The organism is Sedimentibacter sp. MB31-C6, from assembly GCF_035934735.1.
In the GTDB taxonomy this organism is placed as follows: domain Bacteria; phylum Bacillota; class Clostridia; order Tissierellales; family Sedimentibacteraceae; genus Sedimentibacter.
Window position 1 is genome coordinate 980,415 of sequence record NZ_CP142396.1, and the last position, 461,373, is coordinate 1,441,787.

The 461,373-nt window shown below is 29.7% G+C and carries 410 protein-coding genes, 2 tRNA genes, 6 rRNA genes, 1 other RNA gene, 3 pseudogenes, 3 riboswitches and 7 other annotated features (1 of these 432 cut by a window edge); of the genes and pseudogenes, 131 read left to right on the plus strand and 291 right to left on the minus strand.

The features are described 5' to 3' along the window. Positions 1-69 precede the first annotated feature (69 nt). The 22 genes from U8307_RS04765 to U8307_RS04870 form a co-directional block, all read right to left on the minus strand. The gene (locus U8307_RS04765; RefSeq protein WP_326910653.1) at positions 70-1,446 is read right to left on the minus strand and encodes a hypothetical protein; all 1,377 of its coding nucleotides are present in this window, start codon (positions 1,444-1,446) and stop codon (positions 70-72) included. A gap of 196 nt (positions 1,447-1,642) precedes the next feature. Next, complete coding sequence (locus tag U8307_RS04770) at positions 1,643-2,707, minus strand: helix-turn-helix domain-containing protein (protein ID WP_326910655.1); 1,065 nt, start codon at positions 2,705-2,707, stop codon at positions 1,643-1,645. A 203-nt stretch (positions 2,708-2,910) separates the two neighbouring features. Further along, complete coding sequence (locus U8307_RS04775) at positions 2,911-3,339, minus strand: single-stranded DNA-binding protein (protein ID WP_326910657.1); 429 nt, start codon at positions 3,337-3,339, stop codon at positions 2,911-2,913. 46 nt (positions 3,340-3,385) lie between these two features. Further along, entirely contained in the window at positions 3,386-3,625 is a 240-nt protein-coding gene (locus tag U8307_RS04780) for a hypothetical protein (RefSeq protein WP_326910659.1), read from the minus strand. A gap of 9 nt (positions 3,626-3,634) precedes the next feature. Further along, positions 3,635-5,713, minus strand: coding sequence for a C40 family peptidase (locus U8307_RS04785; protein ID WP_326910661.1), 2,079 nt, complete (start codon positions 5,711-5,713; stop codon positions 3,635-3,637). Beyond that, positions 5,710-8,088, minus strand: coding sequence for a VirB4-like conjugal transfer ATPase, CD1110 family (locus tag U8307_RS04790; protein WP_326910663.1), 2,379 nt, complete (start codon positions 8,086-8,088; stop codon positions 5,710-5,712). Before U8307_RS04790 ends, U8307_RS04785 begins: the two co-directional genes overlap by 4 nt. Further along, positions 8,078-8,467: a PrgI family protein gene (locus tag U8307_RS04795; RefSeq protein ID WP_326910665.1), complete on the minus strand. Its 390-nt coding sequence runs from the start codon at positions 8,465-8,467 to the stop codon at positions 8,078-8,080. Before U8307_RS04795 ends, U8307_RS04790 begins: the two co-directional genes overlap by 11 nt. Further along, entirely contained in the window at positions 8,468-9,280 is an 813-nt protein-coding gene (locus U8307_RS04800) for a hypothetical protein (protein WP_326910667.1), read from the minus strand. It abuts the gene before it with no gap. Between the two features lie 55 nt (positions 9,281-9,335). Next, a complete protein-coding gene (locus U8307_RS04805; RefSeq protein WP_326910668.1) occupies positions 9,336-9,647 on the minus strand; it encodes a hypothetical protein in 312 nt (103 codons plus the stop codon). Positions 9,648-9,651: 4 nt separating this feature from the next. Continuing rightward, positions 9,652-11,556 carry a VirD4-like conjugal transfer protein, CD1115 family gene (locus U8307_RS04810; protein ID WP_326910670.1) on the minus strand — a complete coding sequence of 635 codons (1,905 nt, stop codon included), beginning with the start codon at positions 11,554-11,556 and terminating at the stop codon, positions 9,652-9,654. Further along, entirely contained in the window at positions 11,556-12,467 is a 912-nt protein-coding gene (locus U8307_RS04815) for a DUF3801 domain-containing protein (RefSeq protein ID WP_326910672.1), read from the minus strand. The genes U8307_RS04810 and U8307_RS04815 overlap by 1 nt, the downstream gene beginning before the upstream one ends. Further along, positions 12,467-13,525, minus strand: a complete 1,059-nt coding sequence (locus U8307_RS04820; protein ID WP_326910674.1) for a hypothetical protein — start codon at positions 13,523-13,525, stop codon at positions 12,467-12,469. The genes U8307_RS04815 and U8307_RS04820 overlap by 1 nt, the downstream gene beginning before the upstream one ends. 4 nt (positions 13,526-13,529) lie before the next feature. Then, entirely contained in the window at positions 13,530-15,017 is a 1,488-nt protein-coding gene (locus U8307_RS04825) for a relaxase/mobilization nuclease domain-containing protein (protein ID WP_326910676.1), read from the minus strand. Positions 15,018-15,020: 3 nt separating this feature from the next. Further along, complete coding sequence (locus U8307_RS04830) at positions 15,021-15,362, minus strand: plasmid mobilization protein (RefSeq protein WP_326911547.1); 342 nt, start codon at positions 15,360-15,362, stop codon at positions 15,021-15,023. A 160-nt stretch (positions 15,363-15,522) separates the two neighbouring features. Continuing rightward, the gene (locus U8307_RS04835) at positions 15,523-15,768 is read right to left on the minus strand and encodes a hypothetical protein (protein ID WP_326910678.1); all 246 of its coding nucleotides are present in this window, start codon (positions 15,766-15,768) and stop codon (positions 15,523-15,525) included. Positions 15,769-15,791: 23 nt separating this feature from the next. Next, the gene (locus tag U8307_RS04840; RefSeq protein WP_326911550.1) at positions 15,792-16,175 is read right to left on the minus strand and encodes a prepilin peptidase; all 384 of its coding nucleotides are present in this window, start codon (positions 16,173-16,175) and stop codon (positions 15,792-15,794) included. 34 nt (positions 16,176-16,209) lie between these two features. Next, positions 16,210-16,434 carry a PF20097 family protein gene (locus tag U8307_RS04845; RefSeq protein WP_326910679.1) on the minus strand — a complete coding sequence of 75 codons (225 nt, stop codon included), beginning with the start codon at positions 16,432-16,434 and terminating at the stop codon, positions 16,210-16,212. A gap of 257 nt (positions 16,435-16,691) precedes the next feature. Then, a complete protein-coding gene (locus U8307_RS04850) occupies positions 16,692-23,294 on the minus strand; it encodes a family 16 glycoside hydrolase (protein WP_326910681.1) in 6,603 nt (2,200 codons plus the stop codon). A gap of 47 nt (positions 23,295-23,341) precedes the next feature. Then, positions 23,342-24,589: an S-layer homology domain-containing protein gene (locus U8307_RS04855; protein ID WP_326910683.1), complete on the minus strand. Its 1,248-nt coding sequence runs from the start codon at positions 24,587-24,589 to the stop codon at positions 23,342-23,344. Positions 24,590-25,031: 442 nt separating this feature from the next. Continuing rightward, positions 25,032-25,547 carry a hypothetical protein gene (locus tag U8307_RS04860; RefSeq protein ID WP_326910685.1) on the minus strand — a complete coding sequence of 172 codons (516 nt, stop codon included), beginning with the start codon at positions 25,545-25,547 and terminating at the stop codon, positions 25,032-25,034. Beyond that, positions 25,541-25,978 (minus strand): hypothetical protein, encoded by a 438-nt coding sequence (locus U8307_RS04865; RefSeq protein ID WP_326910686.1) that lies wholly within the window; start codon positions 25,976-25,978, stop codon positions 25,541-25,543. The genes U8307_RS04860 and U8307_RS04865 overlap by 7 nt, the downstream gene beginning before the upstream one ends. Positions 25,979-25,995: 17 nt before the next feature. Then, complete coding sequence (locus U8307_RS04870) at positions 25,996-26,199, minus strand: hypothetical protein (RefSeq protein WP_326910689.1); 204 nt, start codon at positions 26,197-26,199, stop codon at positions 25,996-25,998. A gap of 154 nt (positions 26,200-26,353) precedes the next feature. Between U8307_RS04870 and U8307_RS04875 the strand changes: the two genes are divergently transcribed. Next, a complete protein-coding gene (locus tag U8307_RS04875) occupies positions 26,354-27,784 on the plus strand; it encodes a transposase (RefSeq protein WP_326906634.1) in 1,431 nt (476 codons plus the stop codon). A 191-nt stretch (positions 27,785-27,975) separates the two neighbouring features. Here U8307_RS04875 and U8307_RS04880 read toward each other — a convergent pair whose 3' ends face one another. From U8307_RS04880 to U8307_RS04960, 17 genes are all read right to left on the minus strand, one after another. Continuing rightward, entirely contained in the window at positions 27,976-28,164 is a 189-nt protein-coding gene (locus tag U8307_RS04880) for a hypothetical protein (RefSeq protein WP_326910690.1), read from the minus strand. A gap of 16 nt (positions 28,165-28,180) precedes the next feature. Beyond that, the gene (locus U8307_RS04885; RefSeq protein WP_326910691.1) at positions 28,181-29,080 is read right to left on the minus strand and encodes a hypothetical protein; all 900 of its coding nucleotides are present in this window, start codon (positions 29,078-29,080) and stop codon (positions 28,181-28,183) included. A gap of 13 nt (positions 29,081-29,093) precedes the next feature. Next, positions 29,094-30,023: a hypothetical protein gene (locus U8307_RS04890; protein ID WP_326910692.1), complete on the minus strand. Its 930-nt coding sequence runs from the start codon at positions 30,021-30,023 to the stop codon at positions 29,094-29,096. Between the two features lie 20 nt (positions 30,024-30,043). After that, on the minus strand, positions 30,044-31,306 hold the full coding sequence (locus tag U8307_RS04895) for an ATPase, T2SS/T4P/T4SS family (RefSeq protein ID WP_326910694.1): 1,263 nt from the start codon (positions 31,304-31,306) through the stop codon (positions 30,044-30,046). Continuing rightward, positions 31,287-32,072, minus strand: a complete 786-nt coding sequence (locus tag U8307_RS04900; protein WP_326910696.1) for an SAF domain-containing protein — start codon at positions 32,070-32,072, stop codon at positions 31,287-31,289. Before U8307_RS04900 ends, U8307_RS04895 begins: the two co-directional genes overlap by 20 nt. Positions 32,073-32,084: 12 nt before the next feature. Continuing rightward, entirely contained in the window at positions 32,085-32,516 is a 432-nt protein-coding gene (locus U8307_RS04905) for a prepilin peptidase (protein WP_326910698.1), read from the minus strand. Between the two features lie 143 nt (positions 32,517-32,659). Beyond that, positions 32,660-33,217: an HD-GYP domain-containing protein gene (locus tag U8307_RS04910; protein WP_326910699.1), complete on the minus strand. Its 558-nt coding sequence runs from the start codon at positions 33,215-33,217 to the stop codon at positions 32,660-32,662. Positions 33,218-33,229: 12 nt separating this feature from the next. Continuing rightward, positions 33,230-34,870 (minus strand): hypothetical protein, encoded by a 1,641-nt coding sequence (locus U8307_RS04915; protein ID WP_326910701.1) that lies wholly within the window; start codon positions 34,868-34,870, stop codon positions 33,230-33,232. Continuing rightward, positions 34,851-35,849 carry a DUF3991 and toprim domain-containing protein gene (locus U8307_RS04920; protein ID WP_326910703.1) on the minus strand — a complete coding sequence of 333 codons (999 nt, stop codon included), beginning with the start codon at positions 35,847-35,849 and terminating at the stop codon, positions 34,851-34,853. Before U8307_RS04920 ends, U8307_RS04915 begins: the two co-directional genes overlap by 20 nt. An 85-nt stretch (positions 35,850-35,934) precedes the next feature. Further along, a complete protein-coding gene (locus U8307_RS04925) occupies positions 35,935-36,696 on the minus strand; it encodes a Fic/DOC family protein (RefSeq protein WP_326910705.1) in 762 nt (253 codons plus the stop codon). 4 nt (positions 36,697-36,700) lie between these two features. Then, entirely contained in the window at positions 36,701-36,877 is a 177-nt protein-coding gene (locus U8307_RS04930; protein WP_326910707.1) for a hypothetical protein, read from the minus strand. Between the two features lie 28 nt (positions 36,878-36,905). Further along, a complete protein-coding gene (locus U8307_RS04935) occupies positions 36,906-37,148 on the minus strand; it encodes a hypothetical protein (RefSeq protein ID WP_326910709.1) in 243 nt (80 codons plus the stop codon). Positions 37,149-37,253: 105 nt separating this feature from the next. Then, positions 37,254-38,258 (minus strand): ArdC family protein, encoded by a 1,005-nt coding sequence (locus U8307_RS04940; RefSeq protein WP_326910712.1) that lies wholly within the window; start codon positions 38,256-38,258, stop codon positions 37,254-37,256. Between the two features lie 36 nt (positions 38,259-38,294). Then, positions 38,295-38,531, minus strand: coding sequence for a transposon-transfer assisting family protein (locus U8307_RS04945; RefSeq protein WP_326910713.1), 237 nt, complete (start codon positions 38,529-38,531; stop codon positions 38,295-38,297). After that, positions 38,528-39,448, minus strand: a complete 921-nt coding sequence (locus U8307_RS04950; RefSeq protein WP_326910715.1) for a ParB/RepB/Spo0J family partition protein — start codon at positions 39,446-39,448, stop codon at positions 38,528-38,530. Before U8307_RS04950 ends, U8307_RS04945 begins: the two co-directional genes overlap by 4 nt. Further along, positions 39,426-40,223 (minus strand): ParA family protein, encoded by a 798-nt coding sequence (locus U8307_RS04955; protein ID WP_326910717.1) that lies wholly within the window; start codon positions 40,221-40,223, stop codon positions 39,426-39,428. Before U8307_RS04955 ends, U8307_RS04950 begins: the two co-directional genes overlap by 23 nt. Positions 40,224-40,446: 223 nt before the next feature. After that, entirely contained in the window at positions 40,447-41,739 is a 1,293-nt protein-coding gene (locus U8307_RS04960) for a hypothetical protein (RefSeq protein WP_326910719.1), read from the minus strand. Positions 41,740-41,989: 250 nt separating this feature from the next. On the opposite strand from U8307_RS04960, the pseudogene U8307_RS04965 reads away from it, so the two are divergent. After that, positions 41,990-42,841, plus strand: a pseudogene (locus U8307_RS04965) (nucleoside recognition domain-containing protein); the annotation flags it as partial. Between the two features lie 149 nt (positions 42,842-42,990). Here the strand turns inward: U8307_RS04965 and U8307_RS04970 are convergent. The 5 genes from U8307_RS04970 to U8307_RS04990 all read right to left on the minus strand — a co-directional run bounded on the left by U8307_RS04970 (position 42,991) and on the right by U8307_RS04990 (position 47,148). After that, positions 42,991-43,251, minus strand: a complete 261-nt coding sequence (locus U8307_RS04970) for a hypothetical protein (RefSeq protein ID WP_326910721.1) — start codon at positions 43,249-43,251, stop codon at positions 42,991-42,993. Between the two features lie 1,294 nt (positions 43,252-44,545). Beyond that, a complete protein-coding gene (locus U8307_RS04975) occupies positions 44,546-44,920 on the minus strand; it encodes a hypothetical protein (protein ID WP_326910723.1) in 375 nt (124 codons plus the stop codon). 252 nt (positions 44,921-45,172) lie between these two features. Next, a complete protein-coding gene (locus U8307_RS04980) occupies positions 45,173-45,358 on the minus strand; it encodes a BhlA/UviB family holin-like peptide (protein WP_326911552.1) in 186 nt (61 codons plus the stop codon). A 710-nt stretch (positions 45,359-46,068) separates the two neighbouring features. Beyond that, on the minus strand, positions 46,069-46,599 hold the full coding sequence (locus tag U8307_RS04985) for a nitroreductase family protein (RefSeq protein WP_326910725.1): 531 nt from the start codon (positions 46,597-46,599) through the stop codon (positions 46,069-46,071). A gap of 27 nt (positions 46,600-46,626) precedes the next feature. Further along, on the minus strand, positions 46,627-47,148 hold the full coding sequence (locus U8307_RS04990) for a hypothetical protein (protein WP_326910727.1): 522 nt from the start codon (positions 47,146-47,148) through the stop codon (positions 46,627-46,629). Between the two features lie 318 nt (positions 47,149-47,466). On the opposite strand from U8307_RS04990, the gene U8307_RS04995 reads away from it, so the two are divergent. Then, entirely contained in the window at positions 47,467-48,423 is a 957-nt protein-coding gene (locus U8307_RS04995; protein ID WP_326910730.1) for an L-threonine 3-dehydrogenase, read from the plus strand. A gap of 142 nt (positions 48,424-48,565) precedes the next feature. On the opposite strand, the gene U8307_RS05000 is transcribed toward U8307_RS04995, so the two are convergent. From U8307_RS05000 to U8307_RS05070, 15 genes are all read right to left on the minus strand, one after another. Further along, positions 48,566-48,820 carry a helix-turn-helix domain-containing protein gene (locus tag U8307_RS05000; protein WP_326910732.1) on the minus strand — a complete coding sequence of 85 codons (255 nt, stop codon included), beginning with the start codon at positions 48,818-48,820 and terminating at the stop codon, positions 48,566-48,568. Positions 48,821-48,956: 136 nt separating this feature from the next. Continuing rightward, positions 48,957-49,274: a type II toxin-antitoxin system RelE/ParE family toxin gene (locus U8307_RS05005; RefSeq protein ID WP_326910734.1), complete on the minus strand. Its 318-nt coding sequence runs from the start codon at positions 49,272-49,274 to the stop codon at positions 48,957-48,959. Then, positions 49,271-49,576 carry a type II toxin-antitoxin system RelB/DinJ family antitoxin gene (locus U8307_RS05010; protein ID WP_326910736.1) on the minus strand — a complete coding sequence of 102 codons (306 nt, stop codon included), beginning with the start codon at positions 49,574-49,576 and terminating at the stop codon, positions 49,271-49,273. Before U8307_RS05010 ends, U8307_RS05005 begins: the two co-directional genes overlap by 4 nt. A gap of 121 nt (positions 49,577-49,697) precedes the next feature. Beyond that, positions 49,698-51,866 (minus strand): M56 family metallopeptidase, encoded by a 2,169-nt coding sequence (locus U8307_RS05015; protein WP_326910739.1) that lies wholly within the window; start codon positions 51,864-51,866, stop codon positions 49,698-49,700. Positions 51,867-51,868: 2 nt separating this feature from the next. Beyond that, the gene (locus U8307_RS05020; RefSeq protein ID WP_326910741.1) at positions 51,869-52,231 is read right to left on the minus strand and encodes a BlaI/MecI/CopY family transcriptional regulator; all 363 of its coding nucleotides are present in this window, start codon (positions 52,229-52,231) and stop codon (positions 51,869-51,871) included. 678 nt (positions 52,232-52,909) lie between these two features. Beyond that, on the minus strand, positions 52,910-53,368 hold the full coding sequence (locus tag U8307_RS05025) for a GNAT family N-acetyltransferase (protein ID WP_326910742.1): 459 nt from the start codon (positions 53,366-53,368) through the stop codon (positions 52,910-52,912). Positions 53,369-53,527: 159 nt separating this feature from the next. Continuing rightward, positions 53,528-53,755 carry a hypothetical protein gene (locus U8307_RS05030; protein WP_326910744.1) on the minus strand — a complete coding sequence of 76 codons (228 nt, stop codon included), beginning with the start codon at positions 53,753-53,755 and terminating at the stop codon, positions 53,528-53,530. A 106-nt stretch (positions 53,756-53,861) separates the two neighbouring features. Continuing rightward, complete coding sequence (locus U8307_RS05035) at positions 53,862-54,320, minus strand: GNAT family N-acetyltransferase (RefSeq protein WP_326910746.1); 459 nt, start codon at positions 54,318-54,320, stop codon at positions 53,862-53,864. Between the two features lie 68 nt (positions 54,321-54,388). Next, positions 54,389-54,625, minus strand: coding sequence for a hypothetical protein (locus U8307_RS05040; protein WP_326910748.1), 237 nt, complete (start codon positions 54,623-54,625; stop codon positions 54,389-54,391). Further along, positions 54,622-54,804: a hypothetical protein gene (locus U8307_RS05045; protein WP_326910750.1), complete on the minus strand. Its 183-nt coding sequence runs from the start codon at positions 54,802-54,804 to the stop codon at positions 54,622-54,624. The genes U8307_RS05040 and U8307_RS05045 overlap by 4 nt, the downstream gene beginning before the upstream one ends. Positions 54,805-54,967: 163 nt before the next feature. Further along, complete coding sequence (locus U8307_RS05050) at positions 54,968-55,507, minus strand: SAM-dependent methyltransferase (RefSeq protein ID WP_326910752.1); 540 nt, start codon at positions 55,505-55,507, stop codon at positions 54,968-54,970. 179 nt (positions 55,508-55,686) lie between these two features. After that, entirely contained in the window at positions 55,687-56,703 is a 1,017-nt protein-coding gene (locus tag U8307_RS05055; protein WP_326910754.1) for a phosphotransferase, read from the minus strand. Between the two features lie 61 nt (positions 56,704-56,764). Next, positions 56,765-57,241 carry an NUDIX hydrolase gene (locus tag U8307_RS05060; RefSeq protein WP_326910756.1) on the minus strand — a complete coding sequence of 159 codons (477 nt, stop codon included), beginning with the start codon at positions 57,239-57,241 and terminating at the stop codon, positions 56,765-56,767. A gap of 107 nt (positions 57,242-57,348) precedes the next feature. Beyond that, on the minus strand, positions 57,349-57,912 hold the full coding sequence (locus U8307_RS05065) for a GNAT family N-acetyltransferase (RefSeq protein WP_326910758.1): 564 nt from the start codon (positions 57,910-57,912) through the stop codon (positions 57,349-57,351). A gap of 647 nt (positions 57,913-58,559) precedes the next feature. Continuing rightward, positions 58,560-59,327, minus strand: coding sequence for a DUF6904 family protein (locus U8307_RS05070; RefSeq protein WP_326910760.1), 768 nt, complete (start codon positions 59,325-59,327; stop codon positions 58,560-58,562). A gap of 150 nt (positions 59,328-59,477) precedes the next feature. On the opposite strand from U8307_RS05070, the gene U8307_RS05075 reads away from it, so the two are divergent. After that, a complete protein-coding gene (locus tag U8307_RS05075) occupies positions 59,478-60,089 on the plus strand; it encodes a nitroreductase family protein (RefSeq protein WP_326910762.1) in 612 nt (203 codons plus the stop codon). Positions 60,090-60,206: 117 nt separating this feature from the next. On the opposite strand, the gene U8307_RS05080 is transcribed toward U8307_RS05075, so the two are convergent. From U8307_RS05080 to U8307_RS05095, 4 genes are all read right to left on the minus strand, one after another. After that, positions 60,207-61,043 carry a nitroreductase family protein gene (locus tag U8307_RS05080; RefSeq protein WP_326911554.1) on the minus strand — a complete coding sequence of 279 codons (837 nt, stop codon included), beginning with the start codon at positions 61,041-61,043 and terminating at the stop codon, positions 60,207-60,209. Positions 61,044-61,083: 40 nt separating this feature from the next. After that, positions 61,084-61,281, minus strand: a complete 198-nt coding sequence (locus U8307_RS05085) for a hypothetical protein (RefSeq protein WP_326910764.1) — start codon at positions 61,279-61,281, stop codon at positions 61,084-61,086. Between the two features lie 108 nt (positions 61,282-61,389). Beyond that, on the minus strand, positions 61,390-63,033 hold the full coding sequence (gene gltX, locus U8307_RS05090; protein ID WP_326910766.1) for a glutamate--tRNA ligase: 1,644 nt from the start codon (positions 63,031-63,033) through the stop codon (positions 61,390-61,392). Positions 63,034-63,153: 120 nt separating this feature from the next. Further along, positions 63,154-63,582, minus strand: a complete 429-nt coding sequence (locus tag U8307_RS05095) for a GNAT family N-acetyltransferase (RefSeq protein WP_326910768.1) — start codon at positions 63,580-63,582, stop codon at positions 63,154-63,156. Positions 63,583-63,778: 196 nt separating this feature from the next. On the opposite strand from U8307_RS05095, the gene U8307_RS05100 reads away from it, so the two are divergent. The 4 genes from U8307_RS05100 (at position 63,779) to U8307_RS05115 (ending at position 66,519) form a co-directional block, all read left to right on the plus strand. Further along, positions 63,779-63,976 (plus strand): helix-turn-helix domain-containing protein, encoded by a 198-nt coding sequence (locus U8307_RS05100; RefSeq protein ID WP_326910770.1) that lies wholly within the window; start codon positions 63,779-63,781, stop codon positions 63,974-63,976. A gap of 126 nt (positions 63,977-64,102) precedes the next feature. Continuing rightward, the gene (locus tag U8307_RS05105) at positions 64,103-65,119 is read left to right on the plus strand and encodes an ABC transporter substrate-binding protein (RefSeq protein ID WP_326910772.1); all 1,017 of its coding nucleotides are present in this window, start codon (positions 64,103-64,105) and stop codon (positions 65,117-65,119) included. Next, positions 65,094-65,846, plus strand: coding sequence for an ABC transporter permease (locus tag U8307_RS05110; RefSeq protein WP_326910774.1), 753 nt, complete (start codon positions 65,094-65,096; stop codon positions 65,844-65,846). The genes U8307_RS05105 and U8307_RS05110 overlap by 26 nt, the downstream gene beginning before the upstream one ends. Further along, a complete protein-coding gene (locus U8307_RS05115) occupies positions 65,839-66,519 on the plus strand; it encodes an ABC transporter ATP-binding protein (RefSeq protein ID WP_326910777.1) in 681 nt (226 codons plus the stop codon). The genes U8307_RS05110 and U8307_RS05115 overlap by 8 nt, the downstream gene beginning before the upstream one ends. Here U8307_RS05115 and U8307_RS05120 read toward each other — a convergent pair. Further along, positions 66,508-67,182 carry a Crp/Fnr family transcriptional regulator gene (locus U8307_RS05120; protein WP_326910779.1) on the minus strand — a complete coding sequence of 225 codons (675 nt, stop codon included), beginning with the start codon at positions 67,180-67,182 and terminating at the stop codon, positions 66,508-66,510. The two genes, U8307_RS05115 and U8307_RS05120, sit on opposite strands and share 12 nt — an antisense overlap. Positions 67,183-68,181: 999 nt before the next feature. On the opposite strand from U8307_RS05120, the gene U8307_RS05125 reads away from it, so the two are divergent. Further along, complete coding sequence (locus U8307_RS05125; protein WP_326910781.1) at positions 68,182-68,463, plus strand: hypothetical protein; 282 nt, start codon at positions 68,182-68,184, stop codon at positions 68,461-68,463. A 121-nt stretch (positions 68,464-68,584) separates the two neighbouring features. Here U8307_RS05125 and U8307_RS05130 read toward each other — a convergent pair whose 3' ends face one another. After that, positions 68,585-68,875, minus strand: coding sequence for a hypothetical protein (locus tag U8307_RS05130; protein WP_326910783.1), 291 nt, complete (start codon positions 68,873-68,875; stop codon positions 68,585-68,587). A 321-nt stretch (positions 68,876-69,196) separates the two neighbouring features. Between U8307_RS05130 and U8307_RS05135 the strand changes: the two genes are divergently transcribed. Continuing rightward, positions 69,197-69,394 carry a DUF378 domain-containing protein gene (locus U8307_RS05135; protein ID WP_326910785.1) on the plus strand — a complete coding sequence of 66 codons (198 nt, stop codon included), beginning with the start codon at positions 69,197-69,199 and terminating at the stop codon, positions 69,392-69,394. Positions 69,395-69,489: 95 nt separating this feature from the next. On the opposite strand, the gene U8307_RS05140 is transcribed toward U8307_RS05135, so the two are convergent. The 3 genes from U8307_RS05140 to tyrS all read right to left on the minus strand — a co-directional run bounded on the left by U8307_RS05140 (position 69,490) and on the right by tyrS (position 73,722). Then, positions 69,490-70,842 carry a TldD/PmbA family protein gene (locus U8307_RS05140; RefSeq protein WP_326910787.1) on the minus strand — a complete coding sequence of 451 codons (1,353 nt, stop codon included), beginning with the start codon at positions 70,840-70,842 and terminating at the stop codon, positions 69,490-69,492. Beyond that, positions 70,842-72,233 (minus strand): TldD/PmbA family protein, encoded by a 1,392-nt coding sequence (locus tag U8307_RS05145; protein WP_326910789.1) that lies wholly within the window; start codon positions 72,231-72,233, stop codon positions 70,842-70,844. The genes U8307_RS05140 and U8307_RS05145 overlap by 1 nt, the downstream gene beginning before the upstream one ends. A gap of 256 nt (positions 72,234-72,489) precedes the next feature. Then, complete coding sequence (gene tyrS, locus U8307_RS05150; RefSeq protein WP_326910790.1) at positions 72,490-73,722, minus strand: tyrosine--tRNA ligase; 1,233 nt, start codon at positions 73,720-73,722, stop codon at positions 72,490-72,492. 605 nt (positions 73,723-74,327) lie between these two features. Between tyrS and U8307_RS05155 the strand changes: the two genes are divergently transcribed. The 5 genes from U8307_RS05155 to U8307_RS05175 all read left to right on the plus strand — a co-directional run bounded on the left by U8307_RS05155 (position 74,328) and on the right by U8307_RS05175 (position 79,732). Beyond that, entirely contained in the window at positions 74,328-75,101 is a 774-nt protein-coding gene (locus tag U8307_RS05155) for a CAP domain-containing protein (protein ID WP_326910792.1), read from the plus strand. Between the two features lie 293 nt (positions 75,102-75,394). Beyond that, positions 75,395-76,066, plus strand: coding sequence for a CAP domain-containing protein (locus tag U8307_RS05160; RefSeq protein WP_326910794.1), 672 nt, complete (start codon positions 75,395-75,397; stop codon positions 76,064-76,066). A 214-nt stretch (positions 76,067-76,280) separates the two neighbouring features. Further along, positions 76,281-77,876: an efflux RND transporter periplasmic adaptor subunit gene (locus U8307_RS05165; protein WP_326910796.1), complete on the plus strand. Its 1,596-nt coding sequence runs from the start codon at positions 76,281-76,283 to the stop codon at positions 77,874-77,876. Then, complete coding sequence (locus U8307_RS05170) at positions 77,873-78,553, plus strand: ABC transporter ATP-binding protein (RefSeq protein WP_326910798.1); 681 nt, start codon at positions 77,873-77,875, stop codon at positions 78,551-78,553. The genes U8307_RS05165 and U8307_RS05170 overlap by 4 nt, the downstream gene beginning before the upstream one ends. Before the next feature lie 15 nt (positions 78,554-78,568). After that, on the plus strand, positions 78,569-79,732 hold the full coding sequence (locus tag U8307_RS05175; protein ID WP_326910800.1) for an ABC transporter permease: 1,164 nt from the start codon (positions 78,569-78,571) through the stop codon (positions 79,730-79,732). A gap of 81 nt (positions 79,733-79,813) precedes the next feature. Here the strand turns inward: U8307_RS05175 and U8307_RS05180 are convergent, their stop codons facing one another. Both U8307_RS05180 and ilvD (U8307_RS05185) read right to left on the minus strand, forming a co-directional pair. Continuing rightward, a complete protein-coding gene (locus U8307_RS05180) occupies positions 79,814-80,749 on the minus strand; it encodes a bile acid:sodium symporter family protein (RefSeq protein ID WP_326910802.1) in 936 nt (311 codons plus the stop codon). 92 nt (positions 80,750-80,841) lie between these two features. Further along, positions 80,842-82,509 (minus strand): dihydroxy-acid dehydratase, encoded by a 1,668-nt coding sequence (gene ilvD / locus U8307_RS05185; protein WP_326910804.1) that lies wholly within the window; start codon positions 82,507-82,509, stop codon positions 80,842-80,844. Positions 82,510-82,603: 94 nt separating this feature from the next. Next, positions 82,604-82,858, minus strand: a binding site (T-box leader). Positions 82,859-83,038: 180 nt separating this feature from the next. Beyond that, positions 83,039-83,140, plus strand: a riboswitch (purine riboswitch). Positions 83,141-83,314: 174 nt separating this feature from the next. On the opposite strand from ilvD (U8307_RS05185), the gene U8307_RS05190 reads away from it, so the two are divergent. Next, positions 83,315-84,772, plus strand: coding sequence for an NCS2 family permease (locus tag U8307_RS05190; RefSeq protein WP_326910806.1), 1,458 nt, complete (start codon positions 83,315-83,317; stop codon positions 84,770-84,772). A gap of 357 nt (positions 84,773-85,129) precedes the next feature. Beyond that, the gene (locus tag U8307_RS05195) at positions 85,130-85,282 is read left to right on the plus strand and encodes a hypothetical protein (protein WP_326910808.1); all 153 of its coding nucleotides are present in this window, start codon (positions 85,130-85,132) and stop codon (positions 85,280-85,282) included. Between the two features lie 114 nt (positions 85,283-85,396). On the opposite strand, the gene U8307_RS05200 is transcribed toward U8307_RS05195, so the two are convergent. Next, complete coding sequence (locus U8307_RS05200) at positions 85,397-86,836, minus strand: DUF4179 domain-containing protein (RefSeq protein ID WP_326910810.1); 1,440 nt, start codon at positions 86,834-86,836, stop codon at positions 85,397-85,399. Between the two features lie 17 nt (positions 86,837-86,853). Then, positions 86,854-87,405 carry a sigma-70 family RNA polymerase sigma factor gene (locus U8307_RS05205; RefSeq protein ID WP_326910812.1) on the minus strand — a complete coding sequence of 184 codons (552 nt, stop codon included), beginning with the start codon at positions 87,403-87,405 and terminating at the stop codon, positions 86,854-86,856. 200 nt (positions 87,406-87,605) lie between these two features. Between U8307_RS05205 and U8307_RS05210 the strand changes: the two genes are divergently transcribed. Genes U8307_RS05210 through U8307_RS05220 form a run of 3 tightly spaced genes read left to right on the plus strand, consistent with a single transcriptional unit; the run spans position 87,606 to position 90,099 of the window. Beyond that, positions 87,606-88,097: a hypothetical protein gene (locus U8307_RS05210; RefSeq protein ID WP_326910813.1), complete on the plus strand. Its 492-nt coding sequence runs from the start codon at positions 87,606-87,608 to the stop codon at positions 88,095-88,097. Beyond that, positions 88,084-89,427 (plus strand): TrkH family potassium uptake protein, encoded by a 1,344-nt coding sequence (locus U8307_RS05215; protein WP_326910815.1) that lies wholly within the window; start codon positions 88,084-88,086, stop codon positions 89,425-89,427. The genes U8307_RS05210 and U8307_RS05215 overlap by 14 nt, the downstream gene beginning before the upstream one ends. A 21-nt stretch (positions 89,428-89,448) precedes the next feature. Then, positions 89,449-90,099 carry a potassium channel family protein gene (locus U8307_RS05220; RefSeq protein WP_326910817.1) on the plus strand — a complete coding sequence of 217 codons (651 nt, stop codon included), beginning with the start codon at positions 89,449-89,451 and terminating at the stop codon, positions 90,097-90,099. A gap of 40 nt (positions 90,100-90,139) precedes the next feature. On the opposite strand, the gene U8307_RS05225 is transcribed toward U8307_RS05220, so the two are convergent. Both U8307_RS05225 and U8307_RS05230 read right to left on the minus strand, forming a co-directional pair. After that, a complete protein-coding gene (locus tag U8307_RS05225; RefSeq protein WP_326910819.1) occupies positions 90,140-90,835 on the minus strand; it encodes a response regulator transcription factor in 696 nt (231 codons plus the stop codon). Between the two features lie 2 nt (positions 90,836-90,837). Further along, positions 90,838-92,280 (minus strand): sensor histidine kinase, encoded by a 1,443-nt coding sequence (locus U8307_RS05230; RefSeq protein WP_326910821.1) that lies wholly within the window; start codon positions 92,278-92,280, stop codon positions 90,838-90,840. Between the two features lie 200 nt (positions 92,281-92,480). Between U8307_RS05230 and splB the strand changes: the two genes are divergently transcribed. Further along, the gene (splB, locus tag U8307_RS05235) at positions 92,481-93,503 is read left to right on the plus strand and encodes a spore photoproduct lyase (RefSeq protein WP_326910823.1); all 1,023 of its coding nucleotides are present in this window, start codon (positions 92,481-92,483) and stop codon (positions 93,501-93,503) included. 102 nt (positions 93,504-93,605) lie between these two features. Here splB and U8307_RS05240 read toward each other — a convergent pair whose 3' ends face one another. Beyond that, positions 93,606-96,260 (minus strand): valine--tRNA ligase, encoded by a 2,655-nt coding sequence (locus tag U8307_RS05240; protein ID WP_326910826.1) that lies wholly within the window; start codon positions 96,258-96,260, stop codon positions 93,606-93,608. A 55-nt stretch (positions 96,261-96,315) separates the two neighbouring features. Then, positions 96,316-96,520 (minus strand) — a binding site (T-box leader). 94 nt (positions 96,521-96,614) lie between these two features. After that, positions 96,615-96,805: riboswitch (cobalamin riboswitch) on the plus strand. A gap of 330 nt (positions 96,806-97,135) precedes the next feature. On the opposite strand from U8307_RS05240, the pseudogene U8307_RS05245 reads away from it, so the two are divergent. From U8307_RS05245 to U8307_RS05260, 4 genes and pseudogenes are all read left to right on the plus strand, one after another. Then, positions 97,136-97,886, plus strand: a pseudogene (locus U8307_RS05245) (ABC transporter substrate-binding protein). Positions 97,887-97,891: 5 nt separating this feature from the next. Further along, on the plus strand, positions 97,892-98,914 hold the full coding sequence (locus U8307_RS05250; protein ID WP_326910828.1) for a FecCD family ABC transporter permease: 1,023 nt from the start codon (positions 97,892-97,894) through the stop codon (positions 98,912-98,914). Between the two features lies 1 nt (position 98,915). After that, a complete protein-coding gene (locus U8307_RS05255) occupies positions 98,916-99,725 on the plus strand; it encodes an ABC transporter ATP-binding protein (RefSeq protein WP_326910830.1) in 810 nt (269 codons plus the stop codon). Positions 99,726-99,741: 16 nt separating this feature from the next. Further along, on the plus strand, positions 99,742-100,398 hold the full coding sequence (locus U8307_RS05260; RefSeq protein WP_326910832.1) for a diphthine--ammonia ligase: 657 nt from the start codon (positions 99,742-99,744) through the stop codon (positions 100,396-100,398). An 86-nt stretch (positions 100,399-100,484) separates the two neighbouring features. Here the strand turns inward: U8307_RS05260 and U8307_RS05265 are convergent, their stop codons facing one another. The 7 genes from U8307_RS05265 to U8307_RS05295 all read right to left on the minus strand — a co-directional run bounded on the left by U8307_RS05265 (position 100,485) and on the right by U8307_RS05295 (position 108,166). Further along, on the minus strand, positions 100,485-101,192 hold the full coding sequence (locus U8307_RS05265) for a DUF421 domain-containing protein (protein WP_326910834.1): 708 nt from the start codon (positions 101,190-101,192) through the stop codon (positions 100,485-100,487). A 184-nt stretch (positions 101,193-101,376) separates the two neighbouring features. Next, positions 101,377-101,934, minus strand: coding sequence for a serine O-acetyltransferase EpsC (gene epsC, locus U8307_RS05270; RefSeq protein WP_326910836.1), 558 nt, complete (start codon positions 101,932-101,934; stop codon positions 101,377-101,379). Positions 101,935-102,040: 106 nt separating this feature from the next. After that, positions 102,041-102,934 (minus strand): cysteine synthase A, encoded by an 894-nt coding sequence (gene cysK, locus U8307_RS05275; RefSeq protein WP_326910838.1) that lies wholly within the window; start codon positions 102,932-102,934, stop codon positions 102,041-102,043. 98 nt (positions 102,935-103,032) lie between these two features. Further along, positions 103,033-103,262: a binding site (T-box leader), on the minus strand. Positions 103,263-103,391: 129 nt separating this feature from the next. Further along, positions 103,392-105,764, minus strand: a complete 2,373-nt coding sequence (hypD, locus tag U8307_RS05280) for a trans-4-hydroxy-L-proline dehydratase (RefSeq protein ID WP_326910841.1) — start codon at positions 105,762-105,764, stop codon at positions 103,392-103,394. 3 nt (positions 105,765-105,767) lie between these two features. Beyond that, positions 105,768-106,670, minus strand: coding sequence for a trans-4-hydroxy-L-proline dehydratase activase (locus U8307_RS05285; RefSeq protein WP_326910843.1), 903 nt, complete (start codon positions 106,668-106,670; stop codon positions 105,768-105,770). Positions 106,671-106,881: 211 nt separating this feature from the next. Further along, on the minus strand, positions 106,882-107,508 hold the full coding sequence (locus tag U8307_RS05290; protein WP_326910845.1) for an NUDIX hydrolase: 627 nt from the start codon (positions 107,506-107,508) through the stop codon (positions 106,882-106,884). A gap of 4 nt (positions 107,509-107,512) precedes the next feature. Beyond that, positions 107,513-108,166, minus strand: coding sequence for a TMEM165/GDT1 family protein (locus U8307_RS05295; RefSeq protein ID WP_326910848.1), 654 nt, complete (start codon positions 108,164-108,166; stop codon positions 107,513-107,515). 138 nt (positions 108,167-108,304) lie between these two features. Between U8307_RS05295 and U8307_RS05300 the strand changes: the two genes are divergently transcribed. After that, positions 108,305-109,402, plus strand: coding sequence for an MGDG synthase family glycosyltransferase (locus tag U8307_RS05300; RefSeq protein WP_326910849.1), 1,098 nt, complete (start codon positions 108,305-108,307; stop codon positions 109,400-109,402). A 106-nt stretch (positions 109,403-109,508) separates the two neighbouring features. On the opposite strand, the gene U8307_RS05305 is transcribed toward U8307_RS05300, so the two are convergent. The 24 genes from U8307_RS05305 to U8307_RS05420 form a co-directional block, all read right to left on the minus strand. Continuing rightward, positions 109,509-110,489 (minus strand): C-terminal binding protein, encoded by a 981-nt coding sequence (locus U8307_RS05305; protein WP_326910850.1) that lies wholly within the window; start codon positions 110,487-110,489, stop codon positions 109,509-109,511. A 22-nt stretch (positions 110,490-110,511) separates the two neighbouring features. After that, the gene (ilvD, locus tag U8307_RS05310; protein ID WP_326910852.1) at positions 110,512-112,233 is read right to left on the minus strand and encodes a dihydroxy-acid dehydratase; all 1,722 of its coding nucleotides are present in this window, start codon (positions 112,231-112,233) and stop codon (positions 110,512-110,514) included. Positions 112,234-112,320: 87 nt separating this feature from the next. Next, complete coding sequence (locus U8307_RS05315; RefSeq protein WP_326910853.1) at positions 112,321-113,013, minus strand: FadR/GntR family transcriptional regulator; 693 nt, start codon at positions 113,011-113,013, stop codon at positions 112,321-112,323. A 149-nt stretch (positions 113,014-113,162) separates the two neighbouring features. After that, the gene (locus tag U8307_RS05320) at positions 113,163-113,621 is read right to left on the minus strand and encodes a YaiI/YqxD family protein (RefSeq protein ID WP_326910854.1); all 459 of its coding nucleotides are present in this window, start codon (positions 113,619-113,621) and stop codon (positions 113,163-113,165) included. 136 nt (positions 113,622-113,757) lie between these two features. Beyond that, positions 113,758-114,591, minus strand: a complete 834-nt coding sequence (locus tag U8307_RS05325; RefSeq protein WP_326910855.1) for a carbon-nitrogen hydrolase family protein — start codon at positions 114,589-114,591, stop codon at positions 113,758-113,760. A gap of 56 nt (positions 114,592-114,647) precedes the next feature. Beyond that, positions 114,648-115,991: a sensor histidine kinase gene (locus U8307_RS05330; protein ID WP_326910856.1), complete on the minus strand. Its 1,344-nt coding sequence runs from the start codon at positions 115,989-115,991 to the stop codon at positions 114,648-114,650. Between the two features lie 3 nt (positions 115,992-115,994). Continuing rightward, positions 115,995-116,705 carry a LytR/AlgR family response regulator transcription factor gene (locus U8307_RS05335; RefSeq protein WP_326910857.1) on the minus strand — a complete coding sequence of 237 codons (711 nt, stop codon included), beginning with the start codon at positions 116,703-116,705 and terminating at the stop codon, positions 115,995-115,997. 611 nt (positions 116,706-117,316) lie between these two features. After that, on the minus strand, positions 117,317-117,454 hold the full coding sequence (locus tag U8307_RS05340; protein WP_326910858.1) for a cyclic lactone autoinducer peptide: 138 nt from the start codon (positions 117,452-117,454) through the stop codon (positions 117,317-117,319). Beyond that, positions 117,447-118,031: an accessory gene regulator ArgB-like protein gene (locus U8307_RS05345; RefSeq protein ID WP_326910859.1), complete on the minus strand. Its 585-nt coding sequence runs from the start codon at positions 118,029-118,031 to the stop codon at positions 117,447-117,449. The genes U8307_RS05340 and U8307_RS05345 overlap by 8 nt, the downstream gene beginning before the upstream one ends. 158 nt (positions 118,032-118,189) lie before the next feature. After that, a complete protein-coding gene (locus U8307_RS05350) occupies positions 118,190-121,615 on the minus strand; it encodes a pyruvate carboxylase (protein ID WP_326910860.1) in 3,426 nt (1,141 codons plus the stop codon). A gap of 255 nt (positions 121,616-121,870) precedes the next feature. Beyond that, entirely contained in the window at positions 121,871-122,500 is a 630-nt protein-coding gene (locus U8307_RS05355) for a histidine phosphatase family protein (protein ID WP_326910861.1), read from the minus strand. A 58-nt stretch (positions 122,501-122,558) separates the two neighbouring features. Continuing rightward, positions 122,559-123,155 carry a lysine exporter LysO family protein gene (locus tag U8307_RS05360; RefSeq protein ID WP_326910862.1) on the minus strand — a complete coding sequence of 199 codons (597 nt, stop codon included), beginning with the start codon at positions 123,153-123,155 and terminating at the stop codon, positions 122,559-122,561. Then, the gene (locus tag U8307_RS05365; protein ID WP_326910864.1) at positions 123,148-123,456 is read right to left on the minus strand and encodes a LysO family transporter; all 309 of its coding nucleotides are present in this window, start codon (positions 123,454-123,456) and stop codon (positions 123,148-123,150) included. Before U8307_RS05365 ends, U8307_RS05360 begins: the two co-directional genes overlap by 8 nt. 217 nt (positions 123,457-123,673) lie before the next feature. Continuing rightward, positions 123,674-124,474, minus strand: coding sequence for an IclR family transcriptional regulator (locus U8307_RS05370; protein WP_326910865.1), 801 nt, complete (start codon positions 124,472-124,474; stop codon positions 123,674-123,676). 150 nt (positions 124,475-124,624) lie between these two features. Beyond that, a complete protein-coding gene (locus tag U8307_RS05375; protein ID WP_326910866.1) occupies positions 124,625-125,785 on the minus strand; it encodes a pyridoxal phosphate-dependent aminotransferase in 1,161 nt (386 codons plus the stop codon). 49 nt (positions 125,786-125,834) lie between these two features. Continuing rightward, positions 125,835-127,064 carry an aminopeptidase gene (locus tag U8307_RS05380; protein WP_326910867.1) on the minus strand — a complete coding sequence of 410 codons (1,230 nt, stop codon included), beginning with the start codon at positions 127,062-127,064 and terminating at the stop codon, positions 125,835-125,837. A 42-nt stretch (positions 127,065-127,106) separates the two neighbouring features. Then, on the minus strand, positions 127,107-128,060 hold the full coding sequence (locus tag U8307_RS05385; RefSeq protein WP_326910868.1) for an ABC transporter ATP-binding protein: 954 nt from the start codon (positions 128,058-128,060) through the stop codon (positions 127,107-127,109). Continuing rightward, positions 128,053-129,042: an ABC transporter ATP-binding protein gene (locus U8307_RS05390; RefSeq protein ID WP_326910869.1), complete on the minus strand. Its 990-nt coding sequence runs from the start codon at positions 129,040-129,042 to the stop codon at positions 128,053-128,055. Before U8307_RS05390 ends, U8307_RS05385 begins: the two co-directional genes overlap by 8 nt. 26 nt (positions 129,043-129,068) lie before the next feature. After that, positions 129,069-129,947: an ABC transporter permease gene (locus tag U8307_RS05395; protein ID WP_326910870.1), complete on the minus strand. Its 879-nt coding sequence runs from the start codon at positions 129,945-129,947 to the stop codon at positions 129,069-129,071. A gap of 4 nt (positions 129,948-129,951) precedes the next feature. Further along, complete coding sequence (locus U8307_RS05400; protein WP_326910871.1) at positions 129,952-130,884, minus strand: ABC transporter permease; 933 nt, start codon at positions 130,882-130,884, stop codon at positions 129,952-129,954. A gap of 80 nt (positions 130,885-130,964) precedes the next feature. Beyond that, a complete protein-coding gene (locus tag U8307_RS05405) occupies positions 130,965-132,509 on the minus strand; it encodes an ABC transporter substrate-binding protein (protein WP_326910872.1) in 1,545 nt (514 codons plus the stop codon). A gap of 585 nt (positions 132,510-133,094) precedes the next feature. Further along, entirely contained in the window at positions 133,095-135,074 is a 1,980-nt protein-coding gene (ligA, locus tag U8307_RS05410; protein ID WP_326910873.1) for an NAD-dependent DNA ligase LigA, read from the minus strand. Between the two features lie 13 nt (positions 135,075-135,087). After that, positions 135,088-137,325 carry an ATP-dependent helicase gene (locus U8307_RS05415; protein ID WP_326910874.1) on the minus strand — a complete coding sequence of 746 codons (2,238 nt, stop codon included), beginning with the start codon at positions 137,323-137,325 and terminating at the stop codon, positions 135,088-135,090. Between the two features lie 163 nt (positions 137,326-137,488). After that, positions 137,489-137,923 carry a DUF3842 family protein gene (locus U8307_RS05420; RefSeq protein WP_326910876.1) on the minus strand — a complete coding sequence of 145 codons (435 nt, stop codon included), beginning with the start codon at positions 137,921-137,923 and terminating at the stop codon, positions 137,489-137,491. 485 nt (positions 137,924-138,408) lie between these two features. Between U8307_RS05420 and U8307_RS05425 the strand changes: the two genes are divergently transcribed. From U8307_RS05425 to U8307_RS05435, 3 genes are all read left to right on the plus strand, one after another. Then, the gene (locus U8307_RS05425; RefSeq protein ID WP_326910878.1) at positions 138,409-138,861 is read left to right on the plus strand and encodes a universal stress protein; all 453 of its coding nucleotides are present in this window, start codon (positions 138,409-138,411) and stop codon (positions 138,859-138,861) included. A 207-nt stretch (positions 138,862-139,068) separates the two neighbouring features. After that, positions 139,069-140,010, plus strand: a complete 942-nt coding sequence (locus U8307_RS05430; RefSeq protein ID WP_326910879.1) for a 2-hydroxyacid dehydrogenase — start codon at positions 139,069-139,071, stop codon at positions 140,008-140,010. 94 nt (positions 140,011-140,104) lie between these two features. Then, positions 140,105-141,679, plus strand: a complete 1,575-nt coding sequence (locus tag U8307_RS05435) for a DUF4886 domain-containing protein (RefSeq protein ID WP_326910881.1) — start codon at positions 140,105-140,107, stop codon at positions 141,677-141,679. An 84-nt stretch (positions 141,680-141,763) separates the two neighbouring features. Here U8307_RS05435 and U8307_RS05440 read toward each other — a convergent pair whose 3' ends face one another. Together U8307_RS05440 and U8307_RS05445 are read right to left on the minus strand one after the other, a co-directional pair. Further along, entirely contained in the window at positions 141,764-143,080 is a 1,317-nt protein-coding gene (locus U8307_RS05440; RefSeq protein WP_326910882.1) for a pyridoxal phosphate-dependent aminotransferase, read from the minus strand. Between the two features lie 419 nt (positions 143,081-143,499). Further along, positions 143,500-145,314, minus strand: a complete 1,815-nt coding sequence (locus U8307_RS05445) for a sensor histidine kinase (protein ID WP_326910884.1) — start codon at positions 145,312-145,314, stop codon at positions 143,500-143,502. A 144-nt stretch (positions 145,315-145,458) separates the two neighbouring features. Between U8307_RS05445 and U8307_RS05450 the strand changes: the two genes are divergently transcribed. Then, a complete protein-coding gene (locus tag U8307_RS05450; protein WP_326910885.1) occupies positions 145,459-146,163 on the plus strand; it encodes a response regulator transcription factor in 705 nt (234 codons plus the stop codon). A gap of 243 nt (positions 146,164-146,406) precedes the next feature. After that, on the plus strand, positions 146,407-148,506 hold the full coding sequence (locus U8307_RS05455; RefSeq protein WP_326910886.1) for an FAD-dependent oxidoreductase: 2,100 nt from the start codon (positions 146,407-146,409) through the stop codon (positions 148,504-148,506). 147 nt (positions 148,507-148,653) lie between these two features. On the opposite strand, the gene U8307_RS05460 is transcribed toward U8307_RS05455, so the two are convergent. From U8307_RS05460 to gcvH, 4 genes are all read right to left on the minus strand, one after another. Continuing rightward, the gene (locus U8307_RS05460; RefSeq protein WP_326910888.1) at positions 148,654-156,825 is read right to left on the minus strand and encodes an S-layer homology domain-containing protein; all 8,172 of its coding nucleotides are present in this window, start codon (positions 156,823-156,825) and stop codon (positions 148,654-148,656) included. A 38-nt stretch (positions 156,826-156,863) separates the two neighbouring features. Beyond that, on the minus strand, positions 156,864-157,472 hold the full coding sequence (locus U8307_RS05465) for a TetR/AcrR family transcriptional regulator (RefSeq protein WP_326910890.1): 609 nt from the start codon (positions 157,470-157,472) through the stop codon (positions 156,864-156,866). Between the two features lie 256 nt (positions 157,473-157,728). Then, positions 157,729-159,261, minus strand: coding sequence for a glutamine-hydrolyzing GMP synthase (gene guaA, locus U8307_RS05470; protein WP_326910892.1), 1,533 nt, complete (start codon positions 159,259-159,261; stop codon positions 157,729-157,731). A 205-nt stretch (positions 159,262-159,466) separates the two neighbouring features. Beyond that, the gene (gene gcvH, locus U8307_RS05475) at positions 159,467-159,841 is read right to left on the minus strand and encodes a glycine cleavage system protein GcvH (protein ID WP_326910894.1); all 375 of its coding nucleotides are present in this window, start codon (positions 159,839-159,841) and stop codon (positions 159,467-159,469) included. A gap of 272 nt (positions 159,842-160,113) precedes the next feature. On the opposite strand from gcvH, the gene U8307_RS05480 reads away from it, so the two are divergent. Next, positions 160,114-160,605: a flavodoxin domain-containing protein gene (locus U8307_RS05480; RefSeq protein WP_326910896.1), complete on the plus strand. Its 492-nt coding sequence runs from the start codon at positions 160,114-160,116 to the stop codon at positions 160,603-160,605. 77 nt (positions 160,606-160,682) lie between these two features. Here the strand turns inward: U8307_RS05480 and U8307_RS05485 are convergent, their stop codons facing one another. The 5 genes from U8307_RS05485 to U8307_RS05505 all read right to left on the minus strand — a co-directional run bounded on the left by U8307_RS05485 (position 160,683) and on the right by U8307_RS05505 (position 165,051). Continuing rightward, complete coding sequence (locus U8307_RS05485; protein ID WP_326910898.1) at positions 160,683-161,870, minus strand: sodium ion-translocating decarboxylase subunit beta; 1,188 nt, start codon at positions 161,868-161,870, stop codon at positions 160,683-160,685. Between the two features lie 23 nt (positions 161,871-161,893). Then, positions 161,894-162,031 (minus strand): OadG family protein, encoded by a 138-nt coding sequence (locus U8307_RS05490; protein ID WP_326910900.1) that lies wholly within the window; start codon positions 162,029-162,031, stop codon positions 161,894-161,896. Positions 162,032-162,292: 261 nt separating this feature from the next. After that, positions 162,293-162,934 (minus strand): hypothetical protein, encoded by a 642-nt coding sequence (locus U8307_RS05495; protein ID WP_326910902.1) that lies wholly within the window; start codon positions 162,932-162,934, stop codon positions 162,293-162,295. Positions 162,935-163,036: 102 nt separating this feature from the next. Next, positions 163,037-163,975 carry an AEC family transporter gene (locus U8307_RS05500; RefSeq protein ID WP_326910904.1) on the minus strand — a complete coding sequence of 313 codons (939 nt, stop codon included), beginning with the start codon at positions 163,973-163,975 and terminating at the stop codon, positions 163,037-163,039. A 38-nt stretch (positions 163,976-164,013) separates the two neighbouring features. Next, positions 164,014-165,051, minus strand: coding sequence for a M42 family metallopeptidase (locus tag U8307_RS05505; protein ID WP_326910906.1), 1,038 nt, complete (start codon positions 165,049-165,051; stop codon positions 164,014-164,016). Between the two features lie 113 nt (positions 165,052-165,164). Here U8307_RS05505 and U8307_RS05510 point away from each other — a divergent pair, with 113 nt between their 5' ends. After that, complete coding sequence (locus U8307_RS05510) at positions 165,165-167,147, plus strand: alpha/beta hydrolase family protein (RefSeq protein ID WP_326910908.1); 1,983 nt, start codon at positions 165,165-165,167, stop codon at positions 167,145-167,147. 63 nt (positions 167,148-167,210) lie between these two features. Here the strand turns inward: U8307_RS05510 and U8307_RS05515 are convergent, their stop codons facing one another. The 8 genes from U8307_RS05515 to U8307_RS05550 all read right to left on the minus strand — a co-directional run bounded on the left by U8307_RS05515 (position 167,211) and on the right by U8307_RS05550 (position 173,505). Then, on the minus strand, positions 167,211-167,858 hold the full coding sequence (locus U8307_RS05515; RefSeq protein WP_326910910.1) for a CBS and ACT domain-containing protein: 648 nt from the start codon (positions 167,856-167,858) through the stop codon (positions 167,211-167,213). A 2-nt stretch (positions 167,859-167,860) separates the two neighbouring features. Then, a complete protein-coding gene (locus tag U8307_RS05520) occupies positions 167,861-168,568 on the minus strand; it encodes an ABC transporter ATP-binding protein (RefSeq protein WP_326910912.1) in 708 nt (235 codons plus the stop codon). Further along, positions 168,569-169,345 carry an ABC transporter ATP-binding protein gene (locus tag U8307_RS05525; protein ID WP_326910914.1) on the minus strand — a complete coding sequence of 259 codons (777 nt, stop codon included), beginning with the start codon at positions 169,343-169,345 and terminating at the stop codon, positions 168,569-168,571. A gap of 14 nt (positions 169,346-169,359) precedes the next feature. Further along, the gene (locus U8307_RS05530) at positions 169,360-170,310 is read right to left on the minus strand and encodes a branched-chain amino acid ABC transporter permease (protein WP_326910916.1); all 951 of its coding nucleotides are present in this window, start codon (positions 170,308-170,310) and stop codon (positions 169,360-169,362) included. Between the two features lies 1 nt (position 170,311). Then, positions 170,312-171,190 carry a branched-chain amino acid ABC transporter permease gene (locus U8307_RS05535; RefSeq protein ID WP_326910918.1) on the minus strand — a complete coding sequence of 293 codons (879 nt, stop codon included), beginning with the start codon at positions 171,188-171,190 and terminating at the stop codon, positions 170,312-170,314. A 100-nt stretch (positions 171,191-171,290) separates the two neighbouring features. After that, positions 171,291-172,484: an ABC transporter substrate-binding protein gene (locus U8307_RS05540; RefSeq protein ID WP_326910920.1), complete on the minus strand. Its 1,194-nt coding sequence runs from the start codon at positions 172,482-172,484 to the stop codon at positions 171,291-171,293. Between the two features lie 343 nt (positions 172,485-172,827). Continuing rightward, positions 172,828-173,043 (minus strand): hypothetical protein, encoded by a 216-nt coding sequence (locus U8307_RS05545; protein WP_326910922.1) that lies wholly within the window; start codon positions 173,041-173,043, stop codon positions 172,828-172,830. Positions 173,044-173,106: 63 nt separating this feature from the next. After that, positions 173,107-173,505, minus strand: coding sequence for a hypothetical protein (locus U8307_RS05550; protein WP_326910924.1), 399 nt, complete (start codon positions 173,503-173,505; stop codon positions 173,107-173,109). A gap of 156 nt (positions 173,506-173,661) precedes the next feature. On the opposite strand from U8307_RS05550, the gene U8307_RS05555 reads away from it, so the two are divergent. Both U8307_RS05555 and U8307_RS05560 read left to right on the plus strand, forming a co-directional pair. Continuing rightward, positions 173,662-175,008 (plus strand): GerMN domain-containing protein, encoded by a 1,347-nt coding sequence (locus U8307_RS05555; RefSeq protein WP_326910926.1) that lies wholly within the window; start codon positions 173,662-173,664, stop codon positions 175,006-175,008. A 33-nt stretch (positions 175,009-175,041) separates the two neighbouring features. Continuing rightward, a complete protein-coding gene (locus U8307_RS05560) occupies positions 175,042-175,434 on the plus strand; it encodes a hypothetical protein (RefSeq protein ID WP_326910927.1) in 393 nt (130 codons plus the stop codon). Between the two features lie 113 nt (positions 175,435-175,547). On the opposite strand, the gene U8307_RS05565 is transcribed toward U8307_RS05560, so the two are convergent. The 7 genes from U8307_RS05565 to U8307_RS05595 all read right to left on the minus strand — a co-directional run bounded on the left by U8307_RS05565 (position 175,548) and on the right by U8307_RS05595 (position 183,672). After that, positions 175,548-176,063: an ECF transporter S component gene (locus U8307_RS05565; RefSeq protein WP_326910928.1), complete on the minus strand. Its 516-nt coding sequence runs from the start codon at positions 176,061-176,063 to the stop codon at positions 175,548-175,550. Positions 176,064-176,267: 204 nt separating this feature from the next. After that, an RNA gene (gene ffs, locus U8307_RS05570) (signal recognition particle sRNA large type) lies at positions 176,268-176,531 on the minus strand. A 47-nt stretch (positions 176,532-176,578) separates the two neighbouring features. After that, entirely contained in the window at positions 176,579-178,408 is a 1,830-nt protein-coding gene (locus U8307_RS05575; RefSeq protein ID WP_326910930.1) for an ABC transporter ATP-binding protein, read from the minus strand. An 18-nt stretch (positions 178,409-178,426) separates the two neighbouring features. Next, on the minus strand, positions 178,427-180,238 hold the full coding sequence (locus tag U8307_RS05580; RefSeq protein WP_326910932.1) for an ABC transporter ATP-binding protein: 1,812 nt from the start codon (positions 180,236-180,238) through the stop codon (positions 178,427-178,429). A 168-nt stretch (positions 180,239-180,406) separates the two neighbouring features. Beyond that, positions 180,407-181,459, minus strand: a complete 1,053-nt coding sequence (locus U8307_RS05585; RefSeq protein ID WP_326910934.1) for an FAD:protein FMN transferase — start codon at positions 181,457-181,459, stop codon at positions 180,407-180,409. Positions 181,460-181,507: 48 nt separating this feature from the next. Next, complete coding sequence (locus U8307_RS05590) at positions 181,508-182,605, minus strand: hypothetical protein (protein ID WP_326910936.1); 1,098 nt, start codon at positions 182,603-182,605, stop codon at positions 181,508-181,510. 296 nt (positions 182,606-182,901) lie between these two features. After that, on the minus strand, positions 182,902-183,672 hold the full coding sequence (locus U8307_RS05595) for an IclR family transcriptional regulator (protein ID WP_326910938.1): 771 nt from the start codon (positions 183,670-183,672) through the stop codon (positions 182,902-182,904). 290 nt (positions 183,673-183,962) lie between these two features. Between U8307_RS05595 and U8307_RS05600 the strand changes: the two genes are divergently transcribed. After that, on the plus strand, positions 183,963-184,532 hold the full coding sequence (locus U8307_RS05600; protein ID WP_326910940.1) for a hydrolase: 570 nt from the start codon (positions 183,963-183,965) through the stop codon (positions 184,530-184,532). Between the two features lie 94 nt (positions 184,533-184,626). On the opposite strand, the gene U8307_RS05605 is transcribed toward U8307_RS05600, so the two are convergent. After that, complete coding sequence (locus tag U8307_RS05605) at positions 184,627-185,682, minus strand: acyltransferase (RefSeq protein ID WP_326911556.1); 1,056 nt, start codon at positions 185,680-185,682, stop codon at positions 184,627-184,629. Positions 185,683-185,943: 261 nt separating this feature from the next. On the opposite strand from U8307_RS05605, the gene U8307_RS05610 reads away from it, so the two are divergent. Next, entirely contained in the window at positions 185,944-186,186 is a 243-nt protein-coding gene (locus U8307_RS05610) for a helix-turn-helix domain-containing protein (RefSeq protein ID WP_326910942.1), read from the plus strand. Between the two features lie 50 nt (positions 186,187-186,236). On the opposite strand, the gene U8307_RS05615 is transcribed toward U8307_RS05610, so the two are convergent. From U8307_RS05615 to dnaX, 4 genes are all read right to left on the minus strand, one after another. Further along, a complete protein-coding gene (locus tag U8307_RS05615) occupies positions 186,237-186,491 on the minus strand; it encodes a DUF2508 family protein (RefSeq protein WP_326910944.1) in 255 nt (84 codons plus the stop codon). An 82-nt stretch (positions 186,492-186,573) separates the two neighbouring features. Beyond that, positions 186,574-187,170, minus strand: a complete 597-nt coding sequence (gene recR, locus U8307_RS05620; RefSeq protein ID WP_326910946.1) for a recombination mediator RecR — start codon at positions 187,168-187,170, stop codon at positions 186,574-186,576. After that, positions 187,170-187,520 (minus strand): YbaB/EbfC family nucleoid-associated protein, encoded by a 351-nt coding sequence (locus U8307_RS05625; RefSeq protein WP_326910948.1) that lies wholly within the window; start codon positions 187,518-187,520, stop codon positions 187,170-187,172. The genes recR and U8307_RS05625 overlap by 1 nt, the downstream gene beginning before the upstream one ends. A 1-nt stretch (position 187,521) precedes the next feature. Then, entirely contained in the window at positions 187,522-189,180 is a 1,659-nt protein-coding gene (gene dnaX, locus U8307_RS05630) for a DNA polymerase III subunit gamma/tau (protein WP_326910950.1), read from the minus strand. Positions 189,181-189,339: 159 nt separating this feature from the next. Here dnaX and U8307_RS05635 point away from each other — a divergent pair, with 159 nt between their 5' ends. Then, the gene (locus U8307_RS05635; RefSeq protein WP_326910951.1) at positions 189,340-190,080 is read left to right on the plus strand and encodes an AIR synthase related protein; all 741 of its coding nucleotides are present in this window, start codon (positions 189,340-189,342) and stop codon (positions 190,078-190,080) included. Between the two features lie 112 nt (positions 190,081-190,192). Here U8307_RS05635 and rpmE read toward each other — a convergent pair whose 3' ends face one another. Both rpmE and rho read right to left on the minus strand, forming a co-directional pair. Beyond that, positions 190,193-190,390, minus strand: a complete 198-nt coding sequence (gene rpmE, locus U8307_RS05640) for a 50S ribosomal protein L31 (RefSeq protein WP_326910954.1) — start codon at positions 190,388-190,390, stop codon at positions 190,193-190,195. Between the two features lie 128 nt (positions 190,391-190,518). After that, entirely contained in the window at positions 190,519-192,003 is a 1,485-nt protein-coding gene (rho, locus tag U8307_RS05645; protein WP_326910955.1) for a transcription termination factor Rho, read from the minus strand. 245 nt (positions 192,004-192,248) lie between these two features. On the opposite strand from rho, the gene U8307_RS05650 reads away from it, so the two are divergent. From U8307_RS05650 to U8307_RS05660, 3 genes are read left to right on the plus strand one after another with little or no spacing between them, the layout of a single operon-like run. Then, positions 192,249-192,503: a (2Fe-2S) ferredoxin domain-containing protein gene (locus U8307_RS05650; protein ID WP_326910957.1), complete on the plus strand. Its 255-nt coding sequence runs from the start codon at positions 192,249-192,251 to the stop codon at positions 192,501-192,503. Then, positions 192,500-194,215, plus strand: a complete 1,716-nt coding sequence (locus tag U8307_RS05655) for a [Fe-Fe] hydrogenase large subunit C-terminal domain-containing protein (RefSeq protein WP_326910958.1) — start codon at positions 192,500-192,502, stop codon at positions 194,213-194,215. The genes U8307_RS05650 and U8307_RS05655 overlap by 4 nt, the downstream gene beginning before the upstream one ends. Then, a complete protein-coding gene (locus tag U8307_RS05660; protein ID WP_326910959.1) occupies positions 194,215-195,381 on the plus strand; it encodes a SpoIIE family protein phosphatase in 1,167 nt (388 codons plus the stop codon). The genes U8307_RS05655 and U8307_RS05660 overlap by 1 nt, the downstream gene beginning before the upstream one ends. A 33-nt stretch (positions 195,382-195,414) precedes the next feature. Here the strand turns inward: U8307_RS05660 and glpX are convergent, their stop codons facing one another. Continuing rightward, complete coding sequence (gene glpX, locus U8307_RS05665) at positions 195,415-196,395, minus strand: class II fructose-bisphosphatase (protein WP_326910960.1); 981 nt, start codon at positions 196,393-196,395, stop codon at positions 195,415-195,417. A 250-nt stretch (positions 196,396-196,645) separates the two neighbouring features. Between glpX and U8307_RS05670 the strand changes: the two genes are divergently transcribed. Next, positions 196,646-197,458 (plus strand): 3-keto-5-aminohexanoate cleavage protein, encoded by an 813-nt coding sequence (locus U8307_RS05670; protein ID WP_326910961.1) that lies wholly within the window; start codon positions 196,646-196,648, stop codon positions 197,456-197,458. Positions 197,459-197,513: 55 nt separating this feature from the next. On the opposite strand, the gene U8307_RS05675 is transcribed toward U8307_RS05670, so the two are convergent. The 5 genes from U8307_RS05675 to uvrC form a co-directional block, all read right to left on the minus strand. Next, a complete protein-coding gene (locus U8307_RS05675) occupies positions 197,514-198,575 on the minus strand; it encodes a D-alanine--D-alanine ligase family protein (protein WP_326910963.1) in 1,062 nt (353 codons plus the stop codon). Then, entirely contained in the window at positions 198,575-199,966 is a 1,392-nt protein-coding gene (locus U8307_RS05680; RefSeq protein ID WP_326910965.1) for a UDP-N-acetylmuramoyl-tripeptide--D-alanyl-D-alanine ligase, read from the minus strand. Before U8307_RS05680 ends, U8307_RS05675 begins: the two co-directional genes overlap by 1 nt. Before the next feature lie 425 nt (positions 199,967-200,391). Further along, complete coding sequence (nifJ, locus tag U8307_RS05685) at positions 200,392-203,952, minus strand: pyruvate:ferredoxin (flavodoxin) oxidoreductase (RefSeq protein WP_326910968.1); 3,561 nt, start codon at positions 203,950-203,952, stop codon at positions 200,392-200,394. Between the two features lie 405 nt (positions 203,953-204,357). Continuing rightward, the gene (gene hprK / locus U8307_RS05690) at positions 204,358-205,266 is read right to left on the minus strand and encodes an HPr(Ser) kinase/phosphatase (RefSeq protein ID WP_326910970.1); all 909 of its coding nucleotides are present in this window, start codon (positions 205,264-205,266) and stop codon (positions 204,358-204,360) included. A 35-nt stretch (positions 205,267-205,301) separates the two neighbouring features. After that, the gene (uvrC, locus tag U8307_RS05695; protein WP_326910972.1) at positions 205,302-207,137 is read right to left on the minus strand and encodes an excinuclease ABC subunit UvrC; all 1,836 of its coding nucleotides are present in this window, start codon (positions 207,135-207,137) and stop codon (positions 205,302-205,304) included. A 181-nt stretch (positions 207,138-207,318) separates the two neighbouring features. On the opposite strand from uvrC, the gene U8307_RS05700 reads away from it, so the two are divergent. Further along, positions 207,319-208,425, plus strand: a complete 1,107-nt coding sequence (locus U8307_RS05700; protein ID WP_326910974.1) for a M20/M25/M40 family metallo-hydrolase — start codon at positions 207,319-207,321, stop codon at positions 208,423-208,425. A 52-nt stretch (positions 208,426-208,477) separates the two neighbouring features. On the opposite strand, the gene nrdJ is transcribed toward U8307_RS05700, so the two are convergent. Then, a complete protein-coding gene (gene nrdJ / locus U8307_RS05705; protein ID WP_326910976.1) occupies positions 208,478-210,832 on the minus strand; it encodes a ribonucleoside-triphosphate reductase, adenosylcobalamin-dependent in 2,355 nt (784 codons plus the stop codon). 521 nt (positions 210,833-211,353) lie between these two features. On the opposite strand from nrdJ, the gene U8307_RS05710 reads away from it, so the two are divergent. After that, the gene (locus tag U8307_RS05710) at positions 211,354-212,100 is read left to right on the plus strand and encodes an acyl-[acyl-carrier-protein] thioesterase (protein ID WP_326910978.1); all 747 of its coding nucleotides are present in this window, start codon (positions 211,354-211,356) and stop codon (positions 212,098-212,100) included. A 131-nt stretch (positions 212,101-212,231) separates the two neighbouring features. Here the strand turns inward: U8307_RS05710 and U8307_RS05715 are convergent, their stop codons facing one another. The 13 genes from U8307_RS05715 to msrA form a co-directional block, all read right to left on the minus strand. Beyond that, positions 212,232-213,050, minus strand: coding sequence for an ABC transporter permease subunit (locus U8307_RS05715; protein ID WP_326910980.1), 819 nt, complete (start codon positions 213,048-213,050; stop codon positions 212,232-212,234). Positions 213,051-213,061: 11 nt separating this feature from the next. Beyond that, positions 213,062-213,859 carry an ABC transporter permease subunit gene (locus tag U8307_RS05720; RefSeq protein ID WP_326910982.1) on the minus strand — a complete coding sequence of 266 codons (798 nt, stop codon included), beginning with the start codon at positions 213,857-213,859 and terminating at the stop codon, positions 213,062-213,064. 9 nt (positions 213,860-213,868) lie between these two features. Then, positions 213,869-214,750, minus strand: coding sequence for an ABC transporter ATP-binding protein (locus U8307_RS05725; RefSeq protein WP_326910984.1), 882 nt, complete (start codon positions 214,748-214,750; stop codon positions 213,869-213,871). A 9-nt stretch (positions 214,751-214,759) separates the two neighbouring features. Next, positions 214,760-215,380 carry a TetR/AcrR family transcriptional regulator gene (locus tag U8307_RS05730; RefSeq protein WP_326910986.1) on the minus strand — a complete coding sequence of 207 codons (621 nt, stop codon included), beginning with the start codon at positions 215,378-215,380 and terminating at the stop codon, positions 214,760-214,762. Positions 215,381-215,470: 90 nt separating this feature from the next. Beyond that, positions 215,471-217,834: a PEP/pyruvate-binding domain-containing protein gene (locus U8307_RS05735; protein WP_326910988.1), complete on the minus strand. Its 2,364-nt coding sequence runs from the start codon at positions 217,832-217,834 to the stop codon at positions 215,471-215,473. A 47-nt stretch (positions 217,835-217,881) separates the two neighbouring features. Continuing rightward, positions 217,882-218,490, minus strand: a complete 609-nt coding sequence (locus U8307_RS05740) for a TetR/AcrR family transcriptional regulator (protein ID WP_326910990.1) — start codon at positions 218,488-218,490, stop codon at positions 217,882-217,884. A 127-nt stretch (positions 218,491-218,617) separates the two neighbouring features. Then, on the minus strand, positions 218,618-219,190 hold the full coding sequence (locus U8307_RS05745) for a hypothetical protein (RefSeq protein WP_326910992.1): 573 nt from the start codon (positions 219,188-219,190) through the stop codon (positions 218,618-218,620). Positions 219,191-219,214: 24 nt separating this feature from the next. Continuing rightward, positions 219,215-219,823: a TetR/AcrR family transcriptional regulator gene (locus U8307_RS05750; RefSeq protein ID WP_326910994.1), complete on the minus strand. Its 609-nt coding sequence runs from the start codon at positions 219,821-219,823 to the stop codon at positions 219,215-219,217. A gap of 170 nt (positions 219,824-219,993) precedes the next feature. Beyond that, positions 219,994-220,344: a GIY-YIG nuclease family protein gene (locus tag U8307_RS05755; RefSeq protein WP_326910996.1), complete on the minus strand. Its 351-nt coding sequence runs from the start codon at positions 220,342-220,344 to the stop codon at positions 219,994-219,996. An 11-nt stretch (positions 220,345-220,355) separates the two neighbouring features. Continuing rightward, positions 220,356-220,835 carry a DUF6530 family protein gene (locus U8307_RS05760; protein ID WP_326910997.1) on the minus strand — a complete coding sequence of 160 codons (480 nt, stop codon included), beginning with the start codon at positions 220,833-220,835 and terminating at the stop codon, positions 220,356-220,358. A gap of 143 nt (positions 220,836-220,978) precedes the next feature. Further along, on the minus strand, positions 220,979-221,566 hold the full coding sequence (locus U8307_RS05765; protein WP_326910998.1) for a hypothetical protein: 588 nt from the start codon (positions 221,564-221,566) through the stop codon (positions 220,979-220,981). A gap of 224 nt (positions 221,567-221,790) precedes the next feature. Continuing rightward, positions 221,791-222,504 carry a uracil-DNA glycosylase gene (locus tag U8307_RS05770; RefSeq protein ID WP_326911000.1) on the minus strand — a complete coding sequence of 238 codons (714 nt, stop codon included), beginning with the start codon at positions 222,502-222,504 and terminating at the stop codon, positions 221,791-221,793. 83 nt (positions 222,505-222,587) lie between these two features. Further along, positions 222,588-223,064 carry a peptide-methionine (S)-S-oxide reductase MsrA gene (gene msrA / locus U8307_RS05775; protein WP_326911002.1) on the minus strand — a complete coding sequence of 159 codons (477 nt, stop codon included), beginning with the start codon at positions 223,062-223,064 and terminating at the stop codon, positions 222,588-222,590. A 195-nt stretch (positions 223,065-223,259) separates the two neighbouring features. On the opposite strand from msrA, the gene U8307_RS05780 reads away from it, so the two are divergent. Both U8307_RS05780 and U8307_RS05785 read left to right on the plus strand, forming a co-directional pair. Then, on the plus strand, positions 223,260-223,562 hold the full coding sequence (locus U8307_RS05780; protein ID WP_326911004.1) for an ArsR/SmtB family transcription factor: 303 nt from the start codon (positions 223,260-223,262) through the stop codon (positions 223,560-223,562). Positions 223,563-223,604: 42 nt separating this feature from the next. Beyond that, the gene (locus tag U8307_RS05785) at positions 223,605-226,109 is read left to right on the plus strand and encodes an FAD-dependent oxidoreductase (protein WP_326911006.1); all 2,505 of its coding nucleotides are present in this window, start codon (positions 223,605-223,607) and stop codon (positions 226,107-226,109) included. A gap of 55 nt (positions 226,110-226,164) precedes the next feature. Here the strand turns inward: U8307_RS05785 and U8307_RS05790 are convergent, their stop codons facing one another. The 10 genes from U8307_RS05790 to U8307_RS05835 all read right to left on the minus strand — a co-directional run bounded on the left by U8307_RS05790 (position 226,165) and on the right by U8307_RS05835 (position 234,494). After that, on the minus strand, positions 226,165-226,305 hold the full coding sequence (locus tag U8307_RS05790) for a FeoB-associated Cys-rich membrane protein (RefSeq protein WP_326911008.1): 141 nt from the start codon (positions 226,303-226,305) through the stop codon (positions 226,165-226,167). A gap of 14 nt (positions 226,306-226,319) precedes the next feature. Continuing rightward, complete coding sequence (gene feoB, locus U8307_RS05795) at positions 226,320-228,332, minus strand: ferrous iron transport protein B (RefSeq protein ID WP_326911010.1); 2,013 nt, start codon at positions 228,330-228,332, stop codon at positions 226,320-226,322. Further along, on the minus strand, positions 228,329-228,562 hold the full coding sequence (locus U8307_RS05800; protein WP_326911011.1) for a FeoA family protein: 234 nt from the start codon (positions 228,560-228,562) through the stop codon (positions 228,329-228,331). Before U8307_RS05800 ends, feoB begins: the two co-directional genes overlap by 4 nt. A 215-nt stretch (positions 228,563-228,777) precedes the next feature. Next, a complete protein-coding gene (locus U8307_RS05805) occupies positions 228,778-229,128 on the minus strand; it encodes a hypothetical protein (RefSeq protein ID WP_326911013.1) in 351 nt (116 codons plus the stop codon). Between the two features lie 100 nt (positions 229,129-229,228). Further along, positions 229,229-229,906 (minus strand): metal-dependent hydrolase, encoded by a 678-nt coding sequence (locus U8307_RS05810; protein WP_326911015.1) that lies wholly within the window; start codon positions 229,904-229,906, stop codon positions 229,229-229,231. Between the two features lie 93 nt (positions 229,907-229,999). Next, positions 230,000-230,719 (minus strand): ABC transporter ATP-binding protein, encoded by a 720-nt coding sequence (locus tag U8307_RS05815; RefSeq protein WP_326911017.1) that lies wholly within the window; start codon positions 230,717-230,719, stop codon positions 230,000-230,002. After that, a complete protein-coding gene (locus U8307_RS05820) occupies positions 230,706-231,488 on the minus strand; it encodes an ABC transporter ATP-binding protein (protein ID WP_326911018.1) in 783 nt (260 codons plus the stop codon). The genes U8307_RS05815 and U8307_RS05820 overlap by 14 nt, the downstream gene beginning before the upstream one ends. Continuing rightward, complete coding sequence (locus U8307_RS05825) at positions 231,485-232,369, minus strand: branched-chain amino acid ABC transporter permease (protein WP_326911020.1); 885 nt, start codon at positions 232,367-232,369, stop codon at positions 231,485-231,487. Before U8307_RS05825 ends, U8307_RS05820 begins: the two co-directional genes overlap by 4 nt. A gap of 13 nt (positions 232,370-232,382) precedes the next feature. Beyond that, the gene (locus U8307_RS05830) at positions 232,383-233,261 is read right to left on the minus strand and encodes a branched-chain amino acid ABC transporter permease (protein ID WP_326911022.1); all 879 of its coding nucleotides are present in this window, start codon (positions 233,259-233,261) and stop codon (positions 232,383-232,385) included. Between the two features lie 57 nt (positions 233,262-233,318). Then, positions 233,319-234,494: an ABC transporter substrate-binding protein gene (locus tag U8307_RS05835; protein WP_326911024.1), complete on the minus strand. Its 1,176-nt coding sequence runs from the start codon at positions 234,492-234,494 to the stop codon at positions 233,319-233,321. Positions 234,495-234,911: 417 nt separating this feature from the next. Between U8307_RS05835 and U8307_RS05840 the strand changes: the two genes are divergently transcribed. Continuing rightward, positions 234,912-239,243: an acyl-CoA dehydratase activase-related protein gene (locus U8307_RS05840; RefSeq protein WP_326911026.1), complete on the plus strand. Its 4,332-nt coding sequence runs from the start codon at positions 234,912-234,914 to the stop codon at positions 239,241-239,243. A gap of 89 nt (positions 239,244-239,332) precedes the next feature. Here U8307_RS05840 and arcC read toward each other — a convergent pair whose 3' ends face one another. From arcC to U8307_RS05915, 15 genes are all read right to left on the minus strand, one after another. Further along, entirely contained in the window at positions 239,333-240,280 is a 948-nt protein-coding gene (arcC, locus tag U8307_RS05845) for a carbamate kinase (RefSeq protein ID WP_326911027.1), read from the minus strand. Positions 240,281-240,419: 139 nt separating this feature from the next. Then, positions 240,420-241,412, minus strand: a complete 993-nt coding sequence (argF, locus tag U8307_RS05850; RefSeq protein ID WP_326911029.1) for an ornithine carbamoyltransferase — start codon at positions 241,410-241,412, stop codon at positions 240,420-240,422. Positions 241,413-241,494: 82 nt separating this feature from the next. Then, entirely contained in the window at positions 241,495-242,736 is a 1,242-nt protein-coding gene (arcA, locus tag U8307_RS05855; protein ID WP_442985533.1) for an arginine deiminase, read from the minus strand. A gap of 241 nt (positions 242,737-242,977) precedes the next feature. After that, positions 242,978-243,094 (minus strand): 5S ribosomal RNA (gene rrf / locus U8307_RS05860). Between the two features lie 211 nt (positions 243,095-243,305). Next, a 23S ribosomal RNA gene (locus U8307_RS05865) occupies positions 243,306-246,423 on the minus strand. 223 nt (positions 246,424-246,646) lie between these two features. Continuing rightward, positions 246,647-246,722 (minus strand) — tRNA-Ala (locus U8307_RS05870). Positions 246,723-246,953: 231 nt separating this feature from the next. Beyond that, a 16S ribosomal RNA gene (locus U8307_RS05875) occupies positions 246,954-248,460 on the minus strand. 362 nt (positions 248,461-248,822) lie between these two features. After that, positions 248,823-248,939 (minus strand): 5S ribosomal RNA (gene rrf / locus U8307_RS05880). Positions 248,940-249,150: 211 nt separating this feature from the next. Then, positions 249,151-252,268, minus strand: a 23S ribosomal RNA gene (locus U8307_RS05885). A 315-nt stretch (positions 252,269-252,583) separates the two neighbouring features. Beyond that, positions 252,584-254,265 (minus strand): 16S ribosomal RNA (locus U8307_RS05890). The 16S, 23S and 5S rRNA genes sit together here with 1 tRNA gene alongside, the layout of an rRNA operon. Before the next feature lie 554 nt (positions 254,266-254,819). Beyond that, positions 254,820-256,313, minus strand: a complete 1,494-nt coding sequence (gene lysS / locus U8307_RS05895; RefSeq protein WP_326911558.1) for a lysine--tRNA ligase — start codon at positions 256,311-256,313, stop codon at positions 254,820-254,822. 43 nt (positions 256,314-256,356) lie between these two features. Continuing rightward, positions 256,357-256,824, minus strand: coding sequence for a transcription elongation factor GreA (gene greA / locus U8307_RS05900; protein WP_326911031.1), 468 nt, complete (start codon positions 256,822-256,824; stop codon positions 256,357-256,359). Between the two features lie 204 nt (positions 256,825-257,028). Beyond that, a complete protein-coding gene (gene dusB / locus U8307_RS05905) occupies positions 257,029-258,024 on the minus strand; it encodes a tRNA dihydrouridine synthase DusB (RefSeq protein ID WP_326911032.1) in 996 nt (331 codons plus the stop codon). After that, entirely contained in the window at positions 258,008-258,811 is an 804-nt protein-coding gene (locus tag U8307_RS05910) for a biotin--[acetyl-CoA-carboxylase] ligase (protein ID WP_326911034.1), read from the minus strand. Before U8307_RS05910 ends, dusB begins: the two co-directional genes overlap by 17 nt. Positions 258,812-258,898: 87 nt before the next feature. Continuing rightward, a complete protein-coding gene (locus U8307_RS05915; RefSeq protein ID WP_326911036.1) occupies positions 258,899-259,966 on the minus strand; it encodes a pyridoxal-phosphate-dependent aminotransferase family protein in 1,068 nt (355 codons plus the stop codon). Positions 259,967-260,005: 39 nt separating this feature from the next. Then, positions 260,006-260,198 (minus strand) — a binding site (T-box leader). Between the two features lie 161 nt (positions 260,199-260,359). Between U8307_RS05915 and U8307_RS05920 the strand changes: the two genes are divergently transcribed. The 4 genes from U8307_RS05920 (at position 260,360) to U8307_RS05935 (ending at position 263,188) form a co-directional block, all read left to right on the plus strand. Next, positions 260,360-260,731 (plus strand): GntR family transcriptional regulator, encoded by a 372-nt coding sequence (locus U8307_RS05920; protein WP_326911038.1) that lies wholly within the window; start codon positions 260,360-260,362, stop codon positions 260,729-260,731. After that, positions 260,731-261,432: an ABC transporter ATP-binding protein gene (locus U8307_RS05925; protein ID WP_326911039.1), complete on the plus strand. Its 702-nt coding sequence runs from the start codon at positions 260,731-260,733 to the stop codon at positions 261,430-261,432. The genes U8307_RS05920 and U8307_RS05925 overlap by 1 nt, the downstream gene beginning before the upstream one ends. Continuing rightward, positions 261,425-262,204, plus strand: a complete 780-nt coding sequence (locus U8307_RS05930; RefSeq protein WP_326911040.1) for a hypothetical protein — start codon at positions 261,425-261,427, stop codon at positions 262,202-262,204. The genes U8307_RS05925 and U8307_RS05930 overlap by 8 nt, the downstream gene beginning before the upstream one ends. Positions 262,205-262,333: 129 nt before the next feature. Beyond that, positions 262,334-263,188 carry a hypothetical protein gene (locus tag U8307_RS05935; RefSeq protein WP_326911041.1) on the plus strand — a complete coding sequence of 285 codons (855 nt, stop codon included), beginning with the start codon at positions 262,334-262,336 and terminating at the stop codon, positions 263,186-263,188. A 90-nt stretch (positions 263,189-263,278) separates the two neighbouring features. On the opposite strand, the gene U8307_RS05940 is transcribed toward U8307_RS05935, so the two are convergent. Both U8307_RS05940 and metK read right to left on the minus strand, forming a co-directional pair. Beyond that, positions 263,279-264,094: a 3-keto-5-aminohexanoate cleavage protein gene (locus U8307_RS05940; RefSeq protein WP_326911043.1), complete on the minus strand. Its 816-nt coding sequence runs from the start codon at positions 264,092-264,094 to the stop codon at positions 263,279-263,281. Between the two features lie 76 nt (positions 264,095-264,170). Beyond that, positions 264,171-265,349: a methionine adenosyltransferase gene (gene metK / locus U8307_RS05945; protein WP_326911045.1), complete on the minus strand. Its 1,179-nt coding sequence runs from the start codon at positions 265,347-265,349 to the stop codon at positions 264,171-264,173. 115 nt (positions 265,350-265,464) lie between these two features. Beyond that, positions 265,465-265,560: riboswitch (SAM riboswitch) on the minus strand. Positions 265,561-265,781: 221 nt separating this feature from the next. Between metK and U8307_RS05950 the strand changes: the two genes are divergently transcribed. The 3 genes from U8307_RS05950 (at position 265,782) to U8307_RS05960 (ending at position 269,934) form a co-directional block, all read left to right on the plus strand. Then, complete coding sequence (locus U8307_RS05950) at positions 265,782-268,409, plus strand: phosphodiester glycosidase family protein (RefSeq protein ID WP_326911047.1); 2,628 nt, start codon at positions 265,782-265,784, stop codon at positions 268,407-268,409. A gap of 109 nt (positions 268,410-268,518) precedes the next feature. Next, positions 268,519-269,016, plus strand: a complete 498-nt coding sequence (locus tag U8307_RS05955; RefSeq protein ID WP_326911049.1) for an SEC-C metal-binding domain-containing protein — start codon at positions 268,519-268,521, stop codon at positions 269,014-269,016. A 27-nt stretch (positions 269,017-269,043) separates the two neighbouring features. Continuing rightward, a complete protein-coding gene (locus tag U8307_RS05960; RefSeq protein WP_326911050.1) occupies positions 269,044-269,934 on the plus strand; it encodes a DMT family transporter in 891 nt (296 codons plus the stop codon). 32 nt (positions 269,935-269,966) lie between these two features. Here U8307_RS05960 and larC read toward each other — a convergent pair. From larC to U8307_RS06010, 10 genes and pseudogenes are all read right to left on the minus strand, one after another. After that, positions 269,967-271,147: pseudogene (gene larC, locus U8307_RS05965) on the minus strand (nickel pincer cofactor biosynthesis protein LarC). Between the two features lies 1 nt (position 271,148). Then, a complete protein-coding gene (gene larB / locus U8307_RS05970; protein WP_326911052.1) occupies positions 271,149-271,913 on the minus strand; it encodes a nickel pincer cofactor biosynthesis protein LarB in 765 nt (254 codons plus the stop codon). Then, the gene (gene larE / locus U8307_RS05975) at positions 271,913-272,740 is read right to left on the minus strand and encodes an ATP-dependent sacrificial sulfur transferase LarE (RefSeq protein ID WP_326911054.1); all 828 of its coding nucleotides are present in this window, start codon (positions 272,738-272,740) and stop codon (positions 271,913-271,915) included. The genes larB and larE overlap by 1 nt, the downstream gene beginning before the upstream one ends. Positions 272,741-272,756: 16 nt before the next feature. Further along, the gene (locus U8307_RS05980) at positions 272,757-273,368 is read right to left on the minus strand and encodes an ABC transporter ATP-binding protein (RefSeq protein WP_326911057.1); all 612 of its coding nucleotides are present in this window, start codon (positions 273,366-273,368) and stop codon (positions 272,757-272,759) included. After that, positions 273,352-274,281: an ABC transporter ATP-binding protein gene (locus U8307_RS05985; RefSeq protein WP_326911058.1), complete on the minus strand. Its 930-nt coding sequence runs from the start codon at positions 274,279-274,281 to the stop codon at positions 273,352-273,354. The genes U8307_RS05980 and U8307_RS05985 overlap by 17 nt, the downstream gene beginning before the upstream one ends. 30 nt (positions 274,282-274,311) lie before the next feature. Continuing rightward, positions 274,312-275,127 (minus strand): ABC transporter permease, encoded by an 816-nt coding sequence (locus tag U8307_RS05990; protein WP_326911060.1) that lies wholly within the window; start codon positions 275,125-275,127, stop codon positions 274,312-274,314. Then, entirely contained in the window at positions 275,128-276,105 is a 978-nt protein-coding gene (locus U8307_RS05995) for an ABC transporter permease (protein WP_326911062.1), read from the minus strand. A 22-nt stretch (positions 276,106-276,127) separates the two neighbouring features. After that, positions 276,128-277,738, minus strand: a complete 1,611-nt coding sequence (locus U8307_RS06000) for an ABC transporter substrate-binding protein (protein ID WP_326911064.1) — start codon at positions 277,736-277,738, stop codon at positions 276,128-276,130. Between the two features lie 174 nt (positions 277,739-277,912). Next, positions 277,913-279,139: an NAD(P)/FAD-dependent oxidoreductase gene (locus tag U8307_RS06005; protein WP_326911066.1), complete on the minus strand. Its 1,227-nt coding sequence runs from the start codon at positions 279,137-279,139 to the stop codon at positions 277,913-277,915. Positions 279,140-279,218: 79 nt separating this feature from the next. Then, the gene (locus U8307_RS06010; RefSeq protein ID WP_326911067.1) at positions 279,219-281,063 is read right to left on the minus strand and encodes an S-layer homology domain-containing protein; all 1,845 of its coding nucleotides are present in this window, start codon (positions 281,061-281,063) and stop codon (positions 279,219-279,221) included. Between the two features lie 166 nt (positions 281,064-281,229). On the opposite strand from U8307_RS06010, the gene aroF reads away from it, so the two are divergent. Genes aroF through U8307_RS06040 form a run of 6 tightly spaced genes read left to right on the plus strand, consistent with a single transcriptional unit; the run spans position 281,230 to position 286,445 of the window. Then, entirely contained in the window at positions 281,230-282,243 is a 1,014-nt protein-coding gene (aroF, locus tag U8307_RS06015) for a 3-deoxy-7-phosphoheptulonate synthase (protein WP_326911069.1), read from the plus strand. Between the two features lie 15 nt (positions 282,244-282,258). After that, positions 282,259-283,323, plus strand: a complete 1,065-nt coding sequence (gene aroB, locus U8307_RS06020; protein WP_326911071.1) for a 3-dehydroquinate synthase — start codon at positions 282,259-282,261, stop codon at positions 283,321-283,323. 55 nt (positions 283,324-283,378) lie between these two features. Next, positions 283,379-284,623, plus strand: a complete 1,245-nt coding sequence (gene aroA / locus U8307_RS06025) for a 3-phosphoshikimate 1-carboxyvinyltransferase (RefSeq protein WP_326911073.1) — start codon at positions 283,379-283,381, stop codon at positions 284,621-284,623. Then, positions 284,604-285,695, plus strand: a complete 1,092-nt coding sequence (aroC, locus tag U8307_RS06030) for a chorismate synthase (protein ID WP_326911075.1) — start codon at positions 284,604-284,606, stop codon at positions 285,693-285,695. Before aroA ends, aroC begins: the two co-directional genes overlap by 20 nt. Further along, positions 285,686-285,964, plus strand: a complete 279-nt coding sequence (locus U8307_RS06035) for a chorismate mutase (protein ID WP_326911077.1) — start codon at positions 285,686-285,688, stop codon at positions 285,962-285,964. Before aroC ends, U8307_RS06035 begins: the two co-directional genes overlap by 10 nt. After that, positions 285,957-286,445 (plus strand): shikimate kinase, encoded by a 489-nt coding sequence (locus U8307_RS06040; RefSeq protein ID WP_326911079.1) that lies wholly within the window; start codon positions 285,957-285,959, stop codon positions 286,443-286,445. Before U8307_RS06035 ends, U8307_RS06040 begins: the two co-directional genes overlap by 8 nt. Before the next feature lie 56 nt (positions 286,446-286,501). Here U8307_RS06040 and U8307_RS06045 read toward each other — a convergent pair whose 3' ends face one another. From U8307_RS06045 to U8307_RS06150, 22 genes are all read right to left on the minus strand, one after another. Then, positions 286,502-288,061 carry a sodium/proline symporter gene (locus U8307_RS06045; RefSeq protein ID WP_326911081.1) on the minus strand — a complete coding sequence of 520 codons (1,560 nt, stop codon included), beginning with the start codon at positions 288,059-288,061 and terminating at the stop codon, positions 286,502-286,504. Between the two features lie 129 nt (positions 288,062-288,190). After that, positions 288,191-288,390, minus strand: a binding site (T-box leader). Positions 288,391-288,527: 137 nt separating this feature from the next. Then, positions 288,528-289,568 carry an NAD(P)H-dependent flavin oxidoreductase gene (locus tag U8307_RS06050; RefSeq protein ID WP_326911083.1) on the minus strand — a complete coding sequence of 347 codons (1,041 nt, stop codon included), beginning with the start codon at positions 289,566-289,568 and terminating at the stop codon, positions 288,528-288,530. A gap of 169 nt (positions 289,569-289,737) precedes the next feature. Continuing rightward, complete coding sequence (locus U8307_RS06055; RefSeq protein ID WP_326911085.1) at positions 289,738-290,430, minus strand: V-type ATP synthase subunit D; 693 nt, start codon at positions 290,428-290,430, stop codon at positions 289,738-289,740. A gap of 17 nt (positions 290,431-290,447) precedes the next feature. Continuing rightward, positions 290,448-291,824: a V-type ATP synthase subunit B gene (locus U8307_RS06060; protein ID WP_326911087.1), complete on the minus strand. Its 1,377-nt coding sequence runs from the start codon at positions 291,822-291,824 to the stop codon at positions 290,448-290,450. 1 nt (position 291,825) lies between these two features. Further along, a complete protein-coding gene (locus U8307_RS06065) occupies positions 291,826-293,598 on the minus strand; it encodes a V-type ATP synthase subunit A (protein WP_326911089.1) in 1,773 nt (590 codons plus the stop codon). A 46-nt stretch (positions 293,599-293,644) separates the two neighbouring features. Then, on the minus strand, positions 293,645-293,965 hold the full coding sequence (locus U8307_RS06070; RefSeq protein WP_326911091.1) for a V-type ATP synthase subunit F: 321 nt from the start codon (positions 293,963-293,965) through the stop codon (positions 293,645-293,647). Next, positions 293,958-294,965 carry a V-type ATP synthase subunit C gene (locus U8307_RS06075; RefSeq protein ID WP_326911093.1) on the minus strand — a complete coding sequence of 336 codons (1,008 nt, stop codon included), beginning with the start codon at positions 294,963-294,965 and terminating at the stop codon, positions 293,958-293,960. The genes U8307_RS06070 and U8307_RS06075 overlap by 8 nt, the downstream gene beginning before the upstream one ends. 27 nt (positions 294,966-294,992) lie before the next feature. After that, positions 294,993-295,574 carry a V-type ATP synthase subunit E gene (locus U8307_RS06080; RefSeq protein ID WP_326911095.1) on the minus strand — a complete coding sequence of 194 codons (582 nt, stop codon included), beginning with the start codon at positions 295,572-295,574 and terminating at the stop codon, positions 294,993-294,995. Positions 295,575-295,615: 41 nt separating this feature from the next. After that, positions 295,616-296,095 carry a V-type ATP synthase subunit K gene (locus tag U8307_RS06085; protein WP_326911097.1) on the minus strand — a complete coding sequence of 160 codons (480 nt, stop codon included), beginning with the start codon at positions 296,093-296,095 and terminating at the stop codon, positions 295,616-295,618. Beyond that, entirely contained in the window at positions 296,096-298,078 is a 1,983-nt protein-coding gene (locus U8307_RS06090) for a V-type ATP synthase subunit I (RefSeq protein ID WP_326911098.1), read from the minus strand. It lies immediately after the preceding gene. Then, positions 298,065-298,391: a hypothetical protein gene (locus U8307_RS06095; RefSeq protein WP_326911099.1), complete on the minus strand. Its 327-nt coding sequence runs from the start codon at positions 298,389-298,391 to the stop codon at positions 298,065-298,067. Before U8307_RS06095 ends, U8307_RS06090 begins: the two co-directional genes overlap by 14 nt. Positions 298,392-298,888: 497 nt before the next feature. Beyond that, positions 298,889-299,314 carry a 3-hydroxyacyl-ACP dehydratase FabZ gene (fabZ, locus tag U8307_RS06100; RefSeq protein ID WP_326911101.1) on the minus strand — a complete coding sequence of 142 codons (426 nt, stop codon included), beginning with the start codon at positions 299,312-299,314 and terminating at the stop codon, positions 298,889-298,891. Positions 299,315-299,325: 11 nt separating this feature from the next. Continuing rightward, a complete protein-coding gene (gene fabF, locus U8307_RS06105; protein WP_326911103.1) occupies positions 299,326-300,570 on the minus strand; it encodes a beta-ketoacyl-ACP synthase II in 1,245 nt (414 codons plus the stop codon). A gap of 110 nt (positions 300,571-300,680) precedes the next feature. After that, positions 300,681-301,412, minus strand: a complete 732-nt coding sequence (gene fabG, locus U8307_RS06110) for a 3-oxoacyl-[acyl-carrier-protein] reductase (RefSeq protein ID WP_326911105.1) — start codon at positions 301,410-301,412, stop codon at positions 300,681-300,683. A gap of 16 nt (positions 301,413-301,428) precedes the next feature. Continuing rightward, a complete protein-coding gene (gene fabD, locus U8307_RS06115; protein WP_326911106.1) occupies positions 301,429-302,367 on the minus strand; it encodes an ACP S-malonyltransferase in 939 nt (312 codons plus the stop codon). Beyond that, positions 302,360-303,319: an enoyl-[acyl-carrier-protein] reductase FabK gene (gene fabK, locus U8307_RS06120; RefSeq protein WP_326911108.1), complete on the minus strand. Its 960-nt coding sequence runs from the start codon at positions 303,317-303,319 to the stop codon at positions 302,360-302,362. The genes fabD and fabK overlap by 8 nt, the downstream gene beginning before the upstream one ends. A gap of 182 nt (positions 303,320-303,501) precedes the next feature. Then, the gene (gene acpP / locus U8307_RS06125) at positions 303,502-303,732 is read right to left on the minus strand and encodes an acyl carrier protein (protein ID WP_326911110.1); all 231 of its coding nucleotides are present in this window, start codon (positions 303,730-303,732) and stop codon (positions 303,502-303,504) included. A gap of 199 nt (positions 303,733-303,931) precedes the next feature. Then, entirely contained in the window at positions 303,932-305,044 is a 1,113-nt protein-coding gene (wecB, locus tag U8307_RS06130) for a non-hydrolyzing UDP-N-acetylglucosamine 2-epimerase (RefSeq protein WP_326911560.1), read from the minus strand. A gap of 61 nt (positions 305,045-305,105) precedes the next feature. Beyond that, entirely contained in the window at positions 305,106-306,134 is a 1,029-nt protein-coding gene (locus tag U8307_RS06135; RefSeq protein ID WP_326911112.1) for a glycosyltransferase family 4 protein, read from the minus strand. Positions 306,135-306,136: 2 nt separating this feature from the next. Then, on the minus strand, positions 306,137-306,592 hold the full coding sequence (gene rpiB / locus U8307_RS06140; protein WP_326911114.1) for a ribose 5-phosphate isomerase B: 456 nt from the start codon (positions 306,590-306,592) through the stop codon (positions 306,137-306,139). A 44-nt stretch (positions 306,593-306,636) separates the two neighbouring features. Next, positions 306,637-307,119, minus strand: coding sequence for a low molecular weight protein arginine phosphatase (locus tag U8307_RS06145; protein WP_326911116.1), 483 nt, complete (start codon positions 307,117-307,119; stop codon positions 306,637-306,639). A gap of 8 nt (positions 307,120-307,127) precedes the next feature. Next, positions 307,128-308,186, minus strand: coding sequence for an L-threonylcarbamoyladenylate synthase (locus U8307_RS06150; protein WP_326911118.1), 1,059 nt, complete (start codon positions 308,184-308,186; stop codon positions 307,128-307,130). A 251-nt stretch (positions 308,187-308,437) separates the two neighbouring features. Here U8307_RS06150 and U8307_RS06155 point away from each other — a divergent pair, with 251 nt between their 5' ends. Further along, complete coding sequence (locus U8307_RS06155) at positions 308,438-309,175, plus strand: ZIP family metal transporter (RefSeq protein ID WP_326911121.1); 738 nt, start codon at positions 308,438-308,440, stop codon at positions 309,173-309,175. Here U8307_RS06155 and U8307_RS06160 read toward each other — a convergent pair whose 3' ends face one another. The 7 genes from U8307_RS06160 to U8307_RS06190 form a co-directional block, all read right to left on the minus strand. Further along, positions 309,176-309,400, minus strand: a complete 225-nt coding sequence (locus tag U8307_RS06160) for a DUF3343 domain-containing protein (RefSeq protein ID WP_326911123.1) — start codon at positions 309,398-309,400, stop codon at positions 309,176-309,178. A gap of 113 nt (positions 309,401-309,513) precedes the next feature. Then, on the minus strand, positions 309,514-311,118 hold the full coding sequence (locus tag U8307_RS06165; RefSeq protein WP_326911125.1) for a gamma-glutamyltransferase family protein: 1,605 nt from the start codon (positions 311,116-311,118) through the stop codon (positions 309,514-309,516). 186 nt (positions 311,119-311,304) lie between these two features. Further along, positions 311,305-311,634 carry a DUF1540 domain-containing protein gene (locus U8307_RS06170; RefSeq protein ID WP_326911127.1) on the minus strand — a complete coding sequence of 110 codons (330 nt, stop codon included), beginning with the start codon at positions 311,632-311,634 and terminating at the stop codon, positions 311,305-311,307. An 80-nt stretch (positions 311,635-311,714) separates the two neighbouring features. Next, the gene (locus U8307_RS06175) at positions 311,715-312,785 is read right to left on the minus strand and encodes a DUF3810 domain-containing protein (RefSeq protein WP_326911131.1); all 1,071 of its coding nucleotides are present in this window, start codon (positions 312,783-312,785) and stop codon (positions 311,715-311,717) included. A 77-nt stretch (positions 312,786-312,862) separates the two neighbouring features. Then, positions 312,863-313,954: a dipeptide epimerase gene (locus U8307_RS06180; protein ID WP_326911133.1), complete on the minus strand. Its 1,092-nt coding sequence runs from the start codon at positions 313,952-313,954 to the stop codon at positions 312,863-312,865. Positions 313,955-313,982: 28 nt separating this feature from the next. Further along, positions 313,983-315,353, minus strand: coding sequence for a dipeptidase PepV (gene pepV, locus U8307_RS06185; protein WP_326911135.1), 1,371 nt, complete (start codon positions 315,351-315,353; stop codon positions 313,983-313,985). A gap of 146 nt (positions 315,354-315,499) precedes the next feature. Next, positions 315,500-315,826: a DUF3870 domain-containing protein gene (locus U8307_RS06190; RefSeq protein ID WP_326911136.1), complete on the minus strand. Its 327-nt coding sequence runs from the start codon at positions 315,824-315,826 to the stop codon at positions 315,500-315,502. A gap of 423 nt (positions 315,827-316,249) precedes the next feature. Between U8307_RS06190 and U8307_RS06195 the strand changes: the two genes are divergently transcribed. Next, positions 316,250-317,410: a DUF819 family protein gene (locus tag U8307_RS06195; protein ID WP_326911138.1), complete on the plus strand. Its 1,161-nt coding sequence runs from the start codon at positions 316,250-316,252 to the stop codon at positions 317,408-317,410. A gap of 105 nt (positions 317,411-317,515) precedes the next feature. Here the strand turns inward: U8307_RS06195 and U8307_RS06200 are convergent, their stop codons facing one another. Further along, positions 317,516-320,107, minus strand: a complete 2,592-nt coding sequence (locus tag U8307_RS06200; protein ID WP_326911140.1) for a heavy metal translocating P-type ATPase — start codon at positions 320,105-320,107, stop codon at positions 317,516-317,518. Positions 320,108-320,122: 15 nt separating this feature from the next. Continuing rightward, on the minus strand, positions 320,123-320,386 hold the full coding sequence (locus U8307_RS06205) for a metal-sensing transcriptional repressor (RefSeq protein WP_326911142.1): 264 nt from the start codon (positions 320,384-320,386) through the stop codon (positions 320,123-320,125). 159 nt (positions 320,387-320,545) lie between these two features. Between U8307_RS06205 and U8307_RS06210 the strand changes: the two genes are divergently transcribed. The 3 genes from U8307_RS06210 to U8307_RS06220 all read left to right on the plus strand — a co-directional run bounded on the left by U8307_RS06210 (position 320,546) and on the right by U8307_RS06220 (position 324,061). After that, a complete protein-coding gene (locus tag U8307_RS06210) occupies positions 320,546-321,664 on the plus strand; it encodes an aldo/keto reductase (protein WP_326911144.1) in 1,119 nt (372 codons plus the stop codon). A gap of 207 nt (positions 321,665-321,871) precedes the next feature. Beyond that, positions 321,872-323,413 carry a putative polysaccharide biosynthesis protein gene (locus U8307_RS06215; RefSeq protein ID WP_326911146.1) on the plus strand — a complete coding sequence of 514 codons (1,542 nt, stop codon included), beginning with the start codon at positions 321,872-321,874 and terminating at the stop codon, positions 323,411-323,413. 96 nt (positions 323,414-323,509) lie between these two features. Continuing rightward, complete coding sequence (locus U8307_RS06220; protein WP_326911148.1) at positions 323,510-324,061, plus strand: putative ABC transporter permease; 552 nt, start codon at positions 323,510-323,512, stop codon at positions 324,059-324,061. 46 nt (positions 324,062-324,107) lie between these two features. Here the strand turns inward: U8307_RS06220 and ilvB are convergent, their stop codons facing one another. The 3 genes from ilvB to U8307_RS06235 form a co-directional block, all read right to left on the minus strand. Next, positions 324,108-325,760 (minus strand): biosynthetic-type acetolactate synthase large subunit, encoded by a 1,653-nt coding sequence (gene ilvB / locus U8307_RS06225; RefSeq protein ID WP_326911150.1) that lies wholly within the window; start codon positions 325,758-325,760, stop codon positions 324,108-324,110. Between the two features lie 18 nt (positions 325,761-325,778). Beyond that, positions 325,779-326,789 carry a ketol-acid reductoisomerase gene (gene ilvC, locus U8307_RS06230; protein ID WP_326911152.1) on the minus strand — a complete coding sequence of 337 codons (1,011 nt, stop codon included), beginning with the start codon at positions 326,787-326,789 and terminating at the stop codon, positions 325,779-325,781. A 96-nt stretch (positions 326,790-326,885) separates the two neighbouring features. Further along, entirely contained in the window at positions 326,886-327,116 is a 231-nt protein-coding gene (locus U8307_RS06235; RefSeq protein ID WP_326911154.1) for an ACT domain-containing protein, read from the minus strand. 106 nt (positions 327,117-327,222) lie between these two features. Further along, positions 327,223-327,470, minus strand: a binding site (T-box leader). Positions 327,471-327,586: 116 nt separating this feature from the next. Beyond that, positions 327,587-327,804 (plus strand) — a binding site (T-box leader). 44 nt (positions 327,805-327,848) lie between these two features. Between U8307_RS06235 and ilvA the strand changes: the two genes are divergently transcribed. After that, positions 327,849-329,084 (plus strand): threonine ammonia-lyase, encoded by a 1,236-nt coding sequence (gene ilvA / locus U8307_RS06240; RefSeq protein WP_326911156.1) that lies wholly within the window; start codon positions 327,849-327,851, stop codon positions 329,082-329,084. A gap of 85 nt (positions 329,085-329,169) precedes the next feature. Here the strand turns inward: ilvA and U8307_RS06245 are convergent, their stop codons facing one another. Genes U8307_RS06245 through U8307_RS06255 form a run of 3 tightly spaced genes read right to left on the minus strand, consistent with a single transcriptional unit; the run spans position 329,170 to position 332,870 of the window. Next, positions 329,170-330,795, minus strand: coding sequence for a putative manganese-dependent inorganic diphosphatase (locus U8307_RS06245; protein ID WP_326911157.1), 1,626 nt, complete (start codon positions 330,793-330,795; stop codon positions 329,170-329,172). Between the two features lie 10 nt (positions 330,796-330,805). Continuing rightward, positions 330,806-331,792 (minus strand): ATP-binding protein, encoded by a 987-nt coding sequence (locus U8307_RS06250; protein WP_326911159.1) that lies wholly within the window; start codon positions 331,790-331,792, stop codon positions 330,806-330,808. Next, a complete protein-coding gene (locus U8307_RS06255; protein ID WP_326911161.1) occupies positions 331,773-332,870 on the minus strand; it encodes a DnaD domain-containing protein in 1,098 nt (365 codons plus the stop codon). The genes U8307_RS06250 and U8307_RS06255 overlap by 20 nt, the downstream gene beginning before the upstream one ends. Before the next feature lie 278 nt (positions 332,871-333,148). Between U8307_RS06255 and U8307_RS06260 the strand changes: the two genes are divergently transcribed. The 6 genes from U8307_RS06260 (at position 333,149) to U8307_RS06285 (ending at position 340,650) form a co-directional block, all read left to right on the plus strand. Beyond that, positions 333,149-334,636 (plus strand): LysM peptidoglycan-binding domain-containing M23 family metallopeptidase, encoded by a 1,488-nt coding sequence (locus tag U8307_RS06260; protein ID WP_326911163.1) that lies wholly within the window; start codon positions 333,149-333,151, stop codon positions 334,634-334,636. Between the two features lie 243 nt (positions 334,637-334,879). Then, the gene (locus tag U8307_RS06265) at positions 334,880-335,368 is read left to right on the plus strand and encodes an HD domain-containing protein (protein ID WP_326911165.1); all 489 of its coding nucleotides are present in this window, start codon (positions 334,880-334,882) and stop codon (positions 335,366-335,368) included. Positions 335,369-335,591: 223 nt separating this feature from the next. Beyond that, positions 335,592-336,122, plus strand: a complete 531-nt coding sequence (hpf, locus tag U8307_RS06270; RefSeq protein WP_326911167.1) for a ribosome hibernation-promoting factor, HPF/YfiA family — start codon at positions 335,592-335,594, stop codon at positions 336,120-336,122. 791 nt (positions 336,123-336,913) lie between these two features. Then, on the plus strand, positions 336,914-338,053 hold the full coding sequence (locus tag U8307_RS06275) for an HD-GYP domain-containing protein (protein ID WP_326911169.1): 1,140 nt from the start codon (positions 336,914-336,916) through the stop codon (positions 338,051-338,053). A gap of 119 nt (positions 338,054-338,172) precedes the next feature. Further along, positions 338,173-339,654: a 2-thiouracil desulfurase family protein gene (locus U8307_RS06280; protein ID WP_326911171.1), complete on the plus strand. Its 1,482-nt coding sequence runs from the start codon at positions 338,173-338,175 to the stop codon at positions 339,652-339,654. A gap of 63 nt (positions 339,655-339,717) precedes the next feature. Further along, positions 339,718-340,650, plus strand: a complete 933-nt coding sequence (locus U8307_RS06285; RefSeq protein ID WP_326911173.1) for a nitronate monooxygenase — start codon at positions 339,718-339,720, stop codon at positions 340,648-340,650. Between the two features lie 224 nt (positions 340,651-340,874). Here the strand turns inward: U8307_RS06285 and U8307_RS06290 are convergent, their stop codons facing one another. The 5 genes from U8307_RS06290 to U8307_RS06310 all read right to left on the minus strand — a co-directional run bounded on the left by U8307_RS06290 (position 340,875) and on the right by U8307_RS06310 (position 347,615). After that, positions 340,875-341,951 carry a Fic family protein gene (locus U8307_RS06290; protein WP_326911175.1) on the minus strand — a complete coding sequence of 359 codons (1,077 nt, stop codon included), beginning with the start codon at positions 341,949-341,951 and terminating at the stop codon, positions 340,875-340,877. A 196-nt stretch (positions 341,952-342,147) separates the two neighbouring features. Further along, positions 342,148-342,930, minus strand: coding sequence for an REP-associated tyrosine transposase (locus U8307_RS06295; protein WP_326911177.1), 783 nt, complete (start codon positions 342,928-342,930; stop codon positions 342,148-342,150). Positions 342,931-342,999: 69 nt separating this feature from the next. Then, the gene (locus U8307_RS06300) at positions 343,000-343,806 is read right to left on the minus strand and encodes an REP-associated tyrosine transposase (protein WP_326911179.1); all 807 of its coding nucleotides are present in this window, start codon (positions 343,804-343,806) and stop codon (positions 343,000-343,002) included. 351 nt (positions 343,807-344,157) lie between these two features. Further along, the gene (locus tag U8307_RS06305; protein ID WP_326911181.1) at positions 344,158-346,590 is read right to left on the minus strand and encodes an S-layer homology domain-containing protein; all 2,433 of its coding nucleotides are present in this window, start codon (positions 346,588-346,590) and stop codon (positions 344,158-344,160) included. 467 nt (positions 346,591-347,057) lie between these two features. Further along, positions 347,058-347,615 carry a hypothetical protein gene (locus U8307_RS06310; protein WP_326911183.1) on the minus strand — a complete coding sequence of 186 codons (558 nt, stop codon included), beginning with the start codon at positions 347,613-347,615 and terminating at the stop codon, positions 347,058-347,060. A 295-nt stretch (positions 347,616-347,910) separates the two neighbouring features. Between U8307_RS06310 and U8307_RS06315 the strand changes: the two genes are divergently transcribed. Continuing rightward, complete coding sequence (locus tag U8307_RS06315) at positions 347,911-348,927, plus strand: M14 family zinc carboxypeptidase (protein WP_326911185.1); 1,017 nt, start codon at positions 347,911-347,913, stop codon at positions 348,925-348,927. Positions 348,928-348,959: 32 nt separating this feature from the next. After that, on the plus strand, positions 348,960-350,210 hold the full coding sequence (locus tag U8307_RS06320) for a competence/damage-inducible protein A (protein ID WP_326911187.1): 1,251 nt from the start codon (positions 348,960-348,962) through the stop codon (positions 350,208-350,210). Between the two features lie 53 nt (positions 350,211-350,263). Here U8307_RS06320 and U8307_RS06325 read toward each other — a convergent pair whose 3' ends face one another. The 12 genes from U8307_RS06325 to U8307_RS06380 all read right to left on the minus strand — a co-directional run bounded on the left by U8307_RS06325 (position 350,264) and on the right by U8307_RS06380 (position 364,452). After that, complete coding sequence (locus tag U8307_RS06325; protein WP_326911189.1) at positions 350,264-351,445, minus strand: ABC transporter permease; 1,182 nt, start codon at positions 351,443-351,445, stop codon at positions 350,264-350,266. Then, complete coding sequence (locus U8307_RS06330) at positions 351,408-352,769, minus strand: ABC transporter permease (RefSeq protein ID WP_326911191.1); 1,362 nt, start codon at positions 352,767-352,769, stop codon at positions 351,408-351,410. The genes U8307_RS06325 and U8307_RS06330 overlap by 38 nt, the downstream gene beginning before the upstream one ends. An 11-nt stretch (positions 352,770-352,780) precedes the next feature. Beyond that, the gene (locus U8307_RS06335; protein ID WP_326911562.1) at positions 352,781-353,710 is read right to left on the minus strand and encodes an ABC transporter ATP-binding protein; all 930 of its coding nucleotides are present in this window, start codon (positions 353,708-353,710) and stop codon (positions 352,781-352,783) included. A gap of 17 nt (positions 353,711-353,727) precedes the next feature. Next, positions 353,728-354,747 carry a hypothetical protein gene (locus tag U8307_RS06340; RefSeq protein ID WP_326911193.1) on the minus strand — a complete coding sequence of 340 codons (1,020 nt, stop codon included), beginning with the start codon at positions 354,745-354,747 and terminating at the stop codon, positions 353,728-353,730. Between the two features lie 137 nt (positions 354,748-354,884). After that, the gene (locus U8307_RS06345) at positions 354,885-355,532 is read right to left on the minus strand and encodes a response regulator transcription factor (protein WP_326911195.1); all 648 of its coding nucleotides are present in this window, start codon (positions 355,530-355,532) and stop codon (positions 354,885-354,887) included. Further along, the gene (locus U8307_RS06350; RefSeq protein WP_326911197.1) at positions 355,525-356,694 is read right to left on the minus strand and encodes a sensor histidine kinase; all 1,170 of its coding nucleotides are present in this window, start codon (positions 356,692-356,694) and stop codon (positions 355,525-355,527) included. The genes U8307_RS06345 and U8307_RS06350 overlap by 8 nt, the downstream gene beginning before the upstream one ends. A gap of 238 nt (positions 356,695-356,932) precedes the next feature. After that, complete coding sequence (locus U8307_RS06355; protein ID WP_326911199.1) at positions 356,933-357,691, minus strand: OAM dimerization domain-containing protein; 759 nt, start codon at positions 357,689-357,691, stop codon at positions 356,933-356,935. Next, entirely contained in the window at positions 357,691-359,247 is a 1,557-nt protein-coding gene (locus tag U8307_RS06360) for a lysine 5,6-aminomutase subunit alpha (protein WP_326911201.1), read from the minus strand. The genes U8307_RS06355 and U8307_RS06360 overlap by 1 nt, the downstream gene beginning before the upstream one ends. A gap of 84 nt (positions 359,248-359,331) precedes the next feature. After that, the gene (locus U8307_RS06365; RefSeq protein ID WP_326911203.1) at positions 359,332-360,921 is read right to left on the minus strand and encodes a MutS-related protein; all 1,590 of its coding nucleotides are present in this window, start codon (positions 360,919-360,921) and stop codon (positions 359,332-359,334) included. Continuing rightward, positions 360,918-361,946, minus strand: coding sequence for a hypothetical protein (locus U8307_RS06370; RefSeq protein ID WP_326911205.1), 1,029 nt, complete (start codon positions 361,944-361,946; stop codon positions 360,918-360,920). Before U8307_RS06370 ends, U8307_RS06365 begins: the two co-directional genes overlap by 4 nt. 132 nt (positions 361,947-362,078) lie before the next feature. Further along, a complete protein-coding gene (gene ablA, locus U8307_RS06375) occupies positions 362,079-363,329 on the minus strand; it encodes a lysine 2,3-aminomutase (protein ID WP_326911207.1) in 1,251 nt (416 codons plus the stop codon). An 82-nt stretch (positions 363,330-363,411) separates the two neighbouring features. Next, positions 363,412-364,452: a zinc-binding dehydrogenase gene (locus U8307_RS06380; protein ID WP_326911210.1), complete on the minus strand. Its 1,041-nt coding sequence runs from the start codon at positions 364,450-364,452 to the stop codon at positions 363,412-363,414. Positions 364,453-364,778: 326 nt separating this feature from the next. Between U8307_RS06380 and murI the strand changes: the two genes are divergently transcribed. The 3 genes from murI to U8307_RS06395 all read left to right on the plus strand — a co-directional run bounded on the left by murI (position 364,779) and on the right by U8307_RS06395 (position 367,546). Then, positions 364,779-365,585: a glutamate racemase gene (gene murI, locus U8307_RS06385; RefSeq protein WP_326911212.1), complete on the plus strand. Its 807-nt coding sequence runs from the start codon at positions 364,779-364,781 to the stop codon at positions 365,583-365,585. Positions 365,586-365,629: 44 nt separating this feature from the next. Then, positions 365,630-366,049 carry a DUF1934 domain-containing protein gene (locus U8307_RS06390; RefSeq protein ID WP_326911214.1) on the plus strand — a complete coding sequence of 140 codons (420 nt, stop codon included), beginning with the start codon at positions 365,630-365,632 and terminating at the stop codon, positions 366,047-366,049. 90 nt (positions 366,050-366,139) lie between these two features. Continuing rightward, a complete protein-coding gene (locus U8307_RS06395) occupies positions 366,140-367,546 on the plus strand; it encodes a sigma-54 interaction domain-containing protein (RefSeq protein ID WP_326911215.1) in 1,407 nt (468 codons plus the stop codon). A gap of 47 nt (positions 367,547-367,593) precedes the next feature. On the opposite strand, the gene U8307_RS06400 is transcribed toward U8307_RS06395, so the two are convergent. The 7 genes from U8307_RS06400 to U8307_RS06430 all read right to left on the minus strand — a co-directional run bounded on the left by U8307_RS06400 (position 367,594) and on the right by U8307_RS06430 (position 374,666). Next, positions 367,594-367,953, minus strand: a complete 360-nt coding sequence (locus U8307_RS06400; RefSeq protein ID WP_326911216.1) for a cupin domain-containing protein — start codon at positions 367,951-367,953, stop codon at positions 367,594-367,596. A gap of 102 nt (positions 367,954-368,055) precedes the next feature. Next, positions 368,056-368,769, minus strand: coding sequence for a stage II sporulation protein R (gene spoIIR, locus U8307_RS06405; RefSeq protein WP_326911217.1), 714 nt, complete (start codon positions 368,767-368,769; stop codon positions 368,056-368,058). 36 nt (positions 368,770-368,805) lie between these two features. After that, on the minus strand, positions 368,806-369,909 hold the full coding sequence (locus tag U8307_RS06410; RefSeq protein WP_326911219.1) for a Ger(x)C family spore germination protein: 1,104 nt from the start codon (positions 369,907-369,909) through the stop codon (positions 368,806-368,808). 29 nt (positions 369,910-369,938) lie between these two features. Further along, the gene (locus U8307_RS06415) at positions 369,939-371,027 is read right to left on the minus strand and encodes an endospore germination permease (RefSeq protein ID WP_326911221.1); all 1,089 of its coding nucleotides are present in this window, start codon (positions 371,025-371,027) and stop codon (positions 369,939-369,941) included. Between the two features lie 6 nt (positions 371,028-371,033). Then, positions 371,034-372,527, minus strand: coding sequence for a spore germination protein (locus tag U8307_RS06420; protein ID WP_326911223.1), 1,494 nt, complete (start codon positions 372,525-372,527; stop codon positions 371,034-371,036). Positions 372,528-372,535: 8 nt separating this feature from the next. Further along, positions 372,536-372,736: a CLC_0170 family protein gene (locus tag U8307_RS06425; RefSeq protein WP_326911225.1), complete on the minus strand. Its 201-nt coding sequence runs from the start codon at positions 372,734-372,736 to the stop codon at positions 372,536-372,538. Positions 372,737-372,983: 247 nt separating this feature from the next. After that, the gene (locus tag U8307_RS06430; RefSeq protein ID WP_326911226.1) at positions 372,984-374,666 is read right to left on the minus strand and encodes a sigma-54 interaction domain-containing protein; all 1,683 of its coding nucleotides are present in this window, start codon (positions 374,664-374,666) and stop codon (positions 372,984-372,986) included. A 344-nt stretch (positions 374,667-375,010) separates the two neighbouring features. On the opposite strand from U8307_RS06430, the gene U8307_RS06435 reads away from it, so the two are divergent. The 5 genes from U8307_RS06435 (at position 375,011) to U8307_RS06455 (ending at position 379,909) form a co-directional block, all read left to right on the plus strand. Next, positions 375,011-376,189 (plus strand): acetyl-CoA C-acetyltransferase, encoded by a 1,179-nt coding sequence (locus U8307_RS06435; RefSeq protein ID WP_326911228.1) that lies wholly within the window; start codon positions 375,011-375,013, stop codon positions 376,187-376,189. 103 nt (positions 376,190-376,292) lie between these two features. Continuing rightward, positions 376,293-376,946 carry a CoA transferase subunit A gene (locus U8307_RS06440; protein ID WP_326911564.1) on the plus strand — a complete coding sequence of 218 codons (654 nt, stop codon included), beginning with the start codon at positions 376,293-376,295 and terminating at the stop codon, positions 376,944-376,946. Beyond that, entirely contained in the window at positions 376,946-377,602 is a 657-nt protein-coding gene (locus U8307_RS06445; RefSeq protein WP_326911230.1) for a 3-oxoacid CoA-transferase subunit B, read from the plus strand. The genes U8307_RS06440 and U8307_RS06445 overlap by 1 nt, the downstream gene beginning before the upstream one ends. A gap of 121 nt (positions 377,603-377,723) precedes the next feature. Further along, positions 377,724-379,232: a sensor histidine kinase gene (locus tag U8307_RS06450; protein ID WP_326911232.1), complete on the plus strand. Its 1,509-nt coding sequence runs from the start codon at positions 377,724-377,726 to the stop codon at positions 379,230-379,232. Next, on the plus strand, positions 379,232-379,909 hold the full coding sequence (locus U8307_RS06455) for a response regulator transcription factor (RefSeq protein WP_326911234.1): 678 nt from the start codon (positions 379,232-379,234) through the stop codon (positions 379,907-379,909). The genes U8307_RS06450 and U8307_RS06455 overlap by 1 nt, the downstream gene beginning before the upstream one ends. Before the next feature lie 107 nt (positions 379,910-380,016). Here U8307_RS06455 and U8307_RS06460 read toward each other — a convergent pair whose 3' ends face one another. From U8307_RS06460 to U8307_RS06525, 14 genes are all read right to left on the minus strand, one after another. Next, positions 380,017-381,267, minus strand: a complete 1,251-nt coding sequence (locus U8307_RS06460) for a S1C family serine protease (protein ID WP_326911235.1) — start codon at positions 381,265-381,267, stop codon at positions 380,017-380,019. Between the two features lie 236 nt (positions 381,268-381,503). Continuing rightward, entirely contained in the window at positions 381,504-381,845 is a 342-nt protein-coding gene (locus U8307_RS06465) for a P-II family nitrogen regulator (protein ID WP_326911236.1), read from the minus strand. Positions 381,846-381,849: 4 nt separating this feature from the next. Then, positions 381,850-382,212 (minus strand): hypothetical protein, encoded by a 363-nt coding sequence (locus U8307_RS06470; protein WP_326911238.1) that lies wholly within the window; start codon positions 382,210-382,212, stop codon positions 381,850-381,852. Positions 382,213-382,226: 14 nt separating this feature from the next. Further along, a complete protein-coding gene (locus U8307_RS06475; protein WP_326911240.1) occupies positions 382,227-383,738 on the minus strand; it encodes a DUF1538 domain-containing protein in 1,512 nt (503 codons plus the stop codon). Between the two features lie 112 nt (positions 383,739-383,850). After that, positions 383,851-384,474 carry a bifunctional phosphoribosyl-AMP cyclohydrolase/phosphoribosyl-ATP diphosphatase HisIE gene (hisIE, locus tag U8307_RS06480; RefSeq protein WP_326911242.1) on the minus strand — a complete coding sequence of 208 codons (624 nt, stop codon included), beginning with the start codon at positions 384,472-384,474 and terminating at the stop codon, positions 383,851-383,853. A gap of 191 nt (positions 384,475-384,665) precedes the next feature. Then, positions 384,666-385,424 (minus strand): imidazole glycerol phosphate synthase subunit HisF, encoded by a 759-nt coding sequence (hisF, locus tag U8307_RS06485; RefSeq protein WP_326911244.1) that lies wholly within the window; start codon positions 385,422-385,424, stop codon positions 384,666-384,668. A gap of 2 nt (positions 385,425-385,426) precedes the next feature. Further along, positions 385,427-386,146, minus strand: coding sequence for a 1-(5-phosphoribosyl)-5-[(5-phosphoribosylamino)methylideneamino]imidazole-4-carboxamide isomerase (gene hisA, locus U8307_RS06490; RefSeq protein WP_326911246.1), 720 nt, complete (start codon positions 386,144-386,146; stop codon positions 385,427-385,429). Between the two features lie 12 nt (positions 386,147-386,158). After that, positions 386,159-386,761, minus strand: a complete 603-nt coding sequence (hisH, locus tag U8307_RS06495) for an imidazole glycerol phosphate synthase subunit HisH (RefSeq protein WP_326911247.1) — start codon at positions 386,759-386,761, stop codon at positions 386,159-386,161. Then, the gene (hisB, locus tag U8307_RS06500; protein WP_326911249.1) at positions 386,762-387,340 is read right to left on the minus strand and encodes an imidazoleglycerol-phosphate dehydratase HisB; all 579 of its coding nucleotides are present in this window, start codon (positions 387,338-387,340) and stop codon (positions 386,762-386,764) included. 21 nt (positions 387,341-387,361) lie between these two features. Further along, the gene (gene hisC / locus U8307_RS06505) at positions 387,362-388,399 is read right to left on the minus strand and encodes a histidinol-phosphate transaminase (protein ID WP_326911251.1); all 1,038 of its coding nucleotides are present in this window, start codon (positions 388,397-388,399) and stop codon (positions 387,362-387,364) included. 102 nt (positions 388,400-388,501) lie between these two features. Then, a complete protein-coding gene (gene hisD, locus U8307_RS06510; protein ID WP_326911253.1) occupies positions 388,502-389,791 on the minus strand; it encodes a histidinol dehydrogenase in 1,290 nt (429 codons plus the stop codon). Then, positions 389,775-390,407, minus strand: a complete 633-nt coding sequence (gene hisG / locus U8307_RS06515; protein WP_326911255.1) for an ATP phosphoribosyltransferase — start codon at positions 390,405-390,407, stop codon at positions 389,775-389,777. Before hisG ends, hisD begins: the two co-directional genes overlap by 17 nt. Next, on the minus strand, positions 390,407-391,348 hold the full coding sequence (locus U8307_RS06520; RefSeq protein ID WP_326911257.1) for an ATP phosphoribosyltransferase regulatory subunit: 942 nt from the start codon (positions 391,346-391,348) through the stop codon (positions 390,407-390,409). The genes hisG and U8307_RS06520 overlap by 1 nt, the downstream gene beginning before the upstream one ends. Before the next feature lie 291 nt (positions 391,349-391,639). Further along, a complete protein-coding gene (locus U8307_RS06525) occupies positions 391,640-392,551 on the minus strand; it encodes a DUF2156 domain-containing protein (protein ID WP_326911259.1) in 912 nt (303 codons plus the stop codon). 186 nt (positions 392,552-392,737) lie between these two features. On the opposite strand from U8307_RS06525, the gene U8307_RS06530 reads away from it, so the two are divergent. The 4 genes from U8307_RS06530 to trxA all read left to right on the plus strand — a co-directional run bounded on the left by U8307_RS06530 (position 392,738) and on the right by trxA (position 395,249). Continuing rightward, positions 392,738-393,469 carry a cytochrome c biogenesis CcdA family protein gene (locus U8307_RS06530; protein ID WP_326911260.1) on the plus strand — a complete coding sequence of 244 codons (732 nt, stop codon included), beginning with the start codon at positions 392,738-392,740 and terminating at the stop codon, positions 393,467-393,469. Positions 393,470-393,534: 65 nt separating this feature from the next. Next, positions 393,535-393,972 (plus strand): winged helix-turn-helix transcriptional regulator, encoded by a 438-nt coding sequence (locus U8307_RS06535; protein ID WP_326911261.1) that lies wholly within the window; start codon positions 393,535-393,537, stop codon positions 393,970-393,972. Between the two features lie 87 nt (positions 393,973-394,059). Then, the gene (locus U8307_RS06540) at positions 394,060-394,902 is read left to right on the plus strand and encodes an NAD(P)/FAD-dependent oxidoreductase (protein ID WP_326911262.1); all 843 of its coding nucleotides are present in this window, start codon (positions 394,060-394,062) and stop codon (positions 394,900-394,902) included. 11 nt (positions 394,903-394,913) lie between these two features. Beyond that, the gene (trxA, locus tag U8307_RS06545) at positions 394,914-395,249 is read left to right on the plus strand and encodes a thioredoxin (protein ID WP_326911263.1); all 336 of its coding nucleotides are present in this window, start codon (positions 394,914-394,916) and stop codon (positions 395,247-395,249) included. Positions 395,250-395,282: 33 nt separating this feature from the next. Here the strand turns inward: trxA and U8307_RS06550 are convergent, their stop codons facing one another. The 14 genes from U8307_RS06550 to dnaA all read right to left on the minus strand — a co-directional run bounded on the left by U8307_RS06550 (position 395,283) and on the right by dnaA (position 410,461). Continuing rightward, positions 395,283-395,810, minus strand: a complete 528-nt coding sequence (locus U8307_RS06550; RefSeq protein WP_326911264.1) for a GNAT family N-acetyltransferase — start codon at positions 395,808-395,810, stop codon at positions 395,283-395,285. Positions 395,811-395,861: 51 nt separating this feature from the next. Next, positions 395,862-396,542, minus strand: a complete 681-nt coding sequence (locus U8307_RS06555; RefSeq protein ID WP_326911266.1) for an LrgB family protein — start codon at positions 396,540-396,542, stop codon at positions 395,862-395,864. Between the two features lie 5 nt (positions 396,543-396,547). Continuing rightward, a complete protein-coding gene (locus U8307_RS06560) occupies positions 396,548-396,919 on the minus strand; it encodes a CidA/LrgA family protein (protein WP_326911268.1) in 372 nt (123 codons plus the stop codon). A gap of 133 nt (positions 396,920-397,052) precedes the next feature. Continuing rightward, positions 397,053-397,421, minus strand: coding sequence for a VOC family protein (locus U8307_RS06565; RefSeq protein WP_326911270.1), 369 nt, complete (start codon positions 397,419-397,421; stop codon positions 397,053-397,055). Between the two features lie 125 nt (positions 397,422-397,546). Further along, complete coding sequence (locus tag U8307_RS06570) at positions 397,547-400,378, minus strand: UPF0182 family membrane protein (RefSeq protein ID WP_326911272.1); 2,832 nt, start codon at positions 400,376-400,378, stop codon at positions 397,547-397,549. A gap of 65 nt (positions 400,379-400,443) precedes the next feature. Further along, positions 400,444-401,205 (minus strand): SigB/SigF/SigG family RNA polymerase sigma factor, encoded by a 762-nt coding sequence (locus U8307_RS06575; RefSeq protein ID WP_326911274.1) that lies wholly within the window; start codon positions 401,203-401,205, stop codon positions 400,444-400,446. A gap of 16 nt (positions 401,206-401,221) precedes the next feature. After that, positions 401,222-401,590 carry an ATP-binding protein gene (locus tag U8307_RS06580; protein WP_326911276.1) on the minus strand — a complete coding sequence of 123 codons (369 nt, stop codon included), beginning with the start codon at positions 401,588-401,590 and terminating at the stop codon, positions 401,222-401,224. Positions 401,591-401,595: 5 nt separating this feature from the next. Continuing rightward, a complete protein-coding gene (locus U8307_RS06585; protein WP_326911278.1) occupies positions 401,596-401,910 on the minus strand; it encodes an STAS domain-containing protein in 315 nt (104 codons plus the stop codon). 20 nt (positions 401,911-401,930) lie between these two features. Next, the gene (gyrA, locus tag U8307_RS06590; RefSeq protein WP_326911280.1) at positions 401,931-404,384 is read right to left on the minus strand and encodes a DNA gyrase subunit A; all 2,454 of its coding nucleotides are present in this window, start codon (positions 404,382-404,384) and stop codon (positions 401,931-401,933) included. A gap of 30 nt (positions 404,385-404,414) precedes the next feature. Further along, positions 404,415-406,325: a DNA topoisomerase (ATP-hydrolyzing) subunit B gene (gyrB, locus tag U8307_RS06595; RefSeq protein WP_326911281.1), complete on the minus strand. Its 1,911-nt coding sequence runs from the start codon at positions 406,323-406,325 to the stop codon at positions 404,415-404,417. 15 nt (positions 406,326-406,340) lie between these two features. Then, on the minus strand, positions 406,341-407,462 hold the full coding sequence (recF, locus tag U8307_RS06600) for a DNA replication/repair protein RecF (protein ID WP_326911283.1): 1,122 nt from the start codon (positions 407,460-407,462) through the stop codon (positions 406,341-406,343). Then, positions 407,462-407,677: an RNA-binding S4 domain-containing protein gene (locus tag U8307_RS06605; protein WP_326911285.1), complete on the minus strand. Its 216-nt coding sequence runs from the start codon at positions 407,675-407,677 to the stop codon at positions 407,462-407,464. The genes recF and U8307_RS06605 overlap by 1 nt, the downstream gene beginning before the upstream one ends. A gap of 102 nt (positions 407,678-407,779) precedes the next feature. Next, positions 407,780-408,880: a DNA polymerase III subunit beta gene (dnaN, locus tag U8307_RS06610; RefSeq protein ID WP_326911287.1), complete on the minus strand. Its 1,101-nt coding sequence runs from the start codon at positions 408,878-408,880 to the stop codon at positions 407,780-407,782. Positions 408,881-409,126: 246 nt separating this feature from the next. After that, on the minus strand, positions 409,127-410,461 hold the full coding sequence (gene dnaA, locus U8307_RS06615; protein WP_326911288.1) for a chromosomal replication initiator protein DnaA: 1,335 nt from the start codon (positions 410,459-410,461) through the stop codon (positions 409,127-409,129). Positions 410,462-410,864: 403 nt separating this feature from the next. Here dnaA and rpmH point away from each other — a divergent pair, with 403 nt between their 5' ends. The 15 genes from rpmH to U8307_RS06690 all read left to right on the plus strand — a co-directional run bounded on the left by rpmH (position 410,865) and on the right by U8307_RS06690 (position 424,490). Beyond that, positions 410,865-410,999, plus strand: a complete 135-nt coding sequence (gene rpmH, locus U8307_RS06620; protein WP_326911290.1) for a 50S ribosomal protein L34 — start codon at positions 410,865-410,867, stop codon at positions 410,997-410,999. A gap of 49 nt (positions 411,000-411,048) precedes the next feature. Next, entirely contained in the window at positions 411,049-411,390 is a 342-nt protein-coding gene (gene rnpA, locus U8307_RS06625; protein WP_326911292.1) for a ribonuclease P protein component, read from the plus strand. Then, on the plus strand, positions 411,383-411,592 hold the full coding sequence (gene yidD, locus U8307_RS06630) for a membrane protein insertion efficiency factor YidD (RefSeq protein WP_326911566.1): 210 nt from the start codon (positions 411,383-411,385) through the stop codon (positions 411,590-411,592). Before rnpA ends, yidD begins: the two co-directional genes overlap by 8 nt. A gap of 14 nt (positions 411,593-411,606) precedes the next feature. Continuing rightward, positions 411,607-412,386: a YidC/Oxa1 family membrane protein insertase gene (locus U8307_RS06635; RefSeq protein ID WP_326911295.1), complete on the plus strand. Its 780-nt coding sequence runs from the start codon at positions 411,607-411,609 to the stop codon at positions 412,384-412,386. Then, positions 412,387-413,010, plus strand: a complete 624-nt coding sequence (jag, locus tag U8307_RS06640; protein WP_326911297.1) for an RNA-binding cell elongation regulator Jag/EloR — start codon at positions 412,387-412,389, stop codon at positions 413,008-413,010. 132 nt (positions 413,011-413,142) lie between these two features. Continuing rightward, positions 413,143-414,522 (plus strand): tRNA uridine-5-carboxymethylaminomethyl(34) synthesis GTPase MnmE, encoded by a 1,380-nt coding sequence (gene mnmE / locus U8307_RS06645; protein WP_326911299.1) that lies wholly within the window; start codon positions 413,143-413,145, stop codon positions 414,520-414,522. A gap of 16 nt (positions 414,523-414,538) precedes the next feature. After that, a complete protein-coding gene (mnmG, locus tag U8307_RS06650) occupies positions 414,539-416,461 on the plus strand; it encodes a tRNA uridine-5-carboxymethylaminomethyl(34) synthesis enzyme MnmG (protein WP_326911300.1) in 1,923 nt (640 codons plus the stop codon). Continuing rightward, positions 416,448-417,167: a 16S rRNA (guanine(527)-N(7))-methyltransferase RsmG gene (gene rsmG, locus U8307_RS06655; RefSeq protein ID WP_326911301.1), complete on the plus strand. Its 720-nt coding sequence runs from the start codon at positions 416,448-416,450 to the stop codon at positions 417,165-417,167. Before mnmG ends, rsmG begins: the two co-directional genes overlap by 14 nt. A 13-nt stretch (positions 417,168-417,180) precedes the next feature. Further along, positions 417,181-417,975: a nucleoid occlusion protein gene (gene noc, locus U8307_RS06660; protein WP_326911304.1), complete on the plus strand. Its 795-nt coding sequence runs from the start codon at positions 417,181-417,183 to the stop codon at positions 417,973-417,975. Between the two features lie 5 nt (positions 417,976-417,980). Beyond that, positions 417,981-418,742, plus strand: coding sequence for a ParA family protein (locus U8307_RS06665; protein WP_326911307.1), 762 nt, complete (start codon positions 417,981-417,983; stop codon positions 418,740-418,742). Positions 418,743-418,753: 11 nt separating this feature from the next. Next, on the plus strand, positions 418,754-419,602 hold the full coding sequence (locus tag U8307_RS06670) for a ParB/RepB/Spo0J family partition protein (protein WP_326911308.1): 849 nt from the start codon (positions 418,754-418,756) through the stop codon (positions 419,600-419,602). Positions 419,603-419,975: 373 nt separating this feature from the next. Then, positions 419,976-420,464: an NADH-quinone oxidoreductase subunit NuoE gene (gene nuoE / locus U8307_RS06675; RefSeq protein WP_326911310.1), complete on the plus strand. Its 489-nt coding sequence runs from the start codon at positions 419,976-419,978 to the stop codon at positions 420,462-420,464. Between the two features lie 9 nt (positions 420,465-420,473). After that, positions 420,474-420,839 (plus strand): (2Fe-2S) ferredoxin domain-containing protein, encoded by a 366-nt coding sequence (locus tag U8307_RS06680; protein ID WP_326911312.1) that lies wholly within the window; start codon positions 420,474-420,476, stop codon positions 420,837-420,839. Positions 420,840-420,869: 30 nt separating this feature from the next. Beyond that, complete coding sequence (gene nuoF, locus U8307_RS06685; RefSeq protein WP_326911314.1) at positions 420,870-422,660, plus strand: NADH-quinone oxidoreductase subunit NuoF; 1,791 nt, start codon at positions 420,870-420,872, stop codon at positions 422,658-422,660. A gap of 18 nt (positions 422,661-422,678) precedes the next feature. Further along, positions 422,679-424,490, plus strand: coding sequence for an NADH-dependent [FeFe] hydrogenase, group A6 (locus U8307_RS06690; RefSeq protein ID WP_326911567.1), 1,812 nt, complete (start codon positions 422,679-422,681; stop codon positions 424,488-424,490). 32 nt (positions 424,491-424,522) lie between these two features. Here U8307_RS06690 and U8307_RS06695 read toward each other — a convergent pair whose 3' ends face one another. Next, complete coding sequence (locus tag U8307_RS06695; RefSeq protein WP_326911316.1) at positions 424,523-425,182, minus strand: HAD family hydrolase; 660 nt, start codon at positions 425,180-425,182, stop codon at positions 424,523-424,525. A 113-nt stretch (positions 425,183-425,295) separates the two neighbouring features. Between U8307_RS06695 and U8307_RS06700 the strand changes: the two genes are divergently transcribed. From U8307_RS06700 to pyrE, 12 genes are all read left to right on the plus strand, one after another. Then, on the plus strand, positions 425,296-426,576 hold the full coding sequence (locus U8307_RS06700) for a dihydroorotase (protein WP_326911318.1): 1,281 nt from the start codon (positions 425,296-425,298) through the stop codon (positions 426,574-426,576). 95 nt (positions 426,577-426,671) lie between these two features. After that, positions 426,672-427,811: an aminotransferase class V-fold PLP-dependent enzyme gene (locus U8307_RS06705; protein ID WP_326911320.1), complete on the plus strand. Its 1,140-nt coding sequence runs from the start codon at positions 426,672-426,674 to the stop codon at positions 427,809-427,811. A gap of 106 nt (positions 427,812-427,917) precedes the next feature. Then, positions 427,918-428,985: a DUF5711 family protein gene (locus U8307_RS06710; RefSeq protein ID WP_326911322.1), complete on the plus strand. Its 1,068-nt coding sequence runs from the start codon at positions 427,918-427,920 to the stop codon at positions 428,983-428,985. Between the two features lie 58 nt (positions 428,986-429,043). Further along, positions 429,044-429,736 (plus strand): CvpA family protein, encoded by a 693-nt coding sequence (locus U8307_RS06715; RefSeq protein ID WP_326911324.1) that lies wholly within the window; start codon positions 429,044-429,046, stop codon positions 429,734-429,736. 45 nt (positions 429,737-429,781) lie between these two features. Further along, positions 429,782-430,369 (plus strand): sulfurtransferase-like selenium metabolism protein YedF, encoded by a 588-nt coding sequence (gene yedF / locus U8307_RS06720; protein ID WP_326911326.1) that lies wholly within the window; start codon positions 429,782-429,784, stop codon positions 430,367-430,369. Between the two features lie 12 nt (positions 430,370-430,381). Beyond that, positions 430,382-430,588 (plus strand): DUF951 domain-containing protein, encoded by a 207-nt coding sequence (locus U8307_RS06725; RefSeq protein WP_326911328.1) that lies wholly within the window; start codon positions 430,382-430,384, stop codon positions 430,586-430,588. 376 nt (positions 430,589-430,964) lie between these two features. Further along, the gene (gene pyrB / locus U8307_RS06730; RefSeq protein ID WP_326911329.1) at positions 430,965-431,891 is read left to right on the plus strand and encodes an aspartate carbamoyltransferase; all 927 of its coding nucleotides are present in this window, start codon (positions 430,965-430,967) and stop codon (positions 431,889-431,891) included. After that, complete coding sequence (locus tag U8307_RS06735) at positions 431,891-432,316, plus strand: aspartate carbamoyltransferase regulatory subunit (RefSeq protein ID WP_326911332.1); 426 nt, start codon at positions 431,891-431,893, stop codon at positions 432,314-432,316. Before pyrB ends, U8307_RS06735 begins: the two co-directional genes overlap by 1 nt. An 82-nt stretch (positions 432,317-432,398) precedes the next feature. Continuing rightward, the gene (pyrF, locus tag U8307_RS06740; protein WP_326911334.1) at positions 432,399-433,262 is read left to right on the plus strand and encodes an orotidine-5'-phosphate decarboxylase; all 864 of its coding nucleotides are present in this window, start codon (positions 432,399-432,401) and stop codon (positions 433,260-433,262) included. Between the two features lie 48 nt (positions 433,263-433,310). Further along, complete coding sequence (locus tag U8307_RS06745; RefSeq protein ID WP_326911336.1) at positions 433,311-434,033, plus strand: dihydroorotate dehydrogenase electron transfer subunit; 723 nt, start codon at positions 433,311-433,313, stop codon at positions 434,031-434,033. A 21-nt stretch (positions 434,034-434,054) separates the two neighbouring features. Then, positions 434,055-434,957 carry a dihydroorotate dehydrogenase gene (locus U8307_RS06750; protein WP_326911338.1) on the plus strand — a complete coding sequence of 301 codons (903 nt, stop codon included), beginning with the start codon at positions 434,055-434,057 and terminating at the stop codon, positions 434,955-434,957. 104 nt (positions 434,958-435,061) lie between these two features. Next, positions 435,062-435,625 carry an orotate phosphoribosyltransferase gene (gene pyrE, locus U8307_RS06755; protein WP_326911340.1) on the plus strand — a complete coding sequence of 188 codons (564 nt, stop codon included), beginning with the start codon at positions 435,062-435,064 and terminating at the stop codon, positions 435,623-435,625. Positions 435,626-435,690: 65 nt separating this feature from the next. Here the strand turns inward: pyrE and U8307_RS06760 are convergent, their stop codons facing one another. Next, positions 435,691-435,942, minus strand: a complete 252-nt coding sequence (locus U8307_RS06760) for a hypothetical protein (protein WP_326911342.1) — start codon at positions 435,940-435,942, stop codon at positions 435,691-435,693. Between the two features lie 108 nt (positions 435,943-436,050). On the opposite strand from U8307_RS06760, the gene sfsA reads away from it, so the two are divergent. After that, positions 436,051-436,743, plus strand: coding sequence for a DNA/RNA nuclease SfsA (sfsA, locus tag U8307_RS06765; RefSeq protein WP_326911344.1), 693 nt, complete (start codon positions 436,051-436,053; stop codon positions 436,741-436,743). 49 nt (positions 436,744-436,792) lie between these two features. Here the strand turns inward: sfsA and U8307_RS06770 are convergent, their stop codons facing one another. Next, positions 436,793-439,027, minus strand: a complete 2,235-nt coding sequence (locus U8307_RS06770; RefSeq protein ID WP_326911346.1) for a HelD family protein — start codon at positions 439,025-439,027, stop codon at positions 436,793-436,795. A gap of 143 nt (positions 439,028-439,170) precedes the next feature. After that, positions 439,171-440,442: a transposase gene (locus tag U8307_RS06775; RefSeq protein WP_326907343.1), complete on the minus strand. Its 1,272-nt coding sequence runs from the start codon at positions 440,440-440,442 to the stop codon at positions 439,171-439,173. A 300-nt stretch (positions 440,443-440,742) separates the two neighbouring features. On the opposite strand from U8307_RS06775, the gene U8307_RS06780 reads away from it, so the two are divergent. Together U8307_RS06780 and serS are read left to right on the plus strand one after the other, a co-directional pair. Further along, positions 440,743-441,300 carry a helix-turn-helix domain-containing protein gene (locus tag U8307_RS06780; protein WP_326911348.1) on the plus strand — a complete coding sequence of 186 codons (558 nt, stop codon included), beginning with the start codon at positions 440,743-440,745 and terminating at the stop codon, positions 441,298-441,300. Between the two features lie 145 nt (positions 441,301-441,445). After that, a complete protein-coding gene (serS, locus tag U8307_RS06785) occupies positions 441,446-442,714 on the plus strand; it encodes a serine--tRNA ligase (RefSeq protein WP_326911350.1) in 1,269 nt (422 codons plus the stop codon). A gap of 67 nt (positions 442,715-442,781) precedes the next feature. Here serS and U8307_RS06790 read toward each other — a convergent pair whose 3' ends face one another. Beyond that, positions 442,782-444,869 (minus strand): sigma-54 interaction domain-containing protein, encoded by a 2,088-nt coding sequence (locus U8307_RS06790; protein WP_326911352.1) that lies wholly within the window; start codon positions 444,867-444,869, stop codon positions 442,782-442,784. Positions 444,870-445,057: 188 nt separating this feature from the next. On the opposite strand from U8307_RS06790, the gene lysA reads away from it, so the two are divergent. From lysA to U8307_RS06860, 14 genes are all read left to right on the plus strand, one after another. After that, the gene (gene lysA / locus U8307_RS06795; protein WP_326911354.1) at positions 445,058-446,341 is read left to right on the plus strand and encodes a diaminopimelate decarboxylase; all 1,284 of its coding nucleotides are present in this window, start codon (positions 445,058-445,060) and stop codon (positions 446,339-446,341) included. A gap of 60 nt (positions 446,342-446,401) precedes the next feature. Beyond that, positions 446,402-447,244, plus strand: coding sequence for a diaminopimelate epimerase (dapF, locus tag U8307_RS06800; protein WP_326911356.1), 843 nt, complete (start codon positions 446,402-446,404; stop codon positions 447,242-447,244). Positions 447,245-447,337: 93 nt separating this feature from the next. Continuing rightward, on the plus strand, positions 447,338-448,600 hold the full coding sequence (locus U8307_RS06805) for a dicarboxylate/amino acid:cation symporter (RefSeq protein WP_326911358.1): 1,263 nt from the start codon (positions 447,338-447,340) through the stop codon (positions 448,598-448,600). 121 nt (positions 448,601-448,721) lie between these two features. Next, positions 448,722-449,885, plus strand: coding sequence for a D-alanyl-D-alanine carboxypeptidase family protein (locus U8307_RS06810; protein ID WP_326911360.1), 1,164 nt, complete (start codon positions 448,722-448,724; stop codon positions 449,883-449,885). A gap of 294 nt (positions 449,886-450,179) precedes the next feature. Then, a tRNA-Arg gene (locus tag U8307_RS06815) sits at positions 450,180-450,256 on the plus strand. Positions 450,257-450,345: 89 nt separating this feature from the next. Further along, a complete protein-coding gene (locus U8307_RS06820; protein WP_326911362.1) occupies positions 450,346-452,247 on the plus strand; it encodes a peptide ABC transporter substrate-binding protein in 1,902 nt (633 codons plus the stop codon). 119 nt (positions 452,248-452,366) lie between these two features. Next, positions 452,367-453,308, plus strand: a complete 942-nt coding sequence (locus tag U8307_RS06825; protein ID WP_326911364.1) for an ABC transporter permease — start codon at positions 452,367-452,369, stop codon at positions 453,306-453,308. Further along, positions 453,308-454,279, plus strand: coding sequence for an ABC transporter permease (locus tag U8307_RS06830; RefSeq protein ID WP_326911366.1), 972 nt, complete (start codon positions 453,308-453,310; stop codon positions 454,277-454,279). The genes U8307_RS06825 and U8307_RS06830 overlap by 1 nt, the downstream gene beginning before the upstream one ends. Before the next feature lie 12 nt (positions 454,280-454,291). Continuing rightward, positions 454,292-455,374, plus strand: a complete 1,083-nt coding sequence (locus tag U8307_RS06835; protein ID WP_326911369.1) for an ABC transporter ATP-binding protein — start codon at positions 454,292-454,294, stop codon at positions 455,372-455,374. Beyond that, positions 455,364-456,302: an ATP-binding cassette domain-containing protein gene (locus U8307_RS06840; protein WP_326911371.1), complete on the plus strand. Its 939-nt coding sequence runs from the start codon at positions 455,364-455,366 to the stop codon at positions 456,300-456,302. The genes U8307_RS06835 and U8307_RS06840 overlap by 11 nt, the downstream gene beginning before the upstream one ends. A 183-nt stretch (positions 456,303-456,485) precedes the next feature. Next, positions 456,486-457,028 carry a hypothetical protein gene (locus tag U8307_RS06845; RefSeq protein ID WP_326911373.1) on the plus strand — a complete coding sequence of 181 codons (543 nt, stop codon included), beginning with the start codon at positions 456,486-456,488 and terminating at the stop codon, positions 457,026-457,028. 14 nt (positions 457,029-457,042) lie between these two features. Next, positions 457,043-457,414, plus strand: a complete 372-nt coding sequence (locus U8307_RS06850; protein ID WP_326911375.1) for a GntR family transcriptional regulator — start codon at positions 457,043-457,045, stop codon at positions 457,412-457,414. A gap of 8 nt (positions 457,415-457,422) precedes the next feature. Further along, positions 457,423-458,325 carry an ABC transporter ATP-binding protein gene (locus tag U8307_RS06855; RefSeq protein WP_326911378.1) on the plus strand — a complete coding sequence of 301 codons (903 nt, stop codon included), beginning with the start codon at positions 457,423-457,425 and terminating at the stop codon, positions 458,323-458,325. Then, positions 458,300-460,045, plus strand: a complete 1,746-nt coding sequence (locus tag U8307_RS06860; RefSeq protein ID WP_326911380.1) for a hypothetical protein — start codon at positions 458,300-458,302, stop codon at positions 460,043-460,045. The genes U8307_RS06855 and U8307_RS06860 overlap by 26 nt, the downstream gene beginning before the upstream one ends. Positions 460,046-460,112: 67 nt before the next feature. Here U8307_RS06860 and U8307_RS06865 read toward each other — a convergent pair whose 3' ends face one another. After that, entirely contained in the window at positions 460,113-461,111 is a 999-nt protein-coding gene (locus tag U8307_RS06865) for an S-layer homology domain-containing protein (RefSeq protein ID WP_326911382.1), read from the minus strand. Positions 461,112-461,278: 167 nt separating this feature from the next. Between U8307_RS06865 and tadA the strand changes: the two genes are divergently transcribed. Continuing rightward, positions 461,279-461,373, plus strand: the start of a protein-coding gene (gene tadA / locus U8307_RS06870) for a tRNA adenosine(34) deaminase TadA (protein ID WP_326911384.1). Its footprint extends 370 nt past the window's final position; 95 of the gene's 465 nt are visible here — the first part of the coding sequence; the start codon lies at positions 461,279-461,281; its stop codon lies beyond the right edge, outside the window.

A 461,373-nucleotide genomic window follows, 5' to 3' on the forward strand; every position in this document is an offset into this window, starting at 1 on the left:
CTGTTTTCCTTTGATGATTTCTTTAAGCATCATGTCCTTAACTTACATAAAATAACATCTTTATGAGTGTTATTTTCTTAAAAGTTTATTATACAAATATGATTCTTCTTTATAACCTATAGATAAGTCCTTGTATGTTGTACATTCTTTTAAGTATTCATTTTTTCCATACTCATTAATATATGAGACTAATCTTTCACAAATTTCAGACATATATTGATATGCTTTGTATTTTGTATAATCAATAATTTTACTATGATTTATTGCTTTTTCATAGTATTTCAGTGCTTTATCTAAGTAAAAGTAATTATCAGCACCTGATATAACTCCTAGTTTATGATTAACCATGGCACAATAATAAGATTTTTGATACGTGTAACCATCACTATTTTCTTCATTAGAAATAGATAATTCATAGTACGCACTTGATATCATATATAATTCTTTTCGCAAATCTAATTTTAAATTAGGTAAGTCTCCAAGATTATGATATATTTTTGCAATTCTATATAAAATATCACTATCACTTGAGCCTCTAATAATTTTATAAGATAATGTTTTTGAAAAATGGTCAATTGCTTTTAACCCATATTCAAATATTTTATTACAATCATTTGTACTAAATATAGGAAGTATTAATATAATACCTTCATAAGGTCTAGCTAATTGTAATGATATGCTACTACATGGCGCCAATTTAAACGCTTTTTCATAAATACTCATTAAACTAAGATAATCACTTACTGTTTCATGAATCCTAATTCTTTCGTTGATTTCATTTGCTTGTTTTAATAGATTCCCAACTTCCTTATTAGTATTAAGCATCTCATCAGAATATCCTTCATCAGTATGTAAATAACTATCAACTTTTTCTTCAATTATACCATATGATAAGAAACTGTATTCAGCTACATCAGTAATATCCGATCTTATTTTATTACTTAACTCAAATACATCATAAACTATGCTTTCGTTTATAACTGGTATATAATTCATTTCATTGTTTAGTAATTCTTTTTCTATATCTGATGGTTCTAAGAAACTAGCAGATATAGTCACTCCTTGTTCTGTTTGTTCAATTTCAACTACATTATTTTCATAAGATGATTTATCTTCTAATTCATTATACTCATTTTCCTCTGAATCTTTATCTTCTTCTACAAATATTACATGATTACTTTGGTTGTATTCTACCTTCATATCGCAAAAATACGTAAATATAAGCATTACAAAAACTATAATACAAATATATGTAACTAGTCGTCTATTTACATTAATTCCTATTTTTGAGGGAAGAACAGTAATAACAAGCTCTAATATTATATTAATTAAAGGTATAATTTTTAAATCATTTTTATAAAACACAAAATATACTATGATAATGTAAAGTAAAGAAACAATTGTTATTGACAATATATATTTTTTATATAACTTATTATCTTCCATACGCGCCCTTTTAATTATATGTTATATAAAAATATTATAGCATATTTTTACAATTTTTTCAAATAATTACTAATGATAATATAACATTATCTCTTTTCTTTAAAACAGTTTAAAACATACTTAAAATATACTTTTTATTTTTCTTTCCAGTAAGCAATATATTATTATTATTTATTAATAAAGTTATTTATAGGTTCTAGTTATGGGTTATTTTCTGACGACTATGGAGGGTGTTTTGTATTGTCCATGGTGGAGGTTCTATATTGACCATGGTATTATTTGTTTTTTCTTGTTTTATTTTATCAATTAATCCACTTGTTTTTAATTCTAATATAGCATTTGCTACTTTTGCCATGCTAATTTTACATACTTCTGCAATTTTCTCATAAGAAGGCATATTTCTAACTTTTAGCTCACTATAAGTACATATATACAAATACACTAACGCACTATGTTTTGATAGCTTAAAATCGAAAATATCGTCTCGAATATTTACTTTTATTTTTTCACCAGGTATATCCGTATTAAATATGTATTTACTCTGTTTACATTTATCATTTTCTTTTATTTCACCTTTATTTATTACCTTGTCCTGATTGAATATTTCTTTATTAATTTTTGTTTTATACAAATTGTCTGAATTCTGATCTTTTTCCATAATATATTCCTTTTGATCAATAATTTCATTTTCATTTACTATATTGTTATCTTCTTCTGTTACTATTTTATATAAATTGTTTCTTTTTCCTCCATCTATTCTATATTGATTATCTTTTATAATTAAATCTCTTTTTATTAATTCCTTTATAGCTACTTTTACACTTGTCTGGCTAATACTACAAGCATTGGCTATTTGCTTAATTGATGGAAAGCATTCATAATCTTTATTTGAACAAGAGCACAGATACATATATACTATTATTTCTTGTTCTGATAAATGCAAATCAAATATATCACTTCTAATTTTGAAATAATAATCTCCAGAAGTCATAAATGGTGTTAATGAATATAAGTTTGATGTTTGACTTCCGTTTTGTCTAAATCTAGATTCTTTATTTACTATCTTTGCTTCTACTAAATTATTAATAGCTTTTCTAAGTGTTGATAATGAAATCTTACATATTTCTGCTAGTGTATTTCTAGACGGAAAACATAACCCCTCACTATTTGAATATTTTTTTAACCCTGCATATACGATTTTGCTATGTAAATCTATTTGACTACTAAATATATAATTTGACATTGTAATTGTAGCTGACATTTTATCCTCCGATTAATAAAAATTTATATTTAATATTGCAATTATTACATAATAATGGTAAAATTATTGTAATTTGACAATATTATTGTATTTACATTTTATCTATAACTGTTCACCTCATGGACAGTTATCTTTTTTTACGATATTAAAAGGCATTTAGAATTAATTCTAAATGCCTTTTGTTGTCACTATTTAATTACTTGTTAAAGCACCTCCTCTTCATCACTAGGTAAATTATCATAGAATGTTGAATCAGGCTGTATATCCATGTCTACTGCTTCTTCTGTTTTTTTACTTCCACCTAAGAATTCTACCCTTACTGCTGTAACTTGTGTTGAATACCTTTTTTCTCCTGTTTGTGTAGTATAATTATTTGTTGTTAATCTTCCATGTACTGCACATAAACTACCTTTGTTAAGATAAGTGGTACAATTTTCTGCTGACTTACCAAAGATAGTTACGTTAATAAAGTCGGCTGTAGGTTTCCCTTGTGCAGACATTTCTTGTTTCTTTTCTTTAGACATCTCTTTATCAACAGCTATAACCATATTTGCAACTGCCATACCTGTTGAAGGAACAAACCTCAGTTCTGGATCTCTTGCTAATCTTCCAATTAAATTTACATTATTCATTTTTAAATCCTCCTTAGTATTTTAAAATAAAAAAAGATATATTATGTTATTTATTTAATATATCTTCTAAAGCTCCCATTTCTATTGCATCTCTTACATCTGATAAAGAATAACCTTTACTCTTGATAACTTTCATTGTATTATTCAATTCTAGATTTTCTATATCTTCTTGTATTAATTTAATCTTTTTATCTACTTGTCCAATTTGTTCATTTAGTTTATCTTTTTTTAACAATAGTTTTTCTTTAATTTCTTTTTGCTTATTTAATTTATCATATAATGTCATTTGAACCTCCTAATCAAATCTTACAACTCTTCTAAAATATTTAAAACCCTTATATCCGTTTACTGTTACACCAGTACCCCATTGGCAATGAGCATATAGATTATTATTTTCATCATCTTTGCCTATATAAATACCTACATGATTTATACCAGATGAATTAGGCATCTGAAGGAATGCTAAATCTCCTACTTGTAATTCATCACTGTTAATTGGATATGATTTTCCCCACTGATAAGCTGTACCTCCACCTGAAAGCATTTTTCCTATTCCTGAAGTTTTATAAACCCAATCAACATAACCAGAACAGTCTAGACCATAAGGTTTATATGTATCTGTTGTATCACTTCCAGGAGAAGTAACCAATGTCGACTCACCCCATTCATTATTCCACCCAGCTGAGCTTTTACCTCCCCAAAAATACTTCACCTTTCCTACAATACTTAATGCTGTATCATATAATTTTTGTTGTTTTTTATCTGAAAATCGAGGAGCATTAACAATTAAATCTTTTATTTCATCTTGTGTTAATTCACCATATTGATGAGCGTATTCTGGAAATTGTTCTGAAAAATTTGAAACTAAACGTCTTGACCATGACCTTTGTTCTTCATCTAATTTAGTCTTATTCATAATTGATTCCATATCATAGGTATATACTGTAATAATTTTTCTTGTTTTATCTATATCCTCACCATTTCTAGTAACTGTATATTTTTCCTTAGAAATTTTTATATCATATATTTTTTCGTAAATATCTTCAATAAAATCTTCTTCTTTTTTAGAAAAAGATAAATCCTGTTCAAATTTAACTGAAGCAATGGCAAATATCTCTTGAAAATTTGTATATATCCCTGACTTATCACCTATGTAAATTATTTTAGAACTATCATATTTATTATCATTTTTTAATTCTTCAATTTCTTCTATCAATTCAGTATCTAATAATTCTATTCTTTCTTTATACATTAAGGCGATATTATCATCAGTTATGAAATAATTTTGACTAAGTACTGATCCTACAATCCCTGAAATAGATGTAAGAATTATAATCATTAACACTACAAGTATTGACCCTATTAAAATATATGGATTTGTTAATACAATTGTTGTTTTTGCAAATTTACCAACTCCTACGATAATACCCTTTAAGATACTTGTAGCTTTTCTACCATATATATGTTTGTGTGCAATTCTCTTCTTCGCATTTTTTAAAAGTATCGCATTATTTTTTGATTTAATCTTTTTTGATCCAGTTTTAATTTTATTTGTTTTTGAAATATTTTTTTTTATATTTTGATACCTTTTACTTTTATTGTTTGAAATGCGTTCTTTAATATAGTTTCTAGAGCCATGCAATACTTCCCTAGAATATTTAGTTGCTTTAGTAGTACTTGTTATTACTTTTTTTGTTGAATCTACAATATCTAAACCACGCCTTATATTCTTATCTGTTTGCAAATATGCTTGTATCCCTGAACTTCCATCCGAATCTCTAAGATTATCGACTATTCTATTTTTTGTATTAACTGATAATGTAGTACTATCTTTTTGAAGTTTTATACCTCCTTTTTTTAATAAATATTTTTTATTTATTTTACCTGAAGGTTTAGGTCTTATCTTATTTGAAGAATCTTTAAAACTTGCTTTAACAACCTTTTGATTACCCTTAATTGCTTTAAATTTTTTATAAAATTTCTTAGTATCTGTAATACTATTTATATGTTTACTATCATGTATAGTTTTATTAATATTTTTAATTGTCTTTACGCTTTTAAAAGGAATACTTGCAACGTTAATTACTTTATCTGATTTATTTAAAGTATCAATATAAGCTTGTATACCTATATCCTGCTCTGCTGACTCTGATACATTATCTTTAATAGCATTAATGGTATTATTAAACCTTACATCTTTTACCTTTTTATTCTTATTATTATATTTCTTAATACTTTGTTTGTTAGGCAGAGATTTTTTTGAATTAACATACTTTCTTCCATATTTTTTATTAACATATAGTTTCCCTTTTAATCTACTTTTAGAAGTGTTAATTTTAGATGTAATTTTACTTTTAGAATCTTCTAGCTTCATACATCTACAACCTCTCCAACCTTAGTTGTCATCATTCTGTATAACTCTGTATCCTTTGGAAACTCATCTATAAAAGGAATAATACTATTACCTGAAAATAATAATCCTCTACCTGAATCAGTATTAGTTATATATGTTAGTTGAGCAGCTGAAATATTTAACATTTTTTCTAATTCAACTCTATCCATTGGAGCCTGGTTAAGCATTAATATAAAATCTGAATTTGATAGCATTCTTCTTGCTAATTCAGATTGTAATAAATCTTCTACATTTTGTGTTATACCCGTTACAACACCACCCCATTTTCTGGACCTTTTATATAATTCAAATAAAAAATTAGCAGAATACTCATTTGCAAACAATAAATAAATTTCATCAAGATAGATCCATGTATGTTTTCCCTTTTTCCTATTTTCTGTTATTCTATTCCATACTTGATCCAAAATTATTAACATACCCATTGTTTTTAATTGTTTTCCTAAGTCTTTTATATCAAAGCAAACAAGTCTATTATTAATATTAATATTTGTTTTATGAGAAAAAACAGAAAGGTTACCTGTAGCATATAATTCTAATGCTATTGATAACCCTTCTGCTTCTGGTTCTTTTTGTTGTTTTACTGTCTTATAAAAATCAATTAATGTAGGTATATCTTCTTCTTTAAAGTTTTGTATATAATCTTGATATGTAAGTCTAACGCACCTATCAATTATTGATTTTTCTTTTGCCGACAGTCCGTTTTTACCACCTAAAATAACCTCACAAAGTGAAATTATAAAGTCAGACTTAAAAGAAAGAGGTTCTTCATCATAGTTTGTACTCATATCCATAGGATTAATATATCTTCTACTATTTGAAGAAATATTAATTATTTCACCACCAAAGTTTTTAACTAAATTTGAATACTCTCTTTCAGGATCTATAATTAAAACATCATCATCTGTGTTTAACAATACATTAATCATTTCCCGTTTTGCACTAAAGGATTTACCACTTCCTGGTGTACCTAAAATAAATCCGTTTTGATTTTTTAGAGTCTTTCTATCAAACATTATTAATGATTTTGAAATAGCATTTAACCCATAATACATACCATGAGGATGTAATAACTCTTGTGAAGTAAAAGGAATAAATACTGCTGTTGCCTCAGTAGTTAAACATCTATCGACTTGTATATCATTTATACCTAACGGCAATACTGAATTCAACCCTTCTTCTTGCTGATAATTTAAAGATCCTATTTGACATAAATACTTTCTTGCAGCAGATTTTATTATTTCTGTATGTTCATCTAAAGCATCTTTATCATCCTCTGTTAACAAAATAATGAAATTGACTAAAAACAACCTTTGATTCTTATTCATTACATCTTCGAGCAACTCTTCTGCTTCTTGTAAATTGTTTTTTAATTCATATGGAATAAATGCATCCAAGTATCCATTTTTTACACTTTTACGCTGATATTCAATCTTGTTGGATTCCATTCCAGTTATTTGTTTTTGTATGAGTTTAAGTGCAAATTCAGGTTCAACAGGATTTATATTCATACTAAACATCATATTAAATCCAAAGTCTGTCAGTTCAGTAAGAAAACTATCACTTAAAAAAGATGGTAAACTTCGTATAAATAATACTCTTGCATGAGAATCACCTATAGATATATTATCTCTTTTAAATTCAAAGCTATCAGGTGCTATAACATCTTTAACATTAGAAAATCTTTGTTTTAATACTTTAGGATTATATTCAAAATTACCTATATTGTCTTTTCTATATACATCATGTAATATTTCTAGCCTTTTACTGATTGGTAATACTTTGCCATAACTCCCCATACGTCTCAATAAACCCAAAATTTCATTTTCAATTCTAATGAAATTATTTCTAGCTTCAATTACATCATTTGCCTTTATACTTATAGTAATATACTTTTCTTTTTCAATATCATTACGACCCTTTGTAACTTGTTTCTTAAGCATTTCATTATATTCTTTTCTATAAATATCTAAATGATCATTTTTCTGTTTTAGGACTATTTTACCTTCAAACTCTTCTTTATTTATAGGCTTATTATTTATAGTAATCTGTAATTTAACAGAAGAGTTGAAAAAATTTAAAAACTCACAGTATTTAGCAAATATATCTATTTGATCGTCTTCTCTCGCTATATGGTAATTTATATCTATAAACTGTAGTGTCTTAGAATATTCGCCTTTCTTTGTCTCTATAATTCCATCTTCATATATGTTAGTAATTGGAATAGTTCCTTGGGCTGAATTAGACCTTCTTATTCTTTTGCATTTTTTATTTTTAGATATTTTATTTGCTTCAGTACTTAATTCTGAATTGCCATTACGATTTTTCTTAAATAACATTTTTCTTTTTCCTTTCCTTAAATTTTTTTAAGCTTTCTAGCTGCACTTTATCCTGTTCTTTTAAAATTTCAGTAAAAATATTTTCAACCTCATATTTGCGTTTTCGTGGTATAAACAGATTAAAATTAAGCATAATCAAAGCAAATTTTTCAAATGGTAATCCATTATATTTAAAAAATCCTATTAAAAACAATGGAACTCCTGTAAACATAATTACCCAACTTGCAACCTCATCTCCAATGTATGATTTCAAAAATAAATACAATGGTATATTTATAGCTAAGGCAACACCTAAACAAACAATCTGTCTTAATGTTAATCCAGCAAATAATGTTTCTTTATAACTTCTTATTTCTTTTGGTGTTTTAATTTCAATCATTTAATATACCCCCACAATTTGTTTAGCCCAATTTTTAGACTGAGACAAAGTATATAATAAGACTACACTAGATGTTATAGTGCCTATCATACCTAATTCTGCATTTTCACTACCTGCAGAAGCAACTATTGTATTTGCTATCCCAGTAAATGACATACAAGCAATTAAAATTATAAGTCCTTGTAAGCAAACGGAAATATAATGCTGTATAAATCTTTTTGCAATATTGTTATGTTCTTCATTTGGCATAGTCGATAAAGGTAATGGCGAAAGTGCTGTATAGATGTAAATTTCAATAATTCGTCCATAACATATAACTTGTATAATGATTTTAACAATTAACATAATAAAGTTCATAGGCATTAATTTAATCTGAAACATAATTAATTCCATCATTTTCATATTTTCTAATTGTGTTTTTAAAACCTCAATATCAACTATGGTTTGAATTGTACCAGGAGAAGAATATACTAATGAAATTACATCTGAAATTGATTGATATACGAAATTTAATAATTCAAAACTACTTTTCATTATTACCTTTGCTAATATAACTCTTATTAGAATTTTAATAATATTTTCAATTCTAGCCACTCTAAATGTTATTGTTTTATTGAAAAGATCTAACATAAAAAACAATGCTAACAAACTATAACCTATTGGTAAAATACAGTTGAAAATCCCCTCAACCATATTCCATAATCCTGGTATTGAATTTTGTGGCTGAGTAATTATATCTGTGATTAATCCTAAATCAGAATTTAACTTATTAAATAACTGATCTACATCCGAAACTATATTGTCTATATTCATATTTCCTCCTTGAAGCAAAGGATAATTCAATTACGATTACCCTTTGCTAATAAGTTTATAAACCTAACAACGTTTTATATGCTATAGATAATCCAAATACCATAAGACCAGCTACAAGAAACAAAATGCCATTTCTTTTCTGTCCAGCATCATGATCTGAAAGTGAAAATGCAACTTGTATTCCTCCCCAGAATGCTACTAAAAGACCAACTCTTCCAACCCATGCAGCTATCCATGCTACCATGTTGTCAAACTTATCTACACCTGCTGTGTCAGATGCAAATACCATAATATTATTTAAAATACTAATGCTTATTGTTGTAAAAACAATTTTAATATGTAATGATAACTTCTTTAAATTATTCATACTATTATTTCTCCTCTTCAATATAATTTTCGTTTAGATTTATTTGTAATTCGCTTTCTAAAATAGATGAAATATCTTCTTCAAAAATAGCATTTTCAAATAATTCTTTTATTTGTTCTATTTCTAATTCAAAATCTTTCATCTTATAACTTTCAAGAATCTTAATACGCTCCTCTTCTTTTTCCTTGTTCTTTTCTATTTCTCTAACTTTACTATAATCAAAATAATTTTCATTAGTAGCTTCATATAAATATATATAATTCTTGTGGTCATATAGATTATATTTTTTTGAATAAAAAGGGAACATGCCTCTTATTAACAATATACAATCTTCGTCTGGCATTCTTCCTATTTCATCAGGCTGCAAAAGTTCACGGCCATGAATACCATAGTTATATGAAGTGCTTCCTTGTCTACCTTTTGAGTAGTTGATATTCCTTGTATCTATAGTCTCTTTTCCTAAACTTTTACTTATATATTCTAGTGTAGATTGCTCCTGACCCCCTAGAAATAATGTAGAATCACAATTACCAGTTATACTTTCCCAATTGTACTTATATAGTTCTTTCAATTGAGCCATATTTTGAATTATAATATTTGAACTAATTTCTCTACTACGCATAGTAGCTATTTTTTTCTCAAAGTCAGGTATCTGCCCTATGTTGGCAAATTCATCTAGTATAAACCTAACATGAGTTTTAAGTCTTCCATCTTTAGTCTTAAAATCTGCAATATAATATAATCTTTCAAACAATTGTCCATACATCATAGACACAAGAAAGTTAAATGTAGTATCACTATCTGGAATAACTACAAATAATGCTGTTTTTTCTTCGGCAATACGTTCTAGTTCTAAATCATCTTTAGCGGTTAAATTGGAAACTGCCTCTATATTAAAAAGCGACAACCTCACACCAACAGAAATTAAAATACTCTTAATTGTTTTTCCAGCTCCTAGTTTAAAAATATTGTATTGTCTAACTGCAATATGATTAGGCTTCTCTTCTCTTAATTGTTTAAATATAATATCTAAATCACTTTCATAATCTTCATCTTCTTCCCTTACACTTGCATATCGCAATAACTCCATAACTGTTTTGAAATTTTGTTCCTCTGGAATAAGCTCATACCACATAAAATAAAAAATTGATTGTAATAAAGCAACTTCTGACTTTTCCCAGAAAGGATCATTCCCTCCTCCTGTTTTAGGATTTGTGTTCTTTATTAAACCATTGATAACTTTCATAACGTCATTTTCAGTTCTTATATAGACAAAAGGATTATAGCGACTGCTATAATCCATATCTATAAGATTAAAAACTTTTATTTTATATCCTTTTTTATATAATAATGAGCCTGTTTCCCTTAACAATTCACCTTTCGGATCAGTAATTACATATGAAGTATTAGCTTGCATAATGTTGGGCTTTACATAAAATCTTGTTTTTCCTGAACCTGAGCCTCCAACAACCAATACATTAAGATTCTTTCTAGTCTTTTTAGTATTTAAACTCATTTGCTCTGTTTCTGTGAATACAATATTGTTGTTTTCATCTTTATCAATTATTTTTTTTATTTCTTCTTTTCCAGCCCAGCTTGCAGTACCATGTTCTTTACCAAACATATATTTTTTATCAGATGTTATGAAGTATATAGCAACCGACCAATACAATAAACTAACAAATATCAATAACTTTAAATCTTGTTTTTGAGGTATAAAAAAAGGAACTGTTTTAATATGATTTTCTATGTCATTTTGAAATCTATCAAGCATAGTATAATCAAAATGTTCATAGCTATTAAATACAGTTCCTATATGTATTGCCATATATGATATAAATATAAATAACAGTATAAAAAATATTGTTAATTGAATCTTATACCTTTTACGCCTCTGCTGATCCGTCACTATCTGTCTCTCCCTTCCTTCGTTTTAGTTTTTTCTTTTGTTTTCTTATTGGTTTTTTTGGCCCGCACCTCCTTAATGTTATCGTCTATCTCTTTCATAGTCTTTCTATCTTTTTTTACTTCTACTTTATTATTAACCTCATTTTTATTTAATTCTATGTTATTAATTTTTTCTTTTAACTTTTCTAATTCTACATCACCATAAACATATTCAGGACTAGAAAATGTCTTACCAACATCATTAACTCGTTTTTGAATTTCTTCCATATTAAAATCATTTTTATTTAAAATTTCTTGATTACCGTTAATATTAATCTCAACTTCTAAAGTATCTTTTTTTGTATTTTCTATTATTTTAATACAATCATCTAAATTGTCTTTATCTACTATATATGTTTTTAATATTTCTTTATTTTCATTATTGATTTGTATGTAATCATTTGGGCTCTCTTTATCAAGAATATACAATCCTCTATCTTTGCCAATAATATATTCACTCAGCATGCTGATATCAGCCTCTTTATCAATACCATTGACTTTTTCATCGGTCATTTTTTCTAATATCTTATTTACTATCTCTGCTTCACTTTTTTTATATACATAACTTACTTTATTGTCACTTTTACTCACATCAAATATTGCATAAGTTAGACCTGTTGTTTTAGCTTTAGCAGCAAATATAGCTGCATCTTTATCATTTAAATCAAGAGTAACTAACTCCTCACCACTTGTTATGAGTCTTTTTATATTAACCTCCCCAGTATTTAATTTCCTATCAAGTTTATTTAATAAAGAAAGGAACAAATATTTTAACATTTCTCCACCTAATTTAGAAATGTCTTTAAACCCCTCTTTGCTTAAATCTGCTGCAAATCCCATTAAGATTGCTGAAGTATCTCCACCTGTATTCATTATCTCTCTCCTTTATCATTATTTTTTTCTTTACTTTTATTTTCCGATGCTTGTTTAGATTTCTTATATTCATCTTTGGCGATGCTCACATCTTTCATAGTTTTCTTGTTTAGTTTTTCAAACTTGGCTTTTTGCTTAATTATATCTCCTTGAATAATTAATGGACAACTTGGCTCTACATATACAGAGTACTTACCATCTTTCTCAAATGCAATATATTTAAACTTATCACAATTATCATTTTGAAATTCTTTTAATGTTTCTTCTCTAACATTATTAAATCCTTTGACACCTTTAATTTGTTTAATTTTATTCCAATCAATATTTCCTTCAACTTCCTGCAATATTTTAATATCATTTACTAATATCAAGTTTTTGAGTTCTTTTATTTTATCAATTGGAACAGTTATGTTCATTCCAAACTTAACTCCACTTTCTTTTGATATAAAAGGTATGTCCAACTCTTCTATTTGCTTCTTTATATTCAAATAGTCTTCATTAGATATCCTTATATATCCTCGCGTACTTTGTTCATCCATTAGTTTTAGTAACTCAGACTTTTTATTATTAACCATATTTGATTTTTCTAGCGGTTCTGTTTTTCCCGAGGCTTTTTTATATTCAGCTTGTAGTCTTTCAAGTTCTTCCTTTGAATAAACAATTACCGGGTTCTTGAATTGAACTATAGTTTCAATAATTTTTTCAATTTGCTCTCGTCTTGAAAGATAGTTTACCGGTCCTTCAGTTACACCTTTATGAGCTGCATCATCTATGTATAGTTCTTGTACACCTTTTACATTTACAAAAGTCATGAATCTTTCAATTTTTTTATCATCTTTTATCAGATCAGATATAACTTTTTTTATATTCACATCAAGTTCACTTAATTGTTCAAATGTTGATGACATTTCTTTTGTAATTTCAATACTATGTTCATCAAATGTCTTTATAAATATAGAGTTACCATCATCTTTATTATAGATGCCTATAAAATTTGTTGGATCTTCTTTAATATTTTCATCAAACTCATTATATAAATTATTATCCTCATAATCCATATTATTATCTCTCCTTTTCGTTTTCATCTTTCATTTTAGTTTCCAGCTGTATATCTTTTATAAATTTATCTCTTTCATATTTATTAAGATAATTTTGCAAACCTAGTATTTTATCTAGTTCTTTAAATGTATTATTTATTTCATTATCAACCCCTTTCGTTTTTTCGATTACTTCATTTCTTTGGTTAATGAAATTTTCGTATTGAAGTTCATCTTTTAAACTAAATTTCTCTAACCTATTTTTACAACTTTCAAACTTTTCTATTTCATAAGCATTTTTCTTTTTATAAACCCCCTTCAAAATTACCCGTTCATACTCATCATGATATTTCTTATATTTATAATATAATTCGATTTCAGTACAAACGGCTTCCATTTTAATTTCTAATGTCTTTAATTTTTCCTTTTTTGTTTCTACTTGTTTGATTTTACCATTTAATATATCAATTTGTTTTTGTACATCACCCCTAGTATGTAGATTGTATTTATGTAAAAGATTTAATTTACTTGATAAATCTTTTATACCATTTATAGCTTTTTTCTGTGCATATGTATATTTTATTGGCCTCTTATCTTTTTCAAATGAATTTTGATTATTATTAAAAATTATTTTAAATAATAAAATTATAAGCTTTATATTAGTTTCTAATGATGATTGCCTATATGATAATTTTCTTATCTGGTATTCAAAACTCTTTTTATCAATTTTATAATATTTTTTATTTTTTGATCTAAAGCTTCTAATATTATGTTCCTTAAATTTTATTCTTTGTTTTATACTATGTTCGTCATAATCTATACCGAGCGTTTTACCTCTAACAGCTCTATTCATTCCTTGCTTTTTGAAAGTCATATATTTTACATTTCCATGTTTAATATAGTAACCTTCTGATTTCATCTTTCTAATAAAATCTTCAAAGCTTTCTGAAGAAGAAATAACATAGTCAATATCTTCTCTAACAATATCTTTCCATGAAGTTTTATTCTTACTTTCTTGCCATTCCTTGTATGATTTATTTTTGTTTCTTCTATTAGGTTCTATAACACTTAATCCATGTTCAAGACAAACTAGATCAGAATACTTTCTTATATCTTCTAATTCATTTTTACAGCTATTATATTTTTTACCATTTAGCCCTACTGAATTTATTATAATGTGATTATGAATATGTCCCTTATCAACATGAGTTGTAAGTACATATTGATATTTACCATCAAGAAATTTTTCTGCCCACTCTCTTCCAACTTGATGTGCTTTTTCTTTGTTTGCTTCTCCTGGTTTAAAAGATTGTATAAAATGAAACCCTTGTATGCCATCTTCTTTTTCATATTGTTTTTTTAAAGTTTTCATTTCCTCTATTGCTAAATTTTCATTTATACTACATTTATTCGAACTGACTAAAAGTTTGTCATCTGTCTTTTCTATATTTTCAATATACTTTAAGGCATTCTTTAAAGTTTTATGTATTGGATGTCTCTTCACATATGCCATAACTTAACCCTTATCCTGTGTTGCCTGAATATCCTGATAAACTTCTATTAAAACTTCATTAATATTTTCCATAGTATTTTTTAAATATTTAATTTCTGATTTATTAATCAAACCTCCTTGATTTAACTTTTTTGCAATTTGATTTATGTTATTTCCAATTCTACTTATTTGTGCTGAAAGCTCAAATATACTAGTAAGGTCATAAATAATTATTTCTCTTTTCAGTGCAGCATTAATAAAAAACCTATTTATACTCATTTTAGATACTGCGACTTTTTCCATAATCTTTTTATGCTCTTCATCTGTAGTTCTGATAAATATTACATTTTTTCTTTTTCTGTTCACTGTCAATTTATCACCACCAATTTATATTAAAAATTAATTCTGCTTCCGCAGGGGTATTAGGGGTATCCCCTAAAATTTCGGAAATGGCTATCCATTTCCACTGCTTGCTATTCTTAAAACAGCGTTTTAAGAATGATGGCTTTCTGAAAGAAAAAGGCATTTATGTACTTACCATTTGTTTTTGAAACTCAGCAGCCTTAATCAAATTATTATTTAAATAATAATCAACCTTTGATATGCATATTTTATTGACTGAAACTTTTGTATCTATTATTTTAAATAGATAAATAAAATCAGTTTGGAATTCTAGCGTACATACATATCTTCTGCATCTAATATTATCTATAACTAAGTATTTCATATTTGAATCCAAACTGTGCCCTCTTATGTCATCAATGTATAGCATTTACGCCCTCTCCTCTCTTGTAATTATAAAAATGAATCTATCAAACTAACAAATACTCCTATACATATATACGGACCTAATGCTATGCTTGAATTGTATTTTTGTTTTCTAACAATTATTAAATAGATTGAAATAATACTTGCAATTAATAATGCAAATATAATAATTTCCAACATGCTTATACCAAATATCAAACTAAGTGCAGTTAATAACTTTATATCGCCTCCTCCTATACCACCATCAGTAACTATGGCAATAAATAAAAAAACTGTAAAGATTATTGCTGCTAATGCAATGTATACTTTACAGTTTTTGAAATCTATCATTGTATTAATAATTCCTAACAATACTATTATTATATTTAATTTGTCAGGAATTATTTTTTGTTTGTAGTCAATGTATGCGATTAACTTAAATTTACGATATTAAAAATTTATAAAATTAAAGCCGACTCTTTGGATTTAAGTAATCAAAACATATTAGTCCACATTGTTTGCATATGTATCCACTAAAATCGTTAGATGAAAAAGCTTTCCGTGCAACCATAACATCTTCAGGGTCTTTAGGATTTAATGATATTTTATGTCTCTGCTTATTAAATGCTATCAAATTTCCAGTTTGTAGATAACCTAATTGCATCTCGACTTCACATTTAGGGCATTTCATTTATAAGCCTCCTCGTATAATATAATTAACCTTTTCAGTAGATTATATAATTAATCTCTAGTTCTGGTCAATCTACAATTTCGAATTAAATATATTTCTAATATTATTTTTTGATGGCAAAGCCCTAGAATCAATTTTATTTTATTAAAAGTTGAAAATCAAGCAAAGTTATAGAGTGCAAATGATTGTAATTTTGCACTCGAAATTTTATTACTTGCATCTTTGGAGTAAACTTTTTAAATAATATACTCGTCTTTCTATCTTATCAAATTAACCCTTCCGTCTTGCAACGCAGAGCCAGACACTCTCAACGATTTACCGTCCCAACCCTCTTTTGCATTGTAGTCATAAATCGTAGCACCTTTGTTGCAATCTACCCTGATACTTATTTCTGTTCCTTCTGGCAACCTTGCAGATGTGAAAAATTTTCCTTCCCAAGTTTCACTACTACCACTTGATGAAACCTTTACTAAATCTATTTGTTGTTTCAACGTACTATTTTCAAAAATATCAGCATCTACGTTATCAGGGTTACCTTTACTGTCTATTCTGAATGTAACATAATATCCAGTCTTATAATCGATTAAATCATCAACTAACATATCCTTTGTATATGGGAATGTAACAGTATCATGGTTTACTATATCAGTTATTCTAAAGTTCAACAATCTTAATGCTACTATATCAATAGGTATAGTGTTCGTCATTTCCTTTGTTGTAACACCTGTTTCACTACCATAATTAGTTCTTGCTACATATTGAAGGTCATATGTTCCCGTATCTGTTATCGTTTCAGGAATTACCATACTTCCCTCCCAATAAGTTGTTTCTCCAACAGTATTTACTTTAGTCATATTAACTGTAGCTGAACTTAAATTAGCAGTAACTCCTGTAACTTCTTTATTTGTAGTTGCTGTAAGACTTATTGTATCACCTACAATTATCTCAGGATTACTACTTGAAAAATTTCCAACTACACTTATATCCGGCACAACATAATATGTTTTAGTTACATAAGTTGATAATGCTGAATTAGGCTCATAAGGAGGAATTTTAGGCATATCCGTTACTTTCAAAGTAATTTTATACGCTCCCCAACTTAAGCCTGCATTCTTAAAGCTATTTGTAAATGGTGTTGCTGTACTATATACCTTAACTGATGAAGGCGTACCACCTATGCCACTTACTTTAGGTACTTTGTAATTTTCTAAGGACCATTCGTAAGTAAACCCTAAGTTATCTGCTCCATTCGGATCAGATACCGATACATTATATCTAGCTAATTCTTCAAAAAATAATGATGTCGCACTCGGCCTGTTTTTAAATGTTTTATAACTTGATGAAGACAAAGTTACATTTTTAGGGAATGTCCATGCTGGACTTTCATTTGAAACTAAATTAAAATTAGCAACTGGAGCATGGTTTATAGGCACTACCCTAAAAGTTTGTGTATAAATTTCAGATGTTGCCAACGGATCACCCCAAGGACCTGAAGAATCACTAACTTGTAATGTGATGCTAAAATCACCTATCCCTGAAGTCTTTATCTTGTTATTGATGGCTGTTTGTGAATTAGCAGCAGTATATGTTCCAAGTAATGTACCTTCTTTATATAACTTCCATTCCCATTGGTTGATTGTATCTCCGTTAGGATCATATGAAGTATCTGTAATTCCCAAAGTTGCACCTTGAGCTATTACATTGCTAGATAATACAAACTGAGAAATAGGTGGCATTGCTTGACTTGTGATAAGTATAACAGTATCGTCAGACCAAACTCCTAAACCATTTTCCCCATCCATATCTCTAACTCTCAATTTTACTAGATATTCTTCTGTATTATTTCCTGATGTCAACTTTCCTGAATGCCAGGTACTTTCACCAACTTTTTTCCATGACCACTCTCTTGCAACAAGACCTTTATCAGCTCTATTAGTATGATCTAAGTCATAAGATGTATCAGTTAAAGTTAAACTAAACGTACTTGCACTCTTTGTCATATCCATCGTAAACTGTGCAATTGGTTTTCTATGAACATAAATATTTAATGGACCATTTTTCATTTCAGAATCTTTTCTATACTCTTCAAAATTATCATCACTGCCTACTGGATTATCCTTTGTTTTATAATCAGTTACAAATCTTCCCACTTTATCAAATGAATTTTTAGATTCTGATAGCCATAAACCATCATAAGCTACCTTGCCTAAGTCATTTTGGAAACATCTGTAATCATGCTCGTATCTCCAATTCTCTACATTCATTTGAGGATCTTCCTCATAATCTTCATAAAATACCTTATAATTAATTTCTTCATTTAATAATATATATTGAGTTTTAGATTTTGCCTGACTTCTTACTGTATTAAGTATCCATTCAGCTAAATTCTGTAAAGCTGTATCCATGTTTGTATTGTAAATAAATGTTCCTTTTCCGTCATTACCAGCTATAAAGTTAAGTATTTGCGACCTGTTTATACTTGTTCCTAATTCCGCAAAATATAACTCGTCATTCAGCATTCTTGATAAAACTACAGGATATTTAACAGATGCTGTCTCTAATTCTGATAACTTTATATCTGAAATATTTATTACAAATTTTGTTGCATCATCTCTCCAAGTAGGTTCTTTAAGTACTTCGTCTAAAGTTTTAACTGAACCCGAAGTAACAGTTAGATTTTTGAATCTTCCTTCAGGTTGCGAATTAGTAAAAAATCCAAAACTACCCTTTATATCGCTTGAATGTGTATAATCAACAACCTGTACGTCATCCCACCATATTTTAATATTCTTATCTTTTACTATAGCCTTCATCTTATGCCACTTCTTTCTAGTAAAAGATACAGAACTCGTTGGGCTATAAAGACCTTTAATTGTAGCTCCATTATATTGATATAGTCCAGATGGATGACCATGTTTATTTGTGTTAGTGTTACTCCCAGCAGAAAGTAACCCATGCTGTGAAATTAAAAACGCTAAATGTCCAGTTGGTGTACCATCAATGCCAAATGATACTCCTATATCATCATTATCACTTCCATTAGTTCCAAGCTCCACTTCAAAAGTATAACTACTACTATTAAATGATGGATCATAAAAACCTGACCAATATGAATTATCATCCCTTTTAATTATTCCAGTACTAGAACTGAAACTCCAAGTATCAGGTTCTGTTCCATAACGTTCCCAATTATTAAATACAGCCGCAGCATCGGCATCATTAGAAGATATTGTACTTGTTTCTATAGTCTCAATCCTTGTATCTAAAAAATCTGCATTATTAGCCTCTAAATACATCTTTACATAGTTATTAATCTTTGTGTCCAATTCAAGTGTCTTGCTTGAATCAGCTTGTCCCACTGTGAAAACTACATCAACTTTGTTACTTGGTGTTACAGTAAAATCAACTGTAGGTGGCATGTTATCAACTTTAATAACTTTTGTAATAGTATTACTTCTTCTATCTGAAGTTGTTACAAATTGATTAATAGTATCCTGCCCAAAAGTATCCTTAACATAAAACTCAAACTGATAATCACCTACATGAGATACTTTAACCGTTGCCCTATTATTAGTAAAATCTATATCTAATGGACTTTTCCAAGTCTCATCAATATAACTACCATCATTGTCAGAGTCAAAACGGTATCTTACTCTATGCAAATCATTTATTAATATATCGCCATCATCTGAACTGGATTGAAGGTTATATATTACTAATTCAGCTCTTTTACTATCGTCTACATCTCTATAAGTAGTCTCAACAATATCAAAATCAATAATAGGTTTTGTATCTTCATCAACTGTTATAATTTCCTCAGAAAAAGGTGATTTCTTTCCATGAACATTAGTTACTTGATACCTTATTTTATATCTTCCCTTTTCTTTAAATAATAAATCTTCTTCTAAAGCATCGTTTAACTGTAAATAAGTTGTTGAACTAACAATATCATTTTTTAATTCACCTGTTCCACTTGCTACCTTTATAACATTAGAATTCTGTCCATCAAGGGTAGTAATTTCCCAATAATCTTTTGAGTGGTCTATTTCATGAAGCTCAGCTCCATAATAATCATTTCCAAAACTACTATTACCATCTAATTGATATTTTCTATTTTCCTTTGTTGTAAAAGGTGTTTCGCCAAAAGTCATATTATCTTTAATAACTGCTGTTGGAAGTGGATAAATTCTAATTTCATCTCCAAAACTATAGGATTGTCCTACTTCATCAGTTACAGTTCCAATCAACTCATAATAACCACTATCTTTAAATCTTATAGCTCCACCGTTATTATTTAATGAATATTCTGCTCTTGTATCTATATCATCATCTACTAAAACGCTTGTATCATCTTCACTCGCTCGTTTAATGCTCCAATCTACTTTTAAAGTTCCTATTTCCTCATCTTTAAGCTTTGTAGTTAAACTTAAAACATCATCAGTATAAGCCCATTCAGGAATATCAAAAGTTATATCAGGTATCCAGTTTACTGTAAACTCTTTACTTGATAAAGCTTTTCTTCTATCTGCAGCAGTTACAAATTTATCTATTGTAGGCTGTCCAAATTCTTCGGTTACTTCTAAATCAACTTTAAATTTACCGCTTACACTTTGTTCAAAATTAACTAAAATATCAGTATTTCCAACATCATATGTACCGTAAACACTTTCATCGTCAAAACTTCCATCCTCATCCATATCCCTATAAACAACATATTTATACTTATCAATAATATCTTCATCTATCGAATAAGCTGATTGTTCAATTTCAACAGTTGTACTTACAGGATTGTCATAAAAGTTAGGAGTTGCTCCACCTACTGTAAAATCAGATATAGGGTTTTCATCAGGTAATATCTCAATAATTTTAGTTATTTCACTTGCTGGACTATTAGGATGTGTCGGATTAGCATCACCAAAATTATTATGTACTTTTAAATAAACTTCATATCTACCTGTTTCTTTGAATAAAATATTTTTCTCTTCATTGTTAGAAGTATCAGGATCTATCTTTATACTACTTACACTTTGTCCATCTAAAGGAGTTATTTCCCATATATTCCTTGCTGTCTGTATTGGATCAGTTCTAGGACTCAAACTATCTCTCATATGTAATTTAACATGCCTGTTTTCCTTTAAAGTTCCTTCCTCAGTAATTCTTGCTACAGCTATTGGAGGAATTACCTTGACTTCTTTCGTTATACTATCTTCAAGCCCTGTATAATCTCTTACTTTAAGAGAAATATCATATGTACCTTCTTCTCTAAATGTCAAGCTACCGCCATTTTTTCCATTTAAATTACCTGATAATGATGCTGGCATTCCATCATCTTTATTTATAGTTGGCTTTGTCCATGTCCATTGAACTATATCATCGTTAGGATCAGTAGACATATCCTTTATAGGTATACTTTCATTAGGATAACCAAACTCATAAACTGAAAAATCTGCAACCGGTGGTTGTGGCTCTGTATTTACATAAACTGTTCTTCTATATGTATCATCTTCTTTTCCATATCCACCGCCATCATCTCTAACGTATATTTCGACTTCATAATTATCACTCTCTGTAAAGATTAACTTACCACCATCTTCATCAAAGTTAACCGATTCAAAATATTCAGGCGTATAATCTTGTTCCATTTCTCCTGTTTCTAAATTAGTATCTGAATAGAATATCAAATTTCCCTTACTATCTTTAATGGTCCAACTTACATATTCTAAATCATCTTCTGGATCACTTGAGCCATTAGATAAAGTAACAGGAAGAGAAACATAATTGTTTGAACTTCTATCAAAATAAGCATTCGGAGGTTCATTTACAATCTCTACATCTACCATGCCTACATCTGTGGCAGTATCGCTTAACCCTGTTTCATCAGTTACAGTTACAGAACCTTTAACAACAATATCACCACTCATAGCATTCACATCATCAGGATACACATTTATAGCCTTGTAATAAGTATCTGACGTTCCGCTCTTTGAGTCTGCATTCCTTGTACCTATATCTACTTCAAAATCGTAACTATCTACTGAAAGATTTGAAGTTGAATCCGATGCATCTAGTCCAACCTCAACATAAGCTCTCATATTTTCATCGTATTGTTTATAATTCCAGGTAACTAAGTCAGGTATATCCATTTCCAAATTCGCATGCACTTCAGGCTCAGGAGGATCAATTAAGCCATGTTCTATCATCCATTCTTCAGGATTTTCCTCATATGTCTCATCTATATATTTAATAACTACTGCAACATAACAACGCCATACATTTTCCCTTCTCCATTCTGAATACTTACCATCAGGAGAAGTAAAACCCATATTATCAGGATCTAAAGGATAAAAATTTGCTTCAAATTCTAAATCTCCACTATCATCACCAGTTCTACCTATTATTATTTCTTCATTAAAAATATTTGCTGAAGACATATAATGGTCGTCTACCTGTTTTTTCTTCAAAGCACTATAATTCAAATCATCCCAATCACCATCATACTCATTGTAATTCATTATATCTACTACTTTCCAAGGTCCAGAAATTAACGCAACTGGAAAAGTATATTCTTTAATTAATTTTGAATTAGGACGACTGCCTATACTTTGCTGTTCCCCATTATATTCTGCCCAATACTCACCTGTTTCTTCATCATACCAATATCCGAAATATGCAACAACCATTCTATATGAAAATGGAGAATTATCAGAAGGAAAATCTTCCTCATCCCACTCTTCAAATGCTTGAGCTTCCTTAATTAAACTTAAATTGTTAAGAATAGGTAAATTAACATTAGAAAGTATAGTAAAAATTAATAATACCAAACTTACAATCTTTGTAAATGTTTTATTTGAAAACTTCATAAAATCTCCCTTCCTATCTTAAAAAATTGATTAAAGGCACAATACCTTTAATCAATTTCATCAATATTAAATTTAAGACCTTCTCTTATAGAATCATAAGTATCAAGTAAAATTATGTTGTCTAAATCTTCATAATTAAAACTCTCTTTTGAGATAAACATAACTGTGAAGTTTTTATTTAATTCCATTTTAGGATACTCACCAACAGCATAATCATCATAAAGTTCAACCGTTTCTTCATATATAGTATCAGCATTTTCAGCAACCTTCATAATTGGCTTATTAAACGTTTCTCCACTGTTATTAACAAAAACAATCTCCAAACCTTCAACCCAAAAATAATCTCTTGAACTATCATCATTACCATTTACTGCATAAGCATGAATGGCAACAGCATCTTTATTATCTGAATTTCTCCATCCTATTGATGTATCACCATAATAAGGAGCGTCTTCAGCTTTAACTTTATCTATGCCTGTTATTACTACATTTCCAAATTTAATAGGAAACATAGATTTATCTGCTTCTACTATACCATCTACCTCATAAGTAATATTTCCTCTTAAATCAGTATCCTTATAATCTTTCAAATAATCATAGTCAGTATCTTCAATAGGAATTAAATCTAATTTCCCAGCATCAATTATGTCATCTTCATCAACAGGTACTTCAACCTCTATACCTTCGATAACATTTAACATATTAACTAACATCTGACATGCCTCTGCTCTTGTAGCTTTACCATTAGGCTGAAATGTATTGTTTGTATAACCGTTCACAATACCATTCTCACTGGCGATTACAACATAACCTTTATCGACATCCATAATTGCGAAATTGTCTACAAATTTAGTTTCCTCACCTACTTTACCTATAGCGTCTTCATCAAATCCTAAAGCTCTAACAACCATCTTTGCCATTTCTACCCTGGTTATCTTTTCATCAGGTGCATAGCTATAACCATACTCTGTTCTGTTTATAATATGATTTTCTATTGCAGTATTAATTACATCTTGCGCCCAATGTCCTTCGGTATCTACAAATGCATCTCCTTCAATAATGTCCAATTCTAAAGCTGTTACAATAACCTTTGTAAATTCTGCTCTTGTAATGTTATCTTGAGGTTTAAATGTTCCATCAGGGTAGCCATCTATAATACCTCTTTCAACAACATTATTTAAAACTTCATAAAACCAATCTGTTTCCTGTACATCAGTAAAACCTTTATCTGCACCATAAACCATAGAAGTTAATAAAAGTGCAAATACCATCACTAAAATAACTATTTTTTTCATTCAAAATCCCTCGCTTTCAATTTTTTTATAATTACATTATACCTTGTTAGAAACTTATAGACAATATAGGCTAAATTAAAACAATTTTAGACTATAATATAAAGTTAGAAGGCATGTAAGCAAGAGATAATAGATTGATTTTATTTTCTATTTAATCCCCTGCCTTTCATATAAATTAAGAGTTTTTGCCAAAGTAATAACCTCCTCAATAGCAAAATGTTGTTATAAATAACTACACTCCTTTTGCAACACACTTTTGTTGCAATTCATATACTTACTCCTTCTAAGCAAAAAAATAGCTTTGCCTACGTGTCAAAACACGAAACAAAGCTATGTTAATTGCTTTCTAACATTTAAAAAATAAGTTATCATGGCAATATTATACAGCTAAATTACATATTTTGTCAACTTAATTATTTATAACATCTCTAATTTATATAAATTAATCATATACGCTCGTTAACTGACTACCTGAAAGTTTACTTACTTGTATATCGGTAACCAAAAATGTACTTTTAATCTGAAATTCTAATGTAGCAATTACACCTGGATTCTCAATATTGTAAACTTGATTTATTATAGGTGAAGTATAACTTGTAGAAGTATCATTTATTACTTCAAATTCCTTAATTATTGGCGTTGCATATAAAAGACTATTAGATTTAGGCTCTAATGTTGTTTCACTAAGACCTAAATCACCAGCAAGTACTTCTTTAAACGCCTCATCAGCCTTCACTTCATCTATTTCAAATACTCCATTCGCTAATTCTTCCCCATCTTCCTTAATTTGAAGAGACGCTGCTTTAACAGCTCTATTCATGGTATATTTAATTTTCTTAGTTTTAACATATAGATTTCCATAGTCTATTACCAAAGTAGAAATACCTATAAAAATAAATATAAATATAATCATCCATATAAAAGCATTGCCTCTTCTATTCCTCAGAAACTTTACCATTTCTCACTCATTCCTTGTATTTGCACACCGATATAATACTTACTCTCATCACCAGCTTTAAAATTAATATTATAAAACGGATGCGGTTTCTTGTTCAAAACTATCACCTCTATCATTTCGCCTCTTTCTACGTATGTAGCATTATTGCCATCGCCGGCAATACTTGGATTGATTGTTATTTCTAAATTAGAAATATCACAACCTGAAGCTACTAGTTCATCTTCTAAAGTTTGTCGAAGATTAGTAGTGTACTGACCTTCGACTAAAGCAATATCAAGAGTTTTATTTACAACGGTGTTCATCTGACTAATCTCTAATAAAAATGCTCCACCAAAAATTATATATACGAAAAACCATAACAATATGGGAGCAACTATTATAAAGCCTAATATACTGCCATCACCATTTTCGTTTTTAAAGTATTTAAACATACCTTTCAGTCCTTTTCTTATTCTTCTCCATCTGTAATTAATCCATCTAAATCACTAATTCTATCAACTGCATTTCCTCCCTGATCTACTATTTTATCACTCATATCAGGCATTACAACCAAAGCTATTGCTACAACAGCAGCAATTACAAGAATAAATTGAATGATATCTCCTCTTTGATTTTCTAAGCATTTTTTCATGTTATTTAACATTTTTTTCATCTTCTTCTCCTTTTTATTATATAATTTAGGCATTTGTTAAATGCCCAAACCCATTGATTTAGATGGGTTTAGTGTTAATCTTATATATAAATTTCTCTCCTGTTATGGTATAATGTAAGTACCAACAAACAAAAACTACAACAGGAGGAAACTTATGTCTATTAAATACTCTCAGCTAACACTTGCTGAAAATTTCAGTGAATGTCAAGATTTACTAACATCTGACACATCTACATTCTTCTCACTATTAGAAGAACATATTAATTTATGTGATTTCATACCAGTGGAATTTTACTGTGCTTTCCACTTATCAATAGGCAGAAAAAGGGATTATCCTTTAAAAGGATTTTTATCTGCTTTAATATTGCAGAAGATATTAACCATTCCTACTGATGCTTTACTTATCAATTTACTTTCTTTATGTCGCGAATTGCGTGATTTCTGTGGTTTTACAAAAGTGCCTGACGCCCCTATGTTTACACGTTTTAAACAGACCTTTATACCTCAATTAGAGCTTATGTTCTCTAAAATGGTTGACTATACTGAACCTATCTGTCAAGCTATCGATTCTACCCTTGCTTCAATTATTACACTTGATACTTCCGGAATTGAATTATATGTTAAAGAAAACAATCCTAAGTATTTGAATACTCTCATTAGACAGCTTAAAACTTACTATAAGAATAATCTTAACGTTGATCCATACAAAATGGCTTATGGTCTAATGCCTTCTCAAGCTACATCTTCTCCTGATGCTAAACAGATGTACATTAATGGTCATTTCTGTTATGCCGACAAATTTGCTATTATCACCAATGGTTTAGGACTTGTGCGTAATATTGCTTTCTTGGATGATGACTTCAAACAAAAGCATCAAGATATTGAAATTGACAAGAAATCCGATTCCCCTGACGAGGATAAATCAATCGGTGATTCTTCTGCATTAAAACCGGTTTTACAAGACTTCTTTGAACTTCATCCTGATTTTCACCCATCGACTTTTCTTGGAGATTCCGCCTTTGATACTATTGAAACCTATACTTTTTTAAAAGATGAATTTAATTTTAAAAAAGCAATTATCCCTTACAATACAAGGAATGAAAGTACTCTTAAAAAAGTTGGTTACAATGAATATGGTTATCCATTATGTCCAAATGACTCCTCTTTGGTTATGAAATATTGTGGGCCTTGCCGTGAAAAGGGTCGTGCCGACCGTATAAAATGGATATGCCCTAAAGTTCATATGGAAAGAGGTCAATTTGTTTGTAATTGTGACAATCCGTGCAGCACTGCCAAAAAAGGTAGAACTACTTACACTTATGAAAATATGAGTTTTCGTATGTTTCCAGGCTTACAACGTGATTCTGATGAATGGAATGAGTTGTATAAAATACGTACTGTTGTAGAAAGAGCCATTAACCATTTTAAAATGAACATGTGCATAGCCGGAAGAAAATCTCGTGACCATCTTACTACTAAAGCTGATGTGCTTATTGCAGGAATTGCTAGTCAATTCACAGCAATTATCGCACACAGATTAAGTTGTCCACAGTATCTTAGAAGTCTTAAACCACTAATTGCATAATTTCTTAATGCTTAAAGTTATTGATATTTCAATGTTCGTAGGTGTATTAAGGTTGCCCTTAAATCCAATTATTTCACTTGCTTTAACTTGTTTTTCTTTTTTTTTGCTATTTTTTATTAGATTCTATCAACAGTTATCAAAAAATCATTTTACAATTTCCTAATTATATAATTTTTAATTTTTATATTAAATCAATCAACACTTGTTACAGTATCTGTTGAATTGAAAACACTAATAATCTTTTCACTTCTGCTCTCAATTGTACTGTTAAAATACGGAATAATTTCTAGTGCAATTGTTACAGTAACCGCTACTATAATAATGTAACTTAGTATATTTGTACCTCTATTGTTACTTAAGTATTTTTTAATCTTATTCATTACTCACCTCTAAATCTTAAATTGGAGCATTGTCAAGTACCTTCAACGAATAAACCCAAAACGGATAACCAGCTATAAAAGCGAATGTCAATAAAGGTATTATTAATAAAAATGTACTGATTATTGACTTCATAGAATTCTTTCTTACCCTTTCTAAAGCTTTTAATTCCTTAGTCATTTGCCTATGGTTTTTTAAAAATATTAGACTTACATCTCTGTCATGATTTAATGCTTGTTCTAATGCTCTAATTATTTTATCAAAACCCTTATTTGAAACATTTTCTCTTGCAATTTGCAAAGCTTTAGAAGGATCTTCCGAAAAACTATTCACTGCTTTTCTTAACACTCCTTTAAATAACTTAGACCTATCCATTAAACTTATCAGTATGAGTTTTACAGGTTTTCCTGCTTTAATCATCATCATTGCATAAGTCTGTAACATTAAAACTTCATTTTCTTCCATTAATACCCTAACAGCAACTGCAATCTTAAGTAATTGACGAGGTAATATAAGCATTAATATTACTGTAAACAGTATAGAATTAATATCTATACTAAAATCTATCTGTGCTATTTCAGGATTTCCTATTGCTTCAGCTGCAATCTTTAATTCATCAATATTTATAAACATATTAATTTTGTATAAGTAATTAAATAAAACAACTACTATAATTGAAAAAAAGGTAATTACAACACTAAGAGCCTTGAAATATTCTGGTGTACCTAATCCTAATTGCAATAAATCTTGCTGTAACCTTTTATATCTTCTACCTTTATTCTTAGTTTCAAAAGCTTTTGTTTTTGATAAAGATACAACCATTTGATGAAACGAACCTTTTTTCCTTGTATTCAAGCTCCCATCAATGATTACAATAGTCATAATAATTAATATCAATACAACGTATCTAATTTGCAAATTACCACCTTCCTTACAAGTATTTCATTACTGTTAATGACATTAAACCAACTATAAAACCGCCAATCCATAATACTATTCCTAAATTACCTGTTGGAGTATATAAATACAAATACTTCGCTATCGGTACCAATTTTAGACTAAGTATTAACCCTTCAACTGTAGCAAGATTTAATATTATAAATACCATTTTATTACCTAATAAAGCTGTCTCTGTTTCTGCACCAGCTTTTATTTCTTCATTGGACAATTCATTAAGATATATTAAATCTTCACTTATATCTCCAGCACCTTCATAACTTAACAATAACAGTTCAGCAAATGCGTATCCCCAAACAAAATCAAGTCCATCAGCAAAATCATCAATCACCTCTTTATAATTACTTTCACTTGCGAAACGTCTTGCTAAACCCTCAAACACCACCGATATTTTATCAGGCATTTTATGATATGACTCATTCAAAGCATTCTTTATATTCTTACAAGATACATATTCATCTGTAAATAACTGAAGAGCTATTGGAAATAATGAATATATTCTATTTAATTTGAAACTTACATATAAAGTACCAACATATGTAATAAAGAATATTGAAACAAAAAATACAATAAAGAATACATACCACATCGTGAAAAGTTTTATCGTCATAAGACCAATCATCAAAGAAACAAGAATATCAAATAATATAAACCTATCAACAAAAACCGCATTCTGTATCTTATTTTGGTGATTGATAAGGCTTAATTTATTAGCATATCGCATTTTAAAATTGTTTAAAAAATTATGACTACTAATAAAATGTCCTACTAGTTTAGTAAGAAAGTTACTCTCCACTCCTTGCCTTTGCCTAAACCTTGAATTCTTTTTCTTATTATTTAATGCAATATCTATTAAAATTAAAGCTATTACAATTAATAACAATACTATATATACAATCCTCACAACTTTAAACTCACCTCCAACTAATCAAAAACTTTATTTACTTCATTCATAGAAACACCATAAGAATTTAACTTTTGTTTTAACTTATCTGTAATCGTACCTTTCCTAACATGACGTCCATCATCTCTAGGATCCTCTTCGTCTAATTCAAATTCAAACAAAGGAACAGAACTGTAATTTATTGAAGTTTCATCAGCTACTATTTCATATAAGCCTGCCATTACTCTTTTTCTATTAGGTAATTTTCTAAACTTTACAACTATATCAACAGCTCTTGCTATCCTATACTTTAAAGCACCTAAATCTACAGATTTTCCTGATTCAAGAACCATATCAGCAAAGTCATCAATTACTTCCATTGGTCCCATACTATGAGCAGAACCTAAACTACCAGAATGTCCTCTTGACATTGCTTTGATCAACTCATTAACTTCATAACTTCTACATTCACCAACTAATATTACATCAACATTTTGTCTTAGCATTGTTGCAAACTCAACTGCTATAGGATAATCAGGTAATCTTTCTTCTAGTTGTATAAAATATTTCTCAGGATAAAGGTTGTCTAAATTTAATTCAAAAGTAGTTTCTAATGAACCTATAATTAAATCATCATTAAAAAATTGGATTAACCATTTTAAAAATGTAGTCTTGCCTGAACCCATCTCTCCAATAACAACTATATTTGCTCTACCTTTAACTAAAGTACTTAAAACATTTATTTCTTCTTGTGTAAGAGTACCTTCCTTTAACATATTTTCTGTTGTAGGCATAAAACTCTCAAATTTTCTTATGTTTAAATAAGGCATTTTACCAACTGGAGGAATAACAGCTTGAATTCTTGATCCATCTTTTCGTCTTGCAGAAATCATTGCATTCTTGATATTTAAGTCTTTTGTCCTATCAAATTCTAACACTCTTCTCGTTACTGCAATAACTTCATCATAACTATTAAACTTCTCTTCAACTTCAATAGGCTCACCTTTAATCTGAAGTAATATTCTCGTACCATGTACCATTATTTCATCAACATCAGGCCTATCATATTTCTCTAATATTCCTAACCCCCATTTTTCTGCAAATATTTCTTTTGCCAACTCATCATCTTCTATATCATCATCAGAAAGATATTGCTTGATAAGGCCTCTAACATATTCTTTTGCCTCTAAATCACCTTTAGAACAGTTTATTAACCGTTCTGTATGCTCTCTACTATTTGTTCCAAAATCATCCTTATTCACTATTTTATTATAAATTTTTTCCTTAATTTGTTTTCTGTCCATTATCTTCACCTGCTTCTTTCTGAAGTTCTTCGTTCGCTTGATTTTCTTCTATTTGCTCGCTTACAATAGAATACAATTCATTCTCTTTATATTTTGAAAATTTAATAGTTGAAACAGCCTTATCAACATCTTGTAATTCAATTATTTCTTCATCAGTCAACTGAATAATTGCATATAAAGCAATTGCACTTTCAAAATCTTTATAATCTTCATTCTTATCAATTACTTGTTTGTCATTATTAATTACTTCAATTATCTGAACTTTTTCAAATAATTTATATGTCTCTGTATAATTAACTGTATCTACTTCAGGAACAATAGGACATACCCAAACATCTATAAAATCACCTTTCATTAAACCAAGTGCGCGGTCTATTTCATTAATTTGTAAAGATATTTTTGTCTTCCCTACCTCATTAGCTGAATCATCATTAACTAATAATCTTTTATTACTAATCAGTTCGCCCTCATATAAAGGTACTCTCGTTCTTTTGCCAAGAACATCATCAATAGTTTTTACGATATCAGCCTTTTTTACAAACTCATCTTCAATTCTTGTCTCTTTAGACAACATAGCTTCAGTTATTACTGTGTTTTCAGGAATGTCATTTTTTAAGACAATCACTTGCTGAGTCGGTATTACAACTTCCTCCTCCCTTACTTCTTCGTAATAATACATCATCACCGCAATCAGCAGAACGCAAATTGCAACAATCTTATAATTACTTATTCTGTTAAATTTTTTAAGCCTTTCTTTCATCACCATTTTCCTTTCTTCTTATAATAAAATTATAACTTTTACCAATACACCAAATGCTACAAATGGTCCTAATGCTATACTTGAATTAAACTTTAACTTCTTAAAAAACAAGCCCGGTATCAATACAATAATTGAAGTTGTATAGGTAAAAAGTAATACTAAAAGAATATCTTTACCAAATATCAAAGCTAAAGCTGTAAGCAACTTAATATCTCCGCCACCTATACCTCCATCAGTAACCATTGCTAAGAATAAAAAGAATGCAAATACTGAAACTGAAGATATTAAATAAGATTTTATATTCCCAAAATCATAAATAACATTAATAATGCCTAATATAGAAATTAGAATATTCAGCTTATCAGGAATTATCTTTTGTTTAAAATCAATAAATCCTATGTAAATAAGAATTATTATCGTAATCAAATATATTAATTTATTTAATTCCATCTCTGTACTCCTTACTCTTTAACGTGGAACTCTAATCATTTCTAAAGACAAAAAACTCTATTCCGCCCAAGGGGGCAAAAATAGAGTTGTTCTAACTTAGCATATATGATAAGTAGAAGTAATTTTAAAAAATATTTCATTTACTAATTCTCATCTGAATATTCTTTACATCGAAATATAATCCTACTATTAAAACACTTTACCAACTTAATCAAAGTTCTGAGTACATTTAAATCATAACTTTCAATATCTTTAAGCATAATCTTTAAAGCTTCTCTACTTCTATATTTACTTCTGTATATACGGTTAGAAGTAAGTGAGTCATATACATCGGCAACTTTTACTATTCTAGAGCCTATGTATATTTCATCCTGTTTCAATTCATAAGGATAGCCCGTACCATTCATATTCTCATGATGTTGTAGTACCATTGTACAAATGTTACTTGGTACATGAAATTTTTTAAGCAATCTCCAACCTAATATCACATGATTTTTTATATGTTCAAACTCAGTAATACTAAGTTTTTCTTTTTTATATAATATTTTTTGATTTAAGCTAAACTTACCTATGTCATGTAGTAAGCCAGAAATTATAATTTGAACTATATTTATAAAAGGTAAATTCATTCGTAAAGATATTAAAAATGATAAATATGAAACTTTTATGCTATGCAATACTAGCTCTAAATTATTTCTCATTCAAATTTTCCTCTATTTCCTCCATTTAAATAATTTAAATTTCTTTATTTTGTTTTGATTTTCATATTCTAATATATTTGCTTGATTAAGAATTCTGGATAAACTCTCTTGAAATATTTCATCTTTTTTAAAGTGATATACTGATTGATTAGAATAATTAGCTGCATACATTGTTTCAGGTTCAATGAATGGTATTAATGATGAAATCTTAATATTTAAATATTTTTCAATATCCTTTTTATTTAAATCCTTTATATACTTATTTAAAGCATAAACTACATTAATATTTCTCTCTTCCAATTTATTGATTAAATTTATTCTTTCCTCTGACTGTAATAACTTATATGGCATTGGGTCTATTATTACAATTACAACATCAATAATGTTTAGTAAAAAGCTTATATTTTCATCTATTTCTCGACTTCCAATATCATATATATTTATTGTACTATCCTTACTAATAATGTTTATAAATTCCATGTTATTGTCCATATTCCAATTATCAATTCTTCCATTGTTAATATAAAACTTTATATTATTCTTCATAAACGAATTATTTTTGCTAGTATTAAGAGTATTAGAATTTATCATCTCTGCTACTGAAATATAATTATCATCACCATCGCTAATAATATTATATATATCTGCTTTCATATCTTTATGTGGTATTTCTATTACAGCAACATCTACATTTTTATCTTTTAGCATATACGCAATATTTAATGTTATAAAAGTTGAACCTGCTCCTTCACTTAAATTCATTATTGCAATATTGTTTTTTGCCTTAATAACTTTATACTCTTTAATTACTTTTATTTCAGGTTTATTAATTTCATTAGTTTCTAGTTGCTGATCATTGTAATTCTTCTGCTTCTTTATTTCATATGTAATATTAAGATTTTCTAAATTAATAAGTCTATGGATTTCTTTACATATTTCATTTAATTCAATAATAATGTTAGATTTTTTCTTATATTCACTATTAATAAAGTTATATATATTTTGCATATTTACTGCTTGGCCTATTTTATCACTTTGACATAAAGGGTATACCTGCATAGGCATCAACATTTGTAGTTTGCTAATATTTAATTCGCTTTTATAATTGTGTAATGAACTTAAACAAATTACTTTTTTATCCTTAAAAATACTTAAGTCTAAACTTTCATATACAAATTTATCTTGCTGCATACATATAACTATTAAGTCTGATATTTTTAATATTTCAGTAGTTGTAATATCATTATCTGTACATGAATCAATTAAAATATAGTTATATGACATATTAAGTAATTCCAATATCTTTTTATATTCTTTATCTATCTTTTTTTTATTTTTTCCAGTACCTAAAACATCAAGATTTTCTGATACTTTATGTGTATAAACTAATACATCTTCCTTAGAATTAATATTATTCATTTCATTTAAAAATAATAAATCATTCATTCCATTTCTAATGGAATTAGAAGTTAAATAATCTAAAGCATCTATACCTTCATTTATACTAAATATTACAGCCTTTTCAGTTTCATCCATTACATGAGATAAATATGAAGCATATAAAGCTATGTTTGTACTACAACCTTGACGTTTTACAGGGGACCAGAAAGTAATTAGTTTTGAATTGATAAAATCACCTACTTTTACTTTCATATAAATTATTTTTTCTTTCAGTTAGCATATTTTCATTTTTTGATTTATAACTACAAATATCAGACTTTAAATCTTTTAGCGATTTTCTGCTATTAAGTTCAACTAGATCATCATTAAAATCTTTTTTTATCGGAAGTATCCTTTTAACAATGTACCCCTTTTCTGAATATTTCTCATTTATTTTTTTTGTCATCATTATGCCTGCCTTATCATTATCTAAGCATGAAACAATTATTTTTACCTTTGGATTATCTTCTAAAAACTGTTCAAGCTTTACATAGCCGACACATCCTAAAGATATTCTGCTATGCTCTTTGTAATTACCTCCTTGATTTTTTATTATTGTTGCATGGCTCATGGCATCAATAATAGATTCATAAATATATACCTTATTGCTTTCTGAAAAAGAACATAATTCAACTCCATAAGCTTTATTTGACCCTTCTATTTCGCCTTTATATTTTTTATATGAATTAGTTCCTATTTTCAGACAGTATTTAACCTCTCCATCATTATTTTTACCTAAAAATACACAATTATTGTATTTCTTTTCTTGATACAATTTACCGTCATTTATCATATCTTGAATAATAGATACATCTATTTTTCTAGTCTTATTAAGATATGCAAACAATCTTCTATAATTTTCAGCCTTTTCTGGCAATTCTGATATGTTTTTAACTTTTTCACTTACAGCATTACTATCATATTCTTTTACCTTTTCCTGCCCTTTCTCTTCGAGTAGTATTTCCATTGCTTCCTTAAAGCCTTTGCCTTCATATTTAGTCACAAAGTCCAGAATATCACCACCAATATCCTGTGAAAACCACATCCACTTATTATTTGATATTACCAGGCTATCATGCTCCTTAAGTCTATATTCACTTGCAGAAGACTGAATAAGAGAATAACCTCTTTGCCTTATATAGTCCAATAGATCCATACTCTTTGCTTTGTTTATTTGATATTGTGTATACATTAAGCTCCTCCTTTCGTTTTTAAGCAATAAAAAACAGCCGTAACTATTACAGCTGTTATATACTTCTGTCCCATTGGAACAGAAGTTATCTTTCTTTAGACTTTTCTATTTTTATATTTTTATTATTACCATTAGCAATTCTATATGTATTTATATCTTGTTTAATGTTTTTTAAAGTATTTCTATTTTTTGTAAAAAATAATTTTAAACCAATAGATTCAATAAAATTCATTTGCTCTTGATTAGAAATTGGCCTTGTTATTTTTTTAAACATGTTTATATATTCTTCATGGCCATTATTAAAGGCAAGTGAACTTAGTTCAATCATCTTTTTCTGTGTTATTTCTTCAAAATGCAATTCATACCCTGCTACTCTTGCCAAATAAGACATGAACATCCTCTGAGAACGTCCATTTCCCTCTCTAAATGGATGCAGTGCATTAATCTCACTCATATAAAAAGAAAATCTATCATGAATAGCATCTTTACCTTCATTAAAGAGATAGTTTTCTTCTTTAAGCCTATTAAAAATATAATCCGCATAACTATCTATATTTTCATTGTAGCAAAACATACTACCCTTAGATATGTTAACAGTTCTGATTTGTCCAGCCCACTCATAAATATCCTTAAAGATATTATAATGTATTTCTTTTAAATGTTTAAAATCAAGTTTTCCTTTTAATGGTTCATTCTCTATTTCCATTATTCTTAATGAACTTATTTCTCTTTCAGCTACGCTCAAATCTTGTTCATTTGTAATATTTAATTTATTTTTTAATACAGAAGAATTGGGATAACAATATTTCATATCATTATCAAAACTGTATGAATAATCAATATTCATAGGGTTACACTCTTTTCACAGTATGTTTTTCCACAAGTTTTTTAACAGTATCATTAACTGTAGTATTCCCAGTTAAACAATCCCTCATCCTAATTTTATCGTTATTGGTTAACGGCATTCCTTCAATTGATAGATTTGCATTAACATTACGTATAATTTTTTCTATTCTTTTATCATCCATAATAATACCTCCAACCATTTATATTTTATCATATTTGAGCAAATTTATCTATAAAATCCTTAACTTCTTTTACTTCTGTCCCATTGGAACAGAAGTTATCTTCTTTATACTTATCAACCGTTAGCTTTATAATGTCTTCCGTGGATATTTCACCGTTAATTTCTTTTTTAATAAGTTTTTTAAATTCTTCATCTGGTTCAAAATTGTTTGTTTTATGTATTCCCAAAACAACATCCCAATCGTTCCTTTTCTTGTTTTTTAAACCGCTCATAAACGCCTCCATTTAATTATATTTTACCATATTTCATTAACTTTATCTATAAAATAATGAATTTATTTAACTTATGTTCCATTGGAACATAAGCATAGAATTATCTTATCTCTCATTACATATTCTTTGAGTTAATGATTGTTTATCTTGTTTCATAGCAGTATTTTGTTTGTAATCTTTAATTTGATTTTCTATATCCTTTAATGATTTTCTGTCTTTTTTAACTTCAATAACATCTTTAGATTTAACTAATTCTTTTACTTTTTCATTTATTTGATTAATAAGAGAATTTGATGTTTTTTGAATGACTGATAATGAATTCTTTAATTCCTTAATATCTTTATTTTCACTCCAACCAGCCACATAACCAAAACTATAGTCCTTTGTATCTATACCATAATAATTACATACAACAAAAGCTACACTTTCAGCTTGTACTTCTGCAGTTTTTCTATCTATATCACTATTTTCTTTACCATGAAGTATTGAATGTGCTATTTCATGTATAGCTGTTTTTACAATTTGCTTTTCATCCATACCAGTTTTTATTGCAATTATTCTATCCTTAAAATCACAATACCCTTTGCATTCACCATCTATATTTTCAAACTTAACTGGAAAGATTGATATCGCTTTTAGACTTTCAATAAAGTTTTTATAATCTTTTATGTTTCCTTTTAATTCTTCAACTAAATTAGGAATTGGTTCTCCCTTTGTTTGATTTATGTCAAAAACATGTACGGTCCTAAATCTGTTAGGCATTGCCGGTACTTTTATTTTTTCAATTTCTCCTGTATTAGCATTAATAATTGGATTGTTAGTATCAGGATCTAATTTATCTTTTTCGATATAAGCTTTAAAATTACATGGTGCTAGAATAGCTATTCCTTTTTCACCTTTATTTACAATTCTCTTTAATTTCTTCCATGTATTAAAACCTGCAACTAATGAAGCATTTGGATTTTGCATACATATCAATAATGTATTATTGAAACTGTAATTATGAAAATTAGACATAGTTTTTAGATAATTTTTATATTTTTCAGAATCAAATACTTCCTTTACTCCATCCTCTAACTGAGTTAATAATTTTTTAACCTTATCTTCCATAACTGTACTCCCTCCTAATTAAAAAACAGAAGACTACTAATCTTCTGCATCCATTGTTAATATAAAATTAATTTCATTGAATTCTTCATCTGATATTTGCTCCAACTTTTCAACTGTATCTGACATCCAATCCTTTAATAAATCATCTTCTGAGTATTTAATACTGTTTTTTAATATTTCTATTAATTCTTCTCTGCCAATTTTAGAATTAATGTTCTTATGGCTTTTAATAAGTGTTAACTCTTCAACTGTAAAATATATTTTTGTTTTCATATTTCCTCCTGAAAATTATTATCTAATAACTTTAATATTATATTAATCATCTCTTTATCTGAAATATCTCCATCAAAATAATTTTTTACTTTTTCAAAAGGTATTTCAATTTTTCTTTTTACATTTTTCTTTTTTGAAAGAACTTCAAGTATAGAATTCAAATTAAGTTTTTCTACTTTTTCTTTTTCTTTCAATATACTAGCCTGTTTTAGTGATATTTTCATACCCTGGTTTTTTATAAGTGATTCAATTATTTTTTGGCTTTCTGAAGATAGATATGAAATCTCAACTGCTGGCCTAAATGATAACTTATTATTATCTACCAGCTCTAATAATTCATCTGTTAAATATGTAAGTCTTATATATCTTCTTATTTGTGCTGCAGATGTGTCATTGTTTTTAGCTACCTCCTCTCTACTTTTAAAAACATGTGTTCCATTGGAACATAAGTTAATATCATTTCTTTTCCCCTGCCTTTTTAATGCTGTTAATTGCATTTTATATGCTTTAGCTTTTTCAGATGGTAAAAAGCTTTGCCTTTGCCTGAAGTTTGCTTCAGCAACAATTATTTGTGCAGTATCATCATCTACATTTTTAATTATAGTTGGTACAGTTTCAAGACCTATTATCTTTGCTGCATTTACTCTATTATGTCCACTTAGCAACTCTAATTCATCTCTATCTTCAATCTCTCTTGCTATTACAGGAGATAGTATTCCATATTCTTTTATACTTTCTACTAGATCACTTAACTTATCACCTTCATATAATTTAAACGGATGATTTTTAAATGGTATGAGCAAATATGTTCTTATATGTTTTATGTCTTCCTTATTATCGTTTATATCTGGCTTGCCTATTATATCGCTTATTAAATCTTGACCTTTTAATTTTTTACTTAGATTTAATTTGCTCATTATCTAATACCTCCCTTGCTAGTGATTCATATGATTTTGCAACTTCACTATTAGGCGAATATGAAAAAATACTTAACCCTTGTGATGGTGCTTCTGCTATTTTAGTAGATATTTTAATTGTACTATTAAATACTTTTATATAATCTCCATACGTTTCATTTATAACTTCTAAAACCTCTTTACTTAAATTTGTACGTTTATCATACATTGTTATAAGAATTCCTTCTATTTCTAAATTCGGATTAATCTGAGCCTTAACTCCTTTTACAGTGCCTAATAGCTGCTCCATACCGCGCATTGATAAATATTGAGATTGAACAGGTATAATTACACTATCAGATGCAACTAACGCATTGATCGTTAGATTACCTAATGATGGTAAACAGTCAATTAATATAAAATCAAACATATCTTTGAAATCTCTAACAATATTCATTAATATATTTTCTCTATTCAATGTATTTAACATTTTTACTTCAATACTTGATAATCCAATATCAGCTGGTAACAAACATATTCCCTCTGTTTCTATTAGATATTTGCTTTTATCAATTTTATAATTGTAGTCAATTATCCTATTCTCTATTAAGTTAGTAATTGTATCATCGAGTTCATCAGGTTCATAACCTAATGACATTGTTAAATTTGCTTGTCCATCTAAATCAATTAATAAAACTTTTTTATTAAGCTTTGACAAGCTTATTCCTAAACTTATAGTAGTAGTTGTTTTACCTACTCCACCCTTTTGATTTGCTATAGCAATTACTTTACACATAAGTATCTCCTTCTATTTTTTTGAAATAAAAAAACGCATGTTATTAGATAATAATTACATGTGTTTTTAATTTTTAGTTCATTTTATTAATTATCAATTTAAATATTACTACCCAGCAATTAATTTATAGACTTAATCAAGTGAAAAAAATTTGTCTACCATAATCATTTATCTATCAAGCCATATTTCTTTTAGCAAATATAATTATAGTTATTTATTCTTATTAAAAATAATTATCTAAAATATCTTGTGATTTTATATAGTAAATAGGTATTTGACTTACTCGTTCTGCAACATCTCTATTTTTAAAAGTAATGACCTCTTTTTGATACTCTTTTTCAAAAATTTCCCTATCTGATTCCTTATGATAACAATATATAATTCCTACCCCCTGATTAATCCTATCCTCTAAAGATAACATAATATTCATAATTATATGTTGATCATTATCTATATTCATCCCAAATATCACTATATGTGTTACATTATTCATCCTAATATTTTTTTCAATAGATTGCGAAAATTTAACCGTTTGTTTTATGTCCCCTATTCCATCCATATTACTATTCATAACACTTGCAAAAATTTTATTGACAAAATAATCTCCAACTAAAATATCAGAGAAACTTATGTAATGTCCTTGATCTTCAATACCTAAACTACAGTACCACACATATTGTTTTTTACCAACAATATATTCACCATGTATATGTGTCACATCTCTTCCTGTTAAGTATTCTAAAATATGATCATAATTTAATGTCATTAGTATTTTAAATGAATCTAAAAAAGGTATTAGCGTTTTCTTATTAATAATATTTAAATTTGTCAGCTTACTGCAGTAAACTGATTTTCCATCACAAAGTATTGCTGTAGAAAATAAAGTTCTATAATATAAGTTAAATCCATTTGTCATAATAAATTGATTTAAATTCTTACCGCTATCACCTAAAATTGGATTACTATTTTTACTTCCTACTCTTATTAAATAAATAAATTTGTTCTCTGATGGAAATTGATATTTTTCCGAGTTAACTCTTTTTATAACATAATAAAAGTAAATTAAAATAGTCCAATATTCAATATTTACATACTTATATCCATATCTACGTCCTTTGGTAACTATATTCTTAGCTAAGCTCAGTTGAGAAATATCAAAATTCAAATCGTTCAAAAGACCATTTTTATACAATTCTTTTACAATTTCTTCATTTTCTAATATACTTTCAGCAAATCGTATACCATCATTAAAAATTTTATCAAAATCAAATTGATTGTAATTATACATCTCCTGCTTTATACTATTAAAGTTATCCGTAAGAACTTTTGTACTGATTTTGTTAGGATATGGTTCTAATTTTGCATTATGAATTATTTTCTTATGTGCCTTTAACAAGCTATCATAAATATATTTATAGTCATTATCAAAATTAATGCTAAATCCATTTCCACATAAAAAAGCACATTTTTTATTATTAATAATATTTTGAAAATCATGTAAATTCAATTCAACCACACGATACCCCCATTTAAAATAATACTACAACTTAACATAATTCTACAATTCTGAATTAAATATTTCTAATATTATATCATAACTTGTAAAAATTTCCTAACTATTAAAATTTATGCTTATTTTTTTGCTATTTTACCAAAGCCCATTACTAATTGCAGTTATATTTTTATTAATTCTTTTAAAATTATAACTTAATAGATTTCATAGAAATTAAGTTGCTATAGGTTTATATGTTATAGCATATTTTAACCTATCCATGTGTATGGGATTCGGGTGTAATGCAGCAGGTGTAATAGGTTGCCGTATAATTGATTCACCAAGAGAAAAGATAATTGCAATTATAACAAATAATTTCGTTCCTTGTAATGGTAGATTTCCAACTTTAATAATACTAGCGTCAGCATTTTTTGCAATATCATCTAATTCCTTTACAAATAACATAATCCCTGCTTTAACTATTACCTTGATGGTTATAATTGGTATCTGTGTAACACTATTAGTATCATATATTTTGTCCAAAACAATATTAAAAGGTGTTCCATCTACTTTTACATTAGAATTACCACCTTACAGGGCACCTCAAATAGGAAGGATTATGTATACATCAATTATTGACAGAACTATATTTGTCCTTTCAAGAGCAGTAGTTGTAGCTGCGCCTGCAGGAGTAGCTACATGGCTTATGGCTAATATATTTATAGGTGATACAAGTATTCTTGTTCATATAGCACAATTTTTCGATCCATTAGCTAAAACTATTGGGCTTGACGGTATTATACTAATGGCTTTCATCGTAGGTATGCCTGCTAATGAAATAGTACTTCCAGTTTTATTAATGGCTTATCTGTCAACAGGAACACTAACTGATTTTGAAAGTATAGGATTTTTAAGAACTGTATTAGTCAATAATGGTTGGACAGAATTAACAGCTCTTAACGTTATGTTATTTAGTCTGCTGCATTGGCCTTGTTCAACAACACTTTGGACTATAAAAAAAGAAACCGGAAGTTTGAAATGGACTATTGCTGCATTCTTAATACCTACAACTGTAGCATTTTGTATATGTTTTATAACCACAAGTTTATATAGATTAATAATGTAGGGTGCGCATTGTATTCGCACCGCGGGACGCATGCAATGCGTCCCCTACATTTTAGAAACTTGAACACCTGCTTTTTGGCACGGAAATATTCCTAGATACGCCAACGGGAAAAATATAATCTTGCGATTTTAACAACATCTTCTTTAGACTTAAAAATCTTCACCTCGTTTCATAGCTTCAATATCTTCAAACTTATGACCATATGGTTTAACAACATCACTGTCATCGATATGAACCACAGGATCATCCGGTATCCATTTACGGACATTACGAAGATATGAAATTAAAGCTTTTTTAGGAATACCATCATCAAGATGCCTAGTAAGTCTTTCGACAATATTGACCTTTTTAGAATCTTCATGAAGCTGATCTGAAATATCAGTTAAAAGGCAGCTGTTAGAGGCTAACATACCATAAGTAATATCGGCAATAAACTTTCTATCGGGCTTAGTAAGCTCTTTAGAAAGTTTATTTGAAAATTTAAAATTTCTCTTTTCAAAGTGTAAGTATTTGTAGTAAGATTAGACATAAGGAATCCTTTCTTTTTTGTTTAGTGTGTTATTTTGTGTTAATCTAATTATACTACAAAATTGATTGGGATTCCTTATATTTTTAACGTTTTTTTTAATCTTGTGATAAGTGAAACTGTGTTTTGCGGTCTTGTGGATTGTTTTACGGAAACTCAAGGAAATTATATATTTACATAAATTTACCAATATGATATACTGTATTAATGTTATTTGCTTTGAATAGCATTCGGAATATAACAAAGCATTAAAAATGATTATACTTCCTACTATTATTATAAATATAATTAGAGTAATGCGTACAAAAAAGTAAAAAAACGGTCAGAACATAAAAACTCAAGTTTTTCTGATATTAATTATATTATTCTATTCTTTATTATAAAACTAATATATCATATACTTGTTTTAGTTTTGTATTATATATTTATGAATTAATATAAATTGTAAATTGACAATACTTTCATATGAGGTGATGCAATGTCTATAAAGAGAAATAAGCGCTGTTCAAGAGGTCATAGGTTCAAGAAAAGAATTACAATCATTAATTAAAAGCACATCTCTATCAACTAATATAAAATCAAATAAATTTATAAATTTTATAAAAGAACCTAATAATTTATTTGCAAAATCTACATTTCATGACATAACAAAGCATTGATAAATTAATATATTAAGTTGATTAAATATAAAAAAACAGGGAGTTATGTTAATGAATAATATTAATAAAAAAATTTTTTATATTGTAGTTATATATTCAATACATTTGATTTTTTATACTATTATATCTTGCTTAATGATAAATGAAATGTTAACTTTAGAAATAGCTTTACAAAAATTCGATGTAAATCGTCCAATAATTGAGTATAACCATATTTATATAAGTATTTATTATATTGTTTTATCCACATACTTTATGGTTAAAACCTTAAACTGTAACATTTATAAGGTAACTAAGATTATAATTTATGGCTTTTCTCTTATTATTTTCTTTATAGCTTTATATAAATATTATAAGGTATATAACTTTGTACAAATGACACTCGTTTTTAATGGATTATTAATAAGCCTTAATTGTATATATACGTATAAGAAGTTTTCAAATAATTAGAACCAGCTAAGATTAAAATCTTAGCTGGTTCTAATATCTGTAGATACTTAATAGATAACTGATTTAAAATTAAACTATTGAATAAGTTACTTTAGTTGTGTAAGTGTATGAATTTCCACTTCCTGATGACCATTCATAAAATTTAGTTGTAACTTTTAATTTATCATCATCATCCATTTTTTTAATAGTACTAGATAAATCAGAATCATCGAAACCTGCTATAATTGCATTAACCACTGTACTTGCACCTATAGCCAACCCTAAAGCTGTTGCAATTACTCCAGACATTTTTTTCCCACACGCAGCGGAAACAATACTTATACCTGCTCCTATAATTGCAGCTGATAATACCTCATATTCTGTTCCTCTTGCATCATTTACATAATTTGTAAGTTCTATTCCTGAAAATGTTTTTGTAGTTGTTTTTAAAAGTTTACTTGGCATTTTAAATTCTCCTTTTAATTTTTATTTTATAAAACTCAATTCCCTAGGTTAATTTTGTCTTATATATATATAAAGCAAATTTTTTTTGAAGAATGTAAACCCATTTTCAAAAATAATTTATTTTTTTAAAGAATTTTTTATTTCACCAATATCATTTTTAATATCTTCAACAATATTCAATTTTTAACTTAGACCAGAAATTATAGTTTGGTAGCTACTTTCTCTTTCCTCTTGCCTTACATCTCTTTTTTCTTATATTTTAAGTATATAAAATATTAAAGCAATAGATAATAAAGCCCATGCCCCTTGTGTTGTTGCTAATTCATCTTTTCTACTTTTGAACTTTTCTAAATTTACCTTGTTAATAAATTCTAGTAAAAATATTGTAAGATCTGTTTCTGCTTCTTCATAAAATAATTTCCTTCCAAATTTCTTTATACATGGTAAAAATTTTTTATATAATTCTAGCTTTGCTTTTTCATTCCCCTCTTACCCCATCTTAAAAAGCTCATATAAAAATATCCGAACATTTGTTCTTTATTCTAATATTTTACTCCAAAATATCAAGGAAAAAAAGAAAAAGTTTTTATTAGATTAATTTATAATGTACTCATAATTATCATTTTTCATAATCTGATAATATTTTCCTATTTTTTTCTTCCGCCAACCCATTATATGTAATACCCGTTATTTCTTTAAGAAGATATTCTGTCATTAGAAATTCTTTCCTTATAAATTACTTGTAGTCCTAATGGAGAATATTTTATCATTATCGAAAATCCAGAAAAATATATAGAATTAAAGGATATGGATTTAAAAAACATTAGAAATCTAAAAATATTGGATAGACAAGATAAAAGAGTTTATAATGAAATTATAAACTCAGATTTACAGACTGAGTTAGAACCTATAGGTTGGAATGTGATATTGACACCTACAATGAATTTAAACAAAGTAATAAAGAAGTTAACTTATTCTTATACAATATATTTAAAAACATACAAATTGAAACACCTATTGCTAAAGCATTCTCTCCTAAATGGATTGATAATTATACTTTCGAATATAACGATCCAAGTAACAATCAAAAGGTATTATATAAATTGAATTCGAGTAATTAAATACTTTATTGTTTTGGTACAGTAATTCTAATATTTTCCATAATGTACCTTTGAAGCATCAATATCATTTTCATTGTAAGGATTTTTGATTTCATTTTTATAGCCAACAGCTATTATACATAGAACACCGTAATTTTCAGGTATATTTAATACCTTTCGCACTTCGGATTCAGAGTTGTTATCTTGGTTACTAATTCTTTTTCTCATTTGAATCCAAACAGTTCCCAAGCCTAACTCTTCTGCCTCCAATTGTATGTATGAAGCTGCAATTGAAGCATCTTCTATCCAAACATCGCTTTTTTCACTGTCACCAATTACTACAATCGCATATGGTGCAGTATCAAGTCCAATATTGCCTTTATTTTTACAATCCTTTAGTTTAAGTATTGTTTCTTTATCATCTATTACTATAAATTCAACCGGTTTCTTATTTTTAGATGAAGGTGCTAACAATCCAGCTTTGATTATATTTTGTATTAATTCATTATCTGGCTTTTCATTCTTAAAAATTCTAACAGATCTTCTTTTCATTAATAGATTCAATAAATTTTGTTCCAATTTTTCCCTCCAGTTTTTATCTAAACGCTATTTGACATAATGACATATATCAAGAATTATTTTTCCTTCTTCATCAGGTTCGGTAAAACGCGGACATGCATATCGTTCAAAAAACCACCATGCCCCTTTTTCATCTGCTACTACTTCATACCCATCATCAGAAAGTTTATCTGCACATACTTCTTCATTGCAAATTATTTCCTCCATACTACCATGTAACCAACATACCCCCAAATAGGAATCAGGAAAATCCACATACTCATAACCTTCAGGCACTTTAGTTCCTTCTGGAGTAAACATTCCTATCCAATATTCAAACTCCTCACCATCTTTCCAACGCATTAATCCTACATACGCATTATTATCTTCATAAGCGCTCTTAAATTCATTCGTTAGTAATGACTCAAGTATGTTAAAATAATCAGTTGCAAACCACTCATGCCATTTCGCACTAAAACTTCCATCAATACGATCCTCATCACCGTATTTTATTCCAATAAAGCGTGTCGCAGCTATTGATTGTCTATAAGTTTTTACTATTTTATACATTTTCAATACCTCCATTTATATTACAATTACAGGATTTTCATCTCTGTATAATAATTATAATAAACCTATAAAGCTTTGTAAACAAGTTTTACATTTATGGCGAGTATTCTATGCATCATTTATTTTCAATTATATTATTTTATTCTTTATCCAAGTTTTAATTATTGAAATTCTGGATATATATATAATACAGAAAAAAATACATTAAATTTTCAAGGCATGAAGTTATCATTATTAATAATTGTTAATTAATAATATTTTTGAATATATTTATATTATTATAGCATAATATCAAGTAATTAATATGGGAGGTATAATGTGAGAAAAATATTAATCACGGGTGCATTAGGACAAATAGGTTCTGAATTAACAGTAAAAATGCGTAAGATTTATGGTTCTGACAATGTGGTGGCGAGTAACAGAAGAGTGAAAAAAGGTCATGAACAACTAATTGAATCTGGTCCATTTGAAATCATTGATGTCAATGACCCAGTATCATTGTCATTTGCAGTGGATAAACACAAAATAAACACCATTGTAAACCTTGCTGCATTACTATCAGCCACAGGAGAAAAAAATCCTCAACAATGTTGGAATATAAATATGAATGGGTTGTATAACGTGTTAGAGACAGCCAGAGAGAAAAATTGCATGGTATTTACACCTTCATCAATTGCCGCCTTCGGTCCTTCAACACCAAAGGACGAAACTCCCCAAGAAACAATTCAAAGACCCACAACTATGTATGGAGTAACAAAGGTAGCAGGTGAATTATTGAGTGACTATTACTTTAGACGATTCGGTGTTGACACAAGAGGTGTCCGTTTCCCAGGTCTTATTTCATACAAGACATTGCCTGGAGGAGGAACAACAGATTATGCGGTTCATATATATTATGAAGCCTTAAAAAACCAAAAATATACTAGCTTTATTCGTAAAGGCACTTACATGGATATGATGTACATGTCGGACGCATTAAGTGCAATTATGGAGTTAATTGAGGCAAATCCAGATAGACTTAAGCATCGAAATGCTTTTAACGTTACTGCTATGAGCTTCGATCCAGAAATGCTAGCTACATCCATAAGAAAGTTTATACCTGAATTTGAGCTAGACTATGATGTTGATCCAATAAGGCAAAAAATAGCTGATTCATGGCCAAATTCATTAGATGACTCCGCTGCTAGAGAGGAATGGGACTGGAACCCGAAATATGACCTAGGTTCCATGACAAAGGACATGCTTGAGAAATTAAGAAGCAAATTAGATATTTAGGATAACTTAAAAGTCAAGGGACAATTCCCTTGACTTTACTAGTAATTATATTTGTTCATATCTGAGAATGGATTTTACCTAGAACCTTCGAATCATTCAAATTTGCATAACGAATTAACCTACTCATAACAATCCCCTCTTATTATTCAAAAAAACTATAAATGGATAAAGAATTTAGAATATCAGCCCTTACATATGGGTCATCTATATCTATTTGAAATAATTCTTTTATTTTTGAAATACGATAAATGCATGTATTTCTATGAATATATAATTGTGCAGAAGCTTTGTTAATATTGCCATTACATTGTACATATGCTTCCATTGTTTTAATAAAGGAAGTTTGATTCTTTTCTTCATAATCGATTATTCTGTTGTCACTTGCACTTAAAGCCATAGCCTTTAAGAAAACTTCATCAATAACAAAATGGAAAATAAAAATTTACCCAAAACTACTAATCAAAATAATCATTGATAATTAAAACCGACCTCAACAACATACTAATTATTAAGATCGGTATCATATTCTTCTCTTATATAGACAATTTATATTCTATATCACGTCCACCATACATAATGCGGACAACTGCAACTGTGTATTCAGATTCAAGTATGAAAAAGAAAATTAGATAATTATCTACCGGTATGAATCGCATGCCTTTACTGTGCCATGGTTCTTTTTCATAACGTTGATGACGAAATGGCATTTCATCAAGAGTCGCAATTGCATCCATAATGCGTTTGGATTGATTTTTTGCTGCATCAGGCGCAAGTAAACAATAAGCTATATATTCGAAAATGTTTCTTAAATCAAGTTCTGCTTGCTCTGTATAGATAACATTACGACTCATACATCATAATCCTGATGCATCTTTTCCGCAACGCTCTGAGCTGATATAACCTTACCAGAGCTTAAGTCAGACAGTCCTTTCTCAATTTCTGCATTAAATTGCTCTTCTGTTAATGAACCGTAAGCGACAATCTTACTTTCAGGCAATTTCATTTCAAATGGAATTCCTTTTTGCAATACTATTTGACGAAGAAAAATGTTTATAGCATTAGACATTGGAATTCCCAACTGTTCTAATACTTTTTCTGCTTGTTTTTTAACTTCTGGCTCTACACGTGCAAATATACTTGATGATCTCGCCATATAAATCACCTCCATGAATACAATATATCATTTTGTATTGCTATATGCAAGACATTAACTGATTTATTTATTGATTTTATTATGCACTTCTTCTCGAAACTAAACAAAATATATCAAGTTTTTATCTTGCTTCTATTTCAAAGATATAATTCTTAAAATACAATCCTATTTCAACCATACGTTCATCACTTAATTCGGTCATTTTTTCACTATATTTAATGGAGTCAGGGTTAATATATTCAGGATAAAGTTCAGCTGCTTCCGCATAATTCGGTGCTGTTGTAAACTCTTTTTCAACAATTTCATTAGTATCAAGATTCATTTTAAAACGCACCTCTGGACCTGGAATATCTGTTCCACCACTAATATAAGAACCTGTATAATATATTATATAAAATTCTAAAACATTTTCAGAATTTATATTGACGCTACCCTCATTAATGTATCCGAATTCCTCTGTGCCGAATTCATTAAAAATTTCCAATCCGACAATATACATTGACCTGTTCTCAAAATTATAGGTAATAAAATCTGCAATATCATTCTCTATTAGTACATTACTGGTTTTATTAAGATTGCCACTTGTTTCTGAAACTTCTTCCGTTTTTTTAATAATGTAATCGGACATCCTCGTTTCTATCCATTCATCATTTTCTATTGCAAGATTTTTAGAATATAGAGTTATCTCATTATTTTCATCAATAACAGCTTTAAAATAAAAATTCATATTTTGAGGCTGTAAATATTCATTATAATAAGTTTGATAATACTTGTCGCCCCGTTCTTTAGCTTCTTTTATGTATTGTACAGTATCTGGATCTCTATCATAATTTTTGTGAACAATTGTATAAGAAAATATAGCTTCTACATTTCCATCCACAACTTCTTCATGATAATCAGATATTATAAAATCTATTAATTCATAATAAGGTGAGAAAACATTTATGAATTCTTCTTTTAAATATGCACTTATTTTATCATAGTTTGTAGGTTCATTAGATACAAGTTGTTGATTATTAAAGGATTCTACGAGTTTTTCATAAAGTTCCTCATTTATGAAGGTGTAATACCCGTTCTCACCTCGCTGCAATACTGATCTACCATTATAAATGAATGTGTAATTGTCTATTACTGTATCATCATTATAAGTTGCACGTAAAAGATAACAATCCTCTATCTCCCTAATGTCAGTACCTTTATATATACTTGATTTTATCAAACTGTCCATAATAATTTTTTCTACAAGTTTTGCACTGTCACCTGATAATGGTGATATTAAATACTGTTCATCACCGTAAGAAAGATGGACTATTTCATAAGAAGTAGTATTTTCCGCATGTAGAATACTTTCTTGTTTCTTAGGATTTGTAAGTAATCCAATACTTATTACTACTATGATGATTATAGCCAGTAAGATAACCCAGAAAGAAGGTTTCTTATAGTTTAATACATTTTTTATCCGCCCACTTACATTTCCCTCACCAAAAGCAAGAGGACTCCCGTTTAAAACATGCTTTCCTGTAGCAAGAGACAATAATGAATTAGCATAAGGCCTTTTAACATCATCATTCATCTCGTTCAGTACTCTTTCATCACAGGATAGCTCCATATCCGCACTCATTAACATAAATGCAATCCACACAAGAGGATTAAACCAGTGGATGGACAATATTAGAAAAGCTAACACCTTAATAATGTGGTCTTTACGCTGTATATGAGTCTGTTCATGCAACAAAATATATCCTCTTTCTTCAACGCTAAGTCCAACTGGTAAATATATTTCTGGTCTAACTAATCCAAGAACAAATGGTGTTTTCAAATTATTAGCTTCGTATATATTCTTCTCTATTAATTCTGCAGTTATAAGTTGCCTTTTTAAAACTAAAATAGATACAATACTGTAAACAAGCAGTGCTATTATGCCTAAAACCCAAATATATGACACTATTCCCGCATAAATCTGTAATGGATTTGCGCTTGCACCAATAATCGGTACTGGAAGCGATTGACTTACAAATGAATCTACGACTTCTATTCCACTATTAAACTGCGGATTTTGCTGATAAATTATATCATGGGAAATTGGAACAGTATTTGTATTCCGTGGCATAAGGCTAAATATGCTTTCAAAGGAGAATGGAAATATAAGTCTAAAAGCAACCACACTCCATAAGGCATAGGAGATAATTTTTGGAGTTTTTTTAAGCAGCAACCTGATAAGCATTACAAAAATAATTACATAACTTGCCGTAAGACTCATATTCAAAACAGTAAGAAATAGTTCACTCATTGCTACACCTCTCTGTGATCATCAATCAGCTTTTTCAACTCTTCAACTTGATGTTTATTTAATTTCTTACCTCCAATAAAAGCAGTCAAAAATTTAGGCAATGACCCTCCAAAAGTTTCCTCAACGAATCGTATACTTTGATTTGCATAATATTCTTTCTTGGTTTTTATAGATGTAACAACAGCATTTTCATTTTTAAAAATACCTTTTTCGCATAACTTTTTAAGTACTGTATATGTTGTGGACTTTTTCCAGTTCATTTCTTTTTCACATAGCTTAACAAGGTCGCCAGAACCAATCGGCTCGTTCTGCCAAATGATATCTGCAAACTTTTCTTCACTTTCAGTTAGTTTATACTCTTTCATGATAAGCCTCCCTTGGTCTATGAAATATCGATTTATACAATAAGTCTATAACTTGTAGACTAAAATGTCAATACTATATTTAATATATATAATTAATAATGCAAAAAACGGGCAAAGTTATAGAAAGTAAATGCTAAAAATTTGCCCAAGATTATTAATCAATATAATCATTGAAATCAACGCATATAATGAAACCTTTCCGTATAAATATAAAAAAGTATTTATAACAAAAAGTCAGAAAAATGGGTAGTTTCCAATGTTAAAAAATATTTATTGCCCCAGATTGCTCAGAGCCCATACCCTAAATTCTACACCCGTTGTAACTTCAAGTTATCAGAAGCACAGTTTCCACATGCGGCGTATTAGGTTCGTGAATAGTGTTTTGATTACTCTTAATTAATTTTACGATATTTTCAACGAATTTTGTGTATGATATTTGTGTTTTAATTAATCTTAATTAATCTAAAATCACAAAAATTTGCCCGGGGCAAGTTGAATAACACAAAAAGCCATAATTATTATACAAAAAATATTTTCATAAGCTCTCAAGCCCTAAATGTTGATAATAAACTTTCACTCGTAATATTTAAACGCTACGAACTAAGCTTAATCCTATATCTTTGGAAAACTTCGATTTATATATATTTTCAGAATAATTAACTTTATATATTATAATTCTTAGTCAATAATCCATTCATATCTGCACTTTTGTGGTTCTGTTTTTGAATATGCATCAGAAGAAGTAGGAATATCTATAATTTCTATAAGTTTTGCCCCAATACTTTCGCATATACTTCTTGATGCAAAATTATCAGGATTGCAAGTAATTATAACTTTATTCAATGAATTATCTTTTATTACATTCTTAATAATGTTACACGCTTTTGCTGCATATTTTTTTCCTCTGTATTCTTCATTTATACCATACCCAACGTGGCCAATGTAATTTTCAACTTTTTCTGAATTTCCCAATCTTAAATTTATATGTCCAATTTCAATTTCAACATCAGTATTATGTAGCAATATTTTAAACTTGTATTCAGGTACTCTTCCTTTTTCAGAATCACCATTTTTTAGTTCTTTTATAATAACATCTATTTCTTCATCACTCATAATACCATAATTTTTTAGTTCCATAATAGTCCCCCTAGTATAAATATAATATTAATTTGCGTAAACCATTAACTCGTATATTGTTTAATTCTTAGTCTTAACCAGACACGCCTGTTTCCTGTTTCCAATTCCATGCTTTTGAATCTGTCATATTAAAACTCTTAGAAATTATATAATTTTTGTTCATTTACATGCATACTTTGGATGAGCAATTATCTTCAGCAACAAATACATGTTTTTATCCTTGGTTGAATTAATTATTATATTTTTCATTGCTTGTTCTTTTTTTTCATAATTTAAATTGTTAAGATATTCATCAGCTATTATACCTTTATCTGTATTTCTCCAAGAATCAATATTTACCTTAGCTATACTAAATGCATCGGTTAATTCAGCTTCTCTTACTTTCATTTAGCCACCCCAATCCTAAATAAACTGATATACTGCCATAAAATCCGAAAGAATCATAAATGGCCTTTTTGTTATATTTTTCATATTGTTGACTCCGATATTAGATTTATTGTTGGCACCATTCAGGTAGTTTTCCCTTAACTGCCCACCATGACTTAAATAATCCGCCTGAAAATCCTAATTGGCTGTAAATACTTGCTGCTTCAGGGTTATGAGTATGCAAATATATAAGTGAATTTTTATAATATGAAATAATAGTATTTATAATAGCCATACCATAACCTTGGCACCTTTTTGAAGGTGTTGTATTAACGTTTGATATATAAACAACATTGTTAAATTTTTCAGCTAATGCTATACTGACAGGATTATTAAGTTCATCGTAAGCAAAAAACATATTGTGACCTGCGGAGATTTGTCTATTTAATAGTTTAACGCCATAAGTTTCGCCATTATCCTGTTCAATTGCAAGATTATATTCTTTTCCGTCTAATGTATGTCCAATAGTATTAATCATACAATTTTTAATTTTATTATCTCTATTACTATCTTTATTAAGTATCATTAGTTCTATATCAAATTCTCTTATCGAATAATTATATTTCTCAAAATATGGTCTTAAAATATTTAATTCTATTGAGCCATGACGATAAAAATTTTAGGAGTAATATCTTTTGAATTATAATATTCTTCAATTTCTTTAATAATTTCGCTGAAATTTTCATTTTTATATATAACAGCATAATTTGAAGTATAACTTTCTTTATTACTTATATCACTAAACATTCTTCCCCATGAAGTTAACTGATAATTTAAATACGTCATAGGAATATACTTTTCTGATTCAACTATTTGTTCTAAAGTTTTCATATAACCACCCCACTTAGTACATGTTTTATTATAATAATTGATTCCTCTTGATCGCCAATCATTTCAACTGATATTTTTTTGACCACAGTGCTAAATTTATCTATATAGTTTTTTACATCATCAAATGCGTTATCAAGCAACTCCATAGAAGATATTCTTCCAACTGTCATATGTGGCAATCTAAATCTGCCAATGGGTCATATTTCTTTCGGATATCATTAATAACATTAATTATTTTCAAATTCAGGAAAAATCATAATAGTTCTTAAACTCATAACCACATCTCCTTTATAAATTGGAATTTATGTGGCAGGCATTATGCCTGCCACATAAAACTAAAACTTATTTCTTTGCAATAATCAAGTAACGATGTATTGTCCCCTCGATTTTACCAGTTTTATTAATCATTTTCTGCATTTTTAATAACTGTGAAAAACACTTTTCTACTGAAAAATTCGGAAACTCCCATTCTATAATGTGTGCAAACCATACAAATGCACCAACATCATAAAACAGAATAGGTCTATATGCTTCTTCGGAACGAATGATTTGAAATCCTGCTTCTTTGAATACTTTACGCTGTTCTTTAAGATTCGAATGTGGAAACGGTTTTTCAGTTCCAGGCAAAACCATTTCTACTAAATCTCTATCGTTATCCCCACCGACTTGCTGCGTAATAAATACGCCATCATTTTTTAGAAGCCTATATAATTCTGTAGCGTTGAAATCACCATGACGATTTATAACCATATCAAGCATTTCATTATCATATGGTATTTCAGATGGTTTATTACACACCTTAAAGTTTATTCCAAGGGGTAATAATTTTTCTCTGCACAAGTCTACATTTGGTTTATAACCTTCTGTTGCACCTCGATACAATCTGTTGTCAGTTTAAAACTGCACCGAGTATTTAATTCGCTTCATCATCTCAAACCTCCAAATTCCCATTTATCTCTCACTTTTATATAAATAATCTCCTCATATAAATAATATTAGATAGTTTTAAAAAGTCTATATTACTAAATATCTTACATCTTTTTTTAATTAAGATTATATTGTTAACTTTTATTTTCTAACCAGCTAAGTATAGTTGGTACAATATTAGCATAATTATTTAATTCTTCTATAGTTGCAATTACATGTTCTGATCCCATCTGCTGTTCTTTTGTATCTGTGCAGTCAATCCATAAGGATCTCTTTAAGCTATATTCAAGCCACCACAGTTTGCCTTGAAATCCTTTATCTAACACTATGTTCCAATCTATAGTAAAACATTTTCCTTCTTTCTTATACCCTTCTAAAAAAGATAAGAACCTATCTTTATTTAAATTGCCTGTTTTGTTCATAGACCAATACCTAGCTGTTTCTAGCAAATCAAATTGCGGATTTATATATCCTGCTGCTTCCCAATCAATTATTATTGGATCATTCATGTGCCAAATAACATTTTTAGGTTCTAAATCTCCATGACTAATAACAGCACTCAAATCAATAATTTTAGAAGCTTTTATTACCTTTTCATGCCAAGTATAGAGTAAATCAATATTATTAGTTAGTTCCTTAATCCATGTAGCTTTACTTTCCTTACCTCTTGTTAAATAGTAATTCCAATCTATTAAAGTATCATCACCAGTAAAATCATTTACCAATCCTAAGTTTGAAAAATCTATATTGTGTATTTTAGCAAGAATTGAGCCCATAATCTTACAATGCTCAATGCTTGTTTCATAGTTTTTCATTGTAATTCCATCAATCCAATCAAATACTAGGTAATATTGTTTATCCAAATAAATTAGAGAATTGCCATTAAACATCTTCGCAGGAAGTGCAGGCACATATTCATGCATAACGTTTGCTATACGTTCAGAAAAAATATAATTTTTTACAGCTTCAGGTCTTGCCATTACTGAAGGATTTAATGCTTTAACTGCAAATTTTCCCTTTGTTGTTTCAATAGAATACATCCTATTCATTAACCCGCCAGTTATGGTTTTAGGTTCTCTTTTTATTTCCCCAAGGCTAAGCATGTCACAAAGTTGCACAAATTGTACGTTATATTTTATATTATTTTCCATAATAAACTTTTCTCTCCAACCTGTCATTTACAAGGCTTTTAGTGACAACTAATTTTCTTATTTATCGATTTTGTATTTCAACTATGTTTTTCATACTTACCGGTAAATTTAAAAGTTCAGTAGTGAAAAACCTTGGAAAAACTGTATATTTATCAAGACTATCTATTGGTAACCAAATAAGTTCTTCCTCAATTCCATTCTCTGTTAACGAATTACATATAATATCTTTAATCTTTTCTGTCACCTTCATCAAATAATAAATAGAAATTTCATGAAAGTGCTCTTCTGTGTCTCTTTCATCAAAAAACTGTTCATGAAAAAATACTGCTCTATCAATCTCCATATCTATACCCAGTTCTTCTTTAACTTCTCTTTTAACCGCCTCTTCACATGTCTCATTAAAATGCACTCTACCGCCAACGCTATAAAAATACGTTGATTTATGATTTTTAGCAACTAAAATATTTCCATTGTTTATAATAATTGCTCCAACCCTATAATTAAATCTTCCTTCTTTGGTTTGAAATGTTAAATCCACACTAAGTACCTCCGTAAATTCCTATATACTGGTTTTAATATATCGTATCTTTTAACGATGTGACGTAATATTCGAATATTGCGTATTAAGTTTATTTTAGTTTATGCTTATTTTGCGGTGTTATATTCCTTTGCTAAAATAGAATACATAGCACTGTCACATATCCCTTGATTATTCCAGTCTGCTTCCCTAAGTGTCCCCTCGTACTTTAAACCACATTTCACCATTACTTTTCCAGAATTAGGGTTTCTTGGATCATGGCGTGATTCAATGCGATTTACGCCTACTTCTTCAAAAAGAAATCTAACCAATGCGGCTAAAGCTTCAGAAGTAATTCCTTGGTTCCACCATCTTTTTCCTATGCAGTACCCAATATGCACCATTTTTACATCATCATCTTTGTGAACAACGGCAATACTGCCAATTGGTTCATCGCCGTTTTCTTTTGATATAATAGCCCATTGGTAATAGTCATCTTTAGCATATTGATTGGTCCAATCAGACAACACATTACGGCTGATTTCAACCGATTTATGAAATGGCCACATTAAGTATTTTGTAACTTCTGAGTCGTTTGCCCAGTTATTAAACATTGCATCAGCATCTTCTATGACAAACCTACGAAGTACCAATCTATCCGTCTCAAGCTTTTTTGTACCTAAATGTTTCATCTGCACACCTCCACTAATATAAATAATCTGTACTTCAACTTTTCTTACACGAATTCAGCAAGCAGAAACCGTTTTTAGTACGTCCTTTTCTACAAATGTGCAACAAAATTATATTCAACTCAATAAAACAATCATAACTTATTATTACAAAAATTTCCATATATTTTTATTATTTATATTATAAATGTTGATTTATAAAAATATATTTCTAGGTAAATCATATGTCTTGGTCAAACAAGTTATTGAAAAGTCGTTATATAAGGATTTATCATTACTATTAACAAACATATTAGTAGTTACAATTCTTCTTTTAAAAAAGCAATATTAATATGTCAATAGAATATACCTCATTGGCACAATTGAAATTACAATTAAATCAACCCATATAAAACCAATATGCAATTGTGAAACGATTACAGCACCTATTGATTCCAATGGAACACAATGCTAGTATTTTAGTAAACAAACAGTGACAAAAAAATATTTGGTTACATATGGGGCAACAGAAAAGAACAAAATTCTGATAGGCAAAATCAAGCATTTTTAGAATATGGCATTGATGAAAGAGATATTACCGAAGATAGGTTAGTGAAAAGGATAAAATACCATGCAGCAGTGCATGGCATCTTGATATTAAAGACATTTATTTACCATACAATACACTCAGGGTACTCCATGTCTCTAAGTCGAATCTCGCTTCTGTGACAATTATATGACTTTGCTGCTTCATCTATTGATTTTTTTATATAGGTATATTCATCATCATTATCAAATTCTGCGATTCTTTTGGATATCTTAGTAAAACCTTTAAGCCTTTTTTCCTTTGTCATATTAATATATTCTATACTTAATATATCAAGATACTGGTGGTACATTGTAAAAATATAATTCTCATGATTCATATATTTTAGCCACATGTTATATGATCTTTCTGTAAGAAATTCTTTTACACATTTAGCAAATTCAGCTTGAAAGTTTCTTATAGAAGCAATAGTATCATCCCATATAACATTTTTATCATAAGGAATTTCGTATAAATATTTCTTTTTGCTAAGTTCTTTCATTCTCAACTTTATCAACTCGTTTAAAGCAATTGTAGTATATAACATTTCGGTATAAAGAATGTTGCATTTATAATATACGTTTTTAGTAGTAGTTATGACTGAATGGTATTTCATTTTTTCATCATCCATATTATTATCTAATAAAATAACCTCCCTATCACCTTGATAAGCATGCCTTATATCATAACATACACCTAAAACTCTGAGTGACATCTCAGCATATTGACTATTCTTTTCAGAATACTCATCAACTGTTATCTTATGAAACGCATCCGCTAAATTATCAAAGTCATAATAATCTCCTGTGATACTTACCCCTGTAAGGTTTTCAGTGTTTTCAAATTTAATCATATTACTTTCCTTTATTTTAATATTTTTTAGTTCCCTGTCATTCTATTGAATGCACCAATATACATTAAAGTTTTTTAACAAACTTATTAGTGTATTTTTATTTATTATTAATTTTGGTTAAAATATAAAATAAAATCAAATGAGGTATTTATGGAATTAATTGAAGCAATAAAATCAAGAAGAAGTATAAGAAAATTTAAGAGTGATGCTATTCCGAATAATTATATTTATGAATTAATTAAAGCAGCAAGACTGGCTCCTTCTGGCACTAATCTTCAACCTACGAGATATGTAATAATTAAAAGTATTGAGGCAAAATCAAAATTAAAAGAATGTACTCCTCTTCCATTTGTATCAGAAGCGCCTTTAATAATTGCATGTTGTATTGACACTAATTCTGTTTCACAAACTAATGATAGAATGACAGAACTCCGTGAAGCGCAAGCATTTATAGACACTCCGTTGGATAAAGAATATCCAAAGAGGGAGAGTAACAGTAAAAGCTCAGTATATACTGAAGCTGTAAAGTCATATTTGAATTTAAATGCAGCTATTGCTATTGATCATATAACTCTAAGAGCTGTTGATTTAGGACTTGGAAGCTGTTGGGTGATGATGTTCGACAAAGAGAAAGTTAAAAAGCTTTTGGAATTAGATGAAAATTATGATGTAGTTGCTTTGTTACCTATCGGCTACCCAGCTCAGTCACCTGCTCAGAGGCCAAGATTTAGCCTGGATAAAGTATTGCTAAAAGAAATATAACGAAGGCAATGGGATCTTTGTTCCATTGCCTCGTTTCTTCGACTCTATTTACAAAATTATATCATCAGGAATGTTAATACTTTTTCTTATGTATGTAAGATTTTCCTTGTTTTCAAACTATTTAGCTATCCAAGTCGTTATATATTCCCAATCATTCGGTGTATAAACGTCTTTTAACTCATTCCAGCTTCCTTCTAAACTCAGAGCATCAGCAGTTAATTCAAAATGACACATTGCAATACCTATATCATTTTTTTGTATGTCATAATTTTCAACTCCATAACCCTTAGTCCTGAAAAGATAAAAGTGGTATAAGTTTTTATCTCTTATAATTCTCCAAGGTTGTTTATTAGATGCGGAAGGAGCAAGCCGTACCATTTCTAATGGAGTGGCATAAAAGCTTGCTTCTTCTTGTTCCAAATTCTCAGAAATACTACCATCGAAAAATAACTCATTCCATGGCTTTCTATTGTTAGCACCAACAATCTTTCTCATTGCTAATTCCAATATTCTTGACTTATCTTTTCTATAACCTACAGGTGACACAATAGGTATATATTCATTATATTTTAAATTTATATATTTTGAGAAATTTCCTCTATTAAATGTACCACCCAACCAGCATGTTTGAAGGCCTAAGTCAGTTGCAAATAATATAATTTTTTCAAACAAGTAGCCAAAACTAATCGCATCATACTTTTCACCGTTAATAATTCCCACAATAAATGAGCTAGCTCCGGAAATAACACCGTAAGTTCCTAACTTTTCGGTCTTTTCAGTTGGTTTTTTTTGTGTTATTAAAAATCGTTCATTATTTTTAACTGCTTGATTTATTTCTTCTACAAAATTATTAAGTTTTTCAAGAACACCTTCATCAATCTTCTGTAAATCATCATATGTTCTACAAGATGATCTTATTTTTATAACTTCTGTAATATGTTTCTGAAAATTCATTTTTCCCAAAATATTCACCTTCTTAGTACGTGTTTATTTATTAAAAGAATGAGGAAGTGATTCCTGCCAAAATTATCAAAAGTGAAATCGAAGCCCATATAATAGATTTAGGTGATGTATCGTCTCCTTTAACAGAAGAAGAAATCGCATATACAAACGAACCTACAAAAACAAAGGGCCATATAAACCAAGTCCAAAAATAAAATATTCCAATATTTCTCATCAAGCCAATCAACATGAAATTCTCCTCCTCTATATATCCCATTATTTATTTTTTGAATATATTTTGTTTCGGGTCTTCGGTACGCATGCAATGCGTCCCCTACGTTGTTGATGAATGTGTGACCTACATAATAGCCTTTTTAAGTCTTTCTCTGACTTTGTCTTCGCCTAAAATTTGTTGTATTTCCCAAACATCCGGGGAAGATTCTCTTCCAACAACTGCTATTCTAACAACAACACTTACATCACCGACATGCCCTTTATATAATTCTGGATTTTTCTTATAGTCCTTAGGTTTAGCTGCATATCCATTTTCTACTGATATTTCTCTAATTTTATCAAACCATTGGCTTTGATCGTCATTATAATCAAATGTGTTCAAATATGCCTTAAGTAATTTCTTAGCCTCTTCTTCATCAATATTTTCAGGGTATTTATCTACTATTTCAAAATACTCATCAAAGTAATAACTGATAAATTCAAATATTTGTTCACAATAAATCAAATCTTTACGTGGCTTTTTACCATCTCTTCCAATAGCAAAAAGTTTCAATATAGATTCTTTATTAACCTCTAACAGTTTTGTAATTTCTTTTTTATGATTTTTAGACCATTGTAATAAAAAGTCATATATTTCTTCTACGGGAATTTTGACTAAAACATCCTTGCTAATATTATTTAATTTATCTAAATCAAATAATGCTCCAGAAGTACTCATCTTTTCTAAGGTAAATTTAAAATCATCTGTTGAACTATCTGAATTTTCAATTCTCCATTCTTCATAATTTGAATTTAAAATTGTCAACAAATATTCTCTAACTGCTGCTGGATGATATCCTAAATCCATGTAATATCCTAATCCAAGTTCAGGATCTTTCCTTTTTGATAATTTTCTTTTGTTACCATTATCCATTTTCATCATATGAGCAGTATGACAATACAATGGAGGATTCCAATTTAAAGTATTAAATATTTCTATATGTATTGGCAATGTTGAAAGCCATTCTTCTCCTCTTACTACATGAGTTACTCTCATTAAATGATCATCTACTACATGGGCGAAATGATACGTTGGTATTCCATTAGTTTTTAAAATTACTATATCTTGAAAGTTTTCATGTATAACAAGTTTACCTCTTATAGAATCCTCTACCTCGTTAGTATTTTCTTCTTTTCCTTCTGATTTAAATCTTAATACAAAGCTATCATTATTGTCTAAATGAGATTGAATTTCTTCTAAACTTAAATTTCTGTCTCTTGCCCATTCTCCGTAATAACCAGTATTAACTTTTGCTGATTCTTGTTTATTCCTTAATTCTTCTAATTCTTCTTCAGTACAGAAACAAGGATATGCTCTCCCTATTTCAACCAAGTGTTTTGCGACAGATTGATATATTTCTTTTCTATTACTTTGATAATAAGGACCATAATTCCCTATTTCGCCATCAACAAACGCTCCTTCATCAAACTTTACGCCAAAGTATTCTAAAGAAGATATAATCGTTTCAACAGCGCCCTCAACTTTACGTTTTTCATCTGTATCTTCAATACGAAGCATAAATACACCTTCGCTCTGATGAGCTAATCTCTCATCAACAAAAGCTCCGTAAAGATTTCCAAGATGAATAAAACCTGTAGGACTAGGTGCCAGTCGAGTTACTTTTGCTCCTTCTTTTAAATTTCTTTTAGGAAATATCGTTTCTTCATAATCTGAAATTAATTTTGTTATATTTGGAAACAGCATATCTGCCAGTTTTTTATAATCCATAATTTTTCTCCCTATTTATATTAAAATATCATCTCTATTATTACTGATGAGTTACAATGTTTTAGTATTATATATATATTTTCTCTATTTGTCTAGAAACTATTATTTTTTATAAGTTTTTTAACAACAATGCCCTCCCACATCACCTTCTTTCATCATTAATACTCCTTCATTTTCTTTATTTACTTCAACAAACCCTATTTTTTCGAATATTTTAATATATTCATTTTGTATCATAGCGTATGTTTTATCTGCACCTATGTTAACTGCCTTTCTTATCAACATTCTTATAATTAAATCACTATAATTATTATCTCTGAACTCTTTCAAAACACAAACTTTATCAATGAAGTATTTTCCTTCTTTAAATAACAACCTGCCAGTACCAGCGGGAATTTCATCTTCGTAAATAACTACATTAAATGCAAATTCATCGTAAATATCTGTGATTTTTTCTTTTATTAATAATTCGCTATTAAATACTTTTTTGCGTATTTCTATATAATTATGACTTTCTTCTTTTCCTTGAAACCACTTTGTAGAAATCATATTATTTCCCCTATTGTTTTTATTTTAGTATATAATGGATTTTAATAAATTTCAATAGTAAAAAGCTCTTTGTTATCAGTCTAAAGTATATACATACTACAACTTTTATTAAAAATATCACATTAATATATTTATAAAAAATTATCTATATGTTATAATAATATAAGTTCTATAATTAAATAATAGAGGTGAAAGCATGACATTAGGTGAAAAATTAAGAGAAGTTAGAAAATCAAAAAATATGACCAAACAAGAATTAGCTATAGCTTTAAACGTTCCAAAAGACAGAATAAAATTATATGAAATAGGTGAAGAAAATCCTTCTGAATTTTATTTAACTTCGTTTATCAATTATTTCAATATACCTGAAGAAGACATTATGTCACTTAAATAAGTTACTCTAAAATATATTGCCTTACGCTATATAGTATGTTAATATAATGTCAAATGTAATCTATAAAGTTAAACATTAATATTAATAAATGTTTTATTATACATAGAAAATATAGTGGAGGTATTTATGAAAAAATTAAGTCTGTTATTGATTATTATTATGATATTATCAGTAGTTGGATGTAATCAAACGAATGATAATATCAATTCAGAAAAACCATCTGAAGATGTACAACCTGTAGAAGAGTCTAAAGACCCTGTAAATATTACAATTGCTGGTCTTAAAGGACCTACTTCAATAGGCATGATTAAAATGATTGATGAAAAAGCATTAAATAGCAGTGAATATAATGTAGAATATATTGCAGAAAGTGCTCCTGATGCATTAAATGGAAAAATAATTAATGGAGATATACAAATTTCTTCTCTACCTATTAATGCTGCATCTGTTTTATATAATAAAACAAATGGTGGAATACAAATTATGGCACTTAATACTATAGGTAATTTGTATATTGTAGGTTCCGATGAAATATCATCAATTAATGATTTAGAAGAAAAAACATTAGGAATGAGTGCAAAAGGTTCAACTCCTGATTTTGCAATGAATTACATTTTAAAACAAAACAGTCTTAAAGATAAAGTTGAACTTGATTATTCTCTTGATCATCCTACTCTAGCTCAAACTGTCATAGCAGAAGATACAAAAGTTGCTCTATTACCACAACCATTTGCAACTCAAGCTGTTATGAAAAATGATAATGTTAAAATACTATTGGATTTAAATGAAGAATGGAAAAATGCTACAAATGGCGAAAGTGAGTTGTTCACTGGTTGTATAGTAGTTAATACAGAATTTGCAAAAAATAACAAGGAATTTGTAAATGATTTTTTAAAACAATATGAATCTTCTGTAAATTGGGTAATAGAAAATCCAGTTGATGCATCAGTTTTAGTTGAAAAACATGAAATTATGCCAAATGCAGCTTTAGTGGAAAAAGCAATACCTTATTGTGGTATAACTTATCAACCAGCTATAGGTGTAAAGGAAAATATAAATAATTTTTACAAAATACTATTTGACTCAAACCCAGCTTCCGTAGGAGGAAATTTACCTGATGAAGAATTTTATTATTCAGAGTAAATACAAAAATTTTTTAATAATCTTATTTTGGATAATTATATGGGAGATATTTGCACTGATTATAAATCAGGAGATTTATCTCCCTTCTCCTATTTCAACATTTCAGTCACTATATAAACTTTTATTTTCTCAAGATACTTATATAACTATATTATACAGTACATATCGAACTTTATTTGGATTTTTTATTTCTTGTATTTTAGGAATCATATTTGGATATTTCTGTGGCATTAATAAATATTTATTTGATTTATTTAATCCATTAGTAAGCGTAATTCGCACTATTCCAGTTATGTCAATTATTATAATTGCAATTATATGGTTTAAAGATACTAATGTTCCAATATTTGTTGCATTCCTAATGTGTTTTCCTATTATTTGGACAAATACAATATATGGTATTAAAGAAACAGATATAAAACTCTTACAAATGTGTAAGGTATATAATATTAGTAAAATTCATATTGTTAAATCAGTTTATTTTTACTCAGCTCTACCTTATATTAAGTCTGGAATGTTATCTGCATTAGGTATTAGTTGGAAAGTAACTTCTGCTGCTGAAGTATTAAGTTTACCTAAATATTCAATAGGCAGTCATCTTTATGATTCCAAGGTTTATTTAGAAATACCAGATTTATTTGCATGGACTCTTATTATTCTATTCTTAAGTATTTTATTTGAAAAAACTTTGAAATTATTATTCAAAATGGGAGACTCAAATGATTAGTTTTAAAAATATATCTAAAATATATAACGATTCATATATACTTAAAAATTTCAATATAACATTTGATGATAATAAAATTACATGTTTATTTGGACCTTCTGGAGTTGGAAAAACAACCATTGCTAATATATTAGCAGGTTTGATTCAAGTAGACAGCGGTAATATAACAGGTACTGAAAATTCATTATACTCTTATGTTTTTCAAGAACCAAGACTTCTTAAATGGTATAGTGTTTATGATAATATTGATTTTGTATTAAGAGATGTATATGAATTAGATGAACGAAAAAAAATAATAGAAAATTATATTAACATGGTTGAACTTTTTAATTACAAAGATTATCTTCCAAAAAACCTAAGTGGAGGAATGGCACAAAGAGTTTCACTTGCCAGGGCCTTTGCATATCCTTCAAATATTTTAATAATGGATGAACCTTTTAAGGGCTTGGACTTAAAACTAAAAAAAGAAATGATACAATCATTTCTAAAATTGTGGAGCAAAAGTAAAAGAACAGTAATATTCATAACTCATGATATTGAAGAGGCTTCATCACTATCAGATACCATCTATTATATTAAAAACCATCCAGCTGAAATAATAAAAAAGATAAGCAAAAATAACGATATTAATAATGATGAAATAAAAAAACTATTGTTAAATTTAAGTAGTTAATTGTAAAAGCTTCTTCTTATCAGTTATTAGAATATTTCCTCTTTCTGTTTTTACATAACCTTCATTTTGAAAATACTTGAGCATACGACTTACAACCTCTCTGGCACTGCCTATATTCTTTGCTATATCTTCATGAGTAATATATAATGTATTTGATTTTTCTATGTTTGATTGTTCTAATAAAAATATAGCTAATCTTTTATCGAAACTCATAAATAGTACTTGTTCCATTATCCACATAACATCTGAAAACCTCGATAATGTTATTTCATTAGTAAATTTTTGCACATAAATATTATTTTCACTTAATCTCATGTATATTTCTGATGGTATTAACAAAATCTCACTATTTTTTTCTGCTTCAATATAAACATCAAAAGTAATATTATTTAAAGCGCATGAGGCAGACATTATACATACATCATCTTCAAACAGTCTGTATAATGTGACTTCCTTCCCGTTTTCTGAAAGTATAAAAGTTCTCAACTGGCCACTTTTAACTAAAATTAACCCTTTGCAATCATCTAATCCTTCATATACTATTTTGTTTTTTGGAAATGATTTTTTTTCTATATTGTCAATTAAATTTTTTTGTTCCCTTGAATTTAATTTAGTCCAAAATTCCAACCTATTTAACAAATTCAATTCATTGCCTTCAATCATTATTACCTCCAAAAATTCTTGACTTTTTGTTAATTTATCATATCATATAATAATAGAACAATAAAGCATTACATAATTTTACATAATAATATTTTTACTTTGTGACTATGTCACTGAATTATATGAATTAAAATGATATTATATGATTATAATAAAGAACAAAAGGAGGATAAGAATAATATGAATATTAAGTTAACTAAAGCTGCAAAAGAAAAATTAGTAGAACTTCAACAAAATAATGAACCAATTAAAATGAAAATAACAGGTTATTCCTGATGCGGTGCCGAATTTGGCATTGTTTCGGAGAAACAATTAGAAAATGAAAATTCTTATAATGTTGAAGGTATTGATATAATTGTATCTGAAGAATTAGAAGGTGCAGTTAAAGGGGCAGAAATAGATTATCAAACAGGTTTCTTTAAAAAGGGTTTCGAAATCAAACCATTGTTTTCTTAGGAGGGATATAAATGATAAAATTCTCGATAACTGATAAAGCAAAGAAAAAAATGTCAGAATTACAAAGAGAAAATATCCCAATTAAATTGACTAAAATAAAAGTAGGTTGAAGTGGTTACTTTTATGGTATTGTTTCGGAGAAACAAAAAGAAAATGATATAATCTATGAAGTAGATGGATATAATATAATAGTTTCAAGTGATGCTGAAGATACTCTTGCTGAAGCTAAGATTGATTATCTAACTGGATTTTTTAGAAAAACTTTTACAGTTAATCCTAAATATAAATCAACTGATAAAATTAATAACATTTAATAAAAATATGTTGACAATTTTACTCTCTTTTATTATTATATAATTTAATTATATAATAATGCGATGAAACTTTTAACTGTATAAATTAACAGAAATCGATAATAGAATAAAAAGCAAATTGGATTAAGGTATTATCGCAGGTTTCTCATCATTTAGATGGGATTACCTGCTTTTTTTAAGATAAATAAATAATGTTACTACTAACCTACAGCATCGAAAAGAGGATAATATGTATAAACTATGGGCAAAGAAAATTAAAAATAACAAAATTATTTCTTCTCTGAATATAAAGAACGATGAAAATTTATCACCTTTAGAAAAAAGAGAAAAATGTTTTAAAGAAATATGCCAAAAATTTGATATTAGTGTACCTTTGTGGTTATCAAAACATAACTTTGAGTTCAATGAATTCAAATATGTTACTTTTTATCCAAATGACTTTATTGATGAAATCGACTTTGATAAACTAGAAATAGAAATGATTGATGACGGTAAAAAAAATAAAAAATAAAATATTCTTACTTAATTCAAAAGCAGATCTGCCTAAAAATTTGACAGAGCTGCTTTATTCTTTTTACAAGTTTAGACTATATTATCCTAATAAAAATATATAACAATCTTTTCAATAATCTCTAAAGTCCAAATCCATTATCAAAGTTAAATTGATATAATACTACAAGTAATAAGAAAAACCATAAAAGTGTATCTAATTCTATTCCAGTATCACATTGACATACAATACAAACTAAAATTAAAAAGAAAAATAAAAGAGAAGAATCTATTCCTCTATCTCCAGCTACTCTATCACGGATTCTTGGAACACATGGTTGATTAATTGGTCCCCTTCCATAGTCATGTTGAGCATTTATATCTTCATTTACATCTTTTACTTCAACAATATTTTCATGTTTACAACTATCCATAATTACCTCCTAAAAATCATAAACTTTTTATTTATTATATTCAGCGTAAATATATATGTTAAATTATATTAATAATAAAAGATAAAATTTCCATATAAATAATTATGAACAGAAAAATACAAATTTTTATTATTTCCTCGGAAATAATAAAAATTTATTATTTTTTGTCGTTTAATAAGTTTATTAATGCAAATTATAATCAAAAATCCAAATAATAGTCTATACATATTTAAGACAATAACTAATAAAAAAATATATGCATATTATTACTAAATTTAGAAATAATACTATTATATTTAAGCTTAAGGAGGATAATAATTTATGGATAAATTCGCTTTAGTAATAGTTATTATAGGAGCAATAAACTGGGGTCTAATAGCATTATTTCAATTTGATCTCGTTGCTGCTATATTCGGAGGACAAACTGCAATTTTTAGCCGTTTGGTGTATGGACTAGTAGGATTAGCAGGTTTATACTGCATCACATTATTGTTCAATGAACGAGAAAGAATTGACTGATTTATACTCTTTAGTCAGCTAAAGTTACGTAAGTATCTAGAAAATTATATAACTAAAAAGATAATCCAGAATAATTCTGGATTATCTTTTTGATATTACTCGCCAGCCACAGCAAGCTTTTTAATTTTCAATGATGGTGAACCAATATACGCTCCTCCAGGAAGGCTAAATTTCAAATCTGTTCCCACTTCTTCGATATTTTTTAACATTTCAAAGTAATTTCCTGCAACTGTAATTTGCTCTATTGGTCTTTTGATTTTACCTCCTTCTATTTCATATCCTAAAGCTGCTAATGAAAAGTCTCCTGAAATAGAGTTAAGTCCAGAATGAAGACCTTGTAATTCCGTTATTAAGATACCTTTATCTATAGAAGATAACAACTCTTCATAAGTTTTATTTCCTTTTTCTACATAAAAGTTCGTTGGAGATATGTCAATTGACGACTTATAAGAACCTTTACTAGCATTTCCAGTTGTTTCAACTCCATCTTTCTTTGCTGTTTTTAAATTATGTAGATATGTTTTTAGTACACCTTTATCAATTACCTTTTTATATTTACATGCAACACCTTCTCCATCAAAAGACTGTGATGCAAGTCCTTCAACCATAAAAGGATCATCAACTAAACTAAACTTATCACTTCCTATTTTTTTATTTATTTTACCTTTTAACAAGGATAAATCTTTTTGTACACTTTCTGCAGAAAAAATCCCAGCAAATGCTTCCAACAAATCTGCAGCAGCATTGTTTCGTAGCAAAATAGTATAGTCTCCGGATTTAATGGAAGATGCTCCTAACATTGAAATAGCTTCTTTTACTGCTTCTCCTGCAATTTCTTTTGGATTGAATTTAGAAAAATCATTCCCAGTTCTATATGCTAATCCTGTTTTTATATCTTCCCCATCTCTAGCTACAACAACAATATAAGTATAGGCGATATTACTTTTATCATGAAGGTATAATCCCTTAGTATTTGAAATTATTGTTTCTCCATACCCATCACCATAAACACAATTCTCTACTGATACAATTCGCTTATCTTGATTAAATGCTTCTTCTTCAAGTGCTTTTACAAATTGTATTTTATCAACTTCAAGAATATTTTGAAGATTTTCATTATAATTATTTACTTTTTTATATTCCTTAGAACCTTGATAAATTACTTCCTCATCATCAGAATCTATAACCTGAGCATTCTCTATTGCTCCTTTTACTAAAAGATCTATAGATGATTCATCTACCTTCTCAGTATATGAATATCCCATCTTACCATTATAAACTCCCCTTAAGGATAATCCTTCACTTTCAGATAAACTATATCCATCAAGCTCTTTTTCAAATACTTTTAACGATAAACTATTTCCACCAGAATAGTATACTTCCATATCTTTCATTCCTTGTTCTTTACCTAACAAGAATATTTTTTCTATCAACGAATTCATATTCATTATTTTTCACCTTCCCTTCCACCTACAGTAATTTCAGATACCCTTATCATAGGCTGGCCTACATTCGTTGGTATACTTCCACTTACAGAACCGCACATCCCCTGCCCATAAGATAAATTATTTCCTACCATATCTATTTTATTTAATATATCCGTTCCTTTACCTATTAACGTTGCACCTCTTACAGGCTCCTTTATTTTGCCATTTTCAACTAAATAACCCTCCATTACAGCAAAATTAAACTCTCCTGTACTTGGATTTACAGAACCTCCACCCATATATTTTGCATAAATTCCCTTTTCAGTATTAGATATAATCTCTTCTGGTGAAGATTTCCCTTTATCTATAAAGGTATTTGACATACGTGAAGTTGGTGGAAACCTATAGGATTGTCTTCTACTTGAACCAGTAATATCCATTTTCATTCTTCTTGAATTCAATTTATCTATCATGTACCCTCTAAGAATACCATTTTCAATAAGAACATTCCTCTTAGATTGAGTACCTTCATCATCTATATTAAATGAACCCCATTCATTAGGTATAGTTCCATCATCTATTGCAGTTACAAGTGGCGAGGCAATTTGTTGACCTATTTTATCACTAAAAACTGACAATCCTTTAGCAACTGAAGTAGCTTCCAATCCATGACCACAAGCTTCATGAAATATAACTCCGCCAAATCCATTATCAATAATAACTGGCATTCTTCCACTTGGGCTGTACTTAGCATTTACCATTGTTACAGCTATCCTAGACGCTTCTTTAGCATATTTATCAACATCTAAATTTTCGAAAAATTCATAGCCTTTACTTGCACCTGGTCCTAAAAATCCAGATTGCATTTCTTCATTTTTTGATGCTATAGAAGAAATACCCAATCTAGAGCGAACACGAGAATCTTCCTTCCATAATCCTTCTGAATTCGCAATCATAACATTTTGAACATAATCAGTATAATTTACTGAAACTTGAGTAATCAAATCGTCATAATTATATGCTATATTATAGGCTTGACGCATTAGTTCAACCTTTTTTGTTTTAGCAACAGAATTAGGATCTTTTTGAATATTATTTACATTGATAATATCTGATTTTTCTAAATTAATGATTATATCACCACTGCTTCCTTCAATAGCTGCAGCCGCCTTCTTAGCTGTAGATATGAGTGTATCACTGTCGGATTTGTTAGTGTATGCATAAATGCTGTTAAATCCCTTGAATATTCTTATGCCTACACCATAATCTCTTCCTGACATTGTACTCTCTACCTTGCCTCCTATCATTAATATTCCGTTGTTGGTTCTATCTTCTACAAATATCTCTGCGAAGTCACCACCAGTTGATAAAGCAGCAGTAAGTGTATTTTCAATTAATTGTTTATTTAACATTTAATCACTCCTTATTATTCATTTATAATATTTTACCATATTTTCCTTAAAGTATTAATAATTTTTTTAAATAATAAAAGAGGAGATTCTTCCAGCTACTCTCAAAATGATAGTACATTCTGAGCATAAGCGAAGAATCTCCAGACCTCTTGATATTCCTTGGTATTTAATATATCACTAATCAATATTTTTAAATTAATTCCATTAATTTTTTAGATATACTAACGAAAATGGAATAATAACAATAACTACTAAATTAAATCAATTTAATTCTGTGGTATACTTTCTTGCCTTTTTTAATCATTAATTTTCCGTCTTCAAAATCTGATTTTGAAACTGTTGAACCTACATCTCCTACTATATTATCATTAACTGATACTCCAGATTGTTCGATTAACCTTCTGCCTTCACTCTTTGATTTAATAAGGTTTGCTTTTACCATAAGGTCTATTACTGTCATACCATCTCCAAGCTCATCAGCTGTAAGCTCTGTAGATGGAATGTTCTCAGAATCTGCACTTCCCCCAAATAATGCTCTTGCAGCATCCTGTGCCTTAACAGCATCCTCTTCCGAATGAATAAGCTTAGTAACCTCATATGCAAGAATTTCTTTTGCTTTATTAATTTCAGCTCCTTCTAAGCTTCCAAGTCTTCTAACTTCATCCATTGGAATGAATGTTAATAATGCAAGACATTTTTCAACATCAGCATCATCGATGTTTCTCCAGTACTGATAAAATTCGTATGGTGTAGTTTTGTTTCTATCTAACCAAAGGGCTCCCTTTTCAGTCTTGCCCATTTTCTTACCTTCACTGTTTGTCAACAATGAAAATGTCATACCGTATAACTGTTTTCCTGACTTTCTCCTTGTTAATTCGATACCGCCTATGATGTTAGACCATTGGTCATTACCACCAAACTGCATTTTACAGTCATATTTCTGATTTAAAACATAGAAATCATAGGATTGCATCAACATGTAACCAAATTCAAAGAATGTAAGTCCTTGTTCCATTCTATTTTTGTAACATTCTGCAGTTAGCATTCTGTTAACTGAAAAGTGAACTCCTACTTCACGCATAAATTCAAGAAAGTTTAAAGGTAAAAGCCATTCTGCATTATTATCCATGATTGCTTTATCATCAGAAAAATCTAAAAATTTCTCAAATACTTTTTTAAAATTTTCTCCATTTCGAGTAATTATCTCTTGTGTCATTATAGAGCGCATACCTGTTCTGTCGCTGGGATCACCAATCATAGTGGTTCCTCCACCAATTAGAGCTATTGGTTTATGACCATATTTTTGCATTATAGACATAACCATTATTTGTATATAATGACCTATATGCAAACTATCAGCAGTAGGGTCAAAACCTATATAAAATGTTACAGATTCTTTTCCTAAGAGTTCTCTAATTTCATCTTCATGAGTACATTGCTCTAAATATCCTCTTTCTTTTAACACATCAAATACATTTTCCTTATTCATAATTTAACCTCCATTATATAAAAAAGGGCTTTTCTCCATAAAGGACGAAAAACCCGTGGTACCACCTTAATTTACACATATGTGCCTTATACTGATTTAACGTTCAGATATTCCGCTATGGTTTCCCACAGTAACTCCAGAGCCGTAATTCACATCTTGTACTATGAACCTTTCACCACCCAGTTCACTCTCTAATTTTGTAACCAAAATGTTACTTAAAACTATCATTGTTATTATAATATATATTTATTCATTAATATAATATATATTGATGCCATTGTCAAGAATTTATATTATTATTTTCTGCATACGATAGTAATAAATGTAAAATATATTTCATATTTCTTAAGATATGAGCATATCTCATTTATATTATTAATGAATATTTAATAATTATGTTATATGTTTTTTATTTTTCAATATTGTGTAATTTTCTTGACACATTTGCCAATTTAAGAATTTATTGATGATTTATTTAACAAAATGTACATGCTATAATTCATTATGACGTAAAACTCATTAAAAAGTTCAATATTTTATAGAAGATATGTGTATAAAAATATACCTGTCTTCCCAAAAAAATCTAAAACTAATAGGAGTGAATTATGAAGCATAAGGTATTAGCACTAACATTATCTACGGTATTAGCATTATCATCTACAACAGCATTTGCTGCGGAAGAGACATATTGTACTAAAAAGTATGACATTAATAACTTACTTAGAAATTTTAATCAAAATTATAGTCAAACAAGTAATACAAAATATAAACTGACTATAAACGGTAAAAGTGTAGATTTAAATTCAATTAATTGGAAAGAGTTACTTAACAAAAATTTATCTAAATCAAAGGTTACAGAGCCAGTTGAACAGGAACAAGAGGTTACAGAGCAAGTTGAGAAGAAACAAGAGGTTACAGAGCCAGTTGAAAAGGAACAAGAAACACCTGAAAAAGAGAATACTCAAAATGAATCAAAGGATTCAACAATTTCTTCTAGCTTAGAATATGAGCAAAAAGTAGTAGAACTTGTTAATGTGGAAAGACAAAAAGCTGGTTTGTCTGCTCTTACGCTAGATACATCTATTTCTAACGTTGCTAGAACTAAATCAAAAGATATGGCGAATAATAATTACTTTGCACACCAATCTCCAACTTACGGAAGTGCTGGAGACATGTTAAGACAATTTGGAATTAGCTGGTCTGCATGGGGTGAAAATATTGCATATGGTCAAAAAACTCCTGAAATAGTAGTAGATGCATGGATGAATTCTCCAGGTCATAGAGCTAACATCCTTTCATCAAACTTTAACAAAATAGGAGTAGGATACGTTACAAACTCAAACGGAAGACCATACTGGACACAAATATTCACAAATTAAACAAATGACAATAATTTTACATTGTAGGGTATGCATTGTATGCATACTGAGGGACGCATACAATGCGTCCCCTACAGCTTAGATTGCCTTTGGTAGTCTTTTTTTATTATCGAATATTACAATACTATTACAAATATTTGTAATATACTTGTAACATTAGGAACTTGATGTAGTTATTGATGGTTTATTTATACAAGTTTGCATGTTATAATACATTCATAACGAAAAAGTTGTTAATAATAATTTTAGAGCTTTTCGTTAAAAAATCCAATAAAATATTAAGGAGAAAATTTATGAAAAATAAGATAATTGCAATGGCATTAACATTAACATTAGCACTATCATCTACAACAGTCTTTGCTGCAGGAATGGAAAGCTATCCAACATATGATTGGTCATTTATAAATAATTTATTTGCATCTGAACCATGGAATACTCAATCAGTAGAACCTTTAGAAGATACTACACAAACTGAAACTCCTTCTATTGAAAATACACAACAAGCAAATACCTTTAGTGATAATACACAATTAACTGAACAGGAAAATATACAAACAAACAACACTACAGCTCCTACATCAAAATCAAATTATGAACAAAAAGTAGTTGAACTTGTAAATGTAGAAAGACAAAAAGTTGGTCTTCCTTCTCTTTCATTTGATTCAGCTATTTCCAATGTAGCTAGAGCTAAATCTAAGGATATGGCTGACAACAATTACTTTGCACACCAATCACCAACTTACGGTAGCGCAGGTGACATGTTGAAGCAAAATGGAATTAATTATTCTGCATGGGGCGAAAATATTGCAAAAGGTCAAAGATCTCCTGAAGAAGTAGTAAATGCTTGGATGAACTCAGAAGGTCACAAAGCAAACATCCTTTCACCTAACTTTTCAAAATTAGGTGTAGGTTATGTAACAAACTCAACAGGAACACCATACTGGACACAAATGTTCACAAATTAAAAGATAACAATAATGTAATGTAGGGTTTGCATTGTATGCAAACCGCGGGACGCATACAATGCGTCCCCTACGTTTATTTGTAAGTTAACAGGTTACAAAATGTAACCTGTTTTTTATTTTTTTATTGATGTTCTAAAACACAATTCCATCACATTTAAATAATATTATTAAATAAATTACTAATAAAAATTAAAATCAGAAAGGACTATTTTATATGAAAAACAAAAAATTTAAATGGATTGTTATTATTGCAGCAATTCTTACTGTTGTATTTATTGGTTTCAAATTCGTTACTTATAGAACTACCAACAAAACTAATGCAACTGAAATTTTAAACAATGAAATTGAATATACCGTTTCAAAAGATAACATATCTGTTTCTGTTTCAGAAAGCGGAAGTGTTAATCCATCAGATAAAAGGGAAATAAAATCCGAAATTGATGGAACTGTTGATAAAATTTATGTTACAGAAGGAGATTTAGTGGAAAAAGATCAAATACTTACATCCTTAAAGTCTGATATGGCAAGCGATAGTCAAACAGAAATTAATGGAATTGAATTAAATATTGAAAAAACTCAACGAGAACTAAACGAATTATACAAAAATCAAGATGATTTAAATATATATGCCCCAGTTTCCGGAGTGATTTCTGGCATGGATATTGAGGTTGGAGATGAAATCAGCACTAATTATAATATAGCCACTGTTAAAGATACTGACAATTCATATGTCGAAGTATTTTTTACTAAAGGTCAATTTGACAAAATATCTATTGACGACGAAGCATCTATATTTATGACCAAATATTTATCAACTCATTCAGGAACTGTAATTGAAAAGAATAGCACTCCTGTTCAACAAGGCGGAGGTACATTTGGATACATAGTAACTCTTAAGATGAAAAATCCCGGTGGATTCAGTGTAGGGGACCTAGCTCAAGTCACTGTAACCAATAGTCAAGGCTCATATGAAGGTATGAGCAACGGTAAAATTATTGATGTAAAAGAAGAAAATATTACTGCTAAAGTAGGTGGTAAGATTAAATCTGTAAATACTGAAAATGGAAAGTACATCGATAAAGGTGATATTATAGCAATTATTGAAGGTGAAGACTTAGCCCTTGAAATAGCTGAAAAACAAAATTCAATTGCAAAGTATCAATCTCAAATAGAAGATTTAGTTGAAGGAGATACTATTTACTCTCCCATGAAAGGCACTGTTCTTCAAATTAATGTATCAGAAGAAGAGGTTGTTGACAGAACTACAACTTTAATGACTGTTGCAGACCTTGAAAATATGGAAGTAGTTATTGCTGTTGATGAACTCGATATAGATAAAATAAAATTAGGACAACAAGCCAATATTTATAGTGATGTTTATCCTGATGATAAATTCACCGGCAAAGTAGCTAAAATATCAATGGAAGGAAAAAGTCAAAACGGAATTACTACATATGATGTAACTGTTAAATTAGATGATAGAAAAACTCTTATGTCAGGTATGAATGTAGATGTTGAAATATTAGCAGATAGCAAAAAAAATGTACTAGTCATCCCTATCGATGCTGTTCATAGACTAAATGGAAATTATATGGTAACTGTTAAAGATGAATCTGGCAATAAAAAAGATATGAAAGTAAAGCTGGGATTAGCTACAAAAGATAAAGTTGAAATTATTTCAGGAATAAATGAAGGTAATGTAATTGTTTATAATTCAGTTCAATCTAACTCCTCTGAGATGCCTGGGAAAAATGTAAACATCATGCCTGGTATGGGCGGAAGCAGAAAAGGAGTGGTGGTTACAAAATGATAGATTTAAAAGATATTACAAAAACTTATGATATGGGTTCTGTACAGGTACAGGTTCTAAAAGGTATATCCTTACATGTTAACGAAGGTGAATTTTTATCAATTATAGGACCTTCAGGTTCAGGCAAGTCTACTCTAATGAACATGATAGGTTGTCTAGATGCGCCTACAACAGGCGAATACTATTTGGATGGCAAGGAGATTAGCACTTACAATGAAAAACAACTGTCCAAAATAAGAAATCAAAAAATAGGATTCATATTTCAAAAATTTAATCTTCTACCTAAACTAACAGCTTTAGAAAATGTTGAGCTACCTCTCATTTATAGAGGAATGAACAGTAAAGAAAGAAGAAAACTAACTTTAGATGCATTAGAAAAAGTTGGATTAAATGACAGGATGAATCACAAGCCAACAGAATTGTCTGGTGGGCAGCAGCAACGTGTTGCTATTGCAAGAGCACTAGCAGGAGACCCTCCTGTATTATTGGCAGATGAACCTACTGGAAACTTAGATTCTAAATCAGGAAGTGATGTAATGAATTTAATAAAAGAACTTAGTAAAGAAGGTAAAACTATAGTTCTTATAACCCATGACAATGAAGTGGCTAAAGTAGCCAAAAGAACTATAACTATTAAAGACGGATTGCTTTTAAACAGTATTACAAATCAGAGTTAAGAAAGGAAATTTAAAATGAATATAAAAAGCGTAACAAAAATGGCCTTTCAATCTATTTTTTCAAATAAAATGAGAACATTTCTTACAATGCTTGGAATAATAATAGGTGTATTTGCTGTAGTAGTCCTTATATCCATAGGACAAGGAGCCACGTCAGGTGTTACTGATAGTATATCCAGCATGGGTTCAAACATAATCAGTATAAATATCTTTGATAGAAGAAAATCTATAATATATAATGATGTTTATGATTTTGAAAAACTAGATGGAGTTAAAAATGTAACGCCTGTATATAACTCTAATGCTACTGTTAAGTATGATTTAGAGACAACAACTGTAAATATAAACGGTGGAAATGAAAACTACATGAACATTAATAACTATAAAATTGGTTCTGGAAGAAAAATAAGCCCTGTTGATGTAGACTACAGAAATAAAGTAGCAATTATAGGTCTAACAACTGCTGAAGATTTGTTCGGTAAAGATAACCCTTTGAATAAGGATATTTCTATAAATGGAGAAAAATATACGGTTGTAGGTGTTCTTCAAGACAAAGAAAGCTCTATTGCTGGTGACAGCAATGACATTGTTATCGTCCCAGTAACTACATTAATGAGACAAAATAGTACCAAAGAAATTAACAGTATAACTATACAGGCAAATTCATCTGAGGAATCAACTTTAGCTAAAGAAAACATTGAAAATTATTTATTTGACTACTTTGAAGATGAAGATTCATACATGGTTTTTAGCCAAGATGAAATGCTAGATGTTATAAATGAAACTACAGCAATGCTTACTGCTATGCTTGGTGGTATAGCAGGAATTTCACTTTTAGTAGGTGGTATAGGAATTATGAACATAATGCTTGTTACAGTAACTGAAAGAACAAGAGAAATAGGTATAAGAAAAGCAATAGGTGCCGGAAGAGTTAATATACTAATTCAGTTTTTAATTGAATCCTCTGTAATGAGCGGAGTTGGAGGTATCATTGGTGCTGTACTAGGTGTGATTGTTTCTTCTGCAATAAGTGATATAATGGCTATTAATTATGTTGTTAATATACCTGTAATTATTGGAGCATTTGGTTTTTCTTTAGCTGTAGGTGTTTTCTTCGGATTATATCCTGCTAATAAGGCTTCAAAATTAAAACCAGTTGATGCATTACGATATGAATAGTTATAATAGTGAATTATATTTACATTATAGGGTATGCATTGCATGCATACCGCGGGGCGCATACAATGCGCCCCCTACAATTTAACTTTCTTTTCTAGAAAGTATGTTAGCAGCAATAGCTCCAGATATATTATGCCATACACTAAATACAGCACCTGGAATTGTTGCTAATGGATATTGAGCAAATGAAGTTGCAGCAAGTGATGTTGCTAACCCTGAATTTTGCATTCCTACTTCAATAGCAATAGCTTTCTGTTTTGATAAATCTAAACCTAAAACTTTTCCAACTATAAACCCAATTACATATCCTAAACAATTGTGTAAAACAACAACTAATATTATTATAAGTCCACTAGTCAAGATTTTTTCTGAATTTGAGGCAACAACTGAAGCTACGATAGCAACAATAGCAGTTACAGATACCAATGGTAGAACTTTAACAAATTTTTCAGTGATTTTACCAAAGAAACTATTTATAATAAATCCAAGTCCTATAGGAAGAATTACTACTTTCACTATAGATATAAACATACTCATAACATCTACCGATACAGTTTGTCCAATTAGTAGCTTAGTAATTAAAGGAGTTAATATTGGAGCTAATACAGTCGAAACACTTGTCATTGCAACCGAAAGGGCTATATCACCCTTAGCTAAATATGTCATTACATTAGAAGATGTTCCTCCTGGACAAGTTCCTACAAGTACAACACCAACTGCTAATTCTGGTGGCAAATTAAATATTTTTGTTAATAATAATGCTATCAAAGGCATTATCGTAAATTGTGCCAAACATCCAATTAAAACATCTTTAGGTCTGCTAAATACTAATTTAAAATCATCAAATTTTAAAGTTAATCCCATTCCAAACATTACTATCATTAATAAAGGTGTTATATAAGATCCCTTAATCCAAAGAAATGTTGTAGGAACAAATAACGCCATTGCAGCTATAACCAATACTATTACAGCCATAAATTTTCCAACTAAACCGCTTATTTTTTCAAGTACTTTCATTTTAATCCTCCAGTTTTTAAAAATTAATTTTAAATTATTGCAATTATTTATTTCTATGTGGAGCTGAAGCTATTATCCTTAAGCTCTTAATATTATTTATTAACTTCTAATACTGCTCCCCTATTGCCAGATGTAACAAGTGAAGCATATCTAGCCAAATAGCCTGTTGTAATCTTTGGTTCTCTTGGCTGCCATTTAGCTCTTCTATTTTCTAATTCTTCATCCGATATAACAAAGTCTATTTTATTTTCATTAATATTAATTTTAATTACATCTCCTTCTTCAACTAAAGCAATATTTCCTCCAACAGCAGCTTCTGGAGAAACATGTCCTATTGCTGCACCTCTTGTGGCACCAGAGAAACGACCATCAGTTATTAATGCTACACTATCTCCTAAACCTCTACCCATTATAGCCGATGTAGGATTTAGCATTTCTCTCATACCAGGTCCACCTTTTGGCCCTTCATAACGAATTACCACAACATCACCTTGTACAATTTTTCCTTTGTTTATAGCCTCTATTGCATCTTCTTCACAATCAAATACTCGTGCAGGACCTTCATGTATCATCATTTCAGGTGAAACAGCTGAACGTTTAACAACACATGTATCAGGAGCTAAATTGCCCTTCAGTACTGCAATACCACCAGTCTGACTATATGGGTTTTCCACAGGTCTTATTATTTCATTATTATTATTTACACAACCTTTAATATTTTCACCTACAGTTAAGCCACTACATGTTAATAAACCTGTGTTAATCAAACCTTTTTTATTTAATTCATTCATAACTGCATAAACACCACCTGCATCATCTAAATCTTCCATAAAAGTATTTCCAGCAGGTGCAAGGTGACATAGATTTGGAGTTTTTGCACTTATTTCATTTGCTATATCTAAATTCAAATCTACTCCTGCTTCATAAGCTATAGCTGGTAAATGAAGCATACTGTTTGTACTACATCCAAGAGCCATATCTACTGTTAAAGCATTCATAAATGCATCCTTAGTCATTATATCTCTAGGTCTTATATTTTTTTCTACTAGCTCCATTACTTTCATTCCAGCATGTTTAGCAAGTCTTATTCTTTCAGAATACACAGCAGGGATTGTACCATTTCCTTTTAATCCCATTCCTAATGCCTCAGTTAAACAATTCATACTATTAGCTGTATACATACCTGAACATGAACCGCAAGAAGGACATGCCTTATTTTCGTACTCTTCCACTTCATCAAAACTCATTTTCCCTGCATTATAAGCTCCTACGGCTTCGAACATGTCTGATAAACATGTTCTTTTTCCATTTAATTTACCAGCAAGCATTGGTCCTCCACTAACAAATATAGTAGGAATATTTACCCTTGCAGCTGCCATTAAAAGTCCAGGAACATTTTTATCACAGTTTGGTACCATAACTAATGCATCAAAACAGTGCGCCATTGCCATTGCTTCTGTAGAATCTGCTATTAAGTCCCTAGTAACAAGTGAATATTTCATTCCTTGATGACCCATAGCTATACCATCACATACTGCTATTGCTGGAAAAACCACAGGTGTTCCACCTGCCATAGCAACTCCCATTTTCACAGCATCAACAATTTTATCCAAGTTCATATGCCCTGGAACTATATCATTTTGTGAACTCACTATCCCTATTAAAGGTTTATTTAATTCTTCCTTTGTATATCCTAAGGCATTAAATAATGAACGGTGAGGTGCCTGTTGTACTCCCTTAGTTACTGAATCGCTTCTCATTTATTTTCCTCCTAATAATTATATTATATTTTTCTCCCTCAAGGCCGAAAAAATAAAGACCTTTCATCTCTATATACATCTAACTATAGATATATATAGGGACGAAAGGTCTTTCCGTGGTACCACCCTAATTTACGATAAAAAAATATCGCCTCATTCAAGTCGAAAAAATTTATTTGTATTTTTTGAACTCTATCCTATTAACGCAGGAATACGTCCTTGCCTACTAAAAAATTTCGACTTGGAAGCTCAGGAGTGATCATTGCATACTTTATAACACCGATTTTCACCAACCATCGGTTCTCTAAAGTTATTTTTCAAGTATTTTTGTCTCCGTCAACGCTTTTTTAATTAACTTGTTTCTCATTATACATATACACAATTATTATGTCAATATTTTTTTTATCTTTTTATCTTAATTTTTTATCTTAATATGCAATAAAGATAATTTATAAATAAGACAAAATACTACAAAAAAATACGAAAATCTATTGCTTATTCTCACTAATTAGGATATAATACAAAAGTCAAAATCAAATATTAATGCATCAATATAATGTGGAAAATATGGTTCCTAAGTTTCTACCAAACGACCGTAAATTGTTTGACTATTGAGTAGTTTTCTATTTTTATTTTTTCAAGTATTGATGCGAATAGTTTTTCTATTCGTTTTTTTATTATTTAAAATGTTTTACTAACTGTAAAGAGAACAATGTAACTTAAGTATATTTATATTAGATGAGGAAATAGTAAACATTAATATTTGAATTATTTTAAAAAATTTATAATTAAATTAGGAGGAATAATGGAAAAATTTTTTAAGCTTAAAGAGCAAGGAACAAATGTTTCTACTGAAGTAATGGCTGGTTTTACTACATTCTTTGCAATGTCCTACATTATTTTCGTAAATCCCGCAATATTATCTCAAACCGGAATGCCATCACAAGCAGTTTTTCTTGCAACAATAATAGCAGCAGTAATAGGAACTTTAGTAATGGGGTTATTTGCAAATGTTCCATATGCTCAGGCACCAGGTATGGGACTAAATGCATTCTTCACTTATACAGTAGTTTTTGCATTAGGTTTTACCTGGCAACAAGCGCTAGCTCTCGTTTTTATTTGCGGTATATTAAATATTTTAATAACAATTACAAAAATTCGAAAAAGTATAATTAAATCAATACCAGAAAGTTTACAAAATGCAATAAGTGGTGGTATAGGAATATTTATAGCTTATATAGGTATTAAAGGTGCTAACCTTGTTCAATTTACATCTGAATCAGCAAATATACTTTCAATAAATAACCAACCATTTATAGCAGATGAAACATATGGTGGAATCTTTTCAGTAATAACAGATGGTGGTATTATACCAGCACTTGTTGATTTTACTAACCCTGGTACGCAACTTGCATTAATAGGCCTTGCAATATTAGTTATATTATTGGTTTTAAAGGTCAAGGGAGCAATACTTATAAGTATTATTACTACAACTTTAATTGGTATACCCTTTGGCGTTGTTGATATTTCAAACGCAAGCTTAAGTACTCAAGCTATAGGTTCAGCTTTTGAAGAATTAGGCACTACATTTGGTGCTGCCTTTGGATCAGAAGGAATGATGTCCTTATTCTCAGATCCATCTCGTATACCACTTGTAATTATGACTATATTTGCATTTAGTTTATCAGATGTATTTGATACCATAGGAACATTTATAGGTACAGGTAGACGTGCAGGTATTTTCAGTGAAGAAGATCAAAAAGCCCTTGAAACAAGTACTGGTTTTAAATCAAAAATGGATAAAGCATTATTTGCAGATGCTATTGCTACATCCATTGGTGCAATCTTTGGAACATCAAACACAACAACATATGTAGAAAGTGCAGCTGGAATCGGTGCTGGTGGACGTACAGGATTAACAAGTGTCGTAACATCTTTATTATTCATGGCTTGTATATTAGTTGCACCAATTGCAGGTATAGTACCAAGTGCAGCTACATCACCTGTATTAATAATTGTTGGCGTAATGATGATGTCTTCATTTACAAAAATTAATTGGGAAGACCTTGAAGAAGCAATTCCAGCATTCTTTGCTTCAGTGTTCATGGGATTTGCTTATAGTATATCTTATGGTATAGCAGCTGGTTTTATTTTCTACTGCATTATTAAGCTATGTAAAGGAAAATTAAATGAAGTTCATCCGATTTTAATTGTTTCAACATTACTTTTCATTTTAAATTTTGTAATATTAGCTATAATTTAAAATTAGTTATAACATTATATTGAGTACGAAACTGTAGAATCTCATGTATAGATTACTCATAGCAATGAAAATTATGAAAAATGATTTTAATCACTAAACAACCTCTACTTTAAGTAGAGGTTGTTTTATATATGCGATGATTGGAAAAATTCAGTTCTTGCAGTATTCATCTTAAAAGTTGCTAATCTACGAAAGCTAAATCTTTCGATTATATGACTTTATCATATATTATATTGCATATTTTTATAATAATTCCACTATTTTAAGTATATATTTTTTTATTTTTGCATTTTTATATTTACATCTTGCATTTTGTATGTTATAATTAATTATCAAACTAAATATGGAGGTAACAATATGAATATGGCTATGAAAGATATTAGAGAAGTTGTTGCAAAAATGAATTTTAAAAAATGTGGTACTATTACATGTATATATAATGTTGATAACAAATGTAGTCAAAAGGAATGCGAATTGCATGAAAGGGGACTTAAGCAGGAAGAAGACTAAAGTATATGAACATAAAAAATTAAGGCAGAAAGAATTCTAATATCAATTCTTTCTACCTTAATTTTTTATGTTGCTAATTTAATTATCATTAACAATCTTATACTCATAAAATATTTATTTATTATCTATTTGTATTTCTAAATCTCCTATTTTGACAATGTCAATTTGTTTTATATCAATGGGTTGGTTGAATAATAAATTTATAGTTGATGTTAAGGAATTTGTACTAGATCCTCTGCTTGAAACTTCAACTAATGAGCCATCCTTCATCACAACTGACACTTCATCAAAAAAATCATGGTTAGCATCTTCCTTATAATCTAACAAATTATTTATTAATTTAACATTTAATGATATAGGCGATAACTTTATATTCTTAACGGTATATCTTTTATCTTGTATTTTAACTTTTTTGTTTACATATATAGTATCTGTTGTATTTTTATAGTCAGCTTTAAATGTAACCGTCCATTCGCCTTTTATTGTATTTATTTTATTAATCATATTATACTTCAACTCATAATTTTTTAGTTCTTCCATATCTTTTATATCGAAAATATAATATAAATATTCTACTTCTTCCTTTTCTTCTGTAAAACTGTATTCACAGAATTTTTCTTCCTTATTGTTCTTATTTACAAATAATAAATCTCCAAAGCTATAATTTTCTGAATCTGTCATTGCAAGCCTAATACATAATTTATCTTCTGCAAAACCTATATTATCAATATAAATTTCATCGTTACCCTCTTCAATTGAAAAAATAGAAGATTTTATAGGCAAAATTTTATCAGGTGTTTGATTATATATTTCATTAATTTTATCTATTTCTTCTTGTGAAGCATTTTCATTAATATCTATAGGCAATTTTTGTATATTGTCTTCAAGGTCTTGATTTATAAACTCATTGTTATTTGATAAAAACTCATATACATCAAAATTGTTATATTCCTTTATATTATATTCAACAAAATCTTTCATCTGAAGAGTTAATTTATCTCCTACTGTTTTTTTCTCTGTATTTCCTGAAAGAATAAATGTTGCCTTATTATCATTTTCATTGTCGTCTTCAATTTCATACCATGTATATCCTCCCGAACCACTAAAATTTAAATGAAAATCTTCAAAATAAATATAATCGGACTCCTTAAAACTATCACCATTTTCCTTTATTAGTTCAAATACTATATAAAATGAATTTTCATCGCCAACCATACTAGCAACATTAAATTTAATACCATTTTCACTGTAACTCTCATCAATTACAGTTCCCATGTCATTAATATATTTTATATTCTCTCCAAATATACTGTTATAAATATTTGAAAGACCACCTTGAGCAAATACCACTGCAAAAGAAAGCATTAGTGTTAAAGTTGCAGCCAAAGGTAATATAAATCTTTTATTTTTAGCTTTATTGTTCGTTAATCTAGCCTTATTTAAAGTTTGTTCTATTATCCTGCTTTTTTCTTCTTTTGTCATATTTTCTTCATTTACTCTAATATTAATATTTTGAATATCGAGATCATCAAGTAATTCATGAATTTTTCTCATTTATTATCATCCTTTCATTATAAAATAATACCCTTATTTAATAGTTCAGTTTTCAATTTTTCTTTACACCTATAAAGTTTATTTTCAACCGCTTTATTTTTTAAATTTAAATATGTAGCTATTTCTTTAACAGATTCAAATAAATAATATCTTCTTATAAATATTTCTTTGTCAGGATGAGGCAAACTATATATTGCTTCTTTTATAATCTCTTTGTTAATATTTTTTGAAATCTCTTTGTCTAAATCTAAATCAAGCTGTAAATCATTATCCTCAAAAGGTAATAATTCTACTTTAATTATCTTACGATTATACATATTAATACTTCTAAACCGTGCTATAGAAATAATATAATTTTTAAGTATGCCCTTATTAGAGTCAAATTTATCTATTGATTTCCATAACTCAACAAAAACATCAGATATGCATTCCTCTATATCCTGTTGATTTTCATATCCTAATACCCTTGTAACAATTGTTTTCACTAAAGGACCATATATTTCAATAGCACAAGTTAAACCCTTGGAAGGTTTTTGTTTTAAGAGCTTTACTAACTTTCCATCATTCATTACGACCTCCAATTATTAAGAAGCTTCTCATATATATATTCACATGTTTTAATCATTTTCACTCATAAAATATAATATAAAAAATATCATCCACCATATTCATACTTATATTATTTTAACATCATATAAAAAATCTTAACATCATTTTTATACTTTTTATGCTAAACTTATTAAACGTTGTGGATAAGAGGTGACATAACATGGATTACTTTATAGCTATTTTAATGATGGGAATATTTTTTTTAGGCTTCGTTTTTATTGACAATATTTACAGTATTGCAGCAACTGATACTAAAGTTAAAGAAATGAATTTAACAGAAAACAAAAAAGTGAAAGCCCTAATATTAGGTGATATTGTATTTTCAAGTGAAATAAAAAAAATACTTGAAGAAGAATATGACATTTCATCAATAATAGTACCTGATACAAAAGACTTAAATAAGTCTGAAAAATATGAATATGTACTTGCAGTTAGCAAATTAGATTTAGAAAATCTTATGTTATGCTCTATTAGTGCAAATATGATGAATGTTAAAAATATAATAGCGATATGCAATAATTCATATAATAAAAAAATATATGAAGATAATAATTTTTCTTATTTATATGGAAATGTATCATCATATCAGCTAGTTTCTACTTTCTTTTCATCTATGCAAAAATCAGGAGGTGATTCTGATGTTCATTATTAGAAACATAAAGCTGACATATACGCAAATAATTGCTTTCGGTACACTTGCAATTATGCTTTTGGGAGGCGTATTGTTAAGTCTGCCAATATCATCACGAAGTGGAGATTCAACTCCTCTTATAAATGCATTTTTTACCGCTGCTTCTGCAACAAGTGTAACAGGTTTAGTCATATATGACACATATAGCCATTGGTCATCTTTTGGACAGGTCATTATTCTTTTCCTTATACAAATTGGTGGTCTTGGTTTTATGACTGTTGTTACTCTATTTTCAATGTTCTTAAGGCGTAGAATCGGTCTGAGAGAAAGACGACTATTAATGGAGTCTGCTAACACCCTAAAAATAGGTGGAATTGTACTTCTTATAAAAAAAATATTAATTGGAACTTTTATTTTCGAAAGTATTGGTGCAATTTTACTTTTTATAAGATTTTATCCAGAGATGGGGTTAAAATCAGGTTTATTCAATGCAATATTTCATTCTGTATCAGCTTTTTGCAATGCTGGTTTTGATATTATGGGTAAATATGGAGAATTCACATCATTAACTAGATATTCAAAAGATATAGTTGTAAATATCACAGTAATGACTCTAATAATAATAGGAAGTATTGGTTTTGTTGTTTGGGATGATATAGGTAAAAATCGTCTTAACTTTAAAAAATACCTGTTGCATACAAAAATAGTATTAACAACGACTGCTATTTTGATTTTTGTTAGCGCTATACTTTTCTATATTTTTGAAGTCAATAGAACCATGGTAAATATGACAATATCAGAAAAAATATTAGCATCATTTTTTCAATCGATTACACCTAGAACTGCTGGATTTAATACAATTAATATGACAAGACTCTCCGAAAGCAGTAGTCTTTTAACAATAATACTTATGTTTATTGGAGGTAGTCCTGGTTCTACAGCTGGAGGTATTAAAACAACAACATTTGTTGTTCTAATTATAGGTGCAATCTCATCCGCAAAACATAAACAAGATCTTTCAATTTTCAAGCGAAGATTAGAAAATAATGCACTCAAAAGAGCAAGTTCTATTACGTTTATTTATATGTTTTCAACACTTCTTTCAATATGTATTATATGCGGAATTCAGGATTTCACTATGAAAGAAGTATTGTTTGAAGTATATTCTGCAGCAGGTACAGTTGGATTATCTATGGGAATCACACCATATTTAAACAGTATATCAAAACTTATTATTATAGTGTTAATGTATGGCGGCAAAGTAGGTAGCTTGTCTTTAGCTCTTGTGTTAGCAGAAAAAAAAGAAGTTATACCAATAAGTAGACCTATTGAAAAAATTATTATAGGTTAATTTTTAAGAATGGAGATTAATATGAAATCAGTTTTAATTATAGGTATGGGAGCCTTTGGTCAACATTTAGCTTTAAAAATGGTAGATTTAAAAAATGATGTAATGATTATAGATAAAAATGAGGAAATTGTTGAAGAGCTTTCTTCTATAGTAACAGATGCAAATATAGGTGATTGTACAAAAGAAGAAGTTCTCAAATCCCTTGGTGTAAGTAACTTTGACATATGTTTTGTTACGATAGGAGATAATTTTCAATCGTCTTTAGAAATAACTTCACTATTAAAAGATTTAGGTGCAAAGTATGTTATTTCAAAATCAAGCCGTGATTTGCAAGAAAAATTCCTACTAAAAAATGGAGCCGATGAAGTAATATATCCAGATAAAGATATGGCTGAAAAACTAGCAGTAAGATGTAGTGCTAGCAGTTTATTTGACTTTATAGAAATAACACCTGATTATTCAATCTTTGAAATGAATGTTATGAAAAGCTGGATAGGATTTACTATTGAAGAAATTAATGTAAGGAAAAGATATCACATTAATATTTTAGTAATTAAAAACGGAAAAAATGTATTAACAATGCCCAAAGCCGACTATATATTTCAAAGAGAAGATTATGTTATAGTTATGGGTAAATCATCAGATATAATAAAATTAGCAAATAATATATAAACAGATGAATAAACAGATGACTCTATACAGAGTCATCTGTTTATTCATCTGCAAATCTATAACCTACTCCAATTTCCGTTAAAATAAAGCGAGGACTAGATGTATCTTTTTCTATTTTTCTCCTCAAGCTTGCCATAAATACACGTATACTCTTTGAATCACCAGTTTCCCCATATCCCCAAACTTCCTTTGATATCTGGCTATGAGTAACAACCTTTCCTCGATTTGATATTAAAAGCAATAAAAGTTTATATTCAATAGGTGTTAAATGAATTTCCTTATCATCAATTAAAATTCTATGTTTATCAAAGTCTACAGTTAAATAATCTAATTTATATATACTTTCTTGAATATTGGAATTTTCCCTTTCTATCAATCTTTCCATCACTCGTATACGCGCTAATAATTCTCCCATAGCAAAAGGCTTAGTAACATAGTCATTAGCACCTGCATCAAGAGCTGTAATTTTATCTCTTTCATGTTCACGAGCAGAAACTACTATTATAGGAATCTCAGACACATTACGCACCTCTTCTATTATTTCTACCCCATCTTTATCAGGTAGCCCTAAGTCCAATAAAATAACATCTGGGTTTTCAGTACAAAAACATAGAATTCCTTCTTTCCCATTTCTTGACACTATACATTTATAATCTTTTGCCTTTAAAGCCATAGTCATAAAATTAGCAATCTTAATATCATCCTCAATGATGAGTATTTTAATATCCTTTACCACAATTATGCCTCCTCTAAAGGTAAAGCAATTTTAAAAGTCGCCCCACCATCTTTATTTTTATCTACTATTATTGTTCCATTATGAGCATTAACTATTGCTTTACATATAGCGAGGCCAAGTCCCACTCCACGACTTCCATCTGCAATATTTTTATGTTTAGTAACAAATCCTTCAAAAAGTGTATCGTAGATTTTCATATCAATACCTTTTCCATTATCTGATACTTCAAAAATAACATTACTATTATCATAATATGCCTTTAAATAAACCTTAGCATCATCTCCTGCGTGTTTATATGCATTATCTAACAGATTTACAAGAGCCTGCACAACAAGTCTTCCATCAACATAAACAATAATAATCTCATTTGGTCCTGATACATGAAGTCTTCCTGACAAAGAAAGTTGAGAAACATGAGTAACAGCTTCATTAATAAGATCGTCAACATCTTCATAATCTTTGTTTACTAAAAATTTATCCTCACTTATTCGTGTCATATCAAGAATGTTTTGTACGGTCTTTATTAACCATGTAGATTCTTCCCTTATATCAGAAACTAATTTTTTTATTGAGTCAGAATCCAAATTGTCATAACTATCTAATATAAGGTCACTTGCTCCTATCATACCAGTAAGTGGCGTTCTTAAATCATGAGAAACGCTTCTTAATAATGTGCTTTTTAAACGTTCACTTTCAATAGCAACTAATATTTTCTCACGTTCATTATAAATAAACTCTCTGTCTAATACAAGTGCCATCTGATATACTATTGTCTTCAATATCATATCATTTTCTGAAGGTATTGGCATTTTTACATTTATAACTTCTACCACTCCTATTTGATTGGCTAACCCCTTAATGGGAATAGTATAAGAAGTTTGATCCTTAATATTTTCATATTCCTGCAAACCTTCAGTACTAAATGTTTTACTTTCTGAATCAAGTTTTACATAACAATCATATCCTACATAATCATGAATATATGTTATTCCCTTGTTAATAATGTTGTCTTTATCAGTAACATTCAAAAATCCCTTCGTTATATCATACAATAAACGAGCTGTTCTCTCATTACGCTTAGCAATTTCAATTTGATGTTGAAACTTAGAGGTCATTGTACTTGATATTAGTGAGGCAATTAAGAAAAATACGATTAGGATAAAATCTTGGGTGTTGTTTATTATCAAAGTATGAATAGGCGCAGTAAAAAAGTAATTAAATAATAATACACTTAATACAGCAGCTACTGCTCCATAAATATACCCTCTAGTAACTGAAGTTACTGTTAAAACACCTACCAAAAAAACCATTAATGTATTTTCTTTACCTATACCCATATTATTCATCAAAATAGACAGGGCTGTAGAAACTATGCAAATTAATACAAGTATAGAAAAATATTTTAAATGTTTTAAATTTAAATTTTCTTTTATATTATATTTCATATTACTCCTTATTACTATATATAAAGTACTTTTCCTTTAATTAATCATTAATGAAATATTTTTTTTGCTTCATTATATTATATCACAAAATAGTAACTAATGAATATTTTTTAAACTAAACTTGTTTATATTCCATGTATATATGAAACTATATTAGAAACAATAATATTTATCAATACTATAATTTCAAAGGAAGATTTATGTTTATACCAAGAAGAATATTATTTGAAAAAAATACCTTAGATTATGAAATAGGAAAGAATATATATGGTTATTTTAAGGATGATAAAAGAGTAGAAATAATAAATTTAAGTAACAATAAAATTAAAGAAAATATACCAGGGGATGATGTTTTTACATTTTATAGAGAAGGTAAAAATACATTAGTAGTTGGTAAAAAAAGAGGCATGAAATTTCAATCATGTAAACCTTCTGCTCATTATCAACTACCTCTATTATCTGGTTGTACAGGACAATGCGAATACTGTTACTTAAATACTAATATGGGCGATAAACCATATATGAGAATTAATGTAAATATAGATGATATACTTTTTAATGCACAAAAATATATCGATGAAAGACTGCCAGAAGAAACAATATTTGAAGGTTCTGCTACATCTGACCCAGTTCCTGTTGAGCCTTATTCAAATTCACTAAAACAAACAATTATTTTTTTCAGCAACAATGAGAACGGAAGATTTCGTTTTGTTACAAAATATACAGATATTGATACATTACTTGATTTAAACCACAAAGGAAGAACAGAAATTAGGTTTACGTTGAACACTAATAAGATTATAAAAAATTTCGAAAATAAAACTCCGTCAATGGAAAAGAGAATTGATGCATGCAAAAAAGTAATTAATTCTGAATACCCAACAGGTTTTATAATAGCGCCTGTTTTTTTGTATAATGAATGGAAAGAAGAATACAAAAATTTATTATTATCATTAAAAAATAATTTACCAGAAAAAACAGCTTATCCAATTACTTTTGAAGTTATTTCTCATAGATATACTTCACGAGCTAAAAATGTTATCTTAGAAGCATTTCCTAAAACAACTTTACCAATGAATGATGATGAACGAACGTTTAAATATGGGCAATTTGGTTACGGAAAGTATTTATACAACAAAGAAAAGATTACAGAAATTAAAGATTTTTTTAATAGTGAAATTAATACTTATTTTAAAGATGCTATAATAAAATATATTATATAATCTATTTTCTCTCATTAATTTCATTTTAAAAATAAGAAAGAATCTCTTGAAATGAAATTAATGAGATTCTTCCCTTTGTTCATTGTTTATATATAACAACAGCTATTTATTTTTTAATGATTCTAGTCTTTCAACTACTTTTTCCATCATAGATTCATATTTTTCCAGCTTTTCTTTTTCTTCATTAACTACCTTTTCAGGAGCTTTACTCGTGAACTTTTCATTATTCAATTTACCACGAACACGTTTAAGCTCACCTTCTAATTTAGATTTTTCTTTTTCAAGTCTTTCAATTTCTTTTTCAAAGTCTATTAAATCTGATAGTGGAAGGTATATTTCCGTACCATCTATAACTGATGAAGCTGTATCTTCCCCAATTTTTGATTTATCATCAACTATCTTCGCTTCTACAATATTAGCAAGTGTTGCAAAGTATGAAGCTCCTGTTTCAATATAATTTCTACATTCTGCCTTTGATGGTACAAATATAGCTCTTGCTTTTCTAGATGGAGCGACATTCATTTCTGCCCTTGTATTTCGAATGCTTCTAATGGCATCCATAATAAACTCCATGTTAATTTCTGCTTCTTCAAAGTTTTCTTCATCATTATATAATGGCCAATTCGCCTTAACTAATCTTGAATTTGTATCTAGTAAATAGGACCAAATTTCTTCTGTTATAAATGGCATAAATGGATGAAGTAACTTTAACATATCCTTCAAAACTTTAATTAGTACAAATCTTGCAGTATCTTTATCAATACCATCTTCACCATATAATCTTGGTTTTACTATTTCAATATACCAGTCACAGTATTCATTCCAAATAAAGTCGTAAACTCTTTGAGCAGCCAGACCTAATTCAAACTTATCTAAGTTATCTGTCATTTCCTTTGCTGTTTTATTAGCTCTTGATATTATCCATTTATCTTCAATTTTATAATTTTCTTTAGCTGTTTTTTCGTCTATTAAATCACCTTCAATATTCATTAAAACAAATCTAGATGCATTCCACAATTTATTAGCAAAGTTTCGACAAGATTCAAGTTTCTCCATTTTAAATCGAGTATCATTACCAGGAGAAATACCAGTCATAAGCATAAATCTAAGTGCATCTGCTCCGTATTGTTCTATAACTTCTAGAGGATCAACACCATTTCCAAGAGATTTACTCATTTTTCTTCCTTCTGCATCTCTCACTAATCCATGAATAAAAACATGTTTAAATGGTACTTCTTCAGTTATTTCTAAAGCAGAAAATACCATTCTTACAACCCAAAAGAAAATTATATCGTAACCCGTTACTAAAACATCTGTTGGATAAAAATATTTTAAATCTTCTGTTTCATTAGGCCAACCTAATGTTGAGAAAGGCCAAAGTCCCGAGCTAAACCAGGTATCAAGTACATCTTCGTCTTGTTTAATATTTGAACTATTACATTTAGAACATTTATCAGGAGCATCTTTTTGTACCATTACTTCACCACAATCCTGACAATAATAAGCTGGTATTCTATGCCCCCACCATAATTGTCTAGAAATACACCAATCTCTTATATTTTCAAGCCAATGTGTATATATTTTAGTAAAACGCTCTGGTACAAATTCAAGAGTTTTTTCTAAACCTGCTTTTATAGCTGGTTCAGCTAATGGTTTCATATCTACAAACCATTGATCCGATATGCGAGGCTCAATTATATTGTGACATCTATAACATGTTCCTACATTATGATCTGTATCTTCAATTTTTAAAATAAATTCATTTTCCTCTAATTCTTTTACAAAAGCTTTTCTACATTCAAAACGATCCATACCGTCATATTTACCTGATACATCATTCATAGTTCCATCTTCATTCATACAGCTAATCTGCTCTAAATTATGACGAAGCCCTATTTCAAAGTCGTTAGGATCATGAGAAGGAGTTATTTTTAATGCACCTGTACCCTTTGATATATCCGGATATTCATCTGCTATTATCGGTATTTCTCTGCCTACTAAAGGAACAATAACCTTTCTTCCAATTAAATCTTTATATCTCTCGTCATCAGGGTGAGCTGCAATAGCAACATCCCCAAATATAGTTTCTGGTCTTGTAGTTGCTACTACAAAATACTCATCTGGATTATCAACATATGGGTATTTTACATAATAGTATTTACCAGGGGTGTCTTCATGTTCAACCTCAGCATCAGATAATGTTGTATGACAGTCAGGACACCAATTTATTATTCTATTTCCTCTGTATATTAATTTTTTATCATATAATTTAATAAAAAATTCTTTTACTGCTTCATTACAACCGTCATCCATTGTAAATCTTTCCCTAGACCAGTCACATGAGTTTCCAAGTTTTTTTACTTGTTCAACGATTCTTCCACCGTATTCTTCTTTCCACTTCCATGCTCTATTAAGAAATTCTTCTCTTCCTATGTCTTCTTTTGTTTTACCTTCTTCTTTTTTTAGTCTTTCTACTACTTTAACTTCTGTTGCAATACTTGCATGATCTGAACCTGGTAACCACAAAGCTTCAAATCCTTCCATTCTCTTCCATCTAATTAATACATCCTGTAATGTTTGATCTAAAGCATGCCCCATGTGAAGTTGCCCAGTAATGTTTGGTGGAGGCATTACAATAGTAAATGGTTTCTTTTCAGGATTAACCTCTGCTTTAAAGCAGTTTTCTTTTATCCAAATATTATAAATTTTATCTTCAAATTCTTTTGGATTATACTTGCTTGGTATATTTGTTGTCATAATTTTCAATCCTTTCTTTTTAAAATAAGCAAAATAAAAGCGAGTGTTCTCATCTAATAAGGACGAGAAAACCCGCGGTACCACCTAATTTCCAATTTGGCTCTTAATTAATTTAACGGTAATCCGTTTAATCTTACTACTATTTCAGATTAAATGCTCAAAAGCTACCTTCAATATAAATTAACTTATGAAACCTTTCAGCCTATGGATTTCACTCTCTAGAAGTTTTTATATCTACTCCTCTTTATCATAGCAAACTATTATATTATAATTCATGATAATCAAATTTTATAACTTTGTCAATAGCTTTTTTCTATTGACAATAACTTAAAGCTGTACTATACTCTAATCAAATAAACATCTTTCGATATTGGTGCCCATAACTTTAATGGGATAATAGGGAATTAGGTTAAAATCCTAAACAGTCCTGCTGCCGTAATGAGAGAGCAGTTTTTATGGCTTTGCCAACCACTGGATTATCCGGGAAGGTTAAAAACTTGCTATGACCTCTAAGTCGGAAAACCTGCCAGTATCATTTGCGTAAATACTGCAAATGCTATGCTTTACAGAGATATAAGCGATAGTCTTTTATTATACCTATGGAATATTAACATCCAAAGTTATTTGTGGTTATTTGCGTTTCAATAAATTGAGACGTTTTTTTATTGCAATCTTTGTATTACAACTAAAGAAGATGTTTGACCTAAAATAATGGAGGAATAAAAATGAAAAAAATTATCTCAATAACTATTATAATTCTTATAATAGCCATGATTACAGGATGCTCATCTGAAAAACCTAAGGAAACAGTATTAACTATTGATCCTGCTGGAAATGAAATTACTATACCTGAAGAAATTAACTCAATAATATCTATGGCTCCATCTATTACAGAAGTTTTAGTTGAATTAGGTTTTGGTGATAAAATCATTGCTGTTGACAATTATTCTGTTAATATTCCTGGTTTACCTGACAATATCCCTAGTTTTGATATTATGACTCCTGATGCAGAGCAACTTACAGCACTGAACCCTGATATTATTTTCGCAACAGGAATGAGTAAAAGCGATGGAACTGATCCTTTTAAACCAATAAAGGATTTAGGAATTTCCATAGTTTATATACCTTCTAGTGATAGTATTGAAGCTATTTATGATGACATAATATTTATTGCCAAAACAATGCAAGTTTCTGATAAAGGAAATGAGCTTGTAGATGAAATGAAAGCTAAAATTAATGAAATTTCAAAAGAAATAACTGATAAAAAAAACAGTATATTTTGAAATAAATGGCAAGCCAAAATTGTATAGCTTTGGAAAAGGTGTGTTTTTAAATGAAATGATTGAATTAGTTGGTGCAACTAATGTATTAAACAATCAAGATGGTTGGATTGCCGTTTCAGATGAAGTTATTGTAGCATCAAATCCTGATATAATATTTACTAATGTAAATAACACAAAAAATGCAGTAGATGAAATTAAAGCCCGTCCTGGTTGGGAAAATATAAATGCTGTCAAAAATGATAATGTTTATTTCATTGATAAAAATTCTAGTTCCCATCCAAATCATAACATCATAAAAGCATTGGAACAGATAGCTGAAGCTATTTATCCTAACATATACTAATTGACATGAATACAAAATTAAAAATCATAATTTCATTACTACTCTGTGCAATAGTAATTATTTTTGGAATTGGTATAGGAAGTGTTTATATACCCCCTAAAGATATACTTAACATCATATTAAACAAGTTATTTTCTATACCACTATATTCTCATATTTCTGATGTTACAATTTCTATACTTTGGAATTTAAGATTGCCAAGAACATTATTAGCATTTATCGTTGGTGGAGCTCTAGCTGTTAGTGGAACTGTAATGCAGTCTGTTTTAAAAAACCCTTTAGCTTCTTCCTATACATTAGGAGTATCATCAGGAGCCTCTGTTGGAGCAGGTTTAGTAATAATTACTGGATTTAGCATTCCTATTTTAGGAATGTTTACACTACCTTTAGTTGGATTGTTATGTGGCTTACTAACTGTTTTTCTTGCGGTAAGTTTTGCATCTTCCATGGATAAAAACATGGAAAATAATACTATAATTTTAGTAGGTATGGTCTTTTCTTTGTTTATTAATGGTATACTCACACTAATAACTGCTCTTGCAAAAGACCATCTTGAACAGCTTACATTTTGGCAAATGGGTAGTTTTTCACTAAAGGAATGGTCTAGTGTATTAATTCTTTTTCCTATTGTTATAATAGGCATAATAATTTTAATGCATTATTCTAAAGAATTAGATATTATGACATTTGGAGAAGAACAGGCTCGAGCCATTGGTGTAGATATACAAAAAGTAAAATGGATATTACTAAGCCTATCTGCTGCCCTTACTGGAAGTTCTATTTCTTTTGTAGGTATTATTGGTTTTATTGACTTGATTGCTCCCCATGTAGTTCGAAAAATCTTTGGCTCATCTCATAAACTTGTAATACCAATGTCCATTGTTTTTGGAGGTGCTTTTATGATACTATGTGATTTAGTAGCTAGGACAATTATATCTCCATCAGAACTGCCAGTTGGTGCTATAACTGCCATAATTGGTGCACCATTTTTTGCCTATGTATACTTTTCAAGAAGAAGGAAGGTCTAATATGCTTACTTTAAATAATGTATATGCTGGTTATAAAGGAATTGATGTTTTAAAGAACATTTCTATGACTGTAAATAAAGGAGAAAACTTATGTATTCTCGGCCCTAATGGTTGTGGTAAAACAACACTTATAAAGGCAATAGCTGGATTAATTCCTATTAAAGGAAATGTTCAAATTGATGGGATAAATATTTCTAATATGAAGCGTTATGAAATTGCAAAAAAAATTGCAGTTATGAGTCAAATATCAACTATTTATTTTTCATACACAGTATTTGAAACTGTACTTTTAGGCCGCTATTTACACATGAAAGGAAAAATTTTTAAAGAACCTTCTGAAAAGGACAAGAAATATGTTTATGACTGTATAAAAGCTGTTGGAATGTATAAATTTCGAGATAGACAAATTACAACCCTCTCAGGAGGGCAACTACAAAGAGTATTTTTAGCTAGAACTTTAGCACAGGAACCTAACATAATATTATTAGATGAACCTACTAACCATTTAGATTTAAAATACCAAGCTGAATTAATCGATTATCTTAAAGAATGGTCAAAATCAGGAGAACACTCTGTAATCGGTATATTACACGACATTAATCTTGCTATGCGACTTGCAGACAATATATTGCTTTTAAAAAATGGAAAAATAACTGCACATGGGCCAACAGAAGATGTAATATCATCTAAAAATTTAAATGAAGTTTATGATATGGATGTTGTCGAGTTTATGTTGAACTCATTAAATAAATGGAAAAAATTCGATACTAATTCTTATTTACATAATACACAATTACGTAAAATAAAATAATAGGAGGAGATTATCATTGACAAATAAAAGGAAAAAATTCATTGCTTCATACAGTGGAGGTAAAGACAGTACCTTGGCTATTTATAGAGCTATATCACAAGGCTTGGAGCCTATAGAATTAATAACTACTTATAATACAGATATGAAAAGATCATGGTTTCATGGCATACCACAACCATTACTAAATAGAATCTCAAAAGAAATTGGTATACCAATTTCACTTATTCTTACATCAAGTGATAAATATAAAGAAAATTTTGAAACAAAACTTAAAAATGCCAAAACACAAGGTGTAGAAGTTTGCGTTTTTGGTGATATAGATTTAGAAGAACATTTAAAATGGTGTACTGATAGATGTAATATTGCTAAAATCGAAGCATATTTTCCATTATGGAATGAATCACGCAAAAAATTAGTATATGAATTCATCGACTCAGGGTTTAAAACAATTATTACGGTTGTTGATACCACACGTATGCCTGAATACTTTTTAGGTCAAATATTAACAAGACAGATTGCAGATGAAATAGAAAAATGTGGTGCAGATATATGTGGCGAAAATGGAGAATTTCATACATTTACATTTGATGGACCTTTATTTAATAATGCAGTTAAATTTAATACTGGAGAAATAATAAAAAATGACAAGTATTTAACCCTACCAATAAGCTAAAAAACAAACTAATATCCACCACCTACAGAGGTGGCGGACTATTTTTTATCTGGTTTATTAATTTTGTTCCTTTTTTATCTGGTTTATTAATTTTGTTCCTTTTTTATTTTAGATTTATCAACGGGCATTATAAATAAACTACCATTACTATCAATTTCAGCATAGGTTATATCTTTCAAATTTTTGTAGCCTTTCTTTTTTATTTCATTCTCTAACCATTTCACATCTAAATTAAATTCATCTAATGTTTTAGTATTCATTTTACCTTTGCTAATAACTTGAGTTGTAATATTTTTGTTTGCCTTTATAGAATTATTTGAGTCTTTTTTTATATAATTTTGATATTCTACCTTTTTTAAAATATTTAGCTCTCCACTATTTTCGAGAATTGCATAATCAACTTCTTCTATATTAAAAATATTAGACTTGCGTAACATCATATTTAATTCATCTATATTATATCTAGTTTTTACTAAGGCATCTTCAATTAACTTACCTTGCTTTATTAAAATAGTAGGTCTACCATCAGTAAGTTCTCTTAATTTAATGGATTTTAAAGTTATATATTCTAATAATACCGTAAGTACAGACCACAATATTATACTATAAGTGCCTTGCAAAATTTGCAAATTACTATCTGTTACTAGTGATGCAGCCATAGAACCAATGGTTATACCTGTTACATAGTTAAAAAATGTCAAATGACTTAATTGTTTTTTCCCCATTACTCTAGTCATAATTATTAAAACTAGATAAGATACTAAAGTCCTTAATGTAATTTCTATCCATGACAATATAATCACTCCTATAAAATGATTTAAATTTTTAAGCCTTAGTTAATTATTTATTATAGTATCTTATCTATTTTATATTTAATTATTCTAAGTTCTGTATATATTAAATCAAAATATATAAATTAGCCACTAAGAATTATTTTTGACTTTTAGTGGCTAATAATTTTCATACAATTTTAACTTATTATATTACATATTCCATTAAATTTATTATTCTTTTATCTTTTTTAACTTCTTTTCCTGGTATTCCTACTACTGTTGAATTTGGACTAGTATCTTTCAGAACAACTGCATTTGCACCAACCCTCGTTCCTGAAGCTATATAAATATTACCAAGTATCTTTGCTGAAGACCCTATTGTAACATTATCTCCTACTGTAGGATGCCTCTTTCCTTTTTCATTGCCTGTTCCTCCTAGTGTTGCACCATGGAACATTGTAACATTATCGCCAACTATAGCTGTTTCTCCAATAACAACACCCATTCCATGATCTATAAATAATCCCTTGCCTATTGTAGCTCCAGGATGTATTTCAATTCCTGTCCAAAACCTTCCTATATTGGAAATCAATCTAGCCATGAAAAATAAATTTTTATTATAAAACTTGTTTGATATCCTATAAGCTATAATAGCCTTTATATGAGGATATAAAAGAAATACTTCAAGCCTGTTTCTTGCTGCTGGATCTCTATCAAAAACAGAATCTATATCACTTATTATTGATTTAATAAATTTTATCAAATTATCATCCCTTTCTTTACATTTTGATTGCTTTTATAAACGTATTATGGATTATTCCTAATATTGCCCAATAAGACACGATATCTTCACTTCGAAATACTATTCATTAAATATAGCTTATAACTGACATATATTTTTCTCCACCATCTGGGGATATTGTAACAATTTTTTTATTTTCACCGTATTTTTCAGCAAGTTTCCTAGCTACCGCAACATTTGCTCCTGTAGAAATACCTACCAATATTCCTGTTTTAGCAGAAACCTCAACTGCTGTATCAATGGCTTCTTCATCTGATACCGTTAATATTTCATCTACATTGTCACCATTGTATGTTCCCGGTATAAAACCAGCACCAATTCCTTGTATTTTGTGAGAAGATGGCTTTCCTCCCGATAAAACAGGAGATTTCTCAGGCTCAGAACCAGCAACAATAATATTTCGATTATATTCTTTCAGTTTTTTTGAAACACCTGACAATGTTCCACCTGTTCCCACTGCAGCTGTAAATATATCTAAATCATTAATTTGCTCAATTATCTCCTCTGCTGTTGTCATATAATGCATCTCAGGATTTGCCGGATTATTAAATTGATCAGGCATAAAGAATTTTTTGTCTTCCTTTAACATTTCATTAGCTCTTGCAATAGCTCCATTCATACCTTTTTGACCTTCTGTCAAAATTAAAGTAGCTCCATATGCAGCTATTAAATTTCTTCTTTCTATGCTCATCGTTTCAGGCATTGTAATCATTACTTTATATCCTTTAAGCCTTCCTATTAGTGCTAAACCTATACCTGTATTTCCACTAGTTGGCTCTACAATAATACTGTCATTTTTTAAATATCCTTTCTTTTCTGCATCAAGTATCATACCTAATGCAGTTCTATCCTTAATGCTTCCTCCTGGATTGAATTTTTCCATTTTTATAAAAATATTCTCGTTTGGTAATTGTACCATAGGAGTATTGCCTATTAATTTTAATGTGTTATAATTTTTCATATCTATCCATCCTTTTATTTTATTTTAACCACTAAAGAAGAAAATATCATCATAGCAAATGCTTAGAACAACATCAAAAAATAAAAACTCCATCTCAATAAAGAGACGGAGTATATCCGCGGTTCCACTCAAATTGGCATAAAGCCCACCTTTTCTAGCACCATCATGCTATACTTATTATAACGGATAAGTTCCGCAGCAGCCTACTTTATTCGGTGCTGTACTCCAAAGGGCACTTCATATATATATCCAATAAGTATCCTTTCAGCCTTAAGACACTCTCTCTAAAAATTCAATATATATTACTTTCCTTCTTCCTCGTATTTCCTACTAATTTAGTTGGGTTTAATTTTTCTTTATTATATTATATGACTTCCAAAAATGCAACAGTTTTTTTGAAAAAATTTTATATTTTTATTTCTAGTATATATACGTGATTATAACTTCACATTTCAAATTAGTTAAAGGTTTGTTCAGTTCTATCTATTATTTCATCTTGTAACGCTTTCTCTAAATTATTAAAGTGATCTGAATAACCTGCAACTCTAACAATCAAATCTTTATAATCATCAGGATTCTTCTGAGCATCAAGAAGTACAGAACGATCCACAACATTAAATTGAATATGATGTCCCATCATTTTAAAATATGCTCTTATTAAGGAAGACATATTAACAATTCCTTCTTCTCCTTCTATTGATGATGGAGTAAACTTCTGATTCAATAATGTTCCACCCGTAGATGTATGCTCCATCTTAGCACAGGATTTAATGACTGCTGTAGGTCCATTAACATCTGCTCCCTTTTCAGGAGATATACCGTCAGTAACTGGTTTTCCAGCTAATCTTCCATTAGCTGATGCAGTCATTACAGATCCAAAATATACATGACATGTTGTAGGAAGCATATCAATTTGATATGTAGCCCCACAAACAGACTTTCTGCCTCTTATTTTATCTCTTACATTTTTAAATATATCTAACATAATGTCATCTGCATAATCATCATCATTTCCATATTTAGGAGTATGATTTAAAACTAAGTTTTTAATCATATCACATCCTTTAAAGTTAACATTTATTGCTTTTAAAAGTTCATTCATGTTAATTCTTTTTTTCTCAAATACATTGTACTTAATGGCCGCTAAGCAGTCTGTAATTGTTCCAATTCCAACTACTTGAATATATCTTGTATTATACTTAGAGCCACCAGCATTATAGTCCTTTCCACTTTCTTTGCAGCCCGTTGTTAATACTGACATAAACGTTGATGGCATATGTTTAGCAAATATTTTTTCTATAACCTGGTTTCCCCTTATTTTGATGTTAATTATATAATCTAATTGTTTCATAAATGCATCATACAATTCATTATAGGATTTAAAATCTTCAGCATTTCCAGTTTTTAAACCTATCTGTTTATTTGTATATTTATCGAAACCATTATTCATAGTTAATTCAAATATTTTAGGAACGTTTAAATATCCAGTTAATACATATGCTTCTCTTCCATGACAACCTGTTTCAACACACCCACTTGATCCACCAAATCGAGCATCTTCTAAAGTTTTACCTGCATTTAAAAGTTCTTGAATTAATTCCTCTGTATTGTAAAATGCCGGCTGTCCCCAACCTTTTCTTGAAATTTCAACAGCCCTTTTTAGAAACTCTTGAGGATTTTTTTCACTAATCTGTACATTAGAACTTGGTTGTAATAATTTTAACTCATCCATAGTATCAAGAATCATATATGATACATCATTTACTCCATTTTCTCCATTTAATGGATTTATGCCACCTGTGTTAATATTTGCAAAATCAGTATATGTTCCACTTTCTTTTAATGTTATACCAACTTTTGGAGGAGCAGGCTGATTATTAAACTTAATCCATAAGCATTCAAGTAATTCTCTTCCTTTATCATAATCAATTGTTTTATTTTCATATTCCTTCTTATAAAAAGGATAAATATATTGATCTAATTTACCGGGTGAAAATGCATCCCACGTATTTGTTTCAGTTGTTACACCTATATGAACAAACCAATACATCTGTAAAGCTTGTGCGAAAGTTTCAGGTTTATGAGCTGGGACAACATCACAATTTGAAGCTATCCATAAAAGTTCCTTTTTCCTTTGAATATTTGTTTCTTTAGAAGCTAATTCTCTTGCATATTTAGCATATCTTTGTCCATATATAATTATAGCATCACATGAAATAGCCATTCCTTCTAATTGAGCTTTTTTATCATAAGCATCATCATCATTTAAAAAATCCAACTTTTCAATTTCTTCTTCTATTTCCTTTTTAAAGTCTAAAAATCCCTTTTCATAAAATTTACTATCTGCTACTGTATGACCTGGTGCCCTTTGCTCCATAAACTCTGTAAACATACCAGCACTATAACAATCTTTCCATTCTGAAGTCATTGCTTCTAATATTTTGTACCTGGTAGACCTTTTTTCCCAATATGGTATTATTTTTTCTAACTGTATTTTCTTATCCTCTTCATTAACTTTAAAACTAATATATTTTCTATCATTCATCACTTCCATATCTTCAATTGTATGGCAGCAAAGTTCAGGAAAAGTGGGAACAATTTGAGGACCTTCACTTTTTTCACCTACTATTAATTCATAATCACCTATATATAATTTTCTTTTTTCCATTAAATTTTTAAAATTCAATGCCCTTAGAACAGGAGTTTCCACAGTTCCAAAATATTTTTCATAAAATTCTGTTTCTATTATTGCTCTTTCTAAACTAACTCTAGGCTGCGTAGATACACTTTCATTTCTTAATTTTTTAGTTCTATCTGTATAACCTCTCATTAATTAACCTCCTATTTTAACTTCATATCCACATTTATCAAATATTTCCTTATAACTATTCATTATTTCATTAGTTGGTTTTGACATTTTATCCTCATCATAAAATATACCAAGTTTCTGGTATTTATGTTTTGCAATATCATGATATGGAAGTAAATTAATCTTTTTAATATTTAACCCCTTAATTAGTTTTATAATTTTGAATATGTGTTCCTTATCAGCATTTATCCCTTCAATAATAGGCAGTCTTAAATTTATATTATTATGTATTTTTGATAATTTGTTTAAATTATCTATAATATTCTTATTTGATATACCAATATATTTCCTATGCTTTTCATCATTCATTAACTTTATATCATATAAAAATAAATCAGTATATTTAGCTGCTCTTTCTAAAACATCAAAATTAACCGCACCGCTTGTATCTACTGCAGTATGAATATTTTCATTTTTTAATTTTTTTAATAATTCTTCAGTAAAATCTATTTGAGCTAATGGTTCTCCACCAGAAAGTGTTACGCCTCCATTTGACTGTTCATAAAAAATCTTGTCTTTCATAACCTCTTTTAATACATCCTGAACAGTATACTCATTGCCAGCAATTTCTCTAGCCCCTGGAATACAATATATTACACATTTATTACAGAATGTACATTTCTCTATAACAGTTGTTAAAATATCATTCTCTATTTTTATTGCTTGTGTTGGACATATTTCCTTACACTTTCCACATAAAACACACTTTTCCTTATCGTAAAGCATTTCTTTTTTAAAATTCTGGCTCTCAGGATTATGACACCATTTACATTTCAATGGACAACCTTTAAAAAATACAGTTGTTCTAATTCCAGGACCATCATGAATAGAAAATTTTTGTATGTTAAAAATTATAGCCTTATTCATCAATTTACTCCATAATTATTTTAATATAATAATTGAAAGCAATTTACATGCCAATTTTGAATTATTAATTTCCCTTGATTTTACAAGATTTTACTATTATTTTGATTTACCTGTATAAATTTCAATACATGGAAACGCCGAATTTTTTTACAGTTGTAATAATAAATTAGCAAAATATAGGCATGTCATAAAATCAAAAATACTGAGACTATTAGGACATAATCTCAGTATTTTTGATTTTATTTATAAAGCTATATGTTATTTTAGCAGTAAGTCCCCAAATTATATAATCATTATATTTATAAAAATAAACTGGATACTTTATATTTTCCCAGTTGTAATTCTCTCCATTATTTATCATATGATGAGGGAAATCATCATCTGCTTCTGGACGATAGTTTATATAGTATTTCTCTGGTTCATTTTCCATAAAAAAAGATAACGGTACAAAAAAGAGCTCAGAAACTTCATCTTTGTTAAAATCCATTTTATAATAATCTTCATTTTTTATATGTCCAAGAAATGAATATACAAATGATCCACTTTTACTAGATGCATAGTCAAGTTCTGTGATTATATCTATATTATCTTTTGATACTCCTATTTCTTCCCACGTTTCTCTTATTGCTGCTTCCTTCGGCAATTCATTAGCTTCAATCTTTCCTCCAGGAAATGATATTTCACCTGGTTGCCTAATATTTTTTGATCTTACTTCATAAATTAAATTTAATTCATTGTTTATCTCTATTATTGGTACTAATATAGAAAAGCTTATTTCTTCATCTATTGGTTTTGGAATGTTGTTCTTTAATCTTTCTTTAATTTTTTTTATATTCATTATGTTACCTTTTTTTTATTTTTAGTATTTGTAAAAATGAAATCAATATAATAATAATAATTAGTATACTTTGATAAATATAGTTACTTTTAAATATCTCAAGAGTAGTAATAATCTTAGTTACACCAAATATTATAAATATTGTTCCAGATATTATTTTTATTATAAATGAAGGTATATGTTTAGTCAATGTTGTTCCAACAATTATTCCTAATATTCCTTCTGCTAGCATAGCTGCAATGGAACCAAATAATATCATTAAATGATATTTTCCTTCCATAGCCAATGTCATAGCAGTTAATTGAGTTTTGTCCCCTAATTCACCTAAAAAAAACGTTAAAGCAACTGTTAATACAGGACTGAATTTACATTTTTTGCTTTTTTCTGTTTCACAATCTTCATCTGCAAATGAAAAAAATCCGAAAACTATGAATATAAACCCTGCAAATACTTGTAGTAATTCATTTGCAACAATGTTTGATATATAACTTCCAATTATTATAGCTAATCCATGATTCAATGTCACACCAATAAAAATACCAATAAGAACTTTAACCATAGAAAACCTAGCAGCTAAGGTCATAAGCATTACCTGTGTTTTATCTCCTAGCTCTGCTACGAAAATTAGAAAAAATGTTTCTATAAATTCATGTAACATTATTGCCCCCGTATATAATATTTTACATAAAATACTCTTTAATAAATTAGTATTATATATTATAATATTTGATGTAATAAACAATAAGAACTCTTTTTTTATTTCTATGCATTATATAACTTTAGGGGGGACTATGAATTGAATATATTAATAACAACTGCACCTTTTGGAAATGGTCATAAAATGGTTGCGACAGCATTAAAAAATGCGTTTATAAACAAAGGATATTCAAATGTTTTTGTCGTAGATTTATTTACAGAATCTCATCCACATATAACGGAAACAATAAAAAAAGCATATATAAAAAGTTATGAATTTGGAGAAGCATATTCTTTGTTATATTATGGGTCAGAAAAACTTACAGATAAAAAAATTATTGAGTTATATAGAAATTTCGGGTTAAACAAACTTAATGAAATATCTAAAAAAGTTAAACCAGATATAATAATAAACACATTTCCAATATTAGCATCATTAAAAGTAAAAAATGATAATAAAGAAAATATACCTGTTTTCAACATTGTTACAGATTTTTATGTACACAAACTATGGCTTAGTGAAGAAATAGATAAATTTTATATTGCAACTAGCGAACTTCAAGAAGAACTTAAGAAATTAAATGTTCCAATAGAAAAAACCGTAGTTTCAGGTATACCAATAAGAGATGCATTTGAAGAGATGGATAATATTAATAAACTATACAAAAAATATAATTTTAAAAAAACGAAAAAAATTGTTTTAATCAATGCAGGAGCATTTGGTGTTTTAAAAGATATAAAAAAAATATGTGTGGAGTTATGCCAATACAACAGAATACAAGTAGCTGTAGTATGTGGTAATAATCATGATTTAAAATTGCAACTTGAATCATTAAAAATAAAGAACCTAAAGGTTTTTGGTTTTACTGAAAGTATTCATGAGTTGTATAAAATTTCTACATGTATGATTACAAAATCTGGTGGAATAACATTAAGCGAAGCCCTGGCAGTTCAAATTCCTTTAATAATTTTTAAACCTGTCCCAGGACAAGAAAAAGAGAATGCTTTATATTTTGAAAAAAAGGGAGCTGCAATTATAGCCAAAAATTCAAATGAAGTTATAAATGGAACTTTAGAATTAATTAGCAACCAGACCATATTAAACGCTATGAGGAAAAACATGAAGAAAATGTTTAATAAATCATCTACTGAAATCATAGTAGATGATGTAGTTGGTAGTATAAAAAAGATAATTTAACTCCTTTATTAACAAATCTCCACTCAAACATCTAACTGTAATAGTGGAGATTTGTTTTTATTATTAAGTTTAAAATAAGAAAACTATTTAAACATTTAGCTTGAATTTAATTTAACTCTTTTTTATTTACAGCATTATAAGGTATTTCTTTCTTTACAATAACATTAACTGCTGATAATGCTACTTTTTCGTGTTGCTCATAAGATGCCTCTTCTGAATTATATGCAGTATGTGGATTAACTATTAAGTTTTCATATTTATATATTTCATTATTTGCATCAGTAATTGGTTCAGTTTCTACAACATCTAAACCAGCTGCTTTAACCTTTCCACTTTCCAAAGCTTCAAGTAAATCACTTATTTTAATAATTGCACCACGTGCAGTATTAACTATTAATACACCATCCTTCATTTTTGACAAACTTTCTTTATTAATTAAATGTTTTGTATTAGGAGTAAGTGGTGTATGTATCGAAATTGCATCTGCTTGAGCATATAGCTCATCTAATGATACACGCTTTACATTTAATTCCTCAAATAAGCTGTCTGGAGCACTAGGATCATATGCAATTATATTCATTTCAAAACCACTCATATATTTTGCAAATAATCTTGATATTCTACCAAAGCCAACTAAACCTAATGTCATAGAGCTTAATCTATTAATCGGGTAACCATAATTAGAATTCCAATTTCCCTTTCTTACATATCTATCAAAGATTGTAACTTTTCTACAAAGATCAAGTAACAAAGCCATAGTATGTGTTGCTACATCAGGCTGACAATAATCAGGTAGATTACATACAACAATTCCTTTTTCAGTTGCTGCTTTAACATCAACAGAATCATAGCCAACACCGTAGCGAACTATAACCTTACAATTATCTAACTTATCAATAAGTTCTTTATTTATATCAAAATAAACTAATCCAATACCATCTGCATCCTTTGCAATTTTAAGTACTTCTTCTACACTCTTACATTCTGCAATTATGCATTCAACTCCATTTTGCTCTAAAATTTCTTTTTCGATGTTAAAATTACTGCCTGCCAATTCATGACTGTCAAGTATAACAAATTTACTCATATCGTTCCTCCAAAATTAATTTTTAATAACCTGCACCCTTCATAGCTGATAATGCAGAAGTTGTATATCTTTTATATAATCCTTTTCTAGGTGGTCTAGGAATAATTCCTTCCTTAGATCTTTCATCAAATACTTTTTTTACATCTTCCAAAGACATATCTACACCATTAATTCCAACAACATTAACTGTTCTTTCAGGAATGTTATATTCTATTATATCCCCAGTTTTTACCCACGCCAATGGTCCCCCTGAAGCTGCTTCTGGTGAAACGTGACCAATTGCAGCACCACGAGTAGCACCTGAAAATCTACCATCAGTTATTAATGATACTGTACCATCAAGACGTTTATCAAATACAATTGCATCTGTTGTCATTAACATTTCTGGCATACCGTTTCCACGAGGTCCTTCATAACGAATTACAATTACATCCCCTGGATTAATTTGACCTTGAGCAACTGCATTATATGCATCTTCTTCACAATTATAAACCCTTGCTACACCTTTATGAATAAGCATACTTTCAGTACAAGCAGAATATTTGACAACAGACCCCTCTGGAGCTATATTCCCCTTCAAAATTGCAATAGATCCTATTTCTTTTGCTTTTTCAAGCGGTAGAATTACATCTTCACGCTTAAGTCCATAGTTTGTCAAATATCCTAAATTTCTATCAAAGAAATTATCTTTTTCTAATTCTTCTAAGTTCTCTCTTAATGTTTTTCCTGTAACTGTCATAACATCAAGATATAAATAATCCTTAATCATAAGTTGTACCATTGGAATGCCCCCAGCAAACCAAAATGATTCAGTTAAATGTTCACCACTTGGATTAACATTTCCTATGTGTGGTATTTTATGATTTATCTCATCAAATAACTCAGGAGTTAACTCAATACCTAATTCTAAAGCTATAGAAGGAAGATGAATTGTTGCATTAGTTGAACCGCCTATGGCAGCATGTACAATAATTGCATTAACAAAAGCTTCTTTTGTTAATATTTTACTAGGTGTTATATCTTTTTCAACTAATTCCATAATCTTTCTTCCAGCTTTTCTAGATTCACGAAGTATGTCTGTCATAGTTGCTGGCATTAAAGCAGTTCCAGGTAAAGCCAAACCAAGAGCTTCTGACAAACATTGCATTGTACTTGCTGTTCCTAAAAATGTACAAGCACCAGCTGATGGACATCCTGTTATTTTATAATCTCTAAGTTCTTGTTCCGTAATTTCACCACGTTTTTGACGCAAAGAAATATCTCCGTCACCTAAAGATGTTGTCATATTCGGACCAACTCTCATACTGCCACCAGGTATAAATATTGTTGGTATATCAAGTCTAGCTGCTGCTTTCAAGTGTGCCGGTATAGACTTATCACATGAAGAAGTTAAAATCATACCATCCCAAGGAAAAACAGACCCATGAACCTCTACAATATCACATAGTGCTTCACGAGAAGCTAGTACATAGTTCATACCATCATGTCCTTGAGCACATCCATCACAAATATCTGTAGCATGATATTGTGCAGGAAAACCACCAGTTTCAAATACACCATACTTTACTTGCTCGGTAATTTTGTTTAAATGAACACTACCAGGATGACTATCACCATATACATCATCAATTAATATTTGTGGCTTCTTAATATCATCCTCATCCATTTTCGTTCCAAGTTGCAATGCATCAAACTGTGCCCATTGTTTTCTTTCAGGAGCACTTTTTTGCTTAATCTTCCTCATAAACTTAATCTCCTTTATTAAATATAATTAACTGTATGCTGCCTGTTGTCATACAGGTTTTTAGATAAGAAAAGTAGCATACTTTTCTTATTCATTGCCTTTTTTAAATATTATTTTATTATCTAGCATGTGTTCATCCATGATTTTTTTAACTTCTTTTGAATCGCGTTTTTTAATATTATCTAACAACAATTTATGATAACTAAGACCAGCAGAAATACCCTTTTTCATTACTACTTTAGTCATAGCATCATATAAAACATCATAGATAATATTAAATATTTGAATAAACATTGAATTTTTAGTAGACTTAGCTATTATTAAATGAAATTCAAAGTCTGCCTTAGCAAACAACTCCAAATCATCCTTATAAAGATTCATTTCATTATAGCAATTCTCAAGCTTCCTTATATCGTCTTCAGTTATTTTTTGTGTAGCTAACTCGGCAACTACACCTTCAATCGTTCCACGAAACTCTAATACTTCCTCTAAAGAATCTTCTCCAAGGTAAGCTATGGGAATTATTGTATTCATATATAATCCTGGTTTTACTTTTTTTACAAAAGACCCTTCACCTAATCTTGTTTCTAACAATCCTAAAACTGTTAGCTTTTGTATTGCTTGACGAACTGTTACACGACTAACTCCAAATGCCTCTGCTAATTCATTCTCAGATGGAAGCTTTTCACCTTGTTTCCATTCATTTTTTATAAGCTGTTGTTTAAGTTGTTCAAAAACCTGTTCACTTACACTTGATTTCTTCACTTGTTTAATAGCCATTATCTATACTCACTCCATTTTAATAAAAAATTAGACTATATCTGCTATTCTTCATCTTAATTTTAAGCTATGTGATGACAGCTGTCCTACAAGTCCTATAAACATCATATAACTTAGAATTGTTTATGTCAATAATTTTTATTGAATTTTTATTTATATTTTTTTCTACCTAGTTTTTCACTTAAAACTTTATAAAGACATTTCTTAAAATTGTCATCTTGTTCTTTTCTTCTTTTAGAGGGACCTTTGGTTTTACCACCTTGTTTTCTAATTCGTTCACCAATATATCGTGATTGAAGAAGATTATCTATATTATTTTTATTAATAAAAAACCCAGCTGTATGAATAATGGCTTCTGCTTTACCTAAGGTTAAGCTAGCTAATCCATAATCTTGAGTTACTAAAATATCTCCTTCTTTAAAAATTTGAACAATTTTATAATCAACTGAATCTCTTCCTTGTTCTACAACTATAATTTCATAATCACTTACTATATAATGATCCATATCTACAACTATAATTAATTCTATTCCATATTCCCGCGCAGCTTGTTCACAAATTTCTTTAACTCTTTGTGGACAAGCATCTCCATCTATTATAATTCTCATAAATAGCTCCTTTTATTTATTTTATAATATCATAACATCTTTATATAAACAATTATACAATATATTATGCTATCTTAATCTAAAAAGGTATACTATAATAAAAATTTGTAACAAACAGTTCTCTATTAGACTATATCTACTTTTCACTGTCAAATTTACTTAATGAATATACATCATTTCTAATATGATTCATTAATGGAAGTTCATTTCTAATTTTTGTAATATAATCTAAATCTAATTCCTGTATGATATATCCTTCCTTTTCATTCATTCGATTTAATATATTTCCCCAAGGTGATACTACAATAGAATTGCCATATGAATGATATGTTGAATTGTAATTCCTCGCTGGAGCAACTCCAACAGTAAATACTTGATTATCAAGAGCCCTACCTCTAAAAAGTAGCTCCCAGTGAGCTGGTCCAGTTGTCATATTAAATGCACCTGGAACAATAATTACTTTCGCTCCATCAGCAACCATCAATCTACTTAGTTCGGGAAATCTAATATCATAACAAATGGCTAGACCAACTTTACAAAATTCAGTTTCAAATACTGTAACATCCTTTCCTGAAGCAAGAGCATCTGATTCTTTAAAGTACTGTCCTCCTTTAACATCAATATCAAATAAATGCATCTTTCTATGTTTACCTATTTGTTCACCATGAGGATTGAATACATATGATGTGTTATATACCATATCTCCTTCTAATTCTGGAATGGAACCTCCAACTATATATATTTCATTATCTTTTGCAGCTTTTCTTAAAGCACTATAAGCAATTCCTCCTTCTTCCTCACCATACTCTCTAAAATAAGAATTATCATAGGGACAACAAAACATTTCAGGTAGTATTGCCATCTTGGCACCTTCTTCGGATGCCTTTTTAATTATTTTTACTGCATTATTTATATTTTTAATTTTATCATCATATACCATCATTTGCAAAAGAGCTATATTAAACTTCATGATTTCTCCTTCTAAAATATTATTTATTACCTGATAAAAATCGGGAAACATATTCGCTAATTATAACTTTTGGTTACTTTTTCTTCTAGTAATAATATGTTACAGGAGAACATATTATCCTTCTCATAGTAATTTATTATTCCGTCATATTTTTTTATTATTTTTTTAATACTCTTTAATCCCATTCCATGATTGGACTTATTAAACTTCGTTGTTAAAAGATTAGGGTTATCTTTTAACACTGATTTATCTATTGTATTTTTAACTTTAATTAATATATAATCTCTTTTTTTATCGATTAATAAACTTATTTCTTTATCGCCTTTTAATTTATCGCATGCTTCTATTGCATTATCCAACAAATTTCCAAATAAAATATTTATGTCTCTTTCTTCCATGAAATTATCTAACTCATAATTAATTATATAGCTTGTTTTAATTCCATTTGAATTAGCTTCAGATAATTTGTTATTTACTATAGCATTAAACATATCATTTTTTGTAAATATAAATTTTTTTGTATTATTTATATCCTTTATTATACTATTAATATATTGCACTCCTTTTTCATAATTTTCATCTTGAATATAAGAGAGAATACAAATAATTTGATTTCTCATATCATGTCGCATAGCCTGAATTTCATTGTAAAGTTCCTTTATTTCCCAACTATGTTTGTTTTGTAACATAAGATTTCGTTTTAAAAGTTCATTTTCTGTTGATATTTCATACTCTTGACCTAACTTAACAAACAAATAATAAAAAATAATATTAATGAGTATTAATCCTACTATTGATAAGAATAAATAAACATTAATTCTCATATCATTATTCAAAACCTCTGTTTCAGTAATAGTAACCATTACAAATATCGTAAGTAATGGAAGAAGAGTTGTTAATATCCATGAAGTTGAATGAATTTTATCATATTTGTATTTATTGATTTTTAATTTCAATATTATTCTAGATACATAAAATAATAATATTTTAGATGCTACTAAACTAACAATTCTATATATTCCAAAAGTAGTTATCATATTATCAACACTTACATTAAAAATCATACTAAATATAAATAAAGAAAAACTGTTAATTAGAATCACAACAACGTTAAAGGTAATACAACTCATTAACTTTTCAATGAATTTTCCTTCAAGAGCTATAATGCTATATATAATCATTACAATTAAAGCTACATAACTTGGTATTTCTATAAACGATTCAATATAATTTGCTATCGATACTTCTACAAACAATATTAAAATCGCAAAAACAAAAAGTATGTTTCTTTTTATTTTATTATATCTATAACCATTAAATTTTGAAATAAAATCAATCATCAAATATGACTCAAATAAATTAATTAGTAGTTCAAATATAATTATTTGCATCTTATTCATATTTCACCTTAGATATTCTATGAGCTTTTGTTGTACATATTGTATGCGAGACCTGCTTATAGGTATTTTTTGATTGTTTTTAATTATTACATTTTCGTTACTTATCCTTTGAATATATCTTTGATTTACTAGATATCCTAAATGAGTTCTTATAAACCCATATTCCTCTAGTTCCCTTTCCTTTTGATTGATACTATCTTTGTATTTATATTGTTTGTTACTCACTGTATTTATAATTATATAGTTTCTACTGCTTTCTATATACAAAATACTATTAACATCAATCTCATACGGTTTATTATCAATTTTAATATGTATTTTATATGTATTTTTTTCTAATAATTTATGTGCTTCTATAATAGCTTCTGTAAGTTCTTCAACTAATTTAGATTTCAATATAAATCTAAATGGCTGAACCTTAAAAGACTCGTAAACAAGTTCATCCTTACCTGTTACAAAGATAATTATTGTATTTGGACTACTTATCCTTATATTTTGAGCTACTTCTATACCATTTATTTTAGGCATATCAATATCTAAAAAAACAATGTCATAATCATCCTTTGAATGAGAATTAATAAGAGATTTTGCATTATTAAATTTATTTATGTCAAAATCACAATTAATTTTCTCAAATTTATTCCTTATTAACTGATATAACTTGTCCAATATTATTTCTTCATCATCACAAATACCAATTCTAAAGTAGCTCATATTATCCCCCCTAAATCAAAATGCACAATGCTTTAATGAAAATGAATATATATTATCAGTAACTGCATAATAAATTATATCTGCATAGTAATAACTTTTATAATATAAACATTTTAACATAATTTTTTAATTTGCTCAAGAATTCAGGTATCTTATAGTAAGAGTTGCATTAAGCTAAATCCAATAAGTATAAATAAGATTCAATATTTATGAATATAATAATCTACTATGCATAGAAGATGTATCTCTGATATTTGTAATTTCGACAAAATCTACATATCAGTGATACATCTTCTTATAAATTCTCTTTCAATCAAATCATTCATAGGCTAATTAAAATCCTATTAGAGTATTAACTCTACCTTCCTTTAAATTTCAAATCAAATACTAACTACTAGTTACTTCAACGATAATCAATGTACGAGTTTTCATTTATTAGCATTCCTTGATTAGCAAATGTAATATTAATCTGAACTGATATGAAAGCTAATGTTAAGAAAACCAAAACCACTATTTTTAGTTTTTTTTTCATTTATTATCCCCCCTTACTAAAATAATAGTGTTTAATTAACTTTCCCAATGGAATCACCCCAAAAACAGATTAACATTGTTTACTTATTACTTCTTAGACATTCTGGCTCTTTTGGCTGATGCAATCCCCAGAATGATGTAGAACCTGCTGCCGAACTAGCTGTTTTCTTAACCTGTTTTGCTATCATTCCAAGTACAGTTTTTTTCATATTATTCATTAGTTACACCTCCTTCTTCTATTATTTTTTTTATAATTAAAGCTGCCACAAAAAACATGGTAACTATAATTGTATAAAAAATCTGACTATTTATTTTATATGTAGCTATTCCAATTAAATAAAATGTAAATAATAGTATAAGTGTTACCTTCTTATTTCTCTTTTTCTGATTATTTGTTAATTTTTTATTTTTATTATCAACTGGAGAATATTTTATAATAATATATATAGTTAAAATTATCATACTTATATACATTATTGAAATATAGTTATATGGTATAATTGATATTACTACTATTGATAATAAATATATAATTACTAAAGATACATTGCATTTAATATATGAATTTGCATGATATCCTCCTGAATACATCCTTATAGATATAAAGGTAATTAAAAACAATATAGAATTTATAATATTATTTAAAATAAAACCTAAAGAAATTATTAATATTATTCCTACAACTGATGATATAATTAATTGCAATCCATAAATATATATATCTTTTTCATCGTCTGTAATAATATTATTTGAACAAAAATATTCAGTTATATTATTTGTTAAATAATTAATCATTGCTACCTCCAATAATTTAATTATATCTTATCTTTAATATAACTGATTTTTAAAATATGTCAATAGTTTGTGGACAGTTGGTTGTTTACGTGTACAATCAGTAAATAATATTAAACTAAAATAATACAGGTAATAATACCTGCATTATTTTTAATATATTATTCTAATTCTGCTACTAATTCGCCTGCCACTACTCGTTGACCTTCTTTTACATGTATTTTGTTAACAGTTCCAGCTAAAGGAGCTAATACATTAGTTTCCATTTTCATAGCCTCTAATACTGCTATAGGCTGACCTGCCTCAACCTTATCTCCTTCCTTAATAAGAATTTTAAATACATTCCCAGGTATATTAGCACCAACCTCATACTGATTGCCTGTATCTGCCATTACCTTTTCTGCAGATGTACTTTTAGCAATTATAGCATTTTTATCTTTAATAGTAACTACTCTTCTGTTTCCATTTACTTCAAAAGCTAAATCCTTTGTACCATCATCGTTTATTTTTACTTCAACAAGCTTAATAACTAATTTTTTACCTTCTGCTATTTTAACTTCACAAGTTTCTCCTTCTTCCAATCCATGAAAAAATATATCACTTCCCATAAGCCTAAGGTTTCCATTTATTTCTAAGCTGTTGATATAATCTTCAAATACTTTTGGATACAAAGCATAGCTCAATGCTTCTTCATCAGTTCCTAATAAATTATATTTTTCTTTAAGCATTTTTTTAATTTCATCAAAATTCTCTGATTCTAATAACTCTCCCGGTCTACAATCAATTGGTTTTTTATCCTTTAACACTAATTTCCTAAGTTCTTCTGGGAAACCTCCTTCAGGTTGACCCATCATTCCTTCAAAGTAAGATACTATAGAATCTGGGAAGTCCATATCCTTAGCTTTATTGTAAATATTTTCAGAAGTTAAGTCATTTTGCACCATAAATATTGCCATGTCACCAACTGCTTTAGATGAAGGTGTTACCTTTACAATATCCCCAAGCATTTCATTTACTGTTTTAAACATTTCTTTGACTTCCTCAAATCTATGTCCTAATCCAAAACTTTCAACTTGTGGTTTTAAATTAGAGTATTGACCGCCGGGTATTTCATATTTATAAATCTCTGCAGTCCCTGTTTTTAACCCTGATTCAAACTTATTATATACTGGCCTTACAGATTCCCAATAATCAGATATTTGTTGCATATGATCTAAGTTAAGCATTGTATCTCTTTCAGTATTCATTAAAGCAGCAACTACTGAGTTAAGAGGAGGCTGGCTTGTTAAACCTGCCATTGAATTAAAAGCTGTATCAACGATATCTACACCTGCCTTTGCAGCAGAAAACACAGTTACAACTCCATTACCACTTGTATCATGTGTGTGTAAATGAATGGGTATCATCAATTCGTTTTTAAGTGCCTTGACAAGTTTTTCAGCAGCCATTGGTTTTAAAAGAGCAGACATATCTTTTATTGCTAATATATGAGCTCCTCTTTTTTCAAGTTTTTTAGCAAAGTCTACATAATATTTTAAAGTATATTTGTCTCTAGATTCATCTAATATATCACCAGTATAACAAATACTTGCTTCAGCTATTTTATTTTGATTTAATACTTCATCTATTGCTACTTCCATCCCTTCCATCCAGTTCAATGAATCAAAAATACGATATACATCAATACCTGCTTTTGCTGAAGATTTGATAAATTGCCTGATTACATTGTCAGGATAATTCTTATACCCAACTGCATTTGCTCCTCTTAACAGCATCTGAAATAAAATATTAGGCATTTTGCCACGTAAAACCTTTAGTCTTTCCCAAGGATCTTCTTTTAAAAATCTATATGCGACGTCAAAAGTTGCTCCCCCCCACATTTCAACAGAAAATAAATCACTTGCATAATGTGATATTGTAGGTGCTATTTTTTCCATATCAACAGTTCTTACTCGAGTTGCCATTAAAGATTGATGAGCATCCCTCATTGTAGTATCAGTTAATAAAAGTTTTTTTTCTTTTAATACAAATTTAGATACTTCAGTTGGACCATTTTCATCTAATAATTGCTTCAATCCTGGTTTAATCTTATTATCTGATTTAGGCACAACAGGTACATCAAACTGGGGTTTTACACCTTTTGTTTCATTTACAAATATATTACCTATATAATTAAGTACTTTTAACTCTTTATCTTCTCCACCTCTTACATTTAATAGAGATGGATTATCAGCAATAAATCCAGTATCACATAAACCTTTTCTAAAGCTTTCATGATTTAATACATTTAAAAGAAATCCAATGTTGGTTTTAACTCCAAGTATTTTTACCTCTCTAAGGGCTCTAGCATTTTTATTTATAGCATCATTAAAACTTCTAGCCCAAGAAGTTACTTTAACTAGCAAACTATCATAATAAGGACTAATAACCGCTCCTGTAAAGCCATTATCTCCATCTAATCTTATACCAAATCCAGAACCCGTTCTGTAAACATCTATCTTACCTGTATCTGGTGCAAAGTTATTAGCAGGATCTTCTGTTGTTACCCTGCATTGTATAGCAAAACCTCTATGTTCTACTGAATCTTGCGATTTTATATTTACTTCATCAGAATCCAATCTATAGCCTTGAGCAATTAAAATTTGTGACTGTACAATATCAATTCCTGTTGCCATTTCAGTTACTGTGTGTTCAACCTGTATTCTTGGATTCATTTCTATGAAATAATGATTACCTTCTTTATCAACTAAAAATTCTACGGTACCTGCACTTCTATAATTAACCGCTTTTGCAATTTTCAAGGCATCATTACAGATTGATTCTCTCTGCTTTTTAGTAATATTTATTGCTGGTGTAAATTCTACAACCTTTTGATGCCTTCTTTGAATTGAGCAATCTCTTTCATATAAATGAACAATATTGCCATAGTTATCTCCTAAAACTTGGACCTCTATATGCTTAGGTTTGTCTAAGTATTTCTCTATAAATATATCATCAATCCCAAAGGCTTTCTTAGCTTCACTTTGAGCACTTTTGAATTCTCTTATTAAATCCTCTTGGCGGCCAACAATACGCATACCCCTTCCGCCACCTCCGGCAGATGCCTTTAATATTACAGGATATCCACAATATTCTGCGAATTTTCTTGCGTCTTCCTCAGATTTAACAGCTCCTTCAATACCTGGTATTGTTGGAACACCTACAGATTTAGCAACAATTTTTGATTTAATCTTATCCCCAAGTTTATCCATCATCATATAATTCGGGCCAATAAATACTATACCTTCTACTTCGCATTTGCGAGCAAATTCTGTATTTTCTGACAATAGTCCATAACCAGGATGTATTGCATCTACTCCTTTGGACTTAGCAAGACTTATTATTTCATCTATTCCTAAATAGGCATCAACAGGCTTTTTGTTTTTCCCTATTTGGTATGACTCATCAGCTTTTGTTCTAAAAAGTGAATTTTTATCTTCTTCTGAATAAATAGCTACACTTCTAATACCTAGTTCCCTGCAAGCTCTAAAAATTCTTATCGCTATTTCACCACGATTAGCAACTAAAATCCTCTTGAAACTTTTCATTTCGTCCTCCTATCCACAAAACACAAACTACTGTGCTTCATATATAAACTTATAGAAAACAGTGTAACATTGTTTTATTAACTTTTCAACAAATAATTTTAATAAAATTAAATTTAAATAGTTTAAACTTTATTTTATTAGATTTCACTAATTAAATAAGACATGCTAACGTTTGCCACCTTTCTATGTTTTGCATAAAAAAACTCTATCATACTATTTATAAAATCCATGATAGAGTTCTAAATTTACTATAATTTAATTATTAACTAAACTTCCTTTTAGATGTTCTGTATCATTATAGAAAATTCTCTTTATTTGATTATTATCATCTATTTCAATACATGATAAGCTACAATTTTCTACTACACTTCCCATCCAATTCTTATTTATTTTTAATTTATTTATATAAGATTCAATGCATTTAATAGTTCCACCATGGGCAACAATTAATGTTTTTTTACCTTTATGTTTTTCTACTACTTCTTTAAAAGCACTAACAACCCTATTGTAAAATTCATGTAAATTTTCTCCATTAGGATATCTGTTTTCAAATGGATTTTCTTCAATTTTCTTAAGAGTATCTTCATTACTTATCATTATTTCATCGTAACGCATACCCTCAAAGTCTCCTAAACTTATTTCTTGAAAACCTGAATGTTTTATTATTTCTATATTTTTATTACCCCTAGCTATTTCGGCAGTATGATAAGCTCTTTTTAGAGGGCTTGATATTATATAATCTAAATCTATTTCTTCTATACGATGAGACAATAGTTCTGCTCCTAAAATTCCCTTTTCTGTTAATTCAGAATTTATACTACCTTGAAATCTACATTGCCTATTCCATTCAGTTTCACCATGTCTTGTAATATATATTATAGTCATTTTTTCACTCCCCTTCTTATATTTATGCTTACCCATTGGCATTTTATTCCCATAATTATTACATTAGTCCTACAAAAATTGGAACTAGAAAAGTAACGGATAATGATAATATTACTCCACTAATAAAAGATATTATTACAACCTCTTGGCTTGTATTTCTTGTAATAATAGGCAAACCTGTATCCATGCTTATTGCTGCTCCAGCAGCTATTGTTTCTAAATATCCTATATGTTTAGCAATCATTGGAATAGTAATAAAAGCAATTATTTCTCTAAAAACATTAGATAAAAATGCTACTGCACCTAATTCAGCAGAAATTGGTGTAATAATTATAGCTGATAATGTATACCATGACATTCCAGAAGCAACTGCCAATGCTCCAAATATATCTATATCAAATATTATACTACAAATTACTCCCCCTAGTAAACTCCCAATAATTGTTGCTGTTGGTACTATGAGTATTTTAAATCCAACTTGCTTTAAATTTTTGAATATATCCTTATTGCTTCCTAAATCTATACCAACAAAGAATAGCAAAAGACACAGACCTATATCTAATAATATGCCTGTACTATTATAAACGCTTTCAGGCAATAAAAATAAGCCAGATAATATTCCTACAACTAATACTAACAATATATTTTTAGTCATTTGTGCCTCCAGTAATGTTTATATCAGTAATAAGTTTTTTCCTAGCTATAAATACAAATAACACACTTAACCCTGCAGTTATTACTGCAAAAACTGCAGCCTTTATTCCTATTTGACCTATAGATGATACTACCTGTTCGTCCATTCCTACTCTTATACCCATTATAAATATTAGTGAAAATAAGATTATAGATTGGATATTAGAAATTTTCATCATAAGTTTTTCATGTATTAATCCTTTGCTACTAAGCATCCAACCTACTACTAAAAGACCAAAATACATTAAAATCCTAAGTGCCATTTTTACCTCCGTCTTTTTTATATATAATGCCACGGGACGCATGCAATGCATATTTCGGGACGCATACAATGCGTCCCCTACTTGTCTGATAGTGAAAGATCTCACGAATATCGAAAATCAACTTTACATTGTAGGGTATGCATTTTATGCATACCGCGGGACGCATGCAATGCGTCCCCTACGATATGAAACATCAATTATTTATATATTATTAAATTTAATAGTTAAAATCAAATTTTATCTTAATAAGTATATCATTTATTACTGATGCCTTATCAATTAATTTTTTTTGAATTAAATCGATATTTTTCATTTTCATTCGCACTTTAGGACCAGTAATACTAACTGCAGCGTTAATTATACCATTATGATTTTTTAAAGGTGTTGCTATACAGAAAAGCCCATATTCATATTCTTCATCATCAAATGATATTTGTGAATTTAATATTGAATTTTGTTCTACTTTAAATTTATCCAAAGTACAAATAGAATTTTCTGTCCTTTTTTCATAATTATTGTTAGAAAAATATGTAATTAATTCTATATCATTTTTTATCGCTAAAAATATCTTACCTATTGATGAACAATTAAGTGGAGATATTGGTATTAATTTTGAAGTTAATACTGATTCTTCACCTTTCACTGACAAAATATTTAAAACACTATCATTATAAAGAATTCCTATATTAACTGTTTCACCAATTTCATTAGCTAAATCTTTTAATATGCTTTCAGATATTTTTGATAATGTTAAATTTGATTTTATAGTTTCACCATAATATATAAATTTAACTCCTAAGCTATATTTGTCAGATACATCATTTCTAGATATATACCCTCTTTTTTCTAGAGAAAGTAATATTCTATGTAATGTAGATTTCGGAATATTTAACTCTTCTTTGATTTCTGTAAAAGAAATTTCTTTTTCTTTAAATATACACTCAATTACATTTAATATTTTATCTGTTGAGTTTATATCATTAGTACTTTTTCCTTTTTTTTTAGTTTCTTTTACCATTACACATTCATCCTCAATAATAATTTTTTTCAAAGAACCGAATAGATTGATTATTTGTTTATTTTACCACATTTTGTATAAATAGTCAACTTGCACGAGCCTATGTTCTATATAATGGTTTCTTTATATCATTGCTATATTAATCTTCTTTTAATTGAAAATATCCATCTTTTCTATTCTATCAAATGCTATTTTTAATTTTTCTATGCTTACTGTTAAAGCTAATCTTATATATCCTTCACCACAACTCCCAAATGTGTTTCCTGGAAGGGCTAATATATGTGCTTCATCAAGTAATTTATTACATACTTCAGTACTGCTTAGTCCTGTTTTTTTAATATTAACAAATAAATAAATACTTCCTCTTGGAGAAAGAGTAGACATATTTGGTATATTACATATTCTTTTATATGAATAATACATTCTTTTTTTATATTCTTCTACGATGTAATTACTAATTTCTTTTCTCATTCTTAAAGCATAAATTGCAGCCCTTTGTGAAACTGAAGGTGCTGTAAATACATTGTTTTCATTTATATTTACTATCGTTTTAATAATATAATCTGGAGCTACTACATAACCAACTCTCCACCCCGTCATAACAAAATTCTTCGAAAAGCTTCCAATAGTTATAGTTCTTTCTTTCATACCATCAATAGATGAAATTGGAATAAAAGGTTCCGAATAACTAAAAGATGTATATATATCATCAGCTATAATTATTAAATCATATTTTTTAGCAATAAATGATATATCATTTATTGTATCTTCGCTAAAGCATGTACCTGTCGGATTATTAGGCGTATTTACAATTAATGCCTTTGTTCTATTTGTAATTAATTTTTCTAATCTTTCTACATTAACTTGGAATTCCTCTTCTTCATATGTTTCTAAAACAACTGTCCTACCTCTTGCAAGTTCTATTTGTTGTGGGTATGGAGTAAAACATGGTTCATGAATAATTACTTCATCTCCATCATCTAAAATAGCCTCTAAAACCAACCACATTGCATGGCATCCGCTTGTAGTTACCATTATCTCATCATCTGTATAATTTAAATTGTAATCATCTTTATAATATTTTAATATTTCATTTCTTAATTCCAAATCACCTAAAAAATCAGTATAATGAGTATGACCACATTTTGCATCATTCATAGCAGCATCTATAATTCTTTCATCAGTAATTAAGTCTGGATCTCCTAAACTTAAATTTATTAAATCACTATATTCATTTGTTAGTTTTCCACTCTCACCCATTGCAGTTTCTTTAGAATTCCAATACCTTTTTGATAAAAAACGGTGCTTCATTGCATTTCTCCTGTAATTTTATAGTAATACAAACGTCACTTAATTATATTTAAATAATAAATAAACCATTTTTAAATATTGTTATTTCTTTATTATCATATGTTGTTCCAATACATTCCATGTCTTCTGAGCCAAACATAAAATCAACATGTAATGCTGAAGTATTCAAACCCTTGTCTATCAGTGCAGACTTACTTCTGTCTTTTCCTTTTATAACATCTGTATAACCAGCTCCCAAAGCAAGATGACATGAAGCGTTTTCATCAAATAAAGTATTATAAAATATAATTCCCATCTTATTAATAGGTGAATTATACGGAACAAAAGCTACTTCTCCTAAACGTCTAGTTCCTTCATCTGTATCTAAAATACCTTTTAGAATTTCCTCGCCTATAGCTGCATTGTAATCAACAACTATACCATCTTTAAATTTTAAATAAAATTTATCAATAATATTTCCTGAATAAGATAAAGGAAATGAATTATATACTGTTCCATTAACTTTAAATCTATGTGGAGTAGTTAATATTTCTTCACTAGGTATATTTGGAGCAAATATAACACCATCTGGTTCTGGACAATGACAAATTCCTCCTGCAAATATTCCATCTTCACATATACCAATTTCTAAATCTGTTCCCAGCTTATTTTTAAAGCGAAGAGTTTTTAAATTTAAGTTGTTTAATTTTACTACGTTATTTTTTAAATCTTCAATATGTTCATCCCAACCTAATAAACCACTTTGTTCATTAACATAACATGATTTTAATATGGATTTCCAAAGTTCATTAAATGCTTCATCTTCTTTTAAATTAGGAAATACTTTTTGAGCCCATTTTTTATTAGGTACTGCTGCTGCACTCCACTTTAACATATTTTCTTTTTTCTTGAAATTTAATTCATTTAAAGGTGTTGCAGTAGCTTTTTTCCAAAGAGAAAGTTTTTCATGATCAACTTCTCGCAATCCATCTGGGTCTTCACTTATCAATCTTAGAAAACATGCATCGTTATCACCGTAATATGTTTGGGATTCTATCCACCAGTTAGGAACATCTGTTAATGTCTCAACGCTTGCATGCTGTAATCGAATTTTAGTTAGTTCATGATCTGTATAATGTACTACAACATCTTTTGCTCCTAATTCATAAGCTTGTTTTGTTAATATTCTTAAAAAATCAATTGTGTCAGTTGATGTTTCTATGACTAAAATTTGATTTTTTTCTAATGCTACTCCTCTTTGTAATATAAGATCTGCGTAATTAAATAATAGTCGATCCATTAAATCCATCCTCCCCAATTTTAATATAGCTACAATTTACCGCTAAATCAGAATGCAAGCTGCATAATGATTATCATCTACTTTTTTTAAACTAATATTTTCTTCTTTACATCGCTGACTTACATATTTACATCTAGAAGCAAAACGACAACCTACAGGTGGATTAATTGGTGATGTAACCTCACCTTTCAAAAGATCTGGCTTTTTACCTTTTTTTGTTATGTCTATAACAGGTATAGCAGCTAATAATGCTTTTGTATAGGGATGAGTAGGATTTTTAAACAATTCTTCTGTTGAAGCATATTCTACACATTGACCTAAATACATAACAGCTATATTATCTGATATATGCTTTACAACACTAAGATCATGAGTTATAAACATATATGAAAGTTCCTTATTTTCTTGTAAATCCATCATTAAATTTAAAATTTGAGCTTGTATTGAAACATCTAATGCAGATACTGGCTCATCGCATACAATAAAATTTGGGTTAGTTGCTAATGCCCTTGCTACACCTATACGTTGACGACGACCACCATCTAATTCATGAGGATATGAATTCATTAATCTAGGAGCTAATCCAACTGTTTCCATTAACTCGCGTACCTTTTCATTTAATTCAGATTTACTTCTATACATTTTATTTACAATCATAGGTTCTGCAATAATTCCAGCAACAGATAAACGAGGATTTAACGAAGAATAAGGATCTTGAAAAATTATCTGCATTTTTAACCTTAGCAGTTTCATTTTTTCTTTATTATATGATACTATATTTTCATTATCATAATATATTTCACCTTCAGTTGGCTCTATTAGCCTTAATACAGTTCTTCCCAGTGTACTTTTACCACAACCAGATTCACCAACTATTCCAAGAGTATCACCTTTATTAATTGATAAATTAATTCCATCTACTGCATGAAGTTTTCCCTTAGGTGTATCAAAATATTTTTTTAATTTGTTTATCTTTAAAAGTGGTGTTTTATTCATGGTCTTTTCCTTTCTTATAAAGATGACATTTAATTTTATGTTCACCATTTATATCAATAACATCTGGTTCAATTGTTCTACATTTATCAAAACATTTAGGACAACGAGGATGAAAGATACAACCTTTTGGTAAATCCATAGGATCTGGCATCAAACCTTCAATAGGCGAAAGTCTACTTGTAGATACTTTTATGTCTGGTATAGAACCAAACAAACCTGTTGTATATGGATGATGGCTGTTTCCTAAAAAAATTTCTTCTGCTGTACCATATTCAATAATAGAACCAGCATACATTACAGCTACTTTCTCGCAAGTTTGAGACACTATTCCCAAGTCATGAGTAATTAATATCATTGATGTATTTAATTTAGTTTTTAGGTTATCCATCATATGTAATACTTGTGCTTGTATCGTAACGTCAAGTGCTGTTGTTGGCTCATCTGCAATTAACAACTCAGGTTCACATGATAAGGCAATTGCAATTACTACTCTTTGTTTCATTCCTCCTGAAAACTGATGGGGATATTCATTTTTTCTTGAAGATGGAATCCCAACCATTTCCAATATTTCATCAACTCTTTTATCCATTTCAGTATTTGTCATATCAGGACGATGTATTTCAAGAGATTCGCGAATTTGATCTCCTACCTTAATAACAGGATTCAAACTTGTCATAGGATCCTGAAATATCATTGAAATCTTTTCTCCTCTAATCAAACGCATTTCAGCTTCTTTTAGATTTAGAAGATTTTTATTTTCATCAAATATTATCTCACCATTTTTTATATAACCTGTCTTTTTAGGTAAAAGACGCATTATAGAAAGTGCAGTTGTTGTCTTTCCAGCTCCTGTTTCTCCTACTAGTCCTAATGTCTCACCTTTATTAATAGAAAGAGTTACATTATTTAATACATGAGATATTCCTTCATCAGTCTTATATTCTACATTTAAATTTTTAATATTTAATAAGTTACTTGACATACATATCGTTCCTTTCAATAGTATAATTAATCCTTTAATCTAGGATCAAGGGCATCTCGTAATCCATCGCCTAATAGATTAAGGGATATAACTGAAATTGTAATTGCCGCACCTGGGAACAAAATCAAATATGGAGCTTGACGAATAAAGTCACGCCCTTCAAATAACATAGTTCCCCATTCTGGTGCAGGAGGTTTGATTCCTAAACCCATAAAACTTAATGAAGAAATAATCAATATAGTAGCACCCATTGCAAGAGTTGCTTGTACTATTATTGGACCAATTGCATTTGGTATAATATGTTTAAATATAATTCTTTTATCACTAGTACCACAAGCTTTAGCCGCCTCAATAAATTCCTCACCTTTAACTGATAAAATCGAAGACCTGATAACACGTGCAAAAACAGGAACATATGCAATTGATAATGCAATTAACAAATTTATTATACTTTGTCCTAATGCTGCAACAATAGATATTGACATCAATATAGGCGGTATAGCAAGTAAAATATCCATAAATCGCATAATTATATTATCTATTCTACCTCCATAATAACCAGCAACGGCTCCTATGATTGACCCAGTTGCTACTGCAATAAACATTGCTATAATTCCAAGAGATAGTGAAATTCTAGATCCATGGATTATTCTAGCAAATATATCACGACCAAAATGATCAGTTCCAAACCAATGATCTTTGGAAGGTGTTTGAAGACGCAACTCTATATTTTGACCAATAGCCATTTCATCGTAATCAACTATAATATCTGCGAATATAGCAATTATCACCATAAAAATTAACAATAAAAGACCAAACATCGCCAGTTTATTTTTACTTAAACGATATAATACTGATACTATTTGACTTCTGTTTTTATATATTTTTTTATCACTATTCTTCATGTTACTAACTCCTTACATATTGTGATTTGATACGTGGATCTATAAAAGCATAAATAATATCAACCACTAAATTAACAAAACTATATGCTAATGTAACAAACATTACAGTTGCCATAACAGAAGGCGTGTCCTTCATACGAATAGAATTAATCAGTAAGGTTCCTAAACCTGGAATAGCAAAAACCGACTCTATTATTACTGTACCACCTAATAAGTATCCAAAATCAACACCTATTACAGTTATAATAGGCAATAATGCATTTCTTAATGCATGTCTAAGTATAACTGACTTTTCTGGAACTCCTTTAGCTCTACTTGTCCTTATATAATCTTGTTTTATTACTTCAAGCATTGTAGATCTTGTCATACGAACTAATGTAGCCATAGTAGCTGTAGACAAAGTAATTGCAGGAAGAATATAACTATCCCATGAATAAACTCCTGTAGCAGGAAACCAATGTAAATTAAGACTAAATATCAACATTAAAATTAATCCCATAACGAATGATGGAATAGAAGCAAATAACATTGCAGTTACCATACTGACAGCATCAGTAAAAGAATATTGTCTAACTGCAGAAATTACTCCAACTGGTATTCCTATTATAGTTGCAACGAGCATTGCAATACTTGAAAGTTTGAATGTTATTGGAAAGCGAACCATGATTTCTTCAAATACTGGCAAGCGAGTTTGATATGATAGCCCAAAGTCACCTTTCATAGCATCAAAAATAAATTTAAAGTATCTAACAAAAAAAGGTGAATCAAGTCCTAATTCCGCCTCTAATTTTGCTACATTCTCTGCTGAAGCACTTTGCCCTAAAATCAATTGTGCAGGGTTACCTGGTGTTAAATTCATAATAAGAAATATAATAAAAGAAATACCCAGCACAACAAAAAGCATCATAAATAACCTTTTTAATATATACTTTAACATCTGCTTCTCCTTCTAATCAATAAATTATAAGTGATTTCAAATAATAAATATTTAAAATCACTTATATAATATATTTCAAATTACCATGAAAAATCTTTAAACATATATATTCCTAAAGGACTTGGAGCAACTCCTTTTAAATTTGCATTTGTTGTTATAGTTGTTTGTTCAAATATCAAAGGTATATTATATGCATTTTCAAAAATATTTTCTACTACTGCTTCATATGCACTAACTTTTTCTGTTTCACTTACTTGAGCAGCTTCATCTAATAGATTAGAAAGATCTTCAGCTACTACATGAGTTATATTACCAGTTGGACCATAACAATCCTTGTGGAACTGACTATAAACTACTGAATAAGCATCTAAAAACATAGCTGACCATGAACCTAAAGTAAGTTCATAATTTCCATTTGAATAAATATCTGTTGAATAAGCGCCTGCTTCCATTACTTCAATATCAAGATTAATTCCTGCTTCTTTCAAATTTGATTGAATAATTTGAGCAACTTTTTGATTTTTAGCATCTTCTTTTAATTTTAATACTAATGTAACATCATTTAATCCAGCTTCATTCAATAATTCTTTCGCTTTTTCTATATTATGTTCGTACCCTTTTACATCTGCAGAATATCCATCGCAAACTGTTGGTATAGGTGAATTTGCTGATTTCCCAAAACCTTCTAATGCTCCTGCAATAATATCTTCTCTATTAATTGCATAACTAATTGCTTTACGCAATCTAACATCATCTAAAGGTTTTGCTTCTATATTCATATTGAGGGTTAATACTGAAGCCTGGTCTGTACTATAAAAAGCTAAATCTTTATTTTCTTCTACTATTGATATATCAGATGTATTTACATTTAAATATGCATCTATTTCTTTATTTTCAAGTGCTATTAATCCTGTGTTTTTATCTGTAATAGGTCTTATATTTATAGTCTTCATTGAAGGAGCACCTTGGAAATATTCTTCATTAGCTTCTAATGTAATATGATCTCCTATAATCCATTCCTTCAATATATATGCTCCTGTTCCCATTGGTTCACGTTTTATTGCATCATCTCCCTTTGTCTCAACGTAATTTTTACTCATAATCGCAAAAAACGGTGATGCTAAACTACCAATCATTCCACCAAATGGTTTAATTAATGTAATTTTAACTGTATTTTCATCAACAAGAGATACACTATCTATAAAAGCTGTCATATCTGCTGCCCAGCCCTTTTCAATTGTACGATCTATTGAAAATTTTACATCTTCTGCTGTTAAAATGCTTCCATCATGGAATTTTACATCCTGTTTTATAGGTATCGTATATTCTAGACCATCTTCAGAAACTATTATTTCTTCAGCTAAGCTAGGTTTATATGTACCATCATCTGCCACTTCTACTAAGTTATCATATAATCCATATGTTACTGTAAATGCACTCATCATAGCAAATGTCATAGGATCAAGCGAATATGGCTCTGAACTTATACCATAAACAAAATCTGTTCTTGTTTCACCATTTTCATTAGAAGTATTTTGATTTGTGCTTGAGCTGCATGCTGTAATAGTTGTTAAAGCTATTGTAATTACTAGAAAAAACGCAATATATTTATTGAATGTTTTCATAAGATTTTTCTCCTCGTTTGTTTTCATAGTTTTAGTTCTAAATAATAATTTATTGATTTATTATTCTATTTTTACATATTTTGAAATCAATTTCCTAAAAATTTTTCTACATTAGTTTTTAAACAGCTATGTAAATCCCCCTTTGTCAAAAATTCAAATAAAACGCTATTACAAAAATATTTTTTCCACTTTTGTACGTACTTTCTGGAACTTAGTTCTCATTTATTCTACAACAATTTAATAATATTGTCAATAATTATAAAATTTTAATAAATATTACTAAAATTTATAATTATTATTGAACAAGGTTCCAATATCGAGTGATTTAAAACAAAAAAGGTCTGCTATTAAAGCAAACCTCTACACATTATCAAGTCACAATCGTATCACGGTATGCATGCAATGCATACCCTACAAAATATCGGGGCACAATCGTTTCGCGGTATGCATGCAATGCATACCCTACAAAATATCGGGGCACAATCGTTTCGCGGTATGCATGCAATGCATACATACAAAATATCGGGGCACAACGTTATTGCGATATGCGTCAATACATACATTACAAAATGTAGGGAACGCATTTTATGCGTCCCGTGGTGTTTCTCCATTATCAAGCCATTCAACAAATTGGTTTTCTGTAATAATTGGAATATTTAATTCCTTCGCCTTTTTATTTTTTGATGAATTAGACAAATTATCATTGTTAATTAAAAAATTAGTTTTAGATGTAACAGAGCCTGTTACTTTTCCCCCCATTTTCTCTATAGTTTCTTTTAGTTCATCTCGGTTCTTGAAATGTGTTACTGATCCTGTTATAACAAAATTAATATTTTCAAATATTTGCTTAACTATAGTTTCTTCAAATTCCTCAAATTCTATTTCTTTAAGAATATCTTCAATAATACTTATTTTCTTATCATCCCTAAAAAACTTAATATATGCATTAGCCATAACCTCACCAATGCCATTAATTTCTATTAATTCGTCAAAGTTTGCATTTTGAATTAATTCCCACTTATAATTGAATTTTTTGCATATTAACTTTGCATTAGATAAACCAACATTAGGTATTCCGAGACTATAAAGAAGCCTTGCAGGTGTCGTTTTCTTTGCTTTATTAACAGAAGACACTAAATTATTAAATGATTTCTCTCCGAATCCTTCCATGACAATAATTTCATCTTTGAATTTTTCTACGTGAAAAATATCTGCAAGTTCCTTAATTAAACCCTTTGCTATTAACTTTTCTATTGTAGCTTCTGATAATCCTTCAATATTCATTGCATCCCTGCTAACAAAATGAGTAAACCACTTAATTTGCTTAGCTAAGCATTCATCGTTAATACAATAAAGTGTTTTTATGTCCTTGTCATTTTTTATTGCAGTTGCACCATTACATACTGGACAATGATTAGGAATATTAACTTTCCCACTTCTTGTTAAATTGTCAGAAATTTGAGGAATTATCATATTAGCTTTATATACATTTATAGTATCACCAATTCCTAGCTCCAAGTTTTCTAATATACTCAAATTATGAACACTTGCACGACTTACAGTTGTTCCCTCCAACTCAACCGGTTCAAAAATTGCTATAGGATTTATTAAACCTGTTCGTGATGCACTCCATTCTATTTCTAATAATTTTGTTTCTTTAATTTCATCTTTCCACTTAAAAGCAATTGAATCTCTTGGAAATTTAGCTGTAGCCCCCAAAGATTGACCAAATTCGATATCATCATAAGTTAAAACTAAACCATCAGATGGCATATCGTTTTTTGTTATATGTTCAGCAAACCATTTAACTGTTTCTTCAACATTTGAAGAATTCACTTTTTTATATTCAACAGTACTAAATCCTTGCTCATTTAACCAATTCAGTTGCGATGACCTTGAATTTTTAAAATCTACTTTATCTGCCTTCACCACTGAAAAAGCAAAAAACTTAACGCTTCTTTCAGCTGTTATCTTATTGTTCAATTGCCTTACTGAACCGCTACATAAATTCCTAGGATTTTTATATTTTGCATTTATATCTTCTATTTCATTATTAATTTTATGAAAATCTGAGTAACTTATAACAGCTTCCCCCCGTAATACCAATAAATCATCATATGAAATATTTATTGGTATATTCGAAAACACTTTAGCATTATTTGTTACTACCTCTCCTATTTCACCATTTCCTCTTGTAACAGCTTTAACAAGTTTTCCTCCATTGTATGTCAGTACAATAGTCAAACCGTCTAATTTCCATGAAAGTACACCTTCTTTGTTTCCTAACCAATTTCTCAAGGCAAATATATCTTTTGTTTTATCCAAGGATAACATCACCCTATCATGGCGCTCTTTAGGTAAATTAGAAAGTAATTCATAACCTACATGAATTGTTGGACTATTAGATAATGTTATGCCCGTTTCCTTTTCCAATTGTACCAATTCATCGTATAAGGCATCATATTCTAAATTAGTCATTATTTCTCTATTTTCTTGATAGTAAGCTTTATTAGCTTTATTTAATGATTCAATCTTTTGCTTCATTAATTGAATTTTATTTTCCATAGTTTTATCCTCTTTATATCTTTTCAATTGGAGCGTAGCTAATTAGAACATTTTTTATTCCTTTATTATCAAAAGCAATGACAGCCATTCTGTCATCTCCTTCTCCTGTCATCTGTACTATAGTTCCTATTCCCCAAGCCTTATGCATTATTTTATCTCCAGTATTTAATTTGTCTGATTTAAGCTTTGGTTTAGGTTCTTGTTTTTCTTCGTAGTTCATTACGCCTTTAAATAAATTATTATTTTTATAAGATTTCCTTCTATTAGTAGAATTATTCTTTTCTATGGTTTCCAGCTTTTTATTTGCAAATGTCTCAGAATCTGAAGATTCAAAACATTCCTCTGGAACCTCCCTCAAAAATCTCGACCTGCTTTTAACTTCATGATTTCCAAAACGCATTCTTTCATTAGCATAAGTTATATATAACATTCTTTTTGCTCTAGTAACAGCAACATAGAAAAGTCTTCTTTCTTCTTCTATATCGTCTTCTTCATCTTGATGAATTATCGGAAATATTCCTTCTTCCAATCCTGTCAAAAATACAGTATCATATTCCAGTCCCTTAGCACTATGCACTGTCATTAATGTTACGCTATCCTGTTGTGATTCATCTGTTTTATCAACATCAGCCAGCAAAGATGTATGTGATAAAAAGTCTTCTATACTATTTTCTTCATATCTTTCTTCAAAGTCCATTGCTGCTGATAAAAATTCATCTATATTTTCTACACGACTTCTACCCTCTATTGTAACATCTTCAGATAACATTGATTTATATCCAGTATCTTCATATACTTCTTGAATAAATTCACTAAGAGACATTACATCCTTTTTTATCATTAACATTTCCATTATAGATATGAAGTTTTGAACACTTCTTGTAGCAGAAGGAGTAATGCCAAGTTCTTTTACATCATAACAAGCATCAAACATTGATATGTTATTTGATATTGCATATTCATAGATAGTATCAATTGTTTTTTGACCTATTTTCCTTTTTGGCACATTTATTATTCTTTTAAAACTAATATCATCTTTTTGATTAAATACTAGCATCAAATATGCCATTATATCCTTAATTTCTCTTCTTCCATAGAACTTCAGACCACCAACGATTTTATATGGTATTCCTTCTCTAATTAAACCTTCTTCTAATGCTCTTGATTGAGCATTTGTCCTATAAAGAATTGCCATATCAGAATAAGAAATATTATTTTCTCTTCCTTCTTTTCTCATTAATGCTGCAACTGTAAAAGCTTCAGCTTTTTCATTATCAGTTTCAAAGAGTCTAATTAAATTTCCCCCTTCGAAATCAGTATAAAGATTTTTTCCTTTTCTTTGGCAATTATTTTTAATAACACCGTTAGCAGCATTTAAAATAACATTTGTAGAACGATAGTTTTTTTCTAACTTAATCGTTTTTGCTTTTTTGAAATCTTTTTCAAAATCAAGGATGTTATTTATATCTGCCCCTCTCCAACCATATATGGATTGATCTTCATCTCCTACTACAAATACATTACTTTCACCTGTTTTTTTAATCCCTAGTATTTTTACTAAATTATATTGAACATTATTAGTATCTTGATACTCATCTACAAGTATGTATTTGAAACGTTCTTGATATAAATGCAATATTTCCTCATCAACTTCTAAAAGCTTAAGTGTTTTAATAATTAAATCATCAAAATCAAGTGCATTAGCTGATTTTAATTTTTTTTCATAAAGAGAAAACACCTCTCCAGTATTTCGTAACTGAAAGTTACCATAATTCTCTGAAATAAATTTGTCAGGAGTATTTCTTTTGTTTTTTTCATTACTTATAATGCTTTTTATAACATTTACATTATACTTTTTTTTATCTAAATTTACTTCCTTTATGCAATCTCTCAATAAAGTTTTTTGGTCATCAGAGTCATAAATAACGAAATTTTTATCATATCCTAATCTATCTATATCTCTTCTCAATATTCGCACACATATGGAGTGAAATGTTCCTATCCACATTTTATCAATTGAGTAGTCTATAAGTTGTCCAATTCTTTCTTTCATTTCATTAGCTGCTTTATTTGTAAATGTAATGGCTAAAATCTCCCATGGCTTTGCTTTTCCTGTTTCAATTAAGTTTGCAATGCGATGAGTTAAAACTCTTGTCTTCCCAGTGCCTGCCCCTGCTATAACAAGTATAGGACCTTTATCATGAGCTGCAGCTTCTCTTTGTTTTTCGTTTAATCCACTTAATAAACTCATTTTTCCTCCGTATCTATATTAAACTTTTTTTACTGAACATATTACTAAATTATATCACATGGCTATAGTAGTCTCAATGATTTTCTCGTCAGGAAAATTTTGAATTTATCATATTTTAACAGATTCTTTCAAATTCTTATGTTAATAAAAACCATGAAAGTTCTTAATTAGAAAATCCATGGTTTTGCTCTTTTAATATTTTTTTTATTGTTTCTGTTAATTCAATAAATATTGTTTTAAACTGCAAGTTATCAAGTCCAATAACATCTATATTACATTTACTGACTGGCAAAAGAAGTTTTCTAGCACTGCTACTAGCAACAGCTTCTGACATTTTAGGACTAATTTCACCCATCATAGAATTTGCAGAAATAATTGCCAAAGGTCCAATTATTATATCAACTTTACTACTCATCCATGCAATTGCATTTTCTCCAGTTGATCCATCATCAGCTCCAGCCTTCAACATATTAGAAGTTGCTTGAGAGTTCGTCCCCAGTGCAATCACTTCAATATCACTGTTTTTCAAAGATTTCAACCTCTCTACTACTTGACATCCTATGCCTCCGCCTTTACCGTCTATTACAGCTATACGCATACTATCACCCTTTTAATTTTCTAAAAATTTGAAATGCCTTCAGTAAGTCATCTATATTATTAACACCAACCTACTTTAATTAAAAGTTAGTATATATCATTTTTTTTAGTATTGCAAGTATACTTTTCTACTCTTTTTCTTTTAGGTTTTTCTTGTTTAGGTAATATATAATTAATCAACATTGGATATGGGTTTTCATTAACTACAATTAGATTTTTCTTTGTTAATTTTTGTATATTTTTTAAATATTCTTTTTTTTATTAAAGTATTATACTATATTACCTTAATAACATTAAAAATGCAATAAAATGATGATATTTGTATTAATTTAAAATCTTGATACCTTATTATACGTTAGTAATTGCTAGTATTAGCAAATTTTTTTTGTATTCAAATATTTGTAACAAATGAAGTTATATTGACTGTTATTCAATTATCTGATAAAATACAATAAATTCCATATAGTGGATACAAAGGAGGAAGTTATGAAGAAAATACTAGTTCCAATTGATGGGTCAACTGCTTCTATTAAAGCGGCAGAAAAGGCTATAGAATTAGCAAAACTTTTTAATAGTTATGTTACATTTGTTACAGTAGTAAATTTACCATCAGAAGATAAGTATTCTTATTTTGGTTTAAATGTTCAAACTGCTTTTGAATCAAATCGAAAAGTAATGTTAAAAGAATTAATAAATGAAGAAACTAAAATGCTGAATATTATAGTAAATGATCTTGATGTTTCCAATCTAAATATAGAAAAAAAAGTTATTGTTGGCATTGCATATAAAGAGATATTAAAACTATCAAATAATGAGAAATTTGATTTGATTATAATGGGAAGACGTGGTTTTTCTAATATAGAAAGATTCTTTGTCGGTTCTGTAACTCAAAGAGTTTTATCTGAAGCTTCTTGTCCAGTATTAGTTGTTAATGACTAATTTTAAAATTAAATAGATATAAATTACAGCTTATTGTTTATCTTTATTGATAAAATAAGCTGTTTTTGCCTTTTATAAATCTCGTCTTGCTTTTTAAAAATATAGTTTTATAATATATTATATAGAAAGACTTATCAACTGAAAGTTTGAAAAGTTAGTAAAAATCAGTTTTGGATTTTGAAAATATAAAAAGGAGAAATGAAATATATGAAATTAGTTATAATTGAACCACTAGGAGTAGAAAAAGAAAAATTACTTAATATGGCGAAAGATACTTTAGGAAATTCTGTAGAAGTTGTATACTACGATACTAAGGTAACAGATACAGAAACGTTAATTGAAAGAGGAAAGGATGCTGATATTATTGCTGTTTCCAACCTTCCTCTAAATGGTGATGTTATCAATGGATGTAAAAACCTTAAGATGCTAGCAGTTGCATTTACAGGGGTTGACCATATTGCTATGAATGTTTGTAAAGAAAGAAAAATTACTGTATGTAATTGTGCAGGATATTCTAATGCAGCAGTTAGTGATTTAGTATTCGGATTGTTGATTTCTATATATAGAAATATAATTGATTGTAATAAAGTTGTTAGAGAATCTGGAACGAAAGATGGATTAGTTGGATTTGAATTAGAAGGGAAAAATTTTGGCGTTATAGGTACTGGAGCAATAGGAACTAGAGTTGCTACGATAGCTAAAGCATTTGGTTGTGACGTGTATGCTTATTCTAGAACAATAAAAGAAATTGAAGGTGTGAAATTTGTTGATTTAGATACCTTACTGTCTACCTGTGATATAGTGTCACTTCATGTTCCATTAACCAATGAAACAAAAGGTTTAATTAACTCAGAACGATTATCAATGATGAAACCTAATGCAATTTTAATCAATACATCTAGAGGGCCAGTTGTAGATAGTAATGCTTTAGCAGAATCATTAAACAATGATAAAATTGCTGGTGCCGGAGTAGATGTATTTGAAATTGAACCGCCTATTGCTAAAGATCACCCTCTTTTAAATGCAAAAAATTTAATAGCAACACCTCATGTTGCATTTGCAACTAAAGAAGCTCTAATAAAAAGAGCTGTCATAGTTTTTGATAATATAAAAGCATTTTTAGATGGAACTCCACAAAATATTATTTAATCAATTTAACAAAAATATATTTAAATCACATTATGACGATTTTTGTTGAAAAAGGGTTTATTTAAGTGATATAATACAACTTGGGGGGTACATTATGTTTAAGAAAACTATATCACTAATAATTGTAATTATGATGGTATTCACAATTGTTATTCCAAATGAAGCTATTGGATTCAGTATGGAATATAACGAATATTTAGGAGAAGTAATTAAACCGTGGATTGAAAACGGCTATGTAAATCCATTTGGTGCTACATTGAATACAAGCATTATGAAAATAGTTGAAAATCATCTATTAAGTAATTTAGAACCATCTAGTTTATTAGTCGATAAAGCCAATACTGTTATCGAAAATAAAACTGTAAAAAACTTACATATTACGAAAAATGTTGGTAATGGAGAAGTTTATTTAAAAAATGTTACTATAACAGGTGAATTGCTAGTTGAAGGTGGTGGAGAGAATTCTATTGTTATTGAGAATTCCATAGTTGAACATCTAATAGCAAAAAAAGCCAATGGAAAAGTTAGAATATTAATTAAAGGTAATACAATAATAGATTTAACTTCTGTAGAATCTGATACAGGTACTATCATTGAACAACAAGATTTAACTGAAATAAGGTTGAAAAAAATAACAGTAGAAAAAGGTTCATCCGTTTTTATCGTCACTGATAATGATATATTAACATCAAGCAATACAGATGTTGCTGATGTAAATACAGATGGCATAGTAACTGCAAAAAATATAGGCTCATCTGTTATTTCAGTAAATGCAATAGATGGTAATGAAACTATAATTTGCGAAATTACAGTAATAGATTCTGCAAATGAGCATACTCCCGAACCAATAGATACAACAAAGGAAATTAAAATTCTTACAATAGGGAATTCTTTTTCCGAGAACGCATCTCGATGGATATATGACATAGCTAAATCTGCAGGTGTAAATGTTACTATTGGTAATTTATATATTGATGGATGTTCATTAGAAAAACATTGGGAAAATGCCAGTAATAATAATAATGTTTATACATATCATAAATGGATATCTTCTAATGTAACTACAAAAACATATTTATCAATAAAAACAGCTATATTAGATGAAGATTGGGATTATATAACATTCCAACAGGTTTCAGGTGATTCTGGCTACTATATAACATTTCAGCCATATCTAGATAATTTAATATCCTATGTTAAGGATATAGCACCTAATGCAAAATTAGCTCTTAATATGACATGGGCATATGCAGAAGACTGTGCTAATGAAAACTTTAATAAATATAACAATAAGCAAAAAACCATGTATAATGCTATAACAAATGCTTACCAAAGTGCCATAGCAGAAACTGACATTGATATAATAATACCATGTGGAACTGCTATACAAAATGCAAGAACTAATCAAATACTTAAAAAAATAGATAACGAATTAACTCGTGATGGTTACCACTTAAATGAAAAAATGGGAAGTTATATTGCTGGACTCACTTTTTTTCAATCATTAATTATTAACCATGAAAACTTAGAAAAAGATTTGTATAAAGATGTTACATTTTATCCAGAGATGTCTGACGTTAAGTCAAATTCAATCTATTTAGCTTATTTAGCAAAAAAGTCAGCAATACGTGCTGTTAACAATCCATATAAAACTTCATTTATAAGATAAATAATTATAAAAAAAAGATGGTTGAGATTACCGAGAAATACGGTAAAATCACACCATCTATTTTTATTTTAATTGTATATTAATTTAACGACTTGCTTCATACTGTCTTAACAGCTTAACAAATAACTCTGGTACTTTTTCCATGTTTTCAGGAGTTTCAACAAATGCGATACGGAACTGAGTACTTCCAGGATTATTCTCACCAGCTGGTATATCATAGAATCCTTTTAATGGTGCTACTAATAAGGTTGTTTCAACTCCATTATAGTTCACAGATCCTTCTTGTGCACAGTACAAAACAAAATCAATTGCATCAAATCCAGGTTTTACAACATCTCGAACATCAACAACTGTATATATAGATGCATCGGGACTAGAAACAATCAAACCAGGCTCCTGTTCTTTCAAACCATTATATACTTTAAATATCATTTTCTTATAATATTCACGAATACTCTTACACCATGAAGCAATTTGTTCTTTACTTTCATGAGCAAGTGCTCCAAATATATACTGTCCTATTGCATTAGCACAAAGGTTAGCAGTATATTCAGCTACTGAACGATTATTAAACTCTGGGTTATCAGTAATCAAAGCACCTATTCTTAAACCACAAGCATTCCAAACCTTAGATGTAGTCTCTATACTTATTCTTCTTCCTTCTATCCCAGGTACATCTTTATCAGTAACTCCCCAAATACTTACTAGCTCGCTATCTTCTACATAATATAATTCACGATAAGCTTCATCACTGACTATCCACATGTTGTATTTTACACAAAGTTTTGCAAGGCCCTTTAATGTTTCATAGTCATAAAGCTGTCCCGTTGGATTGTCATAAGGTATAACTAGAAGCGCACCAGGATTATGTTCTTTTATAACTTCTTCAATTTTATCCAATTCTGGAAGACTAAACTTGCCATCAACACCTAATTTACGTTTTACTGTAACAGTTTTACGTCCTATTCTTTCTGCAAAAGAAATATAATTAGTGTATGCCGGATCAATCATCATAAGAGGTTTATCATTAGTACCTGGACCACCGCAAACTCCAAGTATTAGCAATTCCATAGCACTAGAGCCACCGTCAGTTATCTGTACTTTCAATTTACTAGTGTCAAAGCCTTCACAATTCAAAATATTTAAAAATGCATCTTGAGTTTCACTAAAACCAGCAGTCCCAGTATATCTTACAACACCTTTAGCAAATGGACTTTCAGGTGCATTAAGTGAAAACATCCTTTTTTGCATTGCAGGATTTGTTGGAAGTGAAACATTACCTATACCTACATTGATTACCGCCTCTGGTTTTACTTTACGTTCATCATATTTCATTTGTGCTAATCTAACATCTGATGGTGTCCTTGATTTAAAACGTTCTGACAATATTGGTTTATTCATTAATAAAACCCTCCTAAAATATATTATTATTGAGTCATAATGATTTAATTATATCAGTAACTTATCATCTTATAATCATTATAATAAACTTTAATATTTTTGTCTATTGTTTATTCGTATTTCGTATAAACTAAAAATTTAAATTAAATATTTTTTGGTTATTTTTTAGTAATTCCACCATTTTCTAACTCAATAAATTTTTTATTAAACAAATCAATAATATCCTTATTATTTTTAATCTTAGAAAAATGGAGCAGTTGTAACTATAATTTTTTTATCATCAATTTAGGGGACTCAATTTACGGGACGTCAATTTACGGGACGGTTCTTTTTGATTGATATCGACGTCAATTTACGGGACGGTTCTTTTTGATTGATATCTAATCAAATTTCGCGTTCGTGCCTCCATAATTTATATTTTATGATATTACAGGAAGCTGTACCGTAAATACTGTACCCTTCCCTAGTTCGCTTTTCACAGCAATACTTCCTTGATGTTGCTTTAAAATTTCTTGTGCTATTGATAACCCCAATCCTGTTGACTGATGTTTTTCAGTTCCACTTACTCGATAATAACGGTCAAATATTTTATCTAAATCTTCTTCAGATATACCAACACCTGTATCAGTTATTGTTACATAAGCCATATTTTCAATAGACTTTAAATCTATATAGACATTACCCTTAGGTTTTGTATAATAAATAGCATTAACAATAATATTTTGAAATGCCTGCTCTAAGCGATATTCATCACCCCAAGTTACACAGTCATTATACTTTTTATATTCCAACAAAACTTCCTTTTTTTCACTTACCAATAAACAAGACTTTATTACTTTATCTAAAAGCTCCCCTAACGGAACGCGTTCAGTTTCAAGAATTAACTTATTATCTTCCAATTTAGCCATTAAGAATAAATCTTCCACTAAATGTTGCGTAAAATCCAACCTTTCCATTATTACAGGTAGCTCCTGATTGATTTTTTCAGGATCTGAGTTTATTCTCTCAACACATCCGTTTAAAACAAAAAGTGGAGTTCGTAAATCATGAAATATATTCATCATAAAAGTGCTCCTTTGTCTCTGCTGATTTTTTAATTCTTTTGTTCTTTCTGCCACCTTAACTTCCAGCATTTGGTTTGATTGCTCCAATTCTGCAGCTAAATCCTCTGATTCCGAAAACTTTTCTGCAAAAAGACGATTAATTAATAATAAACAACATATTACAAAGGGAATGTTAAATGATTTTGAATACCTCATAACTCTCATCCAATAACCGACTTGCATGGTATTAATAGGAGAAAAAGTCACGACTAACCTCATTCCAAGACTGATAGTTTGTCCTAAAAGAAGCATCCATGCGCCTTTACGGTGTTTTGCACATGCATATATAAGAGCCCCAATAGAAAAAAAGAATAAATATGAATAATCTCTGAAGGTATTTGGCGTAAAAGTTTCAAATAATGCCCAAATAAATAGAATTCCCAACACTCCACGACTGCTTAACAACTTATCTAAACGTCCCGGAAGTTTAGTTTTAAATATTTTAATACAAATAATAATATCAAGCAATGCACTCCAGCCGTATGCATGTGATACCAAATGTTTAATAAGGATTGAATTTGTATCCAAAAGAATTGAGCCAACACTCCATAAAGTAATTGCTCCTGTATATAATGAAAACCATACTAAATATTTTTCGCTTGGTTTATGAAAATAAAGGGATGCCCCATATAGTGATATTAAGAAGGTCATACCAATATTAAATGCAAATATTGTATCATAGGCAGAAATACCATTTTTAGCTCCAGTTACAGTTGTTAAATAAACAGGTTGATTATAGGGATTATCTTTGCTGTTAAATTCTAATGTTACAGAATTTGTTTGCATATCAAACAATCCTGAATCAATGGTTACGCTATGAAATTTTGACGAATTATAATTTGCGGAATGAATAAGTATACTTCCATTAATTTTTATATCCTCTGGGATAAATCCATAAATTAATGATAATTGTATATTTGTATCTTCTACAACAATATCAAAATAATATTTTCCAGTATTTGTATCTTTACTGTATCCCACTAAAGAATAAATTTGATCTTCATCAGTTATATTTAAAACTTGTCCGCTTTCATAAACACTAAGACTATTATTAACTGTAATAAATGCTAAAAAGGTAATTGCTAAAACTATTATAAAAACTAATAGTGGTTTCCCATATTCTTTTATCATTTTTTCACCATTTTTTATGAAATATTATAATATGATTATAACCCATATCAAGCAATATGTAAAATGAATGTTGCAAATATAAGCTTTTTAATATATTATTAATTTATCATAAAAATTATCGTTAGCTAAAAAAGGGGTGAATTTATGACACGAGTATTATTAATTGAAGATGACCCATTAGTGGCAAAAGTAATTTTGTATTATTTAGACCAATCTGAAACATATGAAGTCGTTTGGGCAAAAACAGGCGGAGAAGCTTTTGCTAATGCAAGAGATAATTACGATGTTATATTACTTGATGTACTCTTACCGGATGTAGATGGAATTGAGCTTTGTGCACGACTTAGAAAATGGCATGATTGTCCCATAATATTTATGTCCTGTCTTGACAGCAGCGATACTATAGTTCGTGCTTTAGATTTAGGCGGAGATGATTTTCTCGTTAAACCCTTTGATAATAAAGTTCTTGAAGCCCGAATACAAGCTAATTTAAGGCGTTACCACAATAAAATCCCACCAACACAAAACGAGCTGAAATGTGAAGGTTTTGTCTTAGATGTAGACAGACATATTATAATAAAAAAAGATGAAGAGATTAAACTATCCAATACAGAATTCAGAATCCTTTCATTTTTAATGCAAAATCATGGCAAGTATTTTACACCAAAAGAACTATATTTAAAAATTTGGGGTGAAAAAAGTTATGGAGATACCCGAACTGTAATAGTCCATATACACAATATACGCAACAAAATTGAACCAGACTCTGAAAACCCTGTTTTTTTGAAGATGGAATGGGGCAAGGGATATTATTTTGATTCATCAGGCAAAATAGAAATGAAAAGCTAGATAAATTAAACTACTATTAATTTTTTTATAAATACGATTAAGATTCCTTAATCCCTTGATACTTATTTAACGAATTTCGAGGGATTTATGCATTTTTTGATATAAATGAATTATACTTTTTTGTCGTTAACTGCAAGTGAATGTAAAAAAATCAAATAAATATTAATATTCATTTAACCGTCTTGTCCGAAAAAGTATGTTATAATTTAGGCACTCTTAAAAATTAAGAAAGGATGTAGACTTATGAAAAAGAAAAGAATTATTTCATTATTTTTATGCTGTTGTATGATTATTTCAATTGTTGGATGTGCTCAGCAAGCTGAAACACCTGTAATTGAAGATAAACCAGAACCAGTAGAAGAAGACACACTTATTAACGGCAGTTTTGAAGGTACTTCTAATGGTATGCAAGGTCCCATAACTGCTAAAATTACTGTAAAAGACAGTAAAATAACTGCTATAGAATTTACAGAAAACAATGAAACTCAAAATGTTACGGCAGTAGCATTTGAACGAATCCCTAATCAAATAATAGAAAACCAAAGCTTATCTGTAGATGCTGTAACAGGAGCTACATTATCAAGCTTTGGAATTATAGGTGCAGTTACAGATGCAGCAAAATCTGCTGGTTTAGATGTTGACTTGTTAAAAGCAAATGAAGTTACTGCTACACCAAAGGATCCTCAGACATGGGATACAGATGTATTGATTATGGGAGGCGGAGGCGCCGGACTTACTGCAGCTATAAGTGCAGCTGAAGAAGGAGCTAAGGTTATCTTAATTGAAAAAGGCTCTGTATTAGGTGGCAATACAATGATGGCTGGAGCAGCTTACAATGCAGTTGATACAGAAGCGCAAAGCGTCATGATTTTGACAAAATCTCAAAAGGCAACAATGGATTCATATTTAGCTTTGGATCCAACTGATGATAGTTTAAAATTCGATGTTTATCCTGAATGGGAAGAAGTATTAACAGAATTAAAAGCTGATATTAATGCTTTCTATACTGCAAACGAAGGAACCGAAGCAGGAGTTGATATGCCTGGATTTGACTCTGTTGCATTACATATGTGGAACATATATACCGGAGGATTACGTCAATTAGCTAACGGTTCATGGCTTGCTCCAAATATTGAGTTAGCAAGAACACTTGCATCAAGTTCACTTGATTCATTTAAATGGATGGGTGAAATTGGACTTAAAGCTTCATATGGCGCTGAAGCCGAATATGGCGGATATCCAGGAATAGGAACAGTTTTAGGCGCTATGTGGCCAAGAACACACAGCTTTATGTCGGGAGCTGAACGTATACCTCATTTGGCAAAAGTTGCACAAGATAAAGGTGTAACTATTTATACAGAAACAACAGGTACAGAAATAATAGTAGATGATTCCGGAAAGGTTGTAGGCGCGAAAGCTGAGCAAATTGATGGAACACAAATTACTATAAATACAACAAAAGGAGTTGTTTTAGCTACAGGAGGATATTGTGCAAATCCTGCAATGGTTAAACAACATGACCAATACTGGGGTGATGACTTATCAGACAGAACATTATCAACTAACATGGGAACCAATGAAGGTGATGGTATTGTAATGGCACAAGAAATCGGTGCTGATGTAACAGGTATGGAAGTAGCTCAAATGATGCCTTCATCATCTCCAGTTAAAGGAACTATGACTGATGGTATTTGGGCAGATGCTGCAGAACAAATATGGATAGACGGAAACGGTAACCGTTTCGTTAATGAATATGCAGAGCGTGACGTACTTGCAAAATCTTCATTAGCACTTGAAGATGGTATTTTCTACATAATCTATGCAGGTAGAGGAGATGTTGGTAATCCTGAACAACTAATAAAGGGTACCGATTATAGTGAAAGAATTGCTCCTATGGTTGAAGGTGGACACATATGGTACGGCGAAACTCTTGCAGAATTAGCTGAAGCTTCCAAAACAAAAGCTGCAGGTGTTGCACCAGGATTTACCGAAGAACAATTACGTGCAACTATTGAAAAATACAATAGTTATGTAGCTAACCAAAAAGATGATGAATTTGGAAAAGAAGTATTGGCTGGTGCTATAGACCTTGATTATATTGATGCTACTGAAGGTGTTGGAATATGCATAAGCCCAAGAAAATCTTCACTTCATCATACAATGGGCGGAGTTGTTATAAATACTGAAACTCAAGTTATCGATACAAATGGAAATACTATACCGGGTTTATGGGCTGCCGGAGAAGTTACAGGCGGAATTCATGCCGGTAACAGACTTGGCGGTAATGCAATAACCGACATATTTACTTTCGGACGTATTGCAGGTACAAATGCTGCACAATGAAAAAATAATTATGCTAAATCAAAGATAATATAATAAAGAGAATACAATAAAAAATGGCTTCTTTTAAAGCCATTTTTTATTTTTTGCAAAAAAGAGAGCTGTCTCTCTTAGAAATTTAATTTTCTGTTTTAAGACAGCCCCTTAAATTTATCTGTTTACTTCTAGGAATCTCTGTAGTATTACAGCTGTTTCTGCCCTAGTGGCATTACCTTTTGGAGCAAGGGTAATTTCTCCTCTTCCTTTAATTAACCCTACTTTGACTGCCCACTGCATCGCAGGCAGTGCATATGGTGATATCAAATCAGTATCCTCAAATTCAGACAAATCTGCTCCTGTATCTACTGCACCATTGTTTTTATATAGGTAATATCTAAAAAGAATTGTTGCTAACTGCTCACGAGTTATGCTTTCATTTGGACCGAATTTTGTTTCACCGATACCTAAAATAATATTATTTTGTTGAGCCCATGCCACGGCATTATAGTAATAATCACCGGGCTTAACATCAGCAAAATTGCCGTTCAAATCTAATGGCTGATTTTCCAATCTATGAAGTATTGTAACAAGCATACCCCGTGTAACTAATAATTCAGGTTCAAATGTATATGTATCTGTTCCAATCATTAATCCGTTTTCTATTGCAAATTTAACTGCATCATAGAACCAATCAGTCTCATTTACGTCTATAAATAGATTTATATAATTCTTCTGCATATTGTCATCCTTCGGGTTATCTGAATTATCTTTGTCATCATCTTGATTCTCTCCTATGTACACTACATCAAAAGAATCACCCTCACTGTTAAAAGCAAATGTTTGAATAAATGTTTCTTCACCATCTAAAACTAAAGATGCCTTATCACCAAATTGCTTTGTTTGAATTATCCTACCACTCTCACTCTTTAAGTTTACCACTATATTTCCACCTATTAATTCATTCATGGAATTATTCGTAAGCTCAACCTGCACGGATGTCTGACCTGAATGAGATTTCATCCTGCTTGTTAGGGAAACACTCTCCATGTTTTTGCTGATAAGTCCTATTATTTTAATATAGTCCCAGTTATTGGATATATTTGAATCTTCAATCTCTTCACTATCTTCTTCTATAACTGTTTTAAAAAATATCCGAGCTCCATCATCAGGTATCTCGCCTTCCTCATTAAGTATACCTTGCAACGCTTCCTCATCTAACAATATATTCTTACTGAACATACCATTATTAATCATATCAAGAGAATTTGCATCACTTATTGTTTCTGCTACAATGGGCTCGGCTTCAGGATCAGAATCATCATATGCATAAAGCTTAACGACGTGTTTTCCTTCTTTCAACTCTGAAAAAGTGTTATTGTGAAGCATTACACTAAACATTCTCTCTCTATCTGCTTCCTTGACAACATCAATACCATATATGCCCACATCAGGAACATCCAATTTTATCGTACCTGTAACTGTATCCGTATCCAAAGACGGTGAATACTCTGCAGTAATGGAATATGCAGGGTCTATAATAATCTCGGGAACTGAGTAAAATATATTGATATCCTTATATTGTCCAGGCATTATATAATCATCCTCTTCAAATACGTGAACTACTTCTCCAAAATTAATACTAACACTATTAATTGGTTCAATTCCTCTGTTATAAAGGCGGAACATAAAAGGCATTTCATTGCCGGGAAGTATTTCATTACGAGAATAATAAACTTGTTCAAGAGATAGCTTATTTGAATATTCTGACTGTCCATAAATTATGTTGCTATACTCTTTTTCTGTATTATAATCGGTTGTTTGAAGTATAAAACTGATTTTTCCTGCATTTTCAACATGTGCATCATAGAAATCTATTAAATTATTATCATCAAGTTTTAAAAGCTTGATTTCTGGAGAAATCATAATTTCGTCTTCTTGAAGTGAAAACTTCCTTCCCCATAATGCATGGCTGTAATTATCTTCGGTATCAAATTCCGGTTGAGCCCAAACAATTGACAAATCCTGTAGCTTTTTTGAGCCTTTTGTGAACTTGAAATAACTGTAATCCGCTGTATCAGAACCTGCAATTTCATTGTCAAAGTCAGTATAAACATTTCCATTTCCATCAACAGCTGTAACTCTTATTATACTTTTCCCCATAGTATCTTCAGTTTCTGCTTCCATAAATGAATTCCATCCTATAACAAAGCGCTCTATTTCATCAGGGAATTCTATAGATGTTATTTGTGGATTTTCATTTCTTTTTTCGTTGTTACTTAATCTTATATTTTTTAATATATTACCGTCATCACCAATTATTGCGCAAAATATTTCAGTATTGTCAGTGCCATCCATTGTTATCTCATATGTAATGGCAGACGTTCCGTCTGAAAGCATCTTTGTATTAAGAGTATTCAGCATTTCAACGCTTCCGTCATACAAGCATTTCTCATCACTCCATTCACTGCCATCAAATATCTTGTACATTATATTATCCCTACCGTCAAAGCTCAAAGGACTATCCATATCAACCATATCCCCCGAATAGAAGTTTCTCCATGCAACTATGGTTTTTTCTCCGTTTGAAGCAACTACAGGAGACATATCTGCAGTAGAATTGTCAGTCAGACGTGTTGTAATAAATTCAGAGCCATTATATATACCCGCCATAATTTCTGTGCTTGAAATCATATTTTGAATATCTTCTAATGTTGCTTCACTTCCCTCGCTTAGCTCCATATCCGTTATAACTCGCGTCCATGCTACTGCCGCACAGTCAGTTGTACCATCAATCACTACATCTGTATCAGCATAGCCAGAATCATCTATTTTTGTACCTTCAGGAAATATTCCCCCTGATTTTACTGAAAAGCATACAGATGTTTGATTTAAGTCATAGCTATCCATATCTGATATATATACCATCAGCTCCCCATCAGTACTTAAAACTGGATTTGAATATGGATAAGAATTTGATTGAAGAACAATTATGCCTCCTGCTAAGGAGCTTCTTGCCATATGTGAATTCCAATTTCTTTCATTAGATAAATATGATCTGTCTTCAAAAGTTGCCTGCTTGTTACATTCATCACTATTTAATCCCATATATTTATCTAATACTAAATTATACTTAATAGTATCGTATTGTTTTTTTATGTCATTGTAATTATTGAATTTCCATGTCTTGCTTCCTTCTCCTATTTCATAAGTGCCTTCAACATTAACAAGAACAAGTTTTATTTTGTATTCAATTCCTGTTTCACCTGCCAATGTTATTTTTTGACCATTACTGTTTTTTTGTTCACTCTTAAGCCACAGATACTGTTGGTCAAGTGATACTTTTCCGTAAACTCCTGCCTTTAAGCTCACTATTTTATAATCACGTCCAACGCCGCCAAACCCTCGAATATAAATGTATGGCTGGAACTCTGTTATATATGTACTACCTTTACCGCTTCCTTCAGATACTGTCTTTAAATTCAGTTGTCCTGTCCCCCCTGCCAAGAACTCTGCTGTTACTGGAACTGGTCCTATCCATGTATTGTATATTTTTTTATAATGATAACCCCCTCCTACATGCATGAATGATTGCAACACAACAATTTTCCACTCGCTGTCATCAATATCATAAAATATCTCACAGTCAAAATATGCCCCCCCGCCGTATATTTTACTGTTAGACCCATATCCACCCATATAAGCATCCATAAATATTTTACTGTTACCTATAAAATCACTGTTATATATTTCATAGTCAGGCATATAGTCATACAGGAGCGATACCTTTTCGTCCCTACTGTACACTCCCGACTTCATGTACTTACTCATCTGTCCAACTCCCATCATTATAACCCCTTTAAATATTAGGGGGTCATCAGTAGGAGTTATTTCAAGCCGCAATTTATCAGAATCTACAGAAAATCCACTTAAATAATTAAGAGATGTTTTAATATAATCAGCTTTGCCATCAGAATCTATCATAGATGGTCCATTAATAGAATTTCTAACGTCCTGTCTAATTTTATTAAGTTCACCTGTTTCCAAAGTACTTAACTTGTCTACGCCATTTATTCGACTTACATTATGAACTGATGGGAGATTTATAATCTCAAGTCCCTCATCACCTTTAACAGTTATTTGCATGCTTAAATTTTTTACCTCACCAAACTCCAAATTAGAAACATATTGCTGCAAATCAAAGGTATTTTTAATTGATATGGTATCAGAAAATTCATATGACTCAACTTCTGTGTTTAAAGAGTCAACAAGAGCGTTGCTTTTTCTATCTAAAAATCTTACATTATAGTTATTGTCTGGGTTACCCTTAAAAACCATGTCAGTATTTATATATGCTGATTTTGATATGTCTTCAATAATAATATTTTCAGGTACATCTATTATATTTTCTCCCAAAATAAGCTCCTGAGAAATTATGCTAATATCATTATTAATTTTGGAGTTATCACTGCTTTCTAAAAATATTGTTCCTGCAGGAACAGGAGTATCGTAGTATTTTTTAAAAAATCGTATAGTTTCGTTATCTACCTTCATAAACTTTGAAAAATAGCCAGATATACCTATTTCGAAAACATATTCTATTTTATCTTCAGAAGTAATAGGAGTATCATATTTGTCATTAACGAATTGATTCTGGTCGAACTTCAATATATATCCATAGCCGGTCTTTTTTACTATCTGTTCTTCTTGTCCGTTTTTTCCATTAATTGTTGCACCAGGACAATATATTCCGTTTCTGTATACTCCGCCTCTAATTGTTACATCACCTTCATGCAGGAATTTTCTTCCTTTCGAATCAACACGCCATACATAGAATATTGTTTCATAATTAGATTTTTTAAAAACAATATTGTTTTGAGGATACAATCCTAAATGATTTGTACTTTGCTGCATTGATTTTAATTCATTATTTTCAAGTATAAATTTATCATACAAATCAGTGTTTTCAGGTGTAAATATTATATCTCCTTTAATACCTGATTCCTCAAATATAGCAATTCTTCCTTTTTCATCTGTTTCAACTTCCTTGTAGCTGCTATCACCATTTAGATAGAATACTTTGCTCTTTTGTGCAGGATATACTTGAAATATGAACAGCTTATCCCTCGCATTATCAACAGTAACTTCGATTTTCTCTTCCATACCTGTCAAATTATGTGAAACTGTTATGTATGTCTTTCCTGGTGAAAGTCCTTCAAGTAATAATTGCGCATCAGGTGCAACTAAAATATTTTCATCTATGTTACTTAATAATCCCCCATCCTTATACTTAAGTGACAGCATGCTATCATTTTGTACTAACCACTTTGTTTTATCAAACAATCTGCTCCACTTGTATTCATCATAATTAATATTTATTTCATCCGTTAAAGTTATATTTCTGTTAAGATTTAAGATTTCTTCGCTTGACATATCTTTCAGTACATTATCCAAACTCATTGTATGGCTTTCTTTTTTAACTCCGTTAATACTTATTTTAAGTGCATCAGAATTATAAACATACATAATATACGAATCATATGAATAAGCTTCATCATATTCATTTTTTACCTTAAGTGATACCATGTATGTATCATATAAATTTAAGACAGGCACTTCATCCATATCAACCCGAATATCCTTTGCCCTATCAGATATACTATTCTTAGTAATTATAGTATTACCATTCTTTGTTACATTCAGCATAACAGATGTATCGGAGTTATAATTATCAACATCAAAGTTTACATTAAAACTTTCAATTTCATCTGTTATATAATAACTGACTGGCTTGCTCAACATTGCTTTTGCAGGTAAACTTTTAACTCGTATAAATGCTGATGTTGTAAATACCATATCAGTTTTTAAATCTCTTGTAGATAATTCAAGTATGTAACTGAATTTTCCTCTTTCGGATACATTGCTTAAATATTGCCTATCCACTGAATAATACAATTCTTGATTTTCAGCAGTGAAGTTTTTTGTATCACTAACAACTAAATCACCTTTTTTAATTTCACCTGCTTCATATTCAACTTCATATAATTTAAAAAAGAATGTGGTTGCTGCTGTTTCATTATTAGCAGGAATGTTCGTAGAGTAATAAACCTTGGCATCATTTCCTTTGACTATCTCAACGTTTTTTGACCACCCGCTTACATTTAAAAACACCTCATTAGTATCAATTACTTGTAGAGTATTACTATATAAAGTAAATTTTTCATCTGGTTGTCCTGAGTTTAAAGCAGTTAAAGAAAACCTTACACTCCCCGGTTTCCCGGTTAATGAAATTGCTCCTGAAGTTGTTATTGATGCAACTATATTGTCGCTTGCCATCCACTCAAAATCCTCTAACTCCTGCCATGTAGCATTGTTTTTAACGTTGTATCCTAATGAAATTAATTCAACACTGTCAGAAGATATTTTATTTTCCACAGGCCAATTCTCATACACAATTTCTACGTCGGATTCATCATCAATATATATAATTTGAGGCAATATATATTGCTTTGACAACAAATATATCAAGTTAAAATTGTTAGTTTCGTTTTCATCAAAATAAATTTCAGCTACATAATTTGTATCTGATATTAAAGAACTTACAGGTGCAATAAATTTTCCTCTAAGCTTAGTAATTAAGAGTTCATCATTAGCATAAAGGTCAACATCAACAGCAGTTCCGTTCTCTCCTATTACTCTTGCCTTGACTGTTTTTATACGTCCATCATCCGTTTTATGTGAAGTCAGATATTCAGAAAGCTCCTCATTTACTTTGAGAGAAAGATTTACTTCAACCTCAGCATTCATGCTCTTACCCTGACTAACCTTTATATCTGTTTCAGCACAATAAGAAAAGAGTTCCTCTATGGTGTATGATTTAAGTTTAGTATTTGTAATTTGATTGCTGTAGGACATATTTTCCTGTTCATTACCAGATAAATCAATTGCACCTGTTACCTCATCTATATTAATCAAATCATTAAAATCAGCACCTATCTCATACAAAAAGCTCACATCTTCTGAAACTGTCCCATCTCTTTCAACAGGATACAAAACAGTATCATTTGCCTTTAAACTTATATTGTCTAACAAAACAGCTTCGTTAAATGTAACGGTAATAGGTATATTCTCTCCTAAATAATATTCTCCTGAAGGCGCAGTAACATTTACAAGACATGGTTTGATTTTATCCTCAAAAGTCATCTGATTTTGAACATAATTACCATCCTTATCATGAAACAATGTATATATATCACCGTTTATCATTGAATAGTTCAAATTAATGTCTATGGATTTAACAGCATCGTTTGCTTCAGAATTACGACCCAGTCCTAAATCACTCAATAAAACATCATTGCAATCAAAATCTATTATATTTTTTCCATCTATGGAAGCGCTCAAATCTAAAGCATTATTTGAGAAGGTAGCATAATTATTATCGATTTGCAAATTAGCTTCCCCTGTTGCATATGATTCATTTAAAAAATATACTGTAGGTAAATTCAGATGAGAAAAAGTACCTGTATCTATCATTTTTCTAACATCCGCTGTTATGGCAGATGATGTTGCGATACTTATAGTGTTATTTATGTTAACATATTTGCCTAAAGTATCAGGAAAGCTTTCAGCATTTTTGATCTTCGAAATATCAGCCATATATACACTAGCCGCCCTTTCATATATCTGCTTAAGATTAAGAGCATTTTCAATCCTAACAGGAATAGTCATCACTTCTTTATTATTTTCAAATAAAGCATTGCTGACACCGTAGCAGCTAATATAAAATACTCTATCACCCATCCAAAGGTCTCCATATTCTGAAACTCTTGGATTATCAGCATCGTAATTATTGTTAATCTTAGGAATTTTAAACTCTAAGTTTTTTTCAACTTGTCCTGCTGTAAATGTGACACTACCATTTACAACCCCTTCATAATGTTTATAAAAAAATGCACTTCCTGAAAATATTTTATAATCAAAGGATACATCTCTGTCATTTGAAGAATTTAACTTAAATGTAATTATAGCTGTTACATCATCATTAGTATCAGTACTTATAGATTCATTAATTTCATAAGATACCCGTGCTTCAAAATTATATTCAGAAGGTGAGATAACGATATCCTCATCTGTAATTGAATACAGTCCTATACCTTTATTGTTAAGTTGTTCAGTCAAGGATTTCAATGCTGTGTCATGAGCAGGTAAATGTAATTCATAACCTAAATGATTAGTATCTAAATAATCAATATTGGTATAAGCAAAACCAGAAAACGAACTAAGAATAATACATAATAATAGTATAATGCTTATAACTTTGTTTGTTTTTTTAACATAGCATTTCATTGATAATACCTCTTTCTTTATATTTTAGTATAGATAAACTAAAAGCTTGTTAACTGTGGCTTTATTTGATTTAAAATCATGTATATCAGCTTCATACCATAGTCGGCAAGCTTAAACGAACCCTTTCTTAGACACCAATCATATATTACACCTCTAATGCAGGTTGTAAGAATCATAGTAATTTCATCGGTTGATAAATCGCTATATATCTCTTTGTTTTCCTTTGCCTCATCTATTAATAATTTTAGACGATTATTATATTCCCTATCAGGTGAGGTAAGAAATCTGACAGTGTTTGAATCTTTAATCTGCGATGAATAAATTACAGACATAAACTCCAGTCCTACTTCATGTTCCATAATAGAAAAAACATAACTAATAAATGCCGTAATTTTTTCCATTGTGTTCTGATAATTATTAGTTAACTTAAAAAAATCAATGTATATTTCATCAACCATTGGAACCATACTGTAAATCAAATCTTCTTTTTTTTCAAAATGATTATAAAAACCACCTTTTGAAGAATTTGCTTCATTTATAATTTCATCCACTGTCACATTGTTGTATCCCTTCTCCACAAACAACTTTCTAGCACATTCTATAATTCTTTTCTTCGTTTTATTACCCTGACTGGTTTTTTTATTCACGTCTTGCCTCCTGAAATAAATATACAGACTACAGTCTGAGACTATAGTCTGTATATGTTATTATAACTATTGTGACAATTTATGTCAATGAAAAAATAAATCATATCTTATAGACCCAAATGCTCCCTTTATGATAAACAGTCATTAAAATAAAATAGATGGCTCTGATTACCGAAAAATACAGTAAAATCATAAACCATCTACCCAAAATTCATACTAATTTAATGCTAAATTACATTGAAATTCCAACAGTTAACTACTCCCACTCAATTGTAGCAGGTGGCTTGCTTGTAATGTCGTAAACAATCCTATTCACATTATCAACTTCATTAACAATTCTGTTTGATACTTTTTCTAATACATCATATGGTATACGTGCCCAGTCTGATGTCATACCGTCTGTTGATGTTACTGCTCTTAGGGCAATTGTGTGAGAGTATGTTCTTTCGTCTCCCATAACACCAACGCTTCTGATGTTTGGAAGTGCAGCGAAGTATTGCCATATTTTGTTTTGAAGACCTGCCTTTTTTATTTCATCTCTAAATATAAAGTCTGCTTCTCTTACTATTTTTAATTTATCTTCTGTTATTTCTCCTAATGTACGAATTGCAAGACCTGGTCCAGGGAACGGTTGTCTTTCAACAATTTCTTCTGGAATTCCAAGTTCTCTACCTACTTGTCTTACTTCATCTTTGAAAAGTTGTCTTAATGGTTCTATTAATTCAAAATCAACATCTTCTGGAAGTCCTCCAACATTGTGATGACTCTTTATTACTGAAGCTGTAGATGTACCACTTTCAATTACATCAGGATAAATAGTACCTTGTACTAAGTAGTCAATATGTCCGAATTTATCTTTTAGTTTTTGTTTTTCTTCTTCAAATACTCTTATAAATTCATTGCCAATGATTTTTCTCTTTGTTTCAGGATCTGTTACGCCTGCCAATTTTCCTAAAAATCTTTCACCAGCGTTTACTCTTATTAAATTCATATTGAATTTTTCTTTAAATACTTCTTCAACTTCATCGCCTTCATTTTTTCTGAGAAGTCCATGATCAACAAATACACATATCAGATTAGAACCAATAGCCTTGTGAACCATTACAGCTGCAACAGAAGAATCTACTCCACCTGACATGGCACAGAGTGCTTTTTTATCTCCAACTTGTGATTTTATTTGAGCAATAGCATCTTCACAGAAATTTCCCATATTCCAATCACTTTCTAAACAACATATATTGAATAGAAAATTATTTAATATTTCTCTTCCTTTTTCTGTATGTTCTACTTCTGGATGGAATTGAACAGCATAAATTTTCTTATCTTCATTTCTCATTGCGCAAACTGGACATGTTTCTGTTTTCGCAATTACTTCAAAATTTTCTGGAGCTTTTTCTATATAATCAGTATGACTCATCCAACATAATGAATCTTGAGGTATATCCTTAAACAATTTATCATCTGACAATACATTAAGTTCTACCCTGCCATATTCTCTAGAATCTGCCCTTTTAACTTTGCCTCCGAATTCTTGTGCAATAAATTGTCCTCCATAACAAATACCTAGAACTGGAACTCCTAAGTTGAATATTTCATTTGTTATTTTGGGAGCATTTTCTACGTAAACACTTGATGGTCCACCTGAAAGTATTATTCCTCTTGGATTTTTTTCTTTTATTTTATTAATTGTATATGTGTAGGGTACTATTTCGCAATACACATTTGCTTCTCTAACTCTTCTTGCTATGAGCTGACTATATTGTGCACCAAAATCAACTATTAGTATCATATTATTCTCCTCTTACGATTTAACATCTACTGAATTCTGTATTTTTTTTTATACATAGATTATCAAAAAAACTTGCAAGTGTCAATTAATTAATTATTTGTTCATATATATAAAAAGAAGAATTTCATTAATTACAATGACATCGAAATTCTTCACTTATTTAAGAATATTATAATATTTCTAAATTACATTCGCTATTAGCGTCTTATTCAAAGAGCTTTTCATAGTCATCGGGAGAAAGAAGATCATCTGCTTCTGCTGGTAATGTCATTTCTAAAGCAACTATCCAAGCTTCATAAGGTGATTCATTTATTAATCCCGGATTATCAATTAATTCTTCATTTATTTCTGCTACAGTTCCTGATAAAGGAGCAAATATATCTGATGCGTCTTTTTCTGATTCTAGAACTATAAATTGATCTCCTCTTTCAACTACTGTATCTATATCTGGTAAATCAGCATATACTATTTCTCCTAATAAATTTTGTGCATAATCTGAAATTCCAATATATGCAATATTACCCTCTATCTTCACCCACTCATGTAAATCTGAGTAAATTAATTCTTTTAGCACTTTCATATTATCCTCCATATTTTGTCAATTGTATGTTTTTATGATTAAAATTATATTTACATTTAACTATTATATTATTTTTTTATAATATATCAATACCCAATAATATTTATTTAATTCTTATTATTTATATTTAAAAATTGATGATGAAATAAAATTAAATACTTAATATTATAATTTCATAAATATTATACATCTTGACTTTTATCTTATATCCCATTATCATTTTATTATAACATCAGGGTAATAGGGAATTCATCAAAACAGGGAGTAGATAAATGAAAATTTTAATTACTTATGCAAGTAATAATAAAACTACTGAAATATGTGCAAATATGTTAAAAGAAAGATTACCTGAAGCTGACATAGTCAATCTTTCTGAACAAAAACCTAATGTCTCTTTATATGATATAATTATTATAGGTAGCTGTGTCAGATTTAATTGCATTCATGAAGATGTGAAAAACTTTATAGGAGATAACATTGATGAGTTAATGAAAAAGAAAACTGCAATATATTTATGTTGTGCCTTTTCAGAAAAAGCAAATCAATATCTTCTACACAACTTTCCTAAAAAACTTTTAAATAAATCTTTTTCCATCCAATGCTTTGGTGGTAGATTAAAAGTTAAACCATATAATTTATATGATAAATTTATTATGAGAACAGTTGTTAAAAATTTTAAACTTGATAATAGAAGTTTTCCTGATATTGATTTAAAAAGTATATCAAAGATGGTTGATGATATAACTTTAGCTATTGAAAAATGAAAAATTATTATAAAAAAACTGCTGCTAATTTGCAACAGTTTTTTTATAAATATATTAAAATTATTAATTATTAACTTTTAACCAAAGAACATCAATAACAAACCTGCTGCAACTGCTGAGCCAATTACTCCTGCAACATTTGGACCCATTGCATGCATTAATAAGAAGTTTGCTGGATTATACTTTTGACCTTCTTTTTGAACAACACGAGCTGCCATGGGTACTGCTGATACTCCTGCTGCTCCAATAAGCGGATTAATTTTTCCACCGCTTGTCTTATACATAATTTTACCGAATATAACACCTGTTGCTGTACCAAAACTAAATGCAATTAATCCTAATATTATAATCATAAGGGTTTTAGTATTAAGGAATGCAACTGCACTTGCCTTTGCACCAACTGTTATACCTAAAAATATAGTTACAATATACATTAAAGAATTCGTAGATGTTTCTGTAAGCTTTGGAACAACTCCTGATTCCTTAAATAAATTACCAAGCATAAGCATACCTATTAATGATGCTGCAGATGGTAATACTAATATAGTGAAAATTGTTACAATTATTGGGAATAATATTTTTTCTGTTTTACTAACAGGTCTTAACTGCTGCATTTTAACTTTTCTTTCTTCTTCTGTTGTTAAGGCTTTCATAATAGGTGGTTGAATTATAGGTACTAGCGCCATATAAGAATATGCAGCTATTGCTATAGGCCCTAACAAATCTGGAGCAAGTTTACTTGTTATATATAATGCTGTTGGTCCATCTGCTCCACCAATTATACCAATTGATGCTGCTTCTGCACCTGTAAAGCTAACGATACCAGTTTGATTAAGAAAAATCGCTCCTAAAAATGTGAAAAATATTCCGAACTGTGCTGCGGCTCCTAAAAGCATACTTCTTGGATTAGCTATTAATGGCCCAAAATCTGTACTTGCACCTACGCATAAGAATATAAGAGGTGGATAAATTCCTAAATCAACACCTTGATATAAATAGTACAATAGTCCTCCATTTTGGTCCCCTAAAGGCCCATCCATAAGTCCTGCTAATGGAAGATTTACTAATAACATACCAAAAGCAATAGGTATTAATAAATATGGTTCATAACCCTTTTTAATTGCTAAATACAAAAATATACATGCGATACCTATCATTATTAAATTGCCTGGTAACATTAAATTAAAACCGAATAATTCCAATTCTACCAATTTAAATATTTGAGAAAAACCAGTCGTCTCCCAAAAATCAATAATTAATTCCATAATATTCTCCTTAAAAAATAATTTTAATTAGACTTCTTAACAAATAAATGAGTTAAATCTATTATGTAAGATATTGCTAGTAAGACTACAAATACTACTGCCATACTAAACAAAGTTACAACTAACCCATCAGATATATCTACAGCTATTCCTTTAAACATTTTTTTCACCACCAATCCATAATTATAAACATTGTTAGTATAGACAATATTTTTTGTAAAGTCAAGCTTGTTTGTTAAATTGCAAGACATAATTATAATAATTCATAATTAAATAATCTAATATATTAAAAACGCATTATTTATGAAAGTACGTACATTAATAATACTTTATACTATCAAAAAAATGCAAGTTTACGTTTAACTTTTTCATAAAAAAAGGGTTAAGCTATTAAACTTAACCCTGAATTATTATAATAATTTCTATCTAAATTTATTGTTGTTATTATTGTTTTTATTGTTATCAAACCTATTATCATTTTTGTTTTCAAAATTATTTCTATTATTAGATTTATTTTGATTGTTATTATCTTTATCTTCAAACCTATTATTTAGTTCAAATCTCATGTAACTATTTCTATTAACTAAATCGTCATTATTTCTAAACTCATTATTGTTGTTTCTATTGTTATTTCTTAACTCATTGTTATTTCTATTGTTATTTCTGTCTCTAAATTCGTTGTTATTATTGTTTCTAAATTCATTATTGTTTCTATTTCTTAATTCATTATTGTTAATATTTCTTAATTCACTTTTATTATTGTTTCTTAACTCGTTGTTATTGTTGTTTCTTAACTCATTGTTATTAATGTTTCTTAATTCATTGTTATTGTTGTTGTTTCGTAATTCATTGTTTCTAAAATTATTATTATTGTTATTTTGATTGTTTTTATAATTATTTATCATGTTTTTCTGCTGTTCTCTAAAACTTTGCTGACTGTCTAAATTAACTTGATCCTCCCAATTTTTCATTTTTTCATTAATGTCATTTTTATTTTTGTTTTGATTATTGTTAAAATTCTTTATAGTAATCATCCCTTCATAATTGATATATTGTAATTGCATTAAGCATCTACAAATATATTATTTGCAATAAATTTTTAATTATTAATTTCTTAATATATATTATGAATAATTAATTACCTTTTTTGTTATAAAATTCTTTTTTTAGATTAAGTTAATCATTTTTAATACATAAACAAACATGAAAATAGTTATCGCACTAACTATTGTACTAACAAATACTAATTGTCCAGCCAATTCGTAATTACAATTATATTGTTGTGCCATTGTATAACTTGATACAGCTATTGGTGATGCAGCAAAAATAAACAATATTCCTAAGTCTGAACCTCTAAACCCAAAAATTAATGAAATAATAATTATTATTACAGGTATTATTATAAGTTTCGTTAAAACAACTGAAATAATATATTTTATATTATCTCCAATTTTCGTAATTTCTATTTCTCCCCCTAAAACCATAAGAGCAAGTGGAGTTGCCATAACAGCCAGATCAGATATTGTTTTCTCTATTGAAGTAGGTAATTTTAAATTTATTGATGTTGCAATTATTCCAAGCATTGAACCTATAATTAAAGGATTTTTTAAAATATTTATTGTAATTCTTTTAATGTCTAATTTATCCTTAGAATACATTTCAAGAACTATCACTGCTGTAAAGTTGTAAATTGGAATTATTATTCCTATTAATGTTGAAGTCACAGCAACACTAGATTCACCGAATATATTTGAACATAGAGGAATTCCAAATAAAACTATGTTACTTCTAAATAAGCCTTGAATTATTACTCCAATATTTCTTTTATCTTTTTCAAATTTAGGTATAATAATAAACAAAGCACCAATTGTTATTATCACTATGCTAATAGCAAATATAATTAATTTCAAGTTTACAGCCTTTGAAATTTCACTATTGTATATATTATTAAACAATAATGCTGGTAATAATACTTTAAATGCGAACTTATTTGCAGTTTTTAAAAAGCTATCATTAAAAATATTTATTTTTCGTAGAAATGTTCCTAAACACATAATAAGAAATAAGGGCAAAACAACATTAATTGAGAATATTAAATTTTCCACACTGATTTCCTTTCAATCCGTTGAATTTTGTTTTTTAATCATTCAGTTAAATAAGCATATATTAATTTTATCGTATTTTCTAACCCTTTAACATGAGTTCTTTCCATTCCATGAGAAGCGTGAACTCCTGGGCCTATTAGACCTCCTCTTATATTGTTTCCTGCCCTAAGAGAAGCTGTAACATCAGATCCGTACATTGGATAAACATCTACTGCATATTTTAATTTATGTTTTTTAGCAAGATTAATTAATCTCGTTGTAATATCATAATCATATGGACCTCCACTATCCTTTGCACATATGGACACATCTTGTTCTGTACATGATAAATCAAGTCCTATACAACCCATATCTATCCCTATTAATTCATCAATGTCTTCAGGAATATTGGAACAGCCATGTCCAACTTCTTCATAAGTGGAAATTATAATTTTTACATTACATCTTGGTTTTTCTTCAAGTCTTTTAAATGTTTCCATCAAACTAAGAGCACAAGCTGTACCTGCCTTATCATCTAAGTATCTTGATTTTATAAAGCGTGATTTTGTTATATTAAATTTAGGTTCTATAGAAATAAAATCGCCTGTTATAATATTTAGTGCTTCCACATCGGCTTTTGAACTTACAACTTCATCAAGTCTAACCATCATATTTTCTTCATTTCTTTCTTTATTTTTTGAATCAGGATAAACATGCGCAGCTGGTGAAGTAGAAAGTATTGTTCCTGTATAAACTTGTCCTATTCTTGTATGTATTTTACAATATTCCCCATCTAAAGTAGGAAATAAGTTTCCTCCTATAGTAGTAATTTTTAAAGTTCCATCACTATTTATGGATCTTACCATAGCACCAAGTGTATCTACATGAACTGGAATTCCAATACAATAGTTATCATCAACACCTTTTATTTCTATAATTCCATTTCCTTTATTATTTTTTTCAAACTTATATCCATATTCCTTAACAATTGACTCTATATGAGCCATTACATCTTTAGAAAATCCTGAAGGACTTGGTATTTTGATTATCTCTTCTAATGTTTTCAAAGTAAATTCTAGGTTTAATTTAAATGACATTGTTTTCTCCCTTTTTCCATGTTATTTAAAATACTTAATTGCATATAGTTATTATTATATATATAATAATTATAATAACAGATAAAATAAAATAAGTAAATGGAGGAATGAAAATGGAAAATTTGAAGTTGAAGGATTTCTTAGATTACAAATTTTTATCAGAATTAGAGCTATCTCCAGATAAAAAATACGGAGCTTTTGTTATGCATTCTGCCAATTATGAAAGTAATAAGTATTTATCAAACATTTGGATTTTGAATTGTGCTACTTTAGAATATAAAAAACTTACATCATTGAATGAAGAAAAAAACTTTATTTGGTTAGATAATAATACAATTCTTTTCCCCTCAATGAGAGATGAAAAGCTAAAGAAAGAAATTAAAAAGGGAGAACAATGGACAGTTTATTATACTATCGATATTCATGGTGGTGAAGCCAATGAATATATGCGTATTCCAATGAAAGTTACAGATATTAAAAAAATAGCTGATGAAATGTTTTTGTTTACTGCTACATATGACCATTATGGTATTAATTTACATTCAATAGAAGAAGAAAAATCAAAAGCAATTGAAATAATAAAAGATAATAAAGACTACGAAATATTAGATGAAATACCATTTTGGACAAATGGTGAAGGTTTTACTAATAAAAAAAGAAATATGCTTTATTTATATGATAAAGGAGCAAATAATATTGTTCCTATTTCAAAACAATTTGAAAACATTAGTATAACCAGCATAAAAGATGGAAAGGCACTTTTTGTATCAGAATGTTTCACAAATAAGGCTGAACAAACTAACGAGCTATATCTTTATGAATTATATTCAAAGGAAGCCACTTGTCTAGTTGATGAAGAAGAAGGCTACAACATAGAATTTGCTGAATTTGTTGGTAATAATATCATTTTTAGTGGATCACTTATGGATGAATATGGGTTAAATCAAAATTGCAATTTCTATAAAATTAATAATAATAACATAGTTTTGCTTTATAGACACGACTTTGGCTTAGGTGATTCAGTAGGTTCTGACTGCAGGTTTGGAGGAGGTGCAGATGTAAGAGTATATAACAATTCGCTGTACTTTATTTCAACTGAGTCCAAAAGTTCTTACATAAAAAAGCTATCCCTTGATGGTGAAATAGAAAAACTTACTACAGATAACGGCTCCATAGATTGCTTTGATATATGTAATGAAGGAATTCTATTTATAGGTCTTAGAGGAACTAAGCTTCAGGAAATCTATAAGTTAAACTCTGAAACAGAAAAACAAATAACAAAATTTAATGAAATAATATTAGAAACAAAAAATATTATAAAACCTGAACCTATTGAATTTATAAATGATGACATGAAAATTGAAGGTTTCGTATTAAAGCCTGTTAATTATAATGAAAACAAATCTTACCCAGGTATCCTAGATATTCATGGAGGTCCTAAAACTGTCTTTGGTGAAGTTTTTTATCACGAAATGCAGTATTGGGCAAACGAAGGGTATTTCGTATTTTACTGTAATCCAAGGGGAAGTGACGGAAGAGGTGATGAATTTGCAGACATTAGAGGAAAATATGGTACAATTGATTATGATGATATAATGAAATTTACAGATTTTGTACTACAGAAATATCCTCAAATTGACTCTAAACGTATTGGGGTTACTGGCGGTTCGTATGGTGGTTTTATGACAAACTGGATTATAGGTCACACTGATAGATTTAAATGTGCAGTTTCACAGAGAAGTATATCAAATTGGATTTCTAAGTTCGGAACAACTGACATTGGATATTATTTTAATTCAGACCAAAATCTATCAACACCTTGGGATAATGTTGAAAAAATGTGGTGGCATTCTCCACTAAAATATGCAAATCAAGTAGTTACACCTACATTGTTCATTCATTCAGAGGAAGATTACCGTTGTTGGCTAGCAGAAGGACTTCAAATGTTTACCGCTCTTAAATATCATGGAGTTGATGCAAGACTATGCATGTTCAAAGGTGAAAACCATGAATTAAGTCGAAGTGGAAAGCCTAAACATAGAGTTAGAAGACTAGAAGAAATGACTAATTGGTTCAAAAAATATTTAAGCATATAACATAATCTATAAATAAAGCAAAGATTCTCATACTCATAATTGAATCTTCGCTTTATCTTAATTTTATTTTTTATCATTTTTTAAAACATGTTCTATTCTATATCCATGTTCTAATAGTCTTTTTTCAATTTCATTTGTATTTAGTGTATTTGTTCTAATAACTACATCACTTTTACCGTTATCACCATGATAAGCTACAATATGAGTTATGTTAGCATCAAAAGATTTAAAAATATCTGCCATGTCTGCAAGAGCACCTGGTACATCTTTAGATTCAACTGTTATTCTGCTTCCATTCTCTTTGAATCCTAATAAATCTATAAAAGCATCGAAAATATCACTCTCTGTGATTATTCCAATTATTTTATTATTTTCAACTACTGGTAATGTACCTATTCTATTTTTTCTCATAATTACTGCTGCTTCTTCTAATAAGCTATCTGGAGAAATAGTAATAGGGTTTTTGCTCATTGCATCTTTTACTGTAACTTTTGATAAAAGATAATTAATTTCAAATATACTTAAAGATGTTGCCTTTGTTGGAGACACTTTTTGTATATCACCTTGAGTTAATATACCAATAACTTTTTCATTATCAGTGACAGGAAGTCTCTTAAGATTATTATCTCTAAATATCTCTACTGCATCATTAATTGGTGCATCATAAGCAATCGTATACGGATTTACAGTCATCCTATTTTTAACATACATAACTATTCTCCTCCTAAATATGATTTTTGGATTTCATCACTATTAATTAATTCCTCACCAGTACCAGTCATAGCAATTGACCCAGTTTCAATTACATAAGCTCTATGTGCAATTGATAATGCCATCCTAGCATTTTGCTCGACTAGTAATATTGTAACGCCTTCACTATTTATATTCTTTATTATTTCAAAGATTTCCCTTACAAGTAGCGGTGCAAGCCCCATTGAAGGTTCGTCTAGTAATAAAATTTTAGGTTTAGACATAAGTGCACGACCCATAGCTAGCATTTGCTGTTCTCCACCAGACAAGGTACCAGCTAATTGTTTTTTCCTTTTACCTAGTATTGGAAAAAGTTCATATACGTGTTCTATGTCCCTTTTTATTATAACTTTATCTTTTCTTAGAAATGCACCCATTTCTAAGTTTTCTAACACACTCATATCTGGAAATATTCTTCTACCTTCTGGAACTTGCGAAACATTCATTCGAACCCTCTGAGGAGCTGAAAGATTAGTTATATCTTTTCCCTCTAGTATAATCTCGCCACTTGTAGCCTTATTTAATCCAGAGATTGTACGTAGAGTAGTTGTTTTTCCTGCTCCATTTGCTCCAATTAAAGTAACAATTTCGCCTTCATTTACAGTTAAAGAAACGTCCTTTAAAGCATGGATAACTCCATAATGCACATTAAGGTTCTTTATCTCAAGCATTTACAAATCCCCTCCTAAGTAGGCTTCAATAACCTTTTTATTTTTTCTAACTTCTGAAGGAACTCCAGAAGCAATCATCATGCCGTAGTCCAAAACATAAATACGTTCACAAATTTTCATAACTAAAGACATATCGTGTTCAATTAAAAGAATAGATAGTCCAAATTCTTTTCTTATCTTTGCAATAGTATTTGTAAGATTTTCTGTTTCTTTAGGATTCATACCAGCAGCAGGTTCATCCAAAAGTAACAATGCTGGTTTTGTAGCCATAGCCCTTACAATTTCTAGATGTCTTTGTTCTCCATATGGAAGATTTTTAGCTAACTCATTCTTCTTATGGGTTAATTTAAATATATCCATTAATTTTTCAGCTTCACAGACTAGTCTTTCTTCTTCTTTGTAGAATTTATTAAATCGAAAAAGGGCAGATGGCATATTATAATCAATTTTTTGATGCATTGCAATTCTAATATTATCTAAAACAGATAAATCTTTAAAAAGTCTAATATTTTGAAATGTACGACTCACCCCAGATTTAGTTACATTATATGGTTTGAGCCCTCCAATTTCCTTTTCATTTCCATTTATATTTAACTTTATACTACCTTTTGTAGGCTCATATACTCCAGTAAGCAGATTAAATAAAGTTGTTTTTCCTGCTCCATTTGGGCCTATAAGTCCTATAAGTTCTCCTTTTTCAATATACATACTTACATTAGATACTGCTGTAAGTCCCCCAAAGGACTTTGTTAATTTATCAACTGAAAGCAACGACATTATGGGCTCCTCCTTTATTCAATTTTCTCACCTTTTTTCTTAAATTTAAATAAATCACTAACTTCTTTAGTTCCCATTAAACCTTGCGGTCTAAATATCATTATAGCTACTAACAGAATAGCATATATTATCATTCTTAATTCTGCATATTTTTGTAAAGCTGTTGTTATTATAGCAAGACCTATTGCTGCAATTACAGATCCTGTAATACTTCCCATTCCTCCTAATACAACTATTACTAAAATATCTATTGATTTTTGAAAGCTAAATAAAGTTGGTTTTATAAAGTAAAAATAGGATGAATATAAAGCGCCAGCAATTCCTGCAAATAATGCACCTAATGCAAATGCCATAACTTTATATTTTGTTGTATTTATTCCCATTGATTCAGCTGCAATTTCATCTTCACGTATTGAAATACAAGCTCGTCCTTGTGAAGATTTTATAAAGTTATTTATTAATATAATAGTTCCAGTAGTAAAAATGAATAACCATAGCCAATTTGTATATCTTGGTATTCCATTTAAACCAGCTGCTCCATTTGTAATCTCCATATTTAAAAATATTACACGGATAATCTCTGCCATACCTAATGTGGCAATAGCTAAATAATCACCTTTAAGTCTTAAAGTTGGAATACCTATTACTACCCCTACAATTGCAGCTGCAACAGCACCAGCAAAAATACCAATAAGGAATCCAGAAGTTGAATTCATATTCATATTAATAATTGCACCAACATAGGCACCTATTGACATAAAACCAGCATGGCCTAAAGAAAATTGTCCAGTAAAACCTGTAACTAAATTTAAACTTACTGCTAATATTATATTAATACAAATGGTAGCTAATGTAATTTCATAAAAACTATTTATGATTCCTGTAGAAATAAGAGCTTGGACAGCTGCATAAAACAATAAAATCAAAACAAAAATTATTATATTCTTTTTATTAAATACTTTCATATTACACCTTCTCTTTCGTATTCTTACCTAAAAGTCCTGACGGTTTTAAGATAAGTATTAAAATTAAAAATGCAAATACTGCAGCGTCCCTATACATTGAATTACCATATCCAGAAACCAAAGTTTCCATAACACCTATAGATAATCCACCTATCATAGCACCTGGTATACTTCCTATACCCCCAAATACTGCCGCTATAAAAGCCTTTAACCCTGGCATCATTCCCATTAATGGATCTATTGAATTATAATAAATACCAACTAGTACTCCTCCTGCGCCTGCTAAAGCAGAACCAATAGCAAAAGTAAATGATATTGTACTATTTACATTGATTCCCATTAATTGAGCTGCATCTTTATCGGCTGAAACAGCTCTCATTGACTTTCCAACTTTTGTTTTCTTAACAATAAACTGTAGTATTATCATCAATACAATTGCAGTTATAATAATATAAATCTGTTGCATGCTTATAACAATACTTCCAAAATTAAATATTTCCTCTGATAATAGTTTTGGATAAGACCTTACTTCTGCACCTACAAAAAACATCATAGTATATTCTATAAGTAAAGACATTCCAATTGCAGTAATTAAAACTGCTATTCTTGATGAATTTCTTAATGGCTTATATGCTATTTTTTCAACAAGCATTCCAAGTATGGCACATGCAACCATAGAAATAATAAGAGCAGGTATAAACCCTAAATTTGCATAAGTTGTAACTGCAAACCCAATATAAGCACCAATCATATATACATCTCCATGGGCAAAATTAATAAGTTTTATAATTCCATAAACCATTGTGTATCCTAAAGCAATCAAAGCATAAATACTTCCTAAAGAAATTCCGTTAATCATTTGTTGTAATAATTGATCCAAAGTAGCACCTCCTTACGATACAATAAATTAAAGAATTAAGTTAGTGTAACAAGCACACTAACTTAATTAATAAGTTCCTATTAAATTAAATTCAAAAACTTTATTTTGGATCTACTTTAACACTTGATGATTGAACACCATTGTCTAATTTAATAACAACTGCAGACTTTATTGGATTATGATCTTGTCCCATATCGAAACTACCAGTTACACCAACAAATCCTTTCGTCGAAGCTAAGGCATCTTTAATAGCTACTGGATCTGTTGAATCGGCACGCTCAATTGCATCAGCAATAAAGTATCCTAAGTCATAGCCAAGAGCATTAAAGGCATTAGGTTCAACACCATTTTTTTCTTTGAATGTAGTTATAAATTCCTGAACTAATGGATCTTCGTCTATAGATGAATAATGGTTAGAGAAATATACATCAGTTAAAGCTTCAGCTCCAGCTAGTTCTAAAAGAACTGGTGAATCAAAACCATCTGCTCCAAGTATAGGAGCATCAATTCCTAAATCACGAGCTTGTTTTATAATAAGACCAGCTTCTTGATAATATCCAGGTATAAAAATTACGTCAAAATCCTCGCCTTTTATACTAGTTAAAATAGCCTTAAAATCTTTATCTTTTGCTACATAACCTTCTTGAGCAACTATTGTTCCTCCAGAGCCTTTGAAAGTTTCAACAAAATTTTCTGCTAGTCCTTTTCCATAATCACTTGAATTATCCTGAATTATTACTGCTTTCTTAGCATCAAGGTTATTTAAAGCAAAATTAGCCATTGTAACCCCTTGGAATGAATCATTGAAACATAAACGAAATACATAGTCATTTACATTTCCACCATTATCCACAGTTACACCTTTATCTGCAGTTGCAGAAGCAGATATTACTGGAATTTCATTTTGCATAGCTACTGGTATAGTAGCCATGAAATCACCTGATGTTGCAGGACCAAGACAAGCAACAACTCCTTCTTGAGTCATAAGTCTTGTTGCTAATGACGTCGCTTCTGCAGAATCTGACTTGTTGTCTACTTCTACAGGAACAATCTGCATACCATTAATTCCACCATTAGCATTAATTTCGTCAAATGCCATCATTATACCATCAACATTAGATACTCCATATGATGCAACTTCACCAGTTAATTCAAAATTTATACCTATCTTAACTTCTGTCGCAGAGCCATTTTCATCTGTGTTTTCATTTTTTGCTTCGCCACCACTACAGCCTGCTAATAATCCTATTATTAATATAACTGCTAGTAATGATAAAAAAGATTTTTTCTTCATTTGTGTAACACCACCTTGCTGTTTTTTATAAATTTAAAACTTATATTAATACAGGGATTTGTTTTTGTCAACAACTATTTTTTTGTTAATTTTTAGCCATTATCAGTTTCAAATAATTATGCAATAATATTAATTTTTGTAAAACAATTAGTAAATATGCATTTTCCAAGACTTACATCAGCTACATGCGTATGCGTTTTGTATACAATTATAATGATTTGTTTCGCATTTTATTTTTAATAAATAAAATAACCTTCAATATATTAAAAATTTCAATAAATATGCAAAAAGTTTCTTGGACTCCCAAGAAACTTTTCACTAATGTACTTCAATTTCTTAAAAATTAGCAACCACGTCTATCCCTAATATCATCGTTGTCGCAGCATAGGAACAATACTATTAATAACAAGAAGAAGAATAACAGGCTGTCACCATCTCCAAATCCACCAATACCTCCAACTAAACCGTCATCTCCACCACAACATGTAAATAAAACAACTAATAATAAGAAAAAGAATAATAAGTTATCTCCGTTGTCTCCTAATATATTGTTAAACATTTAAAGACCTCCTAAATAATTAATTTTTCTATATATTATTCAGCACCTTCCTTAAGTGTTACTTCATTCTTCATCATTTAAAGATTTTAAAAAAAATATTAATTTATTAAATAAACCATCATCATCCTCAGCATACAAATTTCCCTTAAATTTCGGTTTTAAATATAACTCATCTCTTTCTTTATATTCATTATGATGTAAGTTATTTATACCATATTTTACTGAATCTATATCTTGAATAAGACTCAAGAATTTCTTTGCACTTTCTTTTGTTTTGTTATCTTTATTACTAAATAATAATTTTATAAAGTCTTCCAATCTGTCCATCTCTGATATTTTATTAACATTTTTAACATAGTCATAATCATACGAATTATTCCTCATCCTATTCAATATATATAAAATTTCCATCATGTCTTCCATTATTAAAAAAGATTTAGGGTTCGTCTTTCCTCTATACACATTACCACCTCATATACTTTTATTTATTATATGTAATTTGTAATAAAGTTGTCATTGATATAAGAATGAGATTAATTAACAAAATTTATCTATTTTTATTGTTTTTTTTAAGCTTTGTTATATAATGTAGGTATAAGATATAAACGAGGTATATATATGAGGATAATTAACAATATTATAATAATCTGTTTAATAGGTCTGTTATCAACTACATATTTATTTAATTTATCACCTATAAATTACAAGGATACTATAGAAATCGAAACTCCAACTGAAACAAGCACATTAAAATTAGAAGTTGATTCAACTGATTTCACAAATCCTGAATCAATAATAGTTAAGCATATTGCAAAAAAGGATGAAGTAACTAAAAGTGTTTCAAATAGTGTATTTACAGCAAATATATATCAGCAAGACACATTAATTAGTAGCAATATTACTGATTTAGAACTTTTATCACCTTCATCTGATATGAATATTTCTATAAACGAAGATAATCCAATGATAACCACATTAGATGTAAGCCAAAAAAAGTTAAAACTTGATGATGGTACATACAAAATAGTACTTCAATCAAATCTGATAAGTAATCCTGAAAATTCTAAAGTAACAATTAATGTAACATATGATACGAATGGAGCTTATTATTCAGCATTGAATTCTGCTCCAGCTGGTACGAAAGGTTTAACTTTATACTTTGCTACAGAGAATATCGATACATTGATACCTGTAACAAGATTTGTTGTAGAAGATAAATCAATTACTAGAATGGCAATTGAACAACTTCAAAATGGACCACTAAGTAATAACATGAAAACATTAATAGGTGACGTTGTAAATACAACCTATAATAACGGTAATGTAGTAATTGATCTGCCAAGTAGTTATGAAGAATACAACAATAGTAATTATGGACAAAAGTCGCATCAATCATTTGTTAAATCAATTTTTGCCGTTGATAGATATTGGCCTATATATAGTGTGAAATTTACTGTTGATAGAAAAATTGTTGATACATATTTTAACAATGTTGATACAAAAAAACCTATACCAAATATTGAAGATTATTATATTTATTTAGCTTATAAAATTGATGATAGATATTTCTTGTTTGATTATAATGTAGATACAAATTTAACTGGAATTACCAATAATGATTCCACTGAAATAATTGCTCAAAAATTATATGATTTATATTTTGATTTAGAACTAAACTTTGGAAGAAATCCAATTCCTGAAAGCATTATATTGAAAGGAGTATCTGCTGAAGGAAATTATTTAAAATTAGATTTTAATGAAGCTTTTAAAAAAGCCTATGAAAATAAAGATGATTTAAGAATGATGATGATTGAATCATTAATTTATACATTTACTACAATTCCAAATATCGATGGAATTTTAATAACTGTTGATAATGAACCTTTAAATAATTATGTTAAAAACGTGGATTTAACAGGCATTTTATATCCACCTGAATTTATTAACCCAGAAGTAATTCAATAGTCATTTAACTTGTCTTAGAAAGGAGGGATTTAAATGAACCCTTTTAGAAATTTTATGTTAGGAAGATATGGAACTGATCAATTGACTTTAGCATTACTTATTTTAGGAATTATTTTTACCTTTATAGGTGATGCTTTAGATATTATTATATTGACCTTATTATCATATATAATATTTGGAGCTTGTGCTTTCCGAATGTTATCTAGAAACACTTCTATAAGACAAAGTGAGAATATTAAATTCTTAAAGTTTTGGAATCCAATAGGTGCTTGGCTTAAAGTTAAGTTTAGTGAAATTAAAAATATCAGAAATTATAAATATTTTAAATGTCCTAATTGCAAACAAAGTCTACGTGTTCCAAGAGGTAAAGGTAAAATAGCTATAACATGCAAAAAATGCAACACTAAATTTATCAAAAATTCATAATCTAACTGTAGGTATGCATTTCATCCATACCGCAGGACAATTATGTTTCGCACTATTTCACTGTAGGGTATGCATTGCATGCATACCGCGGGGCGCATAAAATGCGCCCCCTACTATTTTATTATATTTTTACCAATTGATGTATTTCTAAATGCTACTACAAATATTACAGATACTATAATTCCAGCCAACGATTGAATAGTATTTCCTGGTATATCCATAAGAGTAGATATAAAACTTCCAACCATTATTGATCCTACAACATAATAAGCTACTACCTGCCATACGCTTCCTACAATTGCACCAAGTATCCAGCTTAATTTATTATTTTGTGGCATTTTCTTAATTATATAACCCATGAGTAAGGCCATAATACCTTTAATAATGAATGTCGGTATAGCGTAATGACTATATCCACCTAATATATCTGCTAATGCAGCACCTATACTGCCAGCCCACGCACCATTCTTTCCACCAAGCAAAATTACTGCTATAAAAATAAAACCATCACCTAAATGTGTATATCCATTTGTTACAACTGAAGGAACTTTTATTGTAAATGTTGCTACACACACTAATGCAGCTAATAATGAAGTATAAACCATACTTTTTATCATTTTATCACTCATTTTTTCACCTACTTACATTATTATTGTATTTTAATTATACAATATTCTGTACTCTATAAAAGATACAGTTTAATGTTTTTAATAGGTGACAAAATTAAAAAATATATGTGTATTTAAAAAATCGATAAAAAAAAGAATATGTTTCCATATCCATAGTATTATCTTTTATTAAATTCTGCATTACTGCATTCTTAATTATTAAAGCTGTGCACCCTTTTTCGACATTAATTCACAAGCGTTACTCCAACAGTTAACTCAAACCCAGCAACCTTGCGACACACAAAAGGGTCTACTTACTGCTGCTTCCTTCCGGACCTGACAGGATTCATAGGATTTTGTTGCGCAAGACCAAGTTCTCAACGTCACTTACTAAAGTCAGACCTCACAAACTAAGCCTCTAAAAGGGAATTCCACCTTGCTACAGCGGATTGCAAGTACAGGGCACCGCTACCTCCCCATGTAGCACAGCATAATGAATAATATCATATATCAATCTTAGTGTCAATGTAAAATATTTACTTTAAAACTTCCAAAGTTTTCTCTTCTTCTATTTGTTTAGTATATAGATTATAGTAATATCCTTTTTTGTCAATTAAATCTTTGTGTTTCCCTCTCTCAGCAATTTTCCCATCTTTTACTACTAAAATTAAATCAGCTTTTTTTATTGTAGAAAGTCTATGAGCAATTATAAATGAAGTACGACCTTTCAATAAATAATCTATGCCTTTTTGTATTAACCTTTCAGTATTTGTATCTATGGAGGAAGTTGCTTCATCTAATACAAAAATTCTAGGATCTGCTAATATAGCTCTAGCAATAGATATCAATTGCTTTTCTCCTGTAGATAATCTGTCTCCTCCTTCACCTACTTGACTATTATATCCTTCTTCAAGTTTTTCAATAACTGTATCTACTGAAACTATTTTAGAAGCTTTTTCGATTTCTTCATCAGTAGCATCTAATCTACCATATCTTATATTTTCTTTAATTGTCCCTGAGAACAAATGAGGATTTTGCAATACATATCCTATATTTGAATGAAGCCAAAGCTGTGACCTTTCTCTATAATCTTTACCATCAATTAATATTTGACCTTCTGTAGGTTCAAAAAACCTACATGCTAAATTTACTAAAGTACTTTTTCCAGCACCTGTCTCTCCTACTATGGCAACATTAGTTCCAGCTGGTATTATTAAATTAAAATTCTTAAGAACCTCTTCGTCCCCATCTGGATATTTAAAGGTTACATCTTTAAATTCTATATCGCCTTTTATTGATTCCCAATTTTCTTTTTTAGGATTTATATTGTCCCCATATCTTTCAACAACATCATCTCTATCTTTTATCAAAGGGTCTTTTTCCATAAGTTCAGTAACTCTCTCAATATTTGCCTGTAATGAAACTACTTCTGCGAAGATTCTTGCTAATTGTTGTATTGGTTCAAAAATATTTATTGCATAAGAAAGGAAAGCAGAAAGAGTTCCTAACTGTATCAACCCATTTATAGTAAGATGTCCGCCTCTTGCCAGCACAATAGCAGTAGCAGCAGAGCCAAAAAATACTATAATCGGTATAAAAATAGCATTTAATTTTGCCATTCTCATAGACTTCATATTCATAGACTCTGTTACTTTTCTAAACTTACTATAATTATTATCTTCAATAACTAGAGTTTTAGTTGTTCGAGCTCCTGTTATTCCTTCATTAAACTCACCAGTCATTTTAGAATTAATTTTTCTTAATTCTCTATTTGTTTCAAGTATCCTTTTTTGAAAATACATAGTAATTAAAGCCATTACTGGTACTACAATAATAACTAACAAAGCCAACTTGTAGTTTAAAAAAAACATAGCTATAAATACTCCAATAACATAAGCTATAGCCCAGAATACATCAACTAATCCCCAAGCTATCATAGTTCCTATTTTATTAGTATCACTCAATACTCTAGCCATTATATATCCTACTGGTGTAGTATTGTAATAAGATAAAGAAAGCTTTTGTAAATGTGTAAATACTGTTTCTCTTAAATCATAACCTAAACGCATTTCTATCTTAATAGCAAGGCGAGCAAAAATAACTATATTAATAACTTGCATAATAAGAGTAGCACCATACAAGATAATAAAGCTTATTAGTCCTTCAGTTTTACTAGGTACAATAAAATTATCTACAGCATACTTTTGAAACAGAGGCATTAAAATGTCTATAAATGCCGAAAGAAGCATGAATATTATAATTCCAATCATCATTCTTGTATAAGGTTTAAAAAATGGAATTAGCTTCATCCATACCTTTGTATTAAATGATTTATATTTATAATTATCTTCTTCATAATATGTCATTAAATCACCTTCTTTCCACTAATCATTATCATCATATATATTCATTTGAACATTATATATATTTTTATAAATACCATCACGTTTTATTAACTCTTCATGAGTTCCTATATCTGATACTTTACCTTTATCTAGAACAAGAATAATATCAGCTTCCATTAATGTTGTAATACGATGTGAAATTAAAATAACCGTAGATTTATTTTTTCTCTTTTTTAATGCGATACGAATATTAGCATCTGTTTCTGCATCAACAGCAGACAAAGAATCATCAAAAACCATAATTGGAGTATTTTGAAGTAACATCCTAGCCATAGCAACTCGTTGCTTTTGACCTCCAGACAAAGTTACTCCTCTTTCACCAACTATTGTATCATATCCCTTAGAAAAATTTTCTATTGATTTATGTACCTGTGCTGTTGAAGAAGCCTCTTCTATTTCTTCGTCAGTTGCATTAGGTTTTACTATTTTTATATTTTCTTTAATAGTTCTTGAAAATAAAAATGGTTCTTGAAGTACCATTCCAATATTTTTTCTTAAATAATCTCTTTTTATATCCCTAATATCAATTCCACCTATTGTTATTGAGCCATTATTTTCTGTTAAATCATATAAACGGTTTAACAAGTGCATAAGAGTTGTTTTGCCAGAACCTGTACCTCCAAGTATAGCAAAGGTTGTATTAGCTTTAATTTTAAAACTTACATCATTTACAACAGGATTGTTACCTTCGTAATAATAAGTTACATTGTTAAACTCAATATCACCATTCAAATCAGGAGTAATATTATCAGCTTCATCCTCTTCTGCAGGTTCTTTTAATATTTCGCAAATTCTGCCTACTGAAACCCTAGTTTTGCTTAATTCGCCTAATATTCGCCCAAAACTTCTTACTGGCCACGCAAGCATCTGATTATACGTTACAAAAACAAGAAATTCTCCTAATGTTATGACACCATTTACAGCTTGAATTACACCTAAACTTATAACAGTCATAATTTGTAATCCTGTTACAAAATCTCCTAAACCCCAGTAATATCCCAATTGGTAACCTAATTTAACCCACAAATCAGAAAATTTATTATTTTTCTCAGAAAATTTTTCTATTTCATAACTTTCTCGACCAAAAGCTCTGACTACCCTAACACCAGTTAAATTTTCCTGAGCAGATGTAAACAATTCACCTTCAGCCTCATCAGCAACTAAAAACTTCTTAGATAAAATACCATAAAAAATAGATGAATAAATTATTATAATAGGTATGAATATTAAAACAACTAAAGTTAGTTTAAAATTCATTGAAAACATTAGTAATAATGAAACTAAAATTAACATTACAGTTCTAAACATTTCCGACAACTGAGTAGAAAGAAAATTTCTCAAAATTTCTACATCAGATGTAGCTCGTTGTATTATATCTCCTGTTTGATTCTTAATATGCCAACTATATGGTAATTTTTGAATATGTTCATACAAACTATTTCTTATGTTTTTTATAATTCCTTCAGAACCCTTCGCAATGAACGTTCTACCTATATAATCACAAATAGAAGTACTTAATGCTAAAAGTATAACTACAACAGTACATAGCCATAAATTTAATCTTAAGCCTTCTCTACCACCAACAGCTTCAATTATATTCATTATCGGTACTGCATAATTCATAGGAATTTCACCTATTACAGAGTCAACTGTAAATCTAATAACTTGAGGAGTTGCAAAACTAGTTAGAACCCTTAGAATCGTTGCAATTGCAGAAATAAATAAAAATCTTTTTAGTCCCCTTGAATATGACAAAATTATTCCTGCATTTGATTTGTTTTTATTTTTCATGTACACCTCCGTCAAAAAATCCCAAAGTATAACACCTTGGGCTCTTTTTTATATGAACAACTTATGCGGATTACTTATACATTTTATTATAATTATTACATAGTGTCAACAAATCATTAATAGTTCATTATAAATAAAAAATGAACACTCTCTATTTTTAGATAATGTTCATTCTTTTATTAAAAGTTCAAAGTTTTCACTGTATTTAATTGTTTTATCACTAAAAACCCACATGGCTTCAGTATTTGAAATATTATTAATAATTTCTATACCTTCTTCATACGGCATACTAAAAATAGCAGTAGAAAGTGAATCAGCTTTTCCTGAGTCATCACAAATTATAGATACAGAAGCGAAATACTCTGAAGGAAATAGAGTTTCAGAATTAATAATATGATTATATTTTTTACCATCAACGGTATAATATCTTTCATAATTTCCACTTGTAACAAGAGATTTATCTTTAAGTGTTACTATTTTCAATATTGATTCTTGACTATTAATATCAGGATTTTGTACTCCAACATTCCAATCTTCACCTGTACTTATGTTATTGCTTATGGCAATTACATTTCCTCCGACAGATAAAAGTCCTGATGTAAGTCCCGCTTCTTTTACTATTTTACTTACTTCACCAGCAGCATATCCTTTAGCAATAGCACCAACATCCAAACTCATTTCTGAATCTTTTAGAAAAACTGTCGACTCATCTTCATTAATGATAATGTCCTCAATATTCGTATGTTCATTAGCTATTTTAAGTTCATCAATAGAAGGTAGTTTTGCATTTTTAGGATCTTCAACTCCATTGTTTCGATATTCATGCCAAATTTTTAAAACAGACCCAAAAGCAATATTTGTTTTACCATCTGTAACTTTATACTCTTCTATTGCAAATTTGAGTAAATCTATAATTTTTTCATCAACTTTAACTGGAGCTATACCTGCATTGTCATTTATTGTCTTAATATTGTTAATACCTTCATAATCATTATAAATGTCATAAAGCTCATGATACTCTTTTAAGTTATCATAAACATTCTGTGCATATTCAGTAAATTCTTCCTCACTATCGGCATATCCAACAATCCTTGTAGCTGTGTCAAAAAGCAATAAAAACTCAGCCTCATAGCGAGTTTGCGTTTTTCCGTCACTCTTACAAGATGTAAGACTGCTGATAAGGATAACTAAAAATATTGTCGATACTACTTTTTTAATCAAAATATCACCTTCTTGAAAAAAAGAGGTAGATAACTACCTCTCAAGTTACTATTTAGATGTTGCTTCAGCCTCTTCAATTATATACTGGAATGAACCGATTCCTACAGTAACAGAACTTGTTAAATCTTCTTCAGTAGCATGCCCAGATTCATCAACTGATAAACCTGTAACTTCTTCAATAGTTTTTCCAACTACATATTTTGAAAATGCATCAGCTTGCTCGTTCCACTCTTTACCTATATCTGATACACCTTTCATCCCATAATCTTCACCTAATTCATTTTTAGTCAATACAGGAGCTGTTAAATCAGAAGTTATTTTTCCTTCTGCATCAAAGTTTACATTTGCCTGAGAAGCATCTATAATACTACTTGTAATTACACCATCTGCATCAAAAGTAGTAGCTGTATAATTTGAATAAGCTTGTGCTAAACCATCTTCTTCTCCAGCATCTTTAGACTTTGCTATTGTAGTTTCTATTCCTAGTCCTAATTTATCTTCTGCTTCTGCTCCTAAATATTGAGCATTATTCATAGCTTTTTCAATAGCTTCAATATATGAGCTTACTTTAATTGTAACAGATGATGTCAAGTCTACTTCAGTTGGTACTCCAGATTCATCAACTGTTATTCCCTTTACTTCTTCTAATGTCTTTCCAACTACATATTCTGCAAGAGCGTTAGCTTGTTCATTCCACTCTCTTCCTAGTGAAGAAGCACGTTTCATTCCATATTCAGGTCCTAATTCTTGTTTTGATTTGTAATCTTCACTTACATCAGAAGTAATTATTCCTTCATTAGAAAAATTTATTTTGGTTTGTGCTGTATCTATAGCAGCTTTTACTATTTTACCTTCTTGGTCTACTGTAACTGCAACAACTACTGAATCTGACTGACCTACTCCGTCTTCTTCTGCAGCATCTTTAGATTTTTCAACTGACGTTATAACTGCTAATCCAGTTTTTACAGAATTTTCATTATCTGGTTCATCAACTGGTTCTTCTGTATCTGTTTCATCAGAAGGTTCTTCTGTATCTGGATTTTCCACAACTGGATCCTCTGTAGGTGGTTCTTGATCTTGTGCACATCCTACAAATAAAAATAGGGACATTGTTAAGATCAATGTTAATAATATAATTTTTTTCATTTTATTCCTCCATAAGCATTTTTAATTTATATAAAACAGCGTTTGCTGTATATACCGGCGTTTACAATATTAGCAAATTGTATTTATATAGTCAACATATTTTTATTGGAAATAATGACTATGCATTAAAATTTAGCTAAATTTTAACAAAGTATTTTGTATAAATTACTTTAAATTTTAAAACATATATCTTATTTTAAACAAAATTGCTTTTATTTATATTAAATATATAAAATAATTTTTCATTCAGCATTGCCGAATGGCGTTCTGATATATAGCCTTATAAAAAGGATATGCTAATGATATCCTCTATATCCTATTTCTTTAGAAATTTCCTTTGCTGCCTCACTAATAACTGTTATAGCTTCATTTATTTTTTCATTATTAAATCTAATTGCGGGTCCGGTAACACTTAATCCATATTTGGCTTTACCACTGTAATCATAAATTGGTGCAGCTACACAAAATAACCCAACAACATTTTCTTGATTGTCAATAGCAAACCCATTTTCTTTAATTTTTCTTAAATCCTGCATAAGCTTGTCCCTATCAGTTATAGTATATGGAGTTACTGCTTTTATTTTTTCAGGTATTATTTTCAAAAGCTTATCTTCATCTAAATTAGCAAGCATTGCTTTACCGTCAGCAGTATAATAAGCAGGAATTCTAAATCCAATTTTAGTTGATGTTTTTATTGATCTGGTGCTTTCCTTCTTAAATACATACACAACCTCTGTCCCATCTAGTATTCCAATATGAACAGTTTCATCAAGTTTTTGACTTATTTTATCAATTATTGGATATGCAATATTTCTCACATCCATCGAATTGATAACTAAATCACCTAGTTCTATTAAGTAAAGTCCTAATCTATATTTTTGAGTGTTATTATCCTGGTCAATTAAACCGTTATATTTTAATGTATTTATTATACCATGGACTGTACTTTTATTTAGACCTAACATTTCAGAAATTTCTGACAATTTTAGTTCACTTCTACTTTCTGAAAAGCACTTTAAAACAGAAATAGCTCTATCTATTGATTGTACTCTTCCAACATTTCTCATATTATCCCTTTTTGATTTAAGAATAGCATATTTTTAACAATAAATCAATGGTATTTTTTATGAATAATTTTTATGTTTAAACATAACTCACTATATATTATTTGTAATTTTACTTGATTTACCTGTATTTGAACTCATATTAATATAACTATTTGTAGACAAATTTATGAAAATAAGATAGAATTATACTAATATAACATTAGAATTTGATTATTTTTATTCAATACAAAATATAAAGTTATAAATCTATTTATATAATTTATAAAATTTCTAACAGAAAGGATAATAAAATGAGTAATATTACAAAAGACGAAGCATTAAATTTATTAAAAGAGTATAACAAAGATGAATTCCACTTACAACATGGTGAAACAGTTGGATTTGTAATGGAATATTTTGCAAAGAAACTTGGCTATGAAGAAGAAGCAGATTTCTGGGGAATTGTAGGTTTACTTCATGATTTAGATTTTGAAATGTATCCCGAAGAGCATTGTGTAAAAGTTCAAGAAATTTTAAAAGAAAAAAACATTGACGAAAAATTAATTAGAGCAATAGCAAGTCATGGATATGGCCTAACTAAGGCTGATATAAAACCAGAACATACTATGGAAAAGGTACTATTTGCAGTAGATGAACTTACAGGACTTATTGGAGCTGCAGTATTAATGAGACCTTCGAAAAGCGCTTCTGATTTTGAAGTTAAATCTTTAAAGAAAAAATTTAAAAGTACTAGCTTTGCTGCTGGTTGCTCTAGAGAAACAATTAAAGATGGCGCTGAAATGCTAGGATGGGACTTGAATTATTTGTTTGAACAAACTATTTTAGCAATGAGAGAATATGAAAAAGCAATTCAAAGTTAATAAATAAATTTAGGTTATCCTAAATTTAATAAAGAATCTCTTGTAATTAGTTACGAGAGATTCTTCGATTCTTTCTTAAGAATATAATAATATTTTAATGAGAAGTAACTGGTACTTTCTTTCTTTTTTTCAGCTTATTCTTTATGGCTACATAAATAAGACTCATAGCAACTGTCACTGGAATTACTGTTGCAAAGTATATTAATATTCTAGTTGTAACAGATAGAATCCCCTTATTTGTAGTGTAAATTGTCATTATAGTTAATATTAGTGGATGCATCAGATAAATATAGTAAGAACTTTGACCAAACAATTTAATAAAACTGTAAATATTTTTTAGCCAATCCTTTAAAATTAAACCAATATAATAAACGAAAAACACTGATACTGTAGAGAATAAAAACCACACAATAGTATATATTATCAAATCATAATAAGATACTATTGAATAAGCTAAAGCAATAATAATATATCCAACTATTACTAAAATACTATTCTTTTTTAACCACATAGTAAACTTATCATATTCAAGAGTTACAAAAATTCCTAACATATAAAAGAACATATATTTTAAAAATATTCTATCTGATAACTCAAATCTTATATATTCAACACACAAAGCAGTAATTATAGCTGATATAACTAATACCATAACCCTATTTTTAGAATTTTTTATTAAGTTATAAAATACTGGACCTAATATATAAAGTTGCGTAATGATTATTACAAAATAAAGATGATAAGACATAGTACCTTGAAACATACTCTTGGTAAAAAACTTTATATCAAAACCATAATATCCAAATCTTATATATGCCATATAATAAATTACACACCATACTACATATGCTACAAGAAGTTTAGATAATCTTTTCTTTAAAAAATCAAAATATTTAAATTCTCTATTGCCATTCCTGTATCCATAAAAGCTTGTCACACCACTTAGGAATATAAAAACTGGAGTAGTGAATTTTAAACTTCTATTTAATAGTAACATCAACATGTGAGGAAAACTACCATGTATATAATCCGTAACACCTGTAGCAGTAATATGAACTATCATAACAGCAAAACATGCAATAAACCGCATGTAATCAAGCTCATATAATTTTTCTCTTTTCATAAAAAGCTTGTCTGTATTTGAAATCATCAATATCACATCTCTTTCTTTAGTATTGCAAATCTCAGTTTAACATTAAACTTACATAAATGCAATGAAAAAATACTTTACAAATTGTTTAAATATGTATTCTTTAAAAGCATAAATATACATCAACTAAACATTATTTCTTGCATTTATGCATTATTTATAAGTTATTATGGTATTTTATAATTTATTTACGTTTTAGCGTATACGTTTTTGCGAATTTATAGTATAATAATACCATAAATATTTATATGGAGGGATATCATGAGTGTAAAAGAAGCTGTCATAAGTAGAATTGATGAACTTTGTCTAGAAAAAGGGCTGGCAGTGAACAAACTTGCTAATTTATCAGGGATTACACCATCTACTGTTTATAGTGTTTTTGATTTAGATAGAAAAGATGTAGGAATTGTTCTCATCAAGAAAATATGCGATGGGTTAGAAATCTCACTTAAGGATTTTTTCTGTTCAGAAATATTTGATGGTTTAGATCAAGAACTTATATAATAATATAAAATAAATAAGGGCGCTTAATGCGTCCTTCACTATAAGCATCCTTAATTTGTATTATCATTTTTTATTTGTTTTAATAAATATGTAAATTTCTTCTCTGCTGCAACTACATTATAAATTGCATAATCAACTAATTCAGGTTCAGATACATTTTCAAAAATATTTTTTGCCTCTTCCCATTCTTTTCTAGCCTTTTCTATATTAATATATATATTATCTTTAGGCTCTTCTTTTTTTTGTGAAACAACTTCATTAACTAAATCCCTAAAACATAATTTTTTATTATTTACATCACTCATGGAAAAAACCTCCTATCTATTATATTATAGACAAAAGGTTCCTTTTTATTCATTTGCTAAATAAAATTTAACAAATATGTATTTAAAATTCACGTCTACCTTCTAAAGCACGCATCAGTGTAATTTCATCTGCATACTCAATATCTCCTCCAACAGGTATACCATGAGCTATACGAGTTACTTTAATTCCTATCGGTTTTATTAGTCGTGAAATATATACTGCAGTTGCTTCTCCTTCGATTGTAGGGTTAGTTGCAAGTATTACTTCAGAAATATCTTCATTGAGTCTGCTAATTAAATTTTTAATATTAATATCATCTGGACCAATACCGTCAAGTGGTGATATAGTTCCATGAAGTACATGATAAACACCATTATACTCTTTGGTACGCTCCATAGCAGCAATATCTCTAACATCTTCTACAACACAAATAGTAGATTGATCCCTTTTAATATTACTACAAATATTGCAAATATCACTTTCTGACATATTTCCACATGTCTTACAGTGCTTGGTAAGTTTTTTTGCATTTACAATGGCTTTAGCCAATTCAACTACGTCGTTTCCCTTCATATCCAATATATGAAATGCTAACCTCTGAGCTGATTTCCTTCCAATTCCAGGAAGCTTCGAAAATTCTTCTATTAGCTTAGTTATTGGTTGAGTATATTGTTCCATTAGAATAACCCTGGAATATTTACTCCGCCAGTTACTTTTTTCATTTCACTATCCATCATTTCATCAGCTTTTCTAAAAGCTTCATTAATAGCAGCAACTATCATATCCTCAAGCATTTCTACATCATCTTTGTCTACAACCTCAGGATCTATTTTAACTTCTAAAAGCGATTTTTTACCTGTTACTTTAACAGTTACTGCTCCACCACCTGAAGAAGCTTCTACTTCTTTCTGTTCAAGTTCGCTTTGCATTTCTTCCATTTGTTTCTGCATTTTTTGAACCTGTTTCATCATATTGTTCATATTTCCGCCACCTGGCATACCCATTGGCATTCTTCTACCTTTACCCATTCTAATCCTCCTGATTAAATTCTACTTTGTCTTCACCAAATTCATTTTTTAAATCTTCATATATATCTTCTATGGTTTGTTTAGGCTTATTGTTTTTTTCAGATGTTTTTAATATAAATTCTACTTCACATTCAACATTTAAAAAATCACTTAAAACCTCCTTAAACTTCAATTTGTTTTTAGGTTGGTTAGCTGCATTTATATGAAATGTGAATTTTGGATCAAATTCAAATACTGCTTTACTATTTATAACTTCTATTAATTTAGATTCTCTTATAATAGCTTGAAGTCCTGCATTTTCACTTCTGATTTTCTTTAGAATTATTTGCCATCCATTTATAATAGCATTGTATATTGATTCATCGTCTTTATTTTCACTTACTTTTTTAACTGATTTTAAAGATTCCTTATTGCTTTTTAAAGGTTGTTCTTCTTTTCTTTTCACTGTAGTTGTTTTTTGTTTTTGTTTAGGAGTATGAGTTATCTCCTCACGTACGAAAGATTGACTTCCATTTTTAACTCCCATTTCAAGCTTTTCAATCCTCATTAACAAATCATTAATATCAATATAATTAACTGATTTAAGCATTTTTATTAGTCTTGTTTCTAATAATATTTTAGGATTTAGTGCCCTTTTACATTCAACTTGTGTTGATGATAATTCCTCAATATAATATACAATTTCATCTATTGATAATTTTTGACTTTCAGCTTTTAACTCAAGTGCAGTATCCTCTGGTATTCTTATTAAATTATCTGTGGATTCAGTTGTTTTAATAATAAGCATATTTCTAAAAAAAATTATTAATTCATCTAAAAAATAAATTAACTCTTTTCCACTATTTAATATATCATCAACTAAAACCATAGTGTTTTCGACATCTTTTTTCATTATTGCCCTGGCGACTTCTATAATTACTTGATAATTTACTGTACCAAGTAAGTTTATCACAGTATCATAATCAATTTTATCCTCATTGAAAGACACACATCTATCTAATATACTTAAAGCATCTCTCATAGCTCCTTCTGAATTAGCGGCTATAAGCTTTAATGCTTTTTCTTCATAATCAACATTAATTTCTTTGCATATGTTTTTCATATTTTCTACAATTACAGATGATTTAATTCTTTTTAAGTCGAATCTCTGACATCGTGACAAAATTGTCGCAGGTATTTTATGTGGCTCTGTTGTTGCTAATATAAATAGCAAATGCTCTGGTGGTTCCTCTAAGGTTTTTAGTAAAGCATTAAATGCACCTTTTGACAGCATATGTACTTCATCTATTATATATACTTTATATCGACTACTAACAGGAAGAAATTTAACCTTATCTCTTAACTCCCTAATATCATCAACACCATTATTTGAAGCAGCATCCATTTCTATTACATCCATGTTGGTTTCATCAAGTATGCTTCTGCAAACTTCGCATTCGTTACATGGGTTTCCTTTTTCATTATTAAGACAATTTACCGCTCTAGAAAAAATTTTGGCAGTTGATGTTTTTCCTGTGCCCCTTATTCCGCTAAATAAGTAGGCATGGGCAATATTATCTGTCATTATCTGATTTTTTAATGTTTTAGTAACATGTTCCTGACCTAAAACGTCATCAAATATTCTAGGACGAAATTTCCTGTATATAGCTTGATGAGACATTATTACCACCTTACCTTAAATCATACTTATATTATTGATATTTTAGATAATTATAGCATAAAAAAATATAATGCACAACTTTAAATATTCATTTATAAGCTATGGCAATATGTAAAAAACTGTGTTAAGATTATCATATAATTAGTGAAGGAGTTTACTATGGAAATAACACAGATAAGGGATTTAACAGTAATTAACATTGACAAAGACAGGTATTTAGGTGTCGCTTGTGATTCATGTGGCGCAATTGGTTATAAGGAGCAGGATATAGTAAAGGCTTCTCCTCAACTTACAGCATATCACACAGCAAAAGTAGTATTTGCTGAACTTATGAGCATGGGATTCAAACCAATTCTTTTGTCAAATGGCCTTGCAGTTGAAATGAACGATACAGGAAAGCATCTGATAGAAGGATTTAACGAAGCTATTTCTAAACTCAGAACTTCAAATGTTCATTTAACAGGAAGTACTGAAGAAAATATAATAACTGTACAAACTTCTATGGGCATAACTTGTATTGGAATATGCCAAAAAAATAAATTAAAATATAAAAAAACAAATAAAAATGATTTTTGTGTTCTAATTGGGTTGCCTTTAGTAGGAAATGAAGTCGTTAATAATCCGGAAAGTGTAATGGATATAGAAGATTACGAAAGCTTATATCTTTGCAATTTCATTAAAGAAATATTACCTATAGGTTCAAGGGGAACAAATTCTGAATTAATGGATATGTGTAAATACAACAACTTAAATTTTAAGTATTATGATAAATTATCTACGGATTTAAATAAAACAGGAGGACCATCTTGTTGCTGTTTAGTATCTATAGATAAAAATGATATTAAAAAAATAAAAAGCTTAACTGATAAGCCTTTTGAAATATTAGGAGAATTTTATTAAATTCTTAGGTTGCAGATAGTTTTCGAATCATCTTAAAAGATAGCTGAAAATCACAAAAAGGCAAATCCGAGACAATTGCTTCAGATTTGCCAAAAAGTTTAAAAGTAAAATTTTACATGCCGTATTTTTTCTTAAATCTGTCAACTCTTCCGCCTTTATCGATAAACTTTTGTTTACCTGTAAAGAATGGATGACACTCTGAACATATTTCAACTTTGATTTCGTCCATTACTGAACCGGTTTCAAAAGTATTTCCACATGCACATTTAACTGTTACTGTTTTATAATCAGGATGTATTCCTTTTTTCATCCGTTTCACCTCTTTCTCACTTTATATGAATTTTATTATCATCAATTTACTTCAAACATTATAACATATGGTTTTATAGATTACAATATTTTTTTATATGTATAAATCTTAACATTTTCTAGGGTTATTTATAGAAAATCGCTTTTCATTTTATCTATATTCAACAATGTTGATGATGATTGTTCAATAAATTCATCATTTGTTTTAGTTTTTATTAACCCATCTATAATTCTTTCTGTTACATCTGCAACTGAAAAATTACTCAATACTTTTCTTAACTGCCAAATTGTCTGCATCTCATTTGGATTTAACAATAGTTCTTCTCTTCTTGTGCCTGATTTGTTAATATCAATTGCAGGAAATACCCTTTTTTCAGAAAGTTTTCTATCAAGATGTATCTCCATATTTCCAGTACCTTTAAACTCTTCAAAAATCAAATCATCCATACGACTTCCTGTTTCAACAAGAGCGCTAGCAAGTATTGTCAAACTACCACCATTTTCAATATTTCTAGCTGCACCAAAAAACCTTTTCGGTCCATATAATGCTCCTGGATCCAATCCTCCTGATAAAGTTCTTCCGGTAGGAGTTATAGTAAGGTTATAAGCTCTTGCTAACCTTGTTATACTATCTAGTAAAATCACAACATCTTTACCTTGTTCAACGAGTCTTTTTGCTCTATCCAAAACCATTTCAGCAACTTTAATATGATTTTTAGGTAACTCGTCAAATGTTGAATAAATAACATCTCCCTTAACACTTCTTTTCATGTCTGTTACTTCTTCCGGTCGTTCATCTATTAATAGCATTATTATTTCTATATCTGGATAATTTTCAGCTATACTATTTGCTATATTTTTCAATATTGTTGTTTTACCTGCCTTTGGTGGCGCAACAATCATACCTCTTTGCCCTTTTCCTATTGGTGCAATCAAATCTATTATTCTCATTGTGATTTCTATTGGTGACTTTTCCAGTTTGATTCTATTATTAGGATATATTGGAATGAGTGATTCGAAATCTTTTCTATTTCTGGCATGCTCAGGATTTTCATCATTGACTTTATTAACATATAATAGAGCTCTAAATTTTTCACTTTGTTTTGGAGGTCTTGTAATACCAGTAACTTTGTCTCCAGTTTTTAAATGAAATCTTCTAATTTGAGAGGGGGAAATATATACATCTTCATCGCTGGTTAAATAATTATGTATTCTTAAAAAACCATACCCATCAGAATGTGTTTCCAAAACACCTTCTACATTTACAACTTCCTCACTAGATTCTATTTCTTCAATAATTTTTTCTGGTAAATCTTTTTTTTGATTATTTTTCCTTGAAACCTGCTTTTGTTCATTTTCAAAATCTTTTAATTTCTTAGCTTTTTCAACAAACTTTACCTTTTCATTTCCTTCTTTTACTACTTTCTTTTCACTATTAACATCGTTAATTAAATCTTTATCATATTCAGATTTATTGGTATCTTCATAAATAATATTTTTCAATTTTAGTAATAATTCTTCTTTTTTATATTTATAAGCATTATGAATTCCTTTTGATTTCGCTAGCTCCTTAAGCTCAGAAACCTTTAAATTGGATAATTCGGTTTTATCCATAAACACCTCCACGCATTGAATTGTTACAACATTATAGGGAAATAAAGGCGAGATTTTGATAAGTATGATAATAATATCATTAACTTTATTCTAAGTCAAGAATATATTTTTATGTTAATATTTACTTAAGAATTTACAATATATAGATATTAACAATAAGTTAAATTTTAGACAAAATATTGACTTTAACACATAAACGTTTATAATGGAAGTAAGCTTAACTAATTTATAATCAGAGGTATAAAATGGTCGAATTAAGCATTTGCGTGGGAAGCGCATGTCATTTAAAAGGTTCTTATGAAGTTATAGAAATATTTAAGAAGTGCGTAAGAGATAGAAATTTATTTAACGAAGTGGAAATCAAAGGAGCATTCTGTCTTGGTCGCTGCACAGAGGCAGTTTCTGTTATGTTCAATGATAAAATTTATTCTGTTAATCCAGAAACAGCTGAAAGCTTTTTCAATGATATTATTATTAAAAGTATGAGGAATTTAACATGAGAATACTAGATTTTTATCCTACTAATTGCAAAAATTGTTATAAATGTGTAAGAAATTGTTCTGTTAAGGCTATTAAAATGATTAATGACCAAGCCCAAATCGTTGAAGAAAAATGTATTGCTTGTGGAAAATGTGTTTTGGTATGCCCTCAAAACGCAAGAAATATTCATAGTGACTTGGATAATGTTTTAAATGCCTTTAATAATGGAAAAAAAATCATTGTATCTATTGCACCGTCATATATTGGTGTTTACGAAGAACCATATAAACTTATATCTGCTTTAAAATATTTAGGTGTTCATTTAATAGAAGAAACAGCAATTGGTGCTGAACATGTATCAAATCTTTATAAGGAATACTTAGAAAAAACTAATTTAGAAAATGCTATAACAACTTGCTGCCCTTCAGCTAATATGATGGTACAAGCATATTACCCAGAACTTATTAAATATTTAATACCATTAGACTCTCCTATGATTTTTCATAGTAAAATGATTCGAAAACGTCACGGAAATGATGTGTATATAGTTTTTTTAGGTCCTTGTATTGCTAAAAAATGCGAAGCTTATAAATACCAAATTTCCGGAATTATAGATGCTGTAATTTCCTTTGAGGAACTCGATAAATGGTTTGAGTCCAAAAATATTGATATTTCTTCTTTTGAAGAAACTCATCCCGACCTTGAAGGTAACTTCGTCGGTAAAAAATATCCCTTACATCAAGGTGTGTTGTCAGGTATGAATGATGTATTGCTTGAAAATAATTTTACTCCAATATCTGTGTCAGGAACAGATGATTTGATAGGGGTATTTGAATCTATGTCTAAGGGAGACTTGAACAATGTATGCATTGAAGCTAATACCTGTATAGGTGGATGTATCGGAGGACCAGCCGTCCCCAAAAAAAGTAAAAATGTTTATGTAAGAAAAACTAATGCTAAAATTAAAATTGAACCTTCAAAAAAACATAAATATAAAAACTATACCTCTGAAGAAAAAAATTTAAATTACACTAGAAATTTCAGAAACAAAGAATATATACTCCCTCCATATACTGAAGATGAAATAAGAAAGATTTTAGAAAAATCGGGAAAACATTCAGAGGCTGATGAACTAAATTGTGGCGCATGTGGATATGATACATGTAGAGAAAAAGCTATATCAGTAATAGAAGGTCTATCACACCCTCAAATGTGTATGCCTTACATGAGAAGTGAGGCAGAAAAAATATCAAATATATATTTCAAATATTCACCAAGTGTAATAATTATTGTAGATTTAGATTTGAAAATACTAGATTTAAACCCTTTAGGCGAAGAAGTCTTTAAAACTAAAATTAATAATATACGAGGTAATCATGTTTCATCAATAATTCCTTACAATGATTTTAAAATAGTTTTAAGTACAGAAGAAAACATTATTGGTAAAAAATTATCTCTTGATAATTATGGTGTAATTATGAATGAAAGTATTATATATCTCCCTAAAAACAAAATACTATTCTGTATATTAAACGACATTACTACTGATGAATTTAAAAAGGAACAAATTATCAGCATGAAGCTTAATACTTTAGAAACAGCTGATAGGGTAATTGAGAAACAAATGAGAGTTGCACAGGAAATCGCAGGTTTATTAGGTGAAACTACTGCTGAAACGAAGGCAGCTCTTCTCAAGCTTAAAAAAGTTGTGTTAGAGGAAAGTGAAGACTAATGGAACGATTTTTAGATATTAATTACAAAAGCATAAATAAATATGGAGAAGAACTTTGCGGAGACAATGTAGAATTCATCAACAGTGATAATGGTTGTATAATAGTTTTGTCTGATGGCTTAGGTAGTGGTGTTAAAGCGAATATTTTAGCAACAATGACTACTAAAATTGCTGTTACTATGCTTGAAAATGATGCTACAATAGATGATACAATTGATACAATAATAAATACACTTCCTGAATGTAAGATTAGAAAACTAGCTTATTCAACTTTTACAATAATCAAAATAGATAATGATTATAATGCTTATATTGCAGAATATGATAATCCACCTTACTTTTATTATTCTAATAAAAAAAGTATGCCTATTGAAAAAAGAGAAAGAATTATAGATTCTAGAAAAATTTACGAGTCCAATATTCAACTTAAATTAGGAGATACTCTTTCTATCGTAAGCGATGGTGCTATTCATGCTGGTATTGGTCAAATGCTTAACCTAGGATGGTCATGGGATGAAATTAATAACTATTTAGAGGATCTTAACAATGTAAATCGTTCAGCACAATTAATTAATGGTAACTTTATAGGTGTTTGCAATAATTTATACAACAATAAACCTGGTGATGATACTACAATCCTTACTATTAAGGTAAGAATGCCTGAAATATTAGATATATTTATTGGTCCTCCTGCAGATAAACAATCGGATGCCATTTTAGGACAAATAATGAAATCAAGTGAAAATATGAAAATTATATGTGGAGGAACTACTGCATTAATTGCTGAAAGGGAATTAGGCAAAGAACTTCAAGTGGACCTTGATTCTATTAAAGACGATGTTCCGCCATTAGCATATATGGAAGGCTTTAATCTTATTACTGAAGGTGTATTAACTCTTGGTAAAACACTAGAAAATATTAAAAAATGTAATAAGACTAACTTTGAAGATTTAGTAGACTTTGATGATTATGATGGCTGCTCACTACTAACAAAGTTTTTAACTGAAATAAGTACACATATAAATTTTTATATCGGACATGCCGTAAACCCTGCTCATCAAAACCCAAATTTTCCTACTAGCTTCAATATTAAGCAAAAAATAGTAGATGATCTTATAAAAGAATTGAAAAAAACAGGGAAAAAAATCACTACAACATATCTATAATAAAACAACTCCTTTTTGGAGTTGTTTTTAATATTATTTTACATATGCATATTTTGGTTTTTTGTCTAATGCATGAATAGTATCAATGAATCTTATTGTACCTGACTTCGAACGAGTAACCATAGAATAAGTTTTTGCTCTATTATCTGACAAATATCTAACACCTTTTAATAATTCACCATCAGATACTCCAGTAGCTGCAAAAATAACATCGTTACCTTTGGCTAAATCCTCCATCGTTAGAATTCTATCCCACTTTTCCTGTCCAGCCATTTTTTTACATCTTTGTTCTTCTTCTTCTGACTCTGGAATTAATATCCCTTGAAATTCGCCGCCTAAGCATTTCAAAGCAGCAGCCGCTATTACGCCTTCAGGTGCTCCACCCTTACCTATCATCATATCAACACCAGAGTTATCAAAACATGTGGCAATTGCTGCAGCGACATCTCCTTCACCAAACAATTTGATTCTTGCTCCTATATTTCTTGCTCTATTTATTAAGTCATGATGTCTTTCTCTATCTAGCATTGTTACTGTAACTTCTGTAATATCTTTATTTAAAGCCTTAGCAACATTATATAGATTTTTTTCAATTGAAGCTGTTATATCAATGTGCCCAGCAGCTTTTGGACCAACTGCAATTTTATGCATATACATATCCGGTGCATGAAGCAGACATCCTTTTGGTGCCACAGCCACTACAGCCAATGCCCCAGGTAAACCCTTTGCAATTAATTTTGTACCATCAAGAGGATCCACAGCAATATCTATTTCAGGTGAATTTTCCTCCCATGTACCGATTTTTTCACCTATATAAAGCATTGGTGCTTCATCTAATTCACCTTCGCCTATTACGACAGTGCCTGAAATATCTAGTACTTGAAACATACTTCTCATTCCGTCTACTGCTGCCTGATCTGCTATTTCTTTATTTCCTCTTCCAAAATATTTACCTGAGCCTAGTGCTGCTGCTTCTGTAACTCTAACTATATTCAATGCTAATTCTCTATCCACAACTTGTTCTCCTTTAATCTTATTCAATATTTAGTATAACATATATTTGTTTTTTCGCAAATTATGATGTAATATTTATGTTAAACGAATATTAATCTTTTATAGTATATCATCGTAACAAAACATTGTCTATTTTTTTAAAAAATAATTTATTTTTTTTTAATTATTAATTATTAGACATTCAATTGACTATACTATTTAAATATTGTAAAATAATAGTAGGCAAAAAATTATAAAAATGGAGGTTACTATGGAAAAATTAATTATCACAGCCTGTCTTACAGGAGCAGAGGTTACAAGGGAACAGCAGCCAAATTTACCTATTTCACCAGAAGAAATTGCAGAAGCTGCATATCAGTGTTATTTGGCAGGTGCTTCAATGGTACATGTTCACGCAAGAGATGCAGAAGGTAATCCGACACAAGATTATGCTGTTTACAAGGAAATTAAGGAAAAGACTGCAGAAAAATGCAACATTATTTTCCAACCATCTACTGGTGGAGCTACTTGGCATACACCAGAGCAAAGAATGCAACCAATTGAACTAAAACCAGAAATGGCAACACTTAGCATGGGAACATGCAACTTTGCAGATGATGTTTTTATGAACACTGAAGAGAATATTAGAATTTTTGCAAAAAGAATGAATGAACTAGGAGTTAAACCTGAATTAGAGTGCTTTGAAAAAGGAATGGTTGATACAGCTGTTCGTATGGCTAAAAAAGGTATCATTAACACTCCAATGCACTTCGATTTTGTTCTTGGTGTACCAGGTGCAATGGGAGGAGAACTTAGAGATTTATTGTATATGGTTGATTCAATACCAGCAGGTTCTACATGGACTGTAGCAGGTGTTGGAAGATATCAACTTCCATTAAATATGGCAGCTATAATTCTTGGAGGCCATGCTCGAACAGGATTCGAAGATAATATTTATTATAAAAAAGGTGAAATTGCAACATCAAATGCTCAATTAGTTGAAAGAGTAGCTAACTTGTCTAGGGAATTCGGACGTGAGGTAGCTACACCAGACGAAGCAAGAGCTATTTTAGGATTAAAATAAAATAATTGTAGGGTGCGCATATAATGCGTTCCCTACAACATTTTTTCTGCAATTATTATTTATCTATTGCTAACTCTACTAGTTTAACAATCAAATCCTTATATTCCATACCTATTTTCTTAAGCATAGATGGATATCTACTCAAATCTGTAAGACCTGGAATTGTATTTATTTCATTAAGAATTATTTTATTATCTAAAGTTACAAACATGTCTATTCTAGACATTCCTTTACAGCCTAAAGCTTTATAAACTTTTTCAGCAATTTCTTTTGCTTCTTGTTTTAACTCATCGCTAATTCGTGCAGGACAGTAAATTTTAGAATTGTGCTGACTATACTTTTCAACATAATCAAAAAAGTCATTTTTTGTATCTATTTCATCTACTTCCCCAATTATCAATTCATCATTACCAATTACAGCACATCCAATTTCAAAACCTTCTATCATTGTCTCAATAACAACCTTATTATCATATTCAAAGGCTTCCATTATACCCTTTTCAAATTCATCGTAATTTCTGATTTTGCTTATTCCTAAGGATGAACCATTGTTAGCAGGTTTAATAAACATAGGAAGGGAAAGTTTTTCTAAAGCTTCATCATACAGTTTTTTAACATTAAGTTTATTACTATTTACAGCTGCAATATAAGGTGCTGTCTTAATTCCAGCCATTTCACAAATTACATGAGTAAACTCCTTGTCCATAGAAACTGCTGAAGATGTCATATCGCATCCTACATATGATATTCCAGTCATTTGACATAACCCTTGAATAGTTCCATCTTCTCCATTTCTACCATGAAGTACTGGAAAGATACAGTCTATATCTATTTTTTCATAAGTATTTTTATCCTCATTTAACTTAATTAGTCCTTTAAATTGACTATCCATACTTAATAATACAGGACTTAATTTTTCTTTATGCCATGTATCATTATATACCTTATCAGCATCACCTTCATAATGTAACCATTTCCCATCTTCTGTAATTCCTATTAACGTAACATCGAATTGTTCTTTTGGAACATTTTTAATTATTGCTGCTGCTGAATGCAAAGATACTGTGTATTCACTTGATTTTCCTCCAAATAATATTGCCAATTTTATTTTATCCATTAATTATCCTCCTTTGTTTTTAACGTATTTACTATATATTCAAGTTTTAAAAATCTTGAACCTTTAATGAGTATAGAACAATTTTGTTCTAAAAAGTTACTCAAATATAATGTAGCTTCTTCTTTAGTATCAAATTCTGTAATATTTGCAATGCTAGTATTCTCCCTAGCACCTTTTGCTATAAATTTAGCCTCTGCACCTATTGTAATAAGTTCATCTATTTTAACAGATGATAGATACTTTCCAACATTATAATGAACTTCATGACTCATTTCTCTATAGCCTAACATATCACCAAGAATGACAATCTTTTTATCACTTTTAAAAAGTTTAAATATATCAAGGGCAGTTTTAATGCTATCAGGGTTAGATTTATAACAATCATTAAGTATTGTACTATTCTTAATTTTAATAACTTCATTTCTTAATCCGGTCTTCTCTATTTTTAATAGTCCAAGACGTATTTCTTCATAATTCATACCTAGTTCTTTAGCAGCTAAGATAGCAGCCAGAGCATTGAGTGCCTGATGTTTTCCTAGCATTTCCATATGTAGTTCATCGCAATTTTCATCATTAATTTTAAATGTAATCCCTTGAATATCTTCATGAAATTCTTTAAGCCATAAAGTATTATCTTCCCTAATGCCGAAGTTCTCTTTTCTTATTTTGCTACTAATTTGTGTATTATCAACAGTATCTTGAATTAATGGATCGTCACCAAAATATATGAATAAACCATTGCTTTTTATTCCATTTACTATTTCGAGTTTAGATTTTGCAATTTCTTCTACTGAAGGAAAATTGTCTATATGTACAGGTCCAACACTTGTAATAATTCCAATATCTGGCTTAACTAAATGAGTTAAAAAATCTATTTCACCAGCTCTTTCCATACCCATTTCAATTACCGCGACTTCACAATCTTCATCCAAACCCAGTAATGTATAGGGTACTCCTATTTCAGTATTATAGTTGCCAACAGTTTTCTGTGTTTTATATTTTTGAGATAACACACCTGCGGTTATGTCTTTAGTTGAAGTTTTACCATTGCTTCCTGTTATACCTACTATTTTTGTCTTTAATTGATTTCTATAAGCTAATGCTAAATCTTGTAATCCTTTTACTGTATCATCAACTAAAATAACAGCTATATCAGTTGGAGGATTGGGTTCATTTTTATTCCACAAGGTTGCAATTGCTCCCTTATTTATTGCATCATTAATATAACAATGACCATTTGTAGTCATACCTTTTATAGGAATAAAAAGATTATATTCCGTAACATTTCTTGAATCTATACTAACGCCGTTTATGCATTTATCTAAATTACAGTTACCTAAACATTCTGCATCTAATATATTAACTATATCTTTAATCTTAATTTTTATCATATTAAATTTTCTCCTAATTTTAAATGATATTTATGTAAAAATTTCTCGTTTGACATAATGTAATGTTATGTGAATGAATTGTTATAAAATAATTATTAACTAATTATATTGTAATTTCATATATTTATCAAGGGTAAAATAAAGAAGTAAAAAAGGCAAAAGACACTAACAACATATTCTCTTTCTTCTTTACCAAGAGCTGTTACTTTCAATGTAACGACTGTATCTCCTTCTGTCGCTAATTCAGCTTCAGCAGTATATACTACGCCACCATCATCAGCTAGCGAATTTGTAAATCAAAAACCTATTTTCCACTACCTGAAAATAATTCTATAATTGGTATCAAGTTAATCTATATATGACAAAAACATAAAAAAATCCCAAATAATAAATTTGGGATTTTCTAATACACGTTGCCTATTTTTTTAGTATTTCATTTCAGCCATTCTCTTATAGCCTTCGTATCTATCTTTTGCATCAGCTTCTGCTTTAGCATATAATTCTTCTGCTGTTTCTGGGAATGAACCTTTCAACGATGCGTATCTTACTTCTCCATCTAAGAATTCTCTAAATGAAGTCTTAGGTGCTTTAGAATCTAATATAAATGGATTCTTACCTTCTTCTTTAAGAGCTGGGTTATATCTATATAAATGCCAGTATCCTGATTCAACAGCTTTCTTTTCTCTGTCTACAGTTTTACCCATTCCTACCTTAATACCATGATTTATACATGGAGCATAAGCAATTATCAAAGATGGTCCGTTATAACTTTCTGCTTCTTTTAAAGCTTTTAAGTATTGATTTTTATCTGCACCTATTGCAACTTGTGCTACATATACATAACCATATGTTGATGCTATCATACCAAGATCTTTTTTCTTAACTTTCTTACCAGATGCAGCAAATTTAGCAACAGATGCGGTTGGAGTTGCCTTAGATGACTGTCCACCTGTATTTGAATAAACTTCTGTATCTAATACAAGTACATTAACATCTTCTCCTGATGCTAATACGTGATCTAATCCACCATAACCTATATCATAAGCCCAGCCGTCTCCACCGATAATCCATTGAGATTTCTTAACTAGAAAGTCTTTTTTGTCTATAATATTATTTATATCTTTTGCACATTCATCACAAGATTTAAATTCCTTTAATGCGTTAAGAACTTTTTCAGAAGCAGCTTTTGATTCTTCTGCTAAATCTTTATTTTCTATCCACTGTACAAAAGTATCTTTTAATTCTTGAGGTATATTCATATTAACTAATTTTTCCATTGATAGTTGAATACTATCTCTCATTTGTTTAACAGCTGTTGCCATACCTAAGCCATATTCTGCATTATCTTCAAATAATGAATTACCCCACGATGGACCTCTACCATTTGCATCCTTTGTATATGGAGTAGCTGGTGCTGATGCTCCCCAAATTGATGAACATCCTGTAGCATTTGCTATCATCATTCTATCACCAAATAATTGAGTAATAGTTTTAACATATGCTGTTTCTCCACAGCCTGCACAAGCTCCCGAGAACTCAAAATATGGTTTACAGAACTGACTACCTTTTACTGTTACTTTATCAAATAAGTTATCTTTAATAGTAACTTTTTCTATTGCATATTTCCAATTTGGAATTCCTTCTTCAACTTCTTCTGCTATTGGAGTCATCACCAATGCTTTATTCTTTGCAGGACATATATCAGCACAGTTACCACAACCAGTACAATCTAATGTGCTTATTTGAAGTCTGTATTCTAAACCATCTAATCCCTTACCCATAGCTTTTATTGTTTTAAAGCTTTCCGGAGCATTAGCTTTTTCTTCTTCATTCAATAAAGTTGGTCTAATTACAGCATGAGGACATACAAATGAGCATTGATTACATTGAATACAATTTTCTGGTATCCATTTTGGAACAGTAGTTGCAATACCTCTCTTTTCGTATGCAGCTGTACCTGCTGGGAATGTACCATCTTCTATGCCTACAAATGTACTTACAGGAAGTTTGTCTCCTTCTTGTCTATTCATTACATCTGCAACATTTTTAATAAAGTCTGGTTTTTCTTCTTCAGTAAATGGAACTGCTAACCCGCTATTAACTTTAGTTTCATCTTTAGCATTTTTCCATGATTCAGGTACTTCTATTTTAACTAATTCAGTAATTCCTTTTTGTACAGCTTCTTTATTCATGTTGACAATAGCATCACCTTTTTTACCATAAGACTTAACAATTGCATCATTTGAATATTTAACTGCATCCTCAACTGGAATTACTTCTGCTAACTTAAAGAATGCTGATTGCATAATCATGTTAGTTCTGTTACCAAGCCCAATTTCTTGCGCTATTTTTGTAGCATTAATTGTATAAAAATCAATATTATTATCAGCCATGTATTTTTTCATTTTAGCTGGTAAATTAACATCTAATTCTTCAGGAGACCATAAAGTATTTAATAAGAATTTGCCACCTTTTTTAAGTCCTGTCAATACATCATACTTATCTACATATGATTGTTGTGACAATGAAACAAAATCAGCTTCATCTATTAAATATGTTGATTTAATTGGTGATTTACCAAATCTTAAGTGTGATACAGTTACACCGCCTGATTTTTTGGAATCATATGAGAAATATCCTTGAGCATACATATTAGTATGATCACCGATAATTTTTATAGCGTTTTTATTAGCTCCAACTGTTCCATCTGAACCAAGTCCCCAGAATTTACATCTTACTGTACCAGGTGCTGAAGTATTTATAACTGCTGGAGTTTCTAATGATTTGAATGTAACGTCGTCTACTATACCAATTGTGAAATCATTCTTTGGTTCGTCTGTCTTTAAATTATTGTAAACTGAAATTATTTGAGCTGGAGTAGTATCTTTTGAACCAAGCCCATATCTACCACCAACTATAATTGGTTGGTCTTTTTCTCCATAATATAAAGATTTAACATCTAAGAATAATGGCTCACCAACTGAACCTGGTTCTTTACATCTATCTAATACTGCTATTTTCTTAACAGTTTTAGGTATAACATCAAAGAAATATTTTGAAGAGAAAGGTCTATATAAATGTACTATAACTATACCTACTTTTTCACCTTTTGCATTCAAATAATCAATTACTTCTTCTGCTGTTTCAGTAACTGAACCCATCGCAACTATTATATTTTCTGCATCTGGTGCACCATAATAATTGAAAGGTTTATACTCTCTACCAGTAATTTTACTTATTTCTTTCATATAATCTGCTACTGCATCAGGTACTTCATCATAGAATTTGTTAGAAGCTTCTCTAGCTTGGAAGAAAATATCTGGATTTTGTGCAGTTCCTCTTGTTTCAGGATGTTCCGGATTTAATGCTCTTTTTCTAAATTCATTTACTGCATCCATGTCAACTAGTTTTGCAAGGTCTTCATAGTCAATTGTTTCGATTTTTTGAACTTCATGAGAAGTCCTAAATCCATCAAAGAAATGAACAAAAGGAACTCTTGTTTTAAGAGTAGCCAAATGTGCAACTCCTCCAATATCCATAGCTTCTTGGACACTACTAGAAGCAAGTAATGCAAATCCTGTTTGTCTTGTTGCCATTACATCAGAATGATCTCCGAAAATAGAAAGGGCATGTCCTGCTATTGCTCTTGCAGAAACATGAAATACTGCTGGTAATAATTCTCCTGCTATTTTATACATATTTGGAACCATTAACAACAATCCTTGTGAAGCCGTATATGTAGTTGTTAAAGCACCTGCTTGTAAAGATCCGTGAACCGCACCTGCAGCTCCACCTTCTGATTGCATTTCAACAACTTTAACAGTTTGGCCAAATATGTTCTTTTGACCATGAGCCGCCCATTCATCTGCTAACTCAGCCATTGGTGAAGAAGGTGTTATTGGAAATATAGCAGCTACATCAGTAAAAGCATATGATGCATATGCAGCAGCTGTATTTCCGTCCATAGTTTTCATAACTTTTGACATTTATAATTCCTCCTATTTATATATTTATTTTTTTAATAAATAATTAAAAAATATTGTAAATTTAATTCAATATCCTTAAATATTATACCTTATGAAAAAGTGAATTGCAACTACATATATGTAACATTTTGTCCACAATTACTTTTTTTGCTATTCCAAATTTTCTTAAAACGTCCCAATGCATTATATTTATAGTATTTTTTGCATATTTAAGATTTGTGCAATAATTATAGAAACTTCAATTTTTGCAAGTTAACAAATTATCAATTCAATTACAGATAGAAGCTTAGAAATAATGTGAATTTTTATTCATTTGATGTATTCACGTTTAATAGCCTTAATTCTATATATAATAAAGTAATGCACCTATAGTAATAAATTCTTTTTGATAGCCACAACGAATTATTATATTAAACTACGAAATCTTTTATTGTACATTTCTAGTGGATTGTATCCTAAAAGTTTTTGTCTATAATTTTTAGCTGCAATTTCAATAATTGCAGATATATTTCTTCCAGGTTTCACCGGAATAACTATTGCAGGTACGTTTATACCTAAAATTTCAAAGAAATAATCGTCAGATCCTATTCTATCATATTCTTTTGTTTCATCCCAATCCTCAAGTTCAATGCCTAATTCTATATATTGTTCTAATTTTATAGATCCTACGCCGAATAAATGTTTTATGTCTAAAATACCTATTCCTCGTATTTCCATTAGATGCTGGGTTAATTCTGGACATGTGGCTTTTAATCCGTTGTCCATTTTTTTAATAATAACAGCATCATCTGCTATTAATCTATGTCCTCGATTTATAAGTTCAAGGGAGGTTTCACTTTTCCCAATGCCACTTTTCCCTTTTATAAATACGCCTACACCAAAAACCTCTAAACATACACCATGTTTTGTAGTTTCCTCAGCCAGCTCTTCCTCAAGGTAGTTTATCATTATATTTACTAATTTATCGGTTTTTGCTTCTGTTTTAAATACAGGTCTATTATACTTTTTTGCATAAAATATCATTGTGTCATCCACTTCCATATCATTTGCTACAATAAGTGCTGGTATTGGATAACTAAATAATTTATCTAATCTTTCTTTTTGAATATCTTCATCAAGGGTTTTAAGATAATACCATTCTGTTTTTCCTATTATTTGAACCCTCTCAAAAGAAAACCAGTCGAAATAACCCGCTATTTGAAGACCAGGTCTAACGATTTCAGAAGTATAAATCCTTGATTGAATATCTAGAGGATAATAGACAGGTTCAAGACCAATATTACTTACTAAATCTTCTAGCTTTACATATTGCATTTTGTTACCATCCCTTTTTTGTAAATTGCATTCAATTACTTGTTAAAATAATTGAATACAGACTCTGCTGCTCTTTTATTCATTCCTGGAGCATTTACTAATTCATCTATACTTTTAGTTTTTATATTTTCAACTGAACCAAATTTCCTTAATAAGTTAATTTTTCTTTTCTCTCCAATATTTTCAATATTATCAAGTTCTGATTTAAATAATGTTTTATCTCTCAAATTCCTGTGATACTCTATTGCAAACCTGTGAGCTTCCTCTTGTATCCTGTAAATTAACCTATATACTATATCTGTTTTCTTTAATTCAATTTCCTGACCATTATAAATAAGACCCTTAGTAGTATGTTTGTCATCTTTAATCATTCCACAAATTGGAATTTTTATACCAAAGTTCTTAATAACACTTTCTGCTATACCGACTTGTCCCTTGCCTCCGTCTACTAATATTAGGTCTGGCATTTTATTAAAGCCATTCATGTCTTGGTTTATGCTTAACCCTCTATTAATACGTCGTTCTAAGACTTCTTCCATACTTTTATAGTCATCTGGTCCTTTTACCGTTTTAATTTTAAAACGTCTATAATTACTTTTGCTAGGTATTCCTTTTTCAAATACCACCATTGAACCTACAGACTCTACACCTTGTATATTAGAAATATCATATGCTTCTATTCTGGCAGGTATCTCTTCTAATTGTAATAAGTCTTTTAGATTTTCTACAGCATGCATACTTTCATCAAGATTTCTCTTAATTCTCTGACTTCCTTTTTCAAGAATTTCAAGTGCATTTTTCTTTATCATCTTTATCAGCATGCTCTTTTCTCCTTTAGAAGGAACTTTAACAGAAACTTTATTGCCTCTTTTTTCTGACAAGGCTTTTTCAAACAGTTCAATATCATCTATTTCTGTTTCAATATATACTTCTTTTGGCACATATACTGTACCTGTATAAAATTGAGTTAAAAAAGAACTAATAATTTCTTGTCTTGTTTCATTTTCTATATTAGTTAATAGATAATGCTCTCTCCCTATAATTTTACCATTTCTTATAAAGAAAATTTGTATACATGCTTCTTCAATGCCTATTGCACTTCCTATTACATCCTGATCAATAATAGAAGTAGTTGAAACAATTTTTTGTTTTTCAGTAATTAATTCTAGGGCCTTGATTTGATCCCTATACTTAGCTGCCATTTCATAATCAAGATTTTCTGAAGCTAAAATCATTTTTTCTTTTAAAGATTCAATTATTTCCTCTTCCTTGCCAGATAAAAAATTTATGGCTTTATTCACTTCTTCTCTATATTCTTCATAATCTACGTTACCCATACAAGGAGCAGTACATCGATTAATATGATAATTTAAACAAGGTCTTTTATTTTTTCTTGACCCATCAAGTTTTAGTGAACATTTTCTCAGCTTGTACAAACTCCCAATAATATCTATTATTTCATTAACTGCGTAATTACTAATATATGGACCATAATACTTAGCTCCATCTTTTTTAACTTCTCTAACTTTATAGATTCGCGGATATTTTTCCTGTACAGAAATCTTTATATATGGATATTGCTTGTCGTCCCGTAGTAGTGTATTATATTTTGGTTTATACTTTTTTATGTAATTTGCTTCAAGTATTAAGGCTTCTACTTCATTATCAGTAATTATATATTCAAATTCAGCTATATTTCTAATCATGGCCTTTATTTTACCGGAATGATTCTTAGACTGAAAGTATTGCCTAACTCTCTTTTTTAAATTTTTCGCTTTACCCACATATATTATTTCACCAAATTCATTTTTCATTTGATATACCCCTGGATTGTCGGGTACATTCTTTAGTTCTTCCTGTATATTAAACATTTTAACCTCGCTAAACGTATAAGTATATTATATCACATTTGTCTTAATTCAAACATAATATTTTCTAATAATTATTAATTTAATCTCAATTTAATAAGTTATCCTAAATTTTAATTAACATATAATTGAAAAATATATGTTAATGTAATAAAATAATGGTAATTAAAACTAGGAGGCAACAATGATAAATAAAAAACGTTTATTAGAAACATTTATGGATTACGTAAAAATAAGTAGTGAAACTAAAAACGAAAAAGATATATGTGAAAGAATTATTAAAGACATCGATTCTTTAGGATTCGAAGTATATATCGACAATGCCGGTGAAAAACTTAACTCAAATGGAAACAATATTTACTGTTTTATACCAGGAACATTAGAAGGTGATCCTATACTTTTCAGCGCTCATGTTGACACAGTAACTCCTGGAAACAATATCGAGCCATATATTGATGACGATTACGTCTACAGCAAAGGAAATACCATTTTAGGTGGAGATGATAAAGCTGGAGTTGTTTCAATAATTGAGGCAATTAAAACTATCAAAGAGAATAATTTACCTCACAAACCAATTGAAATTGTACTTACAATATGCGAAGAAGGGGGCGTTAATGGCTCCAAGCATGTTGACTTTTCTAGATTAAAATCGAAAAAAGGTATAGTTCTTGATAGTGGTGGTAGTCCTAGTGATATTATTATAGAATCTCCTGGTCAAACAAGGATTACGGCTCAAATAATAGGAAAGCCAGCCCATGCCGGTGGCTGCCCTGAAGATGGTATTAGCTCAATAATTGTAGCCTCTGAAGCTATAGCAAATATGAAGCTTTTACGTGTAGACTATGAAACAACTGCTAATATTGGTACTTTTAAAGCAATAGGTCCTACTAATATTGTTTCTCCAATAGTTGAAATAGTAGGGGAAGCAAGAAGCCGTTCTAATTCTAAACTAGAAGCACAAACAAACCATATGATTGAATGTTTACAAAAATCCTGCGATAAATATGGTGCAACACTTGAATATGAAATTGAAGAATCTTACAAGTCTTATTCTTTATCTCCTGATGACGAACACATTAAAATGATATCTAATGTCTGCAAAAACCTAAACTTAGAAATTAACATGAAACCGTCAGGAGGGGGAAGTGACGCTAATATTTATATTCATAAAGGGATTCAAACAGTTAACATTGGATGTGGAATGGAATTAGTACATACTACTAATGAAAAACTTAATATAACAGATTTCTATAATGCATCTAAAGTTGTTTTAGGTATTATGACAATATAATGTATATAAAAAGCAATAGCTTTAATTAAACTATTGCTTTTTTTACAAATAATTATCTTATAGGACAAATTCCAGTATCACAACCATCATTTCCAATGTCCAAAATTTCCTCTTTAACCTCATACTTACTTAATAATGAAGGTATAAAAGGTTTCATTTCATTTACTAGTTTGTTATATTGTTCCTCAGTTATTGACTCATACGGCATCAATTGATAAAAACTATCATCTAATGATAAAAATGACAATGCAACAACTTCATCCCAATTATCCCAAACCCATTGTTCAACTTGTTCCCATTCATTATCTCTTACATGAACTGTTATTGAGCAGTTATGATCAACGTAATTTTCCATGAATAACTTATAATTTTCTAACTGTTCAATAGCTGTAACATCATACTTCGTTTTACCCATAGGAGCTTTTACCGGAAATTCAATTACTTTTGTTGTGCAAGATTTCTCATCTTGACCGACTTCTGGGTGAATAGAATATCCAAGTTCCTCACAAACTTTAACAAGTGGATCATGACTATTTATTCTAACTCTCCTTAAGAAATATGGTGAGTGAGAATAATGAACACCACTTGATACTCCAGGAAGTTGAGACAATGTTCCCTCTGGTTTAACAGTTGTAACTAAAATCGGTGCGCTTTCACCTATTTCGCTAGAATATCTATCTGCCTCATCCTTTGCTACATCTCTTAATTTTCTTAAAAGTTTAGCTTGACCATCTCTATCAAGATTAACAGCATTTACCATGTCTTGCCACCCTGTTAATGAACAACCTGTAATTTTATCCCTTTGTTGAACTCTGTCCCACTTAGAAAGTTCAAGTTCAACACAAGTCATTCTATAAGCTGCCCTTGCTGATAATCGTTGAGCTCTTAATAAAGCTTTTTCATCTAATTCGCCATTTTCATCTACAAATGCATATGTATTTATAGTAGTTAAATTACATAATCCCTTATTATCAAGAAGTATTTCTCCACAAGGATTTACTCCATTCATATTTGGTCTTCTTTTACTTCCCGCTTCTTCATTAACCCATCCAGGTTCTCCTGAATACCTCATTTGCTCAATCTGCCATTTTAATTGTTCACGAGTAGGTTTTTTTCTATAATAAATAGAATTGTTACTCATTGAACGATGGATTATATCCTTGTCTACAATCCATTGCCCATCTATCTGTTTATATAACTTATTTTTAGCTTCAATACTATCAGTGTCGTCATAATCAATAAGCATTATTTCTGCTGTTCTTCTAACTCCGCCAACAACAACATTTTCTCCTATAATATTTGCTATATCTAAACAATCAATAGGTTTAATTTTAAATCTTTCTTTATTTTCTATTGTTCCACGTTTTTTTATAACTAAGTCTATTTTTGTAAACATAGTTTTTAAGCTTGAATGTCCACTTGCTGTACCACCAAAAGTTTTAAGAGTCTCTCCCTTAGGTCTAACATTATTGTAATTTATAATAATAGTTGTTATATTTCTATATTCGCTACTGTTTATAATATTTAAATAATGATCAAGTGCTTGAACCCAACCTTCTTTGCTGTCTCCAACAATAATTTTAACAGAATTGTTATGATTGAATTCAACTCCAGTATTGTCTTCTCGTTTTGATTTTTCAACAGGTGTATAATCCTCATGAATTATTTTATAGTTACTTCTTAATTTAGGTAGTTCTTCTACATCGCTTTTTAATATTCTAACTCCAACACCAGAGCCAATCATTAATAAATAAAATAAGTCTCTAAATGCATGAAAATCATTAATTACCTCAAATGCACAATTATAATTAGCCATTGGATAATTATAAGATACAGGAGTTCCTCCTACCCAAAATGTTCTACCAGATAAAAATTGTCTTAAATTAAAAATATTATCATATAATTGCTCTGCTTCTTCCTTTTTAGTAGGAACTAAACTGCAGTTATATTCTACTGCTCTTCTTACAGTTTCCCACCAATATTCTCTTCTTCTCTCTTCTGGCAACCATCTTGAATATGTTCTGTAGTATACGAAATTCCCTAATTGATCCATAGGAGAACTAACATGTTTATATTTGCTTATGAATTCTTCACTTAAAAGTTTATAATCTTTTCTCTTACGTGAATCTCTTGATTTATCCCTTTCATATCTATATAAAATGTATCTTTTGGCTACATCTTTTCTTACGCTGTCCATCAATTCATTTTCTACCATATCTTGCACCAACTCAACTGGTATAGCGAAATTCTTATTCATAAGTTCATCTTGAATTTTTTTACTTATTTTTCTAGCAAGTTCTTCATCTACTCCGTCCTTTGTTTCTTTCATTGCCTTAACAATTGCACTGCTTATCTTGTCAATGTTAAATTCAACAAAGTTCCCCGTTCTCTTCAATATTTTTATCACTGATATCCCTCTTTCCTCTTAAGTATTATATGTAATTATTTATGCTATATACAATGGGGTAAGTACTATATATTGTAGCATCTACCTCGAGTTAAGTCAATAAAATACTATATATAGTTTTGCAATCCTTAAAAACCTTACAATTACTTTATTCAAGCACTGTTTCAAAAATATTAGCGAATAATGTCAAAATAAACAGAGAATCCCTTAATTGAAATTACAAGGAATTCTCAATTTCTTAATAAATCTTAATAATTATTGGCATGCTTTATATTTAATAGCTAATTTAAATAAAGAAAAATCTCTAACATCTAGTTATTATAAATGATATTTGCATAAAGAGAAAGTTTAGTTTATGCCTATATTTCCATATTATATATTTATCTCTACTTTTTACAAATATACTTCCATAAGTATAACGTCTCAATATATATAACAAAATAATCGCTACAACTATTTACATATCTCCTTATAGACTATATAATTATATATTGATTAACATGCAAAAAAGGAGCGGTAAATTGGAATCTATATGTAGAAAAAATTATAAAGTAGAAGTAAATGATGTTGATTTTAATCAAAAATTAAAACTAAGTTCTTTATTTATGTATTTACAAGATATGGCTACAATTCATGCTGAGAGGTTAGGATTTGGAAGAAATAACTTGCAAAATTATGGTGTTATTTGGGTGTTGATTCGTGCAAAAGTAGATATAATAAGATATCCTAAATGGAATGAAGAAATAGCAATAGAAACTTGGCCACAACAACCTAATAAAATTGAATTCGAAAGAGATTTCATTGTTTATGATTCAAAAGGTGATATAATAGCAAGAGCTGTTTCATCTTGGGTAATTATAGATATAGTTAACAGAAAATTAAAAAGAAGCAAATTAATCAATCCGGCATTTCCATTAATTGACAGGGAAAGAGCTTTAGTTTGTCAATTAGGGAAGTTAAAAGCAAATGGAATCTTAGAACCAATCTATAAAAAAACTGTAGGTTATAGTGATGTTGATATGAATGAACATCTAAATAATGCAAAATATATTGATTATATAATGGATTGTTTTAGTTTAGAGAATCACAAAAAATATTTTGTACAATCTATTGAAATCGATTATATACATGAAGCTTTACCTGGAGATTCTATTTTATTATCTAAAGATTTAACTCAAGTTGATAATAATATAATTTATATTGAAGGACTAAATGAAAAAGATAAGAAAGTTGCATTTAAATCTAAGGTTATTATTAAACATACTTAATATTACATATAATTAGTAATTATTTTGATATATATGAGTTCAATTGCAATATTGCAATTGAACTCATATATCTACAATAAAAATATTGACCTATTAGAATGAATCATGTAACTATTAGGTCAATACCATTATCAGTAAAGTAAATCTTTTTTATTATAACAAACATAAGTCAAATAAATTGAAACGGAAGTAATAAGTGTTCCAATTACCACATATAAAATACTAATTCCATTATTCACAACCTCAGTTCCAATAAAATATCTAAATGGAGACATAAAATTAAGATAATTAATATTTCCCACATATTCTATAATTACACCAATTACATATGTTATAAGCACAAACAAAAAACCAGATTTTAATGCTGCGTTATGTGAATTAAATATTGCTGCAAATAAAAGTCCAATTGAAAAAAACACCACTTGAGTCAAGACCATACCAAATATTGTTAATGTAATCATACCAATAACTAATCTGCCATTTATAATACTCATAGCGTTACCATCTATAAAAATAATGGTAAATATACTTCCAATCCATGAAACAAATGCAAGCGTCAGTATGTTTATAACACCTACCAGTATCTTGGTAGTGATAATCTCATTTCTTTTATATGGTTTTGAATATATATATTCAAATGTCTTGTCTCTTTGATCTCTGGAAAGAATTGTGACTCCTATATAGACAGCATGGATAAATGTAATTAAACAAATCCAGTAAAACATAATGAGATGATAATCCAAAGATGTATCAAATGATAATCCATCCATGCCAAACATTATAACTACAATCCTAGGTAACGAATTCATGCTGTCCATAATACTATCTGAATATTGTGATACCATAGGATACTCAGCCAAACCATACAAAATAGTAACTAATGTTACTATACACCATATGATTAATCCTTTTCTGCTGAGTTTTAATTCTTTTATAATTATTGATTTCATTTCACCCCTCCTTAAGAAACAAGCGCGATATCTTTTTTATAAAAAATCTGATATCCCACAGCTAAAAATAACAGTGTCAATATTATCAAAGCAACTATATATTTTAATTCATATGATGCTGTTGTAATTATTGCAGACCCGTTAAAATAATGAAGCGGTGAAAAATATCTAAGAAAATTTATTCCAACAATACGGGACATAGAACCCGTAGCATATGATATAAATACCACTCCTGTTGATATAGGTAATGTCGCCCTTATTTTTGGAAATATTGTCCCAATCAACATACCAAAAGCTAAAAATAGCAGCTGAACCAAAGTAATTGAGACAGCAATTAAAATAAGTGTTTTTATATTAAAGCTACTGTCAGTTGTTCCTCTATACATGCTCACATAAGACATTACAGTGTAAACAACTCCAGTGATAATTGCTCCCATAGCTAATGCAGAAAACTTTGACACATATACATTTCCTCTGCTCCATGGTTTTGTCATTAAAAAGTCAGCAGAATTTTGTTTATATTCCTTAGTCATAATATTAAGACCTGTGTTAAATCCATTTATGGCACATGCAAACATAATGAAAAATGTTAGAAAGTAGTATATACCCATAGGAGTACTTAAAATCTCCATATTAAGACCAATGGATTCAAAAAAAGCATTATCAGTAATTGATTTCATTCCATATCCTCCATTAGTTATCATTTTTATATAAACAGGTAACATAAAGAATATTGCAAAAGATAAAGCCAGTGACCAAATAATAATAGATTTTTTCAACTGCTTCATTTCAAATTTAAAAATTACCATAATATCCCCCTATTTATAATAATGCAAAAATATTTCTTCAAGAGTAGGTTCTTCTATAAAAACATCTTCTACCTTAAGATTAAAAATTTTTTCAATAATTTTATCTGCTTCTCCGCGATAAATAAAAGATACGTGATTACCTTTCAGCTTATAATTTGCAATATTATCTTCTTTAAAATAATCCTTAACTGTTGGTTCTGAAAGCACCAGTTGAATTTTTTTGTAACCATTTTTTCTTAAATCATTCATATTCTGTACATTAATAATTGTGCCTTCCTTGATAATAGCAACCTTGCTACATATTCTTTGTACTTCACTCAATACGTGAGAAGAGTATAAGATTGTTGCACCTTTTTTATTTTCTTCTTTCAGAATTTCAAAAAATGTCTCTTTAATCAATGGGTCAAGTCCATTTGTTGGTTCATCAAGTATTATTAACTTTGGAGAGTGCAATAAAGCAGCAACAATTCCAACCTTCTTTTTGTTACCGAATGAAAGGTCACTAATTTTACGTGTATCAACAAGCTTCAATCTTTCTTTTAACTCATTAATTCTTTCGTTGCAATCCATCTGATAAAGTTCAGCTGAATACTTAAGTAATTCTTTTACTGTCATGTTTTCGTAGTAATATGCTTCAGAAGGAAGATATCCCACGTTCTTTGCTATCTTGTGAGCTTCTTTATCACAGTCCATTCCAAACATAGTTGCGCTTCCTGCTGTTGGGAGAATAAGAGCCATTAATGTCCTGATTGTAGTAGACTTTCCTGCCCCGTTTGGTCCTATAAATCCGAAAATTTCTCCTTCCTCTACTGTAAAACTTACATCTTCGATACCTCTGTGTTTACCGTAATATTTAGAAAGATTTTTGACTTTAATTACATTATTACTCATTTTCCCCTCCTATTTATAAAAACAACGTTTCATAATATCAAAATAGTCATCCCACTCTTTCAGAATCTCTACTTCAATATCTTTAAATGAATTTAGTCTGTCTCTTTGCTGCTCTGAAAAGCTGAGCATTGTCCAATTGATAATATTCAAAGTTTTTTCTAAATCAATATCATCACGAAATTTCGAAAAGTCAATATTCTCATAAATTCTTGCAAACCCATTTTCAACAATTGACTTGCCTTTTTTATTTATATCTGACTTAACCTCAGCAGATTCTTCTTTTCCAAGGGTATTAATAAAATCAAATGCTTGAGGAGTCTTCTTCATAATATTATACTTGATAACACCAACTTCTCTTATTCGTTCAAAGAAATCGGTTACGCTTAAATCAATTTCGTCATATATCTTTTCAATAATTTCAGCAACATAATCAATTAAATAAAAATACAATTCTCTTTTGCTTTTAAAATAATTAAATAATGAACCCTTTGAAATATCAGCTTCCTTAATAATTTCATTTGTCGAAGCTCTTTCATAGCCATTTTTAGCAAACTCTTTTAAAGCAGCATTTATTATACGTTGTTGTTTCTCCGGTTCTAAAGTATAAAATTTCTTAAAAATTATAAACACCTCTCTTTTTTAATATAACAATGACCACCATGGTCATATATCATTATATAATATATGACCATGGTGGTCAAGAGTTTTAATTATTAAATTTTAGTCCTTCAATATTTCAACTATTCCGTTTCCACCGTCAACAATAACTCTATCTCCGGTTTTTAGTCTTAAAGTAGCATTGCCGCAACCAACAACAGCTGGAATTCCCATCTCTCTTGCAACAATTGCTGCATGTGACAGAGGCGCTCCAATGTCCGTAATAATTGCTGCTGCTTTTGGAAAAATCGGTGTCCACCCTATATTGGTAGTCGAAGCCACCAATATTTCTCCAAAAAGAAGCTTATCTCCCTCTTCTGGATTTGATAAGATACGTACAATTCCTTCTTTCCTTCCTGCAGCACCGGCACATCCTTTAAGGACTTCTGAATCATTTGATTTCACTGCAGGCATAGAGGCATCGTAATAGTCCATCCTTCTATTTGGATCCTTTAGCCACTCATAAGGATTAAATCGCCCCCTTATTATCGATGGTAAAGTTGGAAGAGTTTTATATTTTTCGTAGTTCTCTTTTCTTGCTGCAATATTGTTGATTTTCAACTTCTCACCAGAAAGAAGCTCCTCAATTTCATTAATATAAAAGAAGAAAACACCATCGCCTAAATCTAAAAATTCTCCTGCCCTTAGAGCAAAAGCTCGTACAACCCTGAATACCCTTACAAATTCTGAGCGAGCCTCTTCCCTGAGCTTAGCACCTTCAGAGGCTTTTTCTAATTTCTTATTTAACCATTTTATTTTATTTGGATATTGTTTTTCAAACCTGCTCTTGGCAGATTCAAATTTAATACGTTGCTTATCAAGAAGCTCATCCACATTAATATTAGACTTCTTGAACTCTTCTATTTGTTTATCAAGCCAATTATCATCTTCCATAGGGTCTGGAATTGACAATTCATACTCATGAGCTCCTCTGTGTCCGTATTTATTCAAATACTCATTACGACTCAATTCTCCATTAATGATTTTAGAAATACCAGCTACAGGTCCAAGGCTTGCTAACTCTTCATCCCCTCTAAGATTAGATAAAAGAGTGTTAGCGTCCTCGGTTCCAACTAATTTTATTAATTCTTTATCCAAAGTTGTAACATTAGTGATTTTTATTGCACCAGCACTTACACTTGACCATGCCTCATTAACATATGGTTGTATTTCGTTCTTCCATAATGATAGCAATTCTTCTTTAGTGACGGCATCTCTTATTTTTACTCTTATATTTTTACACCACTCTGGCGTTAGTTTTAAAAACTTGTCTAGCGTTTTAAAATCCTTTGTAGACTTTTTTGCTGTTTTAATTATTTTAGGGAGTATATTTTTTATTACTTCAAAGCGAGCATATGGATATATGGGTATACTCATTTCTTCAGGTATGTCCCCATAAAAATCTCCAAGAAGCTTTAACGAACTTCTAGCATCTTTACCAAGCATTGAAGATATCACAGAAACTCTTTTACTTATATTCATATATGGTCTACCGCAAATATTTCCAGATAAAACATAGTATCCGGGTATAAAATCTAAAGCTTCATCAAGGCGACTTTCAATACTCCAGTTAAATGGTGAAAAAACATCAGGTATGGCTTCAGCCACATTTGTATTTATCCAAAGTTCATCACTCATCATAGAATAATTGATTTCATAAGTATCTAAATCGCCAAATGACAAGGTTGTAATCGGTCTTGCTTGTAAAATATATAGTCTTCCTTTAGAAACTGCCCATTCAATATCCTGAGGTTTTCCAAATTCATTCTCAAGATTAGAAGCATATTTAAATAATTTTAACGCATATTTCTTAAAGTCATCTGGACCTTCGTATTTTCCTTTAGGCCTATTAATTTTAAAATCAAAAGCATTGGATTCACCAGATACAAGTTGTTCCCCTAAGCCATAGACGTAATTTCCTATCATGCTTGTGTAACTGCCGGTAATTGGATCGGATGTAAATAAAACTCCTGAAATTTCAGATTGAACCATTAACTGAACAACTATTGCAATTTGATGCGTAATCTCCATACCTTTAACTGAACTATATGATTTTACTCTTTCAGATTCTCTTGATTTAAAAACCGTATAGATAGCCTCATGTATGTCTTTATCTGCTTCAATATTAAGAACAGATTCAAACTCTCCAGCAAACGAAGCTTGAGCATTATCTTCACTGAAAGCAGATGACCTAATTGCAAATTTTGCATCTGCATTACTTTTTCTGATATCATTTAATAATAATTGAATTTGTTTCCAAGCCTCACCATTTAAATATTCATCTTGAAAAGCAGTTGGTAAAATAACAAATCCATCAGGAACAGGATATCCCCTTTGAAACATTTTAGAAAGCATGCTTCCTTTACCGCCGGCAAATGCCTGCTGTTCAGGTAGTAATTCTTTAAATTTGATTACATTCTTCTCCATATAATTCTCCTCTAAAAGATTTCTTCAAATTCATTGTATAATTTCTACTAAAATATTATTTCATCACTATCTAAGCCCAAAGCTTTTACAAACATATCATTTATTGAAATTGTATAATTAGCATGCTTAATTTCATCATTAATATAATCATTATAAAAAATACTTTGAGGCAGTGAAACAACTGTTCTTAGCAAGATATCAGCAGTTTCATATGGGAATTTCACGCTAAAGATACCTTCATTAACTCCTTGCTCAATAATTCTGCCTAATGGTGAAACAAACTTATGAGCAACAGTTACATAGTATTTATAAAGAGTAAAATCAGATTTTAACAACATGCTCAAATATTTTGCATATTCTCTGTTTGAATTTTGAAGTTCTGACTTCTTTTTTAAAAACAACTTTAATTTTTCTAATGCATTAAGATCTTTATCTTCAACAACAGGCTCAAGTAGTTCTAATAGTTTTTCTATAATATTATTAATACTTTCTGTAAGGACCTCATCTTTTGACTTAAAATAATGATAAAATCCACCCTTTGAAAGCCCTGAAGCATTTAGAATGTCATCGACACTAGTTTCTTCATAACCTTTCTCAATAAATAATCTTTCAGAAATTCTTATAAGTTCATTTTTTTTATCACTACGTTTAACCATATTTTCCTCCTTAACAAACCGACGTCGGTTTGTTTTTAGTGTAGACAAAAATTTTATATTTGTCAAGGTAATATGGCACAAAAACAAAAAATCTCCTTAAAAATAATTAAGGAGACTTTCTTTATTCTTATTTGTTTTTGTCAATTTTTCTAAATCCAAAGTATATTAAAACTATGCATATTATCAATCCTACCATTGCTGGTATAAATACAGATTTTCCAGCTTCTCCACCAAATGCAACACTCCACGCCATTTTAGCTACTGCTATGAATATCATTACTGAAATACCAAAATATAAGTTTCGTTTCCAAAAAGCTACAGCCAAAGTTGAAATTGAAATAGGTATAAGTAATGCTATTAATATTTTTGATATATCCCAGTTACCTAACAAATAATCTTTTTCCATTGCCAAAAATTCCTTGACTTGGTCATTTACAATTTCTGGTTTAGGAAACCAAAACATACTTGTGAATATTAAAAAAATAGTTATTGATATGCCTGCCCAACTTCTTTTATATGCAAAATAGCAAAATGGAATAAGAAAAAGAGGCCTGATATACCAGCTTAATTGATTCTGATGGCGTTCGTATGCCCAGTTAAAAAAATTATTGTTTGTAAATGCTAATATGATAAAAATTATTGTACCCAATGCAAATAATAAAGCTATTATCTTATCATAACGTTTAAATTTATTTTCCATAATTACCTCCTTATGATCTTTAAATTATTTACCTAATCCATTTTTAATAAAATCAACATAATAATCAAGATTTTTAATAATGTTGTTTATTTCTAAATCCTCTTCATTACTAAAAATTTCATCGAAATTTGAAAACATATAACTTATAATTTTTAAAATAAAGTCGCTAGGGATATCATCTCTGAAATTACCATCTCCTATAGCACTTTCAATCATCTTTTTTAAAGGATTAACGGAATCTCCAGATAATTGGATTTTAGCAATATTATAAATTTCATTACCTTTTTCTTTTGCCAGCATCTTGCTAAGATTATGGTATTTGGGATAAAGAGCAGCAAATTCAGCTCCTATTCTTGCTTGTAATTTAAATTTTTCAAATATATCATCTTTTTTAATTTCAATTGATTCTTTAAAATGATTATTAATAAATTCCCACTTAGTTTTAACAGAAGATTCAAGCAAATATAAATAAAGTTCTTGTTTATCTTTATAGTGATAATAAAATGTACCCTTGCTGATGCTTGCTTTTTTTATAATATTGTTTAAAGAAGCTTCTTCATATTTTTTTACAGAAAATTCATCTAAAGCCGCCTCTAATAACTCTGTTCTTTTTTCAAAACTTTTTTCTTTCAATAATTTATACTCCTTTCTTTTAATAGACCATTTGGTCTAGACTGCATGGTCTACAATTAGAATATCGTATTTTTACTATTTTGTCAATAGTATTTAACAAATAAAAAATCCCATTGACTAAAAAGTAAACGGGATTTGCTATATCTAACTATTAAAATGAAGACATTCTTTTAATTGTTATAAGATATCATATTTTGATTTTTCAATTTTTCTTCCCATACCATTTTCATAATATCTAGTTCTTCACTATAATCAGTTTTCAATTCATCTTTATCATACTTAAGAATTTCAAGAATTTTTATTTCAAAATTTTCTGATTTATATTCATTCCACTCTTTTTGTAATAATTTATGTGGATAACTTCCAGCCTTTAATTGGAATTTTATACTGTTAATTTTCCCTTTTAAATTTTGAGTTACCTCAAGATAAAATTTATTATTAACCTTTGAACGTATAACAAATATCCCCATGTCAGGTTTCATTTGTTTATATTGTTCCTTTAATTCTTTTTTCCTATCCATAATTTATCACCTTAATATCCCATTTCTTTCAATAATCTTGATAAAGTACGCAATCTTTCACCTATAATTTCGCCATCTTCACTGAGTGCTTGATTAAATAATTTAATATCTTCATCGATTTTATCATTTTCAGTACATATAGCAACTGTCATAGCATCACCTTGTAAACCAACTCTGTCTATGATAGGTTTTTCTGTATCATATAATTTTTCATATCTATATGCATCTTGAAAATGTAATTTAGTTCTGCAAACTAAAATTGCTAAATCTAAAACTCGGTGCAGAGGCAATTCTTCAGATTGTCTTGACCATTTTTCTCCAGTATATCTCCATACTTTAGCTGAAATATCAACTTTGCCTCTATCATTCCATTGAGCTAATCCTAAGGAAAGTCCCTTTGCATCAGTTTTATAAGCATTTCTTCCATCAACATTTTCATAATTTTCTGAAACTATAACTGGTTTATGTTTTAAAGTAGTTGGTATTTTCATTACTTACTCCTCCATTATTATTTGATTTAGTAAGTTAGTAAATTACTAACTTACTAAATTATAATAATGTATTTTATTATTTTTGTCAATATGAAAATTTATTCTTAAATATTTAGCAAGGCAAAAAAATAAGAGTGGAAATATTATATTTCCACCCATTGATAATTTGGATCTTTTTTTATCGTATTCTCAATTTTTCTTGACCATTTCACATTTTTAAGATTTCCTTTATAAACTACTTTACTATTTAAATTAAGCAAATCCTGAGGCCTAACAAGGTTCCTAGGTATTCCAAGGTCTGATATACCACTTTTATTTAAAATATAATATACAAACTCTGAACACAAAAACCTATCATTGTAGCAAGCTTCTTTATTTAATAAACTGTTTAATAAACCAAAATAATTATATTTATATGAATTTCTATTAATAATAAATTCATATAATAAGCTTTCAGCCTTTTCATATTCTTCTTTTGATATTTCTACCTCTAATACTAATCCTTGTAGATTTTTACATAATCCATATACTCCACTATTTATATCTTCTTTTACGAACCTACCGACAAAAGGATTATATACATTTTTTCTTCCAAAGCTATACATTTGACAAAGCCCTTTATCTAGTGAAATGGCTGCATGTGTATATTCATCATTTTTAATTAAGCCAATCATTCTTGATAAAACCGTATTAGTCCTTGTAAGTACTATATACAAATGCTTTTTATCCATATTTTTTCCTCCATAGTTGCTAAATGTACTCATTATGATACAAAGGACTTAAAAAAATATAAATGAAACATTAATGAATCATTAATTTTAGATTGTAATTACCTAAAGGTTGTCCAATTATACATCCACATACTTAGACGTAAATTAATAGTTATTTGTTTCATCAAAAATTAAAATAAAAAAATCACCGATAACCTTTTAATTGATTAATCGATGATATTACGCTAACCAAGCCAATTTACTTCATTCATTGTATCTTTAAAACAATTACTTTTTAAAAAATCATCTTCATATTTATTAGAACACATCATAGGATGTCTACTAATATACAAATTTCCGTTCTTAATATATTTTCTTTTATCTTCGGCTTGTTTTCCCCACAAAAACCAACTTATATTTTTATTATGACTAGATATATATTCTAAAAGTTCTATACTGAATGGTTCCCAAATAGAAATATGGCTACCTGTTATACCTGCTTCTACAGTAAAATATGTGTTTAATAATAAGACACCCTGTTTCTCCCATGATTTGAAAATTTCATCAGGAGGCAAAATGTTAAAACTTCCATCCTTAATATACTTTTGAATTTCAGAAAATTTTTTTATTTCATTATAATCTTCAATATTGTTATAATTTTTATATATTAATCTAACAATATTTTTTAAGGATACCTGTCTAAATTTATCATTCCACGAATGTAAATCTCCTACTTCAAAAGCCCTACCGGTTGCCTTTCCCTTTTCAGGATATGGGTCCTGTCCTAAAATTACAACTTTTACATCATATAAATTGCTTTTTAAAAATCGCAGAACATTATTTTTATCTGGATTTATATTATTTCCGATTTTATCTTCAATTGCGTGTAATTTATTTATTATATCATTTGTTAAAAAACTCTCCCATGATAAATGATAATCCTTTGGTATTATACTCATATTATTCCTCTATATTTTTAATTTCTATCATTTACAATCTACTCTCGAATTAAGATTAGTAAATCTATTATATACAAAAAATGCTATAACGTTAAATCTATATGACAATATCCATTTGGATTCTTCTCTAAATATTTTTGATGATATTCTTCTGCAGGAAAGAAATTCTTAAGTTTTTCTAGTTCTGTTACAATAGGTTTATCATATTTAAGTTGTTCAATTTTAAAGGACTCCTTAATAATACTAATATCTTTATCATCTATATAATAAACACCAGTTCTATATTGTGTCCCTACATCTCCACCTTGTCTATTTATAATTGTTGGGTCTATAACCTTCCAAAAAATTTCTAAAATTTTATTTAAAGATACTTCTTCTTCATTATATTTAATATATACTGTTTCTGCATATCCTGTACTATTTGTACATACTTGCTCATAAGTTGGGTTGTCAGTACTCCCATTGGCATATCCTACTATTGTTTCCTTTATTCCATCCTTTAGGTCAAAATATGCCTGAAGTCCCCAAAAACAACCACCTGCTAAATATATTTCTTTCATAATATAATCTCCTAATTTTTTATATTATTATTTGAAACAAAAAACTTTTTATTAATTTTAACATATATTTAATAAAAATTCTATAAAAAACTATTGACATTATATTCATATATGCTAATATTAGAATATATTAATATTTAAATATATATGTGTTTTAGTATGTTAAATGTATGTCAATTTAAATAATAAAAAGAGGTGATTAAAATAGATTTTACTAATAAAGAGAATACTAAAAAACTACTTGCTGAAAAAGCTGAAATGTTAAAAAATATAGCTCATCCTGTAAGACTTTGTATTTTAGCAATGCTTATAATGGAGGAGCAAAGTAATGTTACTGATATGCAATGTTGTATAGACGTTCCTCAACCAACTGTTTCACAGCACCTAGCTAAACTTAAATCAGCTGGTATCTTATCATCTGAAAGAAATGGAACTGAAATAATATATAAAATTGAAAATGAAGAAATCAAACAAATTGTAGAACAATTATTAAAGTAAAAATAAAAAATAAGAAATATTAACATAAATGCGGAGGATATTATGAGCAAAAAGATAGTAATAATCGGCGGCGTAGCTGGTGGTGCCACTGCAGCTGCCAGACTCAGAAGACTAGATGAAACTTCTGAAATAGTAATATTAGAAAAGGGACCTTATGTTTCTTATGCAAATTGTGGTCTTCCTTATCATATAGGTAATGTAATAAAGGAAAGAGCTTCGTTGTTATTACAAACCCCTGAAGCTATGTCAAAAAAATACAATGTAGACGTTAGAATTAATTCAGAAGTTACTTCTATAAACAAGGAAAAAAAACAAGTTGAAGTAAAAAATATTGTAATGGGAGATTCTTATACAGAAAATTATGATATATTAATAATTTCAACAGGGTCTTCCCCATTAAAACCACCTATAGAAGGTATTAATTCACCTGGAATCTTTACTCTTTGGACTGTTCCAGATACGGATAATATTAAAAAATATATTAAAGAAAACAACCCGAAAAGTGCTGTAGTAATAGGTGGAGGTTTTATTGGTCTTGAAATGGCAGAAAATCTTCACGAAGCTGGCTTAAAAGTAACAGTTGCTGAAGCTATGAATCAAGTAATGGCTCCACTTGATTTTGAAATGGCAAAACTTGTTCAAAGCAACATGGTTGCGAACAATGTGAATCTTTGTTTAGGAGACCCTGTAGATAAATTCAAAAATGAAAATGGTAATGTAATAATTACTTTAAAAAGTGGTAAACAACTAAAAGGTGATATGGTTATCCTATCAATAGGAGTGCGCCCTAACAGTAAATTAGCTAAGGATGCAGGTCTTGATTTAAATCAACGTGGTGGAATTATAGTTGATAATTATATGAGAACTTCTGATCCTAATATTTATGCTGTAGGTGATGTTGTAGAAGTAGAAGAATTTATTAATAAAGGTAAAGCAATGATTGCTCTTGCAGGACCAGCAAATAAACAAGCAAGAATATGTGCCAATAATATTTATGGTGGAAATGAAGAATATAAAGGTACTCAAGGTTCTTCAGTTGCTAAGATATTTGACTTAACTGTAGCATCAACAGGCGCAAATGAAAAAACACTTAATAAAATGAAAATGACAGAAGGTAAAGATTATTTGACTGCAACTATTTCTCAAAAATCTCATGCTGGATATTATCCAGATTCTTATGAAATGATATTAAAACTAATATTTTCACCTGACGGTAAAAAAATATTTGGAGCACAAATTGTTGGTATGGATGGAGTTGATAAACGTATTGATACTATAGCAACAACCATTAGACTAGGTGGAAACATCTATAATTTAAAGGAACTTGAACTAGCCTATGCTCCTCCTTATTCTTCAGCTAAGGATCCTGTAAACATGTTAGGATTTGTTGCAGAAAATATGATTCAAAATAAAGTGAAATTCAGCAAATGGAATGATATAAATCCTTCTAAAACTTCAGAGTATAAAATACTTGATATACGTGAAGACCAAGAAATAATGGTATTTGAAATTCCAAATGCTATAAATATTCCTCTTGGAGAATTAAGAGATAGATTATCTGAACTTGATAAAAATGATAAAATTATAATATTTTGCGCCGTTGGTGTTCGTTCTTATAACGCAGCAAGAATATTAATGGAAAATAAATTTAAAAATGTTGAAGTTTATCCTGCTGGAACAAACTTTTATAGAGAAATTTATTATGAATATTTTAATAATTTAAATGATAATAACAATAATATAACTGAAAGTTCAAAAAAAAATATGAAAAATTCTAATATAAGTATCCCGACTAATGAGATAAAAGCATCTTTTAAAGTTGATTGTAGCGGCCTTCAATGTCCAGGTCCAATAATGAAAGTTTATGAAACTATAAAGAAAATCAATGATGGAGATATTATCCAAGTTTCCGCGACAGATCCTGGATTCGCTAAGGATGTAGAATCTTGGTGTCGCAGAACTGGAAATACTCTTATAAAAGTTGAAAAGAAAAACAAAGAAAATATTGTATTTATACAAAAAGGAATTGATACAAAAAACCCAAGGCATTCAATTACGAACCCATCTCAATCTGTAACCGAAGGAAAAACCCTTATAGTTTTTAGCGGTGATATGGATAAGGTGCTCGCTTCTTTCGTAATTGCTAATGGTGCTGCAGCTATGGGAAGACCAGTAACTATGTTCTTTACTTTCTGGGGACTCAATGTTCTAAGAAGGTCAGAAAAACAAAATATTAAAAAGCCATTTATTGATGCAATGTTTGGAAAAATGATGCCTCAAGGCGTTAATAAATTAAAACTATCAAAAATGAACATGGGTGGCATGGGAACAGCTATGATGAAAAAAGTAATGAATGACAAAAATATCGATTCACTACAAGATTTAGTTAAAAAAGCACAAGAAAATGGTGTTAAAATGATTGCTTGTACTATGTCAATGGACGTTATGGGTATAACAAAAGATGAAATAATTGACGGAGTTGAATTTGCAGGCGTTGGAACATATCTTGGTGATGCAGAAGAATCTAATGTGAATCTATTTATATAAAAATATAACTTTTTACATTAAAATGAGGATTTATGACAAATAAATCCTCATTTTTTTACTTTCTATTTGAACATCCTTGTACACTGCAACCTGAGCACCCTGAACATCCTCCGCCATTTTTCTTTCGTTTCATAATTGATTTTATTACTAAACCTACAATTACAATTATAATTAAACCTATAAATAAATCTGCCATATTCATACTCCTCCCTATATTATCAAATTACCTATTTGATAAACTATAAGTCCAACAATATAAGCTGTTAATGTTTGATATGAAACAGTAAGCACTGCATATCTCAATGAGCCTAGCTCTCTTTTCGTTGCTGCAAAAGCTGCAATACATGGCATATATAAAAGAGTAAATATTAGAAATGCAAATGCACTTATTGGTGTAAATATTGTATTCAATATTGTTGATAATTGTACATCTGTAGCAGCTCCAGTTAAAACAGTCAAAGTACTCACAACTGCCTCCTTTGCAGTCAACCCTGTAATAAGTGCAGTAGAAGCCCTCCAGTCATTAAACCCTAACGGTATAAATATTGGAGCAATAACTGAACCAATTGATGCTAATATACTAGTCGTACTATCATCAACCATATTAAATGACCAATCAAAACTTTGCAAGAACCATATAATAATTGTACCTAAAAATATTATAGTAAATGCTCTTTGTATAAAATCCTTAGCTTTGTCCCACATATGCATTAATACACTTTTACTTGAAGGTATACGATATGCAGGAAGCTCCATAACAAACGGTACAGGCTCTCCCTTAAATATTGTATTTTTCAAAAGCAGCCCTGATAATATTGCAACTATAATTCCAATTATATACAGCGAAGTCATAACTATAGCTGCATTGTTAGGGAAAAATGCCATTGTAATCATACCGTAAATTGGAAGTTTTGCACTACAAGACATAAATGGAGTCAATACTATAGTCATTTTACGGTCTCTTTCACTAGATAAAGTACGAGTTGCCATAATCGCTGGTACACTACATCCAAAACCAATAAGCATAGGTACAAAAGAGCGACCTGATAACCCAATCCTACGAAGAAGCTTATCCATAACAAAAGCTACCCTAGCCATATATCCACTGTCTTCTAATAATGAAAGGAATAAAAACAATAATAATATTAGAGGTAAAAACGAAAGTACACTTCCTACTCCTGCAAATATTCCATCAATAACTAAAGAGTATAGCCATGTACTAACACCAACATTAATCATTAAATCTGATACTACTTCTGTAAAGATACCTATTACTTCTTCTAATAAACCTTGTAGCGGAGCTCCTATGACCCCAAAGGTAATCCAAAACATAAAAAACATAATACCAAAAAATATCGGAATTCCTAGATATTTATGAGTTAGTAATCTATCAATTTTTTCAGATCTAATTTGTTCGTGTGTTTCTTGTCTTTTAATTACAGACTTTTTGCAAACTTTTTCTATATAGTTATATCTCATATCTGCCAACGCTGCTTCTCTATCAATATTTAAAGCTTTTTCCATATCATCAACAACATGTTGTAAAATATGAATTTGATTTTCGTTGAGATTTAGTGCATTAATAGTAGGCTCGTCCCCTTCTACTAACTTTGTCGCAGCAAATCTAATAGGATACCCTGCCATGTCAGCTTGATCAGAAATTAAATGAGATATTGAATGTATAGCCTTATGAACTTCTCCAGAACAGAAATCAAGTTTTCTAGGTTTCCTTTTTTCTCTAGCGGTTTTCATTGCTACATCTAAAAGTTCAGATATACCTTCATTTTTTCCAGCCGATATGGGTACAACAGGTATCCCTAAATCCTCAGAAAGTTTTTTAACATCGATTGTATTACCACTTGCCCTCACTTCATCCATCATATTAAGTGCAATAACCATTGGAATTGAAAGTTCCATTAATTGGAGTGATAAATATAAATTTCTTTCAATATTTGTAGCGTCAACTATATTTAAAATTAAATCAGGATTTTCTTTTAATATAAAATCTCTCGTAACAACCTCTTCCATTGTATATGGAGAAAGCGAATATATTCCCGGTAGGTCTATTAAGGAAGTTTCTTTATGCCTTTTAATATGTCCTTCCTTTTTCTCAATGGTAACCCCTGGAAAATTCCCAACATGTTGATTGCTTCCAGTCAATTTATTAAATAACGTAGTTTTTCCGGAATTTTGATTACCAGCTAATGCAAATACTAACTTCATACCTTATAAACCTCTTTCAATTCAATTTTTGAAGCTTCTTCACGTCTTATTGTTAAAACATAACTACGTAAAAAAAGTTCTATTGGATCCCCCATGGGTGCCACTTTTCTTACCTCAACACGTGTATTTGGTGTCAATCCCATATCTAAGAGCCTTCTTCTAAGTATTCCTTGTCCGCCTATTGATGCTATAATACCACCATGTCCAGGCTTTATACTATCTAATGTCATATAGATGTCCTCCTTCAAAAATGTTATCTAATCGATTTTGATAATCATTCTCATTTAGTAATTGTATTGTATGCTATATAATAATAATTGTCAATAGTATTTTTAAATTAATATAATTTTTTAAGTTAAATATATCAAAAATTAATAACGGTTTTTTAAAATAGATATGATTCTATTTTAAAAAACCTAATAAAAATCCTTTAATTATAAATTAATTATAGTGTTTCTTCCAAATTCGAGCCATAAACTTCTAACACTGGCATAACAAACATAAACCCAATTCCAGGCTCTTTAAAATAATCTAACTCTTTTTTTATTTTATCAACTACTTTATCAAGCTTTTCTTTATCTTCAATAATACTGAAAATTGTTTTATTATAAGGTTTTCTGCCATCTATCAGCTTTCTTACACTAGTTAACATTGGAATATTTATATTATGATCTAAAAGTACCTTTCCCATTCCTTGACTGTCAACTGTAGTAGCTCCGATTTCTTCATCATAAAATACTTCATGTATTATATCTAACTTGTAAATATCATTTAAGATTAAAATTAATGCATACAATTATGAAACCTCCCCGTTTGTCATTAACTATGAGTTATTATATCATATACATTTTTACTATTCAATATACTAAATAATTATAACAATACAAATGCACAATTTAAATATCTATACTTTCACCAATATCAAGTATAATTACTTCTGAAGTTTTTACTTTATTTTTATAAACTTTTGGATCAGATTCAATTAAACCGAAGGTATTATAGTGAATAGGAACCACTTTTTTAGCTTTTATAAAATCTGCAGCCTTTACTGCATCATCTACATCCATTGTAAAATTACCACCTATTGGTAAGAATGCCAAATCAATATTTTCATCCTCTAAAAGTTTCATATCTAAGGTTAAGCCTGTATCTCCTGCATGATATATTTTTTTGTTATTAATTTCAATTATAAATCCGCAAGGGTTTCCTCCATAAATCATTTCATCCTTACTTGATATTCCTGATCCATGAAGTGCATTTGACATTTTAACAGTGCCAAAGTCAAATTTTCTACGTCCTCCAATGTGCATAGCATGAGTATTTAGTCCAAGTTTACTTAAATAATCACAAATTTCATGATTAGCTATAACTAAAGCTTTCGTTTTATTTGCAAGTTCAATTGTATCCCCTAAATGATCATCATGACCGTGTGTTACAAAAATATGTGTTATATCATTCAAATCATCAATGCTCACATTGCTTTTAGGATTACCAGTTATAAAGGGATCTATTATTCCCTTGAAATCATTTTCCTTAACTACAACTACAGAATGTCCCAAATATGTAAGTTTCACAATTTAATCTCCCTTCTTCTTATATCGTACTTTATTATATAATAACTTTATATTATAATAAAATCAATAAACATTTTATATCTTTTTACTGCCTTAGGATATTTCAGTTTCTTTCTTTCCTAAGAATGCTTCTTGAATTTTTTCATCCTTAATTAGTATCTTGGCATCACCTGAAGTTGTTACCTTACCTTGCTCTAAAACATATGCCTTATCGGCTATAGATAGCGCCTTGAACGCATTCTGTTCTACTAATAATATAGTTTTTCCCATATCCTTTATTTCGAGTATTATGTCAAAAATAGTATTAATTAATAATGGTGCTAGACCTAAGGAAGGTTCATCTAACAGTATTAAATCTGGATTTGACATTAAACCTCTTCCCATTGCAAGCATTTGCTGTTCCCCTCCTGATAGTGTTCCTGCTATTTGATTTTTCCTTTCTTTTAATATAGGAAATAATTTAAATATTCTTTTCATATCTTTTTCTAATTCTTTTTTATCGTTTCTCAGAATAGCTCCCATTTGTAAATTTTCAATTACTGTTAAATTTGCAAATATAATTCTTCCTTCAGGTACTTGACAGATTCCTGATTTTACTATCTTATGTGCATGTTTGGATAAGATTTTCCCATTGAAGAATATTTCTCCTTCCTTGTATTTAACAATTCCACTTATTGAATTTATTAATGTTGACTTACCTGCTCCATTAGATCCTATTATTGATACAATTTGTCCTTTTTCAACATCTATAGACACTCCCTTAAGAGCATGAATTCCTCCATAATATACGTTTAAATTTTTAACTTTCAGCATAATTATCCTCCTCTTTTCCAAGATAAGCCTCAACTACTTTCTTATTACCTTGAATTTCTTTTGGAGTACCTAATGCTAATGGTGTACCAAAATTAAGAACAAAAATCCTGTCACTTACTCCCATAATTAAATCCATATGATGTTCTATTATCAAAACTGTCAAATTAAATTTATCTCTTATTTCCTTTATTAACTCTACTAGATGCATTGTTTCCTCAGGATTCATGCCAGCCGCTGGCTCATCAAGTAGCAAAAGCTTAGGATCTAATGCTAATGCTCTAGCTATCTCAAGTTTTCTTTGTAGTCCGTATGGCAAATTAGATGCAACAATATCCTTGTATTCCCATAAACCCATAAGTTTTAGTAGTTCAATAGTTTTTTTATGTAAATTATTTTCTTGATTTTTAAATTTACCTAATCTTACTACAGTACTTAATAAACCATAATCTGCAGATTTATGACACGCCGTCAAAACATTATCGTATGTAGAGAGTTTTTTAAAAAGCCTTATATTTTGGAAAGTTCTTGTTATTCCCATATTAGCTATTTCAAAAGGTTTTAATTTTTCCAATTTTTTACCATGAAAAAATATATCTCCTTCAGTTTTTTCATAAATAGCTGTTATTAAATTGAATAAAGTGGTTTTTCCTGCTCCATTAGGTCCTATTAAACCAAAAATTTCACCTTCTTCTATATTAAAACTAACATTACCTACCGCTGTTAATCCACCAAATTTTTTAGTTACATTTTTTAGAGAAAGTACAGTCATGATTTTACCTCCTCCTTATGTTTTTTTATTCCCTTAATTAATCTTATAATCCATTTGAAACTAAATTCTTTGCCACCCATAAGTCCTTGGGGCCTTGTAGCCATTATCAAAATTACTGCAGCTCCATATACAACGAGTCTCCATTCGTAAACACTTCTTAAGAGTTCAGGAAGGAATGTTAAAATTATTGCACCTATAACACTTCCAGATATGCTTCCTAACCCTCCAAATATTACAATAATAGTCAACTCTGTAGACTTTATTAATTTAAACATTAGAGGTTGAATATATCCAAGATAATGAGCCATTAATCCACCTGCTATACCAGCATATAAAGCGCTTATTGCAAGTGAAATTATTTTATATTTAAATGTATTTATACCTATAACCTGTGCTGCTAACTCTTCTTCCCTTACAGCCACCATATTTCTTCCATGTCTTGATTTGATTATAAATACCATTACAATAATGGCTATAATGTTTATAACAACTACATTTATTAAAGTAGTAGTGTTATCTGTTGGTATATTTGGAAGCCCTCTCGCTCCTCCAAAAAATTGTACATTATCTAGTATTAATCTTATAGCCTCACCAAAACCAAGAGTTGCTATACAAAAATAGTCACCCTTTAAATTTAATGTAAGTTTTCCTATCAAAAGACTTACAGTCATTGCTGCTAATCCGCCAACCATAAGAGCAAGGTAAAAATTCATTCCCAACTTCATTGTCATTATAGCAGCTGTATATGCCCCAATAGCCATAAAACCTGCATGTCCAAAAGAAAACATACCCGTAAATCCAGTTAGAAGAGATAATCCTAATACAGTTAATAAATTTATTCCTGCTAAAATAAGTATTCCTGATATATAAACCCAACTCATATAACTTAACCCCCTATGCCTTGTCCTCTGTAGATTTACCCATCAATCCAGTAGGCTTGACAATAAGAACAAATATTAAAAGTACAAATGCAATCAAATCTCTATATTGTGATGACAAATACCCTGAAGTCATGGTTTCAATTAATCCAAGTAATATTGAACCTATTACAGCTCCTGGCAAACTTCCTAACCCACCAAAAACCGCTGCTATAAAGGATTTATTAGTAATATTACCTATTTGAGGATAAACTGTGTATTTCATTCCAAAAAGCATCCCTGCGACTCCTGCTAAAATACCACCAAGTGCGAATATTATAAATATTACTTTATCTACATTTACTCCCATAAGGGTACTACCCTTAATGCTATAAGATGTTGCCCTTATTTCTAATCCTATTTTAGTTTTTTCTATTATATACATAAGTCCTAATAAGCTTGCTGCTGATATAATAAACATTAGTAAATCAATTCTTCCAAGAGCAATACTTCCAAACATTATAGGTGTTGTTGAAAATATAGAAGGATATGTTCTAAACGTTGGTCCAATAGTAGCTATTACAATATTTTCTAGAAATATAGATGCCCCCATAGCTGAAATTATAAAATAAAGAAATGGTGCATTTCTTTTTCTTAAGGGACTATATACTATTCTCTCCATGACTAAAGCCAACGTTCCTGCTCCTAAAGCAGATATTATAAACGCAATAAAAAAAGGTACTTCTAACAATGTCAAACAAAAGTATCCCATATAAGATCCAATCATTATAACACCGCCATGGGCAAAATTGGAAAAGTTCATTATACTGTATACTAGAGAATATCCAACTGCCATTAAAGCATAAACGCTCCCTATGGATAGACCGTTTATAACTTGTTGTAAAAAATAACCCATTCTAGAGCCTCCTTATAATTGTTAAAAAGCAAGGCGGGTCGAACCCGCCTTCATAACTTATTTTAGTTCAACTCCGAATTTTTCTTGGAATATATAGTCTGCATCTTCTATTTTAACTATGGCGGCCTCTTTGCCAATAGGATTATGGTCATCAGGGCTTATTGTTATACTTCCAGTAACACCCTCTACAGTGACATTTGTCAAAGATTCCGTTATTTTTTCAGGTTCTGCACTATTTGCTTCTAATATAGCTGCTTCTAATAGTTTAAAAGCGTCATGAGCCATATATCCATTTAATTCCATTGGGAGACCATACTTATCTTCATACTTTTCTTGCAATGGTTTTACATCTGGATCATTAAAGTCCAAATGATTAACCACATAACTACCTTCTATTGCATCTGCAGCCATCGACATTAACTGTTCAGATGGCCATCCATCTCCTCCCATTAATGTTGCAGTAATACCTAACTCCCTTGCTTGATTTGCACTTAATGCAACTTCTTTGTAATAATATGGCATTAAAATAACGTCAGGATTTGCATCTTTAATTTTACTTAATTGAGGTCTAAAGTCAACATCACCTTCTTTAAATGCTTCTTTAGCTACAATAGCACCTCCCTTTTCAATAAAAGTTTTTTCAAAAAATTCAGTAAATCCCTGAGAGTAATCACTTGCAACATCATATAATATAGCAGCATTTTCTAGTCCTAATTTGTCAGATGCATATCCTGCTGCTACTGCGCCTTGATAAGGGTCAATAAAGCAAACTCTGAAGTTATATGGTTTTACTGAGCCATCATCGTTTACAGTAACTTTTGGATTTGTTGCTACAGTAGCTATATCAGGAATTTTGTACTGTTCTAATACAGCAGAAATAGCTAATGCTTGACCACTTGCATTAGGTCCTACTATTGCAACTACATTATCTTGAGAAATAAGTCTTTTTACAGCATTTACTGCTTCTGCTGCATCACCCTTTGTATCATAGGTAATAGCTTCAACTTGCTTGCCTAACCATCCACCATTTGCATTTACCTCTTCAACTAACATTTTAACCGTATTACTTTCGCAGGTTCCCCATACTGCTTGATCTCCTGTCAATGAACCAATCCAACCAATTTTAATAGTGTCGCCTGTTGAACTAGAAGTTCCACTAGTACTGCTACAAGCTGATAAGATAATTGTTAAAATCAAAATTAGGCTTACAATAGATAAAAATTTTTTTCTCATATACAACCTCCCCTTTTAAATACAATTTTGTATTTTTATTAATTTTTACATTAATCGACAAATTTATATTTATAAATAATTTTACAAATGTTAACGTTTATTTATGATATATTATAAACATTAATTTAATTAAATGCAATATAAATTATTTATTTTTAAAATATAAGTTATTATTATTAATTATTTATGTCGAATATTATTATTAAGAACTATAATTTTAATTAAAATTTTCATAAGAAAATCATGAAAATAATTAATATTTAAATTTAGGCATGTTTTTTGCTATTCGTATTTTTTATGAATTATTTAAGTTGATTTTATGAATTAATTTGATATAATAATACTTGTATTGTTCTATAAATTTAATGTAAACAATATAATTTAAGGCTAATATATTTAGTTTTGGAGGAATGCAGAATGAAAAATTACTTAGTAGGGCTAGACATAGGGTCTACTACAGTAAAAATAGCTGTAATAGATAATAAAGGTAAAACTATTCATAAACAATATAAAAGGCATTATTCAGATATTAAGAATACAGTTACTGAAATTATTAATAATTCATACTTATGTTTAAAGGATAGTATGATAAATATAAGTGTTACCGGCTCCGGAGCTATTGATGTATCAAAATATTTAAACATTCCCTTTGTACAAGAGGTTGTGGCATCTACTAAAGCTATTGAAAAATATATACCTAATACTGATGTAGCAATTGAACTTGGTGGAGAAGATGCTAAAATTACATATCTATCAGGGAACTTAGAACAACGTATGAATGGTACTTGTGCAGGAGGTACTGGTGCTTTTATTGATCAAATGGCAGTCTTAATGAAACTAGATGCTAATGGTTTAAATGAATTATCCAAAAATCATAAAACCATATATCCAATAGCTTCGCGTTGTGGAGTATTCGCAAAATCGGATGTACAGCCTTTGCTTAACGAAGGAGCAAGACAAGAGGATATCGCTGCTTCAATTTTTCAAGCAGTTGTAAATCAAACAATAAGTGGGCTAGCTCAAGGAAGGCCCATTAAAGGTAATGTAACTTTTTTAGGAGGACCGTTGTACTTTTTATCTGAATTGAGAAAAAGATTTAAAGTAACATTAGAATTGTCAGATGAAAATGCCATATGTCCAGAAGATGCGAACTATTACGTTGCTATGGGAGCTGCACTCCTATCAAAAGATAATGAAACCGTTAATTTTAATGAATTTTATACAAAAATTAAAAATACGATGGAACATTCTAACATCGAAGGAAGAAAAAAAGATTTAGATCCATTGTTTATTAATAAAAAAGAATATAATGAATTTATACAACGTCATGAAAAACATAAGGCTAAGCAAAAAAATATCGATGATTATTGCGGTCTAGCCTTTCTTGGTATTGATGCTGGTTCAACTACAACTAAACTTGTACTGATAACTGATAAGGGCGAGATTTTATACTCTTATTATGGAAGTAACGAGGGTAATCCCTTAAAATCTGCAATTAGAGCAGTAAAAGATTTATATAGAAAAAAACATAGTGGTATAAAAATTGCTTATACTGCTGTAACAGGATATGGAGAGCAATTAATCAAAGCAGCCTTAAATATTGATATTGGTGAAATTGAAACTATTGCACACTATAAAGCTGCTAATTTCTTTCTTAATGGTGTTAACTTTATCATTGATATAGGCGGGCAAGACATGAAGAGTATGCTTATTAAAGATGGAGTCATAGATTCTATAATGCTTAACGAAGCATGTTCCTCAGGTTGCGGGTCATTTATTGAAACTTTTGCAAAGTCTCTCGAAATGACTGTTGAAGAATTTGCGGAAACTGCTATATTCTCTGACAATCCTGTTGATTTAGGAACAAGATGTACCGTATTTATGAACTCAAAAGTTAAACAAGCTCAGAGAGAAGGTGCAACTTTAAGTGATATTTCCGCTGGCATTTCATTTTCAGTAATTAAGAATGCCTTATATAAAGTAATTAGATTAAAATCTCTCGACACGTTAGGAGAAAAAATTGTTGTTCAAGGGGGTACTTTCTATAATAATGCTGTTTTAAGAGCTTTCGAACAAATAACAGGCAGGGAAGTAGTTAGACCTGATATTGCAGGAATTATGGGAGCTTTTGGTGCAGCAATAATTGCTATGGAGAAATATGAAAATTCTTTTCATACAACTTTTGTAGAGGAAAACTATATAGATAATTTTACCTTTGATACGACTATGGAACGTTGTGGAATATGTACTAACAACTGTCTTTTAACAATCAATAAATTTTCTGACGGAAGATACTTTGTTTCTGGCAATAGATGTGAACGGGGTGCTGAAAAATATATTCATGAAGGAAAAAAGGAAAAACTTCCTAATCTTTATAAATATAAGTATAAACGTGTTTTTGATTATAAGCCATTATCAATTAAAGAAGCTTCTAGAGGATTAATTGGTATTCCAAGAGTTTTAAATATATACGAGGATTATCCATTTTGGTTTACATTTTTCACAGAACTTAAGTATAGAGTAGTTCTATCAGGTATATCAAGTAAAAAATTATACGAGTTGGGAATGGGTACTATACCTTCTGAATCTGTATGTTATCCTGGAAAGATTGCCCATGGCCATGTAAGAGATCTTATTAATAAAAAAATTACAAAAATTTTTTATCCATGTATATCATATAATATTAAAGAAGATGAAAATGCAGGTAACCATTTTAATTGTCCTGTTGTAGTATCTTATCCAGAATCAATTGAAGCTAATATTAATCTTAAAGATATAAAATATTATAAACCTTTCTTAAACTTAAATAATAAAGAACTATTGATAAATAAATTATATAGGGAACTGTCCGATGAAGAATTAAGTTTAGATGAAATAAAGACTGCCGCTGAAAAAGCATACAATGAACTATATCAATATAAGGAAGATGTAAAAAAGGAAGGTTCAAAAGCAATTGAATATATCAAGAATAATAATAAAAAGGGTATTGTATTAGCAGGAAGACCATATCACGTAGACCCAGAAATAAATCATGGTATACCTGAAATGATAGAAGGTTATGGTCTTGTTGTACTTTCTGAAGATTCCTTGGAAAATGAATATCCTATTGAAAGACCTCTCAGAGTTATAGATCAATGGGCATATCATACGAGACTTTACGCAGCTGCTACATATGTTTCAAATACAGATTACTTGGAACTAATACAACTAAATTCTTTTGGGTGTGGACTTGACGCAGTAACAACAGATCAAGTAGATGAAATACTACAAAAAAATAGTAAAATTTATACTGTTATTAAAATTGATGAAATAACAAATTTAGGTGCAATAAGAATCCGTATACGTTCTCTTATTGCTTCGATAGATGAAAGAAACAAAAAGGGAATTGTTCATAAGCGTATAGAAACAAATTCCTCTAGAGTTTTATTTACAAAAGAAATGAGAAAAAAGCATGTAATACTTGTTCCTCAAATGTCACCTATCCATTTCCAATTTTTCGAAACAGCTGGAAAAGGATCTGGATATAATCTAGAAATACTTCCTGCCGTTGATAAAAAGGCTGTTGACGTTGGACTTAAGGTCGTAAATAATGATGCCTGTTATCCATCCATAATTGTTGTAGGTCAGTTAATTAATGCTCTAGAATCGGGTAAATATGATTTAGACAGTACAACACTTATGATTTCACAAACTGGCGGAGGTTGCCGTGCTACAAATTATATTGGTTTTATAAGAAAGGCATTAAAAGATTCAGGCTACGATAATATCCCTGTTATTTCTTTAAATGTAGTAGGATTAGAAAAACAACCTGGATTTAAGCTCACTATGCCTCTCATAAATAGATTAATTATGTCTGTAGTCATCGGTGACACCTTAATGCGAGCAATATATAGAACAAGACCTTATGAAAAAATCAAAGGTTCTGTAAATGCTTTATATAATAAATGGGTAGAAAAATCACATAATGTAATAGAATCAGGAAGTTTAATAAAACACAAAGAATTAATTCAAAATATAGTAAAAGATTTTGATATTATTGAATTAATTGATAATATTAATAAGCCAAAAGTAGGCATAGTAGGCGAAATATTAGTTAAATTTCACCCTAATGCTAATAATGATGTGTTTTCTTTACTAGAAGAAGAAGGTGCAGAAGTTGTTGTACCAGATTTATTAGATTTCTTCTTATACAGTGCATATAATGGAGTTATTAAGTATGATGAATTATTATTTGGAACTAAAAAGACTAAGGCAATAAATAACGTAGTAGTAAAGGCTATTGAATTATACAAAAAGCCAAGTATTGATGCTTTTAGAAAATCTATAAGATTTTCAACACCAACAAGTATCAAAGAACTTGCCCACAAAGCAAAGAAATTTTTATCCCTAGCTAATCAATCTGGCGAAGGCTGGTTTTTAACTGGAGAAATGATTGAACTTTTAGACAGTGGTGTGAATAATATATTGTGTTTACAACCTTTTGCTTGCTTACCTAATCACATAACAGGAAAGGGTATGATTAAGAAATTAAAGGATGCATATCCAGAGTCGAACATCGTACCGATTGACTATGATGCAGGAGCTAGCGAAGTAAATCAAATAAACAGAATTAAATTAATGCTAACCAATGCCTTTAGAAATATGGATTTAGGAAATGATAATACGCCAATAGGCCTTCGTGACCTCGATGAAGAATCTTCATTTTCAGAAATTAATACTGGTAATTTTATGCAAGAACAAAATGTATAAAAAAAGGTATTTAGACATGTAGGGTATGCATTGTATGCATACCGCGGGACGCATACAACAATGCGTCCCCTACAATGAGAAAAGTAAAATCAACTTTCTATTATTGTACCAGTTTTTCCTTCTAATGCTTCCATTGATTTATATAAAGAAGTAATTATTGCTTTCCTACCAAGTTTAGATTTTGCAAACTTAACACATGCTGTAACTTTTGGCAACATGCTTCCAGGAGCAAAATGACCTTCTTCTATATACTTTTCCGCTTCACCAACTGTTATATGAGATAAATCCTTTTGATTTGGACTATTGAAATTTAAGGATACCTTCTCTACTTCAGTCAATATCAATAATATATCTGCATCTATATCTTCAGATAATTTCTCTGCAGCTAAATCCTTATCAATAACTGCTGCTATACCTTCAACAGAACCATTTTCATTTTTTATTACTGGTATTCCACCACCTCCACAGGCTATTGTAATTGTTGTATCCCAAAGACTTTTTACAGTACCTACTTCTAAAATCTCTTTTGGTATCGGTGATGGTACTACTCTTCTCCATCCTCTTCCTGCATCTTCTTTTACAATATACCCTTTTTCATCAGCTAATTTTTTAGCTTCTTCTTCGGAATAAAATGGACCTATCGGCTTCGTTGGATTACTAAATGCTGTATCCTGTTTATCAACTACGACTTGTGTTACTAAAGTAACAACAGGTAATACTTTATTTCTTTTTGCTAAAGCATATTTCAAACCTTGTTGAATATGATACCCTATATAGCCTTGGCTCATTGCTCCACATACATCAAAGGGCATTGGAGGAGTAATATCTTTAGCTGTTTCTGAAGCTAACAATATCCTTCCTACTTGAGGTCCATTTCCATGAACAATTACAATTTCATAACCTGCACAGCTAATATCTGCTAAATATTCACAAGTTTTATTTACTACTTCTAATTGTGCTTCTGCAGTAGATGGCATACTTTTATCTTCTAATGCATTTCCACCCAATGCAATTACTACTTTAGTTATTTTACTCATTATGGTAATACTCCTTTAATTAATAATAGGAAATGTAATTTTAAGTGTTCGCGTAATTTTAGGGACATGCCTTTTTCATGCTACTTCACCATTAAAAAGGCTCTGTCCCCAAAATTCTCACCCATGAATTTTAAAAATTTTATATTGTAGCAACAATTACTGCTTTTATTGTATGCATTCTGTTTTCAGCTTCATCAAACACAACAGAATGTCTACTTCTAAATACATCATCAGTTACTTCTCTTATATCAAATCCCAATTCTTTTTGTTCTTTAGCCATTTTTGTTTCAAAGTCATGGAATGCTGGCAAGCAATGCATGAATATTACATCATCATTACCTGTTGCCTTTAACAAATCCATTGTTACTTTATATGGTGTTAACATTTTTACCTTTTCTGGTATTTGTGCCTCTTCACCCATAGATGCCCATACATCAGTATAAATAACATCTGCATTTTTTACTGCTTCTACACTATCTGATATTTCTATTGAAGCTCCTGTATATTCTGCAACTTCCTTTGCTCTTCTTACTACATCTTTATCTACCTGATCTATAAGTTCCTTTGGACCAAATGCAACAAAATCCATTCCCATTTTAGCACATCCATACATCCATGCATATGACATGTTATTTCTAATATCACCTGCAAAAACAACTTTAACTTTGTTTAATGGTTTAGCTACATGTTCTTCTATTGTCAGTAAATCTGCTAATATTTGAGTAGGATGATCAACATCAGTTAATCCATTCCATACTGGCACTCCAGCATATTTAGCTAAATCTTCTACTACCTGTTGTTTATATCCTCTGTATTCAATACCATCATAAAATCTACCAAGTACTTTAGCTGTGTCTTCTAAGGATTCTTTCTTGCCCATTTGTGAACTTCCTGAATCCAAAAAAGTAACATGTGCTCCTTCTTCTAATGCTGCTACCTCAAAAGCACATCTTGTCCTTGTAGAAGTTTTCTCAAACAATAACACTATATTTTTACCCTTTAACATATGATTATAAATACCTGCTCTTTTTTTAGCTTTTAAGTCATGAGCTAAATCCAACATGTATCTGATTTCCTCTGGTGTAAAATCCATTAATGTTAAAAAACTTCTTCCTTTTAAATTAACTGACATTTCATTCCTCCTATAATTAATGATTATTTATTATATTTTTTGTATATTTAATATGTTAACAGAAGTATAAAATAAAAACAAGTTATTTTTTTATACTATCTCTTATCAAAGGCATACTCATACACCTTGGGCCACCTCTACCTCTTGACAACTCGGCACTTGGCATTATATGAGTTTTAATACCTTCTTCCTGTAAAATTTTATTTGTAACATGATTCCTTGAATACACAATAACCTCACCTGGTGCTATACATAAAGTATTTGAACCATCATTCCATTGTTCCCGTGATGCATCAATTATACTATTGCCACCACATTTAATTAATTTAATTTTATCAATGTTGAGATGTTTCTTTAATATATCCTCTAAAGAGCCTTTATCTTCTTTTATTTCTAATTTTCCATCATTACCTTTTGTTAATGCATATACAGCCATTTCATCCTTTATATTAGGATGAATTGTAAACTTATCGAAATCTACCATTGTAAATACTGTATCGAGATGCATAAAAGCTCTTATTTTAGGTATATCAATAGCTAATACCTTTTTAAAAGTATCTTCATTTAAAATCTTTTTAGCAAACTTTTCAATTGCATTTGGATGAGTTCTTTGAGAGATTCCTACTGCTATAGTTTCTTCATTTAATACTAAAATATCTCCGCCTTCAAGGTTGAAATCTTCTATTCTATCATACCAAAGTTTTGTATCTTTATAGTCTGGATGATAATTAAAAATATATTTTGCAAATAATGTTTCCCTGTTCCTTGTTACTGTAAACATTTTGTGTATAGAAATACCATTTCCTATTGTAGCAAAAGGATCTCTTGTAAAGTATAAGTTTGGCATAGGGTCAATAATAAAAGGATATTGATTATTTAAATAACTTGCTAAATTTGGACCCCTATAATCCTTAACTTCAGATTTCCTGATTCCTTCCATCATTTTTAATACCATTTTTTGATTGTCTTTAAAGGAAAGAAAATAATCCCTAATAACATTTGTTTCTCTATTACTTTTAACACCGGCTTCTTCAATATATTCATCAATGAACTGAGACTTAACATCATGGTTGACTAGTGATTGAACAACTAAGTCTTCTAGATATACTACCTCTACTCCATTATCTTTAAAAATATTAGCAAAAGCATCATGTTCCTGTTGAGCAACTTCTAAATGCGGAATATCATCAAAAAGTAGCCTTTCTAAATATTCTGGCATTAAATTTTCAAGCTCGTTTCCGGGCCTGTGCAATAAAACTTTTTTTAGTTTTCCAATTTCTGAGTAAACGTTAATTGCTGAATTATTCAAATTATTCACCACCATATTATATTATAACTACATATATCGTTTTCATATACATCTATATTTTATAGAACTAAATTAACTTTGTCAAGAATAATTTTATATTTATGAATTTCATTTATAATTATGCATTTTTACTGAGCGCTCACCTTAATGGCAAGGACGTTCCGTCCTTTACAATCCTCGTTTTTATTATAAAGGAAAATTTTCCTTTCCTATATAATAAAAAAATACAGTTGGCATTCCAACTGTATTGATATTTACCTGGCGACGTCCTACTTTCCCAGGCAGTTACCCACCAAGTATCATCAGCGCTGAAGAGCTTAACTTCCGTGTTCGAGATGGGAACGGGTGTGTCCTCTTCGCTATTGTCACCAGATTCATTTATAGGTTTTGAACCGACTTTTTAATAAGCCATGCCCTAACAACAAGCGCAGTCTCATTCAGCAATTTCTCTGCTCCTTACGTCGCATAAATTGGGAATTCGTTGCGGTTGACCTACCAACCATTTTTACAGAAAAACCATCTGAAAAATGGGGTTAGGGCATACAAAACTACATAGGAAAACATGATTCGACATTATTTATATTAAGGTCAAGACCTCGACCTATTAGTATTACTCAGCTTAATACATTGCTGCACTTTCACCTGTAACCTATCTACCTGTTAGTCTATCAGGGGTCTTACTTACTTGCGTAATGAGAAATCTTATCTTAGGGTCTGTTTCGCGCTTAGATGCCTTCAGCGCTTATCTTTTCCAGACTTAGCTACTCAGCCATGCTCCTGGCGGAACAACTGATACACCAGCGGTCTGTCCATTCCGGTCCTCTCGTACTAGGAACAGCTCCCTTCAAATTTCTTACGCCCACGACGGATAGGGACCGAACTGTCTCACGACGTTCTGAACCCAGCTCGCGTGCCTCTTTAATGGGCGAACAGCCCAACCCTTGGGACCTGCTTCAGCCCCAGGATGAGACGAGCCGACATCGAGGTGCCAAACCTCCCCGTCGATGTGGACTCTTGGGGGAGATAAGCCTGTTATCCCCAGGGTAGCTTTTATCCGTTAAGCGATGGCCTTTCCACTCGGTGCCACCGGATCACTAAGTCCAACTTTCGTTCCTGCTCGATATGTCTATCTCGCAGTCAAGCTCCCTTCTGCCTTTACACTCTTCGCACGATTTCCGACCGTGCTGAGGGAACCTTTGAGCGCCTCCGTTACTCTTTCGGAGGCGACCGCCCCAGTCAAACTGCCCAACTGACAGTGTCCATATACCGGCTCACGGTATCATGTTAGAAATTCAGTAACAATAGAGTGGTATCCCAACGTTGACTCCACGAACACTGGCGTGCTCGTTTCCTAGTCTCCCACCTATCCTGTACAATTGCTACCGAATTCCAATGTCAGCCTGCAGTAAAGCTCCATGGGGTCTTTCCGTCCTGTCGCGGGTAACTCGCATCTTCACGAGTACTACAATTTCACCGGATCTATTGTTGAGACAGTGCCCAAATCGTTACACCTTTCGTGCGGGTCGGAACTTACCCGACAAGGAATTTCGCTACCTTAGGACCGTTATAGTTACGGCCGCCGTTTACTGGGGCTTAAGTTCAAAGCTTCTCCGAAGATAACTTCTCCCCTTAACCTTCCAGCACCGGGCAGGTGTCAGCCCCTATACTTCATCTTTCGATTTAGCAGAGACCTGTGTTTTTGGTAAACAGTCGCTTGGGCCTGGTTTCTGTGGCCCTTCTGTGCTCTGTTTGTTCAAACTTCACACTGAAGGGCACCCCTTCTCCCGAAGTTACGGGGTCATTTTGCCTAGTTCCTTAACAATAGTTCTTCCGCTCATCTTTGGATTCTCTCCTTGCCTACCTGTGTCGGTTTACGGTACGGGCACCCTTATACTCGATAGAGGCTTTTCTTGACAGTGTGGACTCAGCTACTTCACTACTTATTTTCGCTCCCATTCGTATCTCAGAATTGATACTGCGGATTTGCCTACAATATCTTCCTACTTACTTAGACGCACTTTTCCATCTGTGCGCTAGCTTATCCTTCTGTGTCACCCCATTTCTCAAACGCATTTGGGTGGTACTGGAATTTCAACCAGTTGTCCATCGCCTACGCCTTTTGGCCTCGGCTTAGGTCCCGACTTACCCTGAGTGGACGAGCCTTCCTCAGGAATCCTTAGGCTTTCGATGGGTGAGATTCTCACTCACCTTTCGCTACTCATGCCAACATTCTCTCTTCTATACAGTCCATATCCTCTTTCGATGGAACTTCAACCCGTATAGAATGCTCCTCTACCGATGTCATAAATCTCTCCATGTTCTCAATATCAAGTTTATTTTATCCCCGGTGTATGTTTTTCGAAATCTCTCGATTTTAATTTTATCTCCGGTAGTTTTTATTCGAAATCTCTCTTTTCCTTTTTATTAATATTTTTAAAGGTTAGATTTCGAACTTAATTGTCCTGATTCTTTGTTTCATTGAACTCATGAAGAGATTTACGACATCCCACAACTTCGGTAATAGATTTTAGCCCCGGACATTTTCGGCGCAACACCACTTGACCAGTGAGCTATTACGCACTCTTTTAATGAATGGCTGCTTCTAAGCCAACATCCTGGTTGTCTGTGTAGTATTACATCCTTTTCCACTTAATCTATATTTTGGGACCTTAGTTGGTGATCTGGGCTCTTTCCCTTTCGACTACGAAACTTATCTCACGTAGTCTGACTCCCAAGCTTGTATCTATGGTATTCGGAGTTTGATAGGTTTTGGTAACGTATAACGCCCCTAGACCATTCAGTGCTCTACCCCCACGATACTATTTCTTGAGGCTAGCCCTAAAGCTATTTCGAGGAGAACCAGCTATCTCCGGGTTCGATTGGAATTTCACCGCTATCCACATGTCATCCCGTAGCTTTTAAACGCTAATGGGTTCGGTCCTCCACCAGATTTTACTCTAGCTTCAACCTGCACATGGATAGGTCACCCGGTTTCGGGTCTACAACATACAACTCTCGCCCTTTTCAGACTCGGTTTCCCTTCGGCTCCTAACCTCTCAGTTATTAACCTTGCTGCACATTGTAACTCGTTGGCCCGTTCTACAAAAAGTACGCGGTCACACTTTTGTGCTTCCACTGCTTATAGGCATAAGGTTTCAGGTTCTTTTTCACTCCCCTCCCGGGGTTCTTTTCACCTTTCCCTCACGGTACTATTCTCTATCGGTCACTAGGTAGTATTTAGCCTTGGGAGGTGGTCCTCCCTGCTTCCCACAGGATTTCTCGTGTCCCGTGGTACTCTGGATCATATCCTTGCTTCTAACAGTTTCGCTTACAAGCCTATCACTTTCTTTGGGTTAGCTTTCCAGCTATTTTCAGCTACCGTTATCCGTCTCTTTGATATGTCCGCAACCCCATACATTACTGTATGGTTTGGGCTCTTCCGCGTTCGCTCGCCGCTACTTACGGAATCATTATTTATTTTCTCTTCCTAAGGGTACTTAGATGTTTCAGTTCCCCTCGTTCCCCTCATACAGCTATGTATTCACTGTATGATACATAAGGTTTACCTTATGTGAGTTTCCTCATTCGGATATCTGCGTATCGTTGACTGCTTACGTCTCCTCGCAGCATTTCGTAGTTTGCCACGTCCTTCTTCGGCTCCTAGTGCCAAGGCATCCGCCTTACGCCCTTTATATCTTGACCAGATTAGTCATATATTATTTCTTCATAATATATTATATATTATATGGTACGCATACAATGCGTCCCCTACATTTGTTTGTTTCTCTCGGTTTATTGTTAATTTTATTTTTCAGAATACTTGCGACGGTATTCTTACTTTTTATCAATTAATGTCGTTCTCTTTATTTTCCTATGCAATTTTCAAGGTTCAATATCATTGCTCAATGCAACAGAGTTGCATTTTTGGTGGAGATAAGGAGATTCGAACTCCTGACCCCCTGCTTGCAAGGCAGGTGCTCTCCCAACTGAGCTATACCCCCACTTTATTATTTAGTTTAAAAAAAGCCTGTTTATACTGTTAGCTCAAACAGTCTTGCCATAAGTTATAGAGCAAGCGCAGTCTCGTAACACAAATTTGTTCACTCACTTTCGTTCGTGAAAATTTGGTACTCGTTGCGGCTGACCTACCTTCGATTTATTCTTCGCTTTCGCTCGAATTCATCGGGTTAGGGCAAGCAATAAAACAGCATAAGTCCTTTAGTTCTCCTTAGAAAGGAGGTGATCCAGCCGCACCTTCCGATACGGCTACCTTGTTACGACTTCACCCCAGTCATTGATCCTACCTTCGGCGCCTGCCTCTTTACAGTTAGCTCAGCGACTTCGGGTATTACCAACTTCCATGGTGTGACGGGCGGTGTGTACAAGACCCGGGAACGCATTCACCGCGACGTTCTGATTCGCGATTACTAGCAACTCCAACTTCATGTAGGCGAGTTGCAGCCTACAATCCGAACTGGGATCGGTTTATGAGGATTTGCTCCAGATCACTCCTTCGCTTCCCTTTGTTCCGACCATTGTAGCACGTGTGTAGCCCAAGACATAAGGGGCATGATGATTTGACGTCATCCCCACCTTCCTCCGATTTATCATCGGCAGTCTCCTTAGAGTGCCCACCTTAAATGATGGCAACTAAGGATAAGGGTTGCGCTCGTTGCGGGACTTAACCCAACATCTCACGACACGAGCTGACGACAACCATGCACCACCTGTCACCCTTGCTCCCGAAGGAGAGGGCACATCTCTGTGCCGGTCAAGGGGATGTCAAGCCTTGGTAAGGTTCTTCGCGTTGCTTCGAATTAAACCACATGCTCCGCTGCTTGTGCGGGTCCCCGTCAATTCCTTTGAGTTTTAGTCTTGCGACCGTACTCCCCAGGCGGAGTGCTTATTGTGTTTACTTCGGCACTGAATATCGCTACCCAACACCTAGCACTCATCGTTTACAGCGTGGACTACCAGGGTATCTAATCCTGTTTGCTACCCACGCTTTCGTGACTCAGCGTCAGTTACAGTCCAGTAAGTCGCCTTCGCCACTGGTGTTCCTCCTAATATCTACGCATTTCACCGCTACACTAGGAATTCCACTTACCTCTCCTGCACTCAAGTCATACAGTTTCAAGTGCTTACTATAGTTAAGCCATAGCCTTTTACACCTGACATATATAACCGCCTACTCACCCTTTACGCCCAGTAAATCCGGACAACGCTCGCCCCCTACGTATTACCGCGGCTGCTGGCACGTAGTTAGCCGGGGCTTCCTCCTTGGCTACCGTCATTTTTTTCTTCACCAAGGACAGAGTTTTACGATCCGAAAACCTTCTTCACTCACGCGGCGTCGCTGCATCAGGGTTTCCCCCATTGTGCAATATTCCCCACTGCTGCCTCCCGTAGGAGTCTGGACCGTGTCTCAGTTCCAGTGTGGCCGTTCACCCTCTCAGGCCGGCTACTGATCGTCGCCTTGGTAAGCCATTACCTTACCAACTAGCTAATCAGACGCGAACTCATCCTATACCACTAACGTTTTGACTTCTGTATCATGCGATTCTAAAGTGTTATATGGTTTTAATCCCGGTTTCCCGAGGCTATTCCTTTGTACAGGGTAGATTGTTCACGCGTTACTCACCCGTCCGCCACTAAGCATATAAATACGCTTCGTTCGACTTGCATGTGTTAAGCACGCCGCCAGCGTTCGTCCTGAGCCAGGATCAAACTCTCGTTTAATATCTCCTGTCGCAGTTTCATTCACAAATTTATTTGCTCCTTGCGTCGCATAAATTTGGAATTCATTGCGGTTGACCTACCATCAATTTTCTTACTCCCTTTCGGTCGTGAAAAATTGGGTTAGGTCATACTCAAGATAACGCATAGCATTATCTATCTTTCATTACTTTTTACTTTGTTCAAATTTACTTTAAACTCATAGGTTTCTTATGCTGTTTTATTGTCAATGTTCGTCGCTTTCTTTATCGAAAGCTTTATTAGTCTAACATACTTAAATTGTTATGTCAAGCTAATTTTTGTATATTATTTTATTCCTTTTTTAGGAAAAATATAATCTCATTCATCAATTTTTCTGTGAATGAACCTGGCGACGTCCTACTTTCCCAGGCAGTTACCCACCAAGTATCATCAGCGCTGAAGAGCTTAACTTCCGTGTTCGAGATGGGAACGGGTGTGTCCTCTTCGCTATTGTCACCAGATTCGTTTATAGGTTTTGAACCGACTTTTTAATAAGCCATGCCCTAACAACAAGCGCAGTCTCATTCAGCAATTTCTCTGCTCCTTACGTCGCATAAATTGGGAATTCGTTGCGGTTGACCTACCAACCATTTTTACAGAAAAACCATCTGAAAAATGGGGTTAGGGCATACAAAACTACATAGGAAAACATGATTCGACATTATTTATATTAAGGTCAAGACCTCGACCTATTAGTATTACTCAGCTTAATACATTGCTGCACTTTCACCTGTAACCTATCTACCTGTTAGTCTATCAGGGGTCTTACTTACTTGCGTAATGAGAAATCTTATCTTAGGGTCTGTTTCGCGCTTAGATGCCTTCAGCGCTTATCTTTTCCAGACTTAGCTACTCAGCCATGCTCCTGGCGGAACAACTGATACACCAGCGGTCTGTCCATTCCGGTCCTCTCGTACTAGGAACAGCTCCCTTCAAATTTCTTACGCCCACGACGGATAGGGACCGAACTGTCTCACGACGTTCTGAACCCAGCTCGCGTGCCTCTTTAATGGGCGAACAGCCCAACCCTTGGGACCTGCTTCAGCCCCAGGATGAGACGAGCCGACATCGAGGTGCCAAACCTCCCCGTCGATGTGGACTCTTGGGGGAGATAAGCCTGTTATCCCCAGGGTAGCTTTTATCCGTTAAGCGATGGCCTTTCCACTCGGTGCCACCGGATCACTAAGTCCAACTTTCGTTCCTGCTCGATATGTCTATCTCGCAGTCAAGCTCCCTTCTGCCTTTACACTCTTCGCACGATTTCCGACCGTGCTGAGGGAACCTTTGAGCGCCTCCGTTACTCTTTCGGAGGCGACCGCCCCAGTCAAACTGCCCAACTGACAGTGTCCATATACCGGCTCACGGTATCATGTTAGAAATTCAGTAACAATAGAGTGGTATCCCAACGTTGACTCCACGAACACTGGCGTGCTCGTTTCCTAGTCTCCCACCTATCCTGTACAATTGCTACCGAATTCCAATGTCAGCCTGCAGTAAAGCTCCATGGGGTCTTTCCGTCCTGTCGCGGGTAACTCGCATCTTCACGAGTACTACAATTTCACCGGATCTATTGTTGAGACAGTGCCCAAATCGTTACACCTTTCGTGCGGGTCGGAACTTACCCGACAAGGAATTTCGCTACCTTAGGACCGTTATAGTTACGGCCGCCGTTTACTGGGGCTTAAGTTCAAAGCTTCTCCGAAGATAACTTCTCCCCTTAACCTTCCAGCACCGGGCAGGTGTCAGCCCCTATACTTCATCTTTCGATTTAGCAGAGACCTGTGTTTTTGGTAAACAGTCGCTTGGGCCTGGTTTCTGTGGCCCTTCTGTGCTCTGTTTGTTCAAACTTCACACTGAAGGGCACCCCTTCTCCCGAAGTTACGGGGTCATTTTGCCTAGTTCCTTAACAATAGTTCTTCCGCTCATCTTTGGATTCTCTCCTTGCCTACCTGTGTCGGTTTACGGTACGGGCACCCTTATACTCGATAGAGGCTTTTCTTGACAGTGTGGACTCAGCTACTTCACTACTTATTTTCGCTCCCATTCGTATCTCAGAATTGATACTGCGGATTTGCCTACAATATCTTCCTACTTACTTAGACGCACTTTTCCATCTGTGCGCTAGCTTATCCTTCTGTGTCACCCCATTTCTCAAACGCATTTGGGTGGTACTGGAATTTCAACCAGTTGTCCATCGCCTACGCCTTTTGGCCTCGGCTTAGGTCCCGACTTACCCTGAGTGGACGAGCCTTCCTCAGGAATCCTTAGGCTTTCGATGGGTGAGATTCTCACTCACCTTTCGCTACTCATGCCAACATTCTCTCTTCTATACAGTCCATATCCTCTTTCGATGGAACTTCAACCCGTATAGAATGCTCCTCTACCGATGTCATAAATCTCTCCATGTTCTCAATATCAAGTTTATTTTATCCCCGGTGTATGTTTTTCGAAATCTCTCGATTTTAATTTTATCTCCGGTAGTTTTTATTCGAAATCTCTCTTTTCCTTTTTATTAATATTTTTAAAGGTTAGATTTCGAACTTAATTGTCCTGATTCTTTGTTTCATTGAACTCATGAAGAGATTTACGACATCCCACAACTTCGGTAATAGATTTTAGCCCCGGACATTTTCGGCGCAACACCACTTGACCAGTGAGCTATTACGCACTCTTTTAATGAATGGCTGCTTCTAAGCCAACATCCTGGTTGTCTGTGTAGTATTACATCCTTTTCCACTTAATCTATATTTTGGGACCTTAGTTGGTGATCTGGGCTCTTTCCCTTTCGACTACGAAACTTATCTCACGTAGTCTGACTCCCAAGCTTGTATCTATGGTATTCGGAGTTTGATAGGTTTTGGTAACGTATAACGCCCCTAGACCATTCAGTGCTCTACCCCCACGATACTATTTCTTGAGGCTAGCCCTAAAGCTATTTCGAGGAGAACCAGCTATCTCCGGGTTCGATTGGAATTTCACCGCTATCCACATGTCATCCCGTAGCTTTTAAACGCTAATGGGTTCGGTCCTCCACCAGATTTTACTCTAGCTTCAACCTGCACATGGATAGGTCACCCGGTTTCGGGTCTACAACATACAACTCTCGCCCTTTTCAGACTCGGTTTCCCTTCGGCTCCTAACCTCTCAGTTATTAACCTTGCTGCACATTGTAACTCGTTGGCCCGTTCTACAAAAAGTACGCGGTCACACTTTTGTGCTTCCACTGCTTATAGGCATAAGGTTTCAGGTTCTTTTTCACTCCCCTCCCGGGGTTCTTTTCACCTTTCCCTCACGGTACTATTCTCTATCGGTCACTAGGTAGTATTTAGCCTTGGGAGGTGGTCCTCCCTGCTTCCCACAGGATTTCTCGTGTCCCGTGGTACTCTGGATCATATCCTTGCTTCTAACAGTTTCGCTTACAAGCCTATCACTTTCTTTGGGTTAGCTTTCCAGCTATTTTCAGCTACCGTTATCCGTCTCTTTGATATGTCCGCAACCCCATACATTACTGTATGGTTTGGGCTCTTCCGCGTTCGCTCGCCGCTACTTACGGAATCATTATTTATTTTCTCTTCCTAAGGGTACTTAGATGTTTCAGTTCCCCTCGTTCCCCTCATACAGCTATGTATTCACTGTATGATACATAAGGTTTACCTTATGTGAGTTTCCTCATTCGGATATCTGCGTATCGTTGACTGCTTACGTCTCCTCGCAGCATTTCGTAGTTTGCCACGTCCTTCTTCGGCTCCTAGTGCCAAGGCATCCGCCTTACGCCCTTTATATCTTGACCAGATTAGTCATATATTATTTCTTCATAATATATTATATATTATATGGTACGCATACAATGCGTCCCCTACATTTGTTTGTTTCTCTCGGTTTATTGTTAATTTTATTTTTCAGAATACTTGCGACGGTATTCTTACTTTTTATCAATTAATGTCGTTCTCTTTATTTTCCTATGCAATTTTCAAGGTTCATCCCTTTATGTCAACCTTTGTAGGTCTCGGTATGCATGCAATGCATACCCTACATTAGGGTTTACACCGTTCAAACTATTGTTTGAACGGCAATAAAACAGCATAAGTCCTTTAGTTCTCCTTAGAAAGGAGGTGATCCAGCCGCACCTTCCGATACGGCTACCTTGTTACGACTTCACCCCAGTCATTGATCCTACCTTCGGCGCCTGCCTCTTTACAGTTAGCTCAGCGACTTCGGGTATTACCAACTTCCATGGTGTGACGGGCGGTGTGTACAAGACCCGGGAACGCATTCACCGCGACGTTCTGATTCGCGATTACTAGCAACTCCAACTTCATGTAGGCGAGTTGCAGCCTACAATCCGAACTGGGATCGGTTTATGAGGATTTGCTCCAGATCACTCCTTCGCTTCCCTTTGTTCCGACCATTGTAGCACGTGTGTAGCCCAAGACATAAGGGGCATGATGATTTGACGTCATCCCCACCTTCCTCCGATTTATCATCGGCAGTCTCCTTAGAGTGCCCACCTTAAATGATGGCAACTAAGGATAAGGGTTGCGCTCGTTGCGGGACTTAACCCAACATCTCACGACACGAGCTGACGACAACCATGCACCACCTGTCACCCTTGCTCCCGAAGGAGAGGGCACATCTCTGTGCCGGTCAAGGGGATGTCAAGCCTTGGTAAGGTTCTTCGCGTTGCTTCGAATTAAACCACATGCTCCGCTGCTTGTGCGGGTCCCCGTCAATTCCTTTGAGTTTTAGTCTTGCGACCGTACTCCCCAGGCGGAGTGCTTATTGTGTTTACTTCGGCACTGAATATCGCTACCCAACACCTAGCACTCATCGTTTACAGCGTGGACTACCAGGGTATCTAATCCTGTTTGCTACCCACGCTTTCGTGACTCAGCGTCAGTTACAGTCCAGTAAGTCGCCTTCGCCACTGGTGTTCCTCCTAATATCTACGCATTTCACCGCTACACTAGGAATTCCACTTACCTCTCCTGCACTCAAGTCATACAGTTTCAAGTGCTTACTATAGTTAAGCCATAGCCTTTTACACCTGACATATATAACCGCCTACTCACCCTTTACGCCCAGTAAATCCGGACAACGCTCGCCCCCTACGTATTACCGCGGCTGCTGGCACGTAGTTAGCCGGGGCTTCCTCCTTGGCTACCGTCATTTTTTTCTTCACCAAGGACAGAGTTTTACGATCCGAAAACCTTCTTCACTCACGCGGCGTCGCTGCATCAGGGTTTCCCCCATTGTGCAATATTCCCCACTGCTGCCTCCCGTAGGAGTCTGGACCGTGTCTCAGTTCCAGTGTGGCCGTTCACCCTCTCAGGCCGGCTACTGATCGTCGCCTTGGTAAGCCATTACCTTACCAACTAGCTAATCAGACGCGAACTCATCCTATACCACTAACGTTTTGACTTCTGTATCATGCGATTCTAAAGTGTTATATGGTTTTAATCCCGGTTTCCCGAGGCTATTCCTTTGTACAGGGTAGATTGTTCACGCGTTACTCACCCGTCCGCCACTAGATTTGTCACTTCACCAAATACACAACTTATTTATATTTGTTAGTGTTAGCTCTTGGAATTAGCGTGAAGCGCATTTGCTTCTCCTCGTCATCCTTTGCCACTTTTTCTACTTCATCAAATATATTATTGTTATATTCCTCTTGGCAAATACGCTTGAGGCATTTTTACATACTTGGTGAAGCAACAAATCTCGTTCGACTTGCATGTGTTAAGCACGCCGCCAGCGTTCGTCCTGAGCCAGGATCAAACTCTCGTTTAATATCTCCTGTCGCAGTTTCATTCACAAATTTATTTGCTCCTTGCGTCGCATAAATTTGGAATTCATTGCGGTTAACCTACCATCGATTTTTCTCTCCCTCACGGTCGGTAAAATCGGGTTAGGTCATACTCAAACTTTCGCTTGCGTTAACTAATTTCTTAGTTTTTTTACTTTGTTCAAATTTACTTTAAACTCATAGGTTTCTTATGCTGTTTTATTGTCAATGTTCGTCGCTTTCTTTAAGGAAAGCTTTACTAGTTTATCATGCTCACTGTTCATTGTCAAGCACTTTTTTTATTTATTTTTTCTCGTTGTCTTTAGGCATTTATCTTAATAGTAATTGAGACAACTTTGTTAGTCTACCATGTTGAAGGTTTGTTGTCAACTGGTAATTTTTATCTATTAATTTGCTGTTGCTGTGTTTCTGAGACAGCTTTGCTAGTTTATCATGCTTATCAAAACTTGTCAAGGCTTTTTTTAACTTTTATTATTCCAATTATAAAACAAACAAAAAGAGCAGATAATCTGCTCTTAATATAATCTAAACAAATACATTAATCTAACGGCTTCATTGTTGGGAATAATATAATATCTCTTATTGATACCTGGTTAGTTAAAAGCATTATTACCCTATCAACACCTATTCCTAAGCCTCCTGTCGGTGGAAGACCTACCTCAATTGCATTGATGAAGTCATTATCCATCATATGAGCTTCATCATCTCCAACTTCTTTTTGTTTTACTTGTGCTTCAAATCTTTCCCTTTGATCAATAGGATCATTTAATTCAGAAAATGCATTAGCTATTTCCCATGTATTTGCAAAGGCTTCAAATCTATCAGTCAATCTCGGATCTTCTATATTTCGTTTAGCAAGAGGAGATATCTCAACTGGGTGATGTGTAACAAATGTAGGTTGGTCTAAATGTTCTTCACAATATTCTTCAAACAACTCACTAATTATATGGCCTCTTGTCATTAATGGGGTAATTTCTATACCTTTTTCTTTTGCTATTTTTATAGCTTCCTCATCTGTATTGATTAAGTCGAAGTCAATTCCTGTATATTCTTTAACCATATCTTGCATTTTTACTCTTTTCCAAGGTGGTGTAAAGTCTATAATTTTTCCTTGATATTCTATTTTAGTAGTTCCTCTAGCCTTCATTGCAACAAATGCTACTATATTTTCTGTCAAATCCATCATATCATTAAAATTAGCATATGGTTTATATACCTCCATTGCTGTATATTCAGGATTATGATTTGCATCCATTCCTTCATTTCTAAACATTTTACCCATTTCATATACACCATCACCTAAACCACCAACTACTAATCTTTTTAAAAATAGCTCATTAGCAATTCTCATATATAAATCTATATCAAGTGTATTATGATGAGTAATGAAAGGTCTTGCATTAGCTCCTCCGGCTATAGGGTTGAGTATTGGAGTTTCAACTTCTAAATACCCTTCATTATCTAAAAATTCTCTTATACCTCTAATAATTTTGTTACGCATTAGAAATACATCTTTTATTTCTGGATTTACAATTAAATCAACATATCGTTGCCTATATCTTAAATCAGTATCTTTTAATCCATGAAATTTTTCAGGTAAAGTTTGAAGTGACTTTGATAAAAGAGTAATCTTTTCAGCTCTTACAGATATTTCTCCCATCTTAGTTTTAAAAACTTCACCTTCGATACCTATTATATCTCCTATATCGTAAGTTTTTAACCAGTTGTATTCATCTTCACCTAAATTATCTTTTTTAACAAACATTTGAATTTTACCTAAGTGATCTTGAATGTCATAGAAACCTACTTTTCCTTGTCCCCTCTTTGACATTATTCTACCAGCTAAAGAAACATTTTTACCATTCATATCCTCAAAATTATCTTTAATATATTTAGAATTAGAAGTTACCTCATACTTTGAAATTTTATAAGGATCTCTCCCTGCCGCAACTAATTCTTTTAATTTATCTACCCTGACCTGCCTTAAATCTCCTAAATTTTGTTGTTCACTCAATTTCTTACACCACCTTATCCTTAATAAATGTTTTTATTATACTTTTCTTTAGTTATCGATTTTATACAGTTAGTATCTCATATTTTATCATATCTCCTGTTGGAGATTCAACTTCAATTATTTCTCCTATCTTTTTATCTAATAAAGCTTTTCCCAAAGGTGAAACGTTTGAAATTTTTCCTTTAAATGGATCTGCTTCAGCCGAACCAACTATTGTATACTCCATTATTTCATCAAATTCTAAATCCTTTATGGTAACCCTTGAGCCAATGCTAACAATACCGTTATTCTTAACTTCCTTAATTACTTTTGCATTTTTTATCATCAATTCTAGCTTTGCAATACGATTTTCCACATTTGCTTGTTCATTTTTAGCTTCATCGTACTCAGCATTTTCGCTAATATCTCCAAATGCTAAAGCTACCTTGATTTTTTCTGAAATCTCTTTTCTTTTTACAAGCTTTAAATAATCTAATTCTTGATTTAATTCTTTTAATCCCTCTGCAGTAATCAAAGTTTCATTCTTCATAATATTATTACTCCTTTAACAAAGTTGATTTTAAAAATAAATGCAATTACTTATTAACATATTATTTTATTGAAACAGTATATAACATTTTATTATATGTTTATTATAATATGATAACTCGATGATAATTCTTTTAATTAATTAGACTATTATAATCAAGTAGTAATATATTGTCAAGAATCTTTTAATTTTTTTTTACAAATTTTACATATTATAAGTCTCATAATTGTCTATATATCTATTCAATAAATTAATTAATTCTTCATATTTTGTTATTTTATTAATCTTATTGCGAATTTCTGAAGATTTTATCATTCCTTTAATGTACCATCCAGAATGCTTTCTCATTTCTAGCACAGCAGTTTTTTCATTTAATTCATCCTTTAACATATTTATATGCTTTATTAGCATTTCTATTTTGTCTCTTGGTGTAGGATTATAAAAATCACCTTTATTATTTAACATTGAATTTGTATTGTAAATAAGCCAAGGATTGCCAAGAATTCCTCTCGCAATCATTACACCGTTACAGTTAGTGGTATTAACCATCTCAAGGGCATCCTGAGGATTATAAATATCTCCATTTCCTATAACCGGAATTTTAATATTATTTTTTACTTCCTTTATTATATTATAATCTGCCTTCCCAGTATAAAATTGTTCTCTAGTTCGTCCATGTACCGCAATTAAGTCTGCACCATTAAATTCTAAAACTTTAGCGAATTCTACTGCATTAATATTGTTTGCATCCCATCCTGCTCGAATCTTAATAGTTACTGGTTTATTAGAAATTTTCTTTATTTTATTTACTATCTGACCTGCTAATTTAGTATTCTTCATAAGAGCGCTTCCATCACCATTTTTTACTATTTTAGGTGCTGGACAACCCATATTAATATCTATAATATCTATTTCGTTTCTTTTATTTATATCATTCTCTACAACATATGCCATAACATCAGGATCACTACCAAATATTTGTATTGCTACTGGTTTATTTTTAACGTTGATTTTCATTAAGGTCTCAGTTTTAACATCATTATAATACAAACCCTTTGCACTTACCATTTCAGTATAAACTAGTCCTGCACCAAACTCTTTACATATACTACGAAAAGTCATGTCAGTAACACCTGCCATAGGAGCTAAAACAACATTATTTTTTAATTCTACATTTCCTATTTTAAGTTTTTCCATCATATTTAATAATTATTTCTCCTGAATTTAGTATTTCTTCGTTTCCTTTTTCATCAACAACTACTAAGAGCCCTTCTTCATTTATGGACTTAACATTACACTTTTTAACTGTTTTTCTTCCCGGCTTAATTGCCCCTATATACTCACCCACAATAGCTGAATTATCATAACATATATTTAAAGCATTATTTATACTTCCATGCTTTTTTAATTCATCATAATACTTTTCCACATTATTCAAAATATAACCAATTAATATTTCTCTTTCATTAAGCGTATTCAATTCTATCTTAATTGATGTTGCTTTTTCTCTTATTCCTTCAGATAGTTCATCTTCATCTATGTTTACATTAATTAAAATAGAAATAATTAAACCTGCATCTTTCTTATTTCTTGTAATAGACTGACAACTAATAGATGAAATTTTTTTACTATTAATTAATATGTCATTTGGCCATTTAGTTTTACTTACTATATTATATATGCTGTTGATTGATTCGCAAACAGCTGCCGATACAATCACTTCAAATTTAGAAATCTCATAGCTATCTAATTCATCTTTAAAAAGTATACTTAAGTATATATTCTTATATGGATAACACTCCCAAAGACGACCAAATCTCACTTTACACATAGACTGGTTTTCAGATAAAATAACAGAACCATCAGTACAAGTATCAAAGATATTTTTTGCTTTTGCAAAAGTTGATGGTACTTCTTCATATTGTATAATAGTATTACCAATATAATTTGTATTTAAAATTCCTTTAATTTTATTTAAATCGTACATATTAATCTCCTATTCTTCTCGATTATATTACTATATAGATTAATATTCGTCAATAATGGGAGTTAATAATTAACAACTAAAGAAGTGTTACTTCAAGATGCTATCTATTACTGATAATAATTCTTTTAAATCTTCTATTGTTAATTCTGCCATATGAGCTATCCTAAAAGTTTTTTCTTTAAGATTTCCATATCCATTTGAAATAACAAATCCCTCTTTTTCAAGTTCTTCGATTAAATATTTCACACTAATTCCTCTAGTATTTTTTACAGTAGTCAATGTAACAGACGCATTTCTTTCTTCTGTAAATAAATCAAAATGTTTTTTAGCCCATGATCTTGTGTACTCTGCCATCTTAAGATGTCTATCAAATCTATTTTCTAATCCCTCTTCTAATATTTTATTTAATTTATAATCAAGAGCAAACATTAAAGATAAATTTGGTGTTGAAGGATATTGATAATTTTTTTTCTTAATAACATCGTATAAATGTACCAAATCTAAATAATAACCTCTGTTTTTAACTGTTCTTGCTCTTTCAACAGCTCTTTCTGCTAATGTACAAATTCCTAGCCCTGGTGGCAATCCTAATGCCTTTTGTGATGAAGTTATACATACATCAATCCCAAGCTTATCTACTTCTATTTTAACTCCGCCTGCTGAACTAACTGTATCAACACAAAATATAACTTCTGGGTACTTTTTTACTATATTACTTATTTCCTCTATTGGATTCATAACTCCAGTAGATGTTTCATTATGGGTAATTGTTATTAAATCATATTTTTTTGTTGCTAATACTTCGTCTACCATCTCTGGAGTTGTAATGCAACCAGAATGTGACTTGAATAAATCTGCATCAACTCCATTAGATATTGCCATATCATACCATCTATCTCCAAATGATCCTATAGAAAATACTGCTGCTCTTTCCTTAGTACAACATCTTATAGCGGCCTCCATTAAACCACTACCTGATGAAGTAGACAATATTATTTCATTTTTAGTATAAAAAAGTTTTCTTAACTTTTCACTAATATTTCTTTGTAAACTTGATGCCTCTTTGCTCCTATGACCGATCATAGGAGTTGACATTTTTTCTAATACATCATCATTGACCTCTATAGGTCCTGGAATAAATAATTTTTTGTGCATTTTGAACCTCCTTTAAATAAAAAAATCTCATCTCCATTGTTTAGAGACGAGATTGCTCGCGGTGCCACTCTAATTGTTAATATAACCCCTTAATAATTTTAACGCAATTAAACGTCTTGTTTTTTCTCAAGAAACTCAGAAACGGATTCAATAATTTATTATATCGATTTCCACCATCCATCGACTCTCTAAAATAATAACACTATTTACTACTTTTCTTCAACGTCTATATGTAAGATTTGTAAGATTATATAACTAATAAATTATCATGTCAAGTCATTTTTTAGAGCAAATATTACGGTTTTTTAACAAGTTTACTTATTGACATTAATCATGTATTAGTGTACTATTTATCTATGACACTAGTACGCTTTATTAAAAAGAGGTGATAAAATGGAATTTAATAACAATATACCTATTTATATACAAGTAATGCACAAGATTAAACAAGATATAGTAACAGGTAAATTAAAACCTGGCGGCAAGATGCCCTCTTCAAGAGAATATTCAAGCCAGTTAGGAATTAATTTTAATACTGTAGCAAGAGTTTATAAGGAGATGGAAATGGAAGATTTAGTATTTACAAAACGTGGGTTAGGTACATTTATAACTGAATCAACGGAAAAAATTGAAAGTATAAGATATGACATGGCAAAGGAGTTAATTTATAATTTTATAAATGGCATGGAACAAATAGGTTATAAAAAAGATGATATGTTGAATTTTATAAAAAAAGCAAATATAAATGAAGGGAATGATTTATAATGAAAGAAGTACTCAAAATTAGTAATTTATCAAAGAAATATTATAATAAAACAGCTCTTGAAGATATAGGATTGAATTTAGAAATAGGTAAAATATATGGATTAATTGGACCAAATGGCAGCGGTAAAACTACGTTAATGAAAATCATTGCAGGTCTTCATAAGCAAACATCAGGAGAAGTATTAATAGATGGTACTCCTTTATCATATAAAACTAAAGGAGATGTTTCATATATGCCTACTGAGAATTATTTATATGATTCCTTTAAAGTAAAAGATATTATAAAATATTATTCAGATATGTATTCTGATTTTAGAACAGATTATGCAATGCAAATATTAAATGACATAAATGTTGATTCAAATTTTAAAGTATCTAAATTATCATCTGGTTTAATTGGAAAGTTAAAAGTTACTCTTGCATTAAGTCGTGATGTTGACATATATATGCTTGATGAACCTCTAAATGGTGTTGATATATTATCAAGAGAAATAATTATGGATTTAATAATAAAGTCTTTTAATGAAAATAAAATAATAATAATTTCAAGTCATTTAGTTAGTGTAATGGAAAAACTGTTAGACTCAGTAATATTTTTAAAAGATGGAAAAATAGAAGTTGATGGTGATGCTGAAGAATTAAGAAAGCAATACGGCACTTCAATAGAAGGCATCTATAAGGAGGTTTACAAAAATGTATAATATAATAAAATATGAATTTTTAAGAAAACATAAAATGTTTTTAATAACTGCTGTCACTGCTATAATTATTAATCTCATTGCAATTATTAATAAAGGGGTTACAGGAAGTATATCATGCTTATCACTTTTTCCTGTTGCAATATCGATTCTATATATTTCTGATGTAATTAAAATGTATAGTGACGACTTAAATAAAAAATTAGGATATATGTTATTTATGACGCCAAACAGTGGATATAAAATTGTAATTTCAAAAGTATTGACTGCAATATTAGAAGGTTTTGCAATACTTTTTATATATTTAATTTTCATTTTAATAAATGGAATTTACTTGATGACAGTTGCAGGATTAGATTTTAATATTAACCTCTCAGAAATTACTAGAGGAATTAATATGATACTATCTGGAAGTATAGGATTTAATTTAGGCCATTTATTTGTTTTTTTACTAACTGCATTAGTATTTATAATAAGTTTTATATTAACAGTGTACACTTCTATTACTATACGTAAAAGCATATTTTCTGAAATAAGATTAGGAGGATTTCTAAGCTTTATAATTTTTATTATACTAAATTGGGGAATATCTTACCTGTCGTCAAATATAATGTCTGCTTTAACTCCATATTATAACCCTTTAATTAATGGAAGTAATATATCAGTCACAGATATGGCAACAGTCTTTCTACCTTTTATAATAATAACATTAATTGAATGTGCTATAATGACTGCTGGTTCAGGATATCTTTTAGAAAAGAAAATTAATTTGTAGCTATAATTGTATAAATTTATATTTTATGTTAATTTAAGTAATATTTAAAGAATTTTAATCCATAATAAGATAGTGTTAGTTTTAATAAATCATGGCATAATATTGCCTAGTTATCAGAAAGGGATAAATATGAAAAAATTAATAAGCATATTGTTAGTTGCTTTACTTTTGTTTTCTACAACGAGTTGTACATCTAATTACGAAATAGATGAAAATGTTGTAAAGGATGTTTCAGATAAAATAACTGATGCTGTAATCAAAACAACAGGTAAAGAAAAGGTGCAAAAAGTAGAATCACACACCATTAGTGCTTCAGATTTGAATAAATTAATCATAAAGAGCGCAATTGGAAATATAAACATAACAAGCCATGAATCAAGTGATACTTTAATTGACGTAAAACTAGAATCTAAAGCAAACAATATGGAAGATGCAAAAAAATTGATTGAAGACTTCACCTATACTATTGAAGAAAAATTTAAATCAATTAATATTGATACTTCAAAAAATATTAATAATTTAGATCCATCAAATATGATACAAGTAACATTAGATATAAAAATTCCTGAAACTATTAAAAGTTTTGTTATAAATACAAATATTGGTGACATTACAATAAATAATGTTCAAGGACAAATTGAAGTTGTATCTAATGTTGGAGAAGTAAATATAAATAACTCAAGTGCTTCTTATGATTTAAAGGTAGATGTTGGTGATATAAACTTAGATAACTGTATTTCTTTAAACAGTTCAACCTTCCTTATAAATACAGGAGACATAAATTGTGATTTTTCTGATATTTACAACTCTAAAGTTATAAAGGCAAATGTTATTGTCGGAGATATTAACTTGACACTTCCTAAAGATTCAAGCTATGAAACTGTAATAAATGAGTTTATGATGAAAGAGATAGTTAAAATAAACAACGATGGAAAAACAAGAGTAGAACTTACAACTAATGTAGGTAGTATTGATTTCAATTGATTAACTATAATATTATAAAAAAACTCTTTTCAATATTAAATTAATATTGAAAAGAGTTTTTATTTTATATCGAAAAAAAACATATTAAACTTATCTTCTTATCTTCAATATTCTTCTAGCTTCATCTGGAGATGCTATGTCTCTACCATATATCTTTGCAAGTTTCGCTGTTCTCTCTACAAAGTCAACGTTCTTGCCTAATTTATCAGGCTTATAATAAATATTATCTTCCAATCCAATCCTTACATGCCCACCAAGGCTTATTCCGGAAAAAACTGTAAACATTTGATTTTCACCAATTCCCGTAATATCCCAAATAGAATTTTTAGGAATAGCATTTAAAAGACTAGTAAGTTGGTTATATGTTGCAGGTTGACAATTTTTAAATCCCAATATAAAGTTAAAGTATAAAGGATCACGAATCAACCCCTTATCCTTTAGTTCAATTGCTTTGTATATCATACTAATATCATATACCTCAATTTCAGGTTTAATATTTCTTTTCATCATTTCTTTTGATATTTTTTCTATGAATTTAGGAGAATTTTGATAAACCATTTCCTCAAAATTTACTGACCCTGTTGTTAAAGCAGCACTTTCAGGATTTAATTTTAAACCTTGAGTCCTACTCTCATAATCTAATCCAGCTCTTCCACCTGTTGATAATTGTATAATTATTTTAGGACATACTTCCTTAATTTTTTCGACTATTTCTACATATCTCATAAAATCATGTGTTTTTCTTCCATCTTTATCTCTTGCATGAATATGAACAACTGAAGCACCAGCATTATAACACTCTTTTACATCATTTGCTATTTCCTCAGCCGTTATTGGTATATGAGGTGTATCAGCCTTAGTATATATCGAGCCTGTTGTCGCTACAGTTATTATTAATTTAGACAAAATCTCACCTCCTAAAATTGAACCGCAATGTTTATTCATAGCAATGACATTATTGGAAAAATAACTATGTCATTAATTATAAATATTTTTTTAATATATCAACCTTGTCTAGCTTTTCCCAAGGCAAATCTAAATCATCTCTTCCAAAGTGGCCATAAGCAGCTAATTGTTTGTATATTGGTCTTCTTAAGTTTAACTTTTCTATTATTGCAGCTGGCCTTAAATCGAAGTTATCTTTAATGGCTTTCTCTATTTTTTCTTCATCAATTTTATTTGTTCCAAAAGTATCGACCATTATTGAAACTGGTTTTGCAACTCCAATAGCATAGGCAAGCTCAACTTCACATTTATCTGCTAGGCCTGCTGCAACAATGTTTTTTGCAATGTATCTTGATGCATATGCAGCTGAACGGTCTACCTTTGTTGGATCCTTGCCTGAGAATGCTCCACCACCATGTCTTGAATATCCTCCATAAGTATCAACAATAATTTTTCTTCCAGTCAATCCTGAATCCCCTTGAGGGCCTCCAATAACAAATCTACCTGTAGGATTGATAAAATATTTTGTATTCTCATCGATTAATTCAGCTGGTACTGTTGTTTTTATTACATGCTCCTTTAAGTCTTTTTCAATAGTGCTTATTTCAATTTCAGGGTCATGTTGAGTTGAAATTACAATGGCATCTACTCTAACAGGTTTATTATCATGATACTCAATGGTAACCTGTGTCTTTCCATCAGGTCTTAAATAACCCAAAATACCATTTTTTCTTACTTTTGAAAGTTTTAGAGATAATTTATGTGCCAAACTGATAGGCATAGGCATAAATTCAGGTGTTTCATTACATGCAAACCCAAACATCATACCTTGATCTCCAGCTCCTGTTGCATCGTTTTTGTCTAAATGAGTTTCTCTATACTCTGCCGCTTCGTTTACTCCCATAGCAATATCTGATGATTGTTCATCAATTGCAGTTAATACAGAACAAGTTTTGTAATCAAAGCCATACTCCGCATCTGTATAACCAATATCCTTTATAGTATTCCTAACTATTTTAGGAATATCTATATAGCAATTAGTGCTAATTTCTCCTGCTACTAATACAAGACCAGTTGTTGTTACAGTTTCACATGCAACTCTACCAAATGGATCTTGTTCATAAATAGCATCTAATATTCCATCAGATATTTGATCACAAATTTTATCAGGATGTCCTTCTGTTACAGACTCTGATGTAAATAACCATTTTTTCATTTTATGATCCTTTCTATACTTTACTTTTCTTTTCATTGTGAAAGCATAATGACTAATTTATATAGTTTAAAAAATAAAAACCTCTTCCATAGAAGAGGTTCTATCTACATATATAGCCTCATCTTTCGGAAATCCGCGGGATTTGGCACCTTGAATAAATCAGGCTGCCGGGTTTCATTGGGCCTCGTCCCTCCACCACTCTTGATAAGGATTGTTACAATTCATAATATCATATAGATTTTTTTATGTCAATAGCTGAACTTTAAATATTTTTGGAACTTAAATCCTTTTAAAACGTCTAAATAAAAGCGTATATTACAATCCTTACATTTCTATAATTTACTATATTAATTAAATAAATACATGTTAATTTATACTTTATATGTGGTATAATGGACAAGCATAAATTTAAATACATAAATACAGAAGGGAATGATTAATTTGTTTATAAAAAAAATTGCAGCTATTTCTGCTACTATGATTCTATTATTAACATCATCAGTATTCGGCAGCGACTTATACACTGTTTATGATTTATCTGAGGAAACTAGACTCTCTACGGGTATTACATATGAAAGAATTGAAAAATACACTTCTCAAGGGTGGATGAACATAAATGTTGTTCGCACAAACCTAACAGACCCGTATACAAAAGTAGAACCTGTAACAAATAAAGAAGGTGTATCTAACAGGGGAACATTAAGTTCTATGTTAAAATCATCTGGAGCTGTAGCAGGTGTTAATGGAGACTTTTTTTACATGGGAAATCCAACTTATACATATGGACCAATAATTAAGGACGGGGAAATTATCACATCTCCTCTACCTTACAGTTATGGATACCCATCAGTAACAAGATTATTGGATGGTACAGTGGATATATCACTTTGGAATCCTAATATTACACTTTATGGCTCAGATGATATTCAATATGATATTGTTGTTATGAATAAAACTTCTAATATTGATTGGGGCCCAACTATACTAACTTCTGATTGGAATAAAATGTCTCCTGGTTATAGCGGAGATAAAGATATATTAGAAGTAGTTGTAGTAAACAATACAGTGTCAGAAGTAAGGAGAAATCAACCTTCAACTATAATTCCAGAAGAAGGTTACATCGTTGCAAGTTGTAATCCTGACACAATAGAAAAAATGACAAATTCCTTTAAATCTGGGCAGCCAGTTTCATTGAATATTGAATTAGATTTTAACACTGAAAACATAGACTGGTCTTTTGGTGGGTTAAATCATCTAGTTAAAAATGGTGAAATAAATGATATTAGTGATGAAGTACTCGGTGCTCATCCTCGTACTGCAATAGGTTTTAATAAAGACAATACAGAAATGATTTTAGTAACTGTTGATGGAAGAAATAAGGAATATACAAGTATAAAACAAACAGAACTAGCTCAAATTATGGTTGATTTAGGTGCTTACAATGTTGTCAACATGGACGGAGGAGGATCTACAACTATGGGTATTGATTTCCTTAAAAATTCTAACATCACTATTGTAAATATGCCATCAGATGGATATGAAAGAAAAATCGCTTCAGGTGTTGGAGTTTTCAATACCGCACCAGATAGTAACAATGTTGACAAAATTAATATAACTACTTCAAATAATAAAGTTTTTAACAATACAGAGCTTGAATTAGATTTGGAATTTTTGAATGAATACTATACACCATTGGACATTGATAAAAGCAATGTTAGTTATTCTGTTACTCCTTCAACTGCAGGTGTAATTGAGAACAATAAATTTCTTCCGAAAAACCCAGGTAAAGCTTTAATAACAGCTTCTATAGGAGATACTAAAGGTGAAATAGAAATAGACGTAATAGATACACCCGTTGCTTTAAAATTTAATTCAGACAACCTAGTCTTAAATTATGGAGAAACACATAATTTAAATAACATTCTTGGTATTGACAAAAATGGTAATTCAGCTTATATTCCATCAGAGTATATTAATTATACTTATAGAAATAAGATAGGTAAAGTAGAAGATGGAATTTTCACTGCAGGTGATATTAATAATACTGGAGCTATAACCGCAACATTTGGCAGTGCGATTAAAAATATTCAAGTCAAAGTAGGTTACCGCTATGAAACTTTAAATAGATTTGAAAATTTAAATAACCTTAAATTAAATCTCTATCCTGAAGATTCCAAAGGAAATATATCTATTACAGATAATATTGTAAAAGAAGGAGCCAATGCATTAAAACTAGATTATGATTTCACTGATATGACTGACCAAAGTATTGCATTTGTTGATTTTGGAAAAGACGGAGAAGGCATTAAACTCGATGGTAAACCAAAAGCTATCGGAATGTGGGTTTATGGTGATGGTAAGGATCATTGGCTAAGATGCAGAGTTACTGACTCTTATGGCACACAAACTAAGATTACCTTCGAAGATGAGGTTAATTGGACTGGATGGAAGTGGGTTACAGCAGATATTCCTGATGGCATTGCATATCCTATTACCTTAAATAATATATACCTTGCTGAAATCAATGAAACAAGGAAAGATACAGGAACAATATATATAGATAATTTGAGACTTATGCATGAACCAAGAGATAAAAACCTTGGATTGAAAACAGAAACAGAATTTATCGATCCACTAAAAGTTAGTAATATTTCAAATTATTCAGAAAAATTGACTATAAAAGAAAATGATATAGTATTAACTGATTCTAATGGAAATTCTATAAGCAGTGATAATATATTGTATTTTGATGCCATTGTAACCAGTGGAACATTAAATGCGTCAAACACTGTAATGTGGAATAATATTAAGAGCATGCCAAATTATGAAGACAAGGTCATTATCCTTACAATGAATAATAGCCTTCAACAAATTAGTGATGAAAGAGAAATTAAAATTTTGAAGAACATTCTTGAACAAACATCAATAAATAACGATGTGTTTGTTGTTTGGCAAGGAGAAAATGAATCTACTTATTTAGAAAATAATATTAGATATATAAAGTATGATAGCAATTTTGAAATTGGTTTAACAAAAAATGGTGTTGCTTATACTAATTAAAGTCTTAGTGCCTTTCGAGGCACTTTTTATTGTAATATTATTCAGTTTTTCTTGTAATTTTATTTTTTTCTGATAAAATATCTTTGTAATATATTTTAGGAGGATCGTTATGAGTTTATATAAAGAATGGAATGAAATCTTAGAAGGTATTTCTACTCAAGAAGATTATCAAAAATTTTGGAAAGAATACATGGGAAAAGAAGCAGAATGTTATAGAAAAATACTAGAAGAAAAAAATCCAGTTATTGAAGGTAATATAAAAAATTTAGCTGAAAATAACAACATGACTAGTATGCAATTTGTAGGTTTCTTAGATGGTGCAAATACAAGTTTTAAGGAATCTATAAATTTAGAAGATTTAACAGAAGAATCGGAAATAAAGTTAGAACTTGATTTTGAGAAGTTATTATGGAATATGCACGATGCAAAAGCTGAATGGCTATATGATATGAATGAATGGAATAATATATTTGACGATGACAAAAGAAAACAGATAAAAAAAGACTATAACCGTTCTAAAATAGTCGTTAAAGGTGAAAAAATAGGTAGAAATGATCCATGTCCTTGTGGTTCAGGAAAAAAATATAAAAAATGTTGCGGTAAATAAACAGCAACAAGAAAAGAAGGGGAAATTATGAATAAAACAAGAGGATTAATTTATGCAATTTTAGCTGGTTTTATTTACGGATTTACTCCTATTTTAGGAAAATTATCATATATGGAGGGAAGCAACACATTATCACTAACCTTTTATAGAAGTCTTCTTTCCATTCCTTTTATTTTTGGAATTTTAAAATATAAGAAAATTCCCCTAGCTATAACAAAGCAAGAAATTAAAAAATTAGCTATCTTAAGTTCCCTTGGCCCTTCTTTGACTGCTATCACACTTTATGGTGCCTATAATTATATATCTGTAGGAATGACTACTACAATACATTATATTTATCCTGTTTTAGTTGCTGCCGTTTCTGTGATTATATTTAAAGAGAAAATAAGTAAAGAAAAAATATTAGCCTTAGTTCTATCAACTATTGGAGTTGCTTTATTTTTCGAAGGCAGCTTTAGTATAGTAGGAGTAATATTGGCATTATTGTCAGGGGTAATATATGGCGCTCACCTTCTTTACATTGATAAAAGTGGTTTAAATGCGATGTATCCATTTAAAATTTCTTTATTCCTTAGCGCCTTTGCATCAATATATATGTTTATATTTGGAATGATATCTAAAACCTTAGTATTTAATATGTCTATAAAAGGTTGGATATACACACTCTTAGTTTCAATCTTTGTTTCTGTATTAGCTAATACATTAATCACTATGGCTGTAAAAAATGTTGGTCCTACTGTAACTGCAATTGTTGGAATGTTCGAACCTATTACAAGCATATTATTAGGTATTATTTTATTAAATGAACCCTTTACATTAAAAAACATATTTGCATGCATTCTCATATTAACAGGAGTATTAATAATAACATTAATAAAAGAAGAAAAAGTTAAAATAAAAACAGTTCTTTCAAAATAAGATGCACTGGGGACTGTCCCCAGTGCATCTTTTTAGATGTTTTTAATTTCGTCATAAACTTCTTTTATTGATACCTTGTTTTTAAGTGCTGCTTTTTTTATATCTTCATATTCCCCGCTGAATTTTATGATATCTCCATATACAACCTTTTTTACGTGAATATCACCAAATTTAGTGTTTATAAGTTCGTAACTTCTTTCCATAGTAGTTCTCTCAACTTTAATTTTTCTTATACCAATAGTTGAGGTTTCCGAAAGCACTATTCTTTCTAAAGTATCTAAATCTTCTTCTTGAGCTATAAATGTAAGTTTAACAGCAGGACGACATTTCTTCATGTAAATAGGAGTAAAGAAAACATCTAATGCCCCAGCTTCAAATAATCTTTCCATAACATACCCCAACACCTCTCCAGTTGTATCATCTATATTTGTTTCTGCTAATATTATACTGTTTAAATTAGTTTTTTTTTTCCTAAAACAAGCCTTAATAAATTAGGAATTTCAAAGTCTTTATAACCTGCACCATAACCTATCTTATCAATTTCCATATCTGGTTGTTCACTATATTCTTGTGCTAATGCTGCAACAATTGCAGCTCCCGTAGGTGTTACAAGTTCTCCTTGAATACCCTTAGAATATATTGGAATACTAGCATTCTTAATAATTTCTAAAGTTGCTGGCGCTGGTACTGGCATTAATCCATGCTGACATTTTACAAATCCTGTTCCTACATGAAGCTTTGAAGCAACTACTTTTTCTATATTTAACATATCAATACAAATAGCAGTTCCTATAATATCTACAATTGAATCAATAGCCCCTACTTCATGAAAGTGAACTTGGTCAATAGGTTTTCCATGAACTTTAGATTCAGCTTCTGCTACATAAATAAATATTTTTTTTGAGAGCTTTTTAACTTTATCAGAAAGTTGGCTATCCTCAATAATTTTCTCAATATCATGTAAATTTCTATGTTCATGTGAATGGTGATGGTGATGTTCATGTGAATGATGCTCATCTTCTAATATTACATCAAAATAAGTACCTTCAATACCATTTTTAACTTTTTTACTTACTTCTATGTGATACCCTTCTACATTTAATTTTTTCAACTCATTAATTAGTTCATTTTCATTTATACCTAAATCCAATAAACCACCTATTATCATATTTCCGCTTATACCAGAAAAACAATCCATATATAATATATTCATTTTATTTTTCTCCATTCATTTTATTTATCATACTCGCTAGATATCCCGCACCAAATCCATTATCTATATTTACAACACTAGTCCCTGATGCACAGGAGTTCAGCATTGCTAACAATGCAGCTACTCCATTAAAACTAGCTCCATAACCAACGCTTGTAGGAACTGCTATAACTGGTACGTCAACAAGACCTCCAACAACACTGGCTATTGCTCCTTCCATTCCAGCTGCAGCAATTATTACATTGGCAGAATAAATAACATCCAATTTAGAAAGTAATCTATGGATACCTGCTACACCAACATCGTAAAGCCTTTCAACTTTATTCCCTAAAACTTCTGCAGTTATAGCTGCTTCTTCTGCAACAGGAATATCTGCGGTGCCTCCAGTAACCACTAATATAGAATTTTCAGTTTTTATTATTTCTTTTCTTCTTATTATTATGATTCTCGCTAAATCATAATATATTGCATTATCTGTAATTTTACAAACACTTTCATAAACTTCCTTGCTGGCTCTTGTTGCTAAAATATTATTTTCACCCATAGCTAACATCTTAGTAATAATTCCGTTAATATGGTCTAGTGACTTGCCTTGACAAAATATTACCTCTGGATATCCATTACGTAAAGCTCTATGGTTATCAATTTTAGCGTAGTTGCCTATTTCAGTAAAAGGTAATTCTTTAAGTTTTTCTACAGCTGTATCAATTGTTACTTCCTCATTCTTTACTTTATTCAATAATTCTTTTAAATCATTTTTATTCATTATTTTATATCCCACTCATCCTTAGTATTTTGACTTACTTCTTCATTCATACTTCCAATTCTGTAACCTTGTAAATCCAAAGTGACAAAATTAAATCCTTCTTTCTTAAAGAATTCAACTACAGTTTCCCTATCCTTTTCTATAAATTTAGCAAAGTCCTCTTTTTTCAATTCTATTCTTGCTAAATTTCCATGGTATCTCACTCTAAAACCAGTATATCCTAAATCAAGGAGATAATTTTCACAATTTTCTACCATTTTTAAATTTTCCTTAGTAATTCGTGTACCATAGGGAATTCTAGATGCAAGGCAAGCCATAGAAGGCTTATTCCAAGTTGGGACATTTAGTTTTTTAGAAAGAACACGTATCTCTTCCTTGCTTAGTCCTGCTTCTTTTAAAGGACTCCTTACACCAAGTTCTTTAAGTGCTTTCATGCCAGGCCTAAAATCTGAAGTATCATCAGCATTAGTTCCATCGACAACAAATTTATATCCATTTTTGTTTGCTGTATCTATAATTAATGTAAAAACAGCTTTCTTACAATGATAACATCTGTCTGGTTCATTTGCTACTAAACCTTTTATTCCCCATTCATCACCAATAATTGGAATAAACTTAGCCTTTAATATTTTAGCCAATTCTTCAGTTTCATAAGTATCTCTTTTAGGATACATTGATGCACTTACATTTATTCCAACTGCATTCTCATTTAATACTTCATTTGCAACAGCTAACAAAAATGTGCTATCAACCCCTCCTGAAAATGCTACTGCAACACTACCCATCTCTTTAAGTATACTTCTTAATTTATTATATTTTTGTTCCATTATTATACTCCTCAAATTATATATTATTGATTTCTTCTAAGTTTACTACTCTTGTACATACTCTGCTTGCCAATGCTTTATTATGTGTTATTATAACCATTCCAATATTTCTTTCTTCACATATTTTTATTAAAGAATTCCAAATTTGTGCTTGAGTTATTCCATCAAGCATTGCAGTTATTTCATCAGCAATTATAAATTTGGTATCCTTTGTTATAGATCTTGCTATTGAAAACCTTTGAAGTTCTCCTCCAGACAACTCATTAGGATACCTGTCTAGCCATATATCCTTGATACCTAAAATTTCTATAAGATTATAATTTATCTTACCATTTTCTGTTAAAGCTTTTTTCATTCTCCACCTAGGATTAATAGTTTCCTCTGGATGTTGATATATTAACTGAACAGGATAATATTCTTTATTTAAAATTTCTTTGTTATCTATAACAACATTACCCCATGATGGCATAACATGACCTGCCAATATTTTTGCAAATGTACTTTTTCCATAACCACTTTTTGCTACTAATCCAACTCTTTCATTTGAAGATACGTTAAAATCCACATTTTTCAAAATATATGAACTATTGTTATATTTAAACCCAATATTTTTAGCTTCTAAAATCATAATTACATTTCACCATTTCATCATTAAATTTCTTCATTTCTACATTTTTATCACAAATTGCTTCTTTATAATTACATCTATCCCGGAAAACACATCCTATATCACCTATTTTAGGTATAGGCTGGTAACCTTCTATTGGCTTAAATTCATTTGTAGGTAAAGAATTATATAATGCTTTCGTATATGGATGCCTTAAGTAACTTACACCTTTATTAAAATATTTAGCTTTAGTCAACTCAAGTATATGTCCTGCATAAAATATAGCGATCTTATCTGAATAATTAATAGCTAACTCTATATCATGGGTTATTAATACAACTGCTTTATTTTCGTCTGCAAAATTTCTAAAATAGTTCATTGTCTTTTTAGCAGATTCAACATCAAGTCCTGGAGTAGGTTCATCGGCTATTATGAGACTCGGCTCTTTTATAACAGAAGTAGAAATTAAAACCCTCCTTGCCATGCCACCAGATAGTTGAAATGGGTATAACTTTTCAGAATTTTCACATAAATCATATTGTTCAAATATTTTACGTTGTTTTTTCTTAATTTCCTTATCATTTATGCAGTTTCTAACCTGTTTACCAACTTTTATTAATGGATCAAGGCATGAAATGCTCTGTGGAATATATGTTATTTCATTCCCTCTTAAAGATTTCAATAATTTTGAATCAATTAATTTACCATCATAATATATATCACCATCTACTACTGCGTTACTAGGAAGTAATCCTAATATTGCTTCTGCTAATATACTCTTTCCACTTCCGCTAGCTCCTACTATAGTTAATATTTCCCCTGGATATGCCATTATAGATAAATCATTTATAACTAAATTATCATTATTTTTTATTTTATTATCATTCATTCTAAATTGAACTGATAGATTATTTATTTCTAATAAAGGTTTCATATTTTTCTTCCAATCTATTTAAAACTTTACTCACTCTCTTGCAAAATTAGGATTAAGAAGTAAAGATAAATTTTCTCCTAATTTGTTTATAAGTAATACTAAAACTACTAATGAAAGGCCAGGAAAAAAAGCTAAATGCCACATCCCCGTAACTAAATATTTCATACTTTCAGATAATATAATACCTATTGCTGCTGACTCTGGAGATAATCCAAACCCTAAAAATGTTACAGATGCCTCATGAAGTATAGCATGTGGAAACATTAATATAAGCCCTACAATAAACTGAGGAAAAACTATAGGAATCATGTGATTTTTAAAAATATACCAACCATTTTTACCAAACCTTCTAGATACCATTACATATTTATTGCTTCTAACCTGTAATACTTCACTACGAACTATTCGTGCAAGTGATGTCCAATGAGTTACCGCAACACCAATCAATACACCTTTTGCACCTCTACCGCTTAATACAGAAATTAATATTATCAAAATAATATGAGGTATTCCCATAACTAAGTCAATTGCTAATTTCGCTATAAAGTCAACCCATTTTGGCATAGTCCCTGCCAATCCACCTATTATCAATGCAATTATACAACTAATTAATGATGCAATGGACCCTATAACTAAACTATTTCTTAAACCTTTTATAGTCCTTAAAAACATATCTCTTCCTAACCAATCAGTACCAAAGGGATGTTCTAAAGAAGGTAATTGATTTTTAATTTCAAACTGAGGTGACAACATTTCATCTGTAATTAAAGTTCCAAAAACCATTATTAATATTATAATAACTAATATTGCAATAAGTATAACTTTACTTTTATCTCTCCTGCCCAATTAAACTTTCTCCTCTCTAATCATAGGGTTCATAGCCATATGAAGAATGTCTGCAATAAAGTTTCCCATAAATACAAATATAGCCGTTATAATCGTAGTACCTAATAATAAAGGTATATCGCCCCCTAATCCTGCCTGTACAACTGTAGAGCCAAGTCCAGGATAAGAAAAAACACTTTCTGCCAATACACTGCCACCAAATATTTCACTAAATGATCCAAACTGTATAGTAACTGCAGGCAAAACAGTATTTTTAAAAATATGATTCTTAAGGATAGATTTCTCACTTTCTCCCTTAGCTATAGCAAATAAAACATAATCACTTTGTAAAACTTCTATAGTTTTGCTTCTTGTATGCATAGCAACATTAGGAACAAAAACCAAAGTTAAAGTAATTATAGGTAGAATTGCATGATGTATTTTTTCAAGAATATTAATATTATCAGTGGTTATCCCAATTGGAACACTAAATCCAATAGGAAAAATTTTAAGTTTCACTGAAAATATTATGAGCATAAGTATCCCAACCCAAAATGTTGGTGTAGCTGTAAAAGTTATACAAATTGATTTAATTATTTTATCTAAAAGTGAATCTCTGTATTTACCCATTATTAAACCTAAAATATATCCCACCATACCTGAAAGTATAAAGGCAGATACCATTAAAAATAATGAATTAATTGCCCTTTCACTAATAACAGAAATAACACTTTTTCTAAAAATAAGTGATTCACCTAAATCACCTTTAAGTAAATTAGATGACCAATTTATAAATCTATCGATTTTTGATTCGTCTAAACCCCAATACTTTTCAATTTCTCCTCTTTGCTCTATACTAACTGTATTGCCTTCCCCAATATATTGTCTTATAGGGTCAATTGGGGAATTTACTACCAAAGTAAAGGTTACAATACAAACTAAAATAATCAAAATAATCATTCTGGAGAAATTAAACATTATATATTTAAAAATATTCATCTGATTTTCCTATCTTTATCTTTTACTTAATCCATTTCCAATCTCTTAAGTTTGCAGCAAGAGGCCATGCATGTCCATGAGGATGTATTTTTTGCTGTCCAACATCTAATCCCTCTTTTACATAATATAGATGGTCTATATTTACTAACCAAACCCATGGACTATCTCCAAGGGTTGATGTTCCTGTTTTTCCATCCCACTGCGCCTTTTTCCACAATTCATTAGCAATTTGTGAATCAGTTGCTTCTAATGCCTGTTCCATATATTTATCAACAATTTCATTAGAATAATTCTCTGGATTATAATAATCTACGCCTTTATTACTGCTGTGATAAAGCATATATGTTTCCATTGGAGTTTGATCACCCCAACCCATTAATACTGGATCTCTAAACATACGCTTATCTATTTCATCCCAACTTAAACCTTCAACTTTTATAGATATTCCTAAATCTTTAGCTTGATTCGAAGCAGACAATGCGAGACCTTGTCTAACAGAATCTCCAGCTGCATAAATCAAAGAAAATTCAGCCTTTAATCCATCTTTTTCTCTTATACCGTCATTATCGCTATCAATCCAACCAGTTTCTTCTAATATACTTTTAGCATTCTCTATATCATATTCAATTATACAATCCTCATTAAACCAAGGCATATTGTCAGCCTCTGTATAAGCAGGAACACCATATCCACTTAATACATCCTCAATCATTTTATTTCTATCGAGCCCATAAGATAATGCTCTTCTTATTGCTATATCAGATGTAACATCATTCCCTATAGGATAACCTTCTGAAGTAGTTTTTCCCTCATTAGAAACCACAGGAAGTGTTATACCTCTATTATCAATAGTATCTGCACTATATAAATTCATTCCTTCAATTTCAACACTTGACATGCTTGGAACTGTCATTGCTACATCTAAAGTACCTGTCTGTGCTGCTATTAAAGCTGCATCTTCTTCCATAAATAAAATAACTACCTTTTTCATTTCAGGGATATTTCCATAATACTCTTCATTAGCCTCAAGTATTAATTGCTGGCCTTTGTCCCATTGAACAAATTTAAAAGGTCCACTACCAATTGGTTTTTCACCGTATTCATTATCGTATACATGTTCTGGAACAATTCCAGTTTTAGATATACTATAAATAAAAGCTGACTCTGGTCTTGATAATTTCATTTGTACAGTAAATTCATCCACCGCCTTTATTGATTCCAACACAGTTAAATCAACAATAGAATTACTTTCTTTTGCCTTTTCATATGTAAACACTACATCATCGGCAGTTACTAATTCTCCATCTGTAAAATAAGCATTTTCTCTTAAATTAAATGTCCAAGTTAAAGAGTCATCACTTATAGTATAATCAGTTGCCAAATCCCCTACGATTTCCATATTCGCATTTGTTTCAACTAAAGTGCTTTGAATTAATGGACTACCATACCTTCCCCAACCATATATTGGGTTAAACCCTTCATCAGGTTCAGATCCTATGGCCATAACTATTGTATCTTTAGTTTCATTTTCATTTACAACATTAGTTAAATCACCACTATCATTACTACAACTAGTAACTGATAATAGCATTATCACAATAGATAAAATTAATAACAAATAGTTCTTTTTCATATTACCCTCCCTTACATAAAACAAAAAACCACAAAGATATCACTTATTCTTAAGTGACTGAAACCTTCGTGGCTTTACTCTTTTATATAATTTTACAAATATTTTAAATGTTGTTCATCAACATATGTATTGTCTTCAAACAATAGGAATATTATATCACACAAAACTCAAAAATCAAGAATTTTTTGCGATTATATTTTCTGCTGCCAGCTTACCAGTTGAAAAGGCTGCTTGTAAATTAAATCCTCCTGTATTCCCATCTATATCCATAACCTCACCAACAAAATATAGATTTTTTATTATTTTTGATTCCATTGTTTTAGAATTTATTTCATCAGTTGCTACACCACCCTTAGTCACCATGGCAATATGAAATCCTCCAAGCTTTTCTATTGTCATCTTATTATTAGATAATAGTTCAATGATTTTTTTCCGACTTTGTTTAGGTAACTGACTACATATTATATCATCGTCAATTTTTGACAATCCTAATATTTTATCAATGAACCGTTTAGGTAAATTCAATTCTTTTAATATTGTTTTTACTTTTAATTTTCCACTAAGAGATATTTTATTTTCAAAATAATTTCTAAATTCCTCTTCATTTTTATATGATGTAAAATTAATTTTTAATATATCTTTACTATCCATATATCGTGAATTATTTATAATTACTGGACCAGATAAATTTGAATGAGTAAATAGCATATCTCCAGTAAAATCTTTAACTTTCTTATTGCTCTTATATAATGAAATTTTTATATTTTCAAAAGAAATACCCGACAAGTCTCCAAAACAATAATTCTTAATATAAACTGGCGTCAAGGCTTCTTTTGGAGCTATTATTGTATGACCTAAACTTTCTGCAAATCCATAGCCGTCACCAGTTGAACCAGTATTTGGATATGACATTCCTCCAGTTGCAATTACAAGATTTTCACAGGCAAAAGATTCTTCCTGTGTTTTAACAATAAATAATTTATTGTATTCATCATACCCTAATCTATCAACTTTACAGTTATATTTTAACTCTACGCCTTTCTCTTTGCAGCCTTCAATTAATACATTTAGAATATCCTTTGAATTAAATGATTTTGGAAATACCTTATTATCATCTCTTGTTATACTTTCTAATCCAAATTTTTTAAAAAATTCAATAGAATCCTTGTTTGTAAAATTGTATAATGAAGGTTTTAAAAATCTGCCCTTGTCTCCGTAACTTTTTAAAAAATTATCTAAATCGCAATTGTTTGTATAATTGCATTGACCAGCCCCTGATATGAGAATTTTTTTACCAGGAATATCATTTTTTTCTAAAACCATAACCTTTTTATTTCTAATAGTTAGGGCATTGAAAAGTCCCCCAGGCCCTGCCCCAATTATTATCACATCATATTTCATATAAACTCCATTCAAATATTGATAATGAAAAAGCATATCATGTGATATGCTTTTTATCTATTTTATTTATTTTATCTATTTACTGTAACATTATACTTACTGCAACATACTCTCCACCTTGTGACAAAGCAGTACTAATAATATTTTCACCCTCTTCTATATTCTTCATATACTCTGTTTTTCCCGAAGTATCAAATATTTTTGTACTGTTTGTAACTCTTAAATGAATAAGTTCTGTTTGGCCATTTTCCTTAATATTCTGCATCATTATAAGTTTTTCATCTGAATTTACATAAATAACTTTTCCAGAGAAATTTTTGGCTGTTTGTAATTCTGATGCTTCTATAGTAGCTATTTCATCACCAGATGTATTAACATAAACATGATACCCAAGTCTCAAATCATAAATTGTGGCATTTTTTTCTCCCAAATTTATTTTAACATTGTTACTTATTGAATATTCCTCAACATCACCATCTTCATCAGCAATTTTAATTTTACTGATAGGAGCAATTAAAATTTCCTTTATTGTTCCACTTAATTCTGCTTCAGCAGCTTCTGTATTAATTCTAATCATTTCACCATATTTAGTAGTAACAGTAACAATATCACCTACTCTAACTTGATCAAAACTAGAATCATCATCATTTCTTGTTACATCAACATCGCTATTAAATTCAAAAGTCATAACTTTTCCATCATTAGTTTTTATCGACAACTTTATAGGAAAACTTGCGTAATTAATAGCTGTGATTACACCATCATAATGTTGAATCCTGCTAATTGAATTAATTTGAACTACTCTATCATCCTCTATCATTAAAGTTATTTCATCATCATCATCTAAATTTTTAAGTTCAGTTTCTTTACCATCCAAATACACGTCTACATCAGATGATACATTAAATTTTAACTTATCTCCATCTTCATCTTTTATTGTAATTGATGCTGGAGATGAGTATGCAACATAGGAGATTATACCTCTAACTATTTTAACTGAATCATCTGCCTCAATAGAAAGTGCTATATTTTTATCGTTGATTTTACATGTTACTGTCATGTCCTCATCTAACTTTGAAAATTTTGATGATTTTCCATTAAGTTTAAACTTAGTATCATCATTTATCTTAACCATAACAGTTTCTTCATTATTTTTTAATATATTTATGTAAGATTCAACTGATCCTTCAGAAATTTCTGTTATCGTACCACTAATAATTGTAGTAGGTTGATAGTTTTCAAAGTTCGGCTCTATTTCCTCATCATCAATATATTCATATGCTCTATCTAACATAGTTGCCATAACAGCGCGTGTAATTTTATCTTTAGGATTAATTTTTTTATTGTTATCACCTTGAAGAATATCTCTATCATACATTATATAAATATATGGCCTAGCTGCTGTTGATATTTCTGCAACATCTTTAAAAGGTAAAGTATACACCTTTAACTCCTCGGCTTCCTCACCTAACATCATTGCTTTTGCCATAAGAATTGATATTTCTTCTTTTGTTGCAGGTTGAAAAATCGACTTGTTTTTAAACATTTTCTCCATGCCACTTTCTGAAACTATTCCAAGCTCAATTACTACTGACAAATATTCAAATGACCACTCATTATCTTTAGTGTTAGGCATGTCCTCTAAAACTGGTTCATATTCTTCTATTATTTCATCCATAATATCTTCGTCAATATCATATAATCTTGACAGCATAACCAATGCTTCCAGTACAGTCACATTTTCTTCAGGTTTAAAAGTTCCATTACTATAACCTGAAACTAGGCCTTTTTTTGCTACTTTTTCTATATAACTTTTTGCCCAATGATCTGAAATATCATTAAATGTTGCAGCATTAACTGCTGTTGTAAGCATTAAAGCAAGTACTATAGTTAATAATAATATTTTATAAGCCTTACTATTCATAATACCTCCTACTTCTTCTTCTTTCGTATTTTAGTAAATTATAACACACATATGTTACTTCTGCAATCTAATTATTCCACAGATTTCAATGGTGATATCAAATAAACTATTGACTTCTTTTAATAATATGATAGATTTAAAATAGAACTAAAATTAGGAGATTAGTATGTTATTGATTATAAATAGAAACGCTATAGATTCAGATATTAATATAATAAAAGATAAAATAATTAACCTCGGATTAGAAATTTATGAAAATAAAGGCTTTAATTACCATATAATTGGTGTTGTAGGTGATAAAAACAATATTGATTCTGTAGAATTTAATAAATATAAAGCAGTTGAAAAAGTTGTATTAATCCAAGAACCATATATGAAGGCAAACAGATTATTTCACCCAGAAAACACCGAAATAAAAGTAAACGATAAAATAATTGGCAGTAAAAAAATTAATATAATAGCAGGACCATGTTCTGTTGAAAGCGAAGAGCAAGTTGTATCAATTGCTAAGTCAGTAAAAAAATCCGGAGCAAGTTTCTTAAGAGGAGGTGCCTTTAAACCACGCAGTTCACCATATAGTTTTCAAGGTTTAGGAATCGAAGGACTAAAACTTTTGAAATATGCTGGAAAACTAACTGGTTTACCTATCGTAAGTGAATTAACTTCAATAAAGTTTCTTGATGATTTTGTCGATAATGTTGATGTGATTCAAGTTGGCGCAAGAAATATGCAAAACTTTGAACTGTTAAAAGAGCTAGGTAAAACCAAAACACCTATATTACTTAAAAGAGGCCTTTCGTCCACAATTGAAGATCTTTTAATGTCAGCTGAATATATATTATCTGAAGGTAATGAAAATGTAATACTGTGCGAAAGAGGAATAAGAACCTTTGAAGACTACACAAGAAATACATTAGATTTAAGCGCAATCCCTATAATTAAAAAATTAAGCCATTTACCGATAATAGTAGATCCAAGTCATGGAACTGGGCTATGGTGGTTAGTAGAACCAATGGCCTTAGCCGCAATAGCTGCAGGAGCTGATGGTTTAATGATAGAAGTTCACAATAATCCTGATGAAGCAATGTCAGATGGAGGTCAATCTATGTTGCCTGAAAAGTTTCAGCATTTAATGAATAACTTAAAACCTATTTCTAATGCTGTAGACAAAGAAATTTAATTAGGAAGTATGAATATGAAATCCTTAGATATTAATTTAACTTCAAACAACTACAATATTATAATAGAAAGAGATATATTTAAAAATATTGGAGTTGAAATAAAAAAAATTTATAAAGGCTCTAAAATAGCAATTGTTACTGACAAGAATTTGTACGCATTATATGGCAATAAATTAAAAGATATTTTACATTATGAAAATTACAATATTTCATTCATAGTCGTTGACCCTGGTGAAATGAGTAAATCTATGGAAAATCTAACATACATTTATACCAAGCTTATAGAATTTGGTATTAATAGAGGCGATTTGATATTAGCTTTTGGTGGAGGAGTTATTGGTGATTTAGCAGGATTCGCCGCTTCAACATATTTAAGAGGAATTGACTATATTCAAGTTCCTACAACACTTCTTGCCCAAATAGATTCAAGCATCGGAGGTAAAGTAGCAATAAACCTACCTCAAGGTAAAAATTTGGCTGGTAGTTTTTATCACCCAAAAAAGGTAATTATTGATCCTAATTTTCTTAATAGCCTTCCGAATAAGTTTATAAAGGATGGACTTGGCGAAATAATAAAATATGCATGTATAAAAAATAATTCTTTTTTTAATAAACTTCTTACTATAAAATCAAATACTTATTTTTTTGAAAATATAGAGGATATAATATATATATGTTGCAATATTAAAAAAGAAATAGTTGAAAAAGATGAGAAAGATTATAATATACGTATGATTCTTAATTTCGGTCATACTTTAGGTCATGCCATAGAAAAATATTATAATTATGAAAGATATACACACGGAGAAGCTGTTTCACTTGGAATGTACTATATAACTCAAAAAAGTGAAATTCATGGATACACACAATTAGGAACTGCTAACAAAATTAAGGAAATTCTTTTAAATTATAATATTGATTACAACTTTCCTAAAGTAAATATGAGTGAAATAATTAAGATTATTCATTTAGATAAAAAGAATAATTCTGGAAATTTAAATTTAATTTTATTAAATAAAATAGGAGATTCTATTATAAAAAAATTACCTGTTGAAAACCTAGGTAAGTTTTTAATATAAATAGTATTTCTTTTACTCATCATTATTAGTTATAATCACAACAATGGAGAAAATTATGGAGAAAATTATAATTAAACCTTCAAAACTCTGTGGAACAATTAACATTCCACCATCTAAAAGTTTAAGTCATAGAGCGATTATATGTGCATCATTATGTAAAATTGGTGAAAGCACAATAGAAAATATAATATTATCCGATGATATAAAGGCCACAATTGAAGGAATGGAAAAACTAGGTGCTGTAATTAAAAAAAATGATAATAAACTGCATATAAAAAGGAAAAATCAAATAATAGATAAAATCTCTATAAACTGTAGAGAATCAGGATCAACATTAAGGTTCTTAATTCCTATAGCTATGAACTTAGCTAATGAATGTACTTTCATAGGACATGAAAGTTTATCTAATAGACCATTGAATATTTATTATAAACTATTTAATGATAATCAAATACCATATAATACAACTAATGGAAAATTACCATTAACTATTAATAATAGATTGCATCATGGTATATACAATTTATCTGGTAGTGTAAGTTCGCAATTTATAACAGGTTTAATGTTCATACTTCCACTTCTTAAAGAAAATTCTATTATTAGAATTATCGATAAAATGGAATCAAAAGGTTATATTGATATGACCTTGGACATACTCAAAATGTTTAATATACATATTGAAAATAAAGGATACAAAGAATTTATTATATATGGTAATTCACAATACAAAGCAGTAAATTATAAAGTTGAAGGAGATTATTCGCAAGCAGCATTTTACCTTGTAGCAAATGAACTTGGAAGTGAAATTAAATGCATAGGATTAAATAAATATTCGTCACAAGGAGATAAAAAAATCTTTGATATAATTGCAGCCTATCATAATGAATCAAATGTAAACATCGAAATAGATGCATCCCAAATACCAGATTTAATTCCCTCACTTACAGTACTTGCTTCATTGAAAGATAATAAAGTTACAAAAATTATAAATGCAGGTCGTCTGCGAATAAAAGAAACTGATAGATTACGAGCAATTACAACCGAAATGAACAAGCTCGGTGCAAATGTTAAGGAAACAGAAAATGGTCTTATAATATTAGGTAAAGGCAAACTAAAGGGCAATGCTACAGTAAACAGTTGGAATGACCACCGCATTGCAATGTCTCTGGCTATTGCAGGAACAAAATGTGAAAATGAAATTGTATTGGAAAACTATAAAGTTGTAAACAAATCATATCCACAATTTTGGTGTGATTATAAATCATTAGGAGGAAAAGTTAATGAGCTCAATATGGGGTAACAAGTTAAAATTAAGCATATTTGGCGAATCACATGGAGAAGCAATTGGAATTGTTATTGATGGCATGCCTCCTGGAATAAATCTGAATATAGATTACATAGATAAACAAATGGAAAAACGTGCACCAGGTAAGAACGATATCTCGACTTCTCGTAAAGAAAAAGATTCATATAAGATATTAAGCGGATTTTTTGAAGGAAAGACAACCGGAACGCCCTTATGTGCAATTATATATAATAATGATAAGAAATCTAATGATTACGATAAACTAAAAACAATAATGCGTCCTAGTCATAGTGATTATACTGGATATATAAAATATCAAGGATTTAATGACTATCGCGGTGGAGGTCACTTTTCCGGAAGAATTACAGCACCCCTCTTATTTGCTGGAGCGATAGCAATGCAAATTTTAGAACAAAAAAATATTTATATTGGTAGCAGGATAAAACAAATTTTCAATATAAAGGATGTAATTGATATTGAAATTAATAAAAATATGATTTGCAAATTAAAAGAAATGAATTTCCCTGTTATTAGTAAAGATAAAAAGCAAATAATGAAATCAGAAATTTTAAAAGTAAAAGAAAAAGGGGACTCCCTTGGAGGAATTATAGAAACATACATACTCAACTTACCCGCCGGATATGGAGAACCTTTTTTTGATTCAATGGAAAGTAAACTTTCACATATGATATTTTCAATACCAGCAATAAAAGGTATAGAATTTGGTGATGGCTTTCATATTTCAGAACTTCCTGGTTCGTATGCTAATGATTCATTTTTAATAAAGGATGGTAAGATTTCGACAAAGACTAATAGAAACGGAGGAATTTTAGGTGGGATAACTAATGGAATGCCGATAATATTTAGAACTGCTATAAAACCAACTCCATCAATTTCAACTACTCAAAATACTGTTGATATATCTACCAAGGAAAATACATTTATTCAAATTGAAGGACGACATGACCCATGTATAGTTCCAAGAGTATTGCCTGTTATAGAAGGTGCAGCAGCATTGGTGATACTTGACTCTATTTTAGAAAGAGATGGTGAGTTATGGAATTAGAAAAAATGCGAAATGAAATAAATGAATTGGATAAAGAAATAGTAAGGCTTTTAGAAAAAAGATTTAATTTAGTACTTAAAGTTGGAAAATTTAAAAAAGATAATAAATTACCAGTTTTGGACGAAAAAAGAGAAAATCTAATATTAAAAAAATGCAATGAACACTTAACAAATAAAGAATATTCAAACTATATACATAAAATATATATACAAATTATGAACACTTGTAAAGATATTCAAAAAGCTGAAAAGGATTATATCAATGAATAAAAACATTGTAATAATTGGTATGCCTGGTAGTGGTAAAACTACAATAGGATTCCTGCTATCAAAAAAAATTAATATGAACTTTATTGATATGGATGATTATATTAAAAATTGCGAAGGCAAAACCATAAAAGAAATGTTTAATATAAGCGAAGACTATTTTAGAAATATAGAAACTAAATGTTCTATAAAACTTAGTAATTTAAGTAATGTCGTCATTTCAACAGGTGGTGGCATTGTTAAAAGAAAAGAAAATTTAGATTATTTTAAAGAAAATTCTATCATAATATTTTTAAATAGACCTATAGAAAATATAATAAATGATATAGATATAAAATTACGTCCTTTACTTCAGGAAGGAAAAAATAAAATATATGACCTTTATAGCGAAAGAATAACTTTATATAAGAAATATTGTCATATTGAAATCATTAATGACACAACCATATCTGATACTGTTGATAAAATAATAATGTCATTATAATTTGTAGGAGAACGCATTTTATGCGTTCCCCAGTATGCTTACAACAATACCAACTATTATTTAGCTCTACTTTTAGCCAATTCAAATTCTTTCATTATATCTTCTGAAGGCTCTCTAGTCATTTTAGAAACAACATATATTAATATACAAGAAATTATAAATGCTGGTAATAATTCATATACACCAAATATTCCGCCCATTGGCTTAAGAACTAGTTTCCAAAAGAATACCATAATTCCTCCAGATAACATTCCAGCAATAGCTCCTTCCCTAGTTGTTCTTTTCCAAAACAAAGAAAATAATGTTATAGGTCCAAATGTAGCACCAAAACCAGCCCATGCGAAGGAAACTATAGTAAATATAATACTATTTTCATCTAATGCAATTATAATACCAATTAATGTAATAGTCATTAATATAACTCTTGAAATATTCATAACTTGGCTGTCAGATGCATCTTTTTTTACTATACCTTGATAAATATTCTTTGCAAATGCAGATGCTGCAATTAACAAATAAGAATCTGACGAACTAATAGTAGCAGCCAAAATACCAGCCATTACTATACCAGCAATAAATGAAGGTAATAAATTAGAAGATAATACTATAAAAATATTCTCCGCAGCCCCTTGAGTTTGTAGTGCTATCGGAAATAATGATCTTCCTATAATACCTATTGCAACAGCAGAAAAAAGAGATATAAATACCCAAATCGTTGCGATTCTTCTTGACAATACAAGTTCTTTAGAATCTCTAATTGCCATAAATCTTAAAAGTACCTGTGGCATTCCAAAATATCCAAGACCCCATGCCATAGTTGATAATATTGTATACAATCCATAACTACCTGAATCACCAAATTGAGGCTGACCATTTATAACTTGTTGAACACCTTCTTCAACTGTGGGAGAAGCTATTCCAAAAAATTCGAAGAAACCAGGAATTGACTTTGCATTTTGTAAAACAACTTGTGCTCCACCAGCAGCAGCAGTACCAATTACTAAAATCGTTACTAATGCAAATATCATTACAACACCTTGCATTGTATCTGATGCTGTTTCTGCCAAAAAACCTCCAATATATGTGTACACTAAAACGAATACTGCCCCTATAATCATCATAGACTGATAACTAAATCCAAATAAAGTGCTAAAAAGCTTTCCTACTGTAACGAAACAGCTAGAAGCATAGACTGTAAAGAAAACTAAAATAAAAACTGCTGATATAATCATGATAATTTTATTTTTCTCTTTAAATCTATTGCTAAAAAAATCAGGAAGTGTTATAGAATCTCCTGCAACAATTGAATAGCTATGAAGTCTTCTAGCCACAAGCAACCAATTCAAATATGTGCCTAAACCAAGACCAATAGCAGTCCAAAGAGCATCACTTAATCCAAACCAATAGGCAACTCCTGGAAGACCCATTAAAAGCCAGCCGCTCATATCAGATGCCTCTGCGCTCATAGCAGTAACAAACGGACCAAGTGATCTACCTCCTAAAAAATAATTTTCACTGCTTTCATTGGCACGCTTGGCAAAATATAATCCAATACCTATAATAACAGTCATGTAAATAATCATTGATACTAAAATCTGTAATGTGTCCCCTTTCATAACGAACCTCCTTCTTTAATTTTAAAAATTTCTGCGTTTCATTCACCAAAATATCCGCTAACTTTAGTCGCATTTTTGGTAAAGAAAATTACGTTTGAACTTTCCTATATAATAAAAAATCCGCCTCTTATAAGAGGCGGATGTCCGCGGTACCACTCTAACTGCATTAAAAAAACACAGTATCTCATTACAATAAGGGTTGTGCCCTTTGGGTTGTTACTCCCAAACGCTCCGAGGCGGGTTCAATCAATATAGGGACAAAGGTATTTCACCAATCAACCTTCTCTCTGAGTCCATATTTCTTTACTATTCCTCTTCACAGCAAAAATTTTATATTAGATACGATAATATACCTATAAATATATTTTGTCAAGTAATTTTTTAAATTTTACTCTTAATTTTATTTATATGCTTATTTGCTTGAATTTATGTCAATAAATGTATATTTCAATGCATGAAAATGCTATCAACCAATTAAATTATTTATTACTTCCTTTACTGTTGTCAATTGACTTACATTATTTAATTTTGCACCAGAAAAAACAAGACCATCTCTTCCCTCAACAGCATTTAGTAAACCTTCAGAAATACAGTATGGTATTTCCGATTGCTTACAGTTAGGCATACATTTATAGCATCTTTTTATTTCATGTTTCTCTTCTGCTTTTGCTAGATAATTTGTTGTTATTGCTCTTGCAGGCATTCCTACAGGACTCTTTATAATCTTAATATCTTCGTCAGATGCATTAATATATGCTAATTTAAAATTCTCATGAGCATCACATTCAATAGTCGGAACAAATATTGAAGCCAATTGAAATCCATCAGCTCCAGCCTCTTTCAACTCTTCAATATCTTCTTTTGTTCTTATTCCCCCTGCTGAAATAACTGGAATTTTTACCTTATATTCTTTTTCATATTTACTAATTAATTCCTTTACTTCAATAGTTAATTCCTTTATGGATTTACATTTATTTTCTAAAAGTTCATCCATTTTGAATCCTAAGTGCCCTCCTGCCAGCGGTCCTTCTACAACAACAGCATCAGGCAATTTATCATGTTTTAACCAACTTTTTATAATTACTCTAGCAGCTTTAGCTGATGATACAATCGGTATTATTTTAGTGTCAGATCCCTTAACTAATTTTGGTAAAGCAAACGGTAGTCCTGCACCAGAAACAATTATATCTATTTTTTCTTTTACAGCTTCTTTTACATACAATTCAAAGTTATTCATAGAAGCCATAAAATTCATACCTATAATCCCTTTACTCTTTTCTCTGGCCCTTTTTATTTCTTTTCTTATTGCTCTAATATTTGCTTCTATAGGATTATTTCCGAAATCAGGTTCCCTAAAGCCTATTTGTACCCCTGATATTATTCCAATACCACCTTCATTTGCTACAGCAGCAGCCAAATTCGATAAAGATACTCCAATTCCCATACCTCCTTGAATTATAGGTAGTTTTGCCGTTAAATTTCCTATTTTAAGTTCTGTAAGTTTCATAGTATCTCCTATTATTTTCTAAATCAATTTATTCGATAATCAAAGTATATATTCAATTCAATTCCTTGTCAAGAAAAAGAACAAAAAAAGTAGGGGACGCATTTAATGCGTCTCGCAGTATGCATAAAATGCATGCCGCATACCCTACAATATACAAATTAGTTTTTCATTATTTAGAACGATATTCATCACAAGCAGCCTTAGTTCTCTCTTGTTTTTCTATAATTGCTGCTTCAACCATCATGTCCTTAACCTTCATTAGTCTTGTTTGATTTCCTCTTTCATTTTCATCAAGCTTCATTTGAATATACTTAATTGTTTCTTCGAGCTGAGGAATCATAACATATTCTAAGGCATTAACTCTCCTTCTGGTTTTTTCTATTTCTGCTGCCAACAATTGTACTTCCTTTTCTAATGCTGCCAATTTAAGAAGTATAGGAAATATTTCTGATAAGTTAGATATTGCTTTATCTAACTCAGCTGATGTATTTGCAAATCCATAAGGATATATATTTGATGTATCTTCGGTTGTTGTTTTAAAATCAAATATAGGTACATCAACACTCATAACATTCTTATTGCCGACTTCAATAGCAACACCTTGTTTTGGATACATTAAAGCTTCATTTAAAACCTCAGAAGACATAACAGCACTTGCTATAACAAAATTTGAGAAGGCATCTGCTAACTGATTTTCAACCCGTTCTCTTAAAGCTTTATTTTCTCTAGCAAGTTCTAAAAACTGCTTCATTAACTCATCACGTTTATCTTTCAACATTTTATGACCTTTGGAAGCAACCTTTATTCGCTTTTTAAGAGAGGTTAACACCATTCTGGTTGGATTTACATTTAACCTTGCCATACTAATTCACCTCTCAATTATTCTTGATTTGGTAGATATTTGTCTAGATACTCGTCTCTTATACGTTTTAATTCACTTCTAGGCAATAGTGTAAGTAGATTCCATCCTGTTTCAAGGGTTTCTTCTATAGTTCTATTTGTTTCATATCCTTGAGAAACATATTCCTTTTCAAATATATCAGCGAATTTAGCATAATACAAATCTACTTCTGAAAGTGCAGCTTCACCAAGAATAGCCATAAGTTCTTTTGCTTCTTTACCTCTGGCATATGCAGCAAACAACTGGTTTAGTACATCTGAATGATCTTCTCTCGTTTTTCCTCTACCAATACCTTTGTCTTTCAAACGTGATAATGAAGGCAAAACATCTATTGGAGGTTTTATACCTTTTCTGTATAGTTCACGAGATAATATTATCTGACCTTCAGTAATATATCCAGTTAAGTCTGGAATAGGATGTGTTTTATCATCCTCAGGCATTGTAAGTATAGGTATCATCGTTATTGAACCATCTATATCACGCTTTCTTCCAGCTCTTTCATAAATTGTTGCTAAGTCAGTATATAGATATCCAGGATAACCACGTCTTCCAGGTACTTCCTTACGTGCTGCAGATACTTCACGAAGTGCTTCTGCATAATTAGTGATATCTGTTAATATTACAAGAACATGCATTCCTTTTTCAAACGCAAGATATTCAGCTGCAGTGAGAGCCATACGTGGAGTAGATATACGTTCTATAGCAGGGTCATCTGCAAGATTCATGAAAAGTACTGTTCTGTCAATAGCTCCTGTACGTCTAAAGTCAGAAATAAAGAAATCTGCTTCTTCATAAGTTATACCTATTGCTGCAAAAACAACGGCAAACTTACTGTCAGTTCCTAAAACTTTAGCTTGACGTGCTATTTGTGCAGCCAAGTCTGCATGTGGTAAACCTGATCCAGAAAATATTGGAAGTTTCTGACCTCTAACAAGAGTATTTAATCCATCAATTGCAGATACTCCTGTTTGTATAAATTCATCAGGATAGTCCCTTGCTGAAGGATTCATAGGTAATCCATTAATATCCAACCTTTTTTCAGGAATTATTTCTGGACCATTATCTATAGGTCTTCCAAGTCCATCAAATACACGACCTAACATATCGTATGAAACAGCAAGTTCCATTCCTCTACCTAGAAACTTAACCTTACTTTCTGCAAGGTTTATACCAGCTGCACTTTCAAATAATTGAACTAATGCATTACTGCCATTAATTTCAAGAACCCTACAACTTCTTGTTTCACCACTTGGCAATTCTATAACTCCAAGTTCATCATAAGATACATTTTCAACATTTTTTACAAGCATCAAAGGTCCTGCTACCTCAGATATGGTTTTATATTCCCTAATCATACTACTCAACCTCCTTGCTTGTTACAAGAGATGACATCTCTGTTTCAATTTGCTTTTTAATTTCTTCAAAAACATTTTCTACATCTTTTTCTTCAGTATATTTAAATCTTCCTATTCTCTCTCTAACAGGAAGCTCAGATAATGCTTTGAAATCAGCATCTTCCTTCAAAGCCTCAATTCCACTATGATAATATTCTAGAATGAGGTTTAATAATTTATTTTGTTTATTAAGAGAAGTGTACGTATCTACTTCATGGAATGCATTTTGATGCAAATAATCTTCTCTAATAGATTGGGCTGCTTCCAGCTTCAATCTATCATTACTAGACAATGAATCAACACCGACTAACTGAACTATTTCATTCAATTCTGCTTCTTCCTGCAAAATTATCATAGTTTCAGAACGCATTTCAGACCATTCTTTAGTAACATTTTCGTCAAACCATTTACTCAATCTATCTGCATACAATGAATAACTGTTAAGCCAATTTATAGCTGGGAAATGTCGTCTATAAGCCAGTTGTGAGTCTAATGCCCAGAATACTTTAACTATACGTAATGTTGCTTGAGAAACAGGTTCTGATATATCTCCTCCTGGAGGGGAAACTGCTCCTATAGCAGACAATGTACCTTCTCTGCCCTCTTTGCCTAAGCTTATTACTCTTCCTGCTCTTTCATAGAACTGAGCAAGACGAGATGCCAAATAAGCTGGATAACCTTCTTCACCAGGCATTTCTTCAAGTCGTCCTGACATTTCACGTAATGCCTCTGCCCAACGAGATGTTGAATCAGCCATAAGTGCAACAGAATATCCCATATCTCTAAAATACTCTGCTATTGTAATCCCTGTATAAATAGACGCTTCACGAGCTGCAACTGGCATATCTGAAGTATTGGCAATTAATACAGTACGCTTCATTAAAGATTCTCCCGTACGTGGGTCCTTTAATTCAGGAAATTCCATTAAAACATCTGTCATCTCATTTCCACGTTCTCCACAGCCTATATAAACAACTATGTCTGCATCTGCCCATTTTGCCAACTGATGCTGAACAACTGTTTTACCGCTACCGAAAGGTCCTGGTACAGCAGCAACACCACCTTTAGAAATAGGAAACAAAGTATCAATAACTCTTTGTCCTGTTACTAGAGGCATATCAGGGACTAATTTTTCCTTATATGGTCTACCTTTTCTAACAGGCCATTTTTGCATTAATGAAACATTTACAATTTCACCATTATCTTTTTTAACAACACACACAGTTTCTTCAACTGTAAAATTACCACTATTTATTTTTTCAATAATTCCACTTACACCATAAGGAATCATAATTTTCTGCTGTACAACCATTGTTTCTTGAACTGTACCTATTATATCTCCAGCTTCAACTTTATCTCCTACTTTTGTAGTAGGTACAAATTCCCATTTTTTATTTCTATCTAATGAAGGAACACTTATACCCCTTGTGATATTAGGTCCAGCAATCTTTTTAATTTCTTCTAAGGGACGCTGTATCCCATCATAAATCGTTTCAATTAGACCAGGTCCAAGTTCTACGGACAACTGAGCTCCAGTTGTTTCAACGGGTGCTCCAGGTGCCAATCCTGCTGTTTCTTCATATACCTGTATGGATGCCATATCACCACGCATCTCTATTATTTCGCCTATCAAACCCTGCTCACTTACACGTACTACGTCAAACATATCTGCTTCTTGCATACCTTCTGCAATAACAAGTGGACCTGATATTTTTACAACCCTACCTTGGCTCATTTAAATAATCACCTGCTTTCATTTTTATAACACTCTTTTGTCATTATTAATCATTGTTAAACAATATGTCAGCACCAACTGCTTTTTCTACTGCTTTTTTAATATTTGCTTCTCCTATACCCAGCTTCTCTTTCATACTTGGTATAGGTATAATTGCTGGCAGACGCAATTCATCATACTCATGTATAGTATCATCAATTTCACTATAAAAACTTTCAGTTATATAAATTATAGCATAATCTTCTTTTGCTATTTTATTTAATGTATGTTTTGCTTCTTCCTTAGTTGAACAATAAAATACATCTAACCCAACTGCTTGAAAACCAATGATACTTTGTTTATCACCAATAACACCAATTTTATACATAAGTCTCTCTCAACCTCTCTTTTATAAGTTCTGAAGAGATACCTGCAATTTTGCCTGCCAAAATAATCCTTGCAATTTTTATCTCATTATCTTTTGCTATCAAATAACCTACAAGCGGTTCTATTCCATATGAAATATATTTTGCAGATTTAACATGATTAAGAAGTTTATTGTCAAATATTTTTTCCAATGCTGTAAACTTACCTGTTTCTTCTAATGATTCTGTACCTTCAATGAATTCATCTCTCAAATCAAATGCAAAAAGCTCGTCAGCAAATTTTTCAAATGTTTCATCATAATTTTTTATAAATATTTGTTCTGATATTTTTCCGCCTTTAATATAAACCTTTGAAAAGAAATCCCAAGACTTATTCATTTTTCTAAGCCTTACATAAGTCTTTAAATTAATTGTATCAATTTGTAGCCTTATATAATCTTCTATAAATTTACTATTTAAACTTTTAGCACTATTTAACATTTCCTCATAACAATATTTGTCAAAGATTATATCTATAACCTGAGGGTCTTTATTCTTAGGAAATACTTCTATTATTTCCTTTAAGGCTAAAGCCATATTTTCTGTTAACCCAGAAAAATCTCTTTCCTTTACAGCATAATTAAGTTTTTTAATATCTATTGACCCAGTATTTACTAATAAATCGGAAGAATCAATACCTAGATATTCTGATTTCATAATAACTTTTAAATTATGATAATCATATGTATATAAGAACATATTAAAATTATCTAATTCTGGTGCTATAGACATTATGAAATCATAAGTCTTTTTATGCTCTTGAGTTAAAAGTTTTTCATAATCATTAACAGAAATTTGTTCATTGACATCCCCATAATTACTATCATATAAAACCTTTAATGCATCCTCAGTTGTCTTTGCATCTATCATTTTTTCTACCTTTTCATGTGTCAACATGTATTTTTCTATACTTCTGACCCTTGCAGTAGAAAACAAATAATCTGTATCTTTTATCTTTGCCAAAGCCATTCCTCCTTTCAGGCAGGAAAATTATTTAAAAAGAGTACTTGCAACTTCATATGTAAGTTCATCCTTAATTGAGTCTAATAGTGTTTCAAAAGTACTATTAATTTCTATAGATCCATTTTTAAGAATAAAGCCTCCACTTGCATGAATTGTTTTTTTACTTAATGATAGCTTTTCATCTTTCAATTTTTCATTTGCTTTTTTTACAAGTTCTTCTCCTATTTTTTCCCTATCATTCTCATTTAAAATTATAACACCTTCGCAATTTGGAATTTTCACAATTTCCTCTGAAAGAAAATCAATATATTTTTCCTCTGGCATTTCTTTTAGCTTTAAAAGTGCTTTTTCAAAACTTTTCTTTATGGCATCTTGCTTAGCACTTAATTTCATTTTTCTTGATTGAAGTTCTGCAGCAGATACTTTTCTATTTTTAAGAATTTCCGCTTCGTTTTTCGTTCTCTCTGCATATTCTTTTGTAATTGTTTCTGCCTGTAATTTAGCTTCATTAATAATTTCTAAACTGCGTTCTTCAGCATTTTTTATTGAAATATCCGCAGCACTTTTTGCTTCATTTAAAATATTCAGAGTTATATTTTCAATGCTCATTATTTCACATCCTTATATTGAATTTTAATATTAATAATAATTTAAATTGCAACTCCGTTTATCATAAGGAAAGAAATAAGAAGAGCTAAAACGGCATAAGTTTCAACCATAGCTGCAAAAACCATAGCCTTTGCTATTTCTTCAGGTCTCTTTGAAATAAGCATAATTCCTGATGCTGCAACTTTACCTTGATGTATAGCTGAAATAATACCAACTATCCCCATAGGAAGAGCTGCCGATAAAATAAATCCACCTTGAGCAGCAGATAATTCAGCCATGCCTCCACCAAGCATGCCTATTTTGTTTAAAATAATAAATGCTATAAGAAGTCCGTATATACCTTGTGTACCAGGTAATGCTTGCATAATTAACGCGGATCCAAATTTTTTAGGATCTTCTGCCATAACTCCAGCCGCTGCTTGACCTGCTATTCCTACTCCAATTGCACTTCCGATACCCGCTAGAGCTGCTACAGCAGCTCCTAATACTGCCAAAAAATTACCATTAGTTAAAACATTCATTTAAATTTCCTCCTTAATAATTTTAATATATTTAGTTTTTTTCATCAGTGGATTAAATGAATCTCCTCCACCTTCGTAGAATTTCCCAAAAAATTCAACATACTGCAACCTTGCTGAATGCACAAATGCTCCAAGTCCATTAATCGCAAAATTAAATGTATGCCCTACTAGCATTACAATCGTAAATAATATAAAACCAATGAAGCCATCTCCACCCATAGATCCAAGAAGACTAAGAACAGATGAAACAACACCAGTAGCCAATCCTAATGCTAACAATCTTGAATAGGAAAGTATATCACTTAAATAACTTGTTATATTATATAAACTCATTACACCACTCATAAGTTTGCTTAATATATTTTCCTTATCTCTACCTTGTGTCAATATGAGACCAATTGCAAATATTATAGTCATCCACATTCCGATTTGATTAGACCCTGGTATTACAGTATTTCCAAATAGCCACAATGCAATCCCTATAATAAAACCATACCAAAACCCTATATCAAATAATGCGTCTAATGGTTTTCCATCTCTAATCAACATAAATGCCTGAGCACCCATACCGACAAACAAATGGATTACTCCAAACAAAAATGAGAAAATTAGAAGAGTCATCGGTTGTTCCATTGGATTAATCCAAAGGGCATTTATAGTAAAATCTGAATTAAAGAACACTTTTGCAATTGTTGGTATAGCATCTCCAAACCAACTGCCAAACATTACTCCCCAAAATGCAGTTGAAATACCACAATAAAAGAACATTTTAAGCATCTTTTGCATAGTACCTTCAATTTTAAATTTCTTTAAAACTAAAAAACATGCTAGTGCCATAATTAAACCATAACCTACATCAGCTAACATCAATCCAAAAAACATAAAATAAAATGGTGACATAACAAAAGTTGGATCTATATTAGATGAAGATGGCATGCTATATAATTCTGTAATGGACTCGAAAGGTCTAGCAAAAGAATTGTTGTTAAGAAGTATTGGATGTTCCTCATCATCGTCAGGTATATTAATTTCATACCAACATTCATTCTCAAGGAGGATATGTTCTACTTGCTCTTTGCTATTTTCAGGAATCCAACCTTCTATATAAAATGTCTTTTCAGTTTTTAGCATATTATTGAGTATTTTACATTTGTCTCTTTCCATTACTAAATAATCATGTAACAACTCTATATCTTCTTTGTGATTAACATAACTAGATATTTCTGCTTTTATACTTTCCTTTTCAGCAGAAATGCTTTTAATTTTCTTTTCGTTTTCTATAATATTTTCTGATACGGTTCCACTTAAATTATTAAAAGATACTATATTAAATCCATATTGTTTCAAAGTTTCATAAACTTCTTCATACTCGTTTTTTAAACATATAATAGATAAATAGTATTGATCCTTATCACTGCCAACAATGTCTATATAACATCTGTTTGTTTTATTTTCAACATCTGCTTTTAAATTATCAACACTAACCATATTAGGAATAACTCCAATAAAAAAACTAGTATATTTAGTTTCATTTACTTCAAGAGGAATCTTATAGTTTATCCAAGGCTTGAGGCTCATTATGTTTGCGTTTATTTTATTTTCTTCTGAACTGAGTTCGTTCATAGCCTTATTAAGCTTAAGAATTGCTTCTGAAATATCTTCAATTTTTTCTTTGCCAGATATAGCGTTTTCAAACTCGTTAACTGTAACGATTTTTCTGGTATTGAGAAGGGGTTTCTTACTTTTGTCATACTTTTCTAAACTTTCTATTACTTCTTTAATTTTAGAAATTTTCGCATCATAGTTAAGGACTTCATTTTCATTCCCATCCTTTTCTATATATGAAATCCATTGGGAATCTGTAAGCTTTGAGTCTTGAGTGCTTATTTCTACAACTCCCAAATCCATGATTTCCTTTATTAGACCAGACTTAATGTTATCCAAACCTATAATGCTAATTTTGTTCATTTTAACTATTGCCACTGGTCTTCACTATCCTTTCCAGTATAATTGATGCTGCATCATCCATGTTTTTATCAGCCTGATTTAAAATATCTTCGCATTCTTTAGTTGTATTTTTAATAATATCGTCATAAAGCAATTGCCCTTCAGACTCTGCCTTCTTAAAGACATCAGACCTTTTGGATTCAGCAATATTCCTTGCTTCTTCTAAAATACGTGATGCCTCAGCATTAGCATTGGTAATAATTTGTTTTGACTGTTGAGTAGCTTCCTTCTTTATTAATTCAGCTTTATCCTCAGCCTCCCTTATTACCTTGATAACATCAATAGACACTATACCACCACCTCTATTTTTAATTTTTTGAAAATGGTAAAACTAACTCCATTGTACATTAATATTAGAATATAATATATCTTTTGTCAATAGGCTCATATTATTAATTACAAAATTTAACAATAAATCATTTGACAAATTCCATAATAACAACAACTATATAAATTTCATTTTTACCTAATTTTTTTATTTTATTTACTATTAATGTGTTAACAAGAATTATATTTAAAAATATTTAGATTAGTGACAAAGTTAACTTAAACCAACCCTATATAAGAAAATAAATTAGAAAATTAAGTAAATCTCCTATAATGTTTGATTAAATTTTAACAATATGCAAATTGAAAAGCATTATATTTCATAATAGTTATTCTAGAATAATATTCTAGAATATTAAATTATTTATAAAAATAAACTTTTATTATTAATAATAAAAGTTTATCTTTACATTTACATTATAACATATTTAGTTGATTTGTACAACCAATAAAACTAATTTACTCAACAACAAATATTAACTCTGCCTCTGCTGCAATTTTATCTTCAACATATGCAGTTGCTGTACCAATTCCAAAACTCCCTCTTAACTTTGTTATTTTTGTAACAAGTTTTAGTGTATCTCCTGGAATTACCTTACTCTTAAATTTAGCACTTTTAATTCCACCAAAATAAACTGTCTTATTTTTAAATTTGTCCAAGGATAAAATTGCTACTGCTCCTGTTTGCGCTAAAGCCTCAATTATTAATACCCCTGGCATAACAGGATTCCCAGGAAAATGTCCTTGAAAGTATTGTTCATTCATAGTAACATTTTTTACCCCAACTGCTTTTATACCTGCCTCAATTTCAACAATCTTGTCAATTAACAACATTGGATATCTATGTGGTATAATATTTTGAATTTTATTAATATCGTATTCCATTTTTGACTCCATTAACTATTTTTAATATATCTTTTTATAACTAAAGTTGCATTATGTCCACCAAAACCAAAGGCATTAGAAAGAGCGTAACCAATTTCCTTATTAATTCCTACATTAGGAACAAAATTCAATCCTAAATCAGGATCTGACACTTTATGATTGATAGTTGCTGGAATATATGAATCTTCTAAAGCTTTAGCACACACTATTGCTTCAACAGCCCCAGCAGCTCCTAAAAGATGCCCAGTCATAGATTTAGTTGAGCTTATTGGTACTTCTTTTGCATAATCACTGAATATTTTTTTAATAGCCTGTGTTTCAAATTTATCATTATATAATGTACTTGTTCCATGAGCATTAATATAACCTATATCTTGTGGTTCTATATCTGCATCCTTAATTGCATTTTCCATAGACTTTGATGCACCTTCTGAGTTTGGATCTGGAGATGTCATGTGATACGCATCGCATGTAGCACCATAACCTACTACTTCAGCATATATTTTAGCTCCTCTGTTAACTGCATGGTCATAATCTTCTAAAACTAAAATACCTGCGCCTTCACCCATTACAAAACCACTTCTTTCTTTGTCAAAAGGAATTGATGCTCTATTTGCATCTGTAGTTGTAGATAGTGTAGTTAAAGCAGTAAAACCTGCAATAGAACATGGAGTTATAGCTGCTTCAGCTCCTCCAGTAATCATTACATCACATTCACCATTTTGTATTTTTCTAAAAGACTCTCCAATAGCATTTGCACCTGTAGCACATGCAGTAACTGTACTAAAATTTACCGCTTTCGCCTTATATTTGATAGCCACTAACCCTGATGCAATGTTAGAAAGCATCATTGGTATAAAAAATGTTGAAACTCTATTTGGACCCTTTGTTAATAACTTTTCATGTTCCTTTTCAATCGTGTGGATACCACCAACTGCACTTCCTACTATAACACCAAACCTATTACTATCTACATTTTCAATATCAAGGCCTGAATCCTTAACTGCTAAATCAGATGCAACAACTGCAAATTGACTATATCTATCTTGTCTCTTTGCTTCTTTTTTTTCCATATAATCAACTGGATTAAAATCCTTTACTTCTCCTGCTAACTTAACACTGTAATCTGTTGTATCAAAAGATTCAATTGGACTTATTCCACATTTTCCCTTTTTGACATTTTCCCAAAATGTTTCTAAACCAGTTCCTATAGGACTTACAACTCCCATTCCAGTTATAACTACTCTTTTTTTCATTATTTCCTCCATTTTCAATAATTACAAGCATTTGTTTAACAATAATTCCTCATTGATACAATGCATACTCTACAGTTATCTAATCGTTAGTTATAGTTCATTTATATTCGTTACATATAAAATCCACCATTAACAGATAAAATTTGACCAGTTATATAAGATGATTTTTCTGATATTAAAAATTCAACTGCATCAGCAATATCTTTCGGTTGGCCTAATCTTTGCAATGGTATGTTTTTCATCATTTCTTTTCTTGTATCTTCAGGGATTTTATCAGTCATTTCCGTTTGAATAAATCCTGGTGCTATTGCATTTACTAATATGTTCTTCCTAGCTAATTCTCTTGCCATAGACTTAGTCAGTCCAATTATGCCAGCCTTAGAGGCAGAATAATTAACTTGACCAGCATTTCCTGCAAGACCTACTACAGATGAAATATTAATTACTCTTCCATATTTTTGTTTTAACATCTTCTTTGATATGTGTTTACAGCAATTAAAAGTTCCCTTTAAATTTGTATCTATAACTAAATCAAATTCTTCCTCAGCCATAAGAGGTAAAATATTATCCTTTGTAATTCCTGCATTATTAATTAAAACATCCACAGCACCAAACTTTGAGTATGCTTCTTCTATTAGATTTTTAGCTTCATTATATTTTGAAATATCACATTGTATTATCAAGTTTTGTGTATCTTTATTTGTAAAACTTTTTATTAACTCTTCCATTGATTTGGTATTGCTTCTGTAATTCAAAACAAGGTTATATCCTAACTCATTTAACCTTGTAGCTATAACTGCTCCTATACCTTTGGAAGCTCCTGTTACTATTGCAGTTTTCATAATATTCCTTTCTTAATTAAGCATAAGATAATTCTAAATACTTATTTAATGTTTCTATATTCTCTATGTTAATAAACTTAACACTTTTATCTATTTTCTTTATAAAGCTGCATAATGTTTTTCCAGGTCCAATTTCAACAAACGTATTAACTCCATCAGCTATCATTTTCCTTACACAAGCTTCCCATCTTACTGGGTTATAAACTTGTTTTTCAAGTTTACTTTTAATTTCTTCTTCATTCTGATAGTATTCTGTATCAACGTTAGATACAACATTACATTCAGGTCTTTTAAAATTAACTTTTAATAAATCTTCCTTTAGTTTATTACCTGCAGGCTTAAGCATAGATGTATGAAAAGGTGCGCTAACCTGAAGTTTTACAGCTTTCTTTATATTAAAATTTGTAGTTTCTTTTAAGGCATATTCAATTGCATTGCTTTTTCCTCCAGCTGCAATTTGACCTGGGCAATTAAAATTAGCAGGTTCCAACAAATCACAATTATTAGTAACATGATTACAGAAACGAATTGCATCTTCATCTGAGCATCCTAATAATGCTAACATACCGCCTTCTCCTACTGGAACGGCATTTTGCATATAATTACCTCTATTGTAAACAAGTTTAACTGCAGTTTCGAAATCAATAGCTCCTGAAGCTGTCAAAGCAGAATATTCACCTAGACTTAAACCACCCATTGCAAAAGAATTACTTTTATTATTCTTTATAACCTCATATATAGCCATGCAAACTGTTAAAATAGCTGGCTGTGTTATCTTCGTTACACTTAAATCTTCATTTGAACCTTCAAAACATATCTTTGCTATATCAAATCCTAAAGCTTCATTAGCTCTTTCAAATATGTCCTTACTTTCGTTAAAGTTTTCATAGAATTCTTTTCCCATACCTGCATATTGTGCGCCTTGGCCAGGGAAAACAAAAGCTGTTTTATTCATTACACCCTCCTGATATAAATCCATGTAGATTATTAATTAAGGTTTCCGCTTCATAAAACATTTCTGTAATAATTTCTTCACAAGTTTGTTCCTTCTTAACTAAGCCGGCTATTTGTCCTGACATTACAGAACCATAATCTACATCACCTTCTATAGCTGCCTTATAAAGTCTACCCCTACCTAAACTCTCCATTTCTTCTACAGTAGCATTGTTTTTTTCTAAGTCCTTAAACTTAGTGACTAATTTATTTTTTAATACTCTAACAGGATGACCTGTTTTTCTACCAGTTACGGCAGTATCTGTATCTTTTGATTTAATTACTTTATTTTTATAATTTTGATGAACATTACATTCCTTTGCTGATAAAAATCTTGTTCCTACTTGAACTCCATCTGCCCCTAAGCTAAAAACCGCAGCTATTCCTCTGCCATCAGCTATACCTCCAGCTGCAATTACAGGAACTCTAACTGCATCACATACTTGCGGTGTTAAACACATTGTAGTAGTTTCTCCAACATGACCTCCAGACTCAGTTCCTTCACAAATCAATGCGTCAGCCCCAGCCTTTTCCAAATGTTTAGCATAAGCTACAGATGGAACTACTGGTATTACTTTAATCCCTGCATCCTTCCAAAGTTTCATATATCTCCCGGGATTACCTGCTCCAGTGATTACAACTGGAACTTTCTCTTCTGCAAGTAAATTACTTATATCATTTGCGTATTTATTTAAGAGCATTACATTAACTCCAAAAGGCTTATCAGTCAATGTTCTTATTTTATCAATCTCTTTTTTTACTTCTTCAGGAGTATTATTTCCAGCTGCTATAATACCTAACCCACCTGCTTCTGAAACAGCTGCTGCTAGACAGGCATCTGAAATTTGAGCCATACCTCCTTGAAATATAGGGTATTTTATATTTAACAGACTGCATATTTTAGTATTAATCATAAAGTCTCCTCAGTACTTAATTTATATAAGACTCTGCTTATATTTAATTTGCAAAAAACGAGAAGTATTATTATACATCTCGTTTTTCCAATTTCATCACTTCAATATCTAATTCAAGAAAATTTACTTAATCCCAAAAATAAAATATCTCCGATGTTTAATAATTATTTAACTATACTTATTTAAGCTTTTTTGTTTTCAATGTATTTTACAATATCACCAACTGTAACAAGCTTACCATAATCTTCTTCATCTATGGTTATATCCATTTCATCTTCCATATTGCTTATTAGTTCAAATAAATCAAGTGAGTCTGCTCCTAGATCTTCCTTTAATTTACTTTCTAATTTTATATTTTCCTTTTCAACATCTAACTCTTCTTCTAGAATTTCTACTATTTTTTCTAATATCATAATTTCCTCCATGATTCTTGCTTATTAATTTGAATATCTATTCTTTCGAATATATTATTTATCTTATATCCAATATTTTGATACTCGAAGTATAATACAAATATTTTCTTTTGTCAATAGAATTTTATTAAAAGAATTGACAAGACTTATAACAAATTTGAAAACCTGTCGATATTATTATTTATTCGACAGGTTTCTACTACAACATTTTCTTCTTAATTGACTTTGTTATATACTCTGCTGCCCTACCGTCTCCGTATGGATTAACAGCATTAGCCATTCTATTGTATTCTTCTTTATTATTTATTAATTTATATAATTCATTATATATCGTATCTTTGTCTACTCCTACGAGTTTGGCAGTTCCTGCTTCAATTCCTTCTGGTCTTTCTGTTTCTTTTCTTACAACTAAAACAGGTTTACCGAGAGAAGGGGCTTCCTCCTGTACTCCTCCTGAATCAGTAACAACAAGATAACATTTAGACATTAAATTAGTAAATGGTAGATAATCTAATGGTTCTATTAAATGTACCCTTTCCTTATTACCTAAAATTTCACTAGCTATTTCTCTAACTTTTGGATTTAAATGCATAGGATATATTACTTCTACTTTGTCATCTCCTGCTACTATATCTTTTATTGCAGTAAAAATATTTACCATAGGTTCACCTATATTCTCTCTTCTGTGAGAAGTAAGTAATATTACTTTTTTATTGTTAAAATCTATTTGATTTATTAATTCATTATCAAATTTAAAGTCTTCATCTATTACCCAATTTAATGCGTCTATTGAAGTATTTCCAGTAATAAATATTTTACTTTCATTATAACCTTCTCGAAGAAGGTTTGCTTTAGACGTTTCTGTAGGTGCAAAGTGAAAATCTGTTAAAACACCAGTCATCATTCTATTAGCTTCTTCTGGATATGGGGAATATAAATTACCACTTCTTAAGCCAGCTTCTACATGTCCTATTTTTACTTGATGATAAAATGCAGCTAAGGCTCCAGAAAATACAGTAGTTGTATCTCCTTGTACAAGTATTAAATCTGGACGAAAATCTTCAATAACTCCTTCTAAACCAGTTAAAGCTCTACAAGTTATTTGTGTCAAGGTTTGACCACCTTGAAATATATTTAAATCATAATCTGGCTTAATATCAAAAATTCTCAAAACTTGATCCAACATATCTCTATGTTGTGCTGTTACACATATTTTAGGAATAAAGTTTTCTTCATCATTTTTTAATGCTTTTACAATGGGCGCCATCTTAACAGCTTCAGGACGTGTCCCAAATACCACAAGCACCTTTATTTTATTCATGCTTCCTCCTGTAAAAATTGATTCTGCATACAGCAGTTTTAATTCAACATTATTATTGCTCTTTTTTCTTAAATAATCCTATTCTATTTGCAAAATAAAAAATAACTATTACTACGGTAGCTACCACTAAATAACCTGTTGCCGGTTCTGCATCAGCTATTATTACTGCTGCTATCCCTAACATCATACTTATAAAATACATAACTAAAACTGTTTGCCTTTGATTTAATCCTTTGCCCATAAGTTTATGATGAAGATGATCCTTATCTGCTTCCATTATAGGCTTTTTATTTAAATATCTCCTAATAATTGCACATGTAGTATCAAAAATAGGCAATCCTAATGCAAAAATAGGTATAATCAAAGCAACTGCAGCTACACTTTTAACCATACCTAAAACAGATGTTACTGCTAGCATATAACCAAGTAATAGAGCTCCTGTATCACCCATAAATATTTTAGCTGGATTAAAATTAAAAGGAAGAAACCCTAAAGATGCGCCTGCTATAATTGCGCACTGCATTACAATAAAATAATGCCCTTTAATTGCTGCTGAAAACAATAAAGTAGTTGCAGCTATACTGGCAACCCCTGATGCTAGTCCATCTAAACCATCTATTAAATTAATAGTATTTGTTATACCAACAATCCATATTATTGTTATAGGAACTGACAACCAATTTAATAGGTAACTCATGCCCGTTTCTGATAATGGATTTGTAATAAAATGTATTAATACGCCTCCCTTTATTGCCAATAATGCTACAACAATTTGCATCACTAGTTTTATCTTTGCAGGCATACCATACATATCATCAATTACACCTGTTAATACAATAATAGTTGCACCTATCATTATATATATATTAGTTTCAGTATGCTCCATATAAACAAACATACATGCTATAATTGATATATATATTGCCAATCCTCCAAAATAAGGCATTGGCTTTTTATGTATTTTCCTATTTTCCTTCGGAACATCTAATGCACCTACTTTAAATGCAAGTCTTCTTGCAAGAGGTGTCATTAAAAACGATATAAATAAAGCCGATAAAAAAGCTATAATATAATTAGTCATTATTATTCCTCTTCTTTTCTTGACCTTTCAATTTCCATTATTTTATTAACTCGATTTTCATGTCTGCCACCTTCAAATTCAGTAGAAATCCAAGAATCAACTATATTAAGAGCTAATCCGCTACCAATTACTCTATTCCCTAAAGCAAGCATATTTGCATTATTATGCATTCTTGACATTTTAGCCATATATTCGTCAGTACAAAGTGCACATCTAATTCCTTTTACTTTATTAGCAGCTATAGATATGCCAATACCTGTACCACATATTACTATACCTCTATCTGCTTCCTTTCTAATAACCGCTTCTGCTGCTTCTTTTCCGAAATCAGGATAATCTACAGATTCTATATTATATGTACCTACATCTATTACATAATAGTCCTTCTTCATTAAATGTTCCTTAATTATTTCCTTTAATTCATAGCCTCCATGATCACATCCAAGCACTATTTTCATACTTTCCTCCATTTTCAACAATTTGTCCGCTTTCTTATTTGCTTCTATTTCGCTATTTCATCTATGTTTTTTATTATTCTTTTTAGCTCAGATTCAATTTCTCTCATGCTCATTTCGTATACATTATAGCTCATTCCATATGGGTCAGCAATATCTAAATTATAACTATCTGAAATTTCACTATTAATTTTTAAAGCAAATTCCTTTAATGTATAAGTTTTATGAGATGCCTTTGTAGAAAATCTGTTAACTATTTTTTTGTGACTTTCTGTCATTGTTAATATTAAATCTGCCTTCTGTATCATTTCATCTGTAAGTTGTCTGGCTTTGTGATTTTTAATATCAATACCCTTTTCCTCTAAAACCATTATTGCCTTTTCATTAGCACTTTCACCTTCAAAAGCACTAATTCCTGCAGATGATACATTAACGTTGTTAATATTATTTTTTTTTAGCATTTCCTTGAAAATTCCTTCTGCCATACTACTTCTACAAGTGTTTCCTGTACATACAAACAATATATTCATACTTCACCTCATACTATAATAGTTTTATTGGCGGCCTTACTTAATCTATTCATTATAGCCTTCCCAAGTCCTTCTTCATTAACTGCCTCGGCTAATATTACATCTATACCCATTTGGTCAAATTTTCTTAAGTCCCTAAATAAATTAGACGATATAGTTAATAAATTTGTTCTATCTCCTACACAAATAACATTTTTTTTATTATAATATTTATGAGTTTGGTCAGTAGACATAATTCCAACGGTTTTACCTTCTAATTCAAACTTCTCATAATCTTCTATAATTTTTTCTACAATATTTTCTACTAAACCTTTGTAAAGTATTACTTTTGCTTTAGGAGAATAATGTCTGTATTTTTGTCCTGGAGACTTTGGAATTATTTTTTCGTTACTTTTAATAATAGCTGGATCGTACTCACATTCACCTAAAACTTTAACTATATCCTCAATCGTAACTCCTCCTGGTCTTAATATCATAGGAACTTCACTTGTCATATCAACAACAGTAGATTCTAACCCTATATATGTACTACCACCATCTATTATCATATCAACTTTTCCCATAAGATCTTCTATAACATGTGCTGCTTCTGTTGGACTTGGCTTTCCTGAAGTATTAGCACTTGGTGCTGCTATTGGCTTTTTGCTTTCTTTCAACAATTCTAAAGCAATTTTATTTAAAGGAAATCTAATTGCTGCAGTTTTCAGACCAGCTGATATTTTATCGGATAATACGTCACTTTTATCGAAAATCATAGTTAATGGACCAGGCCAATATTTATTAGCTAAATTTTTTGCATTCTCGGGGACTTCTTCAACTAAATCATATAAATCATCAAAATCTCCAATATGAACTATAAGTGGATTGTCCTGTGGTCGTCCCTTTGCCTTAAATATTTTATCCACTGCTTCATCATTTAATGCATCTGCTCCTATACCATAAACTGTCTCTGTTGGAAATACCACTATCCCGCCATTATTAATAATTTCAGCCGCTTCTTTTATGATATCACAATCTATATTATTTGGATTAATTTTAACTATTTTTGTATTAATTTTGTCTTTCATTATATATCCTTTTCTATGTTTATACTTATGTAGTCTTGAAATGTCTTCAGTACAATATTGCATTCTTATGTTTGATTATATACTACAATTAAATTATGTACAACAATTTTTAAACTTTGTACAATTTATTTCTTAATCTTGTATTTTAAACATATATATTAATATAACATTAAAGTATTGCGCATGCATTTCATTATACATTTTATCAAGGCTATGGATAGTTGTAAATAATGATTAACAAGGAGGTTACATTGAATATTTTAAATTTCTTTATAACAGGATTTATAATTGGTGGAATAGGTACATGTATAGGAGGTATATTATCAATATTAATATACAAGCCAAGCGATAGAGCCATTTCAGGATTATTAAGCTATGCTGCAGGTATAATGCTAGCTATTATTTCCTTTGATTTAATGCCTAAGGCATATGAAATAGGTGGGTTTTTTATAGTGACTTTAGGTCTTGCTATTGGTTTAATTATTATTTTTATTGCTGAAAGAATGATTCCTTCAAATAAATTTAAAAAATATAGAGGAAAAAATTTAAGTTATATTAAAATGAGTATGATAATTATTATTAGTTTAAGTTTACATAACTTTCCTGAAGGTGTTGCCATTGGTTCAAGTTCTTTCTATTCAAGTGAATTAGGAATAAAAATTGGAATCCTAATAGCTGCTCATAATATTCCAGAAGGTATGAGCGTTGGTATTCCTTTGAAAATGGCAGGGTCAAATCCTTTATCCATAATTATTTTAACTTTATTAACAGGTCTTCCAACTGCTTTTGGGGCTGTCTTAGGTGCAATATTAGGAGGAATATCAGATTACTTTATCGCTTTTTGTCTTTCTGCTGCTGCCAGTAGTATGCTATATGTTTCTGCTAACAAGCTTATACCAGAAGCTAATATTTTACATCAGGGAAAAAGTTCTGCAATCTTTCTATTAATAGGATTTATTTGTGGATGTTATTTATCCTTTGCTATATAACTAAATATTTAAATAAATATTATCATAATCCAAATTATTATCATTAACAATAGATTGAAGTATGTCAATATCATCTTTGTTAAATCTACCACATAAACCACAGCTAGAACTGATGCTTCTAGGTACAGGTATAATTTTTAATTTTATTTTATGCTTTTTTAATTCAGCTTCGAATTTCATGGCATACGATACTGATTTAAAAGTAATATAACCATATTGCTTCATTTTTCAATCCCCTTTTCAATTATTATTAAAGTATATCAATAGTAATTTTATTAGTCTAATAAAAAAAAGTTATGATTAGATATCTAATCATAACTATATTTTATATTAAAAAATTACCATACTGCTATATGACCATCTGCTCTATGTTCAGTACCTCCACAATAAGTTCCCTCTTCTGTTCTAAGGATTATTTGTCCTCTTCCAAAAGGATACTCATCAGTTTGAATTTTAATGTCATGCCCTCTTTTTATTAAATCATTAACAATATATGTTGGAACTCCCTTTTCCACTTCAAAAGTTTTATCTTTAGTCCACATCCATCTTGGTGCATCTAATGCTTCCTGAGGATTCATATCAAAATCTAATATATTCATCACAACTTGAACATGTCCTTGAGGTTGCATAAAAGCTCCCATTACTCCAAATGGACCTACTGCCTTACCATCCTTTGTTAAAAATCCAGGTATTATTGTATGATATGTTTTTTTATGAGGAAGTAAACAATTATCATGATTTAAGTCGAAACTAAAATTATTTCCTCTATTTTGAAGTGCAATACCTGTTTCTGGTATTACAATACCTGATCCAAACCCTAAATAATTACTTTGAATATATGACACCATATTTCCTTCTTCATCAGCTGTACACAGATAAACTGTACCACCACAATTAGGGTCACCAGCTTCAGGGCTAAGAGCTTCTTCTGTTATTAATGATTTTCTTTTCTGACCATATTCATTTGATAATAGTTTGCTTACTTCAACTTTCATTTTACTTTTATCAGTAATATATTTTATTCCATCAGCAAAAGCAAGTTTCATAGCCTCCATTTGTTTATGATATGTATCACCGATTTCTTTTTTATCAAATTCAAAACCCTTTAATATATTTAATGCCATAAGAGCTACTAGTCCTTGACCGTTAGGTGGTATTTCCCAAACATCATATCCCCTATAATTCACATTAATTGGTTCAACCCATTCAGGTTTATAATCCATTAAATCTTTTTTACTTAAATAACCATTATACTTTTTGAAAAAAGCATCAATTTTATCTCCTATTTCCCCTTTATAAAATGATTCTCCTTTAGTTTTACCTATGGATTCAAGAGTATCTGCATGGTAAGGAAGTTTCCATAACTCTCCATTTCTAGGGGTTCTGCCATCCTTTGTAAAAGTATCAAACCAATATTTGAACTCTTCGCCATCTTCTTTTTTATAAGTATCATAAGCTTCATCCCAAAATCTCTTTACAGTTGTTGAAACTGTAAAGCCATTTCTAGCATAATTAATAGCTGGTTCTAAAACTTCTGATAATGGAAGCTTTCCAAATTTAGAGGACAATTCTACCCAAGCTGCAGGTGCTCCAGGTACCATTACAGGTATAACACCATACTTAGGTATTTCTGTATAACCTCTTTTCTTAAGCTTTTCAATAGATATATCATAAGGTGAATACCCACTTGCATTCAAACCATGAAGTTTGTCTTTAGTCCATACTAATGCAAAGGCATCACTTCCTAACCCATTTGATGTAGGTTCAACAACAGTTAAGCAAGCCGCTGTAGCTATTGCTGCATCAATGGCATTTCCGCCTTTTTTTAATATTTCCAACCCTGCTTGAGATGCTAAAGGTTGAGATGTTGCTACCATACCTCTATTAGCATACATAACATTTCTTCTAGATGGATACTTAAATTCTGTAGGATTATAATTCATATTGCTATTGCCTCCTTTTATTATGTCTAGTTATTACATTATTATATTATCAATGTTATATATTATCAATAGGGATTGGTGGAAAACAGCAACATTATTTTTAATATAATAAAAAATCGCAAGGTTTTTAATCCTTACGACTTTGTCTGCTGTATTAAACTATTTTCATAATATTATACTACATTATTATCTTTTGTCATCTTCTAAAAAATACTTAAATGTACTACAGCATGTTTCTTCAGGTACTTTAGCATTTTTGCCATTTACCAATACATTGGTAGCTTCGCACTTTTCATCTTTATTGTATTCACATTTTACCGCTCCACACTTAATTTCCATATTTTTATATGGATCTCCTACAGAACTTTTAATACCAGGTTTCTGTTCAACAAATGTATCACAACAAGTTGAACGGCTTTCGAAAGCTTTTTTTCCGTCAACTTTTAGTGTTGGTGCAGTACAACCCTGTCTTTCATTATAAAAACAGTTCGTTACTGTACAACTAATTCTTGCCATAACATTATCTCCTTTCATAGATGATTAATGTTATTTTATCCCAAAGATAAAATATTATTAATGTTATAGCATTTTCATATTTACTTATAATAAGCTAAAAGCAAATCAACCATTCTACCATAACTTTTTACACCATCTTGCTGATTATTTGCCTTTAAATAACTATCATTAACCTTATTTGAAATTTCAGCTACCTTAGTATCAAATTGTTTCCAATATAAATTAGAATAACTTAAATCTTTTTTGACATCATCAGAAAGAGAACTATATATTTTTATATAAGCATTGTAATCTTCCTCATAAAGAACATTCATACTATGATTTAAAGCAAGCATGGTACCACTATAAGCGAAATCTTCATATCCTGAATTTATACAAGCTAAATATGAAATAAAATTAGCTTCATCCTCCCTCATAAATCCTCTTAAATGTACGAGTTCATGACACATAGTTGATGGTATTTGATATGGTGGTATATCTACATTAATATTGGATTCAAAAGTAAATGGAAAAAACATACCTGTTATGTTTATATAAGACATAGCTCTTGATAACATTACAGGTTTTGGAGCAGGATAATTTCCTTTCAAAATTTCATATGTGTTAGATATATTACTAAAAGAAGACTGTGCCCTAATAGAAGTTTCGTAATAGGTGTTATCAAATACATCCGCTACATCAAATTCATTTGTTTCCAACATTGTTCTTAAGTCATTTGCTTGATTCTTTAACACTTCACAAAGATCTATTAATTCTTCCCTAGTAGACGGTTTTATTTCAAGTCCACTGTATGCTGTAAATTCATATCTATAATAATTAATACCACAAAATAAAACAAATAAAAAATAAATACAAGCAGTTAATACAATTATATTTAAAAAAAACATCTTAAAATATTTAGCAGATTTATCTATTATTGTTTTTATTATAGTTATAATCAAATAACTAATCATGCTAATCACTAATATTACTATTATAATTTCTGTCAAGGATATAGACACTAGTGAAGAAGTATATCCTATCACCTTTGAAAAAATAGAATATACTTTAGTAGCATAATACTCCGCAAACATCTGGTTATATTTTGCAATTTGAGTTAATAGTAATGATATTGGTATTAAAATTAAAAACAAAATTCTCTTATATTTCATATATTTTCCTTTAATTTTTTATACCATTATATCATTATATCTTTATCATATGTTATTTTTTTAAATAAAAATAATCTTTAGTTAAAATATCTTATACCGTTAACTTTTTTAACGCCAAGACCTGGCTGGTCATTTAATGTAATTTTGTATTCATTAAATACTACTCCGCCTTCTACAGGATCTTCGCTACAAAGAACAGGTCCGTCTAAATCTATTTTAGTTATTATACTTTTTGCTGCTGCTAAATGTACTGCTGCATTTACACTTACCTTTGCTTCCAACATACAGCCTATCATACATTCAACACCATAGATTTCTGCAACAGAACAAATTTTCAATGCATTGTGTAACCCCCCTGTCTTCATTAATTTAATATTAACGAAATCTGCTGCTCTAGTTTGAAGAATTGTTAATGCATCTTCAGGTGAGAATACTGATTCATCTGCTAACACAGGAATTGATATATTATCAGTTACAAACTTTAAACCTTCTATATCATGAGCAATAACCGGTTGCTCAACAAATTCAATATCAAGACCTTCATCTTCCATTTTCCTTAATACTTTAACTGCTTCTTTTGGTTTCCAACCTTGATTAGCGTCTATTCTCAACTTGATATCATAACCAACCGCTTTTCTTATAGCCTTCATTCTTTCAATATCTTTTGCTGAATCTTTGCCAACCTTTATTTTTAATGTTTCAAATCCCCTACTAATAGCATCAATACTGTCTTTTGCCATTTCTTCAGGATCATTTACACTTATAGTTATATCTGTAATAATTTCTTTCCTATGACCTCCTAATAACTTGTAAAGAGGTGCATTGTACAATTGACCATATAAGTCATATAAAGCTATGTCAACTGCTGCCTTAGCACTAGAATTTTTAACTACGCAACTGTTTAATTTAAGCATAATATCTTCAAAGTTTTCAACATCCATACCTGCGATATTTTTTATTATATGTTCTTTTAATGCTCCTACAATAGAACCTTTAGTATCTCCTGTAATAACTCCTGTAGGTGGTGCTTCTCCATATCCTACATGACCTGTATCAGTATGAATTTCAACTATTATATCTTCTACACTACTAACTGTTCTTAGGGCTGTTTTAAAAGGTGTTTTCAAAGGCACTGAAATTTCACCTATTCTTATATCTGTAATTTTCATTTTTATCCTCCAAATTTATATTTTTATATTAATTAGCGAGCTCTTTTATTGCTGCTGCCATTACTTGAACATTTTTCATTAATGAATCAATTTCAATATATTCATCCGGTTTATGTTCAACCATTGGCTGACCTTTCATTATCGGACCAAATGCAACTATATTTTTCATAGCCTTAGCATAAGTGCCTCCACCTATAGAAATTAATTCTGCCTTTTCACCAAATTGTTCTTCATAAACTTTTTGAAGTTTTTTAATAAATTCAGTATCTGGAGATACATAAAGGCTTTTTTTATGTCGTAAATAAACTTCTTTAAATTTTCCTAATTCCATTTTTTCTTTAAATGTGTCATTGAAATCTTCAAATGTCTTTTTAACGGGATATCTTATGTTAATTTCAAAACTTAACTCATTTTCATTTCCTAAAACTGTACCTAAGTTAAATATAAGTTTACCAGATATATCATCTTCTAGATAAATCCCCAAGCTTTCTCCATTTAAATCAGTTCCTATATATTCATTATAGTAATCCAAGAATTCTTTGAAATCTCCTGTGAAATTTAATCTTTCTAAAAACTTCATTAAATAAGAAATTGCATTTTTACCCTTTTCAGGAGTGCTTCCATGAGCAGAAACTCCATGGCATTTAATAATTATTGAATTCTCTTTTTCTTCAATTTTTATATCTTCTGTTTTATCTGATAGCTTTTTAATTTCTTTATTATTTCCAGCAACAATTATTTCTGCTTCTGCAAAATCAGGAACCACATTTGCGGCAATTCCACCTTTAACAGATTTTAAAATCATGTCACCGCTTTGATTTAATTTTCTGGTATATTTACAAGTAACAATACCTTTTTCTCCATTTATTATTGGATATTCTGCATCGGGAGTAAATCCACAAACAGGCATTTCTTCACCTTTTTCAACATAATACTTAACACAGTTGCTTCCTGTTTCTTCATTTAGTCCAAAGAATACTCTAACTCTTCTTTTTAAAGGAATATTTAAATCTTTTATCGCTTTTAATGCATATAAAGCACCAATTGTAGGGCCTTTATCATCAGTAGTGCCTCTTCCATAGATTTTTCCGTTATGAATTTCAGCAGCATAAGGAGGATAAGTCCATCCTTCACCTTCAGGTACTACATCTAAATGTCCTAGAATAGCTACCATTTCGTCTCCCTGACCATACTCTGCATATCCTATCATGTTATCCACATTTACAGCTTTAAACCCTAATGATTCCGAAAGATTTAAACAATGTATTAATGAATTATGAACTCCCTTGCCAAAGGGCATACCATCTTTAGGCTCTTCTTCGACACTTCTTATTTTCACAGAATCTTGTACACTTTTGATAATTTCTTCTTTCATATCAAGTATTTTTTGATCTATCAAAACATCACTCCTTTAAATATATTTTATATTATAATTATTAATTTCCATTTTTTAATTAAAAAAACCAGCAAAACAAGAATACTTGTTTTTGCTGGTTTTTATTTACTCCAATACAGTTGTGCTATATCATATAAATAAAACAGCCACTAATAATATTTTTTCTTAATATCTATATATTTTCTCAAGGCATCTTTATATGAAACTAAAATAGCCTTTTGAGAAGTTCCATGATATCGCTTTTTAATAACGCTTTCAATATCTTTTTCAAATTCTAACATATTTTTACCTATAAAAATTTTTTTAACAAAACTTTCAGTTATACCTATAGTATGAACACATCCAACATCAACTATATCATCAGTCTCAACATTTACTTCAAAACCCATATAAAATGAATTATATATAATAGTTATCGCATTGTCCATATTAGTTCTAGATTCGCCTATAATATACACTGTATTGTTATCACACATAAACCATAACACATCACCTTATATAATATTTAATGTACAATTAAAAATATGTTAGTATTTTGTTTATATTATACATCAACTTAAAATTATTATCAAGTCAATTCCTACAGTAATTTTACACTAACATATGTGATTTTTTAGTTGACTATTTATAAATATTCTTATATAATATAAATAGTTATACTTATTTTTGAAAACCAAATTACATATTAATGCACTTGTTTATCAAGATGTTTAAAACCTAAACATCATCGTTAACGAGGCCATATAAATTAACAATATAGTGTTATTTTATATGGCCTCGTTTTATTTTTCGAAAATTTGCGCATCATATATCATATGAATATACAAAAATAAAAATATTTATCATAGGAAGGTGAATATTTTTTATATAAATTATTATTAATTCAAGGAGGAAAATTTATGATTACTAGTGGATTTACATATGTTGCATTTTTAATATTTTTTGCTGGTTTAACTGTATGGATTGAAAAAAAATATGGTGGAAAGTTTTTTAAATATGTACCTGCTGTCGTTTTAATATACTTAATAGCTATGCTTTTCTCTACTTTTGGTTTATGGCAAAAAACCGATGAAGTAAATGCGAGTTATAGTATACTTAAAAGCAATTTACTTCCAGCAATGATATTTTTAATGCTTCTTAAATGTGACTTAAGGAAAATACTAAAGTTAGGTCCTAAGATGTTGCTTGCATTTTTTGGAGCAGCAATAAGTATTGGTATAGGATTTATTGTAACATATCTCGTGTTCAAAGGAATGTATGAAGCAGAAACATGGAAGGCATTTGCAGCTTTATGCGGAAGCTGGATGGGTGGAACTGGAAACATGGTTGCTGTACAAGGAGCTTTAAACGTATCTGATGCAAAACTTGGATATGCTCTATTAATGGATTCCATAAATTATTCTATATGGGTAATGATTTTATTAGCAATGGTGCCTCATGCATTAAAATTTGCAAAGTGGACTAAAGCAGATACTTCAGTAATTGATGAAATTGGTGAAAATCTTGCAAAAGAACAAGAAAACACAAGGAAAAATATTGAATTTGCAGATTTGATTTTCCTTTTAGGCACAAGTTTATTTATTTCTGCAATTGCTACGTTTATAGGAGGAAAACTTCCTCAATCAGATTTCCTATCAGGTACTACTTGGACTGTAATTATTGTAACTATTCTTGGCGTAATTGGAGCTATGACACCAATTGCTAAAATACCTGGTTCTTCGCAAATATCAAATACAATGTTGTATACAATTGTAGGTTTAATAGCTTCACGTGCTAACTTTGCTGAACTTACTCAAGCACCTTTATATATAATTTCTGGATTTATGATTTTAGGAATTCATGCATTAGTACTTGCAATTATAGCAAAATTGTTCAAATTAGATTTATTCACTTGTGGTGTAGCCAGTCTCGCTAACATAGGAGGAGTAGCTTCAGCACCTATTCTTGCGGCAGCATACAGTGAAGCCTTGATACCTATCGGAGTTCTTATGTCAATGATGGGTTATATTGTTGGAACTGGCGGAGGATTATTGGTAGGTAAAATATTATCTATTCTCTAATTATTATTTTTATAGATAATAATATTTTATTTTTAATCTCACATATACATTAATAAAATCCAGTAAAATCCCTTAATAAGGAGACTTTACTGGATTTATTTTTTCTTATTTAACTTCAACTACTTCATATCCTGCATCTGTTACAGCCTTTGATAAAACATCATCACTAACTTCTGTAGTCAAATTAACTTCTGCAGCTTTTTTATCTAAATCCACCACTGCATCTTCAACACCATCTACAAATTTTAAAGCTTTTTCAACTGCTGCTTTACAATGTCCGCAACTCATACCTTCTACTATTAATGTTTTTTTCATAATATTTTCTCCTTTTTCATTATTATCTGATTTATTAAATAAGTCTTCTTTTATGACTTTTGAGTCATCAACGTTAAATATTGATTTAGTATTTATTTCTGATTCTTCTATCGTTCTAACAGGCTTAAAAAATTTAAGTCTTAATGCATTTGAAACTACTGAAACTGAACTTAAACTCATTGCTCCTGCTGCAAACATAGGATTTAACTTCCATCCAAGCAAATTGTAAAACACCCCTGCTGCTAAAGGTATACCAATAGTGTTATATATAAATGCCCAGAATAAATTTTGCTTTATATTTCTGATTGTTGCTTTACTTAATTGTACTGCTGTTACTGCATCTAACAAATCACTTCTAATTAATACTATATCAGCTGACTCTATAGCAACATCTGTTCCTGCTCCAATTGCAATACCAACATCTGCTCTTGCTAAAGCCGGTGCATCATTTATACCATCGCCAATCATAGCTACCTTTTTACCCTGTTCTTGAATATTTCTTATTTCTCTTTCTTTATCTTGAGGAAGAACTTCTGCTATAACTCTTGTAATACCTAGTTGTTTTCTAATAGCTTCTGCAGTTTTTTTATTATCCCCAGTTAACATTATAACTTCAATACCCATAGCTTCAAATTCCTTAATAGCTTTCTGGCTTGTTGGCTTAACAATATCAGCTACAGCTATTATTCCCAAAACACTTTTATCATCTGCAAAATAAAGAGGTGTTTTACCTTCTTCAGCTAGTTTTGTACTTTCCTCTAAAAATTGATTATTAATATTTTTTTCATTAATTAATCTTATGTTTCCCATATAATATTTTTTATTATTTACTTCAGCTTCTAACCCTTGACCAGGTATTGCTTCAAATCTATCAACTTTATATAAATCAATATTTTTAGTTCTTGCTTCTTCTAAAATTGCTTCTGCCAAAGGATGTTCTGAACCTTTTTCAGCTGATGCTGCTATTTTCAGCATTTCAACATTATCTATGTTTCCATTAGTCAATATATTAGTCACCCTTGGTTTACCCTCTGTAATTGTACCTGTTTTATCCATAACTACAGTCTGAATATGATGAGCTATCTCCAATGCTTCTGCTGACTTAATCAGTATACCATTTTCAGCACCTTTACCTGTTCCAACCATAATTGCAGTAGGTGTTGCAAGACCTAATGCACATGGACACGAAATTACAAGAACAGCAATTCCAATTGATAAGGCAAATTCAAATGATGCTCCAAGTATTAACCACAAAATGGTTGCAAGAACAGAAATACTAATTACAACAGGAACAAAGATACCACTAATTTTATCTGCTAACTTTGCTATAGGTGCCTTAGAAGAACTTGCCTCTTCAACTAGACGGATAATTTGTGATAATGTCGTATCGTCTCCTACATTAACTGCCTCAAATTTAAAATATCCTGATTTATTAACACTTGCACCAATAACCTTATCTCCTATCTTCTTTTCAATAGGTATACTTTCACCTGTCAACATTGATTCATCAATTGATGAATTCCCAAATGTAATAGTTCCATCAACAGGAACGCTTTGACCTGGCTTTACAATAACAATGTCGCCTTGAACAACATCTTCAACTGGTATTTCAATTTCCTGTCCATCTCTTTCTACTACAGCTGTTTTAGGAGATAAATCCATTAACTTTTTAATAGCATCAGAGGTTCTTCCTTTTGCCCTCGCTTCCAAGAATTTTCCTAATGTTATTAAAGCTAATATTACTCCTGCAGATTCAAAGTAAAGTTCCATTGAATATTCCATAACCATATCCATATTCATATGACCTAAACCAAATCCTATTTTATAAATTGCAAATATTCCATAAGCAACTGCTGCAGTTGTACCTAAGGCAATTAAAGAATCCATATTTGGAGACCCTTTAAATAAAGTTTTAAATCCAACCTTATAATACTTACTATTAACAATCATAACAGGTATAGCCAGTAATAGCTGAGTAAATGCAAATATTAATGAATTTTCTATACCATGAAACATTTCTAAAAATGGCCAACCAAACATATGCCCCATCGATATATAAAATAGTGGTACTGCAAAAATAAATGAAACGACCATTCTTTTTTTCATTTCTCTAAACTCTACTTCTGCAACAGAGGGACCTTGATTTTTTTTAACATTAGATTTTTCTTTTCCTACTATAGATGCACCATAACCTGTTTCCTGTACAATTTTTATAATATCTGACTCATTCAAAAGTGATTCATCATACTTCACAGTCATATTATTACTTAAAAGATTTACACTTGCTTCTTGAATTCCATCTGTTTTATTTATATTTTTCTCGATTCTAGCAGAACATGCTGAACATGTCATACCAGTTACATCGAACTTTTGAGATTTCATAATTTCATCCCTTTCTTATTTCGACAATTTATCTATAATCATAATAATTTCCTTGATTTTTTCTTCTTCATTACCCTCTATGAAAGCTTGTTTTACGCACATTTCCATATGCGCTTTTAATATTTCATTATTTGCTTTTTTTAGAATAGATTGAACAGCTAATATTTGATTTGAAATATCAATACAGTATCTATCTTCATTAACCATTTTCGAAATACCTTCAATTTGTCCAGCTGCTGTTTTTAATAATTGATTTATTTTATCCTTATCGGCTTTCATATTATCCCTCCTAATCTCCCCCCTACCGTGGGGGGTGTAAGTATATGTTAACCCTCATTTTTACATTTGTCAATAGTTTTTTTAGTTGTTTTAGTTTTTACCGGATGTTATAATATTATTATTAATGAAAAAAAGATATTTAAAAGGTAGGTTTTGAATATGGATAAAAAATATATTGAAAAATTTGGTTTAGAATTACCAAAATTAGGATTCGGATGTATGAGGTTTCCTGTGAAAGATAATAAAATTGATTTCTTACAAGCTAAAGAAATGATCAATCATGCAATTAGTAGTGGATTGAATTATTTTGATACTGCATATAATTACCATGACGAAGAATCAGAAAGATTTTTAGGGAAAGTCCTCCCTGAATTTCCTAGAGAAAGCTACTTTTTAACTAGCAAACTTCCTATATGGAAAGTTGAAAAAGAAGATGATGCGGAAAAATTGTTTAATGAACAATTGGAAAAATGCAATACTGAGTATTTTGATTTTTACTTACTGCACTCTATGGGTTCAAAGAGAAAAGAAATAATGGACAAGTTCAATTTATATGATTTCATGTTAAAGAAAAAATTAGAAGGCAAAGTAAAACATATAGGTTTTTCATTTCATGATACAAATGAATTGTTAGAAGAAATGGTTTCTCAACATGAATGGGATTTTGTACAACTTCAAATTAACTACTGGGATTGGAATGAAAATGATGCAAAGGGTGCATATGAAATTCTAGAAAAACGAAATATACCATGTTTTGTTATGGAACCAGTAAGAGGTGGATTTCTTGCTTCTTTTGCACAAGCAGTAGAAAAACATTTTAAAAATTATGATTCTAATAAAAGCACTGCATCTTGGGCATTAAGATGGGTTGCTTCTTTACCAAATATAGCAATAGTATTAAGTGGGATGTCAAATTTAACTCAGCTTAATGATAATATGGCTACATTTACAGATTTTAAACCAATAACTAATGATGAGTTAAAAGTCATTGATCGTGTTGTTGAAGATTTAAGAAAAATTAAACCTATACCATGTACAGCTTGCCGCTATTGTATGGATTGCCCTCATGGAGTAGATATACCAGGTAATTTTGGAGTTTATAACGATTATAAAAAAACTGAAAATAAATTTCTCGCTATTAGAAATTATAATTTCATTGGTGAAAAGAACAAGGCAAATAATTGCCTAAATTGTGGGGAATGTCTATCTAAATGTCCTCAACATATAAATATTCCAGAAGAATTAGAAAAGGTAAATACAGAGATTAATTCATTATAAACATATTGCGGGGCGCATACAATGCGTCCCCTACAATCTGCTTTTACAGACGCGTTGCGGTACGCATACAATGCGTCCCCTACAGTGTAATGAAAATTTATCTTCTTAATTTAACTTTTTAGCATATTATTATAACGAGGTGAAAATATAAACATGCCTAGTTGACAGGACACGTTTACACTCAAAAGTTATATTATGAGGTTAGTTATGAAAAAGCAGAACATTATTCTTGGAACATTAATATTGACTATTGCTACGACAATAGTGAGATTTGTTGGATTTTTTTTTCGTATTTATCTTGCTAATGTCCTTGGGTCTGAAGGTATTGGACTATATCAACTAATTTTATCTTTTTATATGCTTATGGTAACTTTAGCAACATCAGGGATAAGAATAGCAGTATCTAGGTTAGTTTCTGAAGAACTTGCCTTAAATCACTACGCTAATGCAAAAAAATCTTTGCATCAAGCAATTGTTCTTTCTTTATTTACCGGTCTTTTAGCAGCTTTTATTATGTATTATTTTGCTAATTATATTGGTATTAATATATTAAATGATAAAAGAACTGTTCTATCACTACTGTATTTAGTACCAAGTTTACCAGTTATGGCTGTATCTTCATGTTATAAAGGTTACTTTTATGCGGTTGGAAAGATAATTAAACCTGCAATTGTTCAAATAACAGAGCAACTAGTTAGAATTTTTATTATACTTTCTATAATGAGTATCTATTTACCAAAAGGCTTAGAATATGGATGTGCTGCTGTTGCTATTGGTATGACAATTGAAGAAATATTTTCACTGTTATTTACATGGTTTTTATACATATTTGACAAAAAACCTTTTGCTAATAAATATATCAAACGAAAACCTAAAAATATGATATTTAAAATTCTTGGAATTTCAATACCACTATCTGGTACGTCATACTTAAATTCAGTATTAAGAACTGTTGAAAATACTATGATACCAACTAGATTAATTTTATATGGTGCAACAGCTGAAGCTGCCATGAGCCTATATGGAATGATAAAAGGTATGGTTTTACCACTTTTGTTTTTTCCATCATCATTTCTAACATCTCTTGCATCCATTTTAATTCCTTCGGTTGCAAGTGATAATGTAAAATCAAATGAAAAAAAGGTAACTGCTACACTTTCAAAAGTTTTGCATTTTACAGCACTTTCAGGTATTCTTGTAGTTAGTGTATTCATAACTTTTCCAAACGAAATTGCTATGGCCGTTTACAATGACCCTCAAGTAGGATTAATGTTAAAAATTATTTCATTAGTATGTCCCTTTATGTATTTAAATATGGTAATATCTTCTATGTTAAATGCTTTAGGAGAACAAGTAAGTTCTTTTAAAATAAATATAATAGAATCTATTCTTAAAATTTCAATTATATATTTCCTTATTCCTATATACGGTTTTGATGCTTACTTATTTGCCCTTTTTTTAACTACTGTATTAAATACTTTTTTATATTTAATTAAACTATTACAAGTATCATGTATTATTTTTGATGTATCAAATTGGATATTCAAACCAATACTAGTTGCAGGATTTTCCTGTCTAACTTCTAGGGTTTTATTTACAATGTTTATAAGAAATTCTTCTCATAATATATTTGCTCTATTTTCAAGCATAATAATATTGTCATTGTTATATTTGATGGGGTTAATACTACTTAAAAGCTTCCACTTAATGCAAGTAAAAGATTTAAAAAAACTAGTTAAAAATTTTTGAATCTTATTGAAATAACAACAAATATTGGTATATAAACGTAAGCATATTTTTTCTTATTATCCAAAGAATATATTAACGGGGATAAAGGAGAATTTTATGCAATATAATCTAATTGACTTAACTTTATTTTTCATTATATATGGATTTGGAGGTTCCTTTTTTGAAACTTTATTTGGAAGTATTATCAATAAAAAATTAATCATACGAGGAGGATTTCTTACAAATTACTTTTGTCCATTATATGGTTTATGTGCTATTGTAATAATTTCTATTTATACATTTAGCGAAATATCTATTGACTCAAGATTTAATGCATTACTTATAGCTACTTTAGGAAGTATTATAGCTGTAACATTTTTAGAATATTTAGTAGGAAGAATACTAGATAAGGTTTTTAATCATAAAATGTGGGATTACAGTAAATATCCATTAAACCTTCATTCTTATATATGTTTGGACTTTTCTATGTTATGGGGAATTGTATCTCTGTTGCTTTCAAGCTTCATACATCCAATTATGGAAATTTTAGTATTTTCAATAAGTAATACAATTAAATATAATGTAATTTTAATTGTGTCTGCAATACTCTTTGTAAATGCCTCATACAATATCCGTAAAATGTTCCCAACACACATAATAAAATTATAGTTTTGCAATATGCAAACTGCGGGACGCATACAATGCGTCCCGTACATTAGCCATTTAATAATAGTTCATCAATGGGTCTGCCTGGTGGAACTATTGGATAAACACTACAATCTATATTTATCTTACACTCAATTAAAATAGGTTCATTAATATTTTTAGTTTCATTGAGTACTTCGTTAAGTTCTTTCAAAGATTCAGCTCTATAACCTTTTATTCCATAAGATTCAGTAAGCATTTGATAATTTACTTCATCATAATTATCGGTTTCTGAATATCTAGCATTACTGAACATTCTTTGCCATTGTCTTACCATACCAAGAGTATTATTATTCAATAAAATTATCTTCACTGGAAGTTTGTATTTAGCAATTGTTACAAGCTCCTGACAATTCATTCTAAAACTACCATCACCAGTTACTAATATAGTATTTTTACTTGGATTTCCTATTTGTGCACCTATTGCTGCACCAATTCCAAACCCCATTGTTCCAAGTCCACCAGATGTTATGAATTCATTAGATTTATTAAATTTCCAATATTGACCCGTCCACATCTGATGTTGCCCAACATCTGTTGCTACTATAGTATCTGCATTATATACTTCATTAATATTATTAAGAATGTTTTCTGGAACAAATTGATTTTCAATATCTACTTTTAACTTTTTTAACATTATTTCTTCAAGCCACTTACTTCTGTCTTTTTCTTCAGATTTTTCAATCAATTTTTTTAAAATACCTTTCATATTTCCTATTAAAGGAATACTCTCATAAGTATTCTTATCTATCTCAGTTGAATCTATATCAATGTGTATAATGCTGGCACTTGGTGCAAATTTATTTGGTTGACCTATAACCCTATCGCTAAACCGTGCTCCAATGGCAATTAATAAATCACAATTAGTTACTGCCATATTTGTTTCCAATGAACCATGCATTCCAACAAACCCAAGAGATAATTTATTACTTCTTGGTATAGTACCTAGACCCATAAAACTATTACAAACTGGTATATCAGCTTTTTTTGCGAACTCTAATAAAAGTTCATCATTTTTTGATATTCTCACTCCTCCACCTGCATAAATTACAGGTCTTTCAGCTTTATTTATCAATTCGACCGCTTTATTAAAATATTCTTCTTCTGGTACTTTAAATTTTCTTTCGTATTTAGTTTTACTTCCCTTATATACACATTCTTTTAAAAATACATCCTTTGGAATATCAACTAAAACCGGACCAGGTCTGCCTTCTAAAGCAACATCTACAGCTTCTCTTATTACATCCTCTAGATTTTCAACATTTCGAACTAAATAATTATGTTTTGTTACTGATAATGTTAATCCTGTTATATCTACCTCTTGAAAAGAATCTTTACCTATAAGAGTGTTTGCAACTTGACCTGAAACTACTAGTAATGGTACAGAATCCATATATGCATTGGCAATACCAGTTATTGCATTTGTTGCGCCTGGTCCTGATGTTGCAATAAATACGCCTAACTTTCCTGTGCTTCTGGCATATCCATCTGCTGCATGAACACCATTTTGCTCATGGGCTGGTCTGTATACCTTGAAATGATCAAGATCATCGTATAGAGCATCAAAAAAAGGTATTACAGCTCCACCTGGATATCCAAACAAGGTATCTATGCCTTTTTCTTTTAAGACTTTTAAAATTATTTTTGAGCCTGATAGTTTCATTTTGTCACCTTTTTTAATTTATTCTTGACCTTCCGCTGGGTTATTAATCCAAGACATCATTGATCTCAATTTTTTTCCTGTTTCTATAATTGGATGTTCTAATTCCATATTTTTCATTGCATAATACTTTGGTTTTCCTGCTTGATTCTCAGATATCCAAGTACTTGCAAATTGCCCAGTTTGAATTTCTGAAAGTATCTCTTTCATTTCTTTTCTTGTTTCTTGAGTTATAACCCTTCTACCTGTTACATAATCTCCATATTCTGCTGTATCACTAATGGAATATCTCATATTTTCAAATCCACCTTCATAAATTAAATCTACAATTAATTTCATTTCATGCAAACATTCAAAATATGCTATTTCCGGTTGGTAACCAGCTTCTGTTAAAGTATCAAATCCTGCTTTTATAAGTTCTGTGATACCTCCACAAAGAACAGCTTGCTCTCCAAACAAATCTGTTTCCGTTTCTTCTTTAAATGTTGTTTCGATAATACCAGCTCTTGTTCCTCCTATACCTTTAGCATATGCAAATGTAATATCTCTGCACTTTCCTGTATAATCCTGATAAACTGCAAATACATCAGGTACACCTTTACCTTCTTGATATGTTCTTCTAACTAAATGTCCAGGTCCTTTTGGTGCTACCATAAATACATCAACATTCTTTGGTGGAACTATCTGATGGAAATGAATATTAAACCCATGAGCAAATGCAATAGCATTTCCTTCCTCCAAATTTGGAGCAATACTTTCTTCATAAATTTGTTTTTGCGCTGTATCAGGTGCTAAAATCATAATTACATCTGATTCCTTTGCAGCTTCAGATACACTTTTAACTGTAAGTCCATGAGATTCAGCCTTTGCTCTTGATTTGCTTCCCTCTTTCAAACCTACAACTACATCTACTCCACTTTCTTTTAAATTAAGAGCATGAGCGTGGCCTTGACTTCCATAACCAACTATTGCAACTTTTTTCCCCTCTAATACCTTTAAATCTGCATCCTTTTCATAATACATTGTTCCCATTTCAATTTCCTCCTAAGATTATATTTTATTATATTTAGCATGCTATCCTGACCATAATGAAAATGTCAAAATAACAAATTCTAATTTCTGATTTACTTAAACTTCTGCAATATCATACACATCAACAAGTTTATTCATTTGTAATATAGCTTTATCTAATCCATTTTTATTTTCATCTTCTAATGTAACCTTAAATTCTGAATTACTTGAATCAATAGTTACCATGCTGAATTCCTTCACATCAAATTGTTTTCTTCTAAGCGTTGTTAACACTCTTACTGCTGAGTCCATACCACTTGAAACTTTAAAACTTACTGTTCTACACATTTTATTAACCTCCCTTTATAATTTAAATACTTATTGAAGTTGCTCTACCACCATTTTCAAAAAAATAAAAACCTTTCATCTCTATATACATCTAACTATAGATATATATAGGGACGAAAGGTCTTTCGTGGTACCACCCTATTTTACGATAAAAAAATATCGCCTCATTCAAGTCGAAAAAACTATATAAGTTTTTTGAACTCTATCCTATTAACGCAGGAATACGTCCTTGTCTACTTTTATTCGACTTGGAAGCTCAGGAGTGATCATTATATCATATAACACCGATTTTCACCAACCATCGGCTCTCTGAAGTTATTTGCAAGATATTTTTGTCTCCGTCAAAGCTTTTCTCTAACTTTTTACTAATTATACACATGGCATTATATAATGTCAATAATTATTTTTATAAATTTTCAAAATTTTTTTCTTGACAAAGTAATAATTAAATACTACAATCATAAACAATTATAATTTCGTTGATGGAGAAAGTTAAGTATATTGTATTTATAGAGAGCTATTGTTTGGTGAAAAATAGTATTACAAGTATTTAAAAATCACTCCTGAGAACTTTTCTGAAAACAGTAAGAAAAGCGTCTGGCACCGTTAGAAGGCCTATGTTTGTTAGAACAGATAAGAGGTGTATATACACAATTAAGGTGGTACCGCGGGTTTTCTCGTCCTTTGAGAATACTCGTTTTTTTTATATTAAATTATCAATTGGAGGAAGATATGACACAGAATAAAATATTAAATTTAGAGACAACCAATCATGAAGAACACATTAGAAATGCATCACAAAACCTAAAAAGAGTACTTAAGAAAACAAACTTAATTTATAGTGAATTTTTCAGCAAAGAATATGGAAATAATGTATATATTAAACCAGAAAATCTTCAAGTAACTGGATCATTTAAAATTAGAGGAGCTTTTAATAAAATTAACAACTTAACAAAGGAAGAAAGAAAAAGGGGTATTATAGCATCGTCAGCTGGAAATCACGCTCAAGGCGTAGCACTTTCAGCACAAAAACTAGGAATTCCTTCAGTAATTGTTATGCCTAACATAACGCCTCTAATAAAAATTGAAGGAACTAAATCTTATGGTTCTGAAGTTGTTATTCATGGTGATGTATATGATGAATCTTATAAAGAATCAATGCGTCTATCTAAAGAAAAAGGATATACTTATGTCCATGCTTTTGATGATTATGATGTTATTTGTGGACAAGGTACTGTTGGGTTAGAGATAATTGAAGAATTAGAGAATATTGACGAAATATTAGTACCTGTAGGTGGTGGTGGACTAATCAGTGGAATCGCTCTTATTGCCAAAAGCCTTAAACCGTCCATAAGAGTTACTGGCGTAGAACCATCAGGTGCATTGACAATGAAAACATCTTTAAATAAGGGGAGAATTATGGAGCTTGACCATTGTCGTACTACAGCGGAAGGCGTTTCAGTTAAAAAACCAGGAGAATTAACATACAATATCGCGAATAAATATGTAGATGGTATTATTGAAGTTACAGAAGAAGATATGACTGAAGCACTATTAATGCTTGTAGAAAAACATAAACTCATAGCAGAAACTTCTGGAATATTGCCATTAGCCGCATTAAGGAAATTAAATATTAAAAATAAAAACGTTGCTTGCGTTGTAAGCGGTGGCAATGTAGATGTTCTTACTATATCATCATTAATAAATAAAGGACTAGTTTCAAGAAGTAGAATATTTTGCTTTTCTGTAGATTTGCCAGATACTCCAGGACAGTTAATGAAAATATCTCAAATTCTTTCATCAGTTAATGCAAATGTTATTAAACTAGAACATAATCAATTCAAAGCTACCGACCGTTATATGAATGTTCAATTAGAAGTAACTGCAGAAACAAATGGAGAAAAACATATACAACAAATAATCGAATTAATGAAAAAAGATAATTTTAAAATTAATAGAATATATTAAAAACTACCATTTGTCACTGAAATAAAGCTAAAGAATTTCACATTATAATAAATGGATTCTTTGCTTTTTTCAGAATAACATAATACTAATTCATTTGTTTAATAGCATTTATTACACTCGGTACTATTTGTTTTTTTCTTGAAACACATTTATCTATATAAATTCCTTGATGCACATCTTCTATATTAAAAATCAATTTTACAATTTTCTCTTTGTCAGAGGTGTAAAATATGTACGATCCTTCATTTACTATATCAGTTACTGCCATAATTATCATAAAATAGTCTTTAGCTAATGTTATATTGTCTATAAGATTGATATAATCATTTTCATTAATCATAATTTGATTTATATCCAATGTGAAAACTTGAGAAATACCTATATTCTTATATTCAAGATTAAATTTCTTAAAATCTTGGTATAATACCTCTTCAATAGATTTTGATTCTAAAGAAGTACCTGCTTTAAACATATCCATCGCATATTTATACAAATCTAATTCTACTATTTTGCTTAAATTTTCTACTGCAATCTTATCAGCGTCAGTAGTAGTAGGAGACTTTAACAATAAAGTATCAGATATTATTCCTGAAAGCATAAGTCCAGCCATAGGCTTTTCTATTTTTATATTATTTTCCTTGTACATTTGATATATAATTGTATTAGTGCTACCTACTGGAGTATTTCTAAAGCTTATTGGAATAGGAGTTTTAATATCACCAATTTTATGATGATCTATTACCTCAAGTATTTCTGCTTCCTCAATTCCATCTGCACTTTGCCCCATTTCATTATGGTCTACTAAAATAACCTTTTTTCTAGATGGATTAATAAGATGATTTCTGCTAAGTAATCCTAGATACTTCTTATCTCTTGATATAATAGGAAATTTTGAATGTTTTGATTGTTCTATATCTTCCTTACAATCCTCAAGATAATCATCTTCTGTAAATATCATTAGTCCTGAAGTTTTCATTATATGATTTACATACTTAGATAATGACACATTTTTAGCTGTATAGTACGTATGAAAAGGTGTTTTTATTAGATTAATCTTATTTTTCTTTGCTAAATCTAGTAAACTCAAAGGAATACTAAAATCTCCAGTAACTATTATTAACTTTACCCCTAATTCAATAGCATACTTTATAACGTCATACCTATCTCCAACTATTACAATTGAATTTTCATTTAATGTTTCTGAATTTCTTAATGTTTTTTCCTCAAAAGAAGCTACCGTAATATTTCCTTCTATAATATTGTCAAATCTAAGAAGTTCAGAGCCAATTAATGTTTCAATAATATTATCATATGAAGTACATAAATATTTTTGATCTGTGTTGATTAAACTCATAGCAATATCTTTCATTGTTATGATACCTGCTAATTTTCCATCATCATCAATAATAGGAAGAGTTCTCAATTTATTTTCATTCATGAAAAAGTAAGCAAAATGTACAGACTGATTTAACTTAAAAGGTTTAACTTTATCATATGATAAATCCTTTATTTGAATTTTAACATTTGTCAAAATATTAGGAGTTTTTACATTAAAATAATTTAATACAAATTCCGTTTCTTTTGTAATATTATCTAATATATAAGGTATGGAAGGTTCATTTATTTTATTCTTTAAATTAGACAAAGTAATTGCTGAACATACACTGTCTGTATCTGGGGTTTTATGCCCAAATATCAAATTATTTTTCATTGTCATTCTCCTACTTACTTTCCCATCTTAAATCTTTTCCATAAAATTTAAGTGGCGCATAATTACTAAAAACTCTGGACATTATTCTGTCTGAGTAAGTTTCAGCCATCTGCTCCAAAGATAAATTAGTTGATATAATTGTTTTCTTTTCTGTTATCAACCTTTCATTTAAAATATTAAATATTTCCGCATTAGTAAAAGAATTATTGAATTCTGTACCAAGGTCATCTATTATTAATAAATCACAGTCAAAGATCATATTATAACTAATCCTATTTTCTTCTGTTTCAGTTTGTTTGTAAAACTTATGGTTCTCTACTATTTCAAACAAATGAAAAGCAGTCTGATAAAACACGGACTTTTCCATGTCTATAAGGGCTTTTGCAATACAATTGCACATAAATGTTTTTCCTAAACCTGTTCCTCCATAAAAAAGTAAATTCATATTAACATCATCGAAGTTATTGCAAAAATCTTCGCAAGTTTCTAATATTTTGTACATATTTTGTCTTGGAGTTAATTTTTCTTTATTGTATAATTCATTACTGAAAATATTAATGTCAAATGTATCAAAGTTTTCCCTTTTAAGCATATGTATCATATTTGAAATATCATATAGATAATTAATAATTTGCTTGTTCATGCAATTACACCGTTTCCCTTCTAACGTATAACCAGTGTCATTGCAATTACTACATTGATAATTGGGTTCTGTGAAATTTTTCGGTATATTATACTTATTATAAAATTCATCTTTGTTTTTCTTAAGACAAGTTATTTTTTCCTTTAATTCTAAAACCTGTTCTTCAATATCATCTGGTTTAGACAAATATAATTTTGATAATTCTATGCTTGCCAGGCTGATTTTTCTATTTATTTCTTCTAAACCAGGAATTCTTTCATAAAGCTCTTCTTTTCTCAAATCAGCTTCCCTTGCTGCCTTGAGCCTTTTTTTATTATATTCAGTTTTAATATTTTCAATTAATTGCTTTTTCACTATTTTCATCCCCTTCTTCAGGTACTTGAAGTCCTAATTTATCAAGCTTTTTATTAAATCTATTTCTCACTATTTGCTCTAACTCTTCCTCAGAATAATTTTTTATTTTTTGATCAAAATTATGAAACTTATTTTTAGTTTTAATAGTTTCCTTAATAACTTTTTGTTTATTTTCTGGCTTTTTATCATTCCTTAAATCATCAATAGTTTTATAGCCACTGTTATACCACTTATTTAAAATACTATCAAAATAATTTAAATTAGGATTTGAAATTTTGGTTGAATTTTCTAAACATTTTAAAATCATATCCATTGAAAATCCCCATTCGTCCACCCACTTGTCTATTGTTTTCATTTCAGCCTCTGTTAAAATTCTATTATTAAATCCCAGAGCTTTACTGATTCTAGAATAAACGAAAAATCTATCATTGCGATTTTCTAAGTATTCAGCCATTGTATCAATGTCACACACCCCAGCATCATGCCATCCAGATACAACAGATTCTATATAGTTAAATCTTTTGACCTTTTTATTATTAATACAGTAACTAAAAGCTTGAGACATAATTTCTGGTTTCATCTTATAATTGTTTAACCATGATACAATTTTTTGTTTTTCTTTTATTTTTAATGGTCTTCCAAACATTTCCTCTATTTCTTGCATCATCTTTTTATTTTCAGCACCTCTGCTAGAAGAAATAAGTTTATCATTATCTACATAAATACCCTTTTCTTGATTTATTTTAGAAATATGCTTATAAACATTATCAACATAAAGTTGCTTAAGATTTACAAATTCAACTAAATAATTATAATCATCATCCGATTGATGCCTTATTACAATACCTTCTTTTTCCCAATGATCCCATGCGTTTAATACGTCTGCTAAGGGAATTTTAAGATTTTTAGCTATAGTTTCGTTGTTAAATTTTTGTTGCTTATCCTTTGCATACTTATATCCTAAAAGATATACCTTTACATACGTTCCATCTGCAAAGGGCATATAGTCAGTAATAAATATATTTTCTATAGGGGTATCCCCCAAATCTATTTGCATTTCTTGTAAGAAAAAACTCATATTTTACTCCTTTTAGGCAATAATAGTAATATATAATCAATTTGCCATATACTTGTAATATAATTGTAACATTTCTATTATATTTTTGTGAAAACATTTAACCTTAATTTTGTTGACATAATATCATCTAATATACTATAATATTAAAAGATGATTTAATAAAAGAACAGTATTACACTTATATTTATTATATCATTATTTATGTGAAATGAAAATTACAATTTTTGCACTGACATATATAATAAATATACTAACGAAAAAAATACAGGAAGTATAATATGAAAAATATAATTAGACCGTTATTAGAAAAATTGAACCTTAAAAACAAAAATTCGAAAATTTTCAAACAACTACCCGATGAAGAAGAAAGACAAGCTATTTTCTTAAAATATAAAGATCAAATTATAGGCGCAGCCTCACTTCTAGCAGCCACTACATTAGTCTTAAGCAGTACATTTGCTTTAAACTATTTAAATACCCACGAAAATAACATATATTCAACTGAAAGCTATACACTATTAGTTGATGGCGAAGAAATATGCAAAGTAAGAGACCCCAAAGTATTAGATAATATTATTTCTAAATTAGAAAATGACTTAGAAAGAAATAGTGAGTTAGATTTAGCATTCAATAATACATTTGAAGTTGTTAATTCAAAAGCTGTTGACAAAGAAATACTCTCTGAAAAAGAAATATATAATATATTAAAAAAAGAAGTTGATTATTCTACTCTAGCTTATGCTTTATACATAGATGAAGATATAATTGGAATAGTAGATTCAGAATACAAGGCTAGAAACATAATTGAAGAAGTTAAAAAATATTTTTCTGATAATTATGACAAAAATTCAATAATAGAAGTAACAACTGCGGAAGATGTAAAAATAAAACAAATTGAAGCTAATAGTTCAGAAATACAAGAATCAGATGACATAGTAAATTACATAATTAAAGGAACAAATGAAGAAAGAAAATATATAGTAGAAAAAGGCGATACCTATTGGACAATAGCAGAATATTTTAACATGACTCTTGATGAATTAATTTCTGCAAATCCATCTGCAGATCCAGAAAGAATACAAATTGGTGATGAATTAAACTTAATTGTGCCAAAACCTTTTATAAATGTACAAGTGAAAAGAAAAGTTGTTCAAGAAGAAAAAATTGCATATGAAACATCTTATGAATATGTATCATATATGTTCAATGATGAAGAAGTTATAAATAAGGCTGGTAAATATGGTATTTCTGAAATAGAGGCAATAGTAACTGAAGAAAATGGAATTCAAATAGCAAAAGAAGTTGTTTCAGAAAAAGTTATTTCAGAGCCATTAACTGAAATTGTAGTGACAGGTACACAGGATCCGCCACCAAAGCAAGGTACAGGATATTTTATTAATCCCTTACCTGGATCATCTATATCATCACGTTATGGATCAAGAAGCGGAGGTTTTCATAGAGGGCAAGATATGGCAAAAGCTTCAGGATCATCTATAAAGGCAGCTGACGGTGGTACAGTTATATTTGCAGGTTATAATGGAAGCTATGGTTATATGATAGATATAGATCATGGTGGAGGATTTACAACAAGGTATGCTCATTGTAGCGAACTTTATGTATCATCAGGAGAAAAAGTGTATCAAGGTAAAATTATTGGAGCAGTTGGGTCAACAGGTGTATCTACAGGACCTCATTTGCATTTTGAAGTAAGAAAATACGGCTCTACTGTTAACCCTGCATCATATATAGGAATTCAATATAGATAAATATAGATAAAATGGAATTCAGAAGACATTGATTGAGTCAATGTCTTTTTTACATCCTACCTTAATCATTATTATGTCCATTATTTTCTAAAAGGTGAAAAAATTTTAATCAAATTTTAACTTGCTTTTATCTGCCTTTTATAATACACTTGAAAAGAATTAAATTTTATTTAATATTTTCTTAGTGTGATGACAATGGATCATCCCCTAAAATCGCAGTTTTTTACTTAAAAGGATGGAATAATGATATATTTTGATTATAGATTTATGGAAGTTGCAAGTCCTATTATTGAACATGAAGCTTATCAGGAGATGCGAAATATAAAACATCACGATGAAAGTGTTTTTGATCATTCTTTAAAAGTTGCATATTACTCATACAAATTTGCATATAAACATGAATTAGATTGGGAATCAACTATAAGGGGAGCACTACTTCATGATTTTTTCTTATATAAGTTTAAAAAGAGTTTAAGTTTTAGACTTATAACAGATTCAATTAATCATGCCATGAGTCATCCCTTAATAGCCCTTGAAAATTCAAAGAAATATTTTAATTTAAATGAAAAAGAAGAAAATATTATTAAAGGACATATGTTCCCATTTGGAATTCCAAAAACAAAGGAAGCATGGATAGTGAGTTATGTTGATAAATATATAGCCGTATTCGAATATGCTTCTAACTTCAAAAAGATGGCGTATAAAAAGCAAGCAGTTTATAACGTTGAATAAATTTCTATTGTAAATATTGACATAAACATAAATGTCAATATTTTTTTGTACAATCATTTTATCTAGATTAATATGCATGTAAAACATTCCGATAATTTTATACTAAAATATCCCATTATTTTAATTAATTTTTTTAAAAATAAGTTAAATAAATGTTTATAAACTTCTTTTATGGGTAAAATTAGAATATATATAATATAAAAACTTGAAGGGAGCTGATTGCATGAAGGTAAGTATATATGGTAAAAACATGCAACTGACGGACGCATTAAAAGAGGCTACAATTAAGAAGATCAAGAGGCTTGAAAAATTTTTCCAACAAGATGTGGATGCCAAGGTGGTATTAAGTATTGAGAATAAGGATCAAAAAGTTGAAGTAACCATTCCTTTCAATGGAAGAATTGCACGTGTTGAAGAATCTTCAGATGATATGTACAATGCGATAGATGATGCAGTAGAATCATTAGAACAACAAATAAGAAAACATAAAACTAAACTTCTAGATAAAAGACAATCAAGTCAATCAATAAAATTTGAAAATATAGAACCTTTAGAAGATGATGATGATATAGAGTTTAAAGTAGTAAAAACTAAAAGATTTGCAATTAAGCCTATGGGTATTGAAGAAGCAATATTGCAAATGAATTTGCTTAAACACAACTTTTTTGTATTCTTAAATGCAGATACTGAAGAAGTTAATGTTGTATATAAAAGAAAAGACAACAATTATGGTCTAATAGAACCAGAATTATAATACATAATACATACACAAAAAATCTCTAAATTATTAAAAATTGAAAATAGCAAAAAGGCGAATCGTTGAAGATTACGCCTTTTGCATTTTAATGAAAAAAATTATACAAAATCAATCAAAAATTCCCCCAAATTTAATTTCTTAAACCACCCTAATTTATCTTTAGAATAATTATATTATAATCTATATAAAATTGTATGTATGTCGAATATTGTCTTATACCTTATATTATATTTTACCTAATATTTATACTCTATATACAATTTTAATTTTTTGATAAGTTGTAAACAATTGTTAATAACTTGTGTACAAGTAGTATTTATTATTCATTGAAATTTCAACAAACAATTTTTTGTAGAATTTTTAAAAATTTACTTGACAAAAATACATGTTAGTTTTTACAAATTCCAAAGTTGTTAACAATTTTATCAACAGGTGTGGATAACTTTAAATTCTACAGAACAAAACTTCTATTTTTGATAGTTTATTAAACAAACTTAAATAAATTAAAAAATATTTAACTTGTCTTTTAATATATCTAAAATATGATTATAACAAATAGTCATTATTCTATTCTATATTGTATATTTATGATTAAAAATCGCCTTTATTTAATATTCTTTTATATCATTTTTATACATTTAACTAATATAAAATTTATTTAAGCATAATTTAATTCATATTAAAACCAAAATTGAATATTTATGTAAAATTGTAAAAAATCTGTAGATATATGTCGAATAGTATGCTATAATGTCTTAGTATTTACAAATTATATAGGAGTAAATTAAATGTTATATATCACCAAGAATCATCTAAAACCGGGTATGATTTTATCTAAAGATATTGTAATGTATACTAATGATAATTATAGTAAATTATTACTAACAAAAGGACAAGTTCTAAACAATAAATTTATTAATAAAATAGAATTTAATAATATTGAAGGTGCATATATTGAAGGCGAAGCTTTTTATGACATAGACGTTGATTCTTATATTAATGAAAATTTAGTGACTAAATCATTATCACAAATAAAAGATGTTTATCTTGAATTTAAAATGAGTACAGGAAAAGTTGGAATATCGTCAATAAAAAAACTATCCTCCATAGTCGATAGTTTAATTATTGAATTGATATATAAAGAAAATCTATCATATAATATAATTGATTTTAGGAATTATGATGATTATACATATCAGCACTGTCTCAATGTGGCTATCTTGAGTATATCCACTGGTATATCCCTTAAGTTAAGTGAACATAAACTTCATGATCTCGGAATGTCTGGTATATTACATGACATCGGTAAAATGCTTATACCATTAGAAATAATTAATAAACCAGGTAAGCTTACAGATGAAGAATTCGAAATAATGAAAACTCACCCCCAAAATGCTGTTAATATGTTAGATGGTATTGTTTCAAATGATATATTAAGAGGTATTGAAAGTCATCATGAAAAATTAGACGGTACAGGGTATCCCTATGGAAGAAAAAGCAGCAATATTCATCAGTATGGTAAGATATTAACTGTTTGCGATGTATATGATGCATTAACTTCAGATAGATCATATAGAAAATCTTGCTTCCCTAGTGAAGTTATCGAATATATAATGGGCTGCGCTGATTCACACTTTGATTTTAATATATTAAATAACTTTTTAAAAGTTATAGTAGCATATCCTGTTGGAACCTTTGTTGAATTAAGTAATAATAAATTAGCTGTAGTCGTTAAAAACAACCCTGAAAATATTATGAGACCTCTTGTACGTATTATTAAATCAGATGGAACAGTAGGAGAAGATATAGACTTACTATACGATATGGACTATATGAATACAACAATAGTCAATATGGGATATGATTACGATAAAGACGGTTTTAAAGAAATTTTAAAAAGTACATACGATATAAAAATAAAAAAGTAATTGCATGAGTTATATAACTCATGCAATTTTACTTCTATAACATTTTAATATATTATAGCAAAATAACACATTTTATGCTAAAATTAAGTATATTTGATAAATATATAGGAGTATTTTATATGTTATTTATTTCTACTGAGAATCTTAAACCTGGTATGATTTTAGCAATGGATATTTACATTTATAATAGAGAAACTTTTAAAACGTTGCTATTAAGAAAAGGACAAACATTAAATATTACATATATTAACAAAATTATATTTCATAATATTTCAGGTGCATATATTAAAAATCAAGATAACCTTGATTCAGCAAACCTCTGGAAAGAAGAACTTGAAGCAAATTTACTTCCTGAAATTAGAGATATCTTTTTTAAATTTAAATACAATTTAGAAAAAATAGATACTACATGTATTAGACATATATCATATTTAGTAGATAATTTAATTATTGAAATTGTAAATAACAAGCATTTAGCATATCGAACCTTAGAATACAATAATTATGATGATTATATTTTTCAACATTGTATTAATGTAGGAATATTAAGCATATCTATTGGTAACACTCTTGGATTAAACTACAAAACACTTCATGAATTAGGTATCTCTGCATTACTACATGATATAGGAATGATGCTAATACCTTTAGAAATACTCAATAAGCCTGAAAAATTAACACATAAGGAATCTTTAATTATAAGAGAGCATCCATTAAAAGCTGTTAATAAACTAAAACCCTTTGTATCTAATGATATTTTAATGGGTATCGCCTGTCACCATGAGAAAATAAATGGAACAGGATATCCTTATGGTCTTGTGGGAAATGAAATTCATTTATTTGGTAAAATAATATCTATATGCGATGTTTACAATGCATTAGCTACTAATCGTTATCGTGGAAAATCGTGGAATCCCATAGAAATATTTCAATACATAAACGAATGTAATTACTTTGATTATGATATATTAAGTGTTTTTTTAAAAAATATAATTGTATATCCTTTAGGTAATTATGTAAAGCTAAGTAATGGAAAAACAGCTATTACTACTAATATTAATTCTGATAACGTTTTAAGACCTACAGTTCAAATAATTAATTCAGATAATACTTTTGGGGAGGTTTTAGATTTAATGAATAATCAAAATATTACAATAACAGATAAGGGACATGATTTTGAATATATTGTAAGTTCTTGCCTATGTGGAGTAAAATGTCGCTATGACGGTAAAGAAATAACTTCAGAAAAAATAAAGAAATTAGTTGACGAAGGTAAAGCAATTATGGTTTGTCCAGAAGTATTAGGAGGAATGCCTGTACCACGACTTCCATGTGAAATCAAAAATAATAGAGTATATACCATTACCTCAGATGACAAAACTTCATATTATATCTCCGGTGCAAAAAAAGCTTTAGAAATAGCCAAAAAATATGGTATTAAAAAAGCTATATTAAAAGAAAAAAGTCCATCATGCGGAAGTAATCATATATACGATGGAACATTCAGCAGAACATTAATCTCTGGAGAAGGTTTAACTACAAAACTACTACGTCAAAATGGGATAGAAGTTATAAGTGATGAGGAATATAATAATGACTGAATAATTGGTTTTAATATATAATATATGATATCATATATATATATTAAAAATATGGAGGATATCGTGAATACAAAATTGACAGAACTTTTAAACATTAAATACCCAATCATACAAGGAGCCATGGCTTGGGTGTCTGAGGCAAACTTAGCTGCTTCAGTATCTAATTCAGGTGGTGCAGGAGTTATTGCAACAGGAGGACGTGATATATCATGGGTCAAAGAACAAATTGATTTAGCTAAATCATTAACTGATAAACCATTTGGAGTAAATATAGTACTTATGGATAAAGATAAAGAAGAAAAAATAGATTTAATATGTAAAGAAAAAGTATCTTTTGTTACTTTAGGAGCAGGAAATCCTGTTCCATACTTCGAAAAGCTAAAAAAATCAGGGATTATTTCTATACCAGTTGTACCTAGCCTAAAATTAGCTAAAAGGGTAGAAGAAAAAGGAGCAGATGCTATTATTATAGAAGGCTTGGAGGCAGGAGGACATATAGGAAGTTTAACAACTATGGCATTAATGACACAAGTTATCCCTGAAATAAATATACCTGTTATTGCGGCAGGAGGCTTTGCAGATGGCAGAGGATTAGCAGCTGCACTAGTAATGGGAGCATCAGGTATTCAAGTAGGTACAAGATTTTACGCTTCTAAAGAATGTACAGCTCATATTAATTCTAAAAATGCAATAATTAATGCCGGAGATACAGATACTGTTATAACCGGATATCTTCATGGAACTTCTGTCAGAGGACTTAAAAATAAAATGACTGAAAAATACCTTGAATTAGAAAAAGAACATGCACAATATGAAAAATTACACAATTTAATCGTTGGCTCAAGTAAAAAAGCACCTTTAGAAGGTGATGTCGAATGGGGCCACGTACAAGCAGGCCAAAGTCTATCAATTATTAAGTCTATCGATAGTTGTAAAGACATAATAAATAACATGATCTCCGAAGCAAAAGAGGCAATTAATAATATAGAAATTTAAAGAACTATGTAATTTATTCCTCTTATCATTATATGATATATTCCTATACTACTTTTAGTTCTTGCTTGCCTTAGTAATTAAAGAAACCTATAACTATTTACATATAATATGTTACCTAATAGTTATAGGTTTTTCAATCAGAAAAAATCGTCTCTAAATTTTTTAAAGCCTTGAATGTTTTTGCCGCTGAGCTTTTATTCAATTATCGATAGACTTAGCATGTTTTACTTTTTAGCACCAGCATCTTTAACTATCCTAAATAACTCTCTGTTAAGATATATTCTTTCTCTTCCTATTTTTTGAGAAGCTAAAAAACCTTCCTTTTCTAAATCAGATAAATATTTAGCTGCAGTTTTTCTAGAAATATCTAGTCCATCTTCAATGTATGAAATCTTAGTATAAAATTCAAAGAATATTAACTCTACTAATTCTCTTGAGTATATTTTGGGAAGTTCATTCTTAATTTTTTCAGCAGTGTTTTCTAATAATCCATTTATTTCTTTAACTAACATTAAAGTTTCATTTGCTGTTTCCTCAATGCCCTGAAGTATAAAAAGTACCCAATCTTCCCACTTACCTTGAACTGTTACCTCTTGAAGTAGTCTATAATAAGCAGATTTGTTCCTAATAATAAATTTACTCAAGTATAAAATTGGACTATCCAGAAGTTCCTTTAAAACTAAATATAAAACATTAACTATCCTTCCAGTTCTACCATTACCATCATAGAATGGATGTATAGATTCAAATTGATAATGGATTATAGCAAGCTTTACAAGAGAATCAATATTATCATAATCATTGTTTATATACTGTTCAAGATTAGATAAAAGTGATAGTATCTCCAGTTCTCCGCTAGGTGGAGTATAAACTACTTCTCCAGTAACTTCATTTTTTAATACTGTACCTGGTAATTTTCTAATACCAGCTTGATTGGACTCAATGAGCCTTTGTATCTCAATAATCATATTAGTTGATAAAAAATCGTTTTCTTTAACTAGCTTATACCCATGCCAAATAGCAGTCCTATAATTAACAACTTCCTTTGCTGCAGGCGACTTATAATTTTCTCCACTCATTGCTTTAAATAATTCATCATGAGTAGTAATGATATTTTCTATTTCTGAACTATCTTTAGCCTCATTGATTGTTATGGCGTTAATTAGTATGTTTTTATTAGGTATCATATCCGCAAAGCCCTTAAGCTCAGCTAAAGCTCTATGTGACCTCGCCACTTGTTTTAATACGTGCTTTGTTTCAAGTTCAACATTTGGTGGTAGGTCTTGCAATAAATTACTCATAATTTTTCCACTCCTATATTCCAATATGTATATATTATATAAGTAATTCTTTCTTATTGCAATATAATATGAGTAATTTTTTTACTTTTTTACTCATGTTTTTAGAATATGGGTAGTTGTTTCCTATATTATTGCTAGGTGATTTTTGCATTTATTTGGTGACGGTTCTTCCTGATTGAACATTGGATTAAATATGTTACTTTTCTTTCAGTTTTTTTCTGATTTCAAATACATTATAATAACTTAAATTACATAACTCTGCTACTTCTCTATAAGTAAGTAAATTTAATTTTAATAATTTTTCAGCCAACTCTATTTTTTGATCTTTAGTTATTTGACTTTGATCTACTATATAATTTTGTTCCATAAACTTTTCTATTATATTGTTTGTTATATTTTGTATGTTTTCTGATTCCTCTTCTTTCGTATCTATATATAAAATATCATCATAAATTTTATGAAATTCTATAAACTTATCATTATCTGCAAATATATTTATTACTTCATCTAAATATTTATCTAATATTATCTCTGAGCTTTTATTAATATAATCCTTTGCACTACTCCATGTATAATCTAATATATGTTTTGTTATTCTTGCTTTAACAGGATTGTTATGTATGTATCTTATTACGCCAAGCATATATTTATCATCTTCTACTGCTTCACTTCTAAACCTATCTTGAAATACATGTCCATATCTTCTTTTAACTTTATTGTAATATATCGCATATTTAATATTTATTTTCTTCATTAATATTTCCAGAATACTTTCATCTGCCTTAATCAATAAATGCAAATGATTATCCATTACACAATATGCTATTATTGAAAATTCAATTTCTTCTTTAGTGTTTTTTAATATTTCTATTATCTTTCTTTTATCTAAATCCCCCTTAAATATCTGCTCTCTATTTATTCCTCTTGTCATTATATGATATATTCCTGTACTGCTTTTAGTTCTTGCTTGCCTTGGCATTTATTTTACCTCCAACCATTCACAACTATCTATATGTCATATATTACCAAATATTAGAATGCTTGTCAATCAAAAAGAACCGTCCCCAAAAACCAAAGAATGCTTGTCAATCAAAAAGAACCGTCCCCAAAAACCAAACAAAACCAAACATAACACTGCTATTTCCCTATAAGTAAGTAAATTTAATTTTAATAATTTCTCTGCTAACTCTATTTTTTTGTCTTTAGTTATTTGACTTTGATCTACTATGCAATTTTGTTCTATAAACTTTTCTATTATATTATTTGTAATATTTTGTATGCTTTCAGATTCCTCTTCTTTCGTATCTATATATAAAACATTATCATCAATTTTATGAAATTCTATAAATTTATCATTATCTGCAAATATATTTATTACTTCATCTAAATATTTATCTAATATTATCTCTGAGCGCTTGTTAACATATTCCTTTGCACTACTCCACGTATAATCTAATATATGTTTTGTAATTCTTGCTTTAACAGGATTATTATGTATGTATCTTATTACTCCAAGCATATACTTATCATCTTCTACTGCTTCACTTCTAAATCTATCTTGAAATACATGTCCATATCTTCTTTTAACTTTGTTATAATATATCGCATATTTAATATTTATTTTCTTCATTAATATTTCCAGTATATTTTCATCTGCCTTAATCAACAAATGCAAATGATTATCCATTATACAATATGCTATTATTGAAAATTCAATTTCTTCTTTAGTGTTTTTTAATATTTCTATTATCTTTCTTTTATCTAGATCTCTCTCAAATATCTGCTCTCTATTTATTCCCCTTATCATAATATGATATATTCCTGTGCAGCTTTTAGTTCTTGCTTGCCTTGGCATTTATTCTACCCCCAACTATTTATATGTCATATTTTACCAAATGGTTGGAAGCTTGTCAATCAGAAAGAACCGTCCCCAAAAAGTCCGAGTTGGAAGCTTGTCAATCAGAAAGAACCGTCCCCAAAAAGTCCGAGAACCGTCCCCAAAAAGTCCGAAAGAACCGTCCCCAAAAAGTCCCCATCAGAAAGAACCGTCCCCAAAAAGTCCCCCGTCCCCAAAAAGTCCCCCAAAAAGTCCAATCCACGCAGTCTGCCGTCACCAAAGATCACAAAGATCAAAAGAGCTGTCTCTCTTAGTTTATTACTAAGTAAAACAGCTCTTTCTTTTATTGATTCTTAATAATCAGCTAGATTATTGAATAACTATATAGCCAATAATGTTTGTAGGATCACCATCTTCATCTTCATTAACTACATATTTGAATTCAGTTTCTTCTTCTTCAATAGCACTTAATTTATTTACTATTTCTACATCGCCATCTTCATCAAATCTAATTATAGTTGCTGCACCTTCATCAAAGTAATAAGTTGAACCACCTATTACTAATCTTCCAGCTTTTGCATCTATTGCTGAAGCTGTAACAGTTGCGCTTAATGAAACAGTTGAAGCATCTTTAACTTCTCCATTATCATTTAAATCAAGTACATATAATTTATCAGTACCACTATTAACTATATCTTCATCATTTGTATATAGTTTTTCATTTTTAGAACCTTTGATATATGCTGTAAGTCTTTGGATTTCGTCACCGTCATCATCTGAATCTTTATCAATATCTGTGATATATGCAAAGTATTGAATTACATCTTCATCTATATTAGTAGCAAGAAGAGCAACTATTTTACCATTTCTGTATACTGCCATACCTTCAACTGAAGAACCAAGATCGTCCTCATCAATTACATTTCCTTTTGCATCAAATATAACTACATTTGAAGCTAATTCGAAAGATGCATGGTTAGTCTTCATATCTATAGGTCTGCCAGCTGCAGCAAATTTAGTAATTTCAGCATCTTTATTCAAAGTATATGATACTAATTCTTCATAAACATCAGCACCATTATAGTTTATTTTACCTTCTCCATCTACTGGTACAGTAACATCAAATAGACCTTCAAATTCATCAACAACTTCTACAGTACCATCATCATTTTTTTCTAACTCAATATCAAAATCATAAGTTATTCTTTCATCTGCTGCTGTAGAAAGTTTTACTCTTGGAGCTGTTGTTATTTGAACTCCTCTACTTGTTACTCTATATTCACCAGGAATAATATCATCATATACCATAGCATATGTTTTACTTCCATCTGATTCGCCAACAAATTCTATTATTCTACCGTCGTCATCTAAGAAGAATGTTCCTTCATCTCCAATATCTAAATCATCCATATTTAAAGCATCATTAACTTCATATTTAACTCTGTCTATAAGATAATCTGAACCATCTGTACCAGTTACTTTACCATCTAAAGTATCTCTTGAAACTACAAGTGTCAATTTATCAGGATCTTCAATTGTAGGATCTTCATTGTCAAAAGGTGCGTAAGCTGCAACAATATCATCTACTTCAATTTCAGATAATTCTGTAGCATCGCCTTTAATAATTAAGTTCTTAGAATCAACTTTTTTGTCCTTAACAGGTAAATAGATTTCATCTATTTCAGTTGCATCATCTTCGTACTCTTCTTCAATCTGAACATAAGCTGAAGCTTTTTCAACTATAATTCCTGCTGCTTCTGCATCATCTTTAATTCTTGTTTCATCTGCTGCAAGTACAACAGTAATTTTAGCATCTTCTAAATCTCCTGGTTCAAAATCGCCTATTTTTGCTTCAGCGTTATTGTAAGATACTAAAGCACTAGATACATCAAAAACATAATCGCCAACTTCTAATGTTTCTAAATCACCATCATCAAAAGTTTCATCCTCGAATGTATCTTTGTAAGTTAAACTTTCTACATCTCCTACATAAACAACTTCATCATCATTGTTTTTGTTGAAATATGCTTCAACAGTCTGGAATAAGTATCCTGATAAATCTACTTTATCTCCAGCATAGTTTTTGTCTTCAGGATTTATATGTTCAAATCCAACTTCAAAAGCATAATTAGGAATAGCAATTCTAGATATTAAATTTACAGGAATATCTGTACGAGTACCTTTAGTTGTAAATTCTTTTACTATATCTCCATCACTATTAACTTTAACAAGTTGTTGATCCAAAGCATTAAACATAGCTTGAGCAACTCCGCCTCTATCAGCTCCTGTTGAATTTATTGAAACATTTTTAGTGATATTAAGTTCTGCAGCTTTAACTTTGAAGTTTGTTGGCCAAGTCATACCTTTTAATTCATTACAATCATCAGTATAACCTAAACCTCTAACCAACATTGTAAGTACTTCATCATATGTTACTGTGTCATCTGGTCTGAAATTTCCACTAGGATCGCCTATAGCTATTCCTCTTCCAGCAGCTAATCCTATCCAAGAATCTCCCCAGTGTCCTTGAGTATCAGCAAAGTTACTCTTTGAACCTGCTACCAAATCTCCATAACCAAGAAGTTCTACCATTAACTTAGCCATTTCAGCTCTTGTTACAGTTCTTTCTGGTCTATAAGTTCCATCTTCATAGCCTGTAACTACACCTAAAGCAACTAATGTTTCAATTGCTTCTGCATAATCAGTATCAGCTACGTCTTCGAATGATGTGCCTGCAAATGCAAAGCTCATGCTTGATAAAATCATTGATAATACCAAGACAAGTGATAATACTTTTTTCATTCTTTATTTCCTCCTGTGATATTTGTTTTTTGGGTGTTTTAGGCCACCTATACCTTCATTGTGTCAGCACAATGACTATGTAATTATAACACCATGATAATATTCAGTCAAGAATATGCCAAGTCTGTAACATTCTTGTAATAATCACAGCGTGTGCCAACATCGTTATGTATATAATATAGCATATGTTTTTGATGTTAATATTACAGTAATGTTACATGTGATGGGGGGAACCCCTAGAAATCGACATAATATGATTGTGATGATAGGAATTGGATAATAGTTATGTTGAAATAAACGCGATGTTCGGTACGCATGCAATGCGTCCCCTACAATTGGTGTGCAAGCAGAAGGCTTTCCGGTACGCATGCAATGCGTCCCCTACGATTGGTGTGCAAGCAGAAGGCTTCGGTACGCATGCAATGCGTCCCCTACGATTGGTGTGCAAGCAGAAGGATGTGAATGTGTTATTGTTCTTCTTGGGTGAAGCCGAATTCTGAGGTGTTGTCTGAATCTTGTGGTTTCTTATCTTTTTTTATGTCTAATGTTTCGTAGAATGTTAAACAGCCTAGGATTATAAAGGCTATTCCTAGGATTATTATTACTGTATTGAGGGCTGCTTGTGAGTTTATTATACAGTAGAGAGCAAATAATGTTCCTATACCTGAAATAATCAACTTTAAAACATCTGAATAATCTTTAGTTTTAATTGCTTCATAATTGACCGGAACAGTTAAAATTAATAATCCAATACCTATTACTAACATAATAAGTTCAGGTTTAATTAAACCTAAGAAAGCGGCTAGTATAATAATTGATTGGTTTATTTTTTCCTTGGTGGTAGAATATTGGTATGACATTTTTAAATTCATTAATGAGAAAATCAATATTGATATCATTGCAAGTCGTATTGAAAAGCTTCCTATATATTTAGATGCTAGTATAAAGATAATACCTATTAATGTTATAATTAAGCTCATTATTTTTAGTTTTTTTGATTCGATATTAAGATTCGTAAATAACATATTCGACCCCCTTTGTTTTGATTAATTATAGCATTATATAGTTTGGTTAGCAATAGAATGGTTTGTAATTTTGGTTGATTTATTTATGTAAAAGGCTCGGGGCGCATGTGATGCGTGTTTTGTGGAGAATTGCGGGACGCATGCAATGCGTCCCCTACAGTAATGTCGTGTTTTTTGGAAATTGTGGTATGTGCGTGTGCAATGCGTGATGTTGTAAACAAATTTTTTAATTGTTTGTATAATCAATAGTTTTTATATTATAATAGTTTTATATAACAAATGATGAGGTGGTTTTTTGAGTAACTTTGTAGTTGATACATCGAATACTTATTTTTTAAATGATATTTATAAAGATATTGATATACTTTGTAATAAATATAGTGAATTTTTGAGTAAAGAGATTATAGGAAAATCTGTTGAAGGTAGGGATATTGTTGCAGTTAGAATGTCGTCAGATGGAAATTCCAATCATATGAAAAAGCCTTCTGTTTTATTGACAGGTGGAATTCATGCTAGGGAGGATTTTTCTGTAATGCTTTGTATGAAGATGATTGATTATTACTCTTATTATTATAATGAAGAAAAACAATTTGAAAGTTATTATATTAGAAAAATAGTGAATGATGTTGATATATATTTTGTCCCTGTTTCTAATCCTGATGGATTAAATATTATCCACAATGGGTTGGAATCTTCTCTAAATTATCCACAGCTAAAGGATATGAAAATATGGGGTGAAAATCATACATATTGGAAGGCAAATGCTAATGGAGTAGATTTAAATAAAAATTTTGACGATGGCAATTGGGATATTCGAACATGTGTACCAGGTACTGATGTGCCTTGTTCTGATAGATTTAAAGGTTATACTCCTAATAGTGAGCCTGAAACTAAAGCATTAGTCAGTTTTTGCAATAATCATAATTTTTCATTGATGGTGAGTTATCATTGTTCTGGTAATTGTACATTTTGGGCTGATAGTGGAACTCATAATATGTTTAATGGATTAGATGAAAAAATAATGAATGAATTAAATGAAAAATATATATACAGAAAAACTAAAATAAGTACTAATCCAAAGATATATGGATGTGGTTTTGAAAATTGGTTTAGAGCAAAAATGAAAAGACCTGCATTTTGTATTGAGTTATCGCCTTTTGTTGAAGGTGGCAAGCAACATCCTGACAGTATGTTTGATGAATTGGTGTGGCAATATGCAAAGTCAACAGGGTTGTTTTTTGCTGAAAAGGCAAAAGAAGTGTATAATGAGATTTATAGTGATGTTGAGAAGTATGCCGCATTAACAGAGTGAAATTAGTAAATATGAATTTTGGAGGAATTGAAATGAATGGTGAAATTTTATGTGTAGGTACTGAGCTTTTGCATGGTGATATAGTAAACACAAATGCTCAATATATTTCTAAAAAGTTAGCTGAAATAGGTATTGATGTACATTATCAATCGGTTGTTGGCGACAATCCTGAAAGAATTAAAAATGCCTTTGGTATTGCATTTTCTAGGTCGGATATAGTTATTTGCACAGGTGGTTTAGGACCTACTAAAGATGATATAACTAAAAATATATTAGCTGAATATTTTAATGTTGAAATGGTTTATGATGAAAATAGCTTTGAACATGTTAAAAAAATGTATGCTCGTTTTAGAAAAGACTTTCCTAAAAACAATATGAGACAAACATATTTTCCTAAAGGTTCTATTATATTAAATAATCTTAATGGTACTGCAAATGCCTGTATATTAAGAGATAAGGATGATAAAGGAGAATATAAAATTGGTATACTTTTACCTGGACCTCCTAAAGAAATGGAGCCATTAATGGATAATGAAGTTATTCCTTATTTAAAGCAATTCTCTAATGAAGTGGTATATGGGGAAAAAGTAATCGTTGTTAATATTGGTGAATCAGGTGCTGAAGAAATGGTAATGGATATTATAGATAATCAGACTAATCCTACTATTGCACCCTATGCCAGTGCTGGAAAAGTAATTTTTAGAGTTACTGCTAAAGCCGAAAGTAAGGAAAAATGTATTGAACTGATAGAGCCTGTTAAAAATGAATTAATTAAACGTTTCGGAAAAAATAATGCATATATCTCTAAAACTGGTAAAGTAGAAGATAATGCAGCAGAACTATTAATTGAAAACAACCTGACTATAGCGATAGCTGAATCTTGTACTGGTGGAATGGTTTCTTCTAAATTAATAAGTTATCCCGGTATATCTAAGGTATTTAAGGAAGGATTTATTACTTACAGCAATGAAGCTAAAATGAATACTCTTAATGTAAAAAGAAATACTTTAGATAAATATGGAGCTGTTAGTGAGGAAACTGCAAAGGAAATGGCAATAGGCGCTGCTCAAGTTGCAGGGACTGATATTGGAGTTTCAACTACTGGCATAGCTGGTCCAGATGGTGGAACTGTGGAAAAACCTGTAGGACTATTTTATGTTTGTGTTTATTATAATGGAAAATTCAATCTTAAAGAAATTCAATCAACTGGAGCTCGTGATACAATAAGAGAAAGAGCATCAAATACAGTTTTGGATATGATTAGAAGCGCTGTTGAAAAGTAAGATAAAAAGGAATGACATAGTCGGAGGGGTTCAGAATAACCCCCTCGACTATGTTATTTTGAATTAGAAATACTGAGAGATTTTACTCCTATTGTAAAGTAAATTGCTCCCATAATTAATAGAACTATGGTTGGAAGTATTGCTGCTTCGAAACCCATACCCTTACTTGCAATATTCTCTATTCCTTGTATTGCCCATTTTTGTGGAGTTAACTCTGCTAAAAATAGTAATACTTTATTATTAACTATTTCTAATGGCCACATACAGCCTCCAATCATTGCTGTACTTGTGAGTACAATTGGAGCTATTGAACCTAACTGTGCTTGGGTCTTAATAACTCCAGACATCATCAATCCTAATGATGTTACAGCAAATACAAATGCTGCTGATACCATGATAACACCTGACAAACTATTGCCCCAATCTATTTTTAACAAATATTTTCCACAAAATATTAGTACACCTATTTGAACTGCACCTGTTAAGTATGCTACAATCATACTTCCACCAAATATGGAAAACTTAGAAACAGGTGATATGACCATCCTTTCCCAAGTTTTATATTGCTTATCGTATAATATAGTGCCTATTGCAAAAACCATTGTATACATAGAAAAGAATATTGTAAATCCTATCATAGAATGTATCAAACCATCGTAACCTGTATCTATACCAGTTAATGCAATTGTTGTTGTTACCGACATAGGATTTTTATATTTCCATGCATCCATAACATTTTCGTATGTTGATAATTTAATGGATTCCTTATTCATCTCAGGTTTTACTGAATATATAAATTCAGATGTTACATCTGCTATTTTTACGCTTCCTGACATTTTCATAGTTATACTGGATACAATTTCTTTAAGTGTAACAATTACTGTATCATCTTTGATTTTTACTAAACCTAAATTTATATCACTACTATTTTCAATATCACTTTGGAATCCTTCGTTTATTATTAATGCAACAGTTGCACTACCTTCTTCGACTTCTATTACAGCATTATTTATATCAGAATCAATTAAATTGAAAGCATTGTTTTCCTTAAGTTCATTAATAAAATATTCTGAATAAGTACTTTTATCTTCATCAACTACTAACACCGTAGGTCTGTACGTATTAAAGGAAATACCAAATATTGCAGTTAATCCAATTGCCATTGCAGTCATAAACACAAACACTAAATAGTCATCTTTAAGCCTTAATATTCTCAATTTTATTATACTGAGCATCTGTATTTCCTCCTTTCTCTCTAAGTACTAACACTGCTAATGTTGAAAATAATATTCCCGTAATAACTAACACAAAAATATAATTTATTACATCAGAAATTCCATATCCTGTTACTACCTTAAGATATGCCTTTAATGCTATACCATTAAGAGATAAAAAACTAAATTTTTGCATAAATTCAGGCATTACATCTATTGGGAAAAAACTGCCGCCTAATAATGCCATTCCTTGTATAATTATATTTTCAAATATATTTGCCATCTTATAATTTCCTGCTTTATATGTTGCTGCTCCAATAAATGAGCCTAAGCCTGCTACAGCAAATGCTGCTGATAAACTAATCAACATAATAGCACTTGATTCTCCCCACTGAACTTTTAATGCAAAATGAGAGAATGTAATCATAACTGTTATTTGAAAAATAGCAATTAGAAATATAGTAATTAACTTGCCTGATAATAAACCTAACTTAGAAGTACCGGCTATAATCATTCTTTGATAAGTTTGATTATCCTTTTCCTCTAAAAGCATCCTACCACCTTGACCGGCTGCAAACAATATAAACATAGTCATCATTGCAACAGCATAATATTCTGCACTGGTAATATGTTTTCTACCTTCAACCACAACATTATCAATATTAATGTTAATTGACTTCATTACATTATTCATATCTTCCATAATGTCACTTATATTATCAAAACTTTCATTGCCAATGTCATTAGATAATGCAGTTTCAATAAGTATATTTTTGCCAATAATTGATGAAGACATTGCATTAGAATATGACTCAAAAACTGACTTAACAATTTGACCATTAATACTTCTATCTGGATGTGTTAAAATTTTAATATCAACTTTATTTCTAAAAGGTGTAAGAAAATTGATATTCATATCATAAATAAATTTATTTGGAAGAAGAACTACTGCAGATACTTCCCCATTATCTAACAGCTTCAAAGCTTCGCTTTCCTTTTCTATGCTGTATGTTATTATTTTTTTTACTTCTTTACTATTTAAAAAGTCTTCAAAAAATATAGTTTCTGGATTAAATTCATCATCTGTTGGTAAATTTTCATAAGAAAAAAAACTACTATTTAAAATATTATCAAACATTTGCGAGTCTTCATTTTCATCATAAAGCTTTACAACAGCAATATTAACTGCCTCTATATTAAATTCATCACTACTCATAAATGATCCTTTCAAAGCAAAACTTAATATAGTGGTTAAAATCATAGGCATTAGGATTATTATAGCAAGAGCTTTTTTATCACTGAGTATAATTTTTAAATCTTTAATAATAACACTTATTATCTTCATATTCATACTCCCTAATCCCTTAAAGCTTTTCCAGTCAAATGTAGAAATACAGCTTCAAGATTTGGCTTTTTAACATCTATTGATTCTATACGTCTTCCAAGTTCAGTTACTTTTGCAATAATCTCTGCTAGTAATATATCTGCATTTTCACCAAATAAAGAAATATTCTCATCTTTAATTTTAGCATCATATACGCCATTAATTTCTTTCAAACTATTTAAAATATCTAAATCCATTCTGTCTAGCTTAATATTTATTTGTGTTTTTTCTTTTACAAGTTCTATTAATTCCCGCTGACTTCCTGAGGCTATAACTTCCCCCTCATCCATAATACAAATTTCATTACACAAATACTCGACTTCTTCCATATAATGACTTGTATATATTATTGTTATTCCTTGTTTGTTAAGTTCTAATACAGTATCTAATATATGATTTCTTGATTGAGGATCTATACCTACAGTTGGTTCATCCATTATTAAAATTTCAGGCATATGCAAAAGTGCAGCTCCAATATTTAATCTTCTTTTCATTCCACCTGAATATTTGTCAACTCTGTCCTTTAGTCGTCCGTTTAGCCCTATAATGTCTGATACTTCATTTATCCTTTTTTTAAGAGCTCCTCCCTTAAGTCCATAAATACTCCCCCAAAAGGATAAATTTTCATAACCAGTAAGAGTTGGATAAAGAGCAATATCCTGCGGTACTACACCTAACTTTTGCCTTATTAAATTTGGTTCCTTAATAATACTCTTGCCTTCAAAAAGTATATCACCACTTGTTGGCTGTAATAAAGTTGATATAATAGATATTGTAGTAGACTTACCTGCACCATTTGGACCTAAAAGTCCAAATACTTCTCCCCTTTTTACCTCAAAATTTATACCTTCTACAGCTTTTACTTTATCAAAACTTTTATAAAGATTCTCTACTTTTAACAACATTCTTTATTCTCCATCTAATTATTATTTTTGAACATGTCTTCTATAATAAATGGCATGTTGCTTTCCATATCATCCATGTCTTCCATATCATTTATATTTAATGTATTGTCATCATTGAAAATTGGGAAGTTGAAATTTTGTTCTTTATTTAAATCCCAATTATTTAATTCAAGTTTATAATCAGCAGAAACAAGACCTTCATTTTCCGGATTCACAACACTTAAGTTCATTTCAAATATTTCATTAATTATATAACCGTCAATATCTACAAATGCTGTATAGTTAAAGCTATCAACCTTAAATTTATTAATGTTTTCTTTTATACTGCTAAAAATCTCTTCATATGTTTTTTCATCTAAAACTTCAGCATTATTTTTAATACTTTCTTCATAGAACTGTTTTAATTTAATATCTTTTGAAAGTATATCTAATACATCTACAACCAATGTCTTTATTTGTTCATCATTAAGTTTAATGTTATATTCTTTTGTTTTTACCTCTCCATCAGGAGTTGTAATAATAATATCTTTTCCTTTAAAAACATCATCTTTTTTCATTAGACCTAGCCATTTTTCAGTAATATTTTCTATTGATTCACTTGAAATTAATTCTTGTTCAACATCAATATCCTGTTCTGAATTAGTTGAATTTTGCACTTCATTAATATTCATGTACTTTCCCAAGATTGGAAGCTTCATAAATATTTCATCACCATTTATATACATATCAAAGTCAAAACCTAAACCACCAAAATTAAGATAATACTTAAATATTGCCTTTTCAGCTTCATCATCAAAGCTAATGTTAAAACTTCCTTTTGTTTCTTTAAAATAATTTAACTTTCTTATTTCTTCAGACGACATTCCATGAGTATTGAATTCCATTAAAACATTAAATTCACCTGAAGATTGACCTTTAGTTACTTCTTCCGTTTTTTCTACTGCCTTTTTATATTCACTTAAACTATCTGTATTGCACCCTACAAATGATAATGTAAGGAGCAGTGAAAGAATTAATATATATAATTTTTTCATGTTGATACCTCCACTTATTCTTATAGTATCATTTTATTAAATTTCAATTTATATATCTAGTATCTTAAATCACTTGTTTTTTTAAAAAAGCATGACTTTTTGCACAAAACAAAATAATATATTATATTGTTAAAATATTATAAATCATTTTTTATCGTAAATACTGCTAGTTGAGTTCTGTCTCTTAAATCTAACTTTATAAGAATTCTTGTTATATGATTTTTTACTGTACCTTGACTTAAATATAAATCATCAGCTATTTCTTTATTATTTTTTCCTTCTGCAATAAGTCTACATATTTCAATTTCCCTTTCAGTTAAAAGCTCTGTCTTTGGGTCACGTTTATTCTCATAATTACCCTTTGCCATTTGAGAAAATTTATCTAAAACTTTTACAGCAATTTCTGATTGTATAAGGGCTCCACCATTATAAACTGTACGTATTGCCTCTGCAATTTCAGTAGTTGTTGCATCTTTTAATAAATACCCAGATGCTCCATTTTTAAGAGCTTCATATATATATTCATCATCATTAAAGGTGGTAAGTACTATAATTTTAACATTTGGGAAGTCATTCTTAATAATTCCTGTAGCTTCTGCTCCGTTAAGCTCTGGCATTTTTATATCCATTAATATAACGTCAGGATTATTAAATTTACATTTTTCATAGGCTTTCTTGCCATTATTTGCAGTACAGCAAATTTCTATATCTTTTTCCTTGCCTAATATAAGTTTAAGTCCCTCTATTAAAATATCCTGGTCGTCAACTAAAAGTACTTTAATCATTATTTCCCTCCAAATATAGAATACCTTTTATGGAAAATCCATCATCACTTCCAAATTCAACGTTACCACTATATAACTCCACTCTTTCTCTAATACCCTTAATTCCATATCCTTCAGTTATGTTCTCTGCTCCTACTCCATTATCCTTTATGAAAAAACTTATAGATTTAAATGAATAATTAAGATTAATATTTATTTTTGTTGCTTTTCCATGTCTTACTGCATTAGTTATAGTTTCTTGTAATATTCTATATATTATATAATTTACATTAGAATTTTTTATTATCTGCTCATTTTCAATTTGAAGTTCAATATCAATACCAGTCTTTTCTGAAAATTCGTTTATAAGATTTTTTATTTCTTCACACGAAAGATTAGCATTATCTTTTATCCTTAGTGTTTCCACAACTTCCCTTATACCTATCATAGTATCTCTCCCAGTTTCAACTGCATCTGCTATAAGTTTTTCAGCTTGATTAGAGTCATTTTTAATAAGGTGTTCAGCCATTTGAAGTTGCATTATTAAAGCTGTCATTTTATGACCTAATGTATCGTGTATATCCCTAGCAATTCTATTCCTTTCTTCTACAATTGATAGTCTTTTTATTTCTTGTGTGTAAAGCTTTAATTGTCTGTTAACATCTAAAAGTTCCTTATATAATATGTCCTTCTTTTCTTTTTCTTCCTTATTATGTTGTGCAAAACCTGTAACAACAATTATTAATATATTTATCATCAAAAAAAAAGATAATTGAGAAACGTTAGAATAGTTTAATTTATAATAAATAAGATATACATATTTTATCATTGAGACAAAAAGAGTAAATAACCCAATTAATATTCCATTTCTGAATCCCAATGTAAGAGATGCTTCTAAAAGTATTATAATATAAAAGGAATGAAAGAAGTAATTTATAAGTAGTCTAGAATTGTATTCCATAATATAAATAAATGCTACATCAAGAATAAAAAAAATAATATATAGCTTCTTTTCTTTTTTAAAAGAAGCTTTTACAAATCCTGTAGTTAAGTAAAATAAGAACACAACAACAAGTATATATAATCTTATTTGCTGTGGATTTTCAAAATATAGCGCTCCTAAGAATAAAAACAGTGATACAACTAATTTTAATAGATACAAAAGTCTTTTATCTTTTATCATAAACTACCCCTAAGAGTTTTTTATATATTCTACCATATTTATGTAATTTAAAAAACATATTTATTGTACATTTGTCGGATAAAAATTCTTAACTTCGTTCAGAATGACAATAAAAAGAGATTATATCGGAAAGGAGAACTTTCCTATATAATAAAAAAAAGAGGGTAACCCTCTTTTTTAAATAACAACTGCTTAACATTGCTCGTCTATTAGCTTTATCTTTGCTCAACAATTGTTTTTAAACTAATTTTCGATTTACTACTTCTTCTACTACGAAAGTTGCTACGTGGTTTGCATAGCTGCCTGTTCCAAATCCTGCATCATAACCAAGTTCTTGTGCAAGTTCATGAGATAAACGAGGACCGCCACATATTAAAATAATTTTGTCTCTTAATCCTTCTGCTTCCATCATTTCAACTAATTGAGTTAAATTAGCTATATGAACATCTTTTTGTGTTACTACTTGTGATACTAAAATAGCATCTGCTTTTACTTCTATTGCTTTTGCTATTAATTCTTCATTTGCAACTTGGCTCCCCATATTAATGGCTTCAATACCTTTATATCTTTCTAGCCCGTAATTACCGTCGAACCCCTTCATATTCATAATAGCATCAATACCAACCGTATGTGCATCTGTACCCGTACATGCTCCAACAATAACGACATCTCTTTTAATCTTTTCTTCTATAAAATCTTCTACTCCATGCATATCCATAAATTCCATATCAACTTTAGGAACTTCAATTGATGTATAATCAACTGTATGAGTACATTTACCATACATTACAAAGTAAGTGTATCCTACACCTAAGTCTTTTGAATAAACAACTGCTGGATTTTCAAATCCCATTTTTATAGCAAGTTGTCTAGCTGCTTCACTAGCTTCATCACCATAAGGTACTGGTAAAGTAAAGCTCATTTGTATCATTCCGTCATTTAACGTATCACCATAGGGTTTAACTTTTGTTAAATCTACTTTTTGCATATCTGACATTACTTTGCACCTCCCAACATTAATTCAATAAATGGGTTGAAGTAGTCTTCATCTTTTTTAATTACACCATCAAGGCCTTTTCCTCCAGTAAAGCTTCTCTTAACTCCGCCAAATTTACCTTTTTCAATAGTATCAAAAATTCCTTCCGAATCTATATCTTTAAGAAGTTCTTCGGCTTTAGAAAGTACTTCTTGCGCCCTTGACTGAATAATTCCATCTTTCTTAAATTCAACTTCATCTCCAATATTTTTCGCATTATTGAATATATATTGAGCATTTTCAATAGACAACATTCTATCTTGAAGATGAGGAGTGTGTATTGCTTCTGTTGGCATTCCTAATAGTTGTAATCCCTGATGCGTCCATATTGATATAAAGTTAAACATAGCATCTTGTAAATGACCTCTAAATATATTACCTGTCATAAATTTAGTAGGTGGCATATATTTCAAAGGAGCATTAGGGAATATTTCTCTTGCCATTTGAGCTTGTGCAAGTTCTAATAAAAATCCATTTTCTAATGTTGGGTTCATTTCAAAAGCATGCCCTAATCCCATTTGCTCTTCTGGAATTCCAGCTTTTAACGCAAATTGTTCATTTATAAACTGAGAAGCCAAAACTGTGTGAGCTTCCTCTACTGCATCAGCAGTAGTTAAATAATTGTCTTCACCAGTATTTATTATAATTCCAGCATAGCCATTAATTATTCTTGAGAAATATTGATCAACTAATGTTCTCTGCATATTAATATCTCTAAATAATATACCGTAAAGAGCATCATTAAGCATTACATCAAGTCTTTCAAGAGCTCCCATTGCTGCTATTTCTGGCATACATAATCCAGAACAATAATTACAAAGTCTAATGTATCTTCCTACTTCTTCTCCAACCTCATCAAGAGCCTTTCTCATAATTCTAAAGTTTTCTTGAGTTGCAAAAGTACCACCAAACCCTTCAGTTGTAGGTCCATATGGTACATAGTCAAGTAAACTTTGAGCAGTTGTTCTAATAACCGCTATTATATCAGCTCCTTGTCTTGCAGCTGCTTGAGCTTGAATTACATCTTCATAAATATTTCCTGTTGCTACAATTACATATAAATATGGCTTATTACCTTCTCCAATGGTATTAAGATAGTTGTCTCTTTTTTCTCTATTATTTTTAATTCTTTCTACCATTTGTTGAGCTATTGAATAAACAGCATCCATGATTTTTTTCTCGTCAGCAATTGGTAACTTTGTTATATCAATTTCCCCTGAGCTGACTTTTTCTGCAACTTCTTGAGGGGTATTTCCTGTTTGTACCATTGCATTTCCAATCCAAAATGCTGCACCTTTTCCTAATCCGCCACCTTCTTTAATATTGTCAATTAATACATTTGGAAGGGGTTTTTCAATTTCATCAACACCATCTACTCCCATTAATCTTGCAACAGTTCTTTCAACAGTTACAGTTGTGTGTACATCAATAAATTCTTGAACATTTTCTGCTATATTATTGGCTGATGAACGTGCACTATCAATTAGCTGGGAGTTAAGATTTAATTTACTTTCCATAATTACCTCCTTTTTTTCTTTAAGATTCTTCAATATATTTAAAGTTATAATCACTTACCACTTCAATTCTGCATTACCTATTATTCAAATATACTTTTCTGCATCTTCTATAATTTTATCGTATATTCCTGCCATTTTTGCTATTCTCAAAGCATCCTTTGGTATGAAGTTTTGATATTGTACTTCGATTAATCTATAATCCATATACTTTGATATTTGATCAATATTGTTAATTGTTATCATTCCAGTATCTTCAGGAAGTTTTAAACCTGCAACCTGTAAATTTTGTATATCACTATCATTAGCAACATTATCATAATGCGTTGTAAGTACTGTTATACAATCTTTGCTTTTCAAAAAATTTATTACAGCCTTTGTAATGGCATAACCTTCCTTTGGATTTGTACCTCCAGCAAGTTCATCAATTAAAATTAAAGATCTTTCATCAGAATAATCTAACGCTTCTTTTAAATTTACTATTTCTGCCCCAAAGGTACTTAATCCCTTTTCAATAGACTGATCATCTCCCACTGATATACTTATATGGTCGAATAAACATATTTTTGCATATTCACAAGGAACTAACATACCGTAACTTGCAGCTGCTACAATTTGTCCAATCATTCTAAGACTTACGGTTTTGCCCCCCATATTTGCTCCAGTTATACAAATAACTTTTTTATTTATGTTCAAATCTACTGGGATATATTCATTGTGTTTTTCTTTTAATGTTTTTTCTAATTTGAGGTTTCTACCACCTTTTATTATTATTTCAAGGTCAGATGTTATTTCTGGTTCAACTGATTTTGTTTTTTGCCCATAATTCGCTTTAGCAATAATATAATCAACCCTTCCTATGATATGCATATTTCTTATAAATACATCATAGGAACTTTTTATTTCCTTGGAAATATTTTGTCGAATTTTATATTCTTCATTTTCTTCATCTATTGACAATACATCCAATTTATGCTCTAATTCATCTATTTCTTTATTGTTTTTAATTATATATATAATGTTTAAATAATTTTCACCTGATATTCTAAGATTTTGTTCTGCATTTAATGCTTCTATTTTATCTTTCTGTGATTTATTTACAATTACTTCATTTTTTAAATTAAGTTTAACGTTATACTTTTTTTCTATTTCTTCTTTTATTTGTTTTTTTAATATTCTAATTTTCTTATCTGTTTCTTTTTTATCTTTACGTATAATCCTTAATTTATCTGAATATTCATCATAAATATAATAAGTATTCATTTTTTCATTTGCTGGATCTAATAATTCAAATAGATGTGGCAAAAGCGTTAATTTTAAATCTTCTATGGATAAAATGCCCCTTAAAATTCTCTCCATTTTTTCTACTTGTATTAGAAAGTTTTTAACTTCAAATAATTCAACTTCATCTAATACTTGATTATTTTTAGCCCGTTCTATAGTTTCGATTATATTTTTAGTATGTCTGAGAATATCTATAACATTTCGCCTTTTGCTTGTTTCAATAAATGCCCTAATTTTATTGAATTCTTGTTTTAGGTCCGCCTCTTGACCCTTTTTAAATGGTTTAGCTTCTAGCTTAGACTTAATGCCATATTCCGTTATTGGTCTTACTTCATTAAATATATAATCAAAATTTATATTTTTTTTCGTATTATCTGTCATGAAAATTTTCAATTTAAATCACCGCCTGACACCACATCAACTATTTTAATATTTGGAATGAAATGTTTTATTTTATTTTTAAAATCCTCACTGTCAAAAAAGTATCCTGATGGAGAAACTGGATTCAATGATACTGCTATTACTTTAATAGTATTAAATGTAGCAACTTTCAATCCTTTTCGTTTCAGTTCATTCCATATATTAATATCAACAAATACCTTTGTACCATCTTCAATTACTACTTCAAAGTTTTTTAAAAATTCATTTTGGCATAAATCCCTTAACAAAATTGAGGTAACAGCTCCTTTAATAAAAACATGAGTTGTATTTTTATCGATAAGTTCACTGATTTTTTTGCCACCAGTAATGCTAGTTTCTATATCAGGTAGAATCACATCTCCTGTATTCTGAATAATACAAGATTTGTTTTTTATAGATATAAGTTTCTTTACATTTTCATCTACCTGCTTTAACGTATAACATCCAACTGTATGAGCTGTCTTTTCAATTACCTTTTTCATATCTCTACTCAATACAGCACCTGTTGAAATAACACATGCATCTGTAATAACTGGTGAAGATACAGCCTTTCTGTCAATAGCACCGTCTATAAACACAACTTCTGCGCCATAATATTTAAGTTTTCTGCTAATATATTTCATATCTATAGCACTGACAGGTCCTGCAATCTGCATATTGCCTCTCTGTCTAACTTTAACAATTATGACTTCTCCCATAGGAGTATTAATACCTGTTGTTTCTAATATTTCAACCTTAGCGTCTGATAGCATTAAGGCTTTTTTTGCGGTTGCTATGAACATACCTTCCGTTACAAGGATTGATGGCTTTTGTGTATCTGTTACAAGATCTAAGTTTTCTCCATCTCTACCTGTAGATGTTATGCCTATAATTATATTATTATTTTTTGCTTCTTCTATGAGATAATTGAGAGTAACAGTCTTGCCTGCATTTTTTGCTAATCCAATAATTGATATGGTTTTGTAATTTTCTTGTTTGATAATTTCAATTAGTCTCATAAAATCCCCTTTTTCATCAATAGAGATTCTACATCTGCGCCTCAGAATTATAACGTATTAGACATACTACGAAACCGAATATGCTCTTACCTTGTCATTCTGAACGCAGTGAAGGATCTCCATTGTTTTTTATTAATGTTTAGTTCTGTCTCTTCTTGCTAATTTTGTTGGTTCAAGAGCTAATTCATCACCTTGAAGTAATCCAGCAACTCCTGTTAAAGGATCCTCTTTTTTACCTTGACATACATCACATGTACATTCTAATTCTGGTAAATGTGGCTCAGTATATGTTGTTATAACGCCTTCATAGTTTCTTAAAATAACTTTATCAGCTGATTGTGATAATACATAGTTTGGCATTACAGGTATTTTACCGCCACCACCAGGAGCATCGACAACAAATGTTGGTACTGCATATCCTGATGTATGACCTCTTAAACTTTCAATTATTTCAATACCTTTTGCAACAGGTGTTCTAAAATGCTCAATACCTAAAGAAAGGTCACATTGATAAATATAGTATGGTCTTACTCTGTTCATAACTAATTTATGAACTAAATCTCTCATAATATGAGGGCAATCATTTACTCCTCTTAACAATACTGATTGATTTCCTAAAGGTATACCTGCATCAGCAAGTTTTCTTAAAGCTTCCATTGATTCTTCTGTAAACTCATTTGGATGATTAAAATGAGTATTTAACCAAACTGGATGATATTTTTTAAGCATATTTACTAAATCATCAGTGATTCTTTGTGGCAAAACAACAGGTGTTCTTGATCCAAGACGAATTATTTCAACATGTGGTATTTCTCTTAATTTCTTAAATATATATTCTAACTTTTCATCAGAAACTAATAAACAATCTCCTCCTGATAATAAAACATCTCTTACTACTGGAGTATTTCTTATATATTCTATACATTTATCTATATTTTCCATTGAAACTTCGTCGTCACATTGTCCAGCAAATCTTCTTCTAGTACAGTGTCTACAGTACATAGAACATTGATCAGTTATTAAAAATAATACTCTGTCTGGATATCTATGAGTTAAACCAGGTGCCGGTGAATCTGTGTCTTCATGCAATGGGTCTAACATATCAGCTGAACTTACATGAGTTTCGACGAATGTTGGAACTGCTTGCATTCTAATTGGATCTCTTGGATCATCTTTATCCATGTGAGCTGCATAATATGGTGTGATACCCATTCTGAATTTTTCCAATACTTTTGCAATATCTTCTTCTTCTTTTTTAGTAAAATTAATTACCTTTTTTAATTTTTCTACGGAGTCTAATCTGTTTTCAACTTGCCATTTCCAGTCATTCCATTGCTCAGGTTTTACATCTTTCCATAATTCAATCTCATTGTAGTAAGTCATTTTAATACCTCCATAATTTTATTTATAAATAGGCAAAATACTAATTAAGTTCAAATAATCTTAATTAGTATTTTATCTTAAATTAAGCGTACAATTTAGTGTATAAATCTCTCATTTCCTTACTTTCTCTCATTATTTGAAGAGATGTATCTGCATGTCCTTTAGTATATCCATTACCTATAATCATATTTATGTCTTTTCCAACACCTTCAGCACCTAATGCTGCTTTAGTAAAGCTTGTTGCCATGCTGAAGAAGTATACTGTTCCTTCATCCTTAGTTGCAAGTATAGATGACATTTCACAATTAGGTCTAGATACACAGCTAATAACTAAATCACATAGTTTACCATCTGTAGCTTCCATTACTTTATCATAAACTTCCATAGCATTTGTTGCATCTCCTGATATACATACATCAGCTATACCTAATTTTTTTACTTTTTCAAGTGATACTTCTCTATGAGCCCAGCATATAACTTTTCCATTAGGACCAGCTAATTTCTTTGCTTCATATAGACACAATATACCTGATTTTCCTGCACCGCCTAATACTAAAACAGTGTCTCCTTCTTTAACAAGTTTAACTGTTTGAGCTGGAGCTCCTGCTACATCTAGAACAGATAATGCAAGGTTTTCTGGTATATCATCTGGTAATTTTGCATAAATACCACTTTCAAATAATATAGCTTTACCTTTAATATCAACTTGGTCTATATCTTTTCTTACTGCAGTAATTTCTTCAATAACTAATGGAGTTAAAGATAATGAAACTAATGTTGCTATTTTATCTCCAACTTTTAAATCAGTTTTACCTTCTAATGCAGGTCCTATTTCTTCAACAGTTCCTATAAGCATTCCACCTGATCCAGTTACAGGGTTTTGATGTTTACCTCTATCAGCAACTATTCCCTTCATTATAACTTTAATTTTTCCTTCATCTCCACCAGCTTGATCTTTAATCTGTGTAAAACTAGCTGAATCAACATTTAATGTTTGTACATTAATTCGTATTTCGTTGTCATATATTTCCATAGAGTTGTCAATTTTTGTTGCTGGTTGTGGTAAAACACCTTTTGGTTCAATAACACGATGAGTTCCATATGGGTTTCCTTTTTTAATCATAGTACCTCCTAAAATTTACTTTCTTTTTAATTAATTTTTGGTTGGGTTGAATATGGGTTTATTCATAAAACTAAGTTGCAAGTATTGTGCCAACTTTTTAATTAGTTGGCAAAAAAAATATTTAGCTAATTTTCAACATAAAAATATGTATTTCTTTTATATGTTTTTTTTAAGTGCCGAAAATTAATCATGTATTAGTTTTTATGCTAATTCATCAGTTATAAATAGTATTACATTTAATTATATTTATCATTCAACTTATTTATTGATTTTTCATATAATATATGAAATAATAGTATTATATTTTAATAGAAAAGGATAATAAAATGGATAATAGACCTATTGGAATTTTTGATTCTGGCGTTGGCGGACTTACTGTAATGAGAGAAATTATAGAGCAACTTCCCTATGAAAATCTTATATATTTTGGTGATACAGCTAGAATACCATATGGATCAAAATCAGTTCAAACAATAAAGAAATATGCATTTCAATGTGCTTCTTTCTTGAAAAGCAAGGACGTAAAAACAATAGTTATTGCATGTAACACTGCTAGTTCAATTGCTCTTGAACACCTTCAAAACAATTTTGATTTACCCGTTATTGGAGTAATCGAGCCTGGTTCTAGAAGTGCTGCTTCTGCAACAAAAAATGGTCGTATTGGCGTAATTGGTACTATAGCTACTATTAACAGTAATGCTTACCAATCAAAAATCATGGAGTATAAACATGATTCTGAAGTTATCGGTATACCTTGTCCACTTTTTGTTCCAATAATTGAGGAAGGTTGGGAATATTCAACTGTAGCAGAATTAACAGCTGAAAAATATCTTACGGAATTAATTGAACATGATGTAGATTCATTAGTATTAGGATGTACTCATTATCCAATATTGAGATACACAATTAAAAAAGTTGTGGGACCAAATGTTAAACTTGTAAATCCAGCCTTTGAAACTGCTCGAGATTTAAGAAAACTCCTAACAGATGAAAATATACTCAATGAAAACTATGAAATACCTAACTATGAGTATTATACAAGCGATGCACCTGAACGGTTTAGGAGAATTGGAGGTAATTTTTTAAAAAAAGAAATAGATAATTTATATGAAATAGCTATAGATAATCTTTAGTAAACTCTTTTAGATAAAACACAACAATAAGGATGTGAAACAACTTGGAAAATGTTAAAATTAAAATAGTTACGATTCAAACAATTGATGATGCTGGTAATGAAGATACTATAGAGCTTGTTACAGAAGCTAAGATTGATAAAACAGATGAATGCTTTATAATAGATTATGATGAAAGTGATATTACTGAAACTAAAGAAAGTAAAACTAGACTAAAAATATATAAAGATAAAATGCTTATGACAAAAATCGGAACTTTTTCTTCTAAAATGGAATTTGAAAAAGGGAAGAACTTTCAAAACATTTATTCTACGCCCTATGGAACTTTTGACTTAAATTTTAGCACACTATGTTATGAATATAATCTGAATAACAAAGGAAAAGGTAGTGTTTATGTAGAGTATAAAATGGTTTTTGGTAAATCAAGTAAAAATTATAATAAATTAAAGATTGATATTTTATAAACATACTTTTATGAAAAATATATAAATACGAACATTGTAGCCTAATTTTCGGCATTCTATGCATAATTTTCGGCATATGAAAGGAGCAGTATGGAAAGAAAATATTTTGATTGTTTAATTCAGGCGATTGATCTAATTAATGACGGAATACATATTGTTGACAGAAGCGGAAAAATTGTATATTACAATGCTGCAGCTAAACGTTTAGATGAAATAGATGTAGACAAAGCAATTGGCAGGCATATATTAGAAGTTTACCCATCACTTACTTTTGATACAAGTACATTGATAAAAGTATTAAATACAGGTAATCCAATTTTTAATATTGAACAAAATTTTATCAACTATAAAGGTGATAAAATTTCTACAATTAATTCAACACTTCCTATTATATATAACAATAAAATAGTTGGTGCAATGGAAGTATCTCGTAATATTACTGAAGTAAGGGTTTTATCTGAAAAAATTATTAACCTTCAGAGGGAACTATATGAAACTAATAATACAAGTGTAGAAAAAATAAAAAAGCCTAAAGCACATTATACTTTTATTGATATAATTGGTCAAAGTAAGGAAATGCTTAAGCTTAAGACTCTAGGATTGAAGGCTGCCATGTCAGATTCTCCTGTCATGGTCTGTGGAAATACAGGTACAGGTAAGGAGCTATTTGTACAATCTATACATAATTCTAGCAATAGAAAAAATAAACCCTTTATTGCTCAAAACTGTGCAGCTTTACCTTCTAACTTATTGGAAAGCATTTTGTTTGGTTCAGTTAAAGGGAGTTTTACTGGTGCTGAAAATAGACCTGGATTATTTGAACTTGCAAATAATGGGACATTGTTTTTAGATGAAATTAACTCTATGCCTCTAGAACTTCAAGCTAAGTTATTAAGAGTTTTACAAGATGGACGTATAAGAAGGGTTGGGTCAAGTAATACTATTGATGTTGATGTAAGAATTATATCAGCTATTAATATAGATTTAAATGAAGTTATAGAAAGTAAACAACTAAGGCAAGATTTATTTTATAGACTAAATGTAATTACTTTAATAATCCCAGATTTATCAAAACGAAAAGAAGATATTTCAATTTTAATAGATTATTTTATAAAAAAGTATAATGATAAATGTAAAAAATTCTTTAACGGCGTATCTAAAGAGGTTTTAGATATTTTTATGGATTATAGTTGGCCTGGTAATGTAAGGGAACTCGAACATGCAATTGAAAGTGCAATTAGTCTTTATGATGGTGACATAATTAGAGAAGAACATTTGCCATTTCAGTTTAAAAATTTTCACCCTACTAAAAATTTTACTTTAGATACAAATGTTATTCAACCACTAAATACTGCTGTAGAAAAAGTAGAGAAGGAAATAATTACATCAGCCTTAGAACAGACAGATTATAATATATCAAAAGCTGCAAAAATAATAAATGTTCCACGTCAAACTTTACAATATAAAATAAAAAAATTAGATATACCTTTTAAATAAAAAATCTAAGTCCGAACCTAATTGAAAAAAGTCCGGACTTAAATCTGTTATTTATGCTGTTCTGTATATAAAATTAAAGATACAAATTCCAAATCGCAATCACCAATATTTTCTATTCCGTGAAAATTACCATCAAAACATACCATACAGTCGCCAGGTCCTAAAATTTCATCTTTCCCGTTATCACAAACTTTAGCAGTTCCCTTTAAAATATAATAAGTCTCATTATCACCCTTATGCTCGTGATAACCTATGGAACCTCCAACAGGAATTGTACTTACTCCAAAAAGCCTTCCAACTCCATTACTATCCTTTTCTTCTAAAAAATTAATAACTTTTACTGTATCTCTTCCACCTTTTAGGTTGTGTTCTTCTTTTATTCTTAATTCCTTTGCCTTTTTTATCATATCAATACACCTCTATCTTTTATAGTTTTTTATATTGTAATTACTTACTATATTTTTGTCAAGTGAACTAATTTATCTAAAGGTATTAAAATAATTTGCTATTTATTTATCTGAAAGTGATTCTGCAAATATGTTTATTTCTTTACTGTAATTTACTCCACTATTTTCTACTCTTCCTTTTTCGATAAATTCAAATATTTTAGATTTAAGTTTTATATCCTCAACGCCCCTTTTTGTTTTAATTAACTCAATTTCTTCTTCAGTAAGAATTTCATTTAATTTTTTTTCAGTATCTACATCAAATACTGGCTCACCTTCTTTAATGCTTCCAAAATCGACAAAACATAAAGGAGGAAACATAACACACCACCAATTATTACCTTCAGCTTTTCCAATCTCAATCCTTACAGCATCATAATTTCCTTCTGGTAATACTATTTCTTCATATTGTTTTCGAGGAAACTTATAATTACCATAATATACGTTTATTGGATAATTATATCCCTCTAATTTAATTGTTTCTTCTGATTTCTTTCTAATATCGCTTATTTTTTCTATAATTATTTTTTCGCTTTCATATTTTGTAGAAATCACTTGAAATTCCTTGTTAAAAGAATTTATAATATTATTTCTAATTTTATATTTAAGTTGCTGATCTTCAAAAGTATTAGAATTTGCAACTACATGAAGTCTAATAACTTTGTCGTTTATTTCGCACATACTAGAATAAACTTCTACTATATATGCGGTAGTAATAGCTAATATTACAAATAATATTGATAAAATCACTTTCTTTTTGTAATTAAAATATTGCATACTTCCTCCTAATTTCGGGAATGTCCCCCTAATTTATTATTTTACTAAACCTATACTTTTTATTTGCATATTATAATGAACATTAATATTTGCTTCAGCAAAGATATCATCGTATTTATCTGATATTTTTTCATACTCACTTCGGTGATGTTTATATAATTTATCTTTTAATCTCAATAAATCTGTTTTATATATATCTTGTAATTTATCAATAGTTTTAGTTGTATTGTCAGATACATTTTTTATACCTTCTTGTCTAATTTTAGCTAGATAATTTTGATTACCTAAATTCGTATCACCTAAAATATATGATTCTATATAACAATATAATGTTATATAATAATCTGCTGTTAATTTTTCATTTTCTAATTTAATATTATCGGTCATACTCACATTAACTGCACCTAAAGAAACAGGCTTATTATCAACTTCTATATTTATATTTTGCAAGTTTGACGATAATGGATCTAATAATAACATAATTATTTCTAGCTCTTCATTGTTTAAAAAACCAACTAATTTATAATCTTTAACAATTGCGGCGCTATTTATTTTTAAACTATCTTCATTTTGTTCTACAACAGGAACCATTACATTTCCTACTTGCCCTAAATGTAATATAGCCTCATCAAAGGTAAATATATCTTGATAACCCTGCCTTTTAAGTTTAACTAACATATCACTCATAAACCTTCCTACAACAGGATTATTAGGTATTTCTGTATTTATTATTTTTTCTGCTTCACCCTTAGCTATAGCAACTTTTACTCTACGGTTCATTTCAGGAGAACGCTGAATTTCATCAAATATTTTTTTTACTGTATCAGGGTCCTTAGCAGCTTCCTCTCCAATTACAATTATTTGCATTAATCTATCTGATATTACCTTATCAGAACGTAAAAAACTACTTCTGTAAAAATTAGAGAAATTTTCACTTTCTTCACTAAATACTAATCTTTCTTGTTCATCACCTTCATTAATTTTTGGTATTTCTGCTGTGAATCTTAATGTATCTCCTATTTTATCTATTCCAATAGCTATTAAATACTCTCTATCATTTATTTCTATACTATCCCAACAACCCGTTAAAAGTAAAACAGTGGTTAATGTAATTATTATTAAAATTATAATTTTTTTCATTATGTACCCCTTAAATTCTTCGTAACAATTTAATTTTTAGCCTTTATTTGCCTTTTCCTGTCCATATATACTATTAGCAATGGCAATAATATGTTTAAACCACTTAATATATATGCCGGTATCTTAATATATGGATATAGCATATACATTCCAGGTAATACGGCAGCTACAATATATAGTATAGGTATTTGAATATACATATAATATCCATTTTCTTTAGTTTTAAATGTTTCTTGCATTGCTTTATTTGTAAAATATGCAAGAACACAAATACAAGTAAAAGTTATTATAATTTGAAATGACAAACCTACTATTTCGGTATTTTCAAAGAAGAAACCTGGTATATTAACATATTTCATAATTGATAAAAATGGCCAAACTAATTTTACTGCTTCTTCCATACCAAATTTAATTACTATTAAGATATAACACGCTATATATAAAACCATACTAATAACTATAAATCTTTTATTAAGCATTAAGTTTTTTTCTTTGTCTGATACTCTGTTATTAGAAAATAATAGAATAGAAAAACCTAAAAACCCAAATAATGTATTTGGGATTGCCCTTACAACACCTTCAACATCTACTGGAAAAACAGGAAAAACATTTGTATAATCTGCATAGTAAGTTGAAAAAATTATTAATAACAAATATGGTATTAATGCTATTAAAATAGTTATATGAGCAATTTGTGCAATTGATTGTATTCCCTTTTTAGCAGCATAGGAAGCAGTTAATAATATTACCATAATTATTGCACTTAACGGAGTATTAAATAACATTAATAGCTTTATTTGTTCAGCGAAATCCTTCATCAATATGCTATTTGCAATTAAAAATAGTAATATATAATATAACCCAATAATTCTCGATATATATTTAGGTAACAATTTATTTGAAATACCTATAATAGTATCTTCTTTATATTTATTTAACACTTGATTTATAGGTCTCATCATCAAATATAAAATTACTGCTCCGATAATTATTGAAATCCACCCAACAGGACCGTTAACCTCTGAAAGTATTATAGGCATCATCATAGTTTGAAAAATAAACGAAACAAGTACTAAAATAGAAGTATTCTGATATGGAGTAATATCTTGATTGAACATTTATAACTATGCCCCTTTCTCTTTCTTACTTCTCATATAATGAGGTTTATTTACTAAATTTTTCATTCTATGTCTAATTATTGTATCCTTTAAATCTCTTTTATTTTCAATAAAGCTTGAAAAAGGAGTCATATAAGGAACCCCAAAACTTTTCAGTGTACATAAATGTATTATTAATACACATAAACCTATTGACATGCCAAAAATCCCAAATGTAGCTGCTAAAACTATAAATGCAAATCTCATCATTCTTAATGACGTTCCAAAGTTATAGCTTGGTATAGCAAAGGAAGCTATCGCTGTTAATGCAACTATAATTACTGCTAAAGGAGTTATAAGACCTGCTTCAACAGATGACTGCCCAATTACCAAGCCTCCAACAAGACCAATTGTTGAACCTACTGGGCTTGTAATACGTAATGAAGCTTCCCTTACTAGCTCAATAACTAGCTCCATTATAAATGCTTCAAAATAAGGAGGGAATGGCACATTAGCCCTTGAGGCAGCAACATAAAGTGCCAATTCTGTTGGTAACATGTTTGGATGAAATTCAGCAACTGCTACATATAATGCTGGTAATAGCAATGTTATTGGCAATGCCAAATATCTAATTAAACGAATCATACAAGCCGGAAGCCATCTTTCATAATAATCTTCTGAAGATTGCATAAAAGAAACAAATATGGCAGGTGCCATTAAAACAGAAGGAGTATTATCTACAGCAATTACAACTCTTCCCTCTAATAACGCCGAAGCTGCTGCATCAGGTCTTTCTGTATTTTCTATCTGTGGAAATGGTGAATATATATCATCCTCTATCATTTCCTCAATATAAGAGCTTTCCAGTATTGCTTCTATTTCTATATTATTAATTCTTTTTTCAACTGCATCTAATACCTTTTTGTTTACTATATCATCAATATATAAAATCGCTATATCAGTTTTTGACCGTTTTCCAACTTGAGTATATTTTACCTTAAGTTTTGGATCCCTTATTCGTCTTCGAATGAGTGTTATGTTAACCTTCATAGTTTCATTGAAACCATCTCTCGCTCCCCTTATAAGCGTTTCAGCAGATGGTTCTTGTACACTCCTCATTGGCCAACCTCTTGAAGCTAACATAACAGCCTTTGAGCAAGTATCTATAAACAATACTGTTTCACCTGAAAGTAATTTATCAACACATTCTTCTATAGTAAGCAATGGTTTAACTTCAGATATAGCAATACTAGTTCTTACTATAGCTCCTTGCAGTTCTTTTTCTGGATTTTGTTCTAATTTAGCTAAATCTAAATTATTAAGGAGTTTTTCTATTGCATATTCACTTATTGCTTCCTTTGTAGTCATACCATCAACATATAATAATGTCATTTTGATTTTTTGATTTTGTCCACCATCAAAATTTCTAAATACTATATCATCTGCATTCTTAAATATGTCCTTTAATACTTTAATATTTTTATTTATATCTTTTTCTATTTTTGTATTTATACTATTCATAATACCACCTACCTATTTATTACTATTGCTGCTGCAATTGCGAGCAATCCATAAACTATTCCTGTAAATTTAACAATTTTACAGTCCCTGTGTAAATTATTTCTTTTTAACTCCTTACTCGTTCTAAATATTAAAATATAACTAATAATTAAAAAGATAATTACTATATTATTATTAATAACTCTTTTTAAATCATTTATTAAAAACACATGCGCCTCCAACTATATACAATATTGTTACATTATTAGTAATATTTACATAATTGAGGTATTTTATACTTACTTTTAAAAAATATGTTTATTATTTACTGAGCACCCCCCTTAACGGCAAGGACGTTCCGTCCTTTGCAATCCTCGTTTTTTATTATATAGGAAAGGAGAACTTTCCTATATAATAAAAAAGCGATAGGCATACCTATCGCGAAGTTTATTTGCATAATTACATACATAACTAAATTTATAAATTGTATTTTTGTTTTTTTCGAACTAATGTAGAAATATCAATTCCTAATTTACTAGCAGCTTCTTTCATGTTTTTTGAGATAGCTAATGAATTTTCTATTATTTCCCTTTCATATTCATTCATCTTTTCCTTTAATGTTTTATTATCAAACATTAACATATTAGAATCTTCCATACCTATTTCTGATTCATTCATCATTAGATGCTCTCTATACATGTTTGCATCTATAAAAGCATCATCTGACATAAGGACTAACCTTTCAATAATATTTTTAAGCTCCCTAATATTTCCTGGCCATTCATATAGTAAAAAACTTTCCAAACAACTAGTTGTAAAAAAACAGTTTTTACCATATTTATTATTATAATATTCTAAAAATTCATGAGCCAAAGGAATGATGTCTTCCTTCCTAAGTCTAAGAGGCGGAATTACAAATCGAACTACATTTAACCTATAATATAAGTCAGCCCTGAATTTCTTATCTTCCACCAATTGTTTTAAGTCTGCATTAGTTGCAGCTATAATTCGTGCGTTAAATTCTACTGTTTTAGTACCACCTATACGATAAAATATCCTGTCGTTTATGGCACTTAAAAGTTTCACCTGCAAAGTATATGGCATATCACCTATTTCATCTAAATACAATATTCCACCATTTGCTTCTTCGAAAAGGCCTTTTTTACCACCTTTTTGAGCTCCTGTAAATGCCCCTTCCTCATATCCGAAAAATTCCGACTCTAAAAGATGTTCTGGAACTGCGCTACAATTTATTTTAATAAATTTACCATCTTTACAATTACTAATATTATAAATATAAGTTGCTATAAAGTCTTTGCCAACACCTGTTTCTCCTAATATTAATATAGTGCTATCTACTGATGCAATTTTTTTAGCCCTACTATAAATATTTTTCATCTTATCATTATTTAATATTAGTAATGGCTCCTTATTTATCTCTTTTGTCTTTAAATCATATTCATTATTTTTTATATAAAAATTCTTTTCTTTAGTAATACTTTTCATAAGAACATCTAATTCTGATACATCTCGAATTACTGCAATTGTTTTAGATAATTTACCATTTTCATCAAAAATAGGCGACCCTGAAACTAAACATCTTTGGCCTTTATAGTAATTATTAATTGTGGATACTGGACCCTTTGTTTCTATGACCTTTGCACAACACGAATTTGGCAAAACATTTAAATTTCTTAGATTATAAACTGTTTTCCCAATAATTTGTTCTCTAGTTAATCCAGATAAATTTAAAAAAGCGTCATTAACATAAATTGTTGTACCTTCTTCATTAGTAATATAAATTCCATCATTTAATTTATTAAACATTTCATTATATAAATATCTCTGTCTGTTTAATCTTTTAATTTGTTTTTCTAGTTCTTTATCAAGAGAAAAATCATAAAAGAAAAAAGCATATAATTCATATTTGTAAAGCTTAAGTTCTTCATGTATTACATAATATTCTGTATTATCAATATACTTTACAGGATAAAGATAATTATCTTTGTCAACATCAATATTATTAAAATAAATAGTAATTTTCTTATTCAAATATTTTTTATTTTTGCATATATGTTTCTTAAAATATTCATTACTAAATAATACATTAAATTTATTGTCTGTTATAACAAATCCAGTATATATATGTTGAAGCTTCATATTTTATCCCCCTCTACAATTAAGGTTGTCTAAACATTAAAAATTATCAATATATATTGATAATTTTTAAACAATATGTTATCATGAATTGACTATATAAATTAATTAAATTATAATTTATTAATTTATAATATCATAGCATATGCAAATTTGCAATTACTTATACTAAATATATGTAATCCTGCATATTATTTTATAAGTTTTATAATAATATATTATTATATTTATACATATAAAAAAAATTTATATTAAAAAATCAATGTTTCAAGCGCATCCTTGTAATATTGGCATGATTTATGCTTATAATACTTATATATAAGTAAAAATATAGGAGGAAATAGATTATGAAAACAGCAGTAATAGCATCTGCAGTAAGAACACCAATTGGATCTTTTGGAGGAGCTTTGGCACCTTTATCAGCCGTAGACTTAGGAGTTATAGCAGCTAAGGAAGCAATAAAGAGAGCTAAAATAGAACCTTCAATGGTAGAAGAAGTATATTTAGGAAATGTTTTAGGAGCTGGATTAGGACAAAATGTAGCTAGACAAGTTACATTAGGAGCAGGTATACCTATTGAAACTCCTGCACTTACAATTAATATGGTATGTGGTTCTGGATTAAGAGCTGTTAGTATGGCAGCACAATTTGTTGAAAGTGGTCAATGTGATGTTATCCTTTGTGGTGGTACAGAAAGTATGTCAAATGCACCATACTTACTTCCTAAAGCAAGATGGGGACATAGAATGGGCGATGGAAAAATAGTTGACTATATGATTAATGATGGATTGTGGGATATCTTTAATGGATATCATATGGGAATTACAGCAGAAAATGTAGCTGAACAATATGGTATATCTAGAGAAGAACAAGATAGAATAGCAGTTCAAAGTCAAAATAGAGCTGAAGCAGCACAAAAATCAGGTAGATTTGCTGATGAAATAGTACCAGTTCCTATTCCACAAAGAAAAGGTGACCCAGTTATAATAGATACTGACGAATTCCCAAGACATGGATCTACAGTTGAAAAAATGGCGAAATTAAGACCTGCATTCAAAAAAGATGGAACTGTAACAGCAGGTAATGCTTCTGGTATAAATGATGGAGCAGCAGCATTAATTATAATGAGTAAAGAAAAAGCAGAAGAACTTGGTATTGATTATATAGCAGAAGTAGTTAACTACGGTTCAGCTGGTGTTGATCCTAGTATAATGGGTACAGGACCTATTCCTGCTACTAAAAAAGCTTTGAAAAAAGCTAATTGGACAGTTGCTGATTTAGATTTAATTGAAGCTAATGAAGCTTTTGCTTCTCAAGCTATTTCTGTTTCTAAAGAACTAGGTTTAAATGAAGATATTACTAATGTAAATGGTGGAGCAATAGCATTAGGACACCCAATTGGAGCATCCGGAGCAAGAATTCTTGTTACACTATTACATGAAATGGAAAAAAGAGATTCTAAAAAAGGTCTTGCAACATTATGTATCGGTGGTGGAATGGGAACTTCTATACTAGTACAAAGATAGTAAAATTAAAGATAAATATAGAGAAAGGTTGCCTTTCTCTATAATTTCGTCTATAATTTAATAAATTTATCAATTATTATATTAAGAAAGGATGAATGACTTGATTAACAAAATTATTTCTATTGAAAATGCTGTTGAAAAAGTACAAGATGACATGACAATTATGGTTGGTGGCTTTTTAGCAAATGGTTCACCTGAATCCTTAATTGATGCACTTGTAAAGAAAAATGTTAAAAACTTAACTCTTATTTGTAATGATACAGGCTTTCCTGACAGAGGCGTTGGTAAAATGGTAGTTAACAAGCAATTTAAAACAATGATTGCATCACATGTAGGTACAAATCCAGAAACTGCTAACCAAATGAATTCTGGCGAAACTGAAGTTATTTTAACTCCACAAGGAACTCTTGCAGAAAAAGTTAGATGTGGTGGAAATGGACTTGGAGGATTCTATACTCCTACAGGAATAGGAACAGAGGCGGAAAATGGAAAAGAGAAAAAAGTAATAGATGGAAAAGAATATATCTTTGAACTTCCATTAAAAGCAGATGTTGCATTATTAAAAGCTTCTGTTGTAGATAAAAAAGGTAATATGGTTTTCGATAAAACAACAAAAAATTTCAATCCATTAATGGCTGCAGCAGCAGAAGTTGTTATAGTTGAAGCTGATAAAATAGTTGAAGTTGGTGAAATAGATCCAGAACTAGTTATGTGTTCAGGAATCTTTGTTGACTATATTGTTGGAGGTGACAAATAATGGATGCAAAAAAAGTAATCGCAAAAAGAGTAGCTCAATTATTAAATGACGGTGATGTAGTTAATTTAGGCATTGGATTACCTACTATGGTAGCAAACTTCATTCCAGAAGGAATAGATATTACTTTCCAATCAGAAAATGGATTCTTAGGTTTAGGACCTGCTCCTGCAGAAGGAAAGGAAGATTGGGATTTAGTAAATGCTGGTGGTATGCCTTCATCAATTGTACCTGGAGGAATGTTCTTTGACAGTGCTACTTCTTTTGGAATTATTCGTGGAGGACATGTTGACGCAACAGTTCTTGGCGCTATGGAAGTAGATGAAAAAGGAAGCTTAGCAAACTGGAAAATACCAGGAAAAATGGTTCCAGGAATGGGCGGAGCTATGGACCTTGTTGTTGGAGCAAACACTGTTATTATTGCTATGGTACATACTCAAAAAGGAAAACCAAAAATATTAAAAGAATGTAGACTTCCTTTAACTGCTAAAGAGCAAGTTAACATTATAGTTACTGAAATGGCTCTAATAAAAGTTACTCCAGAAGGATTAGTTCTTGAAGAATTAGGACCAGAAGCTACTGTAGAAGATGTAAAAGCTGCTACAGAAGCTAATCTAATAGTATCACCTAATTTAAAAAGATTTGGTTTAGAAGATTAAAAAATATAAAAGGGCAAAAAAAGCCCTTTTTTTTGTATAATTTTTTCTTCACCTATTTATCACAATTATGTTATATTATTAATAACAATAAAAAAACTTAACTCGATAAAATGGAGGGATTATGAAATTTAAATATAGCTTGAAAAATAAACTTTTTTTAGTAATTCTTTGTGTGCTAATATTTAATATTGTATTATCCCTTATACTTGGAACTACTATGTTTGATAAATTATATACTTATGATAAAATTAATAACATTAAAAGTGGAGTAGACAATATTTCATCAAATTATTTAAATGGTGACTTAAATAAAACTATTGAAGAGATAATTAATTATGAAGTGCAAAATATGACAATTTGCATATTTTCTATGAATACAACTACAGGTGCTGGTAATATTGAATACTACTCAAGACAAAGATACTTTACCTTAAATCCATTTGACAATAAAGTGCTTTATTTATTAAGAAGATTATTTTTGGAAAATGCTTTTGATGAACTAACTAAAAATAATTATTATATTATAAATGATGAAGATAACGTCTCTGGTAACAACATAACGGTTATATCTAATATTACTGCTGATAAGTATATTTTAATTCAAACACCTAAAAAATTTATAGAAGATATTTCTTATTCAGCAATTAAATATTCAATGATTATTTCTATTTTTACTTTATTAATTGGTGCCATAATAATATATTTTGTTGCAGATCGTGCAACTAAGCCTATACGAAAAATACAAATTATAGCAGATAAAATTTCTAGTTTAGATTTTTCTAACAGATGTGATATATTATCAAATGATGAAATTGGTTTACTATCAACCAGCATAAATAACATGTCCGAAAAACTTCAAGATTTTATATCACAATTAATGATTGCTAATAAAAAACTAAAAGATGATTTAATTAAACAAGAGAAAGCTGATAAAATGACAAAACAACTTTTTGTAAATGTTTCACATGACTTTAAAACACCTTTGACGTTAATCATGAGTTATTCAGAAGCCTTACTAGATATGAAAAATATAGATGAGAAAACCAAAAAAGATTATTTGAAAATTATAATTGATGAAGGAAACAAAATGTCTAAGTTTGTTCAAGAGTTATTAAAATTATCTCAACTAGAAAGTGGAATAATTAAATTAGAAAAATCTAATTTTAGCATTAATGAAATAATAAATGATACAATTATAAATAATTCTATTTTAACTAAAGAAAAAAATATAATTATAGAAAAATATATTTCTAATAATGACATCGTTTATGCAGACTATTATAGAATAGAACAAGTATTCCAAAATTTATATGAAAATGCTATTAAATATGCCTCTTACAATGGAATTATAAGAGTTTCTACTATAAATAGAAATAACCATTGCATTATTAAAATTTATAACTCAGGTAATAGTATTTCAAAAGAAGATTTAGAAAATATATTTATTAGCTTTTATAAAGCTGACAAATCAAGAAAAAACTTAGGAAGTTATGGACTTGGTTTAGCAATTGTTAAAGCAATTATGGATATGCATAATGAAAAATATGGAGTTCAAAATGTTGATAATGGCGTTGAATTTTGGTTCGAACTTGAAAATTCTGAAATTAATCTTGAACTGGAGGATTATTAATGGAAATCAAAATTTTATTAGCTGAAGATGAAGATAATATTAGAAAACTTGTATCAACTTACTTAATTAATGATGGATTTAAAGTTATAGAAGCAGCAAATGGTGAAGAAGCAATTGAATTGTTTGATAATAACAACTTTTCTCTTGTCATATTGGATATAATGATGCCAAAAATTGATGGATATGAAGTATGTCGCTATATTAGAGAAAACTCAGATGTACCTATTTTAATGTTAACAGCAAGAGATACTGAATCTGATGAACTAACTGGATTTAATTCTGGAGCAGATGAATATATTTCTAAACCATTTAGTCCTAGAATACTAGTAACGAGGATAAAAAATCTTTTAAAGAGAACTTCTCAAAACAACATGCAGGATATCGAATTAAATGGAATTACAATTAAATACCGTGAACGTTTAGTTTTAGTAAATGGAATAAAAGCAATATTAACTCCTAAAGAATTTGATTTATTTTATTATTTACTTCAAAATAAAAATATAGTTTTAACCAGAAACCAAATATTATCAACAGTATGGGGTTGGGATTACTTTGGAGATGACAGAACTGTAGATACTCACATAAAATGCTTACGTTCTAAAATAGGTAAATATGCTAAAAACATTGTAACAATACGTAAAGTTGGTTACAAATTTGAATATGATGATAGCGAGTAAGCAATTGTATAAACTAAAAACCAGGAATATTAAATCCCTGGTTTATTATAATGTCTTTCTAAGGCGTAACCTGAAGAATCTTCATAGGACAAACATGAGATACTTCACTAAAAGTCTGTTGGTTTTACTTTTAAAGTCATTTCTACCTTTTGTTCTTCGCCATTTCTGATTATAGTTAATTCAACCTTATCATCATTTTTATATTCATATAATTGTCTTTTTAAACTAGACATATTATCTAATTTATCACCATCTATTGCTACTATAATGTCTCCTGGCTTTAAACCAGATTCCGTTGCAGGAGAATTCTTTATTGTTTCAATTATTACTACACCGTAATCTGCACTTACATCTATACCTAAAGCCATTTCATATGTTTCTACATCAACTCCTGTAATACCTACATAAACTGTTGAAAAAGTTCCTTCGTTTATAAATTGTTCTATTATTGGTTTTGCAATATTTATTGGAATTGAAAATCCTAATCCTTCTGCAGTGTTTATTTTTGCTGTATTAATTCCTATTACTTTACCTTCTGCATTAAATAGTGGGCCACCGCTATTACCAGAATTTATAGAAGCATCTGTTTGAATTAAAGGCTCTATAACAGTTCCATCATCAAAGGCAATAGACCTGTTTAAGCCACTTATAATACCTTGAGTTACTGTACGTTCCAGGTCAAGTGTCATTGGATTACCTATTGCTACAGCAGGCTCCCCTATCATAAGTTCATCTGAATCGCCTAGTTCAACAGTTGGGAGTCCTGTTCTATTGATTTTTACGATTGCCAAGTCGAGAGTAGTATCATACCATAATACTTCTCCGATTTCTGTAGTTCCATCTATTAATGATACTGCAATATTTTCAACATTACCATCACCAATAACATGCGAATTTGTTACAATATATCCATCTGAATCAACTATAAAACCAGAACCCATACTTTGTCCTCTCTGAGTTTGAGGTCCAAAAAATGTGTTATATTGTTCAACTACTTCTGAAGTAATTCCTACCACAGTTTTTTGTGACTTCTCGGCAACAGCTGCTGCAAAATATACGTCATCAGACAAATTAATATTTACATCCTGAGCTGTAGCAGTTATATTATCATTATTTTGTTCGTATGCAATATTAAATTGAGTTGCAACAATGTAACCTCCAGCTAAACCTCCTAATAATGCTGATACAATAGCTATAGCTATAAAACTAAAGAAAGACTTTTTCTTATTCCTACTCTTTTTCTTTTTTTCTGGTTCATTAAAATTTGGCATTATAAAGTTAATGTCATTACCTTTGCTATCTAAATTTGTAAAATCACAATTTTCATTTAAATTATTATTTCTTTCATAATTATCCATAACTTTTCCTCCTCATAGTATTATATATATTTTTTATATTTTAATAATATTATTTTAATGTGATGAAATTGTGTTTTTTGAGTGTTAGTTACATGAATTAATCTAACTATTATTTTGTATTTACATATTTTACCTAATATTATCATTAATATCTTTATTTAAACTTAATTTAGTTTTAAATAGATAAAAAAAGACTATACCAAGAGTTTAACTTTACTCTCAATATAATCTTACTTTTATTTGTCTTCGATGTCAATTCCCATATGTACTATTCCGCATATTTCATCTACGGGTAAAGAAAATGATAAGCCTCTACCTTCCTTATTAAGACCTGCTTCTTTTTTTATAGCTTGCATAATAGGCTTCTTTAATTCATTCTCTGTCAAAATCAAAACTACATCTTTTTCTGGTTGTATAGTAATTCCAAAAAATTTCTCTGCTTCATGTATACCTGCTCCCCGGGCATTCAATACTGTACCGCCATTTGCTCCGGCTTTCTTAGCAGCATCCATTACAACATCAGCAAAACCTCTATTAACTATAGTTAATATTAAATTAAAATCTTTATCAGCTTTCATTTTCTCACTCCTTTTCACTATTAAATAAACTACATAAATAATCTAATGTGGTTGCACTGTCTATACTAGTTATAGGTATTGTAAAGGCTATACCATTACCAGGTTTACTTAAATGCATCTTTTCTCTTAAATTATTCATTATTGTTTTAACATCATCTTCATGAACAATGCTTATTACTATATCTTTTTCAGTCTCTCCTAATCCTAAATAATCTAAAATTTCTGATTCTGCTGTTCCTGACCCTAAAGCTATTAAATTGTATTTAACATTATTATTTTTATACATTTCAGTAAATTTTTGTCCCTTACCTCTATCAACAATTGAAATTAGCAGTTTTATCTTTTTAGGTATACATTTTTCATCCAATTCACAGTACCTCCTTAGAAATCAATAATATCATTATCTGAATCTATATCCATATTATCATTATTTTCTTCTTTACTTTTTAATCTAATAGTATATACAAGACCTAAAATCTGGATTGTAATAAGTGGTGTCATAGCAACCATTGCAACTAAACCGAAGGCGTCTGTTAAAATATTACCACCAACTGCTTTAGAAGCACCCATAGCGTAAGGTAACATAAATGTTGCAGTCATAGGACCTGAAGCAACTCCACCAGAGTCAAAGGCAACTCCTGTAAATATAGGAGGAACAAAAAATGTTAAAATTAATGCTAAAGCATAACCTGGTAAAACAAAATACCATAAACTTACACCTTTAAGCACCCTTATCATTGCAATTCCAATGGAAGCTGCTACTCCTATCGATAATGAAATAGACATTGCTCGTTTCGAAATAGATCCACCAGTTATTCCTTCTACCTGCTTTGTAAGAACATGAACAGCAGGTTCAGCTGCTACTATAAAAAATCCCATAACCATTCCAACAGGAACTAAAATCCAGTTATAATTCAGTGAACCAATTGAATTTCCTATATAATTACCAGCTGGCATAAACCCTACATTAACACTAGTTAAGAAAATTACAAGACCTATATATGTATATATTATACCTACTAAAATTTTAATTATTTGACTTTTAGGCAACTTTAAAAATGCGACTTGGAAAATAATAAATAATATTATCACAGGTGATAAGGCAATTGCAACTTCTTTTAAATATTCTGGAAATGCATGTTGAAAAACATAAAAAATTTCACTTAAATTATTAACTTCAGTAATTACTACATTTGAATAACTTCCTGATGATGTATTATAGAACATACCCAAAATTAATACTGCTAATATTGGACCAACTGAGCATAATGCTACAAGACCAAAACTGTCATCATGAGAACTTTTACTACCTCTAACAGAAGCAACACCAATACCTAATGCCATAATAAATGGTACGGTAATTGGACCAGTCGTTACGCCACCTGAATCAAATGCAACAGAAACAAAGTCACTTGGTGTAAATGCAGCTATTATAAATACAATTGCATAAAAAGACAATAGTATATAAGACAACTTAATTTGAAAAACAATACGTAATAAAGCTAATACTAAAAATATTCCTACACCAATAGCTACAGAACTAATAATAATTAAATTTGGAACTGTAGGTACCTGTCCTGCTAAAACTTGAAGATCTGGTTCTGCAACAGTTACCATTACCCCCATTAAAAAACTAATAATAATCAATAAAATTAGATTACGTGATTTAGTTAACTGTGCACCAACCTTTTCACCCATAGGCATCATAGACAAATCTGCTCCAAGAGTAAAAAGACCCATTCCAACTACTAACAAAATAGCCCCAATAATAAACAAGTTAAAAAGACTTGATGGCATTGGAGCTATTGTAAAATGTAAAACTATAACAATAGCTGTAATTGGAAATACTGATAATATCGATTCCCGTATTTTTTCTAAAAGCTTTCTATTCAATTAATCCTCCTTTATTAAATATTATTTCAATATTGTAAAAATTATAAATTTATCTTAATTATATAGTTAATAAAATCCCTAGTCAAGGCGATAAAGAAATATAAATTTTATCTTATTTATGCCTTTTTGTTAATTCTTCCTTTAAATCGTCAATAGTTACACCTTTATCCACCATTAAAACTAATGAATGGTAAATTAAGTCACATAGCTCATAAATAACTTCATCTTTTCCTTCGTTTTTTGCTCCTATTATAACTTCACTAGTTTCCTCTCCAACTTTTTTAAGTATTTTATCTAAACCTTTATTAAATAAATAATTTGTATAAGATCCTTCTTTTGGATTATTTTTTCTATTTATTATTTGACTATAAACTTTATTTAATACTGCTTGGTCTATAACCTCTTCTTCAAAAACTTTATTAAAAAAACATGAATATGCTCCTGTATGACAAGCATTACCTATCTGTTCTACCTTTATTAATATTGCATCTGCGTCACAATCATAATATAATCCCTTTAATATTTGTATATGTCCTGAAGTTTCTCCCTTTCTCCATAAACTTTGTCTGCTACGAGAATAATAACATACTCTTTTTTCATTTAAGGTAATTTCTAATGATTCTTTATTCATGTAAGCAACCATTAAAACTTCATTTGTAACATAGTCCTGAGTAACTGCTACAACAAGACCTTTTTCGTCAAATTTTATTTCTTCTAATAATTTTTCTATATCCATTTTAACAACCTTCTTTTCTTATATTCATTCTATTATTACCTATTTTTTACTGCGTCCCCTACGACTATTGTTGAATTTCACATTAGGTGTTATTTTATATTTCCAATGTACATACCCTCTACATGAAAATCTACGTTCGCAATGTAGGGTTTGCATTGTATGCAAACCGCGTGACGCATGCAATGCGTCCCCTACATGCGTATTTCGATACCATTGTCTTTTAAATATTTTTTTAAATCTTTAATATTAATTTCTCCAAAATGAAATACTGAAGCTGCTAAAATACCATCTACATTTGCATAATCAACTGCATCTAAAAAATGCTCTATTTTACCCGCCCCTCCTGATGCTATTACAGGTACGCTTACAGCATCAGTTATACTTTTCAATAAATCTAAATCATATCCATTTTTCATCCCATCTTCATCGATGCTATTTACAACTATTTCTCCAGCTCCAAGATTTACACCTTCTATAGCCCATTGAATAGCATCTAATTCAGTTTTTATTCTTCCACCATTAATATATACACTCCATGAGTTAGAGTTGTTTTTTTTAGCATCTATGGACAATACAACACATTGATTGCCAAATCGTTCGGAAGCATCTTTTATTAATTTTGGATTCTTTACTGCTGATGAATTAACTGATACTTTATCGGCACCACTTCTCAATATATATTTAAAATCATCTATAGTTGATACGCCTCCACCAACAGAAAAAGGTATATTTATCTCATATGCAACACGTTTTACAAACTCAAGAGATGTTTTTCTTTCTTCATTAGATGCTGTTATATCATAAAAAACTAATTCATCAGCACCAGATTCACTATAAAACTTACCTAATCTAGCTGGGTCATCAACATCCTGTATATCTTTAAATTTTTTTCCCTTTACAACCCGTCCGTTTCTAACATCCAAGCATGGTATAATTCTTGTTGTAATCATACTTACTCCTTATAGGAAGCATCTAATGCTTCTTTAAAATTTAATTTATTATCATATAAAGCTTTACCAATTATAGCTCCATATAAATTCATACTGCTTAATTTTTCAATATCTTTTATAGTGGTTACTCCTCCTGAAGCTATAATATTTATGGTTGTTTGTTTTATCAATTTTTCATATACTTTGAAATTAGGTCCAGAAAGCATACCATCTTTTGATATATCTGTATATACCAATGTCTTGATGCCTATATTTTCTAAAAAATTGCATATTTCTATTGAATCTACATTGCCTACTGTTTGCCATCCTCTTGTTGCTACTTTTCCATTATAAGCATCTATAGAAACAGCTATTTTTTCATTATATTTTATAACAAGTTCTTTCAACAAATCTTGATTTTCAACAGCCATCGTACCTACTATAACTCGCTTAATACCTAAGTTTATCAAACTTTTAATTCTGTCTTCACTTCTGATACCACCACCGGTCTGCATAGGAATATTAATTGAATTTGCTATTTTTTCGATTGACTTTCTATTTTGAAAACCTTCATCTTTGGCACCATCAAGGTCTACAATATGAAGATACTCTGCACCTATTGACTCCCATTTTTTTGCCATCTCAACAGGGTCATTCGAATATACATTTACTGTTTCAAATTTACCTTGAGACAATCTAACACATTTATTATCTTTTATATCTATTGCTGGAAATAATATCATAACTAACCCTTCCTATTTAATAATTTCTTTATATGCTTTTAAAATATTCAAACCTGTTTCTCCACTTTTTTCTGGATGAAACTGAATACCATAAACATTTTCGTTTCGTACAATTGCAGGAACCCTTTTTTCATATTCTGAATATGCAAGTAATTCTGTGTTATTTGACACTGCATAATAAGAATGAACAAAATACACATATTCATTTTCATTTATATATTTTAATATAGGGTCATTTTTTTTGAACTTCAAGTTATTCCATCCCATATGAGGTATCTTCTGCTGAACATCTAAATATTCAATATTCCCTTTTATTAATCCTAATCCGTTATATTCTCCATATTCATATCCTTTTTCATATAATAATTGCATTCCAAGACATATTCCTATTAAATATTTACCCTTTAAAACTTCTTCCTTAATTACTTCACTTAATCCTGAATCATTCAACAAGTTAATAGCATCTCTAAAAGCCCCTACTCCAGGAAGTATTAATGACTTAGCTTTTCTTATATCTTTTATATCACTACTTATTTTTACATCTAAATTTAATTTTTGGAATGCTCTTTCTACTGAAGCCAAATTACCCATTCCATAATCAATTATTACATGCATTTATAAAACTCCCTTCGTTGATTGCAAGTTGTCAGATGTTATATTACTAGATGATTTTATTGCTCTACCAAAACCTTTAAATATAGATTCTATTTTATGATGGTCATTTTCACCATATAATATTTCAATATGTAATGTAGATAATGAATTATTAACAAAACCTTTAAAAAACTCCTTAAAATCTTCTGTTGCAATTTCACCAAGTTTATTATTGTTAAAATCTACATTGTAAACAAGGTAAGGTCTACCACTAAAATCTATTAATACTCTAGCTAACGCTTCATCCATAGGCAACAATATTGAGCCATATCTTTCAATTCCTTTTTTATCTCCTAAAGCCTCCTTAAATACCTGCCCTAATGTAATTCCTATATCTTCTGATGTATGATGTGAATCTACATATAAATCGCCTTTGCATTTAACTTTTAAATCAAATCCTCCATGAAAACTAAATAAAGTTAACATATGATTCAAAATTCCTATTCCTGTATCTATATCAGATTTACCTGTACCATCTATATTCAATTCTATACTAATATCTGTTTCAAATGTTTTACGATTTACTTTAGCTTTTCTCATAAGTTATTCCTTTCGAGATATTTAATTTGTTTCTTGCATAATTTTATATATTTCTTTTAAAAGAATTTCATTTTCTTCTTTTGTTCCAACTGTTATTCTATAAAATACTTTTTCATTAAAAACAAATTTTCTAATTAATACTCCACAATCCACTAGTTTTTCATATAAGTTATCCACAGTTTGTTCAATGAATATAAAATTAGATCCTGTAGGAAAAATAGTAAATCCTAACTTTTTAAGATTGTTGCATAATTCATATCTTAGTTTTTTAACTTCTTGAATATGCTCATTAACTTTGTCTATATTATCTAGTGCTTTATTAGCTGCATATTGTGACAATACATTAATATTATAAGGAATTTTAACTTTCCATATATATTCTACCAAGTTTTCATTAGCTATCATTGCACCTACTCGTAATCCTGCTAAACCAAAGGCTTTTGAAAGAGTACGCATAACTATTAAATTTTCATATTTTTTTATTAAGTCAATAACAGTAATTTCAGAAAAGTCTGCATATGCTTCATCTAAAATAATTATTGAATTTTTAACGTTATTTAATAACTTTACTATTTCTTTTTTCGGAGTAACATATCCAGTTGGATTATTTGGATTGCAAAGTATAACAATTTTAGGTTTTATTTTGTTAGCTGTATTAATAAGTTTGTCTATATTTTGAGTAAAATCATATTCAGCTTTAATTCCAACATAATCAGCCCCACACAAATCACAATATGTTTGGTACATACTAAATGATGGTACAAAACTCATTACCTTATCATTCTTTTCACAGTAAGCATTAATAACCATATTGATTAATTCACTTGAGCCATTACCCACAAGTATATTTTCCGCTTTACATCCATAATATATAGACATTTTTTCCCTTAAAATTTTTGAATCGCTATCTGGATAAAAATTTGGTTTGAAATCATCAAATATTAATTTATCTTCTAATAAATAATTATTTCCTTCATTTGCATCAAGCTTTACTTTATAAGGTAGGTCATTTACATAATATGCTTGTAATTTTTGTACACTTGGTTTTAGTTTTATCATGGTTGTTTCCCTTTCTGTTGAGATGTTAATTCGGGTCGCGGTACGCATACAATGCGTCCCCTCGGTTACTTTTCGGGTCGCGATACGCTGCGTCCCCTACGTTTACGTTCTTATTTTTATGGCGTTTGCATGAGCTGTTAATCCTTCATTTTCTGCAAATCTAATTATATCTTCTTTGTACTCCTGTAAAGAATCTTTACTGTAATAAATTAGAGATGTTTTTTTAATAAAATCATCTACACTTAAAGCTGATGAAAATTTAGATGTTGAACTTGTTGGTAAAGTATGATTAGGTCCAGCAAAATAATCACCTACTGGCTCTGGACTATATTCTCCTAAAAATATTGCTCCTGCATTCTTTATATTTTTATAAATATAAAAACAATTTACTGTAAGCAACTCTAAGTGTTCAGGTGCTATTTCATTTGCTAAATCAATACATTCTTTTATACTATCAGCTAAAATTATTGCTCCATTATTTTGTAATGACTTTTTAATTATTTCACTACGTTCTAATATATTAACTTGATTTTTAAGTTCATTTTTAACTTTTTTAATTAATGAAATTGAGTCTGTTATTAGTATAGATGCTGCCATCTCATCATGCTCTGCCTGAGAAATCATATCAGCAGCTATATAAGCAGGATTAGCCATCTCATCAGCAATTATAAGAATTTCACTTGGACCAGCTATCATATCTATACCTACAAAACCAGATACCCTTCTTTTTGCAGCAGCTACAAATATATTACCAGGACCTGTGATTTTATTTACTTTAGGAATAGATTCTGTTCCATAAGCTAATGCTGCTATTCCTTGAGCCCCACCAACCTTAAAAATTCTATCTACACCTGCTATAGAAGCAGCTACAAGTATTGAATCTTTTATTTTTCCGTTTTCTTGAGGAGGAGTAATCATAATAATTTCTTTTACTCCGGCTATTTTTGCTGGAATTGCATTCATTAATACAGTAGATGGATAGGAAGCCTTACCTCCTGGTACATAAATACCTGCCTTTTCAATAGGATTTATTATTTGACCTAGAATTAAATCTTTTCCCTCTGGTTTGTATTTATATCCTTTTCTCATTTGTTTTTTATGATAATCTTCTATATTATCTTTTGATTTAATTAATGTATCTAATAAATCTTTATTAATTGTATTATAAGCCTCCTCTATTTCTTCTATAGAAACCTCTAAATTATCCAATGACACTTTATCAAACTCATTAGTATACCTTTTTATAGCAGAATCTTTATTTTTCCTTACATCTTCTAAAATATTATCAACAATATCATATACGTCATTAAAATCCTGCGAATTCCTACTTTGAAGCTCATTTAAATAGTTTAGCTTGTCTTTTTCCTTAATTATTCTAATCATTTTTTTCATCCTCCTTTCTAATTAACTCAATTACTTCTTTTATTTCATTTCTCTTAAATTTATAACTAATTTTATTTGATATCATCATTCCACTTATCTCATACATATCTTCAAAAACTTCTAAACCATTAGCTTTTAAAGTATTGCCAGTTTCAACTATATCTACTATTACATCAGATAGTCCAAGAATTGGAGCAAGCTCTATAGAGCCATTTAATTTAATAATTTTTATCTTCTGTCCTTTGCTTTTAAAGTACCTTTTAGCTGTTTCAGGAAATTTAGTAGCTACTTTTAAAATTGTATCATCAGTTAATATTTTTTTTCCTTTAATTCCTGCAACAGACAACTTACATTTACCTATATTCATTTTATAAAGCTCATATATATCTGATTCCTTTTCCATAACCATGTCTTTACCAGCAATTCCTAAATCAGCAATACCATTTTCAACATAGGTTATTACGTCTGAGTTTTTCAAAAGCATGAACTTAATATTTCTTTCGTTATCTTTAAAAATTAATTTTCTTGATTTTTCATCTATCGCATTACCAATACCAGTACTTTTTAACATTTTAATCGTTTGTGTTCCTAGCCTTCCCTTAGGAATTGCTACTGTTAAGCTCATTAATTAACCTCCTTATAAAGAACTTTTATTAATTCATCTAGTTCAACTGAAAATCCTATTCCAGGAATTTTATAACCATATTGTTCTGTAAAGGAATCATAACGACCACCTTTTATAATTTCTGTATTAGAACCTTTTATATATCCTCTGAAAATAATACCGTCATAGTAGCTTAGTTCTGAAACCATGGAAAGGTCATATGTAATATTTTTTGTAGTTATACTTTTATCTATGTTGTACAACTCATTAATTCCATCCTTCATTAAATCATTCATATATAAACCATTAAGTTGCTCATTTATTTCATCAAAGTGTCCTTCTAAATCAAATATATTTACAAGAGTACTCATAGCCTCTTTATATGGTAATTTGGACAAATATTCCTTTAATCCTTGTTTATTTTTAGAATGCAATAAATTCAAAACATTATAATAATCTTCATTTATAAAAGAACATCCTTGCATTAATCCCTTTAAAAATTTACTGTTGCCTATTTCAAATAAATAATCATTACTATAATTTTTCATAATTTTTATTGCAGTACCTAATACATATTCATCAGTATTTTTATTTTTTTCTCCAATTAATTCAACTCCTATTTCTCTATTTTCCTTTATCCCAATTCCATTATACTTATATGTTTTTCCATAGTAAAAAATCTTTAGTTTAGTCCCTATATCCCATCTAGGAATATATTTATTAATTATATTTGTAGTAATATCAGGAGATAATATAAGTATTTCACCCGTATTATCAAGCAACTTTACAGTAGCTTTTTTATCTATTCTTGAATTTATATTTGTAAATTCATCATATTCTTCAAAGATAAAAGGCTCGACATTCATATATTCTTCTTTATAAAGAAAATCTTCTATTTCTCTTCTTAAAATGTACATTTTTTGATAAAAATTAATTTCATCTTTAATATTTAAAAAATTCATATATTTCTCCTCCAAAAAATTTAAAAAACCATCTGACTTGTGTCAGATGGCAATAATTACTAAATATTCACCACAGATACAAGTCTTTAAAATTAACGACTAATAGAGCTTGTATCTGTGAGCTAAATTTTAATTTAAGATCACTTACAAACCCTATATCTATGATGATGATGCAATTGTACTAATATTAATTTTTCCATTTTCGCACCTCGTGAATTTATTAGATTATACTCCTAAGTATTTTAGAAGTCAATAATAAATTTACATTATTTATTATATTTTATACTTTGATTATCTAGTTACTTTAACAAGGTATTTTTTTACCATCTTTATAGGATGATAAGATTGCTTGGATTTCCTTAAACCTTTATTACCTGTGTCTTCTTGTCTATTGACAAATTTTGTATCTGAGAAACTATCTTCTAAGAATTTTCTATTTAAAAATGAATAAATACCCTTATATTTTATTTCTCCTCTTTCTGCATGGATTACAGCTAAATTATCATTAACTTTTTCTCCAACAGCAAAACCAGCTAATTCATTATCAACATAAACTGCAATTGATTTAAGTTCCAAATTTAAAAGCTCTCTAAATATATCTTTAATAGCATCTATCTCCATAAGCATTTCTTTGTCAAATGTTACTGCAACTTCTTCATGCCAATTATGCAATAAAGTTAAACAATCATCTATTACATTAGCATCATTAATTTTTTTTAATTCAAAATCATACTTTTTAACAAAAGAATTATAATGATTTTTCTTACCATGATATCTTTTACCCCTAAGGTCAATTAAATCTTGAGTTTTATATACATATTCAAAATCATCTATATCTTCAATTGCTTCTATTTTAAAATTAGTATATTTTTTTAACTCATCTACAAAAACTTCATCCACATCTCCAAATAAATATTTTCTATTAAAGTTTTCATTTCTTTTTATTAACAAATCTACTATCTTATCTAAATTTTCTTTATTGTATCCAAAAGGCTGAGCATAAAAAGTTCCTTTACCTTCTTCATTTTTCTCTATTAAAAGGGTATTTTCAATTGTAGCGTATTTTACATTATTTAGCTTTCTCCACATATATAGTGAAGAAAATAAATATTCATAAGATTCTAGTGTATCTTTATCTATATAACTTTCGATTATATCTTTATCCTCAAGACATAAAGATTTAAAACCTAAAATATAAATCATCTCCTTAATTTATTTTGATATTATAATTATATAACTTACCCACTAATTACAATTATAAACAATACAACATAACATTGTAATATTATATAATAGATAATAAAATTTTTCAATTAGATTTATTTTATAAAGTTACTTGACAAAATGAAGTCATGATGTTATATTTAAAAAAAGATATGGAGGTACCTTTTGTTAGGAAGTATGACTTTAACTGAAAATGTAAGCTTTTTGCTTGTTCTTTTAGAAGGTTTTTTATCATTTTTTTCACCATGTGTATTACCGCTTATACCAGTTTATATAAGTTATTTAGCAGGTAATGGAAAAAGTGTTGATGCAAATGGAACTATAGTATATGAAAGAAAAAAAGTTTTAATAAATACATTATTCTTTGTTCTAGGAATTTCAAGTACTTTTTTCATACTTGGTTTTTCATTTTCTGCTTTAGGTGTTTTTTTTAATCAAAATAAAGTTTTATTTAGCCGAATTGGTGGCATAATAATTATAATTATGGGACTCTTACAATTAGATATCATAAAATTAAATCTCTTAAAAAGAGAAAAAAGATTTAATTTAGACTTAAATAGAAAAAAAATGAATCCTATTGTTGCTTATATAATGGGATTTACCTTTAGTTTTGCTTGGACACCTTGTGTTGGACCTGCATTATCTTCTATATTAATTTTAGCATCTAATGCTAGCAGCTCCTTTACAGGAAATATGCTTGTTTTAATTTATACCCTAGGATTTGTTATTCCTTTTGTTATCCTTGGAATGTTTACAACTCAGGCATTAAATTTCTTTAAAGAAAAGCGAAATTTAATGAAATATACTATAAAAATAGGCGGTATTATTTTAATAATTATAGGTATTATGACTTTTACCGGATTGTTAAATAATATAAGTAAATTTTTAGCTTTTTAACTTTTAATGAATAAGAAAATGTAATTTAAAAATTAAGATGAAAATATTAAAGTTAGGAGCAATTAATGAAAATGCAATATAATTTACCATGCAACATAGCTCAAACATTAAATATAATTGGAGATAAATGGTCTTTATTAATACTCCATCAAATACTAGTAGGACGAGAAACTTATAAAGAAATACACGATGAATTAACAGGTATACCTACTAATTTATTATCAGAACGATTAAAATCACTAGAAATTGATGGTCTTATAAAAAGAGAACTTTATCAATCACATCCACCTAGAAATAAATATACCTTAACTAAAAAGGGATACGATTTAGAAGATGTATTTAATAGTATTATATTATGGGGTGAAAAACATTTAGATACATGTTATAAAAAATTAGTTCATAAAAATTGTAACCACAGCATTGAACATAGATATTACTGTTCAAATTGCAACAAAGTAGTGAAAATAGAGGATATATCAGTGCTAGATCCTAATGAACAGTAATTTAGTAAATTTAAAGAGGAAAAGTTGGGAGAAAGGAGAATAATCCAACCACCTCATAAAAGAGGATAATTGGATTATACGTGAAATATGATAGATATAGCAATTATCGGTGGAGGACCAGCAGGTTTATCTGCAGCTGTAAATGCATTAGCTAGAGGTAAAAACCCTCGAATTTTCTCAAATAAGGAGAATTACTTATCTAAGTCTGAACGTATAGATAATCATTTAGGATTTTATAATATAAGTGGAAAGGATTTAATGAAAAAATTTATAGACCACACTAAATCTATGAATATTGAAGTAGAAAAAAATAAGGTTGTAAATATACTACCTTTTGATGAAAGTTTTATGGTTAATGTTAATGGAGAAATAGTAGAAGCTAAAAAGGTTATATTAGCAATGGGTATATCTAAAGTAAAGGAAGTACCTGGTGAAGCTCGTCTTTTAGGTAGTGGTGTAAGTTATTGTGCAACTTGTGATGGTATGCTATACAGAAACAAAATTGCAGTAGTTTGGGATCAATCTCATGATGCTGTAGAAGAAGCTAACTTTTTACAAAGTATCGGAGTAAATGTAATTTTTATTTCAAAAAAACCTAAATCCCAAGAGTTAAATTCTGATATACAATTTATTTCTGGCACAATAGATGAAATAATTGGAGAAATTAAAGTAGAAGGAATTGTTGTAGATAATAATACTATTAATGCAGATGCAGTTTTTATTTTAAGAGAAGTAGTTGCGCCAACTGCACTAATAGATGGTTTATCAATAGAGAATGGTTTTATTTGTGTTGATAAAAACATGGAAACTAATATTAAAGGTGTTTATGCAGCAGGAGATATAACTGGAAAACCACTTCAAATATCAAAAGCTGTTAGTGAAGGTTTAATAGCTGCTCAACATGCAGCTCAAGAAATAGATAAAGCATAAGGAGAAAAGAAATGACAGAAAAAATAACATATGTAAATAATACACAACAATTTGATGAATTAATAGGAAGTGGAAAATTAGTCTTAGTTGACTTTTGGGCTACTTGGTGTGCACCTTGCAAAATGATTGCTCCAGTAATTGAAAAATTAGCAGATCAATATGAAGGAAAAATATCTGTTGCAAAAGTTGATATTGATGAACAACAAGAACTTGCAATAAGATATGGGATTCAAAGTATTCCTACAGTTATATTATTCAAAGATGGAAAAATTGCAGAAAAAGAAATAGGTGTTAAACCACTTAATTCATTTACAAAATTAATAGATAATCATACCGCTACAGCATAAATAATAAAAGCAGTAGTAACATAACTACTGCTTTTATTTCCACTCATTTTTAAGTAGACCATATAAATATAAATCATATCTTTTATTATCTCGTAAAACAAATTCTCTAAAAATACCTTCTTTCTTAAACCCTGTTTTTTCATATAAGGAAATTGCATTTATATTAAATTCTAACACATTTAATTGTATTCTATGAAGTTTTATAACTTTAAATCCATATGTCAATAATAAATTTAAAGATTCTTTTCCATAACCCTTTCCTCTTATGTTTTTGTTACCAATACCTATAAATAAAGTAGCTACTTTATTTTCTTTTTCTATATCATCATATCCTGCAATACCAATAATTTCATTGCTTTTAATAAGTTTCATAGCAAAAACTTCAGATTCTTCACTTTTTTCATAATCATTAAATATTTTATCAACTTCTCTTTTAGATTGACTAATGGGTGGAATATAATCATAATATTTTAAAAATTCTGTATCTGAAAACCATTTATATATGTATTTCATATCTTCTTTTTCAATTTTAGATAAATATATATTTTCACCTTTAAGCATAAAAAACTCCTATACATATACTATATTTGTTTCATGGATACAAAAAATTATTTAAGCAAAAATAATAACAAATATTATAGTCAATAAACCTGTTACTCCTATTGCCAAACTACTAGCAGCACCTATGTCTTCTCCCATTTCCATTGCTTTAGTTGTACCAAAAGCATGTGCTGAAGAGCCTAGACCTATACCTTTAGCTATATTGCTTTTTATTTTACCATACTTATAAATAAATGGAGATATAATTGCACCTATTTGTCCTGTTATAACTACGGCAATTATAGTTATTGCCTCATTTCCACCAAGAAGTTTTGTTGACTCGACAGCCATTGGTGTAGTAATTGATTTTGATAATAATGATAACATAATAGCACTATCTAAATTTAGAACTTTACAAAGTATTATAACAGATACAAAGGCAGCAATAATTCCAGCAACTATTCCTCCAACAATAGGTATAAAATTTTTTAATAATTCATTTCTATTTTTATATAAAGGTATTGCCAAAACAACAACTATTGGACCCATAATATATGTTATTATCCTTCCCCCCTTATTATATGTTGAATATGGAATATCAAATAATATCAATAATAAAATAACAGATATTGTTGTTATTATAACTGGATTTAAAAGTGTATGTTTATATTTAATATATATTTTATTACTCATAATAAATAAAAACAAAGTTAAAATAATATAAAATAATGAAATTAACATTTCCTTTATCATTAAATTTAATCCTTTCTAAATGATGCTAAATAGTCTGTTGTTTTTCCTGCTACAAACATTACACATCCACATGAAATTACTAAAACTATCATAAATTTTATTATATCACCTGCTATAAGTTCATATGACTCAATTAATCCAACTGCCATTGGAACAAAGAAAAATGCCATATATTTAATTAAAAAACTGCCCGTTTCTTCAATTACTGATAGCTTTAAAATATTTAATGATAATAATAACAATAATACAATCATTCCAATTAAATTGCCTGGTATGACAATATAAGGTGAAATAATTCTACTAATAAAATTTCCAGTTTCATATATTATGTATATAATTAATATTTGAATTACTATTTTAATAAGCTTTTTAAACATTTTACATCCTCCACATTGTTTAAACATTATAGCTCAACAACAATATTATTTCAATATAAAACATTTAAAAAACTATTATTTAATTTTTCCCCACAGTTGGCTTTCATTATAAAATAGTTATTCACAATTATATCTATCGTGTTGGTACTATCTCAATCCAATATCCATCTGGATCTGTTATAAAATATATTCCCATAGATTCATTTACAAATTCAATGCATTTCATTTGTTCATGTTTTTTAAATGCTTCATCATAATTATCAACTTTCATTGCAAGATGAAATTCTTCTTCCCCTAAATCATAAGGTTTAGCTCTATCCTTCATCCATGTAAGTTCTAATAAAAAATCAGTTGTATTATCACCTAAATAAACTAACTTAAAACTTCCATCTTCAGCTTCTTTTCTTCTTACTTCGATTAAGCCTAAAGCTTCTTTATAAAAATCCATGCTTTTTTGTAAATCTAATATGTTAAAATTAAAATGATTATATGTAAATTTCATGTTAATCCCTCCTATTTTTTCTTATTTTTAATCAAGTATTGAAATATGGAGAATCTTTTTTAAAGTAAAGATTCTCCACTAAATTCAGAATGACATATTTTCTTAATATCCTTACTTTATATCATTTATTCTTCTTCGACTTGTTTTTCTTCTATTATATCATTTTCTTCATTTTCCTGATTTTGTTGAACTCCATTAATAACTATATTTAATTGATTTAATATATCTTCTAATTCTTCAAGTTTTTCTCCGTAGGTAGCCCAATCACCTTTTCTTGATGCTTCATTAGATTCTATGAAGACATTATTTGCTTTTTGTATTAAATCATTTACATCAACATTAACATTATAATCTTCATTTTCTGTAGGCTCTTTTTCTTCAGTTGCTGTTCCAAAAATTCTTGCTATGGCTGCATCAAGAGTAGATTCCATTACTATTTTATCTCCAAAAGAAACTACAACCATTTTCATTTCAGGGAAATTACTTTCAGTATCTGATTTTAAATAAATTGGTTCTACATACATTAATGAATTTTCAATTGGTACAACTAAGGTATTTCCTCTCAATACAGAAGACCCTACTTGGCTCCACAATGTTAACTGGGATGATATGGCAGTATCTTGATCAATTTTTGTTTCTATCATATTAGGTCCTGGTATTGTTTTTGTTTTTGGAAATTCATAAAGTATTAATTCTCCATAATTTTCGCCATCATTTCTAGCTGCTAAAAGAGCAATCATATTATCCTTATTTTGAGGTGTATATTGAGTAGTTAATAGAAATTCCACATTATCTTCTTCAGGTAATTTAAACATAACATAGCTAGAATCAACTGGTCCTTCGCCTAAATCCATATATTTTTCATTTGCTAATTCCCAATAATCTTCTCTTCCAAAAAAAACTGTTGGATTTTCTATATGGTATAATCTATACATTTCAGATTGTATATCAAAGTATGTTTGAGAATATCTTATATGACTCCTAATACCTGATGGCATTTCGCTTATTGGTTTAAATAAATCAGTAAATATTTTAGAGTATACATTAATAATAGGATCTTTATCATCTGTAATATAAAAATCAGTCGTTCCGTTATAAGCATCTATAACTACTTTAACAGAATTTCTAATATAATTAACTTCTTTTCCTTCTACAAAATTAGTTGTTGGTTGTGAATAAGGATATTTATCACTTGCAGTAAAGCCTTCTATAATCCAATATAACTTACCATCATCTTGATTTACTATTATATATGCATCAGGATCATAATAAAGAAATGGAGCAATTTTTTGAACTCTTTCTATTATATTTCTATTTATCATAATTTTACTATTACCATCAATATTATTAGAAATTAGCATTTTATAACTTCCTTCTCTAATACTGAATAAAAACCTATTTAAAAAAGACAAATTAATACCTGCTTCTCCTTCATAAAATGTTTCAACATTATCTGATCCTGAAGGATAATCAAATTCTTTTTCGTCTGTATTAACAACTACATATTCATTTGTACTTTCACCAAAATATATTTCTGGTTTAGTAATATTAAAATCAGTATTAGTTGTAGGAGGTAAATTCCTCACTATCATCTCAGGTTGACCTTGAGAATTTACTCTGTTAACCGGTGATAAAGTTATACCATATCCATGAGTATATTTTAAATATTGATTTACCCATGTTTTAGCTTGCTCATTTAGTCTATTTTGATCAAGTTCCCTAGCAGATAAAAATACTTGTTTATAATCTCCATCAATTATATATCTATCTACATCAACATCATTAAATCTATAGTAAGGCCTTATTCCTTGTAATTGATTATATACCTGTATCAATGGTTCTCTATCATTTATTCTTATATTTTCTATAACCTCTCTATTATTTTCAATATCTTTTATAGTTAAATTATCATTTGATGGAAACTCATTTACAATTACATTATCCAAACTATAAGCTTTTTGAGTATTTTTTATACTATATTCCATATATTTTGTTTCTTTTGATAATTGATCAGGTTCAACAATAAATTTTTCAACAATCCCACTTAATCCAGTTCCTAATATTGATACTACTATTAAAGCTGCAGGAACTATTAACGCAAATTTTAAGTTTCTTTTTCTTGAACCTATAAAAAATGTAACTGCTGCTATAAAACAACCAACCATTAACACTCTATATACATTTAAGGTTATGTTTATATCTGTATAACCTGCACCAAAAACTCTGCCTAGTTGAGAGTATAATAAATCATAAGACATTAAGAAAAATCTAATTCCTATAAATATAAAAGTTAAAGAACCAATTATAGATATTTGATTTATTATTTTTGATATAAACTTTTTATTTAAAACAGAACTAAAATCAATTTGTTGTTGTAATCCTGAAATATTTTCAAATTGATGAGATACTTTTTTAAAACTATCTTTAATTGATAGATATCCATAAAATAAAACAGTTACAATAATAAGTAAGAATAGTATGTTTATTATAAAACCAACAAGTGTTTTAATAAGGGGTAATTTAAATATGTAAAAACTAATATCATTATTAAATATAGAATCAACTGAATTGAAAATTTCTAGATTAATGTATTGTAAAATTTCAAACCATAAAGTTGAGACTATATTTATTGTCATAACAAAACTTATTGCAATAGTTACAATTTTAATCCAAAAATTTGTTTTTTTCTTAGTATCAATATCGATTACTTCTATATCTTCATAATATTTCTTTTTTAATTTGTTTATATACATATATAGCAAAAGTGATAAAAATACAAATAGAGGTATTCCAATAGTAAATTGAGCTTTCAATTTAGTAAAAAATGTTTCTGTATACCCTACCTCCTTAAACCACAAATAATCTGTTGAAAATTTAAGTATACCCCCAAAGGAATTAATAACTATAAATAATATAATTATCATACCTATAACAAAAAATCTACTTCTATTTTTCATAATACCTCCTTTATTTAATTATCAGAAGTAATTACATTAGCAATCACTTTACTTTACTCGTTATGTTATTTATTAAATTCTATTCTTAATTTTTCCAAAGTTTTCTTTTCTATTCTAGAAACTGTCATTTGAGAAATGTTTAATTCCTTTGCTATATCACTTTGTGTTTTATTAGAATAATACCTTTTTAAAATAATGTTCCTTTCCAGTTCGTTCAACTTTTTTAATGATTTATTTATAAAATCTTCGTTTTCTATTTTTAAATATTCTTTATCTTCTTCTCCCACTAAATCTAACAATGAAATTTGACTTTCTTCATTTTTTAAATCAAACTTTATGTCCAAAGATTGAGAATTAAACATTTTTCCTGCTTCAAAAGCTTCTAATACTTCTTCTTCTGAACATTTCACATAATCTGATATTTCTTTTACAGAAGGAGTTCTATGAAGTTCATTGCTAAGTATATTGTAACATTCATTTACTTTCTTAGATATTTCCTGTATTTTTCTAGGTACTTTTATAGACCAACCTTTATCTCTGAAATATTTTTTTATTTCACCTAGTATAGTAGGAGTTGCAAAGCTAGTAAATTCAAACCCTCTAGAAATGTCGAATCTTTCGATAGCATAAATTAAACCCATACAAGCTATTTGATAAATATCTTCATATTCTATTCCTCTATTAGAATATTTTTTTGATATGATTTCTGCCATATATTTATATTTTTCAAAAATTTGATTTCTTACATCAATATTTTTTGTTTTTTCATATTGAATAAATAAATCTTGATTTTTTATATTTTTTGAGTTTTGCCCCATTATCTTCATACCACCAACATCCATACTAGTTCATATATTTTTCAAAACTAATTTTATTGTAGTCTAAATCTAATTCATATTTATCCGATAAGCTTTCAATTATTAGAATACACATTTCATCTTTAATCTCATTTTTTTTATTTACTTTTCCCTTATTTAAATCAGTCACTTTTACTTTAAATTTGTCATTATCAATAATATATTCTACTTCAAAAGGTTTTTCATTCTCTTTTATATTATTTATAAAAAATATGCAAATTTCTGATACAATAACTTTAATATCTTCTATATCATCTACATTAAAACTATTAATATTAGATAATGCTGAAGATGTTAATCTTATTGTACTTATGTATTCTGACTTTTTTGGAATTGTTAATTTTACTTTATCCATTATTCTCACCCTTGAATATTAAATACTTTATTTAGACCTGTTATATCAAATAATTTATAAATATTTGGTTTTAAATTTATTATACTAACTTCTAAGCTTTTTTCTTGCGCTTTTTTGTATATACTCATTAAAATACCTAAACCTGTACTGTCAATATAATCTAATTCATTTCCATTAATTATAATATTAGAATCTTTAGTTTCTATTAAATCAAAAATAACTTTTTTAAATTCTGGAGAAGTATATATATCTACTTCTCCAACAGGTATTATCTCTAAACTATTTTCTTTATTTTTCCCATATTTTATATTCAAAGACATTTGAAACCTCCATATTAATATTATTCTTCTATTTCCACATCTTCTTCTGGTATAATTTTGGCTACAGAAGCAACTTTGTCACCATTATTAAGTCTCATTGCTATTACTCCTTGAGTATCTCTTCCCATTATTGATACTCCAGATGTATGCATTCTAATTATTGAACCATTCGAACTTAATATCATAATATCATCTTCTTTATTTACTATTAAACAATCAACTATTTTTCCAGTTTTTTTGTTTATAGAATGAGATTTCATTCCCTTTCCGCCTCTATTTTGACAGCGATATTCACTTGGATTAGTCATTTTAGCATAACCGTTTCTAGTAATTGTCATAATAAATTTATCATTTTCTTCTTGAGAAAGAATACCCATAGATACTATTTCATCATCATTAGTCGTAGTAATAGCTTTTACTCCCATTGAATTTCTACCAGTTTCTCTTACATCTCTTTCACTAAATCTTATTCCTTTACCATTTTTAGTTGTAATAAAAATATCCATTGTTCCATCAGTTTTATTTACGCTTATTAATTCATCATCTTCAGCAATTTTTATTGCAATAAGACCTGTTTTTCTTGAAGTATCAAATTCAGTGAGTTTTGTTTTTTTAATAATACCTTTTTTAGTAGCAAAGACCAAATATTCATTATCATTATAGTCTCTGATAGGAATTAAAGCTCTAATTTTTTCATCTGTATCTATGTTTATAAGATTAATAGCTGCAGTACCTTTTGCTTGACGCCTTGCTTCTGGTACTTCATAAGCTTTTATTCTATACATTTTACCTTTATTTGTTAAAAATAATAAGTAATCATGTGTAGATGTAATAAATAAATTTTTAACGAAGTCTTCATCTCTAGTTGTTAATGCTGTTATACCTTTTCCACCTCTTCTTTGAACCTTATATGTATCTTCTGGCAATCTCTTTATATATCCAAAATTAGTTAAAGTTATAGCAACATTTTCTTCTTCTATTAAATCTTCTACGTTAATTTCACCTTCATCTGCAATGATTTCTGTTCTTCTTTCATCATAATACTTATTTTTAATATCTGTTATTTCTTCTTTTATAATTTGATCAACTAAGTATTGGTTAGCTAAAATTTCTTTAAACTTATTAATCATTTGAATTAACTCTTCATATTCTGTATCTAACTTTTCTCTTTCAAGGCCTTGTAATCGTCTTAGCCTCATATCTATAATAGCTCTAGCTTGAAGCTCAGATAAATTGAATCTTTCCATTAATTTTATTTCTGCATCATCATATGAAGCTCTTATTATTTTAATAATTTCATCTATATTGTCAATTGCTATTCTTAAACCTTCGACAATGTGAGCTCTTGCTTCTGCCTTATTTAAATCATACTTTGTTCTTCTTACTATTATTTCTCTTTGATGAAGTACATAATAATGAATCATATCTTTTAAATTTAAAACTTTAGGTTCACCATTAACTAAGGCAATCATAATAATACTAAAATTATCTTGAAGCTGGGTATGTTTGTACAAATTATTGAGAATAACATTAGGATTGTAATCTCTTTTTATTTCAATTACAATACGCATACCCGTCCTATCACTTTCATCTCTTAAATCAGAAATTCCTTCAATTCTTTTATCTTTTACTAAATCTGCCATCTTTTCTATTAATCTGGCTTTATTAACTTGATAAGGTATTTCAGATACTATTATCCTGCTTTTATTATTTTTCATTTCTTCTATTTCGACACGAGATTTAACTTTTACTAAACCTCTTCCAGTCATATAAGCATTTCTAATATTATCTTTTCCTACAATTATTGAACCTGTTGGAAAATCAGGTCCTTTTATATATCGCATTAATCCTGGAATATCAATATCTGGATCATCTATGTATGCAATTATACCATTTATTACTTCCCCCAAATTATGTGGAGGAATGGAACTTGACATACCTACAGCTATACCAGATGACCCATTTACTAATAAATTAGGAAATCTCGCTGGTAAAACAACAGGCTCTTTTAATGTTTCGTCAAAGTTAGCTTTAAAATCAACTGTATCTTTATTAAAATCCTTAAGTAATTCTAATGCCATTTTAGACATACGTGCTTCTGTATAACGCATTGCTGCTGCACCATCGCCATCAATTGATCCAAAATTTCCATGACCATCTACTAAAGGATAACGCATTGAAAAACTTTGAGCCAATCTTACCATAGCATCATATACTGCTGTATCACCATGTGGATGATACTTACCAAGTACATCACCGACAATACGTGCACTTTTCTTATGTGGTTTATCTGGTGTAAGTCCTAATTCATTAGCCGAATAAAGTATTCTTCTATGAACAGGTTTTAAACCATCTCTAACATCAGGCAATGCTCTACTTACTATAACAGTCATAGCATAATCAAGATAAGATTTTCTCATTTCTTCTGTAATATTTGTCTGTAAAATCTTATCATTATTTTCAATTTCACTCATTTATAACCTCCACAATAACAGCAATCTATATTATATATCTAAATTTTTTACATATTTTGCATTTTGCTCAATAAATTCTCTTCTTGGTGCTACTTTATCTCCCATAAGCATAGAAAAAGTCTCATCAGCTTCCATTATATCTTCTTCATTTATTTTTAATAAAATTCTATCAGCTGGATTCATAGTTGTATCCCAAAGTTGTACTGGATCCATTTCTCCAAGACCTTTATATCTTTGAATTTCATATTTATTATCTCTTCCAATTTCATTTAGAACCTTATTTAATTCTTCATCACTATAAACATATTCTTCAAATTTACCTTTTTTAACTCTATAAAGTGGTGGTTGAGCAGCATATATATGGCCTTCTCTTATAAGTTCAGGCATATATCTATAAAAAAAAGTTAAAAGTAAAGTACGAATATGCGCCCCATCAACATCAGCATCTGTCATAATTATTATTTTTCCATATCTTAACTTTTGTATATTAAAATCTTCTCCTATACCACAACCAAAAGCTGTAATCATATTTTTAATTTCTTCAGAATTTAATATTCTATCTAATCTTGATTTTTCAACATTTAAAATTTTACCTCTTAGTGGTAAAATTGCTTGAGTTCTTCTATCTCTTCCCTCTTTAGCTGAACCACCTGCTGAATTACCCTCAACTATATAAATTTCACATAATTCTGGATCACGTTCAGAACAATCAGCTAATTTTCCTGGAAGTGCCATACTATCAAGTACATTTTTTCTTCTAGCAAGATCTCTTGCTTTCCTAGCAGCATCTCTAGCTCTTGCAGCTCTCAAAGTTTTTTCAATTATTAGTTTAGCTATTTTAGGATTTTCTTCACAATAAATATTTATAGCTTCTCCTGTAATATTATCAACAATTCCTCTAACTTCACTATTACCTAATTTAGTTTTTGTTTGTCCTTCAAATTGTGGATTAGGTATTTTTATTGATAAAACAGCTGTTATACCTTCTCTTATATCTTCCCCTGTAATTGATAAATCATTTTCTTTTATTAAATTATTTTTCTTTGCATAATCATTCATAGCTCTTGTTAAAGCTGTTTTAAATCCTACTAAATGTGTTCCACCTTCAATAGTATTAATATTATTAACAAAAGAGTATATGCTTTCACTATATGAATCTGTATATTGAATTGATAATTCAACTATTACTTTTTCTTTTTCTCCTTCAGCATAAATTATCTCTTCGTGTATAGGATTTTTTTTATTATTTAGATAGTGAACAAATTCTTTAATTCCACCTTCATAGTGAAATTCATCTCTTACATTGTTTCTTTTGTCCTCTAATATAATTTTAATTCCTTTATTTAAAAATGCTAATTCTCTCATTCTATGTTTAATTGTAGTATAATTAAAGTCTACTTTTTCAAAAATTGTAGAGTCAGGTAAAAATTGTATAGTCGTACCTGATTTATTAGTATTTCCTATACACTCAACATCTGTTTGTGTAATTCCTTTAGAATACTTTTGTCTATATATTTTTCCATTCCATTTTACTTCTGCTATTAAATAATCTGATAATGCATTTACACATGATACCCCAACTCCATGAAGTCCACCTGATACTTTGTAAGCATCATTATCAAATTTACCTCCAGCATGAAGTACGGTAAGAACAGTTTCTAAAGTTGATTTTCCAGTCTTTTCATTTTTTTCTATTGGAATACCTCTACCATTATCTTCTACTACTAATGAATTATCTTCATTAATTGTTACATATATAGTGTCGCAAATTCCTGCCAATGCTTCATCTATACTATTATCTACTACCTCATACACTAATTGATGTAATCCTCTTTCACCTGTTGAGCCAATATACATACCAGGTCTTTTTCTAACAGGTTCCAATCCTTCTAAAACCTGTATTTGCTCTGCCCCATAATGATTATTATTTTTTTCCACCATTTATTTATAACTCCTCTAATTAGTAATGTTTCCTATTTTACCTTCACTTATGTAAAAATTTTTTTTATTACTATATTTTGTTAAATTATATAAATCATTGTCATCAGTTGTTGTTATAACTGTTTGTATATTCTTTATATAATTTAATAAATATCCTTTTCTTTTACTATCTAGCTCAGATAAAACATCGTCTAATAGCAAAATAGGATATTCACCTATTTCATTTTTGATTATCTCTATTTCTGCTAATTTAACTGCAAGTATTGCAGAACGTTGTTGTCCTTGAGAACCAAAATACTTACATTCCTTACCATTAATTTTTATACTTAAGTCATCTTTATTAGGTCCATATAAGGTTGTACATTTTTGTAATTCCTGTTGAAAATTTGAACTTATTTTTTTCCTAAATAAATCTTTAATATCAGATTTATCCATATCATTTACATTTCCTATATTACATATATAATTAATATCTAGTTTTTCTTTATTACCTGAAATATCTGAATAAATATCTATAGTAAATTTTTTTAAGTTATTTATATACTCATTTCTATAATAAATTATTTCCGTACCAATATTTATTAAATAATCATTCCAAATATTAATAATATCCTTATTATCTGGTTTTGTACAGTAATTTTTTAAAATTATATTTCTTTCTGTAATTATTTTCTTATATTTAGCTAGTAAATATTTATATTTTGGTTTAATTTGAGATATATCTATATTTATAAACTTTCTTCTTTCAACAGGACTACCTTTAATTATCTTCATATCATCGGGAGTAAATATAACATTATTCAAAATACCTATCATTTCAGAAGTTTTATCTAATTTTACTTTATTTATAAAAACTTGTTTTCTTTTATTTTTTTCTAAAATTAACTCAATATTAATTTTATAATTATTTTTAATTAAAGATAATTCAACTAAACTTTTGTTTTCTTCAAAATTAATTAATTCACTTTCTTTATTAAGTCTAAATGTTCTTCCTATTGAGCAAAGATATATTGATTCAAGGAGGTTAGTTTTTCCTTGACCATTATCTCCAATAAAAATATTTAAAACTGAATCTAAATCAATATTTACTTCCTTAAGATTTCTATAATCCCTTAATTTTAAGCTATTTACTATCATTATTCCTCTTTTGAAATGATATATTTTAAATTGTTAAATTCAACAATATCTCCTTCGTGCAATTTTTTTCCTCTTTGAAGTATGACTTCATCGTTGACTTTAACTAGTCCGTCCAAAATAACAATTTTTGCCATACCCCCTCCTTCTATAACATTAATATATTTTAAAAATTGATCCAGTTTTATAAAATCAGTGTTTATTTTTATTTTTTCCATATTATACCTCTAATTTATTAATAATTCTATTTAATTTTTATAATATTGGATATTTTTTACCGTAATAATTTATATTTATTATATTTTATATAATAATAAAAATTAACTTATTCTTACTGGTAGAACCATATAAATATAACTATCACTATTTTCTTCTTTTAGAAAACAAGGATTATTTTTTCCAACTATACTTAATGTTAATTTTTCATTTTCAATAACTTTTAAAACATCAAGCATATATTTAGAATTAAATCCAATTTTCAAATTTTCTCCTTCTTTTTCAATAGAAATATTTTCTTCAACATTTCCATATTCAGAAGCAGAATTAATTTGCATATTATTATCTTTTATGTCAAGTATTATTAAATTATTTTTATCATCTCTAGCTAATAGAGATGCTCTTTCTATACTATTTTTAAAATCAGTATTATTAATTTTCAATAATGAGACATAATTATCTTTTAAAATTCCTTCATAATCAATAAATTTACCTTCAAGTAAATTAGAAATTATAGTTGTATTATCAAAATTAAAAGATATATGACTATCTGATATTGTAATTTTTGTAATTCCCTTATTTTCTTCTATTATTCTTAATATTTCTAATAGTGTTTTAGAAGGAACTACTACTGATACTTCCCCATCATATTCAATAGGCTCTCTTTTTACTGCCATTCTATACCCATCAAGAGCAGCAAAAGTACATATGTTATTTTTGATTTCTATTAAACATCCAGTAAATATTGGTCTAATATTTTCTTGGGCAGCTGCAAAATAAGTAAGTTTTATCATATTTTTCAATAATTCAGTTTTTATATTTATAGTATTACCTTCATTGTTAAATGTATTATCAGGATATTCAGTTGCTGAATTACCAAGAATAGTTATTTCAGAATTTAAACATTTTATTTCTATGTTATTTTTTTCAGTTGAGTCAATATAAACAGTAGAATTAGATGGTAATTTTCTAACAAAATCTCCTATTAATCTTGCATGTACAACTATAGAACCTTCTTCTAATACTTCACATGGAGAATAAGTTTTAATTCCTAATTCTAAATCAGTTGCAGTTAAAATTAATTGATTGTTTTTAGCTTCTATTAATATACCAGATAAAATTGGAAGTGCAGTTCTTGAAGAAACAGCTTTTTGTACTATATTTATTGATTTATAAAAATCATTTTGGTTTATTTTGATTTTCATTTTTCTCTCCTTATAAAATAAAATGTGGACAAGTGATAAAAATTTTTTTAGTAGTAATATATAAAATAATTATTAGTAATATTAGTAGGCACTGTTAATTTGTTGAAAACTATAAATCATATTGATATTTAGATATCTGTTTACAAATATGATTGTTAATTAATTTATTTTTTATTAGTTAACAAAAAATAAAAATAAGTTTTTGTTAACAACTATTCACTTTTTGTCAACAGCTTTAAATAATAACTAATTGTTCAGCATGGATATTATATCATCTATATTTTTCTTAACTTCTTGATTACTTTCAATATCACTTTCAATCTTGTTATATGCATGAAGAACCGTTGAATGATCTCTACCTCCAAATTCTTCTCCTAATTTAGGAAGAGAATAATCTGTTAGTTTTCTAGAAACAAACATTGCCACTTGTCTTGGAAATGCTATGTTTTTAGTTTTCTTTTTTGATATTAAGTCTTCTACTGAAATATTATAATAATTAGAAACTACTTCTTTAATATCAATAATAGAAATTTTCTTGTTATTAGAAATTAGATGTTTTAGTGCTTCTTGAGCAAGTTCCAGAGTAACTTCCTTTTTATTTGTCAAAGATGCATATGCATAAATTCTTATAAGGGCTCCTTCAAGTTTTCTGATATTTGATTGAATATTTTGAGCTATATATAATATTACTTCGTCAGGAACATCATAATTTTCAGCTTCAGCTTTTTTTCTAAGTATTGCTGTTCTTGTTTCATAATCAGGAGGTTGTATGTCAGCTATTAATCCCCATTCAAAACGTGATCTTAACCTATCTTCAAGAGTAGGAATTTCACTAGGTGGATTATCACTTGATACAATTATTTGTTTATTTGCTTCATGAAGTGCATTAAAGGTATGAAAAAATTCTTCTTGAGTACTTTCTTTACCAGCAATAAATTGTATATCATCTACTAATAATACATCAGCTTTTCTATAGGTATTTCTGAATTCTTCATTTTTTCCATCTTTAATAGAGTTAATTAAATCATTAGTAAATTTTTCTGAAGTAACATATAAAACTGAAGAATTAGGATTATTATCAAGTATATAGTGACCTATTGCATGCATTAAGTGAGTTTTTCCAAGTCCTACCCCTCCATATAAAAATAATGGATTATACGCTGACGAAGGTGCCTCTGCTACTGCTAAAGAGGCAGCATGAGCAAATCTGTTACTATTTCCTATAATAAAATTGTCAAATCTGTATTTAGGATTTAATTTTCTGTTATTGTTTGTGTCAGAATCATCTTCAGAAGTGCTTTCTTTTTTTGAATGTTTAGAATCATTATCGATATTTTCACCTGGAACTGTAAGAATTAATTCAGTTTCCTTTTTTAATACATAATTAAATGCATTTTTTAAAAAATTATAATGTCTTTTTTGTATAGTATTCCTTAAAAAGTCATCTGCAGTTTCTAAATATATAGTATTATTCTTATAAGCAACTATTTTAAGGGGTTTAAACCAAGTATTAAAACTTACTTGATTTGTGTCCTCTTTAACTATTTCAAGGACCTCATTCCAAAGTTCTTCAAAATTCATTTTATCCTCCCCGTTGTTGATAAAGAAATTAAAAGATTGTTGATAATTTAATTTTTTTATATTTAAATGTATAGTATAAACAATTGTTGATAGTAATTATTAACAATTGTAACAATTTATTTTGCAACATTTAATAAAGCCTTTCAATAAGTTGTCCATAAATTAAACACATTAAGAAACTTATCCACAGGCCTATATAATCTTATCATTTTTTATCCACAATTTCAATTTAATTTTATTTTTTTTAAAAAATAATTGCAAAATGATTTAAAATGTAGTATATTACAATAGCTAAAATCTTTTTTGTATGCTTGACATGCAATATCAAAAATATTATAATTTATAAATATGAAAATTTTAGATATTTATATAGATATCTGCTGCGTAAGGAGGTGTTTTTACAGTGAAAAGAACTTATCAACCAAAAAGAAGACAAAGAAGCAGAGAACATGGATTTATTAAAAGAATGAGTACAAAATCTGGAAGAAATGTTTTAAAAAGAAGAAGGACAAAAGGTAGAAAAAAATTGTCAGCATAAGGCCGCATTAGTGGCCTTTTATTCCAATAAAGAATACTAAGGTATTAATATGATAATAATAAAGAAAAATATAGAATATAAGTCTGTTTATAATTGTAAAAATTCTGTTTCAGATTATAATCTAGTTTTATTTCTTAAAAATAATAAATTAGGATATAATAGGTTTGGTTTTACAACTGCGAAAAAAATAAAAAAAGCAGTTGCCAGAAATATTATTAGAAGAAGGTTAAAAGAAATAGTAAGACTTAATGAGTATAAGTTAAAAGAGGGTTATGATATAATATTAATGGCAAGAGTAAATGCTACTGAATCTGATTATAAAAAATTAGAAAAATCTTTTAATAAATTAATAAAGAAAAAGAATTTATTTAAGGGTGAGTTAAATAAGTAAAATATTAATTAATATAATAAAGTTATATCAGAAATTTTCTTCTAGTACAGGCATTAGACACTGTAGGTTTTATCCTACTTGTTCACAATATTTTATAGAAGCACTACAAAAATATGGTTTTTTTAAAGGCTCATATCTGGGAATACGTCGAATATTAAGATGTCATCCTTTTAATCCTGGTGGGTATGATCCTTTGAAATAATACGGAGGATAATAATGTTAGATTTCATTGCTGTACCTATTGGTATGCTTGTAAAATTGTTATATAATATGGTATTGGTAGTAGATACTGAAATATTGTCTGCATATGCAATATCAATAATCTTATCTACAATTATTTTTAAATTGGTTTTAATGCCTCTAACTTTAAAGCAGACAAAATCAATGAAAAAGATGCAGGAGTTAAATCCACAAATTAAAGAATTACAAGAAAAATACGGAAAAGATCCACAAACATTACAAAGAAAACAAATGGAATTATATAAGGAAGCTAATTATAGTCCCTTTACTGGATGTTTACCAATGTTATTACAGTTTCCAATATTAATTGCTTTTTTCTATGTTTTGAGAGAACCTGTTAAATTTATTTTTCAAGATCAAGCTTATTTTGATACAATAAATAAAACATTTTTGTGGATTAGTGATTTAGGCTTTACTGAAAATTATGTATTTTCAGATGGAATTGTAAATGGTTTATCAATGGGAGGAATTGAATTACCTTTTATCGGTGCTGCAGTTCCTATTTTAGCAGTGATTTCAGGTTTTACAACTTATTTAACTACAAAGATGACATCTGCTGGGCAACCTACAGTAAATGAACAACAGCAATCTACTCAGAAGACTATGAATATGATGATGCCAATTATGATATTTATATTTTCAATACAATTTCCGTCTGGATTAGCTTTATACTGGGTAGTTTCAAATATATTCCAAGCTGTTCAGCAATATGTAATAATGAATTCGTCCAAACGTCCAAAGGAGGAATTAAAATAGATGAAAAGTGTAACAATTGAAAGATCTACTGTTGATGAAGCTGTAAATGCAGCTATAGCTGAGCTTGAATCTGAAATTGATGAAGTCGATATTGAAGTAATTAATGAAGCTTCAAAGGGGTTTTTCGGTTTTGGAAGTAAGGGTGCTAAGGTTAAAGTTACAGTTGTTAATGGACCAAAAGAGAAAGTTAGGAAATTCTTTGATTTTTTACTCGAAAAAATGGACATAAAGGCAGATTATGAAATTGAATTATCAAATAATACTTTGAAAGTTAATATTACTAATATTGATGATGATGATAAAGGTATTGTTATAGGAAAAAGAGGTAAAAATCTAGATGAAATTCAATTCATAATGAATTTAATTGTAAACAAAGGAAAGCAAAATTACATTAGAGTAATATTTAATGTAGAAGATTACAGAGAAAAAAGAGAAGAGACGCTAAAACGTCTGGCAAAAAAAATGGCTGAAAAATGCAGATACTATAATCATAAGGTAAGGTTAGAGCCAATGAATCCATATGAAAGAAGGATAATTCACTCAGCTTTACAGGAAGAAAGAGATATTATTACTTATTCAGAAGGTGTAGAACCATATAGAAAAGTAGTAATTGATTTAAAGTAAGTAAATAAAAGATTAATATAACCCGGTCAACCGGGTTATATTTTATGATAAATAGTTATGTACATTTAAATAATTTTAATGTAAAATGTATATATTGATAGTATATATTGTTTAGAAAGAAACGGTGATAACATGAATAGCGATACAATAGCAGCTATTGCAACATTTCCTGGTAATGCAGGAATTAATATAGTTAGAATTAGTGGTGATAATGCATTAAATATTGCAGAAAAAATTTTTATAAAAAAAAATGAAAAAGCGGAAAATAACATAAAATTTAAGCCAAGATTTCTACATTATGGATATATTGTGGATAAAGATTATAAAATTATAGATGAAGTGTTAATATCATATATGAAATCACCAAACACATATACAAGAGAAGATATAATAGAAATTAATTGTCACGGCGGTATGATTTCAGCAAAAAAAATTCTAGAATCAATATTGGAACATGATTGCAGATTAGCTGAAAGAGGAGAATTTACTAAAAGAGCTTTTCTTAATGGTAGAATAGATTTAACTCAAGCTGAAGCTGTAATTGATATTATAAATTCAAAAACAGATTCAAGTCATGAAATTTCTGTTAATCATTTGGAAGGTAGATTGTCAAAACAAATAAATATTATAATAGATGAAATAATGGATTTATTGGCGAATATTGAAGTTAATATAGATTTTCCAGAGTATGATGAAGATGAAATAACTATCCATAAAATTAAAATTTTAAGTGAAAATGTTGTTGAAAAGTTGGATAATTTAATTAAAACATCAGAGACAGGAAAAATATATAAAGAAGGAATAAGAACTGTAATTTTAGGGAAACCCAACGTTGGAAAATCTTCTTTAATGAATTTTTTATTAAATGAAAATAGAGCAATTGTTACTGAAATACCTGGTACAACCAGAGATACAATTGAAGAATATGTAAATATTAAGGGTATACCTTTACGTATAATTGATACAGCAGGTATAAGGGATACTGAGGACACTGTTGAAAAAATTGGAGTTGAGAAAGCACTTAATAAGGTTAATGAAGCTGATTTAGTAATTATGATTTTTGATTCTTCTAGAGAGCTTGAAGTTGAAGATGAAAAAATATTAGAATATATAATAGGAAAAAGAGTTATATATATAAAAAATAAAGTAGATTTGCAAGATAAATTAGATATATCTAAGTATTTAGATATCAATAAGAATATTATTGATGTATCAGTTTTAAGAAATCAAGGATTGGAAGAAATTATTAATAGAATAAATGAATTATTTTTTGAAGGTTCAATAAATTTAAGTAACGATTTAATAATTAATAACTTAAGACATAAAAATTTATTAATAAAAGCTAAGAAAAGTTTAGAAGACGTACTAAAGTCAATTGATAGTAATATGACTATTGATTTTATTGAAATTGATTTAAAAGAAGCAATGGAAAGCTTAGGACTAATAGTTGGTAAGTCTGTAAGTGATGATTTAGTAGAGAAAATATTTAATGAATTTTGCATAGGTAAGTAATTAGAAAGGATAAAATATGGAAGTTACAGTAAGAGAATTTCTTGCAGAAGAGTTTGACATAGTTGTTGTAGGTGCAGGTCATGCAGGCTGTGAAGCTGCTTTGGCGGCGTCAAGACTTGGCATGAAAACCCTTATGCTTACAATGACTTTAGATTCAATAGCAATGATGCCATGTAATCCTAATATAGGTGGAACTGCTAAGGGACATTTAGTAAGAGAAATTGATGCCCTTGGGGGAGAAATGGCTTTAAATATAGATAAAACTATGATACAATGTAAGATGTTAAACATATCGAAAGGTCCTGCAGTACATTCTTTAAGGGCACAAGCAGATAAAAATAAGTATCATACTGAAATGAAAAAAGTAATTGAAAATCAAGAAAGATTATCCCTTAAACAAGAAGAAGCGACAAAGGTAACTGTTAATTCAGATGGAAGCTTTAATATAAGTACTAAATTTGGTGCAATATATAAGGCAAAAGCTGTTATAATTACTTCAGGGACTTATCTTAAGGGAAGAGTATATATAGGTGAATTAAATTATTCTTCTGGTCCTAATGGATTATCACCTGCAAATGAATTATCTGACTCACTTGTGGATTTGGGAATAAGTTTACGTAAATTTAAAACTGGTACACCAGCCAGAGTTCATTCAGATTCAATAAATTATGATAAGGTTGAAATTCAGACAGGGGATAATGAAATAATTCCATTTTCATTTATGACCGATGAAATTAATATAAATCAAGTACCATGCTATATTTCATATACAACACAAAAAACTCACGAAATAATTCGAGAAAATTTAGATAGATCTCCACTATATGAAGGAGTAATTAAAAGTATAGGACCAAGATATTGTCCTTCAATAGAAGATAAAGTTGTTAAATTTTCAGATAAAGAAAGACATCAACTTTTTATAGAGCCTGAAGGCTTGGATACTAAAGAGATGTATATTCAAGGTATGTCTTCATCTCTACCTTATGAAGTACAAATTGAAATGTATAGAACAATGATTGGTTTGGAAAATTCTGAAATTATGCGTCCGGCATATGCTATAGAATATGATTGTATAGATCCTACACAGTTAAAAAGAAGCCTTGAAATGAGAAATATTAATAACTTATTTTTTGCTGGGCAAGTAAATGGTAGTTCTGGATATGAAGAAGCTGCAGCTCAAGGATTAATTGCTGGTATAAACGCAGTGATGAGTTTGAAGGGCAGAGAACCATTAGTATTAGACAGGTCTGAGGCATATATTGGAGTTTTGATAGATGATTTGGTTACAAAAGGAACAAATGAACCATATCGTATGATGACTTCAAGAGCGGAATACAGATTGATTTTAAGACAAGATAATGCCGATGATAGATTAACTGATAAAGGTTATAAAATAGGGCTTGTAACTGAAGAAAGATATAGTAGGTTTAGGAACAAAAAACAAAAAATAAATGAAGAATTAGATAGAATAAAGAATGTTAAGATTACTCCTAAATCAGAGGTAAATGAATATTTAGAAAGTATAAAAAGTGTTCCTTTAAAAATGCCAGCAAGTTTGTATGAGTTACTAAGAAGACCTGAAATTAATTATGAAAATACAATTAATTTAGATAAAGATAGACCAGAAATGAAGAAAGAAATAAAAGATTATGTTGAAACTGTAATTAAATATGAAGGATATATAGGTAAACAAATTAGACAAATTGAACAATTTAAGAAACTTGAAAATAAAATAATTCATGAAAATATAGATTATAAAAATATTAGTGGTCTTAGGTTAGAAGCAAGTCAAAAACTTGATAAAATAAGACCTGAATCAATTGGCCAAGCTTCTAGAATATCAGGTGTATCACCATCAGATATTAATGTTTTACTAATTTATCTTGAGCAAAGAAGAAGAAAAAAACAAAGCTTAAGAAAAGAAGGTGAGTCTTATTAAGATATTAGAAGAAGGTTTTAAAGAGCTTGATTTAATATATAATAGAGATATTGAGGAAAAATTTATAAAATACAAGGATTTATTAAAAGAATGGAATCAAAAAATTAATATTACTGCTATAGATAATGATAAAGATATTTATGTTAAGCATTTTATAGATAGCATTCTTTTATTAGATGAAAATAGTTCAATTGAAGAGAAAAATCTTATTGATGTTGGTACAGGAGGAGGTTTTCCAGGACTTCCTCTAAAGATTGTAAATAATAATTTCCATATAACCCTGTTAGACAGTTTAAGGAAAAGAATTGATTTTTTGTTAATTGTTGTTCAAAATCTCAATTTACAAGGTGTAGATTTAATTCATGGTAGAGCCGAAGATTTTGGCAGGGATAAAAAATATAGAGAAAACTTTGACATATGTGTATCTCGGGCAGTTGCTCCTTTAAATGTATTAAGTGAATATTGTTTACCTTTTGTAAAAATTGGGGGCTATTTTGCTTCTTATAAAAGTGAGAATATTTCCCAGGAAATAATTGATTCAAGTAGTGCAATAAGAAAATTAGGTGGTATAATAAAAGAAACTCGAGAAATAAAATTGCCAGGGACCGATATAATTAGAAAAATAGTTATCATAGAAAAAATTGAAAACACTCATAAGAATTATCCAAGAAAAGCAGGGAAGCCTAGTAAAGATCCGTTAATATAAGGGGGAGAGTTTTTTGATAAAAAATATTGTTAATATTGATATTAACAAAATAATTCCTAATAAAAATCAACCTAGGAAAATATTTGATAATAAAGCACTAGAAGAATTAAGCCAGTCAATTAAAAATTATGGAATTATACAACCTATTACAGTAAGAAAAATATATGACGATATTTACGAAATAATAGCAGGAGAAAGACGTTTGAAAGCTGCTAAATTATTAGAGATGGAAATAATTCCTGCTGTAGTTATTGAAGTAAAAGAAGAAGAATCTGCTGCAATGGCTTTGATTGAAAACTTACAGAGAGAAGATTTGGATTTTATAGAAGAAGCAATGGCTTATCAAAGGTTGATTGAAGATTTTGAAATTAATCAAACCCAATTGGCTGAAAAACTTGGCAAATCTCAATCTACTATTGCAAATAAAATGAGAATATTAAAGCTTCCAGTAAGTGTTAAACAAAAAATTAGAGAAGGCGGATTAAGTGAACGTCATGCCAGAGCACTTTTAAAGGTTGAAGATGAAGAGTTATTACTAAATATAGTTGATAAAGTTATTAAGAAAGATTTAAATGTCAGTGCTACAGAAAAACTTGTAAAGTCACTTATTGAAGATGTAAATTATAAAAGAATGAAGGACAAGCGTTATGTCAGAAATTTTATAAATTATAAAATATATATAAATACAATTAAGAATGCTTATAATGAAATTATAAAAACAGGTGTAGAAGCAAAATTCGAACAAAAAGAATCAGAAGAATATATAGAACTAAAAGTGAGAATACCGAAAAAATCATATAAGGGATGATAATTATGTCTAAGATAATAAGCATATTCAATCAAAAAGGTGGAGTAGGTAAAACAACAACAAATGTAAATTTATGTGCAGCTCTAGCTTTAAAAGGTAAAAGAATATTGAGCATTGATGTTGATCCTCAAGGTAATTCTACTAGTGGATTTGGTATTGAAAAAAATGAACTTGAGTATTCAATTTATGATGTCTTAATAGAGAATTACGATATAAATAAAGTTATCTGTAAGACAGAAATAGAAAATTTAGATTTAATTCCATCAAATATTCAACTTGCGGGTGCGGAGATAGAGTTAACGAAAACCAAGTTCAGAGAAAAGACGTTAAGAGAAAAAATTAATTTAATAGACAATAAATATGATTATATTATAATTGATTGTCCGCCATCGTTAGGCTTATTATCTTTAAATGCACTTACTGCTTCAAAAACAGTTTTAATTCCTATTCAATGCGAATACTATTCTTTAGAAGGAGTAAGCCAGCTTATAGATACTGTAGGAATAGTAAAAAGAAGTTTAAATCCTAAGCTTGAGATAGAAGGTGTTTTACTCAATATGTTTGATGGAAGAACAAACTTGTCTATTCAAGTAGTCGAAGAAGTAAAAAGATATTTCAAAGATAAGGTTTATAGAACGGTAATTCCTAGAAGTGTTCGTCTTGCAGAAGCACCAAGTTTTGGTCAACCTATTATGCTTTATGATAACAAGTCAAAAGGAAGTGAAGCATATTTAAAGCTTTCTGATGAAATAATCAAGAATAATTAAGGAGGTAGAATATGGCTATTAAAAGAAAAGCCTTGGGCAAGGGTTTATCAGCATTAATACCAGAAGATTTAGAAAAGCAAGATAATCAAAGGATTGAAGATATAGATACTAGTTTAATACGTCCTAACCCAAATCAACCTCGTAAGGTATTTGAGAATGAAAAATTAGAAGAGCTTACAGATTCCATAAAAAAGTATGGGGTAATACAACCTATAATTGTTAGAAAAGATGGTAATTTATATACTATAATAGCTGGGGAAAGAAGATGGAGAGCCTGTAAGAATGCTAATATCAGTAGTATTCCATGTATTGTCAGAGATATAGAAAATAAAAATGCTTCTGAAATAGCATTGATAGAGAATATACAAAGGGAAGATTTAAACCCTATAGATGAAGCTAATGCTTATGAATATATAATTGAGCGTTATGGGATAACTCAGGAAGAGGTTTCAAGCATAGTAGGTAAGTCTAGAGTGTATGTTACTAATATTGCTAGATTAATTAAACTTGATAAATATGTACAAAATAAAATTATTACAAATCAAATTTCAGCTGGTCATGGAAGAGCTATTTTAAGCTTGGATTCAGAAAGACAAATAGAATTAACTAATAGAATAATAAAAGAGAATTTAAGTGTTAGAGATGTTGAAAAACTTGTTAGAGATTCAAAAAAAGTAAAGAAAAAAAAGAAAATAGTAGAAAAAGATAAATATTTATGTTATATAGAAGAAATGTTAACTGAAAGGTTTTCTACAAGAGTTAATGTAAAAAACAAAAAAAGTAAGGGAAAGATAGAAATTGAATATACAAATAATGAAGATTTAAATAGAATTTTAGACTTATTAAATATTGAAGAATGAATCATTGTTAGTTTTAGCAATGATTTTTTTATTATATAGGAAAGTTCTCTTTTCCTATATAATAAAAGACGAGGAAGGACGGAACGTTCTTGCCGTTAAGGGGTCATAGGTCACCCTAGCGGCGTTTCGAAGCAACACTTTTTAATTAAATATATACTATTATTAAATATTTATGTTAAATATAGAATTAAGTAGAAAAGGTTTACTTATAAATTAAAGTAAATAATAAAATTAAAAATATTAATATTAGTAACAATAATAATAATATACTAACTATAAATAGTATTATTTCTTTATAATTGACATATAATTAACAAGGAAGTATAATTAAATATAATTTTATGTCTTATTATATAATAGGGAGGTTATTGAAGTGCAAAAACAACTAAACGTAATAGCTAGGGAAAAGGATTTTTTAGCTTTAAAGGAGTATATTAAAGCGACTAAAGATAATCAAGGTGTTTTAATGCAAACGTTACACAAAGCACAACAAATCTTTGGATATCTACCTATTGAAGTTCAAAAATTCATATCCTATGAATTGGATATACCCTTAGCAGAAGTTTATGGAGTGGCAACTTTTTACACACAATTTTCTATAGACCCAAAAGGCAAACATAAAATTGGCGTTTGTTTAGGAACAGCTTGTTATGTAAAAGGTTCTCAATTAGTATTGGACAAGTTATCAAAGGAATTAAATATTAAGGTTGGAGGAACAACAGAAGATAATTTATTTACTCTTGAGGCTACTAGGTGCTTAGGTTGTTGTGGATTAGCCCCTGTAATGATGATTGATGATGAAGTATATGGAAAGTTAGACCCTAAGAAGATACCTGAAATTTTATCAAAATATATGGAATAGAGGTGTTATATGAAATCATTAGAGGAATTAAGAAAATTAAGAGAAGATTCAATAAAAAATATTGAAATGCGTAATACAGATAAGGATATAAGGATAGTAGTTGGTATGGCTACTTGCGGGATATCAGCTGGTGCAAGGCCAGTATTAAGTACGCTTGTAGAAGAAGTTGCAAAAAGAAATTTAAACAATGTGCAAGTAGTTCAGACTGGATGTATAGGAATGTGCACATATGAACCTATTGTAGAAATTTATACTCCAAATAATGAAAAGGTTACATATATTCACGTAGATAGTGAAAAAGCTAAGAGAATTGTTTTAGAGCACATTGTTAATGGTAACGTAATTAATGAATATACAATAGGATCAGTAAAGTAATGAGAGGAATGAAGTTATGGAGGTAGAATTATGAAGATTTTCAGGTCTCATGTTTTAGTATGTGGAGGGACTGGATGTACTTCTTCTAAATCTGATTTAATTAAGAAAAGATTTGAAGAAAAAATAAAAGAAGTAAATCTGGACGATGAAATTCAAGTTATTGCTACAGGATGTTTTGGTTTATGTGAAGTAGGACCAGTCGTTATTATATATCCAGAAGGATCATTTTATGCAAGAATGACTGTTGATAGAGTTGATGAAATAGTAGAAGAACATTTGCTTAAAGGTAGAATAGTAAAGAAATACTTATTTGAAGAAAGTACTAAAGATGACATAATAAAATCTCTTGGTGATGTCGATTTTTATAAAAAACAAAAAAGGGTAGCTTTAAGAAACTGTGGTGTAATTAATCCTGAAAATATTAATGAATATATTGCCAGAGATGGTTATATGGCTTTAGGAAAAGTTTTAACTGAAATGTCTTCAGAGGAAGTAATTAAATTAATAAAGGATTCAGGTTTAAAAGGAAGAGGAGGAGCTGGTTTCTCTACAGGAATGAAGTGGAGTTTTGCAGCACCTAATGAATCGGATCAGAAGTATGTAATTTGTAATGCAGATGAAGGAGATCCAGGTGCTTTTATGGATAGAAGTGTACTTGAAGGAGATCCTCACTCCGTTTTAGAAGCTATGGCTATTGCAGGTTATGCAATAGGTGCAACTAAGGGATTTATATATGTAAGAGCTGAGTATCCTATAGCAGTGCATAGATTAGAAATTGCAATTAAACAAGCTAGGGAGTTAGGGTTATTAGGTAGTAAATTATTTGAAACGGATTTTGATTTTGATGTTGAAATAAGACTTGGTGCAGGAGCATTTGTTTGTGGAGAGGAAACTGCATTAATGCAATCTATAGAAGGAAAGAGAGGCATGTCTCGTAACAAACCACCATTTCCTGCTAATAAAGGACTTTGGGGTAAGCCTACTATTATTAATAATGTTGAAACTTTAGCTAATGTACCACAAATAATTATTAAAGGGCCAGAATGGTTTAAAAGTTTTGGTACTGCAAAATCACCGGGAACTAAGGTATTTGCACTAGGTGGTAAAATTAATAATACGGGGTTAGTTGAAGTTCCAATGGGGACGACTTTAAGAGAAGTAATTTATGATATTGGCGGAGGCTGTCCTAATGGTAAAGAGTTTAAAGCAGTACAAACTGGAGGACCATCAGGTGGGTGTTTAACAAAAGATCATTTAGATACTCAAATTGACTATGAGAATTTAGTAGCCTTAGGTTCAATGATGGGTTCAGGTGGAATGATAGTAATGGATGAAGATAATTGTATGGTTGATATTGCAAGATTCTTTTTAGACTTTACTGTTGATGAATCATGTGGTAAATGTACGCCTTGTAGAGAAGGTACAAAGAGAATGCTAGAAATTTTAGATAAAATTACTGAAGGCAAAGGTACAATGGAGGATTTAGACAAACTTGAGAAATTGGCAATTAATATAAAAGAAACTTCTCTTTGTGGGCTTGGCCAAACAGCACCAAATCCAGTATTATCAACATTAAAATACTTTAGAGATGAATATGAAGCACATGTAATTGATAAAAGATGTCCAGCAGGTGTATGTCAGTCTCTATTAAGATATATTATAACTATGAACTGTAAAGGATGTACAAAGTGTGCAAGAGTATGTCCTGTAGGTGCAATTGAAGGTAAAGTAAAGGAAGTTCATATAATTAATCAGGATAAATGTATAAAATGTGGTGCTTGTATGGATGCTTGTAGTTTCCATGCTATTATTAAAAAGTAGGAGAGGTAGGTGTTAAATTTGGAAAGAGTTAATTTAACTATTAATGGTTTAAAAATAAATGTACCGAAAGAATATACAGTATTGTTAGCAGCAAGAGAAGCCGGAATAGATATACCTACACTTTGCTATTTAAAAGATATAAATGAAGTAGCAGCTTGTAGAGTTTGTGTTGTTGAAGTTGATATAAATGGTGTTCCAATGAGAAATTTACCTGCTTCATGTGTACTGCAGGTTCAAGAAGGTATGAACGTAAGAACAAATACAGCAAGAGTAAGAAACGCAATTAAAATGAACGTAGAGTTAATTTTGGCAAACCATAATAGAGAATGTTTAACATGTTTAAGAAATGGTACTTGCGAATTACAAAAACTCTGTAATGAACTTGGTATAGAAGAAATCGAATATCAAGGAGAAAAAAGAGAAGCAAAAATAGATAAGTTATCTCATTCTATAGTAAGAGATACTACTAAATGTATATTATGCGGAAGATGTGTTAGTACATGTAAAAATGTTCAGGAAATAGGTATTTTAGATTTTACAAAGAGAGGATTTAATACAGAGGTAGCACCTGCTTTCGATTATAGTATGAAAGATGTACCTTGTGTTTATTGTGGTCAGTGTATAAATGCATGTCCTGTTGCTGCACTTAGGGAAAGAACATATATAGATGACGTTTGGGATGTAATTGATGATCCAAAGAAATATGTTGTTGTACAAACAGCTCCAGCTGTTAGAGCATCACTAGGAGAAGAATTTGGGTATCCTGTTGGGACAGATATTACAGGAAAAATGGTTGCTGCATTAAAAAGGCTTGGATTTGATAAAGTGTTTGATACAAACTTCTCAGCTGATTTAACAATAATGGAAGAAGGAACGGAGCTTTTAAACAGAGTAAAAAATGGTGGAAAGTTACCTATGATTACTTCTTGTTCCCCAGGATGGATTAGATTCTGTGAAATAAATTATCCTGAATTTTTAGAAAATCTTTCTACATGCAAGTCTCCGCAGCAGATGTTTGGTGCAATATTAAAGACATACTATGCAGAAAAAGCTGGCATTGATCCTAAGGATATAGTTTGTGTATCAGTTATGCCTTGTACTTCTAAGAAAACAGAAGCTAACAGACCTGAAATGGAGGTAGATGGCATAAGGGATGTTGATATATCATTAACTACTAGAGAACTTGGTGATATGATAAAACAAGGAAGAATTGATTTTACAAAATTGCCTGATGAGCATCCTGACAATATTTTAGGTGAGTATTCTGGCGCAGGGGCAATATTCGGAGCTACTGGTGGAGTTATGGAAGCTGCTCTTAGAACAGTTGCAGATATTTTAACAGGTAAGGATTTAAAAGAAATTGATTATCAAGTTGTAAGAGGTTTAGACGGTGTAAAAGAAGCTTCGGTTATTTTACCTATAGATGGAAAGGAAACAGAGGTGAAGGTTGCTGTAGCTCATGGAACATCAAATGCAGCTAAAGTTTTAGAAGCAGTAAAATCTGGCGAAAAAGAATATCACTTTATTGAGATTATGGCTTGTCCAGGAGGCTGTGTACATGGAGGAGGTCAATCTCATGTATCAGCTAAATCAAGATTAGATATTAATCCAAAAATGAGCAGAGCAAATGCTCTTTATGAGCTTGATAAATCACTACCTCTTAGAAAATCTCATAAAAATCCTGAAGTTGTGAAACTTTATGAAGAATATTTGAAAGAACCAAATAGTCACTTATCACATAAACTTCTTCATACTCAATATAAAAAAATTGAAGTATATCAAGTTGATCAACAAGAGGAATTAGATAGATTATTTGAGAAACTTAAATAGAAAAATACCGGCTAATGCCGGTATTTTTTTTATTAATTATTAATAATTATATCTTTAAGTTCCTTTACAGAAGAGGCGATATAATCTGCTCCTTCCTGTTTTAAAAGAGATTTCGATCTATAACCCCATAAAACTCCAATTGATTTAATATTGGCGTTTCTAGCCGTACTAATGTCTATTTCCGTATCACCAATATAAACACAATCACTTTTTTTCAGCTTTATCATATCAATTATATCTAATAAAGTATCTGGATTAGGTTTTGCTTTATAACCATCTCTAAGACCATATGTTACCTTTACTTTGTTCTTAAAAATATTATCTACTAAAGTTTTTGTAAAGTCATCTGGTTTATTAGATAATATAGCTGTAACAATATTATTTTTTTCCAATTCTTCTAAAAGTTCAATAATTTCGTTAAAAGGCTTTGTATTATCAAGCATATGTTCTTTATAATAAGTATTAAAATAATTTAAAAATTGATTAATAATTTCTTCTTTATTTATGCTGAAGTATTTTTCAACTATACTTTTTACCATATAATATCTTCCATTACCAAGAAGTAATTTGTAGTTTTGTGAATCAACATATGGTAAGTTAAATTTTGATAATGCAAAATTGCAAGCATTTTCAAGGTCCTTTACAGAGTCCAGTAAAGTACCATCTAAATCAAATATAGCAGCCTTAAACATGTATGCCTCCTATTTTTTTAATAATAATATACTACCATAAATTTCATAGAAATGGTATAATATATTTAAAAATTGTTAGTTCATTCAATAAAATTTGAATAAAGGTGAATAAGATGTTACTTATAAAAAATGGTAGAGTTATTGATCCAAAATCAAAAAGAGATGAATTTTTAGATTTATTGATAGATGGAAATATAATTAAGAAGTTAGAAAAGAAAATAGATTATTGTAGTAGCAATTGTAATGTTATCGATGCCAAAGGAAAAATTGTATCCCCAGGCTTTATTGATGTACATGTCCATTTTAGGGACCCTGGTTTTACATATAAAGAGGACATTCAGACAGGTTCTATGGCTGCAGCAAGAGGGGGGTATACAACTGTTATTTGTATGGCAAATACAAATCCAATAGTTGATAATATAGACACTTTGAAGTATATTATAAAAGAATGTGAAAAATCTCCAATCAATGTTTATCAGACTGCTTCTATAACAGAGAAATTAAAAGGAAAAAATATTGTTGATATGGAGTTGTTAAAACATAATGGTGCAATAGGATTTACTGATGACGGTGTTCCAATATTGGATAGTAAGATAGCTATTAAATCAATGGAAATAGCGAAAGAATTGAATTTACCTTTGAGTTTTCATGAAGAAGATCCAAATTTAATTGGTCTTGCAGGAATAAACGATGGGTCTATTTCTAAAAAAATGGGTATTAATGGTGCATCTAATTTAGCTGAAGATGTTATGGTCGCTAGAGACTGTGTACTAGCCCTTGAAACTAAAGCAAAAGTTAATATTCAACATATAAGTTCTGGTAATTCAGTTGATATTATTAGGAATGCAAAGGCTAAAGGAGCAAATATAACTGCTGAGGTTTCTCCACACCATTTTTCATTAACAGAAGATGCAGTGTTATTATATGGGACAAATGCAAAAATGAACCCTCCATTGAGAACTGAGTATGATAGAATGAAATTAATTGAGGGTATAAAAGATGATACCATTGATATAATTGCAACAGATCATGCACCTCATTCCGAAGAAGAGAAAAAAAGAGAATTTGCAAAGGCTCCAAGCGGGATAATTGGACTTGAAACATCGTTAGCTCTTGGAATAACAAATTTAGTCAATAAAAATCATATTAGTTTATCAAAACTTATTGAGAAAATTACAATAAATCCCGCTTTGCTGTATAATCTTGATTTAGGATATATAGATGTAGGATCTAAAGCTGATATTGTAATTTTTGATCCAATAGAAAAATGGGTAGTTAAGAAATTTTATTCTAAGTCATCAAATACTCCGTTTATTGGTCAAGAATTGTTTGGTAAAGTAAAATTCACCATATGCAATGGTAAAATAATATATCAAGATGATTCTTCATCTTAATCTCTTTATATAAGATAGAAGTAGTTAATAAAAATAAAATAAACAAAGAGTAGGTAGAACATATAATATAATATAAATTAAAAGTAGGTGATTTAATGATTTATTTAGATAATGCTGCTACAACTTTTACAAAGCCAAAATCAGTATATCAAAATGTGATGAAAGCTATGAAAAGCTATGGAGCTAATCCTGGAAGAGGAAGCCACGGAATGGCTATAGAAGGAGCAAAGGTAATTTATGAAACTAGGGAACTATTAGCTAAGCTTTTCAAATTAGATGATCCTATGAAAGTTATATTTACCTTTAATGCAACAGATGGTCTTAATTTAGCAATTAAAGGAATATTGAAATCAGGTGATCATGTTATAGCTACAGAAATGGATCATAATTCTGTTTTAAGGCCAATAAAGGAACTTGAATTAAAGGGAGTAGAAAACACTATAGTGACATGCTCTGAAGATGGAAGTATTAGGGTAGAAGATATTGTAAAAGCAATTAAAAGTAATACAAAATTAATTGTAACCACACATGTTTCAAATTTAACGGGAACAATTTTTCCAATTGAAGCAATTGGAAAAATATGTAAATCAAAAAATATAACATATTTGGTTGATGCTGCTCAAAGTGCAGGAGTACTTGATATTGATGTAAACAAACAAAATATAGACATATTATCAGTACCGGGTCATAAAGGATTACTAGGACCACAGGGTACGGGTGCCCTGTTAATAAATAGTGAAATAGAAATAGATTATTATAAGGTAGGTGGAACTGGAAGTGAGTCAAGTAATTTAAGACAGCCAAATTTTTATCCTGATAAATTTGAAGCAGGTACACCGAACTTGCCAGGAGTAGCTGGGTTAAATGCAGGAGTTAAGTATATTCTAGACAGAGGCACAGATTCGATTTTAAACCACGAAAAAAGTCTTTTAGACCTATTCATCACAGAAGTAGAAAAGAACCCTAAAATCAAAATATATGGCCCGAAAAGAATAGAACATCGATGTGGCGTTGTTCCGATTAACATTTTAGATATAGATTCTTCAGAAGTTGCATATTTATTAGATACAGAATATAATATAGCTGTTAGACCAGGACTTCATTGTGCACCATTGGCGCATAAGGCAATAGGAACTGAAAAAATAGGAGCTGTAAGATTTAGTGTTGGTCCTTTTAATAAAAACAATGACATTAAGCTTGCTATAAAAGCATTAAACGAAATATCAATGCAATAAATATTAAATAGGGCGATTCATATTGTAGGGTATGCATTGTATGCATGCCACGGGACGCATAAATGTGTCCCCTACAGTTTAGGTTCCCATTATAATAAGGAGAAATATGAAGCGATTAATATTATTTTTTATTGTTATAATTATTGTTGTCAGTATTTTCATTTTAACAAAAGGAGGAGATTTTATTATAGATCTCCAAGAAAATAAAAAATATAAAATCGAAGATATTGAGAATGTAAATATTAATTCCTTAGAAGACATTAGATTTTTTGATAAAGGCATTTTAACTTTTAATAATCAAAAAATTATTTACTATGATTTTAATGGTAAAATATTATGGGAGAATAAAAACAATGTTTTTACTAATGAAGTTTATGTAACTGATAAATATATTTTTAGAAGATTAGATAATAGTATTGAAATAATTAATGGAAATAATGTAACTTTAGGCATTATTGAGTTCACAGGAGAAATTGTTAGTGTTTCACGTGAAAACGATAAAACTTTTGTTGTTTCTAGAATAAAAGATGGCCAAAATTCACTTTACGTTTTAGATGAAAATAATGAAGTAGTAGTTAAAGATAAACATTTCAATAACGCTATAACAGGGGTATCGTTAAGTGATAAATCAGAAGGATATGCCCTAACTACATTAGATTTTAATAATGATACACCTATCAATACAATATTATTTAATTTGCTAGATGATGTAGAATTGTGGAATTTTGAAATTAAGAATGAGGTTATTTTAGAAATATCAATAGTAAATAATAATGTTATATTATTAGGTTCAGAAAATATATACTACTACAACAATAATGGAAAGCTAATGTGGAAAAATAGTGTATATAATAAAATAGTTTCGTTTGAAATAGACAAAATTGAAAAAAGAATATATATATTATATGAACAAGATGAAAAACTAGAGATGATTTCTTATAATTTTGAAGGAAAGGTAATGGAATTGTATAGCATATCAGAAAATGTATATAATATCAAATTATTTGATTCTAAAATATTTGGTTATGATAATCATAAAGTATACTTGTTTCATGATAGTAAAACAGATAAATTATATGAGAATATGGACGGAAACATTATAAATTTAAAAGTAGATAATAATTATATATATATTATTTTAAATGACGAGATAATAAAAGGGAAAATCAAGTAGTAAGGAAATTATCAAAACTTAATAAGAAATTAATACTAAAGAAAAAGAGGAGGAATGTATGAATTTTATCGATATTATAATAATTATTTTTGTAGGTTGTTCTTGTTTTCAAGGATATAGAAGAGGTTTTATTAAAACACTTTTTGATACAATAGGATTAATTGTAGCTTTTTTTCTTAGTAAAGAGTTTTACTATTTAGTAGAAGAATTTCTTTTGACTAGTACTAAACTTTACGATAAAGTACATAATTTTTTTGATGCGAAATCTGAAAAATTTTACGATATTTTTAATAACGGATCTAATAATATAGTACAAGCCTTCGAAGATATCTTAAAGCTTCCTGTTGAAATGCAAAATTTGCTAAGTAATATTTTCAATTCGGGGAATACTGGAAATGTAGATTCATATTCAGTATTTGTAGATAGTATAAGCACCATTTTGGTTAGGACAATAAGTTTTTTGATTACTTTTTTAATTATTTATATAATACTTGTAATCTTATCGAATATTATTAATACTATATTCAAACTTCCAGTTCTAAATTTAACAAACAGGGTTTTTGGAGGTATTACGGGAGTATTAAAAAGTATAGTAGTATTATATTTAATTTTTGCACTTTCATCACCACTGATTGGCTTTATGCAAGATAGTAACCTTGCACAAAGTATAATAAAGTCTGAATCAAGTAAAATATTTTATGATAATAATATAATATTGAATTATTTATCTTACAAGGGTTTTTATCAATAAATAGTACAAAGAGTCAGTATTAATATAATTATATAGGAGGAATTTATGAAGACAATAGATGCGAGAGGAAAATCATGTCCACTACCAGTAATATTAACTAAGAAAGAAATAGATGCAGGTGAAAACAATATTATTACAATTGTAGATAATGAAACTGCAAAGTTAAATGTTGGGAAATTGGCATCAAAATTTGCATATAACACAAAATTAGAAGAGAAAAACGATGGAATATATATTGAACTGTTCAAAGAAACAAATGTCGATAAGGATATAGAAATAGTTGATAATTCAACGAAAATAAACAGTTGTATTGTGTTAGGCTCAGATAAATTAGGAAAAGGCTCTGAGGAACTTGGAAATATTCTTATGAAAAGTTTCATTTATACAATAACAGAAACAAAACCATACCCTAATTTTATGGTATTTTTGAACAGTGGAGTAAAATTAACAACAAAAGGTTCTGAAGTAATTGAAGATTTAAAAAAGCTCGTAGAAGAAGGAGTTAAAATTGTTTCATGTGGAACATGTTTGGATTTCTTTGAAATTAAAGGCAATTTAGAGGTTGGTGAAATTTCCAATATGTATGATATAGTAGAAATGATAAATAATTCTGACAACACAATAACAGTATAAAGGAGGGGTATTATGCCTATGAAATTAAATGTAGGGGATATTGTCAAACTTAAGAAAAAACATCCTTGTGGTGGATATGAATGGGAAATTTTAAGAATAGGAGCCGATTTTAGGATAAAGTGTAATACATGTGAAAGGCAAGTGTGGCTTCCACGAAAGGAAGTTGAGAGAAGAATTACAAAAATAGTTAGTTCTATAGAAACTGAAGAAGAAAAATAATTGTACGGTAAGCTTGTATGCATACCAAGGTGGACAAGACATATTGTCTAATCGTGTTGTTTTGGTCGTCGCGAGATGCATACAATGCGTCCCCTACAGTGTTATATTTGAATGACTATATATTATTGTAGGGTATGCATTATATGCATACCGAATGAGAAGATTATATTAAAATAAATATTTAATCAATAAAAAAGAAATAAGTATTGACATGTATAATAAAATATACTATCATAGTTTAGAAAGAATACCTTTAAACTTGCACAGAGAGGCACGGAAGGATTAATAACTGATAAATTGTTTTTTCTTCTTTGTCATGCAATGAAGATTTTTTTTATACTTTAAAATAGTCCAGAGAGGCTAAAAAGGAGGAACTATGTTAAAAGGAAGAAGTTTAATAGAACCAAAGGATTTATCAGTAGAAGAATTAGATGAAGTACTTGATTTGGCAGATGAGATTATCACCAATCCAATTGCATTTGCAGATGCTTGTAAAGGAAAAGTTTTAGCAACATTATTTTACGAGCCAAGTACAAGAACAAGATTAAGTTTCGAATCTGCAATGTTAAGACTCGGAGGTAGTATAATGGGTTTTTCATCAGCAAATTCAAGTTCTGCTGCAAAAGGAGAAAGTGTTGCGGATACTATTAGAACAATAGCTTGTTACGCAGATATAGCAGCAATGAGGCATCCAAAAGAAGGAGCTCCAATGATAGCAGCAATGAGTACTGATATGCCAGTTATAAATGCAGGAGATGGAGGGCATCAACATCCAACACAAACTTTAACAGATTTATTAACAATAAGATCATTAAAAGGAAGATTAGATAATTTTTTGATTGGGCTTTGTGGTGATTTAAAGTTTGGGCGCACGGTTCATTCTCTTATTAAAGCATTATCAAGATATAATAATATAAAATTTATTTTGATTTCTCCAGAAGAATTGAAAATTCCAGAATATATTAGAGAAGAAATTTTAGTTAAGAATAATATTGAGTTTGAGGAAGTAGAAAGATTAGAATATGTAATAGAAAAACTTGATGTACTTTATATGACTAGAGTGCAAAAAGAAAGATTTTTCAATGAAGCTGATTATATAAGATTAAAAGATAGTTATATATTAAATATGGAAAAATTAGAAAAAGCTAAAAAAGATATGACTATTCTTCACCCTTTGCCAAGAGTAAATGAAATTTCTGTAGAAGTTGATAATGATCCAAGAGCATGTTATTTTAAGCAAGCTAAGTATGGAATGTTCGTTAGAATGGCATTAATAATGAAATTATTGGGGGTGGAAATATAATGTTAAAAATAGATAGCGTAGAAAAAGGGTTAGTTATTGACCATATTCAAGCAGGCAAAGCAATGGAAATTTATAAGTATTTAAATTTAGATAAGATGGATTGCAGTGTTGCTATAATAAAAAATGCTAAAAGTAAAAAATTAAGAAAAAAAGATATAATAAAAGTTGAAAATAATATAAGTATGGACTTAACAGTATTAGGATTTATAGACCCAAACATAACTATTAATGTTATAGATAATGGGGAAATAATTGATAAGATTAATTTAGAGCTTCCTTCAGAAATAACAAATGTAGTAAAGTGCAAGAATCCTAGATGTATTACATCTATTGAACAAGAAGTAAGCCATAAATTTAAGTTGACAGACAAGGAAAACAAAATTTATCGTTGTATATATTGCGACACAGCCTATGAAGAAAACTAATTATAATTACAGCTGATGATTATTCATCAGCTATATCTTTAATTAACAAATTTATTTATAAAATCTTAAAGGAGGATGAAAGTTGATAGTTGATAAACTTTTTAGTCAAGTAGCAACAAAAGGACACGTATGTTTAGGGTTAGATACAGATTATAATTACATCCCAAGAGAGTTTTCTGATAAATATGTGTCTGTTGGAGATGCTATTTATAATTTTAATAAAGAGATAATTGATGCAACTCATGATATAGTAGCATGTTATAAAGTTCAAATAGCTTATTATGAATCTTATGGTTTAGAAGGACTTAAAGCGTATTCAAATATTTTGAAATATATTAAGAAAAAAAATTCTCTCTCAATAGCTGATATAAAAAGAGGGGATATATCTAAAACAGCTGAAATGTATGCAAAAGGACATTATACAGGAGATTTTGAAGCAGATTTTGTTACATTAAATCCATATATGGGTATAAATGATAGCATTGAACCCTTTCTAAAGTTTATTCAAAATAATGAAAAGGGAATATTTGCACTCGTAAGAACTTCAAATAAAGGAGCTAAGGATTTTCAGTATATAAAAAATGAAGACAATACTCCTTTATATGAGACAGTAGGAGAAAAAATAGAAAATCTCGCACAAAATTATATGGGAAATTGCGGTTTTAGCTCGATTGGTGCAGTTGTTGGATGTACAAACAACGAAGAGGGAGTAATTCTGCGAAATAAAATTAAATCAGTATTTTTGTTAATACCAGGCTATGGAGCGCAGGGCGGGAAAGCTGAGGATATTGCAACATATCTTATTAATGGAAATGGAGCTGTAGTTAATTCTTCTAGAGGAATATTACTAGCTTACAAAAAAGAAAATGATGGAGAAAAAAAGTTTGCTTATTATTCAAGAAAAGAAGCAATTAGAATGAGAGAGGATATAAGATCTCACATATAATTAAATACCATTAAACGGAAGTTTTTTCTTTTAATCTGGGAGGAAAGTATGAAGGTTCAAAAAGGTATTATAATAGAAAATAAATGTATTTCAGATAATATATATAAGTTAAGCGTAGAATATCAGGGAAAAATAATTCCTGGACAATTTTTCATGCTTAAAACATTAGATAATTCATTTTTATTACCAAGGCCTATAAGTGTTAATGATGTTAATGAAAAGTCAATTAATTTTTTGTATCGAATAGAAGGAATAGGGACAACAAAAATTAGCACTCTGAAAAAAAATGATAAACTGCAGTTATTTGGGCCATTAGGAAATGGATTTGAAGAAGATAAATTAAATGGACAAATTGCAGTAATAGGTGGAGGTATTGGAATAGCTCCACTATTGTATCTAACTAAAATTTTAGGAAAAAAGGCAGACGTTTACTTAGGATATAAAGAAAAGGTATATATAGATGATGAATTTAAAAAGTACGCAAATAGTACAACAATTGTAACTGAAGATGGTAGTATAGGTGAAAAAGGATTTGTAACTGACTATGTTGATTTTTGCAAATATGATACTGTAGTAACTTGTGGTCCAGAAATTATGATGAATAAAATCGTAGATAAGTGTAAAGAAAATAAAGTTAAATGTTATGTATCATTGGAAAGAAGAATGGCTTGTGGTATGGGAGTATGTCTAGGTTGTACAGTAGAAACTATATATGGAAATAAAAAAGCATGTAAAGATGGACCTGTTTTTTCTAGTGAAGAAATAATATAAAGGTAGGAACGGAGAATGACAATGGCTAACTTAAAGACTAAAGTAATGGGTATAGAATTTAAGAATCCAATATTAGCAGCTTCAGGGACCTTTGGATTTGGAGAGGAATACTCTCAAATTTATGATATATCAATTTTAGGTGGCATTTGTAGCAAGGGTCTCACATTGAATCCTAAACAAGGAAATAAGGGAACAAGGTTATGGGAAACACCTATGGGTCTTATTAATAGTATTGGTCTTCAGAATCCAGGTGTAGATATATTTATAAAAGAAGAGCTGCCAAAAATGAAGTCTTTTAATACAATTATTATTGCAAACCTTGGTGGAAATACAGAAGAAGAGTATCTAGAAGGTATATCAAAGTTAAATAATACAGACGTTGACTTAATTGAGTTAAATATTTCTTGTCCAAATGTAAAAAGTGGTGGTATGGCCTTTGGAGTAAAAAGTGATATTGCACATAAAATAGTATCAAAAGTCAAAAAGAATTGCAACAAACCACTAATGGTAAAGTTATCACCAAATGCTGAAAATATATCAGAAATGGCAATAGCTTGTGAAGCAGCAGGAGCAGATTCCATATCTTTGATAAACACAGTAAAAGCAATGGCTATAGATATAAAAAAAAGAAAACCAGTCTTTGATAATATATATGCAGGATTATCAGGTCCTTGTGTAAAACCAATTGCTCTTCGCATGGTTCATGAAGTAGTAAAATCTGTTAATATACCAGTGTGTGGCTTAGGAGGAATTATGAGTTCAAGGGATGTTATAGAATTCATAATGGTAGGAGCAACACTTGTACAAATAGGTACATCAAATTTTATTAAACCAGATATCGCTGTTGATATAATAGATGGAGTATCTGAGTTCATGGATATAGAAGGAATTAATAGTTTAGATGAAATAAGAGGGATAATATAAAAGTTGGTAATTAAGAAATAATGTAATGTAGAATTTTAGTTTAAAGCTATTTGTATTATTAGTAAAATAGATCAACAAAATAATTAAAATTTCAGGAGGTTATAATGAGTACTGATGTAGTTAAAATATTAAAAGAATGCAATGCACTGTTAGAAGGACATTTTTTATTATCTTCTGGTAAACATAGTGATAGATATTGTCAATGTGCTAAATTATTACAATATCCAGACAAATCTGAAGAGGTAATTTCACTTGTTGCAGATAAAGTTAAGGAACTGGGTATAGACGTAATTGTTGGTCCTGCAATGGGTGGTATAACAGCAGCATATGAATTAGGTAGACAATTAAATATAAGAGCAATATTTACAGAAAGAGAAAATAATGTTATGACATTAAGACGAGGTTTTGAAATAAATCAAGGTGAAAAAATTTTAATTATGGAAGATGTAGTTACTACTGGAAAATCATCTATGGAAACTGCTAAAATATTAGAAGAGTACGGTGGAAAGGTAGTAGGTATAGGTTGTATTGTAGATAGGAAAGTAAGTAAAATAGAATTACCTTTATACAGTGCAGTAGAGATAAAATTTGAAACATATGAACCAAATAATTGTCCATTATGTGGAAATGGTTCAGTACCAGTAAAACCAGGTAGTCGTAAGTTTTAATATGCTAATATAAGCAGTGGATAGCAATAGCTCAACCACTGCTCGTTATTACTTACTAATTGCTGCTATAGGAAGAAAAATGGCCAGAATAACCACCATAATGAGTTGTCACATCTACCATATCTGTCGCAATATGGGTATCGGTAATATCTCATTCTATCATAGTCATATCTTCTATCATCAAAATCCCTATCATATCTGTAATCATATCTATCGTCGTATCTTCTAAATCTATTGCTGTACACATCAAACTCATTGTTATCCCGATTATAATAGTCATTTACATGATTTTGATTATTATTTCTATTATATTCCATATATAAACTCCTTTATAAAAATTTTATATATTATAATATATGATATAATATATATCATGTTACTATATATGGAATTTCCCAGGAAATAAAAATACTAGAGGTAAAAAAATGAAATACTCCAAAGTTGAAGAAGGCATATTTATAAAAAGAATAAACAGATTTATAGCAGATATTTATGTAAATGGAATAATTGAAAAAGTTCATGTAAAAAACACAGGAAGATGTAAAGAATTATTTATCGAAGGAAGAAAGGTATACTTGCAAAAGTCAGATAAATTAGAAAGAAAAACAAAGTATTCTCTTATTAGTATTTATAAAGGGGATAAATTAATTAATATTGATTCTCAAGTTCCAAATTACGTTGTATATGAAAGTATACTATCAAATGAATTGCCAGAGTTTATAGATTTAGCAGAAGTTAAAAGAGAGAAAGTATATAAAAATTCAAGATTTGATATTTATTATAAAAGAAAAAGTGGTAAAGAAGGATTTATAGAAATTAAAGGCGTTACGTTAGAATCAGAAGGAAAAACTTTGTTTCCTGATGCACCAACAGAAAGAGGTAGAAAACATGTTTATGAAATGATAGATGCAGTAGATAATGGATATGAAGGAACAATATTTTTTTTGGTACAATTGGAAGATGCAAAAGAATTTGAACCAAATGATAATACTGATAAAAAATTTGCAGATGCATTAAGAAAAGCAGAAAAATGTGGAGTAAAGATAATTGTATATACATCCTATGTAACTAAAAATACTATAAAAATTAAAAACAGAATAAATTATAAAATAAGCTAAATCTGATTAAAATCAACCACCGAATATTGCGATACTCGGTGGTTGTATATTATTTTAATAGTTGTGATATTTCACCTGTATAGTATAGTGATAGTCTATGTAAGGCTCTAGTACAAGCGATATACAGCAACTTTTTATCATATTTTGTCTTATACCTTTCGTTATCAGTACCAAATACAATAACAGCATCAAATTCCAATCCTTTTGCTAAGTATACTGGGAGTATGGATATTCCAGTAATACTCTCATCACTTATATAATCTATAAGTTTTATATCAACTACATTTTTTAATCTAAAGTATAATTCAGAGGATTCCTTTCTACTCTTGCATATGATTGCTATTGATTCAAACCCTTGATTTTTATATTTTTTTATTTCTTCTAATATTTTTTCTTCCATAGTATTTCTATTAGTACTACTAATAATTTTTGGTTTTTCTTCATGTCTTTTAAAGTATTCTACATCGGTTTCTTTATCTAATAATTTACTACAGAATTTATTTATTTCATATGAACTACGATAACTCTTAGTTAAGAATATTTTATTACTTTTTTGTTTATTAAAGATATTTATTATTTCATCATAAATATCTAAATTAGATTCCTTTTCAGCTGATTGATTTATATCGCCTACAATTGTAAACCTAGCTTCCCTGAACATATGTTTCAATAAATAATAATGAATAGGATAATAATCCTGAGCTTCATCAACTATTACTTGTTTTATGTTGCTAAATAAACTACATCCTTCGGCCATAATCTTTAGATACATTAATCCAATACCATCAGAGTAATGAATATTAAAAGGATCAGAAATACTTTCGTTTGTGTAATCAATAATTCTATCTATATCTTTAGGTAGGGATAAGCCTTTTGATAATTTGTAAAATAATTCCTTATTTTTGAACAATTCCTTATATAATTCATAACAATTAAATTCAGAAAATTTATGAATCTTTTCTTTAAGAGCTGTAGTTTCTTTTGCCAATAATACTCTAGAAAAAGATTTTACTTCAAATTCATGTCTATTAGAATTATCAACTACTTTTTCAATTTTTTTCAAACGATTTTTTTTCATATCATAAACTTTATCCATAACCCTATTTTCTAAAATTTTTAGCTTTTTAGATGTAGGCATATTTAACTTTCCGCTTAATAGCAAAGACTTTAATAGATTACGATTCTCAATAAGTTTTCCATTATAATAAACATCTTCAAAAGGAATTAAATTATGTTCGAAATAGTAAATAAATCTTTGTATGATTTTCAAAAATGTTTCAGAACCTTTGAAATCGTCATAAAGACGTAAAAAATCTCTTTCATCTTCGGTTTTAGAACAAATAATACTTTCAAGTTGTTCACTTTTGCTTTTTATAGACAATTTATTATTATAAATTTTTGAAAAAATATTTTCAAAAGTAAGTTCCTCAATACTTTCTTCTCCAAGTTCAGGTAAAACATTAGAAATGTATTTTGAAAATATTGAATTTGGCGAAATCACTATTATATTATTTGACCTTAATTTCAAATTTAAACCTTGATATAATAAAAATGCAATTCTATGAAGAGCTACCGAAGTTTTCCCACTTCCTGCAACTCCTTGTACTGTTAGAATATCATTATTCAAATCGCGAATAATGCAATCTTGTTGTTTTTGTATGGTTTCAACAATAGTTTTCATTTTAGAAGTCATATTTTGAGAAAGAGCTTCTTTAAGCATTTCATCAATGATATTAATATTGCTGTCAAAAAAATAATCCATATTACCATTAGTTATTTTAAATTGTCTCTTAAGTGATAAATTACCTTTGATCAAACCAGCAGGGGCCATATATTCTACTGGTCCGGGTTCATTTCTATAATAAATACTAGAAATCGGTGCGCGCCAATCATATATCTTAATATCATGTGTTTCTTCATCCATTAAATTGAAAGTACCTATATATATTTTTTCTGTATCATCATAGCCCTCTTCAGTAAAGTTAATTTTAGCAAAATAAGGAGTATCTAACATTTTCTCATACTTAGATATACGCTTGGCTAATTCAGTATAGCTAAAGGTTTGTGATTGTAATGCACTTAAATATTGATTTAAATCAGAGAGTTTATCAAAATCTGATGAAGAATGAGTTGTGTTTTCCCACATCTCTCTTCTTGCAGCAATTAAATCAATCTTTTTACCATCAAGTTCTTCTGTTTCTAACTCCAATTTATAATTTAATAAATTAATTATTTCATTAAGATAGTCGATTTCTTCATTATAAATATTTTCATATTGACTCATTTTATAACCCCTTTTAATTAGCTTATGCTTGTATCGATGTTAATATTAAAATATAAAATTTTAATATTTTATTATATCATATATATAAGATGATGAAAAGACTAAATAAAATTTAAGTTTCCCCATTTTCAATTTTTAAAAACTTATGAAGCCACTAATTTAAAGTAGTTGAAGATATCAAATTGTTGTGATTTAATGTTTTTAGGTATAAAGCTTTGAATTCCAACTTTAGTTTTAACTAAAATACTTTCTATAGCATAGCCAATGGCATAGTAAATAAACTTAGGAATGTCATAAATTCTCTTTGAACATTCCTTAAGTTCTTTAAAAAATATACTATCAGCTTTTTCAGATGTCATTATACCAATGTACCCAACAGTAATAGTTGCAAATAGATTAAAATTACGTATAGATTTTAAAGACCAAACTCTAATATCTTCAAAATCAAACTGCTGTTTTTTGAACTTAAAATATTCTTCAATACGCCATCTCGTTAAATACACTTTAGTTACTATAAGCGATATCTTTTTCTTTTCAGATGATTTTAAATTTGTAAGTAACATCATAGGAATCTGTCCAAAACCGTAAACTACTATTAAGGTTAATTCTTGTTTTGGAAATTCGCATAAACTAACAGGGATATAACTAATTTTACAGTCAATATTTTTTTTATTTTTTCCCTTGAATTTTAAACAATAATTACCTTTATACTTACTAACTACATCAAGAACATTTTGAGTTTTATCATTATAGATAACATTACGATTCATTTTTATACGTATTACAAAACGTTCTTTATTCTTAATAAAATATCTAAAATATTCATTTGCATCAAAGCCTCTATCTAATGTCCTTATGCATTTGTTTCCAAAATTTTCGCTAAGTGACTTTAAACATTTAATATTTTCATGAGTTTCACTGATAAATCCCTTTTCTTCTGCTGAAAATACTTTTTCATAAACGGGAAGAGGCATTTTTCTATTAGAAGTTAATACAGCAGCTTCGATTGTTTGGTACCCCTTTACTATTTTACCGGTACTACCGTCACGTACGTCAGCTAAAGCTTCTAACTTTTTACTGCATGGTTTTGCTATGTCTGAATTATCAACGACAATTACAGAATAATCATCTTTAATATTTTGTTTAACTATATCAACATAATTTTCCATAACCTGATCACCATCATCAAAATCATGAAGATTTCTTGACAAACGTTCAATAGTTTTTTTAAGAGTTATAGATTCTTTTAAAGAACGTGCAATTTCACTTAAATGAGTTTTATTTCCTTCGAGTAAACCGTAAATCATCTGTGTTAAGAACTTTATTTTAGGACGTTTTAAACCAGTAGAAATTTTATTTGAAAAATTTGAAATATCCCGTTTTAATTCATAAGCTAATCTGTTATAATTAATCATGCAAGAATGCTCCTTTGTTTAGTTTTTGGTTGCACATTAATTATAACATATAGGTGAGCATTTTTGCATTTTTTATTGTAAAATCAACAAATCTGTGTTTAACATTTTATTTTTTTTCTTAAATTGTGGATAACTAATATTATTTTCATTCTTTTATTTTAATCATGGTCTTGAAAAAATGGGGAAACTTAAATAAATAAAAGTGTAAAATAACTAATTTGTGAAAATATTATCGTGACAATTAATATGTTTATGATGTATAATTGTAAGTAGTATTAATATTATTAAGAGGGTATAAAATTGATTGGTGAAAAAATAAGAACTATTAGAAAAAGAAAAAATTTGACTATCGTAGAGGTATCTGAAAAAATTAATGTTACTCCAGGTTATATATCACAAATTGAAAGAGATCTTATTTCGCCTTCTCTGGCAGTTTTAAGAAGATTATCAGATGCTTTGGATGTTTCATTATCTGATTTATTTAATGATGAAACACAAGATGATGTAGTTACAATTTTAGAAAAAGGACGAACTAAAGTTAAGTTTGGTAATATTAATGTTGAATTAGAATTTATAACACCTATCTTAAAAAATAAAAGTAAATCTGCAAATTTAGAAGCATTTTTATTTAAATTACCATCAAAAACCTGGCTTAGTGAACAAAAAATATTACATGAGGCAAAAGAATGTATTTATGTTTTAAAGGGAAAAATAGAATGTCATATATGTGATAAAATTTACACAATATCAAAAGGAGACAGTATTTGTGTTTCTGAAAATAATGAGCATTTGATTTTTAACTGTGATAATGACGAAACTGAAGCGTTGTGTATAATCTCACCTGCAATACATTTATAATATTCCTTGACAAGGTAATTATACTATAATATATTAATTATAGTGACATCGTGTGTAACTCTCGTCTCTAATATTAGAGACGAGAGTTTTTATGATAAAATTTATGCAAATGAGATTATGATATCATAAGATTATGGAGGGGAATATGTTAGATATTAAAAGAATTAGAAATAATTCACGAGAAGTAGAAAATTTATTAAAAAGAAGAAATCCAGATTTAAGCCTTGATAAAATTTTAAAATTAGACAAAGAAAGAAGAAAAAAGCTTGTTGAAACAGAAAATATGAAGGCTGAGCAAAACAAAGTATCTAAACAAATACCAATGATGAAAAAGGAAGGAAAGGATGTTACATTAATACTTCAAAATATGAAAGAGCTTGCTGGAAAAGTAAAAGCTAAAGATAATGAGTTAAAAGAAATCGATGATAAAATAGAACAAGAACTATTAACTATTCCAAACATACCAAATCCAGATATAATACTTGGTTTATCAGATGAAAATAATAAGGAAGTTAGAAAATGGGGAGAGCCTACAAAATTTAATTTTGAACCAAAAACTCATTGGGATTTGGGAGTTGATTTAAATATTTTAGATTTTGAAAGAGCAACGAAAATTACTGGAACTCGTTTTTCTATGTTTAAAGGAGTTGGAGCAAGATTTGAAAGAGCGATAATAGCATATATGTTAGATAAACATACATTAGATCATGGATTTACGGAAATAGCACCGCCTCTTATAGTTAATAGGGAAAGCATGATTGGTACAGGTCAATTGCCAAAGTTTGAGGAAGATATGTTCAAGTTAAATCAAAAAGATTATTATCTAATACCAACTGCTGAGGTACCTGTCACTAATATATATAGAAATGAAGTTTTAGATGAAGAAAGTTTACCAGTTTATATGACTGCTTATACTCCTTGCTTTAGAGCAGAAGCAGGTTCTGCTGGAAGAGATACTAGGGGATTAATTAGAAATCATCAATTTGATAAAGTAGAAATGGTTATGTATTCTACTCCAGAGGAATCTTATAAAAAACTTGAAGTATTGACTGGATTTGCAGAAGAAATATTAAAGGGTTTAGGTCTTCCTTATCGTGTGGTAGAGTTATGTACTGGTGATATTGGGTTTAGTTCTGCTAAAACATATGATTTAGAAGTATGGATGCCTAGTTACAACAGATATGTTGAAATTTCTTCATGTTCTAATTTTGAGGATTTTCAGGCAAGAAGAGCTAACATAAAATTTAGACCTAAAAATAAAGGAAAGTTAGAATTTATTCATACATTAAACGGTTCAGGATTAGCGGTTGGAAGAACTTTTGCTGCAATATTAGAAAATTATCAGCAAGAAGATGGAACTATAATAATACCAGAAGCGTTAAGACCATATATGAGAGGAATAGAAAAAATTTAAAGCATATAAAAAGCAATTAATTGGTTAAAGTTATAATAATTCAACCAATTAATTGCCATTTTGTTAACTAAATACGGTTATTAAGTTCTTTTAAAACTTTTATTCCTCGATTATTAATTTTACTTCCACCTCTTCCACGTGTCATTTTTATTAAACCTAAATTGCTTAAGTCTATTAAAATATTTCGTACTTCTTGTTGAGTGAGAAAAATACCATTAGTTTCGGCCATTTCAGCTATTGATAAACGTCCTAAGTTAATTTTATTTATAAAACCATCATATAATTTATTTAATACAAAATGATATTCTTCAATGCCATTACCTGCAAGTTGTTCTAGCAGTTCAACATCAAGTTTTATATTTTTATCAATACTGTTATTAGAAATTATTTTAGGATTATTATAAAAACTAGGTGGCAAATCATCATAAAAAATTTCATCTTTATTTAAATAAGTAAAATATTCAACATAATTACGAAGTTCTCTTATATTACCGTTCCAATTATGGGACATGAAAGCATCTATTATTTGCGTAGAAAGAGTAAAATGCCCATTTATTTTATTTTTAAAGTATTCAAATAAAAGTATGATATCATTTCCTCGCTCACTTAAAGGAGGTAGTTGTATTGGCAATGTATTTAAACGATAATATAAATCAGTTCTAAAGCTTCCTTTTGCAACTAAATTCTCCAAACTTTCATTCGAGGTAGCAATTATTCGTACATCTATACTAATTATTTTATTACCACCAACTCTCATAATTTCTCTTTCTTGAATTACACGTAGTAATTTTACTTGCAGAGATGGGCTCATTGCTTCAACTTCATCTAGAAAAATTGTTCCTTTATGTGCAAATTCAAATAGTCCTAGCTTACCTCCCTTACGAGCTCCAGTAAAAGATCCTTCTTCATATCCAAATAACTCACTTTCTAGAAGATTATCTGGCATTGCAGCACAATTTATGGCTATAAAAGGATAATTTCGTCGTTTAGATTCATTATGAATTGCATGTGCAAAGAGTTCTTTACCTGTACCACTTTCTCCTGTTATTAATACAGAGGAATTAGTTTTTGCCATTTTTCTAGCAATGGCGCAAGCCTTTTTAATTGGTTCACTTTCTCCAATTATATCTTCAAATACATACTTTGCTTTATGTCCTTTATTAAGTAATTGTATACGCAAGTTATGTTGTTTTGACTCTTCTTCAGTAAATTTTTGTATAGTTGCAAAAGCTCCAATATATTCATTACTTCGTATAACTGGAGTTACAGATATATTTATATCAACATCATTAACTTTTATCAAATTGTTTTCTATTTTTTTTCTTGTTTTTTTACATTTTTCAAAGGGCAAAAATGGAAATGCTTTTTTAGCAGAATGATCAATAACATTTTCTCTTAAGGTATTAGTTATTTCAAGTGCCTTAGAATTACATGCAAATATAATATCACTTTCATTTACTCCAATAATTCCATCATCTATTATATCCATAAGTATTTCAAATTGGCTTTCCATACGAAGAGATTTTCCAAAGAGCATATCGAAGCTATAATTGTTTGCAGCTATTGAACGAAAGTATTCTTTGAAATTTTGCCTTTCAAGTAAATATTCAAAGTTTAAACGCAAGGCGATTTCTACTACTGTTGCTGAATCAATTACTCTGTGACCTAAATCAATTACAGTCTTTATATCATCAGGTGCATATTGACTTTCACCTACTGTAACTGCAATGTCAAAGCCACTTACAGGCTTCGCTCCTGGATAATACGGTGTAAATTCAATATGATTTATTCCTAATTGATTAAGTCTAGCTATTGATTCACGAACCATTATTTCACTGAGATTTACAAATAAAGCTTTACTTCCCTTTGGAAGTTTCATCAAAGTTTCTAAGTTTTCTTTTGTATAAGTAACTTCAATTTCTACTTTAGGAATGTCAAAGGGTATATTGATTTTGAGGTCAGCAATACTATTAAATGCATCAGTAGTTATAATAAAAATATCTGAATTTTCAATATTTTTGATAGAACCATCTAATAAACTATAAGACGATGTAACTACAAATTCGCCAAAAAGGTCTTTAATTTGATTTTCATAAAATTTAGAAGCACTATAAGTTAAAGTTACGATAGAAATTCTTTTTTTAATAACATTCACCCTTTCAAGTTTATATCATTATGTTAAGTCATTTTTAAAACAATGTCAATAAACTATAATTTTCTAGAAAAATCTTATTGTTATTATTTTTGGCATAATAATTGCTTGTTATATTAACATAGATTAAAAAGAATAAGTTGAAAATGTCATCAAAATTTTAGTAATCTAGAAATTATTTGGAGGGTAATATGACGAAAGAAGTAAAAGACGGAATATTGTATTTTGATGGGTGTAACTCAGTAGAATTAGTTGAAAAATATGGAACACCTTTATATGTTATGAGTGAAACTGCAATTGTAGAAAAATGCAAAGAAATACAAAATACATTTTTACAAAAATATGAAAGAACAAGAGCTGCATATGCTTCAAAAGCTTTTTTGACACTTGCAATGTGTAAAATAATTGAGAGAGAAGGCCTTTGTATAGATGTAGTTTCGGGAGGAGAGTTATATACTGCTATTAAAGCTAACTTTCCGCCAGAGAGAATTGAATTTAATGGAAATAATAAAACTCTTGAAGAATTAGAACTTGCAATTGATTATAATATAGGAAGAATAATTATTGATGGTTTAGATGAATTAAGTTTAATAGAAAACATTTGTAAAGAAAAAAATAAAAAGATAAATGTCCTTTATAGAATAACTCCAGGGGTAAAAAGTGATTCTCATGATTACATAATCACTGGTAAAAAGGATTCAAAGTTTGGAATACCTTTAGATGATGAAATTATATATGCATCTATAGAAAAGGCTGTTAAGTCAGACTATGTAAAGTTTATGGGATTTCATTTCCATGTAGGCTCACAACTTCATGACAATGCATCTCATTTAAAAGCTTTGGACACTTCTTTAAAACTTATAAAGGAAACAAAGGATAGATATGGTTATGTTACACCAGAAATAAATATTGGAGGAGGATTTGGAATAAAATATACAGATTCTGATGAACCGAAATCCTATTCATATTTTTTAGATCCTATGATGGATAAAATAGAAAGCTTTTCAAAAGAAATAAACATTCAAAGGCCAGAAGTAGTAATAGAACCTGGTAGAAGTATAATAGGAGAAGCAGGTATTACATTATATACAGTTGGTACAATAAAAAATATACCTGGTATAAGGAAATATGTTTCTGTAGATGGAGGAATGACAGATAATATCAGACCAGCATTATATCAAGCAAAATATGAAGGTTTAGCGGCAAACAAAGCTGATAAATCTAAAACAGAAGTAGTTACTATATGCGGAAAATGCTGCGAATCAGGAGATATATTAATAAAAGATGCTAAAGTTGCTCAACTAGAGAGGGGAGATATTTTTGCAGTATTCTCTACTGGTGCATATGGATACACAATGGCAAGTAACTATAATAAAAATCCTATCCCAGCTGTAGTTTTAACAAAGGAAGGAAAACATCAACTTATAGTAAAAAGACAAAGTTATGATGATATGATACAAAATGAGTTGTTTTAGATTTGTTTTAAACGAATATTCTTCGTTTATAATAAATAATATTATTAAGGAGGTGAAAATGTGGAATTTACAAAAATTCAAGGAGCAGGTAATGACTTTATAATTATCAACAATATGAAACAACAATTACCTATAGAAAAGTTGCCATTAATTGCAAAAAAAATATGCACTAGAAAAGTATCGATAGGAGCAGATGGGTTTATGGCAATAGATTTTCCTGAAGGTCAAGATGCAGATTTTAAAATGCGTTTTTATAATTCTGATGGAAGTCTTGGAGAAATGTGTGGTAATGGAGCAAGATGCATTGCCAGATACGCTTATTTAAATAAGATAGCAGGTAAAAAAATGACATTTGAGACACCTGCTGGAATAGTGGTAGCTGAAATAGAAGATGGAAGGCTTGTAAGGGTAAAACTCAACAAACCAGAAGTAGTTAAAGTTAATTCTGATGTTGAAATTGATGGAGTAAGATATGATTGCGCTTATATCGAACTAGGAAATCCAGGTATACCTCATGCTGTTGTAAAATATCCAGGGTTGAAGGATATAGAAGTAAGTAAAATATTAGATTTGGGAAGAAAAATAAGATATTATAAAGATTTCCCTAAAGGAGCAAATGTAAACTTTTTCGAGATGGTAGACGATGCTACAGCAATTGTTAAAACTTATGAAAGAGGTGTTGAGGATTTTACATTGGCTTGTGGTACAGGATCAGGATCAACAGCTGCGGCACTTTTGTTAAAAGGTTATGTAAATACTAATAAAATAAAAATTGTTGTTCCAGGAGGAGAGTTATTTATAGAAATGAAAATTAATAACAACTCAATAGATGAACTCTTTCTAATTGGTGATACTAATATTATTGCAATAGGACAAGTAATAGATGAAGATTTGGTTATGTAATATTTTATGATTATATGTATATGTCATTATTATATCCATTCAGGTATTAAGCTAACAACAATTATTAAATAATTTTCGAAAGGAAGTATTATAATGAACACATCAAAAAAAACGATATGGGAAAACTACCGGTTTCCTATTATATTAATTGTATCAATTGTATTAGGTAGTATTATAGGTCTTGTTTTTAAGGAAAAGGCAATAGTACTTAAACCTTTCGGTGATATTTTTCTTAATTTAATGTTTACAGCAGTAACTCCACTTGTATTTGTTACTATAGCTGGAGCAGTTGGTAATATGGTAAATATGAAAAGATTAGGAAAAATTTTAGGGAACTTATTTTTAACATTCGTAGTTACGGGATTAATTGCTGCTGTAATAATTATTATAATGGTTAAAGTATTCCCTCCAGCAGAAGGTGTTGATATAGCATTTGAATCTGCAACAGAACTAGAAAAACTGTCATTTGCCGATCAAGTTGTTAAGGCTTTAACTGTTGATGACTTCACTAAGTTATTATCTAGATCTAATATGTTGCCTTTAATTGTATTTTCTATATTATTTGGCTTCTGTGTAAGTTCTGTAGGTGGCGAAAATAACATTATAGCTAGAGGTTTAGAAGCACTTTCTAATGTAATGATGAAGTTTGTAGGCATTATTATGCTTTATGCTCCAATCGGATTAGGTGCTTATTTTGCTAGCTTAATTGGTGAATTTGGTCCACAGCTTTTAGGTGCATATGGAAGAGCAATGCTTGTATACTATCCATTATGTATAATATATTTCTTTGTTGCTTTTGCGGGATATTCATATTTTGCTGGAGGAAAGTTAGGTGTAAAAACTTTCTTTAGTAATATATTAGAACCAGCTGTAACATCATTGGCTACACAAAGTTCTATAGCTTCAATGCCCGTTAATTTGGAAGCTACAGAGCGTATGGGTGTACCTAAGGATATACGTGAAATAGTATTGCCTATAGGTGCAACTATGCATATGGATGGAACGGTATTGTCTTCTATTTTAAAAATTTCTTTTCTATTTGGTATATTTGGTCAGGAATTCGCAGGAATGGGTACTTATATTACTGCAGTATTAATTTCTATCCTTGGAGGGGTTGTTATGTCTGGTGTTCCAGGAGGTGGACTTATTGGAGAGATGCTAATAGTTAACTTATTTGGATTTCCACCAGAAGCATTTCCTATTATTGCAACTATAGGATTTCTTGTAGATCCACCGGCAACATGTTTAAATTGTACTGGTGATGCAGTTGCCTCCATGATAGTTACAAGAATGGTAGAAGGTAAAGACTGGTTAAAAAATGGTATGAATAAAATAAGTATTTCTAAGACTGAATAATAGAGTTAATTGTATAGGAGAAAACTTACAGTAAATAATTAACAGTAAGTTTTCTCATTTAAATAATGCATTTTTTGACAAAATATTATATAATTGAAGCATAATAGATTGGAGGAGTTATATGAGAAGAATTAGAAAGATATTATCCTTGTGCCTAATCGTAATTATGCTCTCAAATACAGTAATATTTGGAGAAATCAATGTTAACAATAATATTAAAGGTGCATTGTTGGGTGATTTAGAAACTGGTGAAATATTATATGAATACAACATAGATGAACAGCTCGCAATGGCTAGTATTACCAAATTAATGACATATTTATTGATGATGGAAGCTGTTGAAGAAGAAAAAATATCATTAAATGATGATGTTGTTATTAGTGGTCATGCTGCTTCTACAGAAGGAAGTAGTTTTGGAATTTTATCAGGTGAAACTTTAAGTTTAGATACACTAGTAAAGGGAATGCTTATAGTATCTGGAAATGATTGTGCAACTGCTATAGCAGAACATGTAGGTGGCACTGTAGATAATTTTGTTAATATGATGAATGAAAAAGCTTCAGAGCTAGGATTGTTGTCAGCAAGTTTTATTAATCCTCATGGATTACCTATAAATGATGCGGAAACAGGTCAAAATCATATGTCAATCTCAGACATATACAAGCTTGTTAGGCATATATTGACTAATTATCCTAAATTATTGGAAATTACAAAACAGCAAGAACTCATAATAGAAGAAAGAAATTATCAAAAAGAAGCAACTAATCCTTTATTGACTGTTTTAGAAGGTGTAGATGGTCTCAAAACCGGCTATACAGATAAAGCTGGTTTGTGCCTTGTATCAACATTACCAGTAACTGGAAATGGACAAGACTATAGGCTTATTGCTATAATTATGGGAGCTCAAACACATGAAGAAAGAATAAATAAGTCAACAGAACTTTTAAAGTATGGAATGAACAATTATAGTCAACAAAAACTTGTCGATATGTCACAACCAATTGATAAAGTTTATATTTCTAATTCGAAAAAAGGTAAAATAGATGTGTTTCCAGCAACCGATTTAAATAAAATGGTAGGCAATGAGGACATCGTAAAAATTGAAGTGACGTATAATGATACTGTAAATGCACCATTAATTAAAGGTGATAAAATAGGTACAATAAGCGTATATATAAATGAAGAGGAAACAAAACAAATCGATGCTGTAGTTGGTGAAGATGTAAAGAAAGCAAATATTTTTATAAGGATTTATAGATTTTTATTGAACATTTTTGGAAATTAGTGAGTTTATTTTACTAAATATTATATTTTAAAAAAATGAAAAAAATTCAATAAATTAATTTGTAAATTATTCATTAAATATACATTTAAACAATTCATAAAGTTTGAAAATTTAGTTATTGATATATTAATATATTGTTATGAATTGTTAAAAATTAATAAAAAATAATAAGCATATCAATTTATAAAGTGTATAAATATAAATAAAATCATAATATTATATTATTTCAATGTATTGACAAGTAATATTATTTAGTGTAAAATTCTCGTTACAAGTAAATATTATAATAAATGTGCATCTGTAGCTCAGTAGGATAGAGCAGTGCCCTCCTAAGGCATGTGTCGGGGGTTCGACTCCTCTCAGGTGCACCAATTTTTATATTACAGGAAAACGAATTCACAAGTTGGAATATATATTAGTATATACTAATTATATTATAAATTAAAATTAGGAGGGAAAGATGAAAAAATTAATATCTTTAATTTTAGTATTAACACTGATATTAACAGCATGTGGAACAACAGAGCCTTCAGGTACAGACGATTCTATACAAAAAGAGGATTCTACAGGTGAAGATATTACAGAAGGCGGTAAGTACGCTGAAAAACAAGTTTATAAAACGGTATATGCTGAAGAAATTACAACTATAAATTATTTAACTACTACAACATATGTTGAATTACAACTTGCTGCTAATTTGGTAGACACTTTAGTTGACTATGATAAATATGGAGTAGTACAGCCGGATTTGGCAGAAACATGGGAAGTGTCAGATGATGGGTTGACATGGACATTCCACTTAAGAAAAAAGGTAAAGTGGGTTGATTTTGAAGGAAACGAAGTAGCTGAAACAACTGCAAATGACTTTGTTAGCGCAGCTCAATATATACTAAAACCAGAAAATGAATCAGCAACAGCTAACATGTTCTATAGTGTAATAAAGAATGCAGAAGAATATTTCAATGGTGAAATAACAGATTTTTCAGAAGTTGGCGTGAAAGCGATAGATGAGTATACTTTAGAATATAAATTAAAAGAACCTGTTCCATATTTTGAGTCAATGTTAACTTATGTATGCTTTTTTCCTGCCTATGGCCCATTTTTAGAAGAAATGGGAGACCAATTTGGTACAGCCAATTCAGCATTATTATATAATGGTGCTTATCTTTTGTCGGAGTTTGAACCTCAAATGCATAGAATACTTAAGAAAAATCCGACATATTGGGATTCAGAAAACGTATACATTACAGAATTAAATTATAAATATAATAAAGAAGCAACAGCTCTTGCTGGAGAAATGTACAAACGTGGTGAGGTTTCAGATGTTATAATTCCACCTGCAAGTCTTGATGAATGGATGAATGACTCAGAGTTAAAAGAACATGTTAGACCAGACAGGCTTGGAACTTACACATATTTCTATGCTTTTAATTTTGATCCAAAATTTGATGCAGAATATGATCCTGAAAACTGGAAAATAGCTGTTAATAATACGAATTTCCGTAAATCAATTATGTCAGCATTTAACAGAGTTGCAGCAATGACGACTCAAGATCCATATAATCCTGAATATAGAATTATAAATACTATTACACCACCAGAATTTACTTCACAAAATGGAGTAGATTTTACATCTATAGGTGATTTGGCAGTAATATCAGACAAAGACTTTTATAATGAAGAAGAAGCTCTTAGTTATAAAGAAAAAGCAGTTCAAGAACTTACAGAAAATGGAGTTACTTTTCCAGTAAAAATATTGATGCCTTATAATACAAACAGTACATCTTGGGCAAATGAAGCACAGGTCGTTAAACAACAATTAGAAACATTACTAGGAAATGATTATTTGGAAATAACATTATTACCACATGCTCCAACAGGTTTTCTTGATGGAACGAGAAGAGCTGGAAATTACTCATTGATGCAAGTAAATTGGGGCCCTGATTATGCAGACCCACAAACATATACAGATCCATTTGCTCGTGGCGGAACATATAATTTCCCTGAATACACTACAGATGTAGATGATGAAGGAAATAATATTTTCGAAACATATGAAGCTTTGTTGGAAGAAGCTAAAAGCGAATATATTGATTTAACTAGGCGATATGAATTATTTGCTGAAGCAGAAGCATTACTTATAAATAACGCATTTGTTATCCCATTTTGTGTAAGTGGTGGAGATGGATATGTTGCGTCCCAGGTACATCCTTTTGAATCGCAATTTGCTCCATTTGGAATATCTAGGGACAGATGGAAAGGTCAAAAACTTCTTGTGAGACCTTTGAATACAGAAGAATTTAACGCAGCTTACGAACAGTGGAAAATTGAACGTGATGAAGCTTTAAAAGAAGCTAATTAAGATAGATTATTAGGATAGCAGTGAAGAATCTCATAAATGTTGAAATATGAGATTCTTCGTCTTTAAATCATAATTAAATAATGGGAAATTAAAATTAAAGAAAGCGAGGGCGTTAATGCATGAAATATTATGTAACTAGGCTCTTAAGATCCTTTTTAACGTTAATTATTGTTGTTACCATAGTTTTTTTACTAATGCGTATGATGCCTATTGAAGGATATTTTGGTGCTAGTTTTGATAAGTTAGATGAAGGTCAAAAGATAGCTAAATTACAAAATTTAGGCTTGTTAGATCCTTGGTATATACAGTTGAAAAATTTCTATGGTGATTTATTACAAGGAGACTTAGGAGAATCCATAACCTATAGACCTAAGGTAGCTATTTCATCTATACTTGGCGACAAAATTATTACATCAGTACGTTTTGGATTAGCTTCATTAGGAGTATCAATAGTAGTTGGACTAAGCATGGGTATTTTAATGGCTAGATACAAAGGAAAGGCGTGGGATAAGTTTGGTACTGTATATGTAGTAGGAGCAAATGCAGTGCCTGCAGTTATTTATTTCCTGCTTATACAGGTGTTTTTGACAGATTTGTTTAAGTTACCTCTTTTGTATGATAAATTAGACCCAAAAAGTTGGATATTACCTATTCTTTGCCTATCTATTGTTAATATAGCTTATTATGCTATGTGGATAAGGCGATATATGGTTGATGAATTAAACAAAGATTACGTAAAATTAGCTAGGGCAAAGGGCCTTAAAAGTAAAGATATAATGGTTAAACATATTTTACGTAATGCATTTGTCCCTTTGGCACAATATTTGCCTGCATCAATATTATATGCAGTTTCTGGCTCAATATATGTTGAATCATTATTCTCCATACCAGGAACAGGAGGACTTTTAGTAACTGCTATACAAAGGCAGGACAACACTTTAGTTCAAGCATTAGTTCTTATGTATTCATCTATTGGGATAATAGGATTAATGTTAGGAGATATATTAATGGGCATTTTTGACCCTAGAATTAAATTAGGTAGTAAAGGAGGTTCTAGATAATGACAAGTAAAAAATTAATTAATAAAATGGCAGATAATATAGACCCCTCCTTATTTGAATTTGCAGAATACGATGAATCACAATCAGAATTAATTGGATATTCTAATTATTCTTTTTGGAGATCAACATTTCAAGTTTTTATTAAAAACAAGGTTGCTGTTGTACTTTTAATTTTAATAGCTGTTGTTGTAATGTTTACTTTATTACAGCCTTTATTACCAAATCAAAAAAGTCCAACTCAAATATATAATAATCCTGAAACAGGACTTCAGTATCATAATGAAAAACCTAGTAAGGAATTTTGGTTTGGTACTAATTCTATCGGTCAAGATTTGTGGGCAAGAGTATGGAGTGGTACTAGAACATCTCTTTTTATAGGACTTGCTGTAGGTATATTTGAAGCTATAGTAGGTATAACTATTGGAGCTTTGTGGGGGTATGTAAGAAAACTTGATGCAATAATCACCGAAATATATAATGTTTGGGATAATATACCTACTACAGTAGTTTTAATTATATTAACATATATTATGAAACCAAGTATACCAACTATTATATTTGCCATGTGTATGACTGGTTGGCTTCAAATGGCTAGATTTGTACGTAATTTAATAATTATTATAAGAGACAGAGAATATAATTTAGCATCTAGATGTTTAGGAACACCAACAAGCAGAATTATAACTAAAAATCTTTTGCCTTATTTGGTATCTGTTATAATGTTGAGAATGTCTTTAGCAATACCGTTGGCTATAGGAAATGAAATATTTCTATCATATATAGGAATGGGACTTCCATTAGATATACCATCTCTTGGTAATTTAATTAATGAAGGTAGAATGATAATGATGAATCCAGAATCAAGATATCAATTATTTTTTCCAGCTTTAATTATATCTATTGTAACAATTTCGTTCTATGTTATAGGTAATGTGTTTGCAGATTCTGCTGACCCGAGAAATCATGTGTAGGAGGTACAGAATATGGCAATAAAAACAATTGAAGAAATAATTAATAGTGAAATAATTTTATCTATAGAAGATTTAGTTATAAAATTTAATTTAAGAGGTGATGAATTAACTGCAATAAGAGGTACATCTCTAGAATTGCATAAAGGTGAAAGTTTAGCAATTGTTGGAGAGTCTGGATCAGGCAAATCGGTTTTTACAAAATCTTTCATGGGACTTTTAGATGCTAATGGTAGGATTGCAGAAGGTTCTATAATGTATAATGGTGAAAACCTAGCTAAATTTAAAACAGAGAATGATTGGATAAAAATTAGGGGAAAAGAAATAGCAATGGTATTTCAAGATCCAATGACTAGTTTAAATCCTCTTAAAACTATAGGTAAACAAGTACAAGAATCAATAGAACTTCATCAAAATTTAAAGGGCGAAGAAGCAAAAAAACTTACAATTTCAATATTAAGTGATGTTGGTATTAATGAACCAGAAAAAAGATATAAGCAATACCCTCATGAATTTTCTGGTGGAATGAGACAAAGAGTCGTTATCGCTATAGCAATAGCATGCAATCCAAATATCCTTATTTGCGATGAGCCTACTACAGCTTTAGATGTAACTATTCAGGCACAAATACTAAATTTATTGAAGAATATTCAAAAAAAATATGATTTGACTATTATATACATTACTCATGACTTAGGGGTTGTTGCCAATGTAGCTGATAGAATAGCAGTAATGTATGCAGGGGACATAATAGAAATAGGTAGTGCAGAAGAAGTATTTTTTGATCCTAAACATCCTTATACATGGGCACTTTTATCTTCATTACCTCAGCTTGGTATAAAAGGTGAAGCTTTATATTCAATAAAGGGAACTCCACCTAATTTATTTAAGGAAATAGTTGGTGATGCATTTGCTCCAAGAAATCAAAATGCTTTAAAAATTGATTTTGTAGAAAGACCTCCTTACTTTGAAGTTAGTTCTACACATAAAGCACGTACATGGTTGTTGGATCCAAGGGCACCAAAAGTTGAACCACCTTCAATGATTAAAAAAATGCAGTCAATGAACATAAAAGGTGGTGAAGTAAATGCAAAATAAAAAAGATGTACTATTGGAAGTAAAGAGTTTAAGAGTAGAATTTGGTAAGAAAAATAAAAAATTTGTAGCAGTAAATGATGTAAGTTTCAATATTTACAAAGGAGAAACCTTTGGACTTGTAGGAGAATCCGGTTCAGGTAAAACTACAATAGGTAGAGCCATCATAAGAATTAATCCGGCATCAAGTGGAGAAATAATTTATGATAAAAAAAGGATTAGTGGTAAGATAGATCCTGAATTTGACAAAGAGCTTACGAGGAAAATGCAAATGATTTTTCAAGATCCTATGGCTTCATTAAATGAAAGAGCTAAGGTTGATTATATAGTATCAGAGGGATTGTATAATTTAAACAATTATGGTTCTGAGGAAAACAGAAAAAAGAAAGTAGAAGAAGCATTATTAGATGTTGGATTACTTCCAGAATTTGCAAGTCGTTTCCCTCACGAGTTCTCTGGAGGTCAGAGACAACGTATAGGTATAGCTAGAGCATTGGTAATGGAACCTGAATTAATTATAGCAGATGAGCCTATTTCAGCTTTAGATGTATCAATACGTGCTCAAGTAATAAATCTTTTATCAAAGCTACAGAAACAAAGAGGTTTAACTTACTTGTTTATTGCACATGATTTATCTGTAGTACGGTTTATATCAGATAGGATAGCAGTAATACACAAGGGTAGAATTGTAGAACTTGCAGAAACAGAATTATTATTTGCTAATCCACTTCATCCGTATACAAAGTCACTGCTATCGGCAATACCAACACCTAATCCAAGGTTAGAAAAAAATAAGAAAGTTAATATATATGATACAAGTTGCCATTTTGATTATGATAATAACCCACCAATATGGGTTGAAATAGAACCTGAACATTTTATTTTAGCAAATGATAGAGAGTTAGAAGAATACAAAAAACAACTTCAGTAAAAATGATATATGATTAAAATACAGTATAAATTATTATATTGTAGACAAAGTAAAGTTTGGCTATATATAATAGTTTGTACTGTTTTTTTGAAAATGTATATTGACAGTTAGTGTATTATGATATATAATACAGTCACTGTATTAAGCGTACTAATACACATTATAATTATAACGGAGAAATTTATGAAAGAAATTAATATAGTTTTAACACAAACAAATACTTTAGTTTCAAAAACATTAAAAGCATTTTCAAAAAAGCCTTATAATCACATATCAATATCCTTTACAGAGGATTGTACAGATATGTATAGTTTTGGCAGGAAGATAACTTGGTTACCATTACCAGGAGGATTTGTTAGAGAAAATATAAATCACGGTATATTTAAATTATATCCAGAAACAAAATGTAAAATATATAAACTTGAAGTAACTGATAGTGAGTACAATATTATTAAGAGGCGGTTAGAGAAGTTTATTAATTCACCTGAAAGATTTAAATACAGTATATTAAATTTGGTTTTAATGTATTTCAATATACCTTTGAAAAGGGATTATTATTATGTTTGTTCTAGCTTTGTTACATACTTATTATGGGGAATAATACCTTTTAATAAAGAAATTACATTAGTAGTACCTGATGATTATAATACTTTAGAGTTAGAAACGATATATGAAGGTCCATTGTTTGAATATGTGAATAAAAAAATTGCTTACAGCCATTTTTGATAGGAGGTGCAAATTTGGTAAATATTGATTATAATAGCTCAAAGGCAATACATGAACAAATTTATGAAGAATTTGCAAGGTTAATATTATCAAGAGCTCTAAAACCTGATGAGAAGTTACCATCAGTACGTGAGTTAGCTTCATTAATAAAAGTTAATCCTAATACAATACAAAAGGCATTCAAGAATTTAGAAACTGATAACTATATTTATTCTGTGAAGGGCATTGGAAGTTTTGTTAAGAGTGCTGATGAATTAAGGATGCTACATATTAAAAAGTTAAAGATTAAGCTTGCAAAGGCAATTAAATCTTTAAAAGAACTTGGGTTGAGTGATCATGATTTAACCGAAATATTTAAAAATATTCTTAATGGTAGCAATAGTTAGGAGGTTATATGTTAAAAATAAATGATTTAAATAAGAATTTTGGCGATTTTCAAGTTTTGTATAATATAAATTTAAATGCAGATAAAGGTCAAATATATGGATTAGTAGGTTCAAATGGCTGCGGCAAAACAACTTTACTAAAACACATAATGAATATATATAAACAAGATAAAGGTAATGTTTATATTAATGATGAAATAGTAGAAGAGAATTCAGGTGTAATAAAAGATTTTTATTATGTACAGGATAATTTATTTTTTCCATATCAATATACTTTAGAAAAGCTATTTCAATATGAAAAATTAATGTATGAAAATATATCTAGAGAAAAATTTGAAGAGCTTATAAAATTTTTTAATATTGATAAAAATAAAAATTTAAATAAAATGTCCAAAGGACAAAAAAAACAAGCGGCTTTTGTATTAGCTATATCAACTCAACCAAAAGTTCTACTTCTTGATGAAATAGTAGATGGGTTAGATGCAGTTATTAAAAGAAAATTTTGGGATGTTTTAATTCAAGAAGTTATGGAAAATGAAATGATAGTTATTATTTCTTCTCATGATTTAAAGGAACTTGACAATATTTGCGATAGAGTAGGCATAATGCATGAAGGTAAAATTTTAAAAGAAGAAAGTTTAGAAAAAATGAAGGAAGAAATAAAAAGAGTTCAGTTTGCTGTAGATGGGGAATTTAACACTAATGAATTAAAAGATTTTAATATTATAAAAACAGTGAAAATTGGAAGTGTTTATATTTGTGTATTAACAGGCAGTATAGAAGAATTTAAAAAATTTTTAGAAAGTAAATATAAACTTTTATTATTTGACAAACTTTCAATGAGTCTTGAAGAAATATTTATTACAGAGCTAGGAGGGGTAGGATATGGAACAGAAATTAAAGAAAAGTAATTTTATACCACTTCTTATAAATTCAATTAAGGGCAAGAAAAATTGGTATTTATTATCAACTGTTATAATATTTGTAACAACACTATTAATACCTTATATCTTAAAATTTGATGAAGAATTTTTTATAATGTTTGGAATTGTAGAAACATTTATAATAGTATTTGTAAATTGTATGATTGACAACAGTTTTCTTCATAGTGATGCTAAACTTTCGTATTATAAATCAAAGCCAGTAACATTAAAAAAACAAATTGAAGTTCAAATTATATCAAATTTAGTGTTTACAGCTTTTCTAATAATTTTGTTGACTATTTCTATCGTTTTTCAAGGACTAGATTTCAGAATTTTTGAATCTTTTAAATTTGTAATTCCTTGGCTTACGGTAGGTATATTTTTAGCTTCTCTGTCTTCTATATTAACAGGAAATACTATTATGGCAGGTGCTATGACTGTATTTAACTTTGCTTTACCTGCAATAATATATTTGATAATTAATTTTGTTTTCTCAATACTTGAAAACATAGTAATAGGATTTAGTGCAAATGTTCTTATGGAATACTTTGTAAATACAATTTATAAGCTAGAATACATATACTTTTTCAAGTATGTAGATGAGTCTGTTGATGTAATTTATGTATTGATATTAGGATGCATATTATTATTAATTACTTTAATTATGAATAAGTGTATAAAAAATAGAAAAAATGAAAACACAGGAAACTTTATAGTATTTGATGGTTATAAGTATTTTGTTTCAGTATTAGCAAGTTTAATTATGCCTGCAGCATTTTCATTTATGTCTTATAGAAACAGTATATTAAATAAAGTTATAGTTTCAATGATTTTAGCTATGCTTACATATTATATTATAATTGCAGTTATAGAAAAATCATTTAGAATTTCAAAATTATCAATAAGGGTATTTGCAATAAGTATGGCTGGCTTTATAGCATTGACTGGTAGTACAATTGCCATAGCTAATAAATATAAAAATGTTGTTCCGAATTCGGAAGATGTTGAAATGGCTTGTGTAGGTTCTTCATCTTGGATATTAAATAGAGTTAATCAAAGTTTAAACGATGATAATGTTTTAGACCAAGAAACGCTTTTAAAGTTACAAAGAGAAAACGGAATAACTCTATTTACTGAAACAGAGAATATAGAAAATATAGCTGAGTTGCAGAATGAACTTATTAACAATCAAAGCTATTATTTTGATGATTATTACTATCGTAGTAATATTGTAATAATTTATTGGATGAGCGATGGAAGTTATTTAATTCGAGATTATAATATTGATGGAATTTCAGAAGATAATTCCATAAATTTAAAAAAGGATGAAATTGCTAATAGGATTATTACATCTCAGGAATTTAAAGAAAAACAATACTATTATCTGTATGATGAAAATTATTATAGTGAAAGAAATATATACTGTAATTTAAGAGATGCTAGAAATTATGAAATGATGGAAGTTAAGATTGATTTAGGTGAAATTCGTGATTCGTTGACAAATGATATGGACATCCTAATGACGAAAAAAGATAAGACCTTTGAAGGATTATTATATGGGAATTATTTTCATTCTTTTGAGAAAAAAGATAATGATGAAGGATATATTTTAGATATATTTGATATTACAGATGAAGAAAGAACAATAGATACTATATATATTAATAAAGAATTTAAAAATACAATAGAGCTTTTAGATTTATATTAAATTATAAAAATGGGGAGCATGATGAATGTGCTCCCTACATTTTTATTCGATTATTTTTAATAATGATTTATTGATTTCCAATTGTAATATTGTTTCCTAATTTTTGTATTATAACTTTTGAAGGCAGTTGTGAATTTTTTATGTTAATATTATCGTGACAAATAATTTTTAATGTATTATTTTTATCTTTAACTATAATACTTCTCGCCTTTACATCTGTCATATCTATTGAATTTAAATTCTCTGCAGAAACGACTATGTCTCCTAAAACTGTAACGTTATTTATATATACACTACCTGTACCAACTGAATCTAATACATTTAAATCACCTACGACTACTGCGCCGTAGTAAGTTTCATTACTATTTGTTAAATTAAAACCTCGTTCAATATTTTCATTTTTAATTATTTCATAGATTATTTTAACTGCTTCTGCTCTGGTTACTGCTTTAGTAGGTTTATAGAGACCTTCTGGATATCCAATTATATATCCCTTATTGTATGCAGATTGGACACTTGGTTTAGCCCAATCTTGAATAGCACTGTAATCTTTTAATAAATTAGCACCATCTCCGTCTAGGTCTCCTGTAGTTATAGCACTACTTACTACTTTTGCAGCTTCTTCTCTCGTTATAGGATTATTTGGTCTAAAAGTATTGTTTTCATATCCACCAAAAAATCCAACAGCTACTGCTTTTTCTATTTCTTTATAATACCAATCATCCTCACTTAAATCTGAGAGATTTAATGAAACAGTATCATTATTTTTAATTGCATTATTTAATAATGTCGCAAATTCTGCTCTAGTAACAGTTCTATCAGGTTTAAATGTTTTATCTTCATATCCTTTTACAAATCCCATTTCAATAGCTTCTTTTATCCAATTTTCAGCCCAGTGTTCATTAATATCAGATAATGAAACTATGTTAGTTGATATTGCACCTGGCGTTGTAGTTTCCGCAGGTTCAATGTCTAGTATAGAATCTAATATATCTGCATTAGCGATTGGATTGAAAGTTATAGTAAAACAAAGTCCTAAAACTGAAATTTTTTTAATTAAATTCAATGTAGTCCTCCTTTATGTATAAAAATATGGAAAATTTATATTTTCCTGTATTTCAATTATAAAGCTCTTTCATTGATAAGTAAATAGGTAATAATAGACATAAGCATATTGACTTATACAATAAAAGTAAACTATAATATAATAAATAAAACAATTTAAGGATAATTATGGATGAAAAATTTATGTCAGAAGCTTTAATAGAAGCATATAAAGCTTCTGAGCTTAAAGAAGTGCCAATAGGTGCAATAATAGTAAAAGATGG

Excerpts from the sequence above, each read along its gene's own strand:
- U8307_RS04765 (WP_326910653.1), bottom strand. The coding sequence starts at position 1,446 with ATGGAAGATAATAAGTTATATAAAAAATATATATTGTCAATAACAATT.
- U8307_RS04770 (WP_326910655.1), bottom strand. The coding sequence starts at position 2,707 with ATGTCAGCTACAATTACAATGTCAAATTATATATTTAGTAGTCAAATA.
- U8307_RS04775 (WP_326910657.1), bottom strand. The coding sequence starts at position 3,339 with ATGAATAATGTAAATTTAATTGGAAGATTAGCAAGAGATCCAGAACTG.
- U8307_RS04780 (WP_326910659.1), bottom strand. The coding sequence starts at position 3,625 with ATGACATTATATGATAAATTAAATAAGCAAAAAGAAATTAAAGAAAAA.
- U8307_RS04785 (WP_326910661.1), bottom strand. The coding sequence starts at position 5,713 with ATGAAGCTAGAAGATTCTAAAAGTAAAATTACATCTAAAATTAACACT.
- U8307_RS04790 (WP_326910663.1), bottom strand. The coding sequence starts at position 8,088 with ATGTTATTTAAGAAAAATCGTAATGGCAATTCAGAATTAAGTACTGAA.
- U8307_RS04795 (WP_326910665.1), bottom strand. The coding sequence starts at position 8,467 with ATGATTGAAATTAAAACACCAAAAGAAATAAGAAGTTATAAAGAAACA.
- U8307_RS04800 (WP_326910667.1), bottom strand. The coding sequence starts at position 9,280 with ATGAATATAGACAATATAGTTTCGGATGTAGATCAGTTATTTAATAAG.
- U8307_RS04805 (WP_326910668.1), bottom strand. The coding sequence starts at position 9,647 with ATGAATAATTTAAAGAAGTTATCATTACATATTAAAATTGTTTTTACA.
- U8307_RS04815 (WP_326910672.1), bottom strand. The coding sequence starts at position 12,467 with ATGAATACAGGTGGAGATACTTCAGCAATCTTAATGGGATTTGCAGCA.
- U8307_RS04820 (WP_326910674.1), bottom strand. The coding sequence starts at position 13,525 with ATGGATTATGAGGATAATAATTTATATAATGAGTTTGATGAAAATATT.
- U8307_RS04825 (WP_326910676.1), bottom strand. The coding sequence starts at position 15,017 with ATGGCATATGTGAAGAGACATCCAATACATAAAACTTTAAAGAATGCC.
- U8307_RS04835 (WP_326910678.1), bottom strand. The coding sequence starts at position 15,768 with ATGCTATACATTGATGACATAAGAGGGCACAGTTTGGATTCAAATATG.
- U8307_RS04845 (WP_326910679.1), bottom strand. The coding sequence starts at position 16,434 with ATGAAATGCCCTAAATGTGAAGTCGAGATGCAATTAGGTTATCTACAA.
- U8307_RS04850 (WP_326910681.1), bottom strand. The coding sequence starts at position 23,294 with ATGAAGTTTTCAAATAAAACATTTACAAAGATTGTAAGTTTGGTATTA.
- U8307_RS04855 (WP_326910683.1), bottom strand. The coding sequence starts at position 24,589 with ATGAAAAAAATAGTTATTTTAGTGATGGTATTTGCACTTTTATTAACT.
- U8307_RS04860 (WP_326910685.1), bottom strand. The coding sequence starts at position 25,547 with ATGGTAAAGTTTCTGAGGAATAGAAGAGGCAATGCTTTTATATGGATG.
- U8307_RS04865 (WP_326910686.1), bottom strand. The coding sequence starts at position 25,978 with ATGTTTAAATACTTTAAAAACGAAAATGGTGATGGCAGTATATTAGGC.
- U8307_RS04870 (WP_326910689.1), bottom strand. The coding sequence starts at position 26,199 with ATGAAAAAAATGTTAAATAACATGAAAAAATGCTTAGAAAATCAAAGA.
- U8307_RS04875 (WP_326906634.1), top strand. The coding sequence starts at position 26,354 with ATGTCTATTAAATACTCTCAGCTAACACTTGCTGAAAATTTCAGTGAA.
- U8307_RS04880 (WP_326910690.1), bottom strand. The coding sequence starts at position 28,164 with ATGAATAAGATTAAAAAATACTTAAGTAACAATAGAGGTACAAATATA.
- U8307_RS04895 (WP_326910694.1), bottom strand. The coding sequence starts at position 31,306 with ATGGACAGAAAACAAATTAAGGAAAAAATTTATAATAAAATAGTGAAT.
- U8307_RS04900 (WP_326910696.1), bottom strand. The coding sequence starts at position 32,072 with ATGGTGATGAAAGAAAGGCTTAAAAAATTTAACAGAATAAGTAATTAT.
- U8307_RS04905 (WP_326910698.1), bottom strand. The coding sequence starts at position 32,516 with ATGGAATTAAATAAATTAATATATTTGATTACGATAATAATTCTTATT.
- U8307_RS04910 (WP_326910699.1), bottom strand. The coding sequence starts at position 33,217 with ATGAGAAATAATTTAGAGCTAGTATTGCATAGCATAAAAGTTTCATAT.
- U8307_RS04915 (WP_326910701.1), bottom strand. The coding sequence starts at position 34,870 with ATGAAAGTAAAAGTAGGTGATTTTATCAATTCAAAACTAATTACTTTC.
- U8307_RS04920 (WP_326910703.1), bottom strand. The coding sequence starts at position 35,849 with ATGTATACACAATATCAAATAAACAAAGCAAAGAGTATGGATCTATTG.
- U8307_RS04925 (WP_326910705.1), bottom strand. The coding sequence starts at position 36,696 with ATGAATATTGATTATTCATACAGTTTTGATAATGATATGAAATATTGT.
- U8307_RS04930 (WP_326910707.1), bottom strand. The coding sequence starts at position 36,877 with ATGGATGATAAAAGAATAGAAAAAATTATACGTAATGTTAATGCAAAT.
- U8307_RS04935 (WP_326910709.1), bottom strand. The coding sequence starts at position 37,148 with ATGAGCGGTTTAAAAAACAAGAAAAGGAACGATTGGGATGTTGTTTTG.
- U8307_RS04940 (WP_326910712.1), bottom strand. The coding sequence starts at position 38,258 with ATGGAAGATAAGGTTAAAAAATTATTAACTCAGTTAGAGGATGGAGTA.
- U8307_RS04945 (WP_326910713.1), bottom strand. The coding sequence starts at position 38,531 with ATGAAAACAAAAATATATTTTACAGTTGAAGAGTTAACACTTATTAAA.
- U8307_RS04950 (WP_326910715.1), bottom strand. The coding sequence starts at position 39,448 with ATGAGCAAATTAAATCTAAGTAAAAAATTAAAAGGTCAAGATTTAATA.
- U8307_RS04955 (WP_326910717.1), bottom strand. The coding sequence starts at position 40,223 with ATGTGTAAAGTAATTGCTATAGCAAATCAAAAGGGTGGAGTAGGTAAA.
- U8307_RS04970 (WP_326910721.1), bottom strand. The coding sequence starts at position 43,251 with ATGTTAGCCTCTAACAGCTGCCTTTTAACTGATATTTCAGATCAGCTT.
- U8307_RS04975 (WP_326910723.1), bottom strand. The coding sequence starts at position 44,920 with ATGCCAAGTAAACTTTTAAAAACAACTACAAAAACATTTTCAGGAATA.
- U8307_RS04990 (WP_326910727.1), bottom strand. The coding sequence starts at position 47,148 with ATGTATAAAATAGTAAAAACTTATAGACAATCAATAGCTGCGACACGC.
- U8307_RS05000 (WP_326910732.1), bottom strand. The coding sequence starts at position 48,820 with ATGGCTTTAAGTGCAAGTGACAACAGAATAATCGATTATGAAGAAAAG.
- U8307_RS05005 (WP_326910734.1), bottom strand. The coding sequence starts at position 49,274 with ATGAGTCGTAATGTTATCTATACAGAGCAAGCAGAACTTGATTTAAGA.
- U8307_RS05010 (WP_326910736.1), bottom strand. The coding sequence starts at position 49,576 with ATGGCGAGATCATCAAGTATATTTGCACGTGTAGAGCCAGAAGTTAAA.
- U8307_RS05015 (WP_326910739.1), bottom strand. The coding sequence starts at position 51,866 with ATGAGTGAACTATTTCTTACTGTTTTGAATATGAGTCTTACGGCAAGT.
- U8307_RS05020 (WP_326910741.1), bottom strand. The coding sequence starts at position 52,231 with ATGAAAGAGTATAAACTAACTGAAAGTGAAGAAAAGTTTGCAGATATC.
- U8307_RS05025 (WP_326910742.1), bottom strand. The coding sequence starts at position 53,368 with ATGGAACTAAAAAATTATGGTATTATGAGTGATGAAGAAATAGATGTT.
- U8307_RS05030 (WP_326910744.1), bottom strand. The coding sequence starts at position 53,755 with ATGAAAGTAAGAGAAGCTGAATTAACCGATGCATTTAGTATAGCTAAG.
- U8307_RS05035 (WP_326910746.1), bottom strand. The coding sequence starts at position 54,320 with ATGATACTTAATAAAGATAGTAATAGAGATAATAAAATTAAAAATTGT.
- U8307_RS05040 (WP_326910748.1), bottom strand. The coding sequence starts at position 54,625 with ATGAAAACTTTAGAACAAATAGTTGAATCAGAAAAGTATATTCCTATG.
- U8307_RS05055 (WP_326910754.1), bottom strand. The coding sequence starts at position 56,703 with ATGGAAAATAATATAAAATATAACGTACAATTTGTGCAACTTTGTGAC.
- U8307_RS05065 (WP_326910758.1), bottom strand. The coding sequence starts at position 57,912 with ATGAAACATTTAGGTACAAAAAAGCTTGAGACGGATAGATTGGTACTT.
- U8307_RS05070 (WP_326910760.1), bottom strand. The coding sequence starts at position 59,327 with ATGATTAAATTTGAAAACACTGAAAACCTTACAGGGGTAAGTATCACA.
- U8307_RS05075 (WP_326910762.1), top strand. The coding sequence starts at position 59,478 with ATGGAATTAATTGAAGCAATAAAATCAAGAAGAAGTATAAGAAAATTT.
- U8307_RS05080 (WP_326911554.1), bottom strand. The coding sequence starts at position 61,043 with ATGAATTTTCAGAAACATATTACAGAAGTTATAAAAATAAGATCATCT.
- U8307_RS05085 (WP_326910764.1), bottom strand. The coding sequence starts at position 61,281 with ATGTTGATTGGCTTGATGAGAAATATTGGAATATTTTATTTTTGGACT.
- gltX (WP_326910766.1), bottom strand. The coding sequence starts at position 63,033 with ATGGATTATAAAAAACTGGCAGATATGCTGTTTCCAAATATAACAAAA.
- U8307_RS05095 (WP_326910768.1), bottom strand. The coding sequence starts at position 63,582 with ATGATTTCTACAAAGTGGTTTCAAGGAAAAGAAGAAAGTCATAATTAT.
- U8307_RS05100 (WP_326910770.1), top strand. The coding sequence starts at position 63,779 with ATGACATTAGGTGAAAAATTAAGAGAAGTTAGAAAATCAAAAAATATG.
- U8307_RS05105 (WP_326910772.1), top strand. The coding sequence starts at position 64,103 with ATGAAAAAATTAAGTCTGTTATTGATTATTATTATGATATTATCAGTA.
- U8307_RS05110 (WP_326910774.1), top strand. The coding sequence starts at position 65,094 with ATGAAGAATTTTATTATTCAGAGTAAATACAAAAATTTTTTAATAATC.
- U8307_RS05115 (WP_326910777.1), top strand. The coding sequence starts at position 65,839 with ATGATTAGTTTTAAAAATATATCTAAAATATATAACGATTCATATATA.
- U8307_RS05120 (WP_326910779.1), bottom strand. The coding sequence starts at position 67,182 with ATGATTGAAGGCAATGAATTGAATTTGTTAAATAGGTTGGAATTTTGG.
- U8307_RS05125 (WP_326910781.1), top strand. The coding sequence starts at position 68,182 with ATGTATAAACTATGGGCAAAGAAAATTAAAAATAACAAAATTATTTCT.
- U8307_RS05130 (WP_326910783.1), bottom strand. The coding sequence starts at position 68,875 with ATGGATAGTTGTAAACATGAAAATATTGTTGAAGTAAAAGATGTAAAT.
- U8307_RS05135 (WP_326910785.1), top strand. The coding sequence starts at position 69,197 with ATGGATAAATTCGCTTTAGTAATAGTTATTATAGGAGCAATAAACTGG.
- U8307_RS05140 (WP_326910787.1), bottom strand. The coding sequence starts at position 70,842 with ATGAATATGAATTCGTTGATAGAAAAAATATTCTTGTTAGGTAAAGAA.
- U8307_RS05145 (WP_326910789.1), bottom strand. The coding sequence starts at position 72,233 with ATGTTAAATAAACAATTAATTGAAAATACACTTACTGCTGCTTTATCA.
- tyrS (WP_326910790.1), bottom strand. The coding sequence starts at position 73,722 with ATGAATAAGGAAAATGTATTTGATGTGTTAAAAGAAAGAGGATATTTA.
- U8307_RS05155 (WP_326910792.1), top strand. The coding sequence starts at position 74,328 with ATGAAGCATAAGGTATTAGCACTAACATTATCTACGGTATTAGCATTA.
- U8307_RS05160 (WP_326910794.1), top strand. The coding sequence starts at position 75,395 with ATGAAAAATAAGATAATTGCAATGGCATTAACATTAACATTAGCACTA.
- U8307_RS05165 (WP_326910796.1), top strand. The coding sequence starts at position 76,281 with ATGAAAAACAAAAAATTTAAATGGATTGTTATTATTGCAGCAATTCTT.
- U8307_RS05170 (WP_326910798.1), top strand. The coding sequence starts at position 77,873 with ATGATAGATTTAAAAGATATTACAAAAACTTATGATATGGGTTCTGTA.
- U8307_RS05175 (WP_326910800.1), top strand. The coding sequence starts at position 78,569 with ATGAATATAAAAAGCGTAACAAAAATGGCCTTTCAATCTATTTTTTCA.
- U8307_RS05180 (WP_326910802.1), bottom strand. The coding sequence starts at position 80,749 with ATGAAAGTACTTGAAAAAATAAGCGGTTTAGTTGGAAAATTTATGGCT.
- ilvD (WP_326910804.1), bottom strand. The coding sequence starts at position 82,509 with ATGAGAAGCGATTCAGTAACTAAGGGAGTACAACAGGCACCTCACCGT.
- U8307_RS05190 (WP_326910806.1), top strand. The coding sequence starts at position 83,315 with ATGGAAAAATTTTTTAAGCTTAAAGAGCAAGGAACAAATGTTTCTACT.
- U8307_RS05195 (WP_326910808.1), top strand. The coding sequence starts at position 85,130 with ATGAATATGGCTATGAAAGATATTAGAGAAGTTGTTGCAAAAATGAAT.
- U8307_RS05200 (WP_326910810.1), bottom strand. The coding sequence starts at position 86,836 with ATGAGAAAAATTCATGAATTACTTGATGATCTCGATATTCAAAATATT.
- U8307_RS05205 (WP_326910812.1), bottom strand. The coding sequence starts at position 87,405 with ATGAATGATGGAAAGTTAGTAAAGCTCTTAAAACAAAAACCTTCCAAG.
- U8307_RS05210 (WP_326910813.1), top strand. The coding sequence starts at position 87,606 with ATGGATTACTTTATAGCTATTTTAATGATGGGAATATTTTTTTTAGGC.
- U8307_RS05215 (WP_326910815.1), top strand. The coding sequence starts at position 88,084 with ATGTTCATTATTAGAAACATAAAGCTGACATATACGCAAATAATTGCT.
- U8307_RS05220 (WP_326910817.1), top strand. The coding sequence starts at position 89,449 with ATGAAATCAGTTTTAATTATAGGTATGGGAGCCTTTGGTCAACATTTA.
- U8307_RS05230 (WP_326910821.1), bottom strand. The coding sequence starts at position 92,280 with ATGAAATATAATATAAAAGAAAATTTAAATTTAAAACATTTAAAATAT.
- splB (WP_326910823.1), top strand. The coding sequence starts at position 92,481 with ATGTTTATACCAAGAAGAATATTATTTGAAAAAAATACCTTAGATTAT.
- U8307_RS05240 (WP_326910826.1), bottom strand. The coding sequence starts at position 96,260 with ATGACAACAAATATACCAAGCAAGTATAATCCAAAAGAATTTGAAGAT.
- U8307_RS05250 (WP_326910828.1), top strand. The coding sequence starts at position 97,892 with ATGAATACAAAATTAAAAATCATAATTTCATTACTACTCTGTGCAATA.
- U8307_RS05255 (WP_326910830.1), top strand. The coding sequence starts at position 98,916 with ATGCTTACTTTAAATAATGTATATGCTGGTTATAAAGGAATTGATGTT.
- cysK (WP_326910838.1), bottom strand. The coding sequence starts at position 102,934 with ATGAAAAATTATAACACATTAAAATTAATAGGCAATACTCCTATGGTA.
- hypD (WP_326910841.1), bottom strand. The coding sequence starts at position 105,764 with ATGAGAGGTTATACAGATAGAACTAAAAAATTAAGAAATGAAAGTGTA.
- U8307_RS05285 (WP_326910843.1), bottom strand. The coding sequence starts at position 106,670 with ATGAATAAGGCTATAATTTTTAACATACAAAAATTTTCTATTCATGAT.
- U8307_RS05290 (WP_326910845.1), bottom strand. The coding sequence starts at position 107,508 with ATGAATATAAAAAAAATTAAAGAAAGATTAAAGAACAACATTCCAAAA.
- U8307_RS05295 (WP_326910848.1), bottom strand. The coding sequence starts at position 108,166 with ATGTTACATGAATTTATAGAAACATTTTTTCTAATTTTCGTAGCAGAG.
- U8307_RS05305 (WP_326910850.1), bottom strand. The coding sequence starts at position 110,489 with ATGAGTAAATTTGTTATACTTGACAGTCATGAATTGGCAGGCAGTAAT.
- ilvD (WP_326910852.1), bottom strand. The coding sequence starts at position 112,233 with ATGAGGAAGATTAAGCAAAAAAGTGCTCCTGAAAGAAAACAATGGGCA.
- U8307_RS05315 (WP_326910853.1), bottom strand. The coding sequence starts at position 113,013 with ATGGCTATTAAACAAGTGAAGAAATCAAGTGTAAGTGAACAGGTTTTT.
- U8307_RS05320 (WP_326910854.1), bottom strand. The coding sequence starts at position 113,621 with ATGAGAATTATAATAGATGGAGATGCTTGTCCACAAAGAGTTAAAGAA.
- U8307_RS05325 (WP_326910855.1), bottom strand. The coding sequence starts at position 114,591 with ATGAAGTTTAATATAGCTCTTTTGCAAATGATGGTATATGATGATAAA.
- U8307_RS05330 (WP_326910856.1), bottom strand. The coding sequence starts at position 115,991 with ATGAATAAGATGCAAATAATTATATTTGAACTACTAATTAATTTATTT.
- U8307_RS05335 (WP_326910857.1), bottom strand. The coding sequence starts at position 116,705 with ATGAGCTACTTTAGAATTGGTATTTGTGATGATGAAGAAATAATATTG.
- U8307_RS05340 (WP_326910858.1), bottom strand. The coding sequence starts at position 117,454 with ATGAATAATATGAAAAAAACTGTACTTGGAATGATAGCAAAACAGGTT.
- U8307_RS05345 (WP_326910859.1), bottom strand. The coding sequence starts at position 118,031 with ATGATTAATTATTTAACAAATAATATAACTGAATATTTTTGTTCAAAT.
- U8307_RS05350 (WP_326910860.1), bottom strand. The coding sequence starts at position 121,615 with ATGAAAAGTTTCAAGAGGATTTTAGTTGCTAATCGTGGTGAAATAGCG.
- U8307_RS05355 (WP_326910861.1), bottom strand. The coding sequence starts at position 122,500 with ATGACTATAATATATATTACAAGACATGGTGAAACTGAATGGAATAGG.
- U8307_RS05360 (WP_326910862.1), bottom strand. The coding sequence starts at position 123,155 with ATGACTAAAAATATATTGTTAGTATTAGTTGTAGGAATATTATCTGGC.
- U8307_RS05365 (WP_326910864.1), bottom strand. The coding sequence starts at position 123,456 with ATGGCACTTAGGATTTTAATGTATTTTGGTCTTTTAGTAGTAGGTTGG.
- U8307_RS05370 (WP_326910865.1), bottom strand. The coding sequence starts at position 124,474 with ATGGTAAAAGAAACTAAAAAAAAAGGAAAAAGTACTAATGATATAAAC.
- U8307_RS05375 (WP_326910866.1), bottom strand. The coding sequence starts at position 125,785 with ATGAAGCACCGTTTTTTATCAAAAAGGTATTGGAATTCTAAAGAAACT.
- U8307_RS05380 (WP_326910867.1), bottom strand. The coding sequence starts at position 127,064 with ATGGATCGACTATTATTTAATTACGCAGATCTTATATTACAAAGAGGA.
- U8307_RS05385 (WP_326910868.1), bottom strand. The coding sequence starts at position 128,060 with ATGAATAAAACACCACTTTTAAAGATAAACAAATTAAAAAAATATTTT.
- U8307_RS05390 (WP_326910869.1), bottom strand. The coding sequence starts at position 129,042 with ATGTCAAGTAACTTATTAAATATTAAAAATTTAAATGTAGAATATAAG.
- U8307_RS05395 (WP_326910870.1), bottom strand. The coding sequence starts at position 129,947 with ATGAAGAATAGTGATAAAAAAATATATAAAAACAGAAGTCAAATAGTA.
- U8307_RS05400 (WP_326910871.1), bottom strand. The coding sequence starts at position 130,884 with ATGTTAAAGTATATATTAAAAAGGTTATTTATGATGCTTTTTGTTGTG.
- U8307_RS05405 (WP_326910872.1), bottom strand. The coding sequence starts at position 132,509 with ATGAAAACATTCAATAAATATATTGCGTTTTTTCTAGTAATTACAATA.
- ligA (WP_326910873.1), bottom strand. The coding sequence starts at position 135,074 with ATGGAAAATAAAATTCAATTAATGAAGCAAAAGATTGAATCATTAAAT.
- U8307_RS05415 (WP_326910874.1), bottom strand. The coding sequence starts at position 137,325 with ATGAGTTTATTAAGTGGATTAAACGAAAAACAAAGAGAAGCTGCAGCT.
- U8307_RS05420 (WP_326910876.1), bottom strand. The coding sequence starts at position 137,923 with ATGCGTATAGCTGTAATAGACGGTAAAGGCGGAGGCATAGGATGTCAA.
- U8307_RS05425 (WP_326910878.1), top strand. The coding sequence starts at position 138,409 with ATGAAGAAAATACTAGTTCCAATTGATGGGTCAACTGCTTCTATTAAA.
- U8307_RS05430 (WP_326910879.1), top strand. The coding sequence starts at position 139,069 with ATGAAATTAGTTATAATTGAACCACTAGGAGTAGAAAAAGAAAAATTA.
- U8307_RS05435 (WP_326910881.1), top strand. The coding sequence starts at position 140,105 with ATGTTTAAGAAAACTATATCACTAATAATTGTAATTATGATGGTATTC.
- U8307_RS05440 (WP_326910882.1), bottom strand. The coding sequence starts at position 143,080 with ATGAATAAACCAATATTGTCAGAACGTTTTAAATCAAGGACACCATCA.
- U8307_RS05445 (WP_326910884.1), bottom strand. The coding sequence starts at position 145,314 with ATGATAAAAGAATATGGGAAACCACTATTAGTTTTTATAATAGTTTTA.
- U8307_RS05450 (WP_326910885.1), top strand. The coding sequence starts at position 145,459 with ATGACACGAGTATTATTAATTGAAGATGACCCATTAGTGGCAAAAGTA.
- U8307_RS05455 (WP_326910886.1), top strand. The coding sequence starts at position 146,407 with ATGAAAAAGAAAAGAATTATTTCATTATTTTTATGCTGTTGTATGATT.
- U8307_RS05460 (WP_326910888.1), bottom strand. The coding sequence starts at position 156,825 with ATGAAATGCTATGTTAAAAAAACAAACAAAGTTATAAGCATTATACTA.
- guaA (WP_326910892.1), bottom strand. The coding sequence starts at position 159,261 with ATGATACTAATAGTTGATTTTGGTGCACAATATAGTCAGCTCATAGCA.
- gcvH (WP_326910894.1), bottom strand. The coding sequence starts at position 159,841 with ATGAAAGTGCTAAAAGAATTAATTTACTCAGATTTACATGAGTGGGTG.
- U8307_RS05480 (WP_326910896.1), top strand. The coding sequence starts at position 160,114 with ATGAAAATTTTAATTACTTATGCAAGTAATAATAAAACTACTGAAATA.
- U8307_RS05485 (WP_326910898.1), bottom strand. The coding sequence starts at position 161,870 with ATGGAATTAATTATTGATTTTTGGGAGACGACTGGTTTTTCTCAAATA.
- U8307_RS05490 (WP_326910900.1), bottom strand. The coding sequence starts at position 162,031 with ATGTTTAAAGGAATAGCTGTAGATATATCTGATGGGTTAGTTGTAACT.
- U8307_RS05495 (WP_326910902.1), bottom strand. The coding sequence starts at position 162,934 with ATGCAATTACAATATATCAATTATGAAGGGATGATTACTATAAAGAAT.
- U8307_RS05505 (WP_326910906.1), bottom strand. The coding sequence starts at position 165,051 with ATGTCATTTAAATTAAACCTAGAATTTACTTTGAAAACATTAGAAGAG.
- U8307_RS05510 (WP_326910908.1), top strand. The coding sequence starts at position 165,165 with ATGGAAAATTTGAAGTTGAAGGATTTCTTAGATTACAAATTTTTATCA.
- U8307_RS05515 (WP_326910910.1), bottom strand. The coding sequence starts at position 167,858 with ATGTATGTTAAAAATAGGATGACTGTAAATCCGTATACGATTGCTTAT.
- U8307_RS05520 (WP_326910912.1), bottom strand. The coding sequence starts at position 168,568 with ATGCTTGAGATAAAGAACCTTAATGTGCATTATGGAGTTATCCATGCT.
- U8307_RS05525 (WP_326910914.1), bottom strand. The coding sequence starts at position 169,345 with ATGTCGTTGCTTTCAGTTGATAAATTAACAAAGTCCTTTGGGGGACTT.
- U8307_RS05530 (WP_326910916.1), bottom strand. The coding sequence starts at position 170,310 with ATGAAAGTATTTAATAAAAAGAATATAATAATTTTTGTTTTGATTTTA.
- U8307_RS05540 (WP_326910920.1), bottom strand. The coding sequence starts at position 172,484 with ATGAAGAAAAAATCTTTTTTATCATTACTAGCAGTTATATTAATAATA.
- U8307_RS05545 (WP_326910922.1), bottom strand. The coding sequence starts at position 173,043 with ATGTTTAACAATATATTAGGAGACAACGGAGATAACTTATTATTCTTT.
- U8307_RS05555 (WP_326910926.1), top strand. The coding sequence starts at position 173,662 with ATGAGGATAATTAACAATATTATAATAATCTGTTTAATAGGTCTGTTA.
- U8307_RS05560 (WP_326910927.1), top strand. The coding sequence starts at position 175,042 with ATGAACCCTTTTAGAAATTTTATGTTAGGAAGATATGGAACTGATCAA.
- U8307_RS05565 (WP_326910928.1), bottom strand. The coding sequence starts at position 176,063 with ATGAGTGATAAAATGATAAAAAGTATGGTTTATACTTCATTATTAGCT.
- U8307_RS05575 (WP_326910930.1), bottom strand. The coding sequence starts at position 178,408 with ATGACATATTATGAAGAAGATAATTATAAATATAAATCATTTAATACA.
- U8307_RS05580 (WP_326910932.1), bottom strand. The coding sequence starts at position 180,238 with ATGAAAAATAAAAACAAATCAAATGCAGGAATAATTTTGTCATATTCA.
- U8307_RS05590 (WP_326910936.1), bottom strand. The coding sequence starts at position 182,605 with ATGAAAAAAATTATATTATTAACATTGATCTTAACAATGTCCCTATTT.
- U8307_RS05595 (WP_326910938.1), bottom strand. The coding sequence starts at position 183,672 with ATGAGAAATGTTGGAAGAGTACAATCAATAGATAGAGCTATTTCTGTT.
- U8307_RS05600 (WP_326910940.1), top strand. The coding sequence starts at position 183,963 with ATGAGTAATATTACAAAAGACGAAGCATTAAATTTATTAAAAGAGTAT.
- U8307_RS05605 (WP_326911556.1), bottom strand. The coding sequence starts at position 185,682 with ATGATTTCAAATACAGACAAGCTTTTTATGAAAAGAGAAAAATTATAT.
- U8307_RS05610 (WP_326910942.1), top strand. The coding sequence starts at position 185,944 with ATGAGTGTAAAAGAAGCTGTCATAAGTAGAATTGATGAACTTTGTCTA.
- U8307_RS05615 (WP_326910944.1), bottom strand. The coding sequence starts at position 186,491 with ATGAGTGATGTAAATAATAAAAAATTATGTTTTAGGGATTTAGTTAAT.
- recR (WP_326910946.1), bottom strand. The coding sequence starts at position 187,170 with ATGGAACAATATACTCAACCAATAACTAAGCTAATAGAAGAATTTTCG.
- U8307_RS05625 (WP_326910948.1), bottom strand. The coding sequence starts at position 187,520 with ATGGGTAAAGGTAGAAGAATGCCAATGGGTATGCCAGGTGGCGGAAAT.
- dnaX (WP_326910950.1), bottom strand. The coding sequence starts at position 189,180 with ATGTCTCATCAAGCTATATACAGGAAATTTCGTCCTAGAATATTTGAT.
- U8307_RS05635 (WP_326910951.1), top strand. The coding sequence starts at position 189,340 with ATGGAAATAACACAGATAAGGGATTTAACAGTAATTAACATTGACAAA.
- rpmE (WP_326910954.1), bottom strand. The coding sequence starts at position 190,390 with ATGAAAAAAGGAATACATCCTGATTATAAAACAGTAACAGTTAAATGT.
- rho (WP_326910955.1), bottom strand. The coding sequence starts at position 192,003 with ATGGATAAAACCGAATTATCCAATTTAAAGGTTTCTGAGCTTAAGGAG.
- U8307_RS05650 (WP_326910957.1), top strand. The coding sequence starts at position 192,249 with ATGGTCGAATTAAGCATTTGCGTGGGAAGCGCATGTCATTTAAAAGGT.
- U8307_RS05655 (WP_326910958.1), top strand. The coding sequence starts at position 192,500 with ATGAGAATACTAGATTTTTATCCTACTAATTGCAAAAATTGTTATAAA.
- U8307_RS05660 (WP_326910959.1), top strand. The coding sequence starts at position 194,215 with ATGGAACGATTTTTAGATATTAATTACAAAAGCATAAATAAATATGGA.
- U8307_RS05670 (WP_326910961.1), top strand. The coding sequence starts at position 196,646 with ATGGAAAAATTAATTATCACAGCCTGTCTTACAGGAGCAGAGGTTACA.
- U8307_RS05675 (WP_326910963.1), bottom strand. The coding sequence starts at position 198,575 with ATGGATAAAATAAAATTGGCAATATTATTTGGAGGAAAATCAAGTGAA.
- U8307_RS05680 (WP_326910965.1), bottom strand. The coding sequence starts at position 199,966 with ATGATAAAAATTAAGATTAAAGATATAGTTAATATATTAGATGCAGAA.
- nifJ (WP_326910968.1), bottom strand. The coding sequence starts at position 203,952 with ATGTCAAAAGTTATGAAAACTATGGACGGAAATACAGCTGCTGCATAT.
- hprK (WP_326910970.1), bottom strand. The coding sequence starts at position 205,266 with ATGCAATATGTAAAGCTAGAAGATTTAGTAAGTAATATTGGTCTTGAA.
- uvrC (WP_326910972.1), bottom strand. The coding sequence starts at position 207,137 with ATGTTTAATATACAGGAAGAACTAAAGAATGTACCCGACAATCCAGGG.
- U8307_RS05700 (WP_326910974.1), top strand. The coding sequence starts at position 207,319 with ATGATAAATAAAAAACGTTTATTAGAAACATTTATGGATTACGTAAAA.
- U8307_RS05715 (WP_326910980.1), bottom strand. The coding sequence starts at position 213,050 with ATGAAATCAATAATTATAAAAGAATTAAAACTCAGCAGAAAAGGATTA.
- U8307_RS05720 (WP_326910982.1), bottom strand. The coding sequence starts at position 213,859 with ATGGTAATTTTTAAATTTGAAATGAAGCAGTTGAAAAAATCTATTATT.
- U8307_RS05725 (WP_326910984.1), bottom strand. The coding sequence starts at position 214,750 with ATGAGTAATAATGTAATTAAAGTCAAAAATCTTTCTAAATATTACGGT.
- U8307_RS05735 (WP_326910988.1), bottom strand. The coding sequence starts at position 217,834 with ATGGAGAAGAATGTAATCAAATTTAAAGAATTACTACCTGAACAGCAG.
- U8307_RS05740 (WP_326910990.1), bottom strand. The coding sequence starts at position 218,490 with ATGGTTAAACGTAGTGATAAAAAAAATGAACTTATAAGAATTTCTGAA.
- U8307_RS05745 (WP_326910992.1), bottom strand. The coding sequence starts at position 219,190 with ATGGAAAATAAATTTAAACGTTATGATAAGATAATAGCTTTATTATTT.
- U8307_RS05755 (WP_326910996.1), bottom strand. The coding sequence starts at position 220,344 with ATGGATAGGAAAAAAGAATTAAAGGAACAATATAAACAAATGAAACCT.
- U8307_RS05760 (WP_326910997.1), bottom strand. The coding sequence starts at position 220,835 with ATGAAAATACCAACTACTTTAAAACATAAACCAGTTATAGTTTCAGAA.
- U8307_RS05765 (WP_326910998.1), bottom strand. The coding sequence starts at position 221,566 with ATGGATAAAAAGCATTTGTATATAGTACTTACAAGGACTAATACGGTT.
- U8307_RS05770 (WP_326911000.1), bottom strand. The coding sequence starts at position 222,504 with ATGAGTATAATACCAAAGGATTATCATTTATCATGGGAGAGTTTTTTA.
- msrA (WP_326911002.1), bottom strand. The coding sequence starts at position 223,064 with ATGAAAGAAATATATTTAGCAGGTGGTTGTTTTTGGGGACTTCAGGCA.
- U8307_RS05785 (WP_326911006.1), top strand. The coding sequence starts at position 223,605 with ATGAGCAAAAAGATAGTAATAATCGGCGGCGTAGCTGGTGGTGCCACT.
- U8307_RS05790 (WP_326911008.1), bottom strand. The coding sequence starts at position 226,305 with ATGGCAGATTTATTTATAGGTTTAATTATAATTGTAATTGTAGGTTTA.
- feoB (WP_326911010.1), bottom strand. The coding sequence starts at position 228,332 with ATGAAGTTAGTATTTGCATTAGCTGGTAATCAAAATTCCGGAAAAACT.
- U8307_RS05800 (WP_326911011.1), bottom strand. The coding sequence starts at position 228,562 with ATGACATTAGATAGTATAAAGCCTGGACATGGTGGTATTATAGCATCA.
- U8307_RS05815 (WP_326911017.1), bottom strand. The coding sequence starts at position 230,719 with ATGCTGAAAGTTAAAAATTTAAACGTATATTATGGAGGAATTCATGCT.
- U8307_RS05820 (WP_326911018.1), bottom strand. The coding sequence starts at position 231,488 with ATGACTGTACTTTCTCTAAAAAATGTAACTAAAAAATTTGGTGGATTA.
- U8307_RS05825 (WP_326911020.1), bottom strand. The coding sequence starts at position 232,369 with ATGAGTTGGGTTTATATATCAGGAATACTTATTTTAGCAGGAATAAAT.
- U8307_RS05830 (WP_326911022.1), bottom strand. The coding sequence starts at position 233,261 with ATGGGTTATTTTTTACAACAAGTTATAAACGGTCTATCCATAGGGAGC.
- U8307_RS05835 (WP_326911024.1), bottom strand. The coding sequence starts at position 234,494 with ATGAGAAAAAAATTTTTATCTATTGTAAGCCTAATTTTGATTTTAACA.
- U8307_RS05840 (WP_326911026.1), top strand. The coding sequence starts at position 234,912 with ATGAAAAATTACTTAGTAGGGCTAGACATAGGGTCTACTACAGTAAAA.
- arcC (WP_326911027.1), bottom strand. The coding sequence starts at position 240,280 with ATGAGTAAAATAACTAAAGTAGTAATTGCATTGGGTGGAAATGCATTA.
- argF (WP_326911029.1), bottom strand. The coding sequence starts at position 241,412 with ATGTCAGTTAATTTAAAAGGAAGAAGTTTTTTAACATTAATGGATTTT.
- arcA (WP_442985533.1), bottom strand. The coding sequence starts at position 242,736 with ATGGTGGTGAATAATTTGAATAATTCAGCAATTAACGTTTACTCAGAA.
- greA (WP_326911031.1), bottom strand. The coding sequence starts at position 256,824 with ATGAAGAATGAAACTTTGATTACTGCAGAGGGATTAAAAGAATTAAAT.
- dusB (WP_326911032.1), bottom strand. The coding sequence starts at position 258,024 with ATGATGGAAAAACTTAAAATAGGAAATGTAGAATTAAAAAATAATGTT.
- U8307_RS05910 (WP_326911034.1), bottom strand. The coding sequence starts at position 258,811 with ATGTACGATTTAAATAAAATTAAAGGAATTTTAAATACAAATTATATT.
- U8307_RS05915 (WP_326911036.1), bottom strand. The coding sequence starts at position 259,966 with ATGCACAAAAAATTATTTATTCCAGGACCTATAGAGGTCAATGATGAT.
- U8307_RS05920 (WP_326911038.1), top strand. The coding sequence starts at position 260,360 with ATGGAATTTAATAACAATATACCTATTTATATACAAGTAATGCACAAG.
- U8307_RS05925 (WP_326911039.1), top strand. The coding sequence starts at position 260,731 with ATGAAAGAAGTACTCAAAATTAGTAATTTATCAAAGAAATATTATAAT.
- U8307_RS05930 (WP_326911040.1), top strand. The coding sequence starts at position 261,425 with ATGTATAATATAATAAAATATGAATTTTTAAGAAAACATAAAATGTTT.
- U8307_RS05935 (WP_326911041.1), top strand. The coding sequence starts at position 262,334 with ATGAAAAAATTAATAAGCATATTGTTAGTTGCTTTACTTTTGTTTTCT.
- metK (WP_326911045.1), bottom strand. The coding sequence starts at position 265,349 with ATGAAAAAATGGTTATTTACATCAGAGTCTGTAACAGAAGGACATCCT.
- U8307_RS05950 (WP_326911047.1), top strand. The coding sequence starts at position 265,782 with ATGATTAATTTGTTTATAAAAAAAATTGCAGCTATTTCTGCTACTATG.
- U8307_RS05955 (WP_326911049.1), top strand. The coding sequence starts at position 268,519 with ATGAGTTTATATAAAGAATGGAATGAAATCTTAGAAGGTATTTCTACT.
- U8307_RS05960 (WP_326911050.1), top strand. The coding sequence starts at position 269,044 with ATGAATAAAACAAGAGGATTAATTTATGCAATTTTAGCTGGTTTTATT.
- larB (WP_326911052.1), bottom strand. The coding sequence starts at position 271,913 with ATGAATAAAAATGATTTAAAAGAATTATTGAATAAAGTAAAGAATGAG.
- larE (WP_326911054.1), bottom strand. The coding sequence starts at position 272,740 with ATGGAACAAAAATATAATAAATTAAGAAGTATACTTAAAGAGATGGGT.
- U8307_RS05980 (WP_326911057.1), bottom strand. The coding sequence starts at position 273,368 with ATGATTTTAGAAGCTAAAAATATTGGGTTTAAATATAACAATAGTTCA.
- U8307_RS05985 (WP_326911058.1), bottom strand. The coding sequence starts at position 274,281 with ATGAAACCTTTATTAGAAATAAATAATCTATCAGTTCAATTTAGAATG.
- U8307_RS05995 (WP_326911062.1), bottom strand. The coding sequence starts at position 276,105 with ATGAATATTTTTAAATATATAATGTTTAATTTCTCCAGAATGATTATT.
- U8307_RS06000 (WP_326911064.1), bottom strand. The coding sequence starts at position 277,738 with ATGAAAAAGAACTATTTGTTATTAATTTTATCTATTGTGATAATGCTA.
- U8307_RS06005 (WP_326911066.1), bottom strand. The coding sequence starts at position 279,139 with ATGAAATATGATGTGATAATAATTGGGGCAGGGCCTGGGGGACTTTTC.
- U8307_RS06010 (WP_326911067.1), bottom strand. The coding sequence starts at position 281,063 with ATGAATAGTAAGGCTTATAAAATATTATTATTAACTATAGTACTTGCT.
- aroF (WP_326911069.1), top strand. The coding sequence starts at position 281,230 with ATGTTATTGATTATAAATAGAAACGCTATAGATTCAGATATTAATATA.
- aroB (WP_326911071.1), top strand. The coding sequence starts at position 282,259 with ATGAAATCCTTAGATATTAATTTAACTTCAAACAACTACAATATTATA.
- aroA (WP_326911073.1), top strand. The coding sequence starts at position 283,379 with ATGGAGAAAATTATAATTAAACCTTCAAAACTCTGTGGAACAATTAAC.
- aroC (WP_326911075.1), top strand. The coding sequence starts at position 284,604 with ATGAGCTCAATATGGGGTAACAAGTTAAAATTAAGCATATTTGGCGAA.
- U8307_RS06035 (WP_326911077.1), top strand. The coding sequence starts at position 285,686 with ATGGAATTAGAAAAAATGCGAAATGAAATAAATGAATTGGATAAAGAA.
- U8307_RS06040 (WP_326911079.1), top strand. The coding sequence starts at position 285,957 with ATGAATAAAAACATTGTAATAATTGGTATGCCTGGTAGTGGTAAAACT.
- U8307_RS06045 (WP_326911081.1), bottom strand. The coding sequence starts at position 288,061 with ATGAAAGGGGACACATTACAGATTTTAGTATCAATGATTATTTACATG.
- U8307_RS06050 (WP_326911083.1), bottom strand. The coding sequence starts at position 289,568 with ATGAAACTTACAGAACTTAAAATAGGAAATTTAACGGCAAAACTACCT.
- U8307_RS06055 (WP_326911085.1), bottom strand. The coding sequence starts at position 290,430 with ATGGCAAGGTTAAATGTAAATCCAACCAGAATGGTGTTAACCTCTCTT.
- U8307_RS06060 (WP_326911087.1), bottom strand. The coding sequence starts at position 291,824 with ATGATTAGGGAATATAAAACCATATCTGAGGTAGCAGGACCTTTGATG.
- U8307_RS06065 (WP_326911089.1), bottom strand. The coding sequence starts at position 293,598 with ATGAGCCAAGGTAGGGTTGTAAAAATATCAGGTCCACTTGTTATTGCA.
- U8307_RS06070 (WP_326911091.1), bottom strand. The coding sequence starts at position 293,965 with ATGTATAAAATTGGTGTTATTGGTGATAAACAAAGTATCATTGGTTTT.
- U8307_RS06080 (WP_326911095.1), bottom strand. The coding sequence starts at position 295,574 with ATGAGCATTGAAAATATAACTCTGAATATTTTAAATGAAGCAAAAAGT.
- U8307_RS06085 (WP_326911097.1), bottom strand. The coding sequence starts at position 296,095 with ATGAATGTTTTAACTAATGGTAATTTTTTGGCAGTATTAGGAGCTGCT.
- fabZ (WP_326911101.1), bottom strand. The coding sequence starts at position 299,314 with ATGGAATACGATATTAATAAAATTCAAAATATTATACCACATAGATAT.
- fabF (WP_326911103.1), bottom strand. The coding sequence starts at position 300,570 with ATGAAAAAAAGAGTAGTTATAACTGGAATGGGAGTTGTAAGTCCTATA.
- fabG (WP_326911105.1), bottom strand. The coding sequence starts at position 301,412 with ATGAAAACTGCAATAGTAACAGGAGCTTCCAAAGGTATAGGAGCAGTT.
- fabD (WP_326911106.1), bottom strand. The coding sequence starts at position 302,367 with ATGAATAAAACAGCTTTTGTTTTCCCTGGCCAAGGCGCACAATATGCA.
- fabK (WP_326911108.1), bottom strand. The coding sequence starts at position 303,319 with ATGATTAATACTAAAATATGCAGTCTGTTAAATATAAAATACCCTATA.
- acpP (WP_326911110.1), bottom strand. The coding sequence starts at position 303,732 with ATGATATTAGAAAAAATAGTAGAAATTCTAGAAGAAGAGTTAGATGTT.
- U8307_RS06135 (WP_326911112.1), bottom strand. The coding sequence starts at position 306,134 with ATGACTAATTATATTATAGCTTTTTTATCGGCTTTATTTATATCGTTT.
- rpiB (WP_326911114.1), bottom strand. The coding sequence starts at position 306,592 with ATGAAAATAGTGCTTGGATGTGATCATGGAGGCTATGAATTAAAGGAA.
- U8307_RS06145 (WP_326911116.1), bottom strand. The coding sequence starts at position 307,119 with ATGAATATATTGTTTGTATGTACAGGAAACACTTGTAGAAGTAGTATG.
- U8307_RS06150 (WP_326911118.1), bottom strand. The coding sequence starts at position 308,186 with ATGAAAGACAAAATTAATACAAAAATAGTTAAAATTAATCCAAATAAT.
- U8307_RS06160 (WP_326911123.1), bottom strand. The coding sequence starts at position 309,400 with ATGAAGCAATATGGTTATATTACTTTTAAATCAGTATCGTATGCCATG.
- U8307_RS06165 (WP_326911125.1), bottom strand. The coding sequence starts at position 311,118 with ATGAATTATAATCCTACAGAATTTAAGTATCCATCTAGAAGAAATGTT.
- U8307_RS06170 (WP_326911127.1), bottom strand. The coding sequence starts at position 311,634 with ATGGCAAGAATTAGTTGTACAGTAACGAACTGTTTTTATAATGAAAGA.
- U8307_RS06175 (WP_326911131.1), bottom strand. The coding sequence starts at position 312,785 with ATGAAATATAAGAGAATTTTGTTTTTAATTTTAATACCAATATCATTA.
- U8307_RS06180 (WP_326911133.1), bottom strand. The coding sequence starts at position 313,954 with ATGAAAATTACAGATATAAGAATAGGTGAAATTTCAGTGCCTTTGAAA.
- U8307_RS06190 (WP_326911136.1), bottom strand. The coding sequence starts at position 315,826 with ATGTGTGATAACAATACAGTGTATATTATAGGCGAATCTAGAACTAAT.
- U8307_RS06195 (WP_326911138.1), top strand. The coding sequence starts at position 316,250 with ATGATTACTAGTGGATTTACATATGTTGCATTTTTAATATTTTTTGCT.
- U8307_RS06200 (WP_326911140.1), bottom strand. The coding sequence starts at position 320,107 with ATGAAATCTCAAAAGTTCGATGTAACTGGTATGACATGTTCAGCATGT.
- U8307_RS06205 (WP_326911142.1), bottom strand. The coding sequence starts at position 320,386 with ATGAAAGCCGATAAGGATAAAATAAATCAATTATTAAAAACAGCAGCT.
- U8307_RS06210 (WP_326911144.1), top strand. The coding sequence starts at position 320,546 with ATGGATAAAAAATATATTGAAAAATTTGGTTTAGAATTACCAAAATTA.
- U8307_RS06215 (WP_326911146.1), top strand. The coding sequence starts at position 321,872 with ATGAAAAAGCAGAACATTATTCTTGGAACATTAATATTGACTATTGCT.
- U8307_RS06220 (WP_326911148.1), top strand. The coding sequence starts at position 323,510 with ATGCAATATAATCTAATTGACTTAACTTTATTTTTCATTATATATGGA.
- ilvB (WP_326911150.1), bottom strand. The coding sequence starts at position 325,760 with ATGAAACTATCAGGCTCAAAAATAATTTTAAAAGTCTTAAAAGAAAAA.
- ilvC (WP_326911152.1), bottom strand. The coding sequence starts at position 326,789 with ATGGGAACAATGTATTATGAAAAGGATGCAGATTTAAAGGTATTAGAG.
- U8307_RS06235 (WP_326911154.1), bottom strand. The coding sequence starts at position 327,116 with ATGTGTAGAACAGTAAGTTTTAAAGTTTCAAGTGGTATGGACTCAGCA.
- ilvA (WP_326911156.1), top strand. The coding sequence starts at position 327,849 with ATGACACAGAATAAAATATTAAATTTAGAGACAACCAATCATGAAGAA.
- U8307_RS06245 (WP_326911157.1), bottom strand. The coding sequence starts at position 330,795 with ATGAAAAATAATTTGATATTTGGGCATAAAACCCCAGATACAGACAGT.
- U8307_RS06255 (WP_326911161.1), bottom strand. The coding sequence starts at position 332,870 with ATGAGTTTTTTCTTACAAGAAATGCAAATAGATTTGGGGGATACCCCT.
- U8307_RS06260 (WP_326911163.1), top strand. The coding sequence starts at position 333,149 with ATGAAAAATATAATTAGACCGTTATTAGAAAAATTGAACCTTAAAAAC.
- U8307_RS06265 (WP_326911165.1), top strand. The coding sequence starts at position 334,880 with ATGATATATTTTGATTATAGATTTATGGAAGTTGCAAGTCCTATTATT.
- hpf (WP_326911167.1), top strand. The coding sequence starts at position 335,592 with ATGAAGGTAAGTATATATGGTAAAAACATGCAACTGACGGACGCATTA.
- U8307_RS06275 (WP_326911169.1), top strand. The coding sequence starts at position 336,914 with ATGTTATATATCACCAAGAATCATCTAAAACCGGGTATGATTTTATCT.
- U8307_RS06280 (WP_326911171.1), top strand. The coding sequence starts at position 338,173 with ATGTTATTTATTTCTACTGAGAATCTTAAACCTGGTATGATTTTAGCA.
- U8307_RS06290 (WP_326911175.1), bottom strand. The coding sequence starts at position 341,951 with ATGAGTAATTTATTGCAAGACCTACCACCAAATGTTGAACTTGAAACA.
- U8307_RS06295 (WP_326911177.1), bottom strand. The coding sequence starts at position 342,930 with ATGCCAAGGCAAGCAAGAACTAAAAGCAGTACAGGAATATATCATATA.
- U8307_RS06300 (WP_326911179.1), bottom strand. The coding sequence starts at position 343,806 with ATGCCAAGGCAAGCAAGAACTAAAAGCTGCACAGGAATATATCATATT.
- U8307_RS06305 (WP_326911181.1), bottom strand. The coding sequence starts at position 346,590 with ATGAAAAAAGTATTATCACTTGTCTTGGTATTATCAATGATTTTATCA.
- U8307_RS06310 (WP_326911183.1), bottom strand. The coding sequence starts at position 347,615 with ATGTTATTTACGAATCTTAATATCGAATCAAAAAAACTAAAAATAATG.
- U8307_RS06320 (WP_326911187.1), top strand. The coding sequence starts at position 348,960 with ATGAATGGTGAAATTTTATGTGTAGGTACTGAGCTTTTGCATGGTGAT.
- U8307_RS06325 (WP_326911189.1), bottom strand. The coding sequence starts at position 351,445 with ATGCTCAGTATAATAAAATTGAGAATATTAAGGCTTAAAGATGACTAT.
- U8307_RS06330 (WP_326911191.1), bottom strand. The coding sequence starts at position 352,769 with ATGAAGATAATAAGTGTTATTATTAAAGATTTAAAAATTATACTCAGT.
- U8307_RS06340 (WP_326911193.1), bottom strand. The coding sequence starts at position 354,747 with ATGAAAAAATTATATATATTAATTCTTTCACTGCTCCTTACATTATCA.
- U8307_RS06345 (WP_326911195.1), bottom strand. The coding sequence starts at position 355,532 with ATGATTAAAGTACTTTTAGTTGACGACCAGGATATTTTAATAGAGGGA.
- U8307_RS06350 (WP_326911197.1), bottom strand. The coding sequence starts at position 356,694 with ATGATAAAAGATAAAAGACTTTTGTATCTATTAAAATTAGTTGTATCA.
- U8307_RS06355 (WP_326911199.1), bottom strand. The coding sequence starts at position 357,691 with ATGTCAGATATGCAAAAAGTAGATTTAACAAAAGTTAAACCCTATGGT.
- U8307_RS06360 (WP_326911201.1), bottom strand. The coding sequence starts at position 359,247 with ATGGAAAGTAAATTAAATCTTAACTCCCAGCTAATTGATAGTGCACGT.
- U8307_RS06370 (WP_326911205.1), bottom strand. The coding sequence starts at position 361,946 with ATGAGACTAATTGAAATTATCAAACAAGAAAATTACAAAACCATATCA.
- ablA (WP_326911207.1), bottom strand. The coding sequence starts at position 363,329 with ATGACTTACTACAATGAGATTGAATTATGGAAAGATGTAAAACCTGAG.
- U8307_RS06380 (WP_326911210.1), bottom strand. The coding sequence starts at position 364,452 with ATGATTAAAAAAGGAAACCCATATGGAACTCATCGTGTTATTGAACCA.
- murI (WP_326911212.1), top strand. The coding sequence starts at position 364,779 with ATGGATAATAGACCTATTGGAATTTTTGATTCTGGCGTTGGCGGACTT.
- U8307_RS06395 (WP_326911215.1), top strand. The coding sequence starts at position 366,140 with ATGGAAAGAAAATATTTTGATTGTTTAATTCAGGCGATTGATCTAATT.
- U8307_RS06400 (WP_326911216.1), bottom strand. The coding sequence starts at position 367,953 with ATGATAAAAAAGGCAAAGGAATTAAGAATAAAAGAAGAACACAACCTA.
- spoIIR (WP_326911217.1), bottom strand. The coding sequence starts at position 368,769 with ATGCAATATTTTAATTACAAAAAGAAAGTGATTTTATCAATATTATTT.
- U8307_RS06410 (WP_326911219.1), bottom strand. The coding sequence starts at position 369,909 with ATGAAAAAAATTATAATTTTAATAATAATTACATTAACCACTGTTTTA.
- U8307_RS06415 (WP_326911221.1), bottom strand. The coding sequence starts at position 371,027 with ATGTTCAATCAAGATATTACTCCATATCAGAATACTTCTATTTTAGTA.
- U8307_RS06420 (WP_326911223.1), bottom strand. The coding sequence starts at position 372,527 with ATGAATAGTATAAATACAAAAATAGAAAAAGATATAAATAAAAATATT.
- U8307_RS06430 (WP_326911226.1), bottom strand. The coding sequence starts at position 374,666 with ATGAAGCTTCAACATATATATACTGGATTTGTTATAACAGACAATAAA.
- U8307_RS06435 (WP_326911228.1), top strand. The coding sequence starts at position 375,011 with ATGAAAACAGCAGTAATAGCATCTGCAGTAAGAACACCAATTGGATCT.
- U8307_RS06445 (WP_326911230.1), top strand. The coding sequence starts at position 376,946 with ATGGATGCAAAAAAAGTAATCGCAAAAAGAGTAGCTCAATTATTAAAT.
- U8307_RS06450 (WP_326911232.1), top strand. The coding sequence starts at position 377,724 with ATGAAATTTAAATATAGCTTGAAAAATAAACTTTTTTTAGTAATTCTT.
- U8307_RS06455 (WP_326911234.1), top strand. The coding sequence starts at position 379,232 with ATGGAAATCAAAATTTTATTAGCTGAAGATGAAGATAATATTAGAAAA.
- U8307_RS06460 (WP_326911235.1), bottom strand. The coding sequence starts at position 381,267 with ATGGATAATTATGAAAGAAATAATAATTTAAATGAAAATTGTGATTTT.
- U8307_RS06465 (WP_326911236.1), bottom strand. The coding sequence starts at position 381,845 with ATGAAAGCTGATAAAGATTTTAATTTAATATTAACTATAGTTAATAGA.
- hisIE (WP_326911242.1), bottom strand. The coding sequence starts at position 384,474 with ATGGATATAGAAAAATTATTAGAAGAAATAAAATTTGACGAAAAAGGT.
- hisF (WP_326911244.1), bottom strand. The coding sequence starts at position 385,424 with ATGATTACAACAAGAATTATACCATGCTTGGATGTTAGAAACGGACGG.
- hisA (WP_326911246.1), bottom strand. The coding sequence starts at position 386,146 with ATGATATTATTTCCAGCAATAGATATAAAAGATAATAAATGTGTTAGA.
- hisH (WP_326911247.1), bottom strand. The coding sequence starts at position 386,761 with ATGCATGTAATAATTGATTATGGAATGGGTAATTTGGCTTCAGTAGAA.
- hisB (WP_326911249.1), bottom strand. The coding sequence starts at position 387,340 with ATGAGAAAAGCTAAAGTAAATCGTAAAACATTTGAAACAGATATTAGT.
- hisC (WP_326911251.1), bottom strand. The coding sequence starts at position 388,399 with ATGATAAAACTAAAACCAAGTGTACAAAAATTACAAGCATATTATGTA.
- hisD (WP_326911253.1), bottom strand. The coding sequence starts at position 389,791 with ATGAAAAAAATGATTAGAATAATTAAGGAAAAAGACAAGCTAAACTAT.
- hisG (WP_326911255.1), bottom strand. The coding sequence starts at position 390,407 with ATGAGCTTAACAGTAGCAATTCCTAAGGGAAGGCTAGGAACACAAACG.
- U8307_RS06520 (WP_326911257.1), bottom strand. The coding sequence starts at position 391,348 with ATGAATTTTTTAAATATTAAAGATGAAATTAATTTTTATCAAAAAATG.
- U8307_RS06525 (WP_326911259.1), bottom strand. The coding sequence starts at position 392,551 with ATGATTTATATTTTAGGTTTTAAATCTTTATGTCTTGAGGATAAAGAT.
- U8307_RS06535 (WP_326911261.1), top strand. The coding sequence starts at position 393,535 with ATGAAAATGCAATATAATTTACCATGCAACATAGCTCAAACATTAAAT.
- U8307_RS06540 (WP_326911262.1), top strand. The coding sequence starts at position 394,060 with ATGATAGATATAGCAATTATCGGTGGAGGACCAGCAGGTTTATCTGCA.
- trxA (WP_326911263.1), top strand. The coding sequence starts at position 394,914 with ATGACAGAAAAAATAACATATGTAAATAATACACAACAATTTGATGAA.
- U8307_RS06550 (WP_326911264.1), bottom strand. The coding sequence starts at position 395,810 with ATGCTTAAAGGTGAAAATATATATTTATCTAAAATTGAAAAAGAAGAT.
- U8307_RS06555 (WP_326911266.1), bottom strand. The coding sequence starts at position 396,542 with ATGATAAAGGAAATGTTAATTTCATTATTTTATATTATTTTAACTTTG.
- U8307_RS06560 (WP_326911268.1), bottom strand. The coding sequence starts at position 396,919 with ATGTTTAAAAAGCTTATTAAAATAGTAATTCAAATATTAATTATATAC.
- U8307_RS06565 (WP_326911270.1), bottom strand. The coding sequence starts at position 397,421 with ATGAAATTTACATATAATCATTTTAATTTTAACATATTAGATTTACAA.
- U8307_RS06570 (WP_326911272.1), bottom strand. The coding sequence starts at position 400,378 with ATGAAAAATAGAAGTAGATTTTTTGTTATAGGTATGATAATTATATTA.
- U8307_RS06575 (WP_326911274.1), bottom strand. The coding sequence starts at position 401,205 with ATGAAGATAATGGGGCAAAACTCAAAAAATATAAAAAATCAAGATTTA.
- U8307_RS06580 (WP_326911276.1), bottom strand. The coding sequence starts at position 401,590 with ATGGATAAAGTAAAATTAACAATTCCAAAAAAGTCAGAATACATAAGT.
- U8307_RS06585 (WP_326911278.1), bottom strand. The coding sequence starts at position 401,910 with ATGTCTTTGAATATAAAATATGGGAAAAATAAAGAAAATAGTTTAGAG.
- gyrA (WP_326911280.1), bottom strand. The coding sequence starts at position 404,384 with ATGAGTGAAATTGAAAATAATGATAAGATTTTACAGACAAATATTACA.
- gyrB (WP_326911281.1), bottom strand. The coding sequence starts at position 406,325 with ATGGTGGAAAAAAATAATAATCATTATGGGGCAGAGCAAATACAGGTT.
- recF (WP_326911283.1), bottom strand. The coding sequence starts at position 407,462 with ATGATAGTAAATAGCTTAAAATTAAGGGATTATAGAAATCTTAAGGAA.
- U8307_RS06605 (WP_326911285.1), bottom strand. The coding sequence starts at position 407,677 with ATGGAAAAAATAAAAATAAACACTGATTTTATAAAACTGGATCAATTT.
- dnaN (WP_326911287.1), bottom strand. The coding sequence starts at position 408,880 with ATGAAAATCAAAATAAACCAAAATGATTTTTATAAATCAATAAATATA.
- dnaA (WP_326911288.1), bottom strand. The coding sequence starts at position 410,461 with ATGAATTTTGAAGAACTTTGGAATGAGGTCCTTGAAATAGTTAAAGAG.
- rnpA (WP_326911292.1), top strand. The coding sequence starts at position 411,049 with ATGATAATAATAAAGAAAAATATAGAATATAAGTCTGTTTATAATTGT.
- U8307_RS06635 (WP_326911295.1), top strand. The coding sequence starts at position 411,607 with ATGTTAGATTTCATTGCTGTACCTATTGGTATGCTTGTAAAATTGTTA.
- jag (WP_326911297.1), top strand. The coding sequence starts at position 412,387 with ATGAAAAGTGTAACAATTGAAAGATCTACTGTTGATGAAGCTGTAAAT.
- mnmE (WP_326911299.1), top strand. The coding sequence starts at position 413,143 with ATGAATAGCGATACAATAGCAGCTATTGCAACATTTCCTGGTAATGCA.
- mnmG (WP_326911300.1), top strand. The coding sequence starts at position 414,539 with ATGGAAGTTACAGTAAGAGAATTTCTTGCAGAAGAGTTTGACATAGTT.
- U8307_RS06665 (WP_326911307.1), top strand. The coding sequence starts at position 417,981 with ATGTCTAAGATAATAAGCATATTCAATCAAAAAGGTGGAGTAGGTAAA.
- U8307_RS06670 (WP_326911308.1), top strand. The coding sequence starts at position 418,754 with ATGGCTATTAAAAGAAAAGCCTTGGGCAAGGGTTTATCAGCATTAATA.
- U8307_RS06680 (WP_326911312.1), top strand. The coding sequence starts at position 420,474 with ATGAAATCATTAGAGGAATTAAGAAAATTAAGAGAAGATTCAATAAAA.
- nuoF (WP_326911314.1), top strand. The coding sequence starts at position 420,870 with ATGAAGATTTTCAGGTCTCATGTTTTAGTATGTGGAGGGACTGGATGT.
- U8307_RS06695 (WP_326911316.1), bottom strand. The coding sequence starts at position 425,182 with ATGTTTAAGGCTGCTATATTTGATTTAGATGGTACTTTACTGGACTCT.
- U8307_RS06700 (WP_326911318.1), top strand. The coding sequence starts at position 425,296 with ATGTTACTTATAAAAAATGGTAGAGTTATTGATCCAAAATCAAAAAGA.
- U8307_RS06705 (WP_326911320.1), top strand. The coding sequence starts at position 426,672 with ATGATTTATTTAGATAATGCTGCTACAACTTTTACAAAGCCAAAATCA.
- U8307_RS06710 (WP_326911322.1), top strand. The coding sequence starts at position 427,918 with ATGAAGCGATTAATATTATTTTTTATTGTTATAATTATTGTTGTCAGT.
- U8307_RS06715 (WP_326911324.1), top strand. The coding sequence starts at position 429,044 with ATGAATTTTATCGATATTATAATAATTATTTTTGTAGGTTGTTCTTGT.
- yedF (WP_326911326.1), top strand. The coding sequence starts at position 429,782 with ATGAAGACAATAGATGCGAGAGGAAAATCATGTCCACTACCAGTAATA.
- U8307_RS06725 (WP_326911328.1), top strand. The coding sequence starts at position 430,382 with ATGCCTATGAAATTAAATGTAGGGGATATTGTCAAACTTAAGAAAAAA.
- pyrB (WP_326911329.1), top strand. The coding sequence starts at position 430,965 with ATGTTAAAAGGAAGAAGTTTAATAGAACCAAAGGATTTATCAGTAGAA.
- U8307_RS06735 (WP_326911332.1), top strand. The coding sequence starts at position 431,891 with ATGTTAAAAATAGATAGCGTAGAAAAAGGGTTAGTTATTGACCATATT.
- U8307_RS06745 (WP_326911336.1), top strand. The coding sequence starts at position 433,311 with ATGAAGGTTCAAAAAGGTATTATAATAGAAAATAAATGTATTTCAGAT.
- U8307_RS06750 (WP_326911338.1), top strand. The coding sequence starts at position 434,055 with ATGGCTAACTTAAAGACTAAAGTAATGGGTATAGAATTTAAGAATCCA.
- pyrE (WP_326911340.1), top strand. The coding sequence starts at position 435,062 with ATGAGTACTGATGTAGTTAAAATATTAAAAGAATGCAATGCACTGTTA.
- U8307_RS06760 (WP_326911342.1), bottom strand. The coding sequence starts at position 435,942 with ATGGAATATAATAGAAATAATAATCAAAATCATGTAAATGACTATTAT.
- sfsA (WP_326911344.1), top strand. The coding sequence starts at position 436,051 with ATGAAATACTCCAAAGTTGAAGAAGGCATATTTATAAAAAGAATAAAC.
- U8307_RS06770 (WP_326911346.1), bottom strand. The coding sequence starts at position 439,027 with ATGAGTCAATATGAAAATATTTATAATGAAGAAATCGACTATCTTAAT.
- U8307_RS06775 (WP_326907343.1), bottom strand. The coding sequence starts at position 440,442 with ATGATTAATTATAACAGATTAGCTTATGAATTAAAACGGGATATTTCA.
- serS (WP_326911350.1), top strand. The coding sequence starts at position 441,446 with ATGTTAGATATTAAAAGAATTAGAAATAATTCACGAGAAGTAGAAAAT.
- lysA (WP_326911354.1), top strand. The coding sequence starts at position 445,058 with ATGACGAAAGAAGTAAAAGACGGAATATTGTATTTTGATGGGTGTAAC.
- U8307_RS06805 (WP_326911358.1), top strand. The coding sequence starts at position 447,338 with ATGAACACATCAAAAAAAACGATATGGGAAAACTACCGGTTTCCTATT.
- U8307_RS06810 (WP_326911360.1), top strand. The coding sequence starts at position 448,722 with ATGAGAAGAATTAGAAAGATATTATCCTTGTGCCTAATCGTAATTATG.
- U8307_RS06820 (WP_326911362.1), top strand. The coding sequence starts at position 450,346 with ATGAAAAAATTAATATCTTTAATTTTAGTATTAACACTGATATTAACA.
- U8307_RS06825 (WP_326911364.1), top strand. The coding sequence starts at position 452,367 with ATGAAATATTATGTAACTAGGCTCTTAAGATCCTTTTTAACGTTAATT.
- U8307_RS06830 (WP_326911366.1), top strand. The coding sequence starts at position 453,308 with ATGACAAGTAAAAAATTAATTAATAAAATGGCAGATAATATAGACCCC.
- U8307_RS06835 (WP_326911369.1), top strand. The coding sequence starts at position 454,292 with ATGGCAATAAAAACAATTGAAGAAATAATTAATAGTGAAATAATTTTA.
- U8307_RS06840 (WP_326911371.1), top strand. The coding sequence starts at position 455,364 with ATGCAAAATAAAAAAGATGTACTATTGGAAGTAAAGAGTTTAAGAGTA.
- U8307_RS06845 (WP_326911373.1), top strand. The coding sequence starts at position 456,486 with ATGAAAGAAATTAATATAGTTTTAACACAAACAAATACTTTAGTTTCA.
- U8307_RS06855 (WP_326911378.1), top strand. The coding sequence starts at position 457,423 with ATGTTAAAAATAAATGATTTAAATAAGAATTTTGGCGATTTTCAAGTT.
- U8307_RS06860 (WP_326911380.1), top strand. The coding sequence starts at position 458,300 with ATGGAACAGAAATTAAAGAAAAGTAATTTTATACCACTTCTTATAAAT.